The sequence below is a fragment of the Nocardia sp. NBC_01388 genome, assembly GCF_045040085.1.
GTDB lineage: Bacteria > Actinomycetota > Actinomycetes > Mycobacteriales > Mycobacteriaceae > Nocardia.
In genome coordinates this window covers 1319576-1780948 of record NZ_CP109553.1, presented here as the reverse complement: position 1 = coordinate 1780948, position 461373 = coordinate 1319576, and the positions used below count along the sequence as shown (strand labels likewise).

The window sequence follows — 461373 nt, the reverse complement described above, 5'->3', positions numbered from 1 at the left end:
TGCCCGGCGGTGGTGGAGGCGGCCAGCACCGTGTCCTCGCGGAACAGGAAGAAGAAGTTGGCGTTCAACGCGATTCGGTCACGCCGGCCCAGATAGCGGGCAGGCCAGAATTCGTCCAGCCAGCTGCCGGTCTCCGGTTCGGCGTCGAATCGCCGCAGATCCGCGTGCAGGACGCGGGCCGGGCTGTCGGGGCGCAGCAGAACCTCGACGGCGGCCGCCGTGGCGGCGTACTCGTCGCTGGAAAGCAGCGGCGCACACCAGTGCAGAAACCGCGAGCAGCTCTCTTCGAGAGTCGGCAGCGGCACTTTCGGCAACTGGTCGTCGTGGGCGAAGGTCCGTTCGCTCAATGCGTGTCCTCGTGGTCGATGGATAGGTTCGGGGACGGTCGGGACAGGTAGAGCTGTGCGTAGAGCCAGCCCTCGGATTCGTAACCGAGGGTGTCGATGCCATTGGCCTCGAGCGCACCGCACACCTGCGCCTGCTCCTCCGGCGAGGCGAAGCGGCGCTGTTTGAAGGCGCCCGGCGCGCGTTCGGTGCGGTAACCGAGCGCGGCCAGATGTGCGGCAATGGGTTCGAACGAGAACATGCGCAGCACGAAATGCGCCATCCAGGGCAGCTTTCCACCGTGCGCGCGGGCCACGCGCAGCAGGGTGCGTTCGGTGACATAGCCGACGCAGCCGGTCGAGATGACCAGGTCCGCGGTCGCCAGCGTGCGGCGCTGCGCCTCGGTGGGCTCGGCGCTCTCCAGATCCGCGTGCACGGTGGCGTGCAGGAATCCGGCGGTGCGGGCGTAATCGAGGGCGGGACTGGCGGCGTCCATGCCGAGGAAGCGCACGCCGGGCAGTAGATCGTGCTCGGTCAGCAGGCTGCGATCCGCGGTGACGAGATCGGCGGCCGCGATGCGCGGATCCCGGTACCGCGCAGCCAGTTCGGTCATACCCATATCCAGGCGCAGCAGCGCCGCGTTCACGCCGTACGAGCAGCCGATATCGAGCACCGTGGGCGTGGCGATGCCGGTGGCGGCGCGATGGTCGGCAATCAGCTGTTCGAAGTGTGGTTTGGCCAGTTCCGGTATCCGGTAGTCCAATTCGGACATGCGGGCGTAGTACGCACGGGGGTCGGGACGGTCGTAGATATCGTCGAACGACGCTTTCCCGGTGCTGTGCAACACGGTGCTGTTTGCCGGAGCGGGCACGAGCGGTCCTCTTCTCAGTCGAGCAGTGTGTCGCCGCGGACAGCATCGGCCGCGAGGTGATCGGGCAGAACTCGCCCGAACAATTGCCGGGTGCGCTCGGCGGTGCCGATCACGCCCGTGGAGTCGCTGTAGGCGAAAATCGCCGAATGCCGCTGCACCGTCCCGCCGACCGGCGCGACGCGGTGCAGCGAGAAGCGACCCTGGAACAGTTGCAGGTCGCCGGGGCGTAGCTCGAGGCTGCGGATCAGGTGCCCGCCGTGCCCGTCCAGCACCGCGCGCACATCCTCGAGATGCTCCGCATCGCGCGAGCGAATATTGGGGCAGTACTCGAAAACCCCGCCGCTTTCAGGCTCCTGGGTGAGCATGCTGACGGTGAACTCGTTGGTGTCGAAGTGCCAGGGGTGCGACATGCCCGGAGCCACGACATTGAGGCAGAGCCCGGCCAGCGGGTCGGTGTACTCGTGCAGTTCGGCGAGTCCGAAGCAGTCGGCGACAAAACGCTGGAAGCGCGGGTCGGTGTACAGCCGGTGGATCAGCGCGCCGGGCGGAATCAGATCCCTTGCGACGAAGGCGTTTCCGCGGCGCAGCACAATGCGGCCGGGATGGCCGTCGGGCAGGTCGGTATCCAGCGGAATGTTGTAGGCATTGACGTTCTCGACCGTGTAGTAGGCATGCGGCGCCAGCGCCACGCCCTCGGTGCGCAGGGTAGCGACCTGCTCGGGCCGGATGAAGCCGCGCAGCACGGTGCAACCGTCGGCGGCCAGCTCCGCCCGCGCGGTGCGTACGGCCGCGGCCCACCCGTCACCACCGGGCGCATGCAGTGGATAACGCGCGGTGTCCACACCTGGGACAGACGCGCCCGCACCCCCGGAGCCGTCCGTATCGCACACGTCTACCCCACCCCCTGTCGCAACCATGACGGACATTCTCGCCTCGAAAGCGGACGACACGCCCGGGATGCATCGGGATTGTGAGTATTCACTTTTCCTGTGCACCAATAGTTTTCATGTGCCACCGACCGGTTGGGATTTCTCACACACCGGATGCTCGGCGGTAGCTGCACACGGCCACCCGGCCGTCACACCGTCCGGCGAGAACACCACTGCAAGCACGTTTTGCCTTGCACCCCAGCGTAATTCGCGCAGTTTGACAGCCCTGTCGATCCGGGTACACCGGAAGGGAGAGGACTGCGTTATGGATACCGCTCGCTCCTGGGACACCATCACCACCGCCCTGACCCGAGTCTCGGGCCCGGGCAGGCGCGGCGTCGACTGGACGACCTACCTGTGCCCGGTGCACGAATCCGATGGCCGCCACCACCATCCGTCCCTCGGGGTCCTCTATAACCGCCGACGCCGGCGGACGGTCGTGAAATGCTTCGCGGGTTGTCCGGACGAGGCCGTCCTACACCGCCTGGGCCTGAGCGTTCGGGACCTCTTCGATAATCCGCAGCCGCCGTACGGACCCCGCCGCCACTCCCCCGTGCCCGAACTGGCTCTCGCCGACCAAGCCCTGCTGGCCGCCGGACTCCCTCTCGAGGTACACAAACGCGACCTCGGCCCGCGCACTGCCCGGCCGCGGCGGCAGGCGACGTACATCTACCGCTGGCCCAACGGTCATCCCGCGGGCCGCATCATCCGCGTCCACATCGCCCATCGCGACGGCCACAGCAAAACCTTCTGGCAGGAGCGCTGCACCGACAATGGTTGGCAGCCGGGCGGATTCGAACACCTCCCCTTCCATCTGCCCGAGGTCCTCGCCGCCGTTCGCCACACCCGCGACATCTACATCTGCGAAGGCGAAGCCGACGTCCTCACCGCCACCCACGCCGGTGTGACCGCCACCTGCAATGCGGGCGGCGCGCAAAGCTGGCACCCCGAACACGCCGCCTGGCTCACCGGCGCGCACCGAATCTGGATAGTCGCCGACCGTGATGCCCCCGGCTACCGCCACGCCGCCAAGGTCGCCCACACCCTCACCGACCTGGTCGACGAAATCCGCATCGTCCAGGCCCGAGACGGCAAAGATCTCACCGACCATTGCAATGCGGGCCACCACATCACAGAACTCGACCCCGTCCCCCTCCTCGACACCCACTACCGCCCGGACCCCTAGCGACACCAAGATCACCAGGAAGCTCTGGCGGCATCATGCGAGTACACCCCGCCACCAGTTCCTGGTCGATACGCCAGCCCCGACCCAGCCGATAGGCCCACCCCGGCACCGATCTTCAGGCCCACCCGTTCCGGTCGATGCCCCAACCGTTTCCGCGCGATGCCCACTATTTCCGGTTGACGCGCCCGCCGGTTTCGGTCGATATGGCTAGGCGTCCTGAGCCGAGTCCAGCTGAGCTACCAGGACTTTCGGCGCCACCATGCGGTAGGCGTCCTGGACGATTTCGGCCACTTCGGGCCAGTCCACGGGCACATCCAGGTACACGCCCAGCCAGCCGCGATGGCCCACGTAGGGCGGGCGGAAGTAGCGGTCGGGTGCCGCGGCGACCAGTTCCTCCTGGGTGCCGGGCGGTGCGGCGCACCAGAATCCGAGGCGGTCGTCGTGGTGGTGATCGGCGAACATGACGAAGGTTTTCTTTCCGCGCACGAACCAGGTCGGTTCGCCGTGGCTGAGGCGTTCGGTCACCTCGGGCAGGGCCGAACACAGTGCGCGCAGGGACTCCAGCGGATCACCCATAATTCGGAGGCTAGCCGGTCATGTCTGCCCGGTTCTTGGACGAATGGGAAGTATCAGCGCCCAGCGAGGCGGCCAGCGCCCGCTGGTAGCGGTCGGCGATCGTGCGCACGGCGGCCGCCAGTTCCGGTGAGTCGACGATCTCGAAGTCCGCGCCGAGCATGCCCAGATGCAGCGCAAGTTGCCGCGGATTGTCCGAACCGGGTTCGAAGGCGCACCGATCCTCACCGAGGGGTTCGATATCGACCGGTATCGGGAGTCGTTGCCGCACATGAGATGCCGGAGCGTGTACCACCACCCGGGCGCGGAACCGCCATACCGCCTCTCCGACACCGCGTTCCACGCGGGCGACGATCTCCGGATCGGGCGGCAGGGCACGCGGGGTGAAGCGGGGTCCGGCCGGGGTGCGCGGGCGGATCCGGTCGACTCGGAAAGTGCGCCAATCGTTTCGGTCGAGATCCCAGGCGAGCAGATACCAGCGCTGGCGATTGCTGACCAGCCGGTACGGCTCGACCGATCTGCTGCTCGCCGCACCGGTATGCGACAGGTAGTCCAGTCGCAGTCGTTCGTGATCGCGGCAGGCCGAGGCGAGCACGGTGAGGATATCGGGATCGACCAGCGAGCCGCGGGCCGGAACGGGGAGCGTGTTCTGGAAGGCGCTGACCCGGTGCCGCAGCCGCGAGGGCAGAATCTGCTGCAATTTCGTCAGCGCCCGCAGGGATGTCTCCTCGATACCGGCGATGGAAGTGGTTGCGGCTGTGCGCAATCCGATGGCCACCGCGACGGCCTCCTCATCATCGAGCAGCAGCGGCGGCAGTGATCCGCCCGCACCGAGCCGATAGCCGCCGGCCACCCCCGGCCGGGCCTCGACCGGATAACCGAGTTCTCGTAGCCGGTCGATGTCATTGCGCACCGTGCGGGTGGTGACCCGCAGTCTCTCGGCCAATTCTGCGCCGGTCCAGTCCCGCCGCGACTGCAGGAGCGACAGCAGGCGGAGCAGCCGGGCGGAGGTCTCCAACATTCTTCGATTTTAGCTCGCAATCGCGGAAAGAACCTCTCCGCAATCGTTCCTAGAGTTGGTTCATACCCGAAGGCCACGCCTTCTCGAGTGAACGGAAGACCCTGATGAGCACTGAGATTCGCCCCTTCCGCATCGATATCCCGCAGTCGGAACTGGATTACCTGCACGACCGGCTCGCCCATGCCCGGTGGGCCGCCGAACTGCCGGGCACCGGCTGGGAGCGCGGCATTCCGGTGCCGGAGCTGAAGGAGCTTGCCGAATACTGGCGGACCGAATTCGATTGGCGGGCACAGGAAGCCGAACTCAATGCCTTCCCGCAGTTCATCACCGAGATCGACGGACAGCAGATCCACTTCCTGCATGTGCGATCGAGCCGCTCCGATGCCACCCCGCTGCTGATCACCCATGGTTTCCCGAGCTCGGTCGCGGAGTTCATGAATCTCATCGCACCGCTGACCGAGCCGGCCGAGGGCCCCGCCTTCCATATCGTGGCGGCATCCATACCGGGGTACGCCTTCTCCACGCCACTCGCCGATACCGGCTGGTCGATGGCGCGGACCGCCCGCGCCTGGATCGAGCTCATGAGCCGGCTGGATTATGGGCGGTACGGCGTGCACGGCGGCGATGTCGGCAGCGGAATCTCCGCCATGGTCGCCGGATTCGATCCCGAGCACGTGCTGGGCGTGCACGTGGTCACCGATCCCCTGACCGCCGCGAATGTCGCCACCTTCCTGCCCGGAATGGCCGAACGACTCGATGCCGACGATCCGATCGACAAGGTCATCCTCACCCGCATGGACGCCTTCCGCCGTGAGGGCTCCGGCTATCTGGCCATCCAGAACTCCCGGCCGCAGACCATCGGCCACGGCCTGGTCGATTCGCCCCTGCTGCAATTGGCTTGGATCGCAGAGAAATTCGAGCAGTGGACGGATCTGCCGATCGATCGTGATCAGTTGCTGACCAATGTCAGCCTCTACTGGTTCACCGGTGCCGGCGCCTCCGCCGCGCATTCCCTCTACGAGCAGTCGCATTCCACCGAGTGGGGCGCACCGTCTTCCGCGCCCGCGGGTTTCGCGATCTTCGGGGCCGACGAGACGGTCCCCCGGCTGGTCCCGCACGCCGCGGATGCGCACTGGACCGAGTTCGCGCGCGGCCTGCACTTCCCGGCCATGGAATGCCCCGCCGAGCTGGCCCGGGACCTGCGGGCATTCTTCGGCCCGCTGAGCTGACACCCGGCCGGGCGCACCGGGCGGCCCAGCCCGGCTCGCGCCCGGATCTGCATTAGGCTCGCATCCATCGCGCCGCGGCATTGCCGCCGCGGCAGCTCACCGCACCGCACTCCCCCCGCTCGGATGGACGTCCCGGAGGTTTGCCGATGATGAACCAGCTCACCGATGCAGCACAGGCAGTTTCGGCGGCCGTCGAACCGCCCATGGTGCTGCCCCTGGCTCCGGTCCCGTCCTCCGGCCATATCTTCGATTTCCCCGGGCGCCTGGGCACCGTGGATATGGACGAGGATCAGGGCCTGCGCATCGACGGCATCGCCCGGCACATCCAGGACGCGGGCGTCGATCACCTCGTGCACTGCGGCGCCCTGGAATCGCACCCGCACTGGATCGTGCGCCGCACCGTCATCGATGTCATCCGCCCCATCGCCTGGCCCGCGCGGCTGCGCACCCGCCGCTGGTGTTCGGGCATCTCCCCGCGCTGGTGCACCATGCGCGTGCGCATCGACTCCGACAATGACGGATTGATCGAAACCGAGGGTTTCTGGATCCACATGAACAAGGAAACGATGAGCCCCTCCCGCGTGGACGACCGCTTCTTCGAGCTCATGTGCACCACCACCTCGAACCAGCGCCTGCGCTGGCAGCAGTGGCTCGACGACCCGCTCCCCGAATCCCCCGGGACCGCGTTCCCGCTGCGCCGCACCGACATAGATCATTTCCAGCATGTGACCAATACCGCGTACTGGCACGCCGTCCACGAATTCACCGCCGACGCCGCCGATCTCACCCGATCGCCGCACCGCTACATACTCGAATACAACAAGCCGATCCGCTACGGCGACCCCATCGATATCCATACTCGGCGCACGGAGAATTCCCAAACCCTCTGGTTCTCGAGCAACCAGGAAGTCCGGGCGGTAGCGCAACTCCGCACGCTGCAGAACGTGCGATATTGATCTAGATTCGAGAGTGCTCAGGCGTCGCTGGACGTATTGATAGTGCATGTGGCCGAACACTTGCGAATTCAGTTATAGCTCATCATCTTTCGGGTTGTCGACCGTATCATTGGCGCGGGGACGGCCACGGAAGGAAAATACTATGTCGCTGATACCCGGCGCCGGCGCTATCGGGCGCGGTTTCAATATTCTCGGTACGTACAGCACCCGTTCGCTGATGCCACAAATTGTGAATCTTGGTAATGACAGCGGGAGCTGGGAGTACCCGCCCAGCGGGATCACCTACGCGGTGCCGGAGAACGCCACCCCCGTGGAGTACACCAACACCACGGGGTCGTCATATGTATACAATACGATCGATCAGTTCCAGTCTCATTTCTCGCAGAAGGCCGGCGTCCAAACGTCTTACGGGGCGTTCAGTGCACAGTTCGATGTGGCCTACAGTCAGACCATTAATACCGACCAGTCATATTATTATTGTATTTACGAATCCGATTTCACCGCTTGGGAACTCAATCTCAATCACACCTCCCAGCAGTGGCTGACGCCCGATTTCCGCGACGATCCGGATGTGCGCAACCTCCCGAACACCTTCACACCGCAGAACCAAGAGCAATTCTTCGCCCTGTTCCGCAAGTGGGGAACACATTTCGTGGGTCAGGTGGTGGTCGGCGGGAGCCTGGACTACTACGAGGCCGTGCAGACGATGTACTCCTCCAACCAAACGCAGGTCAGCGTCAATGTGCAGCTGGAGTACAAGGCCGTCTTCACCTCCACGAAGGCCGAATCACAAACGGAGTGGGAGGAACTCGGCAAGTCGTGGGCCGACAGCCGCCTGGTCACCGTGAACGCCACCGGCGGTGACAACTCCGTACTCAATGCCCTCAACCCCGGCTACGGCGATTCGGATGTCGGGATATTCGATCAATGGTCCTCGGCGGTGATGAAGAACCCGTCGGTGATCGAGTTCTCGCTGCGACCGCTCAATGTGCTCTTCTCCGGGGACCAGGCCGCCGCCGTGGCCGCGGCACTGGAGGCGTATACGAACGGCGCGATCCTGTCCTATGCCGCCACCGATTACACCCCGGGCGGTGCGCCCGGCGGCGGCAATGTCAGCGCCACGTGGGGCATCATCGCCAATGGCAATGTCGCGATTCCGATTCCGGCCGTGGAACCCCCGCCGCCGACCGTCGTCGGTCCGGGACAGGCGGCTCCGGTCGGCGGATTCCAGCTGGCGCTGTACGACCCGCTGACCTTCGAGCAGCTCATGGTGCATCTGTATTACCAGACGTACCTGCCGAATACGCTGACGCCGGATCCGTCGATCTACAACGCCATGATGGCCGATCTGAATGCGGTTCATCACGCCGGATACGTGGCGGCGGTGAGCGGCTTCGGCATCGACCTGCTGAACTATCCCTCCCAGGATTTCTCGCATTGGCTGCTGAGTATCGGCGCCACCATGCAGGGATGGAAAAAGTTCATCGGCTACAACAACAAGGGCGGCTCGGCCTGCTACATCGTGCTGGGCCGGCAGGGTGCGGCGCCGGGATTCGCGCTGGAAATCCTGCAGGCCGTCTATTCCCCCAATAGCTGGCTGGAGGAGCCCTATTACTTCAACATGGACGCCTCCGCCGTCGGCCTGACCTACGGCCGCACCGCGACCACCGGCTCGAAGTCCCACGCCCTCGGCTCGCTGGCACACCCGATCGAACCCGCGAAACCGCCGAAATACGAGGAGCGGCACCCGCACCGGCGCGACTAGCGCAGATCCGGTGGCACCCCGGCGGATTCGCCGGGGTGCCACCGGGCTCGCGTCACCGGGATGCTGGCAATAGGCTGGCGCGGTGATTCCCGGGCGGACAGTGGTCGACGGGCGCTTCGAATTGCTCGAACCGCTCGGCAGTGGCGGTATGGGTACGGTCTGGCGGGCTTACGACCTCGCGCTGCATCGTGACGTGGCGCTCAAGGAGGTGCGCGCGGCCGATCCGGAGCGCGCGAGTTCGCCCGGCGTGCAACGAGAACGAGTGCTGCGGGAGGCCCGCGCGCTGGCCCGCATCGGGCATCCGAATGTGGTCGCCATCCACCACATCGTGGATACCCCCGCCGAAGAGCACCCGTGGATCGTCATGGAGCTGGTGCGCGGCCGCACCCTCTCCGAGCAGATCGATATGGGCCCGATGCCGCCCGCCCAAGCCGCGTTCATCGGCCGCGGCATCCTCGCGGCCCTGCGCGCGGCGCACGCCGTCGGCGTCCTGCACCGCGATATCAAACCCGCGAATGTGCTGCTGCGCGAAGACGGTTCACCGGTGCTGACCGATTTCGGCATTGCCGCGATCAATGGCATGGAGGGGCTGACCTCCACCGGAAGCGTGGTCGGCTCCCTCGATTACGTGGCTCCGGAACGCCTGGGCGGCCAGGAGGGTCATCCCGCGTCCGATCTGTGGTCGCTGGGCCTGGTGCTGTACGTCGCGGTGGAGGGCTATCACCCGATGCGCCGCGACACCTCCGTCGGCACCCTCGCGGCTGTACTGCGGGGCGAAGTCCCCCCGCCCCGGCGCGCAGGCCCGCTGACCGCGGCGCTGCAGGCCATACTGGTGCCCGATCCGGGCCACCGGCCCACCGCCGAACAGGTGGATTGGCTACTCGCCCAGGTGATCTCCGCACCGAGCTCACCATCCCTGCCGTACGTGCCGGCCGCGTCGCCCCTCTCGTACGGCCCGGCGGCAACGTCCACACCGTTCACACCACCAGCGATCTCCGCACCGTTCACACCACCAGCGATCTCCGCACCGTTCTCGCCGACAGCGACCTCGGCGCCCTTCGCGCCGACGACCTCCGCACCGTTCCCGCCGACAGGTCCCGCCGCGCGGTTCGATCAGACAGCGCATGTGCGCGCGAACGATGCTCCGCCCAGCAAGCAGCGACGGTGGATCGCGGCCGGAATCGCGGCGGTCACTGCCATCGCCCTGATTGTTGTTGCCGCCGTACTTCTTCAGCCGGACAAGAGCACCGATCAGGCGGGCCCCAGCCGACCGCCCGGCACCGCCGCGCATCCGGCCACCTCGCTACCGGCCGTTCCCGGAAAGCCCTCCACCACTGCGGGCCCGGCAGCCACCACGGATCTGCTCACCCCTGCCGGGGTCCGCCAGGCGATCGCCGCCCTCGAACAGCTCACCGGCGGACAGCAATTCATCGAGACGACTTTCTATCCGCAGTTCGTCAACACCGGCGCACCGGTCAAGGATCGCCCGACCGTGTATGACGAATTCACCTTCCGTGACGGGGTCGCCACCCGCACCGGCCCTGGCGCCCAGCTCTCCGGCAAATCGACCGTGGTGCTGAGCTCGATCAACTGGGATATCCTGCCCACCCTGCTGAGCACCGCGCAGAACAAACTCGGTGTCGCCAACCCCACCAGCCGCTACATAATCGTCGACCCCGCTTGGACTTTCAACGACAACAAGCCGACGCTACTGGTGTACTTCTCCGACGAGTACAACGGCGGCGGCTACCTCGCCGCCGACGTCGACGGCACCGTCGTCAGTGTCTACAACAGCAAATAGCGGACTGCGCCCATCGGCGCGGAACGAATCCTCTGCCCGGGCACTGATTTTCGGCCCGGCAACGACGTCAGCCGACCCGGTGCCGATCGACGACGAGCGCATGCAGATCGGCCGGGGTCAGCCCGACCAGGGAATCGCGGAAGGTGCGGCCGGGGGCGGTGGGAACGGCGATTTCACAGGGGACGACCAGGACCGTGCAGCCGGCGGCTTCGGCCGCCAGCGCACCGGTCGGCGAATCCTCGATGGCCACAGCATGTTCCGGCGCGACACCGAGCAGTTCGGCCGCGCGCAGATAGACATCGGGCGCGGGTTTGCCCTCGGGCACCTCGTCCGCACAGACCGTGGCGTGGAAGTAGCCGCGGTCGAGGGTGTCCAGGCCGTATTCGGTGAGGGACCGCTTGGTATTGGTCACCAGCGCCATCGGGATTCCGGCCGCCTTCATGGTGGCGAGCGCATCCGCCGCGCCCGGTCGCCACGGCACCGGATCCTGGAACAGCTCGATCACGCGCCGCTCGATCCACTCACCGGCCTCGGTAATGGCGGCGGGCGTGGGGTCCAGTCCCAATCCGGTGAACATGATGCGCATGGCATTGGGCCCCGAGGCGCCGATGAGCGCATGCCGCATCGCATCGTCCATCTCGTGGCCGAGTTCACCCGCCAGCTCCCGGACCGCTATATCCCAGAGCTTCTCCGAGTCCAGCAGCGTTCCGTCCATATCCCACAACACCGCGTCCAACCGCGTCACCGGAACACCGCTCCTCTTCTCACGTCCACCTCGAGCGCGCACCACACGTGACGCGGTGCTCAGCGTATCGGGTCGGCCTCAGGTCCCGGAGGCCGCGATGACCATTCCACCGCCGGTCGTATCGACCTGAACCCAGCGGCTTTCACTGGTGACCTGACCATTGCGCAGGGTGTAGGTCAGATTGACCACCGCACGGTTCGTACCCGTGGTCGTCACACCCCCGACGCTCACCGACGCGATACCGGCCCAGAACTGCGAGTAGGCATTGAACCCGCCGGTCGAGGCCTGATAGCCGGGCGACAGCTTGGACCAGGCGGCGCTCACATTGCCGGGCAGCATCCCGTAGTAGCCCTGAACGAATGAAGCCACCGACGACGCCGACGGCACGGCGGCCGCGGCGGGTGGAGGCGGCGGAGTGGTCGGCGGCACCGTGGTCGGCGTGGCGGGTGCGGTGGTGGTACTCGGCTGCGCCGACGTGGTGGTGGGCGCGACAGTTGTCGTGGGCGCGTGCGTGGCCTGCCCGGCCTGCCCACTGCTCTGACCGCCATTGCCGCCGGTAGCGCCGCTCTGGCCCGGGACGGCGGCGCCGCCCGAGGCATTGCCGGTGGTCGGATTCACCGGCTCCACGGTGGTACCGGTGCCATTGGCGACCGGATTGCTCTCCCCGGTATTGCGGCTCACCGCCACCGTCACCAGTACAGCGATCACCACCGCCGCGATCACACCGAGGGCGATCAGCGCGATCTGGCGCCGATTACCATCCTGCCCAGCGAGTTTGGCGCCGAAGGTGCCCGCCGGCGGCACCGGCGTTCCGGGCGCGGTGCCGCGCGCCGAGGGCTTGTCCTTCACCATATCGATGTGCACGGTCGGATCGGTGGCATTGGCCGTCGATGCCTTCGCGCCGGAGGTGGAGATCACCGTGGTCGCCGCGGAATCGCCTGCCACTACGGTATTCGTGGCCGCAGGCAGCACCTTGGTCCGCGGAATCAGTGCGGTTGCCCGCCCGTCCGCCACCGCCTGCAGTCGATCGGTCGCCTGTTCCATGGTCGGCCGGTCCACCGCATCGGCGGCCAGCAGATCCATCAGCACCGGTCCGAGCGCACCGGCATGGCGGGGTTCGGGCACCTGCGCCCGCACCACGGAGTGCAGCAGGGCGAGCGGATTGTCGCCCTCACCGAACGGCGGCATACCCTCCACCGCGGCGTACAGCGTTGAGCCCAGGGCGAATACGTCCGAGGACGGTTCCGGGTTCTCACCGCGCGCCACCTCGGGCGCGAGGTACGCGGGCGTGCCCGCGAGGAATCCGGTGGAGGTCACCGTGACATCACCGACGGCACGCGAGATGCCGAAGTCGGTGATCTTCACCGTACCGTCCTCGGCCACAAGGATATTGGCGGGCTTCACATCCCGGTGCACGATTCCGGCCTTGTGCGCGGCGGCCATGGCCGCCGCCACCTTGGCGCCTATGCGCGCGACCTCGGTGGGCGCGAGCGTCCCCTTCTCGCGCATGAGCGCCGCGAGACTGACGGCGTCCACGTACTCCATGACCAGCCACGGCTGGCCGTCCTCCTCCGCCACATCGAAAACGGTGACGGCATTGGGATGGTGCAGCCGAGCCGCGATGCGCCCCTCCCGCATTGCGCGCATCTTGGCCTCGATCGCCTGAGACCGAGTCAATCCCGGTCCCAGCAGCAACTGCTTGACGGCTACCGTCCGCCGCAGCCGGACATCGGTCGCGCGCCACACGACCCCCATCGCACCGGTGCCGATCGGATCCGTTAGTCGGTACCGCCCCGCAATCAACCGGTCTGAAGTCATGTGGTTGTGCCCCTCCTGCTGGCTTTCGCGCCGAGCCACCCTGCAACGCTGCGCGACAAGCCCGAACCTCTACAAAATCTTAGGCGTTGAAGTACTTCGCCTCCGGGTGCAGAAGTACGAACGCGTCCGTCGACTGCTCCGGATGAAGCTGCAATTCCTCCGACAGCATCACCCCGATCCGGCCCGCGTCCAGCATGTCAACAAGTTTCGCGCGATCCTCCAGGTCGGGGCACGCACCGTAGCCGAATGAGTACCTCGCGCCACGGTATCCGAGTTTGAAGTATTCCTGTACATCGGAAGGATCCTGTTCGGCGACGGAATGTCCTTCCACCACAAGCTCTTCCCGGATGCGCCGGTGCCAGAACTCCGCGAGCGCCTCGGTGAGCTGCACGCCGATGCCGTGCACCTCGAGATAGTCGCGGTAGTTGTTCTGTGCGAACAGCTCATTGGCGAAGTCGGCGATGGGCTGCCCCATGGTGACCAGCTGGAACGGCAGCACATCCACCTGACCGCGCGCTGCCGCGAGTTCGCGGGAGCGAATGAAGTCGGCGATGTTCAGGAACCGGTCACGCTGCTGCCGCGGGAAAGTGAACCGATACCGTTCCGCTGCATCGGGTTTCGGCTCGGTGAGAACAATCACATCATCGCCCTCGGACACCGCCGGGAAGTAGCCGTACACCACCGCGGCATGCTGGAGCACACCCTCGGCAATGAGCCGGTCCAGCCAGTAGCGCAGGCGCGGACGGCCTTCGGTCTCCACCAGATCCTCATACGACGGCCCGTCGCCGGCCCGCTGTCCCTTCAGGCCCCACTGACCGAGGAACAGCGCCCGCTCGTCGAGCAGACCTGAGTACTCGCTCACCGACAGGCCCTTGATGACGCGAGTGCCCCAGAACGGGGGCGTCGGCACCGGCAGATCCGCGGCCACATCCGAGCGCTCGGGCACCACGATCGGCGTCTCTTTGGCCTTGCGCTCCTCGGCGATTCGCTTGGAACGCTCGTGCCGGGCCTTGCGCTCGGCGGCCTTCTCCCGTTCGGCGATCGCCTGCGGGCTGTTGGGATCGATGGCGCCGCCGCGCTTGCGGGTCATGATCTCGTCCATGAGATTGAGGCCCTCGAAGGCGTCGCGCGCATAGTGCACATCGCCCTCGTAGACCTCGGTGAGATCGTTCTCCACATAGGAGCGTGTCAGCGCCGCACCGCCCAGCAGCACCGGGAACTGCTGCGCGACTCCCTTGGCATTGAGCTCGGCGAGGTTCTCCTTCATGACGACGGTGGATTTCACCAGCAGTCCGGACATGCCGATGACATCGGCCTTCTTGTCCACCGCGGCATCCAGGATCGCTGAAATCGGCTGCTTGATACCGATATTCACGACCTCGTAGCCATTGTTGGACAGGATGATGTCCACCAGGTTCTTGCCGATATCGTGCACATCGCCCTTGACGGTGGCCAGCACGATGCGGCCCTTACCGGCGTCGTCGGTGGACTCCATATGCGGTTCCAGATGCGCCACAGCGATTTTCATCACCTCGGCGGACTGCAGCACGAACGGCAGCTGCATCTGCCCGGAGCCGAACAGCTCACCCACGGTCTTCATGCCCGAGAGCAGGGTGTCGTTGATGATCTGCAGCGGCGGGACCTGCTGCATGGCCTCGTCGAGATCGGCTTCCAGACCATTGCGCTCACCATCGACAATCCGGCGCGCGAGGCGCTCGAACAGCGGCAGCAAGGCCATTTCCTCGGCGCGCGACGCCTTGGACGAGGCCGCCGAGACGCCCTCGAACATGGCCATCAGTTCCTGCAGCGGGTCGTAATCCTCGCGGCGGCGGTCGTAGACCAGGTCCAGGGCGATCTCGCGCTGGTTCTCCGGAATCCGGGCCATGGGCAGGATCTTCGACGCGTGCACGATCGCCGAATCCAGTCCGGCCTGCACGCATTCGTGCATGAACACCGAATTGAGGACCTGGCGCGCGGCCGGATTCAGGCCGAACGAGATATTCGAAAGACCTAGTGTGGTCTGCACATTCGGATGCCGCTGCTTGAGCAGGCGGATGGCCTCGATGGTCTCCAGGCCGTCCTTGCGGGACTCCTCCTGACCGGTGCCCAGGGTGAAGGTCAGCGTGTCGACGATGATGTCGGACTCGGCCAGGCCCCAGTTGGAGGTGATATCGGCGATGAGCCGCTCGGCAATGGCGACCTTGGTCTCGGCGGTGCGCGCCTGACCGGTCTCGTCGATGGTCAAAGCCACTACGGCCGCACCGTGTTCGGCCACCAGCGCCATGGTCTGCTGGAATCGTGACTCCGGCCCGGCGCCGTCCTCGTAGTTGACCGAATTGACCGCGCAGCGGCCGCCGAGCTGCTCGAGCCCCGCCCGCAGCACCGGAAGTTCGGTGGAGTCCAGCATGATCGGCAGCGTCGACGCGGTGGACAGGCGAGCGGCGAGCTCGTTCATATCTTTCGCGCCGTCGCGGCCCACGTAGTCCACGCACAGGTCCAGCATGTGCGCGCCGTCGCGGATCTGGTCCTTGGCGATGTCCAGGCACTTCTGCCAGTCCTCGGCCAGCATGGCATCACGGAAGGCCTTGGAGCCGTTGGCATTCGTGCGCTCGCCGATCATCATGACCGAGGCGTCCTGCTCGAACGGCACGGCGCTGTAGATGGAGGACACGGCCGGCTCGTGCGAGGGCGTGCGCACCCCGGGGGTGACCTCGCGCACCGCGGCGCGCACCTGGCGAATGTGCTCGGGAGTGGTACCGCAGCAACCGCCGACCAGCGCCAGCCCGAACTCGGAGACGAAGCCGCTCAAGGCGATTGCGAGCTCCTCGGGCGAGAGCGGGTACTCCGCGCCCTTGGCGCCCAGCACCGGCAGACCCGCATTCGGCATCACCGAGACCGGCAGCTGCGCATGCTTGGACAGATGGCGCAGATGCTCGCTCATCTCGTCCGGGCCGGTGGCGCAGTTCAATCCGATCATGTCGATGCCGAGGTTCTCCAGCGCCGTGAGCGCCGCCCCGATCTCCGAACCGACCAGCATGGTGCCGGTGGTCTCCATGGTCACGTGCGTGATGATCGGAATCTTGCGACCCGCGCGGGCCATGGCGTGATGACTGCCGACGATCGCGGACTTGACCTGCAGCAGGTCCTGGCAGGTCTCGATGAGGATGGCGTCGGCGCCGCCGTCGAGCATGCCGAGGGCGGCTTCGGTGTAGGCGTCACGCAGTGTGGCGTACGGCGCATGACCGAGGGTCGGCAACTTGGTGCCCGGACCCATGGAACCGAGCACGTACCGGGGAGTCCCGTCCTCGGTCGGTCCCATGTCGTCCGCGACCTCACGGGCAAGGCGGGTGCCGCGCTCGGACAGATCACGGATGCGATCGGCGATGTCGTAATCGGCGAGATTGGGCAGGTTGCAACCGAAGGTATTGGTCTCGACCGCGTCCGCGCCGGCCTCGTAGTAGGCGCGGTGAATGCTTTTCAGCACGTCAGGGCGGGTTTCGTTGAGAATCTCGTTGCAACCCTCAAGGCCACGGAAATCATCCAAAGTCAGATCCGCGGCCTGCAACATGGTGCCCATCGCACCGTCGCCTATGACGACACGCCGACTGAGCGTGTCGAGTAGGGTGGTGTCGAACTCGGCGCGGGGGGACACAGACATGTACTCAAGAGTAGTGGGAGGCACGGACAATCCGAGCCTCGGTGTGGTGCGCCGCTCTCCGCAGGTCCCCGGGTCGAGCCGCCAACCTGCACGGTTGCGCGTCGTTGGCGCGTCTGACGAGCTCACCCCCTAAGCTGACCGGGTGAACGCCAGTGAACCCCCGGTGCCACCCGATTCGGACCTGCCCACGCTGCGGGATCCGATCCTCGTGGCCGCCTTCGAAGGCTGGAACGACGCGGCCGACGCGGCAAGTGGGGCAGTCGAGCACCTGGAGCTGATCTGGGACGCGCAGCCGCTCGCGGAGCTGGACTCCGAGGATTACTACGATTATCAGGTGAACCGGCCGACGGTACGCCAGGTCGACGGCGTGACCCGCGAAATTCACTGGCCGTCCACCATGCTCTCGGTGTGCTCGCCCCCCGGCAGCGAACGCGATGTGGTGCTGCTGCGCGGCGTCGAACCGAATATGCGCTGGCGCAGCTTCTGCAATGACCTGCTCGAATTCGTGGAGCAGCTGGATGTGACCACGGTGGTGATCCTCGGCGCGCTGCTGGCCGATACCCCGCACACCCGGCCCGTTCCCGTCACCGGCACCGCCTATAACAAGGAAGCCGCCGAGCGCTTCAACCTCGAGCAGACCCGCTACGAGGGACCGACCGGTATCACCGGAGTACTGCAGGACGCCTGCGTGCGCGCGGGTGTGCCGGCCATCTCCTTCTGGGCCGCGGTGCCGCACTACGTTTCTCAGCCGCCGAATCCCAAGGCGGTCATCGCCCTGCTGCACCGGGTCGAGGATGTCCTCGATGTCGAGGTGCCGCTCGGTGGTCTGCCCGAGCAGGCCGAGGAGTGGGAGGGCACGGTCAATGAAATGACCACCGGCGATGAGGAAATCGCCGAGTACGTGCGCTCGCTCGAGGAGCGCGGCGATGCCGAGGTGGACCTCAACGAGGCCATGGCCAAGATCGACGGCGACGCCATCGCGGCCGAATTCGAGAAATATCTGCGCCGGCGTGGGCGCGGCGGCTTCGGTCTCTGAGCCCGAAAACGCTGAGCCCGAAAACGCTGAGCCCCAACGCTTGGTCCCGGAAACGCAGCGGCGCTGGCCGTTTGGAGCACGGCCAGCCACGCGGCTCATGAGCTCGCTGTATGTGAGCTTCGCTGCATGCTTTCGGTAACGCCGATCGGCGTGAGATTCGTGGCCTGCGCCCTCAGTGCTCCACGGCCCACACCTGAGCCGCTGCCTCATGAGCCAGTTTCGCGATGAGGATATCTCGCGGAATCGTCTGACCGGCAAGGTGATCGAGTGACGGCACCACCACATGGTGAGCATCGGCACGCTTGAGTTCGGCGGTCAGCTCCGCAAACGCGGTGCCGTCGCCGGGGGTCGATTCATGGAACGTGGCGGCGAAACAGAATCCTGCCGATTGGGCCAGGCTGGTCATTGCGTCCTCCAGCTCTTCACTGCACCCATCAGCCAGATCGTCACGCACGTACCCATAGATCAACGCTTCCACCCGAACCTCCGTTGGATTGGGGATCGCTGTCCTGTCGTGTGCCCTTCTCAAGCATGGCGTTCTCTCGGATGCAATTGCAGATGTCAACCCACTGACATCGACGTGCCCTATCCGGGTCCACGAGAGGGTAACTGGTGAGATACTACAGAGCGTGTCCGCTGTCGATGATCGACCTGTCTGGGCTGTCCGAATGCGCGCCGAACGTGATGCTCGGGGGTGGTCACAAGCCGACGCCGTGCGCGCCATGCGGGGTAAGTCGAGCCACAATCTGCCAACGGACAGCACACTTTTGCGCAACTGGCGGCGCTGGGAGTCGGGGGAATCCCGGCCCGATGATTTCTACGCACCCATCATCGCGGCCTCCTTCGATACCGTGACCGCCGCTTTCTTCCCGAAGGCCCGGCCGAATCGGGATGACGAGCTACTTTCCGCCACCGGGATGGACACGCTCGAATTCATTGGGCGGCTACGTATGTCCGATGTGTCCTCTGCGACGCTGGATGCGATCCACATCACCGCAGACCGGCTGTGTTCGGAGTACCCGTGCGCCGATCCGCACGAGCTACATTCCGAGGGCACCGCGTGGTTGCGGCGCATTACCTCCCTACTGGACGGTCGGCTTACTCTCGCGCAGCATCGCGAGGTGCTGGTGCTGGCCGGCTGGGTTGCCCTACTGGTCGGTTGTGTTGATTACGATCTGGGCTGGCGCACCGCCGCGGAAGCCACTCGCAGAGCGGCACTCTCACTGGGCCAGGAGGCCGAGCACGCCGAAATCATCGGCTGGGGCGCCGAAATGGCCGCCTGGTTCGCCTCGACCCAGGCCAACTATCGCGGCGCCATCGAAACGGCCGAGGCGGCACACGCCGGTACCGAACACCTCGGCGTGGGTGTGCAGCTGGCCGCGCAGCGGGCCAAGGCCTGGGCGCGGCTGGGCGATCGGCGCGAGATGGAAGCCGCACTCGCCCAGGGCCGTTCGATTCTGGACCGGCTCGACCATCCCGCCAATCTGGACAATCACTTCGTGGTCGATCCGCAGAAGTTCGACTTCTACGCCATGGACTGCTGCCGGGTCGCCGGTGACGACCGCCTCGCCGAAAGCTATGCCCGCCAGGTGATTCTGACCTCCACGCGCCCCGACGGCACCATTCGCAAACCCATGCGGGTGGCCGAGGCGCACCTCACCCTCGCGGTCGTCGCGGTGCACGACCGCGATCTGGAGCTCGCCCTGGACGAGGGCATGCGGGCCTTCACCGGTAAGCGCCGCTCACTGCCCTCGCTCATGTGGATCGCCGGGGAGACCGCGCGCGAAATGATCCAGCACTTCCCGGGCGACCCGCGCACCCGCACCTATCTGGATCAGCTGCGCGCGCTCGCGGCGGGCTGAATCCGCCACGGTCCACACTCGAGGCAACCCGGGTCCATTCCGGTTACGCTCCAGCCCATGGACTTCAGTCTGTGGACCTGCGCTACCCGCGGGCACGAGACCTATGCCCCCGACGAGCCCGAGCTCGCCGCGCGCCTGCACGTCACCACCCCGGCCGGCGAATCCTGGCGCTGCCTGCGCTGTGGTGACTTCGTCCCCGGTGAGCCCCGCCGCCACGGCCCCGCCGACAATGCCCCGGAGGTACCCCGGGGACGGCTGCTGCGCGACCGTGTCATCATGCGCCTGCTCGCCCTCGAGCGCATCTTCCGCGCTCTGCTGCTGCTGCTGGTCGGTGCGGGTGTGCTCGAGCTGCGCGGTTCCCAGGAACACTGGCGCACGAAGTGGGGCGAGGAACTGCCCCTGATTCGGCAGCTGGCCGACCAGATCGGCTGGGACCCCGACCATTCCAAGATCGTGCACTGGGTCGACAAAGCCTTCACCCTCTCCCCCGCCACGCTGATCTGGGTGGCCGTGGCCCTGTTCGCCTACGCCGCGATACAGCTCACCGAGGCGGTCGGTCTCTGGCTGGTCAAGCGCTGGGGTGAATACTTCGCCGTCATCGCGACCAGCATCTTCCTGCCACTGGAGATCTACGAGCTCACCGAGAAGATCACCTTCCTGCGCGCCTCCGCCCTGCTGATCAATCTGGCCGCCGTGATCTGGCTGCTCTGGAGCAAGAGCCTGTTCGGTCTCAATGGCGGTTCCCGCGCCTACTACGCCGAACATCACACGGAAAGCCTTCTCACCGTGGAACGTTCGGCCGTTGCCGCCAAGGCGGAGAGCGCCGCCGCGGGCTGAGGCAGCTTCACGGTTACGGAAACGCCGTCTTTTCGGAGCTCGAGGCCTCGGCGTCGACTTGTTCCGCCAGGTCTGTGCCTAGCAGGATGGCGGGCGGTCGAAGGTGCGGAGGAATGATGGCGGACTGGGAATCCGATCGGGATCGGGTGGTGCGGGCGGCCGAACTGATCGCGCCCGAGGTGCCGGGCATAACCGCGGCGGTCCGCGCGGCGGCCGATCGCGATCACGCGGATCGGGACGAGGACCACGACTGCACGTGGCATCAGGCGCAGGCGCAGGCCGAATTGGTCGGCGGGGTCGGGGATGCGGGCCTGCTCGGGTGGTTCTACTACCAGGACGACTACGGGGATGTGCGCGAGGTGCTGCGGGCGGTGCCGACCTTTCCGCAGCAACTCTCCTGGGACTGGTACGAACCGTTCCTGGCCGAGCGAGCGCCGTACGAGCACGACACCTTCGGTGCCATAGAACGATTCTTGGAGCTGATCGGCGAGCGATGTTTCGAGATCGGGACGACCGTGGCCGCTCTCGAAAACGTCACCGATAACTATGCGCTGGTCTTCGTGCCCGCCGACCGCGCCGAAGCCCTGGCAGCCCTCGGATCGGACGTGGTCCGGGTGGTCCGGCTCGGCTGCTGGACCGGTCTGCACGCGGACCTGCCGGACTGAGCGCCGCGCAGGCAGGCGCGCCGACACCGGCCGCAATGCCATCCCAGTCGGTGGGCAGTACTAATCTTTCCCGGTGACCGAGTCCGCTGACGGATTGCTGACCGACCCCGGAGGGGCCGGGGCCGAGGACTTTCCGCATGCCGAGCGGCTGCGGTTGTTCTCCTTCGCCACGGCCGAGAAGCGGGGCGACTACCTGTGGGTATTGCGCGCTTTCGATATGGCGCGCGGGGCCTATGTGGTGCTGCTGCACGCCTCCGACGTTGTCGAGACGCTCGGTCGTTGCCCGGGTGGTCCCGCGCTGACGCCCACCGAGGTGGGGCCGCTGCTCGAGCAGCTGCACCAGTGGGGTGTGCTGGAGCGCAGTTATGACGGGACCCGGGCCGCGACTTTGGCCGAGTACCGCAATCGGCACTTCGTATATCAGTTCTCGCAGGCCGGTTTTCAGGCATATCGGGCAGTGTCGGAGGTGCTGGAGGCCCGGCTCGACGAGGCGTCGCTCTCGCGGCTGGTGCTGCCGGAGCTGCTCGCCGATCTGCACACCCTCGCCGAGGCGAACAGCAGCGGCGACGCGCCCCGGGTGTACCGGGTGCTCAATCGCCTGGATCGGGCGCTGTCGGATCTGGCGGATCGCGCGGCGCACTTCTATCTGACGCTCGGCGATCTGGTGCGCACCACCGAGGCGACGCCCGAGGCCTTCCTGGCGCACAAGGACGCGCTGCTCGCGCATATGCGGGAGTTCTCCATGGACCTGGCGCGGTTCGCGCCGCGCCTGGCCGCCGCGATTCGCGCGGTGGAGGAGACCGGGGTCGACGATCTCATCGAGCGCGCGGCCCGCTGCGATGAGCGGGTGCTGCTCAATACCGCTGAGCGCCAGGCCGATTGGCGGGCACGCTGGCAGGGGCTGCGGTCCTGGTTCGTGGGCGACGGCAGTGAGGGCGGTCTCACCGAATGCGAGCGGCTGCGCGAGGCGACCATGAGCGCCATCGCGGCGGTGCTCTCGCTGCTGCGCCGGGTGACCGAGACGCGTAAGGGCGGAGTCAGCCGGGAGTCGGCGCTGCGGCATCTGGCCGGCTGGTTCACGGCCGCACCCACCGCCGATGCCGCGCACGCGCTCTACGACGCCGTATTCGGCCTGGGGCGGCCACGCCATCTCGCCATGCATCATCCCGACGCCGATATCATTCCGGCCATCCGATCCTGGTGGGACGCACCGCCCCTGGAGATCGCCCGTACCCTCGCCGAGACCGGGCGGCCGCCCACACCCGGCGCACCGGCACGGCTGCAGCGCAATGACGCCGGCATCCGCCGCCTGCGCGAGGCCCAGCTCGATTCACAGCGCGCCCGCGCCGCCGCCGCCCGCTCCCTGGCCAGCGCCGATGTCCACGAGCGCGAACTCGACGAACGCGAAACCGAGGTCCTGCTGCGCCTGATCGACGCCGCCTCCACCGCCTGGGTGCCGGTGAGCGGACGCGTCTCGGGCACAACCGGTTCCGACAGCGGCGTCACCCTCACCGTGACCGAGTGCGCGGGCTCCACCGCCGTGCGCACCGCCCGCGGCCTCCTGCACCTCAACAACCGCCGCCTCCAGGTCCGCGAGACTGTGTCCACCCGCACCAGCAAGTTGCCGGGGCGGGCGACCAGCCGCGCGTCGGGCACCGGCGGCGGACACGAGCCCGCAGGCCACGGCGACCTCGAGTCCTCCTCGCGCAGTGGCGGATCGACCTCCACTGGCAGCGGCGCAGCACTGCCCGAGACCGACGACGGACACGAGCCCGTGGGCGGGCCTGCCGCCCGCAACTTCGTGTCCTCTTCGCGCAGTGCCGGATCCACCTCCTCGACCAGCGGCGCGACCGTGCCCGTGGACGATGCCGACGACGGGACGGTGGACGACTGATGCACGCACGCACTATCGATTCCCTCGCGCTGGACAGTTATCAGCGCGCTGCCCGGGTGGTGCTGGCCAATCACCTCATCACCCGCAATTATCCGGATCGGATTGCGCTGCCACTGATTCGGCGGTGGGCGACGGAGCTGCGGGAGGATCTGGCCGAGCTGTTCGGGTACCGGCTCGAGGTCACCGAAACGACGGCGCGGCTGTTCCCGGTGCTCGATCAGCTCGATCCGGGGCGGCCGGCGCGGACGACCGCGGATCGGCTCTTCGATCGCCGCCGGTATGCGTATCTGGCATTGGCGCTGGCCGCGCTGGGACGGGCGGGGGATCAGATCACGCTGTCGGAGTTGGCCGCTCAGGTCGCCTCGTACACCGAGCGGGTGGACGGGCTGGATCTGGCGTCGGATCGGGCGGCGGACCGGGATGCGTTCGTGGACGCGGTGGGCTGGCTGGCGGCACGCGGCGCGGTCACCCTCGCCGATGGTGACGCGGGCGGCTGGGCGAGCGATCCCGAAGCGGGCGAGGCGCTGTACGATATCGACCGCTCGGTGGTGTTCGCCCTGTTCCGGCCGCCGCGGGCGCTGCAGCATCTGCAGAGTGTCGGCGGACTGCTCGGCGAGGAGGCCGGTGGCGGCGATACCCGTTCTCCCGCACTCGCGCTGGCCTCGCGATCGGTGCGGCGCGCCCTGGTCGAGCAGCCGGTCGTCTATATCGATGACCTGGCCGAACCGCATCGTTCCCTGCTCGGCCAGGAGAAGCTGGTGCACGAGGTCGAACTGGTGACCGGACTGCGCGCCGAGCGCCGCGCCGAAGGTGTTGCGCTCATCGACAGTTCGGGCCGGCTCTCGGATGTGCGTTTCCCGGGCACCGGCACGCTGGCCCAGGTGGCCCTGCTGCTGGCGGGTGAAATCGCCGACCTGGTACTGGATCTCGACGCCCCGGTCGCGCGCATCCCCCGGCCCGAGGTGCCGATCGCCGATCTGGTGGAGCAGCTCGACAGCGCCATCCCCAGCGCCACCGTCTTCGCGCCGCTGGCCGATCCGTTCGACATCTTTGCGACCGAAGAGGATTCGGAGCGGCAGGAGCAGGAGCCGGACATCCCGGAGTACCCGTTCATCGGCGCGGACTGGATCCGCGACACGGTGCAGATGCTCGCCAAGCGCTACGGCGCGACCTTCGCGGCGCAGTGGCAAGCCGATGTCCCCGGACTCACCACCGAGGTCATCTCGCTGCTGGAACGCCTGCGGCTGGTGGAATCGGTCAACTCTCCCGAACTGGGTGCGGGCCTGATCATTCTGCCCGCGCTGGCCCGCTACCGCGGCGCCATCGTGACCATCCGCACCCGCTCGGAGTCGGAATTGTTCATCTCGCCGGGCGACGTCGGGGAACCCGATGCCGCACCGGCACTTGTCTCGTCAGAGAAGGGATCCGGGAACTGATGGCCGACCTCATTCACGGTGGAGTCCGCTTCGTCCCCACCCGCGCGGGCATTATCAACCTGTGGGACTACCGCGATCAGGAGTTCTGCTTCGCGGACGGGCGCATTGTGCTGCGCGGCCCCAACGGGTCCGGTAAGACCAAGGCGCTGGAGGTGCTGTTCCCGTTCGTACTGGACGGGCGCATCGAACCGCGGCGGCTCAATCCGTTCGCGGGTGAAGAGCGCACCATGAAGTCGAATCTGCTGTACCGCAAGCAGGAATCGGCGTACTCGTACGTGTGGATGGAGTTCGCGCGCGGCACCTGGGCCGAACCGGAGACGGTGACCGTCGGCATCGGCATGCGCGCCACCCGCTCCTCCGACAAAGTCACACGCTGGTACTTCGTCGCGGACGGCCGGGTCGGCGTGGACTTCTCGCTGCTCGGCCCGGACGATCGCCCGCTCACCCGCAAGCAGCTGGCCGAGCAGATCGGCGGCGACGCCATCATGGATCGGCCGGTCGAATACCGGGCCGCCATCGACGCCCGCATGTTCGGGCTCGGGCAGCAGCGCTACGACCAGCTCATCAATCTGATTCTCACACTGCGCCGCCCGCAGCTGGCCAAGAACCTGGACCCGCGCGGACTGTCACAGGCGCTCACCGATGGTCTGCGGCCCCTGGACGAGCAGCTGATTCTGGACGCGGCCCGCTCCTTCAGCGATATGGAGGAGGTCGGGCGCACCCTGGAGGGCCTGGTCCAGGCCGACAGCGCCACCCGCGCCTTTGTCGGCGTATACCGCAAATACCTTGCCGTGCAGGCGAAGACCGATATCGATCAGGTCCGCGTGCGACTGGACGCGGTCACCCACGCCAGTACCGCACTCCATGCCGCTGCCGCACTGCGGCAGCGCCGCGACGGCGAACGCGCCGCCGTCGAGACCCGCGCCGAGGACGCCGACCGCGCCTACGAGCAGGCGCTGTCCGATCGCGAAACCCTGCAGCGCTCCAGCGCTTACGAGGGCAAGCAGCAGCTCGACGATCTCGCCGATGCGGTGCGCCGGTTGGAGACCTCCTCCGCCGTGCACCGCGACAAAGCGCTCAAGGCCCGCCAGACCGTCGATCAGCGCGCCCAGGAATCCGAGCGCGCCCAGGCCGCCGTCCAGCACGCCACCTCCGCCCTCGCACGCGGTGAGGACGAATTGCGCTCCGCCGCAGAGGAAGCGGGCATCAGCTGGACCGCCCTGCCCGAACAGGCCCGCACCGAACACCTGACCACCACCGTCCGCAGTCACGCCGAGGAGCGCGACGCCGACGTTCGCGCCGTGCGCCGCGCCCTCACCATGGTCGACGCGGCCGTCACCGAACGCACCCGCGCCGAACGCGCCGCCCAGCGCGCCAGCGAACTGCGCGAAGCCGCCGGAGCCGAACTCGCCCAGGCCGAAGCCTCGGTGGTGCTCGCCCGCTCCGATACCGCCATCTCCCTGCGTGATTGGTGGGACACCCACCGCGAGGTCTACTCCCCCATCCGCGAGGGCCTCTTCGAAGCGCTCAATGACGCTCTCGCCCACGCGGGCACCGAACACCCGACTCCCCAGCGCACCAGTGCCGCAGCCGGAATGCTCAGCACCGCAGGCCCTTCAGCGGGCGGGAAGGGCCGCAACCGCAAGGGTGCGGCAGACAACCACGGGCCGAACGCGACAGAAAGCGATGACGCCGCAGCGGGCTCGCACGGCGTATCGAGTACCGACAGCAGCGATTCCGGTGCGGGCAAGGCGTCCGGCGAAGGCGCTCCCGCCGATTCATCCTCCGAGGAAGCCGGTGTACTCGCGACCCCCGCCGAGGTGCTCGCGGACCGCACCGAGCCGCTGACCGAGGAGATTCGCACTCGCCGCCAGGAAGCCCGCGCGCACGCCGCGCAGGCCAAGGCCCGCGCCGCCGAACTCCGCGCCGAACGCGAGCAGGTCGCGGCCGAGCGCGATGATGCGCCAGCGGCATTCGCGGCCCGCACCGACGTCCGCACCGCAGACCGCCCCGGCGCGCCCCTGTGGCGCCTGGTCCGCTTCGCCGACACGATCACCCCCGAGGCTGCCGCGGGCATCGAAGCAGCCCTGCAGGCCGCCAACCTCCTCGACGCCTGGGTCTGCGCCGAAACCGAACTGCCGGAACACACTTCCGATCAATTCCTGCGCCCCCTGCCGAAGGCCCAGCGCCCCTCCGGCCGCACCCTCGCCGATGTCCTGGTGGTCGAGGACGATTCGGCCGCCCTGACCGTCCCGCGCCAGACCGTCGCCGACGTTCTCGCCAGTATCGCCCTGCACGAGTCCGACTCGTGCGGCCATGCAGGCGGGTCCGAATTGGCCGGGCGTACGGGCGGGAACAGCGCAGCGGCACAGAAGGCCCCCGCGCACTCGCCCGCCGGCGCGGACAGCTCTGCGGCCGAGCGGAATTCGGCGTCCGGCGCGCGGGCCTCCGAGTTCGCGCCGATGGCGGCACTCGCCATCGGCGCAGCGGACAGTGCGCACGTCGCCGTCGCCACCGACGGACGGTACCGCCAGGGCGTTCAGGTCGGCCGGCACCTCAAGGCGGACGCGGAGTTCATCGGCACCACCGCGCGGGCCCGCCGCCGGGAGCTGCGGCTCGCGGAGTTGGCCGCTGCCATCGAGGCGGCGGAGGAATCGGTCCGCGATGCCCAGGATGCCGAGCAGGCCGCCACGGCGGAGCTGGCGCGGGTTTCGGCTGCGGCCAAGGCACTTCCGCGCACCACCGCCGTCACCGCGGCGCTGCGCGCCGTTTCGGAGGCCGCGGGCATGCTGCGGTCGCGGTCGGAGGCGGCGGCGCAGGCCGAGCGGGATCTCGATCAGGCGGTCGGCGAGTACTCCGCCGCCGACAAGAAGGTGCGCGCCATCGCGGCCGATCACAAGGCGCCCCGGGATCCGGCCGAGCTGGACGCGCTGGCGGCGGCGGTGCGGCACTTCGAGAATGCGGGCACAGCGCTGCTGCGGCTGCGCGGTGACCATCAGCGCGAGCACGAGCGGTCACGGGAATCGGGCGATCGGCTCGATGAGGCGAACGATCTCGCGGAGGCCTTCGCCGAGGAGGCGGAGGCGGCGCGCAGCGGTTACGAGGAGCAGCAGCGGAAGCTGGAGACGCTGCGGGAGGCGCTCGGCGCGGGCGCGGCCGATATCGACCGCGAACTCGAGCGCGCCCGCGAGCGCATCGATGCCGCACGCGCGGAACAGAAATCGGCCCGCAAGGCCGCGCACGAGGCCATCGAGGCGGTCGGCACCGCGGAGGGCGCACACCGGGCGGCGCACGACACGCTCGGCACGGCACTCACCGAATTGCTGGCCGATGTGCGGCATCTGGCCCCGTACGCCCGGCCGGATCTGCTGAGCCTGCTCGGCGCCCCGGTCGAGAGTCGCTGGCCCAGTAGCGATGCCGCCTGGTCCACCCCGGAGCAGCTGCTGTACCGCATCGAGAACGGCGATCCCGCACAGGAACCGGCCGTGCTGCCCGAGGACGTGGCGGCACTGTTCGAGAACCTCGCCGCCGCAACGGCTTCGGTGCGGGCCGGCGAGGCCACCCGCAAGTCCACCCGCAGCGCGGTTACCGCCGCCCTGCAGGAGTTCGATGCGGCCCTCACCGCCGCCCGCCAGGATTACCGCCTGCACTGGGATGCCGCGGACGGTCTCACCGTCGTGCAGGTGCACGATGACCACGGGCTGTCCGCACTGGCCGATTTCGCCGAGCGCATCGGCGGGGCGCGCAAGGATCAGGAGCTGCTGCTCACCGATTCCGAGCGCCGCATCCTGGAGGATGCGCTGCTCACCGGCCTGGCCCAGCAGATACACGAACGCACCAGCGATGCCCGCGATCTCATCAATCGTATGGGCATGGAGATGAAGCAGCGGCGCATGTCCTCGGGCAATACCATCGGCGTGCACTGGGTGCTGGCCGATACGCTCTCGGAGCCGGCGCGCGCGGTGTGCAAGCTGCTGGACCGCGATTCCTCGGAACTGGTCCCGGACGATCTGGCCACCATCCGTTCGCATTTCGCGGCCGAGATCCGCGCGGCCCGCGCCGCGCATCCGGAGCGCTCGTTCCCGGAGATCCTGGCGGCCACACTGGATTACCGCACCTGGCGGGTGTTCTCGTTCACCATCATCACCGCCGACGGCACCGAGGACCGGCTCACCGTGGCCCGGCACAGCGCGCTGTCGGGCGGTGAGCAGTCGGTCTCGCTGCACCTGCCGCTCTTCGCCGCCGCACACGTCATGCTCGATTCGGCCGATCCGCAGGCCCCGCGCCTGCTCGCGCTGGACGAGGCGTTCGCGGGCGTGGACGACAACGGCCGCAGCGAACTGCTCGGCCTGTCGGTGCAATTCGATCTGGATCTGTTCATGACCGGTTACGACCTCTGGATCACCTACCCGCACGTTCCCGGCTGCGCGCACTACGATCTCGCGCATTCGACGGCCGAGAACACGGTCAGCGCAACGCTGCTGGTGTGGGACAGTGATGATCTGCTGGCCGAGCACGACGGTTCCGATCTCACCGCCGCACTCGGCTCGCCCAACCGCCGCCGCCTCCCCCATCGTGTCGAAGGCGCCATCGCGCTGCTCTGATCACCTCTCGAAACACAGCGCCGATCGCATCCCGAAATGTCGTGATGCCGCCGCCCGGACAGGTCCGCCGTCCGGGCGGCGGGGTCTTCTGTGTCCCAACGACTCCCGACAAATCGGCCAGGTACCGGCTTCGCCCGCGTTGCCCTGTTCGTCCCCCGCGTCACGATCGCCACCCGTCCAGTGGGCTGAACGCCGTGACCGCGAGCATCCCTGACACCCGGTCCGAAACGACCCTGGTAAACACCCCGGGCGCCAGCGGATTACGCGTGTCGCGGCGCGGCACGCCGTGAGGATTGGCCTATCGGCAAATCAACAGTTTCGCCAATGGCGGTGTATCGACTACAAATGTTTTCCGTGCCGATCCTTATCGAGTTCACCTGCCAGCGATCGAAACTCCCGGGACGGGGGACCCGATGACGATCGATCATCCGCTGGAGGACGACGTCTCCGTCCTCGCTCGGCGGGTCGAGAAGGCGCGCGGAAGGCTCGCCTACCAATTCGACCCCGCCCTCACCGAAGCTCTCTCCGAAAACGAACTCACCGCCGAGCGCCAACTAGCCGAGCGCATCCGCAACGAGGATCGTGCCCAGCGCCTCAAACAGGTCGAGGCCGCCGCCGCCACGGCCGACCGCGCTCGCCAGACCACCGTAGAGATTGAGAAGGCCGACATTCGCGACTTGCTGATGGCTCGCAAGGCGATCGCCGCACAGCGGCGAGAATCGAGCCCGCACGCCAAACTGGCATCGCTGTACAAGCATCGCGGGTGGTCACTGCGCGCGCTGGCCGGTGTCGTCGCAGCCGGAATGCTCTGGTCCGCAGTCAATGTCCAGCACAATATCGCTCCCGGTGGCGCGTCGGACCCGCTGTTCTGGTTCAGCTACCTGCTCGAAGGGATGATCAGCGTCTGCCTGATCATCATCATGATCGGCACCAACAAGGTCGCCGAGTGGGGCGTCATCGACAGCACCAAGCAGGTCGTGGCCGCCGAAATGGCGCTGCTGGGCCTGACGGTCACCCTGAACACGTACCCGTACTTGAAGATCGGCAGCTGGTACGACGTCTCCGTGCACGCCATCGCGCCGGTGATGATCGGTGTCGCGCTGCTGATCCACAATGCCGCCAGTGCGCGCTACGGGCTCGCCATCGTCCGTGCGACGGACCAGATCCGGGATCTGCCCGACCCGGCCGAGACGATCCGCCGCACACTGCCCAGCACGGTCGCCTGGCCGCAGCGGCCGACCGCCTCGGCACCGACCATGGGTCAGCCCGCCCAGGCCCTGAACGCCGCGCCTGAGGCCGAGACGAGCCGACCCGTGGACACCAGCCGGATCGTGGAGAGCGAGCCCGAACCCGTTTCGGTCAAGCCGACCCCGAAACCCGCTCCCAAGAAGGAAGAACGGACTTCGGCCACCAAGTCCGCCAAATCGCCCGAACCGGAAGCCCTCGCGGACCTCAATGACGGCATGCCGCCGCTGAACGTCTACGACACCGGGCAATTCCGCATCGCCGAGACCCTCGAACAGGAACTCGCCGAACTCCAGGCCGCCCGCCGCCGCGCCCGCGCCGCAGCCCGCGCCCGTAACGGAGGCACCGACCTCGAATAAAGCGCACCACTCCGGCACAGCCGCCACCGCCCGCAGGATCACCCAGCGGGCGGCAGCGGCATTTCTGTCGTAGTCAGCGCAATAGCGTTGTGCCGCTGGACCACTCGGCAGTGCGCTCCCGGAAGGCTTGCACTGCAGCAGATGTCGGCGGCTCAGCTCGCCGACCACCTACCGCGTGGGCCGGGGGCGCCTCAGCGCGCGAGCTGCTCCCCCGCGCGCCGTGGTGTGAGATCGGCGGCGGTCAGGCCGGAGAAGTCACGCAGGCCGACGTGATTGCGGTCCGCGCAGCTGCCCAGGGAGTGATCGGGATGCAGGCCGAGGTATTGGCGGCGCGTGCGGGTACTCCAGCGGCGGGCGGCTTCTCCGGCGGTTTTGTAGAAGTTGGCCATGTAGCCGCCCTCGTAGAGCCGCAGCAGGGTGTAGCCGCCGGGGTACTCCTTCACGGCGGCCACCTCGAGGAATGCCACGTTCACTCCGGAATCGGCGCGGGTCACCCGATTTCGATGGGTATGACCGCTGTGGTGCAGGAAAACACCCGGGGCCGAGCGGTAGAGCGTCTGTAGTGCCGCCGCATTCGCCCTGTCGAGCACGAAACCGGGTCCGCCGGGGTTGCTTATCGCGGCGTGCGTGGTGATCGGGTGGTGGCCGAATACGAGCGTCGGCCGGTCCGGATCGGCGCGCAGGATATCGGTGAGCCGCCCGAGCTGAGCCGACCCGAGCGTGCCGCCGCCGCGCGGGCGCGGGCGATTGGTGTCGAGTCCGAGCAGACGCAGTCCGCCGGCGAAGTATTCGCCGAGCTCCTGATACGGGTAGAAGACCGCACCCCAGTGATCGGGTTCGTCCTTGGGCGGCATGTCGTGATTGCCACGGCAGACGAAGTAGTCCGAACCCAGCTCGCCCCAGGTATCCAAATGCGCTCGGACGGCGGCGGATTGGGCGAAAGTCCCGCAGTCGGTGAGATCGCCCGCGGCAATGAGGTGATCGGCCGCGCGCCCGGGACCGCGCAGCTCGTCCAGGACGGCGCGGAGCATGAACTCCGGATGCTGCTGGGTCGCATGCCGCAACCCGTCGATCAGTCCGGACACCAGCAGACCGCTGCGGTCCTCGCCGAGATGCAGATCGTTGCTCAGCGCGATGGTGCGCAGCAGCCGGCCGGGCGGCGGCGTGAGGGTGGTGAAAACCCCGGTGGATTCCGGTGCTCCGGAGCGCCGCGTCACCAGCGTGCGCGCGGGCACCGCCCGGCTCCCGCCGGAGTAGGCCTCGAAGCGGTAGGCCCGCCCCGGCTCCAGCCCGTCGATTTCCGCGTAATGGTATGCGGTGCGCCGGGAGTCGAGGTATCGCACCGCGGGTGCGGCGTACCCGTCCGCGGGGCCGAGGCGCACCTCGGTGTCGGCCGGCGCCGGTTGCAGCCGCCCCGCGCGATTGCGGACGCGCGAGGTCCAGGTGAGCACAACCGAGGCATCGGTGACGGTGACCACTTCCAGATCGGAAGCCGTCACCGAATCCCGTTGGAGCCCGGGGGTATAGGTGGCGAATACCGGGCGCTGGGAGTGCATCGCCACCGCCGTCACGGCGGTGGCGGCATTGGCCAGCCAGAGGGTTCGAAGTCGCGGGTCCAGCATGGGGATCTCCGTCCGCCGCTCAACAGCTATACCGCGACGGTACGGTTACCGGTTGAACGCTGCGGTGCCCGAACATGGCCGATCAGCTTCCGGTACCAGACATTTCACCTGCACGCCCCACCGGGGCGGGTTCAGCGACCGCGCACGGGATGGTCGGCGGGGACCACGACGGCCGGGCGCGGCTGCGCGGGGGTACCCGAATGCTGGGCGTAACCGAGCCAGCCGGTGCCCACGAACACCGCGAGCAGCACCGCGGTGGGAAGTTCCAGCAGCAGCCAGCCGGGGGCGAGGACGGATTCGCGGATGGTGCGGTACTCGGGAACAGGCTGGCGGCGAGAGGTTCGAACCGGTGGGCGTTGCCGCCCCAGACTGCCGTTCCCCGAGCCGTGTTGCTGCCTGCCCACCCATGCCTCCGTAGCTAGAAATGTGCTGAACCCAAGGATGCCGAATCAACGACCCGCGCACAGCGGTGATCGACCGGACACCAGAATGTCCGGTCCTTTTCTCAGCGCTGGCTCGCGTCGGGTAGTCGGGCAGGGCAGGGCATTCCGGGCAGGGTGACACGTTCGAAGTGCCACCACTCATTGTCGAAGGTGCGGCACAGTCCCCAGCGATTTCCGTTGTCCTCCAACCACTGTGCGCCCGCGCGCGGACCCACATCGATGGCCTGACCGGACACGTGGGTGGACTCCTCGGGCGGCAGCACCCACTGCCGCGCCGCATCGGGACTGCCGTAGGTGCGAATTCCGTCCTCCCACAGTGCCTCCTGCTGACCGGGCGTCCGGTAGCCGGAGGTGAGGGACAGCGAGACGCCCTCGGACTGCGCTTCGGCGGCCGCCTGTTCGTAGGCGGTGGCCAGCAGCGGGTCGAGACCATCGGTCTCGGCGGCGACCGCGGTGCCGGACAGCGCACCGGATCCGGGCGCCATCGACACGCTCTCGGGTGCGGCATGCGCGGCGGGCACACCGGCGCCGAGCAGACCGGCGCCCGCGCACAGCGCGAGGGTCGCGGTCAGCAGCGCCGCCCGGCCGGGGGCCGAATCTGCCCGATGCGCAGGCATTTCGGCCTGCGCCCTCGGCATTTCGTCACGGCCGTCCACCCGCATGCAGTCGTCTCCCTCGCTCAGATTCGCTCCTTGGACCGCTCTCGCACCCGCAGTGCGATCGGCTTCTGGGTTTCGGCGAAGAAGTCATTGCCCTTGTCGTCTACGACGATGAAGGCCGGGAAGTCCTCGACCTCGATCTTCCAGACTGCTTCCATGCCGAGTTCAGGGTATTCGAGAACTTCGACGGATTTGATGCAGTCGAGGGCGAGTCGCGCGGCGGGTCCGCCGATCGAGCCGAGATAGAAGCCGCCGTGCTCCTTGCAGGCCCGGGTGACCTGCGCCGAACGATTGCCCTTGGCCAGCATGACGTGCGAGCCGCCGGCGGCCTGGAACTGATCGACATAGGAGTCCATGCGCCCGGCGGTGGTCGGACCGAAGGACCCGGAGGCGTAACCCTCGGGCGTCTTGGCGGGACCGGCGTAGTAGACGGCCATCTCGCGCAGGTACTCCGGCATGGGCTCGCCCGCGTCGAGGCGCTCCTTGATCTTGGCGTGCGCGATATCGCGCGCCACCACCAGCGGGCCGGTCAGCGAAAGCCGGGTCTTCACCGGGTATTTCGACAGCTCGTCGCGAATCTCCGACATCGGCCGCTCGAGGTCGATCTTGACCACATCGCCGCCGAGGATGGAATCGGTCTGCTCCGGAAGGTACTGCGCCGGTTCACGTTCCAGCTGCTCCAGGAATACGCCCTCGGCGGTGATCTTGGCGCGCGCCTGGCGATCGGCCGAGCAGGAGACGGCGATGGCGACCGGCAGCGAGGCGCCGTGGCGCGGCAGGCGGATGACGCGCACATCGTGGCAGAAGTACTTTCCGCCGAACTGCGCACCGATGCCGAAGGACTGGGTGAGCTTGAAGACCTGCTCCTCGAGCTCCAGATCCCGGAAGCCGTGCGCGGACATGGAGCCCTCGGTCGGCATATTGTCCAGGTAGTGCGCGGAGGCGTATTTCGCTGTCTTCAAAGCGAATTCGGCGCTGGTGCCGCCGATGACGACCGCCAGGTGGTAGGGCGGGCAGGCCGCGGTGCCGAGCGAGCGGATCTTCTCGTCCAGGAATTCCAGCATGCGATCGGGGTTCAGGATCGCCTTGGTCTCCTGGAACAGGAACGACTTGTTGGCCGACCCGCCGCCCTTGGCCATGAACAGGAACTTGTACGCGGGGTTCGTGGGATCGCCCGCGTCCGAGTACAACTCGACCTGGGCGGGCAGGTTCTGCCCGGTGTTCTTCTCATCCCACATGGTGATCGGCGCCAGCTGCGAGTACCGCAGATTCAGCTTCGTGTAGGCGTCGAACACACCCCGCGAAATCCACTCCGCGTCATCGGCCCCGGTGAGCACACCCTCGGACTTCTTGCCCATGACGATGGCCGTGCCGGTGTCCTGGCACATGGGCAGAATCCCGCCCGCGGAGATATTGACGTTCTTCAGCAGATCCAGCGCCACGAACCGGTCGTTACCGCTGGCCTCCGGATCATCGATGATCTTGCGCAGCTGCCGCAGATGCGCGGGCCGCAGGTAATGGCTGATGTCATGCATCGCCTCCGCGGTGAGCAACCGCAGCGCCTCGGGCTCCACCTGCAAAAAGGTCCGCCCACCCGCTTCGAAAATACTGACCCCCTCGGTCGTCAGCAATCGATAGGGCGTGTCATCGGCACCGATCGGCAGCAGATCCGAGTACAGGAAGTCAGGCGCGGTCACTGGTCGCACTCCTCGAGCAGGGCCGAGCCGAAGCCCAGCCGACGGTTCAAGCAGAGAGACTCTATCCAGCACGCCCGGAACCCTGTCGCGCAGGCAAGCCTTAACCGTGCCCGTAGGTCACCCGGAATGGGTGCCCAAGTGCGGATTTGTGTGAATCGAGCGTGACTTTGTGTGAATCGGCACAGGTTGCACCTTCAAGTCGGGGGGTGTTACCTGTCAGGATGCGCCTGTTCGCGGCGGGGAGGGAATTAGCATGGCAGCAGAACCCGGGAGTGGAACCGTGATCGAAACCCGTTGGCTCGACGATGTCGAGACGCGCGCGTGGCTCGGATTCGTGTTCACCCGCGACCTCATCGCCGCCGCGGTCGGACGCGACTCCCTGCGCGAATCCAACCTCACCTATGTCGAATACACCGTGCTGGCCCGCCTGGCCGAGGCCACCGATCACCGCCGCAGCTTCGCCGAACTGGCCGCCGTACTGGAGTGGTCGCAGAGTCGGCTCTCGCATCAGATCACCCGGATGGAGAAGCGCGGACTGGTTGCCCGCGAGTCCATTCCCGATGACGCCCGCCGCACCGCCGCAGTCCTCACCGCCAAGGGCAAGCTGGTGCTCGCGGGCGCTGCCCCCGCACACGTGGAGAGCGTGCGGCGGCACATGATCGACGTTCTCGACAGCGGTCAGCTGACCGCCCTCGCCGATATCTACGACACCCTGCTCGCACACCACAGAAGACCAGACACACGAAACCCCCGGTGAAGATCACACCCGGCCCGGCGAAATACCTCTCGACCGGCGTTTGGTTTGGCACACGGGGGGTACTGGGTAAGACTAGGCTCGGCACCGGCTTCCGACGGCGGTCGGCACCGAGCGCACGGTCGGCAAACCGGCCGCGCCGTGCTAGTTGGAGTGAGCGTGCACCCGACCTGGCCTTAGCGAAAGGGGCAGGAGTTTCCATGTCCGACGTGTCCATGAGCCTCTCGGCGGATTCACTGCCCGCGAGTTCTGTCGACAATCTGCTCCCGCAGCTCGTCGAACACTTGCGGCAGAACCGCACCGAATTGCGCGAGGAGTGGGCCCGTCGTATCACCGATGCCCAGCTCCTGACCGCCATGACCCCGGAGGAGATCTTCTCCGAAGCCACCTCCGTCTACGACAATTACGTCGAGGTGCTCGAGACCGGTAGCGTTGAAGCGCTGCAGGCCTACGCACGCGATCTGTCCGAACGCATCATCCCCCGGGGCGTCGAGACCGACGAGGTCGTCGGCATCGTGCTCCTGCTGCGAGATGTGCTCGCCCGCAGCCTCTTCGAGAAGTATCAGACCGACTTCGAACTGCTGAAGCTGGTGCTCGACGCGTACGAACCGGCCGCCAACCGCATCGCCAATACCGTGGCCGTGTCCTTCGTGCAGGAACGCGAGCGTGTCATCCGCCAGCAGCAAGAGGCGATTCGCGAGCTGTCCACCCCGGTGCTGCAGGTGCGCGAGCAGCTGCTCATCCTGCCCATCATCGGTGTGCTGGATTCGCAACGCGCGAGGCAGCTCACCGAACAGCTGCTGCGCGCCATTCGCGCCAATCGCGCCAAGGTCGTCGTCATCGATATCACCGGCGTGCCGGCGATCGACTCGACGGTCGCGAACCACCTGGTGCAAACCGTCGACGCCTCGGGCCTGATGGGCGCGAACGTGATCATCACCGGCCTGTCGTCGGAGATCGCGCTCACGCTGGTCACCATCGGGCTGGACCTGTCGAAGATGAATGCCGTCGGTGACCTTCAGGGCGGTATCGAAGAGGCGGAGCGACTGCTCGGTTACGAGGTGTCGCGAGTTCCCGCCGATCGCGACGGACGGTAAACCGGGCCAGCCAGATGCCGGTACCCATTCTGAAGCAGGGCACCTATCTCATCGCGTCGGTGCAGTCCGCACTCACCGACGCCGATACCGAACGCTTGCAGGACGACTTGATGAAGTACGTCAGCAAGTATCGGGCCCAGGGAATCATTGTCGATGTCACTGCAATCGACGTAATGGACTCCTTCGCTGCGAGATCGCTGCGTACCATCGCCCACATGACCAAGCTGAGAGGCGCGGAAACGGTCATTGTCGGCCTGCAACCCGAGGTTGCCTTCGCCATGGTTCAGCTCGGTCTCACCTTCGAGGGCATGCACACCGCTCTCGATCTCGAAGAAGGGCTGGCCTGGCTCAACCACAAGATCAATAACCGCGGCCAACGAGACGGTCGTGATCGTGGCCGCTGAAGTCGTGGTGATCGCGGTGAAGGTGTCCAACGACATTGTGACCGCTCGGCAGGCGGGGCTCGAGATGGCAAGCACTCTGGGCTTCTCGCTCTCTGATCGCACCATGATTGCGACCGCAATCTCGGAAGTCGCACGCAATATCACGAGTTATGCAGGGACAGGCGAGATTCGGCTGCTGGTCGGAGATCGCGAGAGCCGCCGCTCCATGGTGGTGCAGGCGCAGGATCAAGGCCCCGGCATTGTCGACATTCCCCGCGCCCTCGAAGACGGCTATTCCACCGGACGTGGTCTCGGACTCGGCCTTCCGGGCGCACGCCGTCTGATGGACGGACTCGCGATCACCTCCGAACCGGGCCAGGGCACGCTCGTCGAAATGTGGAAGTGGGTGCCCCACGGTGCGTGAGGACGGCTTCATCGGCGCGGTCGAATGGGCCGTCGCCGGACGCGCACTACCTGGGCAGCGCGTCTCCGGAGACCGGTCGGTCGTACTCGACGCGGGCGGTGGCTCAGTGCTTTTCGCGGTTCTGGACGGGCTGGGCCACGGCGCCGCGGCCGCCGACGCCTCCGATCGCGCGGCACAGGTACTCGCCGAGAATCGCGCCGAACCGCTGGACGTGCTGATCCTGCTCTGCCACCGCGCCATGGCCGATACCCGGGGCGCCGCGGTCTCGCTGGCGCTGTTCGACACCGCTGATCGGCTGCACTGGCTCGGCGTGGGCAATGTCGAAACCCGGATCGTGGCAGCGGCTCCCGGTAAACCGGCCATTCGCGCGGCGGCGCTGCTGTCGGCCGGCATCGTCGGATATCTGCTGCCGCCGAATCTGCAATCGCAAACCGTGGCGGTGCGGCCCGGCGATCTGCTGCTCATGTCCACCGACGGCATTACCAGCGATTACTCCGACCGCATCGATCTGGCCAAGCCGACCTCCGAGATCACCGCCGAGATTCTCGCCCGGCATGCCAAGGACACCGATGACGCCCTGGTGCTGGCGGCCCGGCATCGCGGTCACCTCAGCCCGGGCCGCTCCATTCTGAGCCAGGCCAGCCAAAGCCATTCGGTCACACACCATTCCAGCCCGATACGCCCGAGCTCCACCCCTCCGGGGCCACCGGCATGAGAGGTCAGAGCCCGGAGGCGCCGCTCCACCTCCCCGCGCTTGCCTGCGTAACCACGCAGGGCTCCCGCTCATGCCGCGAGGACACCGCATGAGCTCGGTGCTGGCGGCGTTTCGTGACGCGTATACCGGCGCGCTGCGCCTGCATCTGCGCGCACCCACCCAGAACACCCTGGCCGAGGGCTATGAGCTGGGGCGGCGGGCGCTGGTCGAGGGCGTGAGCATTCTCGACCTCACCGAACACCACTTCCGGATTCTGGAGCAGGAGGGCCTGCTCCCGGTCAACGATGACGTCCGCTCCGAGGCCGCCCTCGAATTCCTGCTGCAGACCATGGCCGCCCTGGATGTGGCCACCCGCGGTTTCCTCGACGGCAATCGCCGCTACGAGCAACAGCGTTCGCGCGCAGACGATCTCGCGGGCCGCGACGCCTTCCGCACGGCGCTGGTGGAATCGCTGCAGGACGGCTTCTTCGTCGTCGACGCCGAAGGCACTCTGGTGGAGGTCAATTCGTCGTTCGGCGCGCTCACCGGTTACGGCCCCGACGGCGCTCCCTATCCGCTCCCCCATCCCTGGACCACCGCCGAGACGCCGCGCTATCCCGATCTGGGCAATGATGCCGCCCGCTTCGTGACCCCGATCCGGCACCGCGACGGCCGCCGCGTCTGGCTGGCCGTGTCCACCAGCTCACTGGTGAAACCCGAGAACGGCGAGCGCATCTTCGTCGGCACCATTCGCGACGTCACCGCCGAACACGATGCGCAGGCACGTGATCAGGCGGTATCGCGACTGGCCACCGTGGTCGGCACCGCCACCAGCGTGGTCGAGGTGCTCGGTGTCGGTCTCGAGGAATTGCGCCGCACCATCGGCGCGGAATCGGCGGTCGTCTCGGTCTGGCCGCACAGCCAGACCGGACCGGATCTCTATGTCTCCGATGACAGTCCGCAGCTGGAATCGGTGCCCGCCCGCGCCAAGCCGTTGCGTGCGGGCGAGCCACCGAACGGCGGGGAATCTCGGCAGGTGCTCGATGCGCGAGCCCGCGCGCTGCTGGATCGAGCACGATTGCGGCCCGGGCGAACCATGTTCGCCATCCCCGAGGGCACCGACAGTTCGGAGGGAATTGTCGCGCCGCTCGGCGAGGCCGGAGATTCGGCCCTGTGGTTGCGCTTCGCCGCGCCGCGGGTCATCACCCCCGATGACTGGGCGCTGTTCTCGCTGCTGGTCGGGCATTTGAGTCTGGCGGTACAGCGCGCCCGGAACTTCGATCAGGCCCGCTCCACCTCACTCACGCTGCAGCGGGCCATGCTCGGCCCGATCGAACTGCCCCCGCGTTTCTCGGTGCACTACGAACCCGCCCTGCCGCCGCTGGAGATCGGCGGCGACTGGTACGACGTGGTGCGCCTGGAGGACGGCACCCTGGGCGTGGTGGTGGGCGACTGTGTGGGCCGTGGCCTCGCAGCCGCCGTGGTCATGGGCCAATTACGCACTGCGGCAAGAGCATTGCTGCTGCGCGGCGCGGGCCCCGCCCAGCTGCTCGCGGAGCTGGATACGGTGGCCGCCCGCATTCCGGGCGCCATGTGCACCACCGTGTGCGCCGCCATCCTGGACCCGGAGCGCGGGCTGGTGCGCTATTCCAGCGCCGGGCATATGCCACTGGTACTGGCCGAACCCGGTACGCGCGGCCGACTTCTGGAGGGCGGCCGGGCGGTTCCGCTGGCGACCTTCGATCCGCCGCGCCGCCCCGAGGCCACCACCGCCATGGCCCCCGGCTCCACCCTGGTGCTCTTCACCGACGGTCTCGTCGAAGAGCGCGGCGTCGATATCGACGATCGGTTCGTGGAACTGGGCGACGAGTTGACCGGAGCGGCTGGACAATTGCCGCGCGAGGTGGCCGATTCGGTGCTGTCGCGGCTGCGCCCCGCGGGCGGCTACGACGATGATGTGGCGCTGGTGGTCTACCGCCAGCCGCCGGCCCCACTGCATTTGGATGTGCCGTCCACTGCGGGCGAATTGTCCGGTATGCGGCGAAAATTGAAATCCTGGCTCACCACGGCGGCCGTACCGCACGACGCCGCCACCGATCTGATCGCCGCCGCCAATGAGGCGTGCAGCAACAGCATCGAGCACGCCTACCTCGAGGGCGCGGCGGGCCGGGTCCTGCTCACCGCCGAAACCGGAGTCGACACAGTCACTCTCGTGGTCACCGATACCGGGACCTGGCGCCCGCAACCTTCCGATCCCGGCCATCGCGGCCGCGGTATCACCATGATGCGCGCGCTCACCGACCAACTCGATATCGACCTCACCGGCCCCGGCACTCGGGTAGCAATGACCACACGATTGCCCGCAGTGTCTTTTTCTGCCGCGAGTCGCGTGTAAACATAGAAGGCACATATGCGCCACAGCCTTCGCAATTCCGCAGAAACGGCGCGGTAACTGGGTCTTTCGCACAACTCCGGCTACCGAACCGATACCGATGTGGCAGACGATGCAGCACGAACGGACGGATCATGGCAGATTGTTCCAACGTGACCAATACATCCGGAGACGCGTATCCCCTCGGCGAGACGATGACTACGACGGTCACCGTGCACGACGGCGCGACGGTGCTTGCCGTGATCGGTGAGGTCGATCTCGCGACGGCCCCCGCGCTCGAGAATGCGATCGAATCGACCCTGGCCGGGAAACCGGGCGCACTTGTCATCGATCTGTCCGAGGTGAGCTTCCTGGCCTCCGCGGGCATGGCGGCGCTGGTCGCCGCACACCAGCGTGCCGGCGGGACCCGCATCGCCGTGGTCGCCGACGGGCCCGCCACCAGTCGGCAGCTGCGAATGACCAATCTGGACCAGGTCTTCTCGATGCATCCGACACTCGACGAGGCGCTGTCCGCGCTCACCACGAACTGACCTCCCGCAACAACAAAGCCCGCGATATCCACCGCACGCAGCGGGTATCGCGGGCTCTTTCATGCCCGGGCGCAGTAACTCTCGCTCAGGCGCAGTACCTCAGTCGCAGATGGTGCGCAGCTGCTCGACCAGCTTGACGCGCTCGTCCTTGGTGGCGGCCAGGGGCACCACATTGAGGGCGGTCACACCGGCCTCACGGAACGCGGCGACGCGCTCCTTCACGAAGGACGCCGAACCGATCAGGCTGACATCGCGCACCAGATCGTCGGGAACGACCTTGGCGGCCTCATCCTTTTTGCCCGCCAGGTACAGCTCCTGAATGCGGTCCGCCTCGGCGCCGTAGCCGTACTTGGTCGCGAGGGTGTGATAGAAATTCTTGCCCTTGGCGCCCATACCGCCGATGTACAGCGCCAGATGCGGCTTCACGAATTCGCGCAGCGGCTCCACATTGTCGCCGATGGCCAGCGGCGGACCGGCGAAGATCTCCAGCTTGCCCAGCGCCGGATCACGCTTGGCCAGACCGGTTTTCAGCGACTGACCCCAGATGTCGTCGGCCTTCTCCGGGAGGAAGAAGATGGGCTGCCAGCCCTCGGCCATTTCCGCCGCCAGCTCGACGTTCTTGGGCCCGAGCGCCGCCAGCAGCACCGGGATGTTCTCGCGCACAGGGTGATTGATGAGCTTGAGCGGCTTGCCCAGACCGGTGCCCTTTTCCACGGGCAGCGGAATCGTGTAGTACTTGCCGTTGTACTCGAGGCGCTCCCGCCGCCACACCTTGCGGCAGATCTCCAGGACCTCGCGGGTGCGGCCGATGGGCGCGTCATAGGGCACACCGTGGAAACCCTCGATGACCTGCGGGCCCGAGGCGCCCAGGCCGAGAATGAAGCGGCCGTCCGACACGTAGTCCAGACCGGCGGCCGTCATGGCCGTCAGGGTGGGCGTGCGAGTGTAGAGCTGCATGATGCCCGAAGCCAGCTGCACCCGTTCGGTCTTCGCGGCCAGATAGCCGAGGCCGCTCACCGCGTCGAACGAATACGCCTCGGGCACGAACACGATATCGAGGCCGGCCCGTTCGAGGTCGGCGACCTCGGCGGCTACCTCTTTGAAGCCGTCGGTGTAATTGATCGACAATCCGATACGCATGATTTGGACCTTACCGACACCATCCCAGCCATCTCCCAGCGGCACCGAGCCGGTACGGTAGGCGGCGAATCTCGCACCGTTCCACGCACTCTCGAGGAGGCCCTTTCTCATGACTCAGGACGCCGCGCAGGCCATCACCACCTTCGGTGACTCGACACTGCAGGGCTACCTGGATGAGCTGGCCGCCAAGGTGCCCGCGCCGGGTGGCGGCGCCGTCGCCGCACTGCACGCTGCTCAGGGCGCCGCGCTGGTCGCCATGGTCGCGCGCTACACCACCCGCGCCAAGGATGCCGAGAACCGGCCGGTCATCGACCGCATCATTCTGGCCGCCGATATCGCCCGCGACCGCGCGCTCGCCCTGGCCGATGCCGATGCCGCCGCCTTCACCGCGGTCGGTCTCGCCTACAAGATGGCCAAGGAGACCGAGGCGCAGCAGGCCGCGCGCACCGAGGCCATTACCGCCGCCCTGCTCGGCGCGGCCCGGGTGCCCGCCGCCGTGGTCTCCGCGGCCGACGAAGTCGTCTCGCTCGCAACGGAATTGCTGCCCATCGGCAACCCCAATGTGGTCACCGATATCGGCGCCGCCGCCGATGCCGCGCGGTCCGCCGCCGCCAGCTCGCAGCTCAATATCGCCATCAATGTGGCGTCGCTGGGCGTGGGCGCGGGTGCGGAGTTCGCGCCGGTGCTCACCCAGATCGACGAGGTCATCGCCCGCGCGGACGCACTGCACTACGATGTGATCGCGGCCATCACCGGCTGAGACGTTCGAACACTCTTCCGAAAAAGTGCCCTGCTCCCTCTCGGAGCAGGGCACTTTTTTTGCCGTGGAACGGCACCCGGTTTCCGTGCTCCCAGCGGCCTGGCTAATACCTGGCCGCCTCGTTATCCCCAAGTGTCCACGCCGTGTGGAATGTCACGAAGCGAGAACATTTCCAGAAGAAAGGGATAATCAGGTCATAGTCTGAGCTCCCAGAACCACACCCTCGCGAAGGGATGGAACGATGCGGAACGCGTTTCGTTTTCTGTTTGCCGCAACAACACTCGCGGCAGCAGCCGTGTTCGGCTCCGGAGCCGCAGGGGCGGTGCTGACAGCACCCGATATCCCGGCGGTGCAGGCGATTTCGCCGGGGCCCGGTGAAGTGGTGGGCATAGCCGCACCGGTCAGGGTGCAGTTCGCCGCACCGGTCGCTGATCGCGCTCGCGCCGAACAGGCGGTGGGCGTACGCGCCGAAACCAGTTTGGCCGGGCACTTCTCCTGGGTAGACGACCGTCAGTTGACCTGGACTCCGGCCGCTTACCTGCCCACCTCGGCGCCTATCACGGTGTCGGTGGGTCGCCTGCACACCCAGTTCGATACGAACGGCGGCACGTCGGCCGATGCGGATATGTCGGCGCACACCTTCACGGTCTCCATCGGGGGCGTGGTGGTGCGAACAATGCCCGCGTCCATGGGCAAACCCGGCCGGGAGACTCCGGTCGGCACGTTCCCGGTCATGTCCCGCGAACGCACGGTGACCTTCGATTCGCGGACCATCGGCATTCCGCTGAGCGATCCGGAGGGCTATCTGATGACCGGCGAATTCGCCGAACGTCTCACCTCGGGCGGCGTGTACGTGCACTCGGCGCCGTGGTCGGTTGACTCCCAAGGCAATTCGAATGTCAGCCACGGCTGCATCAACCTCGCGCCGGCCGACGCGGAGTGGTACTACGACAATGTCGCGATCGGTGATCCGGTCACGACGCACTGGTGAGCACTTGCAAAAGCACTGGTGAGCACTTGCAAAAGCACAGGTGAGCACTGGTAGGACGAAAATCGGGGGCCCTCGCGGGCCCCCGATTTCTGTGTGACTCAGCGAGTTTCCCGGAAACTCAGCGCGCCGATTCGGCCGCCTCCACCACATGACGCATGAGCAGCGCGGTGGTCACCGGGCCGATGCCGCCGGGCACGGGGCTCAGCGCCGAGGCCTTACCGGTCACGGATTCGGCATTCACATCGCCGGTGATATCGCCGTTCTCGTCCTCATTGGTGCCCACATCGAACACAACCGCGCCTTCGCGCACGTGCTCTCCGGTGATCAGTCCGGCCCGGCCCACCGCGGCGACCACCACATCGGCGGCCGAGGTCACCGACGGCAGATCGGTGGTGCGGGAGTGCGCGACCGTCACGGTGGCATTCTCGGCCAGCAGCAGCTGAGCCAATGGCTTGCCGACCACATTGGAGCGGCCCACGACGGCGACCAGGCGACCGGCGAGCGGAATCGCGTGGAACTTGGCCAGCTCCACCACGGCCTCGGAGGTGGCGGGCGGGAAGCCCGGAAGGCCGGAGGCCAGCAGGCCCAGGGACAGCGGGCTGACGCCGTCGACATCCTTGGCCGCGGCGATCGACAGGCTCACATCGTCGAGGCCGACACCCTTGGGCAGCGGGGTCTGCAGCATGATCGCGTCCACCGACGGGTCGGCCGACAGTTCGGCAAGCTTGACGCGAATCTGCTCGGCGGTAGCATCGATGCCGAGATCGACGTTCTCACAAGTGATTCCATTGCGCTCCGCAGCGCGATTGAGCGACTTCACGTACCAGATGCTGGCCGGATCGTCATTGGCGATCACCAGCGCCAGGCGCGGCGCGGTGCCCTGCTCCGCGAGCGCGGCAGCCCGTGCCTTGGTGTCGGCATTGATGGCGGCGGCGAGTTCCTTGCCGATAAGCGAAGTCGTATCCACGGATTCACACCTTATCCCGCCGGCGGTGCCGCACTGCGCGCACCGCAGGCCGGATTCGCGCGCATGTGTTCCCGCTCACACCGGTGTCCAAACCTTATAAATCGCATCGGCAAATACCCGAAGAAAGCTCTGGTCAGCCGTATCGTGTCAGCATTCGGTACCGAGCCATTAGTCAGCAACAGGCATAGATATCCAGCAAGCATGTGTGACCCTCCCCGAAAGGTCGACAGCAGTGCAGATCGCCAGGCGTTTACCCACACTCCTCGTGGCGGCCGCGGCCGCCCTGACCCTCTATGGACCGGCCGTCGCACACGCCGACGCCGGAGCGCTCTACAACTCGGCGCAGGACAATTTCACCGATGGCAACGAGGGCGGTGGACTCGCGGATCTGCGGAATCTGCTCGCCGAATCCCCCGATGACGCGCAGGCGCTGGCCCTGCAGGCCATCTGGTCGGACTACACCGGTGACCTGGTTACCCGGGAAGTGGCGCTCAACCGGCTCAACGGCCTGAATCCGCAGCTGGCCGACGGCACCCGGAATGTGTTCCGGGCCATCGGGTCCGCGGTCGGCACCCTGCCCAATCCGATTCCGGCCATTGCCGGACCGGCCACCGGTATCGCGGTGCTGGGCTACGGTCTGCTGCCCGACGGCAGTATGCGGCCCGAACTGGTGAACCGCTTGCAGGCGGCCTGGCTGCAGGCGATCGCCTCGCCGATGTCCCCGATTCTGGTGACCGGCGGCAATCCGCAGAACGGGATCACCGAGGCGGCGGCCATGCAGGGCTGGCTGATCGGCCATGGCATTCCGGCCAATCGGATCGTGGCCGACCATCGTGCCGGATCCACCGTGCAGAATGCGCTCTTCGGTACCGATATGCTGCGCAAGGCGGGCGCGACCAGCGCGATCGTGGTCACCTCGCCCAATCACATTCGCCGTGCGGTCGCGGATTTCATTGTGGCGGGCATCCCGGTTGTCGGTGCCACCACCTCGCTCGAGCAGCTGGTTTCCTCACTGGCGCCGCCGGCTCGCGCCAGTCAGCGCGGCATCTATCTCGACGCCACGCGCACCCTGCTGCTGCCCACCTCGCGCTAGCAGGTCCGCGCCGCTTCCTACCGCCCGTTCCGACCCGCATGGCATGTGCGCAGGTCGGGGCGGGCACAATGGCGCAGTGAGTTCTCCCGATACCGATACCCTGGTCGTGCGACTCCGGACGGCCGGTTGTGTCTTCGCGGAGGAGGAAGCCGAGCTGCTGGTTGCCGCCGCCACCGCTGCCGAGCAGCTGGAATCGCTTGTGGTGCAGCGCATTGCCGGCGTACCGCTGGAGCATCTGCTGGGGTGGGCGGAATTTCGCGGAATACGGGTCGCGGTGACGCCCGAGGTGTTCGTTCCCCGGCAGCGTACCGGCTTCCTGGTCGAGCAGGCCGTCTCGCTCGCGCGCGACGGCGGCTCAGCGTCCGGGTCGTCGATCGTCGCGATCGATATGTGCTGCGGCAGCGGTGCACTCGGGATGGCATTCGCGACCGAGCTTGCGGCGGAAGGTATTCGAGTGGAACTCACTGCCTGTGATATCGAACCGCCCGCCGTCGCCTGCGCCCGCCGCAATCTCGCTGCGCTGGACGCGCGGGTGCTGGAGGGCGATCTCTTCGATCCGGTGCCCGCCGAATTGGCCGGGCGCGTGCGGATTCTGCTCGCCAATACCCCGTACGTCCCGTCCGCGGAGATTGCCCATATGCCGCCGGAGGCGCGTGACCACGAACCGCGGGTGACGCTGGACGGTGGCCCGGACGGACTCGACGTACTGCGCCGGATCGCCGCCGTGGCCACCCAGTGGCTCGCACCGGGCGGACATCTGCTGGTGGAGGAGAGCGAATCGCAGGCGCCGCGCGCCGTAGCCGTCATGCGCGAGCACGGGCTGACCGCACGCATTGCCGAGGACGAGGAAATCGGCGCGACGGTGGTCATCGGCACCCGTCCCCTGCCGGTGGGCGTGGGCGGATGAGCATTCGCGGCATTCTCTTCGACGTCGACGACACCCTCATCGATTACGCGGCCACCGCGCGCATCGGCCTGCTCGGTCATCTGCGCGCCGAGGACCAGCTCTGGCTGTTCGAATCACCGGACGAGGCGGTAGCGCTCTGGCGCAGCCTGGAGGAAGAGCACTACCCGCGCTTTCTGGCCGGCGAGCTCACCTTCAAGGGCCAGCAGCTGGTGCGCACCGAACTGTTCCTGGCACATATCGGCATCAGGGTCACCGATCCGTCCGCCTGGTTCGCCGACTACGCCGCCCGCCGCGACGTCGCCTGGATCACCTTCCCCGATGTCCCGCCGACGCTGCGCGCCCTGGCGGGTCAGGTGGCCCTCGGCATCGTCTCCAATTCCGCACTGGCACACCAGCAGGACAAACTCCGCTCGGTGGGCCTGCTCGACCACTTCGGTGACGCGGTCCTGTGCTCCGCCGAATTCGGCACGGCCAAACCGGATCCGGCCATCTTCCTCGCGGGCTGCACAATGCTGGAGCTCCCGCCGGACGAGGTCGCCTATGTCGGCGACCGCTTCGACACCGACGGCCTGGGCGCCCGCAATGCCGGTCTGCGCGCCTACTGGCTCGACCGCACCGCCCGGGGCGTCGCCCACCGAGACGGCGTCACCATCATCCCGTCCCTGGTGGAGTTGAGCGCTACAACGTTCGCCTCCGGCCTCGACACCCTTTGACAGCTGCCGAACGCACCCGCCCGGCCACCTTGCGCGAACTCGGACCGGACCAACCGAACACCCTGATCCACGGCAATCGGCACGACACCCCTGCTACTGGCGTCGCGCTGCTCGCGATCGAGACGGCCGTGGCAGATCTGTCAGATCAACTGGCCTCCATCGACTTTCGGATTTCGGCGGCGATGTCGAGTTGGCCGCGGGCGGCGGCCAGGGCCGCCGCGGTGTCCGCGTCGGTCCGCTGGGTGGCGGCCGAGATGTATTGGGCTACGCCGGATTCGATGGACGCGACGGCGTCGGTGGCCAGTTTCAGTTGGTCGGCGGCGGCTGCGGGTGGGAGGGCGGCCATGGCCACCAGGCGGTCATCCCAGGACAGGGCGGCCTGTTCCAGTTCGGCGCGCAGGACGAGGGTGGTGCCGTCGTCGAGAGCGTCGGCGGTGCGCAGAGCGGTCATGGTGTCGCGCAGGCGGCGGTGCAGACGGGGGGCCGGGTCGTGGGAACCCGCCCAGGAGGCGGGCGCCTTGGTGGGGGTGCCTGGCACCACCTGATTCGCGGCGCCGACCGCCTGTTTCTGGCGTTTCGAGAGCAGCGCTGTGCCGCCGCCGATCGCCACGGCGAGCACTATCAGAAGTACGAGCACCCACACCATCGCTACACCCTCATCCGCTAATTGTGGTGTCCGGGCGCCGTATTCGGCGGCCGGGGGACCGTGGTCCGGCTGGTGGCCGAGTGATGGCCGTGCAGTCCGTTGTACACCAGGATGAGCGCCACGATGGCGACGAGCACCGCCACGATCAAGGCAATGATCTTGATCTTGCTCCAGGGGCGGTCACCGGAAACCTCACCGGTGAGGCCGTTGATGTACACCTGGTACGGCTTGTCCATATAGACGACGGTCAGCAGCCAGATCGGCAGCAGCAGATGCTTGTACGCCAACCAGTTCCACGAGGTGTTGGACTCGTGCACGATCTGGCGGTCGCCGCCGATCGCGGCGTGCACCGTACTCTCGATCGCCTGCTCCATGCGCTGCCGCGCCTCGGGCAGCGACTGTTCCGCGTCGTTGTCGTAGGTGCGGCACAGATGACCCGCGACGAATTCCGGTGAGTACGAACGCGCTTCCTCGACCGGCCACGGCTCCAGCGCGCGAATGCGCGAGCGGTTCAGGTTCTCGTTGGCGAGCACCGGGAGATCCGCGAACTGATTGCTCACCTCACCGGACACCGGAAACCAGCGGGTACGCGTCTCGTAGATCGGATCGCCGTCTTCATCGGTGCCGGTCCGCACCTGATAGTCCTCGCCGCGCTCACCCTGATACCAGGTGCCGGTATCGGCGTCGTAGGTGAAGTACGCGGTGTAGAGGCTCGAGAACGCCCCGATCCGCCGGTACTTGCGGAATTTGGACGGTGCGAACCACCGTCCTGAGACCCACTTCTCGACCAGATCCCGGGCCTGCTTCTCCCCGACGTGGAAGGGCAGCAGCCCGTCCACCGGGAGCCGTGCGGGCGCATTGTGCACATCGTCGCGCTGGATCGGCGTCGCGCAGTAGGGGCACCGGGTGGCGGTGAGCGTGCCGCTGAATCCGGTTGTCCCACCGCAGTTCTGACACTTCACCTCCCGCTCCCCCGTGACCTGCGGCCCGGCCTGACCGGCCTGGATCTGCCGCAACTCCGCAATGGCAGGCCCGAGCTCACGCGCCTGCACCGGAGTGTTCGGCACGGTGATGGCCGAGCGATTACCGCAGTTGGGGCACGGTGACAGGCCGGGTATTGATGAAGTACACCTCGGACCGGAACGGCGAATTGAAGCCGTGCCGCCACCCCTGCAGGGTGGACATGATCGGCATATTCTCGGTGGTGAGCTGGTAGTGCCCGGGACCGTACTGGTCGGCCAGCTGCCCCCGGTAGACGAAGACCGCGCGCTGACCCTCCCGGACGATGAGTTCCGCACCGTTCTTGATCTCGTTGTCGTAGCGCGGGAATCGCCACGCCAAGGTGGTGCGGGTGTCGTCGAGCCACTCGATGATGTCGACGAATTCGCCCCGGATCATGTCCATCAGGCCCATGAAGTCTCCTGTTCCTCCCTTCGGGCACAGCGCCCGCCCTGCGCGAGTATCGCACAGGCGTGTAAACGCTCGTGTCCCACGCGAACTGCTATCGCACGCAGGCGCCCCCGGTGTTATCGCGTTCCGCTGACCAGTGGATTCGGCCCGGAAATGACGGCCTGCCCCGGACATGGAAAGGCCCGCGTGGGGAGCATCTCCCCCGCGGGCCATCGCTCGAAAAGCTACTTGCGGCCGGTGAACTCGTCCATGGAGTGATAGACGCCGACGCTGTTGAGGTAGAAGTCGCGCACCTTCAGCGGCAGCAGTCCGGAGATGGCGCGGTTGAGCCGCGAGGTCCAGGGCAGCACCACCAGCGCCGCACCCTTCTTCATCTCCTCCCAGGAGGTGTTCACGACCTCCTCCTGCTCCAGGATCGGGGTGAACAGGAAGCCCTTGGCGCCGTCGAACATTCCGGTATTGATGTAGGTCGGGCAGACCGTGGTGAACTTGACGTGCTCGTTGCCGGACTGCTCGAGCTCCAGCCGCACCGAATCCGACCAGCCCAGCGCCGCCCACTTCGAGGCCGCGTACACGCTCATGCGCGGATTCGCGACCAGCGCCGCCGACGAGGCGATGTTCAGCACCCGCGCCTCGCCGCTGTTCTTCACCATCGCCGGCAGGAACTCCAGCGTGATGTACATGGGCGCAAGGGAATTGATGGCCATGGTCTTGTCGATATCGGCCCGGTTCTCGGTCTCCCAGAAGTAGCCGTTGCCGCGCACGATGCCCGCGTTGTTGATCAGCACATCGATATCGCCGACCTGCTCGCGCACCGCCGCACCGTGCTCGGCGATGGCATCGCGATCGGAGACGTCGACCACATAGTGGTGAATGCTGCTGCCGCCCAAGGCCGCCAGCTCGGCGGCCGTCTCCTTCAGTGCCTGCTCATTGATATCCCAGAGCACCACCTGGGCGGCCTGTTCGCGCACCGCCCGCTCCGCGAACGATTTGCCCAGGCCCATAGCGGCGCCCGTGACGAGGACCTTCTTGCCCGCTACGTTCTTCATTTCGTGCTGCTCCCCTGTTCCGATTGTCCGCGAATCACTTCTGCCGCAACGACTTCATGACGCCCAGGTAGACCGTCATGGTCTTGGCCCACAGCTGCTCCGACATGCCGGGCAGCGGGGCGATGGGCAGCATGCGCTGCACCGCGATGGTCTGGGTGTCGACGTACTTGAGCAGGCCCTCCGGACCGTGCCTGCGACCGGTGCCGGAGATGCCGAGCCCGCCGGACGGTGCGGCCACCGAACCCCAGGCGGCGATGAAGCCCTCATTGACGTTCACCGAACCGGCATTGACGCGAGCGGCGATCTCGCGTCCGCGGTCCGTATTCCGGCTCCACACACTGGCATTGAGGCCGTAGGCGGTGTCATTGGCCTGGGTCACGGCCTCGTCATCGCTGGCGACGCGGTACACCGAGACGACCGGCCCGAAGGTTTCCTCGCGGAAGACCGTCATCCCCTCGCGCACCTCCGCGAGAATCGTCGGCTCGTAGAAGTACGGGCCGAGTTCGGGGCGCGCCTTACCGCCCGCGAGCACGGTCGCGCCCTTGGCGACGGCATCATCGACATGCTTACTGACAGTGTCGATCTGGCGCGGGAAGGTGAGCGAGCCGATCTCATAATCGAAGTCGAGGGTCTTGCCGAGCGCGAGCTTCTTCGTATTGGCCACGAATTCGGTGACGAACTGGTCATACACCTTGTCGTGCACATAGATTCGCTCGATCGATTCGCACAGCTGCCCGGCCGAGGCGAAGCAGGCGCGCACCGCGATCTTGGCGGCGGCGGACACATCGGCGTCCTCCAGCACCAGCAGCGGATTCTTACCACCCAGTTCGAGGGAGTAGCCGATGAGCCGCTCACCCGCCTGCTGGGCAATGGTGCGGCCGGTGGCGCTGGAACCGGTGTAGTCGACGTAATCGGCGCGGGCGATGACCTCGGGGCCGAGCTTGGCGCCGCGGCCGAGGACGGCCTGCCACAGGCCCTTCGGCAGTCCCGCGCGCTCGGCGATATCGATGGCCCACAGCAGCGTCAGCGCGGTCTGATTGTCCGGGCGGCCGATGACGGCATTGCCCGCGAGCAGCGCGGGCAGCGCATCCGAGGCGCCCAGCGCGAGCGGATAGTTCCACGGTGAGATCACGGCCACCACGCCCTTGGGCCGGTTGCGGACCTCGACCTGGGTCAGCAGCGGCATGACGCCGCGCGGCTTGCGGTGCGCGAGAATGCGTTTGCCCTCGGCGGCATAGAAGCGGGTGTTCACCGCGACATCGGAGACCTCGTCGAACGCGTGCACACGCGACTTGCCGGTCTCGATCTGCACGATATCGAGAATGGTGTCCTGCTCGGCGAGCACCAGATCGTGAATGCGGCGCAGCAGTGCCGCGCGCTCCCCGACCGGCACCTTCGCCCACTTCTCCTGGGCGCTGCGCGCGGTGGTGAAGGCGGTCTCCACATCGGCGACAGAGGACTGCGGCAGATCGACGATCTTGCGGCCGGTGGCCGGCGCGAAGATCTCGACCGACGGCGCGCCGCCCGCGACCGCATGGCCGAGCAGTCGCTGTACCAGGTCGAACGGCAGTGCATCGGCGGCGGCGAGCTGCGGGGCAGTCGACATTGGTCGCCCTCTCGAGGAGTCGGACGCGGGCGGGCCCGCTATTTACTGAACACCGATGTTAGGTGAACACTAGTGTTAGATTAATGGGCGTGACGCACCTCATGTCAAGCCGTACGCGCGGTGGCCACCTATGACGGCGGCCTCCACGGCAACGGCCTCCACCGCAGCCCGGCGCGGCCGCCCGCCACAGACGGCGCAGCAGGCCGATCAGGTGCGTGCGCGCATCGTCCTGGCCACCGCCGATGTCTTCGCCGAACACGGTTCGCGCGGGCTGAGCGTCGCCCGCATCATCGACGCGGCCGGACTGGCCCGGCCGACCTTCTATCGCTATTTCGCCAATGCCGTCGAACCCCTGCACGCGGTCCTGACCCTCTCGAACGACGATCTGGTCGGCGGCATTCGCGCCGCGCTCGAACGCACCGAAGAGCCGGTTCAGCTGGGCATCAATATGATCGAGGCCTATCTCTACTGGGCGAGCGGCCACGGCCCGATGCTCTCCCCGCTCTTCGCGGAACTGCACGACCCCGGCTCACCCGTCTCCTCCTATCGGGAGCGGGCCCTGGACGATATTCGCGAACTCGTTCGCACCAAGTTCGTCGAACTGGGCCGCCCGGTACCGGCTCCCCTGGATCTGGACACCGCCCTGCAAACCTGCGAGTTCGTGGTCTACCGGATTTCCGCGGGCGGCGAACCCGGTCCCGACACCATCGCGGCGGCCCGGCTCACCATGATTCGCAGTGTTCTGGTCACCCTCGGACGCCGCGAAGACGTCGAATACGCCCTGACGATCCCCGGGCTCTTCGCCGCTGATTGAGAGCGCAGCCCGCTCACCAGCTACTTTCGCGCGCGGAGCAAATCGCGGCATTCGCCTGCCGGACCGGCCAGGTTCCCGGCGCCGTGCCCGGATTGCACCTACCGTGGTTTATGCGAACTTTCGTTCACCTGCTGCTTTTCGCCTGTGCCATCGCCATCGCCGTCGGCACATTCGGTCCGCTGCTCGGCACGGTCGAGGCCCGGCATGTCCGGCTGTCGGATCTGCGCAATGGCTTCGGTTCCGGGCAGACCATCGATCAGGCCGGCAATCAATCCGTCTCGCTGGTGGTGTCCCTGGCCATCGTGCTGCTCGGTGTCGCGCTCGTCGTGCTGCTGGCCGCGCTCTTCGGTTCCCGGGTGCTGGGCTGGCTCGGCGTACTGGCCGGGCTGGCGAGCCTGGGCGTGCTCACCTGGCGGCTCGACGAGCAGTTCGATCATGAGCTGCGCACGGACTACCGCACGCTGCTGAGTGGCAGTTGGGGCCTGTACCTGGTCGGCGGCGGGCTCGTCCTGGCCGTGCTCTGCCTGCTGGCTCCACGCGAGCGGGTTGTTCGCGCCATCCCACGGAGCTAGAGCCGCAGTCGAGGATGGTCCGCTACGGAGCGCTCGATACCCGATCAGGTTTGCTCGCGCGCTCGAAGCGCATGGCCGGATCGGTGACCGTGCCGTAGCGGAGTTTCGGGAGGTCGCGCAGGTAGTTCATATGCAGTTTCCAGGGGGCGCGGTCGCCTTGCTTGGGGAGGCGATCGAGGGCGCGCAGGACATAGCCGGGCTCGAAGTCCAGGAAGGGGGCCGTGCCGACCGACGGGTCGCGGACGGGGGTGGCCTTGGCGTAGCCGTGCGAGTCCATGTAGCGGAGCAGGCGAACCACGTACTCGCACACCAGATCTGCCTTGAGGGTCCAGGAGGCGTTGGTGTAGCCGATGATGAAGGCGAAATTGGGGACGTCGGAGAGCATCATGGCCTTGTAGGCCATGGTATTCGGGAGTTCGACGGGTTCGCCGTCCACCGTCAGGGCGATATCGCCGAAGGCCACGAGGTTCAAACCCGTTGCGGTGATGATGATGTCGGCCTCGAGGTCGCGGCCCGACTCCAGATGCAGGCCGGTCTCGGTGAAGGTCTCGATACGGTCGGTGACCATCTCCAGCTTGTCGTGCCGGATGGCCCGGAACAGATCGCCGTCGGGCACCAGGCACAATCGCTGATCCCACGGGTTGTAGGGCGGATTGAAATGCGTGTCGATGTCGTAACCCGCAGGGAGCCAACGCTCTTGCAGGCCGTGAATCCAGGCGCGCATACGCTTCGGATAGCGCTGCGAGATCTGGTACATCGCGGTGCTGAAGCCGACGTTCTTGGCGCGCGCCAATCCGTATGCCGCACGGGCGGGCAGGATTCGGCGCAGCCGATCGGCAATGGCGTCCCGCGCGGGCATGGAGATGATGTACGACGGTGAGCGCTGCAGCATGATCACCTGCGCGCCCTGTTCGGTCAGCGCCGGGCCGAGCGTCACCGCCGTCGCGCCGGAGCCGATGATGACCACCCGCTTGCCCGCCACCTCCAACTGCTGCGGCCAGTGCTGCGGATGCACAACAGGCCCGCGAAAGCGCTGCATGCCAGCAAAATCCGGGGTGTAGCCCTCGTCGTACCGGTAGTAGCCGGAGCAGCTGAACAGAAAGTTCGCGGTCATGGTCACCGATTCGCCGTCATGGTCGGCGGTCACCGTCCACCGATCGTCGATCGAAGACCAATCCGCCCGCACCACCCGATGCCGATACCGAATGTGCTTATCGATCCCGCCCTCGGCGGCCGTGTCCCGCACATACTCGAGAATCGAACCCCCATCGGCAATGGCCTTGTCCCCCAGCCACGGCCGGAACCGGTACCCGAGCGTGAACATATCCGAATCAGACCGAATCCCCGGATAGCGGAACAGATCCCACGTCCCCCCGATCGCCTCCCGCATCTCCAGAATCGCATAGGTCCGCCCCGGAAACGCCCGCTGCACATGATAGGCCGCCCCCACCCCGGAGAGTCCGGCCCCCACAATGAGCACATCGACGTGCTCCGGCGTGCCGCTCATCGATACTCCTTCGATTCGCCCGAATCCGGCGCTCGCGGCTCACATTCGCAAGGGCAGCCCGGCCGGTGCCTCCGCACCCTGAATTCCAGCGTATCCACCGCGGCACCGGCGCAGGACCGAAGCAGCCCACGAACCCGAGAGGAATCCGCCCGACGCCCCACCCGGCGCTCCGGCCCCGATATCGACCCGGACAGCTGATCACCAGGAACTGAGGGCGGCATCGTGCGAGAACACCCCATCCCCACTTCCTGGTGATCTTGCTCCCGCGCCGATCCATTCGCCGAGTGGGCTCTGGTGGTGGCGACACGCCAGGTGCACTGCCACCGCCAGAGCCCTCTCGATGCAGGGGCTAGGCGCGCAGGCCGCTGGCTCGGAGGACGCGGCGGCCGATGGCGGCGCGGATGGATTCTTCGGTGCCGAGGACTCGGACGTGGCGGCGGGCGCGGGTGATGGCTGTGTAGAGCAACTCTCGGGTGAGGAGGGTGGATTCGGGGCCGGGGAGGACTACCGAGACGGTGTCGTATTGGCTGCCCTGGCTGCGGTGGATGGTCATGGCGTAGACGGTGGTGACGCCGGGGAACTGGGTGGGGTGCACCAGGTAGGGCTCGGTGCCGCGTTGCAGGGCGGCGCGCAGGGTGCCGTCGGGGGCGCGGACGATGACGCCGGTGTCGCCGTTGTAGATGCGGGCCTCGTGGTCGTTGGCGGTGACCAGGAGGGGCTGGCCCGGATACCAGTGTCCGGGACCGGGATCGGTGCTGATGCCGGCGGCGACCACCCAGCTCGCGGCCAGGCGGTCCCAGCGTTCGACACCGTAGGGGCCCTGGCGGTGTGCGCAGAGCAGGCGGTGCGATTCGAGGGCGGTGAGTGCGGCGGTGGCATCGCCGTCCTCGGCCGCATCCGTGGCGGCCCGGGCCGCCCGCAGCACATCCGTGCGCACCTCCGCCGTGTCGTCCGGACCGTGCAGAGTCAATTCGGTCCCACCGGCGACCAGCAGTTCCCAGGCGGTATCCGCATCGCCCGCCCGCACGGCCACCGCGAGTTCGGCAATGCGACCGCCGAAGCGGCGGCCGCGGGTGAGGCGAACGATGCCGCCGCGCAGTCGTTCTCGCTCGCGGACCGACAGCGCATCGGGATGGCCTGCGGTATCCCGCAATTCGCCGCCGAGTATCTTCTCCAGCGCCGGATTCGCCTGGCCCGCAATCGGTCCGGCGACGAGGTCGGCCAGCACCGCACCGGCGTCGACGGAGGCCAGCTGATCCGGGTCGCCGACGAGCACCAGGCGGGCATCGGGGCGGACGGCGGGCAGCAGCCGGCTCATCATGGTCAAGGACACCATGGAGGTTTCGTCCACCACGATCACGTCGTAGGGCAGCCGGTTGAACTCGTGATGCTTGAACCGGCTCGCACCGCCGCGCTGCCAGCCCAGCAGGCGGTGCAGGGTGGCGGCGGTGAGCTCGGGCAGGCCGATATCACCGGCCTGCTCGCGCACCGACTCCTGCAGTCGCGCTGCGGCTTTGCCGGTGGGTGCGGCCAATGCGATGCGCAGCGCGGGCGCCCCCGGCATGGCCTGCTGATGCGCCACCAGCAGCGCCAGCACGCGCGCGATGGTGTGCGTTTTGCCGGTGCCCGGGCCGCCCGCCACCACGGTGGTCCACTGCGTCGCCGCCAGCGCGACCGCGAGCCGCTGCCGATCCGGCGGCTCCCCCGGCCCGCCCTCACCGGGAAACAGCCGATCCAGCTCGCGCCGAACCAGTTCCGCATCCACCATGGGCTGGGTGGTGGAGCGCTCGGTGAGCGCCTGCCGGATCGTCTCCTCCTGCCGGTAGTACCGATCCAGGTAGAGCAGCGGACCGGCGTCCGATCCGGGCGGGTCGATCAATCGCAAGGGTCGTAGTGGCCCAGCGGGGCTCCCGCACACCAGCGGACTCTTGCGCAGCGCCGCGATGACCTCGTCCACATCCGGCCACGGCAGCGTCGCCGGATCGATCGAGGACTCCTCGGTGCCCTCGGCATCCACGCCGATCTCGTGCATCCGCCGCACTTCCAGGCATACCGAACCCGACCGCACCGCACGCACCGCCAGCGCGGTCGCGAACAGCACCGCCCCCGAACTCTCCTGCCCCAACCGCCCGAGCCGATAGGCCACATGCAGATCCGCCGCCGACAACACCCCGGCCGCATTGAACGTCTGCAACAGCCCGCTCCCCCGCTGCGCCAACTGAATCGACGTCATCAGACCGCCCCCCGACCGAAGCCCGCCGTGCCCGGCTCAGAGCACATCACGGCGTCGAGCTCCCACTCGCGATATCGCCGCCCGCCCTCCCCACATGTCGAACATCCGCCTCCGCGACACGCGCATGGCGGCCGGGATCCGCACTGGCCACGTCCCAACCGGTTTCGGCGCACCCGGTCCAGCCGCAGGCCGGGGCGATGGGGCGAAGGAGCGGCTGCACGCGTGCGGGTCAACGGTTTGCCTCCGGGTTCGTCAGTTCGCCTGCGAGCAGGAGGGACAGGTCCTCGACGAGGGCGGAGGGCGGCTTCCAGTCGAAAACGCCGCAGCCGTCGGGGGTGTCGGGGCCGATCATGCCTCGGACGAAGAGGTAGCGGATGCCGCCGAGGTGATGAGCGGGGTTGTAGCCGGGCAGACGCCAGCGCAGGTAGCGGTGCAGGGCGGCGGAGTACAGGATGGCCTGGAGTGGGTAGTGGGAGCGCATCATCTCCGCGGCCATGCGCTCGTGCGTGTAGTGGGCGACGGTGAGGTCGCCTTGGCCGAGACGGTTGGTCTTGTAGTCGACCACGACGAAAGACGGTCCGGCGGTGCGCAATACGGCGTCGATACTGCCGGTGAGGTAGCCGCGCAGCGGAGTGTCGTCCAGATGCGCGAGTTGGTCGGCATAGGGGGCGAAGACATCGTCGGCGGGGAGGTGGCGGCGCAGCAGTTCGGCAATGCGGCGCACCGTCACCCGGGTCGGGGTGGGATTGTCGCCACCGGCGAGGGGCAATTCGAAATCGAGTTCGCTGAGCCGGTCGCGGGCGGAAATCTGTGCCAGGGAACCGAATCCGATCGGAGTGTGCATGACCGCGAGGAGTGCGTCGGCGAGCACCTCCGGATCGGCGTCGAACATCTGCTCGGCGACGGCATGCCGGCAGCGGGCCCGCATCTCGGCGGCCAGATCGGCGGCATCGGTGTCGACGTACTCCAGGATCTCGTGCACCAGCGTGCCGAATTCCGCACCGTAGGGCAGCGCATTCATGAGAGACGGTGCGGCAGTGGCGAATACCTCGACGGCGTCCTCGAGCACGCTCGGGGTCTCGGGCTCGTCACTGACCCCGCCACCGTCGGGCTGATCACCGGCGGGCATGGCATCGTGAGCACCCGCGGTCAGCGCCGAGTACGAGGTGCGCCGCCACTCCTGATCCAGGGTGCGGTCGAAATGCGCGACGGCCAAGGCTTCGGGCAGCGACGCCGCATGGTCGCGCTGCAGGCGGGCCCGCCTGATCTCGCGCACCGGCTCGACGGCGATCACACCGGGTTCAGCGGTCGACGCCCACTCCGAAATGCGTTTGAGCACCACCGAATCAGCGGGCACCGCGACCTTGTCCGCAACGGCCGGACTGCCGGGCTCACGGCCCAGGATCATCCGGTGCAGCGGCGCGGTCTGGGTATCGAACGCGGGCGCCCACCAGGCCACCACCTGCGCGCCCGCACGGGTGAGCGCCACATACAGCAGGCGCAGCTCCTCGGCGGCCTCCTCTGCCTCGGCGCGCGGCTTGCGAGTGCCGTAACCGGACGCGTCCGGCCCGCCCACGTCGAGCACGCGGCGGCCCTGCTCGTCATGGAACAGCAGGGTCGGCGGATTGCGCAGCTTCGCGGCGTCCCAGGCGAAAGGCAGGTAGACGACCGGGAATTCGAGTCCCTTACTGGCGTGCACGGTGGCGAGCTGCACGGCCGCGGCATCGCGGTCCAGCCTGCGGCTGCGATCGGCGACGCTGCCGGAGGCGGGATCGCGCACCCGATCACCCAGCCAGCGGGTCAGCGCGCTCAGCCCCAAACCCTCACGCAGCGCGGCATCGTCGAGCAGTTGCGCAATGTGGCGCAGGTCGGTGAGCTGCCGCTCCCCACCCTCCAGGGCGAGCAGTCGCGGAGCCAGCCGTGTTTCCGCGCTCATCTTCTCGAAGACGGCGGCGAATCCGGCACGGGCGAAAAGCCGTGCCGAGTCCCGTAATTCGGCGCTCAGGCGTCCGACGAGATCCGCTCCGCCGGAATCGATCTCATCAGCGGCGATCCCGAGCAGCGCGGTACCTGCCGCCAGGCGCACCCGATCGGCGCGGTGCGGTTGCTCCAAAGCGTGCAGCACCCACAGCCATTCGGTGGCCGACGGCGTACCGAACACACTCGCGCCGCCCGCCAGCACCGAGGCCACCCCGGCCAGTTCCAGTTCCTTGCGCACCAGGTCGAGCTGATTACGATTGCGCACCAGGATCGCGATATCGCCGGGCCCGAGCGGCCTTTCGCCCGCGGTCCCGGCCTCGATGCGCGTCCCGGATTCCAGCAGGCGCACGATATCCGCGGCCACATCGGTGGCAATGCGCTCGCGCTGGCGCCCGACGGTCGGATAGCCCGAACGGTTCAGCGGTCCCGCACCGGTGCGCGGAAGGCACCGCAGCCGGAAGGGCGTCACCGATTCAGCAGCTCCGGAGAGCCGCGTCCAGGGGCGGGTGGCCGCTACCGCGTGCACGGTGATTTCCTTGTGCCCCAGCGCCGCACCGCCGTGCAGATGTTCCAGGGCGGTGAGCAGTCCGGCGTCACTGCGCCGATTGGTGGTGAGCTCGCGCCGAGAGTCGGCGTGCGCCACCGCATCCAGATAACTGAGCACCTCCGCGCCGCGGAAGGCGTAGATCGCCTGCTTGGGATCGCCGACCAGGACCAGCGTGGTGTGCCCGTGGAACGCGCGCCGCAGAATGTCCCACTGCAGCGGATCGGTATCCTGGAATTCGTCGACCAGCGCCACCTGGAACCGGTCCCGAATGCGCTGGCAGGCGCGCGGCCCGTGCTCCGGATCGGCCAGCACATCGTGTAGCAGCACCAGCAGATCGTCGAAATCCCGCAGACCCGAAAGCTGTTTGCGCCGCGCGGTTTCCGCGCGCGCCGCCTTCGCGAACGACACCCGCTCCCCCGCCGGATCATCCTCGGACTCGGCCTCGGGCACCAGCATGGCGGCGCCGTCACCGACCGCCGCCGCGGCCAGGCGCTGTGCATCGGCGGGACTGAACGGGGGGATATCCCGCGCGTACCGGCTCAGATACAGATCATCGGCGACGGTGGACACCACCTCGTCGACGTTCTCCACCAACCGCACCCCCGGGTCCTGCTCCCCCGCCAATCCCAGCTCGTCCAGCATCCGCTGGCAGAAACTGTGCGTGGTCGCAATGGTCCCGGCATCGAAATCCGACAGCGCCGCCAGCAACCGCTCCCGGCGCGCCGCCACCTCCCCCGGATTCGCCTGCGCCAGATACCGGATCAGCTCATCACCCTGCGCCTGCGCCCGCTCCGGATCGGCCAGCGCCGCCGCCACCGAGACGAACCGATCCCGCGTCCGCTCCCGCAATTCCTGCGTGGCCGCCCGGCTGAACGTCACCAGCAGCAACTCCGAGATATCCACCCCGGCCTCGGCCACGAACCGCACCGCGAGCCCGACAATGGCGTACGTCTTACCCGTCCCCGCACTCGCCTCCAGCACCGTCGTCCCCACCGGCAACGGCCCGGTCAGCTGGAATCCGTCGCCCGGATCGCCGTCCACGGCATCGGTATTCGAACCCGCCGAACCTTCGGCCGATCCGGACAATTCCGCTGCCGCCCAGAGACCGTCACCCATCGATCGAGGCAGGTCCGCATCGGCATCCGTACCGCCTGCGGCAGGCAACGGATCCGCGAACCCGGGTAGATCGCGCGCGGCAGCTCCGAACAGGTCCGGTGCGTCCTCGGCGTCTTCCCGGCCCGGGCCGGTCATCTCACCCGCTCGACCACTGCCCTCCCGCGCCGCCGCGGGATTGCCCACCGCATCGCCGTGTGGGTCCGGCTGCCCTCGTCCGCTCCCCGCATTCACCCCGCCTGCCTCATCCCGCGCCGACCGCTCGGCAGCCCCGCCACTCTCGGGGGCGACATCCTCGACCAGGCTGAAGAGATCGGCGCCGTCGTCACCCGCCGGTGTGCGGGCAGCGCGCGACTCGCCGCCCGCCGCGTCACCGCTGCGGCGGGCGCGGGTGGCGGGACGGACGTCGAGGTCCGGGTCGGCGATCGAGAACAGGTCGTCGGTCATCCGCGCCTTTCGTTTTCGGGGGCGGACCGCGGGTGCGGGGTGATCATGGCTGGCTTTGATTCTCGTTGGTGAGCAAGGGGTTCCACATGCGGCGCGCCAGTTCGCCGAAGCGGGTGGGTTCGGCCTCCATGGCGGCCGGCGCGGTGGTCAGGGTGCCGGTGAGCTGGTGGAAGCGCGGCGTGGGGCCCAGCACGTAGCGCAGGTAGCGGTCGGTGTGTTCGCCGTAGCGGCCGGGACCGTCTTTGCCGCCGTCGAATTCGTGCTCGGCGGCGAGCAGCGATTCGTCCGGTGACGCGCCCTGGCAGCGGCGTTCCGCGTAGGCGGCCGAAGCGGCGGGCGCGATGGGGAGCGCCTCGGTCAGACCTTCGTCGCGCAGTGCACACAGGTCGCGCAGGAAGGCCCGGGCCGCAGAGGCATTCGGGGCCGTGAGGGTGGATTGCCATGCGGGACGGCCATGTTTGCCCCGGCCGATGGTGATGGCCCGCCAACTCTGATGATCACCGGCCGCGGCGAGCGCGAGCAGCCGAACCCAGGCCGCCATGCGATGTTTCGGGGCGAGGCGGGAGAAGGTGGTCCGCAGCAGCGCATCATCGTGCACATCGGGCACGGTACCTGTGAGCCGGCGGCCGTCGCCCAGGTCCACCGCGATATCGACGGTGCGGGCGGGGATCTCGTGCATCGGCTGAGCGACCCGCACCAGCCGGTCCACCGTCGCCTCGACCTCGTCGAGCACGGCCGCCCCGAGCGCGAACGGCGGCAGCGTCCCGCGCCGCCATTCGGCCGCACGCAGCGCATTCGGATCGACGCCGGTGAGCCGGGCGTTCAACATTCGTTCGCCCATACCCCATTTGGTGAGCCCGTCCAGCTCGATGGGCAGGCGGTCGGCAATCTCCTCCGCACTCTCGGGTACTCGAATTCCCAAGCGCTGCCATAGAAATGCCCGCACCGGATGTTCGACGAAGGAGACCAGATCGGCCAGCTCCACATCACTGCGCTCGCTGCCGGGCAGGGCGGCGGCCAGGAACGGCGGCCGCGGCGCGGGCGCCTGCTGCGCGGCGAGCGCACCGGCCAGCGCGACACCGTCGAAGCTGAACGGCTTGCCGGCCCGGAAATTGCGGCGATCGAAGGGCTGCAGCGGATGCCGCGTGATCACCTGATCCAGCGCCGGCGCACCGATGTGTGCGCGCACGGTGTCCAGCAGTTCGGCCAGCGGAATGGCGGGCGGCCGATGCGCACCGGAAACCGGATCGGATCCGGTGTGCAGCAGCACAAGTCGCTCTCCCGCCGCCATGATGGCATCGAGCAGCAACTGCCGATCCTCGCTGCGCGGATCACGATCGCCGGGCAAGCGGTGCCGCCCCAGCACATCGTCCCCGTCCGCACCGCCGGCGCGCGGGAACACCTCGTCATCCAGACCCAGCAGCACCACCACGCGATGCGGTACCGAACGCATCGGCACCATGGTGCACACCGTCAGCTCACCCGTGCGGAAGTTGGCCCGCGAGGGCCGCCCCGCCAGTCGTGCGGCCAGCAGCGCGGCAATATCGGTGAGCCGCAAGGGAATCTGCCCGGCGTGCTCGGTGGCGGCGGCCAGCTCACGCCGCGCCTGCACAGCCATCCAGCCCTGGCTGTAGGGCACGTCGGTGAGCAGATCGAGCGCACGCCCCAGCACGGTCGCCCATTCGGCGGCGGGCCGCGCGGACCCGGCCGGTTCGGCGAGCGTGGGACCGCGCAGATCGCGCAGGCAGACCGCGAGCCGATCCACGAACTCCGCGAACCGCCCGGCCAGATCGATGTCATTGCTGTCGACATCGTCGAGCGGTAGCACCAGATCCAGCCAGTCCTCGGTGGATTCGCCCGCGGCCACACCCAGCAGGATTCGGTCGACGGCGGCATTGAGGGTGTTCTGCGCGAAGTCACCGAGCCCGAAGGCCTGGCGCTGGCGCAGCCCGATCCCCCAGCGCGCCCCGGTCTCGGCCGACCACTCGCGCAGCCGCTCGATATCGTCCTCGTCGAAACCGCAGCGCAGCCGAATCGGTTCGGTCGCAGCGAGATCGAGAACTTCGGTGACGGTGACCCGGCCGTCGGCGAGCTCAAGCAGCGTGGCGATCACATCCAGCAGCGGGTTCACCGCCCGCTGCGCGCGGTCGGCCAGGCGCACCCGCAATCCGTGCGCGGGATGGCCGGGCTGGGTCCCGTCGATGGACCACTGTCCGAAAGCGGCCCGCACCAGCGGCGCGTAACTCTCGACATCCGGGCACATGACAATGACGTCGCGCGGCTCCAATGTCGGGTCCGCGGTGAACAATCCGAGCAGGGCGTCGCGCAGCACCTCGACCTGCCGCGCCGGACCGTGACAGGAGTGCACGGAGATACTGCCGTCGGCGAGCGCCGGTTCGGGCATGAGCGACCAGCGGTCCTGCCGGATGGCGCCCTGCAGTTCCGACAGCAGGGTGCGGGCGCCGCTGGTCTCGGGCTGCGGATGATAGGTATCGATATGGTCGTAGGCGGCCAAGCGCTGCTGCAGCTCGCGCACATCACGGCCGAGCGCGGCGAGCAGCGGATGCCGCACGCGCACACCCGAATTCGGGATCACCTCGGCATCGGCCAGCTTGGTCCACAGCGCCGGGCTGGGATGCACCAGCCACAGGTGCACACTGCGCCCGGCCGACAGGGCGGACAGCACCTGCAGTTGATCGGTGGTCAATCGGGTCACGCCGAAGAGCGAAATCCGTTCCGGCAGCGAGACCGCATCCGGTTCGGCCCGCAGTCGCGCGCAGGCCGCGTCGAGTCGTTCGGCCGGGCTCGGCGTACCGACCGCCGCCCGCAGTCGCCGCCACAGCATGGGCTGCCACAGCAGATCGGGCGGCAGCTGGTGGCCCGCGCCGTCGCTATCGGAACCGGCCGCCCAGTCCGTGATCATGGCCGGGCGCTGCATCGCATACCCGCCGAAAAGTTCGGCAATGCGCGCCGCCGTCGCATACCGCCGGCCCACCCGATGCCCGCCCGCATCACCGTTGCCGAGATGGCGGGCCAGCACCGCGCTCCACGGTTCGGTCAGCGCGGCGTCGAGCACCGGCAGCAAGGTCCACACCACCCGCTCGGGCGCCCACGGGTCCTCGTCGGGAATCAGTCCGGTCGCCTCCGCCAGCACCCGGGCCACCAGTGCGGCCGGATCGGCGAAATCGATATTGGCCGCCACGCCGTCAGCGTGCGCGGCGCTGCCGAGCACCACGCCCAGCCGCTGCTGCAGCCAGCGCTCGACGCCCTTGGCGGGGACAGCGACCACTTCCGGGGTGAACGGATCGCCGAGCGGATCCGCGAGCAGCCCGGCGAGCGCGTCGGCAAGCGTGTCAGCACGCTCCGCACGATGAATGTGCACGACCTGTGTTTATACAGCCAGCGAACGATATGCAATCATCTGGCTCCACGGTCGGCCGCGTGACACCCACCACACGCCCGTGATTTGCTAGGGCGCGCCACTCCGAATTTCTAGTGTGGTATGCGACAGTGCATTTCGGGGAGATCGTTGGTCCATCACGAAAGGCTGGTTGCGCGATGTCTGCGTCTGTGATTCCCATGATCCCGAGACGCGGGTTCACCGTCCGGCGGGTCGGAGAGCGCTGGGAGCTGGTGAATTCCCGGTACTACGGTCGCAGCGTCGTGCTGCAGAGCTGGGCGCGCGATCGCCACACCGAGGCGTTCGAACACTGCTATCGCCTCAACAGCCGCCGCACCGAAGAACTCACCGCCGCGTTCCGCTGAGCGATTCGGGCGAGTCTCGAATCCGGGCGCGCCGCAGCGAAAGCGCATGCGCGCCAGGGCTCCAGCAGCGGACTCGCCGAATCGGACAACGAAACCCCCTGTGACAACGGCATTTCGATAGCACACGGGGCAAAGCAGCTCAAGACGTGCAAAACAGGCATTGCGGTGTCTATTGTTTCCCTCCGTGCGTTCCCCGAAGGCCCGGCGCTCCCGCGTGGCCGCCTCCACCTGCCTCCTCGCCGCCGCGGCACTGATTCCCGCCGCGCCGGCATTCATCCCCTCCGCCGGTGCCAAACCGGTACTCATGCAGGGCTGCCTGCAGGGATTCGACTGCGATATGAGCAATCGAATAGCCGCGGTCGACAACTATCTCGCCGGCCGGCCCGGCGTCACCGGATATGTGATGCGTGACCGCGTCTCGGGTGGCATGTACCGGAATGGCAACGCGGACACCATGTTCTGGACCGCGTCCACCATCAAACTCGCAATCGCGGAGGATCTGCTGAATCGCGCCCGTGTGGGCGCCATCACGCTGGGCCCCGACGATCGCGCCACCATGGAGGGCATGCTGGCAACCTCCAATGACGCGGACGCCGACATACTCTGGAACAAATTCGCCGGTATCGATCGCATGTCGTTCAACAACGCGTTCCGCGCCAACGGCATGAGCGGGCTCACCCCGCTGCCGCCCACGACCTCGCTGGAGCAGGTCAAGCTCTTCCCGGACTGGGGCTTCCAGCAGTGCACCCCCGGCGATCTCGATCGGCTCATGGACAACGTCCTGAACCATATGAATCCGGACGACCGGGCCTACCTGGTGGACCGCATGCGCAAGGTCGACACCAATCAGCACTGGGGCGTCTGGGGCGCGGGCGCGGCGATGCAGCCGGGTCTGAAGAACGGCTGGTCCGATGAGCAGGGCGGCTGGGTCGTCAATTCGGTCGGCTTCGCCGGGCCGGGCGAGCGCTACACCCTGGCCATCATGACCGAGCAGGGCCCGGACGGGACTTACACCGACGGCTCCGAGACCACCACGCACGTCGCGCAGCTGTTGTTCGCGGGGCGCTGAGCCAGCGGGTTGTTCGCGGGCGCCGAGCGCGCATGTCTTGGCGCCCCGAACTCCCCTTCGTATTGTATTTTCAGACCTGATGTCCTTTAAGTCGGTTTCCGAATGATCCTGATTCGTCGTCGAACCTCACGCCCCACTACCCTTGGACGTGAAGTGTCGTAGTTTCACGTCTGGGTTTCACCGTCTGGCTAGGAGCAGGGACTAGATGAACGCCGATAATTCCGTCGCACAGCGCCACCGCGTGGTGGTGATCGGGTCCGGGTTCGGCGGCCTCTTCGCTTGCAAGCACCTGCGGAAGGCCGACGTCGACATCACGCTCATCTCCAAAACCTCCACCCACCTGTTCCAGCCACTGCTGTACCAGGTGGCGACCGGCATCCTGTCGGTCGGCGAGATCGCGCCCGCCACCCGCATCGTCCTGCGCAAACAGCAGAACGTGCGGGTCATCATGGGCGATGTCAACGACATCGACGTGAAGAGCGGCACCGTCACCTCGCGGCTGCTGAACCAGGACACCGTCACCCCGTTCGACAGCATCATCGTCGCCGCCGGCGCCCAGCAGTCGTACTTCGGCAACGATCAGTTCGCCACCTACGCGCCGGGTATGAAGACCATCGACGACGCCCTTGAGTTGCGCGCGCGCATTCTCGGCTCCTTCGAGGAGGCCGAGCTCGCCAAGGACCAGGAGACGCGCGACCGATTCATGACCTTCGTGGTCGTCGGCGCGGGACCCACCGGCGTCGAATTGGCCGGGCAGATAGCCGAACTCGCGGACCGCACGCTGGACGGCACCTTCCGCAATATCGACACCCGCGACGCGCGCGTCATTCTCGTCGAGGGCGCGGGCGCGGTGCTGGCCCCGATGGGCCCGAAGCTCGGTGGCAAGGCGCATCAGCGGCTGGAGAAGATGGGCGTGGAGATCCAGCTCAACGCCATCGTCACCAATGTCGACGCGCGCGGCGTCACCATCAAGGACGGCGACGGCACCCGGCGCATCGAATCCGCCTGCAAGGTGTGGTCTGCGGGTGTGCAGGCCAGCGGACTCGGCAAGATCCTGGCCGAGCACTCCGAGGGCACCGAGGTCGACCGTGCCGGACGCGTGATCGTCGAACCGGATCTCACCATCAAGGGCTACCCGAACGTCTTCGTGGTCGGCGATCTGATGTCCGTACCGGGTGTGCCCGGACAGGCGCAGGGCGCGATCCAGGGCGGCACCTACGCGGCGAAGGCCATCAAGGACGGCATTGCCGGGCACAAGCCCGAGGAGCGCAAGCCGTTCAAGTACTTCGACAAGGGCTCGATGGCCACCGTGTCGCGCTTCTACGCGGTCGCCCAGGTGGGCAAGCTGGAGTTCAGCGGCTTCTTCGCCTGGCTGGCGTGGCTGGCGCTGCACCTGTGGTACCTGGTCGGTTTCCGCAGCCGCTTCGTGACGGTGCTGGAGTGGTTCACCTCCTTCCTGGGTCGCCACCGCGGGCAGATGGCCGCCACCGAGCAGTGGGTGTTCGCCCGGCTCGCACTCGAAGCACTGGATGATCCGGACGAAGCGCGCGAACTGCACAAGCAGATCGGCGGCGAATCCGCTTCCGGCGGTGGCAAATCCGCGGCGAATGCCAAGGCGGCCCCGGCCACGGAGACACGCGCCGGCTGACCACACCGTCAAGGGCCCATGACCCGACCAATCCGGCACGCCGACCGGATCCGAATGTCCGACGTCCGTCGACATTCGTTCAGAAAGGTCATCCATGGGCAAACGCCAACCGGCTGATCAGGTTTCCTCGCATCGCCGCCGTATCGGTTCCCTCGCCCTCGCGGGAGCACTTCCCCTCGTCGCCGCTCTCGCCACCGCCGGAACAGCTGCGGCGGATCCGGTTGCCGGCGACGACAATCCGTCCGCCGTGATCGAGAACCAGCCCACGACCCCCGCACAGCCCGGACTCGTCCTCGACTCCCCCTTCGGCCAGCTCAATGTGCCGGTCCCCCCGATGGTGTCGGAAGGCGCGCGGCCGTGGGCCGAGACCGCTGCGGCGCCCGTGGGCGCCCCGGCCGACGGCAGGTCGTCCGAAGCCGCACCGGTCATCGACCCGGTGACGGACGCGGCCGATCCCCTGGTCGACGCGGCGGGTGTGCCCGCACCGCTGGTGCGGGTCGGCCGCAACTCCGCCACCGGAGTGCGCGATATTCCGAACGGCCCGGTGGCGGCGGTCGATGTGCAGGGTCTGCACATGCCCGACCCGGCGCTCGCGGCCGACGTCGCCCCGATCGCGGCCCCGGAGGGCAAGCTGCGCTTCGGCGATACGCAGATCGATATCCCGGCCTTCCTGACACCCGAGCAGGCCGCACAGGTCAATGACTACTCGGCCCGGACCGAGGCGAATCTCGCGCGCACCCTCGATTCGGCCGGCTTCGAGCCGAGTCGTTCGGACCGGATCGCCGCGCAGACCGTCGGCACCGCTGCCGTGGGGGTGGCGGTGGGGGTGGGCGTCGCCGCGCCCGCGGAGGTCGCCGGCGGAGTGCTGGGCGGCGTCATCGGGGGTATGGCGGGCACGCCCTTCGCTCCGGCCGGGTGGGTTGTCGGCCCGGCCATCGGTGCGAGTGCGGCGCTGTCGCTCATCGTGGTGCCCGCGGCGACCGTGGGCGCGAGCATCGGTGCGGCGGTGGGTGCGGTGAACGGTGTGCTGGCCCCCGCGACCGCGCCGGCGGCGGACACCGCGGCTCCTGGAGTAGCAACCGCTGAGTAATGATCGATTTGTCGGGGCCGGAATCCATAAACTGGGATTCCGGCCCCGTTTTCGTGAACTACCAAGCAGTTAGCTAACTTTCGGCAATGCGGACGTTCTACGCGACTCCATTCACCGACCAATCCAGTTGACCGACGGGTCCGAATGCTGGGCGTCGATGTTCACCCTCGGAGGAAAGGACGCGAATGGCCGCAGGTAAGCACAGAGCACTCAACCCGCATCGCACCAAGGTCGGCACCGTAGTTGCAGCGGGTGCCGTTCCGCTAGTCTTGGCGATCGTCGGAACGGGTACCGCCAATGCCGCACCGGAGACATCCAATTCGGTGACGGCACACGACGATACGTCCAAGCAGTGGCCGGCGGCGGATGCTCCCAACGTCAGCCCTTACGAGGGCATGCACATCCCAGGTGACACCAAGAGCTCCATCCAGTGGTCGCGTCAGGCCCCGGACAAGAGCTATCTGGCCCCGGTCGGCGTGCTGCACGCACCCGTCCCCGTGGCCGCCGTGCCGCCGATCGCGCCGCTCCCGGGCAAGTTCCGGTTCGGCGACTCCTCGTTCGACATCCCGGCCGGGATGGACAGCGAACAGGCGATCCAGATCAATGACCAGGCCGCCACGACCGAGGCGAATCTCGCCACCTTCCTCGATTCGATCGGCATGGAGCGCAGCCGTTCCGACCGTATTGCCGGCCAGACCGTCGGCACCGCGGCCATGGGAGCGATGGCAGGAGCCGGATCGGCCGTGCCCATCGCGCTCACCTCGGCGACCGTCGGCGCCGCACTCGGCCTGGTGGTCGGACTTCCGCTGTTCCCGGTCGGCCTCGTCGCCGGTCCGGCGCTCGGTGCTGCCGCGGGTGCGGCGGTCATCGAGGTACCCGCAGCCGCGGCCGGCGCCGTGGTGGGTGCCATGGTCGGCGCGGTGAATGCGTACAACGCACCGCCTCGGGTCGTCGGCGACTGATTACGCTCGGCGACAAGCTTTTTGCAGCAGATTGATACACACGGCGGGAACCGGGCGTGAGGTCCGGTTCCCGCCGTGTTGCTGAATGTCCTACACGCGCAGGGCAATTGCGGTGCGGGTGAACAGGGTTCCGCCTGCCGCGAGCGGCAGCAGCGCCGCATTCATCCCGGTGGTCTCCGCCGGGCGGTCATCCGGATAGGTCAGCACGCTCTCCAGCGCTCGCGGGCCGGTCAGCGCGTCATCGGTCGCGGCGTCCGCACCGAGATCCAGGCGGTGACGCAGGAGTGGCAGATCGCCGATATCGGCGCGCAATTCCCCGGACCAGTAACCGTGGTCTTCGCCCGTGCGACCGATCTGCACCCGCTCCCGAAGCCGCAGGCGCGCACCCGCTTCCAACCGCACCGTGGTGAGCGTCTCGTGTTCGGCCCCTCCGGCGACCACGGTCGGCTCGGGATCGAAGTCCAGCTCCCCGCCCGCCGCCACCTCGAAGTGCCAGTGCGCCAGCGATTTCCGCGTCTCACGGCCCGGCAGCGCAATAGTGGCCGCCACCGAGCGCACCAGCAGGCGCGCACCCGCGCCGACCGTGATCCGAATATCCAGCTCGTCACCGCCCAATGGCGTTGCGGCCGTACCGATGAGGTGCACGGTATCGACCCCGGTGCGGCGCGCCGCCAGACCGCCGACCGCGTGAATCTGCGGCAACGTCCCGGCGACGGCGGTGATTCGCAGCTCAGTGCGCATATCGCACCGGCTCAGTGCCCATGGCTCACCCGCGTGGCGCGCAGCCCGGTCGGCCACGCGAGTTGCAGCTCGGTCGGCCCCGCGAGAGGCACCTCGGTCGGCCCCGCGAGAGGCAGCTCAGTCAGCCGCACGGCACACAGCTCAATCGACCGTGCGGCAGGCAGCTCAGTGCGAGTGTGCGGCACCGGCCGTCGCATCCTGCTCCGCGGCCAGGCGCAGCTGTTCGCGCACCCAGGTCAGTACCGGTGTGGCGGCCGGGTCCTCGGTGAGCGATGTGAAGACGAACGGCCGTCCCTCACGCACCTTGGTCGAATCGCGGTCCATGACAGCCAGATCCGCGCCGACCATGGGGGCGAGGTCGGTCTTGTTGATGACCAGCAGGTCCGAGAAGGTGACGCCCGGGCCGCCCTTACGCGGGACCTTATCGCCGCCGGCGACGTCCACCACGAAGATCTGCGCGTCGATCAGGCCGGAGGAGAAGGTGGCGGTGAGATTGTCGCCGCCGGACTCCACCAGGATCAGGTCCAGGGGCGGATTCGCCTCGACGAGATCATCGATGGCATCCAGGTTCGCGGTGATGTCATCACGGATGGCGGTGTGCGGGCAACCGCCGGTCTGCACCGCGGTGATCCGCTCATCCGCGAGCACGGCGTGCCGGCGCAGGAAGTCGGCGTCCTCGGTGGTGTAGATGTCATTGGTCAGTACGGCCAGGGACAGCTCGTCGCGCAGCTGCCGGCACAGTGCCGCCACGAGCGCGGTCTTACCCGAACCGACCGGTCCGCCGATGCCGATGCGCACCGGCTCCCCCGGTGTGCGCGCCCGCTTGGGCCGGTCGTGGTGATGATCGTGCGGTTCACCGTCGATGAGGTGGGGTGGCATATGTGCTCCTTTCCGCAGCCATCCTGGCCGATGCACGTAAAAGGCGTGTTACCTGCCCTCGATCCGCTGGTCAGGACGCGAACAGGGGCATAGCCCGCTTGATATGGCGTTCGGCCAGCACGTCCTGGAGTGGGTCCGAGAGGGATATCATCGCCTTCGTCGCCTCCTGTGCGGTGCGATCACAGACCTCGGCGAGTCGGATGGTGCACGCGGCGACCGCGGCCGGATCGAGCGCGAGCAGACGCTGCGCGGCCGTCGCCGCGCCCGTCATGGTCGTATAGACGACAACCCCCGCGATCTCCTCCGGCGCGGACCCGGAAACCACGCCGACCACCCCGAATACCGTCGACAGATGCGGGCGGGCGCCGACGCCGGTCCAATCGCCCTGCGGCCAGACCTGTTTCGCCAGCCGGAGCAGGCCACGCCCCTGTGCGCGGGAGGCGGTGCGCGCGCTGGGTGACGGGGTTCGCGCATCCGCCTCCAGCTCGGCACGGTCGGGTTCCAGGGTGCCCGCACACACCGCCGCGGCGAGCGATGCCGCCACCGCTCCCGAGGTGCGGATGCGCCGGCGCAGATACAGCTCCACCGTCGCCACATCGCGTACCACCCCGGAGGACACCGCCTCCTCCACGCCGCCGGAATGCACGTGGCCGCCGATGGGCAGCCGGGAATCAGCCAGGGTGAGCAGCATGGCCAGACTCATCGACACACCTCCGGATTTCGCATCGCTCGATCCTAAGCCGCCCCTAGCGGACGCTTGACCTCAACCTTGGTCCAGGTAGCAGGCTGGCGGCTGGAACGACCGGCCGTCAGGCACCGCGGATGGTACTGCAGGGGTCGGGGTCGGCAGGGGTCTTCCATGAGGTGGCGCAGGCGGGTGTTGATGGTGCGGAGTTGGGGGGTCGTTGGCGCGGACGGCGGTGTGGCCCTGGGTGATCAGGTTGCCGGCCAAGACCAGGTAGAAAACGCCCCGCCGACCCGTTCGCCGCACATGCTACCTAGGGCCCCCGACAGGCGCGACCGCTCCGATTCGTACGCAGCGCGCTTGTCACCCTTGACCTTTCAAATCGTGCCCTCCACGACCTCCCGGTTCTCGACGCTCGGCATGAGCACGGCGAGGACCGCATCGTCCCAGGAATTTATCTCGGGGCCCGCGAGGATCGCGTCCAGCAGCGGGGCGCTCGCCAGACTCCCGGGCCCGTAGTAGCCGCCGGCCCGGGCACTGGCCAGAACAGCGTGGATAACGCTGGCGTACACCTGCGCCCGCGGTGCGTTGACCGGCCGCCCGGCCCGCTCGTACTCCCGCAGCCACCCGTCGACCGCCTCGATCACTTCACAAAGCACACGAACTTCGACCTCGCTCGTGCTGTCCATCTCGGAGCCGAACATCGTTGGAACCTCCCGTGATTCGGGCAAGTGCGGTGGAACCAGCACACCATTGGCACCCTTGCGAATTCAGCGAAAATGGGATCCCGGGGAGAATCCGCCCATTCACCCACGACCCGACCCACGTACGCGGTACAACGGAATCACTTACTGAACACGGTTGATTCGAGTCCGCAGACCGAAGGTAGAACCGATGACCAGCAATGACGATGATGACGGAGCGGCATCAACACTCCCCCGACGGCAACTCGGCCGCCTGCTACGCGAGGAACGGGAAAAGGACGGGCTGACGATCGAGGTGGCGGCCAAGCTCGCGGATCTGTCGAAATCGGCACTGCAGCGGCTGGAGGCCGGGCGCAATCAACGCATTCAGAAGCAGGATGTGCGGACATTGTGCGAGGTCTACGGTGTAGATCCGGCGGACAGCACCCAGGCGGTCGAACTCGCCGAACAGGCCCGATCGAAGAGTTGGTATCACGCCTTCGGCGGGTTGTTCAGCAATGAATTCAATATGTACATCGGACTCGAGGCCTCGGCCCGGCACCTGGTCTTCTATCACGAACAGGTTCCGGGACTGCTCCAAACCCGCGACTACGCAAGGGCTTTGATCGGTGCGTTCTATCGCGACGGGACACCCGAGGACATCGAACGCCGCGTCGAAGTGCGAATGCGGCGACAGCACATAGTCACCCGCAGATCCGGGCGGCTCGGCATCGAAGTACTCCTGCACGAATCCGCCCTGCACCGAGTCATCGGCAACCGCAAGGTCATGGCGACCCAACTACGCCACCTCGCCGAAATCGGCAAAATCCCCACCGTCTCCATCCGCATCCACCCCTACGACGCCGGCCTCACCTGGGGCATCCTGCACGGCCAATTCGTCCTCCTCGACTTCGGCACCGATCATCGCGGCAAACCGGTCGAGCCGCCCATCGTCTATCTCGAGGGCGGACCCAGCAGCGACGTCTACCTCGAGAAGCCCGACGAAATCCGGCGCTACGATGAACTCGCCTCCGGCATTCGGCAATCGTGCCTGAGTGAGAACGACACGCGAGACCTCTTGCGGCGGGTAGCGAAGGAGCACGAACGTGACCACTGACCTGCCCGGGGCGCACTGGTTCAAGAGCAGCCACAGTGAATCAGGCGGCCAGTGCGTCGAAGTGGCCTGGCTGGACGAGGACAGGGTCGGCATCCGCGACTCGACAAACCCGAGCGGCCCAGCCCTGACCTTCGCCTCCGGCGATTGGGTGGCATTCCTACCGTTCGTCGTCAAGGTCGCCCGGAACCGATAGCCCTATCGATCGGCACGTCTGAATCAAGAAATGCCCAGCCCGGATCACTGGGCCGGGCATCGGGTCTTGCGATCAGGCACTCGAGGATGCCACATCGAATCCTGCTGAGCGAGTGCATAATCCAGCAAACGGACGGAGCGCAGCTCTCCGAAGGACCGGCAGGTTGTGATCAGGTCTAGGGGGTGGGGCAGAGCAGGCCGCCCGACGGCGGGGGTACGGGGACGATACGTTCGGGGGCGGGGACCGGGTGTTCGGCGCCACCGCCGGCGGGAGTGGATCCGTGGTTGGAACCGCCGGGACCGGCGGCGGGGGGCGGGGCTCCTACGTCACCGGAGCTCCATGCGGCGGAGGGGTTCAATGTGACCACGGCGGCACACGCGAACGCTGCGACAAGCCGGCCGATGAGCTGCTTTTGCGTCATGGGGTACGACCGTACAACCAGCTCAACACAATTCGAGGGAACCGACACCTGCACGGAATGTCACGAATGGATCAATTCGCTGTGGGAGCAATGAATTCCGTTGCGGTACAAGGCCACAGACCGGCGGAACAAGCCCTTTTCACACGAACACGCCGCTGACGTGGCGATGAAAGGTTTTCGGCAGTCTCCCGGCGTGTCGCACGGGAACTCGAACGTCCGTGAGGTTCAGTGAATGGCGATATCTTGACCGGGAAGGGAACGGCATGACGGCTGGACCTGGTTCGAGAACCGCCGCGCTCGTGGCGCTGGCGATCGGCGCTTGCGCCGCGCTGACCTGCGGCGCGCCCGCGAGCACCGCCACCGGGGGATGCGGCACCGACCTCAGCGACGTCAAAGGCGAGTTCACCGCGCAGGAAGGCGCGTTCAATGTGCTGCAATTCGACGGCGCGGGCGGCATAACCTTCCGCAGCGATCGGCACGGGAATGGCTCCGGCATCTACGCGATAATCCCCACGGGCGGATTCACCGCCGCCATGCGCATGTCGGACAATGGTTCCGCCGACGCCCGGGCGGCCACCGCAGCGGTGAAAAGCATGACATTCGCCTGCGCCGCCCCCGGTTCCCAAGTCACCGCATTCACCTCACTCGACCAGAACGCCCGGTCATTCGACTACGTCCGATCCTGACGCGATATCGGCGCGCCCGAAAACCACTCGGGGCCAGAGAATTCAGCGGCGGAAGCCGCGTTCCATGAAGCGCTGCGCCGCACCGCGCCGCAGATCGCTCCACGCCTGCACCGGGCCTGTCCACCATGGGGAGATTTCCGGAGGACGTGAAACGACGGCATGGCACACCAGGTCCGCGGCTTCGTCCGCGGTGAGACCGGGGACGCCGGAGAAGTCGGTGGGCGCGCTCATCCGGGTGTGGACCAGGGGCATATAGATGGACGTCGTGGTGACATTGTCGACCGCGATCTCCGTGGCCACGGTGCGAAGCCAGATATCGAAAGCGGCCTTCGAGGCGCCGTACGCAGCCCAGCGCGGCGCCGGTGGCATGCGGATTCCCCAGGTCGAGATATTGACGATATGCCCGTCCCGGCGTTCCCGCATGCTCGGGAGCAGAGCCAGCAGCAGGCGCACCGGGCCGAGATAATTGATATCGATAGTGCGCGTGAAATCGTGGAAGCGATCATAGGATTCGTCGATCGGACGGCGAATCGACTTGCCCGCGTTATTGATCACCACATCGATATGACCGTGCTCGGCGAGCAGATCGCGACCCAGCTCGTCGACGGCATCCATCTCGGTGAGATCGGCCTGGTAGACATGCGCCGTCCCGCCCTCCTCGCGAATCTCGACAGCCACCTGTTCGAGATCGCCGAGCGTGCGCGCGACCAGCAGTACGGTCGCGCCGCCCGCGGCCAGCTTCTTCGCCGAAGCCTTGCCGATACCGTGTGATGCCCCGGTCACCAGCACCACGCGGCCGGCGACCGCATCCCGCAGGGCCTTGTCGCGGGGTCGGGTGGTCGGATAGAAGAGCCTGGTCGCGACCCGTTCCGCGAGGGGACGGCCGTTCGAACCGGTCTGATCGTCGGGCTCCGGCGTCGAGTTCTCACCCACGCCTCGACTGTAACCGCCCGACCGGTACATAACTGGGGTTGAGTGGAAATACCCAGGGCGCGAGGCACTTCCGGTACCGGACGTCCGACTTCAGGAGCGCGATTTTCGACCGCTGAGCACGGCGATCACCGCCATACCGGCCAGCAGCACCGCACCGGCTGTGGTGGCCACATGCATACCGTGCACGAAGGAGTCCCGCGCCGAATCGATCAGCGCGGTGTCGCCATCGGCATGGGTCAGGGTGTCTCCCAGTGTCGGCCCGAAGTCGCCGCCGGACCGGAATACCAGTGCCGCAAGCGAACCCAGCAGTGCCAATCCCAGACCGTTGCCGAGTTCGAAACTGGTCTCGGAGATACCCACGGCGGATCCGGCGCGCTCGGGCGGCACCGCCGCCACCGCCACCTCCGACACCAGCGTGAACGCCATACCGAAACCGGCGCCGGCAACCACGGTTCCGGCCACGTACCAGCCGATGCCGCCGTCCACTCCGACACCGAGCAGCATGAGATTGCCCAGCGCGGCAAGGCCCAGCGCCAGCACGAAGGCGGTCCGGATGCCCAGCCGGCGCCCGACCCGCGCACCGCTCACCGAGCAGACGAAGACCACCACGGCCATCGGAATGCCCAGCAGCGCAGCGCCGAGCGCGTCGCGGCCGGTGACCGACTGCAGGTACACGCTGGTCAGATAGCTCATACCGGCAAGGGCAAGCATGCCGATCGTGCTGGACCCGATGGCCACCGAGAACAAGCCGTTGCGGAACAGGCTCAGATCCAGGAGCGGTTCGGCGAGCTGCCGCTGCCTGCGCACGAAGGCGATGAGCAGCAGGACACCGATGAGTCCGATGCCGACCACCGGAAGATCGAATCCCTCGGCCGCACAGTGCTTGATGGCGAAGACGATCGGCAGAATGCCGCCGATGGACAGGCCCACGCTCGGCAGATCCAGCGGTCCGCGACCCGCCGCGCGATGCTCGGGCAGCAGCAGCGGCCCGAAGACCAGCAGGACCACCAGCACCGGCGTATTGATCAGGAAGACCGAACCCCACGAGAAGTGGTGCAGCAGTACGCCGCCGATGATCGGGCCGACCGCCGAGCCGCCCGCGAAGAATGCGGTCCACACGCCGATGGCGGTGGCGCGCGCCCGTACGTCGGGGAACATGGTGGAGATCAAGGCAAGACTGGAGGGCAGCAGCGTCGCACCGCCGACACCCATGAGCGCCCGCGCCGCGATCAGCACCGAGGCGCTCGGCGCGAACGCCGCGAGCACCGAGGCCAGCCCGAAGACGGTCGCACCGATGAGCAGAATATTGCGCCGGCCGATCCGGTCGCCCAGATTGCCCATGGTGATGAGCAGACCGGCGATCATGAAGCCGTAGATATCGAGAATCCAGAGCTGCTGAGTCGCGGACGGATCCAGCGCCTCGGTCAGCGTGGGCATGGCCAGGTACAGCACCGACATGTCCATGGACACCAGCAGTACCGGCAGCAGCAGTACCGCCAGTCCGAACCAGGCGCGGCGCGAAGTCGTCGCGTCAGGGCGCGCGAGAGTGCGGGTCATCACCTATCCTCAGCTGATTTCGATTCCGAATGAAGTCTTCGCAGAACGAGTGCGCGTACGTCGTACGCACGGCCAGAGTACAGTGTACGCATACCGGTGCGGGAAAGGAAATAATTCGTCCGATGACCGAGGCCAAGCTCACCCGGGCCGCCATCGTCGACGCCGCCATCACCCTGGCCGACGAGTCCGGAATCGATGCCCTGTCCATGCGCCGCATTGCCGACAGCATGGGCGCGGGAGCCATGTCGCTCTACCGCCACGTCCCCAATAAAGACGCACTGCTGGCCGCCATGACCGACGAGGTGTCCCGCCGCAACCCCTACCCCTCCGCCGAGGGACAGAACTGGACCTGGCGAGATCGCGTGCGCATCGCCGCCGAGGTGGATTGGCGGCTGTACCGCGAACACCCCTGGGTCCTGTTCACCTTCGCCGTCCCGCGCTACAACTTCGGCGAGAACAGCCTGCTCGTATTGAACTGGCTCGTCGAAGGATTCAACGAACTCGGCGTCACCACCCGCGAAGCCACCCGCATGTCCCTGTCCGTCTGGAGCTATATCGCCGGCGTAGCACTGCAACACGTCAGCGCCCGCCTGCTCATAGGCCGTGACAGCGAACCCGAAGAATCCTCCGGCCTCACCGCCCTCCTCGAAGGCGAACCCCGCTGGCCCGCCCCGCCAGCGCTCATCGAACTCCACGGCACCGGCGGCGACGACCTACTGGACCCCCAAGCCCTCCTCGACTCCGGCCTCAGCGCCCTCTGCGACGGCTTCGAATCCCGCGCCCGGCGCTAGCGCCACACCCCCGAAACATCCAGCGCCGCAGCATCAAATGAACACCGATGCGCGACATTCGCCGCAAGTCTGCACACGCTGCGCGCTCGCACCGCCTGCGCGCCAATCGAGCGCACGCAACCGCCCCGGCCATAGCCATCGGCACTCGCCCCTGCACTCGCTGCACCGATTCGCCCGTGCCACCACGCCCGCCGCTTCGTCCGCGGCCACCGTGATCCGCCGCGCGGGCACCGCGTAAGCACAACGTGCCATGTGGTCAGTTCTCGATAATGCCGTCGAGGTAGACCCAGGCTCCGCTGTCGCGGCGGAAGCGGCTGTTTTCGTGGAGGTCGCCCGGGGTGCCGTGGGATTGGTAGTGGGCGCGGAATTCGACGGTGCCTTCGGTGTGGAAGGGGCCGCCGCCGGTGGCCTCGAGGATTTCCAGTCGATCCCAGTGCATAGCGGGGTCGAAGTCGACGTCGGCGGGGCGGGTGGCGGGGTCCCAGCTACGCAGCAGGTAGGCCTCGTCGCGGAGTGCGAAGGCGCTGAAGCGCGAGCGCATCAGCTGTTCGGCGGTCTTCGCCTGCGCCTCGCCGCGATGCAGACGCCCGCAGCAGTCCACGTAGTTCGCCGGTAGCCCGCAGGGGCAGGCCGCGGGAATCGGCTGGGGTTTGCGATGCTTCGCCATGCGGTCCATTGTCCGCGCCCGATTCCCGCATTCGACCGGCGGTGTCCTGTCCTCAGTAGAAGCTGCGCCCGACCAGACCGCCCGATACCGACCAGACCTCGACGATGCGGCCGTTCTCGGCGCGCAGGATGTCGGTGCCGCTGAGCTCGGTGAGTGTGCCGTCGCGACCGGTGAACCGCACGCCGTAGGGCCGGGCCACCAATCCCGTTCGGGTGTCGTCCATGTCGACGACGCCGGGGCCCTGCGGTGCGAATCGCACGCCGGGAAGCTGCGCGCGGAACGTTTCGATCTGCGCGGCAAAGGCTTTCGCATCGTGAATATCGTCGTAGACGGTCGCGCCGGGCTGGGCGTAGCGCAGGGTGAATTCCGGGGCCATGATCTCGTCGGCGGCCAGCTCGCCGTTCCACAGGTCGGTCCACCGGTCGTACAGCTCGATGCCGAAGTCGCGCATCCGCACTCCTCAATAGTCTCTTTGATACTGTCTCGCGGCACTTAAGTTATAGTCTCAGCGATACGGTGTCAATGGGGCGAGCGAAGGAGCTGCGATATGACGGAGGTCGGCCACCAGGACCACATAGTGCTGGGATTGATCGCCAGGCACGGGCCGCTCACCCCGTACGAGCTCAAGGCCCGGATCGAGGAGAGCGTCGAATACTTCTGGCCGATCCCGCACGCCCAGTTGTATCGCATCCCGCCGCGCCTGGCCGAGCAGGGACTGCTGCACGAGGAGGCCGAGACCGGCGGCCGGCGGCGGCGGGTCTTCCATCTGACCGAGGCCGGCCGCGCCGAATTGACCCGCTGGCTGGCCGATCCCAGCGCACCGCCGCCCGAGACCCGGGATCCCGCGCAGGTGAAGCTCTTCTTCGCCGATCTCGGCGGTCCCGGAGATGTTGTCGCACTGGCACACAGGCAGGCCGCCGAACACCGCCGCTGGCTCGATCTCTACCGGAAACTACAGGCGGAGATCGATCCGGACGACAGTGAACGGGCGGTATCACGGGCGCGCATCCTGCGGCTGGGCATCGGCCACGAGCAGGCGTACGTCGACTTCTGGGAGGATCTGGCCGCGCATCCCGACGGCGGGCCGGGCGCGCGGGAGTGATTACTCGCCGCCGGTACTGATTACTCGCCGTCGGTCACGATGGCGTAGGCGAATCCGTCCCAGCCCTTACCGCCGACGGTCTGCAGCACGGTGGCCTCCAATCGCGGTTCGGCATCGAGCAATTCGATGACCTCGCGGCTGGCGCGCACGGCCGCATCCGGCGAATCCGGATTCGCGATGCCGCCATTGCGGACCACATTGTCGACGATGATGACCGAACCCGGCTTGGTCAGCCGCAATGCCCACTGCACATAGTTCGCGTTATTGACCTTGTCGGCATCGATGAACACCAGGTCGAACGGCTCCGGGTGCTCCTGGGCCAGTACCGGCAGACTGTCCAGCGCGGCGCCGACCCGAATCTCGACCCGGTCCCCCACCCCGGAGCGATCCAGATTCGCGCGCGCCACCTCGGCATGTTTGGGCTCGTACTCCAGGGTCAGCACCTGCCCCTGCTTGCCCACGGCCCGCGCCAGCCAGGTGGTGCTGTACCCGCCGAGCGTGCCGATCTCGAGCACCCGCTGCGCCCGCGCGGACTTGGCGATCAAGTACAGGAACTTGCCCTGCGGCGGTGATACATCGATGGCGGGCAGCCCGGCGGCCGCATTCGCGGCGAAGGTCGCCGAATCCCCGTCTCCCACCAGGGTGTCCACCAGATAACGATCAACTTCGGCCCAGTCTGATGTCGTCATACCGGCCAGTCTGCCACCCGCACGCGGCGGGTGGCCTCCCTTTGATTCGGCATGATCGCGTGCGGACTCAGAAGAGGAAGTAGCGCTGCGCCATCGGCAATTCGGTGGCCGGCTCCTCCGCCCACACCTCGCCGTCGATGCGCACGGTGAAGGTGTCGGGATCGACCTCGATGCGCGGCATGGCGTCATTGCGCGGCATATGCGCCTTGGTTCGCTTGCGAACATTGGCCACCGGCACCAGCTTCCGATTGACCCGGAGCCGGTCCGCGAGACCGTCCTCGATGGCCTGCTCGGACACGAAATGCAGCGAGGTCCCCGCCGCCACCGCCGGCGATGCGCCGAACATGGGTCGCGGCAGCACCGGCTGCGGCGTCGGAATGGAGGCGTTCGCATCACCCATGGCGGCCCAGGCGATCATGCCGCCCTTGAGCACAGCGTGCGGCCGCACCCCGAAGAACGCCGGTTCCCACAGCACCAGATCGGCCAGCTTGCCGACCTCGACCGAACCGATCTCGTGATCGAGACCGTGTGCGACCGCCGGGCAGATGGTGTACTTCGCGATATAGCGCTGCACCCGATTATTGTCCGCCGCACCATCTCCCGGCAGCGCGCCGCGGCGGCGCTTCATGACGTGCGCGGTCTGCCAGGTGCGCATGACCACCTCGCCGATGCGGCCCATGGCCTGGGAATCGCTGCCGATCATGGAGATCGCGCCCATATCGTGCAGCAGATCCTCCGCCGCGATGGTGGAGGGCCGAATCCGGCTCTCCGCGAACGCCAGATCCTCCGGAATGGACGGGCTCAGGTGATGGCACACCATGAGCATGTCCAGATGCTCGTCCAGGGTATTGACCGTATGCGGCCGCGTCGGATTGGTAGAGCTGGGCAGCACATTGAGATGCGCTGCGACAGTGATGATGTCGGGTGCGTGCCCGCCGCCCGCACCCTCGGTGTGATAGGAGTGGATGGCCCGGCCGCGAATGGCGGCCAGGGTGTCCTCGACGAATCCGGCCTCGTTCAAGGTGTCCGAGTGCAGTGCCACCTGCACACCCGAGGCATCGGCCACGGTGAGGCAGGCATCGATGGCCGCCGGGGTGGTGCCCCAGTCCTCGTGCAGTTTGAAACCCGCTGCGCCGCCGCGCAATTGCTCCCACATGGCTTCCTGGCGCACGGTATTGCCCTTGCCCAGCAGCACGATGTTCATCGGCCATCCGTCGGTGGCCTCCAGCATGCGGCCCAGGTGCCAGGCGCCCGGCGTGACAGTGGTGGCCTTGGAGCCCTCGGCCGGACCGGTGCCGCCGCCGACGAGGGTGGTGATGCCGCCGCCCATCGCCTCCTCCAGCAGCTGCGGGCAGATGAAGTGCACGTGACAGTCGATGGCGCCCGCGGTGACGATGCGGCCGTTGCCCGCGATGATCTCCGTCGAGGGCCCCACCACCAGATCCGGATGCACCCCGGTCATGGTGTCGGGATTACCGGCCTTGCCGATCGCGCAGATGCGCCCGTCGCGAATACCGATGTCGGCCTTGATGATTCCCCAGTGATCGACGATCACCGCGCCGGTGATGACGGTATCGGGAGTCCCCTCGGCGCGGGTCGCCCGCGCCTGGCCCATGGATTCGCGCAGTACCTTGCCGCCGCCGAAGACCGCCTCGTCACCGGCGAGTCCCGGTCCGCCACTGCGGTCTTCGGTGATCTCGATGAGCAGATCGGTGTCCGCCAGGCGAATTCGATCGCCCGTGGTGGGACCGAAGAGTTCGGCGTACCGGGCGCGGGAGAGTTCGGCCATCAGGCATCCAGCTTTCCGGGAGGAGTCAGGCTGATTCCGTGCACTTCACGATTGCCGCCCAGCGGCACCAGCGAAACCCGCTGGCCCAGACCGGGTTCGAAGCGCACCGCGGTTCCGGCCGGAATATCGAGGCGGCGTCCGTGCGCGGCTTCGCGATCGAAGTCCAGGGCCGAGTTCGACTGCGGGAAATGCACATGGCTGCCGACCTGGACCGGTCGGTCGCCGGTGTTCACGACGTCGAGTTCGATGCGTTCGGCTCCGGCATTGAGCTCGATCGTGCCCTCGGCACAGAGGTATTCACCAGGAATCACGGTGTATCAGCCGATCGGATTGTGGACGGTGACGAGCTTGGTGCCGTCCGGGAACGTGGCCTCGACCTGGACGTCGTGAATCATCTCCGGCACGCCGTCCATGACGTCGGCGCGCGTGAGCACGGTCCGCCCGGAGGCCATGAGCTCGGCGACGGTCCGGCCGTCGCGCGCGCCCTCGAGCACGTGATCGACGATGAGCGCGATCGACTCGGGGTGATTCAGCTTGAGCCCGCGGCCCTGCCGTCGCCGAGCCAGCTCGGCCGCATAACTCAGGAGCAGGCGTTCCTGCTCGTGCGGCGACAGTCGCATTCGGGCTCCTCACCGAGGTTGCGGACGGGTCGTCGCACATTCTGGCACGAGCCGTATTACCTCGATGTTTCGTGCACCGCGGGCGTGCCGCGTTCGCCCGGGAGCACAATGCGCAGCACCGTCCCGCCCCGGTCGGAGGCCTCGACCGCGATGGTGCCGCCGTGGTTCATAACGACCTGCTTGACGATCGCCAGCCCCAAACCCGAACCGGGCATCGAGCGTGAGGTCGTCGCCCGATAGAACCGTTCGAAGACCAGTTCACGCTCGGCGGCGGGGATGCCGGGGCCGGCGTCGTCGACGATCAGCTCCATCAGGCCCGAGTCGTTCTCACGCATGCCGACTCGCACCTGTTCGCCCTCAGGGCTCCACTTGGCCGCATTGTCGAGGACATTGATGATCGCGCGCTCGAGACTGGCCTCGTGCCCGTAGGCCAGCCACGGCCGCAGTTCGACGCTGAAGTCGATTCCGGCCCGGCGTCTGCGGACGCGTTCCAGGGCGCGGTCCACCGCTTCGCTGATGTCGACCTGTTCGTAGACGGTGTCCGGGGCGTCCTCGCGAGCGAGGTCCACCAGATCACCCACCAGCGTGGACAATTCCTCGATCTGCGCCATCACATCCGAACGCAACTCGATCATGTCCTCGTCCGGAATGCTCGGGGCACCCGGACGCGACGAGGCGATCAGCAGTTCCATATTCGTGCGCAGTGAGGTCAGCGGCGTCTTCAGCTCATGGCCGGCATCGGCCACCAAACGCCTTTGCCGCTCCCGAGATTCGGTGAGCGCACGGAGCATCGTGTTGAAACTCTCAGTGAGCCTGGCGAGTTCATCATCACCGGTCACCGGGATCGGCGTGAGGTCATCGGTGCGAGCCACCCGCTCGGTCGCCGCGGTCAGCCGGGCAATAGGCCGCAATCCGGTGCGGCCCACCGCTGTTCCCGCAGCAGCGGCGAGCAGGACTCCGCAACCGCCGACCACGAACAGCAACCACGCCAGCCGATCCAGTACCCGCTGCGTCGGCTGCAGTCGCTGCGAGATCACCAGCGTGGAGCCCGAATGCGTACGCTCCGCGAGCACCCGCTGATTGCCGACGGTGCGCAGCGAGTAGGCGATATGCCCGTGTGCCACCGCCAGCTCCTGGCTGCCGATCGGCGGTGCGGCATCCTGCCCGATCACATATCCCTCGGATTTGCTGTCCGGATAGATCAGTGCGACACCGATATCGTTCGAGAACAAGCTCCCGAGGGTCAGCGCCTCCAGATAGTTCATGCTGTCGACATTGTTGGCGATCATGACCGAGGCCCGCGTCCGCAATTGCGAATCCACATCCGCGTACAGCGAGCGCGCCACCATCGCATAGGCGGCGATGGAGGTGAAGGCCACGGCGACCGTCACCACCGATGCGGCCAGCAGCATGACCCGCCAGCGCAGCGAGACCGAGCGGGCCGACGGCATCGGCGGGAGCGGATCGGATTCCGGTGCGTTCCCGAGCCCGGCGACCACCGGACGGCGTGGGACGGTTCTACTCACGAGCGCATGCCGCGAGCACCAGAATTGCGCATACCTCCATGCTGCCCACAGCGACTGAGAAGCAACTGAGAGCTGCGGCCGAATCAGCCCTGCGGACTGAGGTTCTGCAACCGGACCTGACCGCGCGCCACCGTGCGCTCCTGCTCATCGGTGATGACCACCACCCACAACTGCTGCGATCGGCCACGATGCACCGGCGTGGCCACCCCGCGCAGCACGCCGTCGCGCACCGCGCGCAGGAAGTCGGTGTTGTTGTTGACGCCGACCACCCGCCCGCGATCCCCGAGCCACACACTGCCCGCGATGCTCGCCAGCGTCTCGATGACCGTGCAGTACACGCCGCCGTTGACAATGCCCGCCGGCTGGAACTGCTGCGGCGTGACAACCCACTCCGCGGTCACCTGGTCCGGGGTCATCTCGGTGAGCTTCAACCCGAACGTATCGGTGAAGAAGCCCTCACTGAATTTGTTCATCAGCTCGGGCGTCACATCAGCCATGGACTTGAGCGACGAGAAGTCTTCGGTCATGAATCCACATTCGCATGCGGTCCCGGAATACGAAGCGGCGGGCTCCCCTTGGTAGGGGAACCCGCCGCGGCAATGGACCGGGGAGATCTCAGGGTGCGGAACGCGACTGCTGAGCGTCCGGCAGCGCAGCTGAGTTGCTCAACGTCTCGCGCCGCGCGAAAGTCTCTTCAGGGTCCACGGTGATGACATCTAGTTGCTGCACCAGCGCCCTCGGAATCTCCCCACCCTCGAAGTGCTCCGGCGAAGGAACTATGACCGCCTCAGCATCCAAACGCGTAGCTTGCGCCCGCAAACGCGCCAGCGGTGGCCGACCGAACTTCGGGTCGTAGATCACCATATCCGCGAAGTCATACCCGAGACGCGTGGCAAGCCTGCGGATTTGGGTCTGGTCCCACAGCTGCGACACCCCGAATACGTCGGTGCGCAAATACCCGATACATGTTGGCTTCCAACGCATTACGGCCCCTTCATCATGTCCGTCCTGTCCACGGAATTCGAGGTAGAACCCGGCACAGTCCTCCCCTACGTCTGCGACGCTTCGGAGTTCGAGCACCCCACCGGGGAACCTGAACAGTCGCGCGCGCTCCACTTCGTCAGTCATGACCGCCCCTGTTGTCCGCTGGTGAGGCCGCTCGCGACCAAGACGACCGCACCGGCCCAAACGCCTGGCTTTAACGGTATGGACAGACTCATTACCATGACCAGCGCTTTGTAGATGTTTGCAGCAATCTGGAAGGAAGCGTTGACCTGACCTGGGAACCGGAGTCAAGCTCAGATACGAGTTTTCACACACTCCGATCGTGAGGTTCCATCATGCTTTTGCGCTTGCTCGGAACTGACACTCGTAACAACGGCAGTCCCACCCTGTTCGCCTCGGACCGAGACACGTACGTCGTGTTGGGTTGGGAAGTCCTGGAACGGGATTCCCGACACATCGAGATTCCGCATCGCCTGCTGACCTACCTCGAACAGGGGACCTGTCTCGGTACGCTGCTCCGGGATACCGGACACGGGACGTTCGTCCTGACCGGTGAGCCGGTGACCGATCCAGCCGCGCTGGCGCGGATCAATCCGCCGACCGGGGAACGCACTATCGAAGTACCGATCGGAAAGGAAATTCGCCCGGACGATGTATCTACTCACTGCTGACGAACAAGAACAGCTGTTCAGGCGATGCCGGCGGGCTTTTCATCTGGAGGTCCAGGACAGCTACACGGTTGCGGACGAAGCCGAAGCGCTGGCGAGGTTTCTCGAATCCGGCGAGTTCGAATATGACCCAGAGTGGCGGCACTGGGACGACCTCGTTCGTGAGGTCACGGAATCTGGGAGGGCAGTGCAGCGGGTCCGAGTGGTCACCGAACCGCACACCGACTACACGCGATTCTTGTACGCCACAACCGCAAGCAACATCGACTCGGGCGAGGAAATCCGCTGGCTCCCACGCCATGTGATCGATCCTGACGAGTTGACCGCAGATGATTGGTGGCTGTTCGACGACGACACAGTGGCTTTCACGGCATTCAGGCCAGACGAAACCCTGGGAGGGTTCGCAGTCACCAAAGACCCGAGAATCAGCGAATACTGCCGCAGTGTCCGTAATCGCGTGTGGAGCCTGGCGACACCTCACGCGGAGTACCGAATCAAGCAGTGAGCAGCGTCCAGCAAGCACGAGAAACACTCGGCGCGCGGCTCCGGGAACTTCGAAAACAGGACGGCCTGACGGGCCTGGAACTGGCGAAGCTAGCAGGCTGGGACAACTCGAAGGTCTCCCGCTACGAACACGGCAAACAGACCCCGACCGAGCAAGACATCCACACATGGTGTGCGCTGACCCACGCACCGTCACATCTTGCCGATCTGATCGCGTCCGTACGGAACGTCGAAGCGGCTTGGATCGAGTGGAAGCGGATACAGTCCCACCGCATCCAGAAGAAGACAGCGCAGGTAGAGACCGAATCCAAGCTGATCCGCGGATACGATCCCGACCTGATCCCCGGCCTGCTGCAGACGCAGGACTATGCAACCGAGGTGCTCCGAGAATGTATCCAGTTCGTGGGCGGTCCCGATGATCTCGCCGCCGCCGTAGCAACGCGGATAGAGCGTCAGCAGGTTCTGCGCAAAGGCGCGAGACGATTTCATTTCTTGATCGCGGAGCAAGCGCTGTACACGACAGTTGGGTCGGATGAGATCATGGTTGGCCAACTCGAATACCTTGCGGCTCAGGTCCGTTCGTCTCGGGTCGCCCTCGGGATCATTCCGCGCACAGCGCGTTTCCGAGTCCCGGTAACCAACTTCCTGATGTACGACGTTCGGCAGGTCCACGTGGAGACCGTCACAGCCGGGCTCACGATCACCCAGCCGCGCGAGGTGTCCCTGTACGAGAGGGCGTTTCAGATCTTGGTTCGGCAGGCTGTCAAGGGAGAAGCAGCCCGCGAGCTGATCCGAGCGGCGCTGGACAAGCGCCGATAGACCTCGCGTTGCGGTGGCAGAGTGCCAGCACTCGCACGCCGCCTCGGAATACGAAGCGGCGGGCTCCCCTTGATAGGGGAACCCGCCGCGGCAATGGACCGGGGGTTCTCGGCAGCCCTCCGGAACACTCGCTCGGTCCTAACGCCGGTTTTGAGTGTAGGTCAGGCTTACCTAACAAGGCAAGCCCTTCGCGGCGAGGCTCGCGGCGGAGCTACTTGGCGAGGGACTCGTTCCAGTCCAGGATGCGGTGGCTCTTGACTACGCCGTGGAGGACGAAAGGGTCGTTCGCTACGAATTGTTCGGCGGCCTCGCGGGTGGTGAAGATGGCCATGGAGCCGTTTTCCTGGGGGTCGGCGAAGGTTCCGATCATGACGAGGTCGCCGCGGTCGATGTAGGGCTGGTATCGGGCTACGTGCGCGGCGAAATGCTGGGGGGCCTTTTCGGCGAGATCGTCTGCGGATTCGTAGAACACGACGGCTTTCATGGGTTGGCTTCCTCTCGGCTCACCGGGACCGCGATAGCTTCCAGACAGTACTGCGCGGCCGCGCGCCAGGGACTACCAGCGCATCATCGGCGCTGGATGGAGTGGGTGCCGCAGCGAATGACGAATGACGCCAGTGAGCACGATTCGATGGAAGTGTTCGTAGGGTAGTTCGGCTACGACGGAATGCACTGTGGCGCGGGGGATTTGGTTTCGGAGCAGGCCGTGACTGGCGTCTACGAGGTCGGCGATGCGGAAGGTTTCGACGAGGCGGTCTTCCTGTACTGGGCGAATGCGGTGGTGGTCCATGACCATTCGGTGCACGAGGTCGGGGTCGGCGATACCGAACTTCTCGACGAACTCGTCTGCCAGGGCTGCCGAGGGCTCGAGGTAGTCCATTGTTTTCGCTGTCCAGACGCCCAGGTCGTGGATCGCCCAGGCGAGGGCGGCCGAGTCGGGGAGCGAGTCGACGCCCAGGAGTCGCAGTTGGTAGTTGAACCCGCGCAGGACGTGGTTGCGGTAGGCGTCGTATTCGTCGCCCAGTTGCGGGCGGTAGCGGTCCAGAACGGCGTCCACGATCGGGTGGCTGGTGATGATCAGACTACGAGCGGCAGGCGAACCCATATCCGCACAGTACCGACGATCGGGGACCTATCCGGGCATGTTCTTCGCTCGGCCGTCCGCGACGGCGAATCCGGGGTAGTGACGGGCGGCTTCCCGGGCGGAATCGAGAAGTTCGGGCGGACCGGAAAGCGTCCAGATGGTGGTGCGGTTGTTCGGGAGGTAGTCGGCGAATCGTTTCCAGATGTCGGATTCGGTGTCGGCGGTGAGGATTTCGCGGACTACGGGAGTGGTGTCGATCGGAACTGCCGTGGCGGGCTCCGCAGGGCGGAACTCGAGGAATCCGCGTGGGCCGTATTCGGTCTTTCGGGCCGGGTAGGGATTTCCGGCGTACGCCACCGTCGGGTTGTCGGTGAGCTGGAGTCGCCGGTGGACGTGGCCCAAGGCCCAGTAGTCGTAGCCGCTGCCGGTCAGCGTCGTCAGTTTTGTCGGCGCGCAGGGACGACGGCTGTCACCTCCGGTCAGGCTGGTGTGCAGCAGTCCGATATTGGTCCAGCCATCGGCGGGTTCCGGGTAATCGGCGGCGAGGTCGCGCAATTCGTCGGGGTCACCGATGGACTGGCCGTGCACCACGATCCCGCTGTCCGGCCAGTAGTGCGTGCCCGGCGCCTCGATCGGCGCCACCCAGCAGCTCGGCGGCAGGCGAAGCTGTTCGGGCAGTGAAGATTCGGCGTCGTGATTGCCCCAGATGAGGGCCACCGGGATGCCCGCGTCGTGTAAATCCGCCAACGCCGCGTTCGCCGCATCCGAGGCGCGCCGGGTCGCCTCGTGACGGTCGAAGAGGTCGCCCGCGATGAGCACACCGTCATAGCGGCCGTCGAGGATATGACGCAGTAGCGCGTCGAAGGCGTCGTACGCGATCTGCACCGGGTCGATCGGCGGGCAGCCCGGGTACTCGGGCACCGCGCGCAGCCGCGCACCCAGGTGCAGATCGGCCAGGTGCGCCAGCCGGATCATCGGGATCGCTTCTCACTCATACGGTTTCGCCACCACTCCAGGACGACCAGCACCACGGTGGAACCGAGGACGCCGATCACGGTCATGGCCATGGCCTCGGCGCGGTGACCCTGATCGAACTGGCCGAGAATCCACGGCGACAGCAGCTGCAGCGAAGCGGGCCGCACCATGGAGGAGGCGACGACCTCGCGCACCCCGAGCAGAAATGCCAGCAGCCAGCCCGCCACGATGCCGGGCATGAGCAGCGGAATCGTAATGCGCCACAGGGTCTGCCACGCGGTGGCGCCGGAGGTCGCGGCGGCCTCGAGGAACTTGTCGTCGACGGCCGCGTAGGCCACCTTCACGTTCTGCAGCACCACCGGCAAGGTGATGACGACATAGGCGAGCACCACCATGGCGCGAGTGTTGTACGGCGTGAACGGCAGCCAGGGCGCATTCCACAGGAAGATGAAGCCGATCACCAGCACGATGGTCGGCACGGTATCGGGGGCGATGCCGAGCAGATCGATGCCACGCCGCGCTGTGGTCCGAGCTCGCGTTTCGGCGACCCGACGCCGGGCGATGACCATGGCGCACGCCACCGCCAGCACCGTCGCCACTGTGGCGGCGATCAGCGCCAGGGTGATGCTGTTCTGCAGGGCATCCAGCCCGCGTCCCGGTCGCAGCACCCGCGCGAAATAGTCGAAGGTGAGGTTGTCCATCGACGGCTGCTTGGACCGCAGCACGGTCATCGCACCGAGGATGATCGAAATGTAGGGCACCAGCACCGATATCAGCAGCACCAGCCCGATCCAGACCCAGCCGGGCACCGTCCACCAGCCGGTGTCGACCCGGGTGCGTCGCGCCACCCGGCCGCCGAACGGCACTTCCCGCCGGCTCATCCACTGCTGCAGACCCCAGACCGTCATGCCCATGGTGAGCAACACGGTCGAAAACGCCGCGGCCCGAGGAAAATTCAGCGGGTCGATGGTGACATTGCCGTAGATCTCCGACACCAGGACCGGGAACCCGATCCGGTTCCCGAGCGTGACGGGAGTACCGAATTCCCCTGCGGCCCGAATGAATACGATCAACGCGCCGAGCGCGTAGGTGGGGCTGAGCAATGGTGCGAGCACCAGCCGGAACCGCTGCCAGGCCGATGCCCCCGCCACCGCGGCCATCTCGTCGAGCGAGGCCGGCACCGCATCGAGGCGATTACGCAGCAGCAGATACAGGAACGTGAAGATCTCGCACGACATGATCGCGGCCATGCCGACCGGCGACTCCACCACCGACCGCACCAGAGCGCCGCCGGACGTTCCGAGCCACCGCTCCCCCAACCCGTTGATGCGCGTGAAATCCAGCCACGCCATGGCCGCCACGTACGGCGGCGTCAGGAACGGCACCATGACCGCGATATCGATCCAGCGATGCCGCCGCAGCCGAGTCCACGACATGAGAAACGCCAGCGGCGCGGCCATGGCGGTCGAGATGACAACCACCAGCACGCCCAGCAGCACCGTATTGCCGACGATCCGCAGGTTCGCCGGTTGCAGCAGCTGCCCCAGCGCCGACGGGTCGCCGTTGTACCCGGTGACGGCCCGGATCAGCATGGCGATCAGCGGCGCCGCGACCGCCACGAGCAGCAGCGCCAGCAGGGCGTAAACCCTTGCACCGGAACGGAATCGGGTCTTCGTTCCGGCGGAGCCGAGATCGGTTCCGCCGGAGTCGATATCAGTGGTCACAATCAGCCGAGGTACCGCTTGGTGAACTCCGCGAGCACATCCTTACCACTGGCCTTGGCCTGATCCCAGGTGAAGTTCAGCTGCTTGACGTCGGCGTAGGAACGCGTACCGGCGGCAGCGGGCACATCGGTGCGCGCGGGAATCATCTTGCGGGCCGCGGAGATCGCCTGCCCCTGCGGGGAGAACATGAAGTCCACCAACGCTTTAGCGGCGGCCGGGTTCTTGGAATCCTTGACGATGAACACCGGTCGCGGCGTGATGGTGGTACCGGAGGCCGGCGAAACCACCTGCAGCGGTTCACCCTTGTCGATGGCCGCGTAGGCGGAATAGTCGACGCCGCCGAGCACCACCGCGTGCGAGCCCGCGGTCACATCGTCGAGCGCCGGGCCATTGGCGCCGTGCACCACCATGCCGTTGGCGAAGAGCTTGTCGAACAGCTCCCAGGTCTTGTCCTTGCCCCAGGCGATGGTCATGGCGGTGACCAGGTCTGCGGCGGTACCGGATTCGCGCGGATCCGGCATGATCACCTTGCCCTTGTATTCGGGCGCGGTGAGATCGGACCAGTCCTTCGGCGTTCCGGGAGCGGCCTTGGTGTTCACGACGATGGTCAGCGCCGAACCGTCACGGCCGGTGAACGCATTGCCCTTATCGGCCCAGCCGGGCTGGATCTTGTCCGCGTCCTGCGGGCTGTAGACCAGCGCCTTACCGTCGGCGGCGTACTTCGCGACCGGCGTCCAGGAGGCCAGGTACACCACATCGGCCTGCGGGTTCTGCCATTCCGCATCGAGTTTCGCGGTAATCTTGCCGGTTTCGCCGCCGAAGGTCTTCACCTTCACCCCGGACGCCTTGGTGAACGCGGCCACCAGATCGTCGGTGAGCTCCTGCGGATTGGCCGAGTACAGGGTCAGATCCCCGGACAGCCCGGCCGGAGCGGTCCACGTCGCCGCGGGCTTGACAGCCGGAGCGGAGTCGTCGGCCGAACCACACCCGGCGACCACGAGGGCCGAGGCGAGGACGGCCGCGGCAAAGGCGCGGCGAGACAGAGACATCGGGATGATTCCTTTCGAAAAGCGGTACAGCGAAAGCTCAGGAGGCCGGGGTGATGACATCGGCGGCGTCCAGCGTCAGGCGCACCTCGGTGCCCGGCGCGTGCGCGGCGGGATGCGGGACGATCCAGGGCCGGTCGACTCCGGCGACCTCACAGTGCAGGTGGTAGTTGCCGCCGATGAATACGGCCGAGCGAACGGTCGCGGGCACCGTGAGCGCCTCCGCGGGAGTGCCATCGCGATGCGCGAGAACACCATTCGCCGACCCGGTCCCGTTGCCGTCCGCGAGCACTCGCACGCGCTCGGCGCGCACGCCTCCCCCGCTCGGCAGCGGATTGAAGGTCCCGACGAATCCGGCCACGAACGTATCGGCGGGCCCGCGGTAGAGCTCCTCGGGCCGCCCGACCTGCAGAATACGACCGGACCGCATCACCACGATGCGATCGGACATACTCATCGCCTCGGCCTGATCGTGGGTGACGAATACCGTCGTCGCCCCCAACTCCGTGGTCAGCGAACGGATTTCGGCGCGCAGCTGCTCGCGCAGTGCGGCATCGAGTGCGGACAGCGGCTCATCGAGCAGCAGCAGCGCGGGCCGCGCCACCAGGGCGCGCGCGATGGCCACCCGCTGCTGCTGACCACCCGAAAGCTGGTGCGGCATCTTGCCCGCCGCACCGGTGAGATCGACCCGCGCCAGTGCGTCCGCGACCCGCTCCTCGATCTCGGTGCGCGCGACGCCCGAAACCCGCAAGGGGAAACCGACATTGGCGGCGGCCGTCAGATGCGGCCACAGCGCCAGATCCTGGAACACCATGCCCAGCCGCCGCGCCCGCGGGGGAACGAACACCCCCGACGCGGTATCGCACACCGTCTGTTCACCGAATCGGATCCGCCCCCGCTGCGGCTCGTCCAGCCCGGCCAGCAGCCGCAGCAGGGTGGACTTGCCGCAGCCGGACGGGCCGAGGACGGACAGGAATTCACCGGGCTCGATCACCAGATCGGTCGGCTGCAGCCCAGTCCCGTCACCGTAGGTGCGGGACAGTCCCTCCACCACAACCCGTGCTCCGATATGGTCCGCTGCCGACATAGGCGGTGACGGTAAGCAGTGATTCTGTCTCGATGGGGCGGGTCGAGTGAATTGTGAGTGACTTCTGCGGTCACCGGCCGGTTATCGGACGAAGCATGTCCGGCGCACCGGCAGACCGCGGTCCTCCAGCGCCGCCAGCATGGCCTGGCCACGTTGTGCGCCCTCCGACGAGGACGTGCCCGCCAGCGCCGGGACATAGGTCGCCGCACCGACAATGGACTCCGCGACCAGCGACCAGAAGCGCCGCACACCCAGCCCGGCGCAGCGCGCCATCGCCTCCTGCACCAGCGCCAGCCCCGGTTCGCAGCGATGCGCGAGCCATACGTACAGCGCCTGTTCGCACGGCAGCGCGACCACACCCGGCCGGCCGATCAGGCGATCGCCGTCCACCACGCGAATAGTGGTGTCCACCAGGCCCGCCCAGTCGATCCCGCCGTCGTTGTCGGTGTGGATCCACAGATTCTCCAGGCCCGGATCCCAGGCCCGGCCCTCGGAGACCAGCATGGCCATCACGCGGCCGACCACCGCGTGGATGAGCGCGGTCGCCACCACTTCGGCGGCGATCTCGGCATGGGCCATCTCGGCGACGTGCCGGCGGTACATCAGTTCGATGCGGCCCTCACGAATTCCATCGGCCAATCGCCACCAGCGCCGTTTGCCCTGCTCAGCCATGACGGCGACGGCATAGACGCGCGGGTGCTCCGGTTGCAGGCCGCGCAGGCGGGCGCTGGCCCGGACGAAGGCGATCCGGGAATCGCGAGGCGTGCACACGGTTACGGGTTCGAGCATCGAACCTCCTCATTCATCGAAAATCAGGCCAGTGGGTACGCAACGAGGTAAAAGGTAGGTTAGGCTTACCAAGCTAACGAGAGCAATCAACACAACAGGAGTGGTTCGTCACCGTGCCCGCCGTAGCCACCACCAGACGGCGACGTCTGACCGGACTGGTCCTGCTCGCCGCGCTACTGGTGTGTGCCGTGATCGCGAGCATCGCTCTGGGATCGCGTTCACTGCCACTCGGTGCTGTATTCGACGCACTCACCTGTCCGGCGGGGTTACCGCTGTCATGCCCCGCCGACGGAACTGCCGGACAGATCGTGCGCGAATTGCGGTTACCACGAACCGGACTCGCGCTCATCACCGGTCTGGCACTGGGGATGGCGGGGGCTCTCATTCAGGGCTATACCCGAAATCCGTTGGCTGACGCGGGATTACTCGGAATCAATGCCGGCGCAGCTTTTCTGGCCGTGCTCAGCATCCATCTCTTCGCGCTCACCGCTCCGGCGCAGTTCATTTGGTTCGCCTTCACCGGCGCATTGATCGCGGGAGCGGTCGTGTTCGGCGTGTCGGCCATCGGCGGCGGTAAGGCCAGCCCGCTGAGCCTGGTACTGGCGGGCGCGGCCGTGACCGCCTTCCTGCAAGCCATGACGAATGTGGTTGTACTGCTCGATCAAACAGCGCTCAACAGCTACCGGTACTGGGTGGTCGGCGATGTCGCCGGGCACGATGCCTCGGTGTTCCGGCAGGTCCTCCCGTTCCTTGTTATCGGTGCGGCACTGGCGCTCATCGCCGCTCCGGGCCTGAATCTGCTCGGGCTCGGCGACGATGTGGCACGCGGGCTCGGGGTGAACCTCGGGCGCAGCCGGGCACTCGGCCTGGCCTCGGTCGTGCTGCTCGCGGGCGGGGCCACGGCCGCGGTCGGGCCGATCGCGTTCCTCGGCCTGATCGTCCCGCATCTGGCCCGCAGCATTACCGGCCCGGATTACCGCTGGCTGGTCCCCTATTCGGGACTGCTCGGAGCGATCGTCCTGCTGCTGGCCGACACCACCGGCCGATTGATCGCCCGCCCCGGTGAACTGCAGGCCGGTTTCACCCTGGCCGCACTCGGCGCCCCCTTCTTCATTCTGCTGGTACGCCGCCGAAAGCTGGTGAGCCTGTGACTGTTCCGACGCCCCCGCCGACGGTCACACCCGACCCGCCCGCACGCACTCTGCGCGCGGTACGACCGGCACTGCGCGTGCACGGCTTCTCGACGGTGCTCCGTATCAGTGCGCTGCTCATCATCGCGGTGCTTATCGCCGTACTGCTGGCCCTGTTCGCACTCGATATCGCCACCGGCGATTTCCAGATTCCGCTGGGCCGGGTACTGGATGTGCTCACCGGCGGTGGTTCGCGCGCCCAGCGATTCGTCATCATGGATTCGCGACTCCCCCGGGCACTCACCGCGGTCGTCGTCGGCGCGGCGCTCGGCCTGGCCGGTGCGATCACCCAGTCGATCCTGCACAATCCACTGGCCAGCCCGGACATTCTCGGTATCACCACGGGCGCCAGTTGCGGCGCCGTCGCGGTCATGGTCGGCACCGGCGGCAGCGCGACCGGAGTGGCCGCGGCACTGGGCGTTCCGGCCGCCGCGCTGGCGGGCGGGCTGCTGACGGCCATCGTCATCTATCTGCTGGCCTGGGGACGCACCACCACCGGGGACAGCGGAGTGATGGGATTTCGCCTGGTACTCATCGGCATCGGCGTGAATGCCGCACTGCTGTCGGTGGTGAGCTGGCAGCTCACCCGTGCCACGCTCAGCGATGCGGCCCACGCACAGCTGTGGCTCACCGGATCGCTGGACCGTTCGGATTGGTCTACCCTGGTGCCCGCCGCCATCGGTCTTGCCCTCACGCTGGCGGTAGCCGCGGTATCGGCCCGGACGCTCGCCGCGCTGCGGTTCGGCACCGATATCACCCGGGTCCTGGGTGTGAGAATCCAGACGCAGCAGGCGATTCTGCTCGCCGCCGCCGTCATCGCCGCCGCCCTGGCCACCGCCGCGGCCGGACCGCTCGGCTTCGTCGGCCTGGCCGCGCCGCAGATCGCGCGCCGCCTGCTGCGCACTCCAGGGGAACCGATCATCGCCTCCACCCTTGTCGGCGCGATCGCCGTGGTGGGCGCGGATCTGATCTCCCGCACCATATTTCCCATCGATGTGCCGGTTGGTGTGATCACCGCGGGCATCGGCGGCCCGTTCCTGCTCTACCTGCTAGTGCGCACCAATCGGAAGGCGACGCTGTGACAACGGAAAACAAGACCGTGACACTCGCTGCGGATCACCGGATTCCGGCCCCTGGGCACCGGCTGGAAGCGTCCGGCATCACCCTCGGATACGGCGACCGCGTCATTGTCGACGGACTGTCGCTGGATATCGCACCAGGTGTGATCACCACCGTCATCGGCCCCAACGGTTGCGGCAAGTCCACCCTGCTGCGCTCGCTGGGGCGACTGCTGAAACCGCGCGAGGGCCGGATCCTGTTGGACGGCAAGGCCATTTCGTCCATGAAGACCCGCGATATCGCGCGCATCGTCGGCATGCTGCCGCAGACCCCGATCGCCCCCGAGGGCCTCACCGTCGCCGATCTTGTTGCGCGCGGCCGTCATCCGCACCAGTCCTGGTTGCGACAGTGGTCGGCCGATGACGAATCGGAGGTGATCCGCGCGCTGGAGCAGACCGGTATCGCCGATCTGGCGGATCGCACGCTGGACGAGCTCTCCGGCGGGCAGCGGCAGCGCGCCTGGATTTCCATGGCGCTCGCGCAGGGCACCGATCTTCTGCTGCTGGACGAGCCGACCACCTATCTGGATCTGGCGCATTCGCTCGAGGTGCTGGATCTGGTCGACCGCCTGCACGCCGATTTCGGCCGCACGGTCGTGATGGTGCTGCACGATCTGAATCTGGCGATCCGCTACAGCGATGAGCTCATCGTCATGTGCGCGGGCCGCATCGTCGCGCAGGGCAGGCCCGGCGACATCATCTCCGCCGAATTGTTGCAGCAGGTGTTCGGTCTGCGCGCCGAAGTGCTCGAGGATCCGGTTTCCGGCCGGCCGCTGATTGTGCCGATCGGCACAAGGCATGTGCACGGCGCCGACGGCCAGGATGCCGTTTCCCCGGCCCAGCTATGACCAATACCACACAGCTACCGACCGGTTACGACGACTTGTAGTACGCATTCGTGTCGTTGTCTCCGTAAACTTGTGGGATGGCAGGTCTTGGTGAACTCGAGAAAGCGGTCATGGACCAGTTGTGGTCGGCCGATGAACCCCAAACGGTGCGGCAGGTGCACGAGGCCCTCGCTCAGCGCCGCGAGCTCGCGTACACCACGGTGATGACCGTTCTGCAGCGTCTCGCGAAGAAGAATCTCGTCCTCCAGCAGCGTGATGATCGCGCCCACCGGTACGCCCCGGTGCATACGCGCGACGAACTCGTCGCCAGTCTGATGTTCGACGCACTGCAGCAGGCGGATGAAGTCGGGAGCCGTCGAGCGGCGCTGGTGCACTTCGTGGAACAGGTCGGAGCCGACGAGGCTGCCGCGCTGCGCGACGCACTCGCTAAGCTCGAAGCCACCGAGGCGGCACGCAAGGAGCCGAAAGACTCCCTGTAGCTTCAGCCTCGGCCCAGGCCCCACAACGCAGTGAGCTGAGGAATGGACGTAACAGCGCCGGTTTTCGCCGGTCTCGCCTTGTTGCTGGCGGGACCGGTTCCAGCGCTGCTCAGCCGAGCGACCTGGCCCTATCGCAGTCCCCGTGCGGCGCTGGTGCTCTGGCAGGCCATCGCCCTGGCCGCGGTATTGAGCGCCTTCGGCTCCGGACTCGCCATCGCCAGCCGACTGCTGGTGCCCGGAGCCCACGGCCGGCCCACCACCACGCCGAGCAAGGAGATCGCCGCGCTCGGCCTGCCGCTGTGGCTGGCCCTGGTCACGGTCTTCGCGCTCACCCTGCTCGTCGGCGCGCGCCTCATTTTCTCGGTGGTGCGCGTCGGAATACACACCCGTCGCCGGCGGGCCCGCCATCGCATGCTGGTCGATCTGCTCGATCAGAGCGGGGTGGCGCGCAATTCCGCCGATATCCGGGTGCTCGCCGCCACCGAACCGATCGCCTACTGCCTGCCCGGCATTCGGCGCCGCGTCGTGCTCAGTCAGGGCACGGTGACCAATCTTTCCCATGAGGAGTTGACCGCAATCGTCAGCCATGAGCGTTCGCATCTGCGAGCCCGCCACGACCTGGTGCTGGAGGCGTTCACCGCGGCACACGAGGCGTTCCCGCGGGTGGTGCGCTCCAAATCCGCCCTGGATTCGGTGAAATTGCTGATCGAATTGCTGGCCGACGACTCCGCCGTGAAGGTCACCGGGCCGACCCCGCTGGCGCGTGCGCTGGTGGCCTGCTCCAATTCGCCTGCGCCGCAGGGCGCGATGGCGGTGGGCGGGCCGACCACGCTGATCCGCATCCAGCGGCTGGCCGGGCCGATGGGTGATGTGCGCATTGCCGCGGTCGCCTATCTGGCCGCCGCCGCCATTCTCGTGGTGCCTACGATGGCCGTGGCTATTCCGTGGTTGCAGGAGCTCACCCGGTTGCTGAACCGTGCCTGAGCCGCGCAGCACCACTCCCGATTCGTCGTCCGAGACGCCGGACATCGCTGAATCCCCTATGGCAGCACCGAACTCCGACGCACCCGCAGCGGACGCACCGGTGGTCCCGGCCCCGAACGCCGACGCACCTGCGGTGGACGCACCAGTGGGCGCGGCCCCGCGCTTCGCCTCCTCGGCGGCCGGCGCTCGGCGCTTTGCCGATCTCGGGTTGCCACCGCTGCTGGTGCAGGCGTTGCGGCGCAACGGCATCGACACCCCGTTCCCCATCCAGGCTGCCGTTATTCCGGATATTCTGGCTGGTCACGACGTATTGGGCCGGGCCGCAACGGGTTCCGGCAAGACCCTCGCATTCGGCCTGCCCATGCTGGTGCGGCTCTCGGGGGCGCCGACCGCACCGCGGCGGCCGCGCGGGCTGATCCTGGTGCCGACGCGGGAGCTGGCCCTGCAGATCGAGACCGCGCTCGATGAGCCGTCGCTATCGCTCGGGCTGCGGCTCGCCTCGGCGGTGGGTGGTCTGGCCATCAAGACGCAGGACGAGAAGCTGGGTCGCGGCGTCGATCTGCTCATCGCCACGCCCGGGCGCCTGACCGATCTGATCGGCCGTCGCGCCGTGAATCTTTCGGATGTCCAGATCGTCACCGTCGACGAGGCCGACCATATGGCCGACCTCGGCTTCCTGCCGCAGCTGACGGCAGTGCTCAATCGTGTTCCCGGTGAGGCGCAGAAGCTGCTGTTCTCGGCGACGCTGGACGAGGCCATCGATGCCCTGGTGCAGCGCTACCTGCGCTCCCCCGTCAGTCATGCGGTCGTCGCACAGCCCAATGCGCCCGCACCCTCGAATTCCGCTGTCGCGGAGACCGAGACCGAACTTCCCGATATCGCGCACTACGCGCTGCATGTGCGGCGCATCGAAAAGCGGCCGGTGGTCACGGAAATCGCCGCGCGCAAGGGCCGGACCCTGCTGTTCGTGCGCACCCAGCACGGTGCGGACAAGCTCGCCCGCAAACTGCGTGAGGCCGGCATCGCGGCCGCCGCACTGCACGGCGGCCAGGGCCAGAACCAGCGCACCCGCACCCTCGCGGCCTTCGCGGACGGCACCTGGCCGGTGCTGGTCGCCACCGATATCGCCGCCCGCGGCATCCATGTGGACGATGTCTCACTGGTCGTACACGTCGATCCCCCGGCCGATCCGAAGGACTACCTGCACCGCACCGGCCGTACCGCGCGCGCCGGCGCCTCCGGCACGGTCGTCACCATCGTCAGCCCGGACGACCGGCAGGAAGCGGCCGATCTGGCCCGCCGCGCAGGCGTTTCCGTCACCGATGTGGAAGTCCGCCCCGCGGACCGCCGCCTCGCCGAGATCACCGGCGCCCGCCGCCCCTCCGGCCACGCCCTCGCCGATCCGGCCACCATCGCGGCGACCGCCAAAGCCGCTGCGGCCGCGACCGATTCACCTCCCGAACGCCCCCGCCACCGCATCGATCCCCGCACCGGCGGTCGTCAGCACTCCAAGAAGCGCAAGACCAATACCACCCGCAAGGGCCGCTGACCGTCGAACCCGCACTGCCGCATCGAAATACCCGCCGGACAGGCACTCCGACCGGCAACCCTTCGCGCTGCCGGTGCATTCGCCGCCGGGTAAAGTCCGCCGCGTGAAGTTCATGATGGGGTGTGCACTGGCCGTCGCGTGCACAAGTGTGGGATTGCCTGTGGCGCACGCGGATATCGCGCCGTCCTGCATCGAATACGACAACGGTTACAAGGCGGAGTGGCAGGCCAGCTGGGCGGTCTATCAAGCCGAGCAGGGGCAACCCGATTCCCGCTCCTCGGCGGTGGTGGATCTGCCGATCACCATCGCCGCCCCATTCCAGAAGGTGTGGGATGTGTATTCGAATCTCAACAACGATCTCGGCCGCCATCCGTTCATGCGGGAGCTGATCACCCATCGCACCTGTGATGACGGCGGCGTCCAGGTCTCGGATTTCACCGCGCTGGACGATATTCCGATGGGCCCCATCACCTTCCCCGGCCACACCCAGGCCGAACAGCGCGTCCACGCGGCGCAGCACTACTACGAATCGGACAGCTGGGATATCCCGAATGTCACCACCCACCAGCTGATCACCTTCACCGACAACGGCGACGGCACCACCACGGTGAACGAGCACATCACCTTCCTCGCCGACGCCGCGCTGATCCAATTCACCGCCGACAACGGCGCGTCCTCGCACCGCACCTACCAGGCCGCCCTCAAGCGAGACATCGAAAACGGCTCACTCTGAACCGATTACCCGACGCGCCCGGCACCGCGCGAATCGCCATCAACACACCTGATTTCAACACCGACACGCCAATTGCCAGCTGCCGCCGATCCATTGGAGCAAACAGCTGGCAATCCAGTCGGCACAATGCCGCCCACCCGGTTTGCGCCACTGGCTATTCCCCAGAGGGAATCGCACCCCCTGGCCGGATCCCGCACAGTCGTCCTCGTGAATGACGAGCAGACTCTGCACTACACCCGCGTCGACAGCACGGTCGAGGGCGGCTCCCACTTCGTCGAGGCCGAAATCGCGCTGGCCGAAAAGACTCTCGCGGCAGGTGTGCCCGCCATGTCGGTAGGCGGGATGCCGTCGGCCGCTGGAGTGTCCTTCCTCCGCAGCGCGGGGTTCGACAGCGCGCCGCACCCGGCGCCGGCGCGGCAATGGGTGGTGCTACTGCGCGGGGTGCTTGCGGTGACCACCTCGGACGGTGAGGAGCGCAGATTCGGGCCGGGCGATCTATTGTTCGTCACCGATACCGAGGGCGCAGGTCACACCACCGTGGCGGTCGGCGCGCCGCCGTTCGAGGCGCTGTTCATTCCGGCCGGCGGCTGATCCGCGGCGGCAAGGAGCCCACGCTCCGACTGTTCCCGAGCGGGCCGACTACACTGGGTCGCTGCATGCGTGACATCAGGTAAACGCACGAAGGGTGTCCACCTCACCGGATAACCTTCGGGTGATTCGTGCCATATACCTGCCACCGAAGCATGGATAACACGAAAACCCCACGTCAAAACCATGAGGCGGCTACGAACGTGCAGTTTCTTCCCGGGCAGAACCCGCCCTACGACCTGACTTACGACGATGTCTTCCTCGTCCCCAACCGGACGGATGTGGCGTCGCGCTTCGATGTCGACCTGTCCAGCAGTGACGGGACCGGGACCACCATCCCGCTCGTGGTCGCGAATATGACCGCTGTCGCCGGCCGCCGCATGGCCGAGACGGTGGCGCGCCGCGGCGGCATCGTGGTGCTGCCGCAGGATCTTCCGATCCAGGCCGCCGCCGACACCATCACCTTCGTGAAGAGCCGGTCGCTGACCGCGGACACTCCGGTCACGCTGGATCCGGAGCAGTCGGTCTCCGATGCGCTCGCACTGATCCACAAGCGTGCGCACGGCGCGGTCGTGATCGTCGAGAACGGCAAGCCCGTCGGCGTGGTCACCGAGGCCGCGTGCAGCGATGTGGACCGTTTCGCTCGCCTGAGCACCGTCGCCGACACCAATTTTGTGAGCGCGCCGGCCGACGCCTCCCCGCGTGAGGTCTTCGGCCTGCTCGAGGGCAGCCGCTCCGGTCTTGCCGTGCTGGTGAACGCCGACGGCACCCTCGCGGGCGTCATGACCCGCACCGGCACCATTCGCGCGGGCATCTACCAGCCCGCCGTCGATGCCCAGGGCCAGCTGCGCATCGCGGCCGCGGTCGGCATCAACGGCGATATCCCGTCCAAGGCCAAGGCTCTTGTCGATGCCGGCGCGGATGTGCTGGTCATGGATACCGCGCACGGCCACCAGCAGAAGATGCTGGAGGCGCTGCGCGCGGTGGCCGCACTGGATCTGGGTGTGCCGCTGGTCGCGGGCAATGTGGTCTCGGCCGCGGGCACCCGCGATCTGATCGAGGCCGGCGCGGACATCATCAAGGTCGGTGTGGGCCCCGGCGCCATGTGCACCACCCGCATGATGACCGGCGTGGGCCGCCCGCAGTTCTCCGCCGTGGCCGAATGTGCCGCTGCCGCCGCGGAATTCGGCAAGCACGTCTGGGCCGACGGTGGCGTCCGGCACCCGCGCGATGTGGCGCTGGCGCTCGCGGCCGGCGCCTCGAACGTCATGATCGGCTCCTGGTTCGCGGGCACCTACGAGTCGCCCGGCGATATGCGCATCGACCGGGACGGCAACCGCTACAAGGAGAGCTTCGGGATGGCCTCCAAGCGCGCCGTCGCCGCCCGCACCGCCGCCGACTCCGCCTTCGACCGGGCCCGCAAGGCGCTGTTCGAGGAGGGCATCTCCTCCTCGCGCATGCGCCTGGACCCGGAGCGCCCGGGTGTCGAGGACCTGCTCGACTACATCACCTCCGGCGTGCGCAGCTCCTGCACCTACGCGGGTGCGCGCAGCATCGGTGAGTTCCACGACAAAGCCGTGCTGGGCGTGCAGTCCGCCGCCGGTTTCGCCGAGGGCCGCCCGCTGCCGTCGGGCTGGTAAGCGCTCATCGACCGGTAGATCTCCGCAGCCGAACCCGGCGGGAACCCTCGTGGAACCCGCCGGGTTCGGCTGTGTCCGGCGCGGTCGCGCGGAAACCCGCGCCACCAGCCGGTAGCATTATCGACGCCGGACCGTGACGACCCGTTTCACGGCCCACCCCATGCGAAAGGAACCAGTTGTCACCCGCGTCCGAGGGCGCCACTCAGGAGGGCTCCTCTACCGAGCCGGGTGACAAACCCGGCGCCATCGTTGCCCCAGCCCCAGTGATCTCACCCCAAGATCTTCAGACGGCCGGGTGGTGCTGACCGTGTCGGCCCTGATCACCGTTCTCAGTCTGCTCGGTTTTGTCGCATTGACCGCAGGCACGGCACTATTCGTCGCCGCGGAATTCTCCCTCACCGCCCTGGAACGCAGCACCGTGGAGGCGCACGCCCGCGAGGGCGACCGCCGGGCCCGGCAGGTGCGTCAAGCGCACCGCACGCTCTCGTTCCAACTTTCCGGGGCGCAGCTGGGCATCACCATCACCACGCTGATCACCGGTTATATCGCCGAACCGGTGCTGGCGCGGCTGCTGGAGCCCGTCTTCAACGCGTTCGGCGTGGATATCGGTACCTCGCACGGCATTTCGCTGGCGCTGGCCCTGATCATCGCGACCTCGTTCTCGATGATCTACGGCGAGCTGGTGCCGAAGAACATCGCCATCGCCTCACCGCTGGCCACCGCGCGCTGGACCGCCGGACCCATGATGTGGTTCTCGACGGCCTTCCGCTGGATGATCAATTTCCTGAACGGCACCGCCAACTGGGCGGTCCGGCGGCTCGGTGTCGAACCGGCCCAGGAGCTGCGTTCGGCCCGGTCACCGCAGGAATTGGGTTCGCTGGTGCGCACTTCCGCGCTGCACGGTGTGCTCGATCAGCGCACCGCGCAGGTGGTGGATCGCTCACTGCAATTCGGTGAGCGCAGCGCGGAGGAGCTCATGACCCCGCGGGTGAAGATCGAATCCCTCGATCAGGACGACACCATCGCCGACCTCATCGAAACCGCCAGCCGCACCGGCTTTTCGCGTTTCCCGGTCATCGACGGCGATCTCGACAACACCCTCGGCGTGGTTCACGTCAAACAGGCGTTCATGCACCTGGCCAAGGATCGGCGCGTCATCAAGCTCAAAGATATCGCCCAGCCGGTGCCGATAGTCCCCGCCAGCCTGGACGGCGACGAGGTGCTCGAGCGGGTGCGCGCCGACGGTATGCAGGTGGCGCTCGTGGTCGACGAATACGGCGGCACCGCGGGCATTGTCACCATGGAGGACATCATCGAGGAGATTCTCGGCGACGTCCGCGATGAGCACGATGAGGAAGAACTCGATGTGCGCCGCACCGGCAACGACTGGAACTGCTCCGGACTGCTGCGCATCGACGAGGTCTCCCGCACCACCGGATACGACGCGCCCGAGGGCGAATACGAAACGCTCGGCGGCCTGGTGCTGACCCGCCTCGGCCGCATCCCCGTCACCGGGGACGAAGTGCTGCTGCCGCAACCCGGCAATCAGCACACCATGGAAACGCCTACCAGCGGCGGCTGGATCGCCAAGATCGAACGTATGGACGGCCGGCGCATCGACCGGGTGCTGCTGCGCCCCGTCGACGCCGAGGGCCTGGCGGAGTGGGAGCGCAACCATGGCTGATATCACCGCGGTCCTGCTCACCCTGGTGCTGCTGCTGGGCAATGCGTTCTTCGTCGGCGCGGAATTCGCCCTGATCTCCGCCCGCCGCGATCGCCTGGAAGCCCTTGCGGCACAGGGTAAGCGCAGCGCCAATACGGTCATCGAGGCGGGGCAGAACCTGTCGATGATGCTGGCGGCGGCGCAGCTGGGCATCACCATCTGCTCGATCCTGCTGGGCCGGGTCGGTGAGCCAGCCGTGGCGCATCTGCTGCAGGGCCCGTTCGATCTGGTCGGGGTGCCCGATCAACTGCTGCATCCGATTTCGTTCGCGCTGGCACTGACCATCGTGGTCATCCTGCACATCCTGCTCGGTGAGATGATCCCGAAGAATATCGCGCTGGCCGGACCGGAACGCTGTGCGCTGCTGCTGGTTCCGATCCATCTGGCGTGGTTGCGCCTGGCCAGGCCGCTCATCGCGATCTACAACCTGGCGGCGAACCTGTCGCTGCGGGCGCTGCGCATCGAGCCCAAAGATGAACTGGATTCCACTGTTTCGTCGGTGGAGCTCGCCGAGATGTTCGGCGAATCCCGGTCCGAGGGCCTGCTGGACGAGGAGGAGCACCGCCGCCTCACCCAGGCACTGGGCTCCAGCGACAGCATTGTCGCCGATGTGATGGTGGCACTGGCGAAGACCCGCTCGGTGCCGCTGCGCGGTGACGGCACCACCCTCGGCGATATCGAGAACGCGGTCGCCGAAACGGGTTTCTCGCGGTATCCGGTGCGGGCCGGGGACGGTTCCCTGGTCGGCTACCTGCACGTCAAGGATGTGCTGGACCTGGTGGCCGATGACGATGCGGGGCCGTCCACGCCCATCCCCCGCACCGATATCCGCCCACTGCCCACGGTCAGCACCGGCGCCACCCTCTTCGAGGCCCTGGCCCGCTTGCGCCGCACCAACTCCCATCTGGGACGGGTGGTGGACAGTCGCGGCAATACCGTCGGCATTGTCGCCCTGGAGGATCTGGTGGAGGAGTTCGTCGGCACCGTGCGCGACGGCACCCACCGAGTCGCGGAGTGATCTGAACGTGCTTGCCGATCTCCCAGTGCTCGCGCCCGCCGACTGGCGGGCGCGAGCAGCCGCACACCGTGAGCGAGTGGACGCGCTGGTGGGCCCGTATCTCCGGCAGCGGGCCGCCGGGTCCAAACACCCGGTCATCGATTTCCTGTTCACCTATTACGGCAATAAGCCCGCACAGCTCAGACGCTGGCATCCCGGCTTCGGAATGGCGCTCGCCGACGGTGCCGACTATTCGGAAGCCCGTGGCTACCATCGGGTTCCAGGCGATTCCCCCGCCACCGTCGCATGGACGGCAGACCCCGCCTTCCTCCAGAAGCGCCGCGACACCATCGAATTCGTCGCCCGCCTGCTCTCGGCCACGGCGACCCGCCCCGCTCAACTGTCCTGCTTCGGCCTGCACGAGTGGGCCATGGTCTACCGCACCGACGACGTCCGCCACCAGCAGGTCCCCCTCCGCCTCGGCCACGCGGGCACCGACGCGGTCGTCGAATCAATGCAATTGCGCTGCACCCACTTCGACGCCTTCCGCTTCTTCACCCCCGAAGCGATCCCCCTCAATATCGAGCCCCTGACCCGCGAAACCCAGGAGCACCGAGAGCAACCCGGCTGTCTGCACGCCACGATGGACCTCTACAAATGGGGCTTCAAACTCACACCCCTGATCGCATCCGACCTGCTCTTCGACTGTTTCGAACTGGCCTGCGCCGCACGCGAACTCGATATGAAGGCCAGCCCCTACGACCTCTCCGAATACGGCTACGAGCCGATCCGGATCGAAACCCCCTCGGGCCGTGCTGAATACGTCCGCCGCCAGGTCGAGATCGCCGCCCGTGGCGAGACCCTCCGCCAACGATTGCTGACCACCTGCCGGGCGCTGATAGACGTGGCGTAAATCACCGTGCGGTAGCGCTCTGGCCTGTGGGAGGAACTTCACCACCAATCGGCGCAGACAATGAGGCGCTGCACGTCGAGACCGGAATGTGGTTGTTCGTGCCTGCCACCACCACTCCGGCAGTGGACGCGACCGTCGTGCGCATGTCGACCATTCCACACGGTGACGCCTTACTCGCGCAGGGCGCGACAGTGCCGGATACCCAGGGGGCACCGGATATTACGGCGCTGGACAGCACACCCGTCGGCTTGACCTTCGGCGGCGGCTACCCCCCTCCCGGCCAATGCGCAACTGCCGCCCGGCATTCCGGAACAGGCCCTCCGCGACCCCTCCGTGATACTCACCGATGCGCTCAAAGAGCAGTCGGTCACCCACACCACCGTCCTGGACGTCCGCACCGGCACCGGCGATATCCGCAGTATCGACTTGGCCGCACATCCAGGTCGCCACGTTGTCGAAGCAGTAGACGCGCCGAACGAGGCGGCGTGCGGACAGCCGTAGCTGCCCGCACCCGCGCTGCCCGCTGGAAGCAGGCGCACAGCTGCCTCAGCTAGTGGTGACCGACAACCTCGGGCTTTTCCAGCGAGCCCATCAAGACATTGGGACCGTCATATCCATCCCCGACGATAGATACCTCCGCATGGAACACGTCGCCCTGCTGAAGTCCTCTGTTCCACGCAGGAAAATCAACCGTCACCAGCGTCCCGTCCGCTTCGGGATCAGCGCTCTCATCGGCGGTCAGGTACGCATGGAAAGAGCTTTCCCGGGGACCACCCGGGGTAGTCACCCAGCCGTACACCCAGTACCGCTCGGCAATGTGCCCTCGACCGTCGGCGAGTGCCGCCTTCAATGCGGCTTCCTCATTCACTCCCGCGTCGGCCGTTGCCGCCGAGCCCCCAGTCGCTACCGCGATGGCAACTGCAACCGTAATCAGTGTTCGCATGTTTTCTTCTCTGTAGAACCCGAAGAGACGTCCTGCCCCCAATCAAGATCATCACACCCCCGACGATGCGGCGACAATGTGGCATCTCCCGCATTATTGCGAGTCCACACACGAAAGCCGTTGCGCTGGATACGATCCTCGGACTCACTCGGGAGCGATCAGGTTGGGACGTCTCATGTCGACCGACAACCGAAGGCTCCGGAGACGGAGATGGCACGTCTCCACACGGGCAGATCTGAAGTGAGAGCGAGCAATTAGTGACGCGTCAGCCACATGGCACTCGAACAGCAGTCAGGGAACCGTACGAGCGGGAACCACGGGAGGAAGTGGAAGACCATTCGCACGACTGGACCCACGACAGGTATGTGCTGACACCCAATCAGCGGATTGTCTTCTTCACCGCGAGACTGTTCGTTTTCATCAACTGGTTGATCGCGCTCTCGCTCGGCGGGTTGATCGTGCACAGCGCCGGTGCGACCATCTGGAACTCCCCCAATGCGAAATACGGTGGCCCCCGCTCGATCTGGATCGAATGCTTCCTCATCTCGTTCGTCATAACGAGCATCGGCGCCGGCTTCATCCTCACCCTGATAGCCGTGATCAAGGGCCGACTGCGCAAGTACGCGCTGGAGCAGACCGAATACTGACCCGGCCGCTGCGGATGGGGGCGGATGCAGGGCAGGTCGGCGGCGGTCGCCTATTCGCCGGGTGTTTGACAGAATCCGCCAATTCGAGCGGGTGATCTTGATTTCCGTGGCGAACCCTACCGAGCGGTCAGTTCATGGGTTACGGTTCCGAGATGTAACCGAGACCACACCGGACATCCGACTGTGCTGCTGGTCATCGGCATAGCTGCTCTGAGGGAATGGGGGGCACCGCAATGTGGCGGTTCTCGGAAGTACGGCGGTTCAAACCGGCGATCCTGCTGACGGCCGCGTTCATGTGCGGAGCCATGCTCCCGGTGACCGGCGCGCAGGCGGATCTGCAATCGGATATCCAGAATCAGGTACAGCAGTTCTTCGATGTGGGGCGGACATCGGTACCGCGGGCGGACTGCGGCCCGGACTCGCTGCCGGAGACCGGCATGCAGGGTGATGTGCCCGCCGACGATCGCAACAGCGGCCGCAGCACGCTCGGCTATCGGTGCAATATGTCGCTGGTGGGCGGCTATGTCGGCCGCGGCGCGGGCATCACCTCGGCCACCTATGACCACTGCTCGTACACCGGATCGATGTTCCCGGGCAATATTCTCGGGCCCGCGCAGGGCGTACAGGTCCTGGATGTCTCCGATCCGGCCAATCCGGTACTGACCGGAAACCTCACCGAACCCGCCATGCTCGCGGGCACCTGGGAGTCGCTCAAGGTCAATCCGGTGCGAAAGCTCCTGGTGGGCACCGGTGTTCCCGTCGGTGAGGGCGCGGGGTATCTGTCGGTCTACGACATCTCCGATTGCGCGCATCCGCGACTGCTGAATGCGGGCGCGGGCACGAATCTGCTCATGCCGCTGCCGATCACGACTCATGAGGGCGGATTCTCACCGGACGGCAATACCTACTGGGCCTCCGGCATCGCGCCCGGCTTCGTGAGCGCGGTCGATCTCACCGATGCGGCCAATCCGCACGTGATCTGGCAGGGCCTCACCGGTATCGAAGCGCACGGCTTCGGCATCAGCCCCGACGGCAATCGCATGTATCTCTCGGCGCTGGGCGGTTTCACCACCCTCGATATCAGCGCGGTCCAGCGGCGCGATCCGAATCCGCAGGTCAATCACATCGGCCGGGTGTTCTGGACGGACGGCATCGCGACCCAGCACAGCATTCCGGTCACCTATGACGGGAAGCCGTTCCTGTTCACGGTGGACGAGGCCGGTGCCGGCGGCGTGAAGCTCATCGATATCTCCGATGACACCAATCCCAAGGTCGTTTCGAAGATCAAACTGCAGATCGAACTCCAGGAGAACCTGGATTCGGGGATGGCCTCGTCCATGGGTGGTTCGGTGTTCTCCTACGACGCGCACTACTGCGCGGCCGACCGCCCGGATAATCCGACGGCCCTGGCCTGCGGCTGGGAAGAGTCCGGCATCCGCGTCTTCGATGTGCGTGATCCGTTCCACGCCAAGGAGATCGCCTACTACAACCCGCCGGCACGCAAGGGCCGGAATCTCGAATTGTGGAACTCCCCGCATGCGCTCGCTTCGATCATCGGTGTCCCGCTGCTGCAGTTCCCCGCCGCCGCTCGGGCCATCCTGGAAGGCAAATTCGATCCCACCCAGGCGCTTTCGTCGCGCACCGGTGAGATCGCCTTCGGTGATCTGTCCACCGACTGGTGCTTCGCCCCGCCCGAATGGCACGGCAGCCAGCTCTGGACCAGCTGCAATGACAACGGGTTCATGGTGCTGCAACTCGGCAACGATGTGTACACCCCGCCCGATGATCAGCATTCCGTGGTGGGCTCGTGACGGGCAATCGCTGGGGCCGCGCGGCCGGTCTGGCCGCGCTCGCCGTCCTCCTGTGCGTCAGCGGAATGCTGCTGCGGCCGTTCATCATTCCCGACACGCAGTCCGCGCCGCCGGTGTTGAACCCGACCGAGATCGGCTTCACGCAGGACATGATGGCGCACCACGAGCAGGCGCTGATCATCGTGCAGCGCCTGGACCCGGCCGCCGATCCGGCCATTCGCCGACTGGCACAGCAGATCTCCGACAGCCAGCGCATGGAGATCGGCACCATGCTCGGCTGGCTGCGCCTGGCCAACGCCTCCCCCAGCAATCCGCATCCGATGTCCTGGATGCACAGCACCGGAATGCCCGGCGGCACTGACCATTCGGGCATGAATATGCCCACCGGCACCGCATCGACGGCAGGCGTCACCATGCCCGGCATGGCCACCCTGGCCGAACTCGACGCCCTCGCCGCCGCGCGCGGTTCCGCCGCCGAAACCCTTTTCCTGCAACTGATGCTGCGCCATCACCGCGGCGGCGTTGCCATGGCCCAGGCCGCGGACAAGCAGGTGGCCTCCGGTCCGGTCAAGGAGACCGCCCGCGCCATGATCACCGCACAGTCCCAGGAGGCGGGCATCATGACCCTGCTGCTGGCCCAGCGCGGCGCCCAGCCGCTCGCGTGAACGGCACAGTGCGCGCACCGTGACACTGCGCCGGAAATCCCGGACGCCTCCTCGAAAGAAAGTGTGCGCCATGGGTATCGTCAGCGGAATGAGTTCAGAGGGACGCGTCGCGCTGGTCACCGGTAGCGGTCGCGGGATCGGGCGCGCCATCGCGCTGGCATTGGCGGAAGACGGCGCGGACGTCGCGGTGAACTACCGCTCCGACGCAGAGGCCGCGGCCGAAACAGTCGCGGCGATCGAGAAACTGGGCCGCCGCGCGCTCGCGGTGCAGGCCAGCGTGGATTCGGTCGAGGACGACGAGCGCATGGTGGACCACGTCATCGACGAGTTCGGCCATATCGACATCCTCGTCAACAATGCCGGCATTGCCAGCCGCGGCCGCTTTGTCGCCGATACCAATCCCGATGAACTGCTGCGCGTCATGGCCACGCACGCGCTGGGCGCACATCACGTCTCCCGCCTGGTCCTGCCCTCCATGCGTTCGCGTCCGCGCGGCGACATCATCATGATTTCGAGCGTCGCCTCCCTGGGCTTCGCACCGGGTGGCGCGCCGTACACGATGGCCAAGGCCGCGCTCGAGGCCCTCGCGTTCACTCTCGCGAAAGAAGAGCGCGACAACGGTATTCGTGTCAATGTCGTGGCGCCCGGCCTGGTCGACACCGATATGGGCAGGCGCCTGGTGAAGGCGGTCACCGGCATCACCGATATTCGCAAGCTGGACGAAAACTCCCCCTTCGGCCGCGTCTGCCGGCCCGAGGACATTGCGAATATGGTCCGCTTCCTGGTCTCCCCGCAGGCCGAATACATCACCGGCCAGAAGATGAACATTCACGGCGGCAGCGCCAACGTCGGCTGACCCGCACCGTTCGCCGGGCCCGCATCGACCGGTGCTGTGGAACTTCTCACTTGCTCGAATCTCGTGTGCTCGGCAAGCCGGGGCGGCGTTATCGTCGAAGTGTTGATCAATGTCGCGATGCGGGAGGACTGCTGCAGTATGACGATTCCTCTCGAGACGCAGACCATCCCCGAGCATATTCACGGATACCCTGACCTGGCCTTCGGCGGGTACGTGGCGGGAATGCTGGCCGCGCGGGCGACCGGGGACACGCTCCGGGTGGACTTTCGGCGAGCCGTGCCGGTGTCGACCCCGGTGGTGCTCATCGCTGAGGACGAGGGCGCCAGCCTGCTCGCACCGGACGGCACGCTGCTGGTGGAAGCCGCACCGTCGGCGCTGAGCATCGATGCGGTTCCGGCCCCGCCGCTCTCCGAGGCCAGGGCCGCGACTGCACGGGCACTCTCCGCTCCCGAGCGCCGGGTCACCGACTGCTACGGCTGCGGTGTCGGCTGCCCGCCCGGACGCGGCTTACGCCTGTTCGCCTGGGCCATCCCGGAGCGACGTGTCACGGCGGCGGCATGGACCCCTGATGCGGGATTGGCCGGAGAGAACGGCGAGCTGCCACCCGAGACGGTGTGGTCCGCGCTCGACTGCCCAGGCGGCATCGCCGCATGGGTCTACGCCGAGATGGGAATGGGCGCGTTCACCGCGGCCCTGACGGCGAGGCAGCTGCGCCCGATGTTCGCCGGGACCGAATACATCTCACACGCTTGGCCGATCGACCGAGATGGTCGCAAACACACGGTGGGCGTGGCGCTTTCGACCGCCGAGGGTGAACTGTGCGCGCTCGCCGAGGCCCTGTGGATCGAGCCGCGCGCGGAATAGCCCGCGCGCGACCGCATTCGGCGCCTACAGGTTGCCGACGGCATGTTCCAGGCGGCGAGCCACCAGATCCCGCGCCGCCTCACGAAGCGCGGGCCGATAACCGCTGGGGTACACCGGATCTCCGGGCGCGTAGGTCTTGAGGACCTCCTTGGCGAGCGTGATCTTGTGCACCTCGGTCGGGCCGTCGGCGATCGCCATGACCTGCGCGTAGTTCATCATGTCGACGAACGGGAGGTCGGTGCTGACGCCGATGGCGCCGTGCAGGTGCATGGCCCGCTGGGCGATATCGTGCATGACCTTGGGCATGGCCACCTTGATGGCGGCGATATCGTGGCGCACCTTGCGGTAGTCCTGCTCCTTGTCGATGCGCCAGGCTGTGCGCAGGACGAGCAGCCGAAACTGCTCCATCTCGATCCACGATTCGGCGATCTTCTCCTGCGTCAGCTGCAGGCCACCGAGTACGCCCTTGCGCATGGGCCGGGAGACGGCACGCTCGCACATCATGTCGAAGGCCTTGCGCACCAGGGCAACCGTGCGCATGGCGTGGTGCACACGCCCGCCGCCGAGGCGGGTCTGCGCGACGACGAAGCCGAGCCCTTCGGCGCCGAGCAGGCTGTCGGCGGGGATGCGCACATCGGTGAAGCGCAGGTGGCCTTCGGTATCGCTGAAGCCGGGCACGGTGAAGTTCCGGACGATCTCCAGGCCGGGGGTGTCGGCGGGGACGATGAACATCGAGAGTCGCTGGTGCGGTGCGGCTTCGGGATCGGTCACCGCCATCACGATGTGGAAGGTGGCGTAGGCGGCCGCGGAGTTGAACCACTTCTCGCCGTTGATGACCCACGAGTCGCCGTCGCGAACGGCGAGGGTCTTGAAGGACGTCGGATCGGAACCACCGGTGGGTTCGGTCATGACATAGCAGGAGCCGATCTCACCGGCGAGCAACGGCTCCAGGTACTTCGACTTCTGTTCGGGGGTGCCGAAGTGCGCGAGAATCTCCGCATTACCGGAATCCGGTGCCTGACAACCGAAGACGAGTGGCGCCCACTGCGAGGTGCCGAGCACCTCGTTCAGCAGTGCGAGTTTCAGCTGACCGTATCCGGGTCCGCCGAGCTCGGGCCCGAGGTGGCAGGCCCACAGTTCCTGCGCTTTCACCTGCTCCTGCAATGGTTTCATGAGCGCCCGGATCTCCGGGTTCTGCCGGTCGTACGGATTCGGGTAGAGCAGATCCAGCGGCTCCACCTCGGTCCGGACGAACTCCGCGACCCAGTCCAGTTTCTTCTGGTATTCCGGGTCGGTCTCGAAATCCCAAGCCATGGTCAACCTTTCACTTGATTGCGGCCGGTGTGGTGACACCGTCGAGGATGGTGGTGATGAGAATGTCGGCGATCTGATCGGGGGTGTACTCGCCCTCGGGGTGGTACCAGGAGCTGGTCATATTGAGCATGGCCACAACGCTTTTGGTGACGACGTGATCAGCGGTTCGCAGGACGCCCGCCGCGTGACCCTCGTCGAAGACCCGCTGCCAGCTGCGCTGGATCCCATCCCGCAGTTCCTGTAGATCGGCATTGCGTTCGCCGGTCAGCGCACCGGCGTCGCGCAGGGCGATGGTGACCTCGTGGCGATGTTCGAGAATGAGCCGCACATGGCTGCGAATCAGCTTGCGCAGCTTGTCCATCGGCGCATCGCTCGTCTCGGCGATACCGGCCGCGGCGTCGAGCATGAGCTGGGTGTAACCGCGCCGGATCTGGAAGAGCAATTCCTCCTTGGACCCGATGTGGTAGTACAGCGCCCCACGCTGAATCCCGGCCCGATCGCCGATCTCGCCGACGCTGGTGGCGTGGAATCCCTTCTCCGCGAACAGTTCCAGCGCCGCCCGCACAATCCGCTCGCGGGTCTGCACCGGATTCGATTCCGAGGCCGGTGGCCGTCCGCGCCGGCGCGCGGGTACCTCGGTCATCGCCACCCGCCGTCCAGGGCGAGCGTCGCGCCGGTGCAGAAGGCCGAGGCGTCGGAGGCGAAGAACAGTGCCGCGCCCACGATGTCGGCCGGTGCGCCGATCCGCCCGAGCGCATTGTGCTGGATGAGATAGTCGCGCATCGCCTGCGGCCACGCCTTGGCGATATCGGTGTCGAAGGCCCCGCAGCGAATGGTGTTCACCCGCACCGCCGGCCCGTAGGTCTGTGCGAGCCCGCTCGACAGTGCCTCCAGCCCGGCCTTGGCGGCCGCATAGGGCACGGCCATCGGTTCGGGCTTGGCCGCCTCGATCGAGGAGATATTGATGATCGATCCGGAGCCCGCCGCGGCCATGCGCGCCCCGATGAGCGCCGACAGCCGGAACGGCCCCTTGAGATTGGTGGCGATGACCTTGTCGAACATGGCCTCGGAGACCTGATCCAGGCTCGGGTACAGCAGCGACATGCCCGCATTGTTGATCAGCACGTCGACCTGCCCGAATTCCGTATAGGCGGCCTCGACCAGGGACTCGCAGTGCGCCCACTCCCCCACATTGCAGGCCACCGGCAGCGCCCGCCGCCCGTATGCCTCCCGTACTTCAGTGGCGAGTACGTCACATGCGTCGAACTTGCGACTGGCGATGACCACGTCCGCACCGGCGTCCGCGCAGGCCAGCACCATCTCCCGGCCCAGCCCCCGGCTGCCGCCGGTGACCGCGACGACCTTGCCGGACAGCGTGTTTCCCATGCGCGACACCTTCATGTGCTCGACCCCGGAAATGTTCCGATCAGTACATTAAATGTACCGGGCGATACAATCAAGACCCGCCGCAGGACACCGAAACACCGGTACCGCGAAATCCCGGCGGGTACCCGCGAGTAACATGACAGGCGTACTTTTTCCCGAACATCACAGCCCACCCGGCTTTCTCGAAACGAGGCAGTAGATGACAGAGCGGATTCAGGTCGGCGGACTCCAGGTTGCGCGCGTCCTTCACGACTTCGTGGAGAACGAGGCTCTTCCCGGTACCGGCGTAGACTCCGCCGCGTTCTGGTCGGGTGCCGAGGCCGTTATCAACGACCTCGCCCCCCGTAACCGTGCTCTGCTCGCAGAACGCGACGACATCCAGGCCAAGATCGACGAGTGGCACCGCGCCAACCCCGGCGCCGGCTACGACAAGGCTGCCTACAAGCAGTTCCTCACCGAGATCGGCTACCTGCGTCCCGAACCGGCCGATTTCCAAATCGGTACCGAGAACGTGGACGCCGAAATCGCCATCACCGCGGGCCCGCAGCTCGTGGTTCCGGTCATGAACGCCCGCTTCGCCATCAATGCGGCGAACGCGCGCTGGGGCTCGCTGTATGACGCCCTGTACGGCACCGACGCCATCTCCGAGGCCAATGGCGCGGAAAAGGGCAAGGGCTACAACAAGGTTCGCGGCGACAAGGTCATCGAGTGGGCCCGTAACTTCCTCGACGACGCGCTGCCGCTGATCACCGGGTCGCACCTGGGCACCAGTAGGTACGCCATTGTCGACGGCGAGCTCGAGGTCACCCTCGAGGACGGCACCGATATCGGCCTGGCCGATGCCGATGCGCTGGTCGGTTACCTCGGCACCCCCGAGGCCCCGACCTCGATCCTGTTCAAGCACAACGGTTTGCACATCGAACTGCAGATCGATCCCGCTTCGCCGGTCGGCTCGACCGACGATGCCGGCGTCAAGGACGTCGTGCTGGAGTCCGCGATCACCACCATCATGGACTTCGAGGATTCGGTCGCCGCCGTGGACGCCGAGGACAAGGTCCTCTGCTACCACAACTGGCTCGGCCTGATGAAGGGCGATCTGTCCGAAGAAGTGTCGAAGGGCGGCAAGTCCTTCACCCGCACCATGAACCCCGATCGCGTGTACACCGCGCTCGACGGGTCCGATCTGGTGCTGCACGGCCGTTCGCTGCTGTTCGTCCGCAATGTCGGTCACCTCATGACCTCCGACGCGATCATCGACGCGGCGGGTAATGAGGTTCCCGAGGGCATTCTGGACGGGCTGCTCACCTCACTCATCGCCAAGCACGCGCTGAACGGTGAAGCGCGCGTGTCGAATACGCGCACCGGCTCGGTCTACATCGTGAAGCCGAAGATGCACGGCCCGGACGAGGTCGCCTTCACCAGCGAGCTGTTCGGCCGCATCGAGCAGGTGCTGGGCCTGACGCCCAACACCCTCAAGGTCGGCATCATGGACGAGGAGCGCCGCACCACGGTGAACCTGAAGGCGTCCATCCATGCCGCCAAGGACCGCGTGGTCTTCATCAATACCGGCTTCCTGGACCGCACCGGCGACGAGATCCACACCTCCATGGAGGCCGGGCCGATGGTCCGCAAGGCCGATATGAAGTCGCAGCAGTGGATCAAGTCCTACGAGGACTGGAATGTCGACACCGGCATCGCCGCCGGCCTGCCCGGTAAGGCGCAGATCGGCAAGGGCATGTGGGCTATGCCCGATCTGATGGCCGACATGCTGGTCCAGAAGATCGGCCACCCCAAGGCCGGCGCCAACACCGCCTGGGTGCCGTCGCCGACCGCCGCCACCCTGCACGCCACCCACTACCACCTGGTGGATGTGTTCAAGCGGCAGGCCGAGATCGCCAAGGGCGGCCCGCGCGCCACCGTCGATCAGATCCTGGAGATCCCCCTGGCGCAGGACACCAACTGGTCCGCCGAGGAGAAGCAGCAGGAGCTGGACAACAACTCGCAGGGCATCCTCGGCTACGTCGTGCGCTGGATCGATCAGGGTGTCGGCTGCTCGAAAGTGCCGGACATCAAGGACATCGGCCTCATGGAGGACCGCGCAACCCTGCGCATCTCCAGCCAGCAGGTGGCCAACTGGTTGCGGCACGGCATCGTGACCGAGGAGCAGGTGCTCGAGAGCCTGCAGCGCATGGCCCCGGTCGTCGACCACCAGAACGCCGGTGACTCGAACTACCGCCCCATGTCCCCCGATTTCGCGGGTTCGATCGCCTTCCAGGCGGCCAAGGAACTGGTGCTCGAGGGCACCAAGCAGCCCAACGGCTACACCGAGCCCATCCTGCACCGCCGTCGCCGGGAGGCGAAGGAGGCGTGCAAGTAGCGTGCCGTCAACCCCTGAAAAGTAGCTCCTAGCAGCTCTTTTCTACTCGAGGCCCCGCACCGGAACACCCCGGAGCGGGGCCTCGTTCATCACTGGAAATCACCCCAGATTCCGGCGCGTCACGGGAAAACGGTCACATAACCTGGACCGCCCCGGGTTTGGGGGAGACCGTTGGATCTGGAGAGGATCAACGGTATGGCTGGGAATCGGAGGTATCCGCAGGAGCTGCGGGAACGTGCTGTAGCGCTGGTGTTGCAGTACGAGCGTGAGCAGGGTGAGGCCCGCGGTGCGATGGCTCGTGTCGCGCGTGATCTGGGGGTTCACAAGGAAGCGTTGCGGCATTGGGTGAAACAGGCGAAGGCGGCGCGGGCAGGGAGCGGTGAGGCGGTGCCGACGCCGGTTCCGGAGTCGGCGGAGGCCAAAGATGCCCGGATTCGGGAATTGGAGGCCCGCAATCGTGAGCTGGAGCGGGCGAATCAGATCCTCAAGGCGGCGTCGGCTTTTTTCGCCCGGGAGATGGACCCGCCACCGCCGAAGTGGTGAGGTTCATCGACGAGTATCGGGCCGATGACCGGTTCACGGTGACCGATATCTGTGACGTGCTGGGGTTTCGGCAGCAAAGGTACTTCGCCGCGAAGAAACGGGAGCGGGCGCCGTCGGAGCGGGCGGTGCGCGATGCCGAGATCCTGGCGGAGATTCACCGTTTGCGGGCCGCTGATCGTGGCCGGCGCCGTGATTACGGTGCCCGGAAGATGTGGCGGGAATTGCTGCGTGCGGGTGTCGAGGTGGGTCGTGGCCGGGTGGAGCGGTTGATGCGCGCGAATGGTCTCGCGGGGTTGGTGCCGACGCGGCGCAAGCCGCGGACGACGGTGCCGGGCAGCGAGGATCGTCGTCCGAAGGACTTGGTGGACAGGGACTTTCGTGCGCCGGTGCCGAACCAGTTGTGGGTTGCGGATATCACGTATGTGGAGCTGGGCGGGGGTGGTTTCTGTTATGTGGCGTTCGTGACCGATGTGTTCTCGCGGGCGATCGTGGGCTGGCAGGTGTCGGATTCTCTGAAAACCGAACTGGCCCTTGATGCATTGGAGATGGCGTTGTGGAACCGGCGGGATCGGTTGAGCGCGGCGCTGATTCACCATGGGGATCGTGGCGTGCAATACACGGCGTTGCGTTACGGTGAGCGTCTGGCCGAGGCGGGTATCGCGCAATCTGTTGGCAGTACCGGTGATTCGTATGATAACGCTCTCTCGGAATCGGTGAATTCGCTGTTCAAGAAGGAATTGATCGACAAGTACGTGTGGTCGGATGTGAGCGAGGTGAATCGGGAGACGGCGGAATGGGTTTCGTGGTATAACAACCATCTACTGCCGGAGTCTGGTCCTCCGGCTTGATGGGCACGCCACCTCGAATCGCTTTCGCCGCACCAACCAGGCACGGCACCAACCAGCCTGCCGGACAAGCCATTCGGACAACGTTCAGCTCCTCTGCTGCCCGGCATTCGACCGGCCCGGCATTCGATATCGACGGAGGGGAATAGCTGGGGGAATCGCGCCTGCGGGTGTGACCGATCGCAGTTCGGGCGGTTCTCGGGAAACCTGACTAATCGGGCAAGATGGACACTCGTGACCGCCCTCCCCTCGCCCGCGTACCCCCAGCCGATGCACAACACATCGCTCGGCTGGGTATTCGCGATGGTCGCGACGCTGCTCCTGATCGCGGTGTGCTGTCTCGGACTGCTGTGGGCCTTCGCCACCCGCAGTGACGCACTCACCGCGCTGCTCTACGCCGGCGGCGGCCTGCTGGTTCTGGGCGTGATCTGGCTCATGCTCGCCCTCATCGGCGGAATCGCTTATCGCACATACCTGCTCAGCGTGCTGGCACCCGCGCTCATAGTGCTGACGGCAGCACTGCTGGTCCTGCGGATTCCGCAGGACCTCGGCTGGCGGATGTCCCGTCCCGCCCTGGAGAAAGCGGCTGCCGCCTGTGCGGACACCCGCTCCGACACCCGGATCGGGCTCTACACCTTCGATTACATCCGCAAAACCCCCGAGGGCTGCACCTTCAGCCTGGCCGGCTCCGGCCTGGGCCCAGACGGCTTCGCCTACATTCCGAGCGGTTCGGCGCCCGAGCTGCCCGCGAGAGCCCTGGTCGGCGACCGCTACACCCCACTCGGCGGGCCCTGGTTCACCTTCGACCACTTCATCGATCCCGCCGCCTGATCGCCCCTGTCGCGATCAGTCGACCGTCGGCCAGTCCCCGCCCACCCGCAGGAACATCCCCAGCCGGTCCGCGCGAATCTCGGCAATCCGCCCATCGACCAGGGTGCAGACCCAGATCTGCTCGACATCGCAGCTACGGCCGGTCGGCTCGGGCATCCGCGCATGCGCACCGGTGTGCTTACCCTCCACCCGCAGCCGAGCCATCACCCGCCCGTCCTCACCCATCAGATCCTGAATCAGAATCCCGCCCTCCCCGTCATCGGTATTACTGAACGCCGCCAACTGCCGCCGGAACCCTCGATGGCCGCCCCCGGCTCGTCCGCTTCGCCGAAGATGACCTGGTTGTGGTCGATGACCTGCGGAGACAGGTACGCGATCCAGTCCGTAGTGCTCCCGTCGATGCCCTCGTTGAGCGCATTGACGAACGCGGTGATGGTGGCCTTGTTGTCCGTAATCGTGGTGCTCATGTCAACCCGACCAGTTCGGTACGGCGGCAGGCACAGCGGCGGCCCACTGGCCGGGATCCGATAGGGACAACGAACCCCTCCGCCGCGCGCACGGTGGAGGGGTTCGCCGTGTCCGGAACTGCCGGCCCCGACGGCACGTCGGCCTGCGCCGGAGCGGCGAAATACACGGCGTACGAAGTGCATTCACCACCGGCCCATGGGAAATCGGGGCGACAGTCCGCACGGGTGCGGGGATCAGCTCAGCGGGTACTGCCCGGCGCCGCCGGTGCCGCCCATTCCGACGACGTCGCCGAACAGTGACACCATCCCCTGTCCGATCGACAGCACGTCATACCCGATCGTTCCGAGATTGGTTGCGAAGTTCTGCATGTCCATCTCCTATCGGTTATTTCGAAGACGGCCGTGGGCCGCGTCGAAATACAGACAAGCAGGCGCTGGGCCGCGAAACGTTGTCCGCTGGGGCAAGTCGGCGTACTCGTAGCTGATTCACTGCCAGATTCTCAGAAATCTCACAGTCATTTTCCCGAGTGTCGCACTGCCTAATCGGCCCCGATGGTGAACGCGACCTTCCCGCACGGGTGCGCCGTGACCAGGTAGTCGACCGCCGCGGCGGCGTCGGACAGTGCGAAGGTGCGGTCGATCCTCGGAATCACCACGCCCGATCCGGCGAGTTCCGTTAGTACAGAGAGGAATTCGGGCTTGGGCAGGGACAGCAGGCCGCGGAGCCGCTGCCGGAGGAAGGGGTGACGAACAGCGCGCGAATCGAGCGCTCGGTGCTGCCGAGTATCCGGCCACCGCCTTCGCCGCCGCCGAGCACCAGGGTTCCGGCGGGAGTGAGCAGCGCGCGCAGTTCGGACAGCGATCGCCCGCCCGCCATATCGAGGATGAGATCGTAACTCCCGCTGAGCTTCTCAGCGGTGTAGTCGATGATGTGGTCGGCGCCCAGCCCGGTGACGAACTCCGCCTTGGCCGCGCTGCACACCCCGGTCACCTCCACACCGAAGTGCTTGGCCAGCTGCACCGCCAGGTGCCCGACACCGCCGCCCGCACCGATGATCAGCACGCGCTGCCCCGCCTGGATACCACCGACATCCCGCAGCCCGGTGAGCGCCGTCGTACCGGACACCGGGAGTGCCGCCGCCTCCTCGAAGCTCAGATTCGAGGGCTTGAGCTGAAGCTTCCGCTCTGGGGCGCAGGCGAATTCGGCGAAAGACCCTTCGGTGGTGCCGAAGACCGCATCGCCGCGCCGGAATCGGGTCACCTGCGCGCCGACGCCCTCGACAATCCCCGCCACATCCCAGCCGCGAATGGCGACCTTGGGCTTGCGCAATCCCAGCACCAGCCGCCCGGCCAGCGGCAGTCCGGTCATCATGTGCCACACGCCGGGATCCACACCCGCGGATCGCACCCGGATGAGGACACCCTCCGGGCCGACCACCGGCATCGGCGCGTCCGCGTAGGAGAGCATCTCGGTGGAGCCGTACGCCTGTTGCACAATGGCTTTCATCAGGATTCTTCTTCCGGGTATTCGAAAACCTCGTCCAGCGATGCGCGAAACACCCTGGCGATCTGGAACGCCACCTCGAGCGACGGCGAATATTTGCCCTGTTCGATGGCGATGACCGTCTGCCGCGTAATGCCTAGGCGGTCGGCCAGTTCGGCCTGAGTCATCTCACCGCGCGAGAAGCGCAGGGCGCGAATGTTATTGGTCACCCTGGTCGGTTTCACCACGGCCACAGCCCCCGCCGGTAGGCCACGATCTTGGCGACGGCGCCGACCACCGCGGACAGCGTGAAGCCGAGGTAGATGACATTGGCGATCCAGAACCGATCGCCGTCGGCCAGGGCCAGCAGCAACGCGACCACCGCGTCCAGCACCACGAAGGCATTGCCGACCTGTGCACCGGCCCGGTCGATCTCGCGATCGCGCTGATCCTTGCGATCGCGGTCCCGGGAGGCCAGGGAAACGACAATGGTGGCCACGACGGACGCCGCTATCGAGCCCGCCACGGCCCACAGCAGCGGCCATACGTAGGCCACCATCGTCAATGCGTCATGCCGTGCCCGAATCAGCACCACGACCAGGTAGATCGCGTACGAGACGACAGCGGCCGCACCCAGTATCCAGGTGCGCTTCTCCTCGAACGGCATGTGCTCAGTGTAAAGAAATTCAGACACCATGTAAATAATTTTTTACACGGCCCGAGCCGGGTCAGGCAGGCTTGAATCCGACCTGCAGCGATTCCAGCCCCCGGATGACGACGTTCGGCTTGAACGGCGGATTCTCCGAAAGCAGTTCCATCGAACCGACTTTCCGCAGCAGCACCTCCAGCAGCACCTCCATCTCGAGCAGCGCCAGCGGCGCGCCGAGGCAGTAGTGGATGCCGAGGCTGAAGCCGAGATGCTTCTTGGCCGGATTCTTCGGATCCGAGTAGCGGGTCACATCGGTGCGATCCGGATTCGTGAAGGCGGCATCATCGTGGTTGGCCGAATTGATCAGCACCACAACGCCTTCGCCCTTCTCGAAGTCATGGCCCGCCACGGTGATGGGCCGGGTCGCGGCGCGGGTGGTGATTTGCACGGACGGCTCCAGCCGCAGCAGCTCATCGGGGGTGGCGGCCACCAGTTCGGGCCGCGCGCGCAGCAGTTCGACCTGACCGGGTTCGCGCAGCAGCCGCAGCATGCCGGTGCCGACCAGATTCGCGGTGGTCTCGTGCCCGGCGACAAAGGTGGTGATGCAGGTGGCAAGCAGTTCCTGCTCGGTCAGCACATCACCGCGATCCTCGACCTGCGACAGCACGCTGAGCAGATCATCGGTCGGGTTGACCCGGCGCTCGTTCAGCAGTTCGCGGAAGTAGTTCATGAATCCACGCGACGCCGCACTGCGCGCCTTCAGCGATTCCGCCGGCAGCGTGTAGTCGTGGTCGAAGCCGCGCGCCAGATCCTGCGACCACTGGTGCACCTGCTCGTAGGCCTCCGGCGGGACGCCGATGAGCTCACAGGCGATGATCAGCGGCAGCGGATAGGCGATGAACTCGATCAGATCGAATTCCCCGGCCTCCAGCGCCTTGTCGACGAGCTGTTCGGTGAGTTCTTCGATGCGCGGGCGCAGCCGCGTCACCATGCGCGGGGTGAATCCCTTGGTGACCAGATTGCGCAGGCGGGTGTGGTCCGGCGGCTCCATCCACAGGAAGGAGGTGGGCAGTTCGTCGGCGGCGGTCTCCGGCGTGACGGTCGGGTGCATCATCCCGGCCTCTTCGGCGTGACTCCACGCGGTGGTGGACAGCACCGCGGCGCAGTCCTCGTACCGGGTGAGGACGTGGTGGCCGATCGGGGTCATATGGATGGGTCCGGCCCCGCGCAGCACGCGCGCCGCAGTGTAGGGATCGGCCCGGCCATCGGGTCCGAAGAGCTGTGCCATTGCCGTGAGAATGGCGGGATCTTGTTCGGCGGCAACGGTGTTCACGTCTGGTGCGGCCATGCGTATCCTCCTGAATTCGACAGCGCGATGACGGTCGACGGCGGCGATGACGTTCGACTGGACATAGGTGGTTCAGCTCGGCGTGGCTCTGGTGTACGCGAATCCGCTGCCGCGCAGCATGATCCGTCCTGCGGTGACCGGATGCGTGAGCGCGGCAGGCGGTTCCACCAGATGAGCCACACGCATGAAGGTCCGCGACACCACCGGATCGTGATGGGCGGCCCGTTGCACCTGAGCCACATAGACATTGGTGAGCCGGGTCCGAAGCGAGCGTGGACCGATCACACCCGGATGGCTCAGGTCGGAGGAGGCGGCCAGTCGCCAGGCGGCGGCCACCGGGTCGGCGGAGGCGGCGTAGAACCGCGCGGCCAGAGTCGCGGGTGCGCCGTCCAGGCAGGTACGCAGGGCGGCGGCCTGCAGTGCGGCGACCGTCATGCCCTGCGCGTACAGCGGATTGAAGGCGCACTGCGCGTCGCCGATCACCAGCAGGCCCCCGGGCACGGCGGTCATCCGATCGAAATGCCGGCGCAGCGACGCCCGGAATCGGTACGGCACCGGATCGTCGAGCGGTTCGGAGTCGGTGACGATCTCATGGATGTCGGGTGCTGAAAGTGTCGCGGCATAGCGCGGGAATTCGGCGGGGTCGGCCGGTGGATGGTCACCGAGCATTCCGGCGAGGGTGACCAGCCACCGGTCCCCTTCGATATGCACCGCCCCGCCGCCGCGGCCGTTCGTTCCGGTCGAGACGATGACCGAGGAGTGCCCGCCCAGCTGCCCGGGCCGGTGCCGGTACAGCCGGGAGGAATAGCCGAGGTCCACATCGAGCCGTTCCGTATCGGGCACCGCGGCGCCGATATCGGTGAGCCACTCCTCGATTCGGGATCCGCGACCGGTCGCATCCACGACCAGATCGGCGGTGATGTCCTCGGCACGGCCGTCGGCGACCGTCGCGACGCCGGTCACCGCGTCGGCGTCGCCGAGCAGGCCCCGCACCGTAATGCCCTCGCGCATACGCACATTCGGTATCTGACAGGTGCGCCGGCGCAGCACGGCCTCCAGCAGCGGGCGGCTCGCGATGACGGAGGTCAATCCGGTCGAAGTGGGCACGAGCCGGGCGCCACCGACGTACCAGCGCGTGTGGACCAGCACCTCGGCCGCGGTCGCACCGCGCCGGACCAGTTCGGCCGTACATCCCGGATACAGCTCTTCGAAGACGGCGCGGCCGCTGTCCAGCAGCCCGTGCAGATGGCGGCCCTGCGGTACGCCGCGGCGCGCCTGGACGCCCTCGCACCGGTCGCGCTCCAGAATCGTCACGCGCGCGAACTCTTCCGACAGCACCCGGGCCGCCAGCAGTCCGGCGATCCCCGCACCGAGGACAACGGCGTGCCGTCCGGCGGTCACATCGTCACCGGCAATGCCGTGACGCCCCGGTGGATGAGGCTGGGGCGGTATTCGATGGTGTCGGAGGCCAACCGCAGTTCCGGAGCCCGGTCGAGCAGCGTGAGCACCGCCGCTTCGGCTTCGATCCGCGCCAGCGGCGCGCCCACGCAGTAGTGGATGCCGAGGCTGAAGCCGAGATGCTTACGGGCGGGCCGGGTCCCGGCATAGCGGGTGATATCGAAGGAATCGGCATCGGGGAAGACCCGGTCGTCGCGGCTCGCGGAGGCGGTCAGCACGACCACGCCGTCACCGCGCTTGAACTCGCGGCCGCCGACCACGGTGTCGGCCAGCGCCACCCGGATGGTGAACTGGGTGGGCGCGTCATAGCGCAGCATTTCGTCCAGCGCCGACCCGATCAATTCGGGCCGCTCGCGCAGCATCCGCATCTGCTCGGGATTCCGCAGCAGCGCCAGCATCCCATTGCCGATGAGGTTGATGGAGGTTTCCATACCCGCCACGAGCAGCAGCAGCGATATGCCGATCACCTCGGCTTCGGTGAGCATGTCACCGTCCACGCCGGCGGCCACCAGTTCACTGAGCAGATCCGGTGTCGGACCGTGCTTCTTGCGGGCGATCAGCTCGGCGAAGTACCCCATGCAGGCCATGGCCGCCGCACCGCGCGCCGTCATATCGGCCTCGCCCAGCAGCGTGTCCGGATCGCTGCCGCGGGCAATCGCCAGCTGCCACTCCCGGAATCGCGCACCGTCGGCGGGATCGGCGCCCAGCAGCCGCACCGGGATCATGGCGACCGCGAGCGGCACGGCCAGATCGGCCAGAATGTCGAGTTCACCGCGCCGCACCGCGGCATCCACCAGTTCGTTCACCACCTGTCCGGCGACAGGCGCCAGTTCGCCGACCATGCGCGGGGTGAACGCCTTGGCCACAAGCTTGCGATAGCGGGCGTGTTCGGGCGGGTCCATGCGGACGAAGGAGCCGGGAATGGCGGCGGTGGTATCGCGGAAAGGGCTGATGCCGGCGGCATATCCGTGGCCCCAGTCCGCGCCGGTGAGCACGGCCGAGCATTCCTCGTACCGCGTCACCAGGGTGACCGGCACCTCCTCGAAGGCGTACGGGAACAGTGCGGCCGCATCGCGCACGCGGCGGTAGGCGGGATAGGGATCGGCGCGCTCACTCGATTCGAAAGCGTCGAACGTGATTTCGGCAGTGCTCATCGGCCCTCCACACGGACAAGAAGTTCGGACATGCCGCGCACCACCACATTCGGCCGGTACGGCGGTTCCTCGAGCAGGGTCAGGTTCTCCACGCGCAGGGCGAGGGCGTGCAATATTTCGCGCATTTCCAGGCGGGCCAGCGGTGCGCCCAGGCAGTAGTGCAGCCCGAGACCGAAGGACAGGTGCCGTTCGGCGCGGCGGCCCGGCCGGTACCGGCGGATATCGAAGCGGTTGGGTTCGGGGAAGGCCGCCGGATCGCGATTGGCGGAGCCGAGCAGCACGATGACGGCATCGCCGGGTGCGAATCTCCTTCCGGCGACCATGATTTCGGCCCGGGCGGTACGGGTGGTGAGGTGCACGGGCGCGTCATAGCGCAGCACCTCGTCCACCGCGGGTGCGGCCAGCTCCGGATCCTGCCGCAGCCGCTGGAATTCGCCGGGATGGCGCATGAGCGCGAGCGCGCCGTTGCCGATCAGGTTGACCGAGGTCTCGTGCCCCGCGACCACCAGGATGAGCAGGGTGCCGATCAGCTCGGTGGGGGTCAGCCGGACCCCGGCCTCCTCGGCCTGCACCAGCGCGGTGATGAGGTCCGCGCGCGGCGTCCGGCGACGCTGGTCAATCAGATCGCCGAAGAATTCGGTGAATTCGTGCACGGCCGCGGTGCGCGCCGCCAGTTCTTCCGGGGACAGCAGTACATCGGGATCCAGGCCGCGCGCAATCCCGGCCGACATGAATCGCACCTGCTCATGCGCTTCGACGGGGACGCCGAGCAATTCGCAGATCAGGGTGAGCGGCACCGGATATGCCAGCGCCTCCAGCAGATCCACCTCACCGGCGGCGAGTATGCGAGTCAGGAGTTCGTCGACCAGTTGTTCGGCGCGCGACTGCAATCCGGTGATGGTGCGCGCGGTGAACGCCTTGCCGACCAGCCCGCGCAGCCGAGTGTGGTCCGGCGGCTCCATCCACAGGAACGAGCCGGGCAGTTCGACCTCGCTGTCGCCGTGCAGCAGTTCCGGTTCCTCGGCGTGGCTCCAGCGCGGATCCAGCAGAATGGCCTGTGCCTCGGCATGTCTGGGCACCAGGTGGGTGTCGTGCGGTCCGGGGACGAACGGCCCGGCGGTGCGCAGTGTCTCGTAGCTGTCGTAGGGGTTGTGCCGTAGGTGCGGTGCGACGCTCTCGACCACCGCCAGCTGTACCGGGGTCACGTCTGGAATTACCACTGCCGGAGCGGTGGCCTGGTCGGAACTCACCGGCAACTCCTGAAAGAAATTACTGCGATATCGGATACTCGAACAATTCCGCCGTTCATATTCGCCGCCCGGCCGGGTGCGGTTACCCGGCTATCGCCGGAAGCTATCGTGCGATCACCGTGTCCCTTTATCGTGCAACGTAATTGGTTGATCGAGCCTGCTTATCACAGCGCGGGTTTCACAATGCGTTCAGCGGCTGGACACAATTCGCTGTTGTGGTTGGCCCCATGAATTCCTCGGATTCTTCGGGCACCTTGCCGGGGATGCTCGCCGGTATCGCGGCAGCGCATCCCCGGGTAGCGGCAACCTTCTGGTCGACGGCCGAGAGCATCGAATACGCCGAACTCCATCGGGCGGCCGGCAGTGCGGCGGCGGTGCTGATCGAGCGCGGGGTGCGGCGCGGCGAGCCGGTGGGCATCCTGTGCCCGAACGCCCCGGAGTTCATCGTGAGCTTCTTCGCCATTGCCGCCGCCGGTGGCGCGGCGACTCCGCTGCCGCTGCCCGCGGGCATCCGCCGGGCCGCCGGATATCCGCAGCAGCTGGCCGCCATCACCGCGGCGGCGGGTATGCGCACGGTGCTGGTCTCACCGGCGTTCGCCGAGCTGGTGCCGCTACTCGCCGGGGTCGATGTCGCATTCGTCGACACCGCAACACTTTCCGGTCCCAACGATGGGGATGCCCCGGCGCTGCCCGCCCCCGGACCCGACGATCTCGCCGTCGTGCAGTTCACCTCCGGCAGCACCGCCGCGCCCAAGGGCGTCCAGCTCACCCACCGTCAGGTGACCAGCGGGCTGGCCGCGATCCGCACGGGTATTGCCCTCGATCTCGATGATCAGGGCGGTTTCTGGCTGCCGCTGTTCCACGATATGGGCCTGTTCGGCACGCTGTCGGCGATCCTGCGCGGGATTCCGGCGCACGTCTGGTCGCCGCTGGCCTTCGTCAAGGATCCGGCGCGCTGGTTGCGCGAATTCGCCGCCAGCGGAACCACTATCACCGCCATGCCGAACTTCGGCTACGAGGCGCTGCTGGCCGCGGTGCCCCCGGAGCGGGTGGCCGAATACGATCTCTCGCACTGGCGTATCGCTTTCAATGGCGCGGAACCGATTTCGCACGATGTGGTGACGCGGTTCTGTGAGCGGTTCGAGCCCGCGGGTTTCACGCCGACCACCATGTTCGGGGTGTACGGGATGGCGGAGGCCACCCTGGCGGTCGCCTTCCCGCCGCTGGGGCGCGAGACGGTCTTCGAGTGGGTCGATCGCGCCACGCTCGCGGATGACAGTCTCGCGCAACCGGTTTCCGCGACTCGACCGGGTGCGCGCGCGGTGGCCGGAGTGGGTTCGGCGGTGGACGGCCTGTCCCTGCGCATTGTCGATATCGAGACCGATGCGCAGCTTCCGGACCGGCACGTGGGCGAGATCCTGATCCAGGGCGCTTCGGTTACCGACGGCTATCTGGCGGTCGATCCGGCGGCGGTCGCGGATCGGTTCATCGACGGCTGGCTGCGCACCGGCGATCTCGGATATCTCTGCGAGGGTGAGCTTTTCGTCACCGGACGCTGCAAGGACATGATCACCGTGCGCGGGGTCAATCACTACGCGCAAGACGTGGAGGCCGTGGTCTGCGACCTCAACGGAATCTACAAGGGCCGCTGCACAGCGGCCATCGATCCGGACGGCGCGGACGTCATCGCTCTCATTGCCGAATCCGAACTCACCGGTCCTGACGCCGAGGCCCTGGACCGCGCCATCAGGGACCGGGTAGCGGCCGAACTCGGCCTGTCCGCCGTCGCGGTGTACCTCGTGCCCCCGCGCAGCATTCCCCGGACCAGCAGCGGCAAGCTGCAGCGGCTCGCCGCCCGTGAACTCATCGCCCAGCAACGCTGAAGCCCAGTGGTTTTCGCCTCTCACGAAACTGGAGTCTCCCGTGCACAGTTATGACGTCTTCCGCCACTACGAGCGCCTGCACTGGAAGTTGACCGACCTCGACTTCGATGCCATCGACCCCACCCTGGTGCGGCCGGAGTACATCACCCTGGCCAAGAGTTCGGCCATGGGCGAATCCAATGTCATCGCGGCGGTGCACGGATTCCTCGCGGAGTTCGTGGACGACTATGACTTCTCCACCTTCGCGGTGGTGTGGGGTTATCAGGAAGTCCAGCACCACTACGCTTTCCGCACCTGGCTGCGCGCGATCGGTGAGGACGTGCAGGACAAGGCCGTGGACGCGATGCGCGAGCCGTACGCGCCGGGCAGCACGCCGTCGGCGACGCTGGCCACCAATATCATCTCCGAGCTCACGGTCAACCACATCTACCGTGCGGTATCGGCATGGGTGGAGGAGCCGATTCTGAAGGCCCTGCTGCTCAACGCAAGTCGCGATGAGGCCGGGCATGCCCGCGAGTTCATCCACTACGCCACCGAGCGACTGCGCCGGCGTCCGCAGGAGCTGCCCTCGGTGCTCGAGACGCTGTACGTGTACAGCTCCGAGGCCAAGATCAAGCATCCGGTCAGCACCTTCAAGGCCGGCCTGACGGAGCTGGGCGATCACGAGACCATCGACACCGGTTTCGATCTGTTCCTGGAGCAGGTGGCGGCCGAGGGTGAGCTGGAGGTGCTGCACGACAAGGTGCGCCGCACCTTCGCGACACTGACCGGGCGCGATGTGTCCAGCAATGCCAAGGTGCGCCGCGCGCTGGCCGACGCGATCGCCTAGCGGTGGAGCACTGCGCCCATCCGGCCGATCCGCCCGCTGTCGCGGTGCCCTGGTCGGTGATTCCGGACTATCACTGCTTCGGCTGTTCCCCGCACAATCCATCCGGATTGCGGCTGACCTTCACGCCGCATCCGGACGGCCTGCAGGCCCGGTTCCGCCTGAACCGGTCCTTCGAGTCCTATCCCGGCGTGGTGCACGGCGGGCTCACCGGCGTGATCTGCGATGAGGTGATGGGCAATCTCATCGTGCTGGTCCGGCACGTACCCGCCTTCACCATCTCGCAGCGCACCCGATTCCTGACCCCGCTGCTGATCGACCGCGAATACCGCTGTGTCGCAACACTCTCCGACAAAAGCGCCGAGGCCCCGATCCGAGCGTCCGCCGACATCCTCGACGCCGACGGCGACCTCTGCGCCTCCTCCAGCGCCACCTACCAGCCGTTCGTGCTGGCGGATGTGCGCCATCAACTCTCCCTCGACGACGACGAAGTCGCACTGCTCTCGCACGCCCTGACCACGGCCGATGCCGTGCCATCGAATGGAGTTCAGCCATGACCACCGACGACATCCTGCGTACCGTCACCGAGATCGCCGCGGCCGAAACCGGTCTGCCCGAGACCGTGCTGGCGCCCGACGCCGATCTGCGCGCCATGGCGGGCGTGGATTCGGTGCGGGTGCTGCGCATGATCGCCCGCATCGAGCGCACCTATGACATCGAGCTCGAGGACAAGGATGTCTTCGGCACCTCCACGCTGTCCGAGGTGACGGCCGTGGTGGACAAGCTTGTGCGGACGGCCGCCTGATGTCCGCACCCGAGGTGACCGTCACCGCCGATACCAATCAGCACTACGATCTCGATCCCGATATTTTCGGGCAGTTCCTGGATCCGCTGCGCAAGTACAGCTCGGCGCTGTACGAATCCGACAGTGACTCACTGGAATCGGCGCAGCGCAACAAACTGCGTTTCGTCGCCCGGCGCCTGGGCCTCAATGGCGGTGAGGAGCTGCTGGATATCGGCTGCGGCTGGGGCTCGCTGATTCTGTTCATGGCGCAGGAGTACGGCTGCGATACGCTCGGCATCAGCCCGGCCCCGCGTCAGCACGAATACATTGCCGAGCAGGCGGCCGCGCGGGGCGTCAGCAACCAGGTGCGCACTCGCGTAGGGCATTTCGAGCAGCTCACCCTGCCCGATGCCAGCGTGGACGCGGTCACCATGCTCGGATCCATTGTGCATATGCCCGATCTGGACGAGGTGTTCCGGCGGGCTCGCGCGGTGCTGCGGCGCGGCGGCAGCCTCTACGTCTCGGAGAGCTGCTTCCGGAATGCGGCCGCCCGCAGGGCTTTCGGCGAGCGGGCGGGCACCGAGTTCGTGCGCTCGGACATCTTCGGCTGGGGCGATCTGCGGCCGCTGTCGGATCTGGTCACGGCCGCCGAGGATGCCGGATTCTCCATCGCCTCGGTCGACGATCTCACCAATGACTACCGCCGCACCATCGACCACTGGATCGACAATGTGGATGTCGCCGCCGAGCGCATCGATGCCCATCAGCCGGGCCTGGCCGCGAAGCTGCGGCACTACCTGGAGGTCGCCAATGCCGGATGGGGTTACACCACAAAGCATTACGCACTGGTCTGCCGCAAAACCCGATAGCTGTCAGGAGCAGTCATGACGATCGATTCCGCACTGCTGCCCGTCGAGGATCTGGTGGCGGCGGTCGACAGCTTCCTGGCCGCCTCCCCCGCCGCGCGCTCCTGGGATGTGGAGACGGCCTTCGACTGGGCCGCCGCCGATGCCGGCCGGCTGTCCGAGGGACAGCGGTCGGCGGTGCAGTTCGTCACCCTCATCGAGGATCATCTGCCCGGGTATTTCGATGTGTACCAGCGCAGCTTCCCGGTGGACGACACGGTGGATCTGCCGACCTTCATCCACAATCGGGAGCTGCACCACTTCACGGTGCGCTGGGCGCTCGAGGAGGACACACACTCGCGGGCGCTGGCGCGGTATCAGGAAGCCTCCGGTATGGCCGATCGCGGCACACTGCGCGGTGAGCTGGCAGTAGAGGGGCAGAAGTCGTTCGAACTGCCGTATACGCATCCGGTGCAGTACTTCGCCTATGCGCTGGTGCAGGAGAAGGCAACTCAGATGTATTACCACCAGCTGCGGGATGCGGTGGATGATCCGGTGCTCGGGGCGGTGCTCACCCGGCTCTCGCGGGACGAGGCGCGGCATTTCAGCTTCATGGCCGATGTGGTGACCCGGTATCTGCGGGCGCAGGGTGATGACGCCGTGGAGCCGATTCGCGAGGTGATCGCGGGATTCCGTATGCCGCTTGCCGATACGCTGCGCGGGTATTGGCGGTGGGCGCTGCGGATCGCCGATGTCGCGGACTATGACCACACCGCGGCGTACGACCATCTGATCAAGGTGATCGACCGGGCGGTGGATGCGCGCACCGACCGGGTGGACGAACTGGCCGACTTCGTCGCGCAGTGCCGCACGCTGGGCTGAGCAGCAACGCACTGAGTGACGCGGTCACAGAGAAGAGGCCCTGCTCCCGACTTCCCCGGGGGCAGGGCATTTCTCGTTGGCTGTCGGCGCGGAGAGAGCTAGTCGGCGCGGAGAATGAGAATCGTGGTGGAGCCGTGGGCGATCAGCTTGCCTGCGGCATCGGTGATCCGGCCTTCAGCGGTGGCGGTGCGGCGGCCGACGTGCACGGCCGTGGCATCACAGGTGAGCCGGGAGCCGTCCAGGGTCACGCCCCGAATGAAGTTCACCTTCAGTTCCAGCGTCGTATAGGCGACGCCGTCATCGAGTTTCGTGAATACGGCGCTGCCCATGGCGGTGTCCATGAGGGTCGCGATCACACCGCCGTGCACGGTGAACATGGCATTGATGGTCGCCACATTCGGATCCAGGTAGTAGCGGGTGCAGCCGGCCCCGGCGCTTTCCAATCGGATGCCCAGCGAGGCGCCGACGCCGAGCTTCTCGTCGAGCCCGCGCTGGAATACCTCGGTGAGTTCACCGACCCGCTTGGCGACCTTGTCCTCGACGTGATTGTCGATGCTGGTCATGAATTCTTCCTTCCTGCCGAACGATTCCCTTCATTCGAGCAGTCGGCGGTGAATTTCGTCTGCCGGCAACCCATTCCATTTCAATATCCGATCGGCTGATCGAGACCGGCGCACCCCCGCGCGGCCTCCCACGCCAGTCGATAGCGTCGCGCCATGGTCGATATCGATACACCGGACCGGATCGAGACCATCGGCGCGGACTTCTTCGCCGATCCGCACCGGCACTATCGCCGCTGGCGCGAATACGGTCCGGTGCGGCGGGTTCGCTTCCCCGACGGCGTGATTCGCTGGGTGATCCTCGGCCACGCCGAGGGCCGCGCCGCGCTCGCGGATCCGCGGCTGCGCAAGAACATCGCGCATGTCGAAGCGCTGGTGAGCGCCAAACGTCAGACGCCGCCGATGGATCCGCGGCAGATCGCGCTGCTGACGCACATGCTCAATATCGACCCGCCCGACCACTCCCGCCTGCGCAAGCTCGTCAGCACGGCATTCACGGCGCACCGCGTGGCAGCGTTGCGGCCGCGCATCGAGCAGATCACCAGCGCCCTGCTGGACGGGATCGACGGCCGTGACGAGGTCGACCTGTTGCGCGAATTCGCTGTGCCACTGCCCATTACGGTCATCTGTGAACTACTGGGCGTACCACCCACCGAACGTGACGACTTCCAGCAGTGGACCCAAGACCTCGTCGGCGTCGTGGGCCGAGAAGAGGAACGCACCCGCGCCTCCCTCGCCATGATCGCGTACCTGACCCGCCTGGTCCGCGCCAAACAGGCCACCCCCGCCGACGACCTGCTCTCCGGACTGGTCCAGGTCGGCGAAGACGGCGATGCCCTCACCGAACCCGAGCTGGTGGCCATGTCCTTCCTGCTCCTGGTCGCCGGCTACGAGACCACAGTGAATCTCATCGCCAACGGCACCTACGCACTGCTCCAGCACCCAGATCGGTTCCATGCCCTGCGCGCCGACCCCGATGCCATCCCCGCCGCGGTCGAGGAATTCCTCCGCTATGACGGCCCGGTCAACCTTTCAACCGTCCGCTTCACAACCGAACCGATCCACATCGCCGACATCACCATCCCCCCAGGCGAACTCGTCTACATCGCCCTCGAGGCGGCCAACCGCGATCCCGCCCGCTACCCCACCCCCGACACCCTCGACCCCACCCGAGACACCTCCGCCCACCTGGCCTTCGGCCACGGTATCCACTTCTGCCTGGGCGCACCCCTGGCCCGCATGGAAGCCCACATCGCCTTCTCCGGGTTGCTGCACCGCTTCCCGAACCTCCACCTCTCCCCCACCGCCGACACCATCAACTGGCAATCCAGCACCCTCATCCGAGGACTCCTGCAGCTACCTGTCCGCCTTCGTGCGTGACGACATCGATCAGGAACCGCTCGGCTGGAATTCCAGCGCGGTCCGCCCGGAGCGGTTCGATCACTGACGCACGCAGCGCGGGCTCGGCATCGAGGTCGGCCCAGAACGGCCGACCGTACCGCAGCGGGTAAGCCGGTGTGCCAGTATGGATCGTCTCGAGCAGCTCGACGAAGGCCAGTTCGGCCCGCCCGCCCGCGCTGTTCATATCGAGCAGGACCTTGACCCCTTCCGGTGAATCCCCGCCTATCTGCTCGCCGAGGCTCGTGGGCCGATAGCGGCCGGACTCGACGTCGAGATCGAAGACCCCGATCGCCACCAGATGGTCGAGCAACCGCCGCAGCGCGGGCTCGAAAGCCTCAGTGCGGGAAGCCAGTTCCGCAACTGTCGCTCCCCCGCCGCCGGCCTGCTCCACCAACCCGAGCGTCGCGGCCACCCGAATACTCATCGGGGTGGCAAGATCCGCCATGGCCAGAATCGAAGTCCCAGGATCCGAAGCGTTCACCGCCCCGAGCTTACCCATTGCGCTGCTTCGGATTACCGATCGTCCAGCGACACAGGCTGATTCGCGCCGCCTCCCTGCCGGTCACGCTCATCGCGGAGCGAGTAGGCTACATCTCGGCGGCCGCGTTCAGCCGGGCGTCCAAGAATCGCTACGGCACGCCACCCGCCCGCTGGCGACGAGACATCATGGGACGCTGAGCATCCCAAGTCCCAGGAACGTGAAAAACCCCACCCGGATGTATGGTCCGGGCGGGGTCCTTGTCCCCCGGGCGCGGTTCGCCGGGTCTTCGCGCCTACTTAGCAGCCATAGACGGCTGGTTGATAGTCGTGAAGTACTGGATCGCGGCCAGGATTGCGACCGGGGCGGTCACGAAGAGCTGGCCGGCGAGGGTGCCGAGAAAGCCGATGGCGGCCATGCCACCGATGCAGCCGACGACGGCAGCGGGGACGAGCGCACCGAAGAGGCCGACGATCGCAGCGGTGGCGACGGTGGCGCCGGCGACGCCGCCGAGTACGCAACCGGCGGCACCGCCGAGGATGCCGCCGACCAGGGTGCCGATCGTGGCACCGGTGCTGATGGTGGTGGTCATGCGGGACCAGGCGGCCTGCTCACGGTCGTAGTCGCTCTTCCAAGGCGCCTGGTTTTCGTAGGGCAGCGCGACCGGCTTGTAGGCGGCGTGCTCGATGTCGAACTGCGGGGTCAGCGTGGCGGTGTGATCGTCGATTTCAGCGGCGATCGGGAAGACGAAATCGTCGACCCGGAAGGACAGTTCGGTGCCACCGAGCACGGTGCCGTTGGCAGCCTTGATCTTGAAGACTCCGTTGTCCGCGCTCAGCGAGCCGGCATCGGTCTTGATGATTGTCGAGGTTTCGGTATTGGTCGCCGTGAAGTTCACGGCCTCGTTCTGATCAGCCTGGGCCGCTCCGGTGGCCCCGGCGGCAAAGCCCAGCGCGGCGACGAGCAGCGCGGACGCCGCAGCAGTCTTCCTCATCTTGGTTTCTTCTTCTCTCTGTCATTCCCCGAATCGGGAACTAGGCACGTGGATTTACGTGCTTGTCTGTCGCGCGTGATTCCATCGGGGACAGCACTTTTGGCCGTCACAGGTCCAGGACCAGCAGATCCGAGCGCGACCGCGAGACACAGGGCATGAGGGTCGCCCCGGCCGTGCGCTCGGCCGCCGTCAGCACCGTGTCGCGGTGCTCGATCTCGCCTTCCAGCACCGGCGTCTCACAGCTGCCGCAGGTGCCTTCCCGGCACGAGGTGATGACCTCGACGCCCGCGCTCTCGAGCACCTCGACGATGGTCCGGTCCGCCGCGACCCGCAGCGTGCGCCCACTGCGAGCGAGCCGCACCTCGAACGCACGATCACCGGTCGTATCGACCTGCAGCGGCACGAAACGCTCCGTGTGCACCTCGAGTCCGGCCAGCGCGCCTTCGGTTTCGACCACGTTCAGCAGCGGCTCGGGTCCACAGCAGTACACCGTGCTGCCCGCATGCTCGGCGAGGATCGCCGCGATCGGCAGCAGCCCGGTCTCGTCCTGTGGCATGAGATGCACCCGCTGGTGCCGCAATTCGCTCTCGAAGGACAGGTGTGCCCGCGTCCGCGCCCCGTAGTAGAGCGACCAGCGGGCACCGGCACGCTGCGCCGCCGCCAGCATGGGCAGGATCGGCGTAATGCCGATCCCGCCCGCTACGAACAGGTACGCGTCACTGGGCACCAGTTCGAAGTTGTTGCGCGGCAGCGAAACCCGGAGCTCTGACCCGGGCTCGGCGGTGCGGTGCAGATGATCGGAACCGCCGCGCCCGGCCGGTTCGTGCAGGACGGCAATGCGCCAGTGCCGCTCATCGGCAGGATCGCCGCACAGCGAGTACTGCCGCACACCGGCCGCACCGGCGCTCACATCGATGTGCGCGCCCGGCGTCCAGTGCGGCAGCGGCCCGCCATCGACGTCCGCCAGCTCGAGAGCGAATACGCCCTCGGCCACATCACGTCGATCGGTCACCCGAACCGTCAGGTCGGTCATCGCATCCCCTCGGTGGAATCAGCGTCGAGATCACCCTGGCCGAGCGGTACCGTGATCGCGCGCTGGTTGCGGGAGTCGATTCGTACGATCGGCTCTGCCTATCGCCCGGACCTGACACGCTGCGGCGGACCGACACTGACCCCATGAGCGCTGTGACGGAGCTGGTCGAGCAGACCAGACAGTTCGTTATTGATCACGTCATACCGGTCGAACGGGAGGTGGTGGTCGACGGTCGCGTCACCGATGACGAGATGCGACTGGACCTGCAGAAGAAGGCGAAGGCCGCGGGTGTCTTCGGTCCCCTGTCGGACCCGCGCTACGGTGGTCTCGGCCTCGACACCCGCGGTCAGGCACAGGTGCTGGAGGCCGCGGGCGCCAGCCTGCTCGGCCCGCTGGCGGTGAACGCCTGGGCCCCCGACGACGGCAATATCCACCTGCTGGCGCATGTCGCCAACGCCGAACAGCAGGAACGGTATCTGGCCCCGCTGGCCGCCGGCGACGTCCGCTCGGCCATCGCCCTGACCGAGCCCGCCCCCGGCGCCGGCTCGGACCCGCGCATGCTGCAGACCACCGCGCAGGAGACCGATACCGGCTGGGTCATCAACGGCGCCAAGCACTTCACCACCGGAGCGAACGGCGCGGCCTTCATCATCTGCGTCGCCATGACCACCGACGGCCCCACCATGTTCCTGGTCGATCAGGACAATCCGGGTCTGCACGTGGGCCGCCGCATGCGCACCCTCGATCACACCAGCGCCCCCGGCGGGCACTGTGAAGTCAATTTCGCCGACTGCGAGGTCTCCGACGCCGCCGTGCTCGGCCAGGTCGGCCGCGGCCTGGAGCTGGCTCAGGTCCGCCTGGCCCCGTCCCGCCTGACCTTCTGCATGAACTGGCTCGGCCTCGCGGTGCGGGCGCAGCAGTTGACCATCGACCACATCACGACCCGCTCCTCGTTCGGTGTTCCGATCGCCGAACACGGACTGGCACAGGGCCTCATCGCCGACAGCGAGATCGACATCGCCGCCGCCCGCAGCCTGGTCCGCGCCACCGCCGAGACCATCGATATCCACGGACCGACCTCCCCGCAGGCCCGCCACGAAACCTCGATCGCGAAAACCTTCGTCTCCGAGGCGGTCTGGCGGGTGCTCGATCGCGCGGTGCAGCTGCACGGCGCGCTGGGCGTCACCGAAGACCACCTGGTCGCCCGATTCCTGGTCGAGGCCAGGGCATTCCGCATCTACGAGGGTCCGTCCGAGGTACTGCGCTGGTCGATCGCCCGGCGCGTGCTGCGCGGACCGCGCTGAAAGGAACGATCACCATGACCACCACAATTCTCCCCGGATTCGGCGCCGCCTACCCCGACCTCGATCCCGCCGCCGTCGATTACGAATACCTGCGGGCGGTATCGCAGGCCCTGGTTCCCTTCGGCCGCCACGTCGGCACCGTCATCAGTGAAATCAGCGCCGACCGCTCGGTCGTGGAGATCCCGCCGGGCGATACCGTCCGCAATCACATGGGCACCGTGCACGCCGGCGCGCTGTTCACCGCCGCCGATATCGCCGGTGCGGCAGCCTTTGTCGGCGCGGCCGCCGCGCGCCTGCACACCGTCGAGGCGCTGGTGCTGCGCGGCGGCACCGCCTCGTATCGCAAACCGGCGCAGGGCCGTATTCGCGCCGTCGCCACCGTGGATCTGCGCGAACTGGCCGACATTCTCGCCGCGACCGCCTCCTCGCGCTTCGAATTATCGGGCAAGGCAGTGCTTCTCGACGACAACGAGGTGGCGGTTGCCAAATTCACCTTCGACTACGTCTGCATGGTGACCATCGCCGGAACGGAACCGTCGTGACCACCGCAACCCCCAAGCCGCCATCGGAATTCAGCACGCTGGAATCCACGCTGGTCTCCCCCGCAGACGGCATCGAGTTCACCGTCCGCTGGCTGCCCGCCGAGCGCGCCGACGCCCCGGTCGTGCTGATCCTGCCCGCCATGGCGATGAAGGCACGCAATTACCTCGCACTCGCCAAAGGCCTGCAGGCCCAGGGTCTTTCGGTGGCGACAGTCGATTTGCGCGCCCACGGTGAGGCCCGGCCCGCACTGGGCGACCACACCGACTTCGGCTATCGCGAGATGATCGAGACCGATCTGCCCGCCATCGTCGCGGCGGTCGAGGAGCGCTTCCCGGGAGCACCGGTGCACCTGTTCGGCCACAGCCTGGGCGGTCAGCTCGCCCTGCTGTTCGCCGCCGCCGAACCCGGCCGCGTCGCCGGGATTACCGTCATCGGCACCGGCACGGTGTTCTGGTGGGCGTTCGGCCCGCGCCGCTGGTTCGAGGCGCTGAGCCAGATCCAGTGGATCGGTATCAAATCGCGGATCTCGGGTCATTGGCCCGGCGGTGTGCTGATTCCCGCCCCGATGCCCGGCGGCGTCATGATCGACTGGTCGATCCATTCGCTGACCAGCTACTACCGCCCGCGCGGCACCAGCCGCAAATACAACACCCTGCTCGCCGCCCTGAAGCTGCCGGTGCTGGTCATCTCGCTCGATCAGGATGTGCTCGGCCCGAAATCCAATGTGGACTTCCTGGTTTCACGCATGCCCGCCGCCCAGGTGACCCAGTGGCATATCGACGAGAACTCGCCGATCCAGCATCGCGATCACTTTCTGTGGGTGAAGGACGCACCGGCCGTCGCGGCGGGTGTGGCGGGATGGATCACGACCGGCGCACAGCCGGCCTGAAGGAGAAACGTGGCACGCCTGCAGATCGACACGGTGTCGAAACAATTCGGCGCCGACTACGCGGTGCGCGAGGTGAGCCTCGACATCGCCGATGGGGAATTCCTGGTGCTGCTCGGCCCCAGCGGCTGCGGCAAATCCACGCTGCTGCGCATGATCGCGGGGCTGGAGCAGCCGTCGTCCGGCCGAATCCTGCTGGACGGCAACGACATAACGCAGGAGGCCCCGCAGCGCCGGGATCTGGCGATGGTATTCCAGAGCTATGCGCTGTACCCGCACCTGACGGTGGCGAAGAATATCGGTTTCCCGCTGCGCGCCCGCCGTCGTCCCCGCGCGGCCATCGCCGCACGGGTCGCGGAGGTCGCGGCCACGCTCGAGCTCTCGCAGCTGCTCGATCGCCGCCCCGCCGCGCTCTCGGGCGGCCAGCGGCAGCGAGTTGCCCTGGCGCGCGCCATGGTTCGCGATCCGGGCGCCTTCCTGATGGACGAGCCGCTGTCCAACCTGGATGCGAAGCTGCGCAGTGCGACCCGCGCCGAGCTGATCGCCCTGCACCGCCGCCTGGGCGCCACCTTCCTGTACGTGACCCACGATCAGGTCGAGGCCATGACCATGGCCACCCGAATCGCACTGCTCAATGGGGGGCGGATCGAACAGGTCGGCACCCCCGAGGAACTGTACGACAGGCCGCGGACGACCTTCGTGGCCGGATTCCTCGGCTCGCCGCCGATGAATCTCTTTCCGGCGCAGGTGCTCCGGCGCGAAGGAGAACTCTGGGCGCGGGCCGACGGGGTGGAAGCGGCGCTGGACATCACCGCCTCGACGGACGACGAAGAGACCTCGGTCATCGCCGGAATCCGCCCCGAACGCCTGCGCATCGACGATGCCGCCACCGCCGTACGCGGGCGGGTGACCATGGTGGAGAACCTCGGCAGCGAGGAGCTCGTCCATGTCACGGCGGGCTCGGTCGAATTGTGCGTCCGTGCCGCCCGGCCCGCCGGGGTGCGGGCGGGCGAGGACATCGGTCTCAGCGTGCACCCCAGCGATATTCACCTTTTCGAAGCCGACTCCGGGCTCCGACTCTCGTGGCAGCAGCCCGAGCAGCTCGAGATACCCGTTCCGGACGCGACGGCCGTGTCCGTCGCCTGACTTCCCGTACGACCCATTCGATGAGGAGAATTACCGTGAAACGCACCCTGCCCTTTGCGGGCTTGGTGTTCGCCGCCACGCTCGCGCTCACCAGCTGCGGGCTCGGCGGCACCACCTCCACCGACTCCACCGCCACCGGCCAGGTCCCCGAGCTCGCGCCGGACCAGCAGGTGTCCATCGTGTTCGAGTCCTACAACTACGGCCTGGCCGGCGCGTGGACGGACACCTTCAACTCGCTGATCTCCGACTTCGGCAAGAAGTTCCCGAATATCAAGGTCACCGCGCAGAAGCCGCAGGGCAACAGCCCGAACCCGGCCACCGACACCATCTCCAGCATTCAGAACCAGATGGTCGCCGGCACGCCGCCGGATGTGGCCCAATTGGGTTTCAGCGACCTGGATTTCACCATCCACCAGCTGCAGGCCAAATCGCTCGACACGCTGTTCGGCAAGCAGGCGGTCCAGGCGAATTTCGACGGCGCCACCGTCCCGTTCGCCCCCAAGGCCCGCACCCTCGACGATTGGGACGGGCAGACCTACGGCGTCCCGTTCGTCTTCTCCACGCCGGTGCTGTATTACAACGCCAGCCTTTTCAGCCAGGCCGGGCTCGACCCGAACAAGCCGCCGGCCACCTGGCAGGAGGTCGCGGACGCCTCCAAGGCGATCAACACCAAGACCGGTAAGGACGGGGTATACATCGACTGCCTGACCAAGGCCGCCAAGGACTGGTGCTTCCAGTCCATGGTGCGTTCCAATGGCGGGCGCGTCATCTCCGAGGATCGCCACTCCCTGACCTATGCCGACGATCCGTCCGTGCAGGTCACCAAGATGGCCCAGGATCTGGTCAATGCCGGCGAAATGCCGAAGCTGGCGCAGAAGCAGGGCTACGAGGCGTTCGCGCGCGGCGATATCGGCATGATCCTGGAGACCAGCGCCATTCAGGGCACCTTCACGGCGGGCGCCAAGGACAAGTGGGACCTGCGCGCCGCGGCCATGCCGAGTTTCGGGCCCAAGCCGACCGTCCCCACCAATTCCGGTGCGGGCCTGCACATCCTGTCCAAGGACCCGGCCAAGCAGCGCGCGGCCTGGGAGCTGATCAAGTTCCTCACCAGTGAGGATTCCTACACCAAGATCACGACCAATATCGGCTACCTGCCGCTGCGCACCGATATGCTCTCCGCGCCGGGCGTGCTGCACGACTGGGCCGCGAAGAATCCGCTGGTCACCCCGAATGTCGCGCAGCTGGCGAATATGGAGCCGTGGGTTTCCATGCCGGGCAATAACTATCTGCAGGTCCGCGACGGCATGATGGACGCGGTCGAGTCGATCGTCTTCCAGGGCAAGGATCCGCAGTCCACACTCACCGCCGCTCGTAACGAGGGCGCCAAACTGCTGCCGGCATCATGAACGAACTGACGCTGATCCAGCTGACCGACACCCATATCCGCGCCAGCGGCGAGCAGGTGCTCGATACGGTCGACACCTACGCGGCACTCGATCGCGCACTGCAGCAACTGCTTTCGAGCGGACGGCACATCGACGCGCTGCTGCTGACCGGTGACCTCACCGACAACGGTTCGGTCGAGGGCTACCGCCGCCTGCGCGAGGCCGTCGAGCCGGTGGCCGAGAAGCTCGGGGCCGAACTGGTCTACGTCATGGGAAATCATGACGAGCGCACCGCATTCGGCGTCGAACTGCTCGGCCGAGAGCCGGGTTCGGTCGATCCCGGAGCCCCGCACGATCGGGTCACCGAGGTATCCGGACTGCGAATCATCGCGCTGGACAGCACTATTCCGGGTCTCGCCGACGGCAGACTCGAGCCCGAGCAACTGGCCTGGCTCGCCGAGGAACTGCGCACCCCCGCACCGCGGGGCACCCTGCTGGTGCTGCACCATCCGCCGCTGCCGTCCGCCATCGCGGCCGCGCAGGTGCTGAAGCTGCAGCACGCCGAACAGCTGGCGGCGGTGGTCGCGGGCACCGATGTGCGCATGATCCTGTGCGGGCACAACCATATGACCGCCGCCTCCGCACTGGCCGGTATTCCGGTGTGGGTCGGTCCGGCTCTGGCCTACCGCCTCGACGCCATGTCGCCGGTGGGACGCCAGCGCAGCATTACCGGATCCGGTTACAGCCGAATCGATGTGCTGCCCTCGGCGGTGATCGCCACCGCCGTGGAGACCACTCCCGCGACCGAGATCTACAACAATGACGAGGCCGCCGTGCTCGAACGACTGGCGACCGTGGTCGCGCACTCCGGGTGATGCGGTGTTCGTCGTAGTCGCTCCGCAGGCCGCGCCGCTGGTGACCGTTACGGCGCCAGCGGCGCGGCCGCGCCGCATCCTGGCTCGCCGGGTGCTGCGCATCGTCTCGCCGTATCTCTATCTGGCGCCGGCCCTGTTCCTGGTTGTGGTGTGGACGTACCGGCCGCTGCTGCAGGCGGTCGAATTGTCCACGTACTCCTGGAATCTGCTGCCGTCCTCACCGATGAAACCGGTGGGCGCCGCGAATTACACTCGGCTGCTGGAACTTCCGTCCTTCTGGGCGTCGCTGCGGCGAACCGGGGAGATGATCGCGGGCCTGCTGCCGTTCACGGTGGCGCTGCCGCTGCTCGTGGCTCTGGCCAGCCAGCGGGTGCGGGGTCGCGCCCAGACGCTGTACCACGCCTTCATTTTCGCGCCGTTCCTCGTCGCTCCGGTCGCCGCGGCGGCGGTGTGGCGCTGGCTCCTGCACCCCGGCAGCGGCTTTGTCGATCAGCTGCTCGGCAGCAAGCGGAACTGGGTGTACGACGTCTCGACGGCGCACGGGGTGATCATCGCGATCACCGGCTGGCAGCTGCTGGGCTTCGCGGTGCTGGTGGTGTGGGCCGGATTGGCCGGCATCAGTGGCGATTACCACGAGGCGGCACAGGTGGACGGCGCCAGTCCAGGCCAGATCCTGCGCTGGATCACACTGCCGATGCTCTCGCCCACGCTCATGTTCCTGGTGCTGACCACCGTATTGCTCAGTCCCACCCTGACTTTCCCGCTCATCGACACCATGACCCAGGGCGGGCCCGCGCAGGCCACCACGAATATCTACTACCTGCTGTGGGACTACGCATTCCACAGCTTCGACGCCGGATTGAGCGCCGCCGCAGGCGTTCTGCTGTTCCTCGGCTTCGGCGTGGTGGCCGGGATACTCGTCTGGATCTCGGAAAAGGTTGCCTTCAACGATGACTGACACATCGCCTGCCACGATGACCGACACCTCGATCGGCGGACGAGTGCGGACCGCGAGCAGTCACCTGCTGCTGGCGGTCACCGCGGTCCTGTGCGTCTTTCCCATCTACTGGCTCTTCGCCACGGCGCTGCGCCGGCCCGAGGACGTCAACTCGCAGTCACCGCTGCCGTGGCCGCTGTCGCTGCGCAGCTTCTCCACCGCCGCACACGAGGTCGACATCGCCGGCCTGATCGCGAATACCTTTTTCGTGGCGATACTCTCGGCCACCGGACAGCTGCTGGTCGCACTGCTGGCCGCGTATGCCTTCGCCATGTACACCTTCCCACTGCAGAAGCTGCTGTATCTGGCGTTCGTCGGCATCTGGCTGGTGCCGTTCCAGGTGACCATGCTGCCGAACTTCATTCTGCTCACCCGGCTGGGCTTGATCGACTCCCTGATCGGCATCGTCCTGCCCACGCTCTGCTCGGCGCTCGGGGTGCTGATGATGAAACAGCATATGGCGGCCTTTCCGAAGGAACTGGTGGCCGCGGCGAAGATGGACGGGCGCTCCTCCTGGTCCATCCTGTGGACGGTCGTGGTGCCGAATCTGCGGTCCGCCCTTGCCGCCCTGGGCATTCTGCTGTTCATCAATGCCTGGAACGACTACTTCTGGCCGGCGGTGGTGCTGCGCAAGTCCAATGGGGTACTACAGCTGGGCCTGCGCAGCTTCATGGGCACCGAGGGCACGCAGTGGGGGCCGATGATGGCCGTCGCGGGCCTGGCCTGCCTCCCGGTGCTCGCGCTCTACCTGGTGCTGCAGCGGCACATTGTCAATGCCTTCGTCCGCTCCGGCCTGAAATAGGCGCTACAGCCCGAAGACGCGGCGCGCGTTGCCTTCCAGATACAGCGCGCGCGTCTCGTCATCGAGGCCGAGATCGTCCAGGCCGTCCAGCGCGTGCTGCGGGAAGATCATCGGATAGTTGGTGCCGAACAACACCTTCCGGCGGCCGCTGCGGGTCTTCATATACGAGACCAGCTCGGGCGGAAGGCGTTTCGTGGTGTAGGCCGAGGTGTCGATGACCACGTTCTCGTGCTTGCGGGCGACCGCGATCATCTCCTCGGTCCACGGGTAGCCGATATGGCCGCAGACGATGGTCAGCTCCGGGAAATCCAGCGCCACCCGGTCGATGTAGGGAATGGGCCGCCCGGGCTCCGAGGAGCGCAGCGGGCCGGTGTGCCCGACCTGGGTGCAGAACGGAATGCCCAGGTCCACACACGCGGCATACAGCGGGTAGAAGCGGGCGTCCGTGGGCGGCACCTCCCACAGCCACGGCAGTACCCGCAAACCCACGAAGCCCTGCTCGGCACACCGCCGCAGCTCGCGCACGGACTCCATGGGCTTGCGCAGATCCACCGAAGCGATGCCGGAGAACCGGTCGGGCGCCTCGGCCACCCATTTGGCGACCTCGTCATTGCTGATCAGCACGCCCTCCGGCGCCGACCAGGCCGAGATGAGCGCCCGGTCCACACCGGCGGCATCCAGCACCGCCAGGGTCGTCGACAGCGGGATCTCACCGGTGGGTATGGCATCACCCGTCCACTTCCGCAGGGAAGCGAACATGTCCTGTGCGAGAAAGCGGGGGGTGGGATGTTGCGCCCAAGCGTCGATCGTCATGCGCCGGTGCTCCTTTCGACCTCGAGTCCATCATGGCCGGATATCGATCAGTTTTGAAGACGCTGTTGCCGCAGCGGCGCATCACACCCGAAAGCGACCGAGATGTGGCGCCGACGGGGGCGCGGATCGCCCAACTGGTCCGATGCCGACCGCCGACGGACCCACGGCCACGGTGAATGGGCCCGGTATCTCGCGCAGGTGTGCGGTGTCGAGTCGGCTGATCAGGTCGTCACCGACCGTGTGGATCTGATGGTCGCACAGGTGCAATCCGGGCGAATCGCATTGCTGCCGGGTGCGGAAGCGCTGCTGGCCACGGCCGTGAGCACCGCGATGGCGGGTGTGGTGTCGGCGTCGCCGCGGCCGGGGAATTTTTGGACGACGCAGGGGAACTCAACTCGGCCCCCAGCTATAGATCCAGGAGCTTCCCCGCGTCGCGGCGACCACTATAACGGCGACCTGCGCACCACCGCCACTCAATAGTTCGGTTCGCCGATCGAAGCCCGGGCAGCAGAGCCCAGCACTGCTATCAGGGCGGAACCGGCGACGAGATTGATGCAGGCGGTGGCGATTTCGGACGTCTGGTCGGCGGTGAGGGTGAACGGGACGATCACCGCGACGGCGGTGACCAGGGCCACGATCCAATAGAAGAGGGTCATGGGATTGGGCATGAACAGCAGCAACAGCGTGAGCAGCGCGGTCGACAGCAGCGCCACCGCCGCACCGCCGAGCGCGTACCCGGTCGTACTCGCATTGCCGTAGGTCCCATTGCCCTCGGGCGCCAATAGCGCGAACCCGAACACCCCGCGCACCAACAGCACTCCGACCACGATCACCAGCGCCACGACAATGGCCGCCCCCACACCCCCGGCCCACAACTTGCCGAAATCGATGCCACGGCCGGAAGCCGGCTCCTCATTCCCGGAGTCGGTTCGCGGTGCGTACGGTTCACCCTGAAGTGGCACGTTGTAGTCGCGCATGCGCCAGACCGTACCGGCACAACCCCCATCCCACGCGAATACGCGCTCCGCGCAACACGACACGACTACGACGCGCCGTACAACCACTGCGCAATCACCCAAGACACACATCTAGCCTGCAGGGAACTCCCGAGTAACGGCCGATGGCAAATCTTCAGCGGCGCGAGGCCGAGAGCATCATCTCGAGATCGGGCGAGCGGCCGAGAGCATCGACTCGGCGCGTGAGGTCGGGATCAGGAAATCGTCGCGCGGCACGGTGCCCCGATGCCTCACAGTCATGCGATACGGGTTCTGGCTACCGCTCATTCCCAAGCGAAGCGGGGCTGATCCATGTGATCGACGCGGGTGGCGCGGTGATGCAGGGCCACTTCACGGAATTGATAGAGGATCGCAGCGGTCGGGGCATGCAGGTGGCCGCCTAGCAGCGGCAACTGGATGGCGAGACGGTCGGAACCCGGCACGGGCACGAAGCGCGGTTCGACATCGAGATCCGAGAGCGGAATCCAGTGCACCACAGCCACTTCAGCAGGATTGGGGGTGGGTTCCGGCGAGTCACCGAGCCAGGCGACCACCGGCGTCATCACATAGCCGGAGCGAGTCGGGTAATCGTCGAGCAGCCCGAGCACCGTCGAGCGAGCCACGGCGACCCCCAACTCCTCGTGCAACTCCCGCAACGCCGCCTCTTCCGCATCCTCCCCCGGATCCAGCCGCCCGCCCGGCAAGGCCAACTGCCCGGCATGAGCCCGCAGCCCCGAAGACCGCTCCGTAAGCCAAATCCCCTGTTCCCCACCACGATCGGCGATCGCAATCAATACCGCAGCAGCCTTACGGTCACCAGGATCAACAGCCCGCCGCGAAAACCCGCCCAGCGCCCCCGCGATCCCCCACCGCAACTGGTCCCCGGGCACTTCACTCCAGCGGTATCCCCCACTGTCCCCGTCGACCGCCATCAGCCGAACCTAATTCGCCCCGCCATCACCGTCAAACGCCCGCTCCGGCAAGCCCGGTCGTCAACGCTGCCGTGCTCCGGACTATCGGCGATCGATTCCGCGGACTCGGACCTGCGCCGGGGAGTCTCCGCATCAGTCGACGCGGATCACGCTCCATTTGCGTTACGGTTATTCATGTAAACGGAGCATCGTCCGTTTACATGCGTTTCCTCGGCCCAAATGAAAGAGGTATACGTGCAGGAGCAGAGCGCTCAATCGACGAAGGGCACGAGCCGGGCGGTCCAGCTCGATTCATTCGGCGGACCCGAGGTCCTGGAAGTCCGTGAGATTCCTGCTCCGCAAGCGGGCCCGGGTCAGATCCGGGTGCGGGTCGCTGCGGCCGGTCTGAATCCGATGGACTGGATTATGACCGGCGATGCGGATACCGCCGCGCGGTTCGGGTTGAGCCTTCCTGCGGGGTTCGGGACCGACTATGCGGGCGTGGTCGATCAGGTCGGTGCCGGGGTGACCGGCTTCGCGCCTGGCGACCGAGTTTTCGGAAGCGCCCTGTCCCGCGCGGTTGCCGACTTCGTGGTGGTCACACCGGCCGGGGAGATCGCGGCGAACGAAGCCCATCACACCCCCGACGGCGTTGACGATCGCACCGCCGCCACCTTCGCGATCGCCGCGCGCACCGCATCCGCGGCTCTCGCCGTGATCGACCCCGGTCCGGAGGACACGCTGCTGATCGGCGGTGCGGCGGGTGGGGTCGGCGTATTCGCCGTCCAGCTGGCCCGGATCACGGGAGCCCGCGTGATCGCGACGGGATCGGCGACCTCAGCCGATTTCCTGCGTGATCTCGGCGCCGAGCCGGTCGCCTACGGCGACGGCCTGACCGACCGGGTCCGCGCCCTCGCTCCCGGCGGCATCACCGCCGCCATCGACCTGCACGGGACTGAAACAGTGCACGCCGCAAGAGAACTCGGCGTCCCGGACGACCGCATCTGCACCATCGCCACGAAAATCGACGACGTGCCGGCGGCCAATGGCGCGAGCGCCCCACTCGGCGCCCTGGAAGAGATCGCCCGCCTGACCGCGACGGGCCGGCTTCGAGTGCCGATCGCCGCGAGCTTCCCGATCGAGCAGATCCGCGGCGCGACCGAGCTCCAGGCCAGCCGGCGTGTGCACGGCAAGGTCATCATCGACCTCTAGATCAAGTCGCGCCGTGACGATGAACGCAATGGGGTCGTCCGCGATCCGGCAGGCGGCCTCGAAGTAGCGACCTTCCTGCGCCCTTCTGAGTAGCTTCTTGCGTATGGACAATGTGGGACCCCTGCATGTCTTCGAGGTCGACCATCCCGCTACCCAAGCATGGAAGCACCAACGCCTGGCCGCATCCGGTATCGACCTGCCCGAGCGGTTGACTTTTGTGCCGGTCGACTTCGAAACCGACACACTGGCAAAACAATTGGAGACCGCCGGATTCAGCCGGACCGATCCGGCGGTATTCGTGTGGCTCGGTGTCGTCTTCTATCTGACCCCGGACGCCGCCCGCACCACCCTCGAATACATTGCGCGGCAATCCGAGCCGGTCGAGGTGATCTTCGACTACCTGCAGCCGGGTGACACCGAGGAGGATCGCGCGCGAATGCAGGCGCGCGCAAATCGAGGTGCAGCGGTCGGCGAACCCTGGTTCAGCTACTTCACTCCGGACGACATCGCCGCACAGTTGCGCGGGCTCGGCTTCACCGACATCGAAGATCACTCCGCTGCGGACCTCATCGCTGGATACCTCGAGGGGTCGGCGGAATTCGAAGGTGACCCACCCCAGTCGCTGCGCCCGGTTCGCATACTGCGGGCGAGCCGCTGAGGGCTTCCGCGCGAAGGCCAACGGCCCGAGATATCTCGGGCCGTTGATCTCCGGACACTCGCAGCCGACCGCCGCTACTTGATCGAGTTGGCCAACTGATCGGCAGAGGGGGCAGTGAACTTTCCGACGATGGGAAGCGGCGCGCGGACGCCGCCGGTGTTGTTCGCCTGGACCATGGCCATGATCCAGACGACAACCGCGAGGACCCCGACCGCGAGTCCGACGAGGCTGAAAATGATCCCCAGTGCTCCGAGGAACGAGCCGACGATGCTCAGGACAATATTGACCACCGAGACCGCCCCGAAGAAGACGATCGATTGCGAGGCATGGAATTTCACGTCGGGATCGTTCTTTCCCACGAGTAGGAAGATGATTCCGGTGAGCCAGCCCAGCGCGTAGGACAGGATCGCGCTGGTCTTCTTGTCCAGGCCGGCGGACTGCGGTTGATTCGTGGGGTGCTGTGAAGAAGTCATGGCGTCAGTAGATGCCGCGCACGCCACCTACCGATCCCAACTTTCGGCACGAACCGCAGGTCTCCGGGCCGGGAGCGTAAGAGGACGCCCCGCCGGAAGGCAGCCGGGCGACTAGGTGATGCGCGAGCGCTGTCGGCGAGCCGCGCGCAGGCCGGGGTCCAGTCGCTCGCGCATATCCTCGTCGGCACCCGCTCCGGCGAGGAACGCGGTGTTCAGATCCGCCAGGGGCCGCCCACTGTTCCGGTCGACCATGACCGGGAGGATCTCCTCGTCGGTGTCCTGGTCGATCATGACCACACTCGGCTCACCCGCATCGACATGCTTTCTGCCCCAGGCATATAACGCCACGATGACCGGCCCCAGATCGCGGCCCTTCGCGGTCGCGACATATTCGTACCTCGGCGGCGCGGCCGAGTACTGCCTGCGGTCGAGCAGGCCCGCATCGACGAGGGTGCGCAAGCGCCGAGTCAGCATGGTCGGGGCGATGCCGAGGTTGCGTTCGAACTCGTCGAAGCGGGAGAACCCGTCGAGGGCGTCTCGCATGATCAGCAATGACCACCATTCGCCGACGAGCTCCAGCGTTCCGGCCACCGGGCAGCCCATCGGTTCGAAACTCGTCCGCCGCATCGCCGCTCCTTCCAGTTGAGTCACTTGCATTATAGTAGTAACCGGTTTAGGTTCGGGAACCGATAGGCGGTTCATCTCCGGAGAGACCGCGACTCAACCCGGAAGGACGCAACTTGACCACTGCGACAGGCGATTTCGAGTCGACAGTTCTGGTGATCGGCGCCGGTGGGCGCCACGGCCGCACCGGCTCCCGGGTGGTGGAACAGCTCCGCGAACGCGGCCGCCGGGTTCGCGTGCTGCTGCGCGCCGATGACGATCGCGCGCAACGGCTTCGGCAGGACGGCATCGGCGTCGTCATCGGCGATCTGCAGGATCGGCGGACTCTCGACGCCGCCGTCGAGGGTGTCGACGCGGTGTACTTCGCCTACCCGGTCGGCCCCGGTGTGGTGTCCGCCGCGGCCAATCTGGCGGCGGCGCTGCGCAAGTCGGATCGAACACCACATTTGGTGGTGATGTCCATGGCGGCGTCGGCTGCCGAGAGCCCCAGCGGCCTCGGTCGTGCGCAGTGGGCAGCCGAGGAGGTGTTCACCTGGGCGGGACTCGAGCCGACGGTATTGCGGATCGCGGCGCTGTTCTATGAGAACATCCTCCTGCTGCACGCCGCGGAGATTCGTCGCAGCGGCAGGTTTGCCAACAGCTTCGGGAACGGCAAGGTGCCCTGGATCAGCGGCCGCGACGCCGCCGACCTGGCTGCCGCCGCGCTGACCGATACAGCCCGATACCCGAGGGGCTCGACCTTGTATCCGCAGGCTCCAGTTGCGCTGAGCCACAATGAGATCGCCGAAGTGATCGCCACGGAGATCGGCAGGCCGATCCGGTATGAGCACATTCCCCAGCAGCAGTGGCAGACCGTCTTGGAAGACCTCGCCCGATCGGACACCTCGACGACGATCAATATCCCTATGGCCCAGCACATCTCGACGATCGGCGAGACCATTTCCCAACTCGACTCCACGGCCGGATCCGCTCCGAACCCGGCTGCGCTGACCGAGGCCATCGGGCACCCGCCGATGGCGTTCGGGGAGTTCGTCGAGGCCCACCGTGATCAGTTCACAACCGTGGGCTGACACAGCGGCCGCATCAATGATCGCAGGGTAAGCAGCGAGCAGTACGTTTGCCGCCGCTAATCGTCGGGGGACGCGCGGCGGTTGCGTTTGGTGACGCCGCGACGCTTTTTCGCGGCGATGCGCCGTTCCTCGGCTCCGCGCGAGGGCTTGGTCGCGCGGCGCACCGGTGGTGGTGCGGCGGCCGCGTCACGCAACAGCGAGGCCAGGCGTTCGCGGGCGGCAGCGCGGTTCTGCAGCTGGGCGCGTTGCTCGGATGCGGCGATGGTGAGCACCCCGTCGACCAGCCGGGTGGCCAGGCGGTCGAGCATCCGGGTGCGCAGCGACTCGGGCACGGAGGGTGAGTTGGCGAGGTCGAACGACAGCTCGACTCGGCTGTCGGTGGTGTTGACGTGCTGCCCTCCCGGACCGGACGAACGTGAGAACCGCTCGCGCAACTCGGACGCGGGTATCACCAGCGTCCGAGTCACGATCATGTCCTCGGCCATCATCCGCCCCCTGTGCTCGGTCCTCCGCCGGATCGCGAGCTGGACTCGGCCGATAGCCGGTGTCGCGCTTGACCGTGAGCGCGCAGCAAGTCACAACCGTAGTCGCGGTGCGAGATTCGAGGGAAGGCGCTGTCACCTGAAGAGGGCGTCGATGACCATCACCGAACCGGCTCCACCACTGCCGCCGCCCACTGATCCGGCATTGGCGGTCTGGCGAGTACCGAACACTATTTGCTGACCCGCGCCGGGCCCGCTCATGACACCGAGCGTACTGATGGCATTCTGGCCGATAGGCGAGGTAACCCAGTTGCCCGATACCACGCTCACCGATCCATCGGACCACGCTATGGTCCCGCCTGCCGGATTGCCGCCCGCGCCCGTGCCGGAGGAACTGCCGGTCACGACATTGAACGGATAACTGATATTCAACATGCCGCCGGTGACATCAGGCAGCTGGGCACTGCCACAGTCAGTAAGCCCTCCGGTCACGTTCGTGTTCATCCCGGCACTGCCGCTACCTGGAACGTTGGTGGTAGTGAGCTGGCCGCCGTAACAACCGCCGATGACCGGATCAGCAGTAGCAACCGAACCCGTCAGCACGGGGACGGCAAAAACCGCACCGAGCAAAACTGCCGCACTACGCTGGAATCGCATTTCCGTACCTTTCGCCGTGATGCACGGTTGCATCTCGATGGCAGTACAAACGACTGAATCCATCGTAGGCCGATATTTCAGGGGATGCGATCGGATGGTTCACCCCATCGGAAACCGAATTCCAAGCTGCGGAACTGCATTATTGTAATTCGTGCGGAATCAGCTCACGCGGCGCGGGCAGTGCCACGGTCGACCCAGATAGACACGGCCACTTGATCTTCCGTCACACCGCACTGGACCGGACTACCGGGAGTCCGGCACAGGCTGCCGCTTGTAGAAGGACTCCTCCAAGTAGGCAGCCTCGTGCGGCTGGTAGCGCTCCTCCAAGCAGGCGGCCTCGTCTTCGTCGAGTTCGACGTCCACCGCGGCGACCGCGTCGGCCAGCTGGGCAGGCTTGGTGACCCCGACGATGGGCGAGGTCACCGCCGAGTTGCGCATGACCCAGGCCAGGGCGACCTGGGCCGGGGACAAACCCCGCCTGCCTGCGATCTCGTGGACGCGCTCCGCCACCGGCCGGTCCTCGTCGCGGTAAAGGATTGTGCCACCAGCGTCGGTCTCGGCACGCGCCGTGGCTGTGTCCCAGGCCCGCGTCAGCCTGCCCCGCGCCAGCGGGCTCCACGGGATCACGCCGACGCCCTGGTCGGCGCACAGCGGGATCATCTCCCGCTCTGCTTCCCGGTGGATGAGGTTGTAGTGCTCCTGCATCGATACGAACCGGGTCCAGCCGTTCAGGTCAGCCAGGTACAGGGCCTTGGCGAACTGCCAGGCGTACATGGAAGAGGCTCCGATGTAGCGGACCTTCCCGGATTTGACCGCGTCGTGGAGCGCCTCGAGGGTTTCCTCGATCGGAGTGTCGTAGTCCCAGCGGTGGATCTGGTAGAGGTCGATGTAGTCGGTCCCCAGTCGCTTCAGGGATGCGTCGAGCTCGGCGAAGATCGCCTTGCGGGACAGCCCGGCGCCGTTCGGGCCGGGACGCATCCGCATCCAGACCTTGGTGGCGAGAACGACCTCCTCACGCCGGGTGAAGTCCTTGACCGCTTGACCGACGATCTCCTCGCTGCTTCCGGCGCTGTACCCATTGGCTGTGTCGAGGAAATTTACGCCGCTCTCGAGGGCCTTCTTGATGATGTCCCGGCTGGCGTCCACGCTCAGCGACCAGGGCTCACCGCCCCGGTCCGGCTCGCCGAAGCTCATACAGCCCAGCGTGATTGCGGAGACTTCCAATCCGGTCGTTCCGAGCTTGATGTATCGCATGCGTCCGAACCTAAGAGTTGGAGTGCGCTCCAACGCAAATGCGTCTCGGTCCGGAATCCAGAGGCGTACGGCATGTGCGGACACTGCGACGGCCCCGAGATGACCCTGTGCCGTTGATCTTCGGTCACTCAGCGCTGGCCGTTCCGAACAGCGCGGCATGCGGCAGTAGCGGATATTCGTCCGGCACCGCATGTCGGATCTATTGAAAGCGATCTACCCAGAACGGAGTCTGAGCAGTGCTTTCTTCAAAACAGACCGATTGGCACGAAATGTCATAGGCACGGCCTCGGGCATCCCAGCGCGTACACATAGACACCGCGGTTCGCTGCCGTAGGGTGAGCCGCACTTAGCTGGTCCACCTTCGAAGAAGGGTCGTCATGATCAATCTGGAGCGTTGGTGTGTGCGGTTTCTCGCTGGTTGTGTTGCAGGCACGGCCGTGTTTACCGGTGCTGGGGCGGCGATGGCTGCTGGTCCGGCCGTAGTGCACAGCATCGATAAGGTTGAGGTGAGCAGCCAGTACCGCGATGTCGCGAAAGTGACCGTCAGCTATACCTGCGCTGCGGACTCGGGTGCAAAGTTCGTGTGGCTCATCGTAACGAACGGCGGTGAGAAAGAAGCCGAAGACTTCTTCGCGGCGGCCAATTGCGATGGGACCAAGCATTCGGTGGTGATCCCGACAGAGCACGTCAGCATGGTCAAGGGCGAGGTGCACATGATCGCCAGCCTGTCCGTGGCGGACAATCGGTACGACGGCACAGTCGGGAACGACGCCGACTTGGATTACTGACCCAGGTTTCGCTGCTCGAGTTGGTTTTCTGGGCTCACCCATTCGCAGATCAGGGCGTGCGGCCGACTGCGGCTCGGCTGGTTCGCTCGGCGCGGGGCGCGCCATGATGATGCGTTCGCAAACGCACGATATTCGGCAATAGGGTGCGTTCGACCGGCCCCGGTTGAACACCGCCAGTTGACCTTCCACGGTCAGAGTTCTCGATCGGCCTGAGCGGTCACAAACCCCGCCTCACCGGCAAAATATGCCGCCCCAGTGCGATCTTTGACCGCTCAGGCCGATTCTCCAGCCAACCCCATGTGGCCCACAGCCATTCGACCAGTTGCCGAAGGTCATCTCGGTCGTAGCCTTCCCGAGAAGCCAAGTGGCCGAACTCAACAGCGCGGTATGCGGCAGAATAGTGCGTTTCCTCAGGTGGTGTGTAAGCGCTGCCATCCCAGGCTGATCGCACTGGGACGGCAGCATCGGATGAGGATTCGGTGTCAGCCGCGGAGTTGCCGGAAAAAGGCGCGGATGTCGCCGGCGAACAGATCGGGAACCTCGAAAGCAGGGAAATGCCCGCCCTCGGCGTGCTCACGGAAGAAGGCGACGCTGTCACCGGCGCCGAGCAGTCTGCGCACGAACGGGTCGCTGAAGAACAGTGACTGACCCTGCGGCACCGCCGAGGTATCGCCCCAGCCGGGATTTTCGGCGTGGGCGATCTCCCAGTAGAAGTCGGCTGCTGCGGGCCCGGTGCGGGTGAACCAGTACAGGCTCGCGGTGATCAAGACGTTGTCGCGGCTGATCGGTGTCGCCGGGTTGGCCCACTCGACGAACTTCTCCGCGATCCAGGCCAATTGCAGAATCGGAGAGTCGGCCAGGCCCGCCGACACGGCGTTGGGCTCGGTCGAGTGCAGGACTTTGTAGCCCTTCATCTGCGACCAGCGGTACTGCGCTTGTTCGAGCTGCTTCTGCTCGTCGGGGTCCAGGCCGGTAGGCACCGGCAGGTCTTCCCCGACCATGCCGACCTGGAGCCGGTCACCGTGGGTGTGAGCGCCGATGACCCGCTCGGGCAGCAACGTCGCCACCCGGCCGGTCACACCGGCACCGAGATCACCACCCTCGACACCGAAACGCTCGTAACCGAGGCGGGTCATCAACTCCCCGAAAGCGAGCGCGGTCCGCTCCATGTTCCAGCCGCGCGCCGAGAGTGGACTCGAGAAGACGAATCCCGGCAGTGACGGGATGACCAAGTGGAACGCGTCGGCCGGGTCGCCACCGTGGGCACGTGGATCGGTCAAAGGCCCACTCGCGGCGAGGAACTCGACGAACGAGGTCGGGTAGCTGTGGTTGAGCAGCAGCGGTGTCGCGTTCGGTTCGGGCGAGCGCAGATGCAGGAAATGGATGGTCTGTCCGTCGATCTCGGTGACGAACTGCGGATAGCGGTTCAGTTCGGCTTCCTGTGCCCGCCAATCGAACCCTTCAGCCCAGTAGGTGGCCAGCTCGTGGAGGTAGTCCGGGGCGATGCCGTGGTCCCAGTCCGAGCCGGTGCCGGGCACCCGGTGCGGCGAGCGGGTACGGGCCAGACGGTCACGCAGATCATCGAGCTCAACCTGCGGGATATCTATCCGGAAGGGAATGATGTCAGCGTTCATGCCGACCAATCTAGGACCCGGGCAAGTCAGATTCTGTCCTGATTCACTCGCCCGCAATCGTGTCGCCCGCCACACCTCACCACCCGGACGAGAACACCCTCAACTCGGCGACACAGTGCGTTGCAGGTTCACTCAAATTGCAACGCGTTCTAGTATCGAGCGGTGGCTATAGCGTACCTGGGATCCATCACCCTCGACTGCGATGATCCGACCGCTCTCGCGACTTTCTGGGCCGACCTGCTGGGCGGTGTGATCGCAACGGGCACTGAGAAGTTCGTGAGTGTGAAGCTGGCACACCTGGTGCTTACGGCCATCCGTGTGCCGAACTATCAGCCTCCATCCTGGCCGGATGAAAGCACTCCCAAGCAGATCCATCTCGATCTGGCGGTAGCGGATCTCGACGTGGCGCAGGCAGAGGCTGTACGACTCGGAGCTCGGATCGCCGACCATCAGGCAGCGCCCGCCAAGTGCAGAGTTCTGTTCGACCCGGCCGGCCATCCCTTTTGCCTTTGCCTGTCGCCCGCCGTGTGACAGGAATGGAAGCGGCGCCCGCCGGTTCGGTCAGCGCCGTCTGCGGCATGACATGACGTCCCCCGACCGGCAGCGGGCCCCAGGCTGTGCAGGACCGAGCTCGGTACCCGGGAATGGGACAAGAGTCCGCTGGGATCGAACAGTTCTGTTTGCGTCGGCCTGTTCGTTCTAGAGTTTGGGGGCCGGTGGGTTTCCTCGCCGAGTAACGGGGTAGCCAGGCGTTGACCTGGCCTGTGGCGAGCGGAGGGTGGACACGATGACGACACCGCTGTCGGCGCCTTGCGGGGACGAGGGGCAGGCGGCACAGTTCGATCTCGACCTCACTCCGGGCTGGCGGATACGCGAGGCGGTGCGGGAGCTGCTGGCGCCCGATACCGGTGTCATCGTCGAGGACGCCGTGCTGGTCGTCGACGAGATGGTCGCCAACGCCCACGAGCACGGCAGCCCACCTCGTCATTGTCGACTCTCGCTGCAGGCGGGCGAGACCCGGCTCCGGGTCGAGGTCGAGGACAGCGGAGCCGGTGATCCGCACATACGTACGCCAGATCTGGCGGGCGGGCGGGGGATGATCGTGATCGACCGTATCGCCACCGCGTGGGGAGTCATCCACTACTCGGGGTTCAAGACGGTGTGGGCCGAGCTGCCCCTCGATCGGCCGCACTCTCCCCTGATGGCACCGGCCCAGCCCGGCACCTCCGGCGATTCGTAGGCGGCTGATCGCGGCAGCTCGGGATCAGCCGGCGAGTGCTTCCTCGACGGTGTGATAGAGCGCGAGGACCTCCTCGAGGCCGGAGATCTCGAGGGGGCGGATGACCGGGCGGTTGGCATCGACAACGATCCGCAACGGTTCCCGGCGAATTTCGGCTTCCAGGTTGGTTGCGGCGAGGGTCTTCAAACCGGCGCCGCCAAGGAATTGCACATCGGTCAGATCGAGAACGCAGTAGCGGGCGCGGGTGCGGTCGAGACCGGCCTGCACCGCGGCCGCCAGCTGCGGGGCCGTGGTGCCGTCGACCTCTCCCCAGATCGCCACTACGGCGACATCGCCGATCATTCGATGCTCGACCCGCAAGTCCGGCGAGCGCGATCCCTGCTCATGTTCTGTCACGGTGGGCACTTTAGGGCCCGCCACCGACGGAACGGCGGCGAGGTCGGCGGGCAGGTCGCCTACGGTTAGAACTGGCAGCGGTTCGATCACCGGTTCGATGTGGCGCTCCGTGCCCGTCCCCACCGTTGTTACGCGATCACCAAAGGCACAGCGAAGCCTGTGCCGTCGGCACAAGCCGACTCGAACCGCAGATCCCTACGCTGATCCGGCAACCGCACAGCCGCGACGATCCAGGATTATTTGAATCAGAGTGAAAAGCATCGATACCGCGGCTTTGAGCGCGACCTGGCGTGACGTACTCGCGGAAGCCTGCACGGACTCGGAAGAATTCGTCATACTGCAGGGGGCCGCCCCCAGGCCGTACTGCTCTCGGAATCGAAATGGCTGCTCGGTTGTACGAGAGTCCCTGTGCCCGAGACGAATCAGCGATTGCGAGCAGCCTCGGACGCACGCAGCAGCCTGCGCGCCGTCCGTATGGCCGCCCATCGCGGCGGCCAGCACACCCTGATCCGGAAGTTGTACGGAACGCTGTTCAGGGATGGTTCCGCCGCGCAACTCGTCGCGGTGATCGCCCCGTACGACTGGGCGCGGATGTCACTTCCCGGACTCGACGACTCGGTCGCCTGATCCGGCAACGCGCGAAACGGTGGGCTGAGGACCGACCATCACGGCCCTCAGCCCACCGCCCTTCCGTTATACCGACGCGGTGGCGGCTTCGGTGAGCGAGCCGATCAGGGCGGTGTCGTGGGTGACGGCCCGGAAGCGCGGGTGGTCCAGCACGTCGTGCAGGAACTCCGCGGTGGTGGCCACGCCCGCGCCGCGAATGCTGGTCTCCGCGAGGGCACGGCGCATGCGGGCGATCGCGGCGGGGCGGTCCGGAGCCCAGACCACGATCTTGGCCAGCAGCGAATCGTAGTGCGGTGGAATGGCATAGCCGGTGTGGATATGCGTATCGACGCGCACGAACTGCCCGCCGGGCAGCACACATTCGGTGAGTGTTCCCGGCGCCGGGGCGAATTCGCGTTCCGGATCCTCGGCATTGATCCGGCATTCGATGGACACACCCTGCGGCCGGGCGCTCAGTTCACTCGACAGCGGCAGACCCGAGGCGATCCGAAATTGCTCGGCCACCAGGTCGATGCCGGTGACCATCTCGGTGACCGGATGCTCCACCTGCAGACGGCAATTCACCTCCATGAAGTAGAAGCGGCCATCCGCATCGAGCAGGAATTCCACCGTGCCCGCACCCACATAGCCCGCGGCCGCGGCCCCGCGCACCGCAGCCGCACCGATCTGCTCGACGAGCTCCGGGGACAGTCCGGGCGCGGGCGCCTCCTCCACCAGCTTCTGGTGCCGTCGCTGCAGCGAGCAGTCCCGCAGGCCCAAATGCACGACATCGCCATGGGTGTCGGCCAGAATCTGCACCTCCACGTGCCGGGCCGGCTCCAGGTACCGTTCGACGTACAGTCGCCCGTCACCGAAGATCGCGGTGGCGTTGGCACGCGTCTGCTGCCACGCCGCGGCGAAATCGCCGGGCTCGCGCACCACCCGCATACCGCGCCCGCCGCCGCCCGCGACGGCCTTCATGATCACCGGATAACCGATGTCGGCCGCCAGTTCTCGCGCCTCGTCCACACTCTCGATGGGATCGCGGCTGCCGGGCAGCAGCGGCAGACCCGCATCGGACATCAGGGCCCGCGCGGTCGACTTATCGCCGAGCCGGGCCATGACGTCCGCGGGAGCGCCCACAAAAATGAAGCCCTCGGCCTCGCACACCTCCGCGAAATCCGGGTTCTCCGAGAGGAATCCGTATCCGGGATGAATCGCATCCGCGCCGGTGGCCCGCGCCGCCTCGATGATCGCCGGAATGTAGAGGTAGCTCCGCTTGGCCGGACCCGGGCCGATCTGCACCGATTCATCGGCCATGCGCACCGCGAGGGAATCGCGATCCGCCGCCGAATGCACGGCGACAGTGGCGATTCCGAGCTCCGCGCAGGTGCGCAGCACCCGGACGGCGATCTCGCCCCGATTGGCCACCAGCACCTTGCGAATAGGCCGCGTCACCGCAGCGCCTCGAACTCGATGAGCGGCTGGCCGTGCTCGACGGCCGCGCCGTCCTCGACCAGGACCTCCGCCACCACACCCTCGCGGGACGCGGTGATCGGAATCATCAACTTCATGGCCTCGACAATCGCGACCTGCTGACCGGCGCGCACCGGATCACCCTCGCTGATGAAGGGCGCGGCACCCGGTTCGGGCGAACGATAGAACACGCCGACGGTCTCCGCGGTCAATGCGAAAGTCGCCGTCTGCGACTTGCTTTCACCGGTGGAGCCATTGCCGTGCGACGAACCGTTCTCGGAGGCGGGCGCTGCGGCCCGGTGCGATTCCACTGCCGGAGCAAGCACGAGGCCGTTGGCGCCGCCGTCCCAGCTCACGCGCAGTACAACGGGACCGTTGGCCACGGTCACCGAGGTCGGGGCGGCGTCCGCCCGCACGGTGAGCGCGTGCCGGGTCAGCACCGTGAGGCTGTGATCGGCCTCGGCGGCGCTCACACCACGCCCGGTCGCGGTGTCGGGAAAGGATTCGGTGGTGACGGAGTCGGTCATCAGTTCTCCTGGAGATCGTTTCGGGCCACGCCGAAGGCTCGGAATCTGGCGTGCCGGTGCGCTATGAGATCGGTGGCGGACCAGGCGCGCAGTTCGTGGACGGCCTGACGCAGGGCCCGGCGCAGCAGTTCGGTGGCGGCGGCGGGATGCTGATCCGCGCCGCCCTCGGGCTCGGGGATCACCGCATCGGCAATGCCCAACTCCAGCAGCGCCGCCGAATCCACGCGCAGCGCACGTGCCGCCCGGGGCGCCTCGGCGCCGTCCTGCCAGAGGATGGACGCGCAGCCCTCGGCACTGATCACCGAGTACACGGCGTTCTCGCACACCAGCACCCGATCGGCCACCGCGAGCGCCAGCGCTCCCCCGCTGCCGCCCTCGCCGGTGATCACCGCGACGACCGGAACCGGCAGTCCGGCAAGCAGTTTCAGATTCTCGGCAATGGCCACCGCCTGGCCCTGCTCCTCGGCGGCAATGCCCGGATACGCGCCGGCGGTGTCCACCAGCGTGACCACCGGCAGTCCGAGTTTGGCCGCGAGCCGCAGCACCCGCGCGGCCTTGCGATATCCCGCGGGTATCGGCATACCGTAGTTGCGGTGCAGTAATTCGGCGGCCGTATGTCCCTTCTGGGTGCCGAGCACCACGACCGGCACACCATCGAGGCGAGCGAGTCCGGTCACCATGGCCGGGCAGTCCGCGCTCATACGGTCGCCGTGCAGCTCGACGAATTCCTCGAAGGCGCCGGCAACATGGTCGAGAGTGGTGGGGCGGCCCAGCCGCCGGGCCGCGCGGACCCGCTCCCAGGAATCGACCACGGGCAGTGCCGCCGGATCGGTGATGACCGCATCGGCATCGTTCGAGTACGGCCGAGCCGAGCGCACCGTCATGGCCACCAGCCGGATCAGCCTGTCGCGCAGGGTGGATCGGTGGCAGATCATATCCACGATGCCGTGCTCGAGCAGGAATTCGGCGGTCTGGAAGCCGGGCGGCAGCGTCTGCCCGATGGTCTGGCGAATCACCCGCGGACCCGCGAATCCCAGGCGCGCACCGGGTTCGGCGACGATCACATCGGTGGAGGTGGCGAACGAAGCCGCGACGCCGCCGTAGGTGGGGTCGGAGATCACCGAGACGGTGAGCACGCCCGCCTCGTCCAGGCGCTGTAGCGCGCGACTGGTCTTGGCCATCTGCATGAGCGCGAGAATGCCCTCCTGCATGCGCGCGCCGCCGGAGGCGGTCACGAGAATGAGCGGACGGCGTTCCGCCAGTGCGGCTTCGGCGGCCGCCGTAATGGCTTCACCGACGGCACTGCCCAAACTGCCGCCGAGAAAGCGGAAGTCCATGACCGCCAGTACCACCGGAGTCCCACCCAGAGTGCCGCGCACACAGCGCACCGCATCGGTCATCCCGGTCCGGTCGCGCGCCTGTTCGAGTCGCTCCGGATAGGGCCGGGAATCGGTGAACCCCAGTGGATCCGAGAGGGTTTCGGCATAGTCGACCGGCTCCGCCGAGCCCGGATCCAGCAGCAGTTCGATGCGCTGATCGGCGGTCAGCATGCCGTGGTTGTCACACTCCGGGCAGACCCGGTCGGCGCGCTCATAGCGTTTGACGTAAATCATCGCCGCACACCCCGGGCACAGCATCCAGGATGTGCCCGCGGCCGTTGCGGTTTCGAGAATGGTCATCATTCCTCCGTCGGACGGGGCGCGTACCGGGCGCATTCGGCCGGCAGTCGCACACCGGCGGCGCGCAATTGCGCGACCCGGGTGAGGTAGGCCGCGCCCGTCATGAGCTGGTCCGCGATATCGGCCACGGCCCGGTGCTCCGGCGCGGCGAGGTAGGTGCCCGCCACCCAGCTGTTGAAGCCGCCCATGGCCGGTCCGCACCAGATCTGGTAGTCGGCAAGGCGATCGGCCTCACCGCGAATGCTCCAGCCCGAGGACAGGCCCAGGTACCAGCGGAACACCAGCGCCATACGCGCCTTGGGATCACCTTCGGCCGCGACCAGCTGCGCCGGATCGCGTTCGGTGAAGTAGCTGACGCACTCCTGCCAGATGTCCGCGAGCGGCCGCCGGAAAAGCTTCTCCTCCAGCTCCTTTCGCACCTGTTCCGGCAGCGCTTCGATGCCGTCGTAGGCCCGGTACAGGTCGTAGAGCCGGTGCGCCCGGGCGGCGAACATGGTGCCGCGCCGCAGCACCTGCACCTGCACGCCGAGTTCGAACATGTCCGAGGACGGCGCCATGGTGCAGTCCGCGAACTGCGCGGTGGCGAGCAGCTTTTTGGTGGCCGCGGACTGATTCGCCTCGCGGGCGGCCTGATTGACCGAACCGGTGACGATATAGGCCGCGCCCAGAGCGAAAGCCGAGGCCGCCGCATCGGGGGTACCGATGCCGCCCGCCGCACCGATGCGGACCGCGGCCGCACCGGGAACAGTGGCCGCGATCCGGTCGCGGGCCGCGATCAACTCGGGCAGCAGTACCAGCAGCGGCCTGCGATCGGTGTGGCCGCCCGAATCCGCCTCCGCCGTAATATCATCGGCCATCGGCACCCGCTCGGCCAGTTCGGCCTGCTCTGCGGTGATCTGCCCGCTCTCGACCAGCTGGCGCAACAATCGCACCGGCGCGGGGCGCAGGAACAGTTCCGCCACCTCGACCCGGGACACCTTGGCGATCAGCCGATTCCGGCATTCGATGCCGCCCTGCTGGTTCACCACGAGCCCGGAAGCCCGATAGCGCACCACCTCGGCCGTGAGGTCCATGAAGGCCGAGGCCTCCAGGCAGCGCACGCCGTATCGCAGGCAGGCATCCACGATCGCCCGCTCCAGCGCGGGCTCGGACGGACTGTGAATCAGGTTGCAGGCGAAGGGCTTATCGCCCAGGCGCCCGGAGATCTCGGCGAGTGCGGCGTCGACCGCCGGCGGGGGCACACCCGCCGCGCCATAACTGGCCAGGTACCCGGCCTCGGCCATGGCGATCACCAGCGCCGGCGAGGCGATGCCATTGGCCATCGCGCCCGCCGCATAGGCCGCGCGCACACCGTGTGCGGCTCGGAAGGCGCTGTCCCCCAGCCGCTGTGCGGGCAGCGGCGGCACCGCCGCAAGCACCTGCCCCCGCGCGCCGGCGGCCCAGTCGTCGGTGGTGGCGGCGACCGTGCCGCTGTCGGTCCGGACGATCCAGCACGGGCGGTCCAGTTCGAGCAGCCGCGCGGTGATATCCGCGGGCGTCTCGGCCAGGGCCGGACTGCGGAAGGTGGTCATGGGCGCGCCTTTCGATCGGCGAGTTCGACTGCCAGATCCACGAGTTCGTAGATCCGCAGTCCGGGCTTCCACAGCGAGCCGTCCACGACGACGGTCACCCCGTGCGGTCCGCGCCGCACCGATTTGATGTGCGCCTCGAGTTCCACGCTGCCGTCGCTGGGCAGGAACTGACCGCGATATCGCCAGCTGAACGCGAGGTCCTGCGGGATCCGGAACACCGGATCGGCCATGCCCTCGGCGAATCCGGCGTCCAGCATCCACTCCTGGACGGCGTGGATGACCGATTCGACGCCGAGCGAGCCCGGAATCACCGGGTCCAGGTAGAAGTGCCGGGTGAAGAACCAGTCGGAATCGTCGATGGCGCGCAGCGAACGCAGGTAGCCCGCACCGTAATTGCCGCCGCCGTCGACGACCTCGACCCGGTCGATCAGCGCCAGCTTGTCGTGCGAGCACGCCACCGCGGCCGGATCCGCCCGCCGGGCAGCCACATCGATGACGCGTGACCGCACACCTGGCTGACCGGCCAGCCAGGTCGGCACGAAACGCCCGGCGTCCAGGCCGGTCTGGTTGCCCAGGGCTTCGTCGCTGAAGTAGCCGAACATGGTTTCGCCCCGGTAGAAGGGCTCACCGTCCACGCTCAGCGTGTAATCGAAGGTCTGCAGCGAGGATCCGGGCAGGATTGTCGTCGAGAGCAGTCGCGAGGTCTGCTCGATGGTGGCGTCACGCAGATCCACCTGGCGCAGCACTGTCGCGGTACCGCCCAGATTGCGCAGGCTCAGTGTCACACCGGGTTGCGTGAGCGTAGGACCGGCGTAGTAGCCCATGAGCAGCGCGGCCTGCAGCGAGGTCTCCATGTAGACGAAGTGCGGCATGGAGTCGTTCGCCGTATCGGCGTAGTACCAGGAATCGGCGGGCGAATCGTATTCGGTGACGTACCTGGCGCCGTCGAGATTGCCGCGCGCACCGTCGAACTCGCGTACCCGGTCCACCAGCAGCAGCCCGCCGGTGGGAAGGCGAGTCGCCCGAATGCCGGTGTACTCCGCGAACTCCCGGCCCATGGCAATGCGCTGATCGCCGCGTGCCAGGTGCGCCATATGGAACTCGTTCAGCAGCAGGGCGCCCGCCGCACCGCCGGGGCCGACATCTGCACCCTGCGGTTCGACAACGGTGACGGTCACACCGACCGGATCGATTCCCGGCCCGAACGAGGCCGTCGCCACCAGGTGCGGTCGCGGCACCAGGTCGAGGCCCTCGACCACGAGTTCTACTGTGCCGCTGCTATTTCCGGCGACAGATTCCGAGACACCGCCGGTGAGAGCGCTACCCGAGATGCACAGCGGCATCCCGGTGTAGAGCGCGAACACCTCGGCCGCCTGGAGAGCGGCCGCTCGCGGGTCACCCTCGAACTGCGCTGTGACAAAACCGTTTCCGCTGCCGCCGTACAACTCGATACGGCTGACCTCGGTCAGCACCAGTGCGGTGGTGGCCGCGAGCCGGGCCACCGACTCGATGCCTGCCCGCTGATGCCCGGCGCCGAACACCGCGCCGATCTCACCATGGGTCAGCTGCTCGAGCGCCGCCCGATCCAGCCACACCCGATCGGTGCGGGCCAGCGCCTTGAACGCACCCTCCGGCGCGACACCGGCCGCAGGGACCAGCGCCACCGGCGCAGCGCCCGCGGCGACAAGATCGCCCGCGCCCTGACGCAGCAGGGCCTGCCGCCAGATCCCCCGCTGCAATGCGATCTGCGCGGACAACGCGGAACGATGCGCCGCAACCACACCCGCCCGAATCTCCGCGATGGGATCGAGTCGGTGGACTGCGGTCACCGCCGGAACCGAGCCTGCCGGCACAGCAGCGCGTTCCACCGGAGCGACAGCGCCCGTGGGGTCCGTGCCGCTCGGTGCGACCGACGACGACTGCTGGACCGGATCGGTACCTACCGCTGAGATCGGAGCCGCTGCCGAGGCGGTGCCCGAGACTCGAGCGGAGTCCGCATGAGGTGAACTCGCCGCCGTAGCAGCGGAATCCACTGTTCGCCGGGCCTGCAGTGCGCCCATGGGGTCGAAGGGAATGCCGTCGAATTCGAGCACTGTCATGCCTGCCACCCCTTCACAGAGATTCGGAACTTGTCCGTCAGATCGGGTGTCGTGAGCACGGTGACCTCCGAGAACCGTTGCAGCACTGTGCCGTCGAGCGACAGCGCCGTCGCATCGATGACCGCTTCCATGCGTGCCGCACGAGCGTTGTCCACTACCACCAGGAAGGGATCACCTGCGGGCAGCGGGGCGAAGTAATCGATCCTCCCCACACCGAGCGGCAGGCATGCCGTGCCTAGCAGGCGGTGCCCCAGCACCGGGGGTACCTGCAGGATCAGATCGGCGAGCACCGGATTGTGCAGACGGCCCGCGTACGCGCCGTTCGCCACCGGATCGGCCGGCAGTGCGCATTCCAGTACAAGAGCCTCGTCGCTCTCCGCGCGCACCGACCGCAGCCCCTGCAATGCGGGACCGTGGAATTGGATCGCCTCGTGGTAGATCCGTTCGGCACTCACGCCGGGACCCGCCGGAACCTGTTGCCGTGGAGCGGAATCCGGCCACTCGGCCAGCAGCAGCGTCGCCCGGAAGCGAGCCGCGCCATCACCGAAGACGGTCGCGCGGACCGCCGTCCGGCCGTCCACCGGCTCGATCGGAGTCAGCTCGATATCCAGGGTCGCCACCGGATGGTCGAAGACCACCCCGCGCAGCACCTGGAAGTCCCGCGCACCCACCACGATTCGACCGGGCCGAGTGCGCTCGGCGAGGTGGATCATGGCGCCCAGTCCGAAGGTGGCGGGCAGCACGATGTGCTCCCCGACGCGGTGTGCCGCGATCACGGGCTCATCGGTGAGCCCGAGAATGCCGCGGCGAGCCCGCAGCGGTGCGGTCACCGCCTCACCTGCCGACAGTGCGGTCGCCGCGCCGACCAGCAGTACCGGCTCGTCCCGGCGCGATTTCGTGAACTGCGCCGTGAAGGCGGCCGCACCGGCGGCCGGCGCCAGCAGCGGGATGCCCTTGGCGCTGAAGTGCTGGCGCAGTGCGGGAGTCACCATGCCGCCGTCCCAGGCGCCCCAGTCCAGCGCGGTGACGTAGCGGTCGGGATTGCGGTGGCCCCAGCTCACCGCGAACCGGCACAGCGCCTCATTGGCCGCCGCGTAGTCGGCCTGCCCGGCATTGCCGAACAATCCCGCCACCGAGGTGAACAGCACCAGATGGCGCGGCTCCCCCGCTGCGGCCAGTACCGCGCCGAGCCCGGCGAGTTTGGGCCGCAAGACCCGTTCGATGGAGGCGGCGGTCTTGTCCGGGATGAGCGAATCGGCCAGCACGCCCGCGCCGTGCACCACACCGGTGACGGTGTCGCGCCAGGGCGCCAGCGCCTCGGTGAGCGCGGCCGCATCGGTGGCGTCCACGGCGAGGTACTGCGCCCGATCGCCCAGTTCGGCCAGGGTCGAACGGATTTCGCGCACCGCGCGCACCTCCGCACAGGCCCGGTCGATATCCCTCGGTGTGACACCGGTTCCGGCCAGTGCCCGGACCGCCGCGGGCTTCAGCCCGGTATCGGCGGTTCCCCGCGCCCACTCCGGTTCCGGAACCAGGACGGTCCGGCCCAGCAGTAGGAAGCGGCAGTCGGCCAGTCGGGCCAGCTCCAGCACGCAGGTGGCGGTGACGCCACGCGCGCCGCCGGTGACCAGCAGTACATCGGATTCGGTGAGCAGTACCGGGCCGAATTCGGTTCCGGCGCGCACGATCTCGGTGACGCGAGCCGGAGCGTGCCGGCCGGGTACCGGGGTGCGCCGCACACCGGCATTGTCGATACCGATCTCCGGGGTGTCCCACGCCGCATCACACAGCTCTTCGAGCACGTGTTCGGCGAGCCGCTGCGGCAGAACCGCCGGATCGATGTCCAGTGCCCGGCAGAACAGTGCAGGCTGTTCCGCCGCAAGGCTCTTGACGACACCACCGAGTCCGCCCAGCAGCGCGGCCACCGGCTCCGCGTCACCGCGCAGACCGAGGTGACCGTCCAGCCGGGTGACGGTCGTGAAACCGGCCCGCCCGGTCGCGCCCCGCAGGCGGGGTAGCACCTGTCCGGCCACCAGGATGGCATCGGACAGAATGCGTTGCGCCTGTTCCCATTCGGCGGCCACACCGGCGACGACCACGCAGGCGTCGACCGTCCCGGTCCCGGTCACCGCGGCGAGCCCCTCGGCCCGGATCACGGTCCAGCTGCGCGCCCGGAGCTCCTCTTCGATTGCCTCGCAATCGGTTTCCGCGGAATCGTCCAGGCACACCAGCAGTGCGGTGCCCGCCGGGCGATAGGGGTCCACGGCGAGATCCACCGCGGGCAGCTCGACGAGTTCGACTACATGCCGCGGCGTTTCGGCCGCGGCCTCAGCTTTTGGGTGGACATCACCCCCGGCCAGCTCGCCCACGATTTGATCGAGTGTGCGTAGCGTGCCGAGTTTCTCCGGTCCCAGCACCGGCAGGTGCGGGAAACGTTCCTGCAGAGCGCCGATGACCTGGACGCGCTTGATCGAATCCACACCCAGATCCGCTTCCAGATCCATGGTCGGATCGACCATCTCCACCGGATAACCGGTCTTGTCCGCGACCACCTCGCGCAGCGCCTGCCGCAGGGCATCGCCGGAAGGCCCATCGGCCGAACCGTTCGCGTGGACCGCACCGGCGGCTACACCGTTCGAAGGGGCCACAGTATTCGAAGAGACCGCGGTGTTCGCGGCGACCTCAGCGTTCGCGGGGGCCACCGTGTTCTCGGGAGCCTCCGCAACCGCAGCCGTCGGCTGGACCTCGGCCCCGGCCAGCTCCGTCACGATCTGATCCAGGGTGCGCAGCGTGCCGAGCTTCTCCGGCCCCAGGACGGGGAGCTCCGGGAAGCGTTCCTGCAGAGCGCCGATGACTTGCACTCGCTTGATCGAATCCACACCCAGATCCGCTTCCAGATCCATGGTCGGATCGACCATCTCCACCGGGTAACCGGTCTTGTCGGCGACCACCTCACGCAACGCCTGCCGCAGCGAATCGCCCGAAAGCGCGCTCGGGGCGGGAACCGCTGCCGCCTGCGCGGCAACCACCGCGGACGGTGCGGAAGCAGTCGTGGCGGCCGCCGTCTGCACCGAAGGCGAACCCGTAACGGGTGCCGGTGCCGATGCGGGCTGTTCGAATACCGCTGCGGCGGAAGCGGACTGCGCCGCGTACGCGGTCGGCGCGGCATGGCCGACCGGCGCGGCGGGAGCGAGCGCGGCCGCACCGTTCGCGGGCGCCGCAGAGCTGTTCACGGGAGCGGCGGTGCCGTTCGCCGGGGCGGCAATGCTGTTCGCGGGAGCGCCATTGCGGCCGAGCACCGGATCGGTGGCTGCCCGATCGACGTACGAGGGCACCGAACGCGGGCGGGTCACCTCCGCACCGGTCTCCAGTTCGGCCAGCTGCGCCACCACATCACCTGCGCGGGAGTGGCTTTCACTGATCGCGACGCCGTGGTCCTTCACGGCCTCGATAGCGCGCACGGTCAGCTCGTCGAGCCCGCCGTGGCGCAGGGCGCCCGCCAGATCGCGAGCCAGCTCCAGCTGACCGTCCAGGTAGTGGCGGTGGGTGTCCAGATGCTGCACCAGCGCGCTGTCGAGAGCGCCCGGTGCGGGAAGTCGGTACTGCGGGTCGGCTGACACGTGTTTCTCCGGGTTCTCCGAGTGTCCGTTGGACAGGATGGGCACGGGCTGAGGTGCCGGAACAGGTGCGGCCACCAGCGGGGCCGCGGGGGCGAGCTGCGGCGCGGACGCCACCTGGGCAACCGCAGCGAACTGCGGTGCGGGTGCCGCCTGGGCTGCCGCTGCGAACTGGAGCGCGGGTGCCGCCTGGGCTGCGGGGGCGAGCTGCGGCGCGGGTGCGTCGGTGACGACGCGATAGCCGTCCGAGAGCAGCGCGGCGTGCGCTGCCCGGCGGGTCTCGGGCACATATTCCGGCGCCGAAAGGGTCACCGCCATAGCCGGTTTGCCCGTGCGCACCGGCGCTCCGGGCGCGGTGTAGCGGTTGATGCCGCGCACCTCGAAGCCGAGCACGGCCAGCCGCACCGCCGCGCGCTTGAGCGCGAGGTCACCATTGCCGATGGGTCCGGGATCGGTGGCGATGGCGATCACCTCGGTGCCGAAGGTGCGCCGCACCAGCGAGGTCAGCACCTGCTTCGGGCCGAATTCGACGAAGACCGTGCAGCCGTCGGCCCGCATGGCGGTGAGCGCGTCGTAGAACTCGACCGGATTGCTCAGCTGAGCGGTCAGCGTGGCGCGATTGCCCTCGACATCGTCGCCATAGGACGCGCCCCGAGTGTCGGCGTACACGGGAGCATCCGGGGCGCCGATCTCGATCGCCGCCACCGCTTCACCGAAGGCCGTCACCGCATGTGCCACGTACGGCGTGTGGAAAGCACCGGACACCGGCAGATACCTGGTGACCCAGCCCTTTTCGACACAGCGATCGTTCACCGCGGCGATACCCTCGGCGCCACCACCGACGACCACCTGATCGACGGCATTGTGATTGCAGATCCACACGTCCTCGACACCCGTGATGATCTCCTCGATATCCGCGCGCGAGGCGCCGACCGCGACCATGGTCCCGGCATCGGCGCCCTCGGGCACGGTCATCGCGGCGCCACGGGCGCGAGCGAGAGCGAAGAAGTCGGCCGTGGTCACGGCGCCGGCGGCCCACAGCGCGGTGAGCTCACCGAAGCTGTGGCCCAGATACCCGTCGGGCCGGAAGCCGCACTCGCGCAGCACACCGAACTGACCGGCCGCCAGCGCACCGATCGCGGGCTGCGCGAATTCGGTACGGCGCAGAGCGATTTCCTGCTCGGCGCGGGTCTCGTCATCGAAGGCCGGCGGCGGGAAGACCACACTGCCCAGCCGCACCGGGGCCTGGGCGAACGCCGCATTGGCGGCGTCGAACGCGGCGCCGACCGGCGGATTGTTCAGTGCCGCATCCAGTCCCATATCGACGTACTGGCTGCCCTGGCCGGCGAACAGCGCGCCCACCTTGCGGTCGGGCAGCGCCGCGGCGCGGAAGTACACGCCCTCCGGGTGATCCCAGTGCGCCGCATCGGCATTGCGCACCAGCTCGTCCACCGCGAGCGTGCGCAGGTCCGCCGCGGTGTCGTCATCGAGCGAGACGAACCCGACACGCGCGTGGTTCTCCGGAATGTCGCCGCCGTCGGCGCCCTCGGTACTGCGCACCGCGTCGATCAGACCGGACACATCCGGGGCATGCCAGATATGCGCCTGCGGGGTGCGGTGCAGGATCTCGAGTTCGTCACGACCGGTGGTCGCCTCTTCGAGCACCACGTGGAAGTTGGTGCCGCCGAAGCCCATTGCCGAGGCCGCCGCCCGGCGCACCGGACGGTCGGGGTCCAGAATCCACGGCCGGGTGCGGGTGTTCACATAGAAAGGCACTGCGCCGGAGGTGATTGCGACATTGGGAGCGTCGACATTGATGGTGCCGGGCAACACCTTCTGGTGCAGTGCGAGCGCCAGCTTCATGACGCTGGCGGTACCGGCCGCGCCCTTGGTGTGCCCGATCTGCGATTTCACGCTGCCCAGCGCGGCGAAGCGGGTCTCCGAAGTCGCGTCCGAGAGCAGCCCTTTGAGCGCGGTCAGCTCGGTCTTGTCACCGACGGCGGTGCCGGTGGCATGCGCCTCGATCAGTTCGACAGCGGCGGGCGAGCAGTCGGCGTCGGCATAGGCGCGGTCCAGCGCGACCCGCTGGCCCTCCGCACGCGGGGCGTAAATGCTGTTGGCGCGCCCGTCACTGGAGGATCCGATACCGCTGATCACCGCGTAGATGCGGTTTCCATCGCGGCGCGCATCCTCGAGCCGGCGCAGCGCCAGCATCGAAATGCCCTCGCCCAGCATGGTTCCGTCGGCGTCGGAGGCGAACGGGCTGATGCGATCGGTCGGCGAAAGCGCACCGACCTTGCTGAAGCACATGTAGATGAAGATGGTGTTCTCGGTGTCGACACCGCCGGTGATCATCATATCGGCGCGGCCGTCCCGCAGTTCCGCGATGGCCGTGCGAATGGCCGCCAGCGAGGCGGCGCAGGCGGCATCGACGGTGCAGTTCATACCGCCGAGGCCGAGGCGGTTGGCCACCCGCCCGGCGACCACGTTCGCGAGCAGACCCGGGAACGAATTCTCTTCCCACGGTGCGAAAGCCGCGACGAAGCGCTCGGCGATCGCATCGGCGTCACCCTCGGTGAGACCCACCGAACGCGCCGCCTCCTTGAGCACCGGCGTCGACAGCCGGGCAGCGAGCGGGTGCATGAGCGGTACCGGACCGGTGGTGCCCAGCACCACGCCGGTGCGCGACGGGTCGTACCACTGCGAATCGGTGGCGCCCGCATCGATGAGCAGATCGCGCGCCACGCCGAGACTCAGCGTCTGCATGGTGCTGGTGACCTCGAGCTGATTGGGCGGCAGCCCGAACTCGAGCGGATCGAAGTCGACGTCGGGCAGGAAAGCCCCACGGCGCGAATAGGTCTTGTCGGGTGTCGCCCGGTCCTGGTCGTAGTAGTCGTCCAGGCTCCAGCGCGAAGCCGGCACCTCCTCGGTGCAGTCCACACCGTCGACGATGTTCTGCCAGTACTCACGATGATTGCGTGCCTTGGGCAGCAGGCCCGACATCCCGACAATGGCGATCGGGTCGTGTGCCAGGCGTCTGTCGTCCGTCACGGAAATTCCTCTCGAACCGTCGTTGCGCCGATCAGGCGGCAACGGTGGTGGCGGTGGTCGACGAAATGAGTTCGGCCGCGGCGACGGCGAACAGGCGATGGCCCAGCGGGCTCGGGTGCAGACCGTCCTCGGTCCACATCTCCGGCCGCTCCCATTCGGGACGGGCGGCCAGATCCAGCAGCAGCGCGCCATGATTCGCGGTGACACGAGCCAGGACCGTATTGGCGAAGTCGAAGCGTTCACGCAGCAGGCCGCGGAAGTTCTCCGGAACCGGAAGCCGCGCGGGAATATCCGGGTAATCGGCGGTGATCACCGTGGCTCCGCCGGCACACAGGGCGCCGAAGATGGTATTCATATTGGCCTCGAAGACCTCCGGGGCGAAGGCGCTGACCAGGTCATTGACCCCGACCACCACGCCGTATACCTCGGCGCGCGCCGCCGAAGGCAGCTGTACGCGCACCACATCGGAGGTGGTGGCCCCGTGCGTACCGTAGTTGCGAATGGCGGTGGGCCGCAGCCCCAGCTGGCCGCCCAGCCGCGACACCCAGCCGCGGTAACCGCCGGATGCGGCCGGGTCGCCGCGACCTTCGACGAAGCTGTCGCCGAGGGCCGTCAGGCCTAGGCCGATCACCGCACGGCTCCGGCATCGCTCTTGCTGACGTGCCGGTCCGCCACGGGGAAGTCGACCAGCTCGTACAGATCGGCCAGTTCCTGCTCACCGAAGTACTTGTCGGGCGAGTACAGACCGGCGATCAGACCGAAGAAGTGCTTGGTGTACTGCGGGTCCAGGCTCGTGGCGCGGAATACCGAGTCGTAGTACGGCGTCAGCGACAGCTCGGAAATGGCCTGCGTCAGCTCGTAGGTGCTGGCGCTCTGCGCATCGCGCTCACGCTGGTACTCCGGCAGGGTCTCCTCGAAAGGCCGCACGCCGGAGAGGCTTTCGTCCACCAGATCCGAGAGCAGCTGCGCGTACTTGAACGAGTCGGTGATGCCCCAGCCGGTGAAGGGATCCTTGTGGTAACCGGCATCGCCCACCAGCGCCCAGCCCGGGCCGAAGGACTGGCGGCGGTAGTTGTCCGGGTACAGCATCGGGCGGAAGGGCTCCACGCGACGCCCCGTATCCGCAAGGCGCGCACCGATTTCCGGATCGATCTGCGACACGATCTCCTGCACGCCCGCATCCGGATCGGTGCGGAACTCACGGAAGCGATCCCGCTTGCGCATCACTGCCACCAGGGCCAGGCCGTCATTGGTGGGCCAGGAGGCGAACTGCTGCTCGCCGAAACCGGTACGGTGCTGCATGCCCCAGTCCACGCCCTCGTAGTACGAGTAGTAGACGAAGCACGCGGCGGGCGAACCCTCGTAGGTCTGCGCACCGACCGACTTGGCGACCGTGGAATTGGCGCCGTCCGCGCCGATGACCAACTGCGCGCGGAACTCCTGCTCCGGGCCCTCGCCGACGCGGCCGCGAATACCGGCCACCTTGTCACCCTCGCGCACCAGTTCGGTGACGGTGAAGCCCTCGATGACCTCGGCGCCGGAGGTGCCCGCCGCGTCGACCAGGATCTTGTCGAGGATGGTGCGGCGCGGGCAGTACACGGCGTCGATGCCGTCCTCGGCCGGATCGGCCATGCCCGTGATGACGATGTCGGTGTAGGTGAAGTTCAGCTGCCGGACCGGCGGGCAACCGGTGGCGATCACCTCGTCGAGCAGACCCCAGGACTTCAGGAAGCCCAGACCGGCCTGGTGGATGTAGTGGGTGGAGGGGGTGTCACTCGGGAACGTGGCGCGGTCCACCGCGAGCACCCGATATCCCCTGCGAGCCAACAGCATGGCCAGCGGCGCACCGGCCACGCGAGTACCTACAACGATGACGTCATACATGATGTGATCACTTTCGGTGGTCGAATTCCGATTCGAGTCTGTCGCCGCGAGGGCACGAGAACGGCAGTGAGTCAACGCAATTCATCGGCCGATCGGCGGCGGCTATCGCCGTACGGCGGCAAGCTATTTCGCGAGTGTTTACCCGCGCGACATGTAGAGCTGATCGATATCGGCGGAATATGTTTCCGCAATGGCGGCGCGCCGCAATTTCAGTGACGAAGTCAACAATCCGTTGGCGGAGGTGAAATCGCCTGCCACAATGGCAAACTCACGAATCGATTCGGCCCGCGAGACCAGCGAATTCGCCTCGTCCACGGCCGACTGGATCGCGGTCGCCGGATCGTCGCCGGGATGCTCGCTCCGCCACTTCTCGGCTTGCACGGCATCCAGAGTCACCAGCGCGGTCACGAAGGACCGCCCCTCGCCGACCACCATGCAATTGCTGACCAGCGGATGCAGCCGCACCCGATCCTCCAGCGGCGTCGGCGCGACATTCTTACCGCCCGAGGTCACCAGAATCTCCTTCTTGCGACCGGTGATTCGCAGGTGGCCGTCGTCGAGCTCACCGATATCGCCGGTGTGCAGCCAGCCGTCCGCATCCACCGGGCGGTTGTCCGCGGCCGCACCCCAGTAGCCGGGCGAGACGTGCGGACCACGGACCAGCACTTCACCGTCCGCGTCGGCAATGGCCACCGCTGTTCCCGGAATGGGCCGGCCGACGGTGCCGACCCGGTTGGTCTCCGGCGCGCTGACCGTCACCGCGGTCGCGGCCTCGGTCAGGCCGTAGCAATTGAGGATGGTCACACCGAATCCGGCATAGAACCCGGCCGTCGACTCGTCCAGCGAGGCGCCGCCGGAGATCACGTAGCGCAGATTGCCGCCCAGCGCGGCGCCGACGGGATGATCGGCGGCGAGCGTCTCACCGGCCGCGAGCGCGCGCAGGCCGTTGACCACGGCCTGTCGTTCGCCCTCCTCGGTCAGCATCGAACGGCAGTGCTTGCGAATCTTCTCCAGCGCATAGGGAATCAGCGCCAGGAATGTCGGGCGCACCCGCGCCAGCGCGGGCACCAACTCCGGAATGCCCGGCAGCAGCACGGTGCTCGCACCGCCCGCCAGGCAGGCGAACAGCATGGTCTGACCGAAGACGTGCGACAGCGGCAGCGCCAGCGCGGTGACACCCTCGAACAGCCCACCGGTCTGGCGAACCGTATTCGCCGAGGACACATACATATTGCGGTGGGTGATCATGCAGCCCTTGGACAAACCCGTGGTGCCGCTGGTGTAGACGATCATCGCCAGGTCATCGGCGCAAACCTGGGCGGTGCGCTCGTCCAGCGCCGGCGAAACCCCACCCTGCGACCACACGGCGATATCGTCGAAACTCCAGACCGCGTCCGCGCCCGCCTCTTTCAAACGGGTCGCGTCCTCGGCCGTCTCGGCGGCGAAATACGTGCTGCCACTATCGCGCAGCATGTGCTCGATCTGCGCGGCGGACGACGTGGGATATACCGGCACCACCACGGCGCCGACCGCGAGCACGGCGCAATCGAGCAGCGCCCACTCGAGACCGGTCCGCCCGAGCACGACCACTCGGTCACCGGCGGCCACACCGTGCCCGAGCAGGGCAGAAGCCACCGCCCGCACCCGGGTGTCGAATTCCAGACAGGTCAGGGGCGCACCCTCGGCACCGCCCAGCGAATCCCGCAGTGGATGGCTGCGGGCCGCATCGGAGATGATCGAATACAAACTCGCGTTCGCGGGCGGATCGAATCCGTTCCCAGTGATCGACACTGTGTTCACAATATGAATTCTGGTACGCAACAATGGTTCTCGTCGCGGCCTGTATCGCTGTTTCTACCGCACGAAAGTCAACGCCTATCGAAACACCGGAACCGAAACCGGACGGGCATCATCGAGTTGCGCAGGTTCCTCCAAATCGATGCAATCGAGAAAGGCGGACACCGCCGGATTCGTTTCCGACGACCGCCACACCGCATACAAATCCAGAGTGGGAACCGGATCCGACAACTTCACCGCGACCGATTTACTGCCCGGCGTGCACATGCCCATGGATATGGCCCTGGGCAGGGAGGCGAACCCGACCAGCGGGCGCACCGAAACCATATGCGCGGTAGCGCCCGGATCATCGGCATGCTGGGCGACGGACAGCGAGATCCGCGTCTGTGCGGCCGCCCGGAAAATGGTGTCGTACATGGACGGACATTGCTCGCGGGAGAACAGCACGCACTCCTGGTCCTGCAATTCCGCGAACGGCACCCCCGGGCGGTCGGCCCAGCGGTGCTGTCTGCCCACAACCGCGACCAGCGGCACCCTATGGAGCAGTCGCCGGTATCGGAACTCGGCGGTACTCGGATGACCGTAGACGAGTGCGAGATCCAGCGATCCGTCCGAGAGGGCGGACAGTTGGGGGCCGGTCCGCTTCTCCCAGAGTGACACCACGATATCGGGGTGCCGGTCGGTCATGCGTGCCAGCGCGTCCGGCAGGACATGACGGCTGGCGGGCAGGTTGTAGCCGATATTCAGGGTGCCCGAACGCCCTTCGGCAGTGGCCCGCGCCGAGAGCGCCGCGCGCTCCAGCTGGGCCACGATCTGGCGTGCCTGCAGTTCGTACTCCCGGCCCGCGGGGGTGAGACGTACTTCGTGTGAATTCCGGGCAACCAGCTGAACACCCAGAGACTTCTCCAGCTTCTGCAGCTGGGCACTGAGACTTGGCTGCGTGAGGTGAAGGCGCTGCGCTGCGCGGCCGAAGTGCAACTCTTCGGCTATGGCGATGAACGAAAGCAAATGCCGGAACTCCATGACGCCGCTCCTTCTGGGTACTCATCACGTTAGCCACGGCATATAACCCGCGATGAATCCCAACCACACAGCCGTAACCAACTCGGTTGCCAGCCTGTGAATCTCCTGTGCCGAACAGGTCGGCGTGGTAGGCGAAACCGCTGGCCACCGCACAAATTCGGGGAGCGGGTCCGGCCACCCCTGTGATTCACATCTCTCAGGAACAAACGCACGCCGCCGCTCGTTACCTCCTCAGGGCGCAAGGGCGAAAAAATCAGCCGACAACGGTATGCACGTTGTGCCACCATAGGTTTCGACGATGATCAACCGACCCAACCGGTCGTGACCAGCAGGAAGGAGGAGGCGGTAATGAATCCGGTGTTCCCCGAGCAGATTTCGAATCTGGCAGGACGGCGAGCTATGCAGATCGACCGCCTCCCGGTGCTCGCGTAAGCACCCCTTCTCACCTTCCTGTTCTGCTCTTCTCACGCTGTGCCCTATTCGCGAAACATGGTGACCCCCATGCTGTTACGTCATTCCGAAGACCCGGAGATAACCACCGACAACTGGATACACACCGGTGTACTGCTGCTCAACGCCTCCTACGAGGCGCTGACCGAGATCCGCGCCGACCGCGCCGTGGTGCTGCTGCTCAGCGGCGCCGCCGAGGCCGTCATCGATCGGCAGCCGCACTTTCCGATCCGCTCGAAGCATGTCGAGATCGTGCTGCCGGAGACCATTCGGCTGCATCGCTACCTCTACCTCGAACACAAGTTGCTGGTGCACGACGACAACAGCCGCGCCACCCTTCCCGCCATCCTGCGCCGAGACCGGTACAAGTGCGGTTACTGCGCCGGGTGGGCCCGCACCGTCGACCACATTCGCCCGCGTTCCCGAGGCGGCCCGAACACCTGGGCCAATCTGGTTGCCGCGTGCGGACCGTGCAATACCTCCAAGGCGGACCGGACGCCCGAGGAAGCGGGCATGCGCCTGCTGTGGGAGCCGAAAGCACCCAACGAACTACAGAAGCGACAGCGGCAGCTCTGGAAGGACCTCGCCGCCTCGTAAAGAGCACCACCACGCGTGATCGGGAATGAAAGGAGCAAGATCCGATGACGAAAACAGCACTGCTGGAGCCGACCCTGGCGGATCTGCTCCCCATCTCCGATTCCAAGGACTACTGGCAGCACGCCGCCTGCAAGGGCGACCCGAACCACGAGGCGTGGTTCCCGTTCCCGTCGCAGGACTTCGACTACGCGCGGCAGATCTGCGCGGGCTGCCCGATCCGCCGCGAGTGCGGTGACTTCGCCACCCGTACCGGTCAGTCCGGGGTGTGGGGCGGGCACGAGTACGACCGCGGCAACCTGATCCGCGACTAGCGAATCCGAGTGACGGCCACTCGTTCCCTCGGGGCGAGTGGCCGTCCCCGTATATACCCGGTGCCGATCGGCTTTGGCTCAACCGCCTGGTGAAAGTAGTTAAAGCCGCGTGAACATACACTGTGCGGCGTGGGTACTCATCGCGCCGATGGCGGGTCACGAGGTGTCAGCAGGGGACCGGTTCTCGCAGTGGTAGCGGTGATCGTGCTGGCTCTGGCCGTCGTCGGCTGGGTCTGGTTACAACAGCGATCCAAGGATCGCGACAGTGCGGCTGCCTCATCCTGCGCGGGCGGGTCCGTCACGCTCAATGTGACGGTCGATCCGGATATCGCGGCACCGGTCAAGGCCGCCGCCGACAAGTTCAATCAGACCAAGCCGCGGGTGCGTGATCACTGCGCTCAGGTCGCGGTCGATCCGCAGGCGTCCGCGGCCATGGTGGCCGCCTTCACCTCGAACGCAGCGTGGAATCCGGCGCTCGGGCCGCAGCCCGCGCTGTGGATTCCGGACTCCTCCCGTTCGATCGAGCTGATGCGGGTGCCCGGGCTCATCGGCGGCACCCCCGCATCCGTCGCGCAGAGTCCGATCGTGCTCGCCGTACCGGACGAATTGCGGCGCGCGCTCGAGACCGCGCAGGTGCACTGGGCGGATCTGGCCAAGCTGCAACAGGGTTCGCTGGGTGATGCCGGACTCGCGGCCTGGGGCAATCTACGGCTGGCCATGCCCTCCGGTGATGCCTCGCTCGCCGTGGCGACCGCGGTCGGCTCGGGCGTCTCGGGCACCGATCCGCTCGATGACAAAGCGGTGCATTCGGGGCAGGTGACCTCGGCGATCTCACTGCTCGCGGCCAATGCGCCCGCCGCCAAGGATCAGCAGAGCGCGCTCACCGATCTGGCGGCGGCGACCGATGCGGCGAAGGCAACTTTGCACGCGGTGCCGGCCAATGAGCAGCAGCTCAGGGCCTATCCCGGTCTGACCGCGTTCCGGCCCAGCGAGAACGGACCCGTCGATGATTTCCCGGCGGCCCAGATCACCGGCTCCTGGGTGGATCAGACACAGAATTCGGTGGCCGGGCTCTTCGCCGACTTCCTGCGCGCGCCCGATCAGGCGAAGCTGTTCACCGACAATGGTTTCGGCGCCGCTCCCCCGGCCACCGTGCCCGTCGCCGCCCGTGCGGTGCTCGAGCAGGTGAACCAGGTTCTTACCCATCCGGTGCTCGGCGTGAGCGCGACCGTGCTGCTCGATGTCTCCTCGTCCATGACCACGGCCGACGGCAACACCACCCGCCTCGCCAATTCCATTGCGGCGCTGCAATCCACCATGGGAGTGATGCCGCCGGAGTTCGGGATGGGCGTCTGGGCGTATTCGAAGGATCTCGACGGCACCAACCCGTATCGCGTCGTCACCGCGACCGCGCCGCTCACCGACGCCCAGCGCGACAAGATCGGCCAGAGCCTGGGCAATGTCACCGCGAGCACCGCCAAACCCGATCGCACCTATCCGACCGTCGAGGCGGCCTACCGCACTGTGCTGAGCAACTACGCTGCGGCACGCACCAACTCGATCCTGCTGATCACCGACGGGCCCGAGGACGATTCCACCGTGACGGGTGATCAACTGCTCGCCGATATCGCCGCGGTCACCGATCCGGCGCATCCGGTGCGGGTGGACGTCATCGTGATCGGCGGCGCCGGCACCCAGACGCTGCAAACCCTGGCGCAGCGCACCGGCGGGGCCTACACCAAGGTCGACACCGGCAGCAGCCTCGCCTTCGGCACTGCGGTCTCGCATGCACTGACGACACCCTGATCGACGCCGACTAGGCCCTGACCAGTACCGATCTCCCTCGGTGGCGACTGCGCTCCGGCATGTCGTCACCGTATTACCCGAACCCCGTGGGACATTCGAAACAGACGTGGTTCCGACCGGAAACGGCCGGGACCACGAGTTTCAAGTTTCGTGATGCTTCACCGACCATCAAAGGGGTTCATCATGGCTCACACCACGGACACCGAACATACGGTCAAGCAGGGCTTCGCGGCAGGCACGTCATTCGCAGCGGCGGTCATGCTCCTGGTCATCGGCGTGCTGTCGATCCTGCAGGGCATCTCCGCCGCCCGCTCGGACGATCTGCTGGTCGTCGGCACCAATGACTACATCTACAAATTCAACACCTCGGCCTGGGGATGGATCCACATCGTCATCGGCATCGTCGTGGTCCTCACCGCCCTCGGCCTGATGACCGGAGCCACCTGGGCCCGAGCCGCGGCCATCATCATCGCCGCCATCTCCATCGTCGAAAACTTCCTCTGGCTCCCCTACTACCCGGCCTGGTCCCTCCTGATCATCGCCCTCGACATCTTCGTCATCTGGGCAGTCGCCACCTGGAAGCCCGTCACCGTCTGACCCCGCCCCCGAGCGCCCCACCGGAAACCGGTGGGGCGCTTCGCTGTTGTCACCCCGACTTGTCGGTGGGTGGAACTACGGTGGGGCGGTGAATCGCACTGATCGGCTCTATGCGCTGGTGGAAGATCTGCGGGCGGTGGCGCCTCGGGTGCGGACGGCGCGGGAATTGGCCGGGCGGTATGAGGTGAGCGTTCGGACCATCGAGCGGGATATCAGTGCGCTGCAGCAGTCGGGGGTGCCGATTTACGCTGATGTGGGGCGGCGAGGTGGGTATGCGCTGGATAAGCGGATGTCGTTGCCGCCGTTGAATTTCACGGCGGCGGAGTCGGTGGCGCTGGCGGTCGCGCTGGAGCGCAGTGTGGATACGCCGTTCGCGCATGCGGGGCGGAGTGCGCTGCGGAAGATTCTGGCGGCCATGTCGGACAGTGATGCGGCGTCGGCGCGGGAGCTGGCGGGCCGGGTCGGGCTGATCGAGCGGCATGATCCGGTTGTCGCGCGGGGGATTCCCACGCTGGTCGAGGAGGCGGTGCTGAGCCGCAGGGTGCTCGAGTTCGGGTATCGGGATCGGTTCGGGGCAGGTACCCGGCGGCGGGTCGAACCGATGTTGCTGTTGCACGGGAAGAGCGGGTGGTGCCTGGTGAGCTGGTGCCGGCTGCGGGAGGCGCCGCGCTGCTTCCGGCTCGACCGGATGGTCGACATCGTTCTCACCGACGAGCCGATGCCGGTGCGCGCGCTGCAGGGCTGCGATCTCGACATCCCGGAGCACAAACTCCGCATTGTCGCCTTCGGATGAGTTCGGAAAGACCGACAGGGGGTTGTCGCCGGGGAGCGAGATCGTTGGTGCACACCGCACCACAACATCCTCGGAGGACGAATGACCGCGCCCGCGCACAACACCGTCGCTTGGTTCCAGATCGGCAGCGATGAACCCCAGCAGGTTCAGCGGTTCTACGGCGACCTGTTCGGCTGGACCTTCACTTCGGATCCGCAGTTCGGCGGAAACTACGACCTGGTCACCTACTCCGGCGGCGACCGCCCGCAGGGTGGTGTGGCCCGCACCACCGACCCGTCGGCGAACCATGCCATCTTCAGCGTGATCGTCGCCGACGTAGCGGCCACCGTGGCCGCCGCCGAACGCCTCGGCGCCAAGGTCCAGGTCCCCGTCACCACCACACCCGCAGGCCTGATCTTCGCCGAACTCCTCGACACCTCGGGCAACCACTTCGGCGTCTTCACCCCCGCGCCGGTCTAACCCCGGGGTCTCGACCCGATCATCGATCAGGAACCGGTGGCGGCAAACGCCGGGAACGGCCGCCACTGGTTCCTGGCCGAGCCTGCCACCGGTTCCCGGCCGAGCCCGGCTTATCGCGCCGCGCGCAGTGCGGGGAGGATGTCGGCGAGAGCATCGAGTTGGCGCCGGCCGTCGAGGGAACCGGCGCGCAGGATCAGGTGTTCGGCGCCCGCATCGAGGTAGCGGCCCAGCCAGTCGACGCACTGTTCGGGTGAGCCACCGAAATACGCTTGGACCGTGGACATTACGTCGAGCGGCCGCCGATAGTACTGGCGGACATAACCATCGAGCTCGGTACGCGCTTTCGCGGGATCAGGGTCGAGATTGATCGTCGCGTACATGGCGGCTGTCACCGGGCGGTTCGTGAGATCGCGGATGACGGACCACCCACGGGCATACGCGTCCGCATCGGGCAGGAACGGCAACCAGCCGTCGTAGTGCCGTGCCACTCGCCGTAGCACCCGCGGGGTATCACTACCGGCCAGCCACAGTGGCGGCCCGGCCGCGCTCGCTGCGGGCAGCGCACCCGAGAGATCCTCGAACTTCCAGTAGCGGCCGTCGAAACGGCCACCGCCGGACCAACTCTCGCGCCAGATCGCCACGGTCTCATCCAAGCGGCCCACCCGCCCGTCGAACGGGACCCCGATGGCCGCGAATTCGTCCCGGCTCTCCGGCAGCGGGAATCCGGCGCCGACCCCCAGCACCAGCCTGCCCGCGCTGAGCTGATCCACGGTTGCCGCGGTGTGCGCACCGAGCAGCGGATGGCGCAGGGTGGCGGTCAATGCGGCCGTACCCACCTGGACCCGGGACGTGGTCGCGGCGACCGCGGCGAGCAACGACAGTGGATCGACCCTGGTGCGCGCCAGTGGCGAGTCACCGATCCATACGGAGTCGAACCCCGCATCTTCGGCGGCCGCGGCGAATCTCACCAGCCCCGCGGCGTCGTGGCTGCCGGTCATCGCGGTTTCACGGCTCGGTAGCAATACCCCGATGTGAGTCATGCAGATGATCCTCCGCCGCAACCGGTCGAGCGGCAATTACCTTGCAGGTAAAGGCAAGTGCGGTTCGATCCGCGAGATGACCATTGCTTCAGCTATATCTTACGATATATATTCAGTAGGTGGGACCACGACGTTTCGGCGGCTTCGAGCCGAGCAGCGGGCGCTTCTTCGGCGCCGGCGAATTGCGATGGGCGCTCTTGGCGCTCATCGCCGAGCAGCCGGGACACGGGTACGAACTGATGTCCCGGCTCGAAAAGCGGTGCGGGGGCGCGTATCGCCCCAGCGCCGGCGCGGTATACCCGACCCTCCAGCAACTGGAGGATGAGAGACTTACCACTCTCGAAATCGACAGTGGCCGTAAGGTTTTCCATATCAGCGCGACTGGGCGCGCCGAGGTGGACCAGCACCTCGGCGAGATCGATCGGATCTGGGCGCGCGCTGACGAACGCGGACAGTGGGGCTTGTTCCGCGATCCCGACGCAGCCGAAATCATCGGGCCCGCACTGCGTTTGTTCAAGACCGCGGTCTCGGCCGTGGTGCATTCGCACGGTGATCCCGCGGTGATCGATCAGGTCCGCGGCATCCTCGCCGATACCACGCGCGAACTGCAGCAAGTGAAGATCGATAGCAAGCGAGAGCACCGCCGGCGGCGCGGCCGGCAGACCGACTGAACGACTCTTCGAATCGAAGGTATTCCCATGGCGCACACCGACAATCCCGCCCAAGTCGTCACCGCCCCGCAATCGCGCGGACTGGGCGATCTGCTCCTGGACCAGTTCTTCACCAACGGCCGCATCCTGGAAACCGAGCGCATCGCCGCCCGCATGACCCGCATCCGCGTCGGCGGACCGGCACTGCGGAACCTGGACTGGCTGCCCGGCCAGCACGTGCGGGTCGCCACCGGCGACAGCGCGTCCGGCAATGTGCTCGCCCGCGTCGGCGATCTGCGCACGTACTCGGTATGGCATTTCGACCGGGAGCACAGCGAACTCCACCTGTGCGTACTCGACCACGGCGACGGCCCGGGCGCGCGCTGGGGGCGCAATGCCGTTGTCGGACAGCAGGTTCGATTCCGCGGCCCCGAGGGCTCGTTCACTCTGCGCGCCGACCCGACATCGGGCGACGGCGCGCCATACCACCTGTTCGCCGGTGAGGAGACCGCATCGGTCGCGCTCGGCGCCATGCTGCGCGCGGTTCCGGACGATATTCCGGTCCACGGCGCGATCGAAACGGCCACGGCCGAGGATCGCCTCCCGCTGCCGCGCGCGGCCGAACTGGCCCATCCCCTGCGCGGCGACGCCTCCGCCGCCCGCTCCGAAATCCTGCTCGATGCGATCCGCGGCCTCGACCTGCCGCCCACCCCGGGCTTGGCCTACCTCGCCGGTGAGGCCCGCACCATCCAGCAGATCATGAAACACCTTGTCCGCGAACGCCGGTGGCCCCGCCGCGCCATCCTCACCAAGCCCTTCTGGACACCGGGCAAGCGCGGCATGGACTAGTCCCGGCCGGCACGGCTGGGGAACCGGATCGATCAGCGCACCATCCTCCGAAACGACACGGTCGCCACAACCTCTCCGTTCGAGAGTGCTGCGACGACCGTGTCAGCTCCAGAAATCGATGGGCGCTGCGGCGTTCGATTACCCGAGATCAGTCCGTGTAGGAATCCATCGGCGGGCAGGAGCAGACCAGATTGCGGTCGCCGTACGCACCGTCGATGCGGCGGACCGACGGCCACACCTTCGGCCGGGGGTTGTGCAGCCCCTGCGGGTAGACGGCGATTTCGCGGCTGTACGGGTGCTCCCACTCCCCGACCAGGCACTGGGCGGTGTGCGGTGCGCCGCGCAGCGGGTTGTCCTCGACCGGCCAGACACCGGCCTCGACCTGGTCGATCTCACCCTTGATGGCGATCATGGCCTCGATGAACGCGTCGATCTCCTCGAGGTTCTCGCTCTCGGTGGGCTCCACCATGAGCGTGCCCGCGACCGGGAAGCTCATGGTCGGCGCGTGGAAGCCGTAGTCCGCCAGGCGCTTGGCCACATCGTCGACGGTGACGCCGGTGCGCTTGGTGATCTCCCGCAGATCCAGGATGCACTCGTGCGCGACCATGCCGTTCTCTCCGGTGAACAGTACCGGGAAGTGCGGATCCAGCCGTCGCGCAATGTAGTTCGCCGACGCGATGGCCGTGAGCGTCGCGGCGCGCAGGCCGTCAGCGCCCATCATGCGAATGTAGGACCAGGTGATCGGCAGAATGGAGGCCGAACCGTACTTGGCCGCCGACACCGCATGCGAGCCGGTTACCAGCGGATCACCCGGCAGGTACTGGGCAAGGTGCTCGCGCACCGCCACCGGGCCGACGCCCGGACCACCGCCACCGTGCGGAATGCAGAAGGTCTTGTGCAGATTCAGGTGACTGACATCACCACCGAACCGGCCCGGGCGAGCCAGTCCGACAAGGGCATTCAGGTTCGCGCCGTCCACGTACACCTGACCGCCGGCATCGTGCACCATGCCGCACAGCTCGGCCACCTCGTGCTCGTACACGCCGTGCGTGGACGGGTAGGTGATCATGATGCAGGCCAGTCGATCGGCGTGATCGGCGATCTTGGCGCGCAGATCGTCCAGATCCACATCGCCGTTCTCGCGGGTCTTCACCACCTCCACCCGCATGCCGACCATGGCGGCCGAGGCGGCATTGGTGCCGTGCGCGCTGGAGGGGATCAGGCACGTATCACGGTGCGTATCACCGCGATCCAGGTGGTAGCGGCGAATGGCCAGCAGTCCGGCGTACTCACCCTGGCTACCGGCATTGGGCTGCAGCGAAACCCGGTCGTATCCGGTGACCGCGCACAGCCAGCCCTCGAGATCCTCGATCAGGCGGATCAGGCCGGGCGCATCCTCGACGGGCGCGTACGGGTGCACCCGATTGAAGCCCGGCCAGGTGATGGACTCCATCTCCGCCGCCGCATTGAGCTTCATGGTGCAGGAGCCGAGCGGAATCATGCTGCGGTCCAGCGCGATATCCTTGTCCGACAGCGCGCGCAGGTAGCGCAGCATGGCGGTCTCGGTGCGGTACCGGGTGAACGCCGGCGCGGTCAGGAACTCCGAGGTGCGGTTCTCGATATGCGGCCGCTGCTTACCGTGGAAGAGCGCGCCCTCGGGGCCGACCGGGATCTCCGCGCCGAAGCAGTCCAGCACGGCCACCACATGCGCGTCGGTGGTCGCCTCATCACAGGCGATGCCCACGTGATCGGCGTCGACGAGGCGCAGATTGATGCCCACGCCCTTCGCCTTGGCCACCACGGACGCAGCCGCGCCGCCCGGCACGTTCACCAGCACGGTGTCGAAGAACGACTGGTGCACCACCGCGTCGCCGAGCCCGGCGGCCAGCCACTGCGCATGCCCATGCACCCGCCGCGCGATCGACTTCAGCCCGTCCGCACCGTGATACGAGGCGTACATGGCGGCCACAATGGCCAGCAGCACCTGCGCGGTACAGATATTGGAGGTCGCCTTCTCCCGGCGAATATGCTGCTCACGAGTCTGCAGCGCGAGCCGGTAGGCGGTATTGCCGTCCGCGTCCACGGAGACGCCGACCAATCGGCCGGGCAGCTGCCGCGCATGGGCGGTATGCACCGCGAGGTATCCGGCATGCGGCCCGCCGAAGCCGAGCGGCACCCCGAAACGCTGGGTGGTGCCGAAGCAGCAATCCGCGCCCTGCTCCCCCGGCGACGTAATCAGGGTCAGCGCAAGCAGATCCGCGCCCACCGCCACCAATGCCCCACGCGCATGGGCGGATTCGATGACCGGAGCCCAATCGGTGATCCGGCCCGAGGCGCCCGGCTGCTGCACCAGCACGCCGAAGAACTCGCCCTCGGGCAGCTCGCCGCCGGACAGATCCGCCTCGACGATCTCGATGCCCAGCGGCTCGGCCCGGGTGAACAGCACGGTCCGCGTCTGCGGGAACAGATCCGCGTCGATGAGCAGCCGGTGCGACTTACTGCGCCGATTGGCCCGCTGCAGCAGCGTCATGGCCTCGGCCGCCGCGGTCGCCTCGTCCAGCATGGAGGCGTTGGCCACATCCATACCCGTCAATTCCGAAACCATGGTCTGGAAATTGAGCAGCGCCTCCAGCCGGCCCTGGCTGATCTCCGGCTGATACGGGGTGTACGCGGTGTACCAGGCCGGGTTCTCGATGAGATTGCGCACCAGCACCGGCGGGGTGAGGGTGTCGTAGTAGCCGAGCCCGATCATGGTGGTGGCCACCGTATTCGAGTTCGCCAGCGCGGCCAGCTCATCGAGCACCTCGTGCTCGGAGACGGCCGGCGGCAGGGTATCGAGACCATTGGCGGCGGCGGTGTCGAGAATGCTTGCGGGCACGGCTTTCGCGGCCAGTTCGTCCAGCGACTGGACACCGACGGTCGCGAGAATGCGCTCGAGTTCGCCGCTGTCGGGTCCGATATGACGGTCGGCGAAGGATCGAGTCCAAGTCACGGCTGCTCCAAGGGTGGGCGGGGGGCCGGCCATACGGCCGACGCGTCGTCTGCCCTCCCCCTCTGTCCTTGGCGCCTGAGAGATTCGGGTCCCGGCCAGCTTGTGGCCGTTCCCCTTTCACCATGGGCGGGTGGCTCGGTGGCCACCACTTTCCAGAGGCGTCGAAACTCCGCGCGGTCCCTTGTGCCTGAGAGATTGACGGGGAGGTGCTGCTCCTTCGGCGCCCGGTCCGAGCCCTCGGGGAAGGGCATCGGACTCGGGACTCTCCCGCACGGCTGCGACGCACTGCCAAGTCTAAGGGGCAGCAGGTTACGGGAATGTTGCCTGGGCCTGTTTGGGATCACCGCCGCACAACAATCGAGCGCGCCGCCCATGGGCGGCGCGCTCGGCTGCGGAAGGTGTTGCGTTCAGGAACTACTAACCGGTCTTGGCATTCATGCGTGCCTTGCGGCGGTAGGAGAGTTCGTCCTCCGGGCGCTCGGTGGCGGTCGCGGACTCGGCCCGCTCGGCCGGGAAATTGGCGATCGCACCGGTGAGTTCGCGCATGGCGCCGCTCACCGCGATACCGAAGACGCCCTGCCCGCCCTGCAGTAAATCGACGACCTCCTCGGCCGAGGAGCATTCGTACACGGTCGCTCCATCGGAGAAGAGCGTGATCCCGGCCAGATCCTCGACGCCTCTGCTGCGCAGATGATCCACGGCTATGCGGATGTTCTGCAGCGAGATACCGGCGTCGAGCAGCCGCTTGACGATCTTGAGGACCAGGATGTCCTTGAAGGAGTACAGCCGCTGGCTACCCGATCCGGTCGCGCTGCGAATGGACGGGACGACCAGCCCGGTGCGAGCCCAGTAGTCCAGTTGCCGATAGGTGATACCGGCTACCTGACAGGCGCTGGGTACGCGGTACCCGACCAGGTCGCTCGGCACCGAGTCATCCGGGAACAGCCCTGGCTGCACCACATCCTGCGTGTGCGGTTGATCTCCCACTGACTACTCCCTACTGCTGGCCTATCAGGGCTCGTGTCTCTCATCAAGACGGCGTTCACGACAACTTCACGACACTGCCTTCATGAACACTGCATCAACGCTGGAGCGTGGCCTAACTGTCGAGGCTACTCCACCGATTGTCCAGGCAGCAGCGGCCTCGAACCAAGCCTGCCGAGCGGCGTGTTTCTATACCTGAAGTACAGGTCGAGGGATTGTTTCGACTACGCCCAGGTCAGCTGTCGGTGGCCTTGAAGTCATCCGGCGAGACCGACTCGAGAAACTCCTTGAACTTCTCCACCTCGTCCTCGCGCTCATCGGGCATCACCAGCCCGGCCTCCTCCAGCACCGGCTCCTCCGCGTAGATCGGACAGCCCACGCGCAAGGCGATGGCGACCGAATCGGACGGGCGCGCGGAGATGCGCAGATCGTTCTCGAACACCAGATCGGCATAGAAGGTGCCCTCCTGCAGATCCACGATCCGCACCTCTTTCAAGGTGTGGCCGAGATCCTTGATGAGGATCTTGATGAGATCGTGGGTCAGCGGCCGAATCGGCGTGACACCCTCCTGCTCCAGCACGATTGCGGTCGCCTCGGCCTGCCCGATCCAGATCGGCAGATACCTGTCGCCCGAAACCTCGCGGAGTAACAGCACGGGCTGGTTCTGTGGCTGTTCGACACGTATGCCGATCACACGCATTTCGCTCATGGCCGCGCCTCGCCAGGGCTCGCCACGACCATGCGCGAAGGCGCGCTGTATCCACTGATTCGCTCGCTGCGCTCACTCATCGCACTGCCTCCCATACTCGCTCGGCCACCCCAGCACACGACGCAGCGGGGCGAGCCGTAACACCGAGTCTAGGCGAAGAATTCAGCCCCCGAGCGATGCACGCACCGAGGTCTTCACCAGGCATGTGTGCAGTGTCAGCGACAACGCCGCCAACTCTCGCACGGTCTCCTCCGCACGGGCGCGCGCATCCGCGTCCCGGCTCTTGGCGATGGGCGCGGCGATTTGCGCGACCATGGCCGCCTCCCGATCCGCCGCCAGTTTGAAGGCGCGCAGATGCCTTGCCTCCAAACCGAATTCGCTCAACGCCTTGGCGGTGCGCGCCAGCGTCACCGCATCGGCGTCGAAGTAACCCGCGGCACCGGGCATGATCAGATTCGCGCGAATCAGTTCGGTGAGGAACTTCTCGTCGATTCCCGCCTGCTGCAACAGATCTGCCCGCGGAACCCGGATCTCGTGATCGAACAGGAATTCCTCGGGCGACACCTCACCGGGCACGACACCGAGCCGCCGGAGGCGACTCTCCCCATTGGGGCCCACACCGTCTCCCCCGGCACCGCCCGCTCGGGCACGGGCTTCCCGTACCCCGAGCGTCGCGGCGCCACTGTCGATCGCTTCCAGCTGTTCCTTGATCACCTTCAAGGGCAGGTACTGGTCCCGCTGTGCCGTGAGCACGAACCGCAGGCGTTCCACGTCGGCGACGTGGAACCTGCGGTAACCCGAGGGCGTGCGCTCCGGACTGATCAATCCCTCCGATTCGAGAAACCGAATCTTCGAGATCGTGATGTCCGGGAAGTCCGGACGCAGCAGATCCAACACGGAGCCGATCGACATTCCTCCGCGTGTCCATTGCTGCGCTGCGCCAGTCATTCCCGTCGGCCTATAGTGCGCCCGCGTCGCTGGTCTGCGGCCGCGGGCCGGTCAGGAACACGAGACGGAACTTGCCGATCTGCACCTCGTCGCCGTTCTGCAGCTCCGAGGAATCCACCGGCTCCCGGTTCACGTAGGTACCGTTCAAACTGCCCACATCGACGACCTGGAAGGTGTCGTCATCCTGGCGGAACTCCGCGTGCCGACGACTGACGGTGACATCGTCGAGAAAGATGTCACTGTCGGGGTGGCGACCCGCGGAGGTGGTGGGCTGATCGAGCAGGAAACGCGAACCGGCATTCGGGCCGCGCTTGACCACCAGCAGGGCTGCGCCCGCGGGCAGACCCTCGACCCCTTGCACCGGCTGCTCGCCGGTCTGCTCGGTGCGCGACGTGTCGACCTCGTTCAGGAAATCAGCGCGGAACACCGAAGTGGTCTCTGCTGCCGTCTCCTGGTAACCCGGGTCCTTGTTCTCGCTCACCCTTGCTCTCCTCCTCGAACCGAATTAATCCATGCAAGCAGTTGATGCCCTCAGCGTGTGCTTGTTGGCATTGACCGTACCCTGCCAGGGCGTACCCGTGCAGGTAGAACTGTGAAGGCTCCTTCAGCCTCCGATAACTCCTTGATAACCTGCGGCATCGAGCAGGTCACCGTACGCGGAGTCGAGCGTTTCGGCGTCTTCGAGCTCGAGCTCGAAGATCCAGCCGTCACCGTAAGGGTCGGTATTGAGGGTCTCCGGCGCGGCCGTCAGAACCTCGTTCACCGCAACGATTTTCCCCGCCAGCGGAGCGTAGATGTCCGAAACACTTTTGGTGGACTCCACTTCGGCGATGCTGTCGCCATTGGCCACATCGGCATTCGCTTCGGGCAGCTGCACGAAAACGACGTCACCGAGCTGCGACTGGGCGTAGTCGGTGATTCCGACCCGCACGCGGGCCGGGCCGGCGATGCGCACCCATTCGTGTTCTTCGGTGTAGCGCAGGTCGTCGGGTAGGTCGCTCACAGGCGATGTCCTTTCGGGCGGGTGGTCCTCTCGGGATCGGCGTCGATCCGTGTGCAACACACCCTAATGGCTAGTGATCTGTCGTCGACGGGGCCGGTATGGCTCGGGCGACCGCAACGGCCTTGCCCACGTAGAGAATGCCGGTCCAGACGTAGGTCGCCACACCCCAGATCAGGAATGCCCCGCCGAAGGCCTTGCTGAAACCTGCTGCGGGCCAATCCATCTGACCGGCAAGCGTCCACGGGAAAGCGGACATGAGCGCGAAGGTGGCGGCCTTGCCGAGGTAGATGACCTCGGGCGGCGGCAGCCCGCGGCGCTTGTAGATGCCCAGCGTCAGCGTCAGGATGCCGTCGCGCGCAACAAGAACGATCACCACCCACCACGGCAGGATGCCGCGAATCAGGAAGCCCGCCAGGGTCGCCAGCAGAAAGAGCCGGTCGACCAGCGGATCCAGGATGGCGCCCAGTTTGGAGGACTGGTCCAGCAGCCGGGCCAGCTTGCCGTCCAGGAAGTCGGTGAAGGCGCTGGCGATCAGCAGCGCGAAGGCCCAGCCGTCGGCCTTCGGAACCAGCAGCAGCCAGAGGAAGACCGGGACGCCGATGAGCCGGATGACGCTCAGCACATTGGGCACGGTGAGGATGCGGTCGCTGTACACCGGTTCGGCGTTCCGCTCGGTTGTCACAACCCGGTCTTACCGTAATCACCGGCGAGTCTCCATACGGGCACGCCGCTGGCCGGTCCGGAGCGGAAACGATATCGTCTCCGCCATACAGGTGGATGACAGAATGAGTGGGGAAGCTTCTCATCTGCCATCCCGGCGTGCGAGAGGAAACACCATGCCAGACTTCGACTACGACGTCGTGGTGATCGGCTCCGGCTTCGGGGGAAGCGTCAGCGCACTGCGACTGACCGAAAAGGGTTACCGGGTGGCCGTGCTGGAGTCCGGCCGCCGCTGGAATGCCGAGGACATCCCGAATACCAATTGGAATGTGCGCAAGGCGATCTGGGCCCCGCGGCTGGGCCTGACCGGCACCCAGCGCATCAGCGTGCTCGGCAAGTGCGCCGTCTTCTCCGCCTCGGGCGTGGGCGGCGGCTCCCTGATCTACGGCAACACCCTGTACGAGCCACTGCCGGACTTCTACACCGATAAGCAGTGGTCGCACATCACCGACTGGAAATCCGAGCTCGCGCCCTACTACGACCAGGCGCAGCGCATGCTCGGTGTCACACCCAACCCGCGCATGACGCCCGCGGACGACGTGATTCGCTCGGTCGCCGAGGACCTGGGCGTCGCCGACACCTTCCATGCCACCAATGTGGGTGTGTTCTTCAATGAGGAAGCCCCCGGCGAAGAGGTGGCGGACCCGTACTTCGGCGGCGCCGGACCGGCCCGCAACGGCTGTATCCACTGTGCGCGCTGCTTCACCGGCTGCCCGCACAATGCCAAGAACACCACTCCGAAGAACTACCTGTACCTGGCCGAGCAGGCCGGCGCCACGGTGTTCGCGCTGACCACCGTGACCAAGGTGCGACCCATGACCGGCGGCGGTTACGCCCTGGACACGGTGCGCTCGGATCGCTGGGTTCGCAAGGACCGCAAGACCTTTACCGCCGAACAGGTGGTCTTCGCCGCCGCGGCGCTGGGCACCCAGAAGCTGCTGCACAAGATGCGCGACGAGGCGGTGCTGCCGCATCTGTCACCGCGCCTGGGCGAGCTGACCCGCTCCAATTCCGAGGCCATCCTGAATGTGGTGAGCCGCGAGCGCGACGATTTCGCGCAGGGCATCGCCATCACCTCCTCGATTCATCCGGAGCCGAACACCCATATCGAGGTGTGCCACTACGGCGCCGGGCAGAACGGGTTGTTCCCGCTGTCGGTGCCGATCGTGGACGGCGGCGCGTTCCGGTTCCTGCGCTTCCTGCTGGCGATGGTGCTGCATCCGCTGGTCTTCGCGCGCAGTCTCAATGCCCGGCGGGCCTCGGACAAATCGGTGATCCTGCTGGTCATGCAGTCCCTGGACAATTCGCTGACCTCCTATCGGCGCTGGGGGCAGCTCAAGACCAAACAGGGCACCGGCAAGCCGAATCCGACCTGGATTCCGATGGCACACGATGTCGGCCGCCGCTTCGGCGAGAAGGTCGACGGCGATGTGCAGAGCCTCATCATGGACGTGTTCAATATTCCGGCGACGGCCCACTACATCGGTGGCTGCGTGATCGGCGAGGGCCCGGAATCGGGTGTGGTCGATCCGTATCAGCGCGTGTTCGGCCATCCCGGGCTGCACATCGCCGATGGTTCGGCGGTCACCGCGAATCTCGGCGTGAACCCGTCCCTGACCATCACCGCACAGGCCGAGCGCGCAATGGCCTTCTGGCCCAACAGAAATGAGCCCGACCCCCGGCCGCGCCTGGGCAACCCCTACCGCCGCATCAGCCCGGTCCGGCCACAGCAGCCCACGGTCCCGGACTTCGCCTCGGGCGCCCTGCGCCTGCCGATCTTCCCCGTGGAACAACGCAACAACTGATCTCGCAAGAATCGGGGTAACTGCTGGGCACCCCCAAACCGAGACACTCACCCAACCGCCGGCCCGGGACACAACCCGGGCCGCCTTCCCGAGTGACCGTTGAAGGTCCCGGGGAGGCGGAACGGGACTTGCTGAGCCACTGGGGATTTCCCGCTACCCGTCGGGCGCGCCATCGCGCTCGACGGTAAGTTGGAGTCGGCTCGATCGACCGACACACGACAGGCAGCAAATCTGGGCGATGGGCGCGCTACATCCGTACCATTTCTTAGCAGCACAGCCGGTATCGATTCGACGAGAGAGGTGCAGCGCCGATGCTCGTTCGAGTACAGAACCCCGCTGGTACGCATGCCGAGAAGCTGCTGATCGACTGGCTCCGCACCTGGAAGGGCCGCGGCGACCCCAAGGGCGTCGCCACCGTCAATTGCAGCCTCTTCCACGGTGATCGGCTCTACCCCTTCGACGCGGTCGTCTGGACGCCGACCAGCTGCGTGGTGATCGAGGCCGAGTCGCTGGCGGAGAATCTGCAGGGCGAGCTGGAGGTGCCGCTCAACGGCCCGTGGCGGGTGGCCGAGAAGATCATCACCTTCGACGGCACCGATAAGCGCACCCCGCTGGACAAGTCCCGCGATCACACCTTCGCACTGCAGAACTGGCTGGCCGAGCGCGGTCTCGGGCAGCGGGTGGTGCACGGCGCGGTGCTGGTGGTACCAGCGCCGGATTCGAATCTGCGGGTGCAGCAGCTGTGGAGCGATCCCAGTTTCGAGGTGCTGGTCGGCGATGACCCGCGCCGGCTGCACGACTACTTCATCGGCCTGTCCTCACGCGGCCGCCCGCAGTGGTCGGCCAATGATGTGGCGTGGGCCTTTCGCGGGCTGGGCATTCTGCCGTATCTGCCGGCGCCGCAGGATCTGCTGAACGAGGGCTTCCTCGGCCCGGTGGACATCACACTCTGGCACGGCGGGCCGCAGCAGGCGCAGGCCGAGGCCTATGCCGAAGAGCAGGCGCGCCTGGAGCTGGAGGCCGCGGCGGCAGGCAACCGGCTGCGGGTGCCCTCGCCCTGGTACAGCCCGTGGAAGCTCTATCCGCGCCGGACCGGTCAGATCGATTTCGGGCGCGGGTTCATGCGCGTCATGCTGTCGCTGGGCATGATCGTGGTGGCGCTGTGGGTGCTGTGGTTCATCATTGCCGCGGTTGTCGCGTACGGGTGAGCGCCACAGCGCGGAACGGTAGATAGGCCGCCGTCACCAGGGCGACGGCGGCCGTCGTACCCCCGAGGACATCGGTGGGATGGTGATATCCCAGCCCCACCATGCCGACCAGCACCGCGGGCAACAGCACCACCGTCACCACCACGATCGTCACCCGTGCCCGCACCGATTCACTCACCAGCGCCAGTGCCGTGACCACGGCGATCAACTGCACGGTGTGCCCACTCGGATAGGCGAGATAGTGGTGCAGCTGCCGGTCCCAGAACGGTTTGAGCGCAAACGAATTCACCAGGATCGCGAACTCCGGCCCGAGGATCATGAACCCGGCGGACCACCACCGCCGCCGGTAGGCGAACCACGCGGCCGCGAGCAGCTGCACCGGAATGATGATGGTGTTGTTGCTTGGCGCGACCAGCACGCTGTAGAGCCACCGATGCCCGTCGAGCGCGGAGTGAATATGCCCTTCCAGAGCGCTGTCCAGCCCGGTCGGACCGCCGTCGGCCGGAAAGAACTGCGGCACAACCACAGTCACGACAATGGCCACCAGGATGAGCGCGGGCAGCGCGGCCTGGCGGAGCAGGGTATCGGGCCGGTTCGGGGCGGGCGCGGGCGATCGGATCACCCGGCCACGATAGCCGCGGCCGAGTGGCGGTCACCGCGAGCGCCGGTTCACTCCCGCAGCGCGGCCTTCTCCAGCAGCGGCCGGGACCGGGCCGGGGCCCACCAGTTCGCGGTGCCCAGCAGCCGCATGAAGGCCGGTACCAACACCATTCGCACCAGGGTGGCGTCCATGAGCACCGCCAGCGCCAGACCGACGCCGAGCATGCGATTCATGGTCACCCCGCTGCTGGCGATGCCCACGAAGATCACCGCCATGAGCAGCGCGGCCGCGGTGACGATGCGGCCCGACCGGGCAATGCCCAGCGCGACGGCATCGTCATTGTCGGCACGGGTCCGGCCGGAGCGCTTCCACTCCTCGGTGAAGCGGGCCAGCAGGAAGACCTCGTAATCCATCGAGAGCCCGAACGCCACGCAGAACAGCAGCACCGGCAGTGTGGCGATGGTGTATCCGGTGGCCAGTGTGCCCAGGCCGCCCAGGTGCCCGTCCTGGAAGATCCACACCAGTGCGCCGAAGGTCGCCGACAACGACAGCACATTGAGCACCAGCGCCTTCAAAGGCAGCACCACACTGCCGGTCAGCAGGAGCAGCAGGATGAAGGTGGTCACCGCGATCCAGACGACGGCCTTCGGGAACCCCTCCTTGATGCCCGCGGTGGAGTCCGCGGTCTGCTGGGCGAGCCCGCCGAACAGCACCTGCGTGCCTGCGGGTTTCGGAATGGCATGTAGCGCGTCGAGTTGCCGCTGCCCCTGTTCGGAATACGGATCGACCTTCGAGGAGACCGTCAGATGCGCGCTGTCGCCGTGTCTGGCGGTCGGATCGGCGGGACCGGCCGGTTGGCCGCCTGCGAAGGAGCCCGCCGGACCGGTGACGGCCTGCACCTCCGGTACCGTCGACAAGACGGCCGAATACACGCCCAGATCACCCGGATCGGCGCCGCCGCCGGTAGGGCTCACCACGATGTGCACTGTGCCCGTGGCATTGTCGGCGAACCGGTCCCGCAGCAGATCACCCACCTGACGCGATTGCACCGAAGAGGGCAGCACCCGATCATCGGGCAGGCCGAGTTTCAGCCCGAAGATCGGTGATCCGAACAGCACCAGCAGCGCCAGCACCGGCAGCGCGCACAGTACGGGCCGACGCTGCACCGTGCGCGCCACCCGGTAGAGGAAGCCCTCCTGCACCGGCCGGGCCTCGCGCAGCGGTTTCCGATTGATCCGCTCGCCGAGCAGTGTCAGCAGCACGGGGACCATGGTGAGCGTCAGCACGATCGAGAGCGCGACCACCGCCAGGCCCGCATAGGCGAGGGAGCGCAGAAAAGCCATGGGGAAGAACGACATTCCGATGAGCGCGATGCCGACCGTGGTCCCGGAGAAGGCCACCGCCCGCCCGCCGCGCTGCATGGCGAGCACCAGCGCCGCGTCACGATCTCGCCCGCCCGCTATTTCCTCCCGATAGCGGCCGATGATCAGCAGCGAATAGTCGATGGCCAGCGCCAATCCGATGGCGGTGGTGATGTTCAGCGCGAAGACCGACAGTTCCACCACGAAGGTCAGCAGGTACAGCACCGCACTGGTGCCGGCGATGGCGGCGATCCCGGTGATGAACGGAATCGCCGCCGCCACCGCACTTCTCAGGAACCAGATGAGCAGCAGCACGGTCAGCGGCAGCGCGATGGCCTCCGCGATGGCGAGGTCCTTTTCCGTCTGCTGCCCGGTCTCGGCCAGCACCATGGCCTGGCCACCGGCATGGATGGTGACTCCGTCCCGGCTGCCGACAAAAGCGCCGGCCAGATCATGCGCGGCCGCGGGCGCGATGTTCTCGTCACCGCGCACGCTGGCGACAATGAGCCCGATCCTCTTGTCGCGGCTGACAAGCAGACCGCTCAGCTGCGGATCGGTCCACGGCGAAACAACTTTCGAGACACGGCTATCGCCCCGGAGCTGTTCGTCGATATCGCGGCCACGGGCAGTGGAGGCCGCACCCTGCACCCCGCCGTCGGATTCCACGGTCAGCACGAGTTGCATGCCGGACATGTTGTAGTCGCGCCCGAGAATGTCCGCGACGCGCGCGGATTCGGAGTCGGTGGCCACGAATCCGCCATTGGACAGCCGCGCGGAGGCCTGCGAACCCAGCGCACCGCAGACCAGGAATGCCACGCCCACCAGAACCAGGACGAGCTTCGGCGCGCGCATGGCCGGTCCGATCAGCGTCGTGATCATCGCGTCTCCCGTCACCGATCGGCCGATGCCCCATTGCATGAGCTCGCTACCTCGATAACGATGTACTGCCGCACCGGGGTTCAACCCGATGCGGCAGTGCCGATCACGAGGGGACGGGTGCGTCTCCGGCGCCGTTCAACATGGCCGCGTGCAGCATCTTCTCCGGCACGCCCAGGCCCTCGATGAGCGTGAGCGCGTGCGGCCGCAGCCGGTCCACGAGTTCGTTCACGCCGCGCCGCACCATTTTCGCCCGTTCCACGGACATGAAGCGGTGCATGATGAACCAGGCCTGGTTCTCCTCGATGGTCTTGTACACGTACAGATCGCAGACGGTGCCGGCCAGTTCGCGAGCGGCCTCGTCCTCGATTCCGGCAATGCCTTCGATGAAGGCCTCCAGGACCAGACGATCGATATGCGCCGTGCCCGCGGCGAGAATGTGGTCCTGGGCATTGTTGAACGCCTCGAAGGGCCCGGTGTCCTTGGCGCGGGCCTGCAGTCGATGCCCGGCCGTGCGGACCAGATAGTCCTCGCGGTCGGCGAAGAGCTGCAGCTGGACCGACCGGCGCGACAGGTCCTGATCGTCGACGCCGTCGTCACCGCGGTCACGCAGCCGCTGGATCAGCTGCCGCACGCCCGAGGCCTCGCGCACCGCGTCGCGGGCCATGGTGGCGGCGAAGCGAACCCAGCCCATGGCGTCGAGATCGCGCACCTCATCGGAGTAGGCGGTCAGCAGGTCCTTGGCGACCAGCTGGGTCAGCACCAGATTGTCGCCCTCGAACGTGGTGAAGACATCACTGTCGGCCTTCAGCGTGACCAGGCGGTTCTCGGTGAGATACCCTGCGCCGCCGCAGGCTTCGCGACATTCCTGAATGGCCTGGGTGGCGTGCCGGGTCTGCGCGACCTTGAAACCGGCGGCACGCTTCTCCAGGGCGCGCTGTGCGGACTCCTCGGTCGCCTGTCCGGTCTGCACCAGATGCATGCGCTGCACCAGATCGTTCTGCGCGAATTGCAGTGCGTAGGCGCGGGCCACCAGCGGCAGCAGGCGGCGCTGATGGCTGCGGTAATCCATCAGCACGGTCTCGACACCCGTATCGGGATCAGCGAATTGGCGCCGCTGCTCGGCGTAGCGGACGGCAATGCTCAGGGCCACCCGGGCCGCCGCGGCCGCCGCACCGCCGACACTGACCCGGCCGCGAACCAGCGTGCCGAGCGTGGTGAAGAATCGCCGGCTCGGGTTGGCGATCTCGGATTCGTAGGTGCCGTCGGGTTCCACGTCGGCATAGCGATTGAGCAGGTTCTCGCGCGGAATTCGCACCTGGTCGAACATGATTCGGCCATTGTCGACACCCGGCAGGCCGCCCTTGAGGCCGTCGTCGGAGGTGGTGACGCCGGGCAGATCCTTACCCTTCGCGTCCCGGATCGGCACCAGGAAGCAGTGCACGCCCTGTGATTCGCCACCGGTCACCAGCTGCGCGAAAACCGCTGCCATGCGGGCATGTTCGGCTGCGCCGCCGATGTAATCCTTACGCGCGGAAGGCGTAGGGCTGTGCACGATGAACTCTTCTGTGGCAGGGTCGTAGGTGGCTGTGGTCTCCAGGTTGGCCACATCGCTTCCGTGACCGGTTTCGGTCATCGCGAAGCAGCCGAGCAGCTCCAGCGGGAGCAGCGCTTCGATGTACCGGCGGTGCCTCTCGGTACCGAGGTTTTCGACCGCACCGCCGAACAGGCCCCACTGCACACCGCACTTCACCCACAGCGACAGATCGGTGTAGGCAAGCATTTCCAGTGCGGTGACGGCCCCGCCCGGGTCGCCGGTTCCGCCTTCGACCTCGCGGAAACCACGTTCGGCCCATCCGAAGGAGGACACCAGATGCATTTGTTCCAGTACCCGCGTTCTCGCGGCCTTGTAATCGAGGTAGGGGTCGCCGTAGAGCCGGGCATCGTCGAGATGCACCCGGGCCTGTTCACGCACGTCCCGCCAGGGTCCGTCGAGAGCCGCGCGTAGATGTTCCGCTATCGGATCGCCATCGTTCGCCATGCTTCAAAACACTACTGCTATCGCCCTGCTCAACCCGGTGATCTATCGCACCCGTGTACTTTTCTCCTGTGAGCAATGATCTGGCAATCGAGACCGGCGGTGCCGCCGAGGGCATTGTCGGGCGGTCGCGCAGGTTGCTGACCAGTGTTGTCGGCAAAGCGGTCGCCGACCGCAATGCCGTCGCCGATGTTGTCACCGAGGCACCCGCGCCACTGCAGCCGATCGACCTCACCGACGATGCCGCCGTGACCCAGGTTTTGGACCTGGTCGAGCGGGTAGGCGAAGTGGTGCTTTCCGCCGGTACGGCCGTGATGGACACCACCGCGCAGATCGAAGCCATTGCCTCCACCTACGGCCTGTCCAAATGCGATATCGATGTCACCTACAACTCGATCCGCATCTCTGTCGACCGTGGCACCTTCATGCCGCCGGCCAGCACGATGCGGGTGGTCAAATATCGGTCGCTCGATTTCACCCGCCTGGCCGCGGTCGATCGCCTGACCCGGCGAATCCGGCGGGAACTGATGCCGCCGGAGGAGGCCCTCGCGGCGCTCGAGGAGATCACCTCCGCACCGCATCCCTATCACCGCTGGATCTCGACGTTCGGCTGGTCACTGATGGCCGCGGCGGTGGCGCTACTGCTCAATGGCGGCCTGATGATCGCCGCGCTGAGTTTCGCCACCACCGCTCTCATCGACCGCACCAATCGCCGGCTCAATCGCCGCGGTCTGCCGTTCTTCTTCCAGCATGTGGTCGGCGGCATGATCGCGGCGATGCCGGCGGTGCTCGTGTCCACCTTCGCCAGCCATCTGCATCGGGATCCGGCACTCATCATCGCGGCCGGAATCTCCGTGCTGCTGGCCGGTTTACAGCTGTTCGGCGCGGTCGAGGACGCCATTACCGGTGCACCCATCACCGCGGCCGCGCGCATGCTCGAGGTCGTCATGATGACCGGCGGCATCATCGCGGGCATCGTGCTGACGCTGCGGGTGTCCGAACTGCTGAACCTCACCACCCCGACGGTCGATATGGCCCCCGGCCGGGACCTCACCAATCTTCCGATCAGGGTGGCGGCGGGCGCTGTCACCGCACTGGCCTTCGCACTGGCCTGCTATGCCGAGCGGCGGGCGCTGACCACGGCCGCGTTCAGTGGTGCGGCGGCCATTGCCGTCTATCTCGTGGCGCAGAACGCCGGTTTCGGCCCGATCGTCTCCTCCGGCGTGGCGGCCATTGTGGTCGGCCTGGCCGGTGGTCTGCTCGCCCGCCGCGCGCTGACGCCGCCGCTGGTGGTCGCCCTGGCGGGCATCACTCCCCTGCTCCCGGGTCTGCGTGTCTATCGCGGTCTCTACGCGCTGCTCAATGACGAACAGCTGATCGGCATCAATCAGCTCTTCAGCGCGCTCGCCGTCGGATGTGCCCTCGCGGCCGGCATCACCCTGGGCGAATGGTTCGCGCGGGACCTGCGCCGGCCTCGAATCATCCCGCGCCTCACCACCATCCGAATCTCCCGCCGGACGGGATCGGTCATCACAGGTCGTCCTCCGATAAAGCCTTCTTGATCAGCGTCTGGGCGGCGTCGCCGTAGGCGGCCTGCTCGGCCAGGGCCCGGAACACTCTCTCGTACAGCACGAGTTCGCGCGGCTGCCGGATGGTCAGCTCGGCCGAGATCGTCTCCACCTGCACCAGGTGCGTATCGAAGAAGGTGAAATTTGTTGTCTCATAGATGAATTCAGCGGTGCTGGGGACAACGCCGACGACCACGCGCTCGGCGGACAGCATGGTCTGCAGATGCTCGAGCTGCGCCCTGCGGACCGCGCCGTCGCCCACGGACGTGTACAACGCGGCCTCGCCGATGAGGAAGTGGAAGCGGTGCTTACCTTCGCGCAGCACGCGCTGCCGTTCCATCCGCGCGGCCACCGCGTGTTCGAGATCGTCGGGGCTGCCGAGGAACCGAATACACCGCCGCAGCACGGCTTCCGCGTAGTCGCGGGTCTGCAGCAGTCCGGGCAGCAGCAGACAGTCGTAGCCGCGCACCAGGCCGGTGGCGGCTTCCCGCTCGATGCTCTGCCGCTGCCTGCGCGCATGACCGGTGGCCGCGATGCGCCGCCATTCCAGATGGGCGGCATTCACATTGCGCACGGTCGCAATGAGATCCGGCAGGGCGAGTTCGTTCCTGGTGATCCGGCACCACACGGCGAGATCCTCCTCGGACGGCAGCTGCCGGCCGTGCTCTAGCTTCGATATCTTCGTCGGCCCCCAGCCCGCGCGCGCGGCCAGGTCCCGTCCGGAGATACGGGCGGACACCCGGAGTTCCCTCAACCGAACCCCGAGCGCCTGCCGCCCCTCGTCAACCCTGGTCACGGAGGTAGACGTCGAACGGAACAGCCAACGGCCACAACTGATCCCGGACCTGGGCGCAGCGGGCGAGCAGCACCGGATCCTCGGTGACCGCACCGCCGGCCCATTCGCCCTCGGGCGAGAAGATCGAGAAGGCCAGTGGGCCGTCGTCGAAGAGCCACCAGTCGTCGGCGGTGTAGTCGGCCGGATCGACTCGGTGCCGGGGCAGGTACCGGACCTGTTCTCCGGCTTCGACATTGCGCTCGGTGTGATGCAGCAGGAAGCGCGTGTAGTCGGTATGCGGTTCGGTCACGATGCGTAATCGCTGGATCAGGGTGCCCTCCTCGGTCACCTCGCGCACAAGCGCATCCCATTCCCGCCAGTCGGCCGGATAACTGGTCGGCTCCCCCGCCACGAAATGTTCCAGTTGCTCGTTCTCGGCGGCCACGCCGTAGGTGTCCTGCACCTCCAGGTGGAACGCGCGACGATGCGACCGGTACAGGTCATCGAATTCGGAGCGATAGAGCATGCGGGTAACTCGCTTTCAACGCACGAACTTCCACGGCCGTCTCGTGGTCGGGAATCTGCATGGCGGACAGCACATGGGGGTCGTCGACCACGTCACCGCAGAGGGTGAAGGTCCCGTTTCCGGTGTTGTGCAGCGCTGCACCCAGACAGGTTTCGAGTTCCAGAAAGCCGAGCAGTTGATGGGGTATCTCGACAGTGCCCGGGGTATGGCCGGTGCGCCACCCCTGCACAATGATGCTGTCGCGGTCGGTTGCCCACAATCTGGGTGATCCGTTGCCGCCGGTGGGTCCGCCCAGAAGCCGTATCTCCATGATGCCGTGTCCTTGCTCGAGGCAACTACGAACACATCTCATTATCGCTGGTGCCAGGACCTTTCCATCAGCAGATTCGAGCAACCTCGAGCAATCCGCTGCCGCCGGGGCGTGGTGATCCATACCGTGGAATCCGGAAACCACCGACAGCAAGGGCAATGATGAGCGCACCATCGGCGATCGGCTATCTGCGGCACGACATCTCGAAGGCCAGGCAGGTGTGGGATGAGGCGCAGATCCGCAGCGTCGCCGCCCGGCTGGGCTACGACCTGCGCAAAACCGTTGTCTTCGGCCCCCATACCGACCGCCCCGACCTGCGCCTGCGCACGGTGGTGAGCCGCCTGGGCGTAGACGCCGTGGTGACGCCCAGCCTCGCGCACCTCGGCGGCGAGGTGCCCGATTTTCTGGCCCGGGTGTGCGATGTCATCACCGTCGACCCGGAAACCACCTACGCCCGGTCCTCGATCACCGGCACCGGAATCTGATTGAGCGCGTAGTAGACCGCCAATACCCCGTGCAGTGCCAGGGTCAGCGGCGCGGAGAGGAAAGCCAGGCCGACGGTGGTCGGATAGATGGCAATGCCCAGACCGAAGCGCCAGCGGGTGGCGCGGGCGGCCGCGACGTCGACCCGCGGGTAGAAGAGGTTGCCGGTGCGGGTCAGGTGCAACCACACCGTTTGGAACAGAATGCCGTGGTAGACCATGAAACCGCCGTATATGGCGACCGTGATCCGCGCGGCATGACTCCCGGTCCACGCGCTCACCGACCCGCCCTCGTGGCCCTCGGTCAGGTAGTCCGCGACCAGCGCCGCGGGCCAGGGCAGCGCGACAACGCCCATGAGCAGCAACAGGTTCAGAAACAGCAGGGCGCGGTCCACCCGCTCGACGAAGGCGAACACGGTGTGGTGGTTCACCCACATGATCCCGATATTCAGGAATGTCACCACATACGCCGCATACGAGGGCCACTGATGCCCCAGCTCCTGCCACAGCTGATCACCCGCGTTCAGCGGAACCTTGATCTCCAGGATCAACAGCGTGATCGCCACCGCGAACACACCATCACTGAAGGCCTGGGCCCGCCCCGAATCATTCACAGCCACCGAGACTACCGACATATCGGCACCCCGGTTTGATCGAATCCACAGGGTCGGTTAGCGTCTGGCGCGCAAGAGCGAGTCGGGGGAAAATGCATAACGAGCACGATGACCTCTCCGAGCATCCGGATTTCGCCGGGCCGGAGTGGAATGAGCGCATATCGCGCATCGAGAAGGAATACTCCCGGCAGCAGAGCTGGGGAGTGCGAAAGCATAAGCTGCGCAGCAAATTGCCGATCCTCGCGGTGGTAGCCGTGGTGGTGGGTCTGCTGGCGATCTGGCATGAGACGTCGGGGGCGGTGGGGCTGCAGTCGTCGGCCACGCCCGCGACCACGGCCACCTCGCGGGCGCCGGAGACGGTGCGGGTGAATCTCAATATGCCGTTTCTCAATACGCCCGCGGCGGATTGGGCCGATGGCGCGGACGGGTTCCAGCCGCCGGCCCCCGCGCCGGTGGGCGGATACGACGCCGCCGCGGTGGCCGCGGCCTACGCGCGGGTGCGGCAGGCGCTCATCGCGCAGCGACTGGACAGGACGGCCATGGCCGCCGACGATGCCGGACCTGCACTGGCGTTGTTCGCGCCCGCGTTTCGCGACGCCGCAGTCAAGGAATTGCGGGATCACGTCGACGCCAACGGTCTCTACGTGACCGCCCTTGCCCCCGGGACGCAGCTGCTGCCGTCCCAGCCGAAGGTCAAGGGCAGCATGAGCGCCGACACCGACGAGGACGGCAACCTGGTGGTGCACACCAATTACGTGGTTGCCTACGCCTTCGATCCGGGTAACCCGCAGCGCGTGCGCCGCGCACTCGACCTTGTTGTCGTGCAGCGATGGGACGCGGACTACACGATCACCGGAGACACCGTCGGCGGTCACCACTGGGCCGAGGACAGTCAGGGCATGTGGCTGCGACACGGGCAGGGCGACACCTACTCGGTCGATTGCGCCTGGGCGCGAAAAGGGTTCCTCGCCCCCTCGATCGGCGGCGTGCGGGGTGGCGGCACCCCGCCCGAACACGACTCGGACTACTACTTCGATCCGAACAATCCGATCTCACGGACAGACAGTTGCAATTAAACGCGTATTGCGCATAACAGCACGTAAACGACTGTGCCACAATCGAAGAGCGAAACACGATAATGCCGATCGCGATCTTGCTTGTTACCGTGACATATGAACCTGTTCGCGCGATGGGGTGATCTGGCCTGCCGATGGCGGTTCGGGGTCATCGGAGTGATGGTGGCGGCGCTGCTGTCACTGGGTGGGTATGGCCTCGGTTTGGACGACCACCTGAGCTCCGGCGGACTGTTCGATCCGTCCGCGGAGTCCTCGAAGGAGGGCGCGCTCGCCGACAAATCGTTCGGCCGCAATCACGATGGCGACGTGGTGGTGCTCTTCACCGCACCCGAGGGCAGGACCGTCGACGATCCGGACTTCAGCAGCACCGTCGTCGACCATCTCAACAGTCTGCCGCGCGATCACCCGGATCAGATCGCGCGCATTACGGGCACCTACTGGCCTACCGAGACCGGTGCGGTCTCCTCGATTTTCGTGACCAAGGACAAGACCCGCGCTACCGCCGCCATCGCGCTGCGCGGTGAGAACGACACCGACCTGCTTCGCAACTACCGGACGGTCAAGGACGACTTCACCATTCCGGGCATCAAGGTTCAGGTGGCTGGGCTACAGCCGATCTCGGGCACGCTCAACGACACCATCGCCGTCGATCTGCACCGTATGGAATTGATGGCCATTCCTCTCGTGGGATTGCTGCTGTTCTTCATTTTCGGCGGTGTTGTCGCCGCCTCGCTGCCGCTAATCATCGGTTTGCTCACCATCTTCGGCGCCTTCGGGATCGTCCGGTTCGTCGCCAATTTCACCGAGGTGAATTCCTTCGTCTCGCCCGTGGTTTCGATGATCGGGCTCGGGTTGGCCATCGATTACGGGCTGTTCATCGTCAGCCGTTTTCGTGAGGAACTGGCCGCCGGGCACGACACCCGGACCGCGGTGCGACGCACAGTGATGACGGCGGGACGCACCGTGGTGTTCTCAGCGACCATGATCGTCGCGAGTCTCGGTGGCCTGCTGCTGTTCCCGCAGGGCTTCCTGAAATCCATTGCGTACGGTGCGATTGCGACCGTCACCATCGCCGCTCTCACCGCTCTCACCGTCCTGCCGGCTGTGCTGGCCATTCTCGGGCCGCGCGTAGACATGTTGGGGCTGGACCGCTTTCGGCGAACCAAGTCGGCCGCACCGATGGAGAGCGGGTTCTGGGGCCGTACCACCGGGTGGGTGATGAAGCATCCACGAAAGGTGGCCATCCCACTGCTGCTGGGCCTGGTGCTGCTGACCTTGCCGATCCGGAACCTGGTCTTCGGCGGCTTCGGCGAGAAGTATCTGCCGCCGGACAATCCGACGCGCATGGCGCAGGAGGAGATCGACCGGTACTTCCCGCTCCGGAAATCCGATCCGATCGAACTCATCTTCGTCACCGGCAGTTCCGGTGCGGTCGGACCGGTCTGGAATCAGGCCAACCAGGCGCCGGGGCTGGTCGCGAAGTTCGCGATTCCGTCTCGCTCGGTGTCCAACCCGGACGTCTACCGAACCACAGCTCCGGTGGGCGATATCAACCACGCCGGCGCGACTATCGAATATCTACGGAAACTGGATCTGCCCGACGATATGACTGTGCTCGTCGGCGGCGTGCCCGCACTCCAAAAGGACAGCATCGACGCCCTTTTGAGCCGGATCCCGTGGATGATCGCCCTGGTTCTGCCGATCACGGGCCTGCTGATGTTCCTCACGTTCGGTTCGGTCATCCTGCCGATCAAGGCCGCACTGATGAGCGGTCTCGGTCTGGGCTCTACGCTCGGCATCCTGACCTGGATCTTCGTCGACGGGCACGGCGCAAGCCTGTTGAACTTCACCCCGCAACCCGGCCAAGCCGTCATGCTGGTGCTGATCATCGCGATCGTCTACGGCTTGTCCACCGACTACGAGGTATTCCTCGTGTCACGCATGGTCGAAGCCCGAACCCGGGGCGCGACCACCGAGGAAGCCATTCGCACCGGCACCGCGCAGACCGGCGGCATCATCACCGCGGCGGCCCTCATCCTCCTGGTGGTCACCGGCGCCTTCGCCTTCTCGGATCTGGTACTCATGCAGTACATCGCCTACGGCATGATCGCCGCCCTCTTCATCGACGCCACCCTGCTCCGCATGCTCCTGGTCCCCGCCACCATGAAGCTCCTCGGCGACCGAGTCTGGTGGGCGCCGGCCTGGATGAAGCGAATCCAGCAGCGCATCGGGCTGGGTGAACCGGTCTTGGACGACGAGCCGCCGTCGCCGCCCCCGGTTCCCGAACTCGTCGGGGCCGGCCGCTGACCCCACGACCGGACGAGGAGCGCGGACCGATCCCCCAATCTCCCCTATAGCCAGGCGATTACCCGGCAGACTCCTGGAATGCGGCCTAGCATCTGATCGTGGCCGAGCAGGATTCGATCACCGAGGGCCTCACCGCGGTGTTCGGTGGGGTCGCCGGTGGGGCGATCATCGTGGGGATTCTCGCCGTCGCGCTGAAAAAGTTCGGCGACAAGCTCGGCGAGGGCTTGTACGGGTTGCTCACCACCCTCCCCGGCCGGGTCTTCGAGCGTATGGCGATCCGCTTCAGCGAGGACAAGCGAATCACCCACTACCGGGCGAAGATCCCCGATGAATACGGACGACACGTACTGACCAGGCAGCGCCAAATCGCCGTGAACTCGGTCTACGTGCACCTGCAGTACGAACGCGGCGGCCGGCGGCACGATCTGCGGCGACGGGTGCTGCAGGAGAAAGCGGTACTGCTGCTCGGTGAGGCGGGCGCTGGAAAGTCGTTGCTGTCCAAGTACTTTCTGCTGCACTGGGCGCAGCAGCCGCGCAAACTCCAGCAGAAGCAACAGCTTCCGGTGCTGGTGGAACTGCACCGCTGCGACGGGTCGGTCGATCTGCCCGGCTTGATCGCTACGCGCTTCCGACTACCGCACGACAAGAATGACAGTCGCGCAATGGAATTCGTCACTCAGCGGTTGAACGACGGCGCCATGCGGCTGCTGTTCGACGGGCTCGACGAGGTGCAGGCCGACCAGCAGCCCGGCGTGATCGCGGCACTGGAAACCTTCCGCAAGACCCACGCCAGCGGCGACGACGCCAACTCCCTTGTGGTGACCGGCCGCGGCTCGGCCTACAACGGCAGCCTCGCCGCCTTCGAAGTAATCCAGATCGCCGGCTTCGACGATTCGTCGATACTGCGGTTTCTGGACCGCTGGTTGACTGTCGAACGGTCAGCCGGCAGCGGGCTCACCGATGCCGAGATCGCCGAATTGGGCACGGCAGAGCGCATATTCGATCAGATCCGGCAGAGCCCGCAACTGCTCCAGTTGGCCCGCACCCCCTTGCTGCTGAGCTTGCTCGCCGACCTGTATACCGGCAGTCTGCTGCGCCGTGGGCGATCACTGCCGGCGTCACGGGCCGCCTTCTATTCACGAGTCAGCGATCATATGGTCACCCGGGATCTGCTGCTGGATCGCGGCGAACGCGCCTCGCCCTATGAACCGGGCGACAAACTCGCCGTGCTGAAGCGAATCGCCCTGGCCATGACCGAAACGCCTGCCGAGCAGGGTGATCGGCTCATCATCGGCAAGGAGAAACTCCGGGAGGTGCTGGCCGCCACTTTGGCAGCGCTCGATCTCAGAGCCGAGCACGGGCGGGATTTGTTGCGCGATCTGACCGATCGCAGCCAAATGCTTGTCGGCTCCGATACCGGTGAACGATTCTGGTTCCCGCACAGAAGCTTTCAGGAGTACTTCACGGCACGAGCCTTGGAGGGACCGGTGGGAGCCGGCCGTCTACTCGCCGGCTACTGGTCCGATCCAACCTTCTGGCACGATACCGTCCGCTTCTGGTGCGGCCTGGATGGAAACAACTGCACCACTGTGGTCGGGCGACTGTTCGAAGGCAACGACCTCGGACATCGGGTATTGGCACTCGAATGTCTCTCCGAGGCAAGCGAAATAGATGATCAGCTGGCCGAGCGCATTATGGCGCATTTCCTCGCCGAGCTGCCCGGCATGCCCGCCGCGCCCGAACCCGCGGCCATCGGCGATGCCGCAGGCATTGTCGAGGCTCTGGGCAGCGTCGCCTCCCGTGACACCGATCGCGGGCGCAGGGTCCGAGGGCAACTCGAGGCGCAGACCTATGCGGGGACCGAGCACGCAATGCGAGCCCTGGCCCGGTCCGGCCGCGCCGATGCCGCACAGTTTCTGGTTGACCTGGCGGTCCTCAACAATGACACGCTTGCGCAGGAGTGCGCCGGGACGATGGGCGAGGTCGCGGTACCCGCCCTCGCCGGTGCGGTGGCCGCTGATCGGATCTGGCCGGTGAACCGGCTGGGTGGCATCGGCACTCCCAGTGCGGCAATGGAACTCGCGCGACTGATATGGACCGACGACACGAGCGCGACCGCAGCGGCCTGGTGGCTGTGTGCACTGATTCGAGAACCCAATATCGAAGCGGCGCTCGAAGATCACGCACCGCTCGGTGATGCGACAACCACCTACGCCGGAGTCGACGGCGCCTGGGATCCGTTCACGTCCGACCCACAGGGGCGGCTCGCGCGGCTGATGCGGAGAGTAGCCCACCTGGGCGGGAATTCGAGCCCTCCGGAGTTTCTCATCGAACGGCTGGATCCGCGGGCCACGGTCCTGCTGTCGAGCTTGATACTGCTACGCCGGAGACCCTCCGGGAGCGAAGCCCTCACAATCGTGATGGGAGATCAAGAGCTCAAACACGAGCTGTTCTACCGCAGCGACAGACTCGGCTGTGGCCCGAACACCCGCCGCCTTCTACACGATTTTCTTCGTCGGCTCGCCTACTCCGTATCCGAGATCGCAATGTTGGACACACTGCCGGAGATGGTTCAGCGCGCACTTGTCAGCTACACGCTGGTGTTCCAATACACGGCGAACGAGGCGGCCCGAGCCAAGCTGTGGGCGCAGGCTACACATGACGTCGAGCACAGTACGAGGGGGCTGAAGTTCTTGTGGCTGGCGACGGCCGGGTCCGCCGCGCTGACCGTCACCGGCACCGGGATGTATCGTGCCGTCGCGACCATCGCGCACTCCTGGGCATGGGGGCCGATATGGCTCGCCTGGACGATGCTGATCGTATTCGGCTTCTCCACGGCATCGGCCGCAGTCGCCTGGTATTTGGAAGAAGTCGTCATCGTGTCGGCGGATCTCGAAACCCTATGGCGCTCTTCCGGGACAGTTGCAGGCTGTGCGGCAGCCGCATTGGCGCTGCCGGGTATGTGGACCCTCGCCGCGTGGATCGGAGGGCCTGCCGTCGCGATCGGCCTCATTGTCGTAGCGCTGATACTGATCCGGGTAGGCCGGGTGATCATGCAACAGGACCTCGCCAATGCCAATCACTTCCGGCAGATTCTCCAGGAATTACACGCATCCCAAGTGATTCGACAGCAGCAGTAAAGACCGCGACCTCAGGCCACAACGGGCCGTGCGGCGGATATCCGCGGCAACTCAGACGACCATGCCGATGCTGCGGCCGATATCGACGAGGGTGGCGTCGAAGAGGACGTCGGGGTGGGTGATCGGGATCGGGTAGTTGCCGAACACCTCGAGGGTTACGTGGCCGTAGAGGCGCGCCCAGAATTGGATCATCACGTAGCTCACGCCGAGGTCCAGCTTCTCTGCGGGGAACTTCTGGCCGGATTCGGCGAGGACGCGCAGCAGGTCGGTCTGGAACCGGACGAGGTCGTCGCGCAGTTCCGGCGGGATCAGTTCCGTTGCCGGGGTGACGATCTCGTACTCGGTGAGCAGGCGACCGGCGGCGCCGAGGAACAACCGCCCGACCGGTTCGCCGAATTGCTGCATGGCGCTGCCGATTCCGGCGACGGTCGGCGAGGCGAAGACCAGCGTGAACTCGCGCGCGTGAGCGAGGGACCAGCTGCGGAAGCCACGGCAGACGGCGAAGAATCGGACACCGGCGTCATCGGGCAGCCCGGCGACCGCCGCCTCGAGGTCCGCGGCGAGATCGCCACAGACGTCGGTGCGCACCGCCGCGACCAATTGGTCGCGGGATTCGTAGTACCGGTAGAGCGCGGGGGCGGTGACGCCCAGCTCCCGCGCGATGGCCCGCAGCGTAATCGCATCCGGGCCCTGCTCCACCAGCAGTGACCGCGCGACGCGGCGAATGTCTGCGTCGCTTACCGCAGGCATCCGGCCGCGTCGACGGGGTTCACTCATTCGTATTTGACCTGCCAGCTCTTGATGCCGTTCAGCCAACCCGAGCGCAGCCGGACCGGATCGGAGACCTGACTCAGGTTCGGCATCACATCGGCGATGGCGTTGAACATGAGGTCGATCTCCAGGCGTGCGAGGTTGGCGCCCACACAGAAATGGGTTCCGGTGCCGCCGAAGCCTACATGCGGATTCGGGTTCCGGAGGACGTTGAACTCGAAAGGCTTCTCGAAGACTTCTTCGTCGAAGTTGGCGGCGGAGTAGAACATTCCGACGCGCTGGCCCTTCTTCATCTCCTGGCCGCTGAGCACGGTGTCCTGCAGCAGGGTGCGCTGAAAGGCGATGACGGGGGTGGCCCAGCGGACGATCTCGTCCGGAGCGGTGCGCGGACGCTGCTCGCGGTAGAGCTCCCACTGTTCCGGATTGTCGACGAACGCCTTCATGCCGTGCGTGATGGCATTACGCGTGGTCTCGTTGCCGGCGACGGCGAGCAGGATGACGAACCAGGCGAATTCGTCCGAGCCCATGGCTTCGCCGTCGACATCGGCATTGAGCAGCGTGGACATGATGTCCGCGTGGCCGTCGAGGTCGATCGGGCACTTGCGCTTCTCTTCGGCCAGGTTCCACGAGTAGCCCATGACCTCGGCGGTGGCGACCTTGTGGTCACCCTCGAAGTCGGGATCGTCGTAGGAGATCATCTGGTTGGTCCAGTCGAAGATCTTGCCGCGATCTTCCTGCGGAATTCCGATGAGCTCGGCGATGGCCTGCAGCGGCAGCTCGCAGGCGACCTGGGTGACGAAGTCGCCGGAGCCGGTCTTCTTGGCCTCGTGCACGATTCGCTCGGCGCGGTCGCGCAGTGCGTTGCGCAGCGATTCGACCGCGCGCGGGGTGAAGCCCTTGGACACGATGCGGCGCAGCTTGGTGTGCCGCGGCGGATCCTGGTTCAGCAGCAGATAGCGCTGGACCTCGATCTCTTCACGCATGATGTCGTCATAGAAGCGGATGACAGCGGTGTTCTCCTCGGAGGAGTACACCTCCGGAGTCTTCGAGATCTCCTTGATGTCATCCATCTTGGTGACGGCCCAGTAGCCGTCGTCTTTGAAGCCACTGCCGATCTGGGGCACCCAGGCGATGGACCGGGTGCGGCGGAGTTCGGCGAATTCCTCGACAGGCAGACGCTGTGCGAGCAGGTCGGGATCGGTGAAGTCGAACCCGGAGGGGATGGACGGCGCGGACACGGTTCCTCCTTTGGATCACGTTCCGGAGAAGTGAATCACACCACAGCCCCGTTTGTGAACACCTATTACTAAATAATGTTCACTTGAGTGTGGGTGTGATCTCAGTACGCGCCATCTCCCCTGGTCACCGCCCCTATCGTCTTGCAGATCAGGAGCAGATCCAAGACCATCGACCAGTTCTCGACATAGGAGAGATCCAGTCGCATGGCATCGTCAGGGGCCAGATCCGAGCGCCCACTGACCTGCCACAGACCGGTCACGCCCGGCTTGACCAGCAGGCGCCGCCGCATGATCCCGTCGTACGAATCGACCTCGCGGCGCACCTGCGGGCGCGGGCCGACAATGCTCATCTCCCCGCGCAGCACATTCAAGAACTGGGGTAGCTCGTCGAGGCTGTACTTGCGGATGATCCGGCCGACCCGCGTCACCCGGGGATCGTCGCGCATCTTGAAGAAGAGCGGATTGCCGCCGTTGCCGGCGATGAGCGCGGTGATGTGCGCATCGGCGTCGGCGTACATGCTGCGGAACTTGATCATGTGGAACGGATGCCCGTCCCGCCCGATCCGCTCGGAGTGATAGAACACCGGCCCCCGGCTGCTCACCTTGACCGCGATGGCGATGCCGATGAGCGCCGGCGCGATGGCCAGCAGCGCACACAGTGCGAAGCCGAAGTCGAAGAGCGCCTTGCGAATCGACTTGGCACGGTCGTACTGCGGCTTCTCCACATGCAGCATGGGCATATCGGCGACCAGGCGGTGGGTCAGCCGGGCGCCGGAGATGTCCACCAGACCCGGCGTGACGATCAGTTCGACGCCCAGCGGATCCAATTCCCATGCCATGCGCCGGAAGTCGGCCGGGCCGAGATTGTCGGTGGCGGTGACGGCGACCGTATCGGCCCCTGTACGGCGGACCGCGTCGATGACCGTGCGGTCGGTGCCGACAATCGGAATCTCCCGGCCGCCGACCTCGAGCCCGCGCTCGACGAGGTCGCCCTCCTCGCGGGTGCACACCCCGATGACCCGATAGCCCGATTCCTGATCCCGCGAGAATGCCGCGACCATGGCCCGCGCCGCCTCCGGGCTGCCGACCACCAGCATGGAGGTGCGGTATTCGCCACGGGAGCGCCGCCTGGCTACCCACCCGCGCCACAGCCGGCGCTCCAGCATGAGCCCGAACATGCCCAGCGGCAGGGCAATTGCCAGATAACCGCGGGCGACGTCCACGCGCAGCAACAGCGACACGATGGCTACACCACCGAACAGTTGCAGCGTGGCGGAAACGACCCGTCGGTATTCCTCCGTCCCACTGCCGAGTACACGTAGTGAGCGGGTCCCGCTGAGGGAGAGCGCCAGGTACCAGACCAGTGCGAGCACCACCGATACCACCGTGTAGCGAACCTCCAGCGGCAGGTTCGAGGCCAGCGTCGGATCCGCCGGCCCGCCGAAGCGGATGAGCTGCGCCATTCCGATGGCCAGGCACACGACCAGCAGGTCGCTACCGGCCAGACGGCGCGCGTAATCGCCCTGCCAGCGTTCGCGATCCGAGCGTGGCAGCGGTCGGGGCAGCCGATTTACACGCACTGCTCGACGAGAAGAAACTTCGAAACTCATGAAACGAACGCACCTCCCCCACGGGAGAACTCGGTTCCGATCCCCACTGATCAGCTCCACGGAAGACAGAACAATGTCGGCTCCCCAAGGGTTTTCGCAACGCGCCAACCTGGGGGACCGCCGACTCTTTCGGTGGCCAGATGCCGAATGTTACACAACTGCGCCATCGTCGTCGGTGAAACTTGTGCGCTACCAGTGTTTCCGCGATGTTGCCGGAAGCATCGCAACCGGTTTCCCGGTCGTCTCCCCGCATTTCCCCTAATCACGAAAACGCAGGTTGCGCCGGGTGCCACACCCGGCGTGAGGTGGGAGTAACCCTTGAATTGCAAGACTCGAGTGGTAGCCGACCGCCTGCCCCGTTCTGCGACTCGCAGAAAATTGCCGCCCCGGCGCCCACCTGCCACCGGCCGAGCCCAGCGAAGTTGGCGAATCCTGTTGTAACGTAAGGCCGGATCGAGCCGACCACAGTGCAGTCGGCCTTGCGCCGGCGCCGGTCTCGGTGAAAGTGGGGATTCCGCGTGCAGTGCCGTCTGTGTACGTCCGAACGTTTGGTCAGCGTGCTCGATCTGGGAGCGACCCCGCCGTGCGAGAAGTTTCTCACCGCGGCGGAACTCGACCAACCGGAACCCACGTTCCCACTGCATCTGCGGGTCTGTGAAAGCTGTCTGCTACTACAGATTCCGGCGCTCATCACGCCTGCGGAGACTTTTACGGAATACGCGTATTTCAGTTCCTATTCGGACAGCTGGGTGCAGCACGCAAAACTCTTCGTCGAGGACGCGATCGCCCGCCTGGGGCTGGGTAGTGAATCGCTCATGATCGAAGTCGCCAGCAATGACGGTTACCTGCTGCAGCACGCCGTCGCCGCGGGCATCCCCTGCGTGGGCATCGAACCGTCGGTGAATGTCGGGGCCGCCGCCCGCGAGAAGGGTGTGCCGACCGTGACGGCCTTCCTCGACGAGGACCTGGCCACGCAGGTGCGCGCCGAGCACGGCGCCGCGAATCTTGTTGTGGCCAACAATGTTTACGCCCACATACCGGATCTGCTGGGGTTCACCCGATCACTGCGCGCACTGCTCACGGACGACGGCTGGCTCTCCATCGAGGTGCATCACGCGCTCAATCTGGTGGCGCAGGGCCAGTTCGACACCATCTATCACGAGCATTTCCAGTACTACACCGTGCTGTCCGCGCAGCGAGCCCTGGCGACCGCGGGCCTCACCGTGGTCGATGTGGAATTGCTTGGCACACACGGTGGTTCGCTGCGCATCTGGGCACGTCCGGACGCGGTGGCCGAACCGTCCGAGCGCGTCGCGGAGGTATTGCGCCAGGAGGCCGAGGCCGGTTTGCACGACGTCTCCGGCTATCTAGCACTGCGACCGCGCACCGAACTGGTCCGCCAGCAACTGCTCCGCTTCCTGCTCGAGGCCAAGGCCGCCGGCAAACGAGTGGTCGGCTACGGCGCACCGGGCAAGGGCAATACCCTGCTCAACTACTGCGGCATCCGCCCTGATCTGCTCGAGTACACCGTGGACCGGAACCCGTACAAGCACGGCAGATTCACACCCGGCACCCGCATTCCGATCCACGAACCCGAGCGCATCGACGCCGACAAGCCGGATGTGGTGCTGGTGCTCCCGTGGAATCTGGAGACCGAGATCACCGCGCAATTGCACCATGTGACCGACCGGGGCGGCGAGCTCGTCTACCCGCTCCCCACCCTCCATCACGCAGCATCCCTTGCGACGCTCGACGACGCCGCCGCATCGAATCATGCGGAAAGGCAAGCGAAGTGAAGGTTGTACTGTTCTGCGGCGGCTACGGCATGCGCATGCGCAACGGCACCGAGGATATGATCCCGAAGCCCATGCAGATGGTGGGCCCGCGCCCGCTCATCTGGCACGTGATGCGCTACTACGCGCACTTCGGGCACAAGGATTTCATTCTGTGCCTGGGCTACGGCGCCGCGCACATCAAGAATTTCTTCCTGACCTATCAGGAGTCGGTCTCCAACGATTTCGTCATTCGCGGCGGCCAGGTCGAGCTGCTGCAATCGGATATCAGCGACTGGACCATCACCTTCGTGGACACCGGCGTGGAATCCCCTATCGGAGAACGACTGCGGCGGGTGCGCGACCATCTCGACGGCGAGCGCTACTTCCTGGCCAACTATGCCGATGTGCTCACCGACGCCCCGCTGGACGAGGTGGTCAGCGACTTCCGCAAATCCGGGGCCGCGGCCTCCATGATGATCGTGCCGCCGCAGTCCTCCTTCCACTGCGTGGACGTGAACTCCGCCGGCGAGGTCAAGAACATCACTCCGGTGTCGCAATTGCCCATCTGGGAGAACGGCGGCTACTTCGTGCTCACCCAGGAGATCTTCGATCATCTGCCGCCCGGAGGTGATCTGGTGGAGGACGCCTGCGGCGCGCTGGCCGCGCAGGGCAAGCTCTTCGGTTATCAGCATCACGGCTTCTGGAAGCCCGCCGACACCTTCAAGGAGCGCGCCGAACTCGACGCCGGATATCTGACGGGCGATCGCCCCTGGATGGTGTGGGAGCAGCCCACACCATGATCCGACTCGGGACGGGCGCGGTCCGTGAGATCGCCCTGGTGGCGGCGCACTGCGACGATCTGGCCATCGGCCTCGGCGGAACCCTGCTGGCGCTGTCGAATACCGTTCCCGGCCTTCGCGTTCGAGCCCTCGTGCTCTCCGGGGCCGGGACCGAGCGGGCCGGGGAGGAGCAGGACGCGCTCGCCGCCTTCTGCCCCGGCGCGGATCTGGATCTGCGCATTCTCGATGTCCCGGACGGTTATGCCCCGGCGCATTGGGAGCGGGTCAAGGATGCGGTGGCGGCGCTGCGCCGCGGCAGCAGTCCCGAGGTGGTGTTCGCCCCGCAGCGCGGCGATGCCCATCAGGATCACCGACTGCTCGCCGAGCTGACCCCCACCGAGTTTCGCGATCATCTGGTGCTGGGCTACGAGATCCTCAAGTGGGAGAACGACACTCCGCAACCGACGGTGTTCCATCCGCTGCCCGCCGGGATCGCCGAGCTCAAGGCCGAGCTGCTGTTGAAGCACTACCCCTCACAACGTAATCGGGACTGGTTCGACGAGCAGTCCTTCCTCGCCCTCTCACGCCTGCGCGGCGTCCAGTGCCGGGCGCAGCACGCCGAGGCATTCCTGCTCGACAAGGCCACCATCACATTCGGAGGTGCATGACCATGCGCGTACTCGTCACCGGACATCAGGGATATCTGGGGACGGTCATGGTGCCCGAGCTACAGCGGGCCGGTCACGAGGTGACCGGCCTGGACATCGGGTACTTCGCCGACTGTGTGCTCGGGGAAACGCCGCCCGCACCACCGACTCTCACCGTGGACCTGCGCGATGTGACCGTGGATCAGCTCGCCGGGTTCGATGCCGTCGTCCATCTGGCGGCGCTGTCGAATGATCCGCTGGGGGCGCTGGCGCCGCAGATCACCTACGACATCAACCATCACGCCTCGGTGCGCCTGGCCCGGCTGGCCAAGGACGCGGGCGTGCAGCGCTTCCTCTACGCCTCCACCTGTTCGGTGTACGGCGCCGCGGGCGCGGATCTGGTCACCGAGGACGCACCGCTGCGGCCGCTCACCCCGTACGCCGAATCCAAGGTGCGGGTCGAGGACGATGTGGCCGCGCTCGCCGACTCCGGCTTCGCTCCCGTATTCCTGCGCAATGCCACCGCTTTCGGCTTCTCGCCCCGGCTGCGCGCCGATATCGTGCTCAATAATCTGGTCGGATACGCGGTGCTCACCGGTGAGGTGCGGGTGCTCTCCGACGGCACGCCGTGGCGGCCGCTGGTGCACGCCCAGGATATTGCCCGCGCGTTCGCCACCTGCCTGGAAGCCCCGGCCGAGGCCATCTACTGCCGGGCCTACAACGTGGGCACCGAGACCAATAACCTCACCGTCGCCGAGATCGCGCAGTCCGTGGTCGAGGCGGTCCCCGGTGCCACGCTGGCCATCACCGGCGAGAGCGGCGCGGACCCGCGGTCCTACCGGGTCGACTTCTCCTACGCCCGCAAGGAACTGGGCTTCGAGGCGATCTGGAGCATTCCGGAGGGCGCGGCCGAGCTGTACCGCGAGTATGTGGCACGCGGGCTGACCTCCGACGCCTTCTTCCAGCGCTACACCCGGCTCGCGCATCTGACCTCGCTCGCGGATGCGGGCGTGCTCGACGACGAACTGCGCCGCATCCGGATCGGCGCCTGAATGCCCTCAGCGCCCGAAGGCCGCGAGCAACTGCTGCCACGAATTCGCGGCGGCATCGCGGTCGGAGACCACGGTCACCGGTTGCGGCCACGCGATGGCCAGATCCGGATCGTCGTAGGCGATGCCGATGTCCTCGGCCGGATCGTGCGGCCGGTCGATGCGGTAGCAGACATCGGCCACCGGGCTCAGCGCCTGGAAGCCGTGCAGAAATCCGGCCGGCACGAACAGGTTCCGGAAATCGGTGTCGTCCAGCAGGAAGGCCTGCTGCTGCCCGAAGGTCGGCGAGTTCGGGCGAATATCCACCAGCACGTCGTGCACCGAACCGTGCGAGCAGCGCACCAGCTTCGCCTCACCGCGCCCGGCCCGGCCGTGCATACCGCGCACCACGCCGCGATAGGAGCGGGACTGCGAATCCTGCAGGAAGGTCGCCGAGAAGCCGGGCGACTGCAGGAAGCTGTCGAACTCCTCGGCATCGAAGGTCCGGGTGAACAGGCCGCGGCCGTCACGGTAGGGCTGCGGCGTGAGCACCAGGACGTCGGCGAGCTCGGTGGTTTCGATCAGCACCAGGTCATCGTGCCATGAGCGCCGATCCGACGCGGGGATGTCGCGGTTGTGGTGCCGGATCGCTGATCCGGGTGCTGGATCTGGGCAAAATGCCTGCCGCAGACCATTTTCCGCCCCTCGATGCGCCCGCGGAGTCGCTCGACAGCACCCATCCCCTGGCCATGGACCTGTGCACCGAATGCGGTCTGGCACAACTCGCCGAGGACGATACGGTCACCGCCGAACCGCGCGGCGTGGAGCCGCAGGCGCTTCGTGATCAAGCCGCCGACGCCCTCGCCCAGGTCTCGGCCGCGGGCTGGCTGACCGGCCGCACCACAAGGGAATTCGGCAGTCCGCACGGCGGGAGCTGGCTGCCGCTGCTGACCGGCTTCACCGAGACCGAGGCACCGGCCGATGTGGTGGTCGACTGCTTCGGCATCATGCACGAACCGGATCAGCGAGCAGCCTTCGCGCAGCGGGCCGCGGCTACCGCGCCGGACGGGGTGCTGCTGCTGCAGTTCCACTCGCTGCACGCCATCGTCGAGCAGGGCCAGTGGAATGCCCTGCGGCACGGCCACTTCGCGTACTACTCGCTGACCGCGCTGCGGAGGCTGCTCGCGGATGCGGGGATGCGGATCGCGGCGGCCTGGGGGTTCGACCTGTACGGCGGAACGGTTCTCGTGGCGGCCGTGCACGTCGCGGCCGAAACCGTGGAGCCGACCGGCGATTCGCAGGTCGCACGGATACTGAACGCGGAAATCAGTCTCTTCGGCAGCGAACCCGATGCCGCCGCCGATGCCGTGCGAAGTCTGCAACAGGCCGCTGACCAGCAGGCCGCCGCCCTGCGCCGCTGGCTCGAGTATGAAACACTTTCCGGTAGCCGAATCTTCGCCTACGGCGCCGCCTCCCGAGCAGTCGCACTACTGCATCTGGCGGGAGCGCACCGTGGGCTGCTGGCGGCGGTCGCCGACGCCTCGCCCGCCAAACAGGGCCGGCGCATGCCCGGTACCGATATCCCGATCATCGATCCGGCGGAACTGCTTGCCGCCCAACCGGATCGAGTACTTCTCACGGTGCCCGACCTACTGCAGGAGGTGCGGTCGCAATGGCCCGGGCTGGAGGGAAGGTGGGTGGTCGACATCCCCGAAAAAATCTGAGCGGCAACAGGATCAACCTGCGGGCGATGTGGAGCCCGTAGTGTATCAATAGTGGGGAATCTATTGCACGCGTTTCGATTACGCGGTCAATCTGATGAGGGAACGGAACAACCATGGGGAACACACAGCGCGTGGTGGTCACGCGCGCCGCGGCGACCGCAGTCGCCGCCGCCGCCTTTCTGACGCTGGGCGGCGGAATGTCCACCGCCGCAGTCGATGCCGATAATTCGATCGTCGATCAGCAGGGCCGCACCATCGAAGCCATCTCCGCCGACACCCGTATCGATTTTGTCGCACCGCTCGACGGCAACCCGCTGACCCGCGAGTGGTTCCACAGCGGCAAGGCCTGCTTCAAGGTCACTGCCCCGACCAGCGACAAGTGGACCGGCCACATCACCATGGGCTACCAGGTCGGCTACCCCGCCACACTGTCGGGAAAGATCTCCTTCCAATATCAAACCCCGGGCTTGGAGCTCGAACTCGGCACCGACGCCAAAGCCGATGTCTACAACCTCATTCCGACGCTGGGTGTGGAGCTGAATGTGGGCTTCGGACCGGGCATCCAGTCGGTAGACGCCACCGGTGGTGACGTGTCCGGCACCGACGGCTGCATCACCATGTCGGGGTTCCACGCCACCGTGACAGGTGTCCTGGGGCAGACCACGATTCGGCCGTTCGTCCGGTTGGTGAGCAGCGGCGGCGATACGGTGGTCGCCTATGGACCGGTGGCACACATTTAACCGCGCCCGATCACGGCTCAGTGCAGCAATTCCGGGCGGCGTAACAGCGTTGCCGTCGCCCGGATACGCGCTCGATCGGCGGCGGCACGGGCCAGCCGCATATCGCCGCCGAGGACAGCGCCGCGGCCGATCAGCTGCGGGTACTCGTGGCCCAGCCGATGATGGAAGCGCAGCATCTCGCTCAGCTTGCTGACGGTCGAGGTATTGCTGCACAGGTTGAAACTCGAATTGCGCCAGGCCGCCAGCACCTGCTGCATGCCGTAGAACATGCCGAAGGCGCAGACGCGGGCGAACAGGTCCACATCCATGGGGAAGACCAGATCGCCGCGGAAGCCGCCGACCCGTTCGAAATCCTTGCGCCGGAACATGGCGGCGGCGGTGGGCCCGAAATCGGCGGGGCCGCGCCGCACAATGGTGCGCATGAGCGTCTGAGCATTGCGGGGGCCGAGCAGATCGGGCAGCCCGAGGTCGGTCTCCTCGATATTGCCGCCCTCGTCGATGACCTGGAACTTCGAGGCGCAGATGGCGATTCCATTGTCGCCCATGACCTCGAGTTGCGCCTCCAGCGAGCCGGGCAGCAGGATATCGTCGGCGCAGACCACCTTGACCAGGCGGCCCTTGGCCAGCGAGACGGCCTTGTTCCAGTTCTCGCCGATCGGCAGCGTCTCTGCATTGCGGGCGATGCGTATGCGCGGATCGTCGAAGGATCTCGCCACCGCGCCGGTATCGTCGGTGCTGGCATTGTCGAGGACGATCACTTCGAATGCGTTGTCCTGGTCGAGAATCGAGCGCAGTGTTGCGCCCAGTGTGCGTCCGGAATTGTAGGCCGGCACGCACACCGACAGGTTGACCATCGTTCCCCCTGAGCTGGTGCGGCGGTGGGTTAGCCGGACAGGCCCCCCGGCCCCTCCTCCACGAGACGGAACACTCGGTCCAGCCCCGTACGGCCGGTATCGATCTGCTCGACTGCCTTCTGCTGCAGCGTATCTCGCAATTCGGGCGCTGACTCCCACAATTCCCGGACAGCACGTGTCAGTTCGGTCTCGAGGTTGTCGGCGTCGAGATGCACGACCCGCAATCCGGCGCCGAACATATCTGCCAATCCATAGAACTTGTCGTCGTAGTACTGGGATGCCGTTACAGCGACCGCCGGAATACCTTGGGACAGCGCGAAGACCGCCAGGTGGTAGGCGCTGGTGACCAGCACCCGGCAGCGCGAGACCTGACGCGCCACATCCTGCGCGGTGCCGGCACGGCCGATCACGGCACGCACCTTGGCGGCGCCGGTCAGCAGCGGCAGGGTGTGGGTTCGATCCTCATCGTCGTACTCGGAGATGATGAGCGGGGCCAGGGCCGTGCCGAATTCGGCGGCGCGGGCGCGCACCACCGCACCGAGGGTGTCGCGCGCGGAGTCGCTGACCTTCGAATAGTCGGCGATGCGCAGGCAGAGGCCGAGATCGCCGCCGATCTCGGGACGCCGCATACGGTAGGAGAATTCGACGGCATCGTCACCGGTGACGAGTATCCGGTCCGACGAAACACCGAGCTCCGCCAGCAGTTTCGGACCGCGCATCCCCTCGCGCAGGCCGATGAAGTCCACCTTGGGCAGCACCTCGGCCGCCCGCCGCAACAGCTCCGGATCACGCATGGGGCCCATGCCCTGACCGATCATCACATTCGGAATGCCAAGGCCCTGAGCGTGTTCCAGCAGATTGAGGGTGCGGTGCGCCTGATACAGATCGACATCGGTCATATAGCCACCGCCCTGCGCGATGACCAGGGAGGCGTCGCTGACGGCGGCCGGAACCGGTGGCAGCGGCGGCATCCCCGCGGACTCCGACCCCTGCTCACCGCCGATCAGTGCGTTCGCTTCACTACGCACCCAATCGCGCACCCCGCGCAGATGATGCTTCGGAACCTCCGTGGCGGCCCGCCAGTGCAGCGCCGCCGGACCGAGGAACCGGGTGCCGGTCACCTGATCGAGCTGACCGCCCAAACCGCTTCTGCCCCAATGCCCTCCGCCGCCCGCGAAGACCGGTTCGGCCTCCGGCAGCACCGCGCGCATCACCCGTGGTTCGTCGGTGAGCATGCCGATGCGGGCCTGTGGCCAGTGCTCGCGCAGCCGGTCCACGGTCATGACCATCATGGCGATATCGCCGCGATTGCGCAGCCAATACTCCCCGTTGTCAACCAGTACCTTCAATCCCCCGGCACTGTTTTTCCCGGCACTGTCCCCCGCGCCAGACGTCCCCACTCTGAATTTCCTTCCGGAGCCCCGGTAAATACCGGTTGTTCTGTTCGGAGGGGCAGCGCTGCCGCAGTCGCCCAACCACCGAAGTAGACGGACCCCCTCGTGCCGAGCACGAATCCGCAGCGAATCTATCGCACTGCGTCCTGTTCGCGCTATGGCCTCATCGAGGAGCGCACAGGGCGGCGTCGACCACGCCGTCCAGATCGATATTGTGTGCCTTCGCGGCGATGATATCCGGCAGCTCATTCATGCTCACGGTGACAGAGCGGCCGGCCGTCGCGCCCCCGTAGACGAAGGTGCCGTGGATGGTGCCACCGTGACCCCACGCCTCGATGCCGCAGGAGGTGGTCCAGGGGGAACAGGCCCAGCCCGAAATCCTCTGAGCGACGCAGAATCTCCGCTCGGGACGATACGTTCCATCTCGGTCAGCTCCGCCGCGCCCGGCCGGCAGCGCCATGGAGAAGCGATTCATATCCGCGCCGGTGGAGACCATAGCCCCGTCGGGCAGACCCCAGCCGGGGTCGATATCGGTGACATCGGTGAGAGTGCCGTCGAATTCGTGATAGGCCCGGGCATGCGGACCGCGAATCACCGATTCCAACGGATACAGCGGCCAGTAGGTATCCCGCAGTCCGAGCGGCAGCAGAATCCGCCGCGTCGCCTCCACCCCGACGGGTAGCCCGGTAACACGTTCGACGACCTTCCCCGCGATCAGATAGTTCGTATTCGGGTACTCGGCGTGATCCCCCGGTGTGAACTCCGCAGTCTTGGCCATGGCGAGCCTGATGAGATCGTCCGATGACCGCGACTGCCGCAGGGCGGCAACCGATTCCAGATCGAGATCCAGAATGTAGTCCGGAACTCCGCTGGTGCGCTGCAGCAGATTGCGAATGGTGACGACATTGCTGTCCCCACCCGGCCCCCGCACCACACCCGGCAGATACCGCTCGACCGGGGCATCCAGCTCCACTCGCCCCTCGCCGACAAGTCGCAACATGACCGCAGAGACGAACGACTTGCTATTACTCGCGATTCGCACCTGAGCGTTGTCAGGGAAGGCCGCGCCGGTACCCAGATCTCCCACACCGCTGTTGATCTGGAGCGTGCCACTGCCATCGGTCAGCACCAACTGCGCCGCCGGTACATCCGCCCCGGACACAGCTTCGTTCAAGTCGGCCTCCAGCAGATCCTGGATGGAAAGCGGATCCGCAGCACCTGCTCCTCCTCCCCCGAGACCGATAAGTGCTGCCGCCACGAAGATTCCGAGACACTGGGGTGTTACACGACAGCGGCGCATCGGGCCTCCATCTGAGGGGTGAGTGGCAATCAGCCGGGAAGCCATACGAACTGCGCTGAACGCGAGTTCGAACCATGCCTTTTCATGTCTTCTGCTCGAGAACGGCACCACAGCCGGTCGACCAGGCTGGTACCGCACAGCCCCTCCCAACTCCGGAAGGTCAACCGGGTACCCCTCCCCACGTGCCCAGCACGGCCCTCTCGGGCTTTGCCCGCACCCCCTGCCAGATCAACCCTGCCCGGGAGGCAAGAAACCCAGGTGCACCGACCGTTTCGGCATAGAAGCCGTCGGCTCCTGGGGACTGAACAGCGGGTGTCTCAGCGGCACAGCGGTTATCGGGTTTGTGCCGTGCGGACGCCTGCTGTGCGGCCGTCGAGAAGGCGTGTGTGGTGCCCGCTCCGGGTGGATTCGAGGCCGAGATGAGCCGGTGTACCTGGGTTGTTTCCGTCGAGGGGCGGTGTTGGATCCCTGGGCGCGGGCAGGGCCCGAGATGGCCGTGCTGGTGGCGTCAGGAGGGGTACCCGGTTGACCTTCCGCGGTCACGAGGGAAGCGGCGGTGCCAGCCGGAAGACTGGTTGTGGTCCGGTTTCAGAGATAAAACACGAAAAGACAAAACCCGAAAGACCAAGGGCCGCCTGGAGAGAAGGGATCGAAGAGAAAGAGCCTGAAAGACCCGGGCTGGCAACGTTCGTGGTGTTCGTCGGATCGGCGCTGGTGGTGGTGGCGGGGTAGCGCGAGGTTTCGGAGCGGGCGGTGGGCGATGGCACGGGGTGCGCGGTGATTCGGCACGAGTGTCGCATCGGCATGATCAATGTGATGGTGTTTGCGGTGTGAAGCCTGCTGTGTGGGTGGGGGTCCCGGGTGGAGGGTGGACTCACGGGGGCGCGAGCCACGCCTGCTGCTGGTCCATCCGGTGCGGGTTCCGTTGTGGTCGTTCACGGCGGCGGCCTGCGTCTGTGGAAACGGGTGGGCAGTATCTTTGGCACCGCTGGTATACGCCGCTGCGGTCTGCGGTTGTCGAGTCGGTGGGTGACAGTGGAGAGACTGAGGATCGGCCCGGCCTGCCGCTGTTGTCGCCGTTCCCGGTTCTGGATTATTGGGGTCGGCGTCGATGAGACCTTGGTGGACAAGGGCCTTGTCGTGGCACCGTCAGGATCGACTTGACGATGTCTGCGCCGGTGGCCAGGTTTTCAAAGAGCGCTGACAGGGGTTCCGCTATTCGCGGATGGGATGGGTTGTGGGCATCGCGTCCCCGCCTGCTGTTGGCGCCTGTCGCTCCGCTCGGCACGGGTTCCGCTGTGCTCGTTCGCCTCTCGAGGCCCACTGCCCGTGGAACTTTGGTGGGCAACGGGTTGTGACACCGCCAGGACCGGCCTGACGGTGTCAATAAGGGGGTGTGGTCCGCTATTCGCGGGTGGGGGTGGTTGTGCTGCCGCTCCGCACGGTCCGGGTTCCGCTGTGCTCGTTCGCCTCTCGAGGCCCACTGCCCGTGGAACCCTGGTGGGCAACGGGTTGTGACACCGCCAGGACCAGCCTGACGGTGTCAACAAGGGGCGCGGTCCCACTATTCGCGGGTGGGGGTGGTTTTGCGGGCATCGAGCCATGCCCGCCGTCGCTCGCGTTGCGACCGTTCCCGGGCCCGGATCTCGTTCAGGGCACCGGCCATCAGTTCACCGGTGTGGTGCAGGTGATTGACCTGCGGGGTGCCGGTGGGGTCGATGTGGGGTGGGGCGATCCACCCGGTCCGGCCCGGGAACTGGGTATCCTCGCCCATGACAATGGTTTTCCAGCCCCCGGGCCCGTCGTGGATCATCGCGTGGCACCCATCGCACGCCAAGGTCAGGTTGTCGATATCGGTGGGCCCGCCCTCGGCCCACCCGGTGACGTGATGGGCCGCCGCCAGGCTCGCGGGCGCACTGCACCCGGGTCGGGTACACCCCTTGTCGGAAGCGATCAACGCCAGTCGTTGTGCGGGCGTGGCCAACCGGTCTCGCCCGCGCCCCAAATACAGGGGCAGTCCGGCCTTGTTCAACACCACCAACAACGGTCGGGTCCCGGAGGCCAGTTCCAGGGCTTGCGGGATGGTCAGGGTGCCCCCGGTCGCGGTGGTCGCGATCCCCGCACCCCGCTCGAGGTCCTCCACACGCATGACGATGATCGCTTCCACGGGCAAACCCCGGTGGGAGCCGAGCTTGGGGCGGTCGAGCTGAAACCGCAGCACCGCCAACAACGCATCATGGTTGCGTTGCGCGGGCGAGCGGTTATCGCGTTCGGAGGCGGCTTTCAGTTTCTGGCGGTCGAGGGTGCGGTCGGCGACCTTCGGGCTGTGCGGATCGGCCGGGTTGCACATGCCGGGGCGGGCGAATTTGGCCAGCAACGGCTCCAGGATTTCCCGCAACGGCTCGGTGATCTCCCCGATCAGCGGGGACATCCCGTCCGCACGCTTGCGCCCGAGGGTGAGCCCGCGCATGCGTTCGCGGTCTTTGTCCTGGGTGAGGGTGCCGTCGGGGTCGATGTTCGCCAGGATGACCTCACCCAGATCGACCAGCTTGTCCGGGCTGCCGGTGCGGGCGTAGGTGGTCAAAACATCTTGGGCCAGGTCCTTCTGGCCGGGGTCGGCGGCACACGGGATGCGCTTGAGGACCTGCGCGATCCGCCGCACATGATCGACCGAGATCTCCCCGGCGCGTTGGGCTTCGGCGACATACGCCAATTCCGGTTCCAGATCCCCGCCGAGCGCCGGTTGCGGGCTCAACTGTTTGGCGGCGTTGACCCGCGAGACCGCATCAGCGTGGCTGAGCCGCAGGGTCTGTTCCAAGAATTTGACCGGGGACGCCGATCCGGCGCGCGCGGCCAGGGAGCGGGTGCAGGTTTCGGTGACGAACCGGTGTTTGACGGCTTCGAGTTTGCGCATGCTGGTTTCGACTTCACGCATCACTGCGATGAATTCCTCGTCCAGCAAGGGTGTGAGGGAGGCGTCGAGGAGGTTTTCCACGGCGGTATCGAGTGCGTGTGCACTCGATACGATGGTGGTTGCTCCCCCCGGATTCATGCCTCTATTCTACCGCTGGAAAACAGACCCGGAAAGGCGAAATGGGTTGTGATATCAAGCTATTCAGATTTCCGATTTGCCCCTTTTCGGTTTCTCTTCTTCTTGTCCAGGCATCTTTTATCTTTTTCTTCTTTACCGCAACCATCAAGACGGGAATAGTGGGCTGACCCACTTGCTGCATAACCACTTTCCGTCTACGTAGTCCATTGACATGGTGACGTTTTGATGATCGGTCGTGTCGGCTTTGCCCTTTGTGGAGTTCACCTGGGTGATATCCACCGCGAGCTCGTAGTGGGTCGTATTCCCCGAAGTGACCGTGCATTTCGAATCGGTGCCCCGGGTGTGCTCGGAGTCCGACTCCAGAAGCAGTCGGATAGCGGGTAGCAGTTGCTGGGCCTGAGATTTCCAGGTTCCGGTGGCACCGTTCTCGACCTTCGCCTGCCAGCCGTCACCGTCGGTGTAGTCGTAGGTTGTCATCAGAATGCCGTAGTCGCAGGCGGCCTTGGTCGCGGCGTCACGAGAGGCATGGGTCTGGGTGGCACCGGGGATGAGCCCACCTGGACCGGTACCTGCGTTTGCGCCGATTGTGAATCGCAAGGCCCCGCTGCCGAATCCGACTCCGATACCCGTAACCGCGATCGCGGCGAGCAGCCCCGCGACGATGAGCCGCTTTCGCACCTTGCGGCGGGGCCGGGGAGAGACGGGCATCTCATACCCGGCGGGCGGCGCAACTGCACCGTCCCGACGGAAGCTTCCCGGTGCCAACTGGGTCACGTCCGGGCCGTATTGCAGTGGCGCGGCAGTGTGTTGAGTCGTCTGCCCGAATGCCGTTCGGGGGTGCTGTGTTGTTCCGGTTCCGTCGACAACAGCGAGCCTCGGCGCCGATACCGGCGGAGTCCACGGTGCACCACCGTGATTCGTCGCCGTCAGTGCCTGCGCTGCGGCGGCCGCCAGTTCCCCGCAGGTGCTGTACCGCTGCGTGCGATCCTTGGCCAGCGCGCACGCGATGACCTCGTCGAACGCACTCGGTACCGCTGGATTCCGTTCGCTCGGCCGGGGTATCTGCCCGTTGAGGTGGCCGTTGATCAGCTGTGCGGTGGTTGGGCCCGGATAAGGCAGCTCACCGGTGAGCATATGGAACAGCGTGCAGCCGAGTGCGTATACATCGGCGCGCTGGTCCATATCCGTGCGCAGTTCGAACTGTTCGGGTGAGGCGTATTGGAAGCTGGCGTACATCTCACCGGTGCGGGTGAGTGCGCTGGTTTGGTCGAGGGCCTTCGCTATTCCGAAGTCTGCCAGGAATACTCGCTGTTCAGGGCCCCAGGCCAGCAGGATATTGGCGGGCTTCACATCACGGTGCAGGACGCCGGCGCGATGTGCGTGGTCCAGTGCTCGTGCGGTTTCGCCGAGGATGCGGACCGCGTGGTCGGGGCGCATCGGTCCGTCGCGCAGTGCTGCGGCGACGTCCGTGCCCTCGATGTACTGCATGGCCATCCACAGCCGGTCCTCGTCGCGGCCGCGGGCGTACACGGCCACGATATTCGGATGCGCCAGTCGCGCGGCGGTATCGGCTTCGCGGAGGAATCTGGCGCGGACCTCGGCGTCGTCGGCTACGGCAGGGTTGAGCAGCTTCAGTGCTACCGAGCGCGGCAGGTCTCGATCGCGGGCCAGGTAGACCTCGCCCATTCCGCCGACGCCGAGCAAACGCTCGATCACATAGCCCGCGAATGTCTGTCCCTGCGCGAGTGTCCTCGCCACGACCTCACTACCTCCGACTGCTACGTGCTGCCGATCACCGTAACGCACACGGGTTGCGGGAGCAGGCGCGGCAACCGGCGCCCGGGGTCGGAAACCGGAGGGGCCGTTGGTTGCCAATCGATAGCTCGCCGGGTCGGGGCTATTGACATACACTTGCGCTGCAAGGGCGTTCGGGCCGCAACCGCGGTCCGAGTGGGTGACAAACCCGGGGGTGAGGGTTGTTGGCTGAGCCGCTTCGCGTGCATATGCACGGGTCCGAGTGGTTTTCCGCAGCACCTGGTGGGCTCAATCGGTACTTCACCGATCTCTATTCCGCATTGGCGCGGATTCCGGAAATATCGGTTACCGCACAAGCTTTCGGTGCTGCGCCTATCGGCGCGGGCTCATGGGGCCCGACCGGTCGGTCCACTGGGTGGCGGGTACGGACTTCTTATCTGGATCGCGGGGAGTTGAAGCGGGGAACGGTGGTGGATCGACATTTCGCCCTGTATGGGGCCTCGCCCCTCGGGCGGAATCCGCTGGTCGTGCACTTTCACGGACCATGGGCGGCGGAGAGCCGAATGGCCGGAGAGGGTGATCGGTCGGTACGAGCCAAGTATCTCGTCGAGCGGCTGCGATACGCGCGAGCGGATCGATTCATTGTGCTGTCCAACCACTTTCGGCAACTGCTCATCGACGATTACCACGTGGCCGAGGACAAAGTGCTGATCGTTCCGCCGGGGGTCGACCTCGGCAGGTTCCCGCCACCGCAAGCCACGCAACCCACCGGCATGGTGCTCTGCGTGCGGCGACTGGAACGGCGCATGGGTATAGACGTACTCATCCGCGGTTGGCCCGAGGTTGTCGCCGCGCATCCCGAGGCGAGACTCGTGATCGTCGGAACCGGTACCGCCGAAACGGAATTGCGCGAATCGGCGGCCGGAGACAGCTCGATCGTCTTCACCGGGCCGGTCACCGACGAGCAACTCACCGCGCTCTATCTCGAGGCCGATCTCACCGTCGTGCCGTCGCTCGCGCTCGAAGGGTTCGGACTCATCGCGCTGGAATCCCTTGCGGCAGGCCGGGCTCCCGTGGTGTCCGACTGCGGCGGACTACCGGATTCGGTGCGTGACCTCGATGCCACACTCATTGTGCCGCCCGGCGATGCCGGGGCCCTGAGCGCCCGTATCGCCGACGCCCTGTCGGGTACCCGGCCCGATCCGGCGAAGTGCCGCGCCCATGCCGAAACCTTCTCCTGGGACATCGCCGCCCACCGGCATCTGGATATCTACGCCGAATTGGCCGGGTGAACCTGTGAAGGCCGTCTTCCTCGCCCATACCGCGGCTCCCTCCGGGGCCGAACTCGCCACGCTGCGCCTGGTTGCGGCCATGCCCCAGGGGCACACCGCGGTGATCTACACCGAGGACGGGCCGATGGTGCGGCGTACGCAACAGCGCGGGATCGAAACCCGACTGGTGCGCAATGATTTCGACTCCAGAGCGATGACCATCCAGAAGGCCGGTCTCCGCAGTCTGCTCAGTGGCTGCGCGGGACTGGTTCGACTGGGCTGGGCGCTGGGCGCCACGGTCCGCGAACTGGAGGCGACGGTGGTGGTGGCTGGTAGCACCAAAGCGCTGCTCATGGGCGCGGTGGCGGCGCGGCGCGCACGCGTGCCGCTGATCTGGCAGGTGCACGACCGGATTTCGGCGGACTACTTCGGGCGCTGGCTGGCGCCGGCCATCCGACTGCTGGGCTGGCTGGTCGCGCGCGGCTGTATCGCCAATAGCCGTGGCACCCTGGCCTCGCTCTACACCTGGCGGCGGCGCGCGCTGGTGGCCTATCCCGGAGTCGAATTCGATACCCCGGAGTTCACCGATCTCGCGCAGGGCAGCGCGGCGATCACCCGCGCCGAGCAGCGCCCGGCCGGCGAAACCGTCATCACCGTGGTCGGCCGCCTCGCCCCGTGGAAGGGGCAGGACCATTTCCTGCGCGCCCTGGCGGACGCGAGAATCCTGCCGCGCGAGGTGTTTCTGGTCGGGGGCACCTTCTTCGACGAAGAGTCCTATCGCGCGGAGCTCGAGGTGCACGCGACCGCGCTGGACCTGCCCGTCACCTTCACCGGTCACGTCGAAGATCCGGAACCCTATCTGCGGCACGCGGATATCCTCGTGCACTGCTCGGTGCTGCCCGAACCCTTCGGACAGGTGGTCGTGGAGGGCATGCGCGCGGGTTGCGCGGTCATCGCCACCCGTCCCGGCGGTCCGGAGGAGATCGTGGACCCCGGCGTGAACGGCCTGCTCGTGGATGCGGGCGATCGCGCCCAGCTGACGCACGCCCTCGACACCCTCATCGCCGACCAGGAACTGCGCGCCAAACTCGCCGAGGCCGCCCGCTTCCGCGCCCGGGATTTCGATATCGCCGAATCCGCCCGCGCGGTCACCGATTTCCTGACCCGGCTCCCCGGATCCCGGTGGCGCCATGGATGACCAACCCGAACCCCCGCCGGTATACGACCCACCCACCACACCCCTCTACACCCTCTCCAAACTCCGCCAGCGCCGCATCATGCGCCACAGTCTGGCCACCGACAACGAGCGGGCGCCCGGCGAATCCCCCGCCGCCGAACCAGTCCTCCCCGACCACTCGGGCGCAGATCCCCGCCGCGGCGCTGCTCCCGGAGTTCCCAGAATTCCCCGCGTCGCTTCGGGTTTCGCGGGACCGCGCAATGGCTGGGCTCCCTACGCGGGACCACCGCTGCCCGCCGACCGGTCGGCAGAGGCTATGCCCGCCACCGACAGTTCCGTTCCCGCATGGAACGTACCGCCGGGCGGCCTACCAGCGAACGCTCCGGCCTCGAGCGACACTTCTCTGCGTGGCCCGGCCGTTCAGCACGGCGGACCACACACGAACGGCACGTACCCTGGCAGCAGTTCTGTACCGAGCCAGGGCATTCAGCCTGGTTCGCCACCACCTAGCGGTGCGTACTCCGGTGGCAGTGCTCTCCGAGCCCGGGACGTTCAGCCCGGCGAGGCGACGGCGAACGGCAGTCCCTCGCATTCGGGTGTGCCGGTGCCTGTGAACGGGGCTGGGCGCGCTGCTTCGGCCGCCGGGCCGGACACTGCGCAATTGTTCATGGACGCAGTGGGGCTCGTGGACGGCGGAGCCGCTGCCAGCGCGGCGGTCCTCGGTGAACCCGAGCCCGAACCCGCGCCGCTGCGGGATGCGACCGGTGCGTATGCGCCGTCAGCGGTGCGGGCCGAGCCATCCGGTGCGGAGATGTCGCAGCGTTCGGGCCATGGGAGACACCGCAAACCATCTCGGCGCAAGCTCGGCACCATCGGCAGCATTCTGCGCGATATCGGGCTGGTGACATTCGGCAAGTACGGGCAGTACGTCATCACGCTGGTGACGGTGCCGCTGCTGGCGCGGACGCTGGGGCCGCACGGCACCGGTCTGCTGGCGATCGGTATGTCGTCGTATTTCATCGGGTCGCTCATGGTGGACCTCGGGATCACCTCGTTTCTGGCCGCGCGGGTGCACGACGAGGTGTCCAGCCGCATCGAGGTGAACCGCATGCGCGGAACGTATCTCGCGGTTCGCGGCACCACTCTGAGTGTGCTCGGCACCGCACTGCTGGCGAGTGTGGCGATCGGGGTGCCACCGCAGCTGCATATGGCGCTGCTCGGCCTGTTCGCCGGCGGGTTCTGGTCGACCTCGGAGGATTGGCTGCTCATCGGGCAGGGCCGGTTCGGGCGATCGACCATGTATCAGGGGATCGGGCGGATCGGGTATCTGGTCCTGCTGGTGGTGCTGCTCCCGCGCTTCCCGAACCCCTCGCTCGCCGTTACCTGCCTGCTCATCTCGTCGGTCGCCCCGGTCGGGCTGACCTGGTGGGATTCCTTGCACACCTACGGTCGTCCGACACGACCGCACGGTCTCGTGGCCATGCTTCGGATGGCCGCACCGGTCTTCACCTCACGGCTGCTGGTGACCGGATACGGCCAGGGCTCGGCAGCCGTGTACGGCGCGGTGCTCTCGGCGGCGTCGCTGGGTCTCTACTCCGCGGGCGACCGGCTCATCCGGGCGATCCAGTCGTCCCTGGACCCCATCGGCTTCGCCCTCCTGCCTCGTATGGCCCGGCGCAGCACGCATGAATCCTTCTGGCGCAATTCGATTCAGGCGCTCGCGGCCTGCGTCTTCGCCGCCTGCCTCGCGGTGGTCGCGGTATGGGTCCTGGCGCCCGTGCTGATACACCTGATCTACACCGACAATTTCAACGGCGCGATCCCGATGCTGCGCGTGGAGGTCCTCATCCTTCCCGCCACCACCATCTCGTCCTATGTGACAACCGCGATTCTGCCGGTCAAGCGGGACACACTGGGGGTGCTCATCGGTGCGATCATCGGCACCTGCGTGGCTCTCGTCGCGCTCACCGCCGCGGCCCGCACCCAGTCGGTGTGGACGCTCGTCTACGGCACCCTATCCGCGGAAATCAGTGTCGCGGTGTGGTACATCATCCGAATGCGGTGGCTCATCGTCCGGGAACGGGCGGTGCGCAGCGGGGCGCTCCAGGCCACCGCCGTCTTATTGCGCAAAGGGGATTTGGCGTGAAGTTACTCTTCGTCGGAGACGACTGGGTGGGGAGCAACGCACGCTCGCTGGCCGACGGCTTCCGGCAGGCGGGGCACGAGGTGGTCGTGATCGATACCACCGCGGTCACCCTGCCCGCGCGATTGTCGCCGCCGTGGGTGTACTCGAAGATCGCACGCCGGCGCGCGCCCTGGGATGTGGAGGCCGTTCACGCGGAGATCGAGGCCGCAGCAGCGGCTTTCAATCCCGATGTGCTGTTCGCATTCAAGTCCGTCCACCTGAACCAGCACCGACTGCTGGACACCCCGGCCGGGCAGCATGTGCACTACAGCCCCGACGACGTGTCCAATCCGTACAACACCAGTCCGGCGTACCTGGCCTGCGAATCACAGTGGGACCTCATCATCACCACCAAATGGCACAATGTCCCGGAGCTGCGAGCCCGGGGCGCACGCGCCGTGAAATTCGTTCGCAGCGCCTACGATCCGGCCTGGCATCACCCCTGCGCCCAGCGCGGGGCGCGGCGTTTCCTGCTCGGTTTCATCGGCGCGGTGCGCCCGGACCGCCAGCACCTGCTGGTGTCCCTCGCCCAGGAATACCAGGGCGGCATGCTCTTACGCGGTCCCGGCTGGCGGCGCATCCCCGCACTCCGGCAGACCGCCGCGCAGGTCGGCGGCCCCGCCTACGGTGAGCACTTCTCCACCGCCGTCGCCTCGGTCACCGCCAATCTGGTGCTGCTGAACTCCGGCAACCGCGATACCCACACCTGCCGCACCTTCGAAGTTCCCGCCGCTGGTGGGCTTTTCGTCGGCGAGCGCACCGATGAGCACGCCGAGCTGCTGCAGGACGAGTCCGAATGCTTCCTGTTCTCCGGCCCGACCGAACTGCATGAGATCCTCACGCGCTGCGCGCGGTATCCGGATCAGGTCGCCAAGGTCGCCGAGGCGGGCTACCGCCGCATAGTCGGCGGCGGGCACAGCTACCTGGACCGCGCGCGCGAGATCGTCGACACCCTGGAATGAGTAACGGTGGGCCACCCGGCGCGAACATATGGGTGATGGAGAAGAGCTGATGGCCCTCGCGCAATTTCACGTTCTGCTTGTCGCCGGCGCCTTGGCGACCATGGTTATTGCCGCCATGTACCTCCCGGGAGTGGCCCGGGTGTTCCTGATCGCACAGAGTGCGCACTGGTCGCTTTCCTATGTCGCGCGCCCGGCGGTCCTGCTGTGGGTACAGCCGCAGCCGAACTTCGGTGACAATGTGCCCGATCCGCGACTGGCCGATTACGGCTACGACGCGAGCATTGCCCTGGTCCTGAAGCCGGTGGTGTTCGGACTGTGGGTGTACGCCGGACTGGTTGTCGCCTACGCGGTGTGGACCAGACTGCGACCTGAGCACATTATCAACGAGAAAACCGGCGGCGCAGCATATTTCGCGGGCAACCCGGTCTTCACGCAGACCCTGTTCCTGCTCTACGGCATCGGCACCCTGGGCCGGCTGGCCGCCGTCGCCAGCGGCAGCGGCGGCAGCGCCGGTGAGCTCGAGAGCCCCAATCCGATCCTGAACCTGGTCTCGATTCTGGCGACGCTCGGCGCCATCGGATTGATCGTGTTCTTCCGCAGCGACAGCGCTCGTAGCACCGCACTGGTGGTCGGGTCGCTCACCTGCGGTGAACTGGTGTGGACCGCCGTGGTGCAGTCCAAGACGCCGATCATGGGCGCGGCGCTGGCCATCGCGGTCCGCTTCGCCATGACCGGCTGGACGCGCGGCAAAGTGGCCGGGGTGCTGAGCCTTACCGGAATCGCGGTCGGCGCGTTCGGCTGGCTGCAGTCCCTCAAAACCACGACGGAAGCCAAATCCCAAGCAGCGCTCGTCGATTCGCAGTATCCGGCGGTGGTGAAACCCTTCCTGAGCATTCTGCGGCGCTTCGATCTGCTGGAAGCCGCCACCGATGCCTGGTACGTCGGGCCGCACTCCTGGCTGACACCGGGCCAGGTGGCCCAGCACGCCCTGCAGAGTCTCGTCCCCACCCAGTTGCTCGGCGCGGAGAAGTTCCGATCCGGCGCGGCCTGGGCCGATCAGGTGCGCGGCGCCTCGGTGGATATGTCCACGGTGCAGGTATCGCTGGCCGAGGGCAATATCAGCGAGGGCTATGTGCTGGGCGGCTATGTCGGTGTGGCACTGGGCGTGACGTTCACCTTCGTCATGCTGATCGTCTGGATCCACTCCCTCTACAGCCGCTTCATCGGCATGGCCGTGCTCGGGCTGGCGCTCATCGAGGTGCCGGTGCTGTTCGAGCGCGGCATTCTGGGCACCGTCGAAACGGTCGGCAAGAATCTGCAGGCCGTCGTGCTGGCCTGGCTGGCCTATCTGGTCGTCGGTGAATACCGAAGACGGGTGGACGAAATTTCGAGTGCACCGATACCACCCGCGGAAACGAGGACAGCACAATGGGTTTGATGGACTACTGGCACCTGGTGCGGCGACGGTGGCCGATCATCGTGGTCGCGGTCCTGGTGTGCGGCGGGGGCGCGTACGCGTACGCGGGGACGCTGCCCACCGTGTACACGGCCTCGAGTTCGGTGTACGTGTCCATGGCGACCGGCACCTCGGTCAATGACTCCTATCAGGGCGGCCTGGCCGCCGAGCAGCGGGTGCGCTCGTATGTGGACCTGGCCAACAGCGTCACGGTCGCCACCTACGTGAAAGATCAACTGGGACTGACCGCTTCGGTGAACGATCTACGCGGCCGCATTACCGCGGCCTCACCGCCGGCCACCACCATCATCGTCATCTCGGCGACCGACTCCACCGCCAATGGCGCGCGCACGATCACCGATGAGGTGGTCTCGCAGTTCCGGGCGCTGGTCTCGAAGCTCGAACTGATTCAGACCGATGCGGCTCCGGCGGCGCGCGTCGATGTGATCGACAAGGCGCAGACGCCGACAGCGCCCACCAGCCCGCAGAAGAAGCGGCTGTACCTGCTCGGCATCCTGGCCGGACTGGCCCTGGGACTGGGCGCGGCCTTCGTCCGCGACCGCCTCGACAAGCGGCTGCACACCTCCTCGGATTTGGAAGGCATGCTGCCGGTGCCGATTCTGGGCATCATCGACGACGGCCGCCCCGGCGCGGCGGGGGAACTGCGGCGGCTGCGCACCCGGCTCACCGAGGACCCGGAACGCACCACCGTGCTGCTGACCTCACTGTCCCCGCATTCGGAGCCGGATGTGGCGATCGGGCTGGGCCGCGCCCTCGCCGATACCGGCGCGAGCGTGGTGCTGGTGGATGCCGACACCTCCGGGCAGGGTTCGAGCAAGCTGATTCCGGTGAATGCCGCACCGGGACTGTCGGAGCTGCTGCGCAGCAGCTCCTCCCCGGTGGACGCGGTGACCTATTGGCCGGAGGTCGGGATCAGCCTGCTGGCCCTGGGCGGGCTCGATTTCCGCACCCCGGATCTGCTCGATTCCGATCGCTTCGGCGACATCATGTCCAAGCTGCGCAGCGAATTCGACTACATCCTGGTCGAAGCCGCGCCGGTGAGCACGGCCGCCGATGCCATTGCCCTGGCACGCCGCTGCGATGCCACCATCGGGGTCATCGAACTCGGGCACACCACCTCGAGCCAGGTGCGCGGCGCGCTCGCCACCTTCGGGCACAACAATGAGCGGCTCATCGGAGCGGTGGTGTTCTCGCGGCCGCGCCATGCCTTCCGGGAGCTGCTGCAGCGCCCGCTGGCCCTGGTCAAACGGTGATCGAGGAGAACAGGGGGCTCGGAGACGAGCGCACGCCGGGCGATGCCGGGGTGCGCCGCCGGCGAATGCTGGCCGCAGGACTGGGGGTGGCGGCACTGCTGCCGATGGCGGCGGCCTGCGCCAAGGACGACTCTTCCGATACCGAATTCCGGTCGCCGCATGTCACCGACACGCCCGCGGCCCGGAATGTCAAGGATTTCGGCGCGGTCGGCGACGGCAAGGCCGATGACACCGCGGCGCTGGCGGCCGCCGCCGCGGTGGGCGGCAAACCTCTCGTCCTCTATCTGCCGGCCGGGCAGTATGTGGTGAAAAGCTTTCCGGCACTGCCGGATTACGCCACCGTGCTGGGCGACGGCGGCGATGCCACCACCATTGTCTACGAGGGCGACGACACACTCATCTCCCTGCAGCGAAAACAGCGGGTTCGGTTCTCCCGCATGGGTTTCTACCTCTCCGGCACGAAGGCCACGGCGGTGCGGCTCTCGGACTGCTTCCGCTGCACCTTCGATTCGGTGGTGCTGCGCGGCAATCACCTCAGCGATAACGCACCGCGCTACTTCGATCAGCGCGGGGTGGTGCTCGACCAGAACACCGGCGGCACCGCCATTATCAATTGCGATATCAACAACTTCGGCTACGGCATCGTCACCTCGTGCATTCAGAACTATGTGACCTCCTCCAAGCTGACCAACAATCACATCGGCGTGCTCGGCACCGGCGGCGACCACAATGCCGGAATGGCCTTCGCCAATGTGGAATTCGTCTCCGACAACGATCCGCGCACCACCGATAAACACCTGGTGGTGGACGGCCCCGCCAATGACTGGTGGCTGACCAATGTCTGGTTCGAAGGGGCGGATACGGCCCTGTCCATCGGCGCGAAGGGCGGCGGGCCCGCCCAGTTCGGCATGGTGAACTGCAAGGTGGCGGCCCGCCAGGTATGCCTGGACCTGATCTACTGCCGGCAGCCGTATCTGGCGAATGTGCAGTTCGATCCGGACCTGGACGCACCGCCGGTGGAGATTCGCATCGATGCGGCCGGCGCGCCGGAGGGCACCGCCATCAATCTCATCTCCGGATCCTTCGAAGATGTGGACCCGCACTCCTTTCCGGACGGCTGGCATGTCATCGGGCGCGGGCGCATTCACGGGGCGCGATTCTCCGGAACCATGGTGGCCCAGGCCAGCCAGCTCGGCGCCGATGTCTTCCAAGCACAGGATCCCGGCGGCAGTGTCGTATCAGCCCTGCTGCCCAGTGGCGCTTATCTTTCCGATCGCAGTGATGGGGGCATCGTGATGAAGGATTCGGCAGGTGCGTATTGGCGGCTCTCGGTGGGGACCGACGGCGCGGTCAAGACCTCGTCACTGGGCAAGCAGCGGCCCACCGCATGAGCACCGGGCTCGGCCGGGTCCGGCTGGGACCGGCACACCTGCATGGCAGCGCGGTGGTGCTGCGACCGCCGCGCTTCACCGATTTCACGATGTGGCGCCGGCTGCGGCTGCGCGATCGCGCCCTCATCGAACCCTTCTGGCATACCTCGCCACTGGAATGGGAGCAGCGGCACACCGAGGCGCTCTGGGTGCGTGAGTGTTTGGAGGCGGCGACCGCCGCACGCACGGGCAGACGCATCGCCACCGTCATCGAAATCGACGGCCGATTCGCCGGGCAGGTGGAGATCGGCGGCATCGATCAGCGATCCAGGCAGGGCGAGATGGGGATCTGGATCGATTCGGAGGTGGCACGGCACGGATTCGCCGGTGTGGCCGTCGCGTCGATTCTCGACTTCGGTTTCGACGTGCTCGGGCTGGATCGGATCACCGCGCCCATCTCACCCGGCAATCGGGCGGCCTCGCAGGGTGCGGCGCAGATCTGGTTCACCAGGGAAGCCCGGATGGTCTTGCATTTCGATGTCGGCGGGGCGCGAACCGACCATGATCTGTGGGCCATGACGCGTGCGGATATACCGCCCAAGGGATTCACCGAGACCTGGATCGAATGGGTCCTGGCCAGCCGCGCCGGGCCGGTGCCGCCGGGTGCGGCACTACCGGACCGGATGCCCGCCGCGTCGACGATCGCCCTGGTTTCGGCACGCTATCGCGCCGGGCAGCTGTGGCGGTCCGTTCGGCGGAGATGGCCCGCGGGTGCACTCGTGCTGCCGGTGCCGGGCGTCGATGGCGCGGCCCTGCGCACGCTCCGGCCCGCCGACGGCGCGGCCTGGCGTGCGGCACGGCGTAACGCCATTGCCGCCGGAAGCGAATTCCCCAGCAGTACTGGCCATCTCGCTTGGTGGCGGGAGTTCCTCCGCGGTACCGCGGGAGTACGCGCACCGAATGGCCTACTGCTCGTCATCGATGTGGATGGCAGCTATGCCGGGGAAGTCCGGCTGCTCGATCTCGATCTCTTCGATCGCCGGGCCCGGATCCAGGTCTGGGCCGATCCGGCCCGCGCCGATGACGATGTGCGGTCGGCGGCACTGCGCGCACTGCTGGACTACGCGTTCCACGATCTCGGCCTGTTCCGGGTGGCGACGGAGATCGAATCGGGGGACACCGCATCGGCCGCGGTCACCGCACGCGCGGGACTGCTCAAGGAGGGAACCATGCGCGGATTCGTCGGACGCTCCGGACACCCCACCGATCACGACCTGTGGGCCGTGACGACCGGGGGTGCGCCGCATGCGTGATTTCAGCCGCAGCAATGAGATTCAGTCCCGGTTGCACGAGGTGGTCCCGGGCGGAGCGCACACCTATGCGCGCGGGGCCGATCAGTATCCGGACTCCATGGCGCCGGTGCTGGTGCGCGGCGCGGGCGCCCGGGTCTGGGACTGCGACGGAAACGAATACGTCGAGTACGGGATGGGGCTGCGCTCGGTCACGCTCGGTCACGGGTACGCACCGGTGGTGGAGGCGGTGGCACGCACCATTGCCGAGGGGGTCAATTTCTCCCGGCCGACCGAGCTGGAACTGCTTGCCGCACAGGACTTCCTGAGCCTGGTACCGGGCGCGGATATGGTGAAATTCGCCAAGAACGGGTCCGATACCACCACGGCCGCCGTGCGGCTGGCGCGCGCGGCCACCGGACGGGAGACGGTGGCGATCTGCGATCAGCCGTTCTTCTCCGTGGACGACTGGTTCATCGGCACCACCGAGATGAATGCGGGCATCCCCGAATCCTGCACGGTGACATTCGATTTCAATGATCTGCCCTCGCTGGAGGCGGCGCTCACGGAACACGAGATCGCCTGCGTGATCCTGGAGCAGGGCACGGCGCTGGCCGAACCCGCACCGGGCTTCCTGGAAGGCGTTCGGGCACTGTGTGATCGGCACGGAGCGCTGCTCATCTTCGATGAGATGATCACCGGGTTCCGATGGTCTTCCGGTGGCGCACAACAGCTCTACGGTGTACGGCCCGATCTGTCCTGCTGGGGCAAGGCCATGGGCAATGGTTTTCCGCTCTCGGCGCTCGCCGGTAAGCGCGAATACATGGAGCTGGGCGGGCTGCGGACCGACGCCGACCGGGTGTTCCTGCTCTCGACCACCCATGGACCCGAAACCGGCTCTCTCGCAGCGTTCCGGGCGGTCGTGCAGGCGTACCGGACCACTGACCCCATCGGGCGGATGGAATACGCGGGGCGGCGACTTGCCGACGGGGTCAATGCCATTGCGGCCGACCTCGGTATCGCCGACCACCTCCGGGTCCTGGGTCGCCCCTCCTGCCTGGTCTTCCACACCAAGGACCCGGAAGACCTACCCTCCCAGCCCTATCGGACGCTCTTCCTGCAGGAGCTCCTCGAGCGCGGCGTGCTGGGGCAGTCCTTCGTCGTGTCCGCCGCACACACCGATGCCGATATCGACCTCACCGTCGACGCGTGCGCGCAAGCCGCCGTCGTCTACCGCAAAGCCCTGGAACACGGGACCGTCGACGGCCTGCTCAACGGCCGGCCCGTGGCTCCCGCCCTGCGCCGCACTGCTTTCCCTCGCCGCCTGCCGGATCTGTGAGAGGTACACACCGATGAATGCGCCGCGCATTGCGATCGTCCACGAGCGGTTCACCGAGTACGGCGGTTCGGAGGCGGTGGTCGCGGAATTCATGAAGACCTGGCCCGGTGCGCCGGTCTTCGCACCCATCGTCGACGAACCCTGCACACTGGCGCTGCTGGCGGCGGCGAGCATGTCCGCCGAGGACACCGGATTCACCGACACTGCTGCGGGCGAACGCTTTTCCGCTACCAGCGGTGCGCCCACCGGGGCCGATCAGCCGATCGGGACGCTGCATCACACGTGGCTGTCGCGGGCCTACGCGGCGACCGGGCGCAGATCGCACGCACCGCTGCTGCCCTTCGTGCCGCGGGTGCTGCGCGGACTGCCGCTGGCGGAGAATTACGACGCCGTGGTGGTGAGCCATCACGCCTTCGCCACCCAGGCGGCATTCGCCACCACCGCGCCGGTGGTGGCCTATGTGCACAGCCCGGCACGGTGGGCGTGGGACAAGGCATTCCGGGCGCAGGAGGGCGGCGGTCCGGCCGGACAGCTGGCTCTGACTGCGCTGGGCGCACTGGCCCGGCATCATGAGCTGCGGGCCGCGCCCCGGCTGGCACATGTGGTCGCGAACTCGCAGGCGGTGGCCGAGCGGGTGCGCGATTGGTGGGGCATTCCGGCATCGGTGGTGAATCCGCCGGTCCGGGTGGAGCGCTTCTCGCCGGACCCCGGCATCGAGCGCGAGGACTTCTTCCTGTTCGCCGGGCGACTGGTCCCTTACAAGCGGCCGGATCTCGCCATTCTGGCGGCGCAGCGGGCCGGAGCGCGACTGGTGATCCTGGGCGACGGGCGTTTTCGCCGCCAGCTGGAAACCCTGGCCGGTCCCGAGACCACCTTCCTGGGTCCGGCCTCCGATGAGGTGCTGCTCGATATGTACCGCCGCTGCCGCGCGCTGCTCATGCCCGGCGTGGAGGACTTCGGCATCGTCCCGGTGGAGGCCATGGCCTGCGGTGCGCCGGTGCTCGCGGTCGGCGAGGGCGGGGCGCTGGACACGGTGATTCCCGGCGTCTCCGGCGAGCACATCGCGCACGGTACGGACGAGCAGGTCATTGCCGGATTCGCCCGCGCCATGCGCGCTTTCGACCCCGCGGACTACGACCGGGAGACCATCCGCAAGCACGCCGCGACCTTCGCCCCGGAGGAATTTCGCGCACGAATCGCGGAAGTTGTGTCGCACATCAGTCGCAGTCGCTGAAAGACTATTCTTAACGCTTCCCTGCTTGTAGGCAGGGATTCCACGCTCAGACCGCATCCGAATCACCCCCGCTAAAGGGGTGATTCGGCTGTCCAACGTCGTCGACACGTGTGCGGCCACGCTCTGCCACAGCCAGAATCACTCTGGCAGCGTTCCGATCCCGGTCGTCGGTGAACCCGCAGCGGTCGCATCGGAAAGTTCTGTCTCCGAGTTCGAGTCGCAGTGACACGAACGCCCCAGTCGATACCGATACCGCCGTCGGCTGGCGCTGCGGACTCGATCGGGCGGCGGACGACGAACGAGGCATACCAGTGCCCGAGCGAATCCTGAGTCACCCGGACGCTCGACGGCTCGGACGGCAACTCCCGCGACCACACCACCGGGATGCTGATGCCCTTCGCCAGCACGAGACGACCGTCACGGATGCTGAAGTTGCGGCGTGTGTACTCCAACGACAGCTCCGTCATCTTGCGCAACTTGAACTTCGGCCGCCCGCGCCCCTTCACCGTGAACGACTGAGCGAGCGCTTGCGCGTAGGTCCGCAGCGTCTGCTGTTGCGCAACCTGCGACCCGCCCCGCAGCCACGAATTACGCGCGCGGGTCTCGGTCAGGAGTTTGCTGAGCTTGGCGAAGGTCGGTTTGTTCCCGGACTTCTGCTGATTGACGGCCTCATTCCACAGGAACCGGCAGCGATGCCACTCGGCCAGTAGGACAGATTCCGCGGCGCGGCCTGGCCGTAAGCGAAAGTTGTACCGCACCAACTCATCCACGCCTGATAATTTAACCGCTACTACCGACACGGAATGGAGGACGGCGCTTCCTCCTACTCGTGAACGGGGTATCCGCGCCAAATATCTGATGACAGGTGAAGCTGTGGGTGAAGGTGATAGCGCTAGCGGCGTACTGGTGACGGGTGGTGCGGGCGATATCGGCGGCGAGGTGGTGCGGCGGCTGGCGGCGGCCGGGCGCGAGGTGATCATCGCCGATATCGATGTGGCGGCGGCGCAGCAGCTGGCCGCCGAGCTCGGCCCCAAAGCCAGTGCACTGCACCTGGATCTGAGGAGCGACGACAGTATCGAGGCCGCCGCGCACGCGGTGCGCGGCAGTATCTCGGCGCTGGTGCAGTGTGCGGGCGCGGCGATCGTGGAGCCGTTCCTGGACAGCACAGTCGCGCACTGGGACCTCATGCACCAGGTGAACCTGCGCGGCCCCATGCAGCTCACCCAGCACCTGCTGCCCGCCCTGCAGCAGGCATCCGGGGCACGCATGGTCTTCGTCTCCTCGGACGGCGCGCGCGCCGGCGCCGCGGGCGAATCCGCCTATGCCGCCTCGAAATCGGGGCTGTTCGGTTTTGCCAAATCACTGGCTCGCGAGGTCGCCCGGCACGGGGTGACGGTCAATGTGGTGTGTCCCGGCCCCATCGAGGGCCGCATGGTCACCCACACCATGGCGCAGCACCGCGGCAAGCTCGAAGCCCTCCAGAAGGCCATTCCGATGAAACGCCTGGGCCGGCCCGATGAGGTCGCGGCCCTCATCTGCTGGCTGGCGAGCCCGGAAGCCAGTTACCTCACCGGCCAGCTGATCAGCGTCAGCGGCGGCATCACCATGCAGTGAAGGAGACGCCACCATGCCCACCCTCCCCATAGTCGACGCCCACCTGCACCTCTGGGACACGACGGCCCATCAGTGGTACCCGCAGCTACGCGACTTCGGCAGCGCCGCAGGACAGCCCGATCTGGGCCGCCGCTTCCTGCTGCCCGACTACGACCGCGCCGCGGGCGCCGAGATCGCCGGCCTGGTGCACGTCTCCGCGACCTCGGCGCCGCAGGCCTACCTCGCCGAGACCCGCTGGATCGAGGAGATCGCGGCCGCCGACAAGCGGCCTTTCGCGCTCGTGGCCACCGTGGACCCCACGCTTGCGGCGGCCGACCTGCTGGACCATCTCGAACAGCAGTCCCGCAGCGCGCATTTCCGCGGCATCCGGGTCTTCCAGGGCCTGTCCCCCGCCACGCCCGCCGCCGAGACCATCGCGCACTGGCTGCAGGAGCGTGATGCCGTCTTCGATCTGGTCACCCGCCCGGACGACATGCTCGACTGGATCGACTTCCTCGCCGGATACCCGAACCTGCGGGTGGTGCTCGAACACCTCGGGCTGCCCAGGAGCACCGCCCCCGACGACCGCACCGCCTGGCACAATGCGCTCTCCCTGGCCGCCAAGGAAACCCAGTGGCTGTGCAAGGTCTCCGGGCTGGGCCTGATCTGCCCCGACCTGAGCTGGGAGTCGCTGGGCTTCTGGCTGGAGAGCAGCGTCCACCTCTGGGGCTGGCGCCGGCTCATGTTCGGCTCGAATATGCCCGTCGAGACGATCGCGGGCAGCTATCCGGAACTGCTGGCCACCGTCGACCATATGGTCAGCACCGACGCCACCGATCAGGAAGCCGAATTCTTCTACCGCACAAACGCATCCGATACCTACGGGCTCACACTCTAGGTCTGCCCAGTCGTTCGACCGCGGCGGCCACGCGCTCGATCGAGAGCTGCTCGGGTTGCGGCAGCTGGGAGACGCGGCGGCTGCCCGTCAGTTTGTAGTCCGTGCCGACCAGCTCGTACATGCTGATGAAGCCGTCGAGATCGTCGGAATCCTGGTCGCCGCGCACGATCCAGTAGGTGGGGATGCCGAGCATGGCGTAGATCCGCAGTTTGTCGATGGCCTCGCCGACCTGGCTCTCCCCGTGGACGGCCTGCACGACGGCGCAGAGGTCGGCGGGATCGTGCACGGTGCTGTTCTTCGCCGGGCAGTGCCCGGGGCGGAAGACCACGCCGTCGGCGACGAAATTGTGGAAGCCGAGGTCATCGCGGGCGAAGCCGCTGCCGGCGATGTACTGATCGCCGGCGATCTCGTAGCCGAGGTTGTTCCAGAACTCGAGCACGCTGAACACGATTCGGGAGTACCAGAACGTGACGGGCATGAGTGTCAGCTCCAATCGCCTGCTCTTTCCTGACGAGACCGAAACACCATAACGTCAGATCAGGCATATAAGACACGCGCAGATCCGTGTACCGCTCAGCCGGGCGATTCGGGCAAATCACGTGACCGGCCACACAGGACAATTGACCAGTTACGTCCGAATAACTAAGTGCACCGACGGTTACACCAAACCCGTTGTTACACACAAACACTCGAATTACTACCGGGTGACCAGTCCCACATGCCGGAAATCCCCGTTTCGGTTGAAGGCACTATGAGCGCCCCGTAAAGTTACTCACCAGTTAGGCACGATGGTGTTCCTACCTCGGCCCGACATTCTGCTAGGGGGCCGTTCTCTATTCATCGTCCACATCCACCGACGCATGTCGGACGAACAACGTTGAGCACCAACATGTTCGTACATTAAGGAGGGGACGATGGTTTCCTACATCGTCACGGGCGGTACCGGGTTCCTGGGCCGTCGCGTCGTCGCCGGTCTGCTGGATCGCGACCCGCACGCTGTTGTCCATGCGCTGGTTCGTGAGGCGTCGGTCGCCAAACTGCACGAGATGGCCCTCGGCTGGGGCGCCGAGGATCGGGTGTTCCCGCTGGTCGGTGATCTCACCGCACCCGGACTCGGACTGCGCGACGGCATTACCGGCGAGCTGGACGCACCCAGCGCCGACCATGTCATCCACCTGGGCGCCATCTACGATATGACCGCCGACGAGGACAGCACCTACGCCGCGAACGTGCAGGGGACGCGCGCAGTAGTGGAGCTGGCCACCGAGATCGGGGCGGTGCTGCACCACGTTTCGTCGGTCGCCGTCGCCGGTGATCACAAAGGCAAGTTCTTCGAGGACGACTTCGATCTCGGGCAGCGTCTCGATTCGCCATATCACCGCACCAAATTCGAGGCCGAGAAACTCGTGCGCGAAAGCCGCGGCCTGCGCTGGCGGGTATACCGCCCGGCCATTGTGGTCGGCGATTCCCGCACCGGCGAGATGGACAAGATCGACGGGCCGTACTACTTCTTCCCAGCCATTGCCGGATTGGCCGCACTGCCGTCGGAACTGCCGATGCCACTGCCCGATCTGGGCGCCACCAATATCGTTCCGGTGGACTATGTGGCGGCCGCCATGGTCGAACTCGTCAACAAGCCGGGTTTGATCGGCCGCACCTTCCATCTCACCAATCCGGAGCCGCAGCCGTTCGGCCAGATCTACGCCGCGCTGGCCCGCGCCGCCGGCGCGCCCGCAGGCTTCGGCACGCTGCCCGGCAGCCATGCCGCGCTGCACGCCCTCGGCGGACTGCCCGGCGTTCCGGCGGTGCGCGATTTCGTGCTCGAGCGCTTCGGCATTCCCGCCGAGGTCGCCCCGCACACCGCCTTCGCCTCGGCCTTCTCCTCCGACTTCACCCGGGCGCAGCTGCGCGGCACCGGCATCGAGGTGCCGAAGTTCGACACCTACGCCGCCAAGCTGTGGAGCTACTGGGAGGCGCACCTGGACCCCGATCGCGCCCGCCGCGGCGGCAAGGAGCCACTGCGGGAGCGCATCGTGCTGGTCACCGGCGCGTCCTCCGGCATCGGCCTGGCCACCGCGCACGCGGTCGCCAAGCGCGGGGCGACCGTGCTCATGGTGGCGCGTACACCCGAGGATCTGGATGCGGCCGCCGCGGCGGTGCGTGCGGAAAGCGGTGCGGCCCAGGCCTACATCTGCGATATCACCGATGAGAAGTCGGTGGAGCTGCTCGTCAAGCAGGTGCTCGCCGACCACGATCACGTCGATTTCGTGGTGAACAATGCGGGCCGCTCCATCCGCCGCTCGGTGCTCAATTCCACCGATCGCATGCACGATTTCGAGCGCACCATGGCCGTCAACTACTTCGGTGCGGTGCGATTGATCCTGGCCCTGCTGCCGTCCATGCGGGAGCGCCGCTTCGGGCACTTCGTCAATATCTCCTCCATCGCGGTGCAGACGAAGGTGCCGCGCTTCGCCGCCTATGTGGCGAGCAAGTCGGCGCTGGACAATTTCAGCGAGATCGCGGCGGTCGAGAATGCCGATGCCGGTATCACTTTCACCTCGGTGCGGATGCCGCTGGTGCGCACGCCCATGATCGCGCCGACGGACCTGTACAAGTCCATTCCGGTGCATTCCCCCGATCAGGCCGCCGATATCGTGGTGCGGGCGCTGGAGCACCGTCCCAGCCGCATCGATACGCCCATCGGCACTTTCGCCCAGATCGTGGATATGGTCATGCCGTCGGTGAAGCGCGCCATCCTCTCGGAGGGCTTCCACATGTTCGGAGATTCCAAGGCCACCAAGCCGGTTCGCGACGGCGACGCCGCACCGGCCGAGAAGAAGGAATCGCGCAGCCCGCTGCTGGCCCTGGCGCCGATCGTGCAACCGCTGATGGGCCTGCCCGCCCCGGCGGCCCGCATTGCCAACCGCATTCCGGGACTGCACTGGTAACGGTTCCCGCGCAAAAGCATTCGGCCCGGTGCGAGATTCGCACCGGGCCGAACTGTTCGGATGCAAGGGGTTTCAGGGGCGAAACCTCTGAGAGCTCCCGAGAGTCGGGACTACCCCTCCCCCGGTTTCAACCGACGTGGTTGGCCGCGAAGTTCACCGCGCCGACGAAGCTGCTCCCGTAGGCGACGTGGGCATTGGCATCAACACCCGCTCCGCAGATGGGATCGCCGCCGGTGCACCAGTCACCGGTTCGAGACATGAACGGCCCCGGCACATTCCAGCCGATGGCCCGCATGGGATCACCGAACAGCAGAACTGCCGCGACGCGGTCGCCGAGGTCACCGGGCAGCTGCACCCGGCCCGGATACCAGGACACCGCGCCGGTGCCCAGGGCCGCGTGCACAACCGCCGCACCCTGCGAGTACCCCACCAGAATGAACTGCTGCGCCGGGCAGGCCGCCGCCTGAGCGGCCAAGTGCCCCACCAGATCCGCCGATCCCGCGCCCAGATCGAAGCTGTAGTCCGCCGGGTAGTTCACGGAGTACGCATTCGTACTCACGGGCAACCGGTTCTGCAGCATTCCGTATAGCGGATCGCCGACCGCGTCGCCGAGCCAGCCGGGTTCGCCCGTGCCCCGCGCCACGACCACGTCCACGTCGGTACATGCGTCCGCGTGGGCCCGAGGTAGTGGGAAGAACACACTCGCCACCAACAATATGGCGGCGAGAACCCAAGCTATACGCCACTTTCCAGTCAGCACAACCCTTCGGTCGCCCATTGTTCTCACCCTCTCACGCCGTTGTGAGAGGCCCGGTGACTCTTGTCAGTGACAAGTGACAAATCACCGGGCCATGTGACCCAAGGTAGGGAGAAGGCGACTGTGCGGCAACGAGTCCTACCGGAGAGATACCCAATTGGTGTGCATCTGTATCACTGCGAAACTTGCACTCTACAAGCTATTTTGAGGCAACGAACCGGCCTCGGAACGGCCCTTCGGGTCCCCGCAATCGGGGCGCAAAGTAGAACCAGTTCTCATAGGGTGTTGGTATGGAACGACTTACCGGACTCGATGCGAGCTTCCTCTATCTCGAAACGGATACCCAACTCCTGCACGTCTGCGCACTGCTGATACTCGACCCCACCGCGGACGGAGGCGAATTCGACTACGACAGCTTCAAAGCCGAACTCGGCCGGCGGCTGTACCTCATTCCCGCCATGACCCGCCGCCTGCACAATGTGCCGTTCAATCTCGATCATCCGGTGTGGGTGCAGGATTCACACTTCGACCTGGACTACCACGTGCGCCGGGTCGGCCTGCCCGCACCGGGCGGCCGCCGGGGACTGGCCGAGATCACCGCCGATATCGCAGGCCGGCCGCTGGATCGCACCCGCCCGCTCTGGGAGATGTGGGTGGTGGAGGGCTTCCCGGACCATAAGGTCGCCGTCATCTCCAAGTACCACCACGCCATCGTCGACGGCATCACCGGCACCAATATGATGATGCACCTGTGCGATCTCGAACCGGGCGTGACCTATTCACCGCCCGCCGAAACCCCCGCGGCCGAAGCGGAACCGAATGATCTGGTGCTGGCCGCCGAGGGCCTGGCCAAATTCCCGGGCAAGCTCGGCATGTTCGGCATGGTGCCGCAGACCGTCGGAATTCTGACCGGGCTGGTGCAGCGCCGGCGCGGCAGCGGCGAGACCCGGGGTATGGCACTGCCGTTCACCGCACCGCGCACCCCGTTCAATCACGCAATCACCCGGCATCGCTCGATCTCCTTCGTGCAGTCGGACCTGGCTGATATCAAGGAGATAAAGTCCGCGTTCGGCGTCAAGGTCAACGATGTGGTGCTCGCCGTGGTCGGCGGGGCGCTGCGCAGCTATCTCGAACTGCACGATGAGCTGCCGGAAACCTCACTGATCGCCTCGGTTCCGGTATCGGTGCACGAAACCTCCCGGCACGAGGCGGGCACCAATAAGGTCTCCACCATTTTCGCGCGGCTCTACACCGATCTCGCCGATCCGATGGAACGCCTGCAGGCGATTGCCGCGGACAATCGCGGGGCCAAGGAGGAGCACGATCTCATCGGCGCCGACTTCCTGCAGGATTGGGCGAAGTACGCCCCGCCCAACACTTTTCAGCTGGCGGCGCGCGCGTACTCCTCACTGAAGCTGGCCTCGCACCATCCGGTCGTGCACAATCTGGTGGTCTCGAATGTGCCCGGGCCCAACTTCCCCATGTACTTCCTGGGCGTGCGGGTGTCCTCGATGTATCCGTTCGGGCCGGTATTCCACGGCGCCGGGCTCACCGCCACCGTCATCTCCAATAATGGCAACCTGGACTTCGGCTTCATCGCCGCCAAGGAACTGGTGCCCGATGTCGAGAAGATCGCCGACGCCGTCCCCGAGGTGATCGCCGAGCTGCTCAAGGCAGCCGGCGAAAAGCACTGAGCCCCAGCGCCTAGAGCCGCCCGACCACCGATTGACAGGCCTCGAGGAATACCGGGACAAAGACGTCCGCCTCGAGTGCGCAGGCCGCGTGACCGGCCTTCGCGAGGAAGATCTCCGCTCCCGGAATCATTTTCGCCATCTCCAGCTGCCGATAGACGGGCAGGGCCCGATCTCGGGTGGTGATCACCACCGCCGTCGGCACCTTCAGCGTCGAGAGCCATTCCGTCGCATCGAAATTGCCCAGTACCGCCAGGGCCTGCGCCAGCGCCCAGCCGCTGGTACTGCGCATCTCCGCCATGGCCCAGCGATCCATCCGGCCCACCGGCCACGACGCCTGCGGCAGCACCGGGAGCTTCTGCTTGTGCAATTCCGTTCGGCGCAGGGCCGTTTCGGCGAAGGAGGCCGCCAGCAGGCCCCAGGTCTTGTGGAAGGCCCGCTCGCGGCGGGTCTCCTGGAAGCGATAGGTGGTGGCGGCCAGCACTATTCCGCCGACCTTGTCCGGATGCCGGTGCGCGGCCAGCTGCGCGATGACGCCGCCCATGGAGTAGCCGGCCAGCACCGGGCGATCGAGGCCGAGCACCTCGGCCACCGCGATCGCGTCATCGGCCAGATCGTCGAGATCGAAACGCTCGGAACGGATTCCGTGCCCGTGCCAGCGCTGATCGAAGAGCACCACGCGGTAGAGCTCATTGAGCTCGCGCAGCGAGGGGAACCAGTTGAGCATGGCGGTGGTGGCCATACCGTGCAGCAGCAGGATGGTCGGCGAATCGGCGGCAGGGCCCGCCAGGTCCACCACATAGGTGCTGCCCCGCCCGGGCAGCTCGACCATCGCCCCCTGTGGCACCTCGGTCAAGCGCGAAATACGCGGCGACAGCCGGCGATTGCGCCGGCGCTCACCGGACTCGGTCGCCTCGGAATGGTCCAAGCTGGGTTTCGTCATCGAATGCCTCCCGGGAAGCCGCATCAACGGTCAAAAATGAAACACGTTTCAGTTGATGATGCCATAATCCCGGTGTGATGCAGGAGTACGTCGCGTCACGAATTGCAGTGCGATGGGGCCGGGACCACAGTCGTGACGACCACCGGTGGCGGCGGCGCGGCCACCGTGGTGGCCGGTGGCGGATCCGGGTCGTAGAGCCGAATTCCGGTGTAGCGCAACTGCCCCGGTGTGACGGCGATGCCGGGGACCTCCACGGTGTGGCCGTAGACATCGGTGACCCGGGCGGTGAACGGGCCCGGACCGGCGCCCGAAATGGTCCAGTAGTTGTCGTAACCGCGGTGCAGCGGCTTCCAGTCGCCGCCCGCATCCGAATGCAGGTCGACCGCACGCAGGGAGTTGCCGCCACCGGAGAAGAGCACCCCGATCCAGTCCGCCGACGAGCCCTGCTGCACCCGGTAGAACAGTTCCGGTGCGGGATTCGGGTCGACCACCTGACTGATCTTGATCTGCGCCACACCGTCGGAGCTGTCGGCGATGGCCTCGAAGGCGGCTCGGCTCAGATCGTATTGGTGCGGTGCGCAACCCGGGCAGCGGTCCACGATCTGTGCGCGCACGCTGCCGAGGGGGCCGTCGATATTGACGTAGGTGCCGCAGGGTGAGGAGTCGGCGTATTCACTGGTCGGTACGCCGACGTAGTAACCATCGAGGGGCAGATCCGGCAGTGAGCACGCCACGCCGGGACTGAAGGCGTAGAAGCGGGCCTGTGCGAGCTGCGGTTGCGGCGCAGGCGGGAGCTGCTGTGTGGTAACCGAACTGGGAGTTGTTGCTGCGGGCTCGGTGCGGACGGTGGTGATCGGCGCCGCCGAGCGGCAGGCGACGGGCTCGGGACGCATGACCCACGTTACTGTCCCCACCACCACGGCCGCCGCGAGGGCCGTCCACAACCAGGGTCTGCTCGAGCGAACCACTTCGTATCCTGTGCGGTGCATGGCCGCTCCCCAACCTCCGAATTGTGTTTGCTGCAACGATGCTGACCCCCTTCAGGAAAGCAGCAGCGCCGGTCGCGGCGGGGTCGAATCGGAAACTCGGAGTGAAACAGTCGGCGAGTCGCCGGTGTGTCATAGATCTAGAACGGACCACCGCCGCACTCCGTATCTCCTGGCGTACACCGAATTCAGGAGCACCCCCCATGCCCGACCTCGCGCCGTTCTATCGGCAAGTCCAATCGCACTACGACGTCTCCGACGATTTCTACGCACTGTTCCTCGACCCGTCCATGACCTACAGCTGCGCCTACTTCCCCGATGCCACCATGAGCCTGCAGGAGGCCCAGCAGGCCAAGATCGATCTCGCACTCGGGAAGCTGCGGCTGCAGCCGGGCATGACACTGCTCGATATCGGATGCGGCTGGGGCGCAACGATGATCCGCGCCGCACAGCACTACGGGGTGCGGGTGATCGGACTCACCCTGAGCCGCAACCAGTTCGACTACACCCGGGCGCGGCTGGACCGGCTCGGCATCACCGATGCCGAAGTGCGGCTGCAGGGTTGGGAGGAATTCCGCGGCAAGGCCGATCGGATCGTGAGCATCGGCGCCTTCGAGCATTTCCGCAAGGAGCGCTATCCGGAATTCTTCGCCCGCTGCCACGCCATGATGCCCGCGGACGGACGGCTACTGTTACACACCATCATCGGCCGCACACTGGCGGAACTGCGCACGCTGAATATTCCCGTCACCCGTGAGGATGCCCGCTTCCACATCTTCATGAAGCGGGAGATCTTCCCCGGCGGGCAACTCCCCCAGCCCTCCACGGTGACCGGACTCTCCGGGGCCGCCGGATTCCACACCCAGCGCATCCATTCGCTGCAGGCGCACTACGCGCACACGCTCGATCTGTGGGCCGAGGCCCTGCAGGCGCATCGCACCGAGGCCGTGCGCCTCACCTCCGAGGAGGTTTATGCCCGCTACGTCAAATACCTCACCGGCTGTGCGCACTACTTCCACGCCGGGCACCTGGACATCATGCAGTTCACCCTGGTCAAGTAGCCGGACTCCGGAACGATTCTGCGCCACAATGGAGTGATGACGGGCTGGACTGGCTACCGTCGGTACGCCTACTGGACGGCGACAGTGTTGATCTGCGCCGAAGGGGTGGTCGGCGGAATCTGGGATATCGCACGGATTCGATACGTCCGGGATCTGGTGACGCATCTGGGTTATCCGACGTATTTCCTGGTGCTGCTGGGCGTATGGAAGGTGCTGGGGGCGCTGGCACTGCTCGCGCCGCGTTTTCCACTGGTCAAGGAGTGGGCCTATGCCGGGACCTTCTTCGTCTACACCGGGGCGATGGCCTCCCATCTGACCACCGGATACGCGCTCAGCGAGCTGTGGATCCTCGCGGTGCTCACGATGCTGACGGTTGTGTCCTGGGCGCTGCGGCCGGACGATCGCCGACTGCAGGGAGTGCGGCCGGTCACATCGGGTTGACCTCAACCTGAGTCGAGCTAGGAGAGTTGGGCTCATGAACGCGACCTCCGATCCGGCAGCACCTTCGACCGGCATCACACTGTCCGACCTGCCGTCGGCTCCCCGTCCCCTCGACGACGCCGCATTCGAGGAGATTGCGCGCTCCCTGTCGCAGGCGGCCGTGGTGGGCATCGGCGAATCGACGCGGTTCGCGCGGGAGACCTTCGAGGTACGCGATCGAGTGTTCCGTATTCTGGTGCAGTGGTACGGCTTTCGCGCTGTGGCACTGCAGGACAGCGCTGATGTCGCCGCCGTTCTCGACCATTTCGTGCTGACCGGAGAAGGGACCGCGCAGGCCGCGCTCGACACGGCGTGGCGGCCGTGGCGGACCGCCGAGACGGCCGCGGCGCTGGAGTGGATTCGCGACTTCAACCGCGAGCACGGCGCGGATCCGGTCCGGATCATCGCGGTCAAACCCGCGCAGGCGAATTCGGCGGATTACGACGTGGTGCTGGATGCCGTGCGGCGGATCGCACCGGACCGGCTGGCCGAGATCTCCGCGCATCTCGAACCGATCCGGAGTGCGCACACCACCGACGAGCATGTGCAGCGCGCACGCGGAATCCACCCGGGGCGGGCGTTCCAGGAAGACGCGCGAGACGCTGCGGCCCTGCTGAATTCACTGGCCGGGGTGCCGGAGGACGTCCGGTCCCGCATGCGGCTCATTGTCGATTTCCACGAGCGCAGCGTCGCGGGGCGCGGGTCGTTCGTCGGCGATGAGGATCTCTGGGGCGCCGCCATGATCGACTATCAGACGCGGACCGGGCGGCGAATCGTCTACTGGGACGGCATCGCCCACAGTTCCGCCCTCGCCACCGGGTCCGGCGACCATCCCACCGCCGGCAGTGCGCTGCGGCAGCATTACGGCGCGCAGTACGCCTCGGTGGCGATCGGATTCCACCACGGCGACCTCGGTATCGTCGATGTTCCCGCGCCGCCCGCGGACTTCCTCGACGCCGTGCTGGGTGCGGCCGAACCTGCGGCGCACTGGGTGGATCTGCGCGGCCACGACGGTGCGCTCGGGGCAGTGAAAATGCGGGTGATCAGCGGCGTGTACGACCCGGCGAACGATGCCGCGGCGCATCTGATGTTCGCCGATCTGCCGGCCGCTTTCGATGTCCTGGTGCATGTTCGCGAGGCGTCTGCGCTGCGGTGGCTGCCGTAGCAGGCGGCCTGAGCGGTCAGAGATGGTGAGGACGCGGCCATATCTGCAGCGTCCGGTCGATTCCCGCCCGCACAGGCCGACGTCACCCGCGTAGTGCGTGCTCTTTGCCCGCGCACCAGACCCGCGTGATCGCACGGGTCGCGCGGATATCCGCCAGCGGGTCGCCATCGATCAGTACCAGGTCGGCGCGCATTCCCGCTAGGGGTCGGCGGTCAGGGCTGAGGAGAGGAAGGTGATGAGTTGGAGGCGGACTCGGTCTTGGGTGAGGCCGTCTTCGCCGGCGCGGAGGGCGGAGAAGAGGGCGGAGACCAGGACGGAGAGGAGGACTTCGCCGGCTATGTCCGCATCGAGGTGGGGGTCGAGGAAGCCGTATTCCATGCCGCGGGCGACCTGGTGGACTGCTTGGACGCCGAAGAGGCGGGCATTGTGCAGGCAGCGTTCTATGACGCCGTCGTCTATCGAAGAGGCTTCCAGGAGAAGGAAATTCACCAGGCCGGGTTCGGAGGCGACGAGGTCGTAGCCGCGGTCTATGACGCGGGCGTAGCGGTCGCAGAAGGCTTCCATGGTGGCCGGATCGGCGTCGGCGTCGGGGCCGAGGAGGCGTTCGCGGATGTGGTCGAAGCAGTGGTCGATGACGGCGTCGAGGATGTCGCGCTTATTGTCGAAATAGTTGTAGAAGGTGCCGTGGCTGACGCCCGCGGCGGCGGCGATATCGTCCACGCCGATGGTGCGGAAGCCGCGCGTCATGACCAGACCGTAAGCAGCGCTGACCAATTCGGTGCGGCGCAGCTGCGCGCGAGCGGCCCGCCGAGCGGTCTTCACCGGCTCACTCACGAAGCCACCCTTCTTGCACGCAGTGCCTTCTCCAACAAGTGCAGCATCACTGTAGTGCTGCGCTCGCGCAGCCGGGGGTCGGATGAGCCGAGTAGTTCCCGGACCATGCCGGGACCCACCAGCGTCAGAATCGTGTGCGCGAGCACCTCCGGATCGGCATCCGAGCGAATCCAGCCGTCCGCGACGCCGCGCGCGAGCTCCACGGCAACCAGGGAGGCCGCCATCGCTTCGAAACCCAGAAGTCGTTGCGCCAGTTCGTCATCGATGGCCCCGGCCTCCACGAAGAACAGGCGCAGCAGCTGCGGCTCCCGCTCGATCAGCCCATAGAACCGCTCCGCCGCCGCCCGCACCGATTCCAGCAGTTCGTCGATACTGCCCGACGTGCCGAAGAAGGCCGCGATCTGCACCGAGTCCATGATCTTCTCGACACCGAAATCGATGACGTGATCCAGGATTTCGCGTTTACTGCCGAAGTACCGATAGACCGTGCCCTGCCCGATCCCGGCGCGCGCGGCCACCTCCGAAATGGCGGTGGCCTCATATCCGTGAGCGGTGAACACCTCGTAGGCGGCTTCGATGATCTGCCGGCGCCGCCGCAGCGGAAGCTCGTGCTGCGGCGGCCGGCCTGTGCGCGGGACTATTTCGCGGCCCCGTCCTTCGGGCCGCCGTCCTTCGCATCCCCATCCTTCGGGCCGTAGTCGACGACCACCCAGTCGCCGCCGCTCTTGGCGACGGTGACCAGCAGCAGATTCGGCACCGTCGCCGGATCCGTCTGCTGAATGTTCTGGGTGCGCTGGGTGGCGTACACGGTCACCGCGTACTGATCGTTGCCCTTGGCCTGCACCGAGGTACCCACGACCTTGCCGGTGGCCACCACCTGCGCGCCGGTCATGATCTTGGACAGCGTGTCGTGCACCTGGGTGTACTTGTTGCGCAGGGCATCCGAGGTGCCGTGCTGCACGCCGTCGAAGAAGGCGGGCAGGTTCTTGTAGTCGTAGTTCAGCGAGCGCACGGTGTAATCGCTCGCGACCTCGGCGGCCCGGTCACGGTCGGAATTGCTGGTGCGCAGCGCATCGAGATCACCGGTGGAGTTGTGCCAGAACACGCCCATGACCACCGCGACGACCGCGAACAATGCGGCGGCGGCCACCGCGATCGGATAGGCCCGAGTGCGCAATCCCCGCAGTCGCAACGGTTTCGGATCAACCGGAGGCTCTGTCACGACAGGGGCCGCGTCAGTCACGACAGGGGCCGCCTCAGTCACCACGGGGGCCGCCTCAGTCACCACAGGGGCCGCCTCAGTCACCACAGGGGCCGCCTCAGTCACCACAGGGGCCGCCTCAGTCACCACAGGGGCCGCCTCAGTCACCACAGGGACAGCGTCAACAGCCTCGGTCTCGCTCGCCGTCACCGAATCCTCCTCCAGTACAACCACTTCCGGTCGCTCTTCCGTTTCACTCACGATTGCCTTCTCTCTAACGAGGAAATTCGACGCCGACGTGGGCTGCGCCATCACCGGGGAACACTGTGGCCAGCAGATCGACAATCGATCCGGCATCCACACGCAGCGGCTTGACGGCGCTGGTGGACGGCTTCAGTGCGGTGGCGATGAACCCGAGGTCCGGTCCCATCTCGGACAGGTATTGGTCGATCTTGGTGACCAGCGGCCCCAGCGGATCGTCGAAAATATGCTCACCGACGTAGGAGTAGTTCTGGAACGCGCCGATGATGTGCAGCAGTTCCGGCAGCGCCGAGTCGATATCGCCCGCGGCGGCACTGAGCGACGGTGCGCGGCCGTCGAAACGGTCGCCGAGCGTCTGCACGTTGGCGTACAGCCGCGCGATCTCATCCCGCTTGTCGTGCAGGAGATTCGCGGTGCCGACGAGCGCCCGGGTCAGGTTGGCCACATCGGCGTCGCGGCCCTGGAATCCGGCGGCCACGGTGGTCGCCAGATGCTGCAGTCGCGCCGGATCCAATTGCGCTGTCAGCGCATCCATCTCGGCGAGTGCGTCACCGACGGTCGTGGCGGTCTTGACCTGCCGGTTCGGCACGATACTGCCGTCATGCAGGAACGGCCCCGCGGTTCCCGTCGGCCGGAAGTCGAGGAACTGCTCCCCGGCCGCCGACAGATTGGCGATCTGCACCTGACTGTCCACCGGAATCCGGTACTTCGCATCGTATTCCAGCGTCACCGACAGTCCGTGAATCGTGGCTCCGATATCGCGCACCCGCCCGATGGGCATGCCCCGCAGCGTCACCTCGGAGGTCTTCATCAGTCCGCCGGAAGAATCCAAAAGCACTGTGACGGTGTTGTTCTGGCGACGCGGATCCAGATTCAGCACGCCGACCGCCATATAGCTACCGCAGATCAGCGTCAGTATCGTCAGCAGCACCAGCGAGACCGGTCCGGAGAGTGAGAGTTTCATGGCACCATCCCGATGGAGCGCAGGGTCGAAATGAGCTGATCGGCCTGCGCATCGGCCGACACCTGCCGCACCCGCACATCCGGTGAGTTCAGGAAGGGAATCAGCTTGTCCCGCAGCAGGGTGTGGAACGTATCGAGATTCCCGGCAAGCGTGATATCGGAATTGCCGAGCGCCACCGCCGTCGGCGCGAGAATCGAGACGATGGAACGGAAGTCGCCGATATGCGGCAGCAGCAGATCCCCCGCATTCTGCGCCAACTGGCCACCACTGATGATCAGCTTGATCACATTGAACAGCACATCCGCCAGACCGGCCGCCCGCGCGGGCCCCAGCGTGAGGATGCGATCCACCGACTGGCGTCCGTCCGCGAGCTTGGTCGTAATCTGTTGCGCCCCAGCCAGAATCCGATCGATGTCGGCGGTGTGCGAAGCCATATCACTGAGCGCGGCCCGCCCGGCCTTATTGATCCGGTCCAGCTCGGCCGGATCGGACGGGAACGCCGCATTGACGTCGGTCACCAGCTTCTGCAGATCCGTCCACCGGCCGCCGGTGATTATATTCGACAGCGCCCGCAGAATGTCCTCCACATTGGTGGCGGGCACGGTCTGCGACATCGGGATGACATCGCCATTGTGCAGGAAACCGCTGTCCGCGTTCTTCGGCGCCTCCAGCGCGATATGGATATCACCGAGGATGGTGCTCTGCCGCAGTTCCGCCGTGGTGGTCTTCGGCAGCTTGGCATCGGTATGCAGTTTCACCGTCGCGACGGCGGTATTGCCGATCAGATCGATGTGGTCGAGCATGCCGATCTCGACGCCGTCGGCGATCACCTTCGCGCGGTCCGGCAGATTCAGCACCGAACCGAATTCGATTCGGACGGTGTAGGTGTCACCGCTCGGATAGGTCCCCGGGATGGGGAGATCGGTGGCCCGCACCCCGCACCCGCTCAGCAGCAGGGTCGCGGCGGTCAGCGCCGGTACGAGCCGCAGCAGTACTCGCCTCATCGGGCACCCGCCTGCGGTAGCTGCGCGGCGAGCGGCGGCAATTGCGCGAGCAGACTGCCGATATCACCCTGATGCTGCTGCAGGAAGTCGTGCGCCTGCGGCAGATACTGATCGAGCAGTGCGTAGACCTGCTGATCGTATTTACCCGCATTGCGCGCCAGCACCGGCAGGAACTCCACGGCGATATCCACCGCGCCGGCGAATTCGGTGGAGAACTCACCGATCAGCTGCAATCCGGCCCGCAGATTGTCCAGCACCAGTTGCATATCCGGCCAATTGCTCACGAACATGGTGGTGAGCTGATCCAGATTGTCCACCAGCCGCCGGAACACCACATCCCGCTGGGACGGATCCCCGACCACCGCTGACAGCCGCTGCAACAGCTGATTCCACTGCGGCCCGGTGCCGTCGATCGCCTTGTCGGCGGCGGTCAGGGTGTCATTGATCAGCGTGTCATTGGCCTCCCCCGGCCCGGTCAGATCGCCGGCCAGCTTGCCGATGGAATCGAGCGCCTCGCTGATGCCGATGGGCGTCTTGGTGTGGTCCAGCGGAATGCATTTCGCGGTATCGAAGCGCGCACCACCGGTGTACGGCTTGGTCAACTCCACATGCCGGTCGGTCACAATCGAACTGGACATGGTGACGGCCTGGATGTCGGCGGGCAACTTCACCTTGTCGCCGACCTTCATGGTGACCCGCATGCGATCGCCGAGCGATTCGATCTTCGAGACGGTGCCGACATCGACGCCGAGCATGGTCACGCTATTGCCCTTGTAGAGCCCGACGGTATCGGTGAACTCCGCGCAGACGTCCTGCGCGGAATCACGCACCGTGCTCGCCCAGGTCACACCCGCGGCCACCGTGGCGATCACCACGACGGCGACCCCGATGGCGAGTACGGCTCTCCCCCGCGCTTTGCGAATCCACTGCATCAGCACGCCTTGCCTTCGTAGGGAATGCACACCTGCACACCGTCGGCGGGCTGATCCGCCTTCACCTGGGTGCCGAGCATGCCGTTGAGTTTGGCGATCACATCGCGCATCCCGTTCACGACGGTGTCGATCCGATTCGGATCCTCCATGATCTTGGAGAACAGCTGCTCGAACTGCGTGACCGCCGGCTCGATGCTGTCGCCGTAGGCCATGATCGGGCGGTGCAGCACCACCAGCAGTCGTTTGACCAGGTTGAACATGCTCACGATCTGGTCCTTGCGATTGCCGAGCGAATCGGCGACACCACCGAGTTGGCGGACGAAGTCGGCCAGTAGCGCCTTGTCGTCGGCAATGGCGCCGATGTACTCGTCCGATATCTGCAGCGTCGTATTCAACTGCTGCGTACGGTCGGCCAGCACACCGGTCAGATCATTGGCATTGGTGACCAGACTGCGCAGCGCGTCCGGCTGCCCGGCCAGCGCCTTGTCGAGCTGGCCCAGCGTACTGCGCATGGTGCCGGCATCCACCTTGCTGAAGATGGGTGTGCCCTTGTCGAGAATGTCGCTGAGCTCGAACGGCGTTCCGGTGCGGTTGGGCGGAATGTGCTTGCGCCCCAAGTCTTTATCGCCTGTCGGCGCCAACGACAGGTAGTGGCCGCCGATGGGGGTCAGCATCTTGACCTCCACCGCCGCGCGATCACCCACGTGCACTTCGGATTTCACCGTGAAGCTGACCTCGACATGATCGCCGACCAGATCCACCGACCGGATCTTGCCGACATCGATGCCCGCCACCCGGACCTCGTCACCGGAGCGCGCCCCGCCGGAGATCTTGAAATCGGCGGTATAGGTGCGCTGTCCGAACGGCACCACATACAGCGCACCCGCCGCCAGCAGCAGCACCACGCACACCGAGACTCCCGCTATGCCCCAGCGCAATTGGGTCGGCTGATCGCCGCGCCCGGCGAGCGCCTCACGAATGAGCTCGCCGAAATACTTCACCAGCGCTTTCAATTGCACACCACCAGGTTCTGGTTGGCGAGGACGACGCCCGCGATACCGGATACCGCGGCCTCCCCGTGCGAACAGGTAATCCGCGGCTTCACGCCATTGCCGGGCACCGCCTGATTCAGGCCGGTGACCACCTGCGGAGTGATCGCGAGCAGCTGCGTGAGCTGGTCGGTCGCCGGCACCAGCCGGCGCAGCAGACCGTCGATCGGGCCGTAGGCCTGGTCATAGGCGTCCCGCCCCGCCTCCAGGATCGGAACCATCGGCCCGAGAACGGCTTTGGCGGTATCAATGGCATTGAGCATGAGCTGGTTCTTGCTGGTGAACTCGCGCAGAATATCCGCCAGCTGCTGTACCAGATCACCGACGGCCTTCGATTTACCGCCGATCTCATCGGACACCAGGCCGAGATTGCGGACCAGCAGCACAATGACCGCTTCACTACTACTGGCGTGTTTGGTGAGCGTATCCAGATCCGACAGCACCGGCCCGATCCCAGAACCGTCGCCCTGAATCACCCGCAGCAGATTGTCGCCGAACTGGTTGAGCTGCGCGGGATCCAGGGTGTCGAACAGCGGTTTGAAGCCGTTGAAGAGTTTGGAGACGTCGAAGCTCGGGATGGTGCGCTGCACCGGAATCGTGGTTCCCGGAGCGAGTTTCGCGCCACCCGTGCCGTCGGTGAGCAGCTCGACATACCGCTGCCCGATGAGGTTCTGGTAGCGCACCGCCGCCTGGGTGTTGTCGTAGATCGGCCGGTCGGTGTTCACGGTGAAGTGCACCCGCGCCTGCGCGCCGTCCAGCGCGACCGTTTCCACCTTGCCGACGGCGACGCCCGACATGCGCACCGAATCACCGGCGAACAGCCCCGACACATCGGTGAATACGGCGTCATAACCGACCTTGTCACCCGGAATCGGGGTGCGCAGAGCGGTCACGATGAACACCGAGCAGGCCGAGACGATGAGCAGGAATATCACGAGCTTGACGGAGGACTTGACGACATCGTTCATTTCGGCACTCCCCCGAGTGAATCAGCCAGGTACGGCATGGTTTTCACAATCAGATCTAGTTGCAGCTGCACCCGGCCGTCCACCACCGGGAAGGCTCCGTCCATGGCGCGCAGCAGATTCGGAATCCGGTTGTAGGCCGGGGCGACCGTGCCCAGCGATACGCTGATCGGCACCGCCAGATCGAGCACACCGCTCAGCACCTTCTCCAGCTCGGGGTTATTGTGCTGCAGCAGATTCGAAATCCCGAGCAGCACCGCCTGATTGACCCCGTCGGTGGCCTTGTTGGTGCGATCCTGATTCGCCGGATCACCGAAGTACGCGGCTTGTTCGAGCACCCCCAGCACGGCATGACCCGCCGACGGAGTCAGATCCGCGAACGCTCCGGTCATATCCGCACCGATGCCGAGATAGTGCCCGACCGGCGCCTGCTGTCCATCGGCCAGCAGGCGCGCGGTATCGAAGAACGACTGCAATACCGGCTCCAGGCTGCTCGCATTGTCCAGCAGCAGGTCGAAAAGCCTATGGACGGTAGCGGAGTCGAGCACCTGGGTGAGCCGGGCCGCCCGCCGGAAGACGCCCGCGACGGTCGCATTGGTGGCGTTCTCACCGATCTGCAGCGTGGCGTTCTCGTGCAGCGGTGCGGTGCCGCTCCCCGCCACCAGCTCGATCGCACTGGAGCCGAACACATTCGACGAGGTGAAGCGCGCGGTGACACCCTCGGTGAGCGCGGCCGCCTGCTTACGGTCGATCTGCACCTCGATGCGCTGATGGCCGTAGCCCTCGGTATTCACCTCGCGCACGGTGCCGATGGCATACCCGCGGAATTTCACCTCCGCACCCGGCGCCAACCCCTCGCCGAGCGTCGCGGCATCGATGGTCAGATCGAACTTGTCGGCGAACGATCCACGCGCATAGGAACTTACGACGATCGCGACCGTGACGAGGACGACGGCGATCACCAGACCGCGCAGCCGCAGCCTCCACGGTCCGGCACTACGCCCGGAATGATCCTTGAACATGCTCATCGGTCACCCCGAAATCTTGATGCCGACATCGAAGCCCCAGATCACGATGGTGAGGATCATGTCCAGAATGACCACCAGCACCAGGCTGGCGCGAATGGCGCGGCCCGAGGCGCGGCCCACGCCCTCCGGACCGCCGGTGGCGTAGAAGCCCTGGTAGCCGTGGATGAGAATGATGGTGATCACGAAGATCGTCGCTTTGAGCAACGAGGCGAGCACATCGCTCGGTTGCAGGAAGGCGTCGAAGTAGTGGTAGTAGGTGCCCGAGGATTGCCCGTGCAGCACATTCACCACGGTCGCGCAGGACAGGTACGACAGAATCAGCGTGAGCAGGTGCAGCGGCACGATCGTGATGACACCGGCGATCACGCGGGTGGTCACCACGAACGGCATGGGCCGGATGCCGATGGCCTCGAGCGCATCGATCTCCTCGGAGATGCGCATGGACCCGATCTCGGCCGTCATCCGGCAGCCGGCCTGCGCGGCGAATCCGATGGCCGCCACCATGGGCGCCATTTCCCGGGTATTGGCATAGGCGGAGACGAACCCGGTGAGCGGTCCCATGCCGACCATGTTCAGCGCGGTGAAACCCTCCACGCCGATGGAGCCGCCGACCGCGATGCCGAGGAAGGCCAGTACCGCCACGGTGCCGCCGCCGACGATGATCGCGCCCGAGCCCCAGGTGATATCGGAGAGAATGAGCATGGTCTGGCGGCGATACACCCGCAGCGTATGCGGGATGGCCGTCAGCACCTCATAGACGAAAGTCGCTTGGTGGCCCAGGGATTCGAAGACTCCCAGCGGAGCCTGCGCGCCGCGTTCGACGATGCGACCGGCGGCGCCGAGCGGCTGATAACGTGCGGGGACCTGGGTCATCAGCCCACCTGCGTCGGTAGGAACATCGAAACCAGCTGGGTGATAACAAGATTCACACCGAAGGCGGCGATCACGCCGATCACCACCGCGGCGTTCACCGCATTGGCGACGCCCTTGGGCCCGTTCATGGCTTCCAGGCCGCGCTGACAGGACACGATCAGCACGATCACGCCGAACAGCACGGCTTTGAGGATCGCCACCCCGAGATCGCTCATCTTGGCGAAGGCCGCGAAGGCCGACAGATAGCTGCCGGGCGTGACGCCCTGGAAGCCGACCGCGATCACATATCCGGTGAAGACGCCCATGAAGATGATCAACATGCAGAGCAGGGGCGTGAGCACGAGCATGGCGGCCAGCCGCGGGGCGACCAGCCGGCGCACCGGGTCGATTCCCATGGTGCGCAGCGCATCCACCTCATCGCGAATGGTGCGGGCGCCGAGATCGGCGGCAATGGCCGATCCGGCCGCGCCGCCCAGCAGCAGTGCGGTCACCATGGGCGCGCCCTGCCGAATGACGCCCAGACCACCGGCCGCGCCGGAGACGGAGCTCGCGCCCACCTGCTGGGTGAGGCTGCCGACCTGCACCGCGACAATGACGCCGAACGGAATCGATACCAGCACAGCGGGAATCGCGGTCACGCTGACTATGAACCACCCCTGCTGCAGGGTGTCACGCCACGGATGTTTCAGGGCGACGATATCGGTGACGAGGTAGCGAAATGCCGCCACCGCCAGTTGAATGGTGCGCCCGAACGTGCGCAACCCGGAAAGAACGAACTCGACTGCCTGCCGAACGAACGGCTCCGGCCCCCGAATGGCCTTGTCGACCAATGCCTACCACCCCACTGCCACTACTGGTCACTGCCGACCGGTCCCCTTGTTCGACCGCTGCCGACTGACCGAGACAGTAATACAGCTTTCGGACTGACGTGTCAGTCTTCACTGGTTTCAATCGAATGCTTGACCAAGTGGCCAGGTCTGGGGCAAAATGCGCGACTCAGACACTAATAGCCGTTCACTACGAACGGCGTCGAGCAATGATTTAGCAAACGACAATGCCGTCGAATCAATTTGAATTGATTCGACGGCATTTCACTTTTGCGAGCAATTAGCCCCGTGCACCGATCAGTTCGCGTGCCGCGCGAATATCAGCGGGACGGCCAATGGCCACCGCACCGGTCATCCGGCCGCCGCGCCGGCCCAGTACCGCGATATCGGGAGTGCCGGGCACACCCCGTACCTCGAGTTCGTCCCCCGGCCGAATGCGGCCCGCGAACTGGAGATTCAGGCCGTACTGCGTGGACCAGCCCCACGGCACCTGCGCACGGTCGGGCGTCACTCCGAGCATCGCCTTCGCCGCTGCCGCGCCCTGCGCCTGTGCGCTGTTCCAATGCTCTTCTCGCACATACTCATCGAGTTCCGGATCGAATCGTGCGGCCGCATCACCGGCGGCGTATATCCCGGGAATCGAGGTGCGATAGTTCTCGTCGACGAGAATGCCATCGGCCACCGCTACGCCCGCCGCGCCGGCGAGAGCGGTCTCGGGAACCGCGCCGATGGCGATCAGCGCCGCGCCGGCGGTCCACCGGCGGCCGTCGGTCGCTGTCGCGAGCACCCCGTCGGCGACATCCTCGATCTCGGTCAGCACCACATCGGTGTGGATCTGGACCGCATTGTCCGCGTGCAGCTTTCGGAAGAACTCACCGATGGTCTCGGGTGCGACGCGGTCCAGCGGAGTCGGTCCGGCGTGCACCACGGTCACCTGCGCGCCGAGACCGGCGGCGGTCGCGGCGACCTCACATCCGATGAGCCCGGCGCCGACGATGAGCAGCGATCCGTCATCGATGGCCGCGCGGATCGGCGCGATATCGCCTCGGCCGCGCAGTGTGTGCGCACCCAGCCCGACGCCCGGCAGTCGGCGCGGGCGAGCTCCGGTCGCGAGAAGCAGTGCGTCATAGTCGATCTCGGAATCATCGGTCATATACACCCGGGCGCGTTCGGCATCGATCCCGCGGACGGCCGATCCGGTCCGCAGGTCGATATCCTGCGCGGGCCAGAAGTCCGCCGCCTCCAACAGCATTCGCCGTTCGACAGCGGTCCCGGCCAGCAGTTCCTTCGAGACCATGGGCCGCCGGTACGGCTGGCTGCCCTCCGCGCCCAACAGCACGATCTCACCGGAGTAACCGGAGCTGCGCAGTGTCTTGGCCGCGGTGGCGCCGGCCACCCCGGCGCCCACGATCACGATTCGCTGAGTCACGAGCGACTGACCTCGACCATCTCGAAATCCGCTTTGGCCGCACCACAATCAGGGCAGGACCAGTCCTCGGGGATATCGGCCCAGCGGGTACCGGGGGCGATATCGTCCTCGGGCCAGCCGAGCGCCTCATCGTATTCGAATCCGCACACCAGGCAGCGGAAGAGTTTGTAATCAGTGGTCATGATCGCGTCCTGTTCGATCGGGGCCGGTGGCGGCCGTGCTGGATTCGAAGTCGAGCTTCTCCCGGACGCCGCAGTCGGGGCAGCACCAGTCGTCGGGGACCGCGGACCACGGGGTGCCCGCCGGAAAGCCTTCCCGCGGTGCACCTTTCGACTCGTCGTAGACGTAGTCGCAGACCGGGCAACGGTAGGCGGCCATCACCGGGCTCCGTACCGGGTCAGCACGCGGTCACGCTTGCTCGGCTGGATGTTCACGCGGGTGATATCGCCCTCGTAGTGCGCCACCACCCGCTTGTCCATGACCCTGCGCCACAGTGGCGGGAAGTAAGCCAGGCCGATCATGGAGGCGTACCCGCTGGGCAGGTTCGGCGCACCGTCCATACTGCGCAATGTCTGATACCGACGGGTCGGGTTCGCGTGATGATCGCTGTGCCGTTGCAGGTGGTACAGGAAGATATTCGTGACGATGTGGTCGGAGTTCCAGCTGTGCTCGGGAGTGCAGCGCTCATAGCGACCACTGGCGGTGCGCTGGCGCAGCAGGCCGTAGTGCTCGAGGTAGTTCACCGTCTCCAGCAGGGCGAAGCCGTACACCGCCTGCACGACCAGGAACAGCAGCACGATCGGGCCGAAGACCGCCGCGAGCACGCCCCACAGCACCACCGACATGAGCCAGGCATTGAGCACGTCATTGTGGATCGTCCACGGCCGCTTACCCAGTCGCCGCAGGCGCGCCGCCTCCAGCTCCCATGAGGAGCGCAGACTCCCCACCACGCTGCGCGGCAGGAAGGTCCAGAAGGATTCGCCGAAGCGGGAGCTGGCCGGATCCTCCGGCGTCGCGACGCGCACATGGTGGCCGCGATTGTGCTCGATGTAGAAGTGGCCGTAGAAGGTCTGGGCGAGCGTGATCTTCGACAGCCAGCGCTCCAATTCGTCCTTCTTGTGGCCGAGTTCGTGCGCGGTATTGATACCGACGCCGCCGACCGCGCCGACGCTCAACGCCAGGCCGATCTTCGAAACCAGCCCCAGGCCGCCGTCGATGCCGAGCCAGGACAGGTCGGTGGCCGTCCAGAGGTAGCAGGCGAATCCGAGGCTCAGCAGCTGGAACGGGATGTAGGCGTAGGTGCAGTACCGGTAGTAGCGGTCGTTCTCCAGCCACTCCATCACCTCGTCCGGCGGGTTCTGGCCGTCCGGGCCGAAGAAGCGATCCAGCAGCGGCAGCAGCACGTAGACCAGGAGTGGGCCGATCCACCACCACACGGGTGCCACGGCCTGCCAGCCCAGCTCGTCGAAGGCCCAGACCAGGCCGGTGGCCAGAAAGAGGGCGGTCGGTGCGACCAGGCCGAAGAGCCACAGGTAGCGCTTGCGGTCACGCCACTGCGGCGGGGCTACGGGGGCCGGTTCACTGATTCGAGACGTCGTCATTGTCGATCTCCTTGGCATTTACACTTCTTGACGAAGTGTATTCAGTAGATACACTTCAATGAAGATTGTCAACGGGCGAGACGAAAGACGTGCTCATGTACCATCGGATCGTGGCTGAAGCGCCGAATTTCCAGACCGAGATGCGCCAACTCCTGCGCGAACGGATCATCGACACCGCACGGCGGATCGTCTGCGCCGAAGGCTGGGGCGCGGTGAACATGTCCCGCCTGGCCAAGGAGGTGGGCGTCAGCCGCCCGGTCATGTACAAGGAATTCGGCAACAAACACGAACTCGCCGAGGTAGTCATCCAGCAGGAGGTCGACACCTTCCTGATCGGCATCGCCGGCAGCCTCGCCGTCCACCCGGACGATGTGGTGGCCGGCCTGGGTCAGGCCGTCGAATTCACCCTGCGCACCGGCGCGGACAACACATTGCTCAAAGCCGTGCTCGCCGGCCGAACCGCCCCGGACACCGCGCTGCTCCCGGTCCTGATGACCGAACCCGAACCGGTGCTCGGGCGCGCGATCGAGGCCGTCGCCGCCATGATCCGTGCCCAATACGAACTCGCGTCACTCCCCGACACCGAACTGGCCGCACACACGGAAACCCTTGTCCGCCTGGCCCTGAGCCACCTGTTCCAGCCCACCGGCTCGATCGAGCGAGCCGTGGACCAGATCGGCGTGGTCATCGCGAGCGCCATCGCCCCGGCGCTCACCTGCGACTAGCGCCGCCGCCGAGCACGACTCAGGAGGCAGGTTGCGCCGGAAGGCCGATCGTCAGCGCGGTGGCTGCGCGGTCACCAGCCGTCCATCATGGACAGGACGCGGAGCATGACCTCGTCGGCGCCGCCGCCGATGCTGAGCAGGCGGCTGTCGCGGAAGGCGCGGGCCGTCCAGGTTTCTTCCATGTACCCCATGCCGCCGTGGATTTGGAGGCACCAGTCGACCACCTGGCGGGTGAGGCGGCCGGCTTCGAGTTTGGCGATGGTGGCCATGCGGGTGACGTCGGTGCCGGACATGTATTGCTCGGCAATGGATTCGGTGTAGACGCGCAGCATGTCCACGCGGGCTGCCAGTTCGGCGTAGGTGTATTGCAGGTATTGGTTCGCGGTCAGGGGCTGGCCGAAGAGTTTGCGCCGGCGGGCGTAGTCGCGGGTGAGTTCCAGTTGCAGGGCGCAGCTGATGGGTGCGCCGTAGGAGCCGAACATGCGCTCCATGACGAACTGCGACATCTGCTGCTGGAAGCCGCGGCCGATCGCACCGATGGTGTTGCGCACCGGAACTCGCACATCGTCGAAGGCGAGCAGGCCGGTGTCGGAGGCGCGCATGCCGAGCTTGTCGAGCTTCTTCGCGACGCTGAAACCGGGAGTGGCGGTGGGCACGATGATCTGGCTCATCCCGCGGTAGCCGCCCTCGTCGGAGGTGCGCACCAGGGTGCAGAGCCAGTCCGCCTGAACGGAATTGGTAATGAACATCTTCGAGCCGTTGATCACCCAGTCGTCGCCGTCGCGGCGGGCGTGGGTGCGGATACCGGCGACATCGGAACCCGCCTCCGGTTCGGTGACCGCTACGCCGCAGACCATTTCGCCGCGCATGGCGGGCGCCAGATACTCCAGCTTGAGCTCATCACTGCCGTGTTCGTGCAGTGAGGGTGTCGCCATCGCCACCTGCACACCGAACGCCATGGGGAACGACCCGGCCGCCACACGACCCATCTCCTGGCACAGCACCATGGTGAACAGGTGATCCGCACCCTGGCCGCCGTACGCCGGATCGTATTCCAGGCCGAGCATGCCGAGTTTCGCCATATCCGCGAAGATCTCGTGCAGCGGCATCATCTCGGCACGTTCCCACTCGTCGACGTGCGGATTGATGTTCTGCTCGACGTACCGGCGCACCGTGGCCCGGAATTGCTGATGCTCGCTGCTGTAGTTCACGCCGCGCTCCTTCGTCGATAGAACGAGAGTAACGCTGCGGCACTACCTCAATGTCTCGATCCAGCGACGGGTATCGGCCGGGTCGATGACGTCGTCGAGTTCGAGGACGGTGGCGGCGGTCAGGGCCTTGCCGTTGGCATAGGCCAGTTTCACCAGGTTGTCGAAGGCGGTCTGCCGTTCGAGCGGATCCTCGAGGGCGGCGAGTTCTTTGGCGAAGCCCAGGCGGACTGCGCCTTCCAGGCCCATGCCGCCGATTTCACCGGTGGGCCAGGCGACCACGAAACGCGGGGCGCGGAAGGAGCCCGCTGCCATCGCCTGTGCGCCCAGGCCGTAGCCCTTACGCAGGATGATGGTGCCCCATGGCACCGACAAGGCCGCCGCGTCGATGAACAGGCGGCTGAACTTGGTGACGGTGGCTTGCGTTTCAGCTTCCGGGCCGACCATGAAACCCGGAGTGTCGCAGAGTGATACGACGGGCAGACCGTGTGCGTCGCACAGGCGCAGGAAGGCGCTGAGCTTATCGGCGGCGGGGGCGTCGATGGCGCCGCCCAGATGGTGGCAGTCATTGGCGATCAGGCCGAAGGCGCGGCCGTGCACGCGGATCAGGGCGGTGACCACGCCGATGCCCCAGTCGCGGCGCAGTTCCAGGACCGAGCCGGTGTCCGCGACGGATTCGATGGCGGCGCGAATATCGAAGGCGCGCAGCCGGTCCTCCGGGACCACGTGACGGGACAGGCGCGGATCCGGTGCGGCCCATTCGGATTCGGCGCCCTGGAAGTACGCGAGGTAGCGGCGCGCGATGGCCACCGCCTCCGTCTCGTCGGCGGCGACGATGTGCACCACGCCATTTCGGCGCTGCACCTCGATCGGGCCGATGTCCTCGGGGGCGTAGACGCCCAGGCCACCACCCTCGATCATGGCGGGACCGCCCATACCGATATTCGCGTCGGGGGTGGCGATCACGACATCACACATGCCCAGCAGCGCGGCATTGCCGGCGAAGCAGCGACCGGACACGATGCCGATCAGCGGGACCCGCCCGGAGAGCGCGCCCATGGCGCGGAAGGTGGTGACATCGAGCCCGGAGATGCCCGCGTAGTCGGTATCGCCCGGACGCCCGCCGCCGCCCTCTGTGAAGAAGATGACCGGAAGTTCCTGGGCGGCGGCCAGTTCCAGCATGCGATCGGTCTTGGCGTGATTGCGCATACCCTGGGTGCCCGCGAGCACCGTGTAGTCGTAGGACATGACGACGACCCGGGTCGCGTCGGCGCCGAAGTGATCGGAATTCACGGTGGCGACGCCGCCGATCAGACCGTCGGCCGGGGTGTTCGCGATCAGATCCTCGGGGCTGCGGCGCAAGCGCTGGGCCGCGACCGCCAGCGCGCCGTATTCGACGAAACTATTGCCATCCACCAGATCGGCGATGTTCTGCCGTGCGGTGCGGCGGCCCAGGCGGTGCCGTTTGGCGACGGCCCGCGGACGAGATTCGTCGAGTCCGATCCGATGCCGGTCGAGCACCTCGGCGAGATCGGGCCGAATCGAATCCAGTTCCACCGCTTCGCTTTCCACCGAATCATCCTCGTGATCGGCCTCCACCCAGACGAGCAGGGGTGCGTGCGGGTCGATCACATCGCCCGGTCCGACCAGCGAGCGCAGCACCCGCAGCGGCCGCTCGGCGCGCACCACGTGCTGCATCTTCATTGCCTCGAGGACCGCCACCTCGGCGCCGGCGGCCACGAGCGTGCCCGGCTCCACCACGGTGACCACTGTGCCGCCCATCGGCGAGCGCAGCGCCTGCTCCCCCTCCGCCAGATCGGCGGCGGCCGCCGCGGGCTGATCCACCTCCGCGGCGTGCACGAGGGCCGGAGCGTAATCCGCTGCCCGGGAAACCAATTCGCTCATGCGCTGTTCGAACCAGGAGGTCGACACCGTACCGGCAGTGCTCAGCTCATCGAGCACCGCCCGCTGCACCGCGAGATTGGTTTCGATGCCGACGATCACGGTCTCGGCCAAGGCGTCGGCCGCGCGCCGCAGTGCGGCCGGATACGAGGATCCGCGCGTAATGACCTTCGCCAGCAGGGAATCGAAATCGGCGCCCTGCCGCATGCCGCCGAATGCGGCGGTATCCACGCGCACGCCCACACCGGTCGGGGCGGCGAACTGGGTAAGTATTCCGGTACTGGGCAGCACATCCCCACCGGCCGTGACGATTTCGGCATTCACCCGTGCCTGTACCGCATACCCGCGCGGAGCGGTCGCCGTCAGTTCCAGCTCGGCGAGCGTGCGGCCCCGCGCCAATTCGAATTGAATCGCCACCAGATCCAGCCCGGTCACCTCCTCGGTGACCGTATGTTCCACCTGCAGTCGCGGATTCACCTCGAGGAACCAGGAGTCCTCACCGCTGACCAGGAATTCGACCGTGACCACACCGCGGCAGCCCACCGACTCGGCCAGCCGCACCGCCTGCCCGTGCAACCGCTCCCGCAGTGCCGCGGCAAGATTCGGCGCGGGCGCGATCTCCACCAGCTTCTGCTGCCGCCGCTGCACACTGCAGTCGCGATCCCCCACCGCCACCGCGCGCACCCCGTCCGCGACGATCTGCACCTCGATATGCCGAGCCGCGCTCACCAGCGCCTCGGCATACACGGCATCATCACCGAACCCCGCCAGCGCCTCCGACCGGCAGCGCTCGAACGCCTCCGCCACCTGCGCCGGATCCCGCACCACCCGCATACCGCGCCCACCGCCACCGGCCGCCGCCTTCACCATGACCCCGCCCGGATGCGCGGCAAGCAACTCGACGATCTCCTCCGGCGTGGCCACACTCCCCGTCGCCGGCAATACCGGCACCCGCGCCCGCTCAGCCGCCGCCCGCGCCGCGACCTTGTCCCCGAACAGCCGCAGCACCTCCACCTGCGGCCCGACGAACACCAGTCCCGCCGCCGCACAGGCCTCCGCGAATTCCGCACTCTCACTGAGGAACCCATACCCCGGATGCACCAGCGCGCCCTCCCCCGCCTTCCGGGCCGCCCGCACCACCTCACCGATATCGAGATACGCGGCCGCCCCACTCCCGGCCAGCCGCACCGCATCATCGGCCAGCCGCACCACCAGGGCCCCGGCCTCATCGTCGGTGTACACCGCCAGCGTCGCGAACCCGCTCTCCCGCGCGGTCCGCACCACCCGGACAGCCACTTCCCCACGGTTCACCACAACGATGTGCATGCCGCCAGTTTTACCCATAACCCCGGTGATCGTCGAAGGCAGGGCTGACCCACGTCTTCGCGGTGATCGAGTCGGACGTCAGTCGGGAAGTTCGGTGCCTTCGGCGGCGAGCTTGGCGGCTACCTCTTCGGGGAAGACATTGCGGAAGAGGAAGAGGTCACGGCCCAGTTTCCAGCCGGGGGCGAGGGCTACGGCGTAGCGCTCGAAGTAGCCGAGTTGTTTGCCCATGAGGATGAGCTGCTGCGGGCCGGAGGCGCCGCGGCGTTTGCCGAATTCCAGGAGACGGGCCGAGACGACGCCGAGGTCGAGTTTGTCGAGGCTGCCGGACAGGACGGGGCCCAGGGCTACCGCCAGCTGGCGGCCGATGGTGGCATCGTCGCCGCTGTCGTCGGTGACCATATCGAGTTTGCGGAGGGCGCGGGCCACGGGGCGGAAATCGTTGTCGATGGAGCTGGCGTAGAAGAGGGCGCGGACGAACTCACGCCATTCGGTCTCCATGCGGCCGACAATGCCGAAGTCGAGCATGGCCACGCGGCCGTCGTCGAGCAGCCAGAGATTGCCGGCATGCACGTCACCGTGGAAGAGACCGTGTACCGCAACACTTTCCATCCACGCCTTGACCAGGCGGCGAATGAGCAGTTCCGGATCGGGATGGACGGCGCGGATATCGTCGAAGCGGTCCAGGGGCATACCGCGCATGCGCTCCATGCAGAGCACACGAGGGCCGCACAGCTCCCAATAGACCTCGGGGACAACAACATTGGTATTGTCGCCGAACGCCGCCAGGTTCTCCCGGGCGCGAGTCTGGTTATCGGCCTCGATGAGGAAGTTCAGCTCCGCGACGGTCGCCTCGTACAGATCACGCACCACGCCTTGGGTATTGGCGACGCGGGCATTCTCCGAACGCTTCTCCATGGTGCGCGCCAGCCGCATGGCGGCGCGCAGATCCACGATCATGCGCCGGCCGATCTCCGGACGCTGCACCTTCACCACGGCGGGACGGCCGTCGTGCAGCACGCAGGCGTGCACCTGGGCGATGGACGCCGCGGACAGCGGCTCATCCTCGAAGGACCGGAACAGCTCGGAAATCGGCTTGCCCAAATCGGCTTCGATGATCGACCGCGCATCGGCGGACGGGAACGGCGCCATATCGTCGAGGCAGCGCAGGCAGGCGTCGGCCAGCTCGCGCGGGAAGGCGCCGGGTGAGGAGGCGATCAGCTGCCCGAGTTTCACGAACATCGGGCCCAGCGATTCGAAACCGTTCACCACGCCCTCGGCCACCGCGCGTTTACGCTTGGCCTTGCGCAGTCCGCCACGCAGCACGCTGCGGGTGACCGATCCGCCCAGCACCGCGCCGACAATTACCGTTCGCCGCATTTCGGAGAACCCGAACGTGTCCAGATCCGGCCGGATCACCTCGGGCGCCCCCGCTCGCACAGTCATCGGTGAGCTCACGCGCCGCAGTGTATCCCTGTCCCAGCCGGTCGGTCTGCTGTGGTGCCCGACGCAGGTTACCCACCCGTTCAGTGGTTGGGGACGGGTGACGCACGGTACCGTGGCGGGCTGGGTCGTGATCCGGCTCCACCTGATGTAGGCGAAAGGCAAGACCGAAGTAATGACGGGTACCGCGGAGAAGCTGGCAGAACTGCGCAAGCTCCTGGAGATCGCCGAAGAACCTTCCGGTGAGAAGGGCATCCAGAAGAGACTTGTGAAGGGCATTCCCAGCGCCCGGGAACGGGCACGGATACTGCTCGACGCGGGCACCTTCGTCGAGATGGGCGCGCTCATCCGCCAGCCGGGCAACTCCAATGCCTTCTACGGCGACGGCGTGGTCACCGGCCGCGGTTATATCGACGGCCGCCCGGTCGTGGTGATCTCGCACGATCAGACCGTCTACGGCGGCTCGGTCAGCGAGATGTTCGGCCGCCGGGTGCGCGCCGCGATGGACTTCGCCTACAACAATGCCTGCCCGGTGGTCTGCATCAACGACTCCGGCGGCGCGCGCATTCAGGACGGCGTCGCCTCCCTGGCCTGGTACGCGATCATGTGCCGCCTGCAGGAGGACCTGTCCGGCTATGTGCCCATGGTCGCCGTCATGCTCGGCAAGTGCGCGGCCGGTTCGGTGTACGGACCCATCAATATGGATGTCCTGGTCGCCACCGAGGATTCGTACATGTTCGTCACCGGCCCGGAGGTCATTCGGGCCGTGACCGGTGCGTCGGTCTCGGCCGAGGAGCTGGGCGGCGCCCGGGCACTGGAGAAGAACGGCACCGTCCACCATGTCGCCAAGACCGAGACCGAAGCGTTCCAGTGGGTGCGCGACTACCTGAGCTACCTGCCGACCAGCTGCCTAGAACAGCCGCCGATCGTGAATCCGGGCCTGGAGCCCGAGCTCACCGATCACGACCGTGAGCTGGACAGGTTCATGCCCGATGCCGACAAGGTCGGCTACGACATGCACGACATCCTGCTGCGCATCTTCGACGACGGCGCGTTCCACGAGATCAGCGCCAAGACTTCGGAAAATCTCATTACCGGGTTCGCGCGTGTCGACGGCCGTCCGATCGGTGTGATCGCCAATCAGCCGCTGGTGCTGGGCGGTGCGCTGGACGCGGCCTGCTCCGACAAGGCCGCGCATTTCATCCGGCTCTGCGATGCGTTCAATATTCCGCTGGTCTATGTGGTCGACACCCCGGGTGTGCTGCCGGGCGTGGACGAGGAGCGCAATCACGTCATCAAGCGCGGCGGCCGCATGTTCCGCGCGCTCATCGAGGCCACCGTGCCGATCGTGACCATCGTGACCCGCAAGGCGTACGGCGGCGGCTACGCGGTGATGGGCTGCAAGCAGCTCGGCGCGGATATCAGCCTGGCCTGGCCCACCGCGCGGCTCGCGGTGATGGGCGCGGAGTCCATGATCCCGATCGTCGGCAAGCGGCAGATCGAAGCCGCGGCACCCGAGGACCGGGAAGCGGTGCGGCAGGGCATGATCGACTTCTACAACGCCACCGTCGCCACCCCGTGGACGGCGGCCGAGCGCGGTTATATCGACGCGGTCATCGAGCCCTCGGCGACCCGCCTGGAGATCCGCAAGGCGCTGCAGCTGCTGCGCGACAAGGGCGCGGTGCGCAAGCCGAACCCGCGTAAGCACAACCTGTTCCCGATGTAGGCCGGCACACGTGTATGAAGCCGCCCCCGGCCGATGCGGCCGGGGGCAGCTTCATGTTCCGGAACGTGTTGGGCGCGTTCAGCATTCATCGGGCGCGGGTTCGCCCCGCAATCGCGCGTCGAGCCACAGCATGGCCTCCGGGAATCCGGTGAAGGCGGCGGTGATGTGCTCGCCGAGCACGCTGCGATACACCGCGGGCACACCCAGGGCGCACTGTTCTTTGTAGAGGTTCTTCGCACCTTCGGAGGGCACCCAGAACTCCTGCGCGCCATTGTAGATGTACAGCGGCACAGGCGATTTGCGCCCATCCATGCGGGTTATGCGGTAGATGTCCTGCGCCAGCGGACTGTGCAGCGGGTCGGGGAAATCGGCGGCGACATCCAGCGGCAGCTGCAGCACACCGGGTAGCCCGAACGCGGACATGCACTGATTCTTGTACGCGACCGCAATCCACTGCGCGAGATTGTTCATATGCGCCAGGATTTCCGGCCGCTCCCGGCCGATGGCGAAGGTGGCGGCGAAGAACACCCCCGAGGCCAGATTGGCGTTCATGCTGCGCGAGAGAATCTCGTAATCGGCGGGCACTCCGCCCATGGCCGCGCCGACCACCACATCGGCCAGCTCCGGCGCGTACTCCGACATGAGTTTCACCGCGCCCTTGGCGGCGATGGATCCGCCCGAATAGCCGGTAAGGCCGAATCGACTGTCCCCGAACAGCTTCGGCATGGATCCGCGCATCGCGCGAATCGAGTCCAGCACCGCGTGCCCGGCCACGAACGGCTCGGCATAGGCCATCCGAGGGCCCTCGTGATCAGGAATCAGCACCGCGTATCCGCGCAGCAGCGGCAACTGGGTGGCCGGCGGCAGGTACTCCGAGAGGTTCGTCGCGTCCGTAAAGCCGTGCACCATTGTGTAACTCGGATTGCAGGTGCGCCCGAGCCCATTGATGGGCAGCAGATTGACCACCACCGGCCGCTCCCCCGGGCCCGTCCAGGCGCCGGTCGGAATCACCAGTGAGGCAATGGCATAGGACGGCGCACCGTGCGAATCGGTGGTCCGATACTTCAACTGCACCACCTGAGCCACCGGCGCGATCACGGCGGGCGCGGCCGTCGTGGTCACATCACGCCACTGGATCAGCTGCCCGGCGCTGAAATCGTCCAGGTTGGCCGGCCAGTCGTCGATGAACGCATCACCGATCGGAGACGGCAGCGACGCCGCGCGCAGGGCGGCGACCTGCGGCGACAGCCCGCCGCTGTCCACCAGCGGCGTCGCCGGCGCATCGGGCAGCGGGGGCGGCGGTACGACCGCCTCGACAAATTGCTGAAACGCGGGCAGCAACCCCGAAATCGGCGCACCGGACGGCTGCTGCACCGGCGGTTGCGCATGCGCAACGCCGGCAAATCCGCCTATGATCAAGGCGGCAGCGACGATTCGCAGACAACGGAGCACAACACCCCCACAGGATCAGTAGCTCAGCGGACCTGGCGAGCCTAGACGGGCGCCCACCTGCGACACTCCGACGTAGTCTGTTCGAGTCCACATCGAGACCGGTCCGTGCCGATCCCCTTTGACCGATCCCCGGTCATGTGGATGTCGAACGCCTGTTCCCACGATCGCACCTGCCCCGGACTCACCCCGCACCCGGCGAGTCGTCGAGCATTGTGGTCAACCCGTAACAGGCCACCTGACGAGTATCCGTCGCCGCATGTGCTTCCCGTAGCGGATCGGCGGGATCGAAACAGTCTCGGTCCCACCCGATCTGCGCCGTCTCCGGCGCCCGCCGAGGTTCCCGTCAGGCGCGCGCGTTCATGACCGCGTCGAGTTGCGCACTGCTGATCTGCCGCCCGGCATTGGACACCGAGGTCACCATGCAGCTGCCGAAGGCGCCCGCACGGTCGAACAGCGTGGCCACACCGACGGCCATACCGCGATCACTGATATGGCTGTCGGCCTCGACGCCGATCTGCCCGGCCTGCGGCATCCGCGACAGCGCCAGGGTCATATCGGTATTGATGAAGCCGATGCCCGCATCGCCCCAATTGGTCATCATGCTGGTCGCCTCGCCGACCAGGGCCGCACGCTGGAAGGGCGACAGCTCCTCCCCCGTCACCACCCGAATCGGGTTCTGCCAGGTGCGTTTGCGCGCATTGTTCTCGTGCGCGGTGGGCACGGACGACCATTCGCCCGGATTCGCATCGGTATTGAACAGCGGAACCTGCGGCAGCGAGGTGGTCGGCGCGATCTCCAGCGGCGGCGGCTGCGGCTGGAACTCGCGCTGCCACAGCTGCCCGGGCGGCTGCTCCGACGGCTGCAACAGCACCACCGAGGCACGCGCCGCCACCTTGCCGCCCTGCACCACCGACACATCGGCGACCCGGATCCGCTTACCGTCCCGGACCCGCACGGTGGGCATGGTGGTGTGCTCGAAACGGGCCGCGCTGAACATGTCCACGGTGAGCCGCACCGGCACAAAACCGTCGGTGGCGTGCTCGAGCTCCAATTGCCGTGCCATCAGGCCACAGATCGCGGGGCCCACCACCTGCGCCGAGGACCATTGACTGGCCGCGAAACGCGTCGCCTCGAACCCGCCGTCCACCACATCGAAATACGCCGGCACATCCACCACGGGTCCACCTGTCCAAGTCAATCGATCAATCCACTGCTCCCAGACCTAACACACAGCTAGAACCCGTTTCAATGCGACGCCCGCCCAGCGGCCCGTGTCATTTCCCACAGCAGGTCATTTCCCACGGCGCCATCTCGGGGCCATCACCGCCGTGGCACGGATTGACCGTCTGCTCCGACGGGTATCCCACGGTTTATCAGCCTTGAAGGGCAGGGCGGAAAGGGTGGCGATGATGCCTGCCACGATCGACGACCCGTCCGGCAATTCGCCGGGACTGACACTGGCTGCCATCGGAATCGTCTCGATGGCACTGACTTTGACCATCGGTGGCTACGGTTTCGCCATGCTGGCGTTCCTGGGCGCTGCGGTCAGCGGGCTGTGCCTGGCACTCGGCATCACACTCGTGGTGGCCGAACACAATCGCGATTGTGTGCGCAAACAGTATCGCGCCCGCTGCAACGGGGAATGACACGCACCGAGCGCAGCGGATGATGCGCCCCGAGCGCAGCGAATGAAGCACTCTGAGCGCAGCGGATGATGCACTCTGAGCGCAGCCGGGCTACGGGCCGGAAAGAGCCCCGAAAACTGCCCCGAAAAAGTTAGCTCGCAAACTTTTAGCAAGCCGAAATCGCTGCTGGCCCTTCATATTCGAGGTTACAGATGCACTTGCATCTGCGCGGAGCACGGTCATAGACTCATCGTGCAAGGCACCGTAGGGGACAACCAGGGAGCCGAGCGGTGGATCACCGGCGATTCCGCGCCATCGGTTTTAACCCTCGGCTTGGCATCAGGGGCGTTCTATGAATCAGCCGATCAACCTCAGCCGACTCGGGTTTGCCGAAAGAACCCAGCCGGAGCAGTCATATTCACATGAGACTGCAACCGCTTTCGTCATTGACCAGGTCGAATCGACCGGAGCGGCGACTCGATACGATTTTGATATCGAGCGAATAGTTGCCACCGCGCATGCGATGGTGAATGACTGGGATCTGCACGTGATGCAGCCAGAAGCCTTCTGGCGTATCGCCTCCAGCTTCATCAGGCAATGAACTGAATAACCCGCCACAAGCTAACGGGGCCCCCTTTACGGGGGCCCCGCAGCCTTGTGCCGAACCGACTCTCGAACCGGTTGAACCAGCCCGCCGAAGCGGGCTGGAATCTCAACTCACAGCTCGGCAGCTATCTTCTCCAGAAGTTTGCGGGACCGCTCCGGCGGCTCCGCCTGGACGCTCAGCTGATCCATGACCTGGCGGTAGAGTTCCAGATCCTGCCGGCGATCCAGGTACAGGGCGCTGGTCAGCTGCTCCAGGTACACGATGTCGGGCAGCTCGGCCTCGGCGAATCGCAGCATGGTGAACGAGCTCCCCGCGGCGGCGTGCCCGCCGGCCGAATAGGGCAGCACCTGAATGGTGATGTTGGGCAGCTGCGACATCTCGATCAGCTGATTGATCTGCTCACGCAAAACGGCTGCACCGCCGACCGGGCGATGCAGGACCGCCTCGTCCAGCACGGCCCAGAAGCTGGGCGCGCTCGGGCGGGTCAGCAGTTCTTGACGGTGCCGACGCAGCGATACGCGCCGCTCACCGTCCTCATCATGACCGAGAGCGACGATGGAGCGCGCGTAATCAGCTGTTTGCAGCAGACCCGGAACCAGTTGGCCCTCATAGGTCCTGATGGACTTGGCCGCGTATTCCAGGCCTAGATAGGTCTCGAACCAGGGTGGCAGCAGGTCGCTGTAGCGATGCCACCATCCTGGTTCATTGGCCTTGCGGACCAGATCGAGGAACTGCTCGCGCTCGCCGGGATCGTCGACGTGATAGAGGCTCAACAGATCCCGGATATCGCGTTCCTTGAATCCGGTTCGCCCGAGTTCCAGGCGACTGATCTTGGCGTGGGAACCACGGATGTGCTCACCCGCGGCCTCCCGGGTGATGCCGTTGAGCTCCCTCAGCTTTCGTAGCTGCCCGCCCACTGCAATACGCAGTGCGGTCGGGCCACGGTCTACGACAGCGGAATTCGCCCGACCGTGAGGAACGGGTTCTGCGATCATGGGGTCCACTCCGATGCTCGGATTTGCCGGCAGTGGGCCACAACCGCACGTCGCGTACCACCGCGCCGATTGCCAATGCTACCGCTCAGAACGCCAAATCGTCGAACTCTCCGCTCTTGGCGCCCAGCAGGAAGCATTCGATCTCGGGGCGGGTGTAGACCAGCACCGATCCTTCCGGATGCCGTGAGTTCCGCATGGCTACCTCGCCGTTCGCCAGTTTCGCGAGTTCCACGCAGTTACCGCTGGGGTTGCTGAAAGTGCTCTTGCGCCAAGAGAGTTCGTTGGGGTTGATGTCGAGATGGGTTGCCGGGATTTCCATCATTTCAGACTCCTTGCCAGTACCGCCCGCAGACGGTGGTCCAGTACTTGCAAATGTTCGGCCAAATGTTCTTGCAGTTGCAACCGCAAGAACGACGATAGCACGCGGGTAGCCCGCTATCGATGGCATAAATCGGGCATATCCTTTGCAACACAACAGGTTTGATCTTGTTCAGTGATCTTGCGCTGCGAAGTTGTGAAGAAAATCTGACATTACGTACCGGTAGGTCTTATTTACCAAGGCATTTCGGCTGGCTATCTACCAACGGGCAATATCTGGCGAACGTCCGGGCCGCGGGAAACGCTGGGGCGGAACAAGGGCCCCGTTGCGGATATTTCGGACGCCGGCGGTCCGGCGCGTAATCCCTGGCGCCACAACAACACCGAAACGGACGAAACCCGTCCGACACGAGTGTTCGACCGTGCAGATGTACTTGCATCTGCCTCTTTCACCCTCATACACTCAGGAGAACCATTCCCCCTCGGCAAGAGGCATCCCATGACACAGATGCTCGCCCACAGCACCGATATCTCCGGTGACGGCTGCGAGAACGAACCACGCAGTCTCAACTATCGCAAGGCGCGCGCCCTGTTGCGTGTGCACGATCAGCACTTCGCCTGCCGGCAGTATCTCGCTGCGGTGGCATACCTTTCGGCGGACAACGACGTCGACTGACCGCGGTGCACGGCTGAGGTGATTCCGGCGCACAGCTGATTCCTGTGTGCGGCAACTGAATTCTTCCCCTTGCGCAACACGGCACCGGGCGGGTACTCCGGATAGAGAAACCCGTCCTCTCGTGGAAGTGCGCCAAGATGATTCTGACTGCTGCCCACGAAGTGCTCACTCAGCACCTGCTCACCCAGAGCGTCCTGGCCCAGCTGGGCAACCCCACGCCCGAGACACCGCCGGTGGCGGACAAGCTGATGCGGCTGGTTCGCTACTTCACCTGGTTCGTACTACTGGCAGGGGTCCTCGCCATCATCTTCGCCGGCGGCAAGTTCGCCTGGGAGAAGTGGAACGGCGGCTCGCTCACCGCCCCGAAGCAGATAGCGGGCGCGCTGATCGGCGGCATCATCGCCACGAGCGCGGGCACCATTATGAATGCCGTCATCGGACAGTAGGCGCTGTCGTCTCAGACAAGACCGGCCGAAACCGCGGCCTACTGTGCCTTATCGACTACGCCGCCGAATCCACTACGCCGTGGCGGCGTGCACGGTCTCCTCTTCGAGGCCGGTGGTACCCACCAGCTCCTCGAATCGCGCCACCACCTTCTGGTGGTAGAGCCCGAACAGGTCCTCGAACAGCGCCAACTGCGCCTCACTCGGCCCATTGTCCGATTCCCACACCGCGACCAGCGCTCGCCAGACCAGCACATGCAGATCCGGCGAGACCGCGAAGTACGCCTGTACCGCCTCCGGCACCTCGAGCACCATCTCACCGATGGAGTTGAGGACCGCGCGCTGCATGACGTGCCCGAGGGCGGTCAGCATCCGGCGCAGTAGGCCCAGTTCGATGCGCAGCATGCGGTACTGGTCCGGATCCGCGCTGCGCGCAAGGGTTTCCAGCTCGTCGATATCGGCCTTGAATTCACCGGGATCGATACCGCGATCGCTGCCGGTGTAGGCGAGCAGGGCCTCCAGCGCGATGCCGCGCTCCTCCTCGACGATATTGCCGAACATATCGGCGGCCAGTTCGGGCTCCGGCATGGAGAGCCGGAACAGTCGCCGGTACACATCCACACCGCCCTCGGCGCGCACGTCGCGGATCACGAATCCCTTGCCGCGATGCGCATCCACGAATCCGTACGACTCCAGCCGTCCCAGAATCAGTTGCGCCGTCGCACGATTCAGGTCGAACTCGTCCGCGACCTGTCGAACGGACGGCATGAGGCCACCGGGCGTGTACTGCCCGGATGCCACGCGGCGCGCCAACTCGTCTGCAACGTCGGCGACGACCGTCCGGTCACCCATCGTGTCACCTCTCCTGAATCTGGTTCACGTCCCAGACAGTGTATGTGGTTAGTCGGACAACTGCACAAGTCTCGGAGCTCGCAAGAAGAAGCACCGCGATTACTGCATCTTTACGGAATCCATACGGCGTGCGCACCGGTTCGTCAGGATTTCCCGCTTAGGCTCAGCCACCGTGGTTTCACCGATCGATGTCGCCAAACGACTTGTTCTCGGGCGACCGTTTCGCAGCGATCGACTCGGCGAGACACTGCTGCCGAAACGGCTGGCCCTGCCCATTTTCGCCAGCGATCCGCTGTCGTCGGTGGCCTATGCGACCCAGGAGATCCTGCTCATTCTCACCCTGGGTGGGCTGAGCTATCTGCATTTCACCCCATTGGTGGCCGGTGGTGTGGTCGTGCTGCTCGCGGTGGTGGCGCTGTCCTACCGGCAGGTGGTGCAGGCGTACCCGTCCGGCGGCGGCTCCTACGAGGTGGTGGCGGAGAATCTCGGCGCGCTGCCCGGTCTGGTCGTGGCGGCGGCGCTGCTGGTCGACTACGTCATGACGGTGGCTGTCTCGGTCGCGGCCGGTGTCGACAACATCATCTCCGCGGTCCCGGATCTGAATCCGTATCGGGTCGCGATCAATCTCGCCTTCATCGCCTTCCTCACGGCGATGAATCTGCGCGGCGTCCGCGAATCCGGTCGACTGTTCGCCATTCCGACCTACGGATTCATCATCGGCGTGCTGGTGCTCATCGTGTTCGGGTTCGGCGAGATGCTGCTCGGGCACACCCCGGTCGCCGAGAGCGCGCACTATCAGATCCATGCCGAGCAGGTCGGACTCTCCACCGCCGGTCTGGCCTTCCTGCTGCTGCGCGCCTTCTCCTCCGGCTGTACCGCACTCACCGGCGCGGAGGCCATTTCGAACGGTGTGCCCGCCTTCCGGAAACCCAAGGCGCTCAATGCGGCCCGCACCATGACGGCCATGGGCGTCATCGCCATCGTCATGTTCACCGGTGTCACCGCACTGGCCATGATCACCAAGACCAAGGTCACCGAGAACGCCTGCGATCTCATCGGATTCCCGGGCGACTGCCACAACGACGCGCAGAAAACCGTCATCGCGCAGATCACCGCCGCGGTCTTCGGCGGGCACAGCATCATCTTCTACTACCTCATGGTGACCACCGCGCTCATCCTCGTGCTGGCCGCCAATACCGCGTACAACGGCTTCCCGCTGCTGAATTCGATTCTGGCGCAACGCCGCTATATGCCGCGGCAGTTGCACACCCGCGGCGACCGGCTGGCCTTCTCCAACGGCATCATCCTGCTGGCCGTCGTCGCCGGGATTCTGATCTACGCCTTCCACGGGTCGACCACGCGGCTGATCCAGCTCTACATCGTGGGTGTGTTCACCTCCTTCACGCTGTGCCAGATCGGCATGGTGCGGCACTGGAACCGCGAATTGCGCTCGGAGCGGAGCAGAGCGGACCGCCTGCGCATCCACCGCGCCCGTGCCATCAACGCCTTCGGCGCGTGCTTCACCGGCGTGGTGCTGGTGGTCGTCATGGTCACCAAGTTCACCCACGGCGCGTATCTGGTGGTCATCGCCATGCCGATTCTGGTGGCCATCATGTGGCTCATCCACCGGCACTACACGGCGGTGCGGGCCGAATTGGATATCGACCCGGACGATCTGGAGACCCTGCCCGGCCGAGTGCATGCCCTGGTGCTGGTTTCGGGCTGGCACAAGGCGACCCACCGGGCCATCCAGTTCGCCCGCGCGACCCGGCCGGACACGCTGACCGCCGTTACCGTCAATGTCGACGAGTCCGATACCCGCCGGCTAGCGGACGCCTGGGATCGCAACCATGTGGGCATCCCGCTCAAAGTGATCGAATCGCCGTATCGCGAGATCACCGGCCCGGTCGTGGAGGAGATCAAGCGCCAGCGCCGATCCCGCCCGCGCGATGTGGTCAGCGTCTTCATCCCGGAGTACGTGGTGGGCCGCTGGTGGGAGAACCTGCTGCACAATCAGAGTTCGCTGCGGCTCAAGGCGCGGCTGCTCTTCGAACCGGGTGTCATGGTGACCAGCGTGCCCTTCCAGCTGCAGTCCTCGCGAAACCGCGACTTCCAGGCGATGGAGCATCGCGCGGGCGAGGTGCGGCGGGGCATCACCGGTCCCGGCGACCAAGCCTGAATCCCGCCCTACGCATCGCCGGTGGCGCCCTCGAGATCCGTGCCCCATCGCTGCGACCACTGCCACAGCGGTTCCAGCGCCTGCCCGAGTTCAGTTCCGGCCTCGGTCAATTCGTAGGACTTGTCCGGTTTCTTGACCACCACGCCCGCCTCCTGCAGCCGCTGCATGCGCACCGACAGCATGCTCGACGAGCAATTGCCCATGCGCCGGCGCAGTTCCAGGAAGCCGAGCGGACCGGGTTCGAGTTCCCAGATCACGCGCAGCATCCAGCGCTGTCCGAGCAGGTCCATGGCGGCGAGCAAGGGGGCTGCCGAGTGCTGGGCGCGGCTCTTGCCCACCGCGGGTTGCCTTGCGCTTCTCATTTCGAACTACCATAGTGGTTCTGAATCAGAAGCGTTCAATCAGGGCCGGAAGGACTGGACATGCAGCGAATCGTGTTGGTTACCGGTGCATCTCGCGGCATCGGTGCGGAGACCGCACGGGTGCTGGGGGCACGCGGGGACCACGTGGTCGTCAACTATCGGGAGAAGCGCAAGCGCGCGGAAGTGATCGTGGCCGATATCGCCGCCGCGGGCGGCAGCGCCTCGGTGGCCGGGGCGGATATCACCGACCCGGACAGTGCGCGAGCGCTCATCGAATCGACAGCCGGCGAGTTCGGGCGGCTGGATGTGCTGGTGCTCAATGCCTCCGGCGGGCTGGAGCGTGATGCCGCACCCGAGTACGCCATGCGGCTCAATCGCGATGCGCAGACCCGGCTGGCGCGGCTCGCACTCGAACATCTCCCGGCGGGCGGGCGCATTGTCTTCGTCACCAGTCATCAGGCGCACTTCTCCGCCACCCGCCCCGTTCCCAACCGCTATGAGCCGATCGCCGCGAGCAAACGTGCAGGGGAGGATGCACTGCGTGAGATGATCCCCGAATTCGACAGTCGCGGAATCGGTTTCACGGTCGTCTCCGGCGATATGATCGACGGCACGATCATCGTGCGACTGCTGGAACGCCGCGATCCGGATGCGGTGACCGCGCGACGCGAGCACGGCTCGCTGCCGACGGTCGAGGAATTCGCGACCGCTGTCGCCGATGCGACAACCGCCGCTACCGCGCCCGGTCACACCGTGTACGTCGGCGGCCGGGACTTCGCGCTGCCCGCCGCGGAAAACGGCTGGTGAGCACTGCGGCTGCGTGACAGCATCATTCGATGCCGCACCTGGTCCACGTCCTTCCCGCCTTCCTGCTCGCGTGCCTGATTCTGGCCGCGCTGCCCGGCCCCGCCACCGCGCTGTTCCTGCAGCGTTCCGTGCGCGACGGCCGCAGGGCCGGGTTGGCGGCGGTGGCCGGCAATGAGATCGGCGTCTTCGGGTGGACGATGGCCGGCGGCGCGGGGTTGTCCGCACTGCTGATCGCCAACCGCGTGCTGAGCCTGGCCATCCACGTCCTGGGCGCGGTGGTGCTCATCTGGCTCGGCATTCAAGCCTGGCGCGGCGCCCGCCGATCCACGGCAGAGGACGCGTTCGGGGCGGCGCTGACCTCGGCGCTGCCGCGCGGCCGCACCCCTGCCGCCGCCTTCCGCGCCGCGCTCGTCTCCATTGCCGCCAATCCGAAGGCCGCCGTCTTCGGGCTGACGATTCTGCCGCAATTCCTGCCCAGCGCCGGCCCGGTGCTGACCACCGTGGTGGTGCTGGCGGTGATCCAGCTCGTCATCGACACCCTGTGGTGTGTGGGCGTCGTACTGGCCGCCGAGCGGGCGGGAGCCTGGTTGCGGCGCACCGCGATCCGGCAGCGGGTCGAGCGGGCGCTGGCGGCCGTATTGGTGGGGCTGGGCCTCGGTCTCGCGGCCGAGGCGCGCTGAGCCGACCTCGGACAGCCGGGCGCGTTCGGCACGGGCCTATGTTTGTGGGTAACCGCGGGTTCGAGCGGGCACTACGGCGGCGAGGAGGTGCGGGCATGGTCGATGACGTCGGCAGGAGCTGGAACGATCCGCCCACCCTGCGGCGTGCGGTGCGCTATGTGGTGGCGGTCCTGATTCTCACGGGCATGGTGGTCGCGCTGGCCCTGGTGTGGGCCGCCGCGCGACCGCAGTGCCTCGATGCCGCCTCGCTGATGTGCGATTCGGCCGCGCGTCTGGCCGTCGCGCTGGGTCCGGCCATTGTGCTGCTGCTCGGCGGTCTCGGCGCGTTCGTCATCACCTTCCGGGAGTGGCGGGCAGCGCGGCCGTGGACGATCTGGCAGGGAGCCGGGTGGTTCCTGTTCACCACGATGGTCATCTATCTGAGCATCGCGGGCGGCGCCGGCTGACCCTGCCGATTCACATCGGGCACCGTGGCGTTCGCTCCGCGGAGACATCGTGATGGTCGAACGGCGTGCCCCGAATCCCGACCCGCGCGGCCAGGAATCGGGCGACGCGAATATTGCGGTCCCAGAACGGATCCACGCGTTCGGCCCGGCGGATCATCCGGCGGCGAGCGCCGGGGAGCTGATCATCGAGGGCGCGCAGCCGCACGGCGGCGGTGGTGACCATGCCGGTCGCGGCGGACCAGGGCTGTAGCGGCACCGACCGCAGCGGCGTATCCGCCAGCAGCGTCCGCACCAGTGGTTGGCCGCTGTAATACGCGAACACACCCAATGCCGGTGCGGTAGCCGCGATCTGGACGCGACCCCGGAGCGAAGCCGGATTGAATCCGCGCGTTGCGGCGCCTGCCATATTCGCCGTCCGCTCCGGGGCGACTCCGGCGGTGGCCACCATATAGTCCACCATCTCCATGCCCTCGGCGGCCGAGCGCGGAATCAGTTCCTCGGCCACCCCGAAGCAGTAGGCGATATAAGCCCAGTAGTGCATCACCGCATCGAGCTGCCTTGTGCTGCAGCGCCTTCCGTGCACGTGGTCGAAGCACATCGGGGTCAGCCCGAAGGTGACAGCCGCGCCCATGGTGGTGGCATTGGAGATGGGATTGCCGTGCCGCGCGAAATGCTCGTCACCCCAGCGCCGGCGCAGCATGGCGCGGACCTGCGCGTGCATGAGCCGCACCCGCACGGTGTCGTGCAGAATCGGCGAGCTGCGCTCCAGGGCGCCGGGTGCGGTGACACTGCCGAACCAGACGGCGGATTCGAGATTGCGGCGGTAGGGGTCCTTGACGAAACGCCCTGTCTCCCCCACCGCCGAGGCGACCTCGGCGCCGACGAAGGTGCCCATGAAATCCTGTACGCCCATGGCCATCTTCCCGGCCGTGGAGACATTGATCCAGAGCCGGCGGCCGTACTCCCACAGGTCCGGGTCGTACCAGTCCGGTGGATTGTCGATGCGCGCAAAGAGATTCACCAGCTCCGCAGGTGGATCCTCGACACTGTCGATGCCGTGCGCGAGCGCCTGATTCAGCATGCGCCGACCACCGGCGGTGCCGAGTCGCCGGAAGGCCGCGACCACCTCGTCCATGGGTTCGTCGCCCTGCCACAGATGGTCGGCCATCAGCCGGGTGCGCGGCGTCTGCAGGGGTTCCAGGCGCACCTCCAGCCATGGTGACAGCATGGATTTGCGCGGCTCGAACCACAGTTCCGAGGCGACCGCGCGGGGCGGCGGCGGGCGCAGCGGCATGCCGGGGCGGTAGTAGTAGTCGTACGGATGTCCGCCGTCGACGGGCTGAACTTCGGTCAGTGGCTGCATAACTCTGGACACCTTCTGCTCTAGAACCCGGTCAGCTGACGGAATGTGGTGGCCGCGTTGCCACCCGGATCGACGTGGACCGGGCAGTAGTGCTTGGGATCGGCGCGGTGTTCCGGTGCGGGCCACAGCGATTCGGGCGCCTCCGGTGGCGGCATATCGGGGGGTCGCCTGCCCGCCACCCGGCGGCGGGCGGCGCGCACGCGTGGGGCGGCGTACTTCACCTCGTCCGGCGTGATGCGGTTCAGCGCGGATATCGCCCGGCAGAGCCGATCGAAGAGCCACTGATCACGATCGGCCCAGGGGAAGCCCATGGTGTCGCGAATGGCCGGATCGCACAGCCCGACGGTGATGAACTTGACCAGGCCCGCTCCGGCCGGGCGAATCGCCTTTTCCCACAGCGGCTCCGGCAGTCGCCGCAGCACCGGGAACGGTGGCACCGGCGCGGTATCGATGAGGTTGTACACGTCCCACGCCGACGGTGTCGGTTCCAGGGTGTCGCGGCACATATCGCGCCAGTAGCGGCGGAAGTCGTTCCAGGACTGCGGCACCACCCGCATGCTCATGCCGTACATCTCGTACCACTGGTAGTGCTCGCGCCAGAGCTGTTCGCGCTGCGGACCGGTCAGGCCGCCCATGAAATGTTCCGCCGTGCGCAGCGTCTGCATGAAGAACACCGCGTGCGCCCAGTAGAAGGTGCCCGGGTCGAGCGCGTGGTACCGGCGGCCCTGCGCGTCGACGCCTTTGATCTCGCGGTGGTACCCGACGATCTCCTGCGCGGTCTGCCGCGCCCGCGGCCCGTCGAAGACGACGCCGAGAATCGGGTAGGAGGAGCGCAGGACACGCTGATAGGGCTCACTCCCGATATCGGAGTGGAATTCCACGCCCGCACCGAGTCCGGGATGCATGTTCTGCACCATGCCCATGAAGAATCCGGTGGGTCCGTAGTAGAGCGAACCGAAGATCTTCCACGTCAGCGAGTCCGGCCCGAGCGGCCTCGGCTCGGAATGGGGCTCGTGCGAATCCGCTGCCTGTGACACCATGGCCACAGGCTGACACGAATATTTACTCGCATTCAATTCGCATTCCGAACCGTCGCAGAAACGCTATGGCACCGAAACGACAACTACCGAAATCGCCTGCCACGCCGCGAAAATCACCGCAGCAGCAGCGTTCCCGCGCCATGGTCGAGCGCATTGTCGACGCAGGTCAGCAGGTATTGATCGGGCACGGGTACGACGGCGCCTCGACCAATCGAATTGCCGAGGCGGCGGGCATCAGCCCGGGTTCGCTCTATCAATACTTCCCGAACAAGGACGCGATCGTCGCCACCGTGATCGAGCGCTACACCGGCGAGGTCGCAGACAGGGTCCGCGCCCGCGTGCTGGCGAATATTACCAACGATCCCGAAGCCGCAGTGCCAGAGACTATTTCGGAGCTACTGGACGCCCTGGGTACGCATCGTGAGCTGCTGCGGGCGGTGGTCGAGCAGACACTGCGACTTTCCTCTGGCGCAACAATGCTCGCCTTCGAACAACAGATCGGTGAGCTGGCACGTCTGGCACTGACCATGCGGTCTCACGAGGTGCCTGCGGATGTGGATTTCGACGCAGCCGCCTGGATGCTGGTGCGGACCGTCGAACATCTCACCATCCGCTACGTGCTCGACGATCCGCCGATTCCCCGCGACCGTTTCCTGACGTCGATCACGCGCCTGGTACTGAACTACTTCCAGTCACCAGAGGGATATTCCCTGGAACCACGAGCCGAACGCGAGCAATCCGACTGAGCGGCACGATATTGCGATCCGTGGTTACGAATCCGATGCAGTCAGGAGCGCGCGACGGCCGGCGGCGTGGGGCCGCGTACATCTCGTCGTGCTCGGGCAGCTCGTCCAGCAGGCCGCCCAGATACGAGTTGGGGACCGCGCACACCACCGCATCGGCGGGCACGGTATCGCCGTCGGCGAGCGTCACCCCCGTGACCACACCGTCCCGAATATCGATATGCCGTGCCACCGCACGGTACTTCACCTCCACGCCGTACTTCTCGAAGATCTGATGCGCGCCGGTGACGAACAGGGTGTCGAGATCGGTGGTGGGGTAGCCGATGGAGACCGGCCGTCTGTGCTTGATGCCCAGGCGAATTCCGGTGGCCAGCACATCGGCGAAGACCTTCGCCGACTCCTGTCGCACCGGTTCGGCGGCAATGCCCAGCGCCAGCCAGTCCCACAGCGACACCCGCGCGGTGGCGGGCATACCGAGCCGCCGGAACCATTGATCGGTGGTGAGATCGGCCAGATCGCCGGGCTGATGGAGGCACTGCCAGCCCAGGCGCGCGGTGGCCAGCGCCGCCCGGGTCCGGTCCACGGGGCCGGCGTCGGGATGCGCACCCAGCAGTGCGCGCAACGCCTGGAAACCCTTGGTGCCCATGGTTGTCGCACGCCCGCCCGGCCAGCGCAGCACGCCGCTGTGCGGGAATTCCACGAATTTCCGGGTGCCGACACTGGTCAGATAGCGGAACAGATGGACGTAGCCGCTGGCGATCACATGCTGGCCGTTGTCCGGAATATCGTGCAGGGTGGCGACTTCCAGGGCATGGGTGCGCCCGCCGAGCCGTCCGCGCCGCTCCAGCAGCGTGACCTGCTTACCGGCCTCCGCCAGCCACACCGCGGAGGGCGGCCCCGCCAGCCCGCCCCCGATGACCGCATACCGCCGCGGATCGTTGATGCGCGCTCCCGTAGCCGAAACCTACAGAAGGGAAGGTACGCCCGCCGCATCGACGGGCGTACCTGATTCGCCCGAAAAGCGAGGTGGAGCAGCCGTTTACGCGCGCTTACGCGACAGCACCGGATACGCCGCGCAGACCAGCGCACCCCACACGACACCGACCACGATGGCCGTGCGGCCCGAATCGGTGAAGAACAGCAGCACCACGACCAGCGCCAGGAAGGCCAGGGCCAGTAGCGAAGTCACCGGTGCGCCCGGCAGGCGATAGTCGCTCGCGGGGAGCAGTCCGGCTTTCACGCGGGCGCGATAGATCAGGTGGCAGACCAGAATGATGCCCCACACGAAGATGATGCCCATGGTGGAGACCGAGGTGACGTAACCGAAGGCCTTCTCCGGGGAGAAGTAGTTCACCGCCACGCCGATCACCATGACCGCCGCCGATACCGCGATACCGGTCGCGGGCACCGACCGGGTGCTCAGCGCGCCCAACTTGGCGGGCGCCTCCTCGCGCTGCGCCAGACTGCGCAGCATACGGCCGGTGGAGTAGATGCCCGAATTGCACGAGGACAGCGCCGCGGTCAGCAGCACGAAGTTGATGATGGCGGCCGCGCCCGGAATGCCGATCTGCTCGAACACCTCCACGAACGGACTGCGCCCGGCATGGAAATTCCGCCAGCTGGAGACCGACATGATGACGATGAGCGCGCCCACGTAGAACAGGCCGATGCGGAACGGCAGGGTATTGATGGCCTTGCGCAGGGTCCGCTTCGGATCGCGGGCCTCACCGGCGGTGACGCCGACCAGCTCCACACCGACATAGGCGAAGACCACGATCTGCAGCACCAGCAGCGCCTGCCCGAAGCCGTTCGGGAACACACCGCCGTCGTTCCACAGATTGGCGGGCGTCGGATTGACGGCATGGCCGAAGTGGAAGATGAGCACGCCGATGCCGATGGCGATCATGGCGACGATGGCGGTGACCTTGATGATGGAGAACCAGAACTCGCCCTCACCGAACAGCTTCACCGACACCAGGTTCAGCCCGAACATAATGCCGAGCACCACCAGCGCGGTGACCCACTGCGGGATGTCGAACCAGTACTGCACGTACTTCCCGGCGACGGTGATCTCGGCCATGCAGGTGCTCACCCACACGGCCCAGTAGGTCCAGCCGGTGGCGAAGCCGGCGAAGCGGCCCAGGAATTCGTTCGCGTATTCGGCGAAGCTGCCGGTGACCGGGCGGTAGGTGAGCAGCTCGCCCAGCGCCCGCATGATGATGAAGATGGCCAGGCCTGCGACCAGGTAGGCGAGGATGAGTGCGGGGCCCGCCTGTGCGATCGCCCCGCCTGCGCCGTAGAACAGGCCGGTGCCGATGGCACCGCCGATAGCGATCATCTGAATGGTGCGCGGTGACAGTCCCCGGGAGTAGCCCTCGTCCCCGGGTAGTTCGGCCGATTCGATCGGCGTCTGTCTCTCAGAGGCTGTCATGTATTCCTTCCACGTGCGTGCGGCCGCACCGCATCCGGCCGTCATCGGCACAGATGCGCGGCCACGCCGAGCTTGCCGGCGGATTGCCGTGCTCGAGCCAACGGCGTGTCACGCTACCGGAGACGTAGTGGCCGTCACAGTGGGCCGGTCGTGGAACTACTCGCCGGTAATGTCATCGACGAGCTCGACACCGGTGACCACCTCGGTCTCGATGCGGATCAAATGATCCATCGGCATGGTGATCCACGAATCGATGAGGGTCTCGTAGCGCTGCACCTGTTCCGGATCGGTGATCACGCGCGCCACCCCGGTGACGATGACGCTCCAGCCTCGGCGGGTGTGCTCGTCGAAGTCGTCCGCCTCGTACGCGACGACCTGCCCGTCACCACCCAGCAGACTCGCGCCCAAATTCGCGCGCACCAGCACCGCATCCTCTTCGACGATGTGGTTCACCGGCCGAATGATCGGAATTCCGCGGCGCGATAAAACAATTCGCCCGTACTGCGCGCCGGCCAACCGCTTCAGCGAATCGCCAGCCGAGAGCTCGCGCAGCATTCGTGCCCCTTCGCCGCCCATCCCTCCAATTGTGGTCGATCTCGCGGAGTTTCGCCAATTGTGTTGCCGCAAGCGGGTGTTCGCAAGTCCACTCAGCGCAGCGGCGGCACGTCGACCTGCGCCGGAACCTTGTCGGTGCGCAATCCCTTCCAGCTCGGCATACGCAGACGCGCACCGGAGAATTCGCGATACTCCACGTCTCCGACCAGGATCGGGTCCACCCAGCGCCAGCCCGCCGCGGCGGCTTCGGGCGGTGGTTCGTCGAAAGCACTTGCCGAGGTTTCGATTTCGCCGAGGGTGGCGCGAATGATGCGGCGGGCGGCCTGGGTGAAGCCGGTGCCCGCATTGCCGATGTAGACGAAGCGGCCGTTCTCGTCATAGGCGCCGAGCACCAGTGAACCGAAGGTGGATCCCATCGCGCCCGCACCTGGCGTCCAGCCCGCAACCACGGCCTCGGTGCGCTGCCGCAGCGGCGTCTTGATCCACGCAGGCGATCGCCGCCCGGGCAGATACACCGAATCGACACGCTTGGAGACGATTCCCTCCAGCCGATGCTCCAGCGCCACCCGCTGCAATGCCTGCGCATCGACCTCGATCCAGTGCGGCGGCGCGGACAGCGGTGCGGCGAAGTCCACTTCGGCCAGCCGCTTCCGGCGCTCGAGATACGGCTCCGCCATGGTGTCGCGAGCGCCGATGCGCAGTACATCGAAGGCGAAGAACTGCACCGGAACCTCCGCCACCAGCTGCTCCCCGGGCAGCGCGACATGCATGCGGCGCTGCAGCCGCCCGAAGGACGGCGCGCCATCGGGTTCCTGCGCCACGATCTCACCGTCGAGTATCAGACTTCCGTTCCCCGACAACACTTTCAGTGCGGCGACCACCTCGGGATAGGAACCGCCGACGTCATTGCCGTTGCGGCTGTAGAGCCGGCACTGCCGAGCCTCGCACACCGCGATGATCCGGACCCCGTCCCACTTCATCTCCACGGCCCAGCCGGCCGCGTCCGGCGGCGCTCCCCCGATCGCCAGCATGGGCGCGGGAACACCGGGAAGCGGCCAGGGCACGGTGCGCCGCTACCCGTGTAGACAATCGGGCAAAAAAGACATGGCGGTAGTTTGCCAAATAATTGCCAATACATATCGGCGGCTCGCCGAGCCATTCCGATTCAGTTGTCACCCAGAAAGATTCACGGGTCCTGACGCAACGGCGCAGGCCGGTGGCGGCCGCGATCCATGTTGTGCGAGTTACCGGAATATCGCGTAATTTACGTTCCGTGGGTTTTCCGAGTGGGCGTTCGGCTCCAATCACAAACGGTTCATTGGGCAGGCTGCTGCCATGGCGCCGGAGATCAGCGCGGTAGCCGACGTCGAATTCCACCCGGGCGCACAGGCGGTGAACCTGCTGCGCACCGGCCCCCGGAGGAGCTGACACCGAGGCCGCCGCCGACGCTTGCCGGCGGGCGGTCTCATTGCGGACCCTCGCATACAAAGTGATCTGCGTCACAGTGACTTTGATTCGTTTCAACTATCAAGACAGATCAAGGCGCAATCCGATCCCGATGGCGGCAGTGGCTCCGAGCAGGGCGGTACTGCCTGAACTCCGAACTCGAGACTCGACCACGGGCGTATGCAATCATCGCCGAGTGTCGAATCTCAAGCTTGTTTGTCTTCCGTTTGCTGGCTCCGGCGCTTCGTTCTTTCGAAACACGAAGTCCCCGGAAGGGATCGATCTCCTGCCGATCCAGCTGCCCGGTCACGAGGAGCGGTTCATCGATCCGCCTTTCGTAGACGTCCGGACGGCGGCTGCCGAGGTTGCGGACTACGTGCGGGCAGAGAGCGACTCGGACAGCCGAATACTGGTCTTCGGCCACAGCATGGGAGCAATTCTCGCTTTCGAGACGGCCCTCGCCCTCGGGGCCATGGTCGATCACGTTTTCGTGAGCGGGTCGCCCGATCCCTGGCATCCGCGCAGCGAGCGCGCCTCGACGCTGACCGACGAAGAATTCATGGCGAAGGTGGAGGCTTTCGCGGGTTACACCCATCCCGCACTCGCCAATCCGGAAATGCGACAGCTGATTCTGCCCATCCTGCGGGCCGATGTGCTCATGCACGAGTCGTATATCGCCGGTAGCGACACCGTCATCGATGTGCCCATCACCGCGCTGCGCGGAACCGGCGACGCACTGGTGTCGGAGGCCGATATGCTCGGCTGGCGCAATGCGACCACCAGCAACTTCTCGATCGAGACGGTCCAGGGCGGCCATATGTACCTCGCCGACCGGCTCGAGGAGACCCTGGAGTTCATCGCGGAAACCACGCGTATCTCCCATGGCAAGTGAGGATCATCTAGTCGCGCTCGTCACCGGCGCGGCACGCGGGATCGGTCGGGCCTGCAGCGTTCGACTGGCCGAGGCGAATATGTCTCTGGTGCTGATGGATATCGGCAAGGACGCCCCCGAGGTGCCTTATCCGCTGGGTTCGGAGAGCCAACTCGAGCACACCCGGCGACTGTGCGTCGAAATGGGCGCGAATGCCGAAACAGCCACCGGTGATGTGCGGAATATCGGTGATATCGACGAAGCGATGCGGCTCGCGCTGCAGCGCTTCGGGCGGCTGGACGTTGTGGTCAACTGCGCGGGGATTGTCAGTCCTTCCGGCAGCAGTGTCGAGGAGGTGACCTCCGACGACTGGTCGACCATGCTCGATATCAATCTCACCGGACCATTCCAGGTCCTGTCCGCGGCCGCGCGAATAATGAAGCAGCAGGGCTCGGGCAGCATTATCAATATCGCGTCCACGGCCGGCCTGGTGGGCTACCGGCATTTCGCGGGATACGTGGCCTCCAAGCACGGATTGGTCGGATTGACCAAGGCCGCCGCGCTGGATCTGGCTCCCCACGGAATCCGCGTCAATGCGGTGTGCCCCGGATCGGTCCATGACGCACCGGAACTCGAAGGAAGAATGCTGCGCGAGGTGGCGAACGCACTCGACCTGAACGGCGACCACGAGCAGATGTTCCTGCGCGATCAACCCTCCAACGCGCTGGTCGCCGCGGAGGACATTGCCGAGACTGTCGCGTGGCTGGCTTCCAGCAGAAGCCGGAGCGTGGTCGGTTCGATCGTCACCGTCGACGGCGGCTTCACCTCTCGTTAATCGGCCCTCGGACAGAAGCTGCAGTCATGAAAACAATGCACGACGTCACCGATGACGGACTCGAAACCCCCTCGCACCCGGCCGGAATCGCGGTCCGCGTCTCGATGCCCGGCGGTGTCGACGCCCTTGCCGCCCGGTGTGCCGAAGCGCTCGGCGGGGACCCCGAAACCATCGGAATCTGGTACCAGAGCGCCCCTTTCGACTCCGCGTCGAATCCGGCGGACAGAATCGTGCGCCAGCAGCGGGCGCATCCGCTGGCCCCGGGGCTGCGGGCCCGGCTGACCTGCACCGGTTATCTCGGCGGTGTCACCGATATGGTGCTGCTGGCGGACGGTGACCTCAGCGGTGTGCTCGCCGAGTTCGATCGCGCCGGCGCACGGTCGTTACCGGCCCTGCAAGACACGTCCGACGCACTGGCCGGCGCGATCGACATCGAATTCGGCGAGGCGTACCAGACCACCGAATTGGCTGCCGCGGTCGTCATTGTGCTGGGCCGATTCCTGGATACCGCAGCGCTCGCGGTCGATCTGGCGACTGCTGACGTATTGCTGCGGTCACCCGCCGTCCGTGCGCGAATGTTCTCCGAATCCGGTGCCGGCACTTGCGAATTCGGAGTGCACGGTTCGATCGGGGACGTCGTGTCTCAGCTCTCGGCCGCCACGCCGGAGGCAACCGCGGCAGGGCTGGAATCCGACCACGGCCTGCGGTCGGTGCGGATCATCGATTACACCGGCGCGCCAGGCGTTTTCCTTCCGAAGCCGGCCGCATCGCACGACTTCGACATCGCGATCCATCCGACGTCCGATCCCGGCATCGGCCGGGTACTGCTGCGGACCCGGTCGGAGGAAGCGGCGGAGTTCATCCATCAGATCGCGCAGGTGCTCGGCTTCGTCTACGCGCAGATCCAGGCGAAGGGCCCGGATCTGCGACTGCTCGATATCGCCTACGCCGATGTCCCGGAATCGATCTCGGTCGCGGCCGTACGCGCCCCCGGTGCGGGTGGCCGAATGGAACAGCGCATTGCCGCCCATGCGGCCGACCGCCCCTCCTCGACCGCGGTGCTGGACGGAACCGCGTCGACCTCGTTCGGAGAACTCGAAGCGCAATCGCAGCGCATCGCGGCGGGTCTGCTGCAGCTCGGGGTGCTGCCGGGTGACTTCGTGGTGGTCGCGGCGGCGAAATCCGCAACGCTCTTCGCCACCATGCTGGGCATCTGGAAGTGCGGCGCGGCCTACGTTCCCGTCGATATCGAATTCCCGATGGAACGGCTGCGGTACATCATCGAGGACTCCCGTGCGCGGGTGGCCGTGGTCGAGCAGCAGTTGCTCGGCGCGGTACCGGATTCGGCTCGTGCGGTGGACATTTCGGCCCTCGCCGCCAGCACGGCGCCGGATGCCGCACTGCCGCAGGGGTTGTCGGAGAACGCACCCGCCTACGCGATCTACACCTCGGGCACCACCGGCCGGCCCAAAGGCACGGTGATCGCGCACCGCAGTGTGCTCGCCCTCATCGACGCGCTCACCGAGCAGTTCTCGCTCTCGGAGACCGATGTGTGGAGCGCCTTCCACTCCCCCGCGTTCGATTTCTCGGTCTGGGAGATCTGGGGCGCACTGGCCACCGGCGGCGCGGTGGCCGTGGTGCCCAAGAGCGCGGCGCGCGATCCGCGGCAGTTCCACGAGCTGTTGCGCGGCAGCGGTGTGACGGTGCTGAACCAGACGCCGTCGGCCTTCGCGCACCTGGTGAGTTTCGATGCGCAGGCGCCGCTGCTCGACACGGTCCGGTTGGTGATCCTGGGCGGAGAAGCCTTGCAGGCCGGCAGTTCCGCCGCCTGGCTGGACCGCTACCCGGCGAATCGCTGCCAGCTGATCAATATGTACGGCATCACCGAGACCACCGTCCACGTCACCGTGCAACCGGTCACCAAACACACCACACTGCGCGCGCCCCGATCGGTGGGGCATGCCATCGCGGGTTGGCACACCACCGTGCTGGGCCCGGATCTGCGGCCCGCTCCCCCGGGATTTCCGGGTGAGATAGTCGTCGCCGGTGCCGGTCTGGCGCTTTACTATTCGGGAAAGCCCGCCCTGACCGCGACGAAGTTCGTGGCGGGCCCGGACGGGCAGCGCTGGTACCGCAGCGGCGATCTCGGCCGCCTCCGCCCCGACGGCACGCTCGAACATCTCGGCCGCATCGACCACCAGGTCAAGATCAACGGCTACCGCATCGAACTGGACGAGATCCGCAATTGCCTCAGACGCCAACCCGGCGTCCGCGACGCGATCGTGGTGTGCCACCGGACCGAAGGCCAGTTCGCCACCACCCGCCTCGATGCCTATCTGGTCGGCGACGATCTGGATCTGCCGGAACTGCGCGGCGCGGTCGCCCGCATGCTGCCCTCGTACATGCGGCCCGCGTTCTACACGGTCGTGGACAAGATTCCACTGACCACCAATGGAAAAGCCGATATCGCACGCCTGCCGGCGCCGGACAGCGGCCCGCACCAGGCCGATTCAGCACCCGAGTCCGAGCCCGCACCGAAAACCAGCGGGACACAACCGATCCTGACCAAGGTGTGGTCCTCGGTCCTGGGCGTGGAGCCGAGCGCCGACGACAATTTCTTCCTCTCCGGAGGAAACTCACTCGCCGCCATCCACCTCAGCACCGAGCTCGGCAAGAACGCGGTCCCCATGCCCCTGAGCATGGTGTACCAGTACCCGGTGTTCAAAGACCTGCTGGCCGCCATCGGCGAAAAGACGCACTGACCGGGGCCGACGTGCCGGGCAGACCCCGGCACGTTTGGACCTCATCGTTGCGGCTACTCCGAAAAGGAGACGCTGGAGTATCGGCGTGCCCGTCTACAGCGAGGAAGTGTCATGGCCATTTCCGATCTGGTACTGCTCGTCGCCGGCATTCTTTTCCGCATGGGTGTTCGGTAGCGCGGTCACACGTGCACAGAACCACTCAGGATTCGCTCGAGCGCTGACGGTGTGTGGCCGAGCTGCTCGCGCACCATCCGGGTCATATGCGCCTGGTCCGCGAAGCCGAGATCGGCGGCGAGCTGAGCCAGGCCGATCTGGCCCTGCTCGAGGGAATCGAGGGCGCGACCGATCCGGACACGATTGCGGTACCGAGTCAGTGACACCCCGAATTCGCGGGAGAACACGCGGCTCAACCGATATGGCGAGACGGCGAGCGACTCGGCGAGCGGGAAGAGCCCTGCTGCGGCGGGATGGTCCATCGCGATCGCCTCCCGCGCCGCCGCGGCGAGCTTGTGATCGGAGGACCGCCGCTCGACCTGTGACGGCACAGTCGCCACGACCTGGCCGAGCGCGGTGCCGAGCAGGCCGAGCAACTCCTCGCAGAGCGCATAGTCGACGTCTTCTCGGGCACCCAGCAGGCGGCGATGCGCAAGATCCAGCGCCGCATCGACATACACCGACGACCGCGTGACCAGCGCCGCATCACCGGTCAACGTCCGCCACAATGCGGGTGAGAATTCGACCAGGGTGCATTCGTCGCCACCGGCGGGATGAGCAAATCTCTCCTCCATGTCCGGGATGGCGACATAAGCCATGGTGTTGTCCACCGTGGACTCGACGCCGTTCGCACGCCGGCGAAATCGACCGCGGCGGACGAGCACCATACTGTGGCCGCACCTGGCCTCTTCCGCGGACCAGTGCGTGTGATCATCGCGGCAGCTCACCGCCGACATCGCAAAATTCGGGCGAGTGGCAAGGCGCAGGACGGTTCGCATCTCCCGCACCTTAATCACGACCTCCGACAGCGCCCGCAAGAATCGTCGAGTGATTCCATGCGAATCGACGAGTTTCCCTGTGGCGGTGACCAATCCATGCGCCTAGCCGTGCCGGCGCGGGCGGCACGGTCAGTCGGCTACGCGCCCTGGCACACCCAAGGCAGTTCGCATGGCCGCGGTCCCCGCCTCCATGAACTTCCCGACCTCCTCGGCGAACTCATCGGGCAGCAGATCGACTGTCCACACCAGCTCGCTCCCCTCATCGTGAGCAAAGACCTGGACGCCCCCGTTGTAGTGACTGAAGGCGAACGGAGCCGTGATCGCGGTGTACGCCAAGCGATGTTCGCTCTCGTCGACACCCACGAGCCGCTCGCGCGCCGTGGACCCTTCGAAGAAGGTGATGACCCGGTCGCCGTCCTCGATGCGGCAATCGACCACGAACCCCGGCACCAGACGCGTCGAGAGAGCCGGCCAGTCCCGCAACGCATCCCACGTGGTCTCCAGATCAGCGGCGAGCAGGACCGATTTACGAACAGTGGACATAACCATCCTTCAGATAGGCGAGCAATCACGCTCAGACTGCCGGACCATCAGAGGTGAGGTCTTGAACATTTTTGCACCGGGATTCGCTCGGCAGCGGGGCACAGACGCAACAGAGGCGACAGAGAGCTCGGAACAACACGCCGTCCTGCACGTTTGATGCGGTCAGCAGCGGGAATTGCCGCCCTATGTTCATCATCATCGGGCTCATCGTCCTCATCGGCGCTGTGGTGGTCGGGGTTGCCGGCATTGCCGCCAACAGCGGCGAAAATCATCTGATTCCAGGCGGTTTCACCGTCTTCGAGCACACCTATGCCGGATCGTCCGGCCTGTTGTTCGCCTACGGCATCCTGATCGGGGCGATCGGCACCTGTGGGCTGATCATGCTGCTGGCCGGGACGTGGGCCACGTCCCGGCGCGGGGTCGCGGCACGCCGCGACCTCCGGAACTCGCGTCGCGAAATGGCTGCGGCCCGGCGCGAACTGACCACCAAGCCGGTACCGGAACCGCAGCCGCCCAAACGATCCGCCCTGCCGGCGGATCCGAAAAAGGCGGCCGCAGCAGCGCCGTCGCAGCCCATCTGGTCCTTCAACCGGTTCATGAACCGCTCCACGCCCGCAAAGCCGGCTACTTCGCTCTCCAAATCGAAATAGGAATTAGTCATGATTGCTCTCGGTATCGTTCTGCTCGTCATCGGCTGGCTGGTCGGCATCCCGATCGTCACCACGCTGGGAATCATCGCCATCGTCGCCGGTCTGGTGCTGTGGGCACTGGGCTCGATGGGCCGCCCGGTCGGCGGCAGGCGCTGGTATTACTAACCATCTCTGAGTAATGCTCGCGGACCGCCGCGGGGCCCATCCACTAGCTTGAAACCTATGACGGTGACGGTGCTGGTTCCGGATGACTACGGCCTCGCGGCGGTTTCGCGTCTGGAGGGCGTGCGGCCGTTGCGCTTCGGGCTCGGCGAGCCGCTGCCCGCGGGGGCCGATGAGGCCGAGGTGCTGGTGCCCGGTTTCCTGGTCGGCCCCGAAGCGGTGCAGATGACCTGGGCGCTACCGAAACTGCGCCTGGTGCAGCTGCTGACCGCCGGTGCGGAGGCCTGGGTCGGGAAGGTGCCCGCGAGCGTGCAGGTCTCCATCGCCCGCGGAGCGCACGGGGCGAGCACCGCCGAATGGGCGATCACCGGATTGCTCACCGTGTATCGGGAATTCATCGGGTTCGCGACGGCGCAGCGGGAGCACCGCTGGACGCAGCATCAGACGGACACCTTGTCCGGCAAGCGGATTCTGATCATCGGCGCCGGCGATCTGGCCGCGGAACTGCAACGCAAACTCGCACCGTTCGATGCTACGAGCGTCCTGGTCGGTACGCATGCCCGCGAGGGAGTGCACGGTGTGGACGAACTGCCGCAGCTGCTCGGCGATTTCGATGCGGTGGTGCTCATGGTGCCGGTGACCAGTAAGACCATCGGCATGGTGGATGCGGCCTTCCTGGCCCGCCTGGCCGACGGCGCGATTGTGGTGAATGCCGCCCGCGGCCCGGTGGTGCACACCGATGCGCTGCTGGCCGAGCTCCGAAGCGGCCGTCTGCGTGCCGTTCTCGATGTCACCGATCCGGAGCCGCTGCCCGCCGGCCATCCGCTGTGGGACGCGCCCGGACTGTTGCTCACCCCGCATGTGGGCGGGAGTAGCCGGGGCGCCCAGGAACGTGGGTGGGCCATCGCGACCCGCCAGATCGGCCGCTATCTCGCCGGGGAGGCGCCGGAGAATCTCGTGCACGGCGAATACTGAGCTCCCCCGGATGAGCTCGCCTGGCGCGCCCGGATGAGCTCGCCGGCGGCTACAGCGAGTCCTTGCCGATCGGCCGATTCAGCAGGCGCCATTCCCGCTCCCAGCGAGCGCTACGCCGCGAATCGAGCACGGCGGCGGTGATCCACACCGATGCGGCAGTGGCGCACCAGCTTTCGACCAGGATGGCCAGCCCGGTGCCGACTCCCTCGGCCGCGGCCGAACCCGGTCGCGCCGGAGCCATGGTCGGATTTCCCTCGGGTCCGATCCACAGCGCGGTGGTCGACCCCGACAATTTCGGTTTCGGAAGCTCGATGGTGGCGGTCCTGGCGTGCGCATCGAACATGAATTGCACGGGCACCTGGTATCGGTCCGGCTGGGCGCCATAGTGATCCGCCGTCGGCAGCAATTGCGCATCGGCGGTGACCGTCGCGGTCACCTGCGTCTTGCCCGCGTCCTGTGCGGCGATTCGCGCCACCGCGCCGGTATAGCTCACGGTTCCGATGGCGCCGGAGATCGGCACGGCCACCACCACGGCCAGCACCGCCAGCACCCGCACCAGGACTTCGAACCGATCCGAAACACGCAGCAGCGGATTGGGGTTCCACGGCCGAACCCGCCACATCCGCACCACAGCTGAAGGAGCCTCCGGCACCTGGACCACCTCCCTCCACGGCGCCACTGGCACCGAAGTCATCGGTAGCAGTACCCGTTTAAATACCCCTTGAACAGCCATCTGTCCAGCGGCAATCTGGCCACAACGGTTGGCAGGCGGCGTGTCTAGGCCGGCGGCCTGGTCCACAGGGCCGGTGCGCAGCGGGCCGGGCCGAGGCGCGGCACGCTGGTCACCGCGATACTGATGCGCGTAATACTCACCAGCGCACCGAAAGTCACCGGCAGGATGACCAGATCGCGAGGAGCCTCGGCGAGCAGGGTCAGCAGGGTGATCAGCAGGGTTCCGTCGATGAACACCGATACCGTCGCGGTGACGAGTAGCGCCCTGGCTGCCAGTCGCGTCGGGATGCGCACCACGCGGCTCGCCCGGCCGGTGGACGCGATGGCCAAGGCGGTGCACGGTACGCCGACGACAACCGCGAAGCCCATGAGTACCAGGCCGGCGATCGTCAGCGACCGCGGTACCGCACTGAACGAACCCAGGAGCGCAGCGGTACCCCACAGCACACCGATGACCGGCCCGATCGCGGTGAACGTACAGCCGTAGCGGTGAATCCGCTTGGAGGACAGCACCGGTACGAACTCGGCGGCGATGACCGTCGGACCGCCGAATTCCTCGATGGCGGCGATGCTTGCTCGTTCCAGCGAAAGCCCCTGCGCGCGATAATGTTCCACGGCGTCGTTCAACCCGTCGCCGATCTCGGCGAGGATCGCCTGGCGTTCCCACCAGGTGCCCGTCAACCGGGTACCCAGGTCGTCGAGATAATCGTCGATCACAGTGCGGGCCAAGGCTCTTCCCCCATGACAGCGTTCCCCTCCATCAGAGCGCCGACCGCGGCGACGAAGTCCCGCCAGGACGCCCGCTCCTGTCCGAGCTGCCGATGCCCGGCAGCACTCAGGGTATAGGTGCGCCGCTGCCGGCCACCCTCCCTGGACCACGCACCGTCGATCAGCCCCGCCTGTTCGAGCCGATGCAGGGCCGGATAGATGGTGCCCTTGGGCAGATCGAAACGGCCGCCGGTGCGAGTGCGAAGGGCATCGATGACGCCGTAGCCGTGGCGCGGTCCGTCGGCGAGCACGGCCAGGATCATCCCGTCCAGGTGCCCTTTCAGCACTTCTGCACTCATGGGTAGCAAGCCTACCCTTCAAGGCGAAAATGCCCTAGCCTATAGGTAGCGTCCCTACCCATAGGAGGTCCCGGTGCGCTACAGGATTGCGAGCGCGATTTTCGCGCTCACCACGGCCGGTGTACTGACCGGCTGCGCCGACGGATCGGGGGGACTGCCCGATGCCGGGCTGATGATGCGCGATGCCGCAATCTCCGCCGGCGCAATAGATTCCGCACATCTGGCGCTCCAGGCCGAGGGGTCGGTGCCAGGCTTCCCACTGCGCGGACTGGAGGCCGATGTCTCCAAGAGCGACGGCGGTAGCGCGACCGGCACGGCGACACTGCCCACCGGATCGGTGACGCGGTTCGTCGCCTCCCAGGGCAAGGTTTTCAGTAGATCCGACAACGGAACTCTCGTCCCGCTGCCGTCCGGATTCCCCAGCCCGAGCGGCATGATCGGGCGCGACGGCGGGCTCGCCCGGCTGCTGCGCTCACTGCGAGATCCGGAAACCGTTGGGCGCGAACAGTTCACCGGCATCGATGCGTTCAAGATCCAGGCGGTGGTACCGGCCGAATCGCTCGCGGCGATACTGCCGGGCGCCACCAAGGACGCGACTCTGACCATATGGGTCCGCGTACGGGGAGCCCATCTGCCGCTGCGGACCACCCTCGGATTTCCGGAGCACCCGGACGCTCATCTGAATGTCGCGGTGTCCAAATCACAGGCAGCCTCCCTCCCGGGCAAGCAATCATGAAGGATCCCGAAATGACCGACAGCGCAATCGAGGTGCTGAGTCTGAGTGTCAGCCGCGGCAAGCAGGAGGTCCTGCGCGATATCAGCTTCGCACTGCCGCCGGGCAGTGTGACCGGATTGCTCGGCCCCAGCGGATCGGGTAAGACCACACTGCTGCGCGCCATTGTCGGCGTGCAGCGCATTCGGTCCGGCACTGTCACCGTCCTGGGCCGTCCTGCGGGTACGGCCGAATTGCGCAGGCAGGTCGGCTATGTGACACAGCAGCCTTCGGTCTACGGCGATCTGACAATCCGCCAGAACGCCCGCTATTTCGCCAAGATCCAGGGCACCGGCGCGGCCTCCGCCGAGGCCGCGATCCGCGATGTGGGCCTCGCCGATATCGCCGATCGGATGGTCGACGCGCTCTCGGGCGGCCAGCGCGCCCGCGTCTCGCTGGCCTGCGCACTGCTCGCGCACCCGGCCGTACTGGTCCTGGACGAACCGACCGTCGGCCTCGATCCGGTACTGCGCCGCGATATCTGGACCCGGTTCCACACCCTCGCCGATGCGGGCACCACCCTGCTGGTCTCGAGTCATGTGATGGACGAAGCCGACCGCTGCGAGCGACTGCTCCTGCTGCGGGACGGCCGACTGCTCGCCGACGAGACACCGGACGACCTGCGCGCCGCCACCGGTGCGCCGAATCTCGAAGACGCGTTCCTGCGCCTGATCCTGCAGCAGGCCGGCGACTCCGACGACCGAAAGGTGCTCGCCTGATGACTGTTTCGCTCACTCTGGCCACCACCGCGCGCGTGCTCACCCAGGTCCGGCACGATCGGCGCACCATCGCACTGGTCATCACCGTGCCCAGTCTGCTGCTGGCCCTGCTGCGGTACATCTTCGTCGACCGTCTCGACATCTTCGATCAGATCGGGCTGATGCTGCTGGGCATCTTCCCCTTCACCTCGATGTTCCTCATCACCAGTGTCGCCATGCTGCGCGAGCGCGTCAGCGGCACCCTCGAACGCCTGCTCAGCACTCCCCTGCACAAACTCGATCTGCTCTTCGGCTATGCCATCGCCTTCGCCGCCCTGGCGGCCATCCAGGCCTGCGTCGCCTGCGCCGTCGCCTACGGCCTGCTCGGTCTGCGCACCCAGGGAAATATTGCGACGGTCCTGCTGATCGCTGTCAGCACGGCCATTCTCGGCTGCTGCACCGGACTGTTGACCAGCGCCTTCGCCCGCACCGAATTCCAGGCCCTGCAATTCATGCCGGCCATCGTGTTCCCGCAGATCCTGCTGTGCGGACTCATCTGGCCGCGCGCGGAAATGTCCACCGCCCTGCAGTGGGCCGGCGATGTCATGCCGCTGCGCTACGCGGCCGAGGCCATGGGCGAGGTGGGCACCTTCCCGCTCCCGACCACCCGACTCTGGCTGGACCTGCTGGCCATCGCCCTGTTCGCCATTGCCACCCTGCTCGGCGGCGCGGCCACGCTGCGCCGCCAGACCCGCTGATCGACGGGCCCGAAACCTCCTGTGCCACATGATCATCAGAATGCGATTTCATTTGCAAAATCACCGTTAATCTGGGTTTACATTCCTGTTGTGCTGCCGTTTTCCGTGTGCCAAGATCAACCGCGTCGGCTCGGGGGGAATTATTCGGAGGCGGTCGGCAATCCGCACCAGCGCAACCACTCTCGACCACCTCTTTGTCCGTGGAGGGCTACTTCCCTTTGACTTCAAGCACATTCGATCGAATGGTTTGTGGTGCACCACGAAAGTATCTGTGGCACACAGTAACTGGTATTCGAGAACAGGGCGCTGCCAATACCACCCAGGAGCCGCATTGGGAGCGATACTTCTCAGCCGAGATCTGCCCGGAACCCCCGAGGCACTGTTCAACACCATTATTTCTCCGACCACATGGGAACACTGGTTCGGCATCCACCGTGATTTCGTCGGCAAGCCGCCCGAGCGCCTGATGGAAGGTTCGACCGTGGTCTCCGAGGTGCTGATCCACGGTATGGCCGAGGAGGTCGAGTGGACCGCGCGGCGGCTCGACGAGCCCAATCGCGTGGTGCTGCGCGGTATCGGGCAGACCGGTGTGCAATGCGATTTCACCTATTGGTTGCAGGGCACGGCCGCCGGCACGACCGTCACCGCGGGCATCACCTTCACCGGACTGCTGATCACCGACTCGGTGACGAAGGTGCTGGAGAAGCACGGTTACGAGCAGCTCGACCGCACCCTCGGTCAACTAGCCGAACTCGCTTGCGCACTGCATGAATGAGGCGCCGCCAGGACGGCGTCACCACCCCGCTGTTTCGCCTGATACATAGCCCGGTCCGCGGATCCGAGGATCTCCCGCAGCGAGTCCCGAGTACCCCGGCGATCACCGATGGCCGCCCTATCGACGATTGCGAGCCCGAGGCTGGCAGTGACCGATATCGAACCGATCGGCGCGGCAACGGCGCCGCGTAATCGCTCGGCCGCGGCCACCGCCGCCGCACCGGGCAACCGCACGATGACCGCGAACTCCTCACCGCCGAAGCGGGAGACGATGCTGCCGGCGGGTGCGGCCCGGCGCAAGCGATCGGCGATGCACACCAGCACCTCGTCACCGGCGGTATGCCCGAAGCTGTCATTGACGGATTTGAACCGGTCGAGGTCGATCATCATCACGCATACCGGCAACGGTGACGGACGCGCCAGCAGGGCCGCCGAATGGTAGTCGAGCCCGCGCCGGCTCAGCAGCATTGTCAGTGGGTCCGAAAGCATTTCGCTGCGCAGCACCCAGTAGCAAAACTGCAGTCCGGGCGGTACCACGACGGCCGCGGCCATACCCAGCATCATGATCGCCGCCGAGGTCACATCGCCGCTGCCGATCAGCGGAGCCGCGAGCAGCGCGGCCGAGCCGAGTGACCACATCGTGTGCACGGCAAGGGCTTTCGGAGCATGGAACGCGCTCACATAGATGCCGACGATCAACAGCAGCAGCATTCCCACGGACCGCACCACATAGCCGGGACTCAGTGCGCACACCACGGTCACGGACACATCGGCGATCGCCACCAGCACCAGCGATTCCGCCTCGGCCGGCCAGGGCAGCACAACCCAGCGCACACCCCAGGCCACTCCGGCCCCGACGAGCAGCCACAGCACCGCCCGCCCCAGCGGCCCGTCCGGCGCCTGCGGCGACAGCAGCATCAGCACACAGATCGCCGGCGCCACCAACCCGCACACACCGATAGCAACCTTGAGCACCCCGAGTGACGACCGGGACGCGATCGCGTCGACCACCCATCCGTAGTCGACGTCCTCACGCCACCAATCGCGAAGCAACCGCAGACCAACCCGCATGTACTGCCCCCTCGGCGCCGGACGAACCCTCCTGCACTGACGAACCGCACAGCACCGGACCCCCCGCTCCGGCCGCGTATCGCAGTCTATTCAGCCATAATGCAGCAACCGCATGGACTGTAATCCATGTCACTCCGCCGGCGGGCGGCGCAGCCGGGCCGCCAGCCACAGCACCACGCCGTAGCCGAAGGCCGCATCGGCATTGGACACCAGCGCGGAGGACGGGAAGATGATGGCGTGCCGCAGTCCCGCATCGGCCAGGGCGCGCACCCGGGCCAGCACCTCCGCGGGCGTGCCGATCACCAGCCACTCGTACAGGACCTCGTCCGGAACCTCCTCGATCGCCGCCAGCACCTCGGCTCTGGTCAATTGATGCGGCATCAGATCGATGAGACCCCGGAAGTCTTCTCCGAAGGGATGTTTCGCGCCGCAGCGCGTCCACACCGCGCCCGGAGCCATCAGGCCCAGATAGCGCACCGACGGATTGCGCAGCAGCCGCCGGATTCCCGCCTGCGTACGCGCGGTGACGATCGAGAGCATCTGGGCGGGCACGATCGCCTCCGGATCGCGCCCGGTCGCGCGGGCAGCGGCGTGCACCAGCCCCAGCCGCCGCTGGTACTCGTCCGGTGACATCGACTCCCACGGATACCATCCGTCGGCATATCGCCCCGTCAACTCCAGCATGCGCGGTCCGTGCGCACCGATCCACACCTGCGGCATCCGCCCGGGCGGCGCCGTCAAATCCATTGGCGCCCTGTCGATTTTGTAATACTTACCGGAGAATTCGAGCGGCTCCGTCGCGGTGAGCGCCGCGCGGAGCACCTGCAGCGCCTCCTCCAGGCGGTCCACCGGACGATTCCAGGCGAACCCGTACGGATCGAGGTTCTCCCGCTCACCGGAGCCGATCCCCAGGATGGGCGGCACCTTCGTCATATGCGCGAGGGTGAGAAAGCTCTGCGCCAGCAAAACCGGATGCCGGCGGTGCGGATCCGTCACACCGACGCCCAGCTGCACCCGGCCCGCCCCGGCGGCCAGATGCGCGAGCAATGGCGCGTAGTCGAACTGTTCGTCCGGGCTGCCGACCGCCTTCGCCTGCGGCGTGAAGTCGCTGTCCCACACCGCACGTGGGAACACACCGATCAGATGATCCGGCGCCAGCACCGAATCCAGCCGTCCGAGCCGGGCCATCCGCACCATGAGGCGCGCGGCGGCCAAGGGCGGATTCACACCGGCGAGGGTGCCTACCGCGAATGATTTCTGCTGCGAGTCCGACACGATGGTCTCCTCTCGGCGGGCACACCGGAATCGGGCCCTCGCCGATTATCGCGTCGATCCCCCTGCCACGTCCGGTGATTGCGCGCATCGGCCCCCCACCCGTATCCCGCGAAAAGCCATCTGTCCAGCGGTGATCTGGCCCCGGACGGCGACACTCGCTATGGTTCGGCGATGCAGAGCGCAGAGTTGATCGAACGCGGCAGCACGATCATGGATCGGGTGACATCCCAGCAGTCCGCACAGCCGTGGCAATTGGTGGTCGGCACGGGAGTTGTTGCGCTGTTACTGGTGGCCTTCCGCCCGACCTGGCGGATTCTGCGCAATGTGGTGACCATCGCACACGAGGGCGGGCATGCGTTCACGGCGCTGCTGACGGGACGGCGGCTCAACAGCATCCGATTGCATTCGGACACTTCCGGACTCACCGTCTCGAGCGGAAAGCCATACGGGCTCGGCATGATTCTCACCAGCGCCGCCGGCTATCCCGCACCCGCGCTGCTGGGTCTGGGCTACGCGGCACTGCTGGGCGCGCATCGCATCACGCTCATGCTGTGGCTGACCATCGCACTGCTGGCGGTTCTGCTGCTGAAGGTACGCAATGGATACGGCCTCCTGACGGTCTTCCTGACCGGCGGGCTGATCTTCCTGGTCTCCTGGTTCGGCACCGATACCGTTCAGGCGGCAGTGGCCTATCTGGCGGCCTGGTTCCTGCTGCTGGCCGCGGTGCGACCGGTGATCGAGTTGCAGCGTAATCGCCGGAACGAACCCAATTCCGATGCCGATCAGCTGGCGCGCCTCACTCGCGTACCCGGACTACTGTGGGTATTGGCGTTCGGAGCGGTAGCCCTGTGCTCACTGGTGCTGGGCGCCCGGCTGTTGCTGAACGACGTGACCGGAGTGTGCGTGCCGCCGCTCACTCACAACACGTGTTCCGCGTCCGCCGAGCGGTGACGAACCTCGCGCAACATCACGAGATCGACGCCGCTACAAGATTTCTGGAGAATGCGAGCTAACATTCGCGGTGCACCGTCCGGGTGATCGGGAACACGGCGAACCCCTTCCTCGATCGTCCGGCCGGGTTCGATCGTCAGTGCAGGAGGGTGTGGGATGGAAAGACCGGCATGGGCCCCGGAGGGCGTGGACATGGCGCAGGCGAGTCCGGCTCGCATGTACGACGCGCTGCTGGGTGGCTCACACAATTTCGATATCGATCGGCGCGCTGCCGAAATGGGCAAGGCGCTGGTGCCGGACCTGCCGCGGCTGGCCCTGAGCAATCGCGCCTTCCTGCGGCGCTCGGTGCGCTTCCTGGTGGATTCGGGCATCCGGCAGTTCCTGGATATCGGTTCCGGCATTCCGACCGCGGGCAATGTGCACGAGATCGCGCAGGAGATCGACCCGGGCTGCCGGGTGCTGTACGCCGATATCGATCCGGTGGCCGTCGCGCACGCGCGGGCCATCCTGCAGGGCAATGACCGCGCCGCCGCCATCGAGGCCGATCTGCGCAAGCCGGTCGATCTGCTCGCGGCAGCCCGCGAGAGCGGCATGATCGATTTCGAGCAGCCGGTCGGCGTGCTGCTGTTCGCCGTCCTGCACCTGCTCGGCGATGACGACCGTCCGGCCGATACCGTCGCCACGGTGCGGGCCGCGGTGCCCGCGGGCAGTTATATCGCCCTCTCGCACCTCTCCTCGGCCTCCCGGCCCGAGGATGCGGCCAAGCTCGGTGCGAACGCGGCCGGTAAGAGCAATGTCGGTATCCACTTCCGCTCGCGCGAGGCGATCACCGAATTCTTCGAGGGCTGGGACCTGGTGGAGCCCGGCGTGGTCGAGCTGCCGGTGTGGCGGCCCGAATCCGAACGCGATCAGCACGAAGCACCCGGCCGCTCACTCGGTTTGGCCGGTGTGGGGCGCAAAGGCTGAGCAGGAGTGGGACTTTCGGGGTAGGGGGTTAGTGGTGGGTGCGGCACACGAACTGGCGGTGCGGTGGGCGGCCATGCTCGACGGCGCTGTCGCGCCCACACTCAACCGCACCCAGGTCGAGCAGCTGCTGGATCCCTATGCCGTCGGACTGATCGAGGCGGTGCGCGGCACCGGCGTAACAACGGTGGCGGCCGAGGCGGCCGCGGCGCTGGTCGCGGCCAATTATCGTGACCCGCTGGCGGTGCACCGCTCGGTGCTGGTGCTCTGCAAGGACCTCGTCGACGCCGTCTGCCCCGATCCCGACTGCCCCGATTTCGTTCCCGTTCGTGACCGCGCCATCGAGGTGGCCGCCGAATTCGCCGCCGCCTTCACCGCGGGCCTGCGCAATGCCGCACTGGCCGAGCAGGAGAGCACCATGGCCGCCGTCCTGACCGCGGCCCGGGAGGCCGAGGCGCGGCGGCAACTGTCGGAGGCGCGGTTCCAGGCCATCTTCGCGGGCGCGTCGGTAGGCATCGGCACCATCGATATCACCACCGGCCAGGTCGTCGATGTGAACAATGCGATGGCCGAAGTGCTCGGCGTCCCAGCCGAATCCATGCCGGGACGCTCGGTGGCCGACATTCTCGGGCCGATGAATATCGGCGATGCCTTCGCCCGCTTCCAGCAGCTGTTCTCCGGTGAGGTGGACAGCTTCCGCGTCGAATCGGTGCACACCCGCCCGAACGGCACCATCACCATCATCGACCTGTCCATGTCCGTGGTGCGCGACAGCGACGGCAAACCGCGCTTCCTCATCGGTGTCACCGTCGATGTCACCGAACGCAAGCAACTGGCCGATCAGCTCTGGTATGACGCACACCATGATTCGCTGACCGGTCTGCCCAACCGGCTGCTGTTCTTCGACCGGCTCGCCGCGGCGGACGGTCAGGTCGGCGTCTGCTATCTGGATCTGGACGGGTTCAAGGAGATCAACGACCGCCGCGGCCATACCGCCGGCGACCGGGTGCTCTGCGATGTGGCGCAGCGGCTGCGCGCCGTCCTGCCGGAGAACGCCGTGGCCGCGCGGCTGGGCGGTGACGAATTCATCGTGCTGGTCGAACACTGCTCGGGCCGTGAGGAATTGACAGCCGTGGCGGACAGCATTCTCGGGGCGCTGCGACAGCCGTTCGATGTCGCGGGCCTGTCGGTGACGGTCGGCGCGAGCATCGGCACCGCGCTGGTGGATACCCATTCGACCGCCATCGACGAGCTCATGCATGCCGTGGACACCGCCATGTACCGCGATAAGGCCGCTAGATCACGAAGGGCAGCAGCGCTTTTCGCTCCGCCGGATAATCACTGAACTTCTCCCGGTACCACTTGTGCGTGGCGAAGGCGCGGGGCACCAGATTGCCGAAGGTGATCAGGAAGATGACCACACCCGGCAGCGCCCAGGTGAGCAGCGCGAAGCCCGCCCAGGCCAGCAGTTCACCGAGATAGGTGGGGCTGGTGACGAATCGGAAGCCCAGGCCGAATGGGATCTTGTATTCCGTTGCGCCCGGATTGTTCTTGTCCCGCAGATTGCGAACGATCCACTCGGAGCTGACCAGCAGCCCGAAACCGCACAGGTACACCACCAGGCCGATCAGGAAGCGCGGATCGGTCAGCCAGCCGGTGCCGTACCGCCCCAGGTAGTCATGGCTGAACAGCGCGCCGTTGAGGTACCCGTGCATGCAGGTGACCAGCATGCCCATGCCGAGCACCGAGACATTGAAACTGCTTGTCTTGCCGGGCACCTGGCGGATGGAGAGCGGGAAGAACCAGCCGCGATTGGCGTAGTGCAGGATCCAGATGCCCGCCAGCACCAGTGAGGTGGGCTCGAACCGGTGCGGTCCGGTCAGGTACGCGACGGCGAACACCACGGTGGCCGGAATCTCCATGAGCCACCACCCGAGTTTCGGGTTCAGGTTCAGGCCGAGTTTGGCGGTGGCGAATCGGCCGTAGGGGCTCTGCCCGAACAGCCCGCCCACCAGCACGAACGCGGCGAATGCGAACGCGATGGTGAGCACGGTGTCGTAGACGGTGTTACCGGTATACCAGTTCATTCATGGTCCTTCGTAGTAAAACTAGAACAGGTTCTACCACGCCGGGCATGCGATCCGGTACCCATACCCGGGCAGGACACCTAACCGCCCGGTAGGTTGGCGGGAGCCTGGAGGGAGGCGTAGATGGGTGCAGAGGGCTGGGATGTACTCCTGAAGTTGATGCCGTTCTTCCTGGAGGAGGACGAGGAGGCGGCCGATCGATTCGGCCTGGATTGGAATCCGCGATTCATGCAGGCGCGCGACGAAAACACCGGGCGCCATGCGCATTTCGCGCAGCAGGGCAGTGAGATCGAAGTGCTGATCACCGTCCCCGACGATCCCGCCGACGCCGAGCGACTACGCACCGCACTGCGGGCGCAGCCGGAGGGCACCTGGGATCCGTGCCCGCTGCCGCTCGAATCCGATACCGCCACACCGGATCCGCAGTGGCGGGCGGTGCAGCGGGTGCAGGAGCAACCGGAACTGGCGCGCGAATGGGCCGCCGGCTGGCGGCGCGGCGCACCCCTGGAGCAGCGCAGGAAGATCGCGGAATCGGTGGTGGCGGTGCTGGATCGGGGCCTGGCCATGACACCGGATCGGCTGCGCTTCAGCGCCTGGAGCCTGGACGCGCCCGATACCGTCAGCGCCTACGGGCTGCCCGCCGATCGCCCCAGCGAGCGCAATGCGACCACCCAGTGCGCCGACTGGGCCGATTTCGAGATCCGGCTGGCCTGGGCGCTCACCACGCTGCCCTGGGACGGCGTGATCAATCTCAGCACCCCGCATCCCGGACCCGATCCGTGCTTCGTGCAATTTCTGCACGGGCGGCAGCTGTTCAACGAGGCCAGCGGCTGGGATGTCGCCGGGCTCGGCGCGGGCGAATTCGACCGGCGCATGCGGGATCTGGGCTGGAGCTTCGCACCGCACAGTGTGCCCGGCGGGGCGGCGCTCATCTGGGAGGGTCCACAGGCCAGAACCGGGCACAACCCGCGACTGCTCAGTGCGCCGCAGCGGACGGTGACAACCTTCCGGGAGGTGTTCGCCGTGCAGCACCCGCAGGATCTGGTGTTCCGCGCCTTCCGCAACGGGCGGCGGCGCGATCCCGAGCTGCGTTATCTCGATGCGGAACTCGGGGTGCCGCGCGACGTGCGTTGAGCCGCAGCCCCTTTCACCGGGCGTCAGAGTCGCTGCAGGTGAATGGGCAGCCCGTCGGCGGGTTTGGGTCCGGTACCGGCCACCAGCGGCACCTCGTAGCCGGCGGGCACACTCCAGCGGTACTCGAGCAGCATGCGGTGCAGGACGGCCTTCACCGTCATGCCGCCGAAGTACCGGCCGATGCACTTGTGCGCACCGCCGCCAAACGGCGGCCAGGCGTAGCGATGCGATTTGTCCTCCGCGCGTTGCGGATCGAAGCGCTCCGGATCGAAGACGTCGGGATCGTGCCAGTTCTGCTCGGCGCGCATCATGGTGAACGCCCCGGCGATGATCAGGGTCCCCGCGGGGATGAAGTACCCGCAGATCTCGGTGTCGCTGATGGCCTGCCGCACGATCTGGCCGACCGGCGCGTACATGCGCAGCGTCTCCCGGAACGCCATATCCAAGCCGATGAGACGGTCCGCATCCCCGTAGTCGAGCGTGGACTTGCCCAGCGCACGGGACTCCTCGCGCAGGCGTTCCTGCCACCGCGGGTGCCGGGCCAGCTCGTAGGCCAGCATGGAGATGGCATTGGTGCTGGTGTCGTGCGCGGCCATCATGGTGAAGATCATGTGGTCGACAATGTCTGCGTCGCTGAAGGATTCGCCGTCCTCGGTGGTGGCGCGGCAGAGCACACTGAACAGATCGTCGCCCTCGCCGGCGCGCTTGGCGGGCACTTCCCGGCGGAAGTACTCCTCCAGCGTCTGCCGCCCGCGCAGGCCCCGATTCCACACTCCCCCGGGCATATTGGTGCGAATGGCGGCCTGCCCGCCGCGCACTGCGTCTTCGAAGGCATGCGCCAGCCGGGTGCCCTCCGGACCCAGTTCGGCGCCCGCGAACACCACCGTGGCCTGCTCCAGGAGCAGCTGTTTGACGTGGTCGTAGAGCGGAAAATCGCGGCCGGGCCGCCAGCCGTCGACGGCGCGGACGATGCGGGGCGTGGTGAGGTCGAGATAGCCGATCAGGCGCGGGCGGGTGAAGGCCTGCTGCAGAATGCGACGGTGGTAGCTGTGCTCGTCGAAGTCGCGCAACAGGATTCCGCCCCGGAAGAACGGGCCGATGAGGAATTCGTAGCCCTGCTGCGCCGAGAACACATGCTTGCGATCCAGGACCAGTTCCTCGACGGCCTCCGGGCTGCTCACCCCGACAATGCGGCGGCCGAAACCACCCGTCCACTGCACCGGGCCGTAGCGGCGCATTCGCCGCCGCGAGAAGGTGAGCGGATCGGCCAGCATGCTCACGATGTGGCCGATGCCCGGCGGGCCGTAATCACCCATGACAGGTTTGAGGCCGCTGCCGGGCGGCGGGGCGGCCAGGGCCCGGGGCGCGGACGGATATCGCTCCAGCACCCCGGCGGCACGACCTTGAATTCGATGGTTCAGCACGGCTCTACGAGGCACCATGCATTCACGTTAACGGAAACACTTGTTTCCGTAAACGCTCGTTTCCCAATATCTGTGCGAAGCTGTGAAGGTGACGCGCGCCTTCAGCGGGACCTATCGCGGAACCTCCACCGATGAACGACGCGAACAGCGGCGGCGGCGGCTCCTCGAAGCCGCACTCGACATTGTGGGGACCCAGGGCCTGGCCGCACTGACCGTGCGCGGGGTGTGCGAGCAGGCCCGGGTCGGGCCGCGCTTCTTCTACGAATCGTTTCCGGATCTCGATGCGCTCGCGGGCGCCCTCCTCGACGAGGTGCAGCAGGCGGCCCTGGAACAGGCCCAGCTCACCATGACCCAGACGCCCGGCGAACCCGAAGACAAGATTCGCGCCGGGGTGGCCGCACTGATCATCGCCATGACCGATGATCCGCGGCGCGCGAATATCGCCTTCGCGCAGGCCTACGGCAGCGAAGCCCTCATGCGGCGGCGCTTCGCGGGCATGCGGAAGGTCGCCGAGACGATTATCGAGCAGACCCGCATGCTGCTGGACATCCCCGAGGGGCAGGACACCGCGCTCACCGCACTGGCGCAGCTCATTACGGGCGGCGCCGCGGAATTGATTCTGGTGTGGCTCGACGGCGGGCTGAAAGTGGAACGGCCGGTGCTCATCGAGATCGTGGCCGACTATGTGGTGGCTATGGTGGATCGGCTACCCGGGACAGCCGCGAAGCTGCGCTGAGAATCTTGTCCACCACGATCTTCGCGGTTTCCGCGCAGGCGGTGGTGCCGCCGTGCGCGTATTCCTTCACGGCGTCACCGACATTCCAGAGATTCGGGATGGGGGTGTCGTGCGGCAGGTCGTAGCCCGAGACGGTGCGCTGCGGGGGCCAGTCGTCACGGGTGACGGCAATGGACAGGATGCGCGCCCGATCGAAGCCGTCGATCTCACGACTGAGATCCTGTAGTACCAGGGCGGTTTCGGAGTCGGTGTCGAAATCGCCGACCGAGGGTTTGGGCACGCCGGTGCCCACGTAGAGATGCCAGCCGTCCGGCGCCATTTCCGGGCAGGTGGCGGTGAAATCCGCTACATAGCACAGGCGTCGGGTGTTCACGAAGCTCAGCAGCCCCGGTGCGTCGATGAGCGGCTCCCGGCTGGCGAAGTTCACCGAGATCATGGCGCTGGGCAGATCACCCTGCAGCACGGTGCCGATATAGCTGGGTGAGAAGTGTTCCGGACCGACCAGATCCAGGGTGGCCGAGGGACCGATATCGCTGACCGCGAAATCACAAGTGAGCTCGGTTGTTTCGCCATTGTGCACAAGACGTGCGCCGGTGATGCGGCCGTTGCCGACATGCAGCCGGGAGACCTCGGTGTCCAGCCGGACCTCTCCCCCATTGCGTTCCACCACATCGGCGAGTGCGCGCCACAGGCCGATGGTGCCCTCGGGGCAGAAGCCGAAGTTTCCGAATGTCAACTCGGCGAAGTGGGTGAGGAATACCCGCGCGGGCAGCTCGTCGGAGCTGACGGCGAAGCCCGCACCGCACATGGCGCGGAATACGCCCTGCACCGCAACGTTTTTCGTATGTCTTCGCACCCAATCGGCGGTGGACAGCTCGCGATCGAGAACCTCGTGCGCCTCGCGGTCCATAATGCCGTTCAGCAGTGGCGCGCCCTGCCGGATGAGCTGCGACAGCAGCAGACCCCAGCCGCCGCTGGCGACATCCACCGTGCGGCCGCCTATTCGATACAGGATCGACGGAGTGGCCGGGCGGACTTCGAATTTCGCGCCCACATCGGTGAACGTCTGCTCGGTGCTGCCGCCCAGTTCGACGACGATGGCACCGGTATTGATCTTGAATCCGTCGATTTCCTCGGTGGAGGCACGTCCACCGACCCGGTCCAGACGTTCGACCACCAGCGTGCGGTAGCCGTGGTGCGACAGCCGGGCGGCGGCGCAGAGGCCGCCTGCCCCAGCTCCGACAACCAGTGCGTCCCAATGGTTCTCGCTCATGGCGAGGCTCCCTGGAGAAAGGCTCAGCCGGCGGGGTTCAGCCCTGGTTGAGCGTCGGCCATATCGGTGATGCGACTCCAATTCTCCCGTACCTCGGCGATACTCGGAACGTCCGGGAACAACACCGGCTTATTGGCGAACAGCTGTACACGTTGTACAGAACCGTCCCCGACAATCACGACGAGACCGGTGTCCTCGCACTCCCGGCTCAGCAGATATCCGACAACCGGAGCCGCGTGTGCGGTTGGAAGTCGTTGCAGCAGATCGGCGGGCGCGATCTCGGCGGTCAGGCGCGTGGCGGCCATCGGGGCAACGGCATTGACGGTGATGTCATACCGGCCGCCCTCGATGGCGAGGGTATTGAGCAGGCCGATGATCCCCAGTGTGGCTGCGCCGTAATTGGCTTGGCCGAAATTGCCGAAGAGGCCGGCGATCGAGGTCGCCATGACGATGCGGCCGTGGCCCTGTTCGCGGAAGTACCCCCAGGCCGCATGCGTGAGGTTGTACGCGCCGAACAGGTGCACCCGCAGTACGGCCTCCCAGTCGTCGCCGGTCAGATTGGCGAAGCTGGTGTCCCGCAGCATGCCCGCGTTATTGACAATGCCGTGTATCGCGCCGAATTCGTCCAGCGCGGTGCGAATAAGGGAGGCCGCGCCCGCTTCGGTGACGACACTGGCGTAGTTGGCGACCGCTGCCGCACCGCTCGCGCGGAGCTCGGCGACCACGGCATCCGCCGCGGCGCTGCCGGATCCGGTACCGTCGCTATCGGCCCCTGAATCATTGACGACAACCCGCGCACCCGCCCGGGCCAGCATGCGCGCGTAGTCTCGACCCGAACCACCCCCGGCCCCGGTGACAATGACGACTCGATCGGTGACACCGGGCATGAGGCTCCTTGGTGAGCGCTGGGCGAACAACTCCGAAATTCGTTCGCCACGTGTACGGTCGCCGCTGCCCGCCACCGATCATTCTACGCGGCCTAAAGCTGCTGTTGACAGTACAAATGGTCGAAACGCCTGCGCGCACCCGCAATTCGGCATCGGCAGGAGTGCGGAGCAGGCCCACGCTCGTACCAGTGCCGGCCGGTCGATACGTTGGGAGTGTGACGCCCCACCTCCATCAGCTTTTTCCGGACCTGACCGGCACCGTCCCGCATATCGCACTGGGGACGAGCCCGACACCCGTGCGGCGACTGTCGGCGCTCGACACCACCGGCGCGGAGCTGTGGGTCAAGGACGACAGCGTCTTCGGGGCGGGCGGCTGGGGCGGCAACAAGGTCCGCAAACTGGAGTGGTTGCTGCCCGACGCACTGCGGCTCGGGCGCCGCACCATCGTGACCGTGGGCGGGCTGGGCACCAACTGGGGGTTGGCGACCGCGCTGTACGGGCGCGAGCACGGGCTGAAAACCGTTCTGGCACTGGTCGATCAGCCGGTCGACGACCATGTGCGCGGTCAGCTGGAACGCCTGCGCGCATCCGGGGCGGAACTGCATTTCACACACACCAAGGCTCGCACGATCCTCGCCGCGCCAGTCATTCTGGCCCGCAACTTCTCCGGGCGGCGGCCGCCGTATCTGCTTCCGGCGGGCGGATCCTCACCGGTCGGAGCGCTCGGCTATGTCGAGGCCGCGCTGGAGTTGGCCGCGCAGATCCGCGCCGGTGAGCTGCCCGAGCCGTCGCATATCGTGACCGCTGTGGGTTCCGGCGGCACGGTGGCCGGGCTGTCGCTGGGCATGCGACTGGCGGGTCTGCCGACACGGGTCGTCGGTGTCGTCGTGAACGACACACTGCGCCTGGACGAGCCGACGCTGACCCGGCTGGCCGATCGCACCGCGCGCCTGCTGCGCGATCGGGGCGCCCGGCTGCCCGAGAACGTCTCCCCCACCGGCAATCTCGATATCGTGACCGACTGGATCGGTCCCGGCTACGGCTACCCGACACCGGAAGCCGCTACCGCCCAGACACTTTCGGCGGATCTGGAGCAGCTGAATCTGGAGCCGGTCTACACCGCCAAGGCCATGGCCGCCTTGCTGGATATGAACGCGCGCGGCCGGTTCGGGCCCGGCCCGGTCGTCTTCCTCAATACCAACGGTCCACGCTGACGGGGTCCCGAAGGCGGGCGGCGACCCATCCACGGCAAAGGACCGAGATGTGCCGGTGCGGGGCCACTGCCTCCGAAACGGTGCGTGCGGGCGCACACCGCAGCCCGCCTCGTACGCTGTCCTCATGTCGGATTCCTCCCTGGAGCGGCTGCTGGAACTGCTCGCCGGCCGCCGAGTAGCGGTGCTGACGGGTGCGGGCATCTCCACCGACAGCGGTATCCCCGATTACCGCGGCCCGAACACACCACCGCGCACTCCGATGACCTATCAGCAGTTCGTCGGTGATCCGGTGTTCCGGCAACGCTATTGGGCCCGCAATCATGTCGGCTGGCGGTACATGGATGCGGCACGGCCGAATGCCGGGCACCGAGCGCTGGCCCGGCTCGAACGCGGCGGCCTGATCACCGGCCTGATCACCCAGAACGTGGATCTGCTGCACACCAAGGCGGGACAGCGCGCGGTCATCGATCTGCACGGTGTCTACGCCCGGGTGCGATGTCTGGAGTGTGCGGGACTCACCTCGCGCATGACCCTGGCCGAGCGCCTGGAGGCAGTGAATCCGGGATTCGCGGAGGCGTCCACCCTCAGCGGTTTGGAGGTCGCGCCCGATGCCGACGCGGTGGTCACCGAAACCGAGAGCTTCCGCATGGTGGACTGCGACCGGTGCGGCGGAATGCTGAAGCCGGACATCGTCTACTTCGGGGAGACCGTGCCGAAGGAGCGGGTGGACGAGGCGTTCGAGATGGTCGAGGAGGCGGAGACCCTCCTGGTGGTCGGGTCGTCACTGACCGTCATGTCAGGGCTGCGATTCGCCCGGCGCGCAGCGAAATCCGGCCGCGATGTCGTGATCGTGAATCGGGGCGCGACCCGCGGTGATGAGCTGGCCACACTCACCGTCGACGCGAGTTGCTCGGCGGTGCTCACCGGGCTGGCCGATGCGCTGGCGCCGCTTCCGGCAGCCGCTGGGCAGCCGGCGCGAGTGTGACCGGGCCCGTGCAGCGCTAGTCGCGTAGTTCGAGTCTCCGGACCATCGTGACCAGACCTGTTCGCATGGCGTCCGGGTTGTCGGCCTCGGCTCCCAGCAGCATGCGGACCACCTGGGGTACGGAGAACCACCAGGCGGCGAGGGCAGCCACCGCGTACAGCAGGTAGCCCGCGGGAACGTCGTCGGGCAGTGCGCCCGCGCGTTGGGCGGCCGCCAGTGAGGCCACCTTTTCGGCGTAGTGCGAGGCGCGAGCGGATGCGGCGGGTAGCTCACCGCCCTGCGTCTGCAGTCCCTCCCAGTGCAGCAGCCGCAGGAATTGCGGGTGGGTGCGGTGGTAGTCGAAGACGTGTCCCGCGTACTCGGCAAGGTCCCCCGCCTTGTCCGCGGAGAGCGGGCTGGCGGCGGCGAGCTGTTCCAGCTGATCGGTCAGCACAGCCTCGAACAGTCCCTGCTTATCGCCGAAGTACTGGTAGATGCGCTCCTTGTTGATTCCCGCGCGGGCGGCGATGGCCGCAACACGAGCGCCGTCCGGCCCGCGCTCGGCGAACTCCTGCACCGCGGCCTCCAGCAGCCGCCGCTTGGTTCCCTCGGTATCCCACGCCATGGGGTCCATCCAACCATCTCCAACCGTACGGTTGCGGATTGACCGCCCGCCGTGTCAAACTCCAACCGTACGGTTGCAATTACTGTCGGAGGTGGCGCCATGCCGGAACTGCGTTCACGCACGGTCACGCACGGCCGGAATATGGCAGGAGCTCGCGCGCTCATGCGGGCCAGCGGAGTACCGTCGGCCGATATCGGCCGCAAGCCGGTGATCGCGATCGCCAATAGCTTCACCGAGTTCGTGCCCGGCCACACCCACCTGCAGCCGGTCGGCCGAATCGTCTCCGAGGCCGTGCGCGCGGCCGGCGGAATCCCCCGCGAGTTCAACACCATTGCCGTCGACGACGGAATCGCCATGGGACACGGCGGAATGCTGTACTCGCTGCCCTCCCGCGACCTCATCGCGGACTCCATCGAATACATGGTGAACGCGCACTGCGCGGACGCGCTGGTGTGTATCTCCAACTGCGACAAGATCACTCCCGGCATGCTCATGGCCGCGATGCGGCTCGATATCCCGACAGTCTTCGTCTCCGGCGGCCCGATGGAGGGCGGCAAAGCGGTGCTCGTGGACGGAACCGTGCGCAGCCGCCTGGATCTCATCGTGACCATGTCCGAGGCCGTATCGCCGCTGGTGTCGGACGAGGATATGGAACTCATCGAGGAAAACGCCTGTCCCACATGCGGTTCCTGCGCCGGAATGTTCACCGCGAACTCGATGAACTGCCTCACCGAAGCACTGGGGCTGGCACTGCCCGGCAATGGCACCACCTTGGCCACCCACACCGCGCGGCGCGACCTGTACGAAGCAGCCGGGCGCACGGTGATGGAAGTGACCCGGCGCTACTACGACGAGAACGACGCCCGAGTGCTACCCCGTAATCTCGCTTCCCGCAAAGCATTCGACAATGCGATGGCTCTGGACCTGGCAATGGGCGGGTCCACGAATACAGTTCTGCACCTTTTGGCCGCCGCCCAGGAGGCCGGACTGGACTACACCCTCCTCGATATGGAGAAGATGTCACTGCAGGTTCCGTGCCTCTGCAAGGTCGCACCGAACGGTGACTACCTGATCGAGGATGTGCACCGGGCAGGCGGAATCCCCGCCATCCTCGGCGAACTGGACCGCGCCGGGCTACTGCACCGCGATGTGACCGCGGTGCACGCGGATTCACTCCCGGAATGGCTGGCCGAATGGGATATCCGCAGCGGCACCGCAACACCCCGAGCGCTGGAGCTGTTTCACGCCGCGCCCGGTGGAAAGCGTTCCGCCACAGCCTTTTCCCAATCCGAGCGATGGCATTCACTCGACACCGACGCCGCCGAAGGCTGCATTCGCGATCGCGCCCACGCACATTCGACCGATGGCGGCCTCGCCGTCCTGCGCGGCAACCTCTCCCCCGACGGCGCCGTCGTGAAATCCGCCGGCGTGGTACCCCACATGCACACCTTCACCGGCCCGGCCGTGGTGGTCGAATCACAGGAGGACGCGGTCGACGCCATCCTCTCCAAGCGACTGCGGCCCGGCGACGTACTGGTGATCCGCTACGAGGGACCACGCGGCGGACCGGGCATGCAGGAAATGCTCTATCCCACTTCATATCTCAAGGGCCGTGGCTTATCCGGCCAGTGCGCACTGGTCACCGACGGCCGATTCTCCGGCGGCTCATCCGGCCTGTCGATCGGACACGTGTCCCCCGAGGCCGCAGCAGGCGGGCCACTGGCATTGGTCCACGACGGCGATGAAGTAACCATCGACATCCCTTCGCGGACCATCACATTGCACGTCGACGACACCGAACTGATCGAGCGACGACAGGCGCTGGAGGCCGCAGGCGGATATCGCCCCAAATCCCGGCAACGGGAAGTCTCGGTCGCCCTTCGGACATACGCATTGCTGGCTACATCCGCTGATCGTGGTGCGGTTCGGGATGCGGAGAAGCTTGCGGGGTAGAAGAACTAAAAGAAAAGAACGCCTGGACAAGAAGAAAGAAGATGAAAAGAGAACAATACCCCGAAGGAGGCTGGTCGGTCCGCCAGTCTGAATATCCTTATATCACAACGTGATTCGCCTTTCCGGGGTTCTTCTGCGGCGGTAGAATAGAGGCATGAATCCGGGGGGAGCAACCACCATCGTATCGAGTGCACACGCACTCGATACCGCCGTGGAAAACCTCCTCGATGCCTCCCTCACACCCTTGCTGGACGAGGAATTCATCGCAGTGATGCGTGAAGTCGAGACCAGCATGCGCAAACTCGAAGCCGTCAAGCACCGGTTCGTCACCGAAACCTGCACCCGCTCCCTGGCCGCGCGCGCCGGATCGGCGTCCCCGGTCAAATTCTTGGAACAGACCTTGCGGCTCAGCCACGCTGATGCGGTCTCGCGGGTCAACGCCGCCAAACAGTTGAGCCCGCAACCGGCGCTCGGGGGGGATCTGGAACCGGAATTGGCGTATGTCGCCGAAGCCCAACGCGCCGGGGAGATCTCGGTCGATCATGTGCGGCGGATCGCGCAGGTCCTCAAGCGCATCCCGTGTGCTGCCGATCCCGGCCAGAAAGACCTGGCCCAAGACGTTTTGACCACCTACGCCCGCACCGGCAGCCCGGACAAGCTGCTCGATCTGGGTGAGGTCATCCTGGCGAACATCGACCCCGACGGCACCCTCACCCAGGACAAAGACCGCGAACGCATGCGCGGGCTCACCCTCGGGCGCAAGCGTGCGGACGGGATGTCCCCGCTGATCGGGGAGATCACCGAGCCGTTGCGGGAAATCCTGGAGCCGTTGCTGGCCAAATTCGCCCGCCCCGGCATGTGCAACCCGGCCGATCCGCACAGCCCGAAGGTCGCCGACCGCACCCTCGACCGCCAGAAACTGAAAGCCGCCTCCGAACGCGATAACCGCTCGCCCGCGCAACGCAACCATGATGCGTTGTTGGCGGTGCTGCGGTTTCAGCTCGACCGCCCCAAGCTCGGCTCCCACCGGGGTTTGCCCGTGGAAGCGATCATCACCATGCGTGTGGAGGACCTCGAGCGGGGTGCGGGGATCGCGACCACCGCGACCGGGGGCACCCTGACCATCCCGCAAGCCCTGGAACTGGCCTCCGGGACCCGACCGTTGTTGGTGGTGTTGAACAAGGCCGGACTGCCCCTGTATTTGGGGCGCGGGCGAGACCGGTTGGCCACGCCCGCACAACGACTGGCGTTGATCGCTTCCGACAAGGGGTGTACCCGACCCGGGTGCAGTGCGCCCGCGAGCCTGGCGGCGGCCCATCACGTCACCGGGTGGGCCGAGGGCGGGCCCACCGATATCGACAACCTGACCTTGGCGTGCGATGGGTGCCACGCGATGATCCACGACGGGCCCGGGGGCTGGAAAACCATTGTCATGGGCGAGGATACCCAGTTCCCGGGCCGGACCGGGTGGATCGCCCCACCCCACATCGACCCCACCGGCACCCCGCAGGTCAATCACCTGCACCACACCGGTGAACTGATGGCCGGTGCCCTGAACGAGATCCGGGCCCGGGAACGGTCGCAACGCGAGCGACGGCGGGCATGGCTCGATGCCCGCAAAACCACCCCCACCCGCGAATAGTGGGACCGCGCCCCTTGTTGACACCGTCAGGCTGGTCCTGGCGGTGTCACAACCCGTTGCCCACCAGGGTTCCACGGGCAGTGGGCCTCGAGAGGCGAACGAGCACAGCGGAACCCGGACCGTGCGGAGCGACAGCACAACCACCCCCACCCGCGAATAGCGGACCACACCCCTTGCTGACACCCTCAGGCTGGTCCTGACGGTGTCACAAGCCGTGCCCACCAATGCGCCACGGGCAGTGGGCCTCGAGAGGCGAACGAGCAGAGCGGAACCCGGACCGTGCGGAGCGACAGCGGCAGGCGGGGCACGCTACCTGCAAGCCACCCCGCCCGCGAATAGTGGAGCCCCACCGGCGCAGACATCATCAGGCCGATCCTGACGGTGCTACGACAAAGCCTTGCCCACCAAGGTTTTCATGGCCGCCGACCCCAATCATCCAGAACCGAGAACGGCGACAACAGCGGCAGCCCGGGCCGATCCTCACCCTTCCCACTGACACCCACCGACTCGACAACCACAGACCGCAGACCGCAGCAGCGCATACAGCGATGCCAAAGATACTGCCCAACCACTGTTTCCACAGACGCCGACCGCCGACATGAACGACCACAGCGGAACCCGCACCGGATGAACCGGCAGCAGGCGTGGCTCGCTGCCCGTAAATCCACCCTCCACCCGGAACCCCCACCCACACAGCAGCCCTCACACCGTAGACACCATCACATTGATCCTGCCGATGCGAAAGTCGTGCCGAATCACCCCGTGCCATCGCCCACCGCCCCGCCCTAAACCTCGTGCTACCCCGCCACCACCACCAGCGCCGATCCCCCGAACACCACGAACGCTGCCAGCCCAGGTCTTTCAGGCTCTTGGTCTTCGATCCCTTGTCTCCGGGCGTCTTCGATCTTTCGGGTTTTGTCTTTTCGTGTTTTGTCTCTGAAACCGGACCACAACCAGTCTTCCAGCTGGCACCGCAGCTTCCCTCGTGACCGCGGAAGGTCAACCGGGTACCCCACCCGACGCCACCAGCACGGCCATCTCGGGCCCTGCCCGCACCCAGGGATCCAACACCGCCCCTCGACCCAAGCAACCCAGGTGCACCGGCTTGCCTCGGCCTCGAATCCACCCGGAGTGGGCACCACACACGCCTTCTCGACGGCCGCACAGCAGGTGTCCGCACGGCACAGACCCGATAACCGCTGTGCCGCTGAGACACCCGCTGTTCAGTCCCCAGGAGCCGACGGCTTCTATGCCGAAACGGTCGGTCCACCTGGGTTTCTTGCCTCCCGGGCAGAGTTGGTCAGCACGGGGTGCGGGCAAAGCCCGAGAGGGCCGTGCTGGGCACATTAGGAGACGTACCCGGTTGACCTTCCGCGGTTGGGAGCACTATCTGCGGTACCGGCGGGGTCGACCGGCCGTGGTGCCGTTCTCGAGACAAGACACGAAAGAGCGACGCGGCTGGCTTGGGGGTTAGGCGCTGTATCTCTCGATGATGAATCCGGCCACTGTTGTTGTGCTGCCGCCGATATTCAGTGTTGCTACTCGCTCTGCGCCGTCAATCTGGTAGTCGCCTGCTTGTCCGGTCACTTGCTTGTATCCATCCAGGAGCATGCGGGTTCCGGTGGCTCCTACCGGGTGACCTATGCCGATCAGGCCACCACCGGGGTTGATTGGGAGACTGCCGTTGCGTGAGATGTCGCCTGACTCGATCGCTTTCCAGCTCTCACCGGGCGGCGTGAGGCCGAGGTGGTCGATTGCCACGTACTCCGACATGGAGAAGCAGTCGTGTACCTCCACAGCATCCACTTCGGTGATATCCGCGAGTCCGGCGCGACCCAGGGCGTCCTGCATCGCGCGGCGGATATGGGGGAAGACGTAGGGCTCGTCTGCGGACATACTCAGCTTCTGTGCCAGCGACAGGCCGACGGTTCGATGTCCCCAGCCGGAGATGGTGGCGCGACGGGTGGCTTGGAAAGCATTGTGGCCCTGCAGGAATCGGTCTGATACCAGAACCACCGCAGCAGCACCGTCGGTCATCTGACTGCAATCCTGACGGCGCAGTGGGCCCACTACGGGCGGGTTGGCGGTGTCGTCGGCGGTGAAACTCCCCGGGGTGTACTTCCATTCGCGGGTTTGGGCCAGCGGGTTCAGACGGGCGTTGGCGATATTGAGTTCACTGACGGCGTGCAGGTGGGTGGGGTCGAGGCCGTAGCGGCGGTCGTATTCTTCGGCGATGGCGGCGAACATGGTGGGCCAGACCAGGTCTGTGTCCTGGGCCTCGTGGCCGGTCCATGCGGCTGCGCCCATGTAGGCGGCGGCCTGGTTGCCGGGGACGGTCTTCTCCAGCTCGGCGCCGATGACCAGGGCGCAGTCGTAGCGGCCCGATTCGAGGTCGGACATTGCTGCAAGTATCGCCATGCTGCCGGAGGCGCAGGCGGCCTCGTGGCGAGTGGACGGGATGCCCCACAGTTCGGGGAGGACGGTGGCGGGCATACCGCCCAGGTGTCCCTGGCCCGTGAAAAGCTGGCCGAAGGCGTTGCCTACGTGGACTACTTCGATGTCGGACGGGTCGATGTGGGTGGATTCGAGGGTTTCTTCGATGACGGTGCGGATCAGTGCGTCGAAGCCGAGGCCCGCGCGATGCCAGTTGACGGCGAAATCCGTTTGGCTGCCGCCGAGAATGTGGACGGACACTGGGGCTCCTGAATGGTGTTGTGACGGTTCAGAGTTGGTCGCGCAGTTCGCGGCGCAGCAGTTTGCCGACCGGGTTGCGCGGGAGGGTTTCGACGATTTCGAGGCGTTCGGGGAGTTTGAACGAGGCCACTTCGCGAGAGCGCAGATGTGCGACCAGATCGGCGAGGGTGACGGTGGATCCGGGCTTGGGAACTACGAAGGCGCAGCACTTTTCGCCGAGCACCTCGTCGGGGTAGCCGACAATGGCCACATCGGCCACGGCCGGATGATCCGACAGCAGGCCCTCGATTTCGGCGGGGGCGATATTCATACCGCCGCGAATGATGATCTCCTTCACGCGATCCACGAAGCGCAGGTATCGCCCGCCCTCACCGCACAGTTCGAAAACGTCGCCGCTGCACAGGTATCCCTCTTCGTCGAAGGGTTCAGTGGTGGCGGTACCGGGGAGGTAGCCGCCGAAAACAGCGGGACCGCGCAATCGGAGCTCTCCTCGGCCGCCCAGCGTGGTGACCGTCTCGCCCGTGGTGACATCGACCAGCTTCACCGCCGTGCGTTCCGCCAGCCGCGTAGACCACTGGACGCCGGGCGCACCGTAGTGCGGCAGATGTTGCGCCCGCACAGTCGGATCCGGGATATCCGCGGGGGCGCCGAGCAGGCTCACACCCTCGTTGGAGCCGAAGAAATTGAGGACGTGGATGCCGAGCTCCTCCTGCCAGCGCCGGACCACCGGCGGCGGCAGCGGTGCACCGCCGGAGCCGACCGTCAGCAGGGATGACAGGTCCGCCTGGGCGCGCAGGGTCTCGTTCTGCAGCAGCATGGTCAGCAGGGCGGGCGGCATGCTGGTGTGCGTGACCCGATGTTCGGCGATCTGCCGGAAGAAGACCGGCAGATCCAGGGGATGGTGCTGGACCAGATGGCCGCCGGCCAGCAGCCAGGGCAGGAAGGCACCGGCGAAGCCGGCCATATTCACCATGGGAAAGGGGTTGAGCACCACCGAGTCCGGGGTGATGCCGAGGCCGTCCTGGACGCTGCGGGCCACCGCCAGCCAGTCGCCGTGGCAGCGGGGAACACCCTTGGGCGCAGCCTCGGTACCGCTGGTCCAGCAGACGGTGATCCGGTCGTTGACGGTCACCTTCAGCGCGAGTTCGTAGTCTCGAATACGGGTGCGGGCGGGCAGGTCGGCGGGATCACCCAGTGCCACAGCCTCATCCGGGACGCCGGGGCCGAAGGCGAAGACGGTGGCGGCGCTGTCCATTACCGCGAGCACCTCTCGCGCCAGCTCCCGGCCGGAGAGCGCACCGGCGGTGATGATCGCATCGGCCTCGGTCGCAGCGACAATGCCGGAGATCTCGTGCCGCCGGTACGAGGCGGGCATGGGTGTGGCCACCGCACCCAGCCGCCACAGCGCGAGATAGGTGGCCGTGAGCGCGACCGAATTGGGCAGCAACACTGCCACGGTGTCGCCCTGGCGGAGGCCGTGCGCGAACAGGACTGCCGCGATATCGATTACGTGGTCGTCCAGACCCTGCCAGGTCAGCGTGCGCGGGGCGGCGCCGGTGAGAGCGACCAGATTCGCCGGGTCGGTGATCGCGGGTTCCTCGGGGGCCGCGATGACGCGGCGGCGGAAGATCTCCGGGATCGTCTCGTCCTCCCACCAGCCGCGGTCGAGGTACGAGCGAACGGTGTCCTCCGGGTGGCACACGCGCACCGGATGACGGATCTGGGCCGCACGGCGACTGGCGGCAACGGTTGCGGGAGCGGGTGATTCGGCCATGAACTTCCCTAGGACTCGTAGTTCTCAGACAGACGACGCAGGACCACGGCGGATCCCAGCCCCAGTGCGGCGGGGATCGTGACGAGCGCATATTCGCCATCGCAGCGCCGCAGGGCATCCAGCGCCTGCGCGATGAGGATGCCGCCCGACGCACCGAGCGGATGACCTACCGCGAGCGCACCACCCGACGGATTCACCTGTGCCGGATCGAGATTCAGTTCGCGGGTCAGCAGTAGGGGTGTTACCGCGAAGGATTCGTTGACCTCCACCACATCGAGGCCGGCGGCGGTGATTCCGGCACGGCGCAGGGCTGCGCGGGCGGCCGTCACAGGGGCGGTCAGCAGGGGCGAGCGAACCGCTGTTTGAGCGGTTCCGGCGATGGCGGCCAACGGACTTCGGCCGAGCGTGCGCGCTGCCTGCGCATTGCCCAGCAAGACTGCCGACGCACCGTCCGCAAGCTGGGGTGCAGTGGCGAGCGTGTGCAGCCCGGCGACCGGACGAGGTGCATCGGGTAGGCGACGAGCAACTCGCTCCCAGGAAGGGTCTTCGCCGAACAGCGCAGGTAGCGCGGCAAAACCTTCTACAGAGGCGTCCGGTCGCGCACCTTCATCAGCGCCGAGCAAGAGTGTCCCACCCTTGCGAACTGGGATCACTCGATCGGAAATGGCTGCGACACTGGCTCTTCGGTGCGACTGCACAGCGTAGGCATCGAGTTCCTCGCGAGTGATGCCGTGCGCCGCAGCGGTGAGGTCCGCCGAGACACCGATGGTGACGAATCCGGTGCGCTCCCCCAGATCGTTGTCGCCGGCAATGGCGGGCCGATCCGAGAGCATCGGCACCCGTGACATCGATTCCACGCCACCGGCAATCATGATGTCCGCATATCCGGCCGCAATACGCCCCGCCGCACTCTCCACCGCATCCAACCCCGAGCAGCACAGCCGGGAGACCACCCCGCCGGGCACCGAATCCGGCCAGCCCGCCCACAATCCGGCAGCACGAGCGATATCGCCGCCCTGCTCCCCGACCGCAGTACTCACCCCGACGATGATGTCGTCCACGGATTCCGCTGGGCACGAACGCTTCTCCAACGCGGAGAGCAACTGCCCGAACAGCTCGTAGGGCGGAATGTCGGCGAGAGTGCCCCCGGCTTTGCGACCCGCCCACGAGGTAGTCGAACCGCATCGTAGATATAAGCCTCAGCCATGGTCGATCCGCGCAAGCGTCTGCAGAGTGCGATAGGCAGCCGGATCCTCGGCCGAGGTCACCGGAACCACCACGATTTCGTCGGCTCCAGCAGCGCGATAAGCCGACAAACGTGCCGCAAGCATGGCCGCATCGCCGAACATGCCCACTGTGGCGGCCAATTCATCGGGGATAGCCGCCAGCACTTCCCGTGGATGTCCGCCCTGTTGCGCCAGACGGACCACATCGCCGAACCCGGCCTCGGTGAACATGACGTCGTATCCAGGGGCTCGCAGGTACCCGACCACTCCGCGCCGCACGGTGGTGAGCATTTCAGCGCTGGGGTCGGCCGCCGCCGTCACCCACACCGATATTGTCGGTACCGGGCGACCCGCCTCGGCAGCGAATTCCTTTACCGCCGAGGCACATCGCGCCACCTGTGCGGGTGTCACCAGGTTCAGCACCACCCGATCAGCGGTACGCGCGGCGGCGGCCAATGCCCGTTCCCCGAAGGCGGCTACCACCAGTTCATAGCGTGGAACAGCTGTTTCAGGCTCCGGCAGGGAGATCACGGAATACCCCGCGCCCATCGGGATGGCCGCTGACACCTGCACCGACGCGGAAGGGACGGTGCCCAAACGCTGTTCACCAGCGGAGGTTGCCGGAGGTACCCCGGACTCGGCCTTCGCGACGCCGAGGCCAGGCAGCCGTAGCCGGTAAGCGCGTATACGTTCCACTGTCCCGTCGAAGTCGGCCTTCTCGCCGTCGAGCAGGCGACGGACAATCCGCGCCGACTCCTCCAAATGCACTGCGGTGCGCTGTCTTTCCCGGCCGTGCCAGTCCCGCACCACCACCGTGCTGGAGGTGCCGAGCGCGATGTCGACGGGACGGCCGGTGAGGGCTGCGACGCTGGCCACTCCCATGGCGATCGTCGCCGGGCTGCGTACGGCTACCGCCAGTGGGCCGATGCACAGCGGGATGCGGCCGGGCGCTCGGCCGATGGCGGTTGCCAGGGCGAAGGCGTCGAAGGTTGCCATTTCGCCGATCCAGAGCCGATCGAAGCCCAGTTTGTCGGCGGCCTCGGCGACCAGGAGCGCGTCCAGTGGGTCGCGGTCCTGCCAGTACGGCAGGCTGACGCTCAGTCGTGGATTGTGCACGCGGGCAACCCGTTCAGGCGATCGGCTCGGAGGCGGCACGCATGCGGTCGCCGCTCACCCAGGTCGCATGGAAGCCGAGTGGGATGCGGGTGGGCAGGCCCAGGCGGCAGACGGGTCCGCGGGCGAGGTCGGCCGCATCGTAGATCCACACCTCACCCAGGCCGGTGTGGTTGTTGTGGGCGAACATGGTCAACCAGGCGTCGTCTTCACGGTCACCGCCCGGCCGCGGCACCACGGTCAGTTCGCTGCCGAACATACCGGCGCCGAAAGGCGCGGTTTCCTTTGCGCCGGTGAGCAAGTCGTACTTGATGACGGCGTCGAAGATCATGGTGCTGTCCACCGAGAGCCGCATCTGATACGAGTACCGGCCGCGCTGTCCACTGATGCCCTGGTCGATCGCCGGGAACTCGGTGTTCACATCGTCCATGGGGGTCTCGGTAGTGGCGCCGGTACGCAGATTGAAGCGGTACTTGTGCAGCTTCGCCTCCGGCCGCAGATAGGCGAGCAATTGCGCGAGGGGATGCGCGCGATCGGAGACCGGACTCGGTTCGGTGACCCGGCAGACCACCAGCACGATTTCGTCGCCCTCCTCCCAGGAGTTGACCGTGTGGTAGATGTAGCCGGGCGCGGCCTCGAACCACTTCGCCTCCGCGCCAACGCCATAGCGCGGCAGCACCGCGAAACGACTGGGCAGGTTGCGGTCGAAGAAAATCTTGAACCGGCCGGCCGCGGCGGCGCGCGGATCGTTGTAGAGCGGCAGATCCATCAGGATCGAATAGTTCTCGGTGATCGCCATATCGTGCGGCAAGCGCGGGCCGGGCAGTTCGAGACCGGTGAAGTGGGTGACGGTCCCCGCCGCGTCCGCGACGCCGTAGCGCAGGTACGGGGCATTGATGCCGTAGTCGAAGAAGAGCAGTTCCTCGGTGCGCACATCCACCTTGGCATGTGCCGAAACCTCGCCCGGCAGTGTGCCGTTGAAGGTGTCGACACCACGGGTCTCGAGGCTCACCGGATCCAGCGCGTAGGGCTTGCCCGCGCGGTACCAGAGGGCCAGCAGATTGCCGTGGTGGTACACGACATCGGTATTGGCGGAATTGCGTTCGCGGCGGTCACCTGCCGGATTGTCGTCCCAGGGCTCGATGACGCCGCGCCACAGCGCGGTGCCCGCGGCCCTCTCGGCATCGAACTCGGCGGTGCGAATGTACCGATTGCGGTAGGTCGCCCGGCCATTGTCGAAGTGCACCGCGTGCAACATGCCGTCACCGTCGAACCAGTGGTAGCGGCCCATCGGCGCGAATTGCGGGTTCGGCCCGTTGCGGACGTACACGCCGTCCAGATCCACCGGCAGCTCGCCGTACAGGACCGTGAGGCCGGTGGCCGTGATCTCGTCGGCCGTGGCGGCGTACGGACCCTCCAGGTACGGATTGGTCAGGGCCGCGGCGGCCGGGGCGATGAGTTCTTCATTGAGCGGCATGAGAGGCGCCTCCAGTGGCCGGGCACAGACGACCCGGCGAAGTTCACTACAGTTAATGAAGTGATACGCGTCTCAGCGAGAGCTGTCAAGAGCCGTCAGGGGCGTTCGAACCGCACATCGGTGCGTCCGAGCACCACCTCGCAGCCCCGGCACCGCAGCGCGGGCAGCAGTACGGCGCCGCACTCGCGGTGATGAATGCGCAGACCGGGCTCCGGATTCTGCGGGTGCGCCTGATCAGACCAGGCGAGCAGAAAAGCGAAGACGCCGAACAGGGCTCGACCTCGCGGGGTCAGACGATATTCGCGCGCATCGGTTTCCGGGCGGTGCAGGATCCCGGCCTCGACCAGGCGGGTCAGCCGCTCGGTCAGCGTGGTCGGCGACATGTGCAGGGCCACACGGAATTCCGAGAAGCGGCGCACGCCGGCCAGCGCCAGACCGGTGACGGCGGCGCTCCACCGATCGCCGATGGCCTCCATGATTTCGTCGAATCGCGCATCCACGCGGGCGAGCGGGGCCGTCCGTGCGGCGGAGCGGCGGCGACCCGACGTGATGTGCCACAGCGCGTCGCGGTCCAGCTCCACATCGGTGTCGTGGGGGGTTACCGTGCGCCCGCAACCGCGGCACATGAGCACCGGCGGGCCACGATGGCCGCATTCGGTATGCACGAATTCCGGGAGCAGCGCCCACTCCGGCGTCCACTCCCGCTGCCAGGACCAGACGCAGACCAGGATTTCCCAGGTGTCCAATCCGAGCGGGGTGAGCCGGTATTCGGCGCGATCGCGCACCAGCACCCCGGCATCGACGAGCGCCGCCAGCCGTGCGGTGAGCACGGCGGGCGGCGCCCCGGTGCGGTCGCTCCACTGACTGAAGCGGCGAGCGTGTTCGACGAAGGCCAATCGCAGGATGGTCAAGGTCAAACGGTCGCCGAGCAGGTCGAAGGTGGCGGCCACGGAGTTCGATAACACTTCGTTAACTGTACTGGATTGGTGGGCTCGACTGCCCTTCGACACCGCCGAGCCCACCGGAATCACAGCGCAGCCGTCACAGCGACAGGGACTCCATCTCGCGTTCGACAGCCTCTTGGTGCTCCGCCGCCGCCTCCGCAGCCTTCTTGGGGCTCCAGTAGCCGGACATGGCGAATACGAACGGCAGGAAGATGACCTGCGCGATCAGGCAGATCCACCACCAGGTCCGCCACTGCTTCGGCGAATCGACCTGGGCCTGCTGCACCTCCTTGGCATGATCGGACAAATATTGCTGATCAGCCGTCGGGATGGCGCTCACCGCCTTCAATTGTTCACTCGCAGTGGTCAATTGCGGCCCCACCTGCGAGGCCACGGCCAGATCGTTGACCGGCACCACCTTCGCCGCGGTAATGCGCGCAATGGCCTGATCCGGCGGAATATTGAACTTCTTCGCCACCTGACCGACCGCTGTCGCGGCGGACTGCTGATCATTGGGATTGATCAGCAGTTTGGTGAGCACCGCCGGGTCGATCGACTGCAGTGTCGCCAATTCCTGCGGGTATTTGGCATTGAGGGCGAGGGTGGTCTGGACATCCCCGGGTGCGGCGCCCGTCAGTTTCACCAGTGCCGCGACCTGTGCCGCCGTATCGTTCGGATTGGCTCCGAGCTTTGCCATGGTGTCGGTGCCGACCGTCTGGATGGTGGCGATCTCGGTGTGGTACTTGGCCGCGATCTCCTGCAGCCGTGGACCGTAGTTCACCAGGGTGCCCGCCGCGGTGACCACGAGGAGCAGGCCCAGCAGCACGAAAGTGACCACGGTGCGCAGAGTTCCGCCCCAGACGGCGAGCCCGGCGACCGTGGCCGCGGGATTGCGGTTCTCCACGGTCTCGGTGAAGCTGGCCATCCAGGTGGCGTAGGCGATACCGCTGCCGACCGCGATGAGACTCAGCACAATGGCGAACGTGTAGTAGTCGGTGCCGGGTTTATCGGTGTATCCGAGGAACGCGTACACACCGATGATGCTGATTATCGCCCCGAAAATCATGAAGGGTTTTCGCACCTTCAGATAGTCCGAGACGATGCCCGTCAGCACCAGGCTCAGCGCATTGGCGATCCAATACCAGTTACCGAGCGCATTGGCCTGCGCCGAGGTGAATCCGAAATTGGTCGCCAGGTACACCGGCAGGAAAGACACGATGGTGTAGAAGAACGCCAGGAATATCGAGATGGCGAAAGCGGAGCCGACAATATTGAACGTCAGCATCTGTTTCCACTGATCGCGCTCGAGACTGCCCACGTCCAGCCCGCGCGCACGAGCCTCGACGAGCGCCCGGTCCTTGATCGACACCATGATCTGATCACGCAGCGCCGGACTCAGCTCACGCAGACCGACCAGGCCGATCAGCGAGATCGCAATGCAGATCACGCCGCACAACCGGTAGTGGAACTGCCAATCAGGATGGGCGTCGAGGGTGTGGGTGGAGATCTCCGTGGTCACCAGTGCGCCGAGTACCGGGCCCAGTGTCCAGAAGCCCATGGCCGAGGCGCGGCCGAGCTGCGGCGAGAAGTCGCGGACCAGGGCCGGGGTGGCCACCAGAACAGCGCCTTCCACTATTCCGACCAGGCAGTACACGATGAGGTACGCCTCTTTGGTGGTGCAGGCCGGAACCGCCAGGAAGGTGAGCAGTGAACAGATCACCGTGCCGTAGGCGACCATATTGGCCCGCCCCCACCTGTCGAGCAGGCCGGCGATGACCGAGGCCACCGCGCCGAATGCGGCGCCGATGATGAAGATTCCGACGAAGTACCGGAATGACAGATGGAAGTAGGCAATGAGCTGATTGCCCACCGCACCCGATACGAAGAGCTGGTAATAGAGGGCGACCGAGGTGATCACCACGAGGAACAGGTACCAGGATCGAGCCGGGGTATCCGGATAATGCGGGATCTTGCGCTGCCAGAGGCCGGTGAGCAGCGTAGGTTGCTGCAGGCCCGGGTCCGCGGACGGGACGGCGGTCGGAGTGGAACTCATGATCGAGATGCCTTTCTATCCCAGGCATTTCGTGGAGGCGGAGGACCCTTGTGATTCGCCACGAGCAGCCGAGGTGATCACAGGGTAGCGGTCACAAGTGATCCGTATCACGGTTTACCGCGAATCAAGATCTATTTCAAGATCTCCGCAGCCCCTGGATCTATGCGCTGCCGTCGCGGAAATACAGGATGTTCGCACCGTGCGCGGACAGCGGCCCGGCTTCGGCGGCCTGCCGGATACCGCTGCCCGGCAGCATGGTGAGCTTGGTGAACATCGTGGTGTTGCCGAAGGCGGACCGCACCTGCGTCTCGGAGGCGTAGTCCGCGCCGTGGTCCGCGAGCGCCTTGAAATCCAGCGGGGCCAGCGGCTTTTCGAGCGGAACCTGTCCCGCCGGCAGCCCGAGCGCCGCGTACTGGATCGCCGAACCGCCCTCGTACCAGCACAGTTCGTAGGACATGTTCTCGGTGGTGGTCACGCTGACCACCGGCCACTCATGGGAAAGCCGCAGTGCCAGTGGGTGTTTACCGACCGGCGCCACCTCCCAGTTCAGGCTCTTGACCGAAACCCAGTGCTCGGAGACCTTTTCGATGAGCACCACGTCCTGGCCCAGCCGCTCGGCGCGATTGGCCTCGGGGTCCGGTGTGCTCCAATGCTTTTCGTCCACGCCGAGATAGGCGGTGGCGGGCACGGTCTGCGCGCCGTCCACGCTGTAGGCGGCGAGCACGGCGGCCCGCACCAGAGTCACGGCATTGCGGGAGGAGCAGCGCACCCCCAGTGCGCCGAAGGAGGTACTGATCTCCATCGGTTTGGAGGGCTGATCGGGCATGGCGCCCGCGGCGAGCGGCTTGAGACCGACCAGCGCCAGCTGCCAGTTGACCTCCTCGATGGTCGAGAGGTCACCCGCGCTCTGGTACAGGATCTGCTGCTGAGTGAGGTATCCGGCCCGCTCCAGGGTCGCGCATTCCAGCTTGCGCAGTGCGGTCAGCGTCTTGCTGGTGAAACCGATGTCCTCGACCTTGATATCCCGCAGCTGCTGGGCCATCACCGGCGAGGTGACCTGCGCATAGTGCTCGCGGTACAGGGCGATGGCGGGCTTGCGCTGCTGCCCCACCATGAGCGTGCGCAGCAGGGTATTGAGGCTGGAGAGGTACCGCGCGGCCTGCTCCGGATCCGCGGCGAACAGCCTGGCGCGAATGGTGACGGCATCCCGCCCGGCGGCCACGGCCGCGGTGGGGTCGAGCCTGCACAGCCACACACCGCACTTGGCCAGCGCATCCGCGCAGACGGCCGCGGCATTCGGATAGTTGTGCGCCACCTGGCGGTACGCATTACACGCATTCCGGATGGTGGCGGTGGCGAGCTCACGATGGCCGATGAGTCGCGCGGCCTCCTCGAACAGCCGCAGCGCCTCCTGCACCTCGTTCGCGAAGATCGCATTCACATGACCGGCGGTGAGCCAGCGCAGCCGCAGCAGCACCGCCTCCTGCGCCGGTTCGAGCGCCGAGGCCGACCGATCCCGCTGCGCGGGATCGTTTTTGGTGGCCATGAGCCCGCGTGCGAACGCGCATAGTGTGGTGGCGAGCTGCAGCTCTGCTTGAAGCGAACGGTCCTGGGCGGCTCCGCGATCCGAAGCTACCTGGCGCTCGATGGCGCTGAGATCCATTGCGACCTTCAAACTCCCACATCACCGTATGCACGTCCGGCCTCGGTTTCGGCCGCCTCGCGCGTTTGCGCCGAGTCTGCCACAGATTCCCCGCACGGGTTACCCGAGTGCCGGTATGCCCGGATTCTGTAGCGGGGGCCCGGCGCGACGTCCGCTAGTCGCGTCGGGTGTAACGGAGTTGATGCGGTTTCTCCTGGTCGTAGGCCTCGCGGCCCGAGAGGTGCTGGGGCACTCCAACTTCCCACCAGGCACCGGCTTCGGTCCAGGACGAGGGCTGCGTGCGCACCACCACGACAGCGGGTCGGCGTTCGGTGATGGCGGCATTGCGGGCGCGGGTGTAGGCGTCGCGGAACTCCGCGGATTCGCCGGCGGTGAACACCACGCAGCCGAGGGAGCGGGCGTGTGAGACGAAATCGACGCGGGGTGGTTCGGTGTGGTGGGTGCGGCAATCGGCGTAGAAGTTGTTGAACGGCTCGCCGCCCTGGCCCTCCTGCAATCGGGCGATCACCGCGTAGCCGTCGTTATCGCAGACGACGGCGACCATGGGGTGCCCGGCGAAGGCCGCGGAGAAGAGTTCGGAGTTGAGCATGAGGTAGGAGCCGTCGCCGAGCAGGGTGGTGACCAGGCCGCTGGTATAGGAGCGCGCTTCGTCGGAGACGATCATGGCCGCGCCCCAGGCGCCGGCGAGCTCGTATCCCATGCAGGAGAAGCCGTATTCGACGTCCATGGCCGGTTCGCCACCGGTGGCGCGCCAGCCGCCGACGAGTTCACCGGGCAGACCACCCGAAGCGGTCATGACGTAATCGTGTGGGCCGCTGAGGTCATTGACCACGCCGACGATCTGCGCGTAGGCGGGTGCGCCGAGAGCCGGGCTGCGCAGCTTGTCGATATGCGCGTCCCAGTCGGTGCGGACGGCGAGCGCGCGAGCGGTCCAGGCGGGATCCGCGTGCCACTGCCCCAGCTGCGGCGCGAGATCCTGCAGTGCGGCATCGGCATCGCCCACCACCGCGAGCGCACCGTGCTTCACCGCGTCGAATCGGGCGGCATTGATATGCACCAGGCGCACTTCCGGATCGAAGACCGTCCAGGAGGCGGTGGTGAAATCTTGCAGGCGGGTACCGATGGCGAGCACCACATCGGCCGCACTCGCGAGGGCATTGGCCGACGCCGCGCCGGTGATGCCGAGCGGGCCCGCGTACAGCGGGTGATCGTGGGGTACCAGGGTGCGGCCCGCGGTCGTCTCCGTCACCGGAATACCGTGCTGCTCAGCGAATTCCACTGCGCGGGCAACAGCACCGGAGTAGCGCACACCGCCGCCGAGGATCACCAGGGGACGCTGTGCGCCGCGCAGTACCTCGGCCGCCTCGGCCAGACTGCGACGGTCAGGGCGCGGACGCGGGACGCGGTGCAGCACGGGCTCGAACAGCGCCTCCGGAAAGTCGTAGGTCTCGACCTGAACATCCTGCGGCAGTGCGAGAGTCACCGGTCCCGCATCGGCTGGATCGGTGAGTACCCGCGCTACCTGCGGAAGGGTGGCAATGAGCTGCTCGGGCCGGGTGATGCGGTCGAAGTACCGGCTCACCGGGCGGAAGGCGTCGTTCACCGTAATGGTCGGGTCGCCGTAGTGCTCCACCTGCTGCAGCACCGGATCGGGCGCGCGACTGACAAACGCATCGCCGGGCAGCAGGAGCAGGGGCAGCCGATTGGCATGTGCCACACCGGCTGCCGTGACCATATTGAGCGCCCCGGGACCGATGGAGGAGGTCGCGATGCCGACCTGCCGGCGCTGTGCGGCCTTGGCCAGACCGACCGCGGCCAGGGCCATGCCCTGTTCGGTGTGCCCGCGCCAGACCGGGATCTCCTCGCGCCGCTCCTGCAGCGCGGTGCCGAGCCCGAGCACATTGCCGTGCCCGAAGATGGCGAAAACCGCGGGGAACAAAGGCACTTCGGCACCGTCGAGAGTCTCGGACCGCTGGGCGACCAGCCAGGCCACCAGGGCTTGTGCGGTCGTGAGTCTCATGCGAGTCGTCCTTCGTACGAGGTGACGGGGCAGCGCGGGTCGAGCGGTTCATCGGCCCACCGGGAGCGGACCCAGGCGTGTGCGGGGTCGTCACAGAAGGCCATGGACCGTTCGGGGGCGGGACCGGCCAGCACGTTCAGGTAGTACATCGGATAGCCGGGGGCGGCGATGCAGGGGCCGTGGTAGCCGTGCGGGATCAGGAAGACGTCGCCGTCGCGTACGGCGACGTTCTCGTCCAGGTCACCGTCGGCGGTGTAGGTGCGATGCATGCCGAAACCTGTTGCGGAGGGGGTTGTTCCATCCGCCCCGGCAATACGGAAGTAGTAGATCTCCTCATTGACGACCTCGCAGTCGCTCGCCTCGTCATGCTTGTGCGGCGGATAGGAGGACCAATTGCCGCCGGGGGTGATGAGTTCACAGGCATTGAGCTTGCCGGCGTGATCCCAGACGCCGGGCACACCGAAACCGGTGACCTGCCGGGTCGCCGGACCCGCACCGCGGACCTCCACCGGAACCTGTTCGGCCGGGCCGTACTTCGGAGTCAGGCGGCGGGTACAGCGAGCCATCGGCAGCGCGACCTCCAGTCCGGAGACCGTGGACAGCTCGACCTCGGCGTCACGAGGGACGTAGGCGAAGTCGGTCACCCGGGTGAAAACTGTTTCGCGGCCGGTCAACTCGAATACCTGGCCGTCGACGCGGACCGTGCACGACCCGGACAGCGGCAGTACGAATGCTTCGAAGTCGCCGGTGTGCACCGTGCGGGATTCGCCCGCAGCCAGCTGAAGCACGCGCAGCCCGGTGTAGGTCCAGCCCGCATCGGCGGGCGTCAGAAATACCGGATCCGCGCCGTCACACAGGGTTCCGGCGCGGCGGTGGAGTTTGCTCATGACGCCGCCTCCAGCACCCGGGCAGCCTTGTCCACCGCGCCCGCTACATCGCCGTCGGGCGGGTAGAGCAGGCTGCGGCCGACTACCAGGCCACGCACCACATCGTGGGTGAGCGCCGCGCCCCAGGAGGCGAGGTCCGCGGCGGGGTCGCCGGAGGGCGCACCACCGAGGACCACCACGGGCAGAGTTGTCGCATCCAGCGCCGAAATATCTTGGGGCGCCGGTATCTTCAGCCAGGTATACGCCGAGGTGACGCCGAGGCCCGACGCCACCGTGATGGCGCGCTGGAGTGCGGCGGCATCGCGGTGCATAACCAGCGCCCCGGACGGATCGCGGCCGTAGGGCAGCGGCTCGACCATGGCCATGAGTCCGTGCTCGGCCAATTCCGAGACCGCGCGGGCGCAGGCTTCCAGCGTGGGCACGGTACCGGGATCCGAATCCACCAGGCGCAGCAGCATTTTGCCGCCGTCCAGCCGGTATTTCACCAGCGATTCCGCATCGTATCCGGTGAAGCGGTCGTCGATCTCCCAGTCCGCCCCGGCCAGACCGCCGCGATTCATGGAGCCGATGACGATCTTGTCGTGCACGGCGTCCAGGAGCAGCAGCTCCTCGACGATGTCCGGGGACCCGAGCACACCGTCCACGGCGGGATTGTCGAGCGCGATGAGCAGCCGCTCCAGCAGTGTGCGCCGCCCGGCCATGGCGGTGCTGTCGGCACGTACGCTCAGTGCCCCGCGCGCCGGGTGATCGGCGGCGACCAGGAACAGTGTGCCCTTGTCCGACAGCAGGTTCGGCCGGCGGCGGCGGTCGGCGTAGGCGGCGCGAATCGCCTCGGGTTCGGTGGCTCGGGCGCGCAGCAGTCGATGCCAGCGTTCATCGGTCAGGTGCACAGCAGCTCCTCGATCTCGGCGGCGGTCGGCATGGCGTCGGCGCAGGCCAATCGCGAAGCCACCAATGCTCCGGCGGCATTGGCATAGGTGGCGAGGCGGTGCGGATCCCAGTCCGAGAGCAGCCCGTGAATGAGGGCCCCGCCGAAACCGTCGCCGGCGCCCAGGCCGCAGACCACCTCGATGCGGCAGGGCTCGACCGTCCAGCGTTCATGCTCGGTGGCGACCAGTACGCCCTCGGCGCCGCGCTTGATGACGGCCAGGCGCACACCGCGCGCGAGCAGCCGATCGGCCGCCTCGTCCGGGTCGGCGGAACCGGTGGCCACCTGCGCCTCGGTTCTATTGCCCACCACCACATTCACGTGGTCGAGCATCCAGCCGATCTCGGCGCGGGCGGTCTCGACATCGGGCCAGAACATGGGCCGGTAGTCGAGGTCCAGCACGGTGTGGCCGCGCCGGGCACGGCGCTCGAGAATCGCGCGCTGGGTGGTGCGGCCGGGTTCGGCACTCACGCCGGTACCCGTCACCCACAGCAGAGGCACGGAATCAACGACGTCCCAGGGGATCTCGTCCTCGGTGAGGGTGAGATCCGGTGCGATGGGTGCGCGGTAGAACAGCAGCGGCGGGTCGGCGGGCGGATTGAGCTCGCAGAACACGACGGGGGTGTGCAGATTCGGCGCGGTGGCGACGAACTCGTTCACCACACCGAAGTCCCGCAGCGCCGTTCGCACGAAGTCGCCGAATCCATCGGGCCCGACCTTGGTGAGAATGGCGGTGCGGCGGCCCAGGCGGGCGGCCGCGACAGCGACATTGGTGGCGGTGCCGCCGAGGAATTTGGCGAAGGTGGTGACCTCCGCCAGCGAGACGCCGCTCTGCTCCGGGTACAGGTCGACGCCGACCCGGCCGATCGTCAGGACCTCCAGATCGGTCACGGCGTCACCACTCGCTGCAATTCGTGCTGCAGCGCTTCCAGTTCCGCGCCGCCGGACATCTGCCGGGTCAGTTCCGGCAGGTCGATCTCGGATTTCTCGTAGCAGCCGAGCATGCCGCCGCGCTGCAGCAGCAGGAAGCGGTCACCGACCGGATAGGCATGGTGCGGATTGTGGGTGATGAGCACCACGCCCAGGCCGCGTTCGCGCGCCTGCACCACATACCGCAGCACCACACCCGCCTGCTTGACACCCAGTGCGGCGGTGGGCTCGTCCAGAATCAGCACCTTCGCCCCGTAGTGCACGGCGCGGGCGATGGCGACGCTCTGACGCTGACCGCCGGAGAGCGTTCCGACCGGCTGCTCCAGATCATTGAGCTCGATTCCCATATCCGACAGGGCTTTACGGGTGATGTCCTGCGCGGTGCGCCGATCCAGCAGCTCGATCGGGCCGTAGCGTTTGACGGGTTCGGAGCCGAGCACAAAATTGCGCCATACGCTCATGAGCGGGACCACCGCGAGATCCTGGTAGACGGTGGCGATGCCGCGATCCAAAGCCTCACGGGGCGAGGAGAATCGGGTCGGCTCGCCTTCGATGCGCAGTTCACCGGTGTCGTGCTGATGGACGCCGGACAGGATCTTGATGAGCGTGGACTTGCCCGCGCCATTGTCACCCAGTACGCAGGTGACCTCGCCCGCGTTCACCACCATCGAGACATCTTGCAGCGCAACAACACCGCCGTAGCTCTTGCCGATATCCACCGCTTCTATCAGTGGCACAGTCATCGGCGTACCCTTTCCGCTCGCTTCTTGAATGCGGTATTGACCAGCACGGCCGCGAGCAGCAGGATGCCGAGGAACAGCATGAACCAGTCGCTGTTCCAGCCCGCGAACACAATGCCCTGCCGCGCCATGCCGAAGGTGAGCGCGCCCAGCGCCGCACCGACCACCGAGCCGAAGCCGCCGGTCAGCAGGCAGCCGCCGATCACCGCGGCGATGATGTACTGAAACTCCAGTCCCACACCCTGATTGGCCTGCACGCTGGAGAAGCGCAGCAGATTGCAGGCGCCCACCACCCAGCCCGCGAAGGCCGTGGTCATGAAGAGCAGGATCTTGGTGCGCGCGGCGGGCACACCCACCGCGCGGGCACTCGGCAGCGAGCCGCCGACGGCGAAGATCCAGTTGCCGAACCTGGTGCGCACCAGCACGATTCCCGCCAGGACGGTGAGCACGATCCACCACACCACCGAGGCCTGGATATGGGCGTCGCCGATATTCGTGGTGGAGGCGAACACCCAGCCCGCGGACTGGTAGCCGCCCGATGCGCGAATGCCCGATACCTGCACGGTGCCGGTGATCCACCGGGTCACACCGAGATTCAAGCCCTGCAGCGCGAGGAAGGAGCCCAGGGTGACGATGAAACTCGGCAGCCCGGTCCGCATGACCACCCAGCCGTTGAGCGCTCCGACCGCCAGTGCGAACACCAGCGAAACCGCCAGCGCCAGCCAGACATTCCAGCCCGCATTGACCGCGAGCAGTCCGGTGACCAGTGCCGTGGACGCCGTCATCACACCGGCGGAGAGATCGAATTCGCCGCCGATCATGAGCAGTGCCACCGCCACGGCCATGATGCCGAGCGTCGAGGCGTCGTCGAGCCAGTTGGAAACGCCCAGGGCGCTGAAGAACTTGTCGGTGATGATGGAGAAGAACAGGAACACCACCAGCGCGCCGATGAACGCGCCGAGTTCGGGCCGCACGATCAGCCGCTGCAGTATCGAGGCGCGGAGCCCGGCGGGCTTGGTGTCCGGCTCGGAAGCCGTTGTGGCAACACTCATGTCATTCACTCCCGACACTCACCGCGTGCCCTGGGCGACGAGCCCGGCGACGACATCGACATTGGTCTTGTCCACGAAGGCGGGACCGGTCTGCACCGGCAGGCCGCCACCGACGCTATTGAGGTTGGACCGGTACAGCTTCAACATGACCACCGGCAGATAGCCCTGTTCGTACTGCTGCTGATCGATCGCGAACAACAGGGTGCCGGCCCGAATGGCGGCCACCACATCATCATTGAGATCGAAGGTGGCAATGCCCGCCTTCGACTTGGACTCCCGCACCGCATCCACCGCACGGGCGGCGATCTGCGAATTCAGCGTCAGTACCGCGTCGATGGACGGATCCGATTCCAGCGCACCCCGGATGCGTGCCTGCACATCGGTGGGATTGTTGATATCGACCTGCAGGGTGACCGCGGTGCCGAACCCTTGGGTGGCACCCGCGCAGCGTTCGTTCGCGCCGATATTCCCGGCCTCGTGGATCACGCACAGCATCTTGCGTTTTCCGGCGGCCGCGAGCCGCTTGCCCGCCGCCTCACCGGCCTGCCGCTCACTCTGGCCGACATGCCCGATGGCGCCGAACTGGACGCTTTCGGCCTCACCGGAATTGATGGTCACCACCGGGATACCGGCCGAGATCGCCTTCTCCACCGAGGTGCGCAGCGCATCCGGATTGGCCATGGACACCACCAGGCCGTCGACGCCCTGTGCCACCGCATTGTCGATGAGCTTGGCCTGCTGACCCGGATCGCCGGAGGAGTTGTATTCCACGCGGACGCCGAGCTGCTTGCCCGCCGCCTCCGCGCCGTTCTTCACCACATTCCAGAAGGCGTCGCCGGGCGAACCGTGGGTGACCACGGCGACCGTATTCAGCTTGCCGACCTCGACGGGCGCCTGCGCGGGCGTGGTCTGATCGGAACCCGGACCACTGCAGGCCGCCAGGACCGCGGCGGCCGCGATCCAGGGCGCCAGCCGGCGCCAGCGCTTCCCGCCGCTTCGTAAAGATGGGGACCTCATTGTCATCACCTCCCCACTAAATCCGGGTCGGGGTCGATTGGACCCCGATTTCGACCAGGTGTCGCAGACTTCGTGCGGTATCTCGGGTCGGACCGTCCGCGGATTCACCGGGGAGCAGCGCCGTGTCCTGCTCGAGGACGTACCAGCCGTCGTAGCCCGCCGACTGCACCGCATGCACCAGGGCGGCGATATCGACGTCGCCGTCACCCAGCGGGACATAGAGTCCGTCGCGCACGGCCTCGCTGTATTCCATTCGGCCGCAGCGCACTTCGTTCGCGATCTCGAGGCGTACATCCTTGAGGTGGATGTGCCCGATGCGCTCGGGGTACTGCCGGGCCAGCGCCACCGGATCGGTACCGCCGATGGCCAGGTGCCCGGTGTCCAGGCACAGGTCCAGTTCCGAATCGGCGAGAAAGCGCCGCACCTCGGCTTCGTCCTCGATATGCGTGCCGACGTGGGGGTGCAGCGTGACGCGCAGACCGTATTCGGCCGCGATATCGCCGATGGCGGCGACCGTCTCGATCAGGGTCCGCCATTCGTCGTCGGTGAGCGGCATCCGGGAGTTGTACCCGTTCGCGCCCGTGGCCGCGGCGAGTATCAGCACCTCCGCACCGGTGGCCGCGAAGAGTTCGGCGGTCACGCGGGCGGCGGCGAGGGCGGCATCCGGTTCGCGGTGCAACGCCAGCGCCAGGAAGCCGCCGATCGGTGTGATGCCGTGCGCGGCAAGGTGATTGCCCAGCTCGACCGGATCGCCGGGGAGATAACCGGGTGGGCCGAATTCGGTGGCGGTCAGGCCCAGGCTCGCCATGGCCGACAGGACGGTGCCTGAATCGAGGACGTGACCCCAGCCCGGAACTTCGCACACACCCCAGGAGATGGGGGCGGCGGCAATACGCAGGGGGGCGGAACGCAGGGGATGGAGCGGTTCGGTCATCGGCACTTCCCAGACCCGTCGGTAGCCATCATGTACAGGCGCTCCATTGGAGCGCTCCAACAATGTAACCCCAATCACAACTGTGTCAAGAGCCCGGATTGATGCGCAAAGCGGTGTTCCACCTTGCATATTCGGTCTCACCTGGGCCGTTGCGCGTGAGAAATAGTGTCCGAATCATGCGATTAGCGCGCTCTATTGCTGATGGCACTTCGGCACGGTAGCGTCAGGCAGCATGACAGGACCGACCATGGAAGACGTCGCCGCCCGAGCGGGTGTCTCCCGCGCACTGGTCTCACTGGTCATGCGCAATTCCCCCAAGGTGAGCGAGCACCGCCGGCGTGCGGTGCTGCAGGCCGCGCAGGATCTCGGGTATCAGCCGCACCTCATGGCCCGCTCGCTGGCCAGCCGCACCTCGAACATCGTCGGCGTCATGGTGTCCGATCTGCGCAATGCCTTCTTCGCCGATGTGGTCGAGGGCATGGACGAGGCCGCGCAGGACAATGGCCTCGAACTCATTCTCACCACTGGGCGGCGCAGCGCGGATCGGGAGGGCACGGCACTGACCAGCCTGCTGGCCTTTCGGCCGGGCGGGATCATCCTGCTCTCACCGGTCCTGCCGACCGCCTCGATTCGTGATGCGGCACAGCGGTGTCCGGTGGTGCTGGTGTCTCGCGCATCCAGCCTGCCCGAGGTGGACACCGTCAATGACGACGGCGAACTGGGGGCCGCACTGGCGGTCGATCATCTGGTCGCGCTGGGTCATCGGCGGATCGTGCATCTGGACGGCGGCGGCGCCTTCACCGCCGCACCCCGGCGCGAGGGGTACACCGCGGCCATGGTCCGGCACGGGCTGGAACCGATGGTCATCGCCAGCGAGCACACCGACGGGGCCGGGGCGGCGGCGGTCCGAAGCCTCTTGAACCTCTTCTCCCCCAGCAACTTTCCCACCGCACTGGTCTGCGGCAATGACTTCAATGCCGTGGGCGCCATGTCGGCGCTGACCGAGGCCGGACTGCGGGTGCCCGAGGATGTCTCGGTTGTCGGCTACGACAACACCTCACTGGCGGCGCTGCGCCATGTCGCCCTGACCACGATCGACCAGCCTCGCAATCGGATCGGGCAGCTGGCCGTCGCGGCCCTGACCGAACGACTGCGCGGCGGCCGCGTCGAACCGGTGCGCAGCCGCCTCGAACCGAGCCTGGTCGTCCGCTCGACCACGGCCGCACCCCGCGACTGACCCGGGGACACCACCGATTTCGAAGGAGCACACATGTCCACGATCAGACTGGGCCTCGCGGGCACCGGCCGTATCGGCAGCTCCCACGCCGAAACCCTGACCACACTGCCCGGTGTCGATGCGGTGATCGTCGCGGATGCCGATACCGAGCGCGCCCGGGCCACCGCCGGCAAACTCGATATCGAGTACGCAACCGATATCGACGCTCTGCTCGCGGCCGATCTCACCGGGCTGGTGATCAGCACGGCCACCGACTCGCATCCGGAGCTCATTACTGCCGCCGTGGATCGCGGCATCCCCGTCTTCTGCGAAAAGCCCATTGCCGCCGATATTCTCGGCACCCTCGCGGTGGTCGAACGCGTCGCCGGATCGACGGTGCCGGTGCAGATCGGCTTCCAGCGCCGCTTCGACGCCGGCTACCGTGCCGCCCGCGCGGCCGTCGCGTCCGGGGAGCTCGGCTGGGTGCACACGCTGCGCGCCACCACACTCGATCCGGCTCCGCCACCGGCGGAATACATTCCGCGTTCGGGCGGGGTGTTCCGCGATTGCGGCGTCCACGATTTCGACATCATTCGCTGGGTGACCGGGCGCGAGGTGACCGAGGTGTACGCCACCGGAGCCAATCGTGGTGAGCAGATGTTCGCCGATGCGGGCGATGTGGATACGGCCGCGGTGATACTGCGCATGGACGACGGTGCGCTGGCGACGGTTTCGCTGAGCCGCTACAACGGGGCCGGATACGACGTGCGACTGGAGGTGCTCGGCTCACAGGGCAATGCCATTGTGGGACTCGATGATCGCGCGCCGCTGCACTCGGTCGAACCCGGGTATCCGCCCTCGGCACTGCCCGTGTACCCCGGGTTCATGGATCGCTTCCACGGCGCCTATGTCGAGGAGCTCACCACCTTCGTGGGCGTGGCCACCGGACAGGCCGCCAACCCGTGCCCACCCGGTGAGGCATTGCAGGCGTTCTACATTGCCGAGGCCTGTGAACTGTCCCGCCGAGAGGGCCGGCCCGTGCGAATCGCCGAGGTCCGCAGCTAGCGGCGGGTCCGCCCACAACCACCACGCATTTTTGGCATAGCGCGCATTTTTGGCATACCGCGCAATTCTCGGCTGCCGCGCAATCTTCGGCGGCTGCGCAATCTTCGGCGGATGCGCACTCTTTGGTGGCTGCGCACTCTTTGGTGGCTGCGCACTCTTTGGTGGCCGCATAGTATTCGGCGGTCGCGCAGCCTTTGGCGGCCGCGCACCGAAATGCGGCTGTTTATTGCGCGGCGTGCCAAAAGGCATGCCGCGCAATCTCCGCCCGGACGCCGGTTAGGCCGCCGGCACGGTCCAGCGCTGGCCGATACCGTCGCCACAGCTCCGCAACACCAGGCCCGTATTCACCACACCGGGATCACCGGCCGTATCGACGCACAATCCGCTGTGCGCGTTCGAGATGTGTGCGGTCGCACCGTCATAGGCCCAGAACTGCCCGGTGAAGTCCCCGCAGCTGCGCAACACCAGGCCCGTATTCACCACTCCCGGATCACCGTTCGTATCCACGCACAGCCCGCTGGACATGTTCGACACGCGGCCGGACGCGGCATCGAACGTCCAGACCTGCCCGGTGAAGTCACCGCAATCACGCACCTGCAGCCCGGTATTCACCACGGCCGGATCGCCGTTGGTATCCATGCACAGCCCGCTGCGCGGGTTGGCGATCGCACCGTTGGCCTGCGCCGCCGCCGGACCCGCTCCGGCAAGCGTCGCCGCGGGCAGTACGGCGGCGAGGGCCAGCGCGCGGACAAGGGCGGTGCGGAACAGCGGGCGAGGGATTCCAGGCATCGGGCTAGCTTACGAGCAAGCCGATGGCGAGACCCGTCATTACGAGGGCGATGACCGAGTCCAGTACCCGCCAGGCCATCGGCTTGGCGAACAGCGGACCGAGCAGGCGCGCACCGAAACCCAGTGCGATGAACCAGATCATGCTGCCGACCATGGCACCCGCGGCCAGGAACCAGCGGTCCGGAGAAGCGTAGGTGCTGGCGAACGAGCCGAGCAGGACCATGGTGTCGAGATAGGCGTGCGGGTTGAGCCAGGTCACCGCCAAGCAGGTGGCAATCGCCGCGCCCAGGGCGATCGGGGTACCGCCACCGGCGCTCAGGGCCGAGGCGGAGAACGCGCGTTTGGCCGCCAGCGCCGCGTAACCGAGCAGGAAGGCGATGCCCCCGTACTTGGCGAGAGTCAGCACAATCGGCGCGGCGTGCACCACCGCGCCGAAGCCGGCGACGCCGATGGTGATCAGAGCCACGTCCGACAGCGCGCAGACCGCCACCACGGCCAGGACATGCTCGCGGCGGATGCCCTGGCGCAGCACAAAGGCGTTTTGCGCGCCGATCGCCACAATGAGGGACATACCGAAGCCGAGTCCTGAAATGGCCGCCAGGGCCGCCGATGAGACGTTCACCCTCTCGAAACTAGGCGGGCGACCAGCACCAGGCCAGCTAATCATTCTGAAGCACGATTAGAGTTACTTACTATGGATCTGCAGCTCGATCAGCTCCGCGCACTCGATGCGGTCATCAGCGAGGGCACCTTCGAGGCCGCCGCGCGCCGGCTCAGCGTGACGCCGTCGGCAATCAGCCAGCGCATCAAGGCGCTGGAGGATTCCGCCGGGCGGATTCTGGTGCAGCGCACCAAACCGGTGCAGCCCACCGAATCCGGGCTGACCGTGCTGCGGCTGGCCAAGCAGGTCCAGCTGCTGACCAGCGATACCGTGCGGGAACTGGGCGATGAGAATCAGCCCGCCGCGCGCCTGGTCAATATCCCCATCGCGGTCAATGCCGATTCGCTGCAGACCTGGGTCATGTCCGCGCTGGGCCGCGCCGCCGCGGGGGTGACCTTCGAGATCCATCGCGAGGATGAGGAGCACACCACCCGGCTGCTGCGCGACGGCACGGTCATGGCGGCCATCACCTCGACCGCCGCGCCGGTGCAGGGCTGTACGGTCCGGCGGCTCGGGGCCATGCGCTATCGGCCCACGGCGAACGCCGAATTCGCCCGGACCTGGTTCCCCGACGGGCCGACCGCGCAGGCGTTCGCGGTGGCGCCGGTCATTCTGTTCGACCGCAAGGACGATCTGCAGTTCCGGCTCATGCGGCGGTACACGCGCAGGCCCGTGGATCCGCCCCGGCACTACATTCCGTCCTCGGCGGGATTCTCCGATGCCATCCGGTTCGGATTGGGCTGGGGCATGATGCCGGATCTGCAAACCCGTCCCGGCGATAAGCTCGTCCCCCTGGACCGCGCGGTCCACATCGATGTTCCGCTCTACTGGCAGCAGTGGCGACTGGACTCCCCCGCACTCGGTATGGTCGCGGCAACCATTGCCGAAGCCGCGGCGGCGGCGCTGCTCTGACAGCCCACTGCTATGAACGTTCGGTCCGGTGCATGCCATAGTCGATCGAGATTGTGCTTTGCAGAGAAAGGCATTACGTGTCCCAAGTTGTGCGCGGCGTCATCGCACGCTCGAAGAATGCCCCCGTCGAAGTGACCGAGATCGTCATTCCCGACCCCGGACCCGGCGAGGCCGTGGTGCAGGTGCAGGCGTGCGGGGTGTGCCACACCGATCTGCACTATCGCGAGGGCGGTATCAACGACGAATTCCCGTTCCTGCTCGGCCATGAGGCGGCGGGCATCGTGGAATCGGTCGGCGAGGGCGTCACCGATGTGGAGCCCGGCGATTTCGTCATCCTGAACTGGCGTGCAGTGTGCGGCAATTGCCGCGCCTGCCGCAAGGGCAAGCCGTGGTACTGCTTCTCCACTCACAATGCGGCACAGCCGATGACGCTCACCGATGGCACACCGCTCACCCCGGCGCTGGGCATCGGCGCGTTCGCCGAGAAGACCCTCGTCCATGCCGGACAGTGCACCAAGGTGGACCCGACCGCCTCACCGGTCGCGGCCGGCCTGCTGGGCTGCGGTGTGATGGCCGGACTCGGCGCCGCCATCAATACCGGCAATGTGAGCCGCGGCGACAGCGTGGCCGTGATCGGTTGCGGCGGTGTGGGCAATGCCGCCGTGGCGGGCGCCAAGCTGGCGGGTGCGACCACCGTCATCGCCGTCGATATCGATGAGCGGAAGCTGGAGTGGGCCACCGGTTTCGGGGCCACCCACACCGTGAACGCCTCGAAAGAGGATGCGGTGGAGCGGGTTCAGGAACTGACCGGCGGCTTCGGCGCCGATGTGGTGATCGATGCGGTCGGCCGCCCGGAGACCTGGAAGCAGGCGTTCTACGCGCGCGATCTGGCGGGCACCGTGGTGCTGGTCGGCGTGCCGACCCCGGAGATGAAGCTGGAGATGCCGCTCATCGACTTCTTCTCGCGCGGTGGGTCTTTGAAGTCCTCCTGGTACGGCGACTGCCTGCCCTCGCGGGATTTCCCGTATCTGATCGAGCTCTACAAGCAGGGCCGGTTCGATCTGGATGCCTTTGTCACCGAGACCATTTCACTGACCGATATCGAAGCCGCCTTCACCAAGATGCACGACGGTGACGTGCTGCGCTCGGTCGTGGTGTTCTGATGGCGCATATCGATCACGCCACCACCTCGGGCACCTTCAGCCTGGACGGTGAGACCTTCGAGGTCGAGAACAATGTCTGGGTGGTGGGCGACGATCTGGAGTGCGTCATCATCGATGCGCCGCACAGCGTTCCGGCCATTCTGGATGTGGTGGGCACGCGCAAGGTGCGGGCGATTCTGGCCACGCACGCGCACGACGATCACATCCGGGTCGCACCGGAGCTGGCCGCGGCCACCGGTGCGCCGATCCTGCTGCACCCGGAGGATCTGGTGCTGTGGCGGCTGACCCATCCGGAGATCGCGCCGGACGGCGAGCTTTCGGACAAGCAGATCATCGCGGTGGGCGGCACCGAACTGCATGTGCTGCACACGCCGGGCCATGCGCCGGGCGCAGTCTGCTTCCACTCCCCCGATCTGGGTGTGGTTTTCACCGGTGACACGCTGTTCCACGGCGGTCCGGGCGCGACGGGACGGTCCTACTCGGACTACGACACCATCGTCGCCTCGATCGCCGATCGGCTGCTGGCACTGCCGCCGGAGACCCTGGTGCACACCGGTCACGGTGATTCCACCACCATCGGCGCGGAGGCACCGCAACTCGAAGAGTGGCGGGCGCGCGACAACTGACCGTCATATGTAACGTGGTGTGAGCCCGACGCGCCGGGCTCACACCATGTTCACAGTCTTTCCTGGCAAATCCGGCTTATCGCCCAGTTCCGCGACCGGATAATTCCCGCCATGCGAAAAATAGCTGCTGTTATAGCCGTTGCGTCTATCCCGTTGTTCGCCATCGGTTGCTCGTCCAGCCCTGGGTCGGTGAGCAAGAGCGATGTGGAGACCAAGACCGCCGGCGTGTTCCACGACAAATCGCACGAGGACGCGAAATCCACTGTGTGCGACGGCAGTCTGAAGGCCGAGGTCGGCGCCACCCAGCAGTGCACCGTCACCTCGGCCGATAATCAGACCTGGAAGACCACCGCCACGGTGACCAAGGTCGACGGCGACACCGCCTCGTATGACATCGTTTTCGCCGACAAGTTCCTGGGCCCGGACGATATCGCCACCAACGTCTCCAAGTTCTATCAGGACAAGGTCGGCACCGCCCCCACCTCCACCAGCTGCAACGGCCTGCTACGCGGGGCCACCGGCGCCAGCGTCCGCTGCGTGATCACCGAAACCGACGCCACCCGTTGGGGAGTCACGGTCACCGCCACCAATGTCGAGGGTGAGACGGTGAACTACAACATGGTCGTGGACGATCAGCCGATGCCGTAGCGGGTTCGGCTCAGCGGCAGGTGTGGAGGGTGGCCTCGGCTAGTTCCTCGATCACGTCGGATACTTTGCCGCGCAGGTGAAAAGCCTCGAGCTGTCTGCGCGCTCCGTTGCCGCGGGCGAGTAGTGCGGTGAGGGTGTCGTCGACGAAGGCGACATCTCCGAGGTCTTCCAGAGCGGGCCGGACCAGGTCGATGAGCTTCGCCAGCAGATCCTGCATCGGGATGGTCCGGCCGTCTGCGGGGTCGATGGCCGGGCCATCCATGCCCTCGTGGGCCGCGCGCCAATATGCCGCGCGCAGTGTGTCTTCCGCTATCACCGGTGTGACGGCGGAGCGGCGGGCGGTCATGACCGCGGCACGCACCAGGGTGGCCAGGAGGGCGGTTTCCTCCACGGTGGCCGGTACATCGCTGACGCGGACCTCGACGGTGGGGAACGTAACCGACGGGCGCACATCCCAATACACCATTTTGCGGTCCAGGATCACGCCCAGCGACAGCATGGACTCGACCGCGGCGTCGAACTCGACGACCGTGCCGAAGTGCGGTGGCGGCCCGGCGCTCGGCCAGCGCCGCCAGAGAATGTTTCGCCAACTGGCATAACCGGTTTCGTCGCCGTGATAGATGGCGGAGTTGGCGGTCAGCGACAGCAGTAGCGGTAGCCAGGGGCGCAGGAAATTGCTGACCTGCAGTGCCACTTCACGATCGGGCACCGCGACATGGACGTGGCAGCCGCACAAACCCTGTTCCCGGGCGAGCCTGCCGAAGGTCTCGACGACCCGGTGATAGCGGGGTGTGCTGGTATGGGTGAGCAGCTCCTCGGGAAGGGCGGGTGGCACGGCGACTGCCAGCAGTAATGCGTCGTTCTTCTCCGCGCAAGCCGCAGCGCCACGCCGCAATTCGCGCAATTCCTGGAGTAGATCAACCGTATTCGTATGCACCCGGGTGCTGGTTTCCACCTGGCACCGCATGATCTCCAATTGCATATCGATGCCGAAATCCGCAGCGGTGCGGGCGACGTCGGCATTTCTGCCGACAGGCGCGCCGGTACGCGGATCCACGAGGAGAAACTCCTCTTCGACACCCACCGTCGGCGGGGCTTCCACCTGTCATGTGTACCTCATCGCCGCGCGCCTGACACCTGCCGGAATGGTCTGTTTCGTTCCGGTATCCCCGGCGCAAACTTGTCGGTGGACGGGTTCACAATGCAGAGATGGCCTATGACGAAAAGCTTGCCGACCGGATTCGGGACGCGCTGGGACCGGCGCTGCCGGAAGTGGTAGAGAAGAAACTATTCGGCGGATTGGCATTCCTGATCGGCGGCAATATGGCCGTCGCCGCCAGCGGGAGGGGTGGCCTGATGGTGCGGCTCGACCCCGAGAACTACACCGATCTCCTCGTGCCTGGAGCGGTTGAGACCGTGGTCATGGGCGGACGGGAGACGCGCGGCTGGGTACGCGTCACCACCGAGACCGTCGAGGATGACGACTCGCTCATCGAGTGGGTGGAGCGCGGGGTCGCATACGCGGGCAGTCTCCCGGTGAAACCGGCCTCGGGCAAGAGTCGGCGCAAATAGTGTGCGGTGCGGCACACCGAACGAATCCGTGTGGGCCGCTTCACTGAAAATGCCGCTGGCACAGTCATTCTGTCGCTGCGTGTCACCACCTATTTACACCGGAGCACAGCGCGGAAATCTCGGCCCCGCACGCTGGTGAATATGAGGCAAACCGAGGTACATGCCCTGGCATGCGAAGTATGCGGTCGCCTGCCCCATCCTCGTCGCACTCGGCTGACCCTGGCCAAGCTCGCCGCGGTGTTCCCGGTCGAATTGGCGCTGCACGCGCTGGTCATCCATTTCGCTTTGCCATACCTGGTCACCGTCGCGCTGCTGACCATCACCACCACCATTCTCGTCATCTGGGTGGTCGAGCCGGGCGCCATGCGCTACCTGGCCCGCTGGCTGCACGGACCGGAGCTCGATCAGCGGCAGCGTCTGGACAGCGCCGAGTTGCTGTGGCGCATTCGGGTGCGCCTGGACAACACTCCGGGACGCCTGGAACTGCTCGCCAAACAGCTCACGTATCGCCGCGCCAATATCCTCACGGTGCATGTGCACCATCTGGAGGACGGTGTGCTGGACGAGCTGGTGGTCTCCACACCCGCCGATGTCGGGCCGCCGCGGCTGGCCCATGCCATTGCCAAAGCGGGCGGATCGACGGTCGGCATCTGGCCCGCCTCCGCCCTGACCCTGGTCGACGGTCAGACCCGGGCGCTGAGCCTGGCCACCCGGGTGGCCGGCGATCCCGGCGAGCTGCCGCTGGTGATCGCGGAACTGCTGGGCGCGCAGTATGTTTCGGCCGTGGATCCGGAATATGCCCCGGCCGGAACGATTCTGGAGATCTCCGCCGATATCGAAATCGACGCCATGACCTTCGTCCGCCCCGAGGATCCGTTCACCCCGGCCGAAATCGCCCGCGCACATCGGCTCACCGATCTCGCTCGGCTCACCGCCCGTCAGGGCTGATCGGTACCGCCTGTCAGAGCTGATCGGCACCGCCCGTCAGAGCTGATCGGCACCGCCCGTCAGAGCTGATCGGCACCGCCCGTCAGAGCTGATCGGCACCGCCCGTCAGAGCTGATCGGCACCGCCCGTCAGAGCTGATCGGCACCGCCCGTCAGGGCTCACCGGCACCGCCCGTCAGGGCTCACCGGCACCGCCCGTCAGGGCTCACCGGCACCGCCCGTCAGGGCTCACCGGCACCGCCCGTCAGGGCTCACCGGCACCGCCCGTCAGGGCTCACCGGCACCGCCCGTCAGGGCTCACCGGCACCGCCCGTCAGGGCTCACCGGCACCGCCCGTCAGGGCTCACCGGCACCGCCCGTCAGGGCTCACCGGCACCGCCCGTCAGGCCTCACCGGCACCGCATCCAGGGCCGATCCACGCAATCCCGTCAATACGGGCTGCTCGGTTTCACATCGTGGCACACTGCTCCTGGCGCACAGGGCTAGGCGCAAGGGGATGATCGGATGGCGGTTCGGCGCATCGGTGCACAGCGGAGGAGCTCGGGCGACGCGGAACAACAGCACGATATCGGCGGGCATCCGCCAGCGCGACCGGCGGTGCGCGCGGCCAAGCTGGCGGCGCTGCCCATTGCCTTCGCGGGCCGCCGCGCGGCCGGTACCGGCAAACGAGCGCTGGGCAGATCGCCGGGCGAGGTGGATCGGGATATCCGCCTGCGCACCGCGCAGCATTTCTTCGATGTGCTCGGCGAGCTGAAGGGCTTCGCCGCCAAACTGGGTCAGATGCTCGGCATCTACGAACTCGCCCTGCCACCGGAATTGGCCGAGCCGTATCGAATCGCCCTGAGCCGCCTGCAGGATGCGACGCCCGCCATGCTGCCGGCCACGGTGCACGCGGTGCTGGCGGAGGCCTTCGGCCCGCAGTGGCGCACGCAGTTTCGCGAGTTCGACGACCGCCGGGCCGCCTCGGCCACCATCGGCCAGGTACACCGCGCGGTATGGCACGACGGCCGCAGTGTGGCGGTAAAGGTCATGTATCCCGGCGCCCGGGCGGCCGTGCACGCCGATCTCGGGCAATTGCGGCGCATGTCGGGCTTGCTCTCGGTCTTCGTTCCGAATGCCGATGTCCGGGCGGTCACCGATCGGCTGGCCGAATGTGTCAGCGCGGAACTGGATTTCGCGGCCGAGGCGGACAGTCAGCGCGCCTTCGCCGCCGCTTTCGCACGGGATCCGGACTTCCGGGTGCCCGAGGTGGTGACGCAGTGCGGCGACGTCATTGTCAGCGAATGGCTGGACGGCATACCGGTTTCCAGGCTGATCGCCTCCGGCGCGCAATCCGAGCGCGATCGGGTCGGGCTGCTGACACTGCGGTTCGTGCTGTCCTCGGCCGAGCGCACCGGACTGCTCTACTGCGATCCGCATCCCGGGAACTTCCGGGTGCTGCCCGACGGCCGGCTCGGCGTGGTCGATTTCGGCGCGTGCCCGGCCTGGCCGCCGCCGCAGTTCGCGCCGCTGGTCCACGATATTGCCGAGGCGCTGCTCAACGGCGGTGCGGCGGAGCTCGATACGGCCATGCGGCGGCACGGTTTCGCCGACCGGCTGCGGACCTACGATGTGCAGGCGCTAGCCGAGCAGCTGCTTCCCTATGTGGAACTGCTGCGGCAGGAGCACTCTCGAGTGGACCGCGCCTGGCTGAGGCAGCGGGTGCTGGTCGCGATGAACCCCCGGTTGAGCAATGTGCACCGGCAGCTCAGCCTGCCCGCCTACTACACCCCGTTCGCCCGGGCCATGGTCACACTGCTGGGCCTGCTGAGTCAGCTCGAGGTCACCGGACCGCTGCGCGACGAAATACTGCGCTGGTCACCGGAATTAGCCGCGGCAATGGCCCGCTACCACACCCGGGCGGGCGGGCCCGCCGACCTCGCCGCCGCACGAGCACGCCGCGCCGCGGCAGCGAAACGGGATGCGGCCATCGGGTGATTCGCCCGGATTCCCGATAGCTCTTGATCACTGTCCCAGACAGCTCTAGTCTGGAGCGGAGCCCCGCTTCGTGCGGGACGAGTCCACGACGGCCTCGCAACGGGCCGCCGACGACCGGCCGCAGCCACTCGAAAGGCGGTCGGCCGCTTCGCTCTCGAAAGGCCGGACATGGTGGGCAGCGCATCGAATGGAAATCCGTCGGCATCGACGTCCGCTCCGGATCATGAGGTCGCGGTCATCGGCGCGGGGCCCGGCGGAATCGCCGCCGGCGTCAAGCTGAAGAAGGCGGGTGTCACGGATTTCGTGATTATCGAGCGCGCCGACGAGGTGGGCGGCAGCTGGAACGAAAACCATTACCCGGGGTTGGAAGTCGATATCCCGTCACTCGCCTATCAGTACTCGTTCGCACGGAATGCCAAGTGGAGCAGGCTGTTCGCGCCCGGCGCGGAGGTGAAGCAGTACCACATCGACGTCGCTACGCGGTTCGGGCTGTATCCGCATCTGCGGTTCGGCACCAATATCGTCGGCGAGGAGTGGGACGAGGACAACCACTGGTGGAAGCTGCATATCCAAGGCGGCGAGGTCATTACGGCACGCTTTGTGGTCAGCGCGGTGGGTGCGTTTGTCAGTCCGAAGCAGGATCCGGGTATTCCGGGGCTGGAGGACTATCGGGGCAAACTGCAGCGACCCTCGGAGTGGGATCACGATTACGACCTCACCGGTAAACGGGTCGCCATTATCGGCACCGGCGCGAGTTCGGTGCAGATCACACCGTCGATTGCCGGGGCAGTGGGCACCCTCTCGGTATTCCAGCGGACGCCGGTGTGGTGTATCCCCAAGCCCAATCCCAAGATTCCCGATGCGGTGAAGGTGGTCCTGCAGACGCCGGGGCTGCAGGCGGCCACACACGGTGCGGCGCTGGTGGCGGTGGATCTGGTACTGCGGGCCATGTCGAACGCGCCCATGGCGCTGGTGCGGCCGACCATGCGAGCCGTGGACGCGTCGGCCATCGCGGGATACCGGGGGCTGCTGCGCATGATGGTGCGCGACCCGCAGACGCGGGCGGCGCTGACACCGGACTACGGGCCGATCGCCAAGCGGCCCACCGCGAATACCGGCTATCTGCTCAGCTTCAATCGCGACAATGTCGAGCTGGTCACCACGTCGATCGAGCGGTTCACCCCGGGCGGTATCCGCACCACCGACGGCGCCGAACGCGAATTCGACATGGTGGTGCTGGCGACCGGCTACCACGTCTTCTCCGATCCGGAGACCTACACACCGGGCATGGTGGTGGGGCGCGACGGACTGGACCTGGGCAAGTTCTATACCGAACACGGCCTACAGGCGTATGAGAGCGTGGCGCTGCCGGGCCTGCCCAATCGGTGGACGCTGGTCGGGCCGTACTCGTGGTCGGGCAGCGGCTGGCATGCCTTCGTGGAGATGACGGCCGATCATGCGGTGCGGGCCATTTCGGAGGCGCGGCGGCGCGGGGCCACCTTCGTGACGGTCCGGCAGGAGGCACACGACGCCTACCATCGCGCGATCTATCGGCACGGCGCGGCCATGCGGTTCTATCTGGCCGAGCTGAATGCGCATGTGCCGACGTACTACCGGAATTCGCAGGGGGACAGCACGTATATCCGTCCCACCGGATTCTTCGCGGCCCGGCGCGGGCATCGGCGCTTCCCGTTCTCCGACTATCGATTCGACGTATTGCGGCCGCAGCCGATCACCGCCCCGCCGCAGGCCAATGGCGCCAAGCCGAAGCGCACGCGGCGCGCCAAGACCGACAGCCCCGCGTGATCCCTGCTCGACAAGGAAGTTGAGCCATGTTCGAACTACCGAAATCGGTCCGAATCGCGCTGGGCGCAGCCGGTTACGGCATCAGTGATCGCAGGCTGGGGCCGGTGGTCGCGGGCAAGATCATTCTGGTGACCGGTGCGTCCTCGGGTGTCGGGCGCGCCACTGCCCTCCGGTTGGCCGCGAACGGCGCGACAGTGCTGGCGGTCGCACGGCGCGCGCAGCTCCTGGAGGAACTGCGGGCGGAGGCATTCGACTGTCCTGGAACGGTTTACGTCTACCCCGCCGATCTGAGCGATACCGATGCCTGTGCGGAGCTCATCGATCGGGTGCTCGCCGAGCACGGTCGCGTCGATGTGTTCGTGAACAATGCGGGCAAGTCGATTCGCCGCTGGCTCTCGGATTCGCTAAACCGCTGGGACAATTTCGACGACACCGCCAAGGTGAATTACCTGGGCCCGGTGCGTCTGGTGCTGAGCCTGCTGCCGTCCATGCGCGCCCGGCATGAGGGCCACATCGTCAATATCAGCACGGCCGGGGTGCACGCACCGAGTGTCGGCTGGACCGCGTATATCGCCACCAAGGCGGCCTTCAACTCCTGGATGCGCGGCGCCGCACCGGAATTGCGGGCCGACGGCATCACCACCACCGCCGTGCATCTGCAACTGGTGCGCTCGGACATGCTGGGGCCGTTCCGGATGTACCGGTACACGCCGAGCATGTCATCGGAGGAGGCGGCGAGCCTGGTGTGCCGGGCGATCGTGGATCGGCCGCTGGCCATCCGGCCCTGGTGGGAGCGCGCGGCCGCGCCGGTGTCCTACGCGCTGGACAGTTCGCACACCGCGCAGCGAGCCTTGGCTGTGTATGCGAAGGCGGGCAACTGGAACAATCGGCCGACGGATTGGGCCGGGCCGATCGGGCGTGTGGAGCAGGCGGCCAATCTGCTCGATGACGCGGTGACCATTGCGGGCTGGGTGCCGGCGGCCGGAGCATGGACTCTGCTTCCGCCACAGCGGATTCCGCAGCTGCTGCTGTCGCTGTGGGATGGGGCCGGGCCGGCGACGGTGCTGGCGTCCTTCGCAGCGCGGTTTCCCGACCGGCTCGCCCTCATCGACGACAGCGGGTCGGTGACCGCCGCCGAACTGCATCGCCAGGTGCGCCGTCTGGCTGCGGCATTGCGGGCTCGATGGAATATCGGGCGTGGCAGTCGAATCGGGGTGCTGAGCCGCAATCACCGCGGCTTTGTGGTGGCTTGCTTTGCCGCAGCGCGACTCTCGGCTGATCTGGTGCCGCTGAACTACGGGTTCGCGGGGCCGCAGATCGGTGAGGTGCTGGGACGGGAGCACGTGGATCTGCTGCTGTACGACGCCGAATTCCACACCGAGATAGAGAAATCCGGCTATCAGGGACGCCGCGTGCTGGTGCGAGGGTCTGCCGCTGGGCTGCCGACTGTCGAGGAGCTGGTTGCCGAGGGAGGTCCTCCGGTGCGCACTCCGGCATATGGCGGCTCGGTCGTGCTGCTGACCGGCGGCACCACGGGTGTGCCCAAGGGCGCTCCCCGGCAACTCGGTGTGCGAGAGGCCATTCCCCTGATCGCCGGGCTGCACCCGCGCATGGTGCTGGCCATCGGGGATCTGGCCAAGATCGCGCCGATTCCGCGGTTGGGCAATCCGATGGTCATCGCACCGCCGCTGCATCACGCCTACGGGTTCGGGGCGCTGCTACTGGCCTTCCTGACCGGTTCCACCGCCGTCGTACACGAGCGGTTCGAGGCCGAGCAGACGCTGGCCGATATCGAACGCCACAGCGTGCGGATCGCCTGCCTGGTGCCGACCATGGTGAAACGCATTATGGAGTTGCCCGCCGACGTGCGGCAGAACTACCACACCGAAACCTTGCAGATGGTGTTGTGCGGGGCCGCACCCATGCCACCGTGGCTGGCGGTCGCGTTCATGGACGAGTTCGGTGATGTGCTGTTCAACGGTTACGGATCCACCGAATCCGGTGCGGGCGCCGTGGCCACGCCCGCGGATCTGCGCGCCGCGCCGGGCACGGTCGGCAAGCCACCGACCGGCTTCGTGGATATCCGGATCGTCGACGAGCAGGGCCGCGAGGTCCCCGCCGGAACCACCGGACGCATTGTCAACAAGAACCCCACCATGTTCCGTGGTTACAGCGACGGCGAGCAGCGGGCCATGGTCGAAAAGTACATGGACACCGGCGATGTCGGGCATCTCGATACCGAGGGACGCCTGTTCATCGAAGGTCGCTCCGACGACATGATCGTCTCCGGTGGCGAGAACGTCTTCCCGCAGGAGGTGGAGACCGTACTCCTGGCGCATCCGGCTCTCGCCGATGCCGGAGCCGTCGGCGTGCCCGATGACGATTTCGGGCAGCGGCTGGCCGCGGCGGTAGTCCTGCAGAACGGCGCGTCTGTCACCGCGGACGAGCTGAAACAGCACATCAAATCCACACTCGCCAACTACAAAGTGCCGCGCGACATCGTCTTCGTGACCGAGCTCCCCCGCACCACCGCGGGAAAGCTGCGCCGGCAACAACTTCCGGAGATCATCTCCGAATCACAGGACGCGAGGCCCCAGTCATGAACTACACCAACGGTTCCCCCTTCTCCCCCACCTACGAGGTAGCCGTCATCGGCGCGGGTCTCGGCGGCATCGGCGCGGGCGTGGCATTGCGCAAGGCCGGCGTCGAGAACTTCGTCATCATCGACAAATGGTCCCGAGTAGGCGGAACCTGGCTGGCGAATACGTATCCCGGTGTGGCCGTGGATGTTCCGTCGCCGGTGTACAACTTCTCGTTCCAGCAGCGGTCGAAGTGGTCGCGGTTCTTCGCGCCGGGTGAGGAGATTCAGCGGTACGCCGAAGAAGTCGTCGACAAGCAAGGGCTGCGCGCCAAGCTGCGGCTCGGATCGGGGGCCGCCAAGGGTGTGTTCGACGAGGTCAACGATCTGTGGCGGGTCACGCTGGAGGACGGCACGGTGATTACCGCGCGGTTCGTGATCGGTGCGGTGGGCGGGCTGGAGCAGCCGCACAATCCGGAGATTGCCGGAATCGAGGATTTCCGGGGCAAGCTCATGCACAGCTCTCGCTGGGATCACGAGTACGACTATCGGGGTAAGCGGGTGGCGGTGATCGGCACCGGGGCCAGTGCTTTGCAGCTGATTCCCGAGCTGGCCAAAGATGTTGCGCACCTGACGGTGTACCAGCGGCGCGCCATCTGGATCGCGCCGAAACCGGACTTCCGGATGGGGCCTGTGCTCAACTCGGTGCTCAACTTCGCGCCGGTGCAGCAGACGGTGCGATTCGTCGGCAATGTGGGCGTGAATGCCGGGCTCGGTGCAGGGTTGGCGGTATCGGCTTATCCTCGGCTTACGTCTGTCGGTCTCACCGTGGGCGAAACTGCGCTCAAGAGCTACCTTTTCGCCCAGGTGCGCGACCCGAAGTTGCGGGAGAAGCTCACCCCCGACTATCGGCTCGGCTGCAAACGGCCATCGGTGTCCAACTCCTACTTCCGGACCTTTACGCAGCCGCATGTGGATCTGATCACCGACGGGATTCAACGGTTCACCCCGACGGGGATCATCACCGCCGACGGGACCTCACAGGACTTCGACATGGTGGTACTGGCCACCGGATTCAAGGTCATGGAGAAGGGGTACACGCCGCCGTATCCGATCTATGGCCGGGGCGGCGTGGAACTCGGGGAGTTCTGGGATGCCAACCGATTCCAGGCATACCAAGGGGTTTCGGTGCCGCGGTTTCCGAATGCGTTCCTGATCGTGGGGCCGTACGCATACGCGCCCGGGTCGTATATTCCGCTGATCGAGTCGACATCCGCACACGCGGCTCGGGTGATCTCCGAGGCTGGGAAGCGCGGGGCTACCTGCGTCGAGGTGCGGCAGGAGCCGCACGATCGGTATTTCGCCCGGATGGACAAGAGAGCCAAGAAGACTCACCTCTTCAGCCAGGGGTGCGCTACCTCCAATACGTATTACATCAACTATCAGGGCGATGGGGCGGCATTCCGGCCTTCGACGCAGCTCGAGATGTACTGGGAAAATAGGCATTTTCCGTTGGATGACTATGAGTTCACTGCTGCGCGGACGGTGCGTGCACGGGGGGATGAGAACCGAGTGGCCGCCCCTGTGGTCTGACAAGGGCAAAAAAACGAAAAAACAAAGACTCCTGGACGAGAAGAAGAGAAAACGGCAAAAGAACAAGACGGAAAAGAACACGAGGCGCGAAAGAGGCTGGTCGGTCCGCCAGTCTGAATATTCTTATATCACAACACGATTCGCCTTTCCCGGCCTATGCTGCGGCGGTAGAATAGGGGAATGAATTCAGGGGGAGAATCCGCGAATACCGGCAGTGCCCGTGCACTGTCGGTGGCGGTCGATCACCTCCTGAACGCTTGCCTGGTTCCGTTGCAGGATGATGAATTCATTGCGGTGATGCGGGAAGTGGAAACGTGTAAACGCAAACTCGAAGCCGTGCAGACCCGGTTCGTGGTGGAGACCACCAGCCGTGGGTTGGCTCAGCGTGGTGGTGTCGCGTCTGCGAAGGTGTTCCTGCGTCAAACCCTGGGTATCTCGCGCGCTGATGCCGCGTCCCGGGTGAGTATCGCGGTGGAGACCGGTCCGCGCATCGTCTCGGGTGTGGAACTCGAACCGACCCTCGCGCATGTGGCTGCCGCGCATCGCGAGGGGGTGATCGGTGTGGATCATGTGCGTCGGATCATGACGGTGATGAACCGTTTGCCCGGCAGCCTCGACGCCGACGTGCGCGAGGCCACGGAGTTGCAGTTGACCGAGTTCGCGCCCACCGGTTACCCGGAAGGGTTGCCCGTCATGGGCGAAGTGCTGCTCGCGGGTCTGGATCCGGACGGGAAATTGAGTTCGGAGGCGGATCGGGACCGGATGCGCGGGCTGACCCTCGGTGCCGAGCGCGCTGATGGGATGTCGCCGTGGAACGGGGAGATCAACCGCAAGCTGCGGTCGGTCCTCGAGCCGGTGTTCGCCAAGCTCGCCCGCCCCGGTATGTGCAACCCGAAGGACCCGCAGAGTCCGTGGGTGTCGGACCACAAGCTCAGTTCGCAGGAGTTGGCGGCGTGTGTCGAGCGTGATATGCGTTCTCCGGCGCAGCGTAATCATGATGCGTTGCTGGCGTTTTTGCGGCCGGAGTTCGGTGGCCCGGCCAAGCTGGGTAAGCATCGTGGCCTGCCGGTGTCGGTGATCGTGACGATGAGTGTGGCCGATCTGGAAGCCGAAGCCGGTGTGGCCACGACCGCCTCGGGTGGGATCGTGTCGATCCCGGAAGCCTTGGAGTTGGCGGTGCAGTCGAACAAGTATCTGGCGGTGTTGAATCCGGTGGGATTGCCCCTGTATCTGGGTCGGGGTGAGCGGTCGGCGGATCTGGAGCACACCCGCAGTTCCTCGGGTATCGAGAGCGGCCTCGCGGGTGAGTCCCGTTCGGGGAGCCCCGATCCCGGTGCTCGTTGCGTCGGTGCCGAGCCTGGTTCGCGGGCCGGTGGTTCCGGCCACGACCTGTGCTTGTTCGGCACCGAGCGCGAGTCCCGTTCGGGGAGCTTCGATCCCGGAGAGCACGGCGCTCGTTCGGTCGGTGCCGAGCCTGGTTCGCGGGCAGGTGGTTCCGGCCACGACCCGTGCTCGTTCGGCACCGAGTGTGAGTCCTGCTCGACCAACCTCGACCACGACTCCCACTCCTCGGGTATCGAGTGGTGCACTGAGCGCGAGTCTCGTTCGGGGAGCTTCGATCCCGGTGCTCGTTGCGTCGGTGCCGAGCGTGTTTCGCGGGCCGGTGGTTCCGGCCACGACCTGTGCTTGTTCGGCGACGAAGGCGATTCCGTGTCGGCGGGGGTCAGCGCTGGTACTGGCCCTGCCGATCCCGAGTTCGGTACACGTCCGGCCGGTTCCGCCGACGACCTCCGCTCGTCCGGTACCGAGCACGAGTCCCGGTCGGCCACCCTCGAGTCCCGCTCGGCCACCCTCGAGTCCCGCTCGGCCACCCTCGAGTCCCGCTCGGCCACCCCCGAGTCCCGCTCGGCCACCCTCGGTGACCGTGCGCGGCCCACCAGCCCCAAGCGTGGTTCGCGGACAGGCGGTATCAACTACGACCCGAACGCATCCGGCAGCGATGATGAGTCCGGGGCGGTGAGCCCCGTCAACGGTGCTCGGCCCGCGTGCTTGGTGTTCGGTCCGCGAACCTTCGGTGCCGACCCGGTTCCCCGGCTGGCCAGCCCCGCTCAACGACTGGCGCTCATCGCCTCCGAAAAAGGCTGTACCCGGCCCGGGTGTGACGCCCCGGCGACGATGTGCGCGGTGCACCACATCACCGAATGGGCCCAGGGTGGGCCCACCGATATCGACAACCTCACCCTCGCATGCGATCACTGCCATGCCCAAGTGCACGACGGGCCCGGAGGATGGAAAACCGTGGTCATGGGACCGGACTCGCAGTTCGCGGGGCGGACCGGATGGATCGGGCCCCCGCACATCAACCCGACCGGAGAACCACAGGTCAACCACCTGCATCATCCGTTGGAGCTGAAAGCTGCTGCCCTGGCGCGGATCCGGGCCCGCAACGAACGAGAATGGCAACACAACCGGCAATAGGCCGCCACCTACCCGCCAAACACCTGTTCCACCGCCGGGGCTCCTGCCCGCCGGTGCTACAGGTCATTGTGCGGGAGGGTATTTCGGGTTCTCGGTCTTCGGGTCCTTGGTCTTTCGGGTTTTGTCTTTTCGGGTTTCGTCTCTGAAACCGGACCACAGCCGGTCGACTCTGCTGGTACCGCAGGGTCTTCCGGTAACCGCGGAAGGTAAACCGGGTACCTCTCCCGACGCCACCAGCACGGCCATCCCGGGCCCTGCCCGCACCCCGGTGACCCACCACCACCTCTCGACGCACGCAACCCAGGTGCACCGGCCTCATCTCGGCCTCGAATCCCCCTCAAGCCGGGCACCGCCCAGCCCTTCCCGACCGCACAGCAGGTGTCCACACAGCACAGACCCCATAACCGCTGTGCCGCGCAGAGACCCGCTGGTCCCTCGCGAGTTGCCGAGGTCTTCGACGCCGAAACGGTCAGTGCACCTGGGATTTCCAGCCTTCGGGGCTACGGGCCACTACCCCGACTCGGCTCCTCAGCGTCTCCCATGGTTCCCACGCTCCTTCTTGCTCTGCGGTACACCTGGGGAGCGATACCTTTACGACGCCGCGGACTCGCTATCTACGAATCCCGGAATCCACTTCTCGGCCAACGCAATGAACGGGCCCTCGGCATCGAGTTGAGCGCATATCCCTACTACTCCCCCGAGAACCCTTCCGAGCATCGCGTATTCGGGCCGGTCGGCGGGTGCGCGCATGGCGCGAGCATTGATGAGGGAGATGTTCTCGGGCTCTAGTGAGCGGGCTACCTCCTCCTGGAGGAAGGCGCGGGTGAAGTGGAAGTCGTGGCCGTTGATCTGGGTGAGGATGGGGGTGATGCGGCGCTGGAGGGGAGGTATTTCGATGGGGGCGCCGGGCTTCACGAAGCCCTCCTCTCGAAGGACCTGCTCCATACCCACGTAGTCCTCGGTCAGTGCGCAGCGGGCCAATCGACCTACGGCGCGGGGAATTCCGTTCGGAGTCGAGGCGCATGCGCCGAAGTCGATGATGCCTAGGCGGTTGTCCGGGCGCAGTTGGAAGTTTCCCGGATGCGGGTCGCAGTGCAGTAGACCGACGCGGGAGGGTGAGCAGAGGGCGAACTCGGCGAGCAGGAGTCCGGTGCGATTGCGTTCTGGGCGAGCACCATTGGCGATTATGCGGGACAGCGGCACGCCGTCCATCCATTCGGAGACCAGGACCTTGGGTGCGGCGGCCACCACGCGGGGGATGAAGAATTGCGGGTCGCCGGCGAAGGCCATGGCGAAGCGGCGCTGGTAGGCGGCTTCGATGCGGTAGTCGAGTTCGTCGTCGGTGCGGGCCAGGAACTCTTCGATGAGCTGGCGCGCATTGGTTCCGGCGAGCAGGGTGTTGAAGGCGCCCGAAACCATCTGCAGCATTTTGAGATCCGCGCGTAGCGACTCCTCCGCCTCCGGATACTGCACCTTCACCGCGACTTCGCGGCCGTCGTGCCAGACCGCCCTGTGCACCTGGCCGATGCTGGCCGCGGCAACGGGCTGGTCTTCGAAGTGCAGGAAGCGCTTGCGCCAGGCCGTGCCCAGTTGCAGGTCGAGCATGCGGTGGGTGTCGGCCACCGGCATGGGCGGGGCCTCCTGCTGCAATCGGGTGAGCGCCTCACGGAAGTGGTCGGCGAAGCGCGGGGGCACGGCCGCCTCGGCGACGCTGAGGGCCTGGCCCAGCTTCATGGCACCGCCCTTGAGCTCACCCAGCACCGCGAAGACCTGATCCGCCGCGGCATCGAGCATCTCCTCGGTAATGCTGCCGCGTTCCGCGCCCGACAGCAGTCCGCGCCCGGTGGCGGCCACGCGCTGCGCCATGAGCATCGCGGGAATGCTCGCCACCTTGGCCATGCGGGCGATGCCTTTTCTTCTCAGTCCGGCCACGTTGCCGATCCTTTCCTCCGGCGCGCCACCCCGAGCTCGCCCGGCGCCCCCGTCCCAGACAGTGTAGGCGCGTTTTGTGGACCGGTCGATCACATGCAGGTCACCTGCGGTGTCAGCCCAACCCGATGACCGCCGAGACCGCGCGATGATCGGGGCCCGGGACACTCAGGACCGACGGGTCGGTGACCGTCACGCCGCGTCCGAAAATGTGGTCCAGCCGGGCCATCGGGAAGGATGCGGGCCAGGTGAAGCCAGCACCCGAGTGGTTGTCCCGGTAGCCGGGGGCGAAGCCGGACCAGTGCCGGTCGGTGCCGGCGGTATTGAAGTCACCGACGACCACGACACGGTCTGCGCTTTCCTTGCTCAGCGCCCGCGACAGGATGCTCAGGCCGTTGTTTCGAGTTGCGGTGTCGCCGAGCCGGATCGACGGCAGGTGCACGACGTAAACGACGAGTTCTCCATGGGGAGTAACAATTTGGGTGCGTAGCCCGCGATGCCAATCAACGCCGACGTCGACGGCGCTGGTGTCCGAGATCGGGTATCGGCTCCACAGCCCGACGGTGCCGAGTTGGTCGTGATAGCGATAATCCTCGTCCAGGATGCGTAGCACCGCTTCACGATTGGTGCCGCCGAGCTCCTGTACCGCGATGATGTCGGCATTGGTAGCGGCGAGCGCGCGGGCGGTGGCTACGGGAGAAGTGTTGGCGGCGAACAGGTTCTGCGAGACGACACGAACAGATTGCGATGCCGGGACCGTTCGGCTCGGCGGACCGGGGGCCCACCACGATCCGAAGAGGTAGGCCCAGGCCATCAGCGGAACCAAGGCGGCGACCGCACCGGCCGGACAGCGGAACAGGACAGCGAGAACCGCCAGCACCGGGACCAGTGCGCCCAGCCACGGAGCCGCGGTATCCACCGCGACGCCGAGACCGCCGATATCCGGGATCCTGGTGTGCCCGATCAGCAGCAGGGTGAGAAGTGCTGCCGCACCGATGAATACGACGGTCTTGCCGTTTCCGGTACGACTGGTAACCTCGTGCAGCTGATTCACTGGGCCGGGCACAGTCGTCGCGGCGTCTTGTCGCCCTTCAATTGCGCATCCACGCACCCGCCGGGCAGACCGCCGGAATCGACGGTGCCGAAATTGGCGGTGACCGTGAGGCCTCCGTCACCGAAGACGGTGCGCTGCACCAGGTGGTCATCGGTGAGCCAGCGGAAGTCCGTCATCGGCAGGGTGCCCGCCGCCTGGTGCAGTGGGGCGAAGAACTGTTGCAGGCGTGCGATTTCGGGACCGTGTGCGGTCAAGGTGGCGCGGTCCAGGGCGAAGTTCAGCGGGGTGTTGTTCAAGATGGCGGTGAGGGCCCGCATGGTCTGCTGTTGCGGGAGTTTGTAGTACGACAGCTCCCAGCGGTCCACATTGACCAGCGAGTCGTGCAGGACGGTTTCGTACAGCGGGACGCGGTACGCGGGATCGAACATCGACTGCACCACGTTCGCGGGCAGGTCGACCGGCTTGAAGAACACCTGCGGCGCCTGCTCCGGGTAGTACGCGCCCCAGACCTGACGATTGCGCTGGAGCTTCCAGATCTCATCCGAAATCGTGTTCTGCGCACCGTGATCGAACGCGAGAACGGGGGCCGCCCAGGCGCCGGCCGCTTCCGATCCGAGCACCTGTCCGCGCTCGGCGAGCCAGCGCATGCGGTCGAGGCGGTTGGTGCGGTCCTGCTGCTGATTCATGGGGTGAGCGGCGGTGTAGTCGTCGAAGAAGTCACCGGCGGCATCGACGTCGAGGAAGTAAGTGTTCGCGCCGTTGGCGGACATCTGCGCGTAGCGGTCCTGGAACAGCTTCGGATCCTGTTTCAGCGCTTGCGAACTCACGTAGCAGCCGCGGCCGCCGAAACCGTTCTCGGGTTTGCCGTCGGCATCGTGGACACAGCCGTCCGGCCAGATCCGGCCGGGCCAGCGCGAACCGGGATTGTCGGCGGTGGCAGGGTCCTGGGCGTTGTCCCACGAGTCGTAGGGTCCGGCAAGGTATCCGGCGTTCTTCGCGGCGTCGATCGCATCCTCGGTCATCGGGTGGTCGTCGGCGTCGTAGCCCAGCCACATATGACTCAGCCCGAGATCGTGCATCTGCGCGATGGCCTCGGGGCTGCGGCCGTCACCCCACAGGTAGGCGTGAAAAGCGCCCAGCAGCTTGGTGATCTGCGGATTCTTCTTGATCTTGTCCGTCATCGAGACGAATCGGCCGTGCTTGATCAGCTCATCGCGGTAGTCCTTCGCGGCGGCGACAGGTGACCCGTCCGTGAGTGTGAAGGTCACCGTGTAGTCGCGGGTGCCCGCACGCTCGTCGAAGTCGTGTTCGGCGCTGGAGATCAGCTTGCCCGCAGCGGAATTCACGGTGAGGCTGCTGCCGATATCGGTGGGCACGATGTAGCCGACACCACGAGCGCCGAGGGTGTAGCCCCAGAACGGCATGGTCAGGCCGGAGGTCAGGGCGAGGGGTTCGCCGATGAGTCCAGTGCCGGGGCCGTTCCAGAACGGGTCTCGCACCGGCAGGGACAGGCCCTCGCCGCGCGGGATCTGGAGGGCGGTCGCGCTCGCATCGCCGCCGGTGATCGGCCAGGTGAGTTTCGAGTCGCGGTCGCTGTGCACTGTGATTCGCAGACGGTCGTCCTCGGTGGCCGCGGTCACCGACAGTGCCCGATCCGGATAGGTCCAGTGCGCCTGGGTGCCATCGATTCGCACCGGGCCGGGTGCGCCCAGCCGATCAGCTGCCGGAGCGGACAGTTCGACACTGTGCCCGCCGGTGGTCGCAGTGACCGCCAGCGAAGTGGTGTCGACGTTCGCGCTGCCGTCACCCATTGGGATAACCACCCGATTGCCATCAACCTTCGGGCTGGCGGCCGTCGTGTCCTGGCCACAGGCCGTGAGCCCGGTGGCCGTCAGACTCAGCAGCGCGATCACGGCCACGGCTCGTGGCGATCTCCGAAGTCTCATGGTCGCCACCATGTCGGCCCGAAATGAGAGTTCGATGAGAAAGCGCAGGCAGAGGTAGTACGTATAGTCCGGGGAGTGCGGGTACTGGTGGTCGACGACGAAGCGGCGGTGCGGGAGGCGCTGGTGCGCGCCCTCGACAGCGAGGGCTACGAGACCCACTCCGCGGTTGACGGCGGTGGCGGGCTGGAGGCGATTGCCCGGTGGCAGCCGGAGGTGGTGGTGCTGGATGTGCTGATGCCGTTCATGGATGGGCTGACGGCCTGCCGCACGCTGCGCGGTCGCGGTGATCGCACGCCGATTCTCATGCTCACCGCGCGTGATGCCGTGGCCGATCGCATTGCCGGGCTCGATGCGGGCGCCGACGACTACCTCGTCAAACCGTTCGATCTGGAGGAGTTGCTGGCCCGGGTCCGGGCGCTGGTGCGGCGCACCTATCCCGAGGACGGCGCGATGCTGTCGGCGGCGGATCTGATCATGGACACCAGCGCGCATACCGTGCGCCGCGCCGGACGCGAGATCGAGCTCAGCCGAACCGAATTCGCGCTTCTGGAAGTACTGCTGCGCAATGCGGGGCAGGCGCTGCCGCGCGAGACGCTCATCGACCGGGTGTGGGGCCACCATTCGTCGAATTCACTCGAGGTCTATATCCGCTATCTGCGGCGCAAGATCGAAACCACGGGGGAACCGCCGCTGATCCATACGGTGCGCGGGGTGGGCTATCGGCTGGGCACAGCGTGAAGCGACTCGGGCTGCGCGGGCGGATCGCCGTATTCTTCGTGCTGGCAATGGCTTTGGCGCTCGCGGGTATGGGCGCCGCCGCGTATGCCGTGACCGGGCACGAATTGAACAGTGCGCTGGATCTGGGGCTGCGGCGGCAGGCCACCCGGATCATTCGGCAGTTTCCGGTCGAACCACAGGTGGCCGCCATGTCGGGCCCCTGCGAGTATCTGGCCGCACCGAGCTGTGTGCAGGTGGTGGCGGCCGACGGGACCATCGAATCCGAGCATGCGGCCGGCGCCACGCTGCCGATCGATGCCCGAACACGTGCTGTGGCAACAGGTTCGGCGGACGGGTACTTCTCCGATATCACTCTCGCCGGCTATCGCATGCGCATGTACACCGCACCGCTGCGGCCCGGAAGCGCCGTGCAGGTGGCACAGCGCTCCGAAACGGTCGACACCGGTTTGCGGCGAGTGGGTATCGCACTGCTCGCCGCGGCTGCCGCAGGGACCCTGCTGGCGGCGGCCATCGGTACGATGCTGGCGCGGCGTGCACTGGCGCCGGTGGCGGCATTGACCCGGGCGGCCGAGCGGGTGGCGCGCACGCGAGATCCCAACGAGCACATCACGATTACGGGGTCCGATGAGCTTGCCCGCCTGGGAACCAGTGTCAACACCATGCTCGACGAACTCGACGCGGCGCTCACGGCTGAGCGCGATTCCCGTGCGGCACAGCAGCGTTTGATCGCCGATGCCTCGCACGAGCTGCGCACGCCGCTCACCGCGCTGCGCACCAATATCGACCTATTGCGCCGTTCCGCGCGCTTGACGCCGGGTCAGATCGATGACACCGTCGCCGCGCTGCGGGTGCAATCGGAGGAGCTCTCGGGACTCGTCACCGATCTCATCGATCTCGCCCGCGCGGACGATCCGGCCGCGCCCCACGAAGTCCTGGAAGATCTGCGGCTCGACACATTGGTCGCGGGGCGAATGGAAACTGCCCGAAGGCATTGGCCCGCAATCACCTTCGATGCGCGACTCGAGCCGACCACAGTCCAGGGCACGGCCGCCCGCCTGGCCCGCGCGGTCACCAATCTGCTCGACAATGCCGCCAAGTTCAGTCCGCCCGGCGCGACCGTCCAAGTTCGGTTGAGCGACCGGCAACTGACAGTTCGCGATTCGGGCGCAGGCATTGCCGCCGAAGATGTACCGCACGTCTTCGACCGCTTCTACCGCTCCCCCACCGCCCGCACCACTCCCGGCCACGGTCTCGGTCTTGCCATCGTGGCGCAGGTCGCCGAACTGCACGGCGCGGAAGTCGGCGTAGTCTCCGAACCCGGCCGAGGATCCGAGTTCCGCCTCACCTTCCCCGGCTGATCCTGCGCGGCGGACGCGAAATATCGTGGCGAGCGTCGTCGATCGGTTCGCCGACCATGAGGCACGCATGGACATTCGAGGCCCGGTGGCACAAGCCCAGCCGCGCTCTCGACGACTACGAATTCCGCAGAGCGCTCGGCACTACTCGGGCCTGAGCTGGGCGTCGCAGGCCTGCCACGCCTTAGCGGTGAGGTACTGCTTCGCGCCCGCGAAGAGCGCGTGCAGCGCCGCACCGTGTTGCGCCGCCAGGGCCTCATTGTGCGCCATGACGTCCAATTCGTTGGCCGCGGTGATCTCCAGGAAGGCGCTCATCGCAGGCGTCGGCGGGCGGGAATCCGCACCGGTGAAGCGGTCTCGGAACAGCACGGGGGAGGTGGCGAGGCGCGGATAGACGAAGCCGCGGTCACAGCTGCCGTAGAAGTAGACCAGGGCCTCGGCCTGATTGCCGATGAGCGCGGCAAGGGTGGCGCGCTCGGGCAGCTCGAGCAGGGATTGCGCGAAGCCGTCGGTGCCGTAGGCGGCGTGACACAGACCCGCCAGCTGGATGTTCTCGTCCGCATCCCATTCGGCCAGCACATCGGCCACCCGGATCAGATGCGCCAGCAGGGTACCGCCGGGGTGCGGTATGCGGTCCGCGCCGTGACCGGCCAGAAACTGCTCCGCATGAGCGCGTCGAAACCCGTTCCGCCCGAATACTTTCACGCCTCTCAGTTTGCGCCCTGCACGGGCGCGACCGCTACTGGCTGCTGTTCGGCTGATCCAGCAGGCGGCGGTGCAGTTCGGTGGTCATCTGATGGATGGCGCGGGTGAGTTCAGTATTGGTCTTCAGTTCCAGCTCCTGCTCGGTGAAGTCGTGATCGGCCTTCATCTGCTGGAATTCGGCCTGCCGGTTCTGGCCGATCATGACGAAGGTCGACAGGAAGATCGCTTCCAGAGAGACGACCAGCGTGAGCGTGGGCCACGGCGACTTCTCGACCAGCAGCATCCAGAGGGCGAATCCGACGGCGTGGATGTAGACGAACAGCATGGAACCGGCGAATTTGGTGATCCAGTCCGCGACGCGCAGTTGCAGATTCGCGGCGCGCTGGGCACGCAGATTGACGACGGCGGGGTGGTGCGTGGGCTGCGACGACTTCGTCACGGTCGGTCTCCTGAGCGGATCGGCGGCGGGCTGCTGCCGGAATCGTAGCCGCATGTCGGGGCGCCGGAAGCCGCCCGCAGGCGCGCACGTGCGTCGTGGCCGCCGCCGTCACCGTCTACACCGCTTCGGGCACCCGCGCGCGCACCCCGCGTGCCCGGTATTCCTGTGGCGGACAACCCTTCCAGCGCCGGAAGGCGCGAATGAAGGACGCCGCCTCCGCATAACCGAGGCGGGCCGCCACCTGCTCGGTCGTCATATCGGTGTGGTCCAGCAGCTCCTCGGAGAGCAGTTGCCGGACTTCGTCCAGCAGGGCCCGGAAGGAGGTGCCCTCCTCATTGAGCCGTCGCGACAGCGTGCGCGGACTCATGAACAGTTCCATCGCCACCGCGGCCTGGTCGGGTACCTCACCGGGATTGCGCACCAGCAGATCGCGCACCGACCCGGCGACGCCCGTGCGGGCCTGGCGGCGAGCGAGCAGATCGCGGCACAGCTGTTCGCAGGTGCTGCGGGCCCACTCATTGGCTTGGGGCAGCGGCACATCCAGATAGGAGCTGTCGAAGACGGCCACATTGGCGGGTGCGCCGAAATTCGGTTCGACACCGAACACCGCCCGGTGCCGGGAGGTATCGGACGGCGCCTGGTGCCGGAAGGCGATCCGATGGAACGGCACGCCCGTCGGGTACAGCTCCCGGCCGATCATCTGGATACCGGTCACCACCCGCTCGGCGAGAAAGGCCCGGACATCCTCGGGCACCTCATGATCGTCGAAGATCAGCCGCGCCTCACCACCGGACTCCTCGAAGTCGATCTGCCCGAAGGCGAAAGCGAGTCCGACGTACCGCAGGGCCACGCCCACCGCATCGCGCAGCGTCTGGCTGGCCAGCAGCGCCAGCCCCCACGGTCCGTACAGCGAGATGTGATAGCGGCTACCGGCTTCGATGCCGAGTCCGGGTTCGGAGCCGAAGCGAGCGAGCAGGTTACGCACGACGGTGAGTTCCTGACGTGCGGTGACCTCGGAGTCCGGGTCGATCACGGCGGCGGGTGAAATACCTGTCCCGGACAGACAGACCGCAGTAGGCATTCCGCGTTCCTCGGCGAGCTGCGTCATAGCGTGCACGCTGGATGTATTCCTCGGCAGATCCCATTCGAACATATACCTGTAGTCCTCATCGACTCCACAACAACAAGTGTTTCCGGCGGTATCGGGTTGACCTCGGCCGCCGGTCCATTTGCTGATCCTGCCGTGTCTGGGTCAGTTATTCCAGTGGCTGGGCGAAATTTCTGCCGTCAGGAGTCGCACCCGAAGGACATCACCATTGCCTGTGCCGACGCCGATCTGTCCGTCGCCGGGACCGATCGGGAGAGCTGGATCTGCGATTCGGCGCGCAGGACGGGCACACAAAATCGCAAAATTTGCGAACCTTCCTGCGCGACAGGCACACATGAATCGCTACCGGTGCCAGTCGAACCGACCGACCCGGTCGACGGCTGGTTCAGCCGGATCACGGTGGCCGCGGCCGACCTGCCCGCGCCGACCCACCCCTGCCCAACCAGGGCAATACCTCCCCGATGGTCTCGTTTCCTCACGTAACAAAGCATTTTCGCCCGCGATGGGATACGCATCCGGTTCGCCGGATCGGTGACTACCCGAGGGAAGCTCCAGCATGAATGCACACACTCTCCTGTTAATGCCTGTGCTGGCCCTCGTGGCCTTCGGAATCGGTGTGTGGCTCGGTATTCGCTCGACCATCTGCGAGCGTCGGCGGCAACGTGCCGACAGCGAACCCGCTACCGTGCTGATACATGAGCGCGAATTCGACTCGAACGGTGGTAGTTACCGGCGCATCGTCCGGTATCGGTAAGGCGACCGCAGCGGCCTTCGCGGCGCGCGGCCACCAGGTCATCGGCACCAGTCGCGATCCGAGCTCGATCGCCGAGGCGGACCGCGTGCCCGGCGTCGAGTACCGGGCCCTGGATCTCACCGACGCCGCATCCATCGCAGGTTTCATCGCCGCGCTGGGTGAGGTCGACGTGCTGATCAACAATGCCGGTGAGAGCCAGGCCGGTCCGCTCGCCGAGCTGCCGACCGATGCGATCGAACGCCTCTTCCAGCTCAATGTGTTCGGCGCGGTGACACTCACCCAGGCGGTGCTGCCCGGTATGCGCGCACGCGGCTACGGGCGGATCGTCATGGTCGGATCGATGCTCGGCAGCTTTCCCATGCCGTATCGCTCGTCCTATGCCGCGGCCAAGGCCGCGCTGCGCGGTTTCGCCACCGCGGCCCGCTTCGAGGAGTCGCCGTTCGGCGTGTGGATCACCACCGTCGAACCAGGACAGATCGATACCGGGCTGCGCGAGCGGCGGACCAAGTACATCGACGAAGGTTCCGCGCACACAGCGGAATTCACGCGGTTCATGGCCAAAATGGATGAGAAGCAGGGTCAGGGCATCGCACCGGAAAAGGTGGCCGCGACGATTGCCGGTGCGGTCGAGGCCGATCGGCCGAAGCCGCTCTACGCGGTGGGGAGCAATGCGCCGCTCATGTTCGCGGTCCGCCGGCTGGTCCCGCGCACGGTGATGGAACGGCTCATCGCGGCCTCCTACGGCCTGAAGCGGTAGTGCACGCCGGTCATCCGCTCGGACTCCTCCCACAGCCGCGCCGCCAACTCGGGGTCGCGGGCGAGCGGACTGGGCTCGTGTAGTACCGGGTATCCCTTGGTGCGTCCGGTGGGCCCGAAGTACTCGCCGCCGCGCACACCCGGATCGGTGGCCGCGCGCAGGGACGGCAGGGAGCCCATCTCGGTCGTCTGCGTGACCAGCCGCGAGAGGGGGCGCAATGCGGGGTGGGACAGCAGCCTTGCGGTGGGCCCGAGATTGCGGTTGAAGTCCGAGGTTGCGACTCCGGGGTAGGCGGCCGCCGCGACGAGCGTCGTACCCGCGCCCGCGAGCTGCCGCTGAAGTTCGAAAATGAACAGCAGGTTCGCGAGTTTGGATTGACCGTAGACATGCATGGGTTTGTACTCGCGGTGTTCGAACCCTAGATCGGCCAGTTCCACAGTGGTGCTGCGATATCCGGAGGCGCGGCTGCTGACCGACACCACCCGCCCCGCCGGCGCCAGCAGGTCCAGCACCAGACCGGTCAAGGCGAAGTGCCCGAGATGGTTGGTGGCGAAGGTGGTTTCGAACCCGTCCACGCTCACCGAACGCACGCGGGTCAGCGTTCCGGCATTGTTGATCAGCACATCGATCCGCCCGAACCCGTCGTGCAACCGGGCCGCCGCTTCCCGTACCGAGGCCAGTGACGCCAAATCCATTCGCAGCACCGGTAACTGGGCCCCGGGCACCTGCGCGCGGATGCCTGCCGCGACGGCCTCGCCCTTCTCGATCGAACGACAGGCCAGCACCACCGTCGCCCCGTGCGCGGCCAGCTGCCGTGCGGTCTGCGCCCCGAGTCCGGCGCTGGCCCCGGTCACCACGGCAACCCGCCCACTCATATCCGGTATGTCAGCCGCAGTCCAAACCATTCCCGACGATAACCCGCCGCTCACGTGAGTTTCAGGTCCCGGCCGATGATTTCGCGCATGATCTCGGAGGTGCCGCCGTACACGCGGGTGACGCGGGCGTCGGCGGCGGCGCGGGCGATCGGGTATTCGCGCATATAGCCGTAGCCGCCGAAGAGCTGCTGGCAGCGGTCCAGGCAGCGGAATTCCATTTCCGACGCCCAGAGTTTGGCCTTGGCCGCATCTGCGGGGGTGAGGCGGCCGGCATTGAGTTCCAGGACGCACCTGTCGATGAAGGCTTCGGCCACCGAGACCTCGGTCGCCACATCCGCGAGCACGAACTTGGTGTTCTGGAAGCCGCCGATGGGCTGGCCGAAAGCCGTTCGGCCGCCGACATATTCGATGGTCGTGCGCAGTCCGGCGCGAGCCCGCGCCAGACACGCCACCGCGATCTGCATGCGCTCCTGCGGAAGGTTCCGCATCAAATACTCGAATCCGCGCCCCACCTCACCGAGCACATTCGCCTTCGGCACTTCGACTTCGGTGAAGATGAGCTCCGCCGTGTCCTGCGAATGCAGTCCGAGCTTGTCGAGATTGCGCCCACGCTCGAACCCCGCCATACCGCGCTCGAGCACCAGCAGGGTCACCCCTCGATGCCGATCGGGCGAGGTGCGCACGGCGGTGATCACCAGATCAGCGTTGATTCCATTGGTAATGAACGTCTTTGCGCCGTTCACCACGAAGTGATCACCCATATCCACCGCGGCCGTGCGTATCCCGGCCACATCCGACCCCGCCCCCGGCTCGGTCATCCCGATGGCGGCAATGCTCGTCCCCGCCACGAACCCCGGCACCCAGCGCTCCCGCTGCTCCGGCGTGGACAACTGCGTGAAGTACGGCGTGCAAATGTCATTGTGCAGCGCGAGATTCAGCCCTACCCCGGCACAGTCCGCATCCATGAACTCCTCGATGAGAATCTGATTGAACCGAAAATCCGCCACCCCCAATCCCCCGTACTCCCGGGGCGCCGCAAACCCCACCAACCCCAGCTCCCCCGCCCGCGCGAACACCCCCCGCGGCACAATCCCCGCGTCCTCCCACTCCAGATAATGCGGAGCCACCTCCTTCCGCACAAACCCCCGCGCCAACTCCGCAAACGCCCGGTGATCATCCTCGTAATGCCCACGTTCCATACCCCCATAGTCCGGCCTCCGCACACTCGGATACCAGACAATCGCGGTCATCTCGGCGAGCTGTGATCCGAGCTATCCGGTTCGGTACAGCGGCGGGCGGTACTGCGCGGGGCGAGCCTCGGCGAGCAAGGTGCGCAGACGTTGTCCGCTGATCGGGTCCATGGCTTCGGCGATTTCAGCGACACGGCGCAGGGTCAAGTAGTCGATTCGCGCGCCGCGTGCGCGGTCTGAGTATCGATCGATCACGGGCAGCGCATCGCCTGGCGCCGGACGGGCTGCCACCTCAGCGAGTCTTCCTCGCTCGAAGTCGATCTCCGAACTCCCCCGGTACGAGCGTATGACTTCCTCTACTGCCTCCAGGGTCGCGGTTTCAGCCAGGTGTGCGGCAAGACTGTTCGCGCATACAGCCGCGCTGTCGACCTCGTGCACGATCGGCGCCGCGTCGGTCAGTGTCACGGTGGTATGACCCTGCCGCGTTTCGACCTTTCCGCGCACACCGTCGGCGGCGGCTGCCAGCAGACCGTTGGCCTCCGACGGATGCCATTCGAACAGCGGGCGAACACTGTCGAAGTCCTTGGCGGCGAAGGTGAACCGCGGCGTGGCTCCGAGATCGGCCAGCCGCGCGGCAAGCTCGCCCTCCGTCAGCTCACCATCGAGACCCACGCCTGCGACCAGGAGCCGGAGCGGTAGTCCCGACCGTACGGCCGCTGCCAGAACCAGTGAATCAGCGAGAGGTGTGCGCAGGCTCGCCTCGGTGCCGACAGCGATAATATCGCCGCCGACATCGACAAGCAGAACCTCGTCGGCACGAAACAACCTTGCCGCCGAACTGATTTGGACGCTCAGGCCCACAGCTCCCGCCAGGGGATCCAAAAGCAGGAACCGATACGGAAGAAGACCGGCGAGCGCCGGGAGCGTCGGGCGGCCACCACTGCGTAAGCCCGATTCAGCGCTGATTTCGTAAACGCCGGAAGCCAACTCGACGATTCCGACGAAGTCCGCAACATTCCGAGGGCCGGGCGCAGGATCCAGCATGAGCCGATCCCACGAATAGCTCATGATCGCCGCAACCTCGATTTCCCCGAGCTTGCGACCGACCATGGCAGCGGTAATCGCATCACCTCCACCACCCGCCGCAATCACCAATGTCCGGACCATGAATCGAAATCCCCTGCCCGGCCGCGGCCGACCGCTCATCACGCACCGTTGATACACTGGCCAGTGGTCTATGGTACCCGCGTCGGGCGCCGGATTCACAGGAGGACTGAGCCTTGCCCGAGATCGAAGAGGTTCTCCCCAAGTATCTTCAGATCGCCTGCTACCTGCGCGACCAGATCATCCGCGGCGATCTGCCGCCCGGTTCAGAGGTGCCGTCCGAGCGCGAGTTGTCCACGGCGTGGAAGGTCGCACGCCCGACCGCGGGCAAGGCGTTACAGGCTTTGAAACAGCAGGGCCTCGTGGAGTCTCGCCGCGGTTCCGGAACGTTCGTGCGGGAGCGGAAGCCTGCTCCTCGCGCACGCGAGAGGTATGCCCGCGCAGCGGAATTCGGCACGATGTACTCCGAGAGCGAAGCGGTGGAGTTTCTGTTCGCGGGCGTCGTGACCGGCCCGGACCATGTGACCGAGGCACTCGGCCTACGGTCGGGGACCGACGTGATCGAACGTCGGCGCCTGATCAGCAACCGCATCAGCGGGCCCGTCGAACTGTCCACCTCCTGGTTCCCCGCACTACTCGCCGAACGGGCACCACGACTGCTCGAGCTCGAACGCATCCACGGCGGCACTGCGCGGTACTTGACCGAAATCACGGGGCAGGCTGCCGATTACGCACGTGAACAAGCATGCGCCAGACTGTCGAACGCCGAGGAGCGACGCCTGCTCGGGCTCGGCAGGCCTTCTGCCGTACTCGTCTACTGGCTGACGGTGTTCGATACCGATGACCTCGTCATCCAATTCGACGAGGCCGTGTACCCCCGAGAACACTGGGCCTTCAAGAACGAGTACCCCCTCAGCTGATCTTCGCCATACCGATTCCGCCCCAATTCATTCGAAGTGGCCTATACCACTGATTGAACTGTGGCATAGTCCACCTACCGGGATTCGAACCGGCACCTGCAACCCTAGGAACGGACATGTTCGAGCCGCTGAAGGTAGGCACCTGGGCGATGGTCGACGGCCGTTGCCCGATGCGCAGCATCGTCAACGACAATGATGACGTCACGCTCGTATTCGGCACGGGGAGCGATGAATTCGAGTTCGCGCTCGACGCGGCTGCCCTACAGAAGCTGCTCGCGCTGGGAACGCGGGCACTGGCGGAAATGAACACTCGTTCCGACCCTGCCGGACGCTGACCCAGGCATCGCCGTCACCTACCTTCCGGCTCGGATTTTCAGGATGGTCGACGTCGCCGAGAAACGATCGTCCGGGTGGGGCTGGCCGAAAGTGCGCACTGCGCCGAGGGAGACAAGGCACGGAACGTACTGGCAGCGACTTTTCCTGAGCAACAGCGAGATTCGGGGACCATCGGCTATTTTGAGAGAGGCACGGTGGGAGGTGAACAGGTGGATACAACTGTACTGACCGGAAAGCGGTGGGTGGTTTTTCGCTGGTTGCGCAAGGCCGTCACCGTCATGACGACGGCGGTGCTGGTTTCCTCGATCGGGGCGGTGGTGGCCGCCGCGGCGCCGGCCCACGCACCGATCATGCGGTCACCGGCGGGCGGGATGCAGGATCTCTGGGTGCCGTCGAGTATGGGGCCGATCAAGGTGCAGGTGCAGTGGGCGGCTCGCGGCGGCAGTGCCGCGCTCTATCTGCTGGACGGTCTGCGGGCGCCGAACGATCACAGTCAGTGAACCTCCGATACCGACGCGCTGCGCCAATTCGCCGGTGACAATGTCACTTTGGTGTTCCCGGTCGGCGGCCACTCCAGCTTCTATACCGATTGGTACCGGCCGAGCAGCACCAATCATCAAGCGACAACGTACAAGTGGGAGACCTTCCTGACCAAGGAACTACCGGCCTTCCTCGCGAAGTACGGGGTGTCGCGCACCAACGACGCCATTGCCGGGGCCTCCATGGGCGGCAATGCGGCGCTGATACTCGCCGCCCACCATCGCAATCAGTTCCGGTTCGCCGGATCTTTCTCGGGATTCCTGCATCCGACATTCCCGCTCTGGAGCGAAGCGATGCGCGCGGCCATGCGGGACGAGGGCAATTTCGATGTCGACGATATGTGGGGCCCGGCCGGGGATGCGGCCTGGACCCGCAATGACGCGACCGATCAGGCCGAATCGCTGCGCGGGCTGCCGATGTACGTCACGTCGGGCAATGGTGTGCCCGGTCTGCCCGACGTGCCGTACGGAATCGGCAATACCGTGAATGCGATGGGCCTGGAGGCGATGGCGCTGACCGCCACCCGGATTTTCGGAGATCGGCTCGCGGCGTTGCGAATCGGCGCGCGCATCGATATCGGCATGGGCACGCACACCTGGCCCTACTGGCAACAGGCTCTCACCACAGCCCATCCGATGATCCTCGATGCACTCGGCGCGCACTGACGCTCAGGCCGGAGCCTCCAGGTCGGTTTCGATCTCGGCGCGGCGGGCCGAGGTGCTCATCGTCGTACACGATCGCGACGCCGCGGACGTTCCCGCGGCGGCGCGATCGCGGGCCTGACGTACTTCTCGTCCGAGATGGTCAGCCGAGGCTGAAGGGCTGACCCCACAGCGTCTGGGTGACGTCCATGACGTTGTCCTGCACCAGAATCGTTGTGTACGAACGGGCTTCGGCGTATCCGGCGCAGCCGTCCACCGCGATCGTGTGGTTCACGTACTGGGTGATGCCCGAGGTGCCGGTGAAGTTGTAGGTCTGGATCGCCTTGGTGGCGACCTTGCCCGGCTTCAGCGACAGCGTCATATTGGGGTCGGCGTACGGGCTGATTCCGGTGGGTGCGACACCCGCGCCGAGGTCGCCGGTGCCGACGGAGAGCCCGCCGCCACCTCCCCCGCCACCGCCGGAGTAGCCGCCACCTCCGCCGCCACCGCTGTCGCCGCCGCCACCGCCGCTGTTGTCGCCGCCGCCACCGTTGTCCGGGGTGGCCGGTCCAGCATTGCCGCCGCCCTGACCGGGCTTGGGCGCATTGCCCGCGGCATTGCCGCTGCCCTCGGTGGTCACCTTGCTATTGAGATCGACCTGGCAACCCACCAGATAGCCGGTCTCGATATGACCGCCGGTGACGGTGACGCCGGACGGCGGCGTGACGGTCACCGAGGTCACGGCCGACACCATGGCATTGCGCGAGAGCGGACTCGCGGCCATCGATCCCGAGAGTGTGGCCTGCTCACCGCTGCGAGCCACCTGCACGAGCACACCGTCGGGAGCGGTGAACTGCCCCTGACCATCCGGTAGCGCCACCTGGGCATCGGCTCCGGCCGGACCGGCCGCGATCAGGACCGTGGGCAGAAAACCGCACGCCGCGATCGCGATTCCTATCGAATTCCGCATAACGCCTGTCCTACTCACCCGACACTGAACGGATCGCCGTACAGCGTCACTTCGGCCGACCCCTGCTGGTTTTGCACCGTCAACGTGCTGAACGCGCGCGCCTGCGCATAGCCGGCGCAGCCCGAAATCTGGATGCCGCGACCGGAATACGCGATGCCGACGGCGTTCGCCGCGGGATCGAGCTGTTTGGTATCGAGCTTCACCACCGATACCCCACCCGGAACCAGATTGATGCTCGGTGAGAGCTCTGGCGTGACGGAACTCGGTGAGACCCAGACGTCTCCGCCGAGCGAGAGCCCCCCGCTCAGATCGACCTGACAACCGACCAGATAGCCGGTCACCAGTGCGCCCTTGGTCGCGTTGTCCACCTTGGCGAAGACGACTCCGGTCACGCTCGCGGTGCGCGAGGTGCCATTGGCGGCCAGGGAGGGAGCGATGACCGCCTGTTCATTCGTCCGGGTCAGATCCACCTGCACGCCCGTAGCGGTCGTGAGCGCCTCTCGGCCGTCCGGCAGCGGCAATGTCGTATCCGCATGTGCCGCGGCGGATCCGAGAAGCAGCGCGGTCAGACCGACACCCACCCCAGCGATCCGTCCGCTTGTCCTCGAAACCAAACCTCCGCCGACCCTTCACATCTCATACAGCATTCGAGGACCGAGGATATGGGCGGGCGCTGAGCTGCGCACATGAACATTCGACGCGGGCGAAGCGGCCACCCAGCTGCGGGAAATCGCGAGGAACCGCCGGTCGGAGGGTTTCGATCCTCGATATCGCAGCAAATATTTCGATCAAATGTCCGAAATGTGCATTCTGTGAACAAACTTGGAGTGTGCTGAGCGGAGGCATGACAAAACGCACCGCCCGGATGCGCGGAGGCGGTGGTGGACGGGAGTCTAGGCCCCGGGCACGCGCCCGGGGCCTAGAAACGCACTATTCGTGCACGGCCAGCACCGTGCCCGCCGCAACCGTCCGGCTACCCTCACGAATCGCGAAGCCGAGCCCCGGCTCGAGCGGGACCGGACGACCCAGGGTCACCGCCATCTCGACGGTCTCCCCCGGCTGCGCCCGGCCGCCGGCCAGCACCACATCACCGACCACATCGCCGGTGCGCAGATAGAACTGCGGCCGGTATCCGGTCACGATGGACGTGCGCCGCCCGCCCTGCGCCGCGGTGAGCAGATGCACACGCGCGGTGAACTCGGTGTGCACCGCGATGCTGCCGACCGCCGCGACCACCTGTCCGCGGGTGACCTGCCCGCGCTGCACGCCGCGCAGCAGCAGCGCCACATTGTCGCCCGCCTCGGCCGATTCCATGGTGCGGCCGAAGGTTTCGACACCGGTGACCACCGATTCGAGGCTGTCCCCGTACCCGAGCACCGCCACCCGGTCGCCCATGCGGACGCGGCCGCGCTCGATGGCTCCGGTCACGACGGTGCCGCGACCGGTAATGGTGAGCACGTTCTCCACCGGCATGAGGAACGGCGCGCCGGTGTAGCGGACGGGCATCGGTATGTACTCGTCCACCGCATCGAGCAGTCGCAGCAGCGCCTGCGACCACTGCGCGTCACCCTCGAGCGCACGCAGCCCGGAGACCGGGACCACGGGCAGCCCGGAGCCGTCGTACCCGTTGGCGGACAACAGCTCTCGCACCTCGAGCTCGACCAGCTCCAGCAACTCGCCGTCCCCGGCATCGGCCTTGTTGAGGGCGACCACAATGTGCTCGACCCCGACCTGCCGGGCCAGCAGTACATGCTCGGCCGTCTGCGGCATGACGCCGTCCAGCGCCGACACCACCAGAATCGCCCCGTCCAGCTGGGCGGCCCCGGTGATCATGTTCTTCACGAAGTCGGCGTGCCCCGGCATATCCACGTGCGCGTAATGCCTTGTGGCCGTTTCGTATTCGACGTGCGAGATATTGATGGTGATGCCGCGCGCGATCTCCTCCGGGGCGCGGTCGATGCGATCGAACGGTACGAACGCGCCACCGCCCCGCTCGGCGAGCACCTTGGTGATGGCGGCGGTCAGCGTGGTCTTGCCGTGATCGACGTGCCCCATGGTGCCGATGTTCAGATGCGGCTTGGTGCGAATGTAGGGCTGCTTGGCCATGATGATTTCTCCGTCTTGCGGCTGCGGCCATGACTGCGGCCATGACACAGCGTGATTCGAGGGACCTCAGCGGCGAGCGACCTTCCCCGCCTGAGGTCCCGGGACATCCCGGAGAAGGTCAGCTTCGTGCGCCGTCGAATGCGGAGACCACGAGTGCAGCGGCCATCGCACCCGCGAATGCGGGTGTGGCGACGATGAGCTGCGTGAACATGCGGACCACAGTGCCCCACGACTAGCGGAGCGCGCCAGTCATTTTCAATCTCCGCCGGGTCGCACGTCGTGCCGGGCCGATCTGCGACGGCACCGTCGCTAGTATTGCCGCAGTTTCGCCAAGAGTTTGCTGGGCCGCTCTTAGTGTGCGGCACAAGTGCACCGAACCGAATTGTCCGTGATCGGCGATGAAGGCGGGCCCGTGGGCATTCTGCACAACCACAAGACACTGGTGTCGAATGTCGCCCTGGTGTCGATGATGCTGGCCGGGGCGAGCTACCTGGCCTTCGATATCGCGCGGGTGCGGCCCGGTGGGTCGTATGCGGTGACCGTGCAATTGGATCGGTCGGGCGGCGTCCAACCCGGCAATGACGTGACCTGGCGGGGGTATCGGGTCGGCAAGGTCCGGTCGGTCTCGATCACCGACGGTGGCGCACAGGTTGCCGCGGTCGCGGAAATCGAAGACCGGTACCGGATTCCGGCCGACACCGATATCAAGGTGGCGGCGCTGTCGGGCGCCGGCGAGCAATACATCGACTTCCAGCCGCACTCCGAGGGCGCGCCGTTTCTGAAGGACGGCATGGTCATCCACTTCGATCCGAAGCGGATGACGACGCCGACCCCGATCTCGCAGACGCTGATCGATACCAGCGGCCTGCTGGCCCAGATCGATCCGGACAAGTACCGCACCATCCTCACCGAACTCGACACCGCGCTCAGCGGCGGGCCCGATCAGCTCCGGCATCTCATCGACGGCATCAGCCTGGCCACCGCGGGTCTGGACCGGCTGCTGCCGCAGACCGAGAACCTCATCGAGAATCTGCGCCTGATCGCGGGCACGACCGCGCACGCACAGCCCGATCTGGGCACGCTGACCCGCAATTCGCAGCTGCTGTTCGATCAGGCCACTGCAGCCAATGCCGAATTGCGGCAGCTGCTCGAACGGGCGCCGGGCCAGCTCGCCGTCGCCTCGGCAACACTGGATCGCGATGCGGACCCGATCCAGAGCCTCACCACCACCCTGGCGGCGATCGTGAATGCCGCGATGCTGCGGATTCCGGCCATCCACGCACTGTTCCCGGCATTGGTGGTCGGAACCTCGGCTATGGGTGCGCCCGCACACGACAACGAGTTCTATACGGTCGTCGATATCTGGCCGCGGCCGTGGTGCCGGTACTCGGCGAAGGACACCGCGCCCTACGTGGTGCAGGACGGCACTCTCGCCCGTTGGGCCTACTGCACCAATCCCCCGCCCGGACTGCAGATTCGCGGGTCCGGCAATGCCCCGCGACCGGACATTCCGAACAATGGCGCCGAAATGCCCACCTGGGCCGATCCCAACGACCGCACCCTGCCGCCGGTTCGGTGATTCGCACGCGTGTCGGCGCGCCCGTCGCGAGTTGTCCCGCAAATCTCACCGTGCAACCTTCAGAATGATCACTTGGTACCTCCCGAGGGGGTCCCATGCTGTGCCAACGTGATGTCCCCTCGCCCTGGCAGCCGCGTCGACAGGGTGGCGGGCAAGGCTAGAGAGGTCAGATGTCTCGATGATGAGCAAGCGTTCCCTCGGCTTGGCAGCGCGTTCAGTTGTCTTCGTGGGTGTCGCGGCTGCCGGATTGACGGCCGCACCCGCACAGGCCGATCCACTGTGGCCGGGCGGTCCGGATGTACCGGGCGTGCCCGCGATCATTCCGTCACTTCCTGCGGTCGCGCCGTGCTCGGCGCAGGCTCGCGCCTGCCTGCGCCTCGGCACCAATGAGGCGTGGCTGATGGACAATGGGAAGGTCACCTTCGGCCCGACCCCGATCTCCCACGGTATGCCGGGCTTCGAAACCCCACCGGGTGTGTTCAAGGTGGCGTTCAAGGAGCCGTTCCACTGGAGCACCATGCACCAGGCGCCGATGGAGTACGCGATTTTCTTCAATGGAGACATCGCATTCCACATCGGGCCGACGGATAAGAAGTCGCACGGTTGTATTCGTATGACGCCCGACGGCGCCAAGCAGTTCTTCAGTTACCTCAACCCCGGTGACGTGGTCGAGGTTGTGCCGTAGGTCGTCGGATCTGTATCGATCTGTTTCCGATCAGCCCCCTCCCCGCAGTGCGGGGAGGGGGCTGATTCGACACTCAGGCCGCGCAGCTGTGGAATGCGTGCACCAGCCACTGCCCGGACGGCCGGGCGATCACCCAGGTGCCGAGCACCGGCGGTTCGGTCTCGGACTTCCCGGGCAGCTGTACCGCGCTGCGGCCCACCACGATTGCGGTATCCGGATTCAGGAACCGCACGGTCGAGGGCTCGTCCACCACCCGCGAACCCTGCCACGGCCCGGCGAAAGCGGCGGCGAAGCGGGCCCGGACTGCCTCGCGGCCCGCACCCGGCCAGCCCGGCGTCACCGAGCTGGCATCGGCATCGAAATTGGCGGCCAGCGCATCGGCGTCATTGTTCGCCCAGGCGCCGTAGACGCCATCGATCACGGCGAGTACGGCGGCCCGCTCATCGGTTTGCACTGCGATGTCGTTCATGGTGATCCTCCTCGAATTCGCGCCGCCGATTCAGCGGCTCGTGAGTACCTACCGGCGCGGGCGCACAAACTCATCGGTGCTCGTGGATGTCCGCACGGGTGCTCGTGGATGTCACCGCCGTCGCGTACAACAGGGAGGTGGCCGAGGAATTCACCACCCGCACCGATCCCTATCGCCGAGAGTTGCTGGCGCACTGCTACCGCATGCTCGGCTCGGTGCACGATGCCGAGGATCTGGTGCAGGAGACGCTGCTGCGCGCCTGGCGCGCCCGCGACAGCTATGACGAGAGCCGGGCCTCGCTGCGCACCTGGCTGCACCGGATCGCCACGAACGCCTGCCTGACCGCCCTGGAGCAGCGCACCAGGCGGCCGCTTCCGGCCGGGTTGGGCGGACCGCCCGGTGACGACCCCCGCGAGGCGCTGGTGCACGGCGGCGAAGTGCCGTGGCTGCAACCGATTCCGGATGCAATGATCGGCGATCCGGCAGAAGTCGCTGCGGCACAGGGCAGTCTGCGCCTGGCCCTGGTCGCGGCGATGCAGCACCTACCCGCTCGCCAGCGCGCGGTGTTCGTGCTGCGCGAGGCGCTCGACTGGCCCGCCGCACAGATCGCCGAAGCGCTCGAGATGACGCCCGCGGGGGTGAACAGCGCCCTGCAGCGCGCCCGAAAGACGCTGTCCGACAGCGGTATTCACGAGGACGGCATTACCGAGCCCACCGACCGCAAGGCCGTGATCGACCGATATGTGAACGCCTTCCGGAACGCGGATCTGTCCGCGATCGAAAAACTCCTCACCGACGACGTCATCCTGGAAATGCCGCCCTACCTCAATTGGTACCGGGGCCCCGCCGACTACACCGCCTTCCTGGCCCGCGCCTTCGCACTGCGCGGCACGGACTGGCTCCTGCTGCCCGCCGCCGCGAACGGCCAACCCGCCGTCACCGCCTACGTCCGAGACTCCGCAGGCGAGTACGTCCTGCACACCCTGCAGATCTTCACCCTGGCCGGCGATCGCATCGCCCGCACCACCGTCTACCAGGACCCCGAAATATTCGCGCTCTTCCAACTCGCCCCGACCTGCTGATCAGACGGGCGTTCAGCGAGCCAATGCCGTGGTGCCACTACACAACCCGCCCGCTGCAATGGCCCGCCAGCCGCAGCTGAACCCTGACCGGGGGGCGGCACAGCAACTCTGTGCCACGCGGCGCAGGGGTTTCGGTTTGCCGCTACCGCGACCCGAGGACGCCGTCGACTGTGCGGTGGATCTTCTCGACGGCGGTGGTATCACCCAGGCGCAGGGCGGTATTCGCGGAGCGGAGGATGGCGTCGAGTTGGAAGGCTACGAGATCGGCATCCAGGTCTGCGATCTCACCGGCGACGATGGCCTGGCGTAGTTCGTGGGAGAGGGCGTAGATCCATTCCTGCTGGTAGCTCGCGAGCGCGTCCTGCACCGGGCCCGGGCGGCTGTCGAACTCGCTGAGGTTGGCGGCCTGGAAGCAGCCGCCGGCGAACAGCGGGGTTTCGGCGTAGTCGATCCAGCGGGCGATCAGTTCCCGAAGGCGTTGTGCGCCATGGGGTTTTGATTGGGCAGGGCGGACGACCGCGTCGATGAACATGCGGCGTGCATGATCGACGGTGGCCAGCTGCAGCGTTTCCTTGGTACGGAAGAGGGTTTGGATGCCGGCCTTGCTGAGCCCGACATCCATGGCCAATCGGCCGAAGCTGAGGCTTTCCAGATTCTCCAGGGAGGCGATGTCCACGGCGCGGCCGAGGACGATCTGCCGGGTCCGAGCGCCGCGGAGCAGGCGTTTGTCGGTGATCTCGGAGGCGGACGCGGAATTGTCCATACGGTCGATCGTACTCCGGCAGGCTAGGCCGACCCGAGAACGTAGGCCAGCTGTCGCACCAGCAAGGTGGTGATGACCGCCTGTCCGGAGGTCAAGAAGTGAATCCGGTCCGCGCTGAGCAGGTTCGGGCGGTCGTTGAACGGGTGGTCCGCACAGTCGGCGATGACACCGCCGTACTCCGACGCCAGCGTGCGGGTGATCTCGTTGAGCGCCCGCAACCGGTCCGGCCAATCCGGGAACACCGGGCCGAGGGCGACAGGCAGTAGGGAGCCGAATCCTCGGTGAGTGGTTGCGCCATCACTGTCATGAATTAAGCATACGGTCGTACGTATCCACGCTACAAGACGGTATCAATTGCCCCGCGAGGTGACCGGCATTACAGTTACGCTCCAGTAGGAACTCCAGCGTTCCCTGAAATACGGAGTCGCACTTGCCAACACCCACCGCCGCTGTGCCGACCACCGCAGCCCCCGCGACCGTCGTCACCCGGACCTGCCTCGAACTCACCGCCGATGTCCTCGAACGACTGCTGGAGGTGCTCGCGGCCGTCGACTCCGCGGTGCTGGCCGAACACCACACCGCCGTACACGCGGTCACGTCCGCACTGCTGGGCGGGCAGCCTGCCACGGCCCGGACGCGGTCGTCGGGCATCGAGATCGAGGAATCGTATTTCGTGCTGGCCCTGCGCATTCCGCCACGGCCGCGCAGTGCCGCACCGGCCATCGATGCGGCGGTGCTGGCGCAGCGCACACTGCGCCGCCTGCAATCGGCGCTGGCCGCGCGCAGTGCGGGACGGGCGCTGCCGATGCTGAGCATCGAGGGCGGCACCGTGCTGCTGCCCGAATCCTGCACCGACCCCGCGACTCTCGACGATCTCGTCGCAGGACTGTCCGCCACCACGCGGGCGCCCCTCACCGCGACCGTCATGCACGCTGCGACACAGGCGATTCCGGCGGCGGCTGATCAGGCGCACGAACTGCTGGATATGGTGCACCGCCTGCAGTGCGAACCGGGCCTGTACCGCTTCGACGATCTGGCCATGGAATATCAGCTGACCCGGCCGGGGCCGGGCCGCGAATACCTCGGGGCGCTATTGGATCCGCTCGACGAGTATCCGGAGCTGCTGGAGACCCTGCGCCAGCATCTGGGCAACGATCTGAACCGCCGCCGCACCGCGCGCGGGCTCGGCGTGCACACCAATACCATCGACTACCGGCTCAAGCGCATCGGTCAGCTCACCGGTTTCGATCCCGCCCAATCGGCGGGGCTGTGGTACCTGCGCTCCGCGCTGGTGGCCCGCACCTATCGAAATGCGGAGCAGCACAGGTACGTCGAGCACACGCTCACCTAGCGACTACGTCATACCGCGATCCGGCGCCGCACTTCGCGGCTGCCGGCACGTCCCGGTACCGGACGGCCGCACAGCATTCGCAGCACCAGCGCCAGGAACGGCACATGCTGCGACCGCGACCGCTGCGACAGCGCCACCGACCACACCGTCTCGCTCCCCGGCAGACCCAGCGGCTGATCGTCGAATCGATCGGCGAGCCAGTCGATCATGGTGGGTGCGCCCAGGAACTGCAGCGGCAGATGCATGCTGAGCCGGTCCCGCAGATATCTGACGTGCGCCCCGCGCCACAGATAGCGGCCGACATGCGCATCGATATCGGCCACCGCGATCACCTCGTCATACACCGCCTGCAGGACCAGCATGGGCATGGCGGGAGCCCTTGTGCCGGGCCGGATTTCGTCGAGCACGATGCGCAGCTCGGGATGATCCAGCATGGCCGCGAGCCCCACGCGCGCATGGCGGTCGGCATCGCGCCCGGCGAAGCGGGCCAGCAGCGGGAGGGTGGGAGTGCGCTCGGCGGTATCCAGCAGTGCCAGATACGCCGCCGACAGATGATCGCTCAGCACCTGGCGCAGCTGCGGATACGCCCGTCGCAGTCCGGCGGTGAACACCATGGCGAAGCCCGCGTACGGCGAGGCGTTCAAGCGCACGAAGGCCGCGGCCGGATCGCCGACCGGCGATCCCGCGACCGCGCCGACGATATCGAGTTCGGGCGCGTACTCGGCGGCCAGCTCCGCCGCCCAGGCGGTCGCCAGACCGCCACCGGAGTAGCCCCACAGGCCGATTCGGGTATCGGCGGCCAAACCCAGGGCCGGGAATCGCAGTGCGGCGCGCGCCGCGTCCAAGGCCCGATAGCCCGGTTCGCGGGCCGAGCCGAAATGCCCGCCGAGCCCCTCGTGATCGGGCACCGATACCGCCCAGCCGCGGGTCAGCGCACTGGCGATGAGCGGTAGCTCCAGCTGCGGTATGGATCCGAGCGCGCGAGCGCCGTGCCGTAATGCGTAGGAGGGGAAGCACATCGGCGCGACGGCGTCGATCGCGCACTGGAACGACAGCAGTGGCCGCCGCTCGGCCGGATCGGCGCCCCACGGCAGCAGCACCGTGGTGACCGCCGCTTCCGGGGCGCCGCGCAGATCGGTGGTGCGATACAGCAATTGCCACGCCGTGATCTTCTGCGGCACCAGCCCGAAGAGCCCCAGCCGGACCTGTCGCGAGCGCAGAATCGTGCCCGGTGCGATGCGGCCGAGCGGCACCGGCGAATGGTAGAAGGGGTCGTCGCCCGGAAGTTGCGGCTCAGAGATGTCCATCACCGCCGATCAACCAGGGATTGAAAGCGCATTCGAGGTCCGGATGCGCCGCGGGATCCAAGGCGCGCAGGACAATCGAGGCCGCGCGCGGCGAGTACATGATCGTCAGATGGTCGGACAGATCCTGCGCACAGCCCTGCTGCAACGTGATGTTGTCCACCGTGGCGCCGGGGCCCTGCTGCAGGAAGGTCCACTGGTACGGATTGGACACCTCATCGTGCTCGGTGCCGATGGCGGTGTAGTCGACGCCGGGCACGGTATCGCCGTCGGCATCGAGCTTGGTGTAGAACGGCGAGCCCACCGTCTGTTCGATATTCGACTGCCCGAGGATCGGTTCGTAGAAGCCGAGGATATTCACGCCCATATCCGTGATCCAGCGTCCCAGTGCGGCGATGCCCAGGAGCGAGGTGCCGTGGCTGGTCGCCCCGAGTGAGATCACCTTCCGCACCTTTCCCTGTCCGCCTTCGAATTTCAGGTACTGGCTGGTCACCGGCCCACCCTGGGAGTGCGCCACCACATCGACCGCGGGCGCCCCCGTGGCGGCCAGCACCCGGTCCACGAAACCCGCCACCTGCCGCGCCGAATCCTCCAGCGGCCCTACACCGTAGCGGCCCGGCAGGATCGGCCCGAGCCCACCACCCTCGAGCAGGCCCTCGCGGCCGTAGTTGAAGGCGAAGACGCAGAACCCCGCGCGGGCGATGCGCGGTGACAAAAAGGCGAAACTGTCGTAGGCATTGAGCCAGGTGCCGTGCAGCAGCACCACCGGGCGCGGATGTTCGGCGCTGGGTTTGCAGGTCCAATCGTTCGCGCCGGGCGGGGCGGCATCCGGATGGGTCAATCCGTAGGCGAAGGCCGCCAGCGGCGCGGACAGTTCGGGACCCGCGCCGACGGTGTCCGATGCCGTACTCGGCGACAACGCCTCGGGCGCGGAGTTCGCCACGCCGCTGGACAGCGCCATCCCCATCGCGGTGACTCCGGCACACACGGCACCACCGAGCGCTCGCATTTTCGGCCTCATAGAACCTCTCCCACTACGTCGAATTCGCTTGCGACAGTAGGGGTATGGTGTGACCTGAAACACTTCCCTGTGGCAGATGACAAGGCGGCCCGCTGTCAACGAGCCGCCGATTGTGGTGCGGGACAGCTACGTCCGGTACCGGAAAAGGATCCGCCCGCGGGTGAGATCGTAGGGGCTGAGCTCGACGAGCACCCGGTCCTGGAGTGTGATCTTGATGTAGTTCTTCCGGATCTTCCCGCTGATGTGCGCGAGCACCTGGTGGCCGTTCGGGAGCTCCACCGTAAAAGTGGCATTGCGCAGACATTCGACGACGATGCCGTCGATTTCGATGCCCCCGCCCTTCTTGGCCGAGGTGGAATTAGCAGATTTCATGGTATCGCCTTTCGAGATTGCCTTGTCTCGCAGGCGCTCCCGGCGACAGCTACAGCGTTCGCGCGACCATGACGACGAGGGGGAGCACCCACACGGGTACAACGTTCATGGGTCTCACCTCCTTGCGTGATGTCACGGTGCGCCGGACGTTATCAGCCCGCATCTGGTCCTGGCCAATCATTTTCACGCGGGCGGCCGGGTGATGGCGATGGCGGTGCGGGTGAACAGGGAGGCCAGTTCCGGCAGGTGCGAGGCATCGCGCTCGTTCAGGCAGGACCGCACGCGGTCGTCGATGCCGCCCAGCAGCATATCGATCAATTCCGGATCCGGCTCCGCGGCGAGTTCGCCGTCGCGCACACCGATGCGCACCACGGCCATGATGTATTCGGCGAAACGGCGGTGCACCCGGGCCCGATGCGCCACCAGGCCCGGGCCGGCGGCCATGGTCTCCACATACAGCGCGCGAGCGGCGGCCGGCTTGTCGGCCAGGACCCGCAGGTAGATTTCGAACGAAAGCCGCACGCGGTCGGAGAAACTCACGCCGACCATTCCGGTGACGGTGTCCTGCAATTGGTCCAGGGCCCTGCCCACCGCGAGATCGTAAGCGGCGGCGAAACATTCGTCCTTGCCGCCGAAGACGGCATAGAAGGTCCGGCGCGCCACCTGCGCCCGGCTCACAATGTCGGCGACCGTGGTGGCGCCGTACCCCAGCTCCCCCACCGCCTCCAGCACGGCGGTACACAATCGCTGATACTGCGAGGACTCCACCTGTTCGCGGCTGAGCCCGTGCCGTCCCCGCGGCAGTGGTCCCGCGGCCCCCGCACCCTCCACACTCACCTCGCCCACACTATGGCCTTCCGCCGCCCGCCGATGCCCGCTATCGCTTGGGCCAGTGCCACGGCGGTTCCTCCAGCGGTCGCAACCCGTCCACGACGGTCACGCCGTCCTCCTTGACCAGTTCGATGGTGTGCAGGTCCGGGGCGTGCGCGGCCAGTACGTCGCGCAGTTCCCGCGCATGGGTCACCACGATCACCTGGGTATCCTCGGCGACCTTGGCGATGAGTTCGCCGAGCGGGCCGAGCAATTGCGGGTGCAGGCTGGTCTCCGGCTCGTTCAGCACCAGCAGCTCCGGCGGGCGCGGGGACAGCAGCGCCGCCACCAGCAGCAGATAGCGCAAGGTGCCGTCCGAGAGTTCCGCGGAGCCGAGCGGGCGGTGCAGTCCGGGCTGGTGCAGCAGTAGTTCGAAACGCCCGTCCCGACCGGCAATCTCGATCTCACTGCCCGGAAAGGCATGATCCACCGCCTGATTCAGGGCCTCGGCATCGCCGATCTCCCGAATCGTTTGCAGTGCGGCCGCGCCATCGGCGCCGTCGTGCGCGAGCACCATGGTCCGCGTCCCGATCTGCAATGCGCGGCCGGGTGCGTCCGCATCGGTGCGCAGATGGTCGTAGAAGCGCCAGCCTCTGATGCGTTCGCGCAACACCAGCAAATCCGGCGCATGCTGCGGGTCGGCCAGTTCGGCGAGCATGCTGTCGAATGATTTCAGCGCATGCGGCACCATCTCCCAGCCGCCCTTGTCGGCCCGCAAGCGCACCACCGGCCCGCCGCGTTCGGCCAGCATGGCCGCCGGGCGCAGCACCGGCCCGGCCCACACCGCCTCGGCTTTGATCTCCGGATCCCGGTTGAACATCGAATACATATCCGGCACCGGCACACCCAGGTCCGCCGCATAACCGAAGTCGTCGCCCGCGAACCCGAGACGCAGGGCCAGCGGTTCCCCGCGCACGGTCCGCCCGGGCCCGGCCCAGAGCGTCGAATCGAGCCCGCCCTCGCGTGCCAGCCCGGCAACCGCGCCATTACGCGAGAAATCGGCCAGCAGCCGCAGCACCCGATAGAGACTCGACTTGCCACTGCCATTCGCCCCGGTGACCACATTCAATTGCCCGAGCGGCACCACCAGACGCCGTAGCGACCGATAGTTCTCGACAGCGAGCGTGGTCAACATGCCACCACCCTATTGCCGGCATCAGACACCCTCCAGCAATCAGACCGCCGCAATGAGCCAGGTCACCCCCAGGCGACCCTCGCCAGAGCCGAGCAACGCTCCGCCCGCACCGGTAACCGTTCACAGCCGTGGCTGTGCCGCCTCTGCGACTTCGCCGCATGCGGCCGAAGCGAAGGCAACTGCCCGGTCAGCAACGCGGTTTCGGCCGGCGGCGATTAGGCGGCCGGGCGATGGGCGACGGTGGCCAGTACGCGCAGGGCGTCGGCGAGGTTGACGACCATGCCGGACCCCTCGGCGGCCAGGCCCATCTCCATGTACTGGCGGATGAGTTCGGACTGCGTGATGCCCTTGGCCTCCGCGGTGGCCTTCAATCGCTCGTCGAGGTCGACCGACCACTTGACGGACCGCTTGACCGGGATGCCGTCGGCCGGCTTGTCGGCCGGGCCCGGTAGCCCCACCGGCGCGGGGGCGTTCTGATCGAATTCCATGCCTTCGGCCCACGCCGCGAATTCGGCCGCGGTGCCGGGGATTTCACTGGTCATTGTTCGTCCTCCCATTCCGTGAAGGTCTTCAGCTGCTGCGGGGTCATCTCGGTGATGCCGATGATCTGATGGTCGGTAATGGCCGATGCTTCGTCGTCGTCAGCCGGGAGTCGCCGCGTCCACACGATGACCGCACGCCCGCGGATGCGACCCCAGAACGTGAGGGCGGCGACATCGTGCCCGCCGGCGGGAACAACCTTCCGCCGTCGGCCGTAGATGACGTCGTCGATATCAGCCGGGGACAGTCCCAACTCGGCGGCCATTAGCAGTGCCCGATGCAACCAGTAGTAGCTCATGTCCTGCCCTATGGTACCTCGCGTGAGGTACCACAGGCCATCGCGAATCAGGCGTCGTGGAAGACCAGGCCGAGGGCGTGGCGGTGGCCGGAGCGGACGAGGCTGACGCCGTGGCGCATGGGGGCGGCGGACCAGCCCCGGGCACTGGGGATCGGGCGGTCGCGGGTGGTGAAGACGAGGCCGTGGCCCTGCGGGAGGCGGAGGGCGGAGCCGCGGGATTGGGCGCGGGGGCGCTGTTCGACCATGAGGAATTCGCCGCCTGTGTAGTCGACATCGGGGATGTCGAGTCCGATCACCACCTGGAGCGGAAAGATCATGTCGCCGAACAGGTCCCGGTGCAGGGCGTTCCAGTCCCCCGGGCCGTAGCGCAGCAGGATCTGCGCGGACTTCTGCTGTCCGGCGGCGTGGCACTGCGCGATCCAGTCGTCGAGTCGCTCGGGCCAGGTTCCCGGCTTGCGGAGTCGGGCCGCCCAATCCTGGGCGATGGGAAGCAGTTTCGGGTAGAGCGCGGCGCGCAGGTCCGCGACGATCTCGGGGAGATCGTGAGTGAAATAGCGATACTGACCGGAGCCGAAGCGGTGCCGGGCCATATCGATGGTCGAGCGGAAGCGATCCTGCTGGTCGTAGAGATTCACCAGAGTGCGGCATTCCCCGGCTGTCAGCAGCGGGCCCATCAGCGCGTGGCCGTAGTCGTCCAGGTCGGCGGCGAGCGCGGGCCAATCCTGGGCGGCAATGCGGGCGGCGCGCAGTGGCGGCAAAGGGATGTCCGCCGTCATCGATCGCACTTTCGCGAATTCGTCCTGGCCATTCCCCCACTGTCCCGGAGCCCGGCCCATGGGACCGGCGGAGATCGGACGTGACATTCACGGCAAACTGAACAGGTTAACTTGCAAGTTAAGCTGATGTATTGCAAGCTGGCCCGGTGAGTGAACCCGGCGAACGCAGGTCAGCGCGGGAGCTGGCGGGTGCTGCTGCCGATTTGCGGGTGGCGACCAGCAGAATACTTCGGCATCTGCGCACCGCCCGCGGCGCGATCGATATGACCCCCTCCCAGGCCGTGGCCCTGAGCCGCCTCGGCACCGACGGATCGATGTCGGTGGCCGATCTGGCGCGCGCGGAGAAGGTGCGGCCGCAGTCCATGCGGACCACGCTCGCCGCACTGGAGGAGCGCGGACTGGTGACGCGGTCGGCCCACCCCTCCGATCAGCGTCAGGTCCTGATGTCGCTGACCCCCGCGGGTGTGCGGTTGCTCGAACAGGCCCATGTGGCGAAGGAAGACTGGCTCGCCACCGCCATTGCCACCAAACTCTCTCCGGCCGAACAGGATTCGCTGCTCGCCGCCATTCCACTGCTCGATCGACTGGTCGGGCCATGATCACTGTTTCGTACTCGTAGAAAAGGATTCGCTTCGTGTCTTCGACGATTCTGGAACCACGCACCGCCCTCGTACTGATCGACCTGCAGCAGGGTGTTGTCGGCATGCAGACCGTGCCGCACACCGCCGCCGAGGTGGTGCAGAATTCGGTGGCGCTGGCACGCGCCTTCCGGAAGCGGGATCTGCCGGTTGTGCTTGTGCGCGTGTCCTTCTCGGCCGATCGGGCGGACGCCGCACCGGGCCGGATCACCGATTCGGGCGCTCAGGCCTTCACTCCGCCCGAGGGCTGGGACGTGCTGGTCGACGACCTCGAGATCCAGCCCACCGATATTCAGATCACCAAGCGGCAGTGGGGCGCCTTCTACGGTACCGAGCTGGATCTGCAGCTGCGCCGGCGCGGCATCACCGGGATTGTGCTGACCGGCATTGCCACCAGCATCGGGGTGGAGTCGACCGCTCGGGCCGCGCAGGAGCACGGCTATTCGGTCGTGGTCGTCGAAGACGCCAGCGCCGACCGCGATCTGGCCTCGCACGAGCACGCGGTCGGGAAGATCTTCCCGCGACTGGGTCTGGTGTCGACCACCCAGGATGTGCTCGAAGCATTGGACGCTCAGGTCGGCGCCGACGCCTGACCTATCCTCGATACGACGGTGGGGCCGTACACAGATGTGCACGGCCCCACCATTTTTCGAGTCACAGAATCACAGAATCACAGCCTCCTGGCGTCGATCATCCAGATCTGAATATTGGAGAACTCGTAGTTGGCCCCGATCCGGCTGACCATGCGGACCAGATCGGTGACATCCTCCGTCCTGGCGAGTACTTCGATCCGGAGCCCGGCCGAGACATCGCTCTCGAACCGGCGGCCGCGGTAGCTCTCGACCTTGCTGTCGCGGTCGTCCACGCGATACACCTGGGTGACCACCATTCGCCGCACCCCGAAAGTCGCGAGGGCTCTTTTGATCTCGTCGAACAGGCCGGGCGGCAGCACCAGCGTGATAAGTTTGGCGTCGCTTTCGCCGCCCGGATCCATATCGTGATAGCCGATCGAGCCGCCGAGTTGTAGCGGCGCCGTCATCAGGATTCCCTGCTGGGCAGCTCCGGTTCCGCTTGTCGGACAGGTTGCTTCAGCACCGCCCGCGAGCTCACAAGGGTGTCATCCGGGTAGGCCTCTTCCTCGTGCGCGCCGACGTCGCCGACTTCGAGCACTTCATCGGGTAGTCGCAAGTTCATGAACAGGCTCAGGATCTTCAGGATCGCGAAGGTGATGAAGGCGTCCCACACGATGATGGTCAGCGCCGCACCGGCCTGCCACAGCAGCAGTTTCGGATTGTGGCCGTAGAGCCAGCCGCCGTAGGTGGCATCGGAGACATCCGCGCCATTGCCCAGATAGACCTTCATATGCGGGTCCGCGAGCACGCCGACCAGCAGACCGCCCGCGAGTCCGGCGACACCGTGGGTATGCACCACGCCGAGGGTGTCGTCGACCTTGCGGAACAATCTGGTGCGCCCCAGCTTGTTCCACGACAGCCACACCAGGCTCGAAGCCACCAGGCCGATGACCATGGCGCCGAAGCTGTTGACGAAACCCGCCGCCGGGGTGATGGCGACCAGGCCCGCGATCATGCCGTTGATGGCGCCCAGGAAGTTCGGCCGCCGCGACGGGCCCGCGAACATATCCCAGATGACCCAGGTCAGCAGCGCTACGGCCGTGCACAGGTTGGTGTTGAGCACCGCCAGTGACGCGTCCGCACCCGCGAAATACGGGTCACCGCCATTGAATCCGTTCCAGCCCAGCCACAGGATGCCGGCGCCGGCCGCCGCCATGGGCAGATTGTTCGGGACGGCGCGTTCGCGGTCCCGTGCCAGCCGCGGGCCGATGACCGCCGCCGCCACGAATCCGGTGGTGCCCGCAGCCAAGTGGATGACGTAGCCGCCGGAGTAGTCGATCGCACCCATCTGCGACCACCAGCCGCCGCCCCACAGCAGGAAGGCGTTCACCGAATAGGCCAGCGTCGTCCAGAGCGGTACGAAGATCAACCACACTTTGAAACTAATTCGGCCGATCACGCTGCCCAGGAACAATAGTGGCGTGATACCGGCGAAGACGAACTGGAAGTACGCCAGCGTCGTCTGTGAGAAACGGAATTTCGGCATCAATCCGTCCAATAGCGGAATCACCGCCTGGTTCTGATTATTGGCGCCGAGGATGGTGTGCGGGTGGCCGATTGCGGCCCGCAGTATTCCTGGTCCTATCTTGACGGGTTCGCCGAACCCCATATTGAAGCCCCAGAGCACCCACACGACCAGCACCAGGGAGAACCCGGTGAAGGCCATGAGTATGGTGTTGACGGCCCATTTCCGTTGCACGATACCGCCGTAGAGGATGGCGATACCGGGAATGCTCATGAGTCCGACGAGCGTGGCAGCTACCAACTGCCAGGCATTGTCGCCGGGGTTCAGCCAATCGGGATACGGTGACATGATTCAGCGCTACCTCACCGCGGGAGCGGGCAGGCACCGAACCGCTTCCGGCACTAAATTAGCTGTGACGAATGGTGTCTGGCGTCACATTTGGTGAACCAAGTGTTGTGCCACAACGTTTCCCGGCTATTACGCACGGTTAAATCTGGATCTCACGGTCCGTTCGACATCGGCCGAGTATGCGAAAAGCATGACTCGGCAATGCAATTCCAACTGGTCGGAACTCGATCGACACAACCGGGCGAGCTCCCGTACCATCGCCCTACGGGGAGATGAGCCGTTGAACGGGGGCAGGGGTGCGCAGGAGTCGTCTATCGACGACCGTCCGCAATGCAGCGGGATGGGCGCGACGTTTCGCGCGCACCGCACCGGGCGTTCTGAGTGCGGTGGTCGCCGGACTCGTCCTGATTTCACTGGTCACCGGTCTGGTGTGCGTGAATCAGCTGGGCGAGAAGCAGACTCGGCGTGATTCGGTGCTGCGGCATACCGAACCGCTCGCCGATGCGTCGCAGCGTTTGTATGTCGCACTGTCCGCGGCCGATGCGGCCGCCTCCACGGCCTTCCTCTCCGGCGGCATCGAATCACCGGGGGTGCGCACGCAGTACCGGCAGGCCCTGGCGGACGCGGCGGCGGCGCTCGCCGATGCCACCACCGGCGCCTCCGATACCCAGACCCGGGAGATCGTGGCGAGTATCGCCGCCGAGCTGCCCTCCTATACCGGGCTCGTGGAAGCGGCCCGGGCCAATAATCGCCAGGGGCTGCCGGTGGGCTCGGCGTATCTGCGGCAGGCATCGGTGCTCATGCAGCATTCGGTGCTGCCCAATGCCCAGAAGCTGGAACAGAATCGGGTGGCGCAGCTGCGCGCGGACCAGCGCGATATCTCCACGCTGCCACTACTGAGCGTCGCCCTGCTGCTGGTGCTGCTGATCGCGCTGATCGCCGGATCGGTGGTGCTGCTGCGCCGCACCAACCGCCGGTTCAACCTCGGCGTGACCATCGCGGCAGGCGCGGCGGTGCTGGCGCTGTTATGGATCGCCGCCGCGAGTATCACCGCGACCGGCGTCATCGACACCGGACCGGCGGGGGCCACCGTGCGATTCGAAACCCTTTCGCGGGCAAGGATTCTCGCGCAGCAGGCGCGTACCGAGGAGACGATGCAGCTCATCACCCGCAGTGATATCGATGCCAGCGAGGACATCTTCACCACCGAGTCCACCGAGTTGCAGACGCAGCTGCTGACCGTCGTCGCCCCGCAATCGGCTGCGCCACAGGCTTTCTCCAGCTGGCAGGCCGGGCATCGCGCCCAGCTCACTTCGAATCGGAACAATGACTACAACGGCGCCCTGCGCCAGGCCATCGGCACCGATGCGGCCGGATCCGCCTTCCGCTTCGCCGCACTCGACGATTCGCTGCGCGCCGAACTCGACCGAGCGCGGCAGCAGGTGCGCGATGATGTGGACGCCGCCGGCGACGCCTTCATCCTGAGCCCGTTCGGCACCCTGGTCCTGCTGCTCGCCGCGGCCGTCGCCATCGTCGTCGGAATTTGGCCGCGACTACAGGAGTTCCTGTGAGCACGCGCTTTCGAATGCTGCTGCTCGCAGGCGTCGCGGTACTCGTCACCTCCTGCAGTGCGCACGCCCCCGGCTCGCAGTCCATGCAACTGCCCGCCGAGACACTGCTCCCGCCGGGCGCCACCCAAATCACCAGCCCGCCGGATCAGCGCAGCGATACCTGCGATGCCAATGCGAGTCTGCGTCCGAGCGCCCAGCCGCGTCCCGGGGAAATGCCGGACGGGTCGACCATGGCGGCCATCCTCAAACGCGGGACGCTGCGCGTGGGCGTGGACCAGAATTCCTTCCTGTTCGGCTACCGCAATCCGGCCGACGGGCAGATCGAGGGCTTCGATATCGATATCGCGCGCGAGATCGCCCGCGATGTCTTCGGCGATCCGGCCCGCGTCGAATTGCATCCGCTCGACTCCGCGCACCGCCTCACCGCACTGCAGGGCAAGCAGGTCGACATCGTGGTGGAGACCCTCACCCCGACCTGCGAACGCCGCCAGAGCATCGAATTCTCCTCCGCCTACTTCGTTTCCGATCAGCGGCTGCTGGTGCCGAAGAACTCCGGCATCAAGTCCTCCGCGGATCTGGCAGGCAAGAAGGTATGCGGCGTTGTCGGCACGATTACGCTCAATCCGATCCTCGCGCTCCCGCAGCGGCCGACAGTGATCGGTATGAGCAATTGGCTCGACTGCCTCACCGCCCTGCAGCAGGGGCAGGTGGACGCGGCCAGCACCGATGCCCCGATCCTCTACGGCCTCCTGCAGCAGGATCCGAATTTGCGGATGGTCGGCGACGCGCTGGCGCAGGACCCGTACGCGGTCGGGGTGCAGCAGGAGACGAAGGATCTGGTGCGGTTCGTCAATGGCGTGCTCGAACGGATCCGCGGTGACGGGACCTGGCAGCGCCTGTACAACAATGAATTGGCCGCGCTCGGCCCCACGCCCGGACCGCCCGCACCCCGGTACATCGGGTGAGCGGCGATGACCGAGAATCCCCTGCATATTCTCTCCGTCGCCGAAATCGACCGCGATATCGCCGCGCGGGAACGCGAGCTCGACGCCATCGCCGCCACTTTGTATGACCTGGACAAGCATTCGGGGCTGGTGCTGCTGCGCCGCTTCCCGCCCACCGGGGTCACCGCCCAGCGCTGGGCGCCGGCGCAGGAGGCGCTGGACCTGATGTGGGAGGACTTCGGCCGGCTGCGCACGATTCTGGATCAGGCCCATGCCGCGCGCACCCGCCGCCGGCTCGACGCACTCGATCGCGAGGAACTCACCGTTCTTTTGCGCGGGCAGCCGATGGAGGTGGCCCGCACCGCGATTCCGCTGGCGCAGCGCACCTTGATCGGGCCGCGCGAGCAGGTGGTGCATATCGGCTTCACCGAACTGGTGACGCGGATGCGGGCCGCCTTCACGCAGATCGTCGAGGTGCTCGACGCGGTCGAGGCGGTGAACAGCCGGGTCATGACCGATCTCGCGCCGGTGCGGGCGGAGCTCGGGCGGATCGGTACCGGCGCGCCCGAATTACGTTCCCTCACCGCCGATATCGACGATCTCAGCACCCGCGCGACCGCCGATCCGCTGACCCTGGCCCCAGCCGAGATCGACCGCCGGCTCGCCGAGATCACCCGCCGCATGCGGGACGCGGAGGTGCTGCGCCGCGAGCTGGCCGCCATGGCCACGGACCGGGATGCGACGGTTACCCGTATGCGCACGCAGGTGCAGACACTGCGCACGACCTGCGAGCGGGCGCACCTGGCCCGCCTCGCGGTGCAGCGCACCATTCTCACCGGTCCGCTGCCCGAACACCCCGACAACAGCGCGCAATTCGATGCGCAATTGTCCGCACTGGCGGCCACCGCGGGCGATCCCACCGCGCTCTGGGAATTGCGCGGCCGCATCGCCACCGCGCTGACCACCGCCGCCGAGTCCGAACAGCTGGCCCAGGGTCTGCTCGATCGCCGGGCCGAACTGCGGGGGCGACTGGCGGCCTACAGTGCCAAGGCCGCGCGCCTCGGTGTCAGCGAGGAGCGAGAGGTCCTGGCCTCCCACCGGATTGCCGCCGGACTCCTGACCCGTAAGCCGTGCGATCTGGCAGCCGTCACCCGGGCCATTACCGACTACCGGCAGCTCATCGCTCAGAAATCGGGGAGACGACCGTGAACTGCACCGAAACCGGCTGCACGGGAACGATCCAGGACGGTTACTGCACGGTGTGCGGCACCGCACCGGCACCCGGCGGCGAGCTCTCGCCGAACGTGCCCGACGGACCGCTGCTGTGCGCGGAACGCGGATGCGGAGGCAAGGTCTCCGACGGCTACTGCGAAATCTGCGGCACCGCGCCCAGCGCGGCGGCCACGCTCGTGTCCGGCGGGCAGAGCAGCCGGAGTATCGCTGGCTCCCACTCGCTTTCGGTCGGCGGGTCCCGGCGCGGCAGTGTGCGCTCGGTGCGGACCGGGACCGGTTCCTCCGGCGGCACGCGCGGACGGCTCGGCGCGGGCATGGTCACGGTGCCGCCGGTCGCGCCGATCGATCCGTCCGCGGCGGTCATGGCCGATCCGGTGGTGTCGGAGCAGCAGCGGTTCTGCGGTAAGTGCGATCGGCCGGTCGGGCGCAGCAGGGGCGATCAGCCCGGGCGCACCGAGGGCTTCTGCGGGCACTGCCGCACCCGATTCTCCTTCACGCCCAAGCTGGTTCGCGGCGATGTGGTCGGCGGGCAGTACGAGGTGCTGGGGCCGCTGGCGCACGGCGGGCTCGGCTGGATCTATCTGGCGCTCGATCACAAGGTCAACGGGCGGCCGGTGGTGCTCAAGGGCCTGCTCAATACCGGTGACGCGGACGCCATGCGGGCGGCGGTGGCCGAGCGGCGTTTCCTGTCGCAGGTCGATCATCCGAATATCGTGCGCATCTACAACTTCGCCGAGGATATCGGCGCGGATGGCGAACCGGCCGGGTACATCGTCATGGAATACGTCGGCGGCACCTCGCTCAAACAGCTGCTGCGGCGCCGGCGCGACGCGGAGGGCGTGTGGCTGCCCGCCGCACAGGCCATCGCCTACGTCCTGGAAATGCTGCCGCCGCTGGGCTATCTGCATTCGCGCGGGCTCGCCTACTGTGATTTCAAGCCCGACAATGTGATGCAGACCGAGGAGCAGCTCAAACTCATCGATCTGGGCGCGGTCATCGCCATGAGCGATGAGCACAGCGCCATCTACGGCACACCCGGCTATCAGGCGCCGGAGATCGCCGAGACCGGGCCGACCGTCGCCTCCGAGGTCTACACCGTGGGCCGCACGCTGGCGGTGCTGCTGCTCAAGGTCCCGCAGGAGAACGGGCAGCTGGGCCCGCTGCCGAGCCCGGAGACCGAGCCGCTGCTGGCGCGGTACGAATCGCTGTACCGATTCCTGCTGCGCGCAACACATCTCGATCCGCAGGAGCGTTTCAGCGGCACCGAGGAGATGACCGATCAGCTCACCGGGGTGCTGCGGGAGGTGCTCTCGATCGACGACGGCCGCGCCCGGCCGGGCCTGTCCGCCCGCTTCGGACCGCCGCGCGGAGTCTTCGGAATCGGCGATGCGCTGCCGGATGATCCCGGCAAACTCATTGCGGCACTGCCGGTTCCGATGATCGACCCCAATGACAGCGGGGCCGCGCTGCTGGCGAGCACCAGCGCGGTCACCCCGGTGGATCTGGAGCGCGAGCTGACAGCGGGACTGCTCTCGGTGGTGACCGGCAAGGACGAATCGGTGGAGATTCCGCTCCGATTGATCCGCGCCGCACTGGAATTCGGTGACGCCACCGACGCCCTGCGCCGGATCGACGAGCTGGAGCAGACCCTCGAAGGCGATTGGCGACTGATCTGGTTCCGCGGCCAGGCCATGCTGCTGCGCCGCAATTGGTTCGCGGCCGCAGCGGAATTCGATGCGCTCTACACCGCGCTGCCCGGCGATCCGGCGCCCAAACTGGCCCTGGCCGTCACCTCGGAGCTCCTGGCGCGCAATGGTGACGAACCGGATCCGGAGCCCGCACTGCGCAGCGCCACCAGGTATTACGAGTTGGTGTGGCGCACCGACCACTCCTATACCAGCGCCGCGTTCGGGCTGGCGCGGCTGCGACGTTCGGCCCGCGACCGCGACGGCGCGGTCACCGTGCTCGATCAGGTGGACCCCGCTTCGGCGGTGCACACCGAAGCGGGTGTGGCGGCTGTGGATACGCTGCTGAGCGTGGAACGCCCGGGCGAGCTCACCGAACACCTGCTGCGCGATGCCGGCGGGCGGATCGAGCGGCTCACCCTGGATTCCCGACGCCGGGCCGCACAGGCCCGGCTGCGCGTACTCGAGGCGGCGCTGCACTGGCTGCACCTGGGACGCGTACCCACCGATCACTCCCCGCTACTGGGGGTGACACTCGATCTACAGGGGGTGCGTACCGGTTTGGAACGCTGCTATCGCGATCTCGCGCACGAAACAGATGACATGTGGGAGCGCATCGCCCTCGTGGAGCAGGCGAACACCATTCGCCCGAGGACCACGCTGTGACCGCCCGCTGCCCGGCCTGCGGCACCTTCGCCGCGGTGAGCGATCGCTTCTGCGAGGAGTGCGGGCGACAGCTCGGGATCCAGCGCATCGCCCTGCCGCCGACCGCCGCACCGACGGCGAACAGCGACAATACGCGGCCGACAAGTCTGGTGCGCCCCGCCGTCGCCACCGTGCAGCGCTACACCGGCACCACGCTGACCTACGATTCGGAGGCCGCGCCGGCCTGCCAGGGTTGCGGCGGTGAGAATTTCGACGCCGACGGTTTCTGCCTGGTCTGCGGGCAGCGCGGTCCGGAGCACGATCGGTTCGAGGCGGATCTGGGCGCGGTCGCACTGGTCACCGATCGCGGAAATGTGCACGCGCACAACGAGGATGCCGTCGCCGTGGCCGTGCTGGACAGTTCCAACCCCAGCACACCCCCGGCCCTGATCATCGCGGTCTGCGACGGGGTCTCGACCTCCGAGGATCCGCAGGCGGCCTCGGGCGCGGCGGTACGCACCGGAGTCGACGCCTGCCTGACGGCCCTGGCCGCGGGCAGTTCCGCCGAGGACAGCGTCATGGCCGGACTGCGCGAGGCGGCACAGGCGGTGCGCGATATCGGCACCGACGGAAGGTCCCCGTCGTGCACCTACGTCGGCGCGGTGGTGCAGTTCGACGAATCCGGCGGCGCACATCTGACCATCGCGAACGTCGGTGACAGCCGGGCCTATTGGCTGCAGGCGGACCCGGAGGGCTCACAGCGACTGACCCTCGACGACTCCCTCGCCCAGGAAATGGTGAATACCGGCGCCATGGACGCGGACAGCGCCATGGACAGCCCGCACGCGCATGTGCTGACCCGCTGGCTCGGCGCGGACGGCGAGCCTGAGCCGTGGTCGGATCATTGCGTGCGGACGCTGCACGCCCGTGCGCCCGGCGTACTGCTGATATGCAGCGACGGACTCTGGAACTATCTGCCCGAATCCCCGGCGCTGGCCGCGATCGCCACCGCCGACGCACCCATGCCCGCCGCGCGCGCCCTCGTCGAGTACGCGCTGGCCGCCGGTGGCAAGGACAACATCACCGTTGCGCTCGTCCCCGTTCCGTTCTCCGAGCAACCAGGAGAAGCACCATGAGTTCCCCTGCCGTCGAAGGCATTTCGATCAGCGTCGATCAGAACCCGTATCTGGCCGAGGGTGTGCGCACCGTGGACGCGGTGATCTCGGTGGAGACCACCGATGAGCTGATGGTCGCCGCGCCCCCGGCGGAGCGGGTCGAGATCCTGATCATCGATTGCTCGGGCTCCATGGGCTCGGGCGACAAGTTCGCGGGCGCGCGCAATGCCACCCTGGCGGCATTGCAGGTCATCGCCGACGGCACCCGGTTCGCCATTGTCGAGGGCACCGACAAGGCCGAGGTCGTCTATCCCCGCGACGGCGCCACCGCGGTGGCGGACAACAGGTCTCGCACCGAGGCCCGGCACGCGCTGGACAAACTGAAGCCGCACGGCGGCACCGCCATGGGCACCTGGCTCGGACTCGCGCGCATGATCGCGCAGCGGCATCCGAGCGCCATGGCGCACGCCATCCTGCTCACCGACGGCCGCAACGAACACGAGAAGCCACAGCAGCTCGCCGCGGAGATCAAAGCCTCGGAGGGGCTGTTCACCTGCGACTGCCGCGGCGTCGGCGCCGATTGGGAGCCCAACGAACTGCGGGCCATCGCGAGTGCGCTGCACGGCACGCTCGATGTGGTGCGCACGCCGGATCTGCTGGCCGCCGATTTCGCCGAGATGATGCAGACCTCCATGGCGAAGGCCATTCCGGAACTCACACTGCGGGTGTGGACACCGGTCGGGGCGACGGTGCGCATGGTCAAACAGGTGGATCCCTCGATCACGGACTTCACCGCGCGCCGCATCGAGACCTCCGCCCAGATCGGGGAGTATCCGCTGGGCGCCTGGGGCGCGGAGGAACGCGAATATCACCTGCAGATCGAGCTGGAGCCCGCCCCGCCAGGCCGCGAAAAGCTCGCTGCCCGAGTGAGTCTCGTGGCCGAGGGCGAGGTACTGGGGCAGGGACTGGTGAAAGCGGCGTGGACCACCGACACCGATCTCTCCGCGCGTATCAGCCGGCGGGTGGCCCACTACACCGGCCAGGCCGAACTGGCTGAGGCCGTGCAGGAGGGGCTGACGGCGCGCAAGGTGGGCGATCTGGCCACCGCCACCGCCAAATTGCGGCGGGCCGTGCAGCTGGCGAGCGAATCCGGCAACGAGAACACCGCGAAACTGCTCAAAGCCGTTGTCGAGGTGGATGATCGGACCGGAACGGTGCGGCTGCGGGCCCATATCGACGCGGCCGACGAGATCGCCCTGGATGTGCGTTCCAGCAAGACCGCGCGCGTTCGCAAGGAGAGCGGTTCGTAATGGCGACCTGTCCCGAAGGACATGCCTCGACGGCGACCGACTACTGCGATGTCTGCGGGTCGCCGCTGACAGCTGCCGCACCGGCGGGCGAAAGTCCGGCCGCTGCCACGCAACTCGGTCAGTGTCCGGCCTGCGGAGCGGCCGTCGACGGTCGCTTCTGTGAGGACTGCGGCCACGATTCGGCATTGCCCGCACCGGCGGCACCGGTCACTACGACGGTGAATCCCGCCGTGCCGGAGATCGATCCCGGTGGCACGGCGACGGCGTGGGTCGCGATCGTCACCGCGGACCTCGCGCACTACAACCGCATGCTCGCCCAGAACGGCCCCGATGTCGATCGGGTCGACTTCCCGGACTACTATCCCGCGCGCCGAATCCCGCTGCACGGCAGGGATATTCTCATCGGCAAGCACAGCACGACGCAGGGGTTGTATCCGGAGATCGATCTGGCGATCGCCCCGGCCGATATCGCCGTCTCGCGCTCGCATGCCCTGCTGCACCTGAACGGGGAGTCCGTCACGGTGACCGACCTCGGCTCCACCAATGGCACCTGCGTGAACGACAGCGCGACCCCGATTCCCGCCAAAACTCCCGTCCCGGTGCAGCCGGGTGACCGAATCCATGTGGGCGGCTGGACAACCATCACTCTCACCAGGGAAATTCACTGAACCGACGATCTTGGTCTCTTGTCCAAGTTAGGCTCCCCGCTCGATACGCATACTCGCGTTTCGGGCATGCAGAACGAGGGACCTGATGAGACTGACTCGCCGAGAATTCGTGCGCACCGCCGTGGCCGCCACCGCCGGAGCCGCGGTGGCCGGGCTGACCGCTGCCGGGGCACAAGCCACACCGTTGCCGCCGCGGCGCAGCGTGGGCGCCCCGCAGTCCTGGATGGGCACACTGCCTGACAGCACTTCCCTACTGCGGCTGACGATTCCGGGCACCCACGACTCCTGCTGCAATAACGCGCTGCACGGCACGCCCTGGGCCCAGACCCAGAACTGGGCGCTCCCCGATCAGTTCCAGCAGGGCATCCGCTTCCTGGATATGCGCCTCAACGGCTTGCAGGACCATATGAGCGATTCGTTCGGGGTCTACCACTCGTCGGCGTACCAGGGCATCACCTTCGACGGGGTGCTCGATGCCTGCCGAAACTTCCTGGCCCGCAATCCCGGTGAGGTCATCGTCATGCGCGTCAAGAAGGAGGACGGCACCGATAATGACGTCGGCGGCAGCTTCGAGCAGGTCTTCGACGGTTATCTCGATGCCAAGGGGTACCGGTCGCTGTTCTGGATCGGCAACCACGTGCCGACCCTCGGTGAGGCGCGCGGGCGAATCGTGCTGATCGCGCAGTTCGGCAATCAACTGCCCGCGCTGCAATGGCCCACCGGCGACAATGGGAATCTGTCGAACAACTACTTCTACCTCCAGGACCATTACAAGGCCAACGGACTGATGGGCATCGACTCCGGATCCGCCGGCGGGACAGGATCATTCGGCGGCGGGAAGACGATCGGCGGCACCGGCTCGGCCGATGTAGGGTCTTCCGGCGGCGACAAGTTCTCCTATGTCAGCAACTGCTTCGACAAGGCGGCCGCCGACACCGGCAACTCGCTGATGTACATCAACTTCACCAGCTACTCGGACAATGCCTGGCCCAGGGACAATGCCGATGCGATCATGCCGCAGGTGGAGCGCTATCTGACCGCGCACCGCACCCAGGCCGGTCACTTCGGCATTGTCCCCATGGACTTTCCGGACCTGTTCCCGAACGTGCTCGGGCTACTGCTGGAGAAGAACTTCCTCTGACCGCGCGGGATCCGGGGCCGGTGCGGCCAGCTCCCGGCAGGCCGCCAATGAAATGCTCGGCGGACTGGAAGCGGAGGGCCTGATCGAACGCAGTCCGCATCCCACCGATCGGCGCACCCACCCGATTCATGTCACCGAATCAGGGCGAAAACGGTGGGCAGCGGCGCGCATTGCGGTCGCCGCCCGGGAGGCCGAGTTGGAGGCGCGGTTCACGCCCGAGCAGCAGGCATCGATTCGCGATGGGCCGGAGGGGCCGGCCGAGGCCTGCGCCGAAACCGGTCAGCGCACCGAGCGAATGGGTACGACGGCGAGTGCGCCGAGTACCGACAGCACCCCGCCGAAGAGGAAGAGCGGAGCGTAACCGCCCAGGCTGACCACCGCCGAGGCGACAAACGGGCCGAGGATCTGCGGGGCCGCGTTCGCGATATTCAGCACGCCCATATCGCGGGCGGCGTCCTCCGCCTTCGGCAGCACCATGGTGACCAGGGCGGTATCGACCGCCATATAGCAGCCGAAGGCCACTCCGTTGACGGCCGCGAACGCCAGCATGCCCGGCCAGGTCGGGGTGATGACCGGAATCAGCTGTGCGGCAGCCGCAATGCCCGCGGACAGCCCGACGAAGAGCTTGCGGCGATTGAAGCGGTCGGAGAGCACACCGCCGACCACCGTCGAAATCGTCATGCCCACAGCCGAAATGCCCGTCAGCACCGCCACCGCGGTCGACGGCTTCAGATCATCGGGCAGGGAGATATGGTCCTGCAGAATGTAGAGCTGGTAGCCGACGACCGAGAAATAGCCGAGGACCAGCAGGAAGCGGCCGATGAAGGCCCAGCGGAAGTCGTGCTGCCGCAACACGCTCAGGAAGGCGCGGCCCTGATCCCGCAGGGACGCCGCCTTTTTGGCGGGCATACGCTGCTCGCGCGCACCGGCGGTGAAGACGACGGCGGCCGCCGCGACGAACACCCCGAGCACGAGGTAGCCGGTGCGGTAGCCGAAGGCCGAGGCCAGGCCGACACCGGCCACCGTTCCGAACGGCAGGCCGAGACCCACTGCCGCGGAAGCGACTCCACGACGTGCCAGCGGCACCCGGTCCGGAACCACCGAGGTGATGGCCGCCTGATAGATGTTCATGACCGCCTGACCCACACACCAGGCAATGGTCACCAGCAGCACGGTATTCACGCTGCCGAGCAGCGCCATGGCCGCGATCGCGGCCAGACCGCCACCGAGAATCCAGGGGTTGCGGCGGCCGGATCGATCCGACAGCGCGCCTGCGACGGGGTTGAAGATCGTGGCGAAGATCGCCGAAATACCCGCTACCAGACCGAGATTGGCGACCTTATCGGCCGCATCGATATGTTCGACCTGTAGTGGCAGCAGCACACCGCCGACGCCGGAATACATCGCGTACATGGCCGCATTGCCGAGAAACAGCAGGGGCAGCAGTCCACGGGTGGGCGTGCCGGCGGGAGCGGAATTGCCGCCGAGGGAGACATCGGCGTCCGATTGAGCCACGGTGAAATCCAAAGTGTGCGAGTGAAAGTGGATAAATAGTGCGCGGCTCCCCGTAGCCCCGGCGCGCTTGCGGCCGGGATCCATACCCGACTGCGGTCCAGCGGGTGCGGTGGATCCCGGCCGAAGCATGCCGGGATGACGGGATGGTTCCGGGCCCGTGGGTGCGGGCCCGGAACCGGTGATCAGGCGATCTGGGCGGTGAGGGGCAGGTCTGCGACCGAGGTGCCGATGTGCAGGGTGAAGGCGCCGGGTTCGACGACCCAGCCCTGATCGGTCCAGTGCTGGAACGAACGCTCCGGCAGATCGATGGTGGCGGTGACGGTTTCACCGGCGGCGGCCTCGACGAGGTCGAAGCCGGAGAGCCAGCGCACCGGGCGATCCACGGCGCTGCCGGGACGGGACAGGTAGGCCTGCACGACCTGGCGGCCGGTCCGGTCACCGGTATTGCGGACGGTGACCGTCGCGGTGTGGCCGGTCACGGTCACGTCCGACAGTTCCCAGGTGGTGTAGCCGAGGCCGTGCCCGAACGGATAGGCCGGCGCCACACCGGATTTCAGCCAGGCACGGTAGCCGATATGAATGCCCTCGGTGTAGGGCAGCGAATTGTCGGCAGCGGGCTTGGTATCGACCACCGGCACATCGGTCAGCGCCTTGGGCCAGGTGGTGGGCAGGCGACCACCGGGTTCGGCCGCACCGGTGAGCACATCGGCCAGGGCCGAACCGAATTCCTGGCCGGGGAACCAGGTCAGCAGCACGGCGGCGACATCGTCACGCCACGGCATCTCCACGGGCGAACCGGAATTCACCACCACGATGGTGCGCGGATTCACCGCGGCGACCGCGGCCACCAGTTCGTCCTGACGGCCGGGCAGGCGCAGATCCTTGCGGTCGAACCCCTCGGATTCGATCTGCTCGGTGGTACCGACCACCACCACCGCGACCTCGGAGGTGCGGGCCAATTCCACTGCGGCGGCGAACTCTTCGTCGGCGGCGCGGCGCGGGCGGCCGACCGCGAAGGTGAGACCCATGGCGGGCAGACCCGAATCCAGCACCGGGGCCAGCTCGATGAGCACGTCGAGCTCATCACCCTCGGCCAGCGTGCGCGTCACCCAGCGCTGCGGCGGATTCAGCAGCATCTCCACCGGATCGGCGCCGTCGGGCATGACGGTCTCGGTGAGCACGGTCTCGCCGTCGATATCCAGGCGCAGCTTGCCCACACCGGCGAAACCGATCCGCCACTCCCCCGCGGTATCGACGCGCAGCGTGCCGCGCAGTTCGAAGGACTTGGCCACCATGGCATTCGCATTGCCGAAGAGCATGAGGCCGCCCGCGGTGCGGTGCTCGGTATCGAGGACCTTGTCACCGTCGAGGTAGCGCAGCGACAGACCGGGGGCGCCGGTCTCCGGGTCGGTGACCAGAGCCAGCGGGACCGCGATCATATGGTCGTTGAGGTGCACACCCGGCGTGTACTGCACCGGCAGTACCGCGGACAGGCCCTCCAGCGGCGAAGTCGTATGCGCCGGAATGACTGTGGCGCTACCGCCGCCCATGAAGCGGGGCTCGGCCGCGGCCGCACCCAGTAGGGCGACCTGCGCGGGCTTGCCCAGCGGCAGGGTGCCGTCATTGGTGGCCAGCACCATGGCCTGGGCCGCCGCCTCCCGCACCAGGTGCTGGGCGGCTTCGTCGGTGAAAGCCGGTGGCTGCTGCGGGGTTCCGTTCAGCGCGCCGACACGAATGGCGAAACGCAATATGCGGCGCACCTTGTCATCGATGGCCGACTCGGGCACCTCGCCTGTGCGCACCGCCTCGACGAGGGGCGCGCCCCACAGCTCCCACGGGCCGGGCATGGCGATATCGGTGCCCTTGGCGGCGCCGCCGGTGGAACGCACCGCGGTCCAGTCCGACACCACCACACCGTCATAGCCCCACTCGCCCTTCAATGGCTCGTCCAGCAGGGCGTTCTCGGTCATGGTGGTGCCGTTGACCGAGTTGTAGGAATCCATGATCATCCAGGTGCCCGCCTGCACCGCCCGCTCGAACGGGTACAGGTACAGCTCGCGCAGCGTGCGCTCGTCGGCGATGACATCGGCCGTGAAGCGTTCGGTCTCGGAGTCATTGGCCACGTAGTGCTTCGGGCAGGCGCTCACACCGTGCGCCTGCACCGCGTCCACATAGGCCGCCGCGATCTCGGCGGTGAGCATGGGATCCTCGGAGAAGCATTCGAAATGCCTGCCGCCCAGCGGGGATCGGTGCAGATTCATGGTCGGCCCGAGGACCGCGTAGACATCCTTGCGCCGGGCCTCGGCGGCGATGAGCCCGCCGATGCGGCCGAGCAGAGCGCGGTCCCAGGTCGCGGCCAGCGCGGTGCCCGAGGGCAGACTCACCGAGGGGTCGCGCTCATCCCAGAGTTCACCGCGCACACCGGTCGGGCCGTCCGAGACCGGCATTTCGGCCAGGCCGATGCCGGTATCACCGGCGAAGCGGAAAACGCCCGAGCCGGAGATGAGCCGGACCTTGGCCGCCAGATCCAGCTTGGCGAGCAGGTCGTCGATGACGTCGTTCATGCCAGTTCCTCCCAGAAGTTCACCAGATCCGCCGACACGCGATCGGGAACGGTCTCATTGGGCACGTGCCCCGAGCCCGGATACACCGCGGTCCTAGCGTGCAACTGCTGCGCGAACTTCTCGTGGACGCTGGGGTCCCAGAGGTCGTTCGTGTCGCCGTAGGCGACCAGCAGCGGCACACCGGCATCACGCAGGGCGGTGGGATCGGCGAGCGGCGGCGCTTCCATGTTCTCGAGGATGCCGAGGATATTGGCCTTCTTGGTCTGCAGAATGCGCTGATGCAGGAATTCCATGCGCTCGGGCGACGGAAGCTGCCCGGCCGCGGTCATGGCGGCGCTCATCTGCTGCCAGATCGCTTCCTGCCCAGCGGTTTCCACGATCTGCGCGACGGCCTGCGGCGGCGGGAACTTGATGTCCTCGACCGAGGACGGCCCGGAGGCCAGCAAGGTGAAGCTGCGGAAGCGCTCGGGCCGGGCGACCACCGCGACGCGCGAGACGTAGCCGCCGAAGGAATGGCCGACGAGGTGGACCGGCGCATCCGGGGAGACCTGGCCGGCAACGGCGAGCAGGTCAGCGGTGAAGTCGTCCATGGTGTATCCGGCGATATCGTCCGGGCCATCGGACTGCCACTGCCCGCGCTGGTCGTAGGCGACCGCGCGATAACCGGCCGCGGCCAGCAGCGGGAGCATGTACTCGAAGTCCTCTTTGGAGCCGGTGAAGCCCGGCACCAGCACTACCGTGCCGCGCTTCTCGGTGCCGCTCGGCGGAGTGGTCTCCCATCCGGCGAGCGTGCCCGCTCCGCCCTGCAGCGTGATCGATTCGATCGGTGCTTCGGTGCCCTGAGTCATCGGCTGTCCTTCCTCGTACGGCCCTGTACGGCTCGCCCCGAGTCTGCCAGCGGATAACCCACTTACCGAGTGCTCACTCGGTACTGTGACAGTGTTGTTATCTAACCTGTCATCGCAGCTCCTGCGCCGCGACTAGTGTCGCTGCTCATGGCCCCGCACCCCCAACGCCGGCGACGGAGCGAGGATCGCCGCGAGCAGATCATCGACGAAGCCCTGAAGGCCTTCGCCGACAATGGTTATCACGGCGCGTCCATCGCCGAGATCGCCGCGCGCTGCGGGCTCTCGCAACCCGGTCTGCTGCACTACTTTCCGAACAAGGCGGCACTGCTGGCCGCGGTTCTGGACTATCGCGACCGGCTCGACTACGACCGCCTCGGCTTCAGTCAGCAACTTCGCGGCAAAGACGCACTGGAACGACTGGCCGTGCTCGTCGAACACAATATGCACGTACCGGGACTGGTCCGGCTCTTCACCGTGGTCACCAGCGAGGCGGTCACCACGGACCATCCAGCGCGCGACTGGGTGGTGAACCGGTATCGCACCTTCGAGACCGCGCTCGCGGGCGCGCTCGACGACGGCATTGCCGATGGCACCATCCGCACCGATGTGGACACGCGGGCCGTCGCCCGCCAGACCTTCGCCATGATGGACGGTCTGCAATTGCAATGGCTACTCGAACCCGACAGCGTCGATATGGCGCACCTGTTCCGCGCCTATATCGACGGGCTCATCGCACAGATATCGGCCCGATCGGGCCCGTCTCCCGGACCCGTCCTCCGATAGCATCGTGAACTAGAACGCGTTATAGTTCGCCTCGCTTGTCATGGGGTGGGCGTTCTTCGTTCTGGAAGGTGGTCGCAAAGGTGCGGACCTGGGATTCTTCGGCCGATGTCGTGGTGGTCGGCTACGGCGGCGCGGGCGTCGCGGCGGCACTGGCCGCGCGCGAATCGGGCGCGGACGTACTGGCCGTCGACCGGTTCATCGGCGGCGGCGCGACCGCGCTGTCCGGCGGCATCGTGTACGCCGGCGGCGGCACCTGGGTGCAGCGCGCAGCGGGGGTCGAGGACGATGTCGACAATATGCTCGCCTATCTGCGCGCCGAGGTCGGCGATGCGGTGAGCGAGCAGACGCTGCGCCGATTCTGCGAGGGCTCGGCGGCCATGATCGACTGGCTGACCGGGCACGGTGTGCCGTTCCAGCCGTCGCTGTGCCCGTACAAGACCTCGTACCCGACCGATGAGCACTACCTGTACTACTCCGGCAGCGAAAACTCCGGCGGTTTCCGGGAATTGGCGAAACCGCGGCAGCGCGGGCATCGCGCACACGGGCGGGGCGTCTCGGGCAAGAAGCTGTTCGGGCCGCTGGCGGCCTCCGCCGCGAAGCACGGGGTGCGGACGCAAACCGCCACCCGCGCAACCGGACTCGTGGTCGAGGGCGGCCGCGTGGTCGGCGTGGAGGCCATCACCCTCGCCGGCGCCTCCGAGGCGGTGCTGAAGCGATTCACGGCGCTGGCCAAGATCTCCGCGAAACCCGGTGTGTACCACCCGGGTTTGCGGCAACTCGTGCAATCGCAAATCGATCGGATGGAGCGCCGCTACGGTGTGCCGGTGCGCATCGAGGCACGGTCCGGCGTCATTCTCGGCACCGGCGGCTTCATTGCCAATGGCGCGATGGTCGCACGCCACGCCCCCGCCTACCCGTGGGCCGAGGGCCTGCCGCTCGGCACCGCCGGCGACGACGGCAGCGGCATCACCATGGCCGAGGCGATCGGCGCGGCCACCGGCAAGATGGATGCCATGTCGACCTGGCGGTTCATCGCGCCGCCGAGTGCGTTCTTCGGCTCGATCGCCGTGGATGCCAACGGCCAGCGCATGATCGACGAATCCCGCTACGGCGCGGCCATGGGCGCGGCGATCGCCACCAGCCCCGGCAATCGGGCCTGGCTGCTGCTGGATTCGGAACTGGTCACCGAATCCCGCAGGCAGATCGGGCCGCAGTCGGTGTGGTTCCAGCGCATGCAGGCCGAGCGGCTCATGCGGCTGAACCCGATCACCGGTAAGTCGATCGAGGATGTCGCGGCCCGCGCGGGCATCGAACCGGCGGCGCTGCGCAAAACCGTGGACGCGCACAATCGTGCGATCGAGGAGAACCTGCCCGATCCGATGGGCAAACCGGCCGATATTCGCCGCCCGCTGCGCAGCGGGCCGTTCCAGCTCCTCGACATCTCCTTCAAGGCCAAGCTGACCTACCCGATGCCGATGCTCACCCTCGGCGGCCTGCTGGTCGATGAGGACACCGGCGCGGTGCGCACGACCGACGGCGGCACCATTCCCGGACTGTACGCGGCGGGCCGGGCCGCGGTGGGCGTCTGCTCCAACTCCTACGTCAGCGGACTCTCCCTGGCCGACTGCGTCTTCTCCGGCCGCCGGGCAGGCGCGCACGCCGTACAGGCGCTGAGCACTCGCTGAGCTGAGCGGGGCCTCCACACACCAGCATTCGCCGGCCCCGCCCACCGGGGTAGCCTCGGATCCAGCTTTGCCGCAGGCGCTTTCGGCTTGCCGTCAGGATGATCTCGCGCGGCGTCGCGAACGCGTAGTCGGTGCCGAACTTCTGCCAGAGACCGAAGGAGAAGGCGGGCAGATCGAGGCCGGAGTTTCCGGTGCGGCGGTAGGGGATCCGCTCGTACCGATCCGGTGCGGCGGCGTAGGTCAGCTCGAAGAGGCCGTGGCTCATCGGTGATTTCGCTTCCGTGTCAGGGCGCCTGGACCAGGGTCAGCTGCCCGCGTTTGCGGAGAGTGAATCCCAGCGTTTCGTAGAGACTGATCGCCGTCGTGTTGTGCGCGACGGCATGCAGGAACGGCGTCTCACCACGCGCCCGAATCCCCGCGCCGACCGCCCGCACCAGACGACTGGCCAGACCCCGCCCCCGGAACTCGGCATCGGTGCAGACGGCACTGATCTCGGTCCAGCCCGGCGGATGCATACGCTCCCCTGCCATCGCCACCAGTCGGCCGTCCACCCGCAGACCCAGATACGTCCCCATCTCGATGGTCCGCGGCGCGAACGGACCCGGCTCGGTACGCGCGATCAACTCCAGTACCTCCGGCACATCCGCCGCGGTGAGCACCTCGAGCTCCGGATCGGCGGCGACCTCGAGCCCGGTGCCGTCCATCTGCACCGAGCCGAACTGATCCAGCAGCGTCCAGCCCTCGGGCAGCACATGACCGTGCCCGCGCAGCGCGGTGACCCCACCCGGCCCGACCACCTCAGCCAAATCAGCCCAGTCCTGCTCCCCCAGCACCGGCGGATGCCCGACAAACCGGGCGACCTCCGGGTCGTACCGCCCGATCTCACCCACCCAGTGGGCGAACCGCCTGTGCTCACCACGCAACGACGCCCGCACAGGGTCGTCGAGCGGGTGCAGCGAGGTATCGACGTCGATGGTCGACTCCGTGGTCAATGCACACTCCTCCGCTAAGCGTCCGACCAGTGAACGTTAGTGAGGCGCACCAACTCGGGCATCGGGTTGCACTCACCGCGATTCCGACGCAGGGCGATGTCGCGTTCCGAAAAGCGCAGCGGCCCTTGTCAACCATGGGAAGGGCGCAACTCACTCGATGACACGTATTGCGATGTACCGTTATACAACGGCACGTTCAGAACGCGGATCCCCGCGCAGGTCGTGTCACAACCACCTATCGCACACAAGGACCATCATCATGTCTCTCACCCATCCCGCGCGGAAGTTCGTCGCCGCCTCCCTGCTCGCCTGTGCCTTGACCGCCGCGAGCGTATCGATCGCACCCGAAGCTCTTGCCGCACCTGGGGGTTCCTCCTCCGGCGGCACCCACAACGGGGGCGGGGGCACGCACAACGGGGGCGGCACACACAATGCACCCGGCGGACGCAGCACCACGAGCGGCGGGCACGGCACCACGAGCGGTAGCACCACTAACGGCGGCCGCTCGCCGCGGGCGGGCGCCACCAGCGGTTTCAACGACGACGGCGCCGGCTGGGGCTACGGGCACTACTACCGGTTACCTGAGGACGGCAATACCGACAATCGACGTGTCGGGGATCGCACGGTGGCCGGTGCGCCGAATTATTCGCCGGACAGCACGAGCCACCGCGCGCAGGGCTGCGAGATATCCCCGGAATGCGGCGAGCACTGATCACTCTCGCGAAGCCCGGAGAATCACTCTCGCGAAGCTCGGAGAATCACTCTCGCGATGCTCGGAGCGCCGGCGCATCCGGGCGGCGCTCCGCCGCGGTCCGCACGCGGTCGGCCAGTTCCGCCGGCACCTGCCGGATGATCTCCGTGCGGGAGGCGATGACCAACTTCTGCCGGATGCTCACCAGTTGCGCGTCGACGGTCCGCGTCGAACTGTGCCGAGCCCGGGCGATGGCACTGTTCGACCATCCGGCCGCGGCGTACATCGCCACATCACTTTCCGCTGGTGACAATGCATTCCAGCGGGAGGGCACCACCGCGGCGGCACAGGATTCGGGCTCCGGATTCAGCCCGAAACGCCGCAATTCGGCGAACTCCGGTCGCACCGTGGCGCCCTCGGCTTCCGCTGCCGCGTAGGCGGCAGCGCCCAGCACCGCCTCCGCCACCATCGCGGCGGGCTGTATCTCTCCCACGATGAGCGGAATGCTGTCGACCACCAGCCCCATGGCATCGTGGCTGACGCGCAGCGCGCCGATCAGCCGGGCCACCCGCGTGGCCGCGGTATTCAACTGTGCGGCCTCGGTTTTCCCCTCGACCAGCTGCTGCGCGAGCTGTGCCGTCGTCGCCGCGATCCGGGCGCCCACGGCCCAGGTCGCCGCCCACATATCACCTTCGAGCAGATGCTGTTCGAGGACCTCGTACGACATCACCATCGCCTCGTCGGCCCGGCCGTGCTTGGCCAGCGCGACCGACCGCGCGAGCAATGCCCAGCCGTAGGAGAGAGTGGATCCGGCCGCACTGGCCCGCACGATGTATCTCTCGGTATGGTCCAGCGCCTGCGCCTCGGTGCCGATGAACGCCGCGGCCATGGCGACCAGCATCGCGCTGACCTCCTCACCTACCGGATCACGGACGGCCGCGAACTTCCGGTAGGCGCGAACCAGCGCCGGGATGGCGCGCGGATCCCGGTGCAGCAGTAGCAGTTCGATGCCCCACAGCCATTCGGCGGCCGGCACCAGAACAAGATCCTCACCGGCCTCGCGCCAGGCACCCAGCGGACTCGGCCGCGTCACCTCGACACACTGGTCGAGCAGGCGCATCGCCTCCGCGCTGCGCCCTTCCCACAGCGCGATCCAGGCCATCACGGCCATCGCCCGGGTGCGCAGACCGGAGGGCTGCGGATCGAGACGGCGCGTGACCTCCAAGACGCGGTAGGTGACAGGCATGAGCGCGGTGCCGCCGAAAGTGACGAAGGGGACCCACATCCACAGCAGGGTCGCGAGTATCTCCAGACTCACGACCGCCTCGTCCGGATCCGCCAAGCCGCTCTCGATGCACATCAGCACGTCACCCCAGGACGCCTGCGCACCGTCCAGCCAGGTCCGCTCCTGCGGCTTGTTCCAGACGTATTGTCCCGCAACGATTTTGTCCCGGAAATAGCGGCGGTGCCGGATCACGGTACGCGCCGCGTCGTCCGGGTTCTCGCGCCGCAACCGCTCGCAGGCGAACACGCGCACGCTCTCCACCAGATACCACCGCATGGTGGCCGGTTCCAGATGCATGGATACCAGTGACCGCTCGGCCAATCGCTCGACCAGCGCAGGGATCTGCGCCGCGGGCAGCCGCTCGTCGGCGCACACCGCGACGACACCGTCGAGTTCGGCGCCATTGCGCAGCGACTGCTCGCCGGTGACGTAACCGGCGGCGAAGATCGACATGCGCTCGAGCAGGAGTTGCTCGGGCGCGCTGCACAATTCGAACGACCAGGCGATGACGTCGTATACGCCGCGGTGACGCGGATCCGCGCTCACCACCTGGCCGCGCGACCAGTGCAGGCGCTGATCCGCCGGATCGCCACTGAGCTCGCGCAGCACCATCGCAGGCGGATGGAATCGCAGGCGGGCCGCCGCCAGCCGGATGAACAGCGGGTTGTTGTCGACGTGCCGGCAGATCTGCTCGACCACGGCCATCTGGTCGGAGCCATTCCCGATGGGCCGCTCCAGGAGATCCGCTCGCCCGCAGAACAATTCGACCGACTGCCCGGCCGACAGCGGCGGCACCGTCACGATGTACTCGTCGTCCCATCCGATCGGCTCACGACTGGTGGCTACGATGGTCAAGCCCGGGAATCCCTCGATCAGCCGGGCGATCACGGCACGGGCGCTGTCGAGCACATGCTCGCAGTTGTCCATCACCAGGATTCGGCGCACGGCGGGGTCGCCGCTGAGAACGGTAGTGAGCATGCCGTCCCGGCGCTCAGCGGCCCAGGAGTCGACCCGGGTCGCGGACTCCACCAGATCCTCGATATCGGCGCCCGCGGGCAACTCGGCGAGGGACACCCAGAACACGGGCAGTCCCAGGCTCCGGTGCGCCTCGACCAGAGCCCGGGCAGCCAATCGCGTCTTGCCGATGCCACCCGGTCCGATGAGGGTGAGCAGCCGGGCACTGCGATCCAGCAAATCGCCGATCCGCGTCAATTCACGGCGCCGCCCGAGAAAACTCCCGGTGGCGTACATCTGAACGGTGCCAAATCCCGACATAGTCTCGGCAGGCTAGCGCATTGCCGGGGCAGGCGGAGGTCCTTGGCCCAGTAGATGATTCGCAGGAAGCGACAAGCAGCGAACTGGGCGACCGGGCGGCTCGATCTGCGCTAAGATGCCAGCGTTCGCTGCGCCCGCGGCCGGACGCCGGCGCACTCTCGCCGATAGTGCATCATGACCACCGCGCTGTCGAAGGCCGTCACGCTCGCCAGCTGCAGCTGGGACGTATCGAAGGCCGGGGGAAACAGCCGCACCCCGGCGCCGAGCACCAGCGGGTGCACGAACAGTCGATATTCGTCGATCAGGTTGTGCGTCATGAACATTGCGGCCGTCTCGATACCGCCGAACACGATCAGGTGGCCGTCGGTCCCCTCTCGCAATGCGACCATCTCCTCGACCGCGCGGCGCCGAATCAGCTTGGTATTCCAGTCCGTTCGATCGAGGGACCGGGAGAATACGACCTTGGGTTTCGCTTTCCAGCAGCCGGCGAAGTCGATATAGAATTGCGAGATCGCCGGATCGCCGTCGGCGGTCGGCCAGAACGACGACATGATCTCGTAGGTCTTGCGCCCGTACAGGAACGCCTCGGCCGCCCGTAGCTCATCCAGCATCGAGGAGTACAGCTCCTCGTCCACCACCGGCCAGTGCACCCGCTCGTCCGGTCCCTCGGCGAAACCGTCGAGGGACATCTGCATCCACAGGGTCACACGTGCCATCTCTTACTCGCTCTCGACGCCGGGTCAGAGTGAGATTGTCGACAGTGCTGGCGCAAATGCGCAATCGGTAGGTTCGCGCGGACCTACCTAAGTAGGTCCGCGCAGAGGCGCTTGCCCGAGCGGTTCACGAACCACCGCAATCAAACAGCAAACGCGCCTGGGGCATTCGCGACCGGCGTCAGGACAGGACGCCGTCGATGCACAGGCTCGCGGACCGCCGGGTCGGCAGCGGATGCGGAGAGCTCACCGTGAAGTCCCACTGCGCGATGCTCGCAACGGCATGCCAGGACAGGAAACCCGCCGCGTCGGCCCGCAGTTCGTACACCGCGTCGGCTCCCTCGACCAGCTGGTCGCCGACGCAGTAGTCGTTGTAATCCGAACCCGGCTGCCAGGCGCCCGGGGAGAAGGAACCGATCGGGTAACCCGTGCCGGGGCTCGCCACCGAACTCATCTGCCCCGGAGCCCACTCGTGGGACCAGTACGATGCTCCGCTCTCGTTGCGGCGACACGTGAATGACAGACCACCGGCGTAAACCGTTCCGTCCTGCCGGAATTGGGCGCCGCTCCACAGGCAGCCCGGGGTACCGGCGGCGGCCTCCGGGGCCAGAGCCACCCCCGCCGTTCCCGCGGAGGCGATGACCGCCAGCACGGCAGCGCCGCCCGCCCAGCGCCGCCACCATCGAGTAGGGGAAGGACCGCGGGTGCCGGGGCGGGGAGTGTTCCCGATATTCATCGACGTCTCCATTGATCGTTCGCGCCGGGCGCCAACGTCGATACAGTGACGGCGCCTCTAAGTACGCTATCAATGTACCGCTGATCAACGGTACGTTATCTGAGGTATCTTCACTCCTGGGAAGCGGAAGCCTTGTGCCTCAGGGGTTCCCGAGGGCCTCGGTGAGTTCCACGTCCTGCTCGACCGACCGGGCGATCAGCCGGGGCAGCACTCCGGCCACCGCCGGGACCGGCGCCGAGCGGAGGACGCCGACACTCTCGGCGAGTTCGGCGATATCCGCCACGGTCCGATCGGAGTTCCGATACGACTCCCAGGCCGTGCGATGGATCAGATCCGCGACGCGGCGAGCCATTCGATCGCAATCGGCTCGAAGCTTCTCCAATTCGGTCAGTGCGTCGGCGGCGGATACGCCGACGGCCGTCAGCTGGTCGACGAACCGGGCCAGCTCCCGATCCGCAACCCGATAGGTCGCCGCATCGACTGGCTCATAGACGCCAGCGGCGACTACGCGCGCCAGGCCGTTCGGTGCGGATCCGAAGTACTCCTGCAGTTCGGCCGCCGAGATGGTGTCGCCGGCCGCCACACTCACCGCGCCGGGTTCACCCGGATCTCCGACTCCCAGCACATCACCGAGATCGTCGCCGCGGTCCCAGGCCGCGAGCAACTCCTTGATGCCGTTGAGCTTGATGCCCCGATCGAGCAGCCTGCTGATGGTGTGCACCCGCTTGAGATGTTCCGGCCCGTAGTACCCGGTACGGCCCTTCACCTGCGGCGGCTGCAGCACCCCCCGTTCGTGATAGACGCGCACGCTCCGCACTGTCGTCCCGGCCGCGCGAGCAAGCTCGTCGATCGTGTACTCAACCCCTCCTACCATATGTACAGGAAACCACACCGAAACAGATTCTCTGTATAAGCCGGTGTCACATTTAACGGCGTACCGCCGACGAGCGATCCGCTGTCCAGGCCGTTCGCTTCCGCCCAGGACAAACGTTCATTTGCCGTCTTCGGCGGCGTTGTCTTCCCGCCCTTGGTGATTCGGGTCGGGCGGCGATATCTCCGAGGCGCCTACGCTGTCGCGATGAGCGATTCAGCGCAGGCCCGATTGAGCGCCGCGGAGCGCGAACGCGCACTGGACGAGCTCACGCGCCACTTCGTCATCGGCAGACTCGACGCTGCCCAATTCGACGAACGCTGCCACCGGGCAATCGAGGCGACCACCAAGCAGCAACTCGCCTGGCTCTTCACCGATCTGCCCGCCTACGCCGCACCGCCGCCGCCCGCGCCGGCCGATCCGATCGCGCCCCGGCTCGCCGTGATCATCGGTGCGATCGTCAGTTTTACTGTGGTGCTCGCGCTGACGTCGGGCAACTGGGCCTGGTGGCTGCTGCTCGTGGGCGCGGCGGTCGTGGTGCCGGTCTACGTCCGCATCGCGCGATAGCCCGCGGCTACCAGCGAGTGCGTGGCCGCACCTCATTGGCGAGGTCGACCAGGCGATAGCGATGGAAGCGATCAGGCGCCGCCCGGGCCACGGCCCGCAGGCACGATTCGAGTCCCAGCCGCAGGCCCCGTTCCGTCAGCGGGTAGCCGAGCACGGTCACGTCCGGGCGTTCCGGGCGGCCGCCGCCGCGCAGGCATTCCAGCGCGGCCCCCACCACGACGACCTTCAACTGCAATACCCGCGGTTCCTCCGACAGGTTCTCGAGGCGGGTCGCGGCCGCCTCGAGATCGGCGTCGGCGATATCCGCGGCGGCGCGGGACACCATGAGCAGACTGCCCGTCAGATAGGCCACGTCGAAATGGCGTGAGGTGGCCGGGACCTGGTCGAGCACGGCGACCGCGTCGAGGTTGCGGCCCACGGACACCAGTCGGCGCGCCAATCCCGCTGCCGCACTGACCAATCCATGGTTGGTCTGCCACACAGTCCGGTAGTGCTCCAGGGCGGCGTGCTGCCAGCGCTCCGGATCACCGCCGCCGGCCCGGTCCTGCAGGACGAGTTCGGCCGCGGCCGCCAATGCCACCCGCGGTCCCAGCTCACCCGGGAGCATGGCGTAGACCGCGTCGAAATGCCCGTACGCGCGCTCGGCGTAGCCGTCCAGCAGCGCGGCGACCCCGACATACCATTCGATACGCCAGTCCACCCCGTAGCGCGGTTTCAGCTCCGCGAGCAATGCACATGCCGATACGGTCCCCCCGAGATCGAGATGAGCGCGGGCCGCCGCCAATGCGCGCTCGAGTTCATAGGATTCGGGCGCCTGCACAGCGCCGGCGAGAATACGGCTGTCGATCCGGCGCAGCATGTCGAGCGCGTGCACCGGCTCGGCATGCAGGACAGCCGACAGCAGATCCGCGCACGGATCCTCGGTGTCGATGAGCGGTACCGGCAGCGCCGCGACGATCTCCGCGACATCCAGTACCGCTCGGCGGTCGATGCCGTCGACGATCCCATCGGTCCGGCAGACGAGTGCGTCGATGCCGAAATCGCCTCGCAGGGCGCCGAATTCGACTGATTCGTGTGGATGCTCCGCACCGGTGTCGACCGTGAGCACCATTTTGAGCACGCCGACCAGCTGGCAGTACATCGAGTACGCGGAGGGAAAGCGGCGCTGCGGATCCGGGTGCGTGGCGCGCCGCAGCAAGCGGTACAGCCCCGGATACCGGCGCAGCAGCGGCTCGTCCTCCGGATCCGGAATCCCGGACATGTAATCGCCCTGGTCGTCTCGGGGGAGGTCGAGCACCACGGCGGCGAGCGTCCGGCCGACCGTGTAGATATCGGTCAGCACCGTCGGCCCGGTCTCGGTGATCTCCGGCGCCTGATAACCGGGGGTGCCGTAGATGCTCCCAAAGGAGTCCATGGCGGCCACCGCGCCCAGGTCGATGAGTTTGACCTCGTCCTCACCGACCATGATGTTGTCGGGCTTCAGGTCGTTGTACGCCAGGCCCAGGGAATGCAGATAGTCCAGTGCCGGAAGGATTTCCATGGCGTAGGCGACGGCCTCCGCGACCGGCAGCCGAACCCGCTCGCGCTGATCGAGCATCGCTTTGAGCGAGCGCCCGCCGACGTACTCCATGACGATATAGCCGTCCGGAATATCGCGCCCGGCCTTGTGCTTCACGAAGTTGTAGATCTTGACGATGCTGGGATGCGATACCTCGGAAAGGAATTGGCGTTCGGCGAGTGCCACCACGTGCGCCTCGAAGTCCAGCGGATTCTGCAGGCCCTTGAGCACCACCCAGCGATCACTGACATTGCGGTCCACCGCCAGGTAGACCCAGCCCAGCCCGCCGTGCGCCAGACAGCCCTGCACCTCGTACTGGTCGGCGACGAGATCGCCCGGGCACAGCGCCGGGCGGAAATTGAACAGTGCGCCGCAGTGCTCGCATTTCCCGGCGATCGCCCCCGGCGCCTCGGGGGTGCGGCGCCCCACCGGGCGAGCGCACTTCCAGCAGAAGCGCTTGGGCTCGGGCACTTCCGGATCTGCCAGCACCGCCTGGCGCGGATCCAGGGGTTTCACGCGGGGTAGCTCCACCAGGCCGGCGCCGAGGCGGCGCACACTCGGGCGGGACCGGCCGTTACGCGCGGAGGGCGATTCCAGATCGGCGTCGTCCTCGAACTCGAGATCGAGATCCAAGGCCAGCGCGGCGGCGAGGAGCGAATCGGACTCGGGCACGAGAACCGGTGCGGCGGCGGTGCCGGGTGTGGCCGCGCCGGTGCCCGGTGTGGCCGCGGGCGTCCGGCGGGTCGCCCAGGGATGGGGGCGCTGCTGCGGGACCTCGGTGCCACGCGCACGCCGATTCGCCCAGGGATGCGGCTTCGGACGCTCGGATGCGCTGGGTTGCTCCCGCATGGAAACCTCTCGAACCCGCCGTAGAATCGAGTTCCCATTATCGAGGCGGCGCCGGATGTTCGGCCGTGCACTGTTCCCCCCAGTGAGAAGGAAGCCGCCCCGGACGGAATATCCGGGGCGGCAGGCGATCTAGTGGTGATCGGACTCATCGGGTAGCGGGGCGGCATCGACGATGTCGTGCGCCCGGGGCGGCCGCTCGACAACAACGGGGAACTGACCGGTGAAGCCCTGCCGATCCCGCGCCATCTGGAAGACCCGCCTGCGGGCCAGGAACCAGCCGCCGACGAGCGCCGGGATCATCACGAAGATCATCGAGAGCACCGCGCCGCGCTGCACGTCATCGCTGCTGAAGGCCATGAGCGCCACCACTCCGGCGAGGAAGGCCAGCGTCGCGATGCTGGTGTAGGGCGCGCCGATCAGGCGGAACGACGGCCGTTCCATCAGACCCCGGCGCCACCAGCGCCACAGCTGCAGCTGACACAGCACGATCGCCGCCCACGACGCGACCGTGCCCAATGCCGACATGTTCAAGACGATTTCGAAGGCCTTGTCGGGCACCAGGGCATTGAGCACGACACCCAGCAGGGCGATGGTGCCGGTGGCGAGAATGCCGACGTACGGGACACCGGTACTCGACATGCGCGAGGCCAGCCTGGGCGCACTGCCGTTCATGGACATCGACCGCAGAATCCGCCCGGTCGAGTACAGGCCGGCATTGAGGCTCGAGAACGCCGCGGTGAGCACCACCAGGTTCATGATCGAACCAGCGCCCGGCACACCGAGTTTCGTGAAGAAGGTGACGAACGGACTGGTCCCCGCCTTGTAGGCGGTGTACGGCAGCAGCAGGCCGAGCAATACGAGCGAGCCGACGTAAAATACCGCGATCCGGGCGATCACCGAGTTGATGGCCCGGGGCATGATCTTCTGCGGGTTCTCCGTCTCCCCCGCCGCCGTGCCGATCAATTCCACTGCGGCGTAGGCGAATACGACGCCCGTGGTGACCAGCACCAGTGGCGCGAGGCCCACCGGGAACAGCCCGCCGTGGCTGGAGATCACACCGAATCCGGTCTGTCCACCCGCGACGGTGAAACGCCCGCCCAGGAATACGGTGCCGATGATCAGGAAGGCGACCAGGGCGACGACCTTGATGAGGGCCGCCCAGAACTCGAGCTCGCCGAACCAGCGCACCGAGATGAGATTGATGCTCACCACCAGCGCCAGCGCGATGAGGGCGATCAGCCACTGCGGAACCGATCGGAACGCCTCCCAGTAGTGGATATAGGTGGCCACCGCGGTGATATCTACGATCCCGGTCATGCACCAGTGGAAGAAGTACATCCACCCCACCGCGAAAGCCATCTTCTCCCCGTAGAACTCACGGGCGTAGGAGACGAACGAGCCGGAGGAGGGGCGATGCAGCACCAGCTCACCCAGTGCCCGCAGGACGAAGAAGACGAACACCCCGCAGATTCCATAGACGAGGAACAGGCCCGGACCGGCGCTGGCCAGCCGCCCGCCCGCCCCCAGGAAAAGGCCCGTGCCGATGGCACCGCCGATTGCGATCATCTGCAACTGCCGCGGGCGCAGCGCTTTGTGATAGCCCGCGTCCTCGTCGTGCAGGGAGTCCCCCGGCGTCACGGGTGGTCGAACGGTTGTCATGGTGAGCCTTTCACGTGACGGCGATCATATCTGCGAATAATGTACCGCTGTACAACGGCTCATTCAATAGGTCTTGAAGGTTTAACCTGGAGGCAACATGATCTGACCTGGAATAAAGCGTGCAGGGAGCCTGCGACACAGACGTTGTGCCGTCAACTAGCGATACACTGCGTGAGTCATTCACCAGAGGGAGCGCACCATGGCATGGTTCGAACGGGAGTTCATCGCCGTCCCGGAACAGCACAAGAACCAGCTGATCTACAAATGGCCCGACCCCAGCATCCGGCGCTTCAGCCGCGCCGTCGTCAATGCCGACGAGATCGCGCTGTTCGTCAAATCCGGTCAGCTCATCGCCACCATGGGACCGGGGCGGCACCGGATCGACGCGGACGAACTGCCCATTCTGGGCGCCCTCGTCGATACCCTCACCGGCGGCAATTTCTATCGGGCCGAGCTGTACTTCGTCTCCACCCGCGAGTTCCCCGGCATCAAATTCGGCGGGCGCCTGGCCGATATCGCCGATCCGGTCAGCGAACAGGTGCTGACCCTGCGCGCCTTCGGCGAGTTCGCGCTGTCGGTGCGCGATCCCGCGGAGCTGATCACCACCCTCGCCGGCACCGCCGACCTCGGCACTGCCTCGGCACTACCGGGCTGGGCCGCCGAATTCCTGCTCAAATCCATGAAGATCGCTGTCACACAGGGGATCTCACGTGGCGAGTGGCCGGTGCTGGGCCTGTCGGCGCACCTGGAGGCGATCGAGACGGCCGTGCTGCGACAGACCAATCTCACCCTGTACGAATACGGCCTGCGCATCACCCGCATGGGCAATTTCGACATCACCCCCGCCCCCGAGGACGCGGACCGTCTCAAACGGCTCGCCAAGGACACCACCTACATCCGCCTCACCGGCGACTTCCAGCGCTATGCCGCGGGTGAACTGGCTCTCGGCGCGGGCCAGGGCCTGGCCCGCGGCGTCACCGACACCGGATTCCTCGGCGCGACAATGGGATTGAGCGCCATCCAGCAGCATACGAACAACTGGACGACGCGATCGGCCGCGCCGCCCGCCGACACCGCACCGCCGAGAGTCTGCACCGGGTGCCGGACCCACAATCAGGCGGACGCCCGATTCTGCATGAGCTGCGGCACCGAACTCGCCGCGCACCGCTGCCGTCACTGCGCCGCGGCACTGCCCGGCACTGCGAATTTCTGCCACAGCTGCGGTAAGCCGTCGACCTCCGAATAGCGCCGCTCACCACGGGCTACCGGTCGCCGACCTTCGCCCGCCGTTCGAGACCGTCGGCACCCGCTCGCTGGAGCGGGTGCCGACGGCAGCGGGCGCCGCGCCCGGCGTTGTCCCTTCCCCGGCGTCGCGATCAGCCCGCGAGTGGGGCGGTGCCCGAGTCGCTGCCGTTGATCATGCTGCGGACCTGCCGGGCCGCCACCGAGAGGGTGGCGATGTCATAGGTTGCGGCGGTGAATATTTCGGCAATGCAGGCGCGGGTGCGGGCCAGGCGGGGGCGGTTGACGGACTCCCAGTAGGCGATCTTCTCCGCGGGATCGTCGTCGGGCTGGGTCGTGCGCAGGACATCGAGGGTCAGCGAGCGCAGGGAACCGTAGAGGTCGTCGCGGACCGCCAGGCGGGCGAGGGTGCGCCAGCGGTCGGTGCGTTCGAGGCCGACCACGGCATCGAGCAGGCGCTGGATTTCGAAATGCTGGTCGAGGGCGTAGTAGAGGGCGGCCACCTCCTGGGGTTCGCGGTCGGCGATCTCGGCGATATCGATGACGTCGAGCAGGGGGAACCGGTAGATGAGCATGCTGACCTCCTCCGCGAGCGCACGCGGCGCACCCCGCTCGATCGGGCCGTGCGAACGCGCGAGAATATCGTCCGCGATATCGCCGGGCTGCCAGGCCGGAACGTGAATGCTCAAGCCCTGCACCGCATCCCGGTAGCGGGCGAGATCGGCGCCGACCGCGACGGGCTGCGGGCGATTGGTCAGCAGCCAGCGCGAGGCCCGGTCGAGGGTGCGCTTGGTCTCCAGCTCCAGTTCGTCCCGGACAGCTGTCGGCATCGGCGCGGTACGGATGCGCTGCCACAGATCGTGCAGATCGAAGATCTCGACGACGACGGTGAAGGCGCGCACCACATCGTCCGCCGTGACGCCCATCTCCTCCGCCAGGCGGAAGACGTACGTGGTGCCACCGTAGTCGACCACCCGGTTGACCACCGTCGTGACCACGATCTCGCGGCGCAGCGGGTGACGCTGCAGGGCCGCACCGAAGTGCCCCCGCAGCGGTGCGGGGAAGTACCCCGGCAGCACCGCGGCGAATGCCGGACTGTCCGGCAGATCTCCGGCCAGCAATTCGTTCTTCAGGGAAAGCTTCACGTGCGCGAGCAGATTCGCCAGCTCCGGGGACGACAGACCGGCCCCCTCGGCAATGCGCTCGCGCATCTCCGCATCGGACGGGAGCCCCTCCAGTGCGCGGTCGAGACCATCGCGGGTCTCCAACCGGGTCAGCAACCGCCGATGGACGGCCGCCATCTGCACGGCGTGCGCGCGCGAGATACCCAGCCGGAAATTCTGGGAGACATTGTCCCGCAGCACCAATGCCGCGACCTCATCGGTCATCGACGCCAGCAGCGGGTTGCGCTCGGCCGCGAGCAGCTCACCGGCCGAGATCGCCCCGTCCAGCAGCACCTTGATATTCACCTCGTGATCGGAGCAGTCCACACCGGCCGAATTGTCGAGGGCATCGGTGTTCATCTTGCCGCCGCGCCGGCAGAATTCGATGCGGCCCAGCGCGGTCGCGCCGAGATTGCCGCCCTCGCCGATCACCTTGACCCGCAACTCGTCCGCGCTGACGCGCACCGCGTCATTGGACTTGTCGCCGACCTCGGCATCGGTCTCGGCACGGGATTTGATGTACGTGCCGATGCCGCCGTTCCACAGCAGGTCCACCGGTGCACGCAGGATCGCGCGGATCAGTTCCGGCGGAGACATCGTCTCGACCCCGGCCTCGATGCCGAGTGCCGCGCGCACCTCGGCGCTGACCGGGATCGCCTTGGCGCTCCGGTCGAACACGCCGCCGCCCGCACTGATGATCGAGCGGTCGTAGTCGGCCCAGGACGAGCGCGGCAGCGCGAACATGCGCTCCCGCTCGGCGTACGAGTCAGCCACGTGCGGATTCGGATCCAGGAAGATGTGGCGATGGTCGAATGCCGCGATCAGGCGGATGTGCCGGGACAGCAGCATGCCGTTGCCGAAGACGTCACCACTCATATCGCCGACGCCGACAACCGTGAACTCCGTTGTCTGCGTATCTGTGTCCAGCTCGGCGAAATGGCGTTTCACGCTCTCCCACGCACCACGCGCGGTGATGCCCATGCGCTTGTGGTCGTACCCCACCGAACCGCCCGAGGCGAACGCGTCGCCGAGCCAGAAACCGTACTGCTGCGCAACATCATTGGCGATATCGGAGAAGGTCGCCGTGCCCTTGTCGGCGGCGACCACCAGGTAGGTGTCGTCACCGTCGCGGCGGCGCACCCGCGCGGGCGGGACCACCCGGCCGGTGGCGCGGTCCACATTGTCGGTCACATCGAGCAGGCCGGAAATGAAGGTGCGATAGCAGGCGATACCTTCGGTCTGCAGGGCCTGGCGGTCGGCGGCCGGGTCGGCGGTGGCCGCCGGTGGGCGTTTCACCACGAAACCGCCCTTGGCGCCGACGGGGACGATCACCGCGTTCTTCACCGCCTGGGCCTTCACCAGGCCCAGGATCTCGGTGCGGAAGTCCTCCAGGCGCTCCGACCAGCGCAGGCCGCCGCGCGCGACCGGACCGAAGCGCAGGTGCACGCCCTCGACGCGGGGGGAATAGACAAAGATCTCGAATTGCGGTCGCGGCTTGGGCAATTCGGCGATCCGGCGCGGATCGAACTTGAACGAGAGGCATTCGGGCGCCTCGCCGTTCGCCCCGATCCGGTAGTAGTTCGTGCGCAGTGTCGCCTGAACCAGTCCGAGGATCGCACGCAGAATCCGATCGGTATCCAGGTTCACCGCCGCATCGATCTCGGCCTGCAGTGCCTCGACGAGTTCAGTTGCGCGAGCGGCATTCTCGGAATCCTCCCCATCCGGGTCGAAATAGACCTCGAACAGTTCGGCGAACAGCCGCGCCGCGACCGGATGGGCGAGCAGCACCCGGGTGATATTGCCGTAGGTGTAGGCGAAACCGGCCTGCCGCAGGTACTTCGCGTACGCGCGCAGAACCGAGATCCGGCGCCAGTGCAGCCCGGCGCGCACCACGAGCTCATTGAGGTGATCGACCTCCCCCCTGCCGAACCACATGGCGGCGACCGCATCGGCGAAGCGGCGGCGAATACTGTTCTCCGGCAGTGCCGGACCGGCGGAGTCATCGAGACCCGCCGCCAGCTCGGACTCCTCGACGGCGCTCAGCAGACCGGCGGGCACCCGCAGCCGGAAGTCGTAGATCCAGCGCCGGATTCCCTCCGGCAGGACGAGTTCGTGGGGGCGTTCGTCGACGACCTCCATTCCGAGGCTGTGCAACATGGGCAACACACGGCTCAGGGAGGCTCCCTCGCCCTCGACATACAGGGCGCACTGCCACTCCCCCGGTTGCGCGCCGGGGACCCGGTAGAGATTCGTATCGATCGCCTCGGTGTCCAGGCGGCGCAGACGCTGGAGATCGGCGAGCGCCCGGATCGGTTCGTACTCCTGCTGATAGCCGAGCGGGAAGGCCGCCGCGTACTCCTTGACGACCGCCGCCGACACCGCCGGCGATCCGGCGGCCTCCGCCAGCAATCGATCACCCCAGGTCCGGGTGGTGGCGAACAGCAGCGATTGGATTCGCTCGCGCGTGGATTCGGAGGTATCGGCCTGCGGCGCGTCGGCGCGCCGGTGCACCGTGAAATACACGACGGCCAGCTCCGATTCGGTCGCCCGGGCGGAGTAGTCGATCAGTTCACCCTCGAGCTCGGTCCGCAGGATCTCCTGCATGCGCAGCCGGACCTCGGTCGAGTACCGGTCACGCGGGAGATAGACCAGGCAGTAGAGAGCGCTGCTGCGCGCATCCGGGCGGATGAACAGCCGCACCTGCCGTCGCATACCCACACTCGTTACCGCAGAGACTGTTTCGAAGAGGCGACGGGCATCGGTGGCGAACAGTTCGACCCGGGGGAAGGTTTGCAGCAGTTCCAGCAGGGCTTGGCCCGAGAACGAATTCAGCCCGAATCCCGCCCATTCCACGACCTGGCGCACGCGCCGGGCGATGACCGGAATATCGAGGATGTTCTCGTGCTGACCGGTCACGGTGAAGGTGCCGACGAAGACATGTTCACCGCGCACCCGCGGCGGCGCGGTAGGGGCCGCGTCATCGACGCCCGGTACCTTGCCGCCGTAGTCGGCGACGCTGACGATGAAGCCGTCGGGCGAGCCGGGCAGCACCGAATCCAGTGCGACGCCGGACAATCGGAGCACTGGGCGGCGTGCACCGAGCAGCGGCACCTCGATCTCGGCGCCGTGCCGCTCCCCTAGGACGCCCATGGCCATTCTCGGCGCCGGGGCGTCCTCGGCCGCCGCCGCGGCGGGGTAGTACCCATAGCCGAGCAGTGTGTAGCGATCGTCCACCAGCCAGCGCAGCAGCTGCGCGCACTCCGGAACGTCCAGTCCCTCAGACCATTCTACCCAGCGATCCAGATGGTCCGCGACCGCGCGCATGGCATCGCCCATGGATCGGGTGTCGCGATCGGTCTGCCGCAGCAGGGCCAGCAGCGCGGGCAGCAGCTGCTCGATGCGATCGAGGGTCTGCGCACCGACCGCCGGATCTAGTTGTACATGCATCCAGGATTCGGCGACCGCATGGTCGCCCGTGGACGGCCGAGCGCCACTGTCCGCGGGGGCGAGAGCCCGCAGCCTGCCCCGCTTGTCCCGCAGCACGGTGAACACCGGATGGACGACCTCGATCGCGGGTGCGCCCAGCCGGCGCACCGCTGCGGTCACCGAGTCGACCAGCAGCGGCATATCGTCGTTCACGATCTGGATCGCCGGGCCCAGTTCACTGCCGTCCTCCGGCCGGTAGACCCGGGTGACAGCGGCGCCCGGTTTGCGCACGGCCGCGAGTTCGAGGTGATGGCGGAAGATCCGCTCGGCGCGGTCGGTCGCCTTCGGGGCGGTCGCACCGGGCTCGATCCAGCGGAAGTAGACCGCCTCCAGGTCGGTGGGGTCGTCACGGAATCGCGTCCATGACACCGTCTGCTGGGTGGTTGCCACTGGCGATCACACCTTCCAGAATCGAAGCCGTACCTGCGGCTCGAGGAATTGAACCTAAATGATGAGCCGTTATCTAACGGCGCGTTGAAAGTGTAGCAAACTCCGGCGTCGACGGCCTCGATTACTCCGGAGCAGCCGGGCGGCCTCTCATGCGGCCAATCCGGACCTGATCAGAAACGTCTGTGCGGCACTACGATTGACGAAGGTCGCCGTCTCCATCCGCACACCCGTGCGGGTATCGGCGTACCACACTGTCGCCTCAGGGCCGACCGCCACGAAGAGGGTCCCGTCGGTGATGACGGCCGGACCGGCCGCCCGCCAGCGGCGCACATCCTCCGACAACCGGGCGGGGTCCTCGACCTGCACCGAGAAAGTCAGATCATGGCCGCCGGCGATAGCGCCGAACAGTAGGGCGTTACCGGCCGGGATCACACACTGCACAACTGCCTGCGCTGCGGCGCCACAGTTCGCCGCCGTACGCAGCGACGCCGGCAGGGTCTCCCGCACCGTCGGCTGCCCGATCGGGGGCAGGCCGGGCGAACAGCACACAGCGACCGTGACGACCGCGGCCAGCAGCGCCGCGATGCCCACCAGCGTGACCCACCACTGTCCGACCGCCGAGACGGCCCGCTCCACCAGGGGCGCCAAGGCCCCCAGGGAAGGTGCCCCCACCGTCGCGATCTCAGCCGCCGTGCCCAGCAACGCCGCGCCGACCTCGCGCAGGGGCGCACCGCAGTGCGCGCAGCTGGAGTCACCACCGCTATTGCGGTGCAGGCAGTATTGGCACAGCAGCGCCGGAGCCGTCATTGGCCCGTGATCGTTATCGAGGAGAGGGCGACGGTATTGATCGCCGGATCACCCTTCGACTGCAGCACGGTCAGCACGATGCGCGAGGCGCTCACCGGCGGGCTCAGCTTGGTGATGACGAGGGTGCGCTGATCGAGGGTCTGCTGGACGTATTTGGAGGCATTGGCATCGTCGAACTGGTACGAAACCCGGCTGGCGGTGCGGTATTTCGTCCACTGATCGACGCCGTCGGAGCCGAGATTGTCGAAACCGGGCACGATGCCGATCGAATCGATCTGATAGGTGTGACCGAGATCGATGGTCAGCACCTGTCCGTCGACCTTGAAGGCGCGCACGCACAGCCACGCTTTCCCCTGTCCGGCAAAGGCATCCATGCCCGAGGTGCTGCCCGCCGGGCAGTGCGCCTGCGCTGATTTCACCTGGAGTGCGGTACTGGCGGCGGGCGCGGTGGTAGTCGGCAGATTCGCTGCGGCCGGAGTCGGTGCGGCAGTGGCGATCACCACCGAATTGGAGGGGGTCGAACCGCCGCCGGATACGAGGACGAGCACCACGATCACCGCCAGCACGGCGCCGATCGCCAAGGCCACCTTCGGCTTTCGCACCACCGCCAGCACGCCGCGCAGGCGGTCGGCGGAGCCGGGCACAACCGGGCGCGGCCGAGGCGATTCGCCCGAGGCGGCGTCCGGGTCGCCGCGCAATCGCGCCGGGTCGAACCCCGCGAAGTCCGACCCGAATTCCTCCGGCGTATTCTCCTCGCCCGCACCGGCATTGAGCAGGGCCAGAATTCGCTCACTGGCTTTCGGGCCTTCCGCCCCCGGTGGCAGTGGAACGTCGAATTCTTCCGGAAAATCTGGTTCCGCGGAGTTGGCCGTCCCGGTCTCGGATTCCGCCGGCGCCCCGAACGACGGGTCGGAAAGCAGCGCCTCCAGGACCGCGCCTCTGTGCCGGAGAAAGATATCTCCGGGGTCCTCGTCTGGCATGTACGAAATGGTATCCGTGCTGGTCGGCGTCTCGAGCGGGCCATTGTTCCCAGTGCCGGGAACCCGGCCTGCCGGATCAGGGTTTCTGTTCCCCGGTGACGAAATACTCCGGGGGCACATCGAATACACGGGCCAGGGCGATGATCAAATCGAGGCGGGGTATCGCATCACCGTGCATGAGGCGATACAGGCCCGACTGGGAGACGGCCACATCGGGATAGGCCAATTCCAGGTGCTGCGCCAGCGAATACAGCGTCAGCGATCGGGTGGCGCCGTCTTCGGTCGAGACCATGGATTCGGAGATCAGCTCCGAGAGGCGCCTCGAGAAGATCGCGGCGGCGGCCTGACGCGGCGTGAGTTCATCCGCCTCGCCGGGCGCCGCACCGTCGCCGGCGTCCGGCCCGAAATCCGTTCCCACATCGACAGACATTACGGCTCACATTCCTTCTTTTCCCGCGCCGACCATCGGCTGCGACGCCGAGACCGGCGGCACCGGTTCGGCGACCGGCGCGGAATCCGGAGCGGGCGAATCGAAGTAGCGGGTCTCACCCCGCGGCTCGATCAGCTCGACCCGTACGGTCCGCATCGGAATACTGACATCCACGGTGGTCGAATCCACCTGGTGGATAGCGAGATCGGCCGTGCGCCGCCGCGGATTGCCCGGATCACCGATCGTGACCGTGGTCTGCGCGCCCGAGGCCTGCGGCGGTAGCTGATCGAACACCGCGATCGTGGCGAGGCCACCGCCGGAGTTATCCGGCACGCCGGGGCCGGGGGCCAACCGCAGCGAGGCGGGATCTCCGACGGCCGCCACCAACTGCCGCCACCGGTCCGGGCGCGCGGAATGCACCTCCACGGCCGCGCCGACCACCATGGCCCGCAGGATGATCTGCTGCGCCACCGGAAGCAGGGCTCGCACATCGATGCTGCGCTGTCGTGGATGATAGTGCGCCGGGTCGAACAGCGGTAAAGCCAAGGTGTGCTGCGGTTTTCCGCTGATGGCACCGAGTATCTGCCCATTGGGCCCGATCGGCACCACCAGCTCGGCGAGGATCTCGGCGGGGCCGATATCGCGCGCGGGGTCGTCCTGCGACAGCGTCCGCGACGAGGTGGGGCCCGGGAGGGTGGCCAGCAGCGCCGTCGACTGCCGTCCCGGCAGGGGCCGCAGATAGTCCGGCGGCGCGTCGGTCACGGCGGGTCCGACGAAACGGACGATGCCGCGCGGTCCGCTCGCATCGGCGGTGAGGCTGACGACCACGGTGGTACGGCCGCGATTCCAGCTCCAGCAATCATCCAGGCCGGCGGTGCCGACCTTCGTCCAGTCGATGAGAAAGCTGGTGACATAGCGGCCGGGCACCGCCGATTCCAGATGGCGCCAGGACTCCTGCAATTCCGATGTGTCGATGCCCGTCTGCAAGAGCTCCATCGCCTCGCGCACGGCGGCGGCCGGCAGCGCGTGCGCGGCGATACCCTGCTCGCGCAGGCGTCCGGCGATCCGGTGCGCCGCGGTGGCCAGCGCGCGCGGCGCGGAGACGGCCGCCGGGCCACGCCTGCTGAGCGCCAACAGGTTTCGCTGCTGGTCCAGGCGGATCACCAGCCAGGTGAGCCGGTCGCCGACCACGGGCTGCGATCCGATCAGCTGGTCGTAGAGCATGCTGTACTCGCCCGCGGAACGCACGCGCTGGCCCGTGGTCACAATGTCTATGTCGACGGTGATGCCGTACTGCTCCAGCAGCGGCAGCAGCGCTTCGACCGGCACGGTGTCCTCGGTGTAGACGGTGTCCTCGGCAATGACGGTGGGCAGGTCGAGGTCCGGTGCGAGCTGAATCATCGCGACCAGCACCGCATCTCCGATCTGGACGCCGCAGACCCCCGCGACGACCTCGATGTCACGAATGACCGAGTCGGACAGGAGCTTCCGGGCACGCGCCGTCCGGCCGAGGCGGTATCCGCCCCAGGCGAGCAACCAGCGGACACTCGTGCGCCCGCGCAGCGGGACGGTCACCGTCGCCAGCAGCACCGAGGCCGTCGCCAGGACGGCCCACCACGGGGTCCGCGTAATCAGCATGGCGAGCAGCGGACCGCCGAGCACCACCAGGACCGCGAACGGGCCTGCGTCGAGGCCACCGACCCGCGGGCGGGGCGCGGTCACCGCGACCTCCGAAGCATTCGCCGCCCGATATCGACGCCCGAACCCAGCAGGACGGCCGCGGCCATGATGCCCGCCGCGACGCCGCCGGGACGCCAGTCCTTGGGACGCGGTTGCGGGGGCATCGCAAGCGGTGATCCGCCATAACTACCAGCGGGTGGCGCCGGCGGAGTGTGATAGCCCAGCGCCGCGACCGGATCGATGACTCCGGCGCCGATTGTATTGTCGAGCTCGCGGGCAGGGGCGTGTGCGCTGGCCAGCAGGCGGGCCGAGATCTCGGCGGGTGTTTCATTCGGGAAGCGCGAACGCAGCAGTGCCGCAACGCCACTGACGTAGGCGGCGGCGAAGGACGATCCGGCGACCGGAACCAGTTTGTCGGGTTCACCGACGCCATTGATCAGTCCGCCGCCACCCGGTCCGAGAGATTCGATTCCGGTGCCCGGCGCGGCGAGCGATACCCATGGACCGAGGAGCGTATCGGGCATCGGCTCACCGTCGGCCGTGGTGAATCCGACTGTCAGCACATCACTTCCGAACCAGCCCGGGGTCGAGACGGTCCTGACCTTCTCCCAATTGCGGGGGTCCGCGGGGTGCCCCGGATCGATATCCGGATTCTGATCGCACACACTGCCGTCCGTATTGCCCGCACCGGCCACGATCAACGCTCCGCGAACATGGACGGCGTAACCGATGGCCTCCGACAGCAGGGACTGATCGACCGGTTGCTGCACCGACACGCAGACCGGCTCCGACACTGTGATCACCCCGGCGCCCAGATTCGCCGCATGCGTGATAGCCCGCGCCAGCGTTCGGATATCGGACGCTTCCTGTTGCACCAGATCGTAATTCACGGAGTTCGCCAGGCTGACGGTGTCGGAGTGCACCCGAATGGAGATGATCCGGGCGTCCGGAGCCACCCCCGTGAACCCGTCCGCCTGGTCGGGGGCCGCGCCGATGATGCCGGCGATCAGCGTGCCGTGGGCATCGCAATCGGTGAGGCCGTCACCGCCGGCCTGAACGTAGTCGCCACCGCCGACGAGATTGGGCAGCCTGGGGTTGGGACCGGCACCGGTGTCGAGCACCGCGACCGTGACGCCGCCACCCCGGCTCAGTGAGCGCGCTCGCGGCAGGTTCAAGGCCCGATCCGGGGGCGCGGGCTGCGACAGATCACTGTGCGGGAGTACGCCCGCGCCCAGACAACCCTTGTCCTGCTTGTACGGCTGCTCCGGACCGGGCGGCGGATCGGCAGGGGCCGCACCGATCATCACCTGGGGCGGCTGCACCGCACTCGCGGGCGCGGCCAGAAGTACGGTCAGTGTGGCCGAGGCCAGCGCGCACACACCGCGCATGCGCATCAGATCCTCCGCATCGCGGTGTAGATGCCCATGATCCAGCAGGCGATCACCGGGACGACGAGAATGAGTGCGTACTCGATCAGATCGATGATGCGGCGAGTCACCGGTGAGAGCCGGACGCCCGGCAACCGTTGTGCCGCAACACATGCCGCAGCCGCAGTCGCAGCGATCGCGAGCGCGACAGCCAATCGCGCCGGGGCGGTCGTGTAGGCGGCGACCAGGACGAATCCGATACCGACCACGGTGACGCCCGACGCGACGATCAGCGTGATCGCCTGCAGCCGATCGGGATACCACCGTGATCGCAACACCATCAACCCCGCCACCGCGGCGCCGAGCACCACCTCGCGCACACCGCCGGGACTGACTGCGGCGGCAACCACCGCGGAAGCTGCCAGCAGGATCGACACAGCGACGATCAGCCCACGCAGACTGGTGACGGCCAGCCGGGCACGCGCCTCGATACCGGTACTACCGTCCCATCGGCCGGTCTCGATCTCGTCATCGCCCTCGGTACGGGTCGATTCGGCGTCGAAGATATCGGAGAGCGTGTCCGGTGCGACTTCACTACCCGGATCGGGCAGGTCGAGCGGGCGTATCCGGGCGGCCAGTACAGCCAGGCGGGGCGCTGCGGTCAAGAGCACCAGCCCGGCGAAGACCCCGCCGCCGGCGACCTGGCGCACTGACAGATCCGCATAGGTCGCCGCGATCGCGGCCACGGCCATGGCCGAACCCACTGCGGTGACGGCGATCAGCGCGGCGATCCCGGCGCGGGTCAGCCGCAGCATCGCAATCGTCGCGGCCGCGACCGTCACCGATCCGGCCGCGAAGTTCGCCGCCGCGAACGGTCCCGGCCGACCATAGGCCGGCGGCACCAGCATCGCGGCCCCGGCGAACAGCAGCGGCATTGCCGCCAGTGCGAAGCCCACCCCGATCCGCGCCAGGAACCTGCGGCGATGACTCACCAACACGGCGATCCCGCAGGCCGCGCCGAGCAGCAGCGCAGGCACCGCGCACCAGAGCACCGAACCGGTCCGGATCCACGACCACGACAGCAGGACCGCTACCGTGAGGGCACCCACAACGAGCGCCGTGATCCCGGCGAGTTCCGCTGTGCCGGAATCGAACTCGGCAAACTCGCGTTCGTTGATCAGGGCCAGCGCATCGGTGATGTCCTCCACGACGGGCGTGAAGATCTCCGCCGATTCGACAGCCGTCAGCATCAGCAGAGCGCCGTCGGAGATGTCGTGGTCGGCGAGGCTGCGCCAGCGCGGAATCGGCGGCTCCCCGGGCCGGGCGAGCGTCCACTGACCGTTCTCCGGAGTGAAATCGACCGTCTCGTCTTCGATGGCGCGGTCCAGCACAGTCAGCAGATCGCTGATGAATGTCTCGATCGTGAACTTGGTCGGCAGCACCACATCGACCTGATAGGTGGCGACCATGATCGCCACCCGGGCGCGGGCCACCTCCGCGGGCTGCTGCGGCGGCGCTGCCGTTGTGGACGCTGTCATCGCCAACCCCCTCGATCCGCGCGGACGGGAACAACATTGGCCGGGAATGCATCGGCCAGACCGGCCGCCAGCTCCTCGAACGCGAGCGCGGTGTCCTTGGCGAGCAGCCGCAGATCGATCTCACCGCCTTCGGCGAGATGCGGGTCGTACGGCAGCACACAGGTGGGACGGTGCGCCGCCTCGAAGAGCTCCTCGATCCGGCCCAGTTCGACCTCCGGTTTGGCTGGGTGCTGGTAGGCGATCGCCACGACCGTTTTGGCGACCAGCCGGTGCAGGCCGTGGGTATTCAGCCATTCCAGGGTCGCCACCGCGGCGGTGACGCCGCGCACCGTCGGCGGAGTGACCACGACGACGGCATCGCTGGTCTGCAGCACGGTACCGGTAGCGGTGTCGAGAACGCCTGTGCCGCAGTCGATCAGCAGTAGGTTGTAGTGCAGTCGCAGAATCTCCACCGCCTTCAGATACTCCTGGCCCGAGAGCGCCTGGGTGGCCGCGGAGGTCCACGGGGAGGCGATGACGGCCAGATCCGCGTTATTGATGGAGGTGTAGGACTGCACCGCCGAGAATGCCTCCACGTGCGTGGCCTGTGCCAGATCCCGCAGGGAGAGACCGTAGGGGTGCCTGCCGGTGCGGCTGGGCAGATCACCGAAATCCGGATTGGCGTCGATGGCGACCACGCGATCCGGGCGCAGGTCGGCGAAGGTCGAACCGAGCGCCGCCACCGTTGTGGTCCGGCCGACTCCGCCCTTCACATTGAGGACCGCTATCTGATAGGTCGCGGTGAGCTGGCGGCGAATTCGCGTGCGGCGCTCCTCGGTGCGCTGCTCGACGGGTGAGAGTCCGAGGCTGAATCCGACCTTGTTCAGCGCGCCGCGCATGCCGGCGGTCGAGCGCAGTTGGGCCTGCCGGCTCGCGGCGAGTTCGGCGAGCAGTTCGGAGGAGGTCAGGGCGATCGGCAGCACCTCCACCTGCTCGGCCCCCTGCCGGCCGACTGCCGCAGGCGACCAGGCGGGCTCGGCGGATTGCTGAAACTGTTGCGGTGCAGCAGCATGCGGGGCGGGCGCGAACTGACTGCGCGGTTGCGCGGGACCGGTGGGAGATCCCACCTGCCACGACGGCGTAGTCGCCGGCGGATCCGTGCGGGCCGGTCCCACCTCCGCGGGCGGTGCGGCCTCCTGGACGTTCGTCGGCCTGCCGACGACACCGGTGTGCGGCGGCGCCGGTTCCGGCGGATCCGCTGCCACAGCCGAATTCACCGGCGCGGTCGCCGATCCCTGCGGTTCGTGACTGCGCCCGGCGGCCGTGCTCTGCCAGCCGCCACCGGCGGCCTCCTCGGTCTCCATCAGCTCGGCGAAGAAGACGTCGTAACCGCCCCGGGCCGCGGCGGGCCCGACCTCGTGATCGTTGGTGCTCGGCACTCGGTTCACTTCCCTCATCCTCTCGAAAATCCCAGAGGGACAATCACGCTCGACTGGTTTCGAACCAGCTCCGACCGGGTAGCAGGTCGACCAGGGCTCGGATGCCCCCGGACAACGCGGCATCGTCGCCGGGAGCGAAGACCGACCTGACTCCGCCGTCCACGGCCACGCTGGGCGTGACGACAATGCGGCCGGACAGGGTATCCAGCACGCTCACACACCATTCGGGGACGGCGTCGATACCGTCGTGATGCTCGAACATGAGCACCTCGGCGCGGCGCGCCACCTCACCGAGCACCCGGCCCAGCACACCGGCCGTGTGCGCGGTAGCGCCCAGCTCCAGCAGCGCCTGCCGACGCCGTGCGGGGTCGGGCGGAATGGTGGCGAACTGATCCATCGACGTGGTCAGGGGCTCGAACGCCAATGCGGGCGCGGGCCCGAGAGCGGTGACCAGCGCCGCCGCCAAGGCATCGAGCCGCCGCTCCGCCTGGTAGACAGCCTGAATGACGATGTGATCGTCACACCGCACCGCGAGCACATGGGTGTCACCCCTGCGGACCAGGGACAGCCGCAGCATTCCCCGCCGCTCCCCATCCAGGCCGGTGTCCACGATGCGGACGGCCAACTCGGTGTCCGGGCGGTACAGACAATGCAGCCAATGCTCGATGATCGGATGCGGCCGGCCGTCCTCCAGAATGCCACGTGCCGTGAGTTCAGCTGCGACAACGCCGTTTACGCGATCCCGATCCTCATTGCGATGAATATTCGGCACCAAGGCCAGCACTGAGGGATACGAGTCCGCCCCGGCGAGATCTTTCAAGAACAGGGCGGCATCGACGTTCAGTTCGATCGCGATCGGATCATTGCTCATATATGTACCGGACTACAGCGGCGGAGTGCAGCCCTGGCGATCCCGGAAGGGAGCTACAACAGGCCGGGGCTGCACAACCACTCATACGCCGATAGCCCTGAACTTGTTGCCGTTGGCGATGTCCTGCGAGTGCATGCCACCGCCGGTTCCCGCCACGTTCGCGATCGCGGTCTTCAGCCCCAGCAGCGTCACGTTGTACTGATCCATCTTCTTGTTCAGTGCCGCCGCGACGGTCTGGAAGGCCTCGGCCCCAGCACCGGTAGAGATGGCATTCAGCTGTCCCTGCACCTGCTGGATATGCTGCAGATTCGTTTCCAGGCCGTCCACGACATTATTCAGCGCGGCTGTTTCCGAATCGACGGCATTGAAATCGTATTTCATAGTTCTCAGTCCCTTCTAGATGTTGAATGAATGAGCCGCGGCGTCACCATGATTGGAGGTCGACCTTCGGGGCGGCGCCTGCATTCAGCACGCCGTCGTTACCGAGTGCGGCATTGATGCGCGACTGGCCGGTCAGATCCTCGGAGTGGACCTGCACACCGGCGGACTTGAGCGTGGTGATGACGTCCTGCAGTGTTGCGCCCAGCGACTTGCCCGATTGCCAGGTGTTTCCGAGGGCATTGCTGATCGCCATGCCCGCGACGGAGTTCTGTACAGCTCCGTGCAAGCCCTCCTGCACACCGTTCATTTTCTGGAGGTAGCCTTCCAGCTCCCCCAAACTGGCGGCGGTGTTGTCCGCGCAACTTTGCATCTGCGCGACATCTTGCGCCATCGGATTGATAGCGTTCATTTTGCGTTCCCTTCATGGTCGGTGCTTACTTCGACCCCGGCGAATTTCACCGTTGACGTTGTGTGGCAGTCAGTTCGAAGTCCGAATCCGAATCATCGGCGCGGCGCTCGAGAATTCCAGCCAGTACAGCTTCGGAGGCCGATTCCTCGTCGCGCTCGTCATCGGAGTATTCGATGACGCCGATGACCGGCGGTTGTTCGATCTCCGGCACGTCCTGAGACTGTCCGGGCACGAAGACCTTCGCGGACCTCTCGTCCTTGTCGCGCCGCTTCCGCATCTGGGCCGTGGGCGCGCTCGCACCCCGGGCCGCGGTGCGCGCGACCGGCGATACCGCCGGCTCGCCCACTCCCGCGCCGAAGGCCCGAGTCGCCGCACCCCAATTCGACGGCATTCGGAAACCGGTGGAAGCGCCCGGCATATCACCGAGCCCGCCGCGGAACATGCCGAGCGCGACGGTGCTGCCGAGGCCGCCGTTCAAACCCGCCAAAGTCGGCGAGGACTGTGACGTGCCGTAGAAACCTTGGTCCTGTGCGGACAGACCATCGCCCGAACCGCCATCGGCTCCCGCCGAGGCATTGTCCGGTAGCGACATGGGCTGTGGCGCAGACAGGTCGGGTTGCCCGGTTCCACCGGCGTCCTGGCCCGGACCGGAGGTGGACTGCCCGCCACCGGCACCGGGGCCGCCCGGATCGGGACCCGGCTGCCCGGGCCCTGAGCCGGATTGCCCTGGGCTGGAACCAGACTGACCGGGACCTGACCCGGTATGGCCCACACCACCGCCCGGACCCGAACCGCCGGAACCCAAACCGGACGGACCGCCCGGACCCGACCCTCCTCCCGAAGCACCGCCGCCGCTCGCAGATCCGCCGCCGAAGCCGCTGGCACCCGTACCCGCCACAGATGTTGCCCCACCGCTGACGATGGCAGGTGCAGGCAGCGGCGGCGGCAACGAGCCGAGCGCGGCCGCGGCCTGCCCCGCATAGGTGTTCATCGACAGGAGAGCCATAGCCTGCATTTCCGCGTACTCGGCCTCGTTGACGGCGAGCGCCGCGTGGATGCCGAGCGACAGCGCGGGAATACCCGAGGAGGCGATCGCCGCGCCACTCAGCGCTGCGCCCCTCGCCAAATTGGCGAGGATATCGTGTGGCTTCGGCATGATGGCCATGGCCGCCGCATTGGCTTCGGCAACAGTGGCGGCGGCGATCGAGGCCCGCTCGGCCACGAGGGCCTGTTCCCGCAACCAGTTGGCATGATCGCGAAACGCCTGCTGCGCCCGATCCGCGGAAGACCCCAGCCACGCGGGCGCCATGGCGCCCATGGCCCCGTCGGACCCGCCGGCGGCCGCATTCAGCGCGGAAGCCGCGGCGGCATACGCGACGGCGGCGGCCATCATGGGAACCGGGCCCGGCCCGGCGAACAACTTCGTGGATAGCGCCAGCGGCGAAAAGTCCCCGATATCCGGTGACAACATGGCTCGGCTCCGAGATCAGAGGGCTGCGTCGCGGTCAGACCTGCAGACCCGAGTCTGCCGAGACGATGGACGCGCCGCCCGAGACATCCCTGAATTCATAGTCATCGCCCACCGGGATGAGAACCTGAGCCCCCTCCAGCAAATGCGCCAAACCCGGTGCCGTAGCACCGAAGAACGACTGCTGATAGGCCGCCATCGTTGTCGATGCCCATTCACTCACCGCGTCCTGTCCTGCCCGGACAGGTTTCGCGGGAAGCTGGGCCGCACTGATTACGGAGGTCAAACTGGCGTGTGCGGCAATGAGAGTCGCGCTGATGGTCGGCAGAACCTCGGGATGTACATCAAGAGTCGTCACGGATCTTCTCCTCATCAACTATCCCGACTCGAGAGGGAGTCGTGTACCGATAACGCTATGGCATTCCCACGGCTGGGAATGCGGCCTGCACCAGGTCACGGCGGGAATGCAAGGGCTCCACGAAGATTCCCCGGCCCGACGGCTGCTTGGTGGCCTTCACATCGCCGACCAGAATGCCGTCGAGTTTCGAACCGTCCATCACAAATCCCGAGGAGTTGAGATTCTTGATTTGCCCGAGCACGCTGTCGAACATTGCCGTATCCGCCTGCGCGATACTGCGTGCGGCGATAACGTGCAAGCCGGTATCGCGGCCGTCCATGATGATGTCCTTGAGCGGATCGAGGGGATTGAGTTGGCCGCGCTGCGCAACCATGTGATAGTCGTCGACGACCACGAAGATCTCCGGGCCGCTCCACCAGGAACGTTCCTTGAGCTGCTGCGAGGTCACGCCGTCGGGTGCGCGTCTGCCTCGCATCTTCGCCGCGAAGCCCGGCAGCCCCTCGAGTAGATCCCGTTCGCTGGTGAGGTATCCGACCAGCTGTTCCTCGGGCAGGGCGTCCAAATGCTGACGGCGATAGTCGATCAGCAGCACCTTCGCCTGGTCGGGTGTGAAGCGCCGCCGGATCGACTCCAAGAGCGCGGCCAGCACCGTCGACTTCCCACAGCCTGAGGATCCGAGCACCACCAGGTGGGTGGATACGCCGAAATCGACTGCGGCAGGGGCAAGATCGGATTCGCGGATACCGAACGGAACCACGAGCCGCTCGGCCGCGGTCATCGGCTCCGGCCGTCCCGCCATGATCTGGTCCAGCGTGATCGTCGTGGGCAGCAACTTCACCTCGGGCGCTCGCCGTCCCGGATAGGTTCTGCTGATCTCGTCGATCGCGGCATTCATTCCGGCGCCACTGGATTCGGGATCCCCGACGCCGTCGATACGCGGCAGCGCGGTCAGCATGTGCAGCGCCTCGGTGGAGATAGCGCGGCCCGGACGATTGGCGGGAATGGCCGCGACCACGGAGCGGTGTGCGGTGAACACGGTGTCGGTGAGGTCGCCGAGGCGCATCTCCAGCCTGGTTTGCAGTAGATCCTTGACAGCGGGGCGAATGGCGGCCCATCGCGAACTGCTGATCACCAGGTGTATGCCGTAGTTGAGGCCCTGCAGCGCAAGCGATTCCACCACGGGCAGATATTCGTCGAAATACGGGCCACTGACCGCGAATCCGATATCCCAGCCGTCGATGACCAGGAAGACATCGCCGTGCAGATCGCCACGAGCGGTGAGCTCGGCCGACTCCCGCGGAGACGTTCGCCGCCGCCGGAATTCGCGCATGGAGTCGATACCGAGTTCGGCGAACAGACTCTGCCGGGCGTTGATGAGATTGGTGATGAGCGCGAACGTGCGGCGAATCCGGTCGACGTCCCGGGCCGAGGCGATCGAGCCGACGTGCGGAAGACCGCGCAGGCCCGAGAGGCCGCCGGAGAAGTCGAGACAGTAGAACTGCACCTGCTCCGGCGAATTGGTCAGCGCGGCCGACGTCATCAGCGTTTGCAGTGCGGTCGATTTGCCCGACTGTGGACCGCCGACGACCGCGACGTGTCCCCCCGAGGCAGACAGATCCACCGACCAGGTCTCCTGCCGCTGTTGACGGGGTTTATCGATGATCCCCCACGGCAGCCGCAGGCTGCCGTCCGGCACCGGCTGCACGAGCCGATCCAGGGTCGGCGGCACACTCAGCGGCGGCAACCACATCTTGTGTGCGGGGCGGCCGTGACCGGCGAGTTGCACCAGTGCGGTCTCCATCACCGTCACCGGCTCCGCCTCGGGCGCATCCGGTGCGACGGCGGCGGGCTCCGGCTCGGTGATCTGAACCTCCTCGACAATGGGGGCGGCCGAAAACCGTTGCGGTGGACGGTAACCGCCGCTCACCCGGCGTGTCCGCTGTGGTCCGCCGTTGATGGCCTGCAGCGGTGCGAGGTAGGGCGCACTGACATACGCGGCCTGGAAGCGCTGCAGATCGCCCGAGCCCACGCGCAGATATCCGGCGCCGGGCTTCTTCGGCAGGTGGTAGGCGTCGGCGGTGCCGATGGCGTCGCGAGAGTCGCTGGTCTGGTTGGTGCGCAGGGCGATTCGATACGACAGGTGCGCCTCCAGCTCACCCATCCGACTGGCCGGGACCTTCTGCGAGGCCAGCAGCAGGTGGATGCGCAGTGAGCGGCCGAGCCTGCCGATAGCGACGAAGAGTTTGGAGAAGCTCGGATGCTGTTCCAGGAGTTCAGCGAACTCGTCGAGAATGATCAGCAGGGTGGGCAGCGGTTCGAGCTGAGCGCCCTGTTCCCGCGCCCGCTCATAATCGGCGACGCTGGCGAAATTGCCCGCGTCACGCAGAATGCGCTGCCGCCGAGCCATTTCGCCATTGATCACGTCTTCCATACGGGTGACGAGATCGGCCTCCTCCTCCATATTGGTGACGACCGCCGTCACATGGGACAGCCGGTCGAAACCGAGAAACGTCGCGCCGCCCTTGAAGTCGACCAGCAGCAGGTTCAGCTGATCCGGCGAATGCGTCACGATCGCCGAAAGCACAAGGGTGCGAAGGAATTCCGACTTGCCCGAACCGGTAGCGCCGATGCACATACCGTGCGGGCCCATGCCCTCCTCGGCGGATTCCTTGATATCCAGGTACACCACACCGCCGGCCGGATCGTAGCCGAACGGAATGTTCAACCGGGTCCGGTCACTGTCGCGGCCCCGGATCCAGTGCCGCTCGACCCGAATATCGCCCGGGTCGGCAACACCGACCATGTCCTCCCAGGTGGTGCCGCCGCTGGCCTGCTCGGCGGCGACCGCCTCCACCACCGTCGAAAGGCGGTAGGGCGAAATCGCCCGCGCCAGCGCGGTGACACCGGCCAGGGACATGCTGTCGGCGCTGCCGACGCGACGCTTGCCGCGCACACTGACCTCGTACAGGGCCATGTCTTCATCCACCGTGAACCGCAGCGCGCGCGGCAGCGGCTGCTCGGTGACACCGAGCCGCACCCAGGTGCACCCGTCGATACCGGAGATATCGCGTTCGTTCACCCCGCCGCCGGTGTCCACGATCAGCAGAAAATGCTTACGTTCCAGTGACGGTTGGCTGTTGGCCGAGAACGGCCCCCGGTTGAGACCGGCCAGTACCTTGGCCCGCAGTTCGCCGACACCGCGATACACCATCCGGCTCGATCCGATGGCGTCGGTCTCGCTCGGATGCTGGGTGTGCGGCAGCCATTTCAGCCACGCCCACTCCGGGGCGTCCGGATCCGACAGCACCGCGGCGATACCGACCTGATCGGGACCATGCAGCACAACGGCTTCCGCGATCATCGAACGCACCAGACCGGCCACACCCTCGGTATCACCGTCGAAGCCCACCTCCGGTGCGGACAGCAGATTGATCGCGACCGGCATACCGCCGACCGTGGAGTACGCCTTGGCGAAGCGGGTCAGTTCGACCACGCCGACCGGGTCCAGATCCGAAATGGGCGCCGCCTCCGGCACGATCACCCGCACCTGATTGGCGATGCGGCCCCGGCCCACCCGCAAACGCAGAAACTGCTGGCCGGCGACCTGCACCTCCCACATGCGGTTCCCGCCGATGAGCCGCGCGAGGGCAGCGGGCCCGGGATGGGCGTAACGCAGATAGGTGTACAGCTCGATCTCGGAGGCGTGCACGGTCTTTCGATTGTCGGTGAGGCTGCGCAGATAGTCCTTGCGTTCCTCATTGAGCGCCCCGCCCGAGGCGCCGCCGCCGAACGCACCGCCCAGGGAGCCGAACACCGAGACCAGCATCATGATCGGGAAGAACATGCTCATCGGGGAGACAGCGCCGCCGCCGCGGAACATCATGACCATCATTCCGGCCATGCCGCTCATCATGACGACCGGCATGATGAGCTTGACGCGGGACGCTGGAACAGGTTTCGGCAATTCGGTCGGCGGTTGCAGCCGCAGCTCGGTGACGGCGGGAGCCTTGGGGCCGCGCACCATTCGGGCCGGGCGCACGAAGCGGCGAGTGGTCGTCACGGTTGTCCCACATTCAGTCCGGCGGCGGCTTTATCGGTGGCGATGCCGTCGTGCTGGATACGCGCATCCTGCTGCGACAGATCCGGTCCGACCGCGAACAAGGACACGATGCTCCACGGAGCGAGCACCGGGTCGCGCAATCCCAGTGCCGTCAGCGTCGGATCGTCGCTCGCGGATTTCGCGTCGATCTTCCGTTCGATGCCGTAGCGGACGCCGCTGTCGGAGATCCAGAACAGCGATTCCCGCAGCGGCGACGCCGGATCCGCGCCGGTGACCCGGACATAGCGGCCGGTGTCGCGGCCCAGATAGGCGGCGTCGGCGGTCCTTCCGCGCGGGCCGGACCCGGTCACCAGCGGAACCGCCAGATTCTGGTCCTCGACCGCGAGCGGCAGTTGACGGCCGACCAGCAACCGGGTGGCGGCATTGGGATCGGCGCTCCCCCGCGACCAGTGGTAGCAGGTGGTACCGAACCGTTCCGGATCCAGAATGTGGACCGCGGCGGCCGGATAGCTGGCGGTGCCGGGCCATCCGCCGGGGCGCAGATTGGTGGCGATCACATCCGGGTCCACCGTCGTCGTGGCGACCGATCCGTGCGAATCGGCATTGCGGATCATGGCCGCGAGCACCGAATTGATCTGTACTACACCCGATTGCGAGACGAGGTAGTACGCCGCGCCGCGGTCTACGGTGGCGACCGTGAGCACCGAGCCCACCGTCACCGTCTGACCGGAGGACAGCGTCGTCGTCTGCCCTGCGCCCGGAACATCCGGGACCCGCAGCGGGGGCGCCTCCATGATCGAGTCCACCAGACCGGCAGAGGCCGGCAGTACCGGTGCGGTCGCATCGATTCCGAGTGCCATGGTGACAGCGGACTCACCGAGATTGATGGATGCGCGGACGACGCCGTGCTCGTGATCGGGATAGACCAGCCAGGTGGTGGACCCCTCCCGCAGCAACCTGGCCTCGCCGTCCGCCAGCGGCCGGATCGCGGCGTTGTCGACGAGGGCGCTGCCGATCACGGTGACGCGGGTGGGCGATATCCGAGTGGTCGGGAGCCCGGTGTCCTGATCGACCGGCGCGGCCGCACCGACCTTCGTGGTGTCACAGACCGCCCAGGAGGAGTCCTTGGCACTGGGCTGCACGATACTGCCCGGGGCGCCGGGGATTCCGACCACCGGTCCGCGCGGATACTTGGCCAGTTCGTCCTGGGAGACCTGCACCGGATTCTCGGCCGCACCGACGATGAGCCGCGCCGAGGTCAGGTTCAATGCCGGGAACAAGCGGCCCCCGAGATGCACGAACAGCGCCCCCGAGCCCTGCTCGGCGATGATGTGCGCATCCCCGATCTGCTTGGCGGGCTTGAAGAATGACAGCACCGCCGCTCCCGCCACCAGCAGGCACGCCAGCACTACGCCGAGGGACAGCGCCGTCGACCGGCCGCGCTGCGGATCGTCGAGCATCGAGGCGTCCCGGCGCACCAGGGCATGCTCGATGCGGCGGAACAGGAACCGCCAGCCGGAGATCTGGTGCTTGGTCACCACCCGGAACCGCGGCACAGACCATCGCTCCTTCCACAACCCTGGGCTGCGCCGACCACGGTCGGTGCCACCTCGAAATCTCTTCCCGCACTGCGGAAGTCAACCGGAGCACTTCGGAGAAGTGCGCCGGGTTCAGCCTGCGGAGGGCGCCAGCCCCTCCAGCGCCGCGCTGATATCGGCGTCGGAGATCGTCATGAGCTCTTCGTCGGTCATCGACACCACGTCCGCGTTCTCGCGGGTGAAGCGGTAGTCGCGTTCGGATTCGGCGGCCTCCACCACATTGCGCACGAAGCGCCCGTTGCCGGCCAGATCGATCAGCCGCCTGCCATTGCGCTTCTCGCCGGACAGCTGGGTGCAGCGCGCTCGCAGCACCTGCCGCGCCGGTTCGGCCAGAATCGAATCCTTGTGGCGGGCAATATGATCAGCGATCTCCACCAGTTCGCCTGCATCGTAGCTGGCGAATCGGATACGCTTGGTGAAGCGGGAGGCGAGACCGTCGTTGGAGGCGAGGAAGCGGTCGATCTGATCCTCGTATCCGGCGATGATGACCACCAGCTTGTCGCGGTCGTTCTCCATCCGCGCCAGCAGGGTGTCGACCGCCTCCTTGCCGAAGGCGTCGCCGCCGGAGAGTCCCTCCTGGATGAGGGTGTACGCCTCGTCGATGAACAGCACACCACCCAGCGCGGAGTCGATGAGCGCGTTGGTCTTCGGTGCGGTGTGGCCGAGGTGGGTGCCGACCATATCGTTGCGCGAGACCTCCACCACGTCGGCATTCTCCACCACACCCAGACCGGCGAAGATCTTGGCGATCACGCGGGCGATGGTGGTCTTTCCGGTGCCGGGCGGCCCGGAGAAGATCAGGTGGTGCGAACGGGAATCCACGGCGAGGCCGCGCCGGACGCGTACCTGATCCATGAGCACACCGGATTTCAACCGGTCCACCTGCTCCTTGACCGAATCCATGCCGATCTGCGCCTGCAAGAGCTGTGAGGCCTCCGCCAGCAGCGACTCCCGCTCCGAGCGGGCGGCCGTTGCCGCCACTTCGGCCGGATTGTCACCGGAGCTGGGATCCCACCGGTCGGTGCGCGAGGCGATGACCTCGGGGGTGGTGACCTCGAACCGGTAGTTCTTGTCCGCGACCGCGCGCTGCCACTCCGGGCGCTGCGGCCACAGCGCCGAACCCTGAAGGCCCTTGAGGACGCGATCGGCGGCTTCGCCATCGCCATTGTGCCGCAGCACCATTCCGAGCAGGAAGTGCGCATCGGCCCAGATATAGGAGAGATTGCCCGAGGAGCTGTCCTCCACGATCCGCTGCGCCCGCGGCAGGGCTTCACCGATTCGGCCCAGCTGCGCGAGCGACTGCGCCGCCATCAACTCCGCCGCGATATCGAGCAGGGCGTCATCGAGAGACGGTGCGGCGCTACGGGCTTCGAGTACATCGACCCAGCGCTGGGTGCGGAAGTACAGGGACATGCGGACGAAGCCGGCCACATCGTCGCGCGGGACCTGGTCCAGAATCGCGTGCGCCTCTTCCCATTCGCCGCCTTCGGCGTATCGGCAGGTCTGTGCGATGGCGATCTGGTCACGGTCGGCCATGGCGACGCGCAGTCCGTACATTCCGATCTCGACCTGGCACCACAGCGAGCGGTCACCGAGTCCGGCGCGCTGCTGATCGCGATACAGATTGTGCACCGACCGGTAGGCGCCGTAGATGACCTCGGAATCGACTTCCCCGGCCATGGCCCGGCCCAGCCAGGCATCGCACATATCCGGATCGAGGTCGGTCGCCGCCCGGAAGGCCGCGCGTGCGTGCTGGTCATTGCGCACGCCACCGGCAACCAATCCGAGGTTCTGAACCCCCGTGTAGAACGCGTCCTCGGCCGCTGACAACTCGGACTTCCTTCCGCCTGGATCACCTGTAGGAACAGTAGATTCGCGCGGCTCAGCGCCACTTCCCACAGTTGGGAAGGTCTGAGAACGTCCCCCGGAAGGTCCCCCACCGCCTCTGATCGCATGTTTATACACTCAGATAGCGGCACGTTATTGATCGTACCGACAAACAGTGATATATTTTTGACGGGCAGGCTCGCGACCCCTCATCCTCGAGCCTTCCCCAGGGTGCGACGGCATATCCCCGTGATCCGGTTCGCCGGCGCCCCACGAAAATCCGGCTGCCGAAGGACCACCCTTTCCCGGCAGCCGACGCGGCCGGTGGACTGGACGCCCCACCGGCCGCACATCGAACCCCGCGAATGCGCGAACCCTGCCTATCGACGCAACGGCCGCCGGCCAATTCTCTTACACGGACAGCGCGGACATCGCCTGGGCGATACTGGTCGCATCGGCGATGCGCTGGCCGCGCGAGGTACCGGCACTCTGTTCGTAGTACTTATCGAAGGCGGCTGCCACCGCAGCGGTGGTCTGCGCGGACTGCATCCGCGCAAAGGCGTCCGCGTGGCTGCCGTGCAATTCCTGCACCATGAAATCAACCTGAGTATGCCAGTCCATGAGCTTATTGCCCGCGAAGGCCTCCAGCTCCGTCCGCCTTCCACCCTCCCACTGGCATAAGCCGATCGCACCCTCCCTCGCGTTCAGCGAGCCGGTATTCAAACTCGATTCGACCTGCATATTGCCGATGATTCCCGCCGCCTGAGCGGGCGTGAAATGATGGGTGCCGACCAGGTATCGATAAAGATCCTGTGGCGATACCTGCTCACCACCGGTAGCCGACTTGGTGGTCGGACCGTAGTTGAATCCACTGGGCCCGACCGCACCGGGAGAGCCGCCGTTACCGGTGGCGGGCGAGACGGAACTGGCCGGTGCGGCGTAACTGGCGGGCATCGCGGGGCTACCGTTCGCACCTGATCCGCCGCCCAGGTCACCGGCTTGATCAGCCAGGGCACTGGAGGCGGCGGCCACCGTCTTCCTTGCTTTCTCGACGGCTTTGCCGATCGCGCTGATCGCACCCAACTGCTGCTGAATCGGCGGCTCGGCCGGCACACCGATCAGAATCGCCGTGATCGTATCGACGAGACCTGAAACCTCGGATTTCACGGTATTCGCCACCTCCGCCGATTGCCCGGCGAAGTAAGCGATTTTGGTATCCAGCGTATCCAGATCTGCGCCGTATGCGTCGGCTTTGGTCTTGGTGACGCCGTACTGAGTCTGCAGCTCACTGCTTTTCAGGTTGTCCGGCGCCATACGATCCAGCGCTGTGACCGTGATCGTCGTCGCCGTCCCGTCACCGAGCCCCTTCGTCAGCCCGTTCAGCACCGCCTGCACATGATCCACATAGGGATCCAGCACCGGTGCGTCCGCCGGATGCGGCAAGGAGATCGGATCGGTCATGATTCACCTCGCAACTCGCGTCCCATTGTTCCGTGTGATGAGCACTCTCCGGCGTGATCGAGTATGGCCCGTGCGCTCGGCACGAAGTGCCGCAACGACTTCCCCGCGGTGGGAAGCACGTCAGGGTAGGTCCACCGGAGGACCCGCGCCTGCGGCAGGCTCGTCGATGTCCGGTTCGTAGGTTCCGAATTCTTCGGAGCCGACGATGTAGCGGTCAGGGCCCATTTGCCCCCGCACGAGCTTCGCCACGATCCAACAATCCGCTTTCCCGAATTGCTCTCCATTCGGATCCCATGGTGGGGCGATGACAATATCTCCACCGGTAGGGTTCCGAATAGCTCGAACTTTTGCCTCCCCAGTGGACCGATAGGCGCCGGGCGTCCCCGTAGGTTCGTACTCTGCGGCAAAGGCGGCAAGGCCCTCCTCTACCGGCCTGCTGGCATTGAAGACCCACTGCTCACCTTTGGCCCCCGTGAGGATCATCTGGCCGGGGCGGGCCACGACAGGCTTGCCGACTTCTACATGGCCGTCCGCGAGGACGGTCCGAACCCGTTCGCCTCCCTGTGCCTGCCGTGCACGAACCACGGTCGAGCCCTTCTTCCGGTAGACATCGCCATCGCCCAGCAGAGCGGTGTAGCGCGGGTCCTGCAGGTCCAGCCGAACCGGTGCGGCCGACTCGG

The 461373-nt window shown here is 66.7% G+C and carries 419 protein-coding genes, 2 pseudogenes and 1 riboswitch (2 of these 422 only partly in view); of the genes and pseudogenes, 191 read left to right on the top strand and 230 right to left on the bottom strand.

The genetic code is table 11. From position 1 onward, the window contains the following. The 3 genes in view from OG716_RS08235 to OG716_RS08225 are tightly spaced (at most 14 nt apart) and all read right to left on the bottom strand, a layout consistent with a single transcriptional unit that may run on beyond the window. On the bottom strand, positions 1-347 hold the 5' portion of the coding sequence (locus OG716_RS08235) for a choline/carnitine O-acyltransferase (RefSeq protein ID WP_405137073.1). 1456 nt of this gene lie to the left of the window's left edge; only the first 347 of its 1803 coding nucleotides appear in the window; its start codon is at positions 345-347; the stop codon falls past the left edge of the window. Further along, entirely contained in the window at positions 344-1195 is an 852-nt protein-coding gene (locus OG716_RS08230) for a class I SAM-dependent methyltransferase (RefSeq protein WP_405137072.1), read from the bottom strand. Before OG716_RS08230 ends, OG716_RS08235 begins: the two co-directional genes overlap by 4 nt. Positions 1196-1209: 14 nt before the next feature. After that, a complete protein-coding gene (locus OG716_RS08225; protein ID WP_405137071.1) occupies positions 1210-2112 on the bottom strand; it encodes an arpA protein in 903 nt (300 codons plus the stop codon). A 277-nt stretch (positions 2113-2389) separates the two neighbouring features. Between OG716_RS08225 and OG716_RS08220 the strand changes: the two genes are divergently transcribed. Next, positions 2390-3310 (top strand): toprim domain-containing protein, encoded by a 921-nt coding sequence (locus tag OG716_RS08220; protein ID WP_405137070.1) that lies wholly within the window; start codon positions 2390-2392, stop codon positions 3308-3310. Positions 3311-3517: 207 nt separating this feature from the next. Here OG716_RS08220 and OG716_RS08215 read toward each other — a convergent pair whose 3' ends face one another. Continuing rightward, positions 3518-3886 carry an MmcQ/YjbR family DNA-binding protein gene (locus OG716_RS08215; protein WP_405137069.1) on the bottom strand — a complete coding sequence of 123 codons (369 nt, stop codon included), beginning with the start codon at positions 3884-3886 and terminating at the stop codon, positions 3518-3520. Positions 3887-3896: 10 nt separating this feature from the next. Then, complete coding sequence (locus tag OG716_RS08210; RefSeq protein WP_405137068.1) at positions 3897-4904, bottom strand: helix-turn-helix transcriptional regulator; 1008 nt, start codon at positions 4902-4904, stop codon at positions 3897-3899. 104 nt (positions 4905-5008) lie between these two features. On the opposite strand from OG716_RS08210, the gene OG716_RS08205 reads away from it, so the two are divergent. The 4 genes from OG716_RS08205 (at position 5009) to OG716_RS08190 (ending at position 10655) form a co-directional block, all read left to right on the top strand. Next, complete coding sequence (locus OG716_RS08205) at positions 5009-6133, top strand: epoxide hydrolase family protein (RefSeq protein WP_405137067.1); 1125 nt, start codon at positions 5009-5011, stop codon at positions 6131-6133. A 146-nt stretch (positions 6134-6279) separates the two neighbouring features. After that, a complete protein-coding gene (locus OG716_RS08200) occupies positions 6280-7089 on the top strand; it encodes an acyl-[acyl-carrier-protein] thioesterase (protein WP_405137066.1) in 810 nt (269 codons plus the stop codon). Between the two features lie 142 nt (positions 7090-7231). Continuing rightward, on the top strand, positions 7232-8854 hold the full coding sequence (locus OG716_RS08195; RefSeq protein WP_405137065.1) for an MAC/perforin domain-containing protein: 1623 nt from the start codon (positions 7232-7234) through the stop codon (positions 8852-8854). Between the two features lie 82 nt (positions 8855-8936). Then, entirely contained in the window at positions 8937-10655 is a 1719-nt protein-coding gene (locus tag OG716_RS08190; protein WP_405137064.1) for a protein kinase domain-containing protein, read from the top strand. Positions 10656-10722: 67 nt separating this feature from the next. Here OG716_RS08190 and OG716_RS08185 read toward each other — a convergent pair whose 3' ends face one another. From OG716_RS08185 to metH, 3 genes are all read right to left on the bottom strand, one after another. After that, positions 10723-11400: an HAD family hydrolase gene (locus OG716_RS08185; RefSeq protein ID WP_405137063.1), complete on the bottom strand. Its 678-nt coding sequence runs from the start codon at positions 11398-11400 to the stop codon at positions 10723-10725. Between the two features lie 78 nt (positions 11401-11478). Beyond that, complete coding sequence (locus tag OG716_RS08180; protein WP_405137062.1) at positions 11479-13218, bottom strand: serine/threonine-protein kinase; 1740 nt, start codon at positions 13216-13218, stop codon at positions 11479-11481. Between the two features lie 79 nt (positions 13219-13297). Further along, complete coding sequence (metH, locus tag OG716_RS08175) at positions 13298-16876, bottom strand: methionine synthase (protein ID WP_405137061.1); 3579 nt, start codon at positions 16874-16876, stop codon at positions 13298-13300. Positions 16877-17018: 142 nt separating this feature from the next. On the opposite strand from metH, the gene OG716_RS08170 reads away from it, so the two are divergent. After that, positions 17019-17912, top strand: a complete 894-nt coding sequence (locus OG716_RS08170; protein ID WP_297615655.1) for a PAC2 family protein — start codon at positions 17019-17021, stop codon at positions 17910-17912. 172 nt (positions 17913-18084) lie between these two features. On the opposite strand, the gene OG716_RS08165 is transcribed toward OG716_RS08170, so the two are convergent. Beyond that, complete coding sequence (locus tag OG716_RS08165; protein ID WP_327139905.1) at positions 18085-18390, bottom strand: hypothetical protein; 306 nt, start codon at positions 18388-18390, stop codon at positions 18085-18087. A gap of 151 nt (positions 18391-18541) precedes the next feature. On the opposite strand from OG716_RS08165, the gene OG716_RS08160 reads away from it, so the two are divergent. From OG716_RS08160 to OG716_RS08130, 7 genes are all read left to right on the top strand, one after another. Then, complete coding sequence (locus OG716_RS08160) at positions 18542-19774, top strand: XRE family transcriptional regulator (RefSeq protein ID WP_405137060.1); 1233 nt, start codon at positions 18542-18544, stop codon at positions 19772-19774. Between the two features lie 57 nt (positions 19775-19831). Beyond that, positions 19832-20611: a DUF2127 domain-containing protein gene (locus tag OG716_RS08155; RefSeq protein WP_405137059.1), complete on the top strand. Its 780-nt coding sequence runs from the start codon at positions 19832-19834 to the stop codon at positions 20609-20611. A gap of 116 nt (positions 20612-20727) precedes the next feature. Continuing rightward, positions 20728-21276 carry a hypothetical protein gene (locus OG716_RS08150; RefSeq protein ID WP_405137058.1) on the top strand — a complete coding sequence of 183 codons (549 nt, stop codon included), beginning with the start codon at positions 20728-20730 and terminating at the stop codon, positions 21274-21276. 73 nt (positions 21277-21349) lie between these two features. Next, positions 21350-23170, top strand: coding sequence for a TIGR02677 family protein (locus tag OG716_RS08145; RefSeq protein ID WP_405137057.1), 1821 nt, complete (start codon positions 21350-21352; stop codon positions 23168-23170). Beyond that, positions 23170-24606, top strand: a complete 1437-nt coding sequence (locus OG716_RS08140) for a TIGR02678 family protein (protein ID WP_405137056.1) — start codon at positions 23170-23172, stop codon at positions 24604-24606. The genes OG716_RS08145 and OG716_RS08140 overlap by 1 nt, the downstream gene beginning before the upstream one ends. After that, positions 24606-29210, top strand: coding sequence for an SbcC/MukB-like Walker B domain-containing protein (locus OG716_RS08135; RefSeq protein WP_405137055.1), 4605 nt, complete (start codon positions 24606-24608; stop codon positions 29208-29210). Before OG716_RS08140 ends, OG716_RS08135 begins: the two co-directional genes overlap by 1 nt. Positions 29211-29623: 413 nt before the next feature. After that, complete coding sequence (locus tag OG716_RS08130; protein WP_327139911.1) at positions 29624-30814, top strand: hypothetical protein; 1191 nt, start codon at positions 29624-29626, stop codon at positions 30812-30814. 191 nt (positions 30815-31005) lie between these two features. Here OG716_RS08130 and OG716_RS08125 read toward each other — a convergent pair whose 3' ends face one another. From OG716_RS08125 to OG716_RS08110, 4 genes are all read right to left on the bottom strand, one after another. Beyond that, positions 31006-32436: a metallophosphoesterase family protein gene (locus tag OG716_RS08125; RefSeq protein ID WP_405137054.1), complete on the bottom strand. Its 1431-nt coding sequence runs from the start codon at positions 32434-32436 to the stop codon at positions 31006-31008. A 131-nt stretch (positions 32437-32567) separates the two neighbouring features. Further along, entirely contained in the window at positions 32568-32840 is a 273-nt protein-coding gene (locus OG716_RS08120) for a hypothetical protein (RefSeq protein ID WP_355121989.1), read from the bottom strand. A 101-nt stretch (positions 32841-32941) separates the two neighbouring features. Further along, complete coding sequence (locus OG716_RS08115) at positions 32942-33364, bottom strand: M15 family metallopeptidase (RefSeq protein WP_405139585.1); 423 nt, start codon at positions 33362-33364, stop codon at positions 32942-32944. A 194-nt stretch (positions 33365-33558) separates the two neighbouring features. Next, positions 33559-35235, bottom strand: coding sequence for a fumarate hydratase (locus OG716_RS08110; protein WP_405137053.1), 1677 nt, complete (start codon positions 35233-35235; stop codon positions 33559-33561). 253 nt (positions 35236-35488) lie between these two features. Between OG716_RS08110 and OG716_RS08105 the strand changes: the two genes are divergently transcribed. The 7 genes from OG716_RS08105 (at position 35489) to OG716_RS08075 (ending at position 41509) form a co-directional block, all read left to right on the top strand. Then, positions 35489-35992 (top strand): MarR family transcriptional regulator, encoded by a 504-nt coding sequence (locus tag OG716_RS08105; RefSeq protein ID WP_355121992.1) that lies wholly within the window; start codon positions 35489-35491, stop codon positions 35990-35992. 197 nt (positions 35993-36189) lie between these two features. After that, positions 36190-37086 (top strand): STAS domain-containing protein, encoded by an 897-nt coding sequence (locus tag OG716_RS08100; protein WP_327139916.1) that lies wholly within the window; start codon positions 36190-36192, stop codon positions 37084-37086. A gap of 14 nt (positions 37087-37100) precedes the next feature. After that, positions 37101-37490 (top strand): STAS domain-containing protein, encoded by a 390-nt coding sequence (locus tag OG716_RS08095; RefSeq protein WP_297615682.1) that lies wholly within the window; start codon positions 37101-37103, stop codon positions 37488-37490. After that, positions 37477-37893, top strand: a complete 417-nt coding sequence (locus OG716_RS08090) for an ATP-binding protein (protein WP_405139583.1) — start codon at positions 37477-37479, stop codon at positions 37891-37893. Before OG716_RS08095 ends, OG716_RS08090 begins: the two co-directional genes overlap by 14 nt. Continuing rightward, positions 37886-38608 (top strand): SpoIIE family protein phosphatase, encoded by a 723-nt coding sequence (locus OG716_RS08085; RefSeq protein ID WP_355121996.1) that lies wholly within the window; start codon positions 37886-37888, stop codon positions 38606-38608. The genes OG716_RS08090 and OG716_RS08085 overlap by 8 nt, the downstream gene beginning before the upstream one ends. A gap of 88 nt (positions 38609-38696) precedes the next feature. Further along, the gene (locus tag OG716_RS08080; protein WP_405137052.1) at positions 38697-40982 is read left to right on the top strand and encodes a SpoIIE family protein phosphatase; all 2286 of its coding nucleotides are present in this window, start codon (positions 38697-38699) and stop codon (positions 40980-40982) included. Between the two features lie 191 nt (positions 40983-41173). Continuing rightward, a complete protein-coding gene (locus OG716_RS08075) occupies positions 41174-41509 on the top strand; it encodes an STAS domain-containing protein (RefSeq protein ID WP_327146596.1) in 336 nt (111 codons plus the stop codon). A 99-nt stretch (positions 41510-41608) separates the two neighbouring features. Here OG716_RS08075 and OG716_RS08070 read toward each other — a convergent pair whose 3' ends face one another. Next, on the bottom strand, positions 41609-42649 hold the full coding sequence (locus tag OG716_RS08070; RefSeq protein WP_405137051.1) for an LLM class F420-dependent oxidoreductase: 1041 nt from the start codon (positions 42647-42649) through the stop codon (positions 41609-41611). Between the two features lie 109 nt (positions 42650-42758). On the opposite strand from OG716_RS08070, the gene OG716_RS08065 reads away from it, so the two are divergent. Then, on the top strand, positions 42759-43409 hold the full coding sequence (locus tag OG716_RS08065) for a cyclodeaminase/cyclohydrolase family protein (RefSeq protein ID WP_405137050.1): 651 nt from the start codon (positions 42759-42761) through the stop codon (positions 43407-43409). 241 nt (positions 43410-43650) lie between these two features. Beyond that, on the top strand, positions 43651-44400 hold the full coding sequence (locus OG716_RS08060; RefSeq protein ID WP_355122003.1) for a L,D-transpeptidase: 750 nt from the start codon (positions 43651-43653) through the stop codon (positions 44398-44400). A gap of 118 nt (positions 44401-44518) precedes the next feature. On the opposite strand, the gene OG716_RS08055 is transcribed toward OG716_RS08060, so the two are convergent. Continuing rightward, on the bottom strand, positions 44519-45367 hold the full coding sequence (locus tag OG716_RS08055) for a bifunctional 5,10-methylenetetrahydrofolate dehydrogenase/5,10-methenyltetrahydrofolate cyclohydrolase (protein WP_405137049.1): 849 nt from the start codon (positions 45365-45367) through the stop codon (positions 44519-44521). 232 nt (positions 45368-45599) lie between these two features. On the opposite strand from OG716_RS08055, the gene OG716_RS08050 reads away from it, so the two are divergent. The 3 genes from OG716_RS08050 to OG716_RS08040 are packed head-to-tail and all read left to right on the top strand — an operon-like array spanning position 45600 to position 48080. Beyond that, entirely contained in the window at positions 45600-46460 is an 861-nt protein-coding gene (locus tag OG716_RS08050) for a YdcF family protein (RefSeq protein WP_405137048.1), read from the top strand. 43 nt (positions 46461-46503) lie between these two features. After that, positions 46504-47367, top strand: coding sequence for a putative protein N(5)-glutamine methyltransferase (locus tag OG716_RS08045; RefSeq protein WP_405137047.1), 864 nt, complete (start codon positions 46504-46506; stop codon positions 47365-47367). After that, complete coding sequence (locus tag OG716_RS08040; RefSeq protein WP_405137046.1) at positions 47364-48080, top strand: HAD family hydrolase; 717 nt, start codon at positions 47364-47366, stop codon at positions 48078-48080. The genes OG716_RS08045 and OG716_RS08040 overlap by 4 nt, the downstream gene beginning before the upstream one ends. A gap of 145 nt (positions 48081-48225) precedes the next feature. Here the strand turns inward: OG716_RS08040 and OG716_RS08035 are convergent, their stop codons facing one another. From OG716_RS08035 to OG716_RS08015, 5 genes are all read right to left on the bottom strand, one after another. Further along, a complete protein-coding gene (locus OG716_RS08035; protein ID WP_405137045.1) occupies positions 48226-48726 on the bottom strand; it encodes a hypothetical protein in 501 nt (166 codons plus the stop codon). A 17-nt stretch (positions 48727-48743) separates the two neighbouring features. After that, positions 48744-49793 (bottom strand): hypothetical protein, encoded by a 1050-nt coding sequence (locus tag OG716_RS08030; RefSeq protein ID WP_405137044.1) that lies wholly within the window; start codon positions 49791-49793, stop codon positions 48744-48746. A gap of 16 nt (positions 49794-49809) precedes the next feature. Next, positions 49810-50139 (bottom strand): SPFH domain-containing protein, encoded by a 330-nt coding sequence (locus tag OG716_RS08025; protein WP_405137043.1) that lies wholly within the window; start codon positions 50137-50139, stop codon positions 49810-49812. Between the two features lie 221 nt (positions 50140-50360). After that, positions 50361-51185: an SDR family NAD(P)-dependent oxidoreductase gene (locus OG716_RS08020; protein WP_405137042.1), complete on the bottom strand. Its 825-nt coding sequence runs from the start codon at positions 51183-51185 to the stop codon at positions 50361-50363. A 34-nt stretch (positions 51186-51219) separates the two neighbouring features. Beyond that, on the bottom strand, positions 51220-52791 hold the full coding sequence (locus OG716_RS08015) for a succinic semialdehyde dehydrogenase (protein WP_405137041.1): 1572 nt from the start codon (positions 52789-52791) through the stop codon (positions 51220-51222). 130 nt (positions 52792-52921) lie between these two features. Here OG716_RS08015 and OG716_RS08010 point away from each other — a divergent pair, with 130 nt between their 5' ends. After that, a complete protein-coding gene (locus OG716_RS08010) occupies positions 52922-53605 on the top strand; it encodes a TetR/AcrR family transcriptional regulator (protein WP_405137040.1) in 684 nt (227 codons plus the stop codon). Between the two features lie 110 nt (positions 53606-53715). Next, on the top strand, positions 53716-54177 hold the full coding sequence (locus tag OG716_RS08005; protein WP_405137039.1) for a hypothetical protein: 462 nt from the start codon (positions 53716-53718) through the stop codon (positions 54175-54177). 22 nt (positions 54178-54199) lie between these two features. On the opposite strand, the gene OG716_RS08000 is transcribed toward OG716_RS08005, so the two are convergent. The 4 genes from OG716_RS08000 to recC form a co-directional block, all read right to left on the bottom strand. Next, positions 54200-55684: a flavin-containing monooxygenase gene (locus OG716_RS08000; protein WP_405137038.1), complete on the bottom strand. Its 1485-nt coding sequence runs from the start codon at positions 55682-55684 to the stop codon at positions 54200-54202. Positions 55685-56033: 349 nt separating this feature from the next. After that, positions 56034-57917, bottom strand: coding sequence for an exodeoxyribonuclease V subunit alpha (gene recD / locus OG716_RS07995; RefSeq protein ID WP_405137037.1), 1884 nt, complete (start codon positions 57915-57917; stop codon positions 56034-56036). Between the two features lie 229 nt (positions 57918-58146). Continuing rightward, a complete protein-coding gene (locus OG716_RS07990) occupies positions 58147-62004 on the bottom strand; it encodes a UvrD-helicase domain-containing protein (RefSeq protein ID WP_405137036.1) in 3858 nt (1285 codons plus the stop codon). Between the two features lie 43 nt (positions 62005-62047). After that, positions 62048-65386 carry an exodeoxyribonuclease V subunit gamma gene (gene recC, locus OG716_RS07985; RefSeq protein ID WP_405137035.1) on the bottom strand — a complete coding sequence of 1113 codons (3339 nt, stop codon included), beginning with the start codon at positions 65384-65386 and terminating at the stop codon, positions 62048-62050. Between the two features lie 176 nt (positions 65387-65562). Here recC and OG716_RS07980 point away from each other — a divergent pair, with 176 nt between their 5' ends. The 5 genes from OG716_RS07980 to OG716_RS07960 all read left to right on the top strand — a co-directional run bounded on the left by OG716_RS07980 (position 65563) and on the right by OG716_RS07960 (position 70538). After that, a complete protein-coding gene (locus tag OG716_RS07980; RefSeq protein ID WP_355122036.1) occupies positions 65563-65769 on the top strand; it encodes a hypothetical protein in 207 nt (68 codons plus the stop codon). Between the two features lie 172 nt (positions 65770-65941). Beyond that, on the top strand, positions 65942-66838 hold the full coding sequence (locus tag OG716_RS07975; protein ID WP_405137034.1) for a tat pathway signal sequence: 897 nt from the start codon (positions 65942-65944) through the stop codon (positions 66836-66838). A 205-nt stretch (positions 66839-67043) separates the two neighbouring features. After that, positions 67044-68486, top strand: a complete 1443-nt coding sequence (locus OG716_RS07970) for an NAD(P)/FAD-dependent oxidoreductase (protein ID WP_405137033.1) — start codon at positions 67044-67046, stop codon at positions 68484-68486. 94 nt (positions 68487-68580) lie between these two features. Then, positions 68581-69576 carry a hypothetical protein gene (locus OG716_RS07965; protein ID WP_405137032.1) on the top strand — a complete coding sequence of 332 codons (996 nt, stop codon included), beginning with the start codon at positions 68581-68583 and terminating at the stop codon, positions 69574-69576. A 185-nt stretch (positions 69577-69761) separates the two neighbouring features. Continuing rightward, on the top strand, positions 69762-70538 hold the full coding sequence (locus tag OG716_RS07960; protein WP_327139944.1) for a hypothetical protein: 777 nt from the start codon (positions 69762-69764) through the stop codon (positions 70536-70538). Between the two features lie 90 nt (positions 70539-70628). Here OG716_RS07960 and OG716_RS07955 read toward each other — a convergent pair whose 3' ends face one another. From OG716_RS07955 to OG716_RS07940, 4 genes are all read right to left on the bottom strand, one after another. Further along, on the bottom strand, positions 70629-71279 hold the full coding sequence (locus OG716_RS07955; RefSeq protein ID WP_405137031.1) for an urease accessory protein UreD: 651 nt from the start codon (positions 71277-71279) through the stop codon (positions 70629-70631). 165 nt (positions 71280-71444) lie between these two features. Continuing rightward, on the bottom strand, positions 71445-72158 hold the full coding sequence (ureG, locus tag OG716_RS07950) for an urease accessory protein UreG (RefSeq protein WP_327139946.1): 714 nt from the start codon (positions 72156-72158) through the stop codon (positions 71445-71447). Between the two features lie 70 nt (positions 72159-72228). Next, positions 72229-72861 (bottom strand): urease accessory protein UreF, encoded by a 633-nt coding sequence (locus tag OG716_RS07945; protein ID WP_405137030.1) that lies wholly within the window; start codon positions 72859-72861, stop codon positions 72229-72231. A 359-nt stretch (positions 72862-73220) separates the two neighbouring features. Next, positions 73221-73547 (bottom strand): hypothetical protein, encoded by a 327-nt coding sequence (locus OG716_RS07940; protein WP_405137029.1) that lies wholly within the window; start codon positions 73545-73547, stop codon positions 73221-73223. 190 nt (positions 73548-73737) lie between these two features. On the opposite strand from OG716_RS07940, the gene OG716_RS07935 reads away from it, so the two are divergent. Further along, positions 73738-74643, top strand: a complete 906-nt coding sequence (locus OG716_RS07935; RefSeq protein WP_405137028.1) for a helix-turn-helix domain-containing protein — start codon at positions 73738-73740, stop codon at positions 74641-74643. After that, the gene (locus tag OG716_RS07930; protein ID WP_405137027.1) at positions 74633-74836 is read left to right on the top strand and encodes a DUF397 domain-containing protein; all 204 of its coding nucleotides are present in this window, start codon (positions 74633-74635) and stop codon (positions 74834-74836) included. The genes OG716_RS07935 and OG716_RS07930 overlap by 11 nt, the downstream gene beginning before the upstream one ends. 175 nt (positions 74837-75011) lie before the next feature. On the opposite strand, the gene OG716_RS07925 is transcribed toward OG716_RS07930, so the two are convergent. Beyond that, positions 75012-75257 (bottom strand): hypothetical protein, encoded by a 246-nt coding sequence (locus tag OG716_RS07925; RefSeq protein ID WP_355122058.1) that lies wholly within the window; start codon positions 75255-75257, stop codon positions 75012-75014. A gap of 263 nt (positions 75258-75520) precedes the next feature. On the opposite strand from OG716_RS07925, the gene OG716_RS07920 reads away from it, so the two are divergent. After that, positions 75521-75943 carry a hypothetical protein gene (locus tag OG716_RS07920; protein ID WP_405137026.1) on the top strand — a complete coding sequence of 141 codons (423 nt, stop codon included), beginning with the start codon at positions 75521-75523 and terminating at the stop codon, positions 75941-75943. A 42-nt stretch (positions 75944-75985) separates the two neighbouring features. Here OG716_RS07920 and OG716_RS07915 read toward each other — a convergent pair whose 3' ends face one another. Both OG716_RS07915 and OG716_RS07910 read right to left on the bottom strand, forming a co-directional pair. Further along, complete coding sequence (locus tag OG716_RS07915) at positions 75986-76876, bottom strand: SDR family NAD(P)-dependent oxidoreductase (protein ID WP_405137025.1); 891 nt, start codon at positions 76874-76876, stop codon at positions 75986-75988. 90 nt (positions 76877-76966) lie between these two features. Then, positions 76967-78433 carry an MFS transporter gene (locus OG716_RS07910; protein WP_405137024.1) on the bottom strand — a complete coding sequence of 489 codons (1467 nt, stop codon included), beginning with the start codon at positions 78431-78433 and terminating at the stop codon, positions 76967-76969. A 122-nt stretch (positions 78434-78555) separates the two neighbouring features. On the opposite strand from OG716_RS07910, the gene OG716_RS07905 reads away from it, so the two are divergent. Then, entirely contained in the window at positions 78556-79224 is a 669-nt protein-coding gene (locus OG716_RS07905; RefSeq protein ID WP_405137023.1) for a TetR/AcrR family transcriptional regulator, read from the top strand. A 256-nt stretch (positions 79225-79480) separates the two neighbouring features. On the opposite strand, the gene OG716_RS07900 is transcribed toward OG716_RS07905, so the two are convergent. Together OG716_RS07900 and OG716_RS07895 are read right to left on the bottom strand one after the other, a co-directional pair. Next, the gene (locus OG716_RS07900) at positions 79481-79891 is read right to left on the bottom strand and encodes a YchJ family protein (protein WP_405137022.1); all 411 of its coding nucleotides are present in this window, start codon (positions 79889-79891) and stop codon (positions 79481-79483) included. 52 nt (positions 79892-79943) lie between these two features. Beyond that, positions 79944-80342: a nuclear transport factor 2 family protein gene (locus OG716_RS07895; protein WP_405137021.1), complete on the bottom strand. Its 399-nt coding sequence runs from the start codon at positions 80340-80342 to the stop codon at positions 79944-79946. A 96-nt stretch (positions 80343-80438) separates the two neighbouring features. Here OG716_RS07895 and OG716_RS07890 point away from each other — a divergent pair, with 96 nt between their 5' ends. After that, the gene (locus OG716_RS07890) at positions 80439-80993 is read left to right on the top strand and encodes a PadR family transcriptional regulator (RefSeq protein ID WP_405137020.1); all 555 of its coding nucleotides are present in this window, start codon (positions 80439-80441) and stop codon (positions 80991-80993) included. 20 nt (positions 80994-81013) lie between these two features. Here the strand turns inward: OG716_RS07890 and OG716_RS07885 are convergent, their stop codons facing one another. The 7 genes from OG716_RS07885 to OG716_RS07855 all read right to left on the bottom strand — a co-directional run bounded on the left by OG716_RS07885 (position 81014) and on the right by OG716_RS07855 (position 86745). Continuing rightward, positions 81014-81682, bottom strand: coding sequence for an O-methyltransferase (locus tag OG716_RS07885; RefSeq protein ID WP_405137019.1), 669 nt, complete (start codon positions 81680-81682; stop codon positions 81014-81016). Positions 81683-81749: 67 nt separating this feature from the next. Next, positions 81750-83471 carry an urease subunit alpha gene (locus OG716_RS07880; RefSeq protein ID WP_405137018.1) on the bottom strand — a complete coding sequence of 574 codons (1722 nt, stop codon included), beginning with the start codon at positions 83469-83471 and terminating at the stop codon, positions 81750-81752. Further along, positions 83471-83782 (bottom strand): urease subunit beta, encoded by a 312-nt coding sequence (locus OG716_RS07875; protein ID WP_327139977.1) that lies wholly within the window; start codon positions 83780-83782, stop codon positions 83471-83473. Before OG716_RS07875 ends, OG716_RS07880 begins: the two co-directional genes overlap by 1 nt. A gap of 6 nt (positions 83783-83788) precedes the next feature. Next, positions 83789-84091, bottom strand: a complete 303-nt coding sequence (locus tag OG716_RS07870; RefSeq protein ID WP_355122079.1) for an urease subunit gamma — start codon at positions 84089-84091, stop codon at positions 83789-83791. A 56-nt stretch (positions 84092-84147) separates the two neighbouring features. Beyond that, complete coding sequence (locus tag OG716_RS07865) at positions 84148-85542, bottom strand: ATP-binding protein (protein ID WP_405139581.1); 1395 nt, start codon at positions 85540-85542, stop codon at positions 84148-84150. A gap of 158 nt (positions 85543-85700) precedes the next feature. Further along, positions 85701-86144 carry a PaaI family thioesterase gene (locus tag OG716_RS07860; RefSeq protein WP_405137017.1) on the bottom strand — a complete coding sequence of 148 codons (444 nt, stop codon included), beginning with the start codon at positions 86142-86144 and terminating at the stop codon, positions 85701-85703. Positions 86145-86232: 88 nt separating this feature from the next. Next, positions 86233-86745 (bottom strand): hypothetical protein, encoded by a 513-nt coding sequence (locus tag OG716_RS07855; RefSeq protein ID WP_405137016.1) that lies wholly within the window; start codon positions 86743-86745, stop codon positions 86233-86235. A gap of 212 nt (positions 86746-86957) precedes the next feature. Here OG716_RS07855 and OG716_RS07850 point away from each other — a divergent pair, with 212 nt between their 5' ends. The 3 genes from OG716_RS07850 to OG716_RS07840 are packed head-to-tail and all read left to right on the top strand — an operon-like array spanning position 86958 to position 88613. After that, a complete protein-coding gene (locus OG716_RS07850) occupies positions 86958-87293 on the top strand; it encodes a hypothetical protein (RefSeq protein WP_405137015.1) in 336 nt (111 codons plus the stop codon). After that, positions 87274-87795 (top strand): DUF6879 family protein, encoded by a 522-nt coding sequence (locus tag OG716_RS07845; RefSeq protein WP_405137014.1) that lies wholly within the window; start codon positions 87274-87276, stop codon positions 87793-87795. Before OG716_RS07850 ends, OG716_RS07845 begins: the two co-directional genes overlap by 20 nt. Then, positions 87792-88613, top strand: coding sequence for a helix-turn-helix domain-containing protein (locus OG716_RS07840; RefSeq protein WP_405137013.1), 822 nt, complete (start codon positions 87792-87794; stop codon positions 88611-88613). Before OG716_RS07845 ends, OG716_RS07840 begins: the two co-directional genes overlap by 4 nt. A 211-nt stretch (positions 88614-88824) precedes the next feature. On the opposite strand, the gene OG716_RS07835 is transcribed toward OG716_RS07840, so the two are convergent. From OG716_RS07835 to OG716_RS07805, 7 genes are all read right to left on the bottom strand, one after another. Further along, positions 88825-89097 (bottom strand): YciI family protein, encoded by a 273-nt coding sequence (locus tag OG716_RS07835; RefSeq protein ID WP_405137012.1) that lies wholly within the window; start codon positions 89095-89097, stop codon positions 88825-88827. Positions 89098-89169: 72 nt separating this feature from the next. After that, entirely contained in the window at positions 89170-89718 is a 549-nt protein-coding gene (locus OG716_RS07830; RefSeq protein ID WP_405137011.1) for a hypothetical protein, read from the bottom strand. A 27-nt stretch (positions 89719-89745) separates the two neighbouring features. Then, positions 89746-90672 carry an exonuclease SbcCD subunit D gene (locus OG716_RS07825; RefSeq protein WP_405137010.1) on the bottom strand — a complete coding sequence of 309 codons (927 nt, stop codon included), beginning with the start codon at positions 90670-90672 and terminating at the stop codon, positions 89746-89748. After that, complete coding sequence (locus OG716_RS07820) at positions 90669-92396, bottom strand: ABC transporter permease (protein ID WP_405137009.1); 1728 nt, start codon at positions 92394-92396, stop codon at positions 90669-90671. Before OG716_RS07820 ends, OG716_RS07825 begins: the two co-directional genes overlap by 4 nt. A 2-nt stretch (positions 92397-92398) precedes the next feature. Further along, the gene (locus OG716_RS07815) at positions 92399-93445 is read right to left on the bottom strand and encodes an extracellular solute-binding protein (protein ID WP_327139991.1); all 1047 of its coding nucleotides are present in this window, start codon (positions 93443-93445) and stop codon (positions 92399-92401) included. Between the two features lie 37 nt (positions 93446-93482). Beyond that, positions 93483-94529, bottom strand: coding sequence for an ABC transporter ATP-binding protein (locus tag OG716_RS07810; protein WP_405137008.1), 1047 nt, complete (start codon positions 94527-94529; stop codon positions 93483-93485). A gap of 81 nt (positions 94530-94610) precedes the next feature. Further along, positions 94611-95318: a hypothetical protein gene (locus tag OG716_RS07805; protein ID WP_405137007.1), complete on the bottom strand. Its 708-nt coding sequence runs from the start codon at positions 95316-95318 to the stop codon at positions 94611-94613. 113 nt (positions 95319-95431) lie between these two features. On the opposite strand from OG716_RS07805, the gene OG716_RS07800 reads away from it, so the two are divergent. The 13 genes from OG716_RS07800 to OG716_RS07740 all read left to right on the top strand — a co-directional run bounded on the left by OG716_RS07800 (position 95432) and on the right by OG716_RS07740 (position 108581). Next, the gene (locus tag OG716_RS07800) at positions 95432-96469 is read left to right on the top strand and encodes a FecCD family ABC transporter permease (protein WP_405137006.1); all 1038 of its coding nucleotides are present in this window, start codon (positions 95432-95434) and stop codon (positions 96467-96469) included. Then, on the top strand, positions 96466-97590 hold the full coding sequence (locus OG716_RS07795; protein ID WP_405137005.1) for a FecCD family ABC transporter permease: 1125 nt from the start codon (positions 96466-96468) through the stop codon (positions 97588-97590). The genes OG716_RS07800 and OG716_RS07795 overlap by 4 nt, the downstream gene beginning before the upstream one ends. A 41-nt stretch (positions 97591-97631) precedes the next feature. Next, positions 97632-98474 (top strand): ABC transporter ATP-binding protein, encoded by an 843-nt coding sequence (locus OG716_RS07790; protein WP_405139579.1) that lies wholly within the window; start codon positions 97632-97634, stop codon positions 98472-98474. 77 nt (positions 98475-98551) lie between these two features. Further along, entirely contained in the window at positions 98552-98953 is a 402-nt protein-coding gene (locus OG716_RS07785; RefSeq protein WP_327139996.1) for a BlaI/MecI/CopY family transcriptional regulator, read from the top strand. A 42-nt stretch (positions 98954-98995) separates the two neighbouring features. After that, positions 98996-99937 carry a M48 family metalloprotease gene (locus OG716_RS07780; RefSeq protein ID WP_405137004.1) on the top strand — a complete coding sequence of 314 codons (942 nt, stop codon included), beginning with the start codon at positions 98996-98998 and terminating at the stop codon, positions 99935-99937. A 58-nt stretch (positions 99938-99995) separates the two neighbouring features. Then, entirely contained in the window at positions 99996-101486 is a 1491-nt protein-coding gene (locus tag OG716_RS07775) for a DEAD/DEAH box helicase (protein ID WP_405137003.1), read from the top strand. A gap of 112 nt (positions 101487-101598) precedes the next feature. Beyond that, positions 101599-102219 carry a hypothetical protein gene (locus OG716_RS07770; RefSeq protein WP_405139577.1) on the top strand — a complete coding sequence of 207 codons (621 nt, stop codon included), beginning with the start codon at positions 101599-101601 and terminating at the stop codon, positions 102217-102219. A 207-nt stretch (positions 102220-102426) separates the two neighbouring features. Further along, entirely contained in the window at positions 102427-102810 is a 384-nt protein-coding gene (locus OG716_RS07765; protein ID WP_405137002.1) for a hypothetical protein, read from the top strand. Between the two features lie 200 nt (positions 102811-103010). Beyond that, positions 103011-104447, top strand: coding sequence for a GuaB1 family IMP dehydrogenase-related protein (locus OG716_RS07760; protein WP_405137001.1), 1437 nt, complete (start codon positions 103011-103013; stop codon positions 104445-104447). Between the two features lie 307 nt (positions 104448-104754). Continuing rightward, positions 104755-106131 carry a hemolysin family protein gene (locus tag OG716_RS07755; RefSeq protein WP_405137000.1) on the top strand — a complete coding sequence of 459 codons (1377 nt, stop codon included), beginning with the start codon at positions 104755-104757 and terminating at the stop codon, positions 106129-106131. Next, complete coding sequence (locus OG716_RS07750; protein ID WP_405136999.1) at positions 106124-107188, top strand: hemolysin family protein; 1065 nt, start codon at positions 106124-106126, stop codon at positions 107186-107188. The genes OG716_RS07755 and OG716_RS07750 overlap by 8 nt, the downstream gene beginning before the upstream one ends. A gap of 7 nt (positions 107189-107195) precedes the next feature. Next, positions 107196-108080, top strand: a complete 885-nt coding sequence (locus tag OG716_RS07745) for a 3-methyladenine DNA glycosylase (protein ID WP_405136998.1) — start codon at positions 107196-107198, stop codon at positions 108078-108080. Between the two features lie 333 nt (positions 108081-108413). Beyond that, positions 108414-108581 carry a hypothetical protein gene (locus OG716_RS07740; RefSeq protein ID WP_405136997.1) on the top strand — a complete coding sequence of 56 codons (168 nt, stop codon included), beginning with the start codon at positions 108414-108416 and terminating at the stop codon, positions 108579-108581. A 49-nt stretch (positions 108582-108630) separates the two neighbouring features. Here OG716_RS07740 and OG716_RS07735 read toward each other — a convergent pair whose 3' ends face one another. Then, positions 108631-109023 carry a hypothetical protein gene (locus OG716_RS07735; protein WP_405136996.1) on the bottom strand — a complete coding sequence of 131 codons (393 nt, stop codon included), beginning with the start codon at positions 109021-109023 and terminating at the stop codon, positions 108631-108633. A 326-nt stretch (positions 109024-109349) separates the two neighbouring features. Between OG716_RS07735 and OG716_RS07730 the strand changes: the two genes are divergently transcribed. From OG716_RS07730 to OG716_RS07710, 5 genes are all read left to right on the top strand, one after another. Further along, the gene (locus OG716_RS07730; protein WP_405136995.1) at positions 109350-109670 is read left to right on the top strand and encodes a hypothetical protein; all 321 of its coding nucleotides are present in this window, start codon (positions 109350-109352) and stop codon (positions 109668-109670) included. A 233-nt stretch (positions 109671-109903) separates the two neighbouring features. Next, entirely contained in the window at positions 109904-111481 is a 1578-nt protein-coding gene (locus tag OG716_RS07725) for an LVIVD repeat-containing protein (RefSeq protein WP_405139575.1), read from the top strand. After that, complete coding sequence (locus tag OG716_RS07720; protein WP_405136994.1) at positions 111478-112146, top strand: DUF305 domain-containing protein; 669 nt, start codon at positions 111478-111480, stop codon at positions 112144-112146. The genes OG716_RS07725 and OG716_RS07720 overlap by 4 nt, the downstream gene beginning before the upstream one ends. Before the next feature lie 88 nt (positions 112147-112234). Continuing rightward, complete coding sequence (locus tag OG716_RS07715) at positions 112235-113002, top strand: SDR family NAD(P)-dependent oxidoreductase (protein ID WP_405136993.1); 768 nt, start codon at positions 112235-112237, stop codon at positions 113000-113002. A 138-nt stretch (positions 113003-113140) separates the two neighbouring features. Then, positions 113141-113866 carry a PaaI family thioesterase gene (locus OG716_RS07710; protein WP_405136992.1) on the top strand — a complete coding sequence of 242 codons (726 nt, stop codon included), beginning with the start codon at positions 113141-113143 and terminating at the stop codon, positions 113864-113866. Positions 113867-113890: 24 nt separating this feature from the next. Here OG716_RS07710 and OG716_RS07705 read toward each other — a convergent pair whose 3' ends face one another. The 3 genes from OG716_RS07705 to OG716_RS07695 are packed head-to-tail and all read right to left on the bottom strand — an operon-like array spanning position 113891 to position 116566. Then, positions 113891-115180, bottom strand: coding sequence for an acyl-CoA dehydrogenase family protein (locus OG716_RS07705; protein ID WP_405136991.1), 1290 nt, complete (start codon positions 115178-115180; stop codon positions 113891-113893). 10 nt (positions 115181-115190) lie between these two features. Then, positions 115191-115823: a TetR/AcrR family transcriptional regulator gene (locus tag OG716_RS07700; protein ID WP_405136990.1), complete on the bottom strand. Its 633-nt coding sequence runs from the start codon at positions 115821-115823 to the stop codon at positions 115191-115193. Beyond that, entirely contained in the window at positions 115820-116566 is a 747-nt protein-coding gene (locus OG716_RS07695) for an SDR family NAD(P)-dependent oxidoreductase (RefSeq protein ID WP_405136989.1), read from the bottom strand. The genes OG716_RS07700 and OG716_RS07695 overlap by 4 nt, the downstream gene beginning before the upstream one ends. A 199-nt stretch (positions 116567-116765) precedes the next feature. On the opposite strand from OG716_RS07695, the gene OG716_RS07690 reads away from it, so the two are divergent. The 4 genes from OG716_RS07690 to OG716_RS07675 all read left to right on the top strand — a co-directional run bounded on the left by OG716_RS07690 (position 116766) and on the right by OG716_RS07675 (position 121162). Further along, the gene (locus tag OG716_RS07690) at positions 116766-118943 is read left to right on the top strand and encodes a malate synthase G (protein ID WP_405136988.1); all 2178 of its coding nucleotides are present in this window, start codon (positions 116766-116768) and stop codon (positions 118941-118943) included. Between the two features lie 195 nt (positions 118944-119138). Then, complete coding sequence (locus OG716_RS07685) at positions 119139-119486, top strand: transposase (RefSeq protein WP_405136987.1); 348 nt, start codon at positions 119139-119141, stop codon at positions 119484-119486. Then, complete coding sequence (locus OG716_RS07680; RefSeq protein WP_405136986.1) at positions 119483-120334, top strand: IS3 family transposase; 852 nt, start codon at positions 119483-119485, stop codon at positions 120332-120334. The genes OG716_RS07685 and OG716_RS07680 overlap by 4 nt, the downstream gene beginning before the upstream one ends. Before the next feature lie 267 nt (positions 120335-120601). Further along, positions 120602-121162: a hypothetical protein gene (locus OG716_RS07675; protein ID WP_405136985.1), complete on the top strand. Its 561-nt coding sequence runs from the start codon at positions 120602-120604 to the stop codon at positions 121160-121162. Between the two features lie 15 nt (positions 121163-121177). Here OG716_RS07675 and OG716_RS07670 read toward each other — a convergent pair whose 3' ends face one another. From OG716_RS07670 to OG716_RS07620, 11 genes are all read right to left on the bottom strand, one after another. Then, entirely contained in the window at positions 121178-121444 is a 267-nt protein-coding gene (locus tag OG716_RS07670; RefSeq protein WP_405136984.1) for an ester cyclase, read from the bottom strand. Further along, entirely contained in the window at positions 121399-121629 is a 231-nt protein-coding gene (locus OG716_RS07665; RefSeq protein ID WP_405136983.1) for a hypothetical protein, read from the bottom strand. Before OG716_RS07665 ends, OG716_RS07670 begins: the two co-directional genes overlap by 46 nt. A gap of 234 nt (positions 121630-121863) precedes the next feature. Next, positions 121864-121998, bottom strand: coding sequence for a hypothetical protein (locus OG716_RS07660; RefSeq protein WP_327140032.1), 135 nt, complete (start codon positions 121996-121998; stop codon positions 121864-121866). A 170-nt stretch (positions 121999-122168) separates the two neighbouring features. Then, positions 122169-122336 carry a zinc-binding dehydrogenase gene (locus OG716_RS07655; RefSeq protein ID WP_405139573.1) on the bottom strand — a complete coding sequence of 56 codons (168 nt, stop codon included), beginning with the start codon at positions 122334-122336 and terminating at the stop codon, positions 122169-122171. Continuing rightward, positions 122306-123136, bottom strand: coding sequence for an NAD(P)-dependent alcohol dehydrogenase (locus OG716_RS07650; RefSeq protein WP_405136982.1), 831 nt, complete (start codon positions 123134-123136; stop codon positions 122306-122308). The genes OG716_RS07655 and OG716_RS07650 overlap by 31 nt, the downstream gene beginning before the upstream one ends. Continuing rightward, the gene (locus OG716_RS07645) at positions 123136-123342 is read right to left on the bottom strand and encodes a helix-turn-helix transcriptional regulator (RefSeq protein ID WP_327140034.1); all 207 of its coding nucleotides are present in this window, start codon (positions 123340-123342) and stop codon (positions 123136-123138) included. The genes OG716_RS07650 and OG716_RS07645 overlap by 1 nt, the downstream gene beginning before the upstream one ends. 11 nt (positions 123343-123353) lie before the next feature. Further along, positions 123354-123779 carry a hypothetical protein gene (locus OG716_RS07640; protein ID WP_405136981.1) on the bottom strand — a complete coding sequence of 142 codons (426 nt, stop codon included), beginning with the start codon at positions 123777-123779 and terminating at the stop codon, positions 123354-123356. A 61-nt stretch (positions 123780-123840) separates the two neighbouring features. Further along, positions 123841-125109 carry a cytochrome P450 gene (locus tag OG716_RS07635; protein WP_405136980.1) on the bottom strand — a complete coding sequence of 423 codons (1269 nt, stop codon included), beginning with the start codon at positions 125107-125109 and terminating at the stop codon, positions 123841-123843. A gap of 72 nt (positions 125110-125181) precedes the next feature. After that, positions 125182-126510, bottom strand: coding sequence for an FAD-dependent oxidoreductase (locus OG716_RS07630; protein WP_405136979.1), 1329 nt, complete (start codon positions 126508-126510; stop codon positions 125182-125184). Continuing rightward, positions 126507-127721, bottom strand: coding sequence for a cytochrome P450 (locus tag OG716_RS07625; RefSeq protein ID WP_405136978.1), 1215 nt, complete (start codon positions 127719-127721; stop codon positions 126507-126509). The genes OG716_RS07630 and OG716_RS07625 overlap by 4 nt, the downstream gene beginning before the upstream one ends. Continuing rightward, positions 127718-128971 (bottom strand): cytochrome P450, encoded by a 1254-nt coding sequence (locus tag OG716_RS07620; protein ID WP_405136977.1) that lies wholly within the window; start codon positions 128969-128971, stop codon positions 127718-127720. Before OG716_RS07620 ends, OG716_RS07625 begins: the two co-directional genes overlap by 4 nt. Before the next feature lie 227 nt (positions 128972-129198). On the opposite strand from OG716_RS07620, the gene OG716_RS07615 reads away from it, so the two are divergent. From OG716_RS07615 to OG716_RS07590, 6 genes are read left to right on the top strand one after another with little or no spacing between them, the layout of a single operon-like run. After that, positions 129199-130854 carry an AMP-binding protein gene (locus OG716_RS07615; protein ID WP_405136976.1) on the top strand — a complete coding sequence of 552 codons (1656 nt, stop codon included), beginning with the start codon at positions 129199-129201 and terminating at the stop codon, positions 130852-130854. A 40-nt stretch (positions 130855-130894) separates the two neighbouring features. After that, a complete protein-coding gene (locus tag OG716_RS07610) occupies positions 130895-131683 on the top strand; it encodes a ferritin-like domain-containing protein (RefSeq protein WP_405136975.1) in 789 nt (262 codons plus the stop codon). Positions 131684-131685: 2 nt separating this feature from the next. After that, entirely contained in the window at positions 131686-132237 is a 552-nt protein-coding gene (locus tag OG716_RS07605) for a PaaI family thioesterase (protein WP_405136974.1), read from the top strand. Beyond that, positions 132234-132485, top strand: a complete 252-nt coding sequence (locus tag OG716_RS07600) for an acyl carrier protein (protein ID WP_327140043.1) — start codon at positions 132234-132236, stop codon at positions 132483-132485. The genes OG716_RS07605 and OG716_RS07600 overlap by 4 nt, the downstream gene beginning before the upstream one ends. Beyond that, on the top strand, positions 132485-133333 hold the full coding sequence (locus tag OG716_RS07595) for an SAM-dependent methyltransferase (protein WP_405136973.1): 849 nt from the start codon (positions 132485-132487) through the stop codon (positions 133331-133333). The genes OG716_RS07600 and OG716_RS07595 overlap by 1 nt, the downstream gene beginning before the upstream one ends. A 15-nt stretch (positions 133334-133348) precedes the next feature. Further along, a complete protein-coding gene (locus OG716_RS07590) occupies positions 133349-134191 on the top strand; it encodes an acyl-ACP desaturase (RefSeq protein WP_405136972.1) in 843 nt (280 codons plus the stop codon). A 98-nt stretch (positions 134192-134289) separates the two neighbouring features. Here the strand turns inward: OG716_RS07590 and OG716_RS07585 are convergent, their stop codons facing one another. Further along, entirely contained in the window at positions 134290-134754 is a 465-nt protein-coding gene (locus OG716_RS07585) for a PaaI family thioesterase (RefSeq protein WP_327140046.1), read from the bottom strand. A 153-nt stretch (positions 134755-134907) separates the two neighbouring features. Between OG716_RS07585 and OG716_RS07580 the strand changes: the two genes are divergently transcribed. Beyond that, positions 134908-136131: a cytochrome P450 gene (locus OG716_RS07580; protein WP_405136971.1), complete on the top strand. Its 1224-nt coding sequence runs from the start codon at positions 134908-134910 to the stop codon at positions 136129-136131. Here OG716_RS07580 and OG716_RS07575 read toward each other — a convergent pair. Then, positions 136088-136633, bottom strand: a complete 546-nt coding sequence (locus OG716_RS07575) for a hypothetical protein (protein ID WP_405136970.1) — start codon at positions 136631-136633, stop codon at positions 136088-136090. The genes OG716_RS07580 and OG716_RS07575 overlap by 44 nt on opposite strands. Before the next feature lie 17 nt (positions 136634-136650). Here OG716_RS07575 and OG716_RS07570 point away from each other — a divergent pair, with 17 nt between their 5' ends. Then, on the top strand, positions 136651-136830 hold the full coding sequence (locus tag OG716_RS07570) for a helix-turn-helix domain-containing protein (RefSeq protein ID WP_405136969.1): 180 nt from the start codon (positions 136651-136653) through the stop codon (positions 136828-136830). A 95-nt stretch (positions 136831-136925) separates the two neighbouring features. Here OG716_RS07570 and OG716_RS07565 read toward each other — a convergent pair whose 3' ends face one another. Both OG716_RS07565 and OG716_RS07560 read right to left on the bottom strand, forming a co-directional pair. Then, positions 136926-137624, bottom strand: coding sequence for a hypothetical protein (locus tag OG716_RS07565; protein ID WP_405136968.1), 699 nt, complete (start codon positions 137622-137624; stop codon positions 136926-136928). 106 nt (positions 137625-137730) lie between these two features. Continuing rightward, entirely contained in the window at positions 137731-138657 is a 927-nt protein-coding gene (locus OG716_RS07560) for a PDR/VanB family oxidoreductase (RefSeq protein ID WP_405136967.1), read from the bottom strand. A 143-nt stretch (positions 138658-138800) separates the two neighbouring features. Between OG716_RS07560 and OG716_RS07555 the strand changes: the two genes are divergently transcribed. From OG716_RS07555 to OG716_RS07520, 8 genes are read left to right on the top strand one after another with little or no spacing between them, the layout of a single operon-like run. Continuing rightward, on the top strand, positions 138801-139961 hold the full coding sequence (locus OG716_RS07555) for an acyl-CoA dehydrogenase family protein (protein WP_405136966.1): 1161 nt from the start codon (positions 138801-138803) through the stop codon (positions 139959-139961). A 14-nt stretch (positions 139962-139975) separates the two neighbouring features. Then, positions 139976-140503 (top strand): YiiD C-terminal domain-containing protein, encoded by a 528-nt coding sequence (locus tag OG716_RS07550; protein WP_405136965.1) that lies wholly within the window; start codon positions 139976-139978, stop codon positions 140501-140503. Next, on the top strand, positions 140500-141393 hold the full coding sequence (locus OG716_RS07545) for an alpha/beta fold hydrolase (RefSeq protein ID WP_405136964.1): 894 nt from the start codon (positions 140500-140502) through the stop codon (positions 141391-141393). Before OG716_RS07550 ends, OG716_RS07545 begins: the two co-directional genes overlap by 4 nt. Positions 141394-141402: 9 nt before the next feature. After that, positions 141403-142536, top strand: coding sequence for an ABC transporter ATP-binding protein (locus tag OG716_RS07540; RefSeq protein WP_405136963.1), 1134 nt, complete (start codon positions 141403-141405; stop codon positions 142534-142536). A 35-nt stretch (positions 142537-142571) separates the two neighbouring features. Beyond that, positions 142572-143942 carry an ABC transporter substrate-binding protein gene (locus tag OG716_RS07535; RefSeq protein WP_405136962.1) on the top strand — a complete coding sequence of 457 codons (1371 nt, stop codon included), beginning with the start codon at positions 142572-142574 and terminating at the stop codon, positions 143940-143942. Then, positions 143939-144796, top strand: a complete 858-nt coding sequence (locus OG716_RS07530) for a metallophosphoesterase (RefSeq protein ID WP_355122204.1) — start codon at positions 143939-143941, stop codon at positions 144794-144796. The genes OG716_RS07535 and OG716_RS07530 overlap by 4 nt, the downstream gene beginning before the upstream one ends. A 4-nt stretch (positions 144797-144800) precedes the next feature. Further along, on the top strand, positions 144801-145754 hold the full coding sequence (locus OG716_RS07525) for a carbohydrate ABC transporter permease (protein ID WP_405136961.1): 954 nt from the start codon (positions 144801-144803) through the stop codon (positions 145752-145754). After that, positions 145747-146595 (top strand): carbohydrate ABC transporter permease, encoded by an 849-nt coding sequence (locus OG716_RS07520; protein ID WP_405136960.1) that lies wholly within the window; start codon positions 145747-145749, stop codon positions 146593-146595. Before OG716_RS07525 ends, OG716_RS07520 begins: the two co-directional genes overlap by 8 nt. A 3-nt stretch (positions 146596-146598) precedes the next feature. Here OG716_RS07520 and OG716_RS07515 read toward each other — a convergent pair whose 3' ends face one another. The 3 genes from OG716_RS07515 to OG716_RS07505 all read right to left on the bottom strand — a co-directional run bounded on the left by OG716_RS07515 (position 146599) and on the right by OG716_RS07505 (position 149335). Continuing rightward, positions 146599-147408 (bottom strand): amidohydrolase family protein, encoded by an 810-nt coding sequence (locus tag OG716_RS07515; protein ID WP_405136959.1) that lies wholly within the window; start codon positions 147406-147408, stop codon positions 146599-146601. Positions 147409-147881: 473 nt separating this feature from the next. Continuing rightward, the gene (locus OG716_RS07510) at positions 147882-148385 is read right to left on the bottom strand and encodes a DUF6069 family protein (protein WP_405136958.1); all 504 of its coding nucleotides are present in this window, start codon (positions 148383-148385) and stop codon (positions 147882-147884) included. A 302-nt stretch (positions 148386-148687) separates the two neighbouring features. Then, on the bottom strand, positions 148688-149335 hold the full coding sequence (locus tag OG716_RS07505) for an NUDIX hydrolase (protein ID WP_405136957.1): 648 nt from the start codon (positions 149333-149335) through the stop codon (positions 148688-148690). A gap of 219 nt (positions 149336-149554) precedes the next feature. Here OG716_RS07505 and OG716_RS07500 point away from each other — a divergent pair, with 219 nt between their 5' ends. Together OG716_RS07500 and OG716_RS07495 are read left to right on the top strand one after the other, a co-directional pair. Then, on the top strand, positions 149555-150526 hold the full coding sequence (locus OG716_RS07500) for an NADP-dependent oxidoreductase (protein WP_405136956.1): 972 nt from the start codon (positions 149555-149557) through the stop codon (positions 150524-150526). Positions 150527-150629: 103 nt separating this feature from the next. Next, entirely contained in the window at positions 150630-151184 is a 555-nt protein-coding gene (locus OG716_RS07495; protein WP_405136955.1) for a class I SAM-dependent methyltransferase, read from the top strand. 74 nt (positions 151185-151258) lie between these two features. On the opposite strand, the gene OG716_RS07490 is transcribed toward OG716_RS07495, so the two are convergent. Together OG716_RS07490 and OG716_RS07485 are read right to left on the bottom strand one after the other, a co-directional pair. Further along, on the bottom strand, positions 151259-151657 hold the full coding sequence (locus OG716_RS07490; protein ID WP_405136954.1) for a DUF4870 domain-containing protein: 399 nt from the start codon (positions 151655-151657) through the stop codon (positions 151259-151261). A 111-nt stretch (positions 151658-151768) separates the two neighbouring features. After that, positions 151769-152308 carry a winged helix-turn-helix transcriptional regulator gene (locus tag OG716_RS07485; protein WP_405136953.1) on the bottom strand — a complete coding sequence of 180 codons (540 nt, stop codon included), beginning with the start codon at positions 152306-152308 and terminating at the stop codon, positions 151769-151771. 89 nt (positions 152309-152397) lie between these two features. On the opposite strand from OG716_RS07485, the gene OG716_RS07480 reads away from it, so the two are divergent. Continuing rightward, positions 152398-153351, top strand: coding sequence for an NmrA family NAD(P)-binding protein (locus OG716_RS07480; RefSeq protein ID WP_405136952.1), 954 nt, complete (start codon positions 152398-152400; stop codon positions 153349-153351). A gap of 56 nt (positions 153352-153407) precedes the next feature. Here OG716_RS07480 and arfB read toward each other — a convergent pair whose 3' ends face one another. The 3 genes from arfB to OG716_RS07465 all read right to left on the bottom strand — a co-directional run bounded on the left by arfB (position 153408) and on the right by OG716_RS07465 (position 155744). After that, positions 153408-153836 (bottom strand): alternative ribosome rescue aminoacyl-tRNA hydrolase ArfB, encoded by a 429-nt coding sequence (gene arfB, locus OG716_RS07475; protein ID WP_405136951.1) that lies wholly within the window; start codon positions 153834-153836, stop codon positions 153408-153410. 132 nt (positions 153837-153968) lie between these two features. Beyond that, positions 153969-154553: a hypothetical protein gene (locus tag OG716_RS07470; protein WP_405136950.1), complete on the bottom strand. Its 585-nt coding sequence runs from the start codon at positions 154551-154553 to the stop codon at positions 153969-153971. A gap of 180 nt (positions 154554-154733) precedes the next feature. Then, a complete protein-coding gene (locus OG716_RS07465) occupies positions 154734-155744 on the bottom strand; it encodes an aldo/keto reductase (RefSeq protein WP_405136949.1) in 1011 nt (336 codons plus the stop codon). A 377-nt stretch (positions 155745-156121) separates the two neighbouring features. On the opposite strand from OG716_RS07465, the gene OG716_RS07460 reads away from it, so the two are divergent. Next, a complete protein-coding gene (locus OG716_RS07460; protein WP_405136948.1) occupies positions 156122-156532 on the top strand; it encodes a hypothetical protein in 411 nt (136 codons plus the stop codon). Positions 156533-157014: 482 nt separating this feature from the next. Here the strand turns inward: OG716_RS07460 and OG716_RS07455 are convergent, their stop codons facing one another. Next, positions 157015-158166, bottom strand: coding sequence for an epoxide hydrolase family protein (locus OG716_RS07455; protein WP_405136947.1), 1152 nt, complete (start codon positions 158164-158166; stop codon positions 157015-157017). A 162-nt stretch (positions 158167-158328) separates the two neighbouring features. On the opposite strand from OG716_RS07455, the gene OG716_RS07450 reads away from it, so the two are divergent. Further along, complete coding sequence (locus OG716_RS07450; RefSeq protein WP_405136946.1) at positions 158329-158697, top strand: VOC family protein; 369 nt, start codon at positions 158329-158331, stop codon at positions 158695-158697. 256 nt (positions 158698-158953) lie between these two features. Further along, complete coding sequence (locus tag OG716_RS07445) at positions 158954-159406, top strand: ATP-binding protein (protein ID WP_405136945.1); 453 nt, start codon at positions 158954-158956, stop codon at positions 159404-159406. Between the two features lie 24 nt (positions 159407-159430). Here the strand turns inward: OG716_RS07445 and OG716_RS07440 are convergent, their stop codons facing one another. Further along, the gene (locus OG716_RS07440; protein ID WP_405136944.1) at positions 159431-159802 is read right to left on the bottom strand and encodes an anti-sigma factor antagonist; all 372 of its coding nucleotides are present in this window, start codon (positions 159800-159802) and stop codon (positions 159431-159433) included. A gap of 408 nt (positions 159803-160210) precedes the next feature. On the opposite strand from OG716_RS07440, the gene OG716_RS07435 reads away from it, so the two are divergent. Further along, positions 160211-160429 carry a hypothetical protein gene (locus OG716_RS07435; RefSeq protein WP_405136943.1) on the top strand — a complete coding sequence of 73 codons (219 nt, stop codon included), beginning with the start codon at positions 160211-160213 and terminating at the stop codon, positions 160427-160429. Positions 160430-160495: 66 nt separating this feature from the next. Here the strand turns inward: OG716_RS07435 and OG716_RS07430 are convergent, their stop codons facing one another. From OG716_RS07430 to OG716_RS07385, 10 genes are all read right to left on the bottom strand, one after another. Beyond that, positions 160496-161866: an acetyl/propionyl/methylcrotonyl-CoA carboxylase subunit alpha gene (locus tag OG716_RS07430; protein WP_405136942.1), complete on the bottom strand. Its 1371-nt coding sequence runs from the start codon at positions 161864-161866 to the stop codon at positions 160496-160498. Further along, the gene (locus OG716_RS07425) at positions 161863-162411 is read right to left on the bottom strand and encodes an acetyl-CoA carboxylase biotin carboxyl carrier protein (RefSeq protein ID WP_405136941.1); all 549 of its coding nucleotides are present in this window, start codon (positions 162409-162411) and stop codon (positions 161863-161865) included. The genes OG716_RS07430 and OG716_RS07425 overlap by 4 nt, the downstream gene beginning before the upstream one ends. Next, positions 162411-164090: an acetyl-CoA carboxylase, carboxyltransferase subunit beta gene (accD, locus tag OG716_RS07420; protein WP_405136940.1), complete on the bottom strand. Its 1680-nt coding sequence runs from the start codon at positions 164088-164090 to the stop codon at positions 162411-162413. The genes OG716_RS07425 and accD overlap by 1 nt, the downstream gene beginning before the upstream one ends. Continuing rightward, a complete protein-coding gene (locus OG716_RS07415; protein WP_405136939.1) occupies positions 164090-165661 on the bottom strand; it encodes a PfaD family polyunsaturated fatty acid/polyketide biosynthesis protein in 1572 nt (523 codons plus the stop codon). Before OG716_RS07415 ends, accD begins: the two co-directional genes overlap by 1 nt. Beyond that, positions 165658-167760: a beta-ketoacyl synthase gene (locus OG716_RS07410; protein WP_405136938.1), complete on the bottom strand. Its 2103-nt coding sequence runs from the start codon at positions 167758-167760 to the stop codon at positions 165658-165660. The genes OG716_RS07415 and OG716_RS07410 overlap by 4 nt, the downstream gene beginning before the upstream one ends. Then, entirely contained in the window at positions 167757-174428 is a 6672-nt protein-coding gene (locus OG716_RS07405; RefSeq protein WP_405136937.1) for a beta-ketoacyl synthase N-terminal-like domain-containing protein, read from the bottom strand. The genes OG716_RS07410 and OG716_RS07405 overlap by 4 nt, the downstream gene beginning before the upstream one ends. A 31-nt stretch (positions 174429-174459) precedes the next feature. Further along, positions 174460-175059 (bottom strand): SGNH/GDSL hydrolase family protein, encoded by a 600-nt coding sequence (locus OG716_RS07400; RefSeq protein WP_405136936.1) that lies wholly within the window; start codon positions 175057-175059, stop codon positions 174460-174462. After that, complete coding sequence (locus OG716_RS07395) at positions 175056-176312, bottom strand: NAD(P)/FAD-dependent oxidoreductase (RefSeq protein ID WP_405136935.1); 1257 nt, start codon at positions 176310-176312, stop codon at positions 175056-175058. The genes OG716_RS07400 and OG716_RS07395 overlap by 4 nt, the downstream gene beginning before the upstream one ends. A gap of 138 nt (positions 176313-176450) precedes the next feature. Next, complete coding sequence (locus tag OG716_RS07390) at positions 176451-178103, bottom strand: AMP-dependent synthetase/ligase (protein ID WP_405136934.1); 1653 nt, start codon at positions 178101-178103, stop codon at positions 176451-176453. Positions 178104-178187: 84 nt separating this feature from the next. Next, a complete protein-coding gene (locus OG716_RS07385) occupies positions 178188-179132 on the bottom strand; it encodes a LysR family transcriptional regulator (protein WP_297621386.1) in 945 nt (314 codons plus the stop codon). Positions 179133-179633: 501 nt separating this feature from the next. On the opposite strand from OG716_RS07385, the gene OG716_RS07380 reads away from it, so the two are divergent. The 6 genes from OG716_RS07380 to OG716_RS07355 all read left to right on the top strand — a co-directional run bounded on the left by OG716_RS07380 (position 179634) and on the right by OG716_RS07355 (position 184145). After that, complete coding sequence (locus tag OG716_RS07380) at positions 179634-180179, top strand: HNH endonuclease (protein WP_405136933.1); 546 nt, start codon at positions 179634-179636, stop codon at positions 180177-180179. 44 nt (positions 180180-180223) lie between these two features. Beyond that, on the top strand, positions 180224-180490 hold the full coding sequence (locus tag OG716_RS07375) for a WhiB family transcriptional regulator (protein WP_327140091.1): 267 nt from the start codon (positions 180224-180226) through the stop codon (positions 180488-180490). 129 nt (positions 180491-180619) lie between these two features. Then, a complete protein-coding gene (locus tag OG716_RS07370; RefSeq protein ID WP_405136932.1) occupies positions 180620-182296 on the top strand; it encodes a hypothetical protein in 1677 nt (558 codons plus the stop codon). 183 nt (positions 182297-182479) lie between these two features. Next, positions 182480-182893 carry a hypothetical protein gene (locus tag OG716_RS07365; protein WP_355122263.1) on the top strand — a complete coding sequence of 138 codons (414 nt, stop codon included), beginning with the start codon at positions 182480-182482 and terminating at the stop codon, positions 182891-182893. Between the two features lie 88 nt (positions 182894-182981). Continuing rightward, positions 182982-183686, top strand: a complete 705-nt coding sequence (locus OG716_RS07360) for a helix-turn-helix transcriptional regulator (protein WP_405136931.1) — start codon at positions 182982-182984, stop codon at positions 183684-183686. Positions 183687-183767: 81 nt separating this feature from the next. Beyond that, positions 183768-184145 carry a VOC family protein gene (locus tag OG716_RS07355; RefSeq protein WP_405136930.1) on the top strand — a complete coding sequence of 126 codons (378 nt, stop codon included), beginning with the start codon at positions 183768-183770 and terminating at the stop codon, positions 184143-184145. A gap of 110 nt (positions 184146-184255) precedes the next feature. Here the strand turns inward: OG716_RS07355 and OG716_RS07350 are convergent, their stop codons facing one another. Then, positions 184256-185185 carry an LLM class flavin-dependent oxidoreductase gene (locus OG716_RS07350; RefSeq protein WP_405136929.1) on the bottom strand — a complete coding sequence of 310 codons (930 nt, stop codon included), beginning with the start codon at positions 185183-185185 and terminating at the stop codon, positions 184256-184258. Between the two features lie 119 nt (positions 185186-185304). On the opposite strand from OG716_RS07350, the gene OG716_RS07345 reads away from it, so the two are divergent. Then, entirely contained in the window at positions 185305-185856 is a 552-nt protein-coding gene (locus tag OG716_RS07345; protein WP_405136928.1) for a PadR family transcriptional regulator, read from the top strand. A gap of 27 nt (positions 185857-185883) precedes the next feature. After that, on the top strand, positions 185884-186684 hold the full coding sequence (locus OG716_RS07340) for a siderophore-interacting protein (protein ID WP_405136927.1): 801 nt from the start codon (positions 185884-185886) through the stop codon (positions 186682-186684). A gap of 148 nt (positions 186685-186832) precedes the next feature. On the opposite strand, the gene gcvP is transcribed toward OG716_RS07340, so the two are convergent. The 7 genes from gcvP to OG716_RS07305 form a co-directional block, all read right to left on the bottom strand. After that, positions 186833-189709, bottom strand: coding sequence for an aminomethyl-transferring glycine dehydrogenase (gcvP, locus tag OG716_RS07335; RefSeq protein WP_405136926.1), 2877 nt, complete (start codon positions 189707-189709; stop codon positions 186833-186835). A 131-nt stretch (positions 189710-189840) separates the two neighbouring features. After that, positions 189841-189956: riboswitch (glycine riboswitch) on the bottom strand. A 137-nt stretch (positions 189957-190093) separates the two neighbouring features. Further along, entirely contained in the window at positions 190094-190663 is a 570-nt protein-coding gene (locus OG716_RS07330) for a MerR family transcriptional regulator (protein ID WP_355122277.1), read from the bottom strand. Between the two features lie 232 nt (positions 190664-190895). Further along, a complete protein-coding gene (locus OG716_RS07325; protein WP_067689422.1) occupies positions 190896-191369 on the bottom strand; it encodes a bifunctional nuclease family protein in 474 nt (157 codons plus the stop codon). A 162-nt stretch (positions 191370-191531) separates the two neighbouring features. Then, a complete protein-coding gene (locus OG716_RS07320) occupies positions 191532-192281 on the bottom strand; it encodes a MerR family transcriptional regulator (RefSeq protein ID WP_405136925.1) in 750 nt (249 codons plus the stop codon). Positions 192282-192327: 46 nt separating this feature from the next. Further along, positions 192328-192798: a glycogen accumulation regulator GarA gene (garA, locus tag OG716_RS07315; protein WP_355122281.1), complete on the bottom strand. Its 471-nt coding sequence runs from the start codon at positions 192796-192798 to the stop codon at positions 192328-192330. 123 nt (positions 192799-192921) lie between these two features. Then, positions 192922-193320, bottom strand: a complete 399-nt coding sequence (gene gcvH / locus OG716_RS07310; RefSeq protein WP_297621411.1) for a glycine cleavage system protein GcvH — start codon at positions 193318-193320, stop codon at positions 192922-192924. A gap of 70 nt (positions 193321-193390) precedes the next feature. After that, on the bottom strand, positions 193391-194002 hold the full coding sequence (locus OG716_RS07305; RefSeq protein ID WP_327140102.1) for a CDP-alcohol phosphatidyltransferase family protein: 612 nt from the start codon (positions 194000-194002) through the stop codon (positions 193391-193393). Positions 194003-194156: 154 nt separating this feature from the next. On the opposite strand from OG716_RS07305, the gene OG716_RS07300 reads away from it, so the two are divergent. Together OG716_RS07300 and OG716_RS07295 are read left to right on the top strand one after the other, a co-directional pair. Beyond that, positions 194157-195845 carry a GMC oxidoreductase gene (locus OG716_RS07300; protein WP_405136924.1) on the top strand — a complete coding sequence of 563 codons (1689 nt, stop codon included), beginning with the start codon at positions 194157-194159 and terminating at the stop codon, positions 195843-195845. A gap of 311 nt (positions 195846-196156) precedes the next feature. Continuing rightward, a complete protein-coding gene (locus OG716_RS07295; RefSeq protein ID WP_405136923.1) occupies positions 196157-197053 on the top strand; it encodes a nuclease-related domain-containing protein in 897 nt (298 codons plus the stop codon). On the opposite strand, the gene OG716_RS07290 is transcribed toward OG716_RS07295, so the two are convergent. From OG716_RS07290 to OG716_RS07280, 3 genes are all read right to left on the bottom strand, one after another. Beyond that, positions 197025-197675 (bottom strand): phosphatase PAP2 family protein, encoded by a 651-nt coding sequence (locus OG716_RS07290; RefSeq protein ID WP_405136922.1) that lies wholly within the window; start codon positions 197673-197675, stop codon positions 197025-197027. The two genes, OG716_RS07295 and OG716_RS07290, sit on opposite strands and share 29 nt — an antisense overlap. A gap of 47 nt (positions 197676-197722) precedes the next feature. Further along, positions 197723-199894, bottom strand: a complete 2172-nt coding sequence (locus OG716_RS07285; RefSeq protein WP_405136921.1) for an MMPL family transporter — start codon at positions 199892-199894, stop codon at positions 197723-197725. A gap of 103 nt (positions 199895-199997) precedes the next feature. Then, entirely contained in the window at positions 199998-201932 is a 1935-nt protein-coding gene (locus OG716_RS07280; RefSeq protein WP_405136920.1) for an acyl-CoA dehydrogenase, read from the bottom strand. Between the two features lie 68 nt (positions 201933-202000). Between OG716_RS07280 and OG716_RS07275 the strand changes: the two genes are divergently transcribed. Beyond that, positions 202001-203491 carry a threonine/serine exporter ThrE family protein gene (locus OG716_RS07275; RefSeq protein WP_405136919.1) on the top strand — a complete coding sequence of 497 codons (1491 nt, stop codon included), beginning with the start codon at positions 202001-202003 and terminating at the stop codon, positions 203489-203491. On the opposite strand, the gene OG716_RS07270 is transcribed toward OG716_RS07275, so the two are convergent. Genes OG716_RS07270 through OG716_RS07260 form a run of 3 tightly spaced genes read right to left on the bottom strand, consistent with a single transcriptional unit; the run spans position 203460 to position 205108 of the window. Continuing rightward, positions 203460-204293 (bottom strand): helix-turn-helix domain-containing protein, encoded by an 834-nt coding sequence (locus OG716_RS07270; RefSeq protein ID WP_405136918.1) that lies wholly within the window; start codon positions 204291-204293, stop codon positions 203460-203462. The two genes, OG716_RS07275 and OG716_RS07270, sit on opposite strands and share 32 nt — an antisense overlap. After that, a complete protein-coding gene (locus OG716_RS07265) occupies positions 204280-204798 on the bottom strand; it encodes a DUF6879 family protein (RefSeq protein ID WP_355122295.1) in 519 nt (172 codons plus the stop codon). The genes OG716_RS07270 and OG716_RS07265 overlap by 14 nt, the downstream gene beginning before the upstream one ends. Next, a complete protein-coding gene (locus tag OG716_RS07260; protein WP_355122297.1) occupies positions 204773-205108 on the bottom strand; it encodes a hypothetical protein in 336 nt (111 codons plus the stop codon). Before OG716_RS07260 ends, OG716_RS07265 begins: the two co-directional genes overlap by 26 nt. 161 nt (positions 205109-205269) lie before the next feature. Between OG716_RS07260 and OG716_RS07255 the strand changes: the two genes are divergently transcribed. Then, positions 205270-205593, top strand: coding sequence for a hypothetical protein (locus tag OG716_RS07255; RefSeq protein ID WP_405136917.1), 324 nt, complete (start codon positions 205270-205272; stop codon positions 205591-205593). Here the strand turns inward: OG716_RS07255 and OG716_RS07250 are convergent. Further along, the gene (locus OG716_RS07250) at positions 205557-206204 is read right to left on the bottom strand and encodes a TMEM175 family protein (RefSeq protein WP_405136916.1); all 648 of its coding nucleotides are present in this window, start codon (positions 206202-206204) and stop codon (positions 205557-205559) included. The genes OG716_RS07255 and OG716_RS07250 overlap by 37 nt on opposite strands. A 92-nt stretch (positions 206205-206296) precedes the next feature. Here OG716_RS07250 and OG716_RS07245 point away from each other — a divergent pair, with 92 nt between their 5' ends. The 3 genes from OG716_RS07245 to OG716_RS07235 all read left to right on the top strand — a co-directional run bounded on the left by OG716_RS07245 (position 206297) and on the right by OG716_RS07235 (position 212727). Continuing rightward, complete coding sequence (locus OG716_RS07245) at positions 206297-207280, top strand: hypothetical protein (RefSeq protein WP_405136915.1); 984 nt, start codon at positions 206297-206299, stop codon at positions 207278-207280. A gap of 102 nt (positions 207281-207382) precedes the next feature. Continuing rightward, positions 207383-209587, top strand: coding sequence for an MMPL family transporter (locus OG716_RS07240; RefSeq protein ID WP_405139571.1), 2205 nt, complete (start codon positions 207383-207385; stop codon positions 209585-209587). A 98-nt stretch (positions 209588-209685) separates the two neighbouring features. Beyond that, a complete protein-coding gene (locus tag OG716_RS07235) occupies positions 209686-212727 on the top strand; it encodes an NACHT domain-containing protein (protein WP_405136914.1) in 3042 nt (1013 codons plus the stop codon). 51 nt (positions 212728-212778) lie between these two features. On the opposite strand, the gene OG716_RS07230 is transcribed toward OG716_RS07235, so the two are convergent. From OG716_RS07230 to OG716_RS07220, 3 genes are all read right to left on the bottom strand, one after another. Beyond that, positions 212779-213504 (bottom strand): TetR/AcrR family transcriptional regulator, encoded by a 726-nt coding sequence (locus tag OG716_RS07230; RefSeq protein ID WP_405136913.1) that lies wholly within the window; start codon positions 213502-213504, stop codon positions 212779-212781. Beyond that, entirely contained in the window at positions 213501-214736 is a 1236-nt protein-coding gene (locus OG716_RS07225) for a cytochrome P450 (RefSeq protein WP_355122307.1), read from the bottom strand. Before OG716_RS07225 ends, OG716_RS07230 begins: the two co-directional genes overlap by 4 nt. Positions 214737-214837: 101 nt before the next feature. Continuing rightward, positions 214838-216316 carry a sugar transferase gene (locus OG716_RS07220; RefSeq protein ID WP_405136912.1) on the bottom strand — a complete coding sequence of 493 codons (1479 nt, stop codon included), beginning with the start codon at positions 216314-216316 and terminating at the stop codon, positions 214838-214840. A 548-nt stretch (positions 216317-216864) separates the two neighbouring features. Between OG716_RS07220 and OG716_RS07215 the strand changes: the two genes are divergently transcribed. Genes OG716_RS07215 through OG716_RS07200 form a run of 4 tightly spaced genes read left to right on the top strand, consistent with a single transcriptional unit; the run spans position 216865 to position 220599 of the window. Further along, positions 216865-218142 carry a methyltransferase domain-containing protein gene (locus OG716_RS07215; RefSeq protein WP_405136911.1) on the top strand — a complete coding sequence of 426 codons (1278 nt, stop codon included), beginning with the start codon at positions 216865-216867 and terminating at the stop codon, positions 218140-218142. Further along, positions 218139-218921: a sugar phosphate nucleotidyltransferase gene (locus tag OG716_RS07210; RefSeq protein ID WP_405136910.1), complete on the top strand. Its 783-nt coding sequence runs from the start codon at positions 218139-218141 to the stop codon at positions 218919-218921. Before OG716_RS07215 ends, OG716_RS07210 begins: the two co-directional genes overlap by 4 nt. Further along, complete coding sequence (locus OG716_RS07205; RefSeq protein WP_405136909.1) at positions 218918-219568, top strand: PIG-L deacetylase family protein; 651 nt, start codon at positions 218918-218920, stop codon at positions 219566-219568. Before OG716_RS07210 ends, OG716_RS07205 begins: the two co-directional genes overlap by 4 nt. Positions 219569-219570: 2 nt before the next feature. Next, on the top strand, positions 219571-220599 hold the full coding sequence (locus OG716_RS07200; RefSeq protein WP_405139569.1) for an NAD-dependent epimerase/dehydratase family protein: 1029 nt from the start codon (positions 219571-219573) through the stop codon (positions 220597-220599). Positions 220600-220605: 6 nt separating this feature from the next. On the opposite strand, the gene rfbC is transcribed toward OG716_RS07200, so the two are convergent. Next, positions 220606-221163 carry a dTDP-4-dehydrorhamnose 3,5-epimerase gene (gene rfbC / locus OG716_RS07195; RefSeq protein ID WP_405136908.1) on the bottom strand — a complete coding sequence of 186 codons (558 nt, stop codon included), beginning with the start codon at positions 221161-221163 and terminating at the stop codon, positions 220606-220608. A gap of 14 nt (positions 221164-221177) precedes the next feature. On the opposite strand from rfbC, the gene OG716_RS07190 reads away from it, so the two are divergent. Continuing rightward, positions 221178-222299, top strand: coding sequence for a class I SAM-dependent methyltransferase (locus tag OG716_RS07190; RefSeq protein WP_405136907.1), 1122 nt, complete (start codon positions 221178-221180; stop codon positions 222297-222299). A gap of 113 nt (positions 222300-222412) precedes the next feature. After that, positions 222413-223039 carry an MspA family porin gene (locus OG716_RS07185; protein ID WP_405136906.1) on the top strand — a complete coding sequence of 209 codons (627 nt, stop codon included), beginning with the start codon at positions 222413-222415 and terminating at the stop codon, positions 223037-223039. A 17-nt stretch (positions 223040-223056) separates the two neighbouring features. Here the strand turns inward: OG716_RS07185 and OG716_RS07180 are convergent, their stop codons facing one another. The 5 genes from OG716_RS07180 to OG716_RS07160 all read right to left on the bottom strand — a co-directional run bounded on the left by OG716_RS07180 (position 223057) and on the right by OG716_RS07160 (position 231397). After that, positions 223057-223893: a glycosyltransferase family 2 protein gene (locus OG716_RS07180; protein WP_405136905.1), complete on the bottom strand. Its 837-nt coding sequence runs from the start codon at positions 223891-223893 to the stop codon at positions 223057-223059. Positions 223894-223922: 29 nt separating this feature from the next. Then, positions 223923-225242 (bottom strand): polysaccharide pyruvyl transferase family protein, encoded by a 1320-nt coding sequence (locus OG716_RS07175; protein ID WP_405136904.1) that lies wholly within the window; start codon positions 225240-225242, stop codon positions 223923-223925. A 208-nt stretch (positions 225243-225450) separates the two neighbouring features. Continuing rightward, positions 225451-226461, bottom strand: a complete 1011-nt coding sequence (locus OG716_RS07170) for a serine hydrolase domain-containing protein (RefSeq protein WP_405136903.1) — start codon at positions 226459-226461, stop codon at positions 225451-225453. 1690 nt (positions 226462-228151) lie between these two features. Beyond that, entirely contained in the window at positions 228152-229639 is a 1488-nt protein-coding gene (locus OG716_RS07165) for a DUF222 domain-containing protein (RefSeq protein WP_405136902.1), read from the bottom strand. 144 nt (positions 229640-229783) lie between these two features. Continuing rightward, the gene (locus OG716_RS07160) at positions 229784-231397 is read right to left on the bottom strand and encodes a serine/threonine-protein kinase (protein ID WP_405136901.1); all 1614 of its coding nucleotides are present in this window, start codon (positions 231395-231397) and stop codon (positions 229784-229786) included. A 245-nt stretch (positions 231398-231642) separates the two neighbouring features. On the opposite strand from OG716_RS07160, the gene OG716_RS07155 reads away from it, so the two are divergent. From OG716_RS07155 to OG716_RS07110, 10 genes are all read left to right on the top strand, one after another. After that, on the top strand, positions 231643-232686 hold the full coding sequence (locus OG716_RS07155; RefSeq protein ID WP_405139567.1) for a glycosyltransferase family 4 protein: 1044 nt from the start codon (positions 231643-231645) through the stop codon (positions 232684-232686). Between the two features lie 4 nt (positions 232687-232690). After that, a complete protein-coding gene (locus tag OG716_RS07150; RefSeq protein WP_405136900.1) occupies positions 232691-233863 on the top strand; it encodes a glycosyltransferase family 4 protein in 1173 nt (390 codons plus the stop codon). Positions 233864-234653: 790 nt separating this feature from the next. Then, positions 234654-235988 (top strand): lipopolysaccharide biosynthesis protein, encoded by a 1335-nt coding sequence (locus tag OG716_RS07145; RefSeq protein ID WP_405139565.1) that lies wholly within the window; start codon positions 234654-234656, stop codon positions 235986-235988. Beyond that, positions 235985-236989, top strand: a complete 1005-nt coding sequence (locus OG716_RS07140) for a glycosyltransferase (RefSeq protein ID WP_405136899.1) — start codon at positions 235985-235987, stop codon at positions 236987-236989. Before OG716_RS07145 ends, OG716_RS07140 begins: the two co-directional genes overlap by 4 nt. Positions 236990-237038: 49 nt before the next feature. Next, positions 237039-238427, top strand: a complete 1389-nt coding sequence (locus tag OG716_RS07135; protein WP_405136898.1) for a hypothetical protein — start codon at positions 237039-237041, stop codon at positions 238425-238427. After that, complete coding sequence (locus tag OG716_RS07130) at positions 238427-239719, top strand: GNVR domain-containing protein (RefSeq protein ID WP_405136897.1); 1293 nt, start codon at positions 238427-238429, stop codon at positions 239717-239719. The genes OG716_RS07135 and OG716_RS07130 overlap by 1 nt, the downstream gene beginning before the upstream one ends. A gap of 65 nt (positions 239720-239784) precedes the next feature. Continuing rightward, positions 239785-241110, top strand: coding sequence for a glycosyl hydrolase family 28-related protein (locus OG716_RS07125; protein WP_405139563.1), 1326 nt, complete (start codon positions 239785-239787; stop codon positions 241108-241110). Further along, the gene (locus OG716_RS07120; protein ID WP_405136896.1) at positions 241107-242402 is read left to right on the top strand and encodes a GNAT family N-acetyltransferase; all 1296 of its coding nucleotides are present in this window, start codon (positions 241107-241109) and stop codon (positions 242400-242402) included. Before OG716_RS07125 ends, OG716_RS07120 begins: the two co-directional genes overlap by 4 nt. Continuing rightward, positions 242395-243717 carry a glutamate-1-semialdehyde 2,1-aminomutase gene (locus tag OG716_RS07115; protein WP_405136895.1) on the top strand — a complete coding sequence of 441 codons (1323 nt, stop codon included), beginning with the start codon at positions 242395-242397 and terminating at the stop codon, positions 243715-243717. Before OG716_RS07120 ends, OG716_RS07115 begins: the two co-directional genes overlap by 8 nt. Positions 243718-243730: 13 nt before the next feature. Continuing rightward, positions 243731-244951 (top strand): glycosyltransferase, encoded by a 1221-nt coding sequence (locus OG716_RS07110; RefSeq protein ID WP_405136894.1) that lies wholly within the window; start codon positions 243731-243733, stop codon positions 244949-244951. A gap of 46 nt (positions 244952-244997) precedes the next feature. Here the strand turns inward: OG716_RS07110 and OG716_RS07105 are convergent, their stop codons facing one another. Continuing rightward, positions 244998-245258: a zinc ribbon domain-containing protein gene (locus OG716_RS07105; protein WP_405136893.1), complete on the bottom strand. Its 261-nt coding sequence runs from the start codon at positions 245256-245258 to the stop codon at positions 244998-245000. 566 nt (positions 245259-245824) lie between these two features. On the opposite strand from OG716_RS07105, the gene OG716_RS07100 reads away from it, so the two are divergent. Further along, positions 245825-246565 (top strand): SDR family NAD(P)-dependent oxidoreductase, encoded by a 741-nt coding sequence (locus OG716_RS07100; RefSeq protein ID WP_405136892.1) that lies wholly within the window; start codon positions 245825-245827, stop codon positions 246563-246565. Between the two features lie 13 nt (positions 246566-246578). Then, positions 246579-247442 carry an amidohydrolase family protein gene (locus OG716_RS07095; RefSeq protein ID WP_405136891.1) on the top strand — a complete coding sequence of 288 codons (864 nt, stop codon included), beginning with the start codon at positions 246579-246581 and terminating at the stop codon, positions 247440-247442. Here the strand turns inward: OG716_RS07095 and OG716_RS07090 are convergent. Continuing rightward, a complete protein-coding gene (locus OG716_RS07090; RefSeq protein ID WP_405136890.1) occupies positions 247432-247920 on the bottom strand; it encodes a hypothetical protein in 489 nt (162 codons plus the stop codon). The two genes, OG716_RS07095 and OG716_RS07090, sit on opposite strands and share 11 nt — an antisense overlap. A 436-nt stretch (positions 247921-248356) precedes the next feature. Here OG716_RS07090 and OG716_RS07085 point away from each other — a divergent pair, with 436 nt between their 5' ends. Further along, the gene (locus tag OG716_RS07085) at positions 248357-250390 is read left to right on the top strand and encodes an SDR family oxidoreductase (protein ID WP_405136889.1); all 2034 of its coding nucleotides are present in this window, start codon (positions 248357-248359) and stop codon (positions 250388-250390) included. A 127-nt stretch (positions 250391-250517) separates the two neighbouring features. Here the strand turns inward: OG716_RS07085 and OG716_RS07080 are convergent, their stop codons facing one another. After that, positions 250518-251168, bottom strand: coding sequence for a cutinase family protein (locus tag OG716_RS07080; RefSeq protein ID WP_405136888.1), 651 nt, complete (start codon positions 251166-251168; stop codon positions 250518-250520). A 269-nt stretch (positions 251169-251437) separates the two neighbouring features. Between OG716_RS07080 and OG716_RS07075 the strand changes: the two genes are divergently transcribed. Next, a complete protein-coding gene (locus tag OG716_RS07075) occupies positions 251438-252841 on the top strand; it encodes a WS/DGAT/MGAT family O-acyltransferase (RefSeq protein WP_405136887.1) in 1404 nt (467 codons plus the stop codon). Between the two features lie 10 nt (positions 252842-252851). On the opposite strand, the gene OG716_RS07070 is transcribed toward OG716_RS07075, so the two are convergent. Then, complete coding sequence (locus OG716_RS07070; RefSeq protein ID WP_405136886.1) at positions 252852-253781, bottom strand: alpha/beta fold hydrolase; 930 nt, start codon at positions 253779-253781, stop codon at positions 252852-252854. Positions 253782-253876: 95 nt separating this feature from the next. Next, positions 253877-254674 carry an expansin EXLX1 family cellulose-binding protein gene (locus tag OG716_RS07065; RefSeq protein ID WP_405136885.1) on the bottom strand — a complete coding sequence of 266 codons (798 nt, stop codon included), beginning with the start codon at positions 254672-254674 and terminating at the stop codon, positions 253877-253879. A gap of 296 nt (positions 254675-254970) precedes the next feature. Between OG716_RS07065 and OG716_RS07060 the strand changes: the two genes are divergently transcribed. The 3 genes from OG716_RS07060 to OG716_RS07050 are packed head-to-tail and all read left to right on the top strand — an operon-like array spanning position 254971 to position 257473. Then, complete coding sequence (locus OG716_RS07060) at positions 254971-255828, top strand: cyclopropane mycolic acid synthase family methyltransferase (RefSeq protein WP_405136884.1); 858 nt, start codon at positions 254971-254973, stop codon at positions 255826-255828. Between the two features lie 36 nt (positions 255829-255864). Further along, positions 255865-256269, top strand: coding sequence for a DoxX family protein (locus tag OG716_RS07055; RefSeq protein WP_405136883.1), 405 nt, complete (start codon positions 255865-255867; stop codon positions 256267-256269). Positions 256270-256303: 34 nt separating this feature from the next. Next, positions 256304-257473, top strand: a complete 1170-nt coding sequence (locus OG716_RS07050) for an erythromycin esterase family protein (RefSeq protein ID WP_405136882.1) — start codon at positions 256304-256306, stop codon at positions 257471-257473. A 198-nt stretch (positions 257474-257671) separates the two neighbouring features. On the opposite strand, the gene OG716_RS07045 is transcribed toward OG716_RS07050, so the two are convergent. From OG716_RS07045 to OG716_RS06975, 15 genes are all read right to left on the bottom strand, one after another. Beyond that, a complete protein-coding gene (locus OG716_RS07045) occupies positions 257672-258307 on the bottom strand; it encodes a TetR/AcrR family transcriptional regulator (protein WP_405136881.1) in 636 nt (211 codons plus the stop codon). Further along, positions 258304-258885 (bottom strand): TetR/AcrR family transcriptional regulator, encoded by a 582-nt coding sequence (locus tag OG716_RS07040; RefSeq protein ID WP_405139561.1) that lies wholly within the window; start codon positions 258883-258885, stop codon positions 258304-258306. The genes OG716_RS07045 and OG716_RS07040 overlap by 4 nt, the downstream gene beginning before the upstream one ends. A gap of 59 nt (positions 258886-258944) precedes the next feature. Then, complete coding sequence (locus tag OG716_RS07035) at positions 258945-259529, bottom strand: hypothetical protein (RefSeq protein WP_405136880.1); 585 nt, start codon at positions 259527-259529, stop codon at positions 258945-258947. 253 nt (positions 259530-259782) lie between these two features. Next, complete coding sequence (locus OG716_RS07030; protein ID WP_405136879.1) at positions 259783-260733, bottom strand: MlaD family protein; 951 nt, start codon at positions 260731-260733, stop codon at positions 259783-259785. Further along, positions 260730-261737, bottom strand: a complete 1008-nt coding sequence (locus tag OG716_RS07025; protein ID WP_405136878.1) for an MlaD family protein — start codon at positions 261735-261737, stop codon at positions 260730-260732. The genes OG716_RS07030 and OG716_RS07025 overlap by 4 nt, the downstream gene beginning before the upstream one ends. Further along, positions 261734-262669 carry an MCE family protein gene (locus tag OG716_RS07020; protein ID WP_405136877.1) on the bottom strand — a complete coding sequence of 312 codons (936 nt, stop codon included), beginning with the start codon at positions 262667-262669 and terminating at the stop codon, positions 261734-261736. The genes OG716_RS07025 and OG716_RS07020 overlap by 4 nt, the downstream gene beginning before the upstream one ends. Continuing rightward, positions 262669-263688 (bottom strand): MlaD family protein, encoded by a 1020-nt coding sequence (locus tag OG716_RS07015; RefSeq protein WP_405136876.1) that lies wholly within the window; start codon positions 263686-263688, stop codon positions 262669-262671. Before OG716_RS07015 ends, OG716_RS07020 begins: the two co-directional genes overlap by 1 nt. Next, entirely contained in the window at positions 263679-264686 is a 1008-nt protein-coding gene (locus tag OG716_RS07010; protein WP_405136875.1) for an MCE family protein, read from the bottom strand. The genes OG716_RS07015 and OG716_RS07010 overlap by 10 nt, the downstream gene beginning before the upstream one ends. Further along, positions 264683-265711, bottom strand: coding sequence for an MlaD family protein (locus OG716_RS07005; protein WP_405136874.1), 1029 nt, complete (start codon positions 265709-265711; stop codon positions 264683-264685). The genes OG716_RS07010 and OG716_RS07005 overlap by 4 nt, the downstream gene beginning before the upstream one ends. 3 nt (positions 265712-265714) lie before the next feature. Next, complete coding sequence (locus tag OG716_RS07000; RefSeq protein WP_355122396.1) at positions 265715-266584, bottom strand: ABC transporter permease; 870 nt, start codon at positions 266582-266584, stop codon at positions 265715-265717. Continuing rightward, positions 266584-267414 (bottom strand): MlaE family ABC transporter permease, encoded by an 831-nt coding sequence (locus OG716_RS06995; RefSeq protein WP_405136873.1) that lies wholly within the window; start codon positions 267412-267414, stop codon positions 266584-266586. The genes OG716_RS07000 and OG716_RS06995 overlap by 1 nt, the downstream gene beginning before the upstream one ends. Before the next feature lie 277 nt (positions 267415-267691). Beyond that, positions 267692-268840: an NAD(P)/FAD-dependent oxidoreductase gene (locus OG716_RS06990; protein WP_405136872.1), complete on the bottom strand. Its 1149-nt coding sequence runs from the start codon at positions 268838-268840 to the stop codon at positions 267692-267694. After that, positions 268837-269022 (bottom strand): rubredoxin, encoded by a 186-nt coding sequence (locus OG716_RS06985; protein WP_355122400.1) that lies wholly within the window; start codon positions 269020-269022, stop codon positions 268837-268839. The genes OG716_RS06990 and OG716_RS06985 overlap by 4 nt, the downstream gene beginning before the upstream one ends. Continuing rightward, positions 269012-269218 (bottom strand): rubredoxin, encoded by a 207-nt coding sequence (locus OG716_RS06980; RefSeq protein WP_405136871.1) that lies wholly within the window; start codon positions 269216-269218, stop codon positions 269012-269014. Before OG716_RS06980 ends, OG716_RS06985 begins: the two co-directional genes overlap by 11 nt. Beyond that, on the bottom strand, positions 269218-270441 hold the full coding sequence (locus OG716_RS06975; RefSeq protein ID WP_405136870.1) for an alkane 1-monooxygenase: 1224 nt from the start codon (positions 270439-270441) through the stop codon (positions 269218-269220). The genes OG716_RS06980 and OG716_RS06975 overlap by 1 nt, the downstream gene beginning before the upstream one ends. A gap of 110 nt (positions 270442-270551) precedes the next feature. On the opposite strand from OG716_RS06975, the gene OG716_RS06970 reads away from it, so the two are divergent. After that, entirely contained in the window at positions 270552-271166 is a 615-nt protein-coding gene (locus tag OG716_RS06970; RefSeq protein ID WP_405136869.1) for a TetR family transcriptional regulator, read from the top strand. 71 nt (positions 271167-271237) lie between these two features. On the opposite strand, the gene OG716_RS06965 is transcribed toward OG716_RS06970, so the two are convergent. From OG716_RS06965 to OG716_RS06955, 3 genes are all read right to left on the bottom strand, one after another. Next, positions 271238-272377, bottom strand: coding sequence for an acyl-CoA dehydrogenase family protein (locus tag OG716_RS06965; protein ID WP_405136868.1), 1140 nt, complete (start codon positions 272375-272377; stop codon positions 271238-271240). A 42-nt stretch (positions 272378-272419) separates the two neighbouring features. Beyond that, positions 272420-275602 carry a carboxyl transferase domain-containing protein gene (locus OG716_RS06960; RefSeq protein WP_405136867.1) on the bottom strand — a complete coding sequence of 1061 codons (3183 nt, stop codon included), beginning with the start codon at positions 275600-275602 and terminating at the stop codon, positions 272420-272422. 78 nt (positions 275603-275680) lie between these two features. Next, a complete protein-coding gene (locus OG716_RS06955; protein WP_355122412.1) occupies positions 275681-277057 on the bottom strand; it encodes an AarF/ABC1/UbiB kinase family protein in 1377 nt (458 codons plus the stop codon). A gap of 160 nt (positions 277058-277217) precedes the next feature. Here OG716_RS06955 and OG716_RS06950 point away from each other — a divergent pair, with 160 nt between their 5' ends. Continuing rightward, positions 277218-278768, top strand: coding sequence for an acyl-CoA carboxylase subunit beta (locus OG716_RS06950; RefSeq protein ID WP_405136866.1), 1551 nt, complete (start codon positions 277218-277220; stop codon positions 278766-278768). 78 nt (positions 278769-278846) lie between these two features. On the opposite strand, the gene OG716_RS06945 is transcribed toward OG716_RS06950, so the two are convergent. Together OG716_RS06945 and OG716_RS06940 are read right to left on the bottom strand one after the other, a co-directional pair. Beyond that, a complete protein-coding gene (locus OG716_RS06945; RefSeq protein ID WP_405136865.1) occupies positions 278847-280142 on the bottom strand; it encodes a lipase family protein in 1296 nt (431 codons plus the stop codon). A gap of 421 nt (positions 280143-280563) precedes the next feature. Beyond that, positions 280564-281397, bottom strand: coding sequence for an acyl-CoA thioesterase domain-containing protein (locus OG716_RS06940; protein ID WP_405136864.1), 834 nt, complete (start codon positions 281395-281397; stop codon positions 280564-280566). A 232-nt stretch (positions 281398-281629) separates the two neighbouring features. On the opposite strand from OG716_RS06940, the gene OG716_RS06935 reads away from it, so the two are divergent. Both OG716_RS06935 and OG716_RS06930 read left to right on the top strand, forming a co-directional pair. Continuing rightward, positions 281630-281866: a hypothetical protein gene (locus tag OG716_RS06935; protein WP_405136863.1), complete on the top strand. Its 237-nt coding sequence runs from the start codon at positions 281630-281632 to the stop codon at positions 281864-281866. Between the two features lie 331 nt (positions 281867-282197). Beyond that, positions 282198-282446, top strand: coding sequence for a hypothetical protein (locus tag OG716_RS06930; RefSeq protein WP_297621562.1), 249 nt, complete (start codon positions 282198-282200; stop codon positions 282444-282446). Between the two features lie 116 nt (positions 282447-282562). Here OG716_RS06930 and OG716_RS06925 read toward each other — a convergent pair whose 3' ends face one another. Beyond that, entirely contained in the window at positions 282563-283447 is an 885-nt protein-coding gene (locus tag OG716_RS06925; protein ID WP_355122422.1) for a helix-turn-helix transcriptional regulator, read from the bottom strand. An 85-nt stretch (positions 283448-283532) separates the two neighbouring features. Continuing rightward, positions 283533-283769: a DUF397 domain-containing protein gene (locus OG716_RS06920; protein WP_405136862.1), complete on the bottom strand. Its 237-nt coding sequence runs from the start codon at positions 283767-283769 to the stop codon at positions 283533-283535. 495 nt (positions 283770-284264) lie between these two features. Here OG716_RS06920 and OG716_RS06915 point away from each other — a divergent pair, with 495 nt between their 5' ends. Then, positions 284265-284441 (top strand): hypothetical protein, encoded by a 177-nt coding sequence (locus OG716_RS06915; protein WP_355122424.1) that lies wholly within the window; start codon positions 284265-284267, stop codon positions 284439-284441. Between the two features lie 137 nt (positions 284442-284578). Continuing rightward, positions 284579-284887, top strand: a complete 309-nt coding sequence (locus OG716_RS06910; RefSeq protein ID WP_327140178.1) for a hypothetical protein — start codon at positions 284579-284581, stop codon at positions 284885-284887. A gap of 72 nt (positions 284888-284959) precedes the next feature. Here the strand turns inward: OG716_RS06910 and OG716_RS06905 are convergent, their stop codons facing one another. Beyond that, a complete protein-coding gene (locus OG716_RS06905; protein ID WP_355122426.1) occupies positions 284960-285736 on the bottom strand; it encodes a GntR family transcriptional regulator in 777 nt (258 codons plus the stop codon). A gap of 172 nt (positions 285737-285908) precedes the next feature. Here OG716_RS06905 and OG716_RS06900 point away from each other — a divergent pair, with 172 nt between their 5' ends. Next, complete coding sequence (locus OG716_RS06900) at positions 285909-287915, top strand: APC family permease (RefSeq protein ID WP_405136861.1); 2007 nt, start codon at positions 285909-285911, stop codon at positions 287913-287915. Positions 287916-287923: 8 nt separating this feature from the next. On the opposite strand, the gene OG716_RS06895 is transcribed toward OG716_RS06900, so the two are convergent. Continuing rightward, positions 287924-288277, bottom strand: coding sequence for a winged helix-turn-helix transcriptional regulator (locus OG716_RS06895; RefSeq protein ID WP_405136860.1), 354 nt, complete (start codon positions 288275-288277; stop codon positions 287924-287926). A 60-nt stretch (positions 288278-288337) separates the two neighbouring features. On the opposite strand from OG716_RS06895, the gene OG716_RS06890 reads away from it, so the two are divergent. From OG716_RS06890 to OG716_RS06880, 3 genes are all read left to right on the top strand, one after another. Beyond that, positions 288338-289084, top strand: coding sequence for an SDR family oxidoreductase (locus OG716_RS06890; protein ID WP_405136859.1), 747 nt, complete (start codon positions 288338-288340; stop codon positions 289082-289084). A 29-nt stretch (positions 289085-289113) separates the two neighbouring features. Then, the gene (locus OG716_RS06885; protein WP_405136858.1) at positions 289114-289764 is read left to right on the top strand and encodes a LysE family translocator; all 651 of its coding nucleotides are present in this window, start codon (positions 289114-289116) and stop codon (positions 289762-289764) included. 95 nt (positions 289765-289859) lie between these two features. Beyond that, positions 289860-290210 carry a hypothetical protein gene (locus tag OG716_RS06880; protein ID WP_405136857.1) on the top strand — a complete coding sequence of 117 codons (351 nt, stop codon included), beginning with the start codon at positions 289860-289862 and terminating at the stop codon, positions 290208-290210. Positions 290211-290220: 10 nt separating this feature from the next. On the opposite strand, the gene OG716_RS06875 is transcribed toward OG716_RS06880, so the two are convergent. Further along, positions 290221-291573: an oxygenase MpaB family protein gene (locus OG716_RS06875; protein WP_405136856.1), complete on the bottom strand. Its 1353-nt coding sequence runs from the start codon at positions 291571-291573 to the stop codon at positions 290221-290223. Between the two features lie 20 nt (positions 291574-291593). Continuing rightward, on the bottom strand, positions 291594-292613 hold the full coding sequence (locus tag OG716_RS06870) for an oxygenase MpaB family protein (RefSeq protein WP_405136855.1): 1020 nt from the start codon (positions 292611-292613) through the stop codon (positions 291594-291596). A 65-nt stretch (positions 292614-292678) separates the two neighbouring features. On the opposite strand from OG716_RS06870, the gene OG716_RS06865 reads away from it, so the two are divergent. Next, positions 292679-293359 carry a TetR/AcrR family transcriptional regulator gene (locus OG716_RS06865; RefSeq protein WP_405136854.1) on the top strand — a complete coding sequence of 227 codons (681 nt, stop codon included), beginning with the start codon at positions 292679-292681 and terminating at the stop codon, positions 293357-293359. Here the strand turns inward: OG716_RS06865 and OG716_RS06860 are convergent. From OG716_RS06860 to ligD, 4 genes are all read right to left on the bottom strand, one after another. After that, on the bottom strand, positions 293277-294272 hold the full coding sequence (locus OG716_RS06860; protein ID WP_405139559.1) for an FAD-dependent oxidoreductase: 996 nt from the start codon (positions 294270-294272) through the stop codon (positions 293277-293279). The genes OG716_RS06865 and OG716_RS06860 overlap by 83 nt on opposite strands. A 123-nt stretch (positions 294273-294395) precedes the next feature. Next, entirely contained in the window at positions 294396-295787 is a 1392-nt protein-coding gene (locus OG716_RS06855; RefSeq protein WP_405136853.1) for an amino acid permease, read from the bottom strand. A 156-nt stretch (positions 295788-295943) separates the two neighbouring features. Beyond that, complete coding sequence (locus tag OG716_RS06850; protein ID WP_405139557.1) at positions 295944-296342, bottom strand: pyridoxamine 5'-phosphate oxidase family protein; 399 nt, start codon at positions 296340-296342, stop codon at positions 295944-295946. Positions 296343-296434: 92 nt separating this feature from the next. Continuing rightward, a complete protein-coding gene (ligD, locus tag OG716_RS06845) occupies positions 296435-297406 on the bottom strand; it encodes a non-homologous end-joining DNA ligase (RefSeq protein ID WP_405136852.1) in 972 nt (323 codons plus the stop codon). A gap of 494 nt (positions 297407-297900) precedes the next feature. On the opposite strand from ligD, the gene OG716_RS06840 reads away from it, so the two are divergent. The 3 genes from OG716_RS06840 to OG716_RS06830 are packed head-to-tail and all read left to right on the top strand — an operon-like array spanning position 297901 to position 302256. After that, positions 297901-298680: a thioesterase II family protein gene (locus tag OG716_RS06840; RefSeq protein WP_405136851.1), complete on the top strand. Its 780-nt coding sequence runs from the start codon at positions 297901-297903 to the stop codon at positions 298678-298680. Then, positions 298670-299494 carry an SDR family oxidoreductase gene (locus OG716_RS06835; RefSeq protein WP_405136850.1) on the top strand — a complete coding sequence of 275 codons (825 nt, stop codon included), beginning with the start codon at positions 298670-298672 and terminating at the stop codon, positions 299492-299494. Before OG716_RS06840 ends, OG716_RS06835 begins: the two co-directional genes overlap by 11 nt. Positions 299495-299520: 26 nt before the next feature. After that, the gene (locus OG716_RS06830) at positions 299521-302256 is read left to right on the top strand and encodes a non-ribosomal peptide synthetase (protein ID WP_405136849.1); all 2736 of its coding nucleotides are present in this window, start codon (positions 299521-299523) and stop codon (positions 302254-302256) included. Positions 302257-302435: 179 nt separating this feature from the next. Here the strand turns inward: OG716_RS06830 and OG716_RS06825 are convergent, their stop codons facing one another. Both OG716_RS06825 and OG716_RS06820 read right to left on the bottom strand, forming a co-directional pair. Next, positions 302436-303137 carry a helix-turn-helix domain-containing protein gene (locus tag OG716_RS06825; RefSeq protein ID WP_405136848.1) on the bottom strand — a complete coding sequence of 234 codons (702 nt, stop codon included), beginning with the start codon at positions 303135-303137 and terminating at the stop codon, positions 302436-302438. A gap of 240 nt (positions 303138-303377) precedes the next feature. Next, complete coding sequence (locus tag OG716_RS06820) at positions 303378-303791, bottom strand: SRPBCC family protein (protein ID WP_405136847.1); 414 nt, start codon at positions 303789-303791, stop codon at positions 303378-303380. A gap of 185 nt (positions 303792-303976) precedes the next feature. Here OG716_RS06820 and OG716_RS06815 point away from each other — a divergent pair, with 185 nt between their 5' ends. From OG716_RS06815 to OG716_RS06805, 3 genes are read left to right on the top strand one after another with little or no spacing between them, the layout of a single operon-like run. Next, complete coding sequence (locus OG716_RS06815; protein ID WP_405136846.1) at positions 303977-304441, top strand: hypothetical protein; 465 nt, start codon at positions 303977-303979, stop codon at positions 304439-304441. 9 nt (positions 304442-304450) lie between these two features. Beyond that, positions 304451-304606, top strand: a complete 156-nt coding sequence (locus tag OG716_RS06810) for a DUF6131 family protein (RefSeq protein ID WP_355122458.1) — start codon at positions 304451-304453, stop codon at positions 304604-304606. A gap of 57 nt (positions 304607-304663) precedes the next feature. After that, entirely contained in the window at positions 304664-305578 is a 915-nt protein-coding gene (locus OG716_RS06805; protein ID WP_405136845.1) for a 2-hydroxyacid dehydrogenase, read from the top strand. Between the two features lie 49 nt (positions 305579-305627). Here the strand turns inward: OG716_RS06805 and OG716_RS06800 are convergent, their stop codons facing one another. From OG716_RS06800 to OG716_RS06790, 3 genes are all read right to left on the bottom strand, one after another. Continuing rightward, the gene (locus OG716_RS06800) at positions 305628-306230 is read right to left on the bottom strand and encodes a hypothetical protein (protein ID WP_405136844.1); all 603 of its coding nucleotides are present in this window, start codon (positions 306228-306230) and stop codon (positions 305628-305630) included. Between the two features lie 125 nt (positions 306231-306355). Next, entirely contained in the window at positions 306356-307039 is a 684-nt protein-coding gene (locus OG716_RS06795; protein ID WP_405136843.1) for a permease prefix domain 1-containing protein, read from the bottom strand. Beyond that, a complete protein-coding gene (locus OG716_RS06790) occupies positions 307024-307377 on the bottom strand; it encodes a PadR family transcriptional regulator (RefSeq protein ID WP_405136842.1) in 354 nt (117 codons plus the stop codon). Before OG716_RS06790 ends, OG716_RS06795 begins: the two co-directional genes overlap by 16 nt. A 73-nt stretch (positions 307378-307450) precedes the next feature. Here OG716_RS06790 and OG716_RS06785 point away from each other — a divergent pair, with 73 nt between their 5' ends. The 4 genes from OG716_RS06785 to OG716_RS06770 all read left to right on the top strand — a co-directional run bounded on the left by OG716_RS06785 (position 307451) and on the right by OG716_RS06770 (position 310380). Continuing rightward, positions 307451-308113 carry an LppX_LprAFG lipoprotein gene (locus OG716_RS06785; protein ID WP_405136841.1) on the top strand — a complete coding sequence of 221 codons (663 nt, stop codon included), beginning with the start codon at positions 307451-307453 and terminating at the stop codon, positions 308111-308113. Positions 308114-308124: 11 nt separating this feature from the next. Further along, positions 308125-308868 carry an ABC transporter ATP-binding protein gene (locus tag OG716_RS06780; RefSeq protein WP_405136840.1) on the top strand — a complete coding sequence of 248 codons (744 nt, stop codon included), beginning with the start codon at positions 308125-308127 and terminating at the stop codon, positions 308866-308868. Continuing rightward, a complete protein-coding gene (locus OG716_RS06775; RefSeq protein ID WP_405136839.1) occupies positions 308868-309605 on the top strand; it encodes an ABC transporter permease in 738 nt (245 codons plus the stop codon). Before OG716_RS06780 ends, OG716_RS06775 begins: the two co-directional genes overlap by 1 nt. Positions 309606-309936: 331 nt before the next feature. Continuing rightward, entirely contained in the window at positions 309937-310380 is a 444-nt protein-coding gene (locus tag OG716_RS06770) for an SRPBCC family protein (RefSeq protein ID WP_405136838.1), read from the top strand. Here the strand turns inward: OG716_RS06770 and OG716_RS06765 are convergent. Both OG716_RS06765 and OG716_RS06760 read right to left on the bottom strand, forming a co-directional pair. Further along, positions 310344-311450 carry a GGDEF domain-containing protein gene (locus tag OG716_RS06765; RefSeq protein ID WP_405136837.1) on the bottom strand — a complete coding sequence of 369 codons (1107 nt, stop codon included), beginning with the start codon at positions 311448-311450 and terminating at the stop codon, positions 310344-310346. The two genes, OG716_RS06770 and OG716_RS06765, sit on opposite strands and share 37 nt — an antisense overlap. A 129-nt stretch (positions 311451-311579) precedes the next feature. Next, positions 311580-312725, bottom strand: coding sequence for an LLM class flavin-dependent oxidoreductase (locus OG716_RS06760; protein ID WP_405136836.1), 1146 nt, complete (start codon positions 312723-312725; stop codon positions 311580-311582). Between the two features lie 171 nt (positions 312726-312896). Here OG716_RS06760 and OG716_RS06755 point away from each other — a divergent pair, with 171 nt between their 5' ends. The 3 genes from OG716_RS06755 to OG716_RS06745 all read left to right on the top strand — a co-directional run bounded on the left by OG716_RS06755 (position 312897) and on the right by OG716_RS06745 (position 315984). Next, complete coding sequence (locus tag OG716_RS06755) at positions 312897-313676, top strand: M50 family metallopeptidase (RefSeq protein ID WP_355122480.1); 780 nt, start codon at positions 312897-312899, stop codon at positions 313674-313676. 156 nt (positions 313677-313832) lie between these two features. Beyond that, positions 313833-314642: an SAM-dependent methyltransferase gene (locus tag OG716_RS06750; protein WP_405136835.1), complete on the top strand. Its 810-nt coding sequence runs from the start codon at positions 313833-313835 to the stop codon at positions 314640-314642. 34 nt (positions 314643-314676) lie between these two features. Then, a complete protein-coding gene (locus OG716_RS06745; protein WP_405136834.1) occupies positions 314677-315984 on the top strand; it encodes a diguanylate cyclase domain-containing protein in 1308 nt (435 codons plus the stop codon). Here the strand turns inward: OG716_RS06745 and OG716_RS06740 are convergent. After that, positions 315935-316726, bottom strand: coding sequence for a 3-oxo-5-alpha-steroid 4-dehydrogenase (locus OG716_RS06740; protein WP_405136833.1), 792 nt, complete (start codon positions 316724-316726; stop codon positions 315935-315937). The two genes, OG716_RS06745 and OG716_RS06740, sit on opposite strands and share 50 nt — an antisense overlap. Before the next feature lie 123 nt (positions 316727-316849). On the opposite strand from OG716_RS06740, the gene OG716_RS06735 reads away from it, so the two are divergent. Next, a complete protein-coding gene (locus OG716_RS06735) occupies positions 316850-317860 on the top strand; it encodes a TY-Chap domain-containing protein (protein ID WP_405136832.1) in 1011 nt (336 codons plus the stop codon). 23 nt (positions 317861-317883) lie between these two features. On the opposite strand, the gene OG716_RS06730 is transcribed toward OG716_RS06735, so the two are convergent. Continuing rightward, on the bottom strand, positions 317884-319302 hold the full coding sequence (locus tag OG716_RS06730; RefSeq protein ID WP_405136831.1) for a cytochrome P450: 1419 nt from the start codon (positions 319300-319302) through the stop codon (positions 317884-317886). 70 nt (positions 319303-319372) lie between these two features. Here OG716_RS06730 and OG716_RS06725 point away from each other — a divergent pair, with 70 nt between their 5' ends. After that, the gene (locus tag OG716_RS06725) at positions 319373-320020 is read left to right on the top strand and encodes a TetR/AcrR family transcriptional regulator (protein WP_405136830.1); all 648 of its coding nucleotides are present in this window, start codon (positions 319373-319375) and stop codon (positions 320018-320020) included. On the opposite strand, the gene OG716_RS06720 is transcribed toward OG716_RS06725, so the two are convergent. Further along, positions 319977-321293: a phytoene desaturase family protein gene (locus tag OG716_RS06720; RefSeq protein WP_405136829.1), complete on the bottom strand. Its 1317-nt coding sequence runs from the start codon at positions 321291-321293 to the stop codon at positions 319977-319979. The two genes, OG716_RS06725 and OG716_RS06720, sit on opposite strands and share 44 nt — an antisense overlap. A 23-nt stretch (positions 321294-321316) precedes the next feature. Then, entirely contained in the window at positions 321317-322180 is an 864-nt protein-coding gene (locus tag OG716_RS06715) for an SDR family NAD(P)-dependent oxidoreductase (protein ID WP_405136828.1), read from the bottom strand. Between the two features lie 215 nt (positions 322181-322395). On the opposite strand from OG716_RS06715, the gene OG716_RS06710 reads away from it, so the two are divergent. Beyond that, entirely contained in the window at positions 322396-323394 is a 999-nt protein-coding gene (locus OG716_RS06710; protein WP_405136827.1) for a 1-aminocyclopropane-1-carboxylate deaminase/D-cysteine desulfhydrase, read from the top strand. A gap of 124 nt (positions 323395-323518) precedes the next feature. After that, entirely contained in the window at positions 323519-324379 is an 861-nt protein-coding gene (locus tag OG716_RS06705; RefSeq protein ID WP_405136826.1) for an NAD-dependent protein deacetylase, read from the top strand. 16 nt (positions 324380-324395) lie between these two features. On the opposite strand, the gene OG716_RS06700 is transcribed toward OG716_RS06705, so the two are convergent. Next, entirely contained in the window at positions 324396-324992 is a 597-nt protein-coding gene (locus tag OG716_RS06700; protein WP_405136825.1) for a TetR family transcriptional regulator, read from the bottom strand. Between the two features lie 90 nt (positions 324993-325082). Here OG716_RS06700 and ilvD point away from each other — a divergent pair, with 90 nt between their 5' ends. Both ilvD and OG716_RS06690 read left to right on the top strand, forming a co-directional pair. Then, entirely contained in the window at positions 325083-326936 is a 1854-nt protein-coding gene (gene ilvD / locus OG716_RS06695; protein WP_405136824.1) for a dihydroxy-acid dehydratase, read from the top strand. A gap of 154 nt (positions 326937-327090) precedes the next feature. Further along, the gene (locus OG716_RS06690) at positions 327091-328578 is read left to right on the top strand and encodes a DUF222 domain-containing protein (RefSeq protein ID WP_405136823.1); all 1488 of its coding nucleotides are present in this window, start codon (positions 327091-327093) and stop codon (positions 328576-328578) included. Between the two features lie 1470 nt (positions 328579-330048). On the opposite strand, the gene OG716_RS06685 is transcribed toward OG716_RS06690, so the two are convergent. The 16 genes from OG716_RS06685 to OG716_RS06610 all read right to left on the bottom strand — a co-directional run bounded on the left by OG716_RS06685 (position 330049) and on the right by OG716_RS06610 (position 350030). Further along, complete coding sequence (locus tag OG716_RS06685) at positions 330049-331272, bottom strand: acetyl-CoA acetyltransferase (RefSeq protein WP_405136822.1); 1224 nt, start codon at positions 331270-331272, stop codon at positions 330049-330051. Positions 331273-331300: 28 nt separating this feature from the next. Continuing rightward, a complete protein-coding gene (locus OG716_RS06680; RefSeq protein ID WP_405136821.1) occupies positions 331301-333046 on the bottom strand; it encodes a class I adenylate-forming enzyme family protein in 1746 nt (581 codons plus the stop codon). Positions 333047-333054: 8 nt separating this feature from the next. After that, the gene (locus tag OG716_RS06675) at positions 333055-334149 is read right to left on the bottom strand and encodes a thiolase family protein (protein WP_405136820.1); all 1095 of its coding nucleotides are present in this window, start codon (positions 334147-334149) and stop codon (positions 333055-333057) included. Between the two features lie 96 nt (positions 334150-334245). Beyond that, positions 334246-335388 (bottom strand): LLM class flavin-dependent oxidoreductase, encoded by a 1143-nt coding sequence (locus tag OG716_RS06670; RefSeq protein ID WP_405136819.1) that lies wholly within the window; start codon positions 335386-335388, stop codon positions 334246-334248. 13 nt (positions 335389-335401) lie between these two features. Next, positions 335402-336862, bottom strand: coding sequence for a carotenoid oxygenase family protein (locus OG716_RS06665; protein ID WP_405136818.1), 1461 nt, complete (start codon positions 336860-336862; stop codon positions 335402-335404). Positions 336863-336957: 95 nt separating this feature from the next. Further along, the gene (locus OG716_RS06660; RefSeq protein ID WP_405136817.1) at positions 336958-337827 is read right to left on the bottom strand and encodes a winged helix-turn-helix transcriptional regulator; all 870 of its coding nucleotides are present in this window, start codon (positions 337825-337827) and stop codon (positions 336958-336960) included. 76 nt (positions 337828-337903) lie between these two features. Next, positions 337904-339859 carry an MFS transporter gene (locus tag OG716_RS06655; protein WP_405136816.1) on the bottom strand — a complete coding sequence of 652 codons (1956 nt, stop codon included), beginning with the start codon at positions 339857-339859 and terminating at the stop codon, positions 337904-337906. 160 nt (positions 339860-340019) lie between these two features. Continuing rightward, positions 340020-341522: a hypothetical protein gene (locus OG716_RS06650; RefSeq protein WP_405136815.1), complete on the bottom strand. Its 1503-nt coding sequence runs from the start codon at positions 341520-341522 to the stop codon at positions 340020-340022. Between the two features lie 154 nt (positions 341523-341676). Continuing rightward, positions 341677-343542 carry a 3D-(3,5/4)-trihydroxycyclohexane-1,2-dione acylhydrolase (decyclizing) gene (gene iolD, locus OG716_RS06645; RefSeq protein ID WP_405136814.1) on the bottom strand — a complete coding sequence of 622 codons (1866 nt, stop codon included), beginning with the start codon at positions 343540-343542 and terminating at the stop codon, positions 341677-341679. After that, positions 343539-344429 (bottom strand): 5-deoxy-glucuronate isomerase, encoded by an 891-nt coding sequence (iolB, locus tag OG716_RS06640; RefSeq protein ID WP_405136813.1) that lies wholly within the window; start codon positions 344427-344429, stop codon positions 343539-343541. The genes iolD and iolB overlap by 4 nt, the downstream gene beginning before the upstream one ends. Next, a complete protein-coding gene (locus tag OG716_RS06635) occupies positions 344426-345319 on the bottom strand; it encodes an aldolase (RefSeq protein ID WP_405136812.1) in 894 nt (297 codons plus the stop codon). The genes iolB and OG716_RS06635 overlap by 4 nt, the downstream gene beginning before the upstream one ends. Beyond that, a complete protein-coding gene (iolC, locus tag OG716_RS06630; RefSeq protein WP_405136811.1) occupies positions 345310-346248 on the bottom strand; it encodes a 5-dehydro-2-deoxygluconokinase in 939 nt (312 codons plus the stop codon). Before iolC ends, OG716_RS06635 begins: the two co-directional genes overlap by 10 nt. After that, on the bottom strand, positions 346245-347030 hold the full coding sequence (locus OG716_RS06625; RefSeq protein WP_405136810.1) for an ATP-binding cassette domain-containing protein: 786 nt from the start codon (positions 347028-347030) through the stop codon (positions 346245-346247). Before OG716_RS06625 ends, iolC begins: the two co-directional genes overlap by 4 nt. Beyond that, positions 347027-348079: an ABC transporter permease gene (locus tag OG716_RS06620; protein ID WP_405136809.1), complete on the bottom strand. Its 1053-nt coding sequence runs from the start codon at positions 348077-348079 to the stop codon at positions 347027-347029. The genes OG716_RS06625 and OG716_RS06620 overlap by 4 nt, the downstream gene beginning before the upstream one ends. 18 nt (positions 348080-348097) lie before the next feature. Continuing rightward, a complete protein-coding gene (locus tag OG716_RS06615) occupies positions 348098-349096 on the bottom strand; it encodes a sugar ABC transporter substrate-binding protein (RefSeq protein WP_355122535.1) in 999 nt (332 codons plus the stop codon). A 16-nt stretch (positions 349097-349112) separates the two neighbouring features. Further along, positions 349113-350030, bottom strand: coding sequence for a TIM barrel protein (locus tag OG716_RS06610; protein ID WP_405136808.1), 918 nt, complete (start codon positions 350028-350030; stop codon positions 349113-349115). A 232-nt stretch (positions 350031-350262) separates the two neighbouring features. Between OG716_RS06610 and OG716_RS06605 the strand changes: the two genes are divergently transcribed. Both OG716_RS06605 and OG716_RS06600 read left to right on the top strand, forming a co-directional pair. After that, positions 350263-351267, top strand: a complete 1005-nt coding sequence (locus tag OG716_RS06605; protein WP_405136807.1) for a LacI family DNA-binding transcriptional regulator — start codon at positions 350263-350265, stop codon at positions 351265-351267. Between the two features lie 33 nt (positions 351268-351300). Further along, complete coding sequence (locus OG716_RS06600) at positions 351301-352311, top strand: Gfo/Idh/MocA family oxidoreductase (protein ID WP_405136806.1); 1011 nt, start codon at positions 351301-351303, stop codon at positions 352309-352311. A 276-nt stretch (positions 352312-352587) separates the two neighbouring features. Here OG716_RS06600 and OG716_RS06595 read toward each other — a convergent pair whose 3' ends face one another. Next, the gene (locus OG716_RS06595) at positions 352588-353100 is read right to left on the bottom strand and encodes an RICIN domain-containing protein (protein WP_405136805.1); all 513 of its coding nucleotides are present in this window, start codon (positions 353098-353100) and stop codon (positions 352588-352590) included. A 4-nt stretch (positions 353101-353104) separates the two neighbouring features. After that, the gene (locus tag OG716_RS06590) at positions 353105-353671 is read right to left on the bottom strand and encodes a LysE/ArgO family amino acid transporter (RefSeq protein WP_327146611.1); all 567 of its coding nucleotides are present in this window, start codon (positions 353669-353671) and stop codon (positions 353105-353107) included. Between the two features lie 123 nt (positions 353672-353794). On the opposite strand from OG716_RS06590, the gene OG716_RS06585 reads away from it, so the two are divergent. From OG716_RS06585 to OG716_RS06570, 4 genes are all read left to right on the top strand, one after another. Further along, positions 353795-354673 (top strand): LysR family transcriptional regulator ArgP, encoded by an 879-nt coding sequence (locus OG716_RS06585; protein ID WP_405136804.1) that lies wholly within the window; start codon positions 353795-353797, stop codon positions 354671-354673. Between the two features lie 77 nt (positions 354674-354750). After that, positions 354751-355836 carry an S-(hydroxymethyl)mycothiol dehydrogenase gene (locus OG716_RS06580; protein WP_405136803.1) on the top strand — a complete coding sequence of 362 codons (1086 nt, stop codon included), beginning with the start codon at positions 354751-354753 and terminating at the stop codon, positions 355834-355836. Then, on the top strand, positions 355833-356462 hold the full coding sequence (locus OG716_RS06575; RefSeq protein WP_405139555.1) for an MBL fold metallo-hydrolase: 630 nt from the start codon (positions 355833-355835) through the stop codon (positions 356460-356462). Before OG716_RS06580 ends, OG716_RS06575 begins: the two co-directional genes overlap by 4 nt. A 111-nt stretch (positions 356463-356573) precedes the next feature. Further along, positions 356574-357110, top strand: a complete 537-nt coding sequence (locus OG716_RS06570; RefSeq protein ID WP_327140243.1) for a DUF4333 domain-containing protein — start codon at positions 356574-356576, stop codon at positions 357108-357110. 10 nt (positions 357111-357120) lie between these two features. On the opposite strand, the gene OG716_RS06565 is transcribed toward OG716_RS06570, so the two are convergent. Next, positions 357121-358212: a glutamate--cysteine ligase gene (locus OG716_RS06565; RefSeq protein WP_405136802.1), complete on the bottom strand. Its 1092-nt coding sequence runs from the start codon at positions 358210-358212 to the stop codon at positions 357121-357123. A gap of 107 nt (positions 358213-358319) precedes the next feature. Between OG716_RS06565 and OG716_RS06560 the strand changes: the two genes are divergently transcribed. The 7 genes from OG716_RS06560 to OG716_RS06530 all read left to right on the top strand — a co-directional run bounded on the left by OG716_RS06560 (position 358320) and on the right by OG716_RS06530 (position 370061). Then, on the top strand, positions 358320-358682 hold the full coding sequence (locus OG716_RS06560) for a TfoX/Sxy family protein (protein WP_405136801.1): 363 nt from the start codon (positions 358320-358322) through the stop codon (positions 358680-358682). A 141-nt stretch (positions 358683-358823) separates the two neighbouring features. Continuing rightward, positions 358824-359630, top strand: coding sequence for an amino acid-binding protein (locus tag OG716_RS06555; protein ID WP_405136800.1), 807 nt, complete (start codon positions 358824-358826; stop codon positions 359628-359630). A gap of 503 nt (positions 359631-360133) precedes the next feature. Then, the gene (locus OG716_RS06550) at positions 360134-361606 is read left to right on the top strand and encodes an ABC1 kinase family protein (RefSeq protein WP_405136799.1); all 1473 of its coding nucleotides are present in this window, start codon (positions 360134-360136) and stop codon (positions 361604-361606) included. A 168-nt stretch (positions 361607-361774) separates the two neighbouring features. Continuing rightward, the gene (locus OG716_RS06545; protein WP_405136798.1) at positions 361775-363412 is read left to right on the top strand and encodes a flavin-containing monooxygenase; all 1638 of its coding nucleotides are present in this window, start codon (positions 361775-361777) and stop codon (positions 363410-363412) included. 26 nt (positions 363413-363438) lie between these two features. Beyond that, the gene (locus OG716_RS06540; protein ID WP_405136797.1) at positions 363439-366015 is read left to right on the top strand and encodes an SDR family NAD(P)-dependent oxidoreductase; all 2577 of its coding nucleotides are present in this window, start codon (positions 363439-363441) and stop codon (positions 366013-366015) included. Then, a complete protein-coding gene (locus OG716_RS06535; RefSeq protein WP_405136796.1) occupies positions 366012-367583 on the top strand; it encodes a flavin-containing monooxygenase in 1572 nt (523 codons plus the stop codon). The genes OG716_RS06540 and OG716_RS06535 overlap by 4 nt, the downstream gene beginning before the upstream one ends. A 180-nt stretch (positions 367584-367763) precedes the next feature. Continuing rightward, on the top strand, positions 367764-370061 hold the full coding sequence (locus tag OG716_RS06530; protein WP_405136795.1) for a DUF222 domain-containing protein: 2298 nt from the start codon (positions 367764-367766) through the stop codon (positions 370059-370061). Between the two features lie 591 nt (positions 370062-370652). Here OG716_RS06530 and OG716_RS06525 read toward each other — a convergent pair. The 3 genes from OG716_RS06525 to OG716_RS06515 all read right to left on the bottom strand — a co-directional run bounded on the left by OG716_RS06525 (position 370653) and on the right by OG716_RS06515 (position 374990). Beyond that, the gene (locus OG716_RS06525) at positions 370653-371993 is read right to left on the bottom strand and encodes an ABC1 kinase family protein (RefSeq protein WP_405136794.1); all 1341 of its coding nucleotides are present in this window, start codon (positions 371991-371993) and stop codon (positions 370653-370655) included. Positions 371994-372105: 112 nt separating this feature from the next. Then, a complete protein-coding gene (locus OG716_RS06520) occupies positions 372106-373044 on the bottom strand; it encodes an endonuclease/exonuclease/phosphatase family protein (RefSeq protein WP_405136793.1) in 939 nt (312 codons plus the stop codon). Further along, on the bottom strand, positions 373041-374990 hold the full coding sequence (locus tag OG716_RS06515) for a glycoside hydrolase (RefSeq protein ID WP_405136792.1): 1950 nt from the start codon (positions 374988-374990) through the stop codon (positions 373041-373043). The genes OG716_RS06520 and OG716_RS06515 overlap by 4 nt, the downstream gene beginning before the upstream one ends. A gap of 75 nt (positions 374991-375065) precedes the next feature. On the opposite strand from OG716_RS06515, the gene OG716_RS06510 reads away from it, so the two are divergent. Both OG716_RS06510 and OG716_RS06505 read left to right on the top strand, forming a co-directional pair. Next, positions 375066-375728 (top strand): response regulator transcription factor, encoded by a 663-nt coding sequence (locus OG716_RS06510; protein ID WP_405136791.1) that lies wholly within the window; start codon positions 375066-375068, stop codon positions 375726-375728. Beyond that, positions 375725-377086, top strand: coding sequence for an ATP-binding protein (locus OG716_RS06505; RefSeq protein ID WP_405136790.1), 1362 nt, complete (start codon positions 375725-375727; stop codon positions 377084-377086). Before OG716_RS06510 ends, OG716_RS06505 begins: the two co-directional genes overlap by 4 nt. Positions 377087-377227: 141 nt before the next feature. Here the strand turns inward: OG716_RS06505 and OG716_RS06500 are convergent, their stop codons facing one another. From OG716_RS06500 to OG716_RS06490, 3 genes are all read right to left on the bottom strand, one after another. Then, positions 377228-377788: a DUF6817 domain-containing protein gene (locus tag OG716_RS06500; RefSeq protein ID WP_405136789.1), complete on the bottom strand. Its 561-nt coding sequence runs from the start codon at positions 377786-377788 to the stop codon at positions 377228-377230. Between the two features lie 34 nt (positions 377789-377822). After that, positions 377823-378227, bottom strand: a complete 405-nt coding sequence (locus tag OG716_RS06495) for a DUF1003 domain-containing protein (RefSeq protein ID WP_405136788.1) — start codon at positions 378225-378227, stop codon at positions 377823-377825. 115 nt (positions 378228-378342) lie between these two features. Further along, entirely contained in the window at positions 378343-379335 is a 993-nt protein-coding gene (locus OG716_RS06490) for an AraC family transcriptional regulator (RefSeq protein ID WP_405136787.1), read from the bottom strand. Positions 379336-380030: 695 nt separating this feature from the next. Between OG716_RS06490 and OG716_RS06485 the strand changes: the two genes are divergently transcribed. Further along, entirely contained in the window at positions 380031-380846 is an 816-nt protein-coding gene (locus OG716_RS06485) for an SDR family oxidoreductase (protein ID WP_405136786.1), read from the top strand. Here OG716_RS06485 and OG716_RS06480 read toward each other — a convergent pair. The 3 genes from OG716_RS06480 to OG716_RS06470 form a co-directional block, all read right to left on the bottom strand. Beyond that, the gene (locus OG716_RS06480; protein ID WP_405136785.1) at positions 380828-381721 is read right to left on the bottom strand and encodes an oxidoreductase; all 894 of its coding nucleotides are present in this window, start codon (positions 381719-381721) and stop codon (positions 380828-380830) included. The genes OG716_RS06485 and OG716_RS06480 overlap by 19 nt on opposite strands. Positions 381722-381771: 50 nt before the next feature. Then, positions 381772-382920, bottom strand: coding sequence for an acyl-CoA dehydrogenase family protein (locus tag OG716_RS06475; protein WP_405136784.1), 1149 nt, complete (start codon positions 382918-382920; stop codon positions 381772-381774). Positions 382921-382992: 72 nt separating this feature from the next. Next, positions 382993-384078, bottom strand: a complete 1086-nt coding sequence (locus tag OG716_RS06470) for a DUF1152 domain-containing protein (RefSeq protein WP_405136783.1) — start codon at positions 384076-384078, stop codon at positions 382993-382995. A 113-nt stretch (positions 384079-384191) separates the two neighbouring features. Here OG716_RS06470 and OG716_RS06465 point away from each other — a divergent pair, with 113 nt between their 5' ends. From OG716_RS06465 to OG716_RS06455, 3 genes and pseudogenes are all read left to right on the top strand, one after another. Beyond that, on the top strand, positions 384192-384935 hold the full coding sequence (locus OG716_RS06465; protein WP_405136782.1) for a GntR family transcriptional regulator: 744 nt from the start codon (positions 384192-384194) through the stop codon (positions 384933-384935). 116 nt (positions 384936-385051) lie between these two features. After that, on the top strand, positions 385052-385270 hold the full coding sequence (locus OG716_RS06460; protein WP_405136781.1) for a hypothetical protein: 219 nt from the start codon (positions 385052-385054) through the stop codon (positions 385268-385270). 279 nt (positions 385271-385549) lie between these two features. After that, positions 385550-386476 (top strand): annotated as a pseudogene (locus tag OG716_RS06455) (alpha/beta hydrolase). A 139-nt stretch (positions 386477-386615) separates the two neighbouring features. Here OG716_RS06455 and OG716_RS06450 read toward each other — a convergent pair. From OG716_RS06450 to tuf, 3 genes are all read right to left on the bottom strand, one after another. Further along, positions 386616-387422, bottom strand: a complete 807-nt coding sequence (locus tag OG716_RS06450; protein WP_405136780.1) for an MspA family porin — start codon at positions 387420-387422, stop codon at positions 386616-386618. Between the two features lie 14 nt (positions 387423-387436). Then, entirely contained in the window at positions 387437-388003 is a 567-nt protein-coding gene (locus OG716_RS06445) for an MspA family porin (protein WP_405136779.1), read from the bottom strand. A gap of 349 nt (positions 388004-388352) precedes the next feature. After that, positions 388353-389528 (bottom strand): elongation factor Tu, encoded by a 1176-nt coding sequence (gene tuf, locus OG716_RS06440; protein ID WP_405136778.1) that lies wholly within the window; start codon positions 389526-389528, stop codon positions 388353-388355. 412 nt (positions 389529-389940) lie between these two features. Between tuf and OG716_RS06435 the strand changes: the two genes are divergently transcribed. Then, on the top strand, positions 389941-391107 hold the full coding sequence (locus OG716_RS06435; RefSeq protein WP_405136777.1) for an MlaD family protein: 1167 nt from the start codon (positions 389941-389943) through the stop codon (positions 391105-391107). Between the two features lie 181 nt (positions 391108-391288). Beyond that, complete coding sequence (locus OG716_RS06430) at positions 391289-391792, top strand: L,D-transpeptidase (protein WP_405136776.1); 504 nt, start codon at positions 391289-391291, stop codon at positions 391790-391792. A 73-nt stretch (positions 391793-391865) separates the two neighbouring features. On the opposite strand, the gene OG716_RS06425 is transcribed toward OG716_RS06430, so the two are convergent. Then, the gene (locus OG716_RS06425; RefSeq protein WP_405136775.1) at positions 391866-392261 is read right to left on the bottom strand and encodes an SgcJ/EcaC family oxidoreductase; all 396 of its coding nucleotides are present in this window, start codon (positions 392259-392261) and stop codon (positions 391866-391868) included. Positions 392262-392347: 86 nt separating this feature from the next. Here OG716_RS06425 and OG716_RS06420 point away from each other — a divergent pair, with 86 nt between their 5' ends. Then, positions 392348-393343, top strand: coding sequence for a sigma-70 family RNA polymerase sigma factor (locus OG716_RS06420; protein ID WP_405136774.1), 996 nt, complete (start codon positions 392348-392350; stop codon positions 393341-393343). Between the two features lie 142 nt (positions 393344-393485). Here the strand turns inward: OG716_RS06420 and OG716_RS06415 are convergent, their stop codons facing one another. Then, positions 393486-394106 carry a TetR/AcrR family transcriptional regulator gene (locus tag OG716_RS06415; protein WP_405136773.1) on the bottom strand — a complete coding sequence of 207 codons (621 nt, stop codon included), beginning with the start codon at positions 394104-394106 and terminating at the stop codon, positions 393486-393488. Between the two features lie 23 nt (positions 394107-394129). Then, entirely contained in the window at positions 394130-394348 is a 219-nt protein-coding gene (locus OG716_RS06410; RefSeq protein ID WP_405136772.1) for a hypothetical protein, read from the bottom strand. Between the two features lie 188 nt (positions 394349-394536). On the opposite strand from OG716_RS06410, the gene OG716_RS06405 reads away from it, so the two are divergent. After that, a complete protein-coding gene (locus tag OG716_RS06405) occupies positions 394537-395457 on the top strand; it encodes a PucR family transcriptional regulator (RefSeq protein ID WP_405136771.1) in 921 nt (306 codons plus the stop codon). An 8-nt stretch (positions 395458-395465) separates the two neighbouring features. Here the strand turns inward: OG716_RS06405 and OG716_RS06400 are convergent, their stop codons facing one another. From OG716_RS06400 to OG716_RS06365, 8 genes are all read right to left on the bottom strand, one after another. Then, entirely contained in the window at positions 395466-396764 is a 1299-nt protein-coding gene (locus tag OG716_RS06400) for a lipase family protein (RefSeq protein ID WP_405136770.1), read from the bottom strand. Continuing rightward, positions 396751-397782 (bottom strand): esterase/lipase family protein, encoded by a 1032-nt coding sequence (locus OG716_RS06395; RefSeq protein ID WP_405136769.1) that lies wholly within the window; start codon positions 397780-397782, stop codon positions 396751-396753. Before OG716_RS06395 ends, OG716_RS06400 begins: the two co-directional genes overlap by 14 nt. A gap of 126 nt (positions 397783-397908) precedes the next feature. Continuing rightward, a complete protein-coding gene (gene infA, locus OG716_RS06390) occupies positions 397909-398154 on the bottom strand; it encodes a translation initiation factor IF-1 (protein WP_355126795.1) in 246 nt (81 codons plus the stop codon). Between the two features lie 183 nt (positions 398155-398337). Then, entirely contained in the window at positions 398338-398991 is a 654-nt protein-coding gene (locus OG716_RS06385; RefSeq protein ID WP_405136768.1) for a TetR/AcrR family transcriptional regulator, read from the bottom strand. 40 nt (positions 398992-399031) lie between these two features. Continuing rightward, positions 399032-400159, bottom strand: coding sequence for an AAA family ATPase (locus OG716_RS06380; protein ID WP_405136767.1), 1128 nt, complete (start codon positions 400157-400159; stop codon positions 399032-399034). Between the two features lie 215 nt (positions 400160-400374). After that, a complete protein-coding gene (locus tag OG716_RS06375) occupies positions 400375-400701 on the bottom strand; it encodes a CopG family transcriptional regulator (RefSeq protein ID WP_355126785.1) in 327 nt (108 codons plus the stop codon). After that, positions 400698-400997 carry a hypothetical protein gene (locus OG716_RS06370; protein ID WP_405136766.1) on the bottom strand — a complete coding sequence of 100 codons (300 nt, stop codon included), beginning with the start codon at positions 400995-400997 and terminating at the stop codon, positions 400698-400700. Before OG716_RS06370 ends, OG716_RS06375 begins: the two co-directional genes overlap by 4 nt. A gap of 47 nt (positions 400998-401044) precedes the next feature. Further along, positions 401045-401773: a 2OG-Fe(II) oxygenase gene (locus OG716_RS06365; protein ID WP_405136765.1), complete on the bottom strand. Its 729-nt coding sequence runs from the start codon at positions 401771-401773 to the stop codon at positions 401045-401047. A 146-nt stretch (positions 401774-401919) separates the two neighbouring features. Here OG716_RS06365 and OG716_RS06360 point away from each other — a divergent pair, with 146 nt between their 5' ends. Together OG716_RS06360 and OG716_RS06355 are read left to right on the top strand one after the other, a co-directional pair. After that, positions 401920-402372, top strand: coding sequence for a MarR family winged helix-turn-helix transcriptional regulator (locus tag OG716_RS06360; protein ID WP_405136764.1), 453 nt, complete (start codon positions 401920-401922; stop codon positions 402370-402372). 35 nt (positions 402373-402407) lie between these two features. Next, positions 402408-403004 (top strand): hydrolase, encoded by a 597-nt coding sequence (locus OG716_RS06355; RefSeq protein ID WP_405136763.1) that lies wholly within the window; start codon positions 402408-402410, stop codon positions 403002-403004. 77 nt (positions 403005-403081) lie between these two features. Here OG716_RS06355 and OG716_RS06350 read toward each other — a convergent pair whose 3' ends face one another. Then, a complete protein-coding gene (locus tag OG716_RS06350) occupies positions 403082-403450 on the bottom strand; it encodes a P-II family nitrogen regulator (protein WP_327140289.1) in 369 nt (122 codons plus the stop codon). After that, complete coding sequence (locus OG716_RS06345) at positions 403450-404856, bottom strand: ammonium transporter (RefSeq protein WP_405136762.1); 1407 nt, start codon at positions 404854-404856, stop codon at positions 403450-403452. Before OG716_RS06345 ends, OG716_RS06350 begins: the two co-directional genes overlap by 1 nt. A 296-nt stretch (positions 404857-405152) precedes the next feature. Between OG716_RS06345 and OG716_RS06340 the strand changes: the two genes are divergently transcribed. From OG716_RS06340 to OG716_RS06305, 8 genes are all read left to right on the top strand, one after another. After that, complete coding sequence (locus tag OG716_RS06340; RefSeq protein ID WP_405136761.1) at positions 405153-406427, top strand: hypothetical protein; 1275 nt, start codon at positions 405153-405155, stop codon at positions 406425-406427. Beyond that, entirely contained in the window at positions 406424-407392 is a 969-nt protein-coding gene (locus OG716_RS06335; protein ID WP_405136760.1) for a glutamate ABC transporter substrate-binding protein, read from the top strand. The genes OG716_RS06340 and OG716_RS06335 overlap by 4 nt, the downstream gene beginning before the upstream one ends. A gap of 6 nt (positions 407393-407398) precedes the next feature. Then, a complete protein-coding gene (locus tag OG716_RS06330) occupies positions 407399-408580 on the top strand; it encodes a hypothetical protein (protein WP_405136759.1) in 1182 nt (393 codons plus the stop codon). After that, positions 408577-410955 carry a tetratricopeptide repeat protein gene (locus tag OG716_RS06325; protein ID WP_405136758.1) on the top strand — a complete coding sequence of 793 codons (2379 nt, stop codon included), beginning with the start codon at positions 408577-408579 and terminating at the stop codon, positions 410953-410955. The genes OG716_RS06330 and OG716_RS06325 overlap by 4 nt, the downstream gene beginning before the upstream one ends. Next, entirely contained in the window at positions 410952-412070 is a 1119-nt protein-coding gene (locus tag OG716_RS06320; protein WP_405136757.1) for a protein phosphatase 2C domain-containing protein, read from the top strand. The genes OG716_RS06325 and OG716_RS06320 overlap by 4 nt, the downstream gene beginning before the upstream one ends. Beyond that, positions 412067-413359 (top strand): vWA domain-containing protein, encoded by a 1293-nt coding sequence (locus OG716_RS06315; protein WP_405136756.1) that lies wholly within the window; start codon positions 412067-412069, stop codon positions 413357-413359. The genes OG716_RS06320 and OG716_RS06315 overlap by 4 nt, the downstream gene beginning before the upstream one ends. Next, entirely contained in the window at positions 413359-414027 is a 669-nt protein-coding gene (locus OG716_RS06310; protein WP_405136755.1) for an FHA domain-containing protein, read from the top strand. Before OG716_RS06315 ends, OG716_RS06310 begins: the two co-directional genes overlap by 1 nt. Before the next feature lie 85 nt (positions 414028-414112). Next, complete coding sequence (locus OG716_RS06305; protein WP_405136754.1) at positions 414113-415168, top strand: phosphatidylinositol-specific phospholipase C; 1056 nt, start codon at positions 414113-414115, stop codon at positions 415166-415168. Between the two features lie 279 nt (positions 415169-415447). On the opposite strand, the gene OG716_RS06300 is transcribed toward OG716_RS06305, so the two are convergent. The 3 genes from OG716_RS06300 to OG716_RS06290 all read right to left on the bottom strand — a co-directional run bounded on the left by OG716_RS06300 (position 415448) and on the right by OG716_RS06290 (position 420095). After that, positions 415448-416683 carry an MFS transporter gene (locus tag OG716_RS06300; protein ID WP_405136753.1) on the bottom strand — a complete coding sequence of 412 codons (1236 nt, stop codon included), beginning with the start codon at positions 416681-416683 and terminating at the stop codon, positions 415448-415450. A gap of 182 nt (positions 416684-416865) precedes the next feature. Further along, positions 416866-419247, bottom strand: a complete 2382-nt coding sequence (locus tag OG716_RS06295; RefSeq protein ID WP_405136752.1) for a beta-glucosidase — start codon at positions 419245-419247, stop codon at positions 416866-416868. Continuing rightward, entirely contained in the window at positions 419244-420095 is an 852-nt protein-coding gene (locus OG716_RS06290) for an alpha/beta fold hydrolase (protein ID WP_405136751.1), read from the bottom strand. Before OG716_RS06290 ends, OG716_RS06295 begins: the two co-directional genes overlap by 4 nt. A gap of 147 nt (positions 420096-420242) precedes the next feature. Between OG716_RS06290 and OG716_RS06285 the strand changes: the two genes are divergently transcribed. Both OG716_RS06285 and OG716_RS06280 read left to right on the top strand, forming a co-directional pair. After that, positions 420243-420878, top strand: coding sequence for a TetR/AcrR family transcriptional regulator (locus tag OG716_RS06285; protein WP_405136750.1), 636 nt, complete (start codon positions 420243-420245; stop codon positions 420876-420878). A gap of 80 nt (positions 420879-420958) precedes the next feature. Next, a complete protein-coding gene (locus tag OG716_RS06280; RefSeq protein ID WP_405136749.1) occupies positions 420959-422563 on the top strand; it encodes an FAD-binding protein in 1605 nt (534 codons plus the stop codon). Between the two features lie 88 nt (positions 422564-422651). On the opposite strand, the pseudogene OG716_RS06275 reads toward OG716_RS06280, so the two are convergent. Together OG716_RS06275 and OG716_RS06270 are read right to left on the bottom strand one after the other, a co-directional pair. After that, positions 422652-422828 (bottom strand): annotated as a pseudogene (locus OG716_RS06275) (aldo/keto reductase); the annotation flags it as partial. 19 nt (positions 422829-422847) lie between these two features. Further along, positions 422848-423555: a GNAT family N-acetyltransferase gene (locus OG716_RS06270; protein WP_405136748.1), complete on the bottom strand. Its 708-nt coding sequence runs from the start codon at positions 423553-423555 to the stop codon at positions 422848-422850. Positions 423556-423814: 259 nt separating this feature from the next. On the opposite strand from OG716_RS06270, the gene OG716_RS06265 reads away from it, so the two are divergent. Then, positions 423815-424267 carry a hypothetical protein gene (locus OG716_RS06265; protein ID WP_405136747.1) on the top strand — a complete coding sequence of 151 codons (453 nt, stop codon included), beginning with the start codon at positions 423815-423817 and terminating at the stop codon, positions 424265-424267. A gap of 46 nt (positions 424268-424313) precedes the next feature. Here OG716_RS06265 and OG716_RS06260 read toward each other — a convergent pair whose 3' ends face one another. From OG716_RS06260 to OG716_RS06245, 4 genes are all read right to left on the bottom strand, one after another. Further along, entirely contained in the window at positions 424314-426806 is a 2493-nt protein-coding gene (locus OG716_RS06260; RefSeq protein WP_405136746.1) for an ATP-binding protein, read from the bottom strand. 110 nt (positions 426807-426916) lie between these two features. Then, a complete protein-coding gene (locus OG716_RS06255; RefSeq protein WP_405136745.1) occupies positions 426917-427522 on the bottom strand; it encodes a dihydrofolate reductase family protein in 606 nt (201 codons plus the stop codon). A 178-nt stretch (positions 427523-427700) separates the two neighbouring features. Then, entirely contained in the window at positions 427701-428255 is a 555-nt protein-coding gene (locus OG716_RS06250) for a hypothetical protein (RefSeq protein WP_405136744.1), read from the bottom strand. A 139-nt stretch (positions 428256-428394) separates the two neighbouring features. Continuing rightward, positions 428395-429129, bottom strand: coding sequence for a MerR family transcriptional regulator (locus OG716_RS06245; RefSeq protein WP_405136743.1), 735 nt, complete (start codon positions 429127-429129; stop codon positions 428395-428397). Between the two features lie 204 nt (positions 429130-429333). On the opposite strand from OG716_RS06245, the gene OG716_RS06240 reads away from it, so the two are divergent. Further along, positions 429334-429693, top strand: coding sequence for a DUF1707 domain-containing protein (locus tag OG716_RS06240; RefSeq protein WP_405136742.1), 360 nt, complete (start codon positions 429334-429336; stop codon positions 429691-429693). Positions 429694-429700: 7 nt separating this feature from the next. Here the strand turns inward: OG716_RS06240 and OG716_RS06235 are convergent, their stop codons facing one another. Next, complete coding sequence (locus OG716_RS06235) at positions 429701-432100, bottom strand: tetratricopeptide repeat protein (protein WP_405136741.1); 2400 nt, start codon at positions 432098-432100, stop codon at positions 429701-429703. A gap of 129 nt (positions 432101-432229) precedes the next feature. Further along, entirely contained in the window at positions 432230-433759 is a 1530-nt protein-coding gene (locus OG716_RS06230; protein WP_405136740.1) for an amino acid permease, read from the bottom strand. Positions 433760-433958: 199 nt separating this feature from the next. On the opposite strand from OG716_RS06230, the gene OG716_RS06225 reads away from it, so the two are divergent. Beyond that, on the top strand, positions 433959-435005 hold the full coding sequence (locus OG716_RS06225) for an SPFH domain-containing protein (protein WP_405136739.1): 1047 nt from the start codon (positions 433959-433961) through the stop codon (positions 435003-435005). A 130-nt stretch (positions 435006-435135) separates the two neighbouring features. Here the strand turns inward: OG716_RS06225 and OG716_RS06220 are convergent, their stop codons facing one another. The 18 genes from OG716_RS06220 to OG716_RS06135 all read right to left on the bottom strand — a co-directional run. Continuing rightward, the gene (locus tag OG716_RS06220; protein WP_405136738.1) at positions 435136-440040 is read right to left on the bottom strand and encodes an NAD-glutamate dehydrogenase; all 4905 of its coding nucleotides are present in this window, start codon (positions 440038-440040) and stop codon (positions 435136-435138) included. Positions 440041-440187: 147 nt separating this feature from the next. Continuing rightward, a complete protein-coding gene (locus OG716_RS06215) occupies positions 440188-440847 on the bottom strand; it encodes a hypothetical protein (RefSeq protein WP_405136737.1) in 660 nt (219 codons plus the stop codon). Beyond that, a complete protein-coding gene (locus tag OG716_RS06210; RefSeq protein WP_405136736.1) occupies positions 440844-441827 on the bottom strand; it encodes a discoidin domain-containing protein in 984 nt (327 codons plus the stop codon). Before OG716_RS06210 ends, OG716_RS06215 begins: the two co-directional genes overlap by 4 nt. Positions 441828-441903: 76 nt before the next feature. Next, a complete protein-coding gene (locus OG716_RS06205) occupies positions 441904-442257 on the bottom strand; it encodes a helix-turn-helix transcriptional regulator (RefSeq protein WP_355126711.1) in 354 nt (117 codons plus the stop codon). A gap of 6 nt (positions 442258-442263) precedes the next feature. Further along, a complete protein-coding gene (gene eccE / locus OG716_RS06200) occupies positions 442264-443979 on the bottom strand; it encodes a type VII secretion protein EccE (protein WP_405136735.1) in 1716 nt (571 codons plus the stop codon). Then, a complete protein-coding gene (gene mycP / locus OG716_RS06195; RefSeq protein WP_405136734.1) occupies positions 443976-445331 on the bottom strand; it encodes a type VII secretion-associated serine protease mycosin in 1356 nt (451 codons plus the stop codon). Before mycP ends, eccE begins: the two co-directional genes overlap by 4 nt. Beyond that, positions 445331-446842: a type VII secretion integral membrane protein EccD gene (gene eccD, locus OG716_RS06190; protein WP_405136733.1), complete on the bottom strand. Its 1512-nt coding sequence runs from the start codon at positions 446840-446842 to the stop codon at positions 445331-445333. The genes mycP and eccD overlap by 1 nt, the downstream gene beginning before the upstream one ends. Next, positions 446839-448269, bottom strand: a complete 1431-nt coding sequence (locus OG716_RS06185; RefSeq protein ID WP_405136732.1) for a MinD/ParA family protein — start codon at positions 448267-448269, stop codon at positions 446839-446841. The genes eccD and OG716_RS06185 overlap by 4 nt, the downstream gene beginning before the upstream one ends. A gap of 34 nt (positions 448270-448303) precedes the next feature. Next, positions 448304-449131 carry an ESX secretion-associated protein EspG gene (locus OG716_RS06180; RefSeq protein ID WP_405136731.1) on the bottom strand — a complete coding sequence of 276 codons (828 nt, stop codon included), beginning with the start codon at positions 449129-449131 and terminating at the stop codon, positions 448304-448306. A gap of 81 nt (positions 449132-449212) precedes the next feature. Then, positions 449213-449512: a WXG100 family type VII secretion target gene (locus OG716_RS06175; RefSeq protein WP_405136730.1), complete on the bottom strand. Its 300-nt coding sequence runs from the start codon at positions 449510-449512 to the stop codon at positions 449213-449215. A gap of 43 nt (positions 449513-449555) precedes the next feature. Continuing rightward, complete coding sequence (locus OG716_RS06170; protein WP_405136729.1) at positions 449556-449921, bottom strand: hypothetical protein; 366 nt, start codon at positions 449919-449921, stop codon at positions 449556-449558. A gap of 46 nt (positions 449922-449967) precedes the next feature. Beyond that, entirely contained in the window at positions 449968-451392 is a 1425-nt protein-coding gene (locus tag OG716_RS06165) for a PPE domain-containing protein (protein WP_405136728.1), read from the bottom strand. A gap of 34 nt (positions 451393-451426) precedes the next feature. Continuing rightward, positions 451427-451747 (bottom strand): PE domain-containing protein, encoded by a 321-nt coding sequence (locus tag OG716_RS06160; protein ID WP_405136727.1) that lies wholly within the window; start codon positions 451745-451747, stop codon positions 451427-451429. A gap of 55 nt (positions 451748-451802) precedes the next feature. After that, positions 451803-455807: a type VII secretion protein EccCa gene (eccCa, locus tag OG716_RS06155; RefSeq protein ID WP_405136726.1), complete on the bottom strand. Its 4005-nt coding sequence runs from the start codon at positions 455805-455807 to the stop codon at positions 451803-451805. Further along, a complete protein-coding gene (gene eccB / locus OG716_RS06150) occupies positions 455804-457363 on the bottom strand; it encodes a type VII secretion protein EccB (RefSeq protein ID WP_405136725.1) in 1560 nt (519 codons plus the stop codon). Before eccB ends, eccCa begins: the two co-directional genes overlap by 4 nt. 114 nt (positions 457364-457477) lie before the next feature. Beyond that, entirely contained in the window at positions 457478-459235 is a 1758-nt protein-coding gene (gene eccA, locus OG716_RS06145; protein ID WP_405136724.1) for a type VII secretion AAA-ATPase EccA, read from the bottom strand. A gap of 408 nt (positions 459236-459643) precedes the next feature. Further along, positions 459644-460693: a phage tail tip lysozyme gene (locus OG716_RS06140; RefSeq protein WP_405136723.1), complete on the bottom strand. Its 1050-nt coding sequence runs from the start codon at positions 460691-460693 to the stop codon at positions 459644-459646. A gap of 120 nt (positions 460694-460813) precedes the next feature. Further along, positions 460814-461373 carry the 3' portion of a hypothetical protein gene (locus tag OG716_RS06135; RefSeq protein ID WP_405136722.1) on the bottom strand. 346 nt of this gene lie beyond the right edge of the window, so 560 of the gene's 906 nt are visible here — the last part of the coding sequence; its start codon lies off the right edge, out of view; it ends in the stop codon at positions 460814-460816.

Excerpts from the sequence above, each read along its gene's own strand:
- OG716_RS06470 (WP_405136783.1), bottom strand. The coding sequence starts at position 384,078 with ATGGTCCGGACATTGGTGATTGCGGCGGGTGGTGGAGGTGATGCGATT.
- OG716_RS07635 (WP_405136980.1), bottom strand. The coding sequence starts at position 125,109 with ATGGCCGCACCAGACGTGAACACCGTTGCCGCCGAACAAGATCCCGCC.
- OG716_RS07845 (WP_405137014.1), top strand. The coding sequence starts at position 87,274 with ATGTATCTACTCACTGCTGACGAACAAGAACAGCTGTTCAGGCGATGC.
- metH (WP_405137061.1), bottom strand. The coding sequence starts at position 16,876 with ATGTCTGTGTCCCCCCGCGCCGAGTTCGACACCACCCTACTCGACACG.
- OG716_RS07970 (WP_405137033.1), top strand. The coding sequence starts at position 67,044 with ATGAACGCCGATAATTCCGTCGCACAGCGCCACCGCGTGGTGGTGATC.
- OG716_RS07010 (WP_405136875.1), bottom strand. The coding sequence starts at position 264,686 with ATGAACGATGTCGTCAAGTCCTCCGTCAAGCTCGTGATATTCCTGCTC.
- OG716_RS07000 (WP_355122396.1), bottom strand. The coding sequence starts at position 266,584 with ATGACCCAGGTCCCCGCACGTTATCAGCCGCTCGGCGCCGCCGGTCGC.
- OG716_RS06905 (WP_355122426.1), bottom strand. The coding sequence starts at position 285,736 with ATGGGTGACCGGACGGTCGTCGCCGACGTTGCAGACGAGTTGGCGCGC.
- OG716_RS08000 (WP_405137038.1), bottom strand. The coding sequence starts at position 55,684 with ATGAGCGGCACGCCGGAGCACGTCGATGTGCTCATTGTGGGGGCCGGA.
- OG716_RS06895 (WP_405136860.1), bottom strand. The coding sequence starts at position 288,277 with ATGAGAAGCGCAAGGCAACCCGCGGTGGGCAAGAGCCGCGCCCAGCAC.
- OG716_RS06950 (WP_405136866.1), top strand. The coding sequence starts at position 277,218 with ATGACGGGTACCGCGGAGAAGCTGGCAGAACTGCGCAAGCTCCTGGAG.
- infA (WP_355126795.1), bottom strand. The coding sequence starts at position 398,154 with ATGAAATCTGCTAATTCCACCTCGGCCAAGAAGGGCGGGGGCATCGAA.
- OG716_RS08220 (WP_405137070.1), top strand. The coding sequence starts at position 2,390 with ATGGATACCGCTCGCTCCTGGGACACCATCACCACCGCCCTGACCCGA.
- OG716_RS06240 (WP_405136742.1), top strand. The coding sequence starts at position 429,334 with ATGAGCGATTCAGCGCAGGCCCGATTGAGCGCCGCGGAGCGCGAACGC.
- OG716_RS06915 (WP_355122424.1), top strand. The coding sequence starts at position 284,265 with ATGACACAGATGCTCGCCCACAGCACCGATATCTCCGGTGACGGCTGC.
- OG716_RS07705 (WP_405136991.1), bottom strand. The coding sequence starts at position 115,180 with ATGGCTTGGGATTTCGAGACCGACCCGGAATACCAGAAGAAACTGGAC.
- OG716_RS06700 (WP_405136825.1), bottom strand. The coding sequence starts at position 324,992 with ATGGACCCCATGGCGTGGGATACCGAGGGAACCAAGCGGCGGCTGCTG.
- OG716_RS07365 (WP_355122263.1), top strand. The coding sequence starts at position 182,480 with ATGGCTCACACCACGGACACCGAACATACGGTCAAGCAGGGCTTCGCG.
- OG716_RS06610 (WP_405136808.1), bottom strand. The coding sequence starts at position 350,030 with ATGACCGAACCGCTCCATCCCCTGCGTTCCGCCCCCCTGCGTATTGCC.
- OG716_RS06875 (WP_405136856.1), bottom strand. The coding sequence starts at position 291,573 with ATGCAGCCACTGACCGAAGTTCAGCCCGTCGACGGCGGACATCCGTAC.
- OG716_RS07110 (WP_405136894.1), top strand. The coding sequence starts at position 243,731 with ATGAATGCGCCGCGCATTGCGATCGTCCACGAGCGGTTCACCGAGTAC.
- OG716_RS06935 (WP_405136863.1), top strand. The coding sequence starts at position 281,630 with ATGCCTGCCACGATCGACGACCCGTCCGGCAATTCGCCGGGACTGACA.
- OG716_RS07065 (WP_405136885.1), bottom strand. The coding sequence starts at position 254,674 with ATGCGTCCCGAGCCCGTCGCCTGCCGCTCGGCGGCGCCGATCACCACC.
- OG716_RS07780 (WP_405137004.1), top strand. The coding sequence starts at position 98,996 with ATGGACGTAACAGCGCCGGTTTTCGCCGGTCTCGCCTTGTTGCTGGCG.
- OG716_RS07860 (WP_405137017.1), bottom strand. The coding sequence starts at position 86,144 with ATGACCGAAGACTTCTCGTCGCTCAAGTCCATGGCTGATGTGACGCCC.
- OG716_RS06375 (WP_355126785.1), bottom strand. The coding sequence starts at position 400,701 with ATGACCAGTGAAATCCCCGGCACCGCGGCCGAATTCGCGGCGTGGGCC.
- OG716_RS06490 (WP_405136787.1), bottom strand. The coding sequence starts at position 379,335 with ATGACGCAGCTCGCCGAGGAACGCGGAATGCCTACTGCGGTCTGTCTG.
- OG716_RS07890 (WP_405137020.1), top strand. The coding sequence starts at position 80,439 with ATGACGGAGGTCGGCCACCAGGACCACATAGTGCTGGGATTGATCGCC.
- OG716_RS07815 (WP_327139991.1), bottom strand. The coding sequence starts at position 93,445 with ATGTCTCTGTCTCGCCGCGCCTTTGCCGCGGCCGTCCTCGCCTCGGCC.
- OG716_RS06555 (WP_405136800.1), top strand. The coding sequence starts at position 358,824 with ATGAGGCAAACCGAGGTACATGCCCTGGCATGCGAAGTATGCGGTCGC.
- OG716_RS06850 (WP_405139557.1), bottom strand. The coding sequence starts at position 296,342 with ATGCTGCGCGAGCTCTCGGCTGGCGATTCGCTGAAGCGGTTGGCCGGC.
- OG716_RS06330 (WP_405136759.1), top strand. The coding sequence starts at position 407,399 with ATGACCGAGAATCCCCTGCATATTCTCTCCGTCGCCGAAATCGACCGC.
- OG716_RS07380 (WP_405136933.1), top strand. The coding sequence starts at position 179,634 with ATGCTGTTACGTCATTCCGAAGACCCGGAGATAACCACCGACAACTGG.
- OG716_RS08040 (WP_405137046.1), top strand. The coding sequence starts at position 47,364 with ATGAGCATTCGCGGCATTCTCTTCGACGTCGACGACACCCTCATCGAT.
- OG716_RS06395 (WP_405136769.1), bottom strand. The coding sequence starts at position 397,782 with ATGAGGCCGAAAATGCGAGCGCTCGGTGGTGCCGTGTGTGCCGGAGTC.
- OG716_RS07375 (WP_327140091.1), top strand. The coding sequence starts at position 180,224 with ATGACGAAAACAGCACTGCTGGAGCCGACCCTGGCGGATCTGCTCCCC.
- OG716_RS07695 (WP_405136989.1), bottom strand. The coding sequence starts at position 116,566 with ATGGGAAACACGCTGTCCGGCAAGGTCGTCGCGGTCACCGGCGGCAGC.
- OG716_RS06235 (WP_405136741.1), bottom strand. The coding sequence starts at position 432,100 with ATGCGGGAGCAACCCAGCGCATCCGAGCGTCCGAAGCCGCATCCCTGG.
- OG716_RS07125 (WP_405139563.1), top strand. The coding sequence starts at position 239,785 with ATGCTGGCCGCAGGACTGGGGGTGGCGGCACTGCTGCCGATGGCGGCG.
- OG716_RS06285 (WP_405136750.1), top strand. The coding sequence starts at position 420,243 with ATGGCCCCGCACCCCCAACGCCGGCGACGGAGCGAGGATCGCCGCGAG.
- OG716_RS06870 (WP_405136855.1), bottom strand. The coding sequence starts at position 292,613 with ATGGTGTCACAGGCAGCGGATTCGCACGAGCCCCATTCCGAGCCGAGG.
- OG716_RS06605 (WP_405136807.1), top strand. The coding sequence starts at position 350,263 with ATGACAGGACCGACCATGGAAGACGTCGCCGCCCGAGCGGGTGTCTCC.
- OG716_RS08080 (WP_405137052.1), top strand. The coding sequence starts at position 38,697 with ATGAGCTCGGTGCTGGCGGCGTTTCGTGACGCGTATACCGGCGCGCTG.
- OG716_RS06890 (WP_405136859.1), top strand. The coding sequence starts at position 288,338 with ATGCAGCGAATCGTGTTGGTTACCGGTGCATCTCGCGGCATCGGTGCG.
- OG716_RS07190 (WP_405136907.1), top strand. The coding sequence starts at position 221,178 with ATGAGCGCCGATCCGACGCGGGGATGTCGCGGTTGTGGTGCCGGATCG.
- OG716_RS07495 (WP_405136955.1), top strand. The coding sequence starts at position 150,630 with ATGGACAATGTGGGACCCCTGCATGTCTTCGAGGTCGACCATCCCGCT.
- OG716_RS07775 (WP_405137003.1), top strand. The coding sequence starts at position 99,996 with ATGGCAGCACCGAACTCCGACGCACCCGCAGCGGACGCACCGGTGGTC.
- OG716_RS07530 (WP_355122204.1), top strand. The coding sequence starts at position 143,939 with ATGAACGAACTGACGCTGATCCAGCTGACCGACACCCATATCCGCGCC.
- OG716_RS07185 (WP_405136906.1), top strand. The coding sequence starts at position 222,413 with ATGGGGAACACACAGCGCGTGGTGGTCACGCGCGCCGCGGCGACCGCA.
- OG716_RS07955 (WP_405137031.1), bottom strand. The coding sequence starts at position 71,279 with ATGCGCACTGAGCTGCGAATCACCGCCGTCGCCGGGACGTTGCCGCAG.
- OG716_RS06750 (WP_405136835.1), top strand. The coding sequence starts at position 313,833 with ATGGAAAGACCGGCATGGGCCCCGGAGGGCGTGGACATGGCGCAGGCG.
- OG716_RS06615 (WP_355122535.1), bottom strand. The coding sequence starts at position 349,096 with ATGAGGTCCCCATCTTTACGAAGCGGCGGGAAGCGCTGGCGCCGGCTG.
- accD (WP_405136940.1), bottom strand. The coding sequence starts at position 164,090 with ATGACCATTCTCGAAACCGCAACGGCCGCGGGCACATCCTGGATGCTG.
- OG716_RS06985 (WP_355122400.1), bottom strand. The coding sequence starts at position 269,022 with ATGACCACTGATTACAAACTCTTCCGCTGCCTGGTGTGCGGATTCGAA.
- OG716_RS06205 (WP_355126711.1), bottom strand. The coding sequence starts at position 442,257 with ATGTCTGTCGATGTGGGAACGGATTTCGGGCCGGACGCCGGCGACGGT.
- OG716_RS07470 (WP_405136950.1), bottom strand. The coding sequence starts at position 154,553 with ATGGATTCAGTCGTTTGTACTGCCATCGAGATGCAACCGTGCATCACG.
- OG716_RS07885 (WP_405137019.1), bottom strand. The coding sequence starts at position 81,682 with ATGACGACATCAGACTGGGCCGAAGTTGATCGTTATCTGGTGGACACC.
- OG716_RS06980 (WP_405136871.1), bottom strand. The coding sequence starts at position 269,218 with ATGGCCGCCTACCGTTGCCCGGTCTGCGACTACGTCTACGACGAGTCG.
- OG716_RS08095 (WP_297615682.1), top strand. The coding sequence starts at position 37,101 with ATGCCGGTACCCATTCTGAAGCAGGGCACCTATCTCATCGCGTCGGTG.
- OG716_RS07900 (WP_405137022.1), bottom strand. The coding sequence starts at position 79,891 with ATGGCGAAGCATCGCAAACCCCAGCCGATTCCCGCGGCCTGCCCCTGC.
- OG716_RS07865 (WP_405139581.1), bottom strand. The coding sequence starts at position 85,542 with ATGCCGTCGGCCCGCTCGGTCTCGCTGCGCTGGCGGGTCATGCTGCTG.
- OG716_RS07650 (WP_405136982.1), bottom strand. The coding sequence starts at position 123,136 with ATGAAAGCCATTGTGCAACAGGCGTACGGCTCCACCGAGATGCTCTCC.
- OG716_RS07500 (WP_405136956.1), top strand. The coding sequence starts at position 149,555 with ATGAAAGAGGTATACGTGCAGGAGCAGAGCGCTCAATCGACGAAGGGC.
- OG716_RS08020 (WP_405137042.1), bottom strand. The coding sequence starts at position 51,185 with ATGAAGAACGTAGCGGGCAAGAAGGTCCTCGTCACGGGCGCCGCTATG.
- OG716_RS06930 (WP_297621562.1), top strand. The coding sequence starts at position 282,198 with ATGAATCAGCCGATCAACCTCAGCCGACTCGGGTTTGCCGAAAGAACC.
- OG716_RS07980 (WP_355122036.1), top strand. The coding sequence starts at position 65,563 with ATGTCTGCGTCTGTGATTCCCATGATCCCGAGACGCGGGTTCACCGTC.
- OG716_RS06880 (WP_405136857.1), top strand. The coding sequence starts at position 289,860 with ATGGTCGATGACGTCGGCAGGAGCTGGAACGATCCGCCCACCCTGCGG.
- OG716_RS06885 (WP_405136858.1), top strand. The coding sequence starts at position 289,114 with ATGCCGCACCTGGTCCACGTCCTTCCCGCCTTCCTGCTCGCGTGCCTG.
- OG716_RS06595 (WP_405136805.1), bottom strand. The coding sequence starts at position 353,100 with ATGCCTGGAATCCCTCGCCCGCTGTTCCGCACCGCCCTTGTCCGCGCG.
- OG716_RS08125 (WP_405137054.1), bottom strand. The coding sequence starts at position 32,436 with ATGCTGGACCCGCGACTTCGAACCCTCTGGCTGGCCAATGCCGCCACC.
- OG716_RS07590 (WP_405136972.1), top strand. The coding sequence starts at position 133,349 with ATGACGATCGATTCCGCACTGCTGCCCGTCGAGGATCTGGTGGCGGCG.
- OG716_RS06350 (WP_327140289.1), bottom strand. The coding sequence starts at position 403,450 with ATGACGGCGCCGCTACAACTCGGCGGCTCGATCGGCTATCACGATATG.
- OG716_RS07565 (WP_405136968.1), bottom strand. The coding sequence starts at position 137,624 with ATGAGGAAGACTGCTGCGGCGTCCGCGCTGCTCGTCGCCGCGCTGGGC.
- OG716_RS07940 (WP_405137029.1), bottom strand. The coding sequence starts at position 73,547 with ATGTTCGGCTCCGAGATGGACAGCACGAGCGAGGTCGAAGTTCGTGTG.
- OG716_RS06255 (WP_405136745.1), bottom strand. The coding sequence starts at position 427,522 with ATGGCACGTGTGACCCTGTGGATGCAGATGTCCCTCGACGGTTTCGCC.
- OG716_RS06705 (WP_405136826.1), top strand. The coding sequence starts at position 323,519 with ATGTCGGATTCCTCCCTGGAGCGGCTGCTGGAACTGCTCGCCGGCCGC.
- OG716_RS07710 (WP_405136992.1), top strand. The coding sequence starts at position 113,141 with ATGACGATTCCTCTCGAGACGCAGACCATCCCCGAGCATATTCACGGA.
- OG716_RS06650 (WP_405136815.1), bottom strand. The coding sequence starts at position 341,522 with ATGGATCTCAGCGCCATCGAGCGCCAGGTAGCTTCGGATCGCGGAGCC.
- OG716_RS07050 (WP_405136882.1), top strand. The coding sequence starts at position 256,304 with ATGAACGCGACCTCCGATCCGGCAGCACCTTCGACCGGCATCACACTG.
- OG716_RS06775 (WP_405136839.1), top strand. The coding sequence starts at position 308,868 with ATGACTGTTTCGCTCACTCTGGCCACCACCGCGCGCGTGCTCACCCAG.
- OG716_RS07785 (WP_327139996.1), top strand. The coding sequence starts at position 98,552 with ATGGCAGGTCTTGGTGAACTCGAGAAAGCGGTCATGGACCAGTTGTGG.
- iolD (WP_405136814.1), bottom strand. The coding sequence starts at position 343,542 with ATGAGACTCACGACCGCACAAGCCCTGGTGGCCTGGCTGGTCGCCCAG.
- OG716_RS07925 (WP_355122058.1), bottom strand. The coding sequence starts at position 75,257 with ATGACGCAAAAGCAGCTCATCGGCCGGCTTGTCGCAGCGTTCGCGTGT.
- OG716_RS06140 (WP_405136723.1), bottom strand. The coding sequence starts at position 460,693 with ATGACCGATCCGATCTCCTTGCCGCATCCGGCGGACGCACCGGTGCTG.
- OG716_RS07320 (WP_405136925.1), bottom strand. The coding sequence starts at position 192,281 with ATGTCGATCGGCTCCGTGTTGGATCTGCTGCGTCCGGACTTCCCGGAC.
- OG716_RS07870 (WP_355122079.1), bottom strand. The coding sequence starts at position 84,091 with ATGCGACTGTCGCCGCACGAGCAGGAACGCCTGCTCCTGAGTTATGCG.
- OG716_RS07055 (WP_405136883.1), top strand. The coding sequence starts at position 255,865 with ATGACGGGCTGGACTGGCTACCGTCGGTACGCCTACTGGACGGCGACA.
- OG716_RS08210 (WP_405137068.1), bottom strand. The coding sequence starts at position 4,904 with ATGTTGGAGACCTCCGCCCGGCTGCTCCGCCTGCTGTCGCTCCTGCAG.
- OG716_RS07990 (WP_405137036.1), bottom strand. The coding sequence starts at position 62,004 with ATGACCGACGACCTGTTCTCGATCGCCGACCCGGACCTCGACGTCCGT.
- OG716_RS06590 (WP_327146611.1), bottom strand. The coding sequence starts at position 353,671 with ATGTCCCTCATTGTGGCGATCGGCGCGCAAAACGCCTTTGTGCTGCGC.
- OG716_RS07260 (WP_355122297.1), bottom strand. The coding sequence starts at position 205,108 with ATGGAGATACGGCTTCTGGGCGGACCCACCGGCGGCAACGGATCACCC.
- OG716_RS07465 (WP_405136949.1), bottom strand. The coding sequence starts at position 155,744 with ATGCGATACATCAAGCTCGGAACGACCGGATTGGAAGTCTCCGCAATC.
- OG716_RS08075 (WP_327146596.1), top strand. The coding sequence starts at position 41,174 with ATGACTACGACGGTCACCGTGCACGACGGCGCGACGGTGCTTGCCGTG.
- OG716_RS08150 (WP_405137058.1), top strand. The coding sequence starts at position 20,728 with ATGGCGGACTGGGAATCCGATCGGGATCGGGTGGTGCGGGCGGCCGAA.
- OG716_RS08180 (WP_405137062.1), bottom strand. The coding sequence starts at position 13,218 with ATGACTTCAGACCGGTTGATTGCGGGGCGGTACCGACTAACGGATCCG.
- OG716_RS07135 (WP_405136898.1), top strand. The coding sequence starts at position 237,039 with ATGGCCCTCGCGCAATTTCACGTTCTGCTTGTCGCCGGCGCCTTGGCG.
- OG716_RS06425 (WP_405136775.1), bottom strand. The coding sequence starts at position 392,261 with ATGAACGACATCGCAGTGCAAACCGATGAGCGGGCCGCCGTACTCGCC.
- OG716_RS07030 (WP_405136879.1), bottom strand. The coding sequence starts at position 260,733 with ATGAAACTCTCACTCTCCGGACCGGTCTCGCTGGTGCTGCTGACGATA.
- OG716_RS06715 (WP_405136828.1), bottom strand. The coding sequence starts at position 322,180 with ATGCCCGGTGTCACCGATCGAGTCGTCATTGTCACCGGGGCCGGGGGT.
- OG716_RS06790 (WP_405136842.1), bottom strand. The coding sequence starts at position 307,377 with ATGAGTGCAGAAGTGCTGAAAGGGCACCTGGACGGGATGATCCTGGCC.
- OG716_RS07905 (WP_405137023.1), top strand. The coding sequence starts at position 78,556 with ATGACCGAGGCCAAGCTCACCCGGGCCGCCATCGTCGACGCCGCCATC.
- OG716_RS06600 (WP_405136806.1), top strand. The coding sequence starts at position 351,301 with ATGTCCACGATCAGACTGGGCCTCGCGGGCACCGGCCGTATCGGCAGC.
- ureG (WP_327139946.1), bottom strand. The coding sequence starts at position 72,158 with ATGCCACCCCACCTCATCGACGGTGAACCGCACGATCATCACCACGAC.
- OG716_RS06815 (WP_405136846.1), top strand. The coding sequence starts at position 303,977 with ATGTTCATCATCATCGGGCTCATCGTCCTCATCGGCGCTGTGGTGGTC.
- OG716_RS06180 (WP_405136731.1), bottom strand. The coding sequence starts at position 449,131 with ATGAGCAATGATCCGATCGCGATCGAACTGAACGTCGATGCCGCCCTG.
- OG716_RS06480 (WP_405136785.1), bottom strand. The coding sequence starts at position 381,721 with ATGAGTGGGCGGGTTGCCGTGGTGACCGGGGCCAGCGCCGGACTCGGG.
- iolB (WP_405136813.1), bottom strand. The coding sequence starts at position 344,429 with ATGAGCAAACTCCACCGCCGCGCCGGAACCCTGTGTGACGGCGCGGAT.
- OG716_RS08115 (WP_405139585.1), bottom strand. The coding sequence starts at position 33,364 with ATGGCGCCCGGATCCGGTGCGCTGTCCGGCACCGCGGTCGCCGCCGAG.
- OG716_RS06305 (WP_405136754.1), top strand. The coding sequence starts at position 414,113 with ATGAGACTGACTCGCCGAGAATTCGTGCGCACCGCCGTGGCCGCCACC.
- OG716_RS08215 (WP_405137069.1), bottom strand. The coding sequence starts at position 3,886 with ATGGGTGATCCGCTGGAGTCCCTGCGCGCACTGTGTTCGGCCCTGCCC.
- OG716_RS07285 (WP_405136921.1), bottom strand. The coding sequence starts at position 199,894 with ATGATCACGACGCTGATCGGACCGGCCATGCGCGCGCCGAAGCTCGTC.
- OG716_RS08200 (WP_405137066.1), top strand. The coding sequence starts at position 6,280 with ATGATGAACCAGCTCACCGATGCAGCACAGGCAGTTTCGGCGGCCGTC.
- OG716_RS06545 (WP_405136798.1), top strand. The coding sequence starts at position 361,775 with ATGGTGGGCAGCGCATCGAATGGAAATCCGTCGGCATCGACGTCCGCT.
- OG716_RS07770 (WP_405139577.1), top strand. The coding sequence starts at position 101,599 with ATGATGGGGTGTGCACTGGCCGTCGCGTGCACAAGTGTGGGATTGCCT.
- OG716_RS07690 (WP_405136988.1), top strand. The coding sequence starts at position 116,766 with ATGACAGAGCGGATTCAGGTCGGCGGACTCCAGGTTGCGCGCGTCCTT.
- OG716_RS07895 (WP_405137021.1), bottom strand. The coding sequence starts at position 80,342 with ATGCGCGACTTCGGCATCGAGCTGTACGACCGGTGGACCGACCTGTGG.
- OG716_RS06820 (WP_405136847.1), bottom strand. The coding sequence starts at position 303,791 with ATGTCCACTGTTCGTAAATCGGTCCTGCTCGCCGCTGATCTGGAGACC.
- OG716_RS07960 (WP_327139944.1), top strand. The coding sequence starts at position 69,762 with ATGGCCGCAGGTAAGCACAGAGCACTCAACCCGCATCGCACCAAGGTC.
- OG716_RS06550 (WP_405136799.1), top strand. The coding sequence starts at position 360,134 with ATGGCGGTTCGGCGCATCGGTGCACAGCGGAGGAGCTCGGGCGACGCG.
- OG716_RS06960 (WP_405136867.1), bottom strand. The coding sequence starts at position 275,602 with ATGCACATCGTTGTGGTGAACCGTGGGGAAGTGGCTGTCCGGGTGGTG.
- OG716_RS07835 (WP_405137012.1), bottom strand. The coding sequence starts at position 89,097 with ATGAAAGCCGTCGTGTTCTACGAATCCGCAGACGATCTCGCCGAAAAG.
- OG716_RS07090 (WP_405136890.1), bottom strand. The coding sequence starts at position 247,920 with ATGCCCGTCACGTTCTGGTACTCCCGAATCGTGTTCAGCGTGCTCGAG.
- OG716_RS08010 (WP_405137040.1), top strand. The coding sequence starts at position 52,922 with ATGACGGCGGCCTCCACGGCAACGGCCTCCACCGCAGCCCGGCGCGGC.
- OG716_RS06420 (WP_405136774.1), top strand. The coding sequence starts at position 392,348 with ATGTCCGCACGGGTGCTCGTGGATGTCACCGCCGTCGCGTACAACAGG.
- OG716_RS07665 (WP_405136983.1), bottom strand. The coding sequence starts at position 121,629 with ATGAGCACCACGATTACGGACAACAAGGCCACCATCACCGCGTTCGTC.
- OG716_RS06165 (WP_405136728.1), bottom strand. The coding sequence starts at position 451,392 with ATGTTGTCACCGGATATCGGGGACTTTTCGCCGCTGGCGCTATCCACG.
- OG716_RS08025 (WP_405137043.1), bottom strand. The coding sequence starts at position 50,139 with ATGGGCCTGATGGACATGATCCGGGGCGAATTCGTCGACATCATCGAG.
- OG716_RS07965 (WP_405137032.1), top strand. The coding sequence starts at position 68,581 with ATGGGCAAACGCCAACCGGCTGATCAGGTTTCCTCGCATCGCCGCCGT.
- OG716_RS07165 (WP_405136902.1), bottom strand. The coding sequence starts at position 229,639 with ATGAATCCGGGGGGAGCAACCACCATCGTATCGAGTGCACACGCACTC.
- OG716_RS06290 (WP_405136751.1), bottom strand. The coding sequence starts at position 420,095 with ATGACTCAGGGCACCGAAGCACCGATCGAATCGATCACGCTGCAGGGC.
- OG716_RS07715 (WP_405136993.1), top strand. The coding sequence starts at position 112,235 with ATGAGTTCAGAGGGACGCGTCGCGCTGGTCACCGGTAGCGGTCGCGGG.
- OG716_RS07085 (WP_405136889.1), top strand. The coding sequence starts at position 248,357 with ATGGTTTCCTACATCGTCACGGGCGGTACCGGGTTCCTGGGCCGTCGC.
- OG716_RS06620 (WP_405136809.1), bottom strand. The coding sequence starts at position 348,079 with ATGAGTGTTGCCACAACGGCTTCCGAGCCGGACACCAAGCCCGCCGGG.
- OG716_RS06460 (WP_405136781.1), top strand. The coding sequence starts at position 385,052 with ATGTTCGAGCCGCTGAAGGTAGGCACCTGGGCGATGGTCGACGGCCGT.
- OG716_RS07155 (WP_405139567.1), top strand. The coding sequence starts at position 231,643 with ATGCACGGGTCCGAGTGGTTTTCCGCAGCACCTGGTGGGCTCAATCGG.
- OG716_RS07295 (WP_405136923.1), top strand. The coding sequence starts at position 196,157 with ATGCTCGTTCGAGTACAGAACCCCGCTGGTACGCATGCCGAGAAGCTG.
- OG716_RS07935 (WP_405137028.1), top strand. The coding sequence starts at position 73,738 with ATGACCAGCAATGACGATGATGACGGAGCGGCATCAACACTCCCCCGA.
- OG716_RS06295 (WP_405136752.1), bottom strand. The coding sequence starts at position 419,247 with ATGAACGACGTCATCGACGACCTGCTCGCCAAGCTGGATCTGGCGGCC.
- OG716_RS08035 (WP_405137045.1), bottom strand. The coding sequence starts at position 48,726 with ATGGTGTGGGTGCTCGTACTTCTGATAGTGCTCGCCGTGGCGATCGGC.
- OG716_RS07850 (WP_405137015.1), top strand. The coding sequence starts at position 86,958 with ATGCTTTTGCGCTTGCTCGGAACTGACACTCGTAACAACGGCAGTCCC.
- OG716_RS08015 (WP_405137041.1), bottom strand. The coding sequence starts at position 52,791 with ATGTCGACTGCCCCGCAGCTCGCCGCCGCCGATGCACTGCCGTTCGAC.
- OG716_RS06830 (WP_405136849.1), top strand. The coding sequence starts at position 299,521 with ATGAAAACAATGCACGACGTCACCGATGACGGACTCGAAACCCCCTCG.
- OG716_RS08140 (WP_405137056.1), top strand. The coding sequence starts at position 23,170 with ATGCACGCACGCACTATCGATTCCCTCGCGCTGGACAGTTATCAGCGC.
- OG716_RS06250 (WP_405136744.1), bottom strand. The coding sequence starts at position 428,255 with ATGAATATCGGGAACACTCCCCGCCCCGGCACCCGCGGTCCTTCCCCT.
- OG716_RS06865 (WP_405136854.1), top strand. The coding sequence starts at position 292,679 with ATGGCACCGAAACGACAACTACCGAAATCGCCTGCCACGCCGCGAAAA.
- gcvP (WP_405136926.1), bottom strand. The coding sequence starts at position 189,709 with ATGGCCGGCCCCCCGCCCACCCTTGGAGCAGCCGTGACTTGGACTCGA.
- OG716_RS07205 (WP_405136909.1), top strand. The coding sequence starts at position 218,918 with ATGATCCGACTCGGGACGGGCGCGGTCCGTGAGATCGCCCTGGTGGCG.
- OG716_RS06170 (WP_405136729.1), bottom strand. The coding sequence starts at position 449,921 with ATGAACGCTATCAATCCGATGGCGCAAGATGTCGCGCAGATGCAAAGT.
- OG716_RS07735 (WP_405136996.1), bottom strand. The coding sequence starts at position 109,023 with ATGCGAACACTGATTACGGTTGCAGTTGCCATCGCGGTAGCGACTGGG.
- OG716_RS07615 (WP_405136976.1), top strand. The coding sequence starts at position 129,199 with ATGAATTCCTCGGATTCTTCGGGCACCTTGCCGGGGATGCTCGCCGGT.
- ilvD (WP_405136824.1), top strand. The coding sequence starts at position 325,083 with ATGCCGGAACTGCGTTCACGCACGGTCACGCACGGCCGGAATATGGCA.
- OG716_RS06920 (WP_405136862.1), bottom strand. The coding sequence starts at position 283,769 with ATGATGGAAATCCCGGCAACCCATCTCGACATCAACCCCAACGAACTC.
- OG716_RS06925 (WP_355122422.1), bottom strand. The coding sequence starts at position 283,447 with ATGATCGCAGAACCCGTTCCTCACGGTCGGGCGAATTCCGCTGTCGTA.
- OG716_RS06315 (WP_405136756.1), top strand. The coding sequence starts at position 412,067 with ATGAGTTCCCCTGCCGTCGAAGGCATTTCGATCAGCGTCGATCAGAAC.
- OG716_RS06265 (WP_405136747.1), top strand. The coding sequence starts at position 423,815 with ATGTCTCTCACCCATCCCGCGCGGAAGTTCGTCGCCGCCTCCCTGCTC.
- OG716_RS07385 (WP_297621386.1), bottom strand. The coding sequence starts at position 179,132 with ATGGAGTTCCGGCATTTGCTTTCGTTCATCGCCATAGCCGAAGAGTTG.
- OG716_RS06365 (WP_405136765.1), bottom strand. The coding sequence starts at position 401,773 with ATGACGGCGGACATCCCTTTGCCGCCACTGCGCGCCGCCCGCATTGCC.
- OG716_RS06260 (WP_405136746.1), bottom strand. The coding sequence starts at position 426,806 with ATGTCGGGATTTGGCACCGTTCAGATGTACGCCACCGGGAGTTTTCTC.
- OG716_RS06215 (WP_405136737.1), bottom strand. The coding sequence starts at position 440,847 with ATGACGGCTCCGGCGCTGCTGTGCCAATACTGCCTGCACCGCAATAGC.
- OG716_RS06230 (WP_405136740.1), bottom strand. The coding sequence starts at position 433,759 with ATGACAACCGTTCGACCACCCGTGACGCCGGGGGACTCCCTGCACGAC.
- OG716_RS07580 (WP_405136971.1), top strand. The coding sequence starts at position 134,908 with ATGGTCGATATCGATACACCGGACCGGATCGAGACCATCGGCGCGGAC.
- OG716_RS07685 (WP_405136987.1), top strand. The coding sequence starts at position 119,139 with ATGGCTGGGAATCGGAGGTATCCGCAGGAGCTGCGGGAACGTGCTGTA.
- OG716_RS07625 (WP_405136978.1), bottom strand. The coding sequence starts at position 127,721 with ATGAGCACTGCCGAAATCACGTTCGACGCTTTCGAATCGAGTGAGCGC.
- OG716_RS06680 (WP_405136821.1), bottom strand. The coding sequence starts at position 333,046 with ATGGCCGAATCACCCGCTCCCGCAACCGTTGCCGCCAGTCGCCGTGCG.
- OG716_RS06910 (WP_327140178.1), top strand. The coding sequence starts at position 284,579 with ATGATTCTGACTGCTGCCCACGAAGTGCTCACTCAGCACCTGCTCACC.
- OG716_RS06535 (WP_405136796.1), top strand. The coding sequence starts at position 366,012 with ATGAACTACACCAACGGTTCCCCCTTCTCCCCCACCTACGAGGTAGCC.
- OG716_RS06665 (WP_405136818.1), bottom strand. The coding sequence starts at position 336,862 with ATGCCGCTCAATGAAGAACTCATCGCCCCGGCCGCCGCGGCCCTGACC.
- OG716_RS08005 (WP_405137039.1), top strand. The coding sequence starts at position 53,716 with ATGCGAACTTTCGTTCACCTGCTGCTTTTCGCCTGTGCCATCGCCATC.
- OG716_RS07505 (WP_405136957.1), bottom strand. The coding sequence starts at position 149,335 with ATGGCGGTCGACGGGGACAGTGGGGGATACCGCTGGAGTGAAGTGCCC.
- OG716_RS07810 (WP_405137008.1), bottom strand. The coding sequence starts at position 94,529 with ATGTCGGCAGCGGACCATATCGGAGCACGGGTTGTGGTGGAGGGACTG.
- OG716_RS06825 (WP_405136848.1), bottom strand. The coding sequence starts at position 303,137 with ATGGTGCTCGTCCGCCGCGGTCGATTTCGCCGGCGTGCGAACGGCGTC.
- OG716_RS07265 (WP_355122295.1), bottom strand. The coding sequence starts at position 204,798 with ATGCTCTATCGCTCCGAATTCGATGACCTGTACCGGTCGCATCGTCGC.
- recD (WP_405137037.1), bottom strand. The coding sequence starts at position 57,917 with ATGACGTCGATTCAGTTGGCGCAGCGGGGGAGCGGGCTGTTGCAGACG.
- OG716_RS07830 (WP_405137011.1), bottom strand. The coding sequence starts at position 89,718 with ATGGGTTCGCCTGCCGCTCGTAGTCTGATCATCACCAGCCACCCGATC.
- OG716_RS06585 (WP_405136804.1), top strand. The coding sequence starts at position 353,795 with ATGGATCTGCAGCTCGATCAGCTCCGCGCACTCGATGCGGTCATCAGC.
- OG716_RS07520 (WP_405136960.1), top strand. The coding sequence starts at position 145,747 with ATGACTGACACATCGCCTGCCACGATGACCGACACCTCGATCGGCGGA.
- OG716_RS06570 (WP_327140243.1), top strand. The coding sequence starts at position 356,574 with ATGCGAAAAATAGCTGCTGTTATAGCCGTTGCGTCTATCCCGTTGTTC.
- OG716_RS07455 (WP_405136947.1), bottom strand. The coding sequence starts at position 158,166 with ATGAACGCTGACATCATTCCCTTCCGGATAGATATCCCGCAGGTTGAG.
- OG716_RS06430 (WP_405136776.1), top strand. The coding sequence starts at position 391,289 with ATGAGCAAGCGTTCCCTCGGCTTGGCAGCGCGTTCAGTTGTCTTCGTG.
- OG716_RS07510 (WP_405136958.1), bottom strand. The coding sequence starts at position 148,385 with ATGCGCGACTACAACGTGCCACTTCAGGGTGAACCGTACGCACCGCGA.
- OG716_RS07515 (WP_405136959.1), bottom strand. The coding sequence starts at position 147,408 with ATGACGATCGACGCTTGGGCGCAACATCCCACCCCCCGCTTTCTCGCA.
- OG716_RS08070 (WP_405137051.1), bottom strand. The coding sequence starts at position 42,649 with ATGCGTATCGGATTGTCGATCAATTACACCGACGGCTTCAAAGAGGTA.
- OG716_RS07550 (WP_405136965.1), top strand. The coding sequence starts at position 139,976 with ATGACCACCACAATTCTCCCCGGATTCGGCGCCGCCTACCCCGACCTC.
- OG716_RS07075 (WP_405136887.1), top strand. The coding sequence starts at position 251,438 with ATGGAACGACTTACCGGACTCGATGCGAGCTTCCTCTATCTCGAAACG.
- OG716_RS07120 (WP_405136896.1), top strand. The coding sequence starts at position 241,107 with ATGAGCACCGGGCTCGGCCGGGTCCGGCTGGGACCGGCACACCTGCAT.
- OG716_RS06475 (WP_405136784.1), bottom strand. The coding sequence starts at position 382,920 with ATGGAACGTGGGCATTACGAGGATGATCACCGGGCGTTTGCGGAGTTG.
- OG716_RS08045 (WP_405137047.1), top strand. The coding sequence starts at position 46,504 with ATGTGCGCAGGTCGGGGCGGGCACAATGGCGCAGTGAGTTCTCCCGAT.
- OG716_RS06380 (WP_405136767.1), bottom strand. The coding sequence starts at position 400,159 with ATGTTGACCACGCTCGCTGTCGAGAACTATCGGTCGCTACGGCGTCTG.
- OG716_RS06655 (WP_405136816.1), bottom strand. The coding sequence starts at position 339,859 with ATGAGTTCCACTCCGACCGCCGTCCCGTCCGCGGACCCGGGCCTGCAG.
- OG716_RS07115 (WP_405136895.1), top strand. The coding sequence starts at position 242,395 with ATGCGTGATTTCAGCCGCAGCAATGAGATTCAGTCCCGGTTGCACGAG.
- OG716_RS08135 (WP_405137055.1), top strand. The coding sequence starts at position 24,606 with ATGGCCGACCTCATTCACGGTGGAGTCCGCTTCGTCCCCACCCGCGCG.
- OG716_RS07340 (WP_405136927.1), top strand. The coding sequence starts at position 185,884 with ATGGCGCACACCGACAATCCCGCCCAAGTCGTCACCGCCCCGCAATCG.
- OG716_RS07105 (WP_405136893.1), bottom strand. The coding sequence starts at position 245,258 with ATGCCTCGTTCGTCGTCCGCCGCCCGATCGAGTCCGCAGCGCCAGCCG.
- OG716_RS07200 (WP_405139569.1), top strand. The coding sequence starts at position 219,571 with ATGCGCGTACTCGTCACCGGACATCAGGGATATCTGGGGACGGTCATG.
- OG716_RS06530 (WP_405136795.1), top strand. The coding sequence starts at position 367,764 with ATGAATTCAGGGGGAGAATCCGCGAATACCGGCAGTGCCCGTGCACTG.
- OG716_RS06720 (WP_405136829.1), bottom strand. The coding sequence starts at position 321,293 with ATGAGCGAGAACCATTGGGACGCACTGGTTGTCGGAGCTGGGGCAGGC.
- OG716_RS07910 (WP_405137024.1), bottom strand. The coding sequence starts at position 78,433 with ATGACCCGCACTCTCGCGCGCCCTGACGCGACGACTTCGCGCCGCGCC.
- OG716_RS06735 (WP_405136832.1), top strand. The coding sequence starts at position 316,850 with ATGGGTGCAGAGGGCTGGGATGTACTCCTGAAGTTGATGCCGTTCTTC.
- OG716_RS06245 (WP_405136743.1), bottom strand. The coding sequence starts at position 429,129 with ATGGTAGGAGGGGTTGAGTACACGATCGACGAGCTTGCTCGCGCGGCC.
- OG716_RS06345 (WP_405136762.1), bottom strand. The coding sequence starts at position 404,856 with ATGTCACCGTATCCCGATTGGCTGAACCCCGGCGACAATGCCTGGCAG.
- OG716_RS06805 (WP_405136845.1), top strand. The coding sequence starts at position 304,664 with ATGACGGTGACGGTGCTGGTTCCGGATGACTACGGCCTCGCGGCGGTT.
- OG716_RS07245 (WP_405136915.1), top strand. The coding sequence starts at position 206,297 with ATGCATAACGAGCACGATGACCTCTCCGAGCATCCGGATTTCGCCGGG.
- OG716_RS07700 (WP_405136990.1), bottom strand. The coding sequence starts at position 115,823 with ATGACCGAGGTACCCGCGCGCCGGCGCGGACGGCCACCGGCCTCGGAA.
- OG716_RS07600 (WP_327140043.1), top strand. The coding sequence starts at position 132,234 with ATGACCACCGACGACATCCTGCGTACCGTCACCGAGATCGCCGCGGCC.
- OG716_RS07355 (WP_405136930.1), top strand. The coding sequence starts at position 183,768 with ATGACCGCGCCCGCGCACAACACCGTCGCTTGGTTCCAGATCGGCAGC.
- OG716_RS06810 (WP_355122458.1), top strand. The coding sequence starts at position 304,451 with ATGATTGCTCTCGGTATCGTTCTGCTCGTCATCGGCTGGCTGGTCGGC.
- OG716_RS07855 (WP_405137016.1), bottom strand. The coding sequence starts at position 86,745 with ATGACTGACGAAGTGGAGCGCGCGCGACTGTTCAGGTTCCCCGGTGGG.
- OG716_RS08155 (WP_405137059.1), top strand. The coding sequence starts at position 19,832 with ATGGACTTCAGTCTGTGGACCTGCGCTACCCGCGGGCACGAGACCTAT.
- eccD (WP_405136733.1), bottom strand. The coding sequence starts at position 446,842 with ATGACAGCGTCCACAACGGCAGCGCCGCCGCAGCAGCCCGCGGAGGTG.
- OG716_RS08100 (WP_327139916.1), top strand. The coding sequence starts at position 36,190 with ATGTCCGACGTGTCCATGAGCCTCTCGGCGGATTCACTGCCCGCGAGT.
- OG716_RS07060 (WP_405136884.1), top strand. The coding sequence starts at position 254,971 with ATGCCCGACCTCGCGCCGTTCTATCGGCAAGTCCAATCGCACTACGAC.
- OG716_RS06765 (WP_405136837.1), bottom strand. The coding sequence starts at position 311,450 with ATGCGGGTTGGTCTGCGGTTGCTTCGCGATTGGTGGCGTGAGGACGTC.
- OG716_RS07725 (WP_405139575.1), top strand. The coding sequence starts at position 109,904 with ATGTGGCGGTTCTCGGAAGTACGGCGGTTCAAACCGGCGATCCTGCTG.
- OG716_RS07395 (WP_405136935.1), bottom strand. The coding sequence starts at position 176,312 with ATGTATGACGTCATCGTTGTAGGTACTCGCGTGGCCGGTGCGCCGCTG.
- OG716_RS07070 (WP_405136886.1), bottom strand. The coding sequence starts at position 253,781 with ATGACGAAACCCAGCTTGGACCATTCCGAGGCGACCGAGTCCGGTGAG.
- OG716_RS06450 (WP_405136780.1), bottom strand. The coding sequence starts at position 387,422 with ATGCGGAATTCGATAGGAATCGCGATCGCGGCGTGCGGTTTTCTGCCC.
- OG716_RS06755 (WP_355122480.1), top strand. The coding sequence starts at position 312,897 with ATGCAGAGCGCAGAGTTGATCGAACGCGGCAGCACGATCATGGATCGG.
- OG716_RS06625 (WP_405136810.1), bottom strand. The coding sequence starts at position 347,030 with ATGACTGTGCCACTGATAGAAGCGGTGGATATCGGCAAGAGCTACGGC.
- OG716_RS06400 (WP_405136770.1), bottom strand. The coding sequence starts at position 396,764 with ATGGACATCTCTGAGCCGCAACTTCCGGGCGACGACCCCTTCTACCAT.
- OG716_RS07750 (WP_405136999.1), top strand. The coding sequence starts at position 106,124 with ATGGCTGATATCACCGCGGTCCTGCTCACCCTGGTGCTGCTGCTGGGC.
- OG716_RS07145 (WP_405139565.1), top strand. The coding sequence starts at position 234,654 with ATGTCGCAGCGTTCGGGCCATGGGAGACACCGCAAACCATCTCGGCGC.
- OG716_RS06855 (WP_405136853.1), bottom strand. The coding sequence starts at position 295,787 with ATGACAGCCTCTGAGAGACAGACGCCGATCGAATCGGCCGAACTACCC.
- OG716_RS07675 (WP_405136985.1), top strand. The coding sequence starts at position 120,602 with ATGCACAACACATCGCTCGGCTGGGTATTCGCGATGGTCGCGACGCTG.
- OG716_RS06175 (WP_405136730.1), bottom strand. The coding sequence starts at position 449,512 with ATGAAATACGATTTCAATGCCGTCGATTCGGAAACAGCCGCGCTGAAT.
- OG716_RS07425 (WP_405136941.1), bottom strand. The coding sequence starts at position 162,411 with ATGACCGACTCCGTCACCACCGAATCCTTTCCCGACACCGCGACCGGG.
- OG716_RS06210 (WP_405136736.1), bottom strand. The coding sequence starts at position 441,827 with ATGCCAGACGAGGACCCCGGAGATATCTTTCTCCGGCACAGAGGCGCG.
- OG716_RS07920 (WP_405137026.1), top strand. The coding sequence starts at position 75,521 with ATGACGGCTGGACCTGGTTCGAGAACCGCCGCGCTCGTGGCGCTGGCG.
- OG716_RS07660 (WP_327140032.1), bottom strand. The coding sequence starts at position 121,998 with ATGCAGAACTTCGCAACCAATCTCGGAACGATCGGGTATGACGTGCTG.
- OG716_RS06560 (WP_405136801.1), top strand. The coding sequence starts at position 358,320 with ATGGCCTATGACGAAAAGCTTGCCGACCGGATTCGGGACGCGCTGGGA.
- OG716_RS07595 (WP_405136973.1), top strand. The coding sequence starts at position 132,485 with ATGTCCGCACCCGAGGTGACCGTCACCGCCGATACCAATCAGCACTAC.
- OG716_RS06515 (WP_405136792.1), bottom strand. The coding sequence starts at position 374,990 with ATGAGACTTCGGAGATCGCCACGAGCCGTGGCCGTGATCGCGCTGCTG.
- OG716_RS06740 (WP_405136833.1), bottom strand. The coding sequence starts at position 316,726 with ATGAACTGGTATACCGGTAACACCGTCTACGACACCGTGCTCACCATC.
- OG716_RS07415 (WP_405136939.1), bottom strand. The coding sequence starts at position 165,661 with ATGACCACCTTCCGCAGTCCGGCCCTGGCCGAGACGCCCGCGGATATC.
- OG716_RS06540 (WP_405136797.1), top strand. The coding sequence starts at position 363,439 with ATGTTCGAACTACCGAAATCGGTCCGAATCGCGCTGGGCGCAGCCGGT.
- OG716_RS07280 (WP_405136920.1), bottom strand. The coding sequence starts at position 201,932 with ATGGCGAACGATGGCGATCCGATAGCGGAACATCTACGCGCGGCTCTC.
- OG716_RS07255 (WP_405136917.1), top strand. The coding sequence starts at position 205,270 with ATGAGCGCACCATCGGCGATCGGCTATCTGCGGCACGACATCTCGAAG.
- OG716_RS06780 (WP_405136840.1), top strand. The coding sequence starts at position 308,125 with ATGACCGACAGCGCAATCGAGGTGCTGAGTCTGAGTGTCAGCCGCGGC.
- OG716_RS07180 (WP_405136905.1), bottom strand. The coding sequence starts at position 223,893 with ATGGTCAACCTGTCGGTGTGCGTGCCGGCCTACAATTCCGGACGCACA.
- OG716_RS08205 (WP_405137067.1), top strand. The coding sequence starts at position 5,009 with ATGAGCACTGAGATTCGCCCCTTCCGCATCGATATCCCGCAGTCGGAA.
- OG716_RS07325 (WP_067689422.1), bottom strand. The coding sequence starts at position 191,369 with ATGAGCGAAATGCGTGTGATCGGCATACGTGTCGAACAGCCACAGAAC.
- OG716_RS06690 (WP_405136823.1), top strand. The coding sequence starts at position 327,091 with ATGAATCCGGGGGGAGCAACCACCATCGTATCGAGTGCACACGCACTC.
- OG716_RS07945 (WP_405137030.1), bottom strand. The coding sequence starts at position 72,861 with ATGAGTCTGGCCATGCTGCTCACCCTGGCTGATTCCCGGCTGCCCATC.
- OG716_RS07300 (WP_405136924.1), top strand. The coding sequence starts at position 194,157 with ATGCCAGACTTCGACTACGACGTCGTGGTGATCGGCTCCGGCTTCGGG.
- OG716_RS07230 (WP_405136913.1), bottom strand. The coding sequence starts at position 213,504 with ATGAGTGAACCCCGTCGACGCGGCCGGATGCCTGCGGTAAGCGACGCA.
- OG716_RS06485 (WP_405136786.1), top strand. The coding sequence starts at position 380,031 with ATGAGCGCGAATTCGACTCGAACGGTGGTAGTTACCGGCGCATCGTCC.
- OG716_RS06370 (WP_405136766.1), bottom strand. The coding sequence starts at position 400,997 with ATGAGCTACTACTGGTTGCATCGGGCACTGCTAATGGCCGCCGAGTTG.
- OG716_RS07130 (WP_405136897.1), top strand. The coding sequence starts at position 238,427 with ATGGACTACTGGCACCTGGTGCGGCGACGGTGGCCGATCATCGTGGTC.
- OG716_RS06840 (WP_405136851.1), top strand. The coding sequence starts at position 297,901 with ATGGCGGCAGTGGCTCCGAGCAGGGCGGTACTGCCTGAACTCCGAACT.
- OG716_RS08065 (WP_405137050.1), top strand. The coding sequence starts at position 42,759 with ATGACTCAGGACGCCGCGCAGGCCATCACCACCTTCGGTGACTCGACA.
- OG716_RS07555 (WP_405136966.1), top strand. The coding sequence starts at position 138,801 with ATGAGCGCTGTGACGGAGCTGGTCGAGCAGACCAGACAGTTCGTTATT.
- OG716_RS06310 (WP_405136755.1), top strand. The coding sequence starts at position 413,359 with ATGGCGACCTGTCCCGAAGGACATGCCTCGACGGCGACCGACTACTGC.
- OG716_RS06415 (WP_405136773.1), bottom strand. The coding sequence starts at position 394,106 with ATGGACAATTCCGCGTCCGCCTCCGAGATCACCGACAAACGCCTGCTC.
- OG716_RS07460 (WP_405136948.1), top strand. The coding sequence starts at position 156,122 with ATGATCAATCTGGAGCGTTGGTGTGTGCGGTTTCTCGCTGGTTGTGTT.
- OG716_RS07445 (WP_405136945.1), top strand. The coding sequence starts at position 158,954 with ATGACGACACCGCTGTCGGCGCCTTGCGGGGACGAGGGGCAGGCGGCA.
- OG716_RS08130 (WP_327139911.1), top strand. The coding sequence starts at position 29,624 with ATGACGATCGATCATCCGCTGGAGGACGACGTCTCCGTCCTCGCTCGG.
- OG716_RS07585 (WP_327140046.1), bottom strand. The coding sequence starts at position 134,754 with ATGACCAGCATCGACAATCACGTCGAGGACAAGGTCGCCAAGCGGGTC.
- OG716_RS06975 (WP_405136870.1), bottom strand. The coding sequence starts at position 270,441 with ATGACGACGTCTCGAATCAGTGAACCGGCCCCCGTAGCCCCGCCGCAG.
- OG716_RS08195 (WP_405137065.1), top strand. The coding sequence starts at position 7,232 with ATGTCGCTGATACCCGGCGCCGGCGCTATCGGGCGCGGTTTCAATATT.
- OG716_RS07805 (WP_405137007.1), bottom strand. The coding sequence starts at position 95,318 with ATGCTCGAACCCGTAACCGTGTGCACGCCTCGCGATTCCCGGATCGCC.
- OG716_RS07410 (WP_405136938.1), bottom strand. The coding sequence starts at position 167,760 with ATGACAGTGCTCGAATTCGACGGCATTCCCTTCGACCCCATGGGCGCA.
- OG716_RS08060 (WP_355122003.1), top strand. The coding sequence starts at position 43,651 with ATGCGGAACGCGTTTCGTTTTCTGTTTGCCGCAACAACACTCGCGGCA.
- OG716_RS07005 (WP_405136874.1), bottom strand. The coding sequence starts at position 265,711 with ATGAGCATGTTCAAGGATCATTCCGGGCGTAGTGCCGGACCGTGGAGG.
- OG716_RS07025 (WP_405136878.1), bottom strand. The coding sequence starts at position 261,737 with ATGAGGCGAGTACTGCTGCGGCTCGTACCGGCGCTGACCGCCGCGACC.
- OG716_RS07350 (WP_405136929.1), bottom strand. The coding sequence starts at position 185,185 with ATGACTCACATCGGGGTATTGCTACCGAGCCGTGAAACCGCGATGACC.
- OG716_RS07825 (WP_405137010.1), bottom strand. The coding sequence starts at position 90,672 with ATGATCCGGCTGGCGCACCTGGCCGATCTGCACCTGGGTGCGCGGCTG.
- mycP (WP_405136734.1), bottom strand. The coding sequence starts at position 445,331 with ATGCGCATGCGCGGTGTGTGCGCGCTGGCCTCGGCCACACTGACCGTA.
- OG716_RS08225 (WP_405137071.1), bottom strand. The coding sequence starts at position 2,112 with ATGGTTGCGACAGGGGGTGGGGTAGACGTGTGCGATACGGACGGCTCC.
- OG716_RS07490 (WP_405136954.1), bottom strand. The coding sequence starts at position 151,657 with ATGACTTCTTCACAGCACCCCACGAATCAACCGCAGTCCGCCGGCCTG.
- OG716_RS08105 (WP_355121992.1), top strand. The coding sequence starts at position 35,489 with ATGGCAGCAGAACCCGGGAGTGGAACCGTGATCGAAACCCGTTGGCTC.
- OG716_RS06835 (WP_405136850.1), top strand. The coding sequence starts at position 298,670 with ATGGCAAGTGAGGATCATCTAGTCGCGCTCGTCACCGGCGCGGCACGC.
- OG716_RS07020 (WP_405136877.1), bottom strand. The coding sequence starts at position 262,669 with ATGCAGTGGATTCGCAAAGCGCGGGGGAGAGCCGTACTCGCCATCGGG.
- OG716_RS07560 (WP_405136967.1), bottom strand. The coding sequence starts at position 138,657 with ATGACCGACCTGACGGTTCGGGTGACCGATCGACGTGATGTGGCCGAG.
- arfB (WP_405136951.1), bottom strand. The coding sequence starts at position 153,836 with ATGGCCGAGGACATGATCGTGACTCGGACGCTGGTGATACCCGCGTCC.
- OG716_RS06730 (WP_405136831.1), bottom strand. The coding sequence starts at position 319,302 with ATGGTGCCTCGTAGAGCCGTGCTGAACCATCGAATTCAAGGTCGTGCC.
- OG716_RS07080 (WP_405136888.1), bottom strand. The coding sequence starts at position 251,168 with ATGGGCGACCGAAGGGTTGTGCTGACTGGAAAGTGGCGTATAGCTTGG.
- OG716_RS06225 (WP_405136739.1), top strand. The coding sequence starts at position 433,959 with ATGGCATGGTTCGAACGGGAGTTCATCGCCGTCCCGGAACAGCACAAG.
- tuf (WP_405136778.1), bottom strand. The coding sequence starts at position 389,528 with ATGGCCAAGCAGCCCTACATTCGCACCAAGCCGCATCTGAACATCGGC.
- OG716_RS07640 (WP_405136981.1), bottom strand. The coding sequence starts at position 123,779 with ATGCCGTTCGAGGAGAAGCGCACCTGGATACTGGGTGCGGCCGCTGTC.
- OG716_RS07095 (WP_405136891.1), top strand. The coding sequence starts at position 246,579 with ATGCCCACCCTCCCCATAGTCGACGCCCACCTGCACCTCTGGGACACG.
- OG716_RS07880 (WP_405137018.1), bottom strand. The coding sequence starts at position 83,471 with ATGGCCGAACTCTCCCGCGCCCGGTACGCCGAACTCTTCGGTCCCACC.